Below are 454,324 nucleotides of genomic sequence, written 5' to 3'. Positions count from 1 at the left end.
CCGATCTCCGAGCGAAACGCCGTCCACAGCCCCGTGGAAGAAGTGGGCCAGCCTGCAGGGGCACCCTTCGAGATGTCTCCGGAGGAGTTCGAGGAAGCCGTGAGCGATGCGCTCCAGCTCATTCCGCCCAAAGCTGCCAGTGCCATGGACAACGTGGCGATCTTCATCGAAGACGACTACACCCCGCAACCGGGCGAGGACCCCGACACTGTCCTCCTGGGACTCTACGAAGGCGTGCCCTTGACCGAGCGGGACTCGTGGTGGGACGCAGGATCCCTGCCGGACCGCATCACCATTTTCCGCCAGCCGATCCTCGATATCTGCACGTCCCGGCAGGAAGTGATCGACGAAGTCGCGATCACCGTGGTCCATGAGATCGCCCACCACTTTGGAATCGACGACGACCGCCTGCACGAGCTGGGCTGGGGCTAGCCTTGTAGTCATGGGGCACGACCACAACCACTCGCACGGACTCACAGCTACCGGCAAGCACCGGAAGAGACTGGTGGCCGTCCTTGTCATCACCCTGGGCGTCGTGGGCATCCAGGTCGTGGGTGCTTTCCTTTCCGGTTCGCTCGCCCTGTTGGCCGATGCAGGCCATATGCTCTCGGACGCCGCCGGGGTCTTCATTGCGCTGATGGCAGCGTGGATCGCCACCCGGCCCGCCAGCGACCAGCGCACCTACGGCTACCAGAGGGCGGAAGTCCTGGCAGCGCTGGCCAACGCGTTGATCCTCATCGTCATCGCCGTGGTGATCATGATCGAAGCCATCCGCCGTTTTGGGCAGACGCCCGAAATCCACACGGACGTCATGCTGTGGGCAGCGATCGTGGGCGCCGCAGCCAACCTCATTTCGCTGCTCATCCTTCAGGGTGCGCAAAAGGAAAGCCTCAACGTCCGTGGTGCCTACCTGGAAGTCCTGGGCGACCTCCTCGGTTCGCTGGCCGTGATTGCGGCTGCGATCGTCATCATGACCACCGGATTCACGGCAGCGGACCCCATTGCATCGGTGGTGATAGCGCTGATGATCATTCCCCGGGCCTGGCACCTGCTCCGCGATGTGGTGGATGTTCTCCTCGAGGCGACCCCCAAGGGGATTGAAGTCACCATGATCCGGGAACACATCCTGGCCGTCGAGGGCGTGGTGGACGCGCACGACATCCATATCTGGACCATTACGTCCGGTGTTCCGGTCTTTTCAGCACACGTGGTGGTTGAAGACGAGGTGCTCAACGCGACGGGTGCCGACAGCATCCTGGACCAGTTGGGCTCATGCCTTGGCCGGCATTTCGACACCGACCACTGCACGTTCCAGCTGGAGCCCGTCAGCCACTCGGAGCACGAATCCCACCAGCACGCCTAGGCTTCAGCGGCTGGAACCACTGTCCCGGCGGCTCCGTCCACAGTAATGGCCTGGCCGGTTTCCAGGCGTAGCGTGGCATCAGGAACACCCACGACTGCGGGGATTCCGTACTCGCGGGCCACCACTGCCCCGTGCGAGTTGGGGCCACCCATTTCCATGACCAGCCCGCCCGCCGTGAGGAAGAGCGGCGTCCATCCGGGGTCTGTTGAGGGGGCCACCAGGATCTCGCCGGGCTCCAGGTGGGCTCCCACGGGATCCATGATGACCCTTGCCCGCGCCGTCACTACTCCCGCCGACGCCGGGCTTCCGGCAAGGGCACCAGGCGACAGGTCCTTGGCGGCCAAGTGGCCTGTTGCCTCGGGTTCGGTGCCGTCAGAGAGCAGGACCCGCGGAATATGCCGGCGGCGCAGCTCCTGCTGGTAGGCCTCGCGCCGCTGTACCACCGTGGACTGGAAACTCCTTCCGGACAACGCGAGATCGACGTCGTCAAAGTCAAGGAAGAAGATGTCCTCCGGCGCGTCAATCCGGCCGTCCCGCGCGAGGTCCTCACCAACCACGAGCAACTGCCTGCGTGCCGCCGCCAAGCCGAGAACCAGGTTGTACTTGGGCAACTCCCGCAGCCCGGCAAACCGGCGTGTTCGGTCCAGGGCTGTTTTGACGAGTGCCGCATGCACCGGGCTCTTGGTCCTGGCACGGGCCACGAGCCTTGTCACCTGTTTTTCGGCCTCCCGTGTGGCGTGCTCGAACTGCCGGTCGGGGTCCCCGGGCGTTGGGGCATCCTGGTGCGGGCTTCCCCGTTCCAAGCGTCCTTCCCGGCGTCCTGGAGATTCCAGCCTGAGGTAGTTGGCCACTACGCCCAGGATGTGGGTCGGGTCCTCGGACCAGCGCGGCATGCCGAGGTCGATCTCAGCCACTGCACGGTGTCCGTAGGCGGCGAGGAATTTTTCCACACCGGACTGGGCACGGGGAGGGAGGGTTCCAGCCACGCACGCCGCTCCCAGATCCCCTGCACTGTGTGTCCGGAAGTAATCGGCGGCTTCGGGGTCCTCCCGGATTTCCGCGGCCAAGCTCCAAAGCTCCAGGTCCATCTCCGTGGTGACATTGTTGGGTAGCCCCCGGATGACGGTTTGGAGCTCGTTGTAGGCCACGTCCGGCCCAAGCAACTTCCTGACCATCAGCAGCATGCCGAAGCCGAGGGCCGGCAGCGGAAGGATTTGTGGCACGGTGGCAAAAATCTGCCGGCCGAGGATCTGCTCCGCATGGCCCAGGCGCTCACGGCTCGTGGCAGCGCCGGAAAGTTCCAGTGAGTCCCTGAGGTGCCTGCTGAGCTTGCCCACGCGATCCATGGCGGCATCCGGACGGAAAAGGCCTCGAAGCGCGGTCTCCGGCACCCTGTACCTGCCAACCACCGGAGCCACATGCCGGAGGAGCTTCAGCGGGGTTTTGTTGGTTATGGAGAACCGTGGATCTTCCGTAAGCCCCCGGATCAGCGCCGCGGAGCGGGCCTCCATGATGTCGAACACACGCGGCACGATGGACCGGCCCACCCGGCTGCGCACAACGGACGTGAGATCGAAGAAGATCCGCTGCCCGGCCTCGTAGTACGGCGAAGGACCGGAACGCGGATGGGGAACGTCGAAACCGGCAGTCCGGGCAACGCAGGAAGCGATCAGCCGTATCCCGGCCAGTCCCATGGGTGTCAGGGGACGGGTCAGTCCCTGTGCGAGGCTGAAGTTCAGGAAAGCGTGCTCTCCAGGGGTGCCTGGCTTCCTGGTGAACAGTGGATACAGCGTGGTGATGGGCCTTGCCTGCGTCAGCCACAAGGTGCCGGTTTTGTCGATGGCCCATTCCGTGTCCTGCGGGGCAGAGTAGTGCTCCTCCACCCGTTGCCCCAGCAGCGCCAGCTCCTGGATCCGGGAGTCACTGAGGCACTGTTGGGGAGGGTTGTCCGGCAGGGTGGCCTCGATCCGTTCCGTGCCGCCGCCGGGTACCGATCGGATTTCCACCCGACGATCACCGAGGGTCCGTTTGAGGATGCTCCGGGTTTGGACATCGACGATGTACTGGTCCGGATTGACCGCTCCCGACACCACGGCCTCGCCGAGCCCGGGGCTTGCGTCGATGACTGCCTCCCGCCGGCGGCCTGTCACCGGGTTGGCAGTGAACATCACCCCGGCGGCCGCGGAGTCGATCATTTGCTGCACCACCACCGCGAGGGTCACCGTTGAGTGGCTGATTCCGTTGGTGGTCCTGTAGCTCACGGCCCGGTCGGTCCACAGCGAAGCCCAGCATCTGCTCACTGCATCAACGACGTTGTCCACCCCCACGACGTTCAGGAAGGTGTCCTGCTGGCCGGCGAAGCTCGCAAACGGCAAATCTTCCGCGGTGGCCGAGGAACGGACCGCGACAGGAGCGTCTCCGCCCAGGGCCAGATAGGAACTTCGCAGTTCGGCGACCACATCAGGAGGGATTCCCGCCTCCCGTATCAGCGATCGCGCGCGGGCCGCCAAGGAGTTCAGTTCGGCTGTGGCCCGCTGGCCGGACGTGTCCCGCTGGCCGGACATGGACTGCTGGCCGGACGTGGACTTAGCCGCAGCATCCAAGGCCTCAAGAACATCCTCCAGGCCGGTTGACGCGAGGGAATGCCTGTACGCGGCTGTCTTCAGGCAAAACCCTGAAGGCACGGGGAACCCGGCGGCAAGCAACTCCCCCAGGTTTGCCGCCTTGCCTCCGACTTCTGCGAGCATCCCAGCCCGGATCCGGTCCAGCGGCACAACGTACGTGCGTCCACCAGTTCCTGGTTGCCGGTTCCGTTCCTGGCTGCTCATGTGAAGGGCGGCGCTGCTTTAGGCTGTGCCAAGCATGGGACCGAACTTGGCGCGGTCGGCGAGCCTGGGATCTTCCCTATCCGGAACCACCAGCACGGGCCCCTTGGCATGGTGCAGGACGCCGTCCGAAGTGGAGCCCAGAAGCATGCCGGCAAATCCACCCCGTCCGCGGGTGCCCAGGACCACGAGCTCAACACTGCGGCTGGCCTCCACCAGGACGTCAACGGGTGCGCCGTCCCGGAGGTCCGTCTCCACGGTCAGCCGGGGGAAGTGGCTCCGCAGCCACGCTACCCCAGCGTCCAGTTGCACCTTGATGTCCGCGAAGAGGGCATCGCGATCAAGCGGCGCAGGCACCCAGGCCAGCGATCCGCTGTACTGCGGAACTGCGCAAATGACGCGGAGGCTGGCGCCCATCCGCTCCGCTTGTTCAGCGGCTTCCAAAACCGCGACCCGCGCCTGCTCCGAACCATCCACGCCCACGACGACCACATTCTCCACCGTCCGCGGACCGGCCTTGGCGTGTTCGGCCTTGATGTGTTTGTCCTCGGTGTTCTCGCCCAAGCGGTCCGCGCAGTAGAGCGGCACAGTAACGGTAGGGCATTTAGCATGGGCAGGCAGCGCGCTGCTCACGGAGCCCAGGAGGCGCCCGACGAACCCGCCACGCCCGCGGCTTCCGAAGACCAGCAGCTCCGCCTCCGCGGACAGGTCCAGCAGGACACCGGCCGCGTCTCCGTTCTCAACGGAAGCGTCGACATCGATGGAGTAGCCGGAAACCTTGTCCATGGCCTGTTTGACGATCGCCTCGGCACCCTCCCGGATCACGGAGTCGTCCACTGTGGCGTACCCGCCGTCCAAGCCCGAAGCAGCAAAGATCGGCACCGAGTAGGCGGTGACGATGTGGAGCGGGCGCTGCCGGCGTTCAGCTTCCCGGGCGGCCCAGACCAAGGCGCACTGACCGTGCTCCGAACCATCCACGCCGACGACGATTCCTCCTGGTGCTGCCACCGGGTCCTCACCGTCCCGGGTGTGGTCAACGTGTCTGCCGTGCTGGTCCATTGGGGGCCTGCCTCTCCACCTGCTGCTTGATGTTCCGGCCATTCTGCCAGAGGTTCCAGCTATCGATGGACCTCGTGACAGGCTTGCCTGCGGCCGGGGCCGGGGAAGCCCTTGGGATTCCCCTTCCAATCCCAACTATTCTCGGTTGGCATGGCCGAATCAAGGCGACGTTGGGCTATGTGCATAACGGTCCGGGCTCGGTTTCGGGGTCCAGCCAGTGCCCGCAGCCAGGCTCCTTGATGCGGCCAAAATGACTACAAAAAACACGCTGTGGCGGAGGCTATCCACGACACAAAAAGTTGGGTAATGTTCGAGTCACCGAATGGCCGGCAAGCGTGTTCCAGCACACATACCGGCCATTTACTTGCGACCGCTTGGGGACCCGGACGCAACCCATGCCATGCCCGCGGGCACACAGTCAAGGAGGAACCAAGCAGTGCACCTCACGCCTGATTCCGGCACGGAACGGACCACCACCGTGGTCATCGGCGCCGGGCTTTCCGGGTTGGCTGTGGCCAGCGAACTGAGCCGTCATGGCGTCGGCTCAATCGTGGTGGACAGTCTCATGGGAACACCTTCCCCGGCAACGGCGTCCCTTCATACCGGCATGCTGCCCCGCTGCGATGTTTCCGACCCCGCTGCCATGCAGGAACGCAACGAAATCCTCCGGCACTTGCGCAACTACGCAGCGAGCCATCACTTGGATGTCCGCAGCACTACCCGCGCCGTGCGCCTCGATTTCCTGGGCAGCGAGCCACAACCGGCCTATGGCCAAGTGGCGGACCTTGGCAGCACCCGCACCGGCCTATCCCCGGTCGAAACCCGGAAATGGGCGGTCCATACCCCGGACGGCATCCTTCTGGCCGACCACATCGTGGTCACGCGCTGTGCCCAGAGCCAGTTGCGCAGGATGCTCGCGGACCTTGGAATCAGCATCGGCCAGAACCTCGTGGCCGCCATGCGGGCGGTAGGCATGCACCTGGTGGGCGTGGGCGAACTCGTGACCCCCACCCCCAAGGAAGTACTTCGGCAGGCCAAAGCCGTGGGCCAGGCCATCTCGGCGAGGGTGGCCCTTCCGGCCTCACCGGGCGTTGCCCTCGCCTGAAACGCCTTCCAACCAGACAACAAAAGCCGGCACCCTCGGGACGTTGAGTCCCGGAGATGCCGGCTTTTGGGTGAAGCGTGAGGCTTAGGCGCCTGCGCGTACGTAGGTCAGGGGGCCCGTTGCGGTCAGCCAGCTGATGGGGTGGATGCCCGTCTGGTTGCCGTTGATGCCACCGCTGATGGCCTGGCCGTTGCCGATGTAGATGGCAACGTGGCCGGACTGGACGATCATGTCGCCCGGCTGCGGGTCGCTGACTACCTTGCCGTAGTTCAGGAACTGCATGGGAGCGAGATCGCCAACCCGGATACCTGCAGAGCCGAGGGCCTTTTCAACCATGGCGGTGCAGTCCTGGAAGATGCCGATCTGCGCGTAGGCCGAGGCAACCATGGCGGCGTTGACGCCACCGGCGGCCGGAGCTGCGGCAGCAGGAGCGGCAGGAGCCGGAGCGGTTGCAGTGGCGGTAGCCGTGGCCTTGGCCGGGGCGGCAGCGGTGGTGGCTGCAGCCTTCTTGGGTGCCGGCGCAGGAGCCGGTGCCGGCTTTTCGATGACCGGTGCTGCTACGGAAGCAACCGCCGGACGCTCGAAGTTGACGGTAGCCGTTGCAGCGGCGGTGACAACCTTGTTGGGAGCCTCGGAAACCGTCTGCGCCACCGTGGCGGGGCTGGAGTCGCGCTCCACCGGTGCCTGTGCCGGGGTTTCCGCGGCGTGGGCGGCGATGGAACCGGTCAGGACCAGGCCCGACGCGGCGGCGATAACAGCAGCCTGGCGGCCTGCGCCCGATGCGTTGCTGGCAACAGCCTTGGAGATTGAGATGAACGGATTGGGACGTACGCTGTCCGCCTTACGACGGCCGCGAAGAATGCGTGAAGACATGAAAAAGCCTCTCCCGATGCCTGCGAGGTTAGCTGTCGGATTCGGATGGGAGTCACCCGGCCACTGTCTCCCGCCATGCAGCGGAAGCTTCGTGACTTCACCCCAAGGTCAGCTTCAAAAGCTGACCAAAATGGGTTCCCCGTCTCTGCCGTAGGTATGTCTGCGAACGGATTCCAGCCTGCGGCAGAGCTAGGCAATCAGGCCGGAAGTGCCCCGTACATGGATCGGGCACAGGTACTACCGTACGCGATGATCACACCAAAGTCACATTTGAGTAACGAGAAGTTTGGTTTTGGCGTGTCGCAGTAACCGATCCGAGACCTTCGACGCTAGGTAGAAAACCCCGTTATTCTGCGGATTTTTCGGCATCGGCGCTGTCGGTGGGCGCCAACTTCCGACGCGCCGTAACGGCCAGGAAGATCACGAGGCCAACCGCAACAACAGCCAGCCCGACGATGCTCCAGGGAAACGGCTGGGACTCCGCGGGGGCAGCCTCGTTGCCGCTGGTACCAGGTGCTGACGTGCCTGCCGAAGGGACCGACGCTGCCGGTGCGGACGCCGACGGTGACGCCACCGCCGAGCCGCCTGCCGCCGTCGTACTTCCGCTGGCGGCCGTGAAGGAAAAGGTGCCCTCGATCGGGTGGGAGTCGGAGCTGACCACGCGCCACGTGACCGTGTATTGGCCAGCCGGCGCGCCGGGGCGAAGCTTCTGCACCGCTTGGTTGTCGATGATTTCGACGGCGCCATCCGCCCAGTTCTCGCCACCGGAAGTCACCGTTACGCCCGAGCCGATGGCCAGGGGGCGGTTGTTGAAGGTGATGGAGACCGACGCCGGGACCTCGGCAACGCTGGCACCGTTCGCCGGAGCGGTGGACTCGGCGACATCGTGCGCGGACGCCGGAGCAGCACCGAACAGCACTGCGGCGGTTAAGGCCACAGCAGCAACGACGGCGGCCAGAAGGGGGCGGATGGTACGCATGGGGCGGTTTCTCCTAGTGTTGGCTTCCTTACAGACTAGGCGAATCGTCCGGCCGGGCCGTATCCGCGGCATAGGATTTGAGAGCACACTCACCCAATCCCCGGAGACCTTCATGCTTAAACAAGGTTCTGCCATCGACCGTTACTTCAAGATCTCTGAACGAGGCTCCACGTACTCACGCGAGATCCGCGGCGGCTTTGCGACGTTCTTCGCCATGAGCTACATCGTTGTCCTGAACCCCCTGATCCTCTCCGGAGCGGACTCCAGCGGCGAATCACTCGGCTTTACTGCCGTGGCAGCTACCACCGCATTCGTCGCGGGCATCCTGACCATCCTCATGGGTGCGTGGGCAAAGCACCCGTTTGCCGTGGCAACCGGCCTTGGCGTCAACGCCTTCGTGGCCGTCACCGTGGCCTCGCACCCGGAACTGACCTGGCCGGACATGATGGGCCTGGTGGTGCTCTCCGGCGTGACCATGCTGATCCTGGTGCTCACCGGATTCCGCACCGCCGTGTTCAAGGCTGTCCCGGAGGCGCTGAAGACCGCGATCGTGGTGGGCATTGGCCTGTTCATTGCTTTGATCGGCCTGGTGAACGCCGGCTTCGTGCGCCGCATCCCGGACGCCGCCGGCACCACTGTGCCCCTTGGATTGGGTGTTGAAGGCAAGCTCATGGGCTGGCCCACCCTGGTGTTCGCCGTCGGGTTGCTGCTGACCATCGCCCTGGTAGTCCGCAAGGTCCGTGGCGCGATCCTCATCGGCATCGTCGCATCCACCGCACTGGCTGCCATCCTCGAGTTCACGCTCCACATCGGCCCCAGCGTGGACGGCGACACCGTGAACCCGCGCGGCTGGTCCCTGGTGGCCCCTACCCTGTCCGAATGGGGCGCACCCGATCTCTCACTGATCGGCAAAGCCAACCCGTTCGGTGCCTTTGAGCACCTGGGCTTCATCGCCGCGGCGCTGCTGGCGTTCGTGATCCTGCTGAGCATCTTCTTCGACGCCATGGGCACCATGGTGGGCCTGGCCAACGAGGCCGGGACCGTGGACGAAAAGGGCAACATCCCCAACGTCGACCGTGTGCTTCAGGTTGACGCCCTCGGCGCGATCGTGGGTGGCGGTTCGTCCGTGTCCTCCAACCAGATCTTCGTGGAGTCCGGCGCCGGCATCGGCGAAGGTGCACGCACCGGCCTCGCCTCGATCGTGACCGGCATCCTCTTCCTGGTGGCCATGTTCTTCACGCCGCTGATCAACCTGGTTCCGTTCGAAGCCGTCGCCCCTGCACTGGTGGTGGTGGGCTTCATGATGGTCTCCCAGGTGGGCAAGATCGACTGGCAGGACTGGGGCGTGGGCATCCCGGCCTTCCTGACCATCGCCCTCATGCCGTTCACGTACTCGATTGCCAACGGCCTGGGCGCCGGATTCATCTCCTACGTCCTGATCCGCACGTTCCAGGGCCGTGCCCGCGAAGTCCACCCGCTGATGTGGGCCGTGGCCGCCGCCTTCCTGTTGTTCTTTGGCATTGGCACCGTGGAGGAGCTGCTCGGGGTCAAATAGCTCCCCGCCGAGATGGCATTTGGTGACAATGTTGGGCTCCGGCATTGTCATCAAATGCCATGTCGCGGTGATGTCCGGGCCTGGATGTCCGGCATTTCAGACACTCCGGACCCGGAACTGCTGGCTTTGGCCGTCCGGGTCCGGTCTGCTTTAAGCATGGAAACAAGCGCCCTCACCGTAGACGTCACTCCCACCCCGTGGACCGGCCGTTTCGACGGCGACGGCGCCGAGCACCGCAGGTGGTGGCAGGCTGTGGCTCCCCACACCCCGGAAACGTCCGCAGGGGCCCTGCGTCCCGCCGTCGTGCTTGGTTTTTGCAGTGACGCCGGCGTCCGCCGCAACAAGGGCCGGGTAGGTGCCTCAGCGGCGCCGGCCGCGATCCGTTCGGCACTGGGTCCGCTGGCGTTCCATCTGGACCGCGACCTCTTCGACGCCGGCGACGTCGTGGTGGAAGGCGACGCCCTGGAGGCGGGCCAGGAGCGTGCCGGGCGCGCCATTTCGGCACTGCTCGACGGCGGAAACCTCACCGTGGTGCTGGGCGGCGGACACGAGACCGCGTTCGCCAGCTACCTGGGCGTTGCGGGATCTAACGCCGTGCGCAGTGGCAAGCGGCTGGGCGTGCTGAACCTCGATGCCCACTTCGACCTGCGGGATGAGCCCACTCCGAGTTCGGGTACGCCGTTCCTCCAGATGTCCCGGGAGGAAGCCGCCGCCGGGCGCGAACTGCAGTACGCCGTCGTCGGTATTTCGGAACCCAACAACACGCGGACGCTGTTCGACACCGCTGACCGGCTCGGCGTGAAATACCTGCTGGACGAGGACTGCTCCGCGGAACGGGTGGAGGTTTTTGTTGCGGATTTCCTTGCCGGCGTGGACGTACTTTATCTGACGATCGACCTCGACGTGCTGCCGGCCTCGGTAGCTCCCGGGGTGAGTGCGCCGGCGGCGTATGGCGTGCCATTGCCGGTGATCAACGCAGTATGCCGCCAGGTTGCTGCCAGTGGAAAGCTGCTGCACCTGGATGTGGCAGAACTGAACCCGGAGTTCGACATCGATTCCCGGACGGCCAAGGTTACAGCGAGGCTGGTGAACACGCTCCTCGCGTGAGCCCTGTTCATCGGCGTCTTTCTCCGCATAGCCTGTGTGGAGGAAAGGATGGCGATGCGCACTGCTCCTGTGCAGGACAAGTGGGCCTGGGCGGCTGGTGTGATCGCTGTTGCCCTGGGACTGGCAGCCCACGTGGCTGCCGGTGGCACTCCCCCGGCACTGCCCCTGTTGCTGGCCCTCCTTGCGCTCACCTGCCTCGCAGCGCAACTGGTTACCCGTTGGGTCCATGGCCCCCTGTTGCTGCTGCTGTTCTCCGGCGTGGCGCAGCAACTCCTGCACTTCGGGCTGGATGCCTTTGGCGGATACGTGCCCGGCGGCGGACTCTTCGGGCATCTGCACGGTGGCAATCAGCCCCTGGACGTTCCTGCGGATAGCAGCGCCGCGTCCGAAGGATCCGTGCACCTGATGCTCTACACGCACGTTGCCGCAGCCATCCTTACCCTGCTGCTGGCCTCCAGCGCGTGGAAGCTGGCCCGTCTGGCAGCCCGGAGCGGGACCGGGACCCGGTCGTCACAGGCCGCCACCCACGGAAACACCACGTAGCCCAACCGGGAAACACTCCGTAGCCCCGGGAAAGATTCCGTAGCCCCGGGACCACCGGGGAAAAGAACTTTGCCCGGCACTTGCCACCGCGCCTAGGGTCGTTGGCACGTGGTGTACCCAAGAGGCCAGGGAGCTGCCTGCAAAGCAGCGCACGCGGGTTCGAATCCCGTCACCACGTCTCTGGCCCCCGCGAGATGGCATTAGATCACAATGTTTGGCTCAAACATTGGTATTAAATGCCATCTCGCGGCGATGATAGAGGGAGGCGCAGGGACTCTCCAAGCCGCACCAGCACGGCCCCTCCCTGGACCGCCGGAGGCAGCGGAGGCGCAGTGGCATGTCACCAGGGATCGGGCCGGCCGATGATTTCCTGACCGACTACTACGAGCACGTATCCGATGACGACGTCCGCAACTACACGCCCGAAACCCTCCTGGAACGGGCACGCTACCACCGTTCGTTGGCAGAGCGGCGTGAGCCCGGCCAGTCCGTGGTGGGCATCCTCCACGAGACCAACGCCAGCGTGGTAGCCATTGTCACCGATGATCTCCCCTACCTCCTTCCGTCCGTCACCGCCGAAATCGCCCGTGATGCCTCCTCCATCCGGCTCCTCGTCCACCCCACCTTTACGGTCGGGCGCGACCCCGCCACCCACCGCCTTACCCACATCCACCGGGGACCGCACCGCACGGGGCTCCCAGCCGCCGTCGGGCCTTCCTCCTCCGCAACGCACGACGGCGGCCGCCTCACCGAGTCGTGGTTGGCGTTGGATATCCCGCGCCTGCCGGATGAGGCGAGCGCAGAACTGCTCATTGCCAGGGTGCAGGACGTGCTGGCGGATGTCCGGGCCGCCGCCGAGGATGCCCCCGCCATGCAGGCACGGCTTGACAGGGCTGTTGGCGGGCTCGAAGGCGAAACCAGGGCAGGAACGCTTGATGCCCAAGCGCTGCTGCGCTGGCTGGCCGAAGGGAACTTCGTGTTCCTTGGCTACCAAGGACCGGGAGAAGCCGGTCTGGGGATCCTGCGGGGCGAAGCCGCGATCGACAACCGCGGCGCAAGGGACCCGATCCTCACGCTCACCAAATCCACCCGGCGCTCCACCGTGCTGCGCCACGCGTACCTTGATGAACTGAGCCTGGGGACGGGCAACACCTTCGTTGGCCTGTTCACCCCGAGTTCCTCGGCGCACCCTGTCCTGCAGATCCCCGTCATCCGGGACACGGTCTCCGAGGTCCTGCGGTCCCTTGGGTATCCGCCGTCATCCCATCACGGCCAGGAACTCCTCGCGGTGATGGACGCCTACCCCCGGGACGAACTCTTCCATATCGATCCGGAGCAACTGGCACTGCATGCCCGCGAAATACTTCGCCTGCAGGAGAGGCACAGCACCCGGCTGTTCCTGCGGCCGGATTCGTACGGGCGTTTCATGACTGCGCTGGTCTTCCTGCCGCGCCACCGGTACAGCACCGCTGTGCGCCTGAACATCGAGCGCGAGCTGCGGGAAGCGTTCGGAACGGATGCGATCGAGTTCGAGCTCCGGCTGGGCGAATCCGCCATGGCACGGGTCTTCTTCCGCATCCTGCTGCCTGCCGCCACCGGAACCGGCCAGCAGGAGGCACGTACCGCCGTCGTTGATTCCGCAGTACTGGAGCAGCGCATCATTGCTGCCACGAGGTCGTGGGCGCAGGGACTGGAGGAGGCACTGCAGGCGGTGTATCCGCGCGGGGAAGCCAGACGCCTGTCTGCGCAGTGGGCTGCGGCGTTCCCGGCAGGCTACAAGGCAGAATACGAGGTCGAGAACGCCGTAGAGGACATCGGCCGGTTCGAAAGCTTCGGACCCAGCGGCACGGCCGGTGAACCCGGGCATGCTCCGGACCCTGTGCTGTCCGTCTACCAGCGCCCGGGCACGGCCGTCCTGACCGAGGACGCCCGCATCCGCGTGTACCTGACCCGGCCCCAGAGCCTCACCGAAATCCTGCCGTTCTTCCACAACCTCGGGTTGAAGGTCCTGGACCAGCGGCCGTTCGAGGTGCAGCGGGCCGATGGCCGGCAGTTTTTCCTGTACGACCTGGGGCTCAAGTATCCCCGCGGCGTGGATCCATTGCCGACAGCCGGGCTGCTGGCCGACTCGTTCATTGCGTCCATGCGGGGCGATGCGGAGTCGGACGCCTTCGACGCGCTGGTCATCAGGGAGGGGATCGGTTGGCGCCACGTTGCCGTCCTTCGCGCGTATGCCAAGTACCTGCGGCAGTTGGGCAGTACCAACTCGTATGGCTTCATTGCGGACACGCTTCGCGGCAACCCCGCCGCCACGCATGCCCTCCTTGACCTGTTCGAGGCCAAGTTCAATCCGGACTTGTTTGGCCCCGACCTGTTCGAGCCCGGCCTCGGGGCGCAGCCCGGCGGCGGGGCCCCGTCCGGTGGCGGGGGGCCGTCCGGCGGCGCCGGGCCGTCCGGCGGCGGTGACGTCTTCGAGGAAGGCACCAGCGAACTAAGCCACCGCACCCAGGCAGTCCACGCGGCCAGGACCACGCTGGCCAACGCCATCGACGCCGTGCCCGTGCTGGACGCCGACCGGCTTTTGCGGCAGCTGGCGAGCCTGGTGGAAGCGACGCTGCGCACCAACTTCTACCTCAACAAGCCGTACATCAGCGTCAAGCTCAACCCCTCCAACGTGCCGGCCGCCCCGGCCCCACGGCCGAAGCACGAGATCTGGGTCTACTCGCCACAAGTGGAGGGTGTGCACCTGCGTTTCGGACCGATCGCCCGAGGCGGCTTGCGCTGGTCGGACCGGCGCGAGGACTTCCGCACGGAGATCCTGGGGCTCGTCAAAGCCCAAACGGTCAAGAACGCAGTGATCGTGCCCACCGGAGCCAAGGGCGGATTCTTCCCCAAGCGGCTCCCGGACCCGGCGGAGGACCGCTCAGCCTGGCTCGCCGAAGGTCAGGAAAGCTACCGCACGTTCATCCGTGGCCTCCTGGATCTCACGGACAACCTGGTGTCGGATCCCGACGGCGGACCCAACGGGACCGTCGTCGCCCCGCCCCGCGTAGTACGCCACGACGGCGACGACTACTACCTTGTGGTAGCGGCCGACAAGGGGACGGCTGCGTTCTCCGACCTCGCCAACGCGGTGGCGGCCGAGTACGGGTTCTGGCTCGGTGATGCCTTCGCCTCCGGCGGCTCGGTGGGTTACGACCACAAGCAGATGGGCATCACGGCCCGCGGTGCCTGGGAATCCGTGCGCCACCACTTCAGCGAGCTCACCATCGACTCCCGCGCAGAGGACTTCACCGTGGTGGGCATCGGCGACATGAGCGGAGACGTTTTCGGCAACGGCATGCTGCTCTCCAACCACATCAAACTCGTGGCTGCGTTCGACCACCGGCACATCTTCCTGGATCCCACCCCGGACCCGCTTGCTTCCTACCAGGAACGCGAACGCCTCTTCGCGCTGCCCCGGTCTTCATGGGCCGACTACGATCCGGCGAAGCTCAGCCCCGGCGGTGGTGTGTACTCCCGCGCGGAGAAGTCGGTGCCCATCACCAAGGAGGTCCGGCTCGCCCTGGGCATGGAGGAAGGGCCGACGGCGGTCAGCCCACCCGAGCTGCTGCGCGCCATCCTGCGGGCCCCTGTGGACCTGCTGTATAACGGCGGCATCGGCACCTACATCAAAGCGGCGGCTGAAACCCACGAAGAGGTGGGCGACAAGTCCAACGACGCCATCAGGGTCAACGCCAGCCGGCTCCGCACGCACATCATCGCCGAGGGCGGCAACCTGGGCGTGACACAACGGGGCAGGGTTGAGGCAGCGCTGGCAGGAATCCTGGTTAATACGGACGCGATTGACAACTCGGCGGGGGTGGATTGTTCGGACCATGAGGTGAACATCAAGATCTTCCTGGACCGGATGATCTCGGCCGGGAGGATGCCCGCGGCTGAACGGACCGGCTTCCTGCAGTCCTTGCAGGGTGAGGTTGGACGGCTCGTGCTGAAGACCAATGCGGACCAAAACGTCCTGCTCCTCAATGACAAGCAACTGGCCCTGGAATGGAGCCCGAGCTTTGAACGGACCATGGACTGGCTGGAGTCAGCGATGGACCTGGACCGTAGCCTGGAGTTCCTCCCTTCCAACCAGGAACTCCAGGCACGGGTCCTCACGGGCAAGGGCCTGACCACTCCGGAACTGGCCGTCCTGGCAGCCTATGCCAAGATCGAGCTGGCACGGGAGCTCACGGAAGGCGGCCTTGCGGATGATCCATGGTTCGCCCAGACGCTTCATTCCTACTTTCCCCAGCAGGTCTCCCAGCGGTTTGGGGAACAGCTGGCCACGCATCCGCTGAGGCGCGAGATCGTGGCCACGGTGATCGCCAATGACATGATCAATATGGGCGGAATCTCGTTTGCTTTCAGGGCCATGGAGGAAACCACGGTTTCGGCCACGGCAGTCGCACGGGCCTTCGTGGTCATGCGGCAGATCTGGGACTTCGACTCGGTCATGGAAGCGATCGCGGCGCTTCCTGCAAGCACTCCGAGCGAGCACGGAGCCGCCGTTGCCCTTGATATGCGCCGCCTCCTGGACCGGTCCGTCCGCTGGTATGTCACCCACGATTTCAGAGACAAACCGGTGGCTGATGCCTTCGCCAGGCTGGAGCGGCCCATGGCGTTGATGCGGGCCAACTTCACGGGGTTCCTGCACGGCATCAACCTGGCCCACTCGCTGAAGCGACTGGCACACACCGATGCTGTGGGACTCCCGCACAGCCTGGGCGTCCGGGCGTCCGAACTCCTGGTGAGCTATGGCCTGCTGGACATCTCCGCCATCGCCGAAGAACTGCAGGAGCCGGTGGAGGCTGTGGCGGAAGTGTATTTTGCGGTGTTTGAACGGATCTCGGCCATCCCTTTGCTGGAGCACATCACCATGCTGTCGCGGGACACCCACTGGGAATCATTGGCCCGGGCCGCGTTGCGGGACGACATGTACCTGGTGCTGGCGGACATGACCAAGGCCGTCGTCAGGCACACGCCACGGTCGTCTGCTGCAGCCGGTGATCCCGTGGAACGGATCGTGGACTGGGAGCGGGGAAACATCGAACAATTGGCGCGCATCCAACAGACCATCAAGGAAGCCATCAAGCCGGGCCCCATGGATATTGCAGCCCTGTCCGTGGCGGTCAAACTGCTCAGGGCCATGGTTCGTAGGTGAGATCCAGATCACGGGGCTGCCAGTCATCTTACAAATTTTCGGGGCAAACGCTCTATAGTTGATGGGTCGCCTTCGCATAGCGGCACGTAGAGGAGGCCCCAACCATGACCCCTGCGATCACCGCAGAACGCGAAATCCGCTTGTCGTTCTCCAACGCAAGCGAGATCCACGACGGTCTTGACCGCGCCGTGGATGCCCTCATCGAAAGCGCAGGAGCAGATGCCAACTGCGGCATCCTGGTGACCAGGCATGAGCCCGGCACCTACACCGTGGCCCTGGACGAATCCGTTCCCTTCGGCCAGACCCACGAAGCTCTCGCCGCTTAGCAAGCAGAACCGGGGCCCGTCGCTTTCCGCCATTACTACCCGCGGAAAGGGACAGGCCCCGGTTTCTGTTTATGCCCCCCCAACCAGGTCGCATTTGTGCGCGTTTTGAGCAGTCTAAACGCGCACTACTGCGACTCAGTTGGGTACCTACGCGCGGCGGAGGGTCACGCCGTCGGACTTCATGAAAAGTTCCTTGCCTTCTTCGGTGACACCCGGGCCGGAGTGTTCAAGCCACACCACATTGCCGCTGCCGGAGACTTCCTCGATCAGTCCAGCCGCGATCACATGGGCGTACTTGACCACTTCCACCCTCTCGCCGACCTTGAGCTGCTTCCAGTCGGAAACCGTCGCAGAGTGTGCGTTTCTTCTGGAAAGGACTGCTCCCCGTGCCTTCATTGAACTTCTACCCCTTTGTGGATGTTCTCTGTTGATATTCACTTGACCGTCAAGCCCGGGACACCGTTGTCGCCGGACGTGACGTACACCATAAGTTCTACTACATTTGCCACGCCCCGGACGCTGCGTTGCGAACAAAGTCCGGGGCGTGGCTAAATTGCGCATCAAAGAAGCGCTTTATTCGGCGTCAGGCTAGAATCCCGACGGCGGATTCGGCGGCCGCGCGCACGGCACCGGAGCCGACAAGGCGGTCAGCCGCCTCCAGTTCGGGCGACAGGAACCGGTCGGTACCCGGTCCCTGAACCACTTCGCGAAGCACCTCAAGCACTGCCGTGCCGGCAGGACCGGGAGTCAGTTCGCCGTCGGACAGTTGCGTGCGCATATCGATCGCCCGGGCGCTGGTGACAAGCTCGACGGCGAGCACGCGCCGCAGGTTCTCCACGGCCTTGCGCAGCTTCCGGGCCGCGTGCCAGCCCATGGACACGTGGTCTTCCTGCATCGCGGAACTCGGGATGGAGTCCACGGATGCCGGAACGGCGAGGCGCTTGTTGTCCGAGACCAGGCCGGCCTGGGTGTACTGGGCGATCATGAGGCCCGAGTCCACGCCCGGGTCCGCAGCCAGGAAGGCCGGGAGACCGTGCGAGCGGGCCGGGTCCAGCATGCGGTCCGTGCGGCGCTCAGCGATGGAGCTGAGGTCCGCCACGGCGATCGCCAGGAAGTCCAGCACGTAGGCGACCGGAGCGCCGTGGAAGTTGCCGTTGGAGGTCACGCGGCCGTCCGGGAGGACTACCGGGTTGTCGATCGCAGCCGCGAGTTCGCGGGAAGCCACCAGTGCGGCGTGGTCGACCGTATCGCGGACGGCGCCGGCAACCTGGGGAGCGCAGCGCAGCGAGTAGGCGTCCTGGACCTTGGTGTCGTTGATCCGGTGGGAGGCAACGATCGGCGAGTTGGAGAGCACGCGCAGCATGTTGTCCGCGCTCGCTGCCTGGCCCGGGTGGGGACGCAGGGCAGCGTGGAGCTCAGGCAGGAACACCTGGTCCGTGCCGAGGAGGGCTTCGACACTGAGGGCCGCGGTGACATCGGCGGTCGCCAGCAGCATGCGCAGGTCCGCGATGGCCATCAGCAGCATGCCGAGCATGCCCTCGGTGCCGTTGACCAGCGCCAGGCCTTCCTTCTCAGCCAGGGTTACCGGCTCGATGCCGTGCTGCGCGAGCAGCTCAGCAACAGGTGCCTTGCCTGCGGCCCCGTACAGTTCGCCGTCGGGCCCTGTTGCTTCACCTTCACCCATGAGGACCAGCGCGCAGTGGGACAACGGTGCAAGGTCGCCGGAGCAGCCGAGCGAGCCGAACTCGCGGACCACCGGAGTGATCCCGGCGTTGAGGACATCCACCATGGTCTGCAGGACCACGGGACGGACACCCGTGCGGCCCGATGCCAGGGTCTTGGCGCGGAGGAACATGATGCCGCGGATGACTTCGCGTTCCACGGCCGGACCCATGCCGGCCGCGTGGCTGCGGATGAGCGACTTCTGCAGCTGGGTGCGGAGTTCGTTCGGGATATGGCGGTTGGCCAATGCACCGAAGCCCGTGGAAATGCCGTAGGCCGGGACGTCGCTGGTGGCCAGGCCGTCAATGTGGGCACGGACCTTGGCAACAGTGTCCAGGGCTTCCTGCGAGATGGTCACCTTGGCACCGTGGCGGGCGACGGCGACGACGTCTTCCGGGGTCACGCCGCTTGAGCCGAGGGTGACGGTGAGCTGTTCGTTGCTTGTAATGGTCATGTTCTTACTTCTCGTTCATGGGGATGCGGACGCCGCGTTCGTGGGCGACGTCGATGGCGCGTTCGTAGCCGGCGTCGGCGTGGCGGATGACGCCCATGCCGGGGTCGTTGGTCAGCAGCGCGGTCAGTTTCGCCGCGGCCAACTCGGTGCCGTCAGCGACGGAGACCTGGCCGGTGTGGATGGACCGGCCGATTCCCACGCCGCCGCCGTGGTGGATGGAAACCCAGGTGGCACCGGAGGAGGCGGCGGTGAGGGCGTTCAGCAGCGGCCAGTCAGCGATCGCGTCCGAGCCGTCCTTCATGGCCTCGGTCTCCCGGTACGGGGACGCCACGGACCCGGAGTCCAGGTGGTCACGGCCGATCACGATCGGCGCCTTGACCTTGCCCTCGGCCACAAGCTTGTTGAACAACAACCCGGCCTGGTGGCGTTCACCGTACCCGAGCCAGCAAATCCGCGCCGGAAGGCCTTCGAACTCGACCCGCTCGGCGGCGGCGTCGATCCACTTGTGCAGGTGCTTGTTCTCCGGGAACAGTTCCTTGATGGCCTCGTCGGTGACGCGGATGTCCTCCGGGTCCCCGGAGAGCGCGACCCAGCGGAACGGGCCCAGGCCCTCGCAGAACAGCGGACGGATATAGGCCGGGACGAACCCGGGGAACTCGAACGCCCGGGTGTAGCCTCCCTTGCGGGCCTCATCACGGATGGAGTTGCCGTAATCGAATACCTCAGCCCCGGCATCCTGGAACTCCATCATCGCCTGTACGTGCCTTGCCATGGAGGCCTGGGCCTTCTTGGTGAAGCCCTCCGGATCGGCGGCGGCCTCGGTGTGCCACTCTTCCACCGTGATGCCCTCCGGCAGGTAGGACAGCGGATCGTGGGCGGAGGTCTGGTCAGTGACGACGTCGATGGTCAGTTCACCGGCTTTGTGGCGGGCCAGCAGTTCCGGGAACACCTCGGCGGCGTTGCCCACATACCCTACGGACCAGCCGCGACGCTCAGCCTTGGCCTTGTTCACCTTCGCGATGGCCGTGTCCAGGTCCGTTTCGACCTCGTCCAGGTAACGCTTCCCGGCACGGCGGCGCAAACGGGTCTCGTCCACGTCCACGATCAGGCACGCGCCGTCGTTCAAGGTCACGGCGAGCGGCTGGGCGCCGCCCATGCCACCGCACCCACCGGTCAGGGTCAGGGTGCCGGCGAGCGGGCCCTCGGTGGAGCCCTCAGGCGCGGGCGCCGGGTGCCGGCCCTCCGCAGCGAGCTTGTTCCCGACGGCGGCGAAGGTTTCGTACGTGCCCTGCAGGATCCCCTGGGTGCCGATGTAAATCCACGATCCGGCGGTCATCTGCCCGTACATGGTGAGGCCCTCGGCCTCGAGGCGGCGGAACTCAGGCCACGTTGCCCAGTCTCCCACCAGGTTCGAGTTCGCCAACAACACCCGCGGCGCCCACTCGTTGGTGCGGAACACACCCACCGGCTTACCGGACTGGACCAGGAGGGTCTCGTCCTTTTCCATGGTTTCCAGGGTCCGGGTGATCGCATCAAACGCAGCCCACGAACGCACCGCCCGGCCCGTACCCCCGTAAACCACCAGGTCATCCGGACGCTCGGCAACCTCCGGATCGAGGTTGTTCATCAACATGCGCAGCGGCGCTTCGGTCTGCCAGGACTTGGCAGTGAGCTCCGTACCACGGGCAGCTTTGACCGGACGGGCTCCAGTAGTGAAATCGGCGGGTGCCATGATGGCTCCTTCATCTCTCGAAAAGTGTCTGGGTGAAAGATCTTCTGTATCCAGTAGAGCCTGTCCATCAACGTCGCGGAACGGCTTTCTGATGGGTGCTGTCCGGGATTACAGACGGATGCCGGGCCTCTCGCAATCGTCGTGGAAGAGGTGCATGCTGGTCCCATGGCAACCTTCCGAGTGTCTGCTTTCGTGGCGGCTCCCCCTGACCGCGTTTTCGCCACCTGGACAGATCAGGACCGGTTCAAGGAGTGGATCGGCGGCGTCACTCGAGTGACCGACCGTGAGGGTCCAGTGGACCAACCCGGCAGCCGTTACACCGTGTGGTTCGGACGGATGGCCAGCCCCACCGAGGTCCTTGCCGTCGAACGGCCCAACCACCTGCGCACCCGGTTCGGCAACGCAATCCTGAAAGGCGAGTCGGATGTGCGGTTCGTCCCGGAAGGCGGGGGAACCCGCATCAACCAGGAGTTCGTGACCCGTGGATTCATCTCCGGGATATCGGCACGGATCTTCGCTGCAGGCTCTTACCGGGGAAGCTTCAAAGGGGAGCTTGAGACCTTCCGGAGGCTCGTCGAGCGCGAGAACCCAGGGACCGGTGGAACCCGCTGATCTGCAGCCCACCTCACCCAACTGGGTCGCATTTGTGCGCGTTTTGACGGCTCAAAACGCGCACAAATGCGACCTAGTTGGGGCGGCGGCCGTGGATACGCGCGGACAGTTCGTCCGCCGCCTTGCGGATGCGTGCGGCAAGGACAGGCCATTGCTCTGCGGGCACTTTGTCCTCCAGGAACGTGACGGCGACTGCCGCCGTCGGCCATCCCACGTGATCCGTCACAGCGGCGGCGATCGACCCGAAGCCCGGGGTAATCTCGCCGTTTTCCGTGGCATAACCGCGCTGCCGCACCTGGTCCAGGTGCGACGACAGAGCCGAGTACTTCATGATGGGAAACTCAACTTCATGCCGGGACGTAAAGGCGGCAGCGTTCGGGTATAGGGCGCGGACCTGCGATTTCGGCAAGGCGGCGAGGATTGCACGGCCACTGGCCGTGAGGTGGCTTGGGAGGCGGACCCCGACGTCGGTCACCAGGCTTGGGCGATTCTTGGCCCGCTCTTCCACGATATAGAGGACGTCGCGTCCGTGCAGCACTGCCAGATGCGCACTCTCCCCGATGGCATCCACCAGCGAGGCCAGCATGGGCCGACCCAGCCGTGACAAGGGTTCCTGCCGCGAGTACGCCGAGCTGAGTTCAAACGCACTGATTCCCAAGCCGTAGCGCTGCTCCTCATGCAGGTGCAGCACAAAGCCGTTCGCCTCCATGACTCCCAGCAGGTGGTACACGCTGGACCGGGGCAACCCCAAAGCTGTGGCGATATTGGACGCCGCCATAGGGCCCCGGCGCGATGCCAGCAGTTTGAGGATCCGCAGCGTGTTTTCAGCTGCCGGAACTTTGGACGTGGCTTTGCCGGGTGCCAAGGACGTGGTGGTCATGGTTCCTCACTGCTCGTACGGGCGAGGACCGGACAGCGCCGGGCAGTCCGGTATCCCGTACTCAAGCGTGCACCTTTCTTCCGGCCCGCGCCAGTCGCTGCAGACCGATCCCTGTCCGGGATGCCAGACTGCCGCTCCGGAATAAAAGTCAGTCTGTGAAGCCTCACGGTTTGGCCGGGAAACTTAGGGAAGCCTAAACTAATGGGCGGCCCGTGGCCTCCGTTCCATCGCCTGCACCGTTCGCGGGCACCCCTTCACCCAGGTGGTTTTATGCGCATCTCCCTGCCTGCCTCCGTCTCTTTGGGACTGGCAGCCCTCCTTACCTTGACCGGCTGCGGCTTCACTGGTTCCAGCACCGGCTCCAGCCAGACCACCCAGGTTGCCGACAAGCAACAGCGGATCGTGGTGGATAACTTCAGGGCGCCCGTGGCCAACTGGGCGCTTGAGAGCGACGCAGCCTACATCCTGTCGCTCTCCGGCTGCCTCGAAACCCTGACGCGCTACGACGAAGCTGAAGGCAAGATCGTCCCGCTGCTCGCCACGGAGTGGAAGCAAACGTCACCGCTGGAGTGGGACTTCACCATCCGCGAAGGCGTCACGTTCCAGGACGGCACCCCGCTGACCGCGGAAGCCGTGGTCGGGTCCTTGCAGCGGGTCCTGAAAGCGGCAGTGCCTGCCAGGGCCTTCAACCCCAAGGTGGTCAGCGGTGTTGCTGCCCTCGACGAGCGCACGGTCCGCATCACCACACCCACCGAGAGCCCCCTGGTTCCGTACCGGCTGGCCAGTGTGAACACCGGCGTATTGTCGCCGGCCGCCTTCAAGGGCGCCAACGTTGACCCGTTCGGGCACTGCACTGGCCCGTTCAAACCCGTCTCCGAAAAAGCCAAGCAGTCCCTGACCCTGGACCGGAACGAGAACTACTGGGGCGGCGAAGTGCAGCTGGCCGGAGCAGAAGTCCGCTTTGTGACCGATGGCGCCACCCGCACCACCCAGGTCCAGACGGGCGAGGCGGACATCTCCATGTCCATACCGGTCTCAGGCCTTGCCACCTTGGAAGCCGACAGCAACGTCAAGGTCCTCAAAGCCGACTCCCCGCGCACGGCCACGCTATACATGAACAACGGCAAGGCGCCGTTCGACAAGGTGGAGTTCCGCCAGGCCGTCACCAAGGCGCTGGATCTTGAGGCCCTCGCCGCCAGTGTCTACGAAGGCGCCGCCATCCCGGCCAACGGCCCCTTCGCGCCGTCCGAACCGTGGGCCGGCGGGAACCCCGGCGCTCCGAAGAAGGACGTGGACGCCGCCAGGAAGCTCCTCTCCGAGGCCGGCTACACCTCGGACCGCCCGCTGGAGATCATCGCGATCGTCGAGCGTGCCGAGTTCGCCGACGTGGCAACGGTCATCCAGGACAACCTCAAGGCCGTGGGCGTGCCGGTGAGCATCGTGACCAAGGAATATGCCGCCGTCGAACCTGACCTCCTGTCCGGGAACTATGACATGGTGCTCAGCCAACGCAACCGGCTGATCGACATCGCCGATCCGATCGGGTTCCTGACCGCCGACTACACCTGCGACGGCACCTACAACCTCAGCCACTTCTGCAACGAGGAATACGACGCCATCATCGCCAGGGCTTCCAGGACCGCCGACGCCGAAGAGCGCTACGGCCTCTATGCCCAGGCCGGCAAGATCCTGAGGGACCAGGCCGTCAACGTGTGGCTGGTCAACGAACAGGCGATCGACGCTGTCCGCTCCAACGTCCTCGGCCACACCCAGGATCCGCTGGCGCGCTACGTGCTCCGGGCACAGTCGGCGAAACCCGCGTCCTGACCAAGATGTTTGACTTGAAGACCCCGGATCGGGCCCGGCAATGATCCGGTTCCTCGCTCGACGGACAGCGGCCCTGGTGGCCGCTGTCCTTCTTGCGTCTTTCGCAGTGTTCCTGATCCCGTACGTCACCCCCGGTGATCCCGTGCGCAAGATCATCCGTTCACGGGTTGCCGGGGACGTGATCGATGAGTCGGCCGTGCAGGCGCTGTCAGCCGAGTTGGGCCTGCACGATCCGCTGTGGACGCAGTACTTGCGCTGGCTGGGGCACCTCGCCAGTGGGGATATGGGTTTGTCCTACACCAGCCGCACTCCCGTGGTCGACCAGGTCCTGCCCGCACTCGGCATCACGCTCTCCATCGTCGTCCTGACCCTGCTGGTTGCCGCAGCGGTGTCGCTGCTGCTGGGAGTTACGGCCGCGCTCAACGAAGGCCGCTTGCTGGACCGGGGCATCAGCGCCGTAACCCAGGCATTCATTGCCATCCCCGAATACTGGCTGGCCCCGATGCTGGTCCTGGTCTTCTCGCTGCAGCTTGCGCTGCTCCCTTCCGCCGGCTGGAGCGGCCCATCTTCCGCCGTGCTTCCCGTGGCTGTCCTGGCACTCCGCCCCACCAGCTTCTTCACCTCAGCCGTGCGGGAAGGCGTCCTCCAGTCGTTGGCCTCCGACCACGTGGCAGCGGCCCGCAGCCGGGGAATGTCCCGCGCTGCCACTGTGGCACGGCACGTCATCCCCAACGGCCTCCTTCCACTCACCACCTCGGTAGCCATTTGGTTCGCCGGACTGCTGGGCGGCTCGGTGATTGTGGAGGTCATGTTCTCCATCCCGGGCATGGGCAGGTTGATGTTTGAGGGCGTGATCAACAGCGACATTCCCGTGGCGCAGGGTGCCGTGGTGGTTGTGGTGGCCTTCGCCGTGTTGCTCACCACCACCGCCGACCTGGTGCACACGTTCCTCAACCCGCGAATGAGGTCCACCGTTGCGTAGACTCCCCCTCCACCTGTGGGTGGCCTGTTCGGTTTTGGCCATCATCGTCGTCGGCGTCCTGCTGTCGCCCTGGCTGGCCCCGTACCCGCCGGCCGGTCAGGACCTCGCCAACAGGCTCGCCCCGCCCAGCCCTGCCCACCTTTTGGGCACCGACCACCTCGGGAGGGACACCCTCAGCAGATTGCTCGACGGCGGCCAGTTCTCCCTGACGCTGGCGGCACTGGCTACCGTGCTCACGGCACTCGTGGGCACGGCCATCGGTGTGCTGAGCGCGCGGCGTCGCGGCTGGCTGGACGAATTCCTGACCCGCACCAACGACGTCCTGCTCGCCATGCCGGAGATGGTGGTGGCCCTGTTCCTGGTGGCCGTCCTGGGAACCGGATACCACTCGTTGCTCCTGGCCCTGACCGTGACAGGGTGGACACCGTTCGCCAGGCTCGCCCGCTCACTGGCCTTGGACGTCTCGGCGCGCGGGTTTGTGGAAGCGGCGCACGTGCTGCGGTGTCCGCCCTCGTTCATCGTGATGAAGCACATCATCCCGCACTTGGCCGGGCCGCTCCTGGGCCAGGCAACCCTGCGTTTTGGCCATTTCCTCATCAGCGTTGGAGCCCTGTCCTACCTGGGCCTGGGCGTCCAGCCACCACAGTCGGATTGGGGTTCCATGCTGGCCGCTGCCCAGCCCTACGCAGCGCGGGCTCCGCTGACCATCCTGGCTCCCGGCCTGGTGATTTTCGCCGTCGCCCTGTCCGTAACGCTCCTGGGCCAGCACCTCTCGCGGACGTCCAGGCTGACCACAGCCCAGGTTCTTTCTCCGGAGGCGGTGCCCGCCAATGCATAGCGGATTGGTGATCGAGGGCTTGCATGCAGGGCTGCGGGATTCCTCCGGACCGCAGGGCATCCTCCACGACGTCACGTTGCACGTGGAACCAGGGGAATTCGTTGCGCTGGTGGGAGCCTCCGGCAGCGGCAAGACCATGACGTCCCTGTCCATCACCGGGTTGCTTCCCGGCAACGTGGCCATCCAGTCCGGGTCCATCCGGTTGGGCGGAACGGAACTGCGCGACCTCAGCGAAGGTGAGCTGAACCGGGTGCGCGGCGGACGGATCGGCATGCTCCACCAGCAGCCCAAGCGCATGTTCAACCCCCGGATGACCGTGGAACGCCACATCCGGGAACCGCTCAAGCTGCACCGCGGCCTCCGTGGACGCGAAGCCCGCACGGAGGTGCTCCGTCTCCTCGCGGATGCGGGCTTCGAGCAGCCCGGCAGCGTGGCCGCGTCCTATCCCCACCAGTTGTCCGGAGGCATGGCACAGCGTGCCATGATGGCTGTGGCCATGGCCGGGCAGCCCGAACTGCTCCTTGCCGACGAACCCACCTCGGCCCTGGACAAGGTGCTCGAACGCCAGATCCTGGAGCTGCTGGACCAGCAGCGCAGGAACCACGGACTCGGGGTTCTCTGCATCACCCATGACCTGGCTACGGTCTCTGCGTTTGCCGACCGCGTGATCCTCATGAAGGACGGCCGGATCCTGGAACAGGGAGTGACCCGAACCGTCCTCGCATCACCGCAGACCCATTGCAGCACGTGGGAACTCCTTCAGGCCTCGGCCCTGGATCCGCGCGAGGATGGCGACCACGGGCCAGCGGACGCGGAGAAGAACACCGGGACAATCCTGGATCTCAACGGCGTGACCAAGACCTTCCCGTCCGGCTTCCGTAAGAGCACAGCAGCACTAAAAAATGTCACGCTCTCGCTGAGGCACGGTGAAATCCTGGGCGTGCTGGGCCAGTCAGGTTCGGGCAAAAGCACGTTGGCGCGGCTCCTGGTGGGCCTGGGCACGCCGGATTCGGGAAAGATCACCACGGCTCCGGGTGCCGGCGTCCAATTGGTGTTCCAGGAACCCTACGACGTCTTCGATCCCCGCATGACGCTGCTCAAAAGCCTGGAAGCGCCCCTGCTTCGATCCTCGGGCACCGCTGACGACCGGATCGAACGCATCCACCAGGCTGTCAGGGAAGTAGAGCTCAACCCGGCGATCCTGGAACGCCGGCCAGGGCAGTGCTCCGGCGGTCAGTTGCAAAGGCTGACCATCGCCCGTGCGCTGTTGCTCGAACCCGCGGTCCTCATCTGCGACGAAGCAACGTCTGCGCTGGACGCCATCACGCAGCGCAAGATCCTTGACTTGTTGCTCAGGCTGCATCGAAGCCGTGGGGTGTCGCTGATCATGATCTCCCACGACATGAACGTGATCCGCTACATGAGCCACCGTGTAGCCGTCTTCTACCGCGGCGAAGTGGTGGAGCTTGCGTCGGTGGCGGATTTCTTTGCCGAGCCGCGGCACGAGCACAGCAAACAACTGGTGGCGGCAGTCCTTCCGCTGACCCGGGGAATTCCTGATGGCGCGCCCGCAAAGGCCTGAAACGTCCACGCTCCTGGGAGCCCAGCTCGTCTTCAATATCGGGTTTTACGCAGTTGTCCCCTTCCTGACCAGCGCATTGTCCGGGGAGTACGGAATGGGAGCGGCCGCCGTCGGGCTTGTCCTGGGCGCCCGCACCTTCAGCCAGCAGGGCATGTTCCTGGTGGGCGGGATGCTGGCGGACCACTGGGGCGCAAAGCGCTCCATCCTGTTGGGCTGCCTCGTACGGATCGCGGGATACGTCACGCTTGCGCTGGCCGCCGATTTCCCGGCGTTCCTCCTGGGTGCTGTGCTGACCGGGGCCGGGGGCGCCTTGTTTTCCCCTGCCCTGGAGTCGCAGCTGTCCAGGGCCGACGATCCCGGGCACCGGAACCCGGCAAAGCGCTCGGTTTTTGTATGGCTGGCGCTGACCGGGGAGTTCGGGGCGCTCGTGGGTCCGCTGCTCGGCGCTGCGCTCCTGGGCTGGGGATTCGACGCCGCCTTAGCCTTCGGGACCGGGATTTTCTGCATCGTGACCGCCCTGTTGTGGCTCAGGTTGCCTGCGACGCCGCGACAGCAATCCTCCAAAGCCGGCAAACGCGCCGGTTTTGCGGTTCCGGACGCCGCCAGGAACCGCCGGTTCCTCCTGTTCTGCATCCTCGTCAGCGTGAACATGGTGGCCTACAACCAGTTGTACTTCACCATCCCCCTGGAACTGGGCCGCCTGGGGCTTGGCGACGCCTGGCTCGCCGGGATGTTCCTGATGGCTTCCGTCCTGACGCTGCTGCTGCAGATTCCTGTGGCTACGGGAGTTCAGAGGCTGGGCGAAGCACGCGCGATGTCCGTGGGCTTCTCCCTTCTGGCACTGTCGTTCGTGCTCGCGGGCGGCGCTGGCGTGGTGTCCGGATCAGGCGGTAACGGTGCCGTGCCGGTACTGGCTGCCGCCGTTGCTTTGCTGATCCTGGGGCATATGAGCCTCACGCCCACCATCCTGGCCGTCATCCCCCGGTTCCTTCCGTCCGGCACTGCAGGCCGCGGCGCGTACTACGGACTGGCAGCCACGTGCGGAGGCATTGCCGTGCTGCTGGCCAACGCCGCCCTGGGACTGCTGCGGTCCTGGTCCGGGCAGGCTGGCTGGGAGCCGGGCGTTTCCTGGCTGCTGCTGGTGGTCCTCTCCGGTCTCTCAGCCGTGGCGCTTCCTTCCGTCCTCCCGCCCAGGCCCCGCCCAACAACCCGATTGTCTGCGATCGAAGACAGCAAACACCCGTGAGTCCCATCACAAAGGCCCGGAAAGTGATGTGCTGAATAGCGATCCCCTCCCAAAGACGAGAAGGTTTTACCATGCAACAAACCACGCTGGCCGCGAAGGATTCTGTCCTCCAGGCCGCCGGGACGGCACTCAGCCGGGGCCTCAACGTCCGCCACATCCGCTTCATGGCCCTTGGGTCCGCGATCGGTACGGGACTTTTCTACGGGTCCGCTTCCGCCATCCAAAAGGCCGGACCGGCCGTCCTGTTCGCCTACATCATTGGCGGTGCCGCCGTCTTCATGGTGATGCGGGCACTGGGCGAAATGGCCGTCCGCCATCCCGTCTCCGGTTCCTTCGGGCAATACGCCAGCCGGTACCTCGGCCCGTTTGCCGGCTTTGTGACCGGATGGACGTACGTGTTCGAAATGGCGATCGTGGCCATCGCCGACGTCACAGCCTTCAGTATCTACATGGGCTTCTGGTTCCCACAGGTAGACCGATGGATCTGGGTGCTGGCCATCATCCTCTTCCTTGGCGCCATGAACCTGCTCAGCGTGAAGGTCTTTGGGGAGCTTGAGTTCTGGTTCTCGCTCATCAAGGTGGTGGCGATCATCGCCATGATCGTCGGAGGCGCCGCGATCGTCGTGTTCGGCTTCCAGACGGGGAACGACGGCGGTGGCGTGGCACCGGGTCTGGGGAACCTCGTCAACCACGGCGGTTTGTTCCCGAACGGATTCGAAGGGCTCCTGGCCGCGTTCGCCGTCGTGATGTTTGCGTTCGGCGGGATTGAGACGATCGGCATCACGGCAGGCGAGGCCGCCAATCCGAAGAAGGTCATCCCGCAGGCCGTGAACACCGTTCCCGTGCGGGTCCTGCTGTTCTACGTCCTGACCCTCGGCGTGTTGATGAGCATCTTCCCGTGGAACGAAATCGGCAGCAATGGCAGCCCCTTCGTGCAGATCTTCGACGGCCTGGGCATCCCCGCAGCACCCCACATCCTCAATGCCGTGGTCATCACGGCGGCGCTGTCCGCCATCAACAGCGACATCTTCGGAGCCGGGCGCATCCTCTTTGGTCTCGCCCAGCAGGGGCACGCTCCCCGAAGCTTCAGCAGGATCTCCCGCCATGGCGTTCCATGGATGACCGTGGTGATGATGGGCTGCATCCTGCTGGTGGGCGTGGTGCTGAACGCCGTGATCCCGGAAGACGTCTTCGTGGTCATTGCTTCCATCGCCACGTTCGCCACTGTGTGGGTCTGGGTGATGATTCTCGCCTCGCATGTTGCCATGAAGCGCGAGATCAAGCGCCACGGGCTGCCCGCCTCGGAGTTCGGTTCGCCCCTGTGGCCCGTGGCGTCGATCCTGACCATCGCGTTCATGGCTATGGTCATCGTGATCCTTGGAGTCTTCGAAGACACCCGCGTGGCCCTGTATGTTGGCGCTACCTGGCTGGTGCTGCTGTTCGTGGCCTACAAACTGTGGGTCCGCGGTGGCGGTCTGCGCCGGGCCGAGTTGGTGGACGAGACGGCCTGATCCCCACGGCACCCCCGCCGAGATGGCACTTAATGACAATCCGAGCGCCCAACATTGTCATTTACTGCCATCTCGCGGGGGGTGCCGGGCGTGAAAGGGGGGCGGGCTACCTCGCCGACCACCCGCCGTCCATGGTGTAGCTCGCGCCGGTGACCATGCCGGCGTCGTCGGATGCCAGCCAGGCGGCCAACGACGCAACTTCGGATGGCTCCACCAGCCGCTTCACCGCTGACTCCGTGAGCATCACCTTGGCGAGGACTTCCACTTCCGGGATGCCATGGACGCGCGCTTGGTCGGCGATCTGGCGTTCCACCAACGGGGTCCGGACGTAGCCGGGGTTGATGCAGTTGGACGTCACCCCGCGCTCCCCGCCTTCCAGGGCAGTGACCTTACTGAGCCCTTCAAGCCCGTGCTTGGCGGACACATACGCACTCTTGTAAGCCGAGGCCCGCAGCCCGTGCACGGAGGAGATGTTGATGATCCGTCCGTAGCCGTTGGCGTACATGTGCGGGAGCGCGGCCCGGATCAGCAGGAACGGCGCCTCCAGCATGAGGGTCAGGATCCGCCGGAACTCCGCCGGTTCGAACTCCTCGATGGGCGCTACCTTCTGGATGCCGGCGTTGTTGACCAGGATGTCGCAGTCCAGGCTCAGCGCAGCAAGCGCTTCGGTGTCCAGGAGATCCACCGTCCACGCGGTGCCACCCAGCTCATCCGCCAGTGCCGCCGCTCCGGAAGCGTCGACGTCGGCCACCACAACCTTCGCGCCGCGGGCGGCCAGGGCTCGGGCACAGGCCGCCCCGATTCCACTCGCACCGCCGGTTACCAAGGCTTTGCACCCATTCAAGGAGTCGTCCATCAGATCAGCCCTTCGGGGTAGCGGTTGCCAGTCCGTGCCGTTCGGCGTCGGCCTCGTCGATGTCTTCCAAGGCGATGCTCTTGGTTTCGCGCAAGGACAGCACTGCCACGGCGGTCACGGCGCAGGCGACCACGAGGTAGATGGCCGTGGGCACCCAGGAGCCTGTGTCCTTGAGCCACTGCGTGGCCAGGAGCGGAGCCAGGGAGCCTGCGAAGATGGACGTCACCTGGGAGCCGAGGGAAACGCCCGAGTAGCGCATCCGGGTGGGGAAGAGTTCGGACATGATGGCCGGCTGGCCGGCGTACATGAACGCGTGCAGGCAAAGGCCGATGGTCACGGCGAGCACGATGATCACGGCGTTCTGCGTGTCAAACATGGGGAAGGCGAAGAACGGCCAGACCGCACCGCTGATGGCCCCCACCAGGTAGACCGGCTTGCGTCCCCAGGAATCCACCAGGCGGCCCACCTGCGGGATGACCACGAAGTGGATGGCGTGCGCGATCAGGAGGGCGAGCAGCAGCGACGACGTGTCGTACTTGTGCACGCTCTTGAGGTAGACAATCGCGAAGCTGACCACGAGGTAGTACATGATGTTCTCAGCGAACCGGAGGCCCATGGCCTGCAGGATGCCCTTGGGGTATTTGCGGATGACCTCACCCACGCCGTAGCTGATGGCCTTGGATTCCTCCACCTGCGCCTTGGCTTCCAGGAAGATGGGCGCCTCGGTGACGTGGGTGCGGATGTAGTAGCCCACGAACACGATCACGGCGGAGAGCCAGAATGCCACGCGCCAGCCCCAGCCGAGGAAGGCCTCGCTGCTGAGGACGCTGGACATGACGAACAGGACCAGCGTGGCCAGGAGGTTGCCGACCGGCACCGCGGCCTGCGGCCAGGAGGACCAGAATCCGCGGGACTTGTTGGGGCTGTGCTCTGCGACGAGGAGGACGGCGCCGCCCCATTCACCGCCGAGCGCGAAGCCCTGGATGAAGCGCAGGGCCACCAGCATGGCCGGAGCCCAGTATCCGATCTCGACGAAGCCGGGGAGGCAGCCCATGAGGAACGTGGAAACACCCACGATCACGATCGTCAGCTGCAGCGTGGGTTTCCGGCCGAGTTTGTCGCCAATCTGTCCGAAGACGATTCCACCCAGCGGCCGGGCCACGAAGCCCACGGCGTAGGTAATGAATGCCTGGATGATTCCGTCGAGCTCGTTGCCGGTGCTCGGGAAGAAGTATTTGCCGAAAACCAGTGTGGCGGCGGTGGCGTAGAGGAAGAACTCGTACCACTCCACTACGGTGCCCACCATGGAGGCGGCGACGATCTTCTTCAGGCCGGATCCCTTGCCGGTGTTCCCGGCGGCGGGTGTGGAGCGTTGCTCTACGCTCATGTCCATCTCCTCAGTGTCTTCTTTGACAGTGCCCTTTTGATGCGCGTTGTGATCCACAACACGAATTGCTTCACTGAGTATTGCTGCAGATTCTTCGCGCCTCAATGACCAAAGAGGCACCACGCATGTGCAGAATTGCAGATATGAATCCGAACCCGGACGACCTCCTCATCCTCCTCACCGTCTCACGGTCAGGTAAATTCACGACGGCGGCACAGGCCTTGGGCCTGAACCACACCACCGTTTCGCGCAGGATCGCGGCGCTGGAGAAGGCGCTGGGCGGCCGGGTCCTCGCGCGTGCAGCGGGCGGCTGGGAGGTGACGGACCTGGGCGCGGAAGCCGTGCTGGTCGCCGAACGGATTGAAGCTGCAGTGGGCACGCTGGGACAGAGCGACCGCGCACCCGACCCCATCACCGGCGTCGTACGCATGACCGCTACTGATGGTTTCAGCGCCTACATCGCGGCACCCGCAGCAGCCCGCCTGCGGAAGGAGCATCCCGGCCTCAGCCTGGAGATCGTGACGGTAACCCGCCGGGCCCTCCAGCAGCGCTCGGGGCTGGACATCGAAGTCGTGGTGGGCACACCGCAGGTCCACCGGGCCGAAGCGATCAAGCTGGGCGAGTACCGGCTGGGGATGTATGCATCAAAGCAGTACCTGAAGGACCACGGCACCCCTGCCAACGCGGCGGAGATGACCCGGCACCAGCTCGTGTATTTCGTCGACTCCATGCTTCAGGTGGATGACCTCGACGCCCCGCGCAGACTGGTCCCTACGATGCGCGACGGACTGACGTCAACCAACGTGTTCGTCCATGTGGAAGCCACCCGCGCCGGCGCCGGTGTGGGATTCCTGCCGTGCTTCATGGCGGACCGGCACCCGGACCTCGTCAGGCTCCTCCCCGGGGACTTTGCCGAACTCCTCCCTTACTGGCTGGTCCTCCGCCCCGACTCCATGCGCCGCCCCGCAGTGGCCGCCGTCGTGCAGGCATTGCGGGAGGAAACTGAGAACCGGCGCGGGGAACTGCTGGGAAGCGGTCAGCCCCGCAGCTTTTAACGTCTAAGTTAGGTCAGCCTTACTATGGGAAGCATGCCTCCCCGTACCGCTACGTCGCTCTGCCCTCCCGGGCAAGCCAAGCACAAGCCATGGAAGACATCCCGGCTCTTCCGGTACTCGCTGTTCGGGAACCGTCGATGGAAGTACGTCGTGGTGGGCTGCGCAGGCCTCGTGCTGCACCAGGTCAGCGAGGCCTTGGTGCCGGCCACGATCGGCGCCGCGGTGGACAAGGCGATTTCACCGCACGACGGCGGCGCCCTCCTTTGGTGGCTCGGGGCACTGGCCGTTGTCTTCATCGTGCTGGCTCTTTCCTGGCGGATCGGCACCCTCGCCACCATGCGCACCTACTCCTACGGCGCGCATGACCTCCGACAACTCGTGGTGGAACGCGTGCTCCATCCACGCGGCATGGCAGCCCGGCGCGCACCGGGAGAAATCGTGGCCATCGCATCCTCGGACACGGACCGTGTTGCGGGCCTGGCCTGGCTGGTGGGCAGCGGACTCGCGTCGGCCGCCGGCGTGGCGACCTCCGCCGTGACACTGCTCCTGGTGTCCGTGCCGCTGGGGTTGGCCGTGCTGCTGGCGACACCCGTGATGCTGCTGATCATGCACCGGCTGACCAAACCCCTGGAAGACCGCAGCGACGCGGAACAGTCCACCGCAGCCCGCGCAGGTGCCTTGGCAACCGACTTCATCACCGGGTCCCGGCCACTCAAAGGACTGGGGGCCGAGGACGCCGCCGTGGCACGCTACCGCACTGCCAGCCAGGGATCGCTGGTTTCGGCGTTGAAGGCCGTTCGCGCGAAGGCCGCCTTCACTGGGGCGAGCACTGCCATGTCCGCGGCTTTCCTGGCCGGAATCGCCTTCTTTGCGGCGTGGTTTGCCGTGCAGGGCCTCATTACCGTTGGCCAGCTGGTGACCGTGGTGGGAGTGGCACAGTTCGTCCAGGGGCCCATGGCATCGCTGGGTTTCCTGAGTGTGGAGCTCGCGCAGAAACGTGCCTCTGCGGCCCGGATCGCTGCCTTTCTTGGCGAGGCCGAAGCCGTCCCGGCCCGGTCCGGCACTACGGCCGCGCCTCCGGCCGGAGCTACGGCCGCGTCTCCGGCCGGAGCGCCTCCGGCCGGAGCGTCGCCGGCTGCGCCTGGCGGGGATGCCGATGCCGCGAAACCTGCCACGCCTGCTCCGCTGCTTGAGCTCTGCCCGCCACCTGGCGGGGATTTTCCGCCGTTTGCTGCTTCTCCAGGGGAGATCGTGGGCGTCGTCCTGCCTGACGGGACGCGTGCCCGGCAACTGGTGGACACCTTGGGCTTCCGGATACCCGCGGCTCCGGGCGTCGTGAAGATTGGCGGCCTCGATGCAGCACACCTGGATCCCTCGCACGCCCGGTCCACAGTGTTTGCCGACAGCCACGAGGGCGTGCTTTTCCGCGGCACCGTGCGGGAGAACGTGTCAGCAGCCGACGCCCAACTGGACGAGCGCGCGGCCTCGGCTGCCGCCGTCGTCGATTTTGTCGCGCAGTTCCCGGAAGGTACCGAAACGGTGCTGACCGGGCATGGGCAGAACCTCTCTGGCGGGCAGCGGCAGCGGCTTGTCCTGGGTCGCGCCCTCCACCAACCCCAACCGGTGCTGGTCCTCCACGACCCGACCACGGCGGTGGACACTGCCACCGAAGCCGTCATCGCGGAGGGGCTGGCAGGATTCCCGGACAAGGCGCTGGTGCTGGTCACCACGAGCCCCACGCTGCTGGCTGCCTGCCACCGGGTGGTGCTGGACACGGCAGGTGGTCCCCCCGAAACCGGGACCCACCGTGAACTGCTGGCGGCCTCGGCAACCTACCGTGAAGTGGTGCACTCATGAACCACGGAATCCTTCCCATCGCCACGCCACGGGAAACCCGGAGGGCCATGTGGCGGCTGCTGGCCGCAAAGCCCTGGCGCCTGGCCCTGACCGTCGTGACCTTGCTGGCGGCCTCGTGCTGCGGGCTGGCAGGACCGGCGATTCTGGGCATCATGGTCAACATCGCAGCCACCGGCGGCGAGGTTCCTGACTTGCTCTGGCTTGCCCTTGGGCTGCTGGCGGCGGGCGGAGCCGGCGCCCTGCTGGGTGTTGCGGGCCAGAACATGCTGGCCCGGATCTGCGAGGAAGCACTGGCGGACCTCCGCGAAGAAGTGTTCGCCGCGGCTGTCCGGAAGCCACTCGCGGAGCTGGAAAAAGCGGGCATCGGCGACGTCGTTGCGCGCGTGTCCGGGGACGTCGAGGCTGTCAGCGAGGCCATCTCCGGAGTCCTTCCCGCCTTCACGGGCGCGGCGTTCACCATAGCGGTGACCCTGCTGGGCCTCGGCGTGATCGACTGGCGTTTTGCCGTAGCCGTGCTGGTCGCAGCGCCCCTCCAGGTGTTCACCCTGCGCTGGTTCCTGAAGCGGACCGCACCCATTTACCGGACCGTCCGGATCACGGAAGCAGACCGGACCGAACAGATCATTGAGACTGTCCACGGCACGCCGTCAGTCCTGGCCCTGGGCCTGCAGGACCGGCATTCGGACCTGGTGGCGGCGGCTTCACGGGAGACGATCGGGCACTCCCTGCGGGGCGTCAACTACCTCACCCGCTCCTACAATCGGCTGAACCTGGCTGAGCTGATCGGCCTTTCGGCGGTGCTGGCCATGGGTTTCCTCCTGCACGCCGAGGGTGCGGTCACGATCGGTGCCGCCACGGCCGCGGCGCTCTACTTCTACCGGCTGTTCGATCCGATCGGGACGGTCCTGGGCCAGTTCGACGAGCTCCAGAAGGCCGCTGCCGGGCTGGGCCGCATGGTCGGGCTGACACAGGACAGGGCCGCGGAGCACGGTGCCGCGTTGGCGGGCCGGCCGCCGTCGGGACCTGCCGCCGGAATCGTCCTGGACAGCGTGACGTTCGCCTATCCCGGGCAGCGGCCGGCGCTGAAGTCAGTGTCCCTGCGGGTGGAACCCGGTGAGAGCGTGGCGATCGTGGGCACCTCCGGCGCGGGCAAGACCACGCTCGCCAAAGTCATCATGGGTTTGGAGAAGATCCAGGACGGGTGCGTGCTTGTGGGCGGCATTGACGCCACCACGGCACCGGCGCACGAGCTGCGGGGGCGCATCGCCATGGTCAGCCAGGAAGTCCATGTCTTCTCCGGAACCCTCGCCGAGGACCTGCGGCTCGCCAAACCGAACGCCACGGCAGGGGAACTGCTGCAAGCGCTTCGAGCCGTCGGCGCCGCTTGGGTTGAAGCGCTCGACGACGGACTGGAGACGTCCGTGGGTGCAGGCGGCCACCAGCCCACACCGGAACAGGCGCAGCAACTGGCCCTCGCCCGGCTCATGCTCAAGGATCCCCCCATCGCCGTGTTGGACGAGGCAACGGCAGAAGCGGGCACCGGCACAGCCACCATGCTTGACCGGGCGGCAGAGGCAGCCCTGGCCGGGAGGACATCGGTGGTCATAGCCCACCGGTTGTCGCAGGCCGCGTCCGCCGACACCGTGGTGGTCATGGACCAAGGACGGATTGTGGAGTCGGGCTCTCACGCCGAGCTGCTGGCCGGCGGGGGCAGATACGCCCGGCTGTGGGACGCCTGGAACAGCTCCCTCAGCCGCCCCTAGGCGACCGGCGGCCCTAAGCAGCCGGCGGCACGGGCGCCGGCGAAGGCGCGTCGTGCCGGACCGGCGTTCCGGCCGCAAAGGCGCGGACCTGCGCGTCGTTCCAGATGTGCGCCGGGACAGCCCCGCCCAGGAGCCGCCGGGCCAGCGTCGGGTCGTCGCCGAAGGGCACATGGCTTCCGGCCATGATCATGTTGCCGTAACGGCGTCCTTTGAGCATGGGTGGGTCCGCGATGATCATGGTGTGCTCGAACGTGTCCGCGATGGTGGCGGCGTCCGCCCTTGCATTCTTCAGGTCGGGAGCATCGCCTGAGTTCACAACATAAAGGCCGTCCGGAGCCAACACGGCGTCGGCATGGGCATTGAACTCGCGGGTGGTGAGGGCCCGTGGCGTGTACGCGCCGGCAAAGACGTCACGGATGATGAGGTCGCGGGTGTCCGGCGTCAGGGTTTCCGTCACCTCCCGGGCCTCGCCCACCCGGATCCGGAGCAGCGGCGCCTTGGGGAGGTCGAACCAGTTGCGGACATACCCGGCAAGCTTTCCATCCAGTTCCACCACCACTTGCCGCGCGTCGGGGTAGGCGGCGTGGAAATACCGCGCCATGGAGCACGCGCCGCCACCCAGGTGAAGCGCGCGCAGCTTTGGCTTGGCCTCCCTGGGCCAGCGGGACTCCACCAGGGCAGCGATCCACCGCATGTATTCGAAGTCCAGGAACAGTGGGTCGGCCAGGTCAATGTGCGAGCTCAGCACGCCGTTGATTTTCAGGAGCCACCCGTTGGTGTTGTCGGGATCGTGGAGGAGTTCGCAGTCTCCTGTGTCGATGTAGTAGATGCCCTCCACGGGACCGTCCGGACGGGTGCCGGCAGGCACCTCGATGACTCCCGCCGTCGACCTTTTACCCCTGGCAGACTTGGCTGCCTTACCGGATTTCGCCACTATGCCCATCCACCGTACGTCATGCCTCCACCCTAGTGCGCCCCCGAGGCCACTGTTACTAAGGATACTTACCATTAAGGGGTCCGGGGCCATACACTCTCATCATGGATGCTGCAGGAACGCTATGGATGGTGGTGTTGTCGGTCGCCGTCGCCTGGCTGACGGTCGTCGGCCTCATCCTGGCGCGGGTGCCAAAGCTGCCCAGTATCCTGGGCGACCCCGACGAGGCCGGCGACCCGTTCCAGGAACGTCCGGACAACGGATAGCGCGGCGGTAGCCCTGGCCCCGAAATCAACGCCCGACGGCGGCACGCACCATGCGGTGCTCCGGCAGTGAGTGCCACGAAGGATCGCACAGTTGGCGCTTCCCGTCCGGGACGAAACCGTTGCGGCGATAGAACGCCTGGGCCCGGGGGTTGTCGTCCAGGACCCAGAGGTAGGCCGGACCCGTGCCGATCAACGCATCCACCAGTGCCTGCCCAACGCCTTGCCCGTGGACCCGCTTCAGCGTATACAGCATGAACAGTTCCAGCCCGCACGGACTGTCTTCGTCCCTGCCCGGCCCGGCCGCCGCGATGCCCACCAATCCACCCTTCGGGTCGTGGGCAACCACGCGCTGGTGGCCGGCTGCGATGTACTCCCGGTACCGTTCGATCCTGGCGCCCAGGCCGGCTTCCTGCCGTACAAAGAACTCCTCCGGAAGAAGATGTCCGTAGCTCTCCCGCCACGACTGGAGGTGCATGAGCGCCATGTCCTCTGCGTCGTGGACCCGGGCCGGCCGGATGGTGAAATCCATCAGCGCACCCTTGCCAGCGCGAAGCCGTCCCAGCCCTTGCTGCCCACGGTCTGGATCGCGGTGGAATCGAGCCGGGGATCCTGGCCCAGCATGTCCAGGGCCCGGATGATGCCGGGGGCATTAACCTCGTCCCGTTCCGGCTCAAGGATCGCACCGTCCCAGATGACGTTGTCCATCACGATCACCGTCCCCGGGTGGCCCAGTCGGATGGCCCAGTCCAGGTAATTGGCATCGTTGTCCTTGTCCGCGTCGATGAAAACGAAGTCGAAGGATTCCTCCGCGGCCAGCGTCGGCAGGGTGTCCAAGGCCGCGCCCACCCTGATCTCCACCTTGTGGCCAACACCCGCCGCGTCCACGTTGGCCCGCGCCACGTCCGCGTGCTTCCGGAGGTATTCGCACGTGACGAGGCGGCCGTCGTCGGGAAGTCCCTGCGCCATCCAGATGCTGCTGAAACCGGCCAAGGTTCCGATTTCCAGGATTCGGCGGGCACCGCTCAGCTGCACTAACAGTTTGAGCAACTTCCCGGCGGTGGGAGCCACCTCAATGGGCGGCATTCCCGCTTGGACGGCAGATTCCAAGGCGCGCTGGTGCGCAGGATCCGGACCTACGACGACGTCAGTCAGGTATTGCTCCACCTCAACCCATGCGGGTTCGGCTGCGTGTTCAACCATGGGCCCCAGTCTGGCACCTGTGGCGCCTCCGGGGGAAGGAACTACTCCTGGTTGCCGAGGGCCCTCTCCAGCCGCTCGACCTTTCCGGTCAACTCGCCGGTGTAGCCGGGGCGGATGTCGGCCTTGATGACCAGGCTGACCCGGCTGCCGTACCGGCCCACCGCCTCGGTGGCGCGCTTGACGACGTCGAAAACCTCATCCCATTCACCCTCAATGGTGGTGAACATCGAATCGGTACTGTTCGGCAGGCCGGACTCACGGACAATCCTGACGGCGGCCGCTACGGCATCGTGGACCGATGCGTCCGCTGAGGGTCCGCCTTCGGAGGCGGAAGCAGGCTGGCCGGAAGGAGCAACTGAAAATGCAAGCAACATGAAAACCAGTGTTTCATGTACCGGTATGTCATATAACGGCCTACTCCCGCGTAACCACGGCGCCCACCCGCTCCGTTGCTAGTCTGGCAAGCATGGAACAGCCCTCCCAACGCAAGCCCCTCCGGGCGGACGCTGCACGCAATGTGGACAAGATCATCACCGCCGCCCGGCAGTGCTTCCGCGAACACGGCCCGGACGTTCCCTTGCAGACCATCGCCTCCACCGCAGGAGTGGGCCCCGCAACCTTGTTCCGCAACTTTGCCGACAAGGAGCAATTGGTTTTGGCGGCGTTGTCCCGCCAGCTCCGCCAGCACGTGGATCCCGTGGCCGAGGCGGCACTCGACGGTATGGACGCGGCGGAGGGCCTGATCAACGTGATCGACGCCGTGGTCCACGTGGCCAGCGAAGACGCCAACCTGCTCAACGCGGTGGCCGGGCGCCGCGGCCTGCTCATGGGCATCACCGGTGGACTTATCGGCTCCATGGCCACTTTGCTGGAGCGCGGACAGGGCCAGGGGTCCTTGCGCAAAGACATCACCATCGAGGACATGGTCCGCCTGCTGGCCATGCTCATCGGTGCCGTGGACACCATGGAACCCGGCTCACAGGCATGGAAGCGCCCGGTGGCGCTGATCGAAGATGCCATCCGCACCCAGCGGCCATCGCGGCCGCTGCCCGAACAGTCCGATATCCCCGGCGTCACCTTGTCCGACGTCGTCTAGGTTTCAGCCCCAGCCGAGCAGCCGCAACAGCGCCGCCGCGGCAGCACCGGATATAACCACCACCAGGAACGGCGCCCGCAACCACAGGGCCACCGCGGCCGCCGCCAGTGCGCCGATGCGGGCATCCAGCACCAGCCCCTGGCCCGAGGCCAAGGCATTGACTGCCGTCAGGGAGGCCAGGAGGCCGATGGTCATGGTCCCGGCGATGTGCATGATACGCGGGCTCTTCAGCAGCTTGGCCGGAACGAAGTACCCCACGAGCTTGGTGAGGTAGGCCAGGGCGCAGGCAATCAGGATCCAGAGCCACAGATTCACGAGGATCCCTCCCGCCCATGGCCGTGGCGTCCCGCGTAGGGGTCAATATCCGGTTCCAGTCCTTCGTCCATACGGGCGTGGCTGAACCAGCCGATGACGCCTGCGATCACCGCTGCCACCAGGATTGGCACGCCGGACGGTACGAACGGAACGGCCAGGATGGTCGCCAAGGCACAGGCAGCCGCAATGGCCCACGGTTCGCGGCCCTTGAGCCGCGGCCATAGCAGCGCCAGGAACGCAGCCACCGCAGCGCCGTCCAGTCCCCACTGCTTGGGATCCCCCATGGCATCGCCGGCCAGGGCACCCACAGCTGTGAAGATATTCCACAGAATGAATATGCCAATACCGGCCGTCCAGAATCCCCGGCGTTGCTCGCCCGCATCTGTTTGGCCCGACGCCGTTGCCGTGGATTCGTCGATGGTGATGTGCGCGGACACATACCGGCGCCATCCGCGGGGATGCAGCATGGCATTGATCTGCATACCGTAGATTCCGTTGCGCAGCCCCAGCAGTGCACTGGCCGTCATGGCTGCCACGCCGGAGCCGCCACCGGCAACAACCCCGATGAACGCGAACTGGGATCCTCCGCTGAACAGCAACAGGCTCAGCACCATGGTCTGCCAGACGTCGAATCCGGAAGCAACGGAGAGCGCCCCGAAGGAAACCCCGTACAAGCCAGTGGCGATACTCAGGGAAAGTGCGATCTTGAAAGCCGGCGAGTCCCGGAGCTTCATGGGACCCGCTTCCTGGGAGGGACCGCTCATTTCCGCAGGCTCCATGACCACAGGATCAAAGGGGCCTGGAGGGGCAATCGCAAGGTGTGGACCCTGCGTTCAGCCGGTGTCCCCTCCGGCCCGTATGCACGACGCAGAGCATCAATATGCCCGGCAAGGAATACTGTAAACATCGCAGTTGTCGCGTCCGCCGCGGCTTTGCGGGTAGCGGGAATCAAAAGGCCGACGCCGAGTGCCGCCTCGATCAGGCCGGAGGACGCCACCCATTCCTCACGGGACATCACGGCCAGGGCACCATTGGCCTTGCTGCCGGGCTCGTCCCGGCGGCAGAGATACTCCGGAACCACGGGGTAGTAGAACTGCGGAGTGCGGAAGTGCTTCATGCCGCTGGCCAGGAGGAGCGCGCTCATTCCTATTACTGAGACGGAATGTAAGAGGTGCGATGGTGTGGGCGAACGGCGTAGCGACATGAGACCACTCAATCACAACGGCCGGGAGACCCGCCAAAGTTTCCCCAACCAGGTCGCATTAGTGCGCGTTTTGAGCGCTCAAAACGCGCACAAGTGCTACTTAGTTGGGACGGCGAGCTGGGCCAGGACCTGGGCAGGCTTGTTGGTGGTGATCTCGTGGATGCCCAGCCCCTGGCACAGGGCTACATCCTTGTCTGAATCAACTGTCCAGACACGGAAAATACGGCCGGACTCAAGCCATCGCTGGACGTTCCTGGCATGCTCGCGCACATAATCGATTCCCGGCCCGGCGATCAGTACCTCGCCCGCGTCGAGGACCCGCTCGGCTTCCTGCTGCGTTGCCCTCATGACATTGGCCAGCGCGCCTGCCGTGATCGGGCCGAAGCCCAGGTCTTCCCGGATTTCCTGCGCGGTGAAGTTGTCCACCAACTGGCAGATGTGCTCACCGGGCACAGACGCCAGAAGATGCTGGATGGAATCCGTGTCGAAGCTCATGAACGTGATCCGGATATTGTCCAGCCGTGATTCCTCCGGGCTCCAGCCTTCGCTGCGCAACAGGTCCAGCACCCTGTCCTCCAGTTTGAGCCGGTAGGGGCTTGGATGCTTCAACTCGATGGCCAGCCCGATTTCCCGCCCGGCTCCGCGCAGGATGTCCAGCAGCTCCGGCAGCGTCAGGAACTGGTCGGCCGTCCCGCCGTAAGCGTCCGGGATGCGGGCGCCCTTCCAGGAGGAGAAGTCCAGGGCACGCAGTTCGTCCAGCGTCTTCTCCGCAACCGGCCCGGTCCCCGTTGACGTTCGGTCCAGGGTGGCATCGTGCAGGAGGACCACATGCTGGTCCCTGGTCAGGTGGACATCGCATTCAACACCGTCGGCACCATCGGCAATGGCCTTCAAGTAGGCAGCCCTGGTGTGCTCGGCGAAGGCAGCGCTGGCTCCCCGGTGCGCGTAGACCTTGGGCCGGGCGGGAACGAAGTCGTCACTTGTCATGCAGACACGGTAGCCCACGCTGTTGGACGCTCGGGGCTAGGCTGGATTAATGCAGGTGAACTCTGAACAAATCCCAGCCGAAGACGTCACCAACCATTCCCCAGCCACACCGGCGGCAGGCACCGCACGCACCCGCGGTGGGTCCGCCGTCGTCGGGCCTTCCTCCGGAGACGAGGAGAAGGCTGCGGCGCTGCGCCGTATGAAGCGGCTGGCACTGTCCCTGCTGATTGTCATGGCTGTGGTCTTCATGGTTGCCTTCGCATTCCAAAAGGAATACCCCTGGCTGGAATACGTGCGGGCCGCGGCCGAGGGCGGCATGGTGGGCGCGTTGGCGGACTGGTTCGCCGTCACGGCGCTGTTCAAGTACCCCATGGGCCTCAAGATCCCGCACACGGCCATCATCCCGCGCCGCAAGGACCAGATCGGCGAGTCATTGAGCAACTTCGTGGAGAGCAACTTCCTGTCCCAGGAAGTGGTGCAGGACAAGCTGGCCAGCATCGACATAGCCCGGAAGGCCGGCGCCTGGCTCTCCGGTCCCGGCGGTCCCGAGCGCGTAGCCAAGGAAGGCGGCGCACTGATCCGCGGTGCCTTCACCGTGCTTAATGACGACGACGTCCAGGCCGTGATCGAGGGGATGGTCCGAAAGCACCTGCTCACGCCTCCCTGGGGTCCGCCCGTGGGACGGATGGCGGAACGGATCTTCGCCGACGGCCACCACCACAAGCTTGTGGACCTGCTGGTGGACCGGGCAGCGGACTGGGTGGATGCCAACCACGCCACCGTCAACCGCCTGGTCTCGGACCGCTCGCCGGTGTGGGTGCCAACGTTCGTGGACGGGCTCGTGGGTGACAAGGTGTACGTGGAACTCTTGAAGTTCATCCGTGCCGTGCAGAACGACCAGAACCACCAGGTACGCCAGTCCATCGATGCCTACCTCACCGAACTCGCCCAGGACCTGCAGCACGACCCCGCCATGATCGAACGGGCCGAAGCCATCAAGGCACAGATCCTCGGTGACCCCGAGGTCCGCGAGCTGGCTTCCCGCACCTGGGGTACCGTCAAGAACGCGCTGCTCGCCGCCGTCGACGATCCCGACAGTGAACTGAGCCTGCGCTTCAAGGGCGCCGTCCGCGATTTCGGTACCCGGTTGGTCAACGACCACGAGCTCGCCGGGAAGGTGAACGCGTGGATCGGAGACGCCGCCGGCTATCTGGTGAACACGTACCGCTCAGACATCGCGGGTGTCATCTCCGATACTGTTGCGCGGTGGGACGCGGAGGAAACCTCCCAGAAGATCGAACTCCAGGTGGGCAAGGACCTGCAGTACATCCGCATCAACGGAACTGTGGTCGGAGCCCTGGCCGGGCTGGCCATCTTTTCGGTGGCTCACCTGCTGTTCGGGTGAGGCTCAGCGCAACAGATGCACCATCTGGCCGGGTCTTGCCTGGCCCAGCGCGTCCAGGTCTTCGTCGCGGACCACCGCAATCACGGGCGAGGAACCCGTAGCCGGGTGTCCGGCCAGCGCAATGATGGGAAGGCCCGACGGCGGGAGCAGGACCGAGCCTGTCACCAGCGGTCGGGCCTGGGGTGCTTCGCCCGCCTCGTGGAAGCCCTGGGCAGGTCCGTCGGCCGGGTGCAGGGAACGCCCCACCAGCCGCGCTCCGGCGCGGTCCGACTCAGGCGAGAGCGTCCAGGGTTCCGTGGTCAACCTCAGCCAGGTGGCGGCGTCGTATTTTTCAACGTCCGGGCCGGGCTCCACCCTGGCGACCACGGGTCGTTCACGATCCAGGGCACGGCGGGCGGTCCGGGTCACGGCCGGGAAGGTGTGCCCGTTGGGCGGCCCGAAGGTTAGCGTCCGCCCTGTGGTCAAGGCATCGGACTGCGGTTCCATGCCGCCTTGCACCGCGAGGTAGTAGCGGATGCCGAACAGGGCAGGGCCGAACTCGAGCATGGCACCGGGGGCCACCCGGACCGCCTTGTTCAGGGGCAGCTCTGAGCCGTTGAGCTTGACCATGCCCTCCGCGCCGGAGACAGCCACGGCGGAACCGGTGACAAACCGCAGGCGGAGGCCACCCACCAGGACCTCAAGCCCGGCAGCCTCACCGGCGTTTCCCAGCAGCGCATTCGCCAGGTTCAGGGACGCCCTGTCCAGGGCCTGTTCCGGCGCCACCACCACGGCGGAAGCACCGGGGTCCATCACTATCGCACTCATCAGGCCTCCTTTGGTCTGGCCAAGCCGTGCCTAGGCGAACGCTTCGATCTCCACACCGGCGCGTTCAAGTCCCTGCCGCACGGCCACAGCCATGTCCACAGCGCCCGGGGTGTCACCGTGGATGCACAGGGAATCGGCCCGGACGGACACCACGGAACCGTCAACGGCCACCACTTCGGCCCGCGTCGCCAGCCGTACTGCCTGGGCAACCACGGCCTCCGGGTCGTGCAGTACCGCGCCGTCCTGCGAGCGTGGAACCAGCGTGCCGTCCGGGAGGTAGGCCCGGTCAACGAACGCTTCCGCGAACACGGGGTGGCCGGACTCTTCGGCCAGCTTCAGCCATGTCGAACCCGGCAATCCGAGCACCGGCAGGCCGGGGTCGTAGGCGTGCACGGCGGCCACCACGGCTTCGGCCTGGTCCGGGTCATGGACAATCCTGTTATAGAGCGCGCCGTGCGGCTTGACGTAGTCCACGGAGGCTCCCACCGCGTGGGCTACCCCATCCAGGGCGCCCAGTTGGTAGAGGACATCCCCGAAAAGTTCATCGAAGCTCATATCCAGTGACCGCCGCCCGAACCCTGCGAGGTCGCGGTACCCCACATGGGCGCCCACCCGGACATCGAGGTCGAAGGCGGCACGGCAGCTGTCCAGCATGGTGAGGGGGTCGCCGGCATGGAAGCCACAGGCCACGTTGGCGCTGCTGACGATCCTGAACATGGAGGCGTCATCGCCCATGGTCCACGAGCCGAAGGACTCGCCCAGGTCAGCGTTCAGATCCACCGGTGCCCCCTTCCAAGGGAAGATCCTGCCTGGCTGCGCCGGGCTGGAGTTCACCGGGTACGGTGTCCGGCAGCGGCCCGAATGCTTCCTTGGCCGTGGCCACCACAGCCCTGCCCATCATGAGGTTGCCGGCGCCGCCAACCACCGCTCCCACCCCGAACGGCAGGGCCCTGCCCAGCAGTGCCGTTCCCTGCCGCTTCACCAGGCTCTTCAGGAAGGCCCTTTGGATGGCGTCGCGGATCACGCCGAACCCGCTGCCCGGTATCTTCTTGGTCAGGGTGCGGCCCCATTCGTTGGTGATGCCTTTCCCGCGGCCCAGCGACTGTCCGCTGAGTGCTCCCAGCAGGGATGTGCCTTCCTCGCCCAGCATGATGGCCATGACCATGGTCCTGGCCCTTTCGGGGTCGGTCAGCCGGATTCCATGCAGTTCGGCCAGCGACGACGCATACAGTGCCGTGGTCTCCAGGAAACCCACGGTGGCCAGCGCGGACAGTCCCAGCGAAGCTGCGGTTCCAATACCAGGTACGACGGCGGTAGCGCCTACCGCTGCTCCCCCGCCTGCCACGGCGGCCAGGTAGTCACGCTCGAGTTTGGCGGCCAGTTGCGCGGGAGTCGCGTGGGGGTGCCGCCGCTGCATCCTCCTGAGGTTCGCCAGGACCAGGGGCCTTTGCACGTCCACGGCCTTGAGCAGGGCGGTGTGCACGCCCGGCTTGGTGTTTCCCTGGGCGTCGAACACGGCGTTGTGTGCTGTCTTTTGGGCGATTTTCACAGCGGGGTTGGGTCGCTTGGGCATCTTCACCTCTCCATGGCAGCTGGCTCGTTTCCGAAGAACTACTGCGTTCAGCCTATGCCACGCCGGCTGCACACCGGGCGTAGACTAGGGTGCATTCACGGAAGCAGTCCCCTGGACAGGAGTATCCGTAATGAACCCAGCCGACAAGAACGAACACGTGATCAGGCACCACACAGATTCCCCGGCCGAGGGCGGGACCGAGGATTGGGTACCGGACGACATCGGCATCCATAGCCAGGATCCCGCAGAGGGACCGGACACGGACGACGACCAGTCGGCGCCGGGAGCTTCCTGACCCGCTCTCGCCTGTGGCCGCTGCCGGGTCTAGGCTGGTGGAATGGCCGCTCTGAGGGCGTTGCGCCCTTTTGCACACCGTGAATTCCGGGTGCTCATCGCCGCGCTTTCGGTCTCCATTTTCGGCTCGGGTATGTGGGCCGTGGCCATGGTGTACGAGGTCATCCACCTCGGCGGCGGTCCCTTGGAGTTGTCCTTTGTGGCAACCGCGGCCGGCGTGGGCCTGGTGGCGTTCGTCCTGATCGGCGGCATCGCAGCGGACCGCATGCGCCAGCGCCTCCTCATCATTGCGGTGGAGGGTGTCAACCTGGCAGTGATCGCCACGGTCTCCCTGCTGGCACTGCTCAACCTCCTGCAGTTGTGGCACCTGGCGGTCGGGGCCTTCGTGCTGGGAGTGGGACAGGCATTTTTCTTCCCCGCGTACTCCGCCATGCTCCCCCGCATCCTGCCGCCCGAGGACCTGCTGGCCGCCAACGGCATGGAGGGCACGGTCCGCCCCATCCTCCAACAGGCAGCAGGCCCGGCGCTTGCGGGCATTGTGGTGGCGTCCCTGTCCCCTGCGTTCGCGGTGACAGGAGTCGCCGTTTGCCACCTGGTGGCCTTCGGCATCCTGAATTTCCTGAGCCGGCAGGACCTGGACATCCGCGGGCCCACCGCAGACCTGGCCGGAGCGGAAGTCCCGGCCCGGACGTCCCTCTTTCACGACCTGCGCGAGGGATTCAGCTACACGATCCGCACTCCCTGGCTGTTGTGGACCCTGCTGTGGGCCTGCCTGTCGGTGCTGTTTCTTATCGGCCCCATCGAGGTCCTGCTGCCCTTTGTGGTTCGGGACCAACTGGGCGGTGACTCGCGGATGTTCGGCTTCCTGCTGGCGATCATGGGCGTGGGCAGCGCCGTGGCGTCCCTGGCTACGGCATCCTTCCGGCTGCCCCGACGCTACCTCACGGTGATGATCGTGACCTGGGGCGTGGGCAGCCTGCCGGTGGCGGCCATCGGGTTCATGGACAGCGTGTGGGTCCTCGCGGCTGCCATGGTGGTCTTCGGAGTCACCGAGGGCGTCGGTGTGGTCATTTGGGGAACGCTCCTGCAGCGGAGGGTGCCACCACATCTGCTGGGCCGGATCTCAAGCCTGGACTTCTTTGTGTCCCTGGCCCTGATGCCGGTGTCCATGGCCCTCGCGGGTCCGCTGGCCGAGGTGGTTCCCATCTGGCTGATCTTCTTCGTGGGCGGGCTGGTATGCCCCATCATGGCCTTCGTTGCCCTGTTCGCGGCACGGATGACGGTGGACGAGATCCAGCACCCGCTGTCCTCGGATTCGCCCGATCCGGCCGGCCGTCCTTCAACTGCAGGTCATTCACCGGCATAGGTTGTTACTGCGCGGGGGCAGGCCCCGTTGTCCGGCGGAGCACCACGTGGGGAGTCCGTACAGCGTGGGTGGGAGTCGCCGCGCCTTCCAGCCTGTCAATGGCCCTGTCCACCGCGGCCCTGGCAAGCAGTGGCGCGTCCTGGCTGACTGACGTGAGCTGCACATAGCTGAGGCGCGCGAACTGGCTGTCGTCGTAGCCCATCAGGGAAACGTCTTCCGGCACCCTTAGCCCTGCGGCGCGGAAGCTCTCCCGGATGCCCAAGGCGCAGCGGTCATTGAAGGCCAGGACCGCCGTGGGCAACTCGTCCAGCAGCGCCTGGCCTGCGCGCATGCCGTCCTCTTCCGTGGCCCCGCCCTGGACAACACGCGCCTCCAGGCCCCTGCTTTCCATCTCCTGGACGAAAGCCTCACGGCGCCTGGATCCGGACACGGCAGTTCCGCCGTGGACGTGCACAATCCTGCGGTGCCCTTGCGATACCAAGTGGTCCACTGCCAGCCGGATGCCTTGGAGGTCGTCGCTGCTGACTGAGTCCACGGTAGGGCCAACGTCGTCGCGCAACAGGCTCACCACCGGCAGCCGTGCGGAACAGCGTTCCAGTTCGTCCTGCCCCAGCGCCGGGGAAATCATGATCAGGGCTTCGCAGCCCAAATCCAACAGCGACTCCACGGCCTGCGACTCCGGGCGGTCCCCTGTGACTGCGCTGAGGGCGATGTCGTAACCACGGTGGGCGGCTCCGGCATACGCTGCCTCCACGATTTCGGCATGGAACGCTTGTGCCGTGGAGAAGGTGACGCCCAAGAGCCTGGTCCGTGAACTGCGGAGCAGCCGCGCCCTGCTGTCCGGGCGGTAGCCGAGGTTTCCGGCGGCCTCCAAAACCCTGGCCCGGGTGGCCTCGGACGCACCCGGGGCGTTGCGCATCACGATCGACACCAACGCCCGGGAAACTCCGGCTGCCTCTGCCACGTCCATTAACGTGGGGCGTTTTCCTGCCATGGCCCTCCTCCGACGGAGCAAGTCTATAGAACGATCCAGCAGATGACTGGCGCTCGGTTTGCCCGGCGGATGGCCGGACCATGGGGTGACAGGTACCAGACGTGCGGCCGGCCGCGACTCAGACGACCGACCGCACTAGCCCGGTTCCACAGCGACGGCGCCCCGGGTGGGCCCCAGAACCCACCACATCCATCGCTGCTCACTCAGCATTGCCCGTGGATTTGTACCGAAAAGGGCGACGGCACTGCACACCGGGCAACGACTTGGGCACTGGATATGTGCCACCTGACCAAAGATCGTGACGGAGGTTTTGAAAGAAGTTTTGCGTTCCGGGCCAGGTTCCTTTTGACACGTGAACTAGAACGATCTAGACACCACGTCCGGCACGTGCCACCATGGACTGACTAGAACGATCTAGACCAGGAGAACCAGGAGAACCAGGAGTCGACATGACATACCTCCAGCATTCCGCGCCCCAAAGCCGGCCGGTCCGGATTGCCCTGCTTGGCGCCGGCTGGATCGGCAAATTCCACGCCGGTTCCATCGCACGCCGGATTCCGGATGCCCGGCTGGAAGCCATCGCCGACCCCCTCCTTCCCGCCGTCCAGGATCTGGCCACCACGTTCGGGGTCACCAAGATCAGTACCGATGCCGCAGATGTCCTTGCCGATCCCGACGTGGACGCGGTCCTCATCGCCACTCCCCTGCGCTTCCACGCGGAACTGATCCAGGCCGCCGCGAAGGCCGGCAAGGACATCTTCTGCGAAAAGCCCGGCGGACGAACCATCGAGGAACTGGACGCGGCCATCGAGGCGGCGGCGAGTGCCGGCGTCGTCCTTCGCTTTGGTTTCAACCGCCGCTACTCCAGCGACTTCGCGGCCGCACGCAGGCTGATCGAGGACGGCGTTGTGGGCACGCCGCAACTTCTCCGCTCCCTCACCCGCGACCCAGGCACGGAAGCCGGCCTTGGCAATCCTGGACGCATCGCACCGGGCACCATCTTCCTGGAAACCCTGATCCACGACTTCGACACCCTCAACTGGCTCAACCCCGGCGCCGTCCCCGTCAAGGTCCACGCCGTTGCCGATGCCCTGGTGGCACCCGAGGCGAAGGCGGGCGGGTTGCTGGATACCGCCGTCGTGACCGTCACGTACAGTAACGGCGCCATCGCAGTAGCGGAAGCGAATTTCAACGCCCTCTACGGCTACGACGTCCGCGGCGAAGTCTTCGGATCCGCAGGCATGGTCACCGCAGGCACGCCCCAGGCCACCAACGCCACCAGTTACACCGCTGCCGGCATCGCCTCGGACACCACGCGCCTGAACATCCACCTGTTCCACGACGCCTACACCGATGAGCTGGCGCACTTTGCACACGACGTCGCGGCACGCCGCGGCTTTGAAAGCACGACGGCGGCCGCCTCGCCTACCGCCGCTCCCGGCGGGGTCGACGCCCGGAACGCCTTGGCCGTGGCGTTGGCTGCGTTCAAGTCCGCCGAAACCGGGCAGCCGGTAGACGTTTCGGAGATCGCTGAGCTCCGCCCGGCCGAAGATGCCGTGCAGTTGCAGGGAGCCGGAGCATGAGTTTCCGCTTGGCTGTCTGCGCCGAAATGGTCTACGGCGAACTGCCGCTGATCGACCGTGTGCGCAGGATCCACGATCAGGGTTTTGAGGTGGAACTCTGGGACACCCGTGGGCGGGACATCTCCGGGTTGGCGGCGACCGGCGCCTGTTTCTCCTCCATGAGCGGCTATTTTGGCGGCAGTGTCATCGACCCCGCCAACGCCCACGAGGTCCTGGCCTCGGCGGAGAAGCTCATTCCTACTGCCCTGGATTTGGGTGTGGAGCGGATGGTGGTGCACCCGGCCGAACTGGGCGAGGGCGGGCGTGCCGTGAGGCCAACGCACCGCTCCACGGGAGAAATGTGGCTGACCGGACTCCGCACGCTGGAGAAGCTCGGAGCTTTGGGCGCGAAGCACGGCATCACGTTCGCGCTCGAAAACCTGAACACCATCCTCGACCACCCGGGCATTCCACTCGCCCGGGCCAAGGACACGCTGGCACTGGTCCAGGCCGTGGATCATCCGAACGTCAAAATGATGCTGGACCTTTATCACGCTCAAATTGGCGAAGGGAACCTGATCGAACTGGTCCGGGCGGCACAGCCGTACACCGGCGAAATCCAGGTGGCCGACGTTCCCGGACGTTTCGAGCCCGGGACCGGGGAGATCAACTACCCGGCCATTGCCAAGGCACTCCGTAACGCCGGGTACACCGGAGTGATCGGGATGGAAGCCGGAGCCGCGGGTGGCCAGGGCATCGAGGCAGGCGACACCGCCCTCGCCGCCTTCCGCGCCGCCTTCACCTAACGCCCGCCCCTCCCAACTGGGTCGCATTTGTGCGCGTTTTGAGCGCTCAAAACGCGCACAAATGCGACCTACTTGGGTTAGTACTTGATGGGTTCCATGCGTCCGGAGCGCAGGGAGAGCACGGCGGCTTCGGCGATGGCTTGGGCTTTCAAACCGTCCTCCAGCGCGGGAATGGACGCCGGGCTGCCTTCCAGCGAGGACACGAATTCTGCCAGTGCCGCCGCGTACGTTGGCTGCACACGTTCGAACCATCCCGGGTGCAGCCCGTCCTCCACCACAGCACCACCCGAGTACCGGGATACGGCGCCGTTCCGGTGGCTTCGGGCTTCCACCATTCCCTCAGAGCCCATGATCTCGATCCGCTCGTCGTACCCGTAGCCGGTGCGGCGCACGGAATCGATCTGGACCAACGCCCCTCCGGGGAGCCGCAACGTGACCGCGGAAGTGTCGACGTCGTCGTACTGCGTGATGGCCGGTTCCGCCAAAGCCGAACCCGTGGCGAAAACCTCCACCGGATCCAGGCCGGACAACCAACGCGCGAGGTCGAAGAAGTGGACGGTCTGGTCGCGCAGCTGACCGCCGGAGGTGGCCACGTAGGACAACGGCTGCATGGACGGGCCACGCGAGGTGAGCTGGATAAGCTCAACGGTTCCGATCCCGCCGGAGTCCACCACGCGCTTGAGTTCGGCGTAGTCCCGGTCGAAGCGGCGGTTGAAGTCCACCATCACCGGGATGCCGCTCTCCTGCGCGAAAGCGGCGGTCTCGCGGGCCCGGTCCAGGTCCAGGTCAATGGGCTTCTCGCACAAAGCGGCAATTCCGACGGCGGCGGCGCGGCGCAGGTGTTCGGCGTGCGTATCGGTGGACGATGCGATGAAGACGGCGTCAATCGCCTCAGGGTCAAAGACCTCCTCGAGCGATGTGGCTGCCGAGGCGCCATGCGCGACGGCGAGCGACCCCGCGCGCTGCGGGTCGACGTCGTACACCAAACGGAAGTCAACGCCGGGGTGGGCGGCAAGGTTGGCGGCGTGGACGGAACCAATGAAGCCGGCTCCCACAAGGGCGAAACGTTGCATGTCAGGCTACTGCTTTCTTCAGGGCGGATTGCTCCGGGGCGGATTGCTTCAGGGCGGATTGCTCCGGGACGGATTTCTCCAGGGCGAATGCGGGGACTTTCCACGCGGAATCATCGTGGTGCGAGGCGGCGACGGCCTCGACGAACTGGACACCGATCAGGCCGTCGATCCCGGTGGGGAAGGAAAGCTCGCGCTCCGGGAGCGGCGTAGAGTCGCGGCGGGCACGCAGCACTTCGGCGAGGTCGGAGTAGAAATTCGCGAAGGCTTCAAGGAAGCCCTCCGGGTGGCCGAGGCCCACGCGGGTGAGCCGGGACGCGTCGTCGTGCAGTGTGCTGAGGCCGTGCGTGAGGATGGTGGCGGCGCCGGCGAGGTCCTGGACCTTGAGGTGGTGCGGATCCTCGTGCTGCCATTCGAGGCTGCCCTTCTCGCCGTAGACGCGAATGCGGAGGCCGTGGTTGTGCCCGGTCGCCGCCATGCTGGCCCAGACGCGGGCGGGGACGTTGCCGGTGAGTTCGAGTTCAACGGTGGCGTTGTCGAAGACGCGACGGTTGGGCACGAAGGTCTGCAGCCGGCCGGACAGGCGCTCGGCTTCGAGGCCCGTGATGTAGCGGAGCAGGTGGAAGGCATGGGTGCCAAGGTCCCCGACGACGCTCGGGAAACCGGCGACGTCCGGATCCGTGCGCCACTTGGCCTGCTTGTGGTCCAGCTCTTCGAGGGCTGTCGCCGCCCAGCCGGAGGCATGCTCGACGTCGACAAACCGGATCGAGCCCAGCTCACCGTTGCGGACCATGCGGGCAGCCTGGCGGACCATCGCGTAAGCCGAGTAGCAGTGCGGAACGGCCAGGATGGCGTTGTTTTCCCCGGCGATGCGCACGAGTTCGGCGGCGGTGGCGGAGTCCTGGGTGAGCGGCTTTTCGCACACCACGGAGATGCCCTTTTCCAGGAAAGTCCGGGCGATCGTGAAGTGGCTGTCATTGGGCGTGGCCACTACCACCAGGTCAAGGCCATCTTCACGGGCGGCCTCGGCGCGGGCCATGTCGCGGATGTCAGCGTAGTTCCGGTCTTCCGGAATGCCCAGCCCGGCGGCAATCTCCCGGGAGCTACCAGGGTCCCGGCCAAAAATACCGGCCCGGAGATCGTAGTGGCCGTCCAGGCGCATGGCGTAACGATGCGTCTTGCCGATGTCCGCGCCGGGCCCTCCTCCTACCATTCCGGCCACCAGCTGCCGTGTGTTCGGTGCACTCATGAGAGATCCTCTTTGACTCTTTGGAACTTACTTGGACCGGTCCATAATGGCTGTGACGGACCTCCAGCGTCAAGCCCCTAAGCTTGGTTGCGGAGCGCTGGACGAGAGGAGACACTGCATGCCGGCCGCGAAACCCACCATCCGCGATGTCGCGAGCGCCGCAGGCGTCTCCAAATCCCTGGTGTCCCTGGTCCTCCAGGGATCCGCCAACGTCAGCGAGGGCCGCCGTCGTGCTGTCCTGGAAGCCATGGACCAGCTCGGATACAGGCCGAACCGCCTGGCCCAGCGCCTCTCCGGACCGCGGAGCGGAACCATCGGCGTGATGCTCAACGACATCCGCAACCCCTGGTTTGTGGAACTCCTCGAGGGTCTCACCGCATCGCTGCACGCGGCCGGGATTTCGCCCGTCCTGGCCGACTCCTACACGGACAACCGGGTGGGCCGCAGCTCTGTGGAGACCCTCCTTGAACAACGGATCGATGGCCTGGTGGTGGTGGGAACCACCACGGAGTCGGCGGCCATCGAAAAGGCGGCGCAAAGCATCCCGGTGGTCCTGGCCGGGACGCGCGAACCGATGTTGGACGGCGTCGACATTGTGGTCAATGATGACGACGCCGGCGCGCGGCAAGCAACCGAACACCTCCTCGCGCTGGGGCACCGGCACATCGCGCACCTCCAAGGGCCGGGCGAAGTGGGCAGGCTGCGCCGGTTGTCCTTTGAGCGGACCATGGTGGGTGCCGGATGCAAGCCGGTGGTGCTGACCGGCGGAGTCACCGAGGAAAGTGCCTACGCCGCCGCAAGCCGCTTGCTGGCGGGAACGGAACGTCCCACCGCCATCTTCGCCTACAACGACATCGCCTGCATCGGCGCCCTCTCCGCCGCCGACGATCTTGGCCTCTCCGTTCCCGAAGACCTTTCGCTGGTGGGCTACGACAACACCTACCTGGCCAAGATCCGGCACCTCTCCCTGACCTCGGTGGACAACGGAAACCTCGCCGTGGGCGTCGAAGCAGGAAAGTTCATCCTGGAACGCCTCAGCACCCCGGACCTGCCCGCGCGACTGCACCAGGTTCCGTCGCAGTTGCAGGTGCGGGGCTCATCCGGCGATGCACCGGCCTAACGCGAGCGCCTGAGCAGCAACACCCCCGCGTTCGCAGCCACGATCAGCCCAATGCCCACCCACTGGACGGGCGCCAGCTCCTGGCGCAGCGCGAGCGCTCCGATGATTGCCGCGAACACGGGGTTGATGCTCATCAGGATGCCGAACAGGCTGGCGGGTACCCTGCGCAGCGCGACCAGGTCCGCCACGTACGGCAGCACGGAAGCCAGGATCCCGGCGGCCACCGCACACAGAACCGTAAATCCATCCACGGGCTGGCTCAGGAAAATCACGACGGCGACAGGCAGGAAGAGCGTCGCGGATACTCCCGTGGCGGCAGCTGTGCCTTGGATGCCTTGGGTTCTTTGGCCCACTACGCGGTTGAGGAGGATGTAGGCCGCCCAACTGCACGCAGCCACCAGTCCGAAGCCGATGCCCACGAAGTCCGTGGATGCTTCCGGATTGGTGATGGCCACGACACCCGCCGCAGCAGCCACCGCACAGAGGGCGCTGGTCTTCTGCCGCGAACTGGCCAATGCCACTGCGAGGGGCCCCAGGAATTCCAGCGTGACGGCCAGGCTTAGGCCGATCCGCTGGACTGACGCGTACAGCCCGAGGTTCATGGTGCCGAAGGAAACAGCCAGCAGGAGGACCGGCCACCACTGCCGCCAGGCCAGGTCCCGCAGGCGTGGCCGGACCAAGGGCAAGAGCACGGCCGCAGCCACGAGTTGGCGGACAGCCACCACCCCCACCGGCCCGATGACCGGAAACGCCAGCGAAGCCGTCGCGGCTCCGAGCTGGTTGGAGAGGGCACTGGCCACCAGCGTGGCTGCTCCGCCGGCCTTGCCCGCAGTTGCTGATGGAGTCGTTTCGGTCATGGGGAGAGTCTGCGCGCGGAAGGCCCATCCGCTAAATGCATAAGCCACCCTATTTATACGCTGCATGCATGAATAGGATGGGCCGCATGGATGTGGAACTGCGGCAACTGCGGTGCCTGCTGGCGGTGGTGGATGAAGGCACGTTCACCGACGCTGCGATTGAACTGAGGATGTCCCAGGCAGCAGTCTCCCGGAACATCGCAGCACTTGAGCTGGCTCTGGGGACACAGCTGGTGCGACGGACCACCAGGAGTGCGGGCCTCACGGCAGCCGGCGAGCGGGCGACAGCGACCGCGCGCCGGATCCTCGGCCTGTTGGCGGACCTTGAACGGGACGCCCGCGCCGGCACCGGGAAGATCCGGATCGGCTACGCCTGGTCGGCCCTGGGCGAGCACACCACGGAGTTCCAGAGACTGTGGAAGGGGCGCTTCCCGGACACCGAACTGCAGCTGGTCCGGTCCAACACACCCAGCGGCGGGCTGACCGACGGAACCACTGACATGGCGATCCTTCGGCGCCTGCCACCAGGCGCCGCCGTCGAGCATGTCCTGATAGGTGAGGAGAAGCGCTACTGCGCCATGTCGACTGACGATCCGCTTGCCTCCAAGCGGACAGTCACGTTGGCGCAGATCGCGACGCTGCCTGTGGCCATGGACCAACGCACCGGCAGCACCACACTCGAGTTATGGCCCCCGCAGGGTGGACCCCCCGAGGTGATCCCCATCAACGACACCGACGATTGGCTCACGGTGATCGGCAGCGGTGCGGCACGAGGCATCACCGCCGCCTCCACCGCGCATCAATATCGACGGCGGGGCGTCACCTACCGCCCTGTCCGCGACGCGCCGCCCGTTCCCGTGCATGCGGCCTGGACCGGACGAGACAAGCCCCGGGAGTTGGAGGCGATCATCGAACTGCTGAAGGGTTTGTACTCGCCAGCGGATAGATAAGCATGCTTACCATAGCCTCATGTCGCAGCGAACAGTTTCGGATCTCATGGTGGAACGCCTCACAGCGTGGGGTGTCAACAGGGTCTTCGGATACAGCGGAGACGGCATCAACGGGTTCATGGGGGCCTTGCGCCGTGCCGAGGGTGAAGTGGAGTTCGTCCAGGCCCGGCACGAGGAAGCCGCTGCCTTCATGGCCGTGGGACATGGCAAGTACACGGGCGGTGTGGGCGTCGTGACCTCAACGCAGGGTCCCGGCGCGGTCCACCTGCTCAACGGCCTCTATGACGCCAAAATGGACGGGGTGCCGGTGGTCGCCATCATCGGCCAGCAAAGCCGGACCGTACTGGGCTCTGCCTACATGCAGGAGATAGACCTCCTGACCCTTTTCAAGGACGTTGCCGCGCAGTTCGCCCAGCTGGCCAGCTCCCCCGAGCAAGTGCCCATGCTGATGGACCGGGCTTTCCGCACCGCCCTGGAAACCCGGACACCGTGCGTAGTGATTGTCCCGCACGACGTACAAACCGCCGGCGCACCCGGGCTCGAGCCGGAACACGGCATCGTGGTCACGGCCCCGGTCTGGCATCCGGCCCGCGTGATGCCCCGGGACCAGGAGCTCGACGCCGCAGCCGGGATCCTGTCCCACGGAGAGCGGATTGCCCTGCTGGTCGGCCAGGGCGCCCGCAACGCACGGAAGGAAGTGGTGGATCTTGCGGAGAAGCTCAATGCCGGCATCACCACCAGCCTCCTCGGCAAACCGTATGTGGATGAAACCCTTCCCTTCGCCGCCGGCACCATGGGCCACCTCGGCACCACCGCGAGCGCCTACCTGATGGAAAACTGCGACACCCTGCTGATCGTCGGCTCCAACGACCCCTGGACCGAGTTTTATCCCAAGCCCGGCCAGGCCAGGGCGGTGCAGATCGACATTGACGGCCGCAAGATCGCCAACCGGTACCCGGTGGAGACCGGCTTGGTGGGTGATGCCGCCGAGACGCTGCGGCAGTTGGCGGTCCGGCTCGAAGCCCTGCAACAGGACAAAGAGAGCCAACGCGCCCAGTGGCGTGCCGACGTCGGGCATCAGGTCCGCGCCTGGCGGACCCTGTCGGAAGAACGCGCCGGGATCGCCGCCAGCCCGGTCAACCCGGAACTGGTGGTGCGCGAACTTAACGGCCGGCTTCCGGACAACGCCCAGGTGGCGGTCGACGTCGGAAGTTGCGTTTACTGGTACGCGCGGCAGTTGACCCTCCCCGAGGGAGTTCCGGCGCACCTGAGCGGAACGCTCGCCAGCATGGGCTGCGCCGTCCCCTACGGACTGGCCGCCAAACTCGCCCACCCGGACCGGCCGCTGGTGGCTCTTGCCGGCGATGGCGGCATGCAGATGCTGGGCGTCGCCGAACTGATCACCGTCGCCCACCGCTGGCGCGAATGGGCCGATCCGCGGTTCGTGGTGTGCGTCTTCCACAACCGCGACCTCGCCGAAGTCTCGTGGGAACAGCGCGAAACCGAAGCCGAACCGCGCTTTCCTGCCAGCCAGGTAATCCCCGGCTTCGACTACGCCGGCTATGCGGAACTGCTGGGCCTGAAGGGCCTTCGCGTGGATGACCCAACGAAGCTCGGCGCGGCCTGGGAGGAGGCCCTTGCTGCCGACCGGCCCTCCGTACTGGAAGTACTGACCGACCCCAACGTTCCCCTCCTTCCGCCCTTCCCTGCAGGAGCGCAGAAGCTGGACGACATGCGTTCGGCGCTCGCGGAGGAAGGGGCGGACGGCACCCACGCCCGGAAGCTCCTGGATCTGTACGCGGAGGGCGAGGAACGGCTGCGGAGCCACAGCTGACCGAGGTTGACCGTGGCGGTCAGCCGCCCACGTGGTGCACGGTGAAGGCCGTGAGGAATCCGACGGCGGCTGTCAGGCCGGTGAGGTTGTGGTGCTCTTCAAAGGCCTCGGGAATCATGGTGTCGGCGAGCATCGCGAGGATCCCGCCGGCGGCAATCGCCGTGATGAACGCGATCAGGGCATCGGGAGCGCTTTCCAGGGCTGTGTAGCCAACCAGTGAGGCAAGCCCGCTGAACACCGCGATTCCGCCCCAGGTACCGAAGACGTAGGCAGGGCTTCGCCCCGCCTTCTTCATCCCTGCTGTACTGGACAGGCCTTCCGGGACGTTGGAGATGAAGACTGCGGCCAGCATGGCGGGACTGACCGTACCGGATGCCAGCAACCCGACACCCAGCACCACGGACTCCGGGACGCCGTCGATCAACGCTCCAACGGCGATCGCCGTGCCGCTGCCCGGCGAATCCTTTTCCGACGGCTGGCGACCGCCCGAACGCTTCCGGTGCCTGGCCCCCGCCTTGGCCAGCAGCACGTTGGAGCCTACGAAAATCAGGGCGCCCACCAGGAAACCGGCCACGGTGGGCACCAGCCCACCGCCTTCCACTGCCTCGTCCACCAGTTCAAAGGCGAGCGCAGAGATCAGCACCCCTGCGCCAAAGGCCATGATGGTGGAGACGACTTTGCCCGGCACTTTCCAGATCCAGGCAACCGCGGCACCCAGGACCAACGCCCCGCCTGCCACCGTTCCCCACATCAGCGCCTGCAGCCACATCGGCATGGTTTCCAGCCTCCCGTTTCAGATCAACCAGAGTATGGTAAGCACACTTACAACCACTGGGCCGCGGGAACCACCGTTATTGGGCCGGCTGAGCCTGCGCCTTGATGCTCCAGGCAGACCAATCCAGGGGGTGCACTGACGGCCGGCCCAGGAGGTAACCCTGCGCAGCCGTGATGTCCAAGGCTGTCACTTCGTCCAGTTCCTCCGGGGTTTCCACGCCCTCGGCCACCACGAAGGCCCCAAGTTCACGCGCAAGCTCCGCCACAGCGCGGGCACGGAGCTTCTGGCCGTCGCTGGACCCGATGCCTTCGATCAGATGGCGGTCCAGCTTGATGATGTCCGGGTTGAGCTCTTCAAGCCTGTCCATGGACACGTACCCGGCCCCGGAAGCGCTGACGGCGATCCGAAGACCCAGCCGCCGCAGGGGTCCCAGGCCGTCACTGGAATGGACTCCCGCTCCGGCCAGGCTGCCGTTCAATTCGATGATGATCCGTTCAGGTGCCAGTGGCGACGCTGCCAGCAGGTTGCGCACCCGGGGATCCCTGGAGGTTGCGGGGGTGAGGTTGAGCGCTACGGCAATGTCCTCGGGAACGTCCTTGGCGGCTGTCAGGGCACACAGCAGTGCGGCAATCTCGAGTTCCGTGCCGAGTCCCGCCTCCTCGGCCTCGCGGAACCAGACATCCGCTCCTGCACCATCCACACCCACGAACCTGGTCAGCGCTTCCACACCCACCACCTCGCCCCCGGGGAGGGCATGGACCGGCTGGAATGCCGTCAGGAGGAGCTTGTCCTTCAGGATGGCCTGGATGTCCTCACGAACAGCATGGCTCACGGGAACAGCCACGGTTTGGGCGTTGTCGGAGGACTCCAGGTGGAGGTTAGCGGACGCCTGTTCCACCGGCACCTCGCGCTCAGCCTCGGCTACCTCGCGCGTTTCGATCAGATGCTCCAGGAGGGCGGCCTCGGGATTGCCCGGATGGGCTTCCACGAGACGGCGGAGTTTGTTCCGCGACTCTTCGCCACGGGGTTCGGTGTCCGCAAGGATGGCACCAATAATTTCCACCACTTGCCCGCGCATGGTCAGTTCGTCAGAGCCCGCTTCTTGAGCCATTGATTATTCCTTTGTGTGTGTCCCCCGCTGGCAAGAGCCAGACCTGACCCGAGGCATGTGCGCCGGGTCACGAATCTCCTGTCCCGAATCTTACAGATGAATCGCCCCGGACCTGTATGGCCGGAAACACTGCACTACGGCGGCCCGCACTGACATGCTGGGAGGGTGACACCAACCGCAACGGGAACGCCGCGCACTGCACTGGGCTGGAAGCTGCTTCCGGCTTCCCTGCTGTCCCTGTCAGCGCCACCACTTTTCGCCTTCGGAAATGATGCCCTGGGCTACAGCCTGCTGGCCGCAAGCGTGGCAACGGCGGCCGTGGTGGACCGTACCCTCCTGCGTCATCTGGCGATCATTGCCGCCGGCCTGGTGATCATCAGCCTGGTGCCGTTGCACGCCGACTTGAGCATCAGCCACATGGCGCTCATGGGCACCGCCCTGACTTTGGCGGTACTGGTTCCGTGGGTCATATCGCGCTATGCCTACCGGGAGGACATCATCCGCTTCCCGGTCAATACCGGGCGCAAGTGGCCGCTGGCCGCCAAACTGTACCTGGTCGGAGTCATTGCGCTCGGATACTTCATCCTGCCCGCGTACCTGATCCGGACCGGCGTCTACCGGAACTGGCCCGACGCCTCGGACCCGGAGATCTTCTGGCGGCTGTTCCTTGGCGTGAATACCGTAGGCATCTGGGACGAGCTGTTCTTCATCTGCACCACGTTCACTCTGCTGCGCCGCCATTTTCCGGACTGGCTGGCCAACCTGCTCCAGGCCGTGGTCTTCTCGTCATTTCTGTGGGAGATCGGCTACCAGGCGTGGGGGCCGCTGTTGACCTTTCCCTTTGCGCTGCTGCAGGGCTACACCTTCAAGCTGACCAAGTCCTTCACGTATGTGGTGTCCGTCCACCTGTTGTTCGACTTCGTCCTGTTCCTGGCCCTCGTCCACGCCCACAACCGGGAGTGGCTGCCCATCTTCCTCTACTGATGCTCCCCTTGCGCCCAGGGGTCGTTTCCAACGCCGAGTTCGTCGGCCATGTCTTCCAGGAACCGGATTACCGTGGCGCGCTCGGATGGAGAGAGCCGGGCCGCCGCCAGGAAACGCCTGGCCTGCTTGAGGCCCACGGTCCGCATGGCGGCTTCATGAGTCTCGGGCGTGATGGAGATGGCAAGCGCACGCCGGTCGGAAGGATGCGCCTCGCGGACGATATGGCCTGCGCGTTCCAGGCGGTCCAGCAGCTTGGTGGTGGACGCTGTGGAAATGTGCAGGTGGGCGGCTATGGCGCCGGGAGTTGCGATGACTCCGCTGTTGGCACTGACGATCAGGTAATGAAGCGCCCGCATGTCCGACTGGTTGAGCTTCATGTACTTCATGGAGGCTTCCGAGAGCCGCTGCTCGGCGTCGCGAAGCCGTCCCAAGGCAGCAATCACCTGGTTGATCTGCTGGATGTCGGCGTCCGTAAGGCGGGCACGGTCCACCAGTTCACGGCCGGGGTCGTTGGCGTCCAAGTGATAGATCGCAGAAGAAACGGTGGCGTCAATTTCTTCCGGGTTGGACATGAAAGTATGTTACACCGAACTTCCTACATGGTAGTCTTCTTTCTAGCTTGTCTAGCAATATTGGTGTTGGAAGAAGGGCGCGGCAGGATGAATACAAAAGAAATGGTGGTTCTCCTCGATGACGCCGGGGCTCCGATCGGCCAAGCTCCCAAGGCGGGCGTCCACACGTACCAGACTCCCCTCCACCTCGCTTTTTCCTGCTACCTCTTCAACGGCGCCGGCGAGATCCTGCTGACCCGCCGCTCGCCGGAGAAGAAGACGTGGCCAGGTGTCTGGACCAACAGTTTCTGCGGCCACCCTGCTCCCGGGGAAGCTTTCGAAGACGCCATTCTTCGGCGGGCGCACTTCGAACTCGGTGTCGAAGCCAAGAAGGTGGAGGTGGCTCTGCCGGACTTCAGGTACCGGGCGGTCGACCCCTCCGGAATCGTTGAAAACGAGGTCTGCCCGGTGTACGTCGCGCGCATGAGCGGACCAGTCAACCCCAACCCGCTGGAAGTCGCAGACCACGTGTGGGTCAGCCCAAGCCTCCTGGCCGAGTCCCTCGAGCGGACCCCCTCCCTCTTCAGCCCGTGGATGGGCCTCCAGTACCCGCAATTGCTGGAGGTAAAGGAAATCAAGGAACTCCAGGGACTGTCGATTGGAGCCGGGGCATGACCGTCACCTCCAGCGCAGTCAGGGGCCGGACACGGCTGTGCGATGCGATCGAGCATGAACTCAACGGCATGATTTCCGCGCGGACCCGCGCCGCTGCGGACTATGGCACCGAATTCACCAGGCTCTGGACCCTGGCCGGCCGGAACGTCCTCGGCGGGAAATTCGTACGCCCGCTCCTGCTCATGGAGACCTACGATGCCTTGCAGCCAGCGGACCTGCACCCCGGCGGCAGGCGCCAAACCGCCATCAGTATCGCGGCCGCCGTCGAACTTCTCCACTACGCTTTCCTCCTCCATGACGACGTGATCGACGGCGACCTGGTCCGGCGCGGCAAGCCCAACCTCATCGGTTCGCTCCTGGCCGAGGTTGATCATCTGCCGGGTGCGGATCAACTCGCCGGCCCGGACCACCCTGGCAGTGCCCACCTCCCCGCCCGCTCCATCACCAAGCACGGCCATGCGGCCCTGCACTGGGCCCAGACCGGCGGGATCCTCATGGGGGATTTGCTCCTGGCGGGCACACACCAGGCGTTCGCCCGGGCGGACCTGCCGCACCCCGTCCGAGTGCGCCTCCTGGACCTGCTGGAACACACCATCCACGAAACAGTTGCCGGCGAGCAGTTGGACGTCGGGCTGGGCGACGGCGTGGTTTCCCCGGACCTGGAAACCATCCTGAGAATGTGCGGCTACAAAACCGCCACCTACACATTCGAACTCCCCCTGCGCGCCGCTGCCGCCCTGGCCGGGGCGGAGCAGCCGGTGGAAACTGCGCTGGCAACCGCGGGCCGGCATCTGGGACTGGCGTTCCAGCTCCAGGACGATCTCCTCTCCACCTTCGGGGATCCCAGCCGCCACGGGAAGGACCCCTTCTCCGACCTGCGCGAAGGCAAGCAGACCGCCATCATCGCCTACGCCAGGATGACCAGCGTCTGGGCGGGCATCGAGCCATGGTTCGGGCGGGCCGAGCTGGCCCTGGAGGACGGCGAGCATGTCCGCCGCCAGCTTTCGGACTGCGGCGCGGAAGCGTTCGTGCAGGGCCTCATTGACCAACAGATGCAGGCCTTCCACGACCTGCTGAACAGCGCAACCACCGTGATCCCGCAGAACGCACGCAACGTCCTGGCCGATTTGGCCGGCCACCTGGAAGGACGGCAGTCTTGAGCACCATGGTTGACACCTCGTTCTCCCATTTCACCCGCACGGCCGAACGTGCCGCCAACCAGGTCATCGCGGCCTACTCCACGTCATTCGGGCTGGCATGCCGGCTCCTGGGGCCCCGGCACCGCCAGCACGTCCGCAACATCTACGCCCTGGTCCGGGTGGCCGACGAACTGGTGGATGGTGTCACGGCAGAGGCCGGCCTGAGCCACGAGCAGCAGAGCGAAGCGCTGGACCATTTCATTGACGAAACCCACCGCGCCCTGGCCATCGGCTACAGCAGCGACCTCATCATCCACGCCTTCGCCCAGACAGCCCGGGCAGCCGGAATCGACCAGTCACTGACCACGCCGTTCTTCGACTCCATGCGTACGGACCTTGGCGGGCGGACCGCGTCCACCGGAGCGCCGCTCCGATTCGATGCCGCAGCCCACCAGGGCTACGTGTACGGCTCCGCGGAGGTCGTGGGGCTGATGTGCCTGCGGGTGTTCATCCGCGGGCACAACATCGACGACGGCGATGCCGCGGCCCTGCAGTACGGCGCCAGCCGGTTGGGGGCTGCTTTCCAGAACATCAACTTCCTCCGCGACCTCTCCGACGACACTGTCCGCCTGGGCCGCAACTACCTCGGCACCGCCGACCACCTTGAGGACGAGGACCGGATGGAGTGGGTCACAACCATCCGTTCCCAACTGGCCGATGCCAGGGCTGTCATCCCGCTCCTGCCCCACGACGCCCGGGCGGCCGTCCGCAGCGCCCTGGAACTGTTCGCGGCACTGACCCGGCGCATCGAGCACAGCAGCGTCGATGAGCTTTACCAGGCCCGCGTCCGCGTGCCGGACGTGTTCAAGGCCGGGCTCGCCGCCCGGGCCGTGGCTGCCACGTGGCTGGAGCCCCGGGGATGACCCGGGCAGCGCGGGCGACCCGGACAGTAGTGATCGGCGGTGGCATCGCTGGGCTTGCCACCGCCGCACTTCTTGCGCGCGAAGGCCATGAAGTCCAGCTCCTGGAACGCCTGGACCAGGTGGGCGGCCGGGCGGGCTCGCTGCACCGGCAGGGCTTCCGCTTCGACACGGGACCGTCCTGGTACCTGATGCCCAACGTCTTTGACCACTTCTTTCAACTGTTGGGCACCAGCGCTGAAGAGCAACTTGACCTACGGACCTTGAGCCCGGCCTACCGCGTCTTCAGCGAACCAGGGAACGACGGCGGCAGGAAGGAACCGCTGACCATCCCCTTGGGCACCGATCACGTCATGCGGATGTTCGAGCAGGTGGAGCCCGGGAGTTCCGGGCGCCTTGCCCACTACCTTGCCTCCGCCCGGAATACCTCGGACATGGCGGAACGGTTCTTCCTCTACAACCCCTTCACCCGGCTCCAGTCGCTGCTTCACCCCGAAATCCTTAGGGGACTCCCGGAGCTTGCCCGTCTGCTGGCCACTCCCCTGGAACGGTTCGTGGCCCAACGGTTCGAACATCCCGTGCTGCGCCAGGTCCTTGGCTACCCCGCAGTGTTCCTGGGCACCAATCCCGCCGATGCCCCGGCCATGTACCACTTAATGAGCGCCATGGACCTCGGCGACGGCGTGCAGTACCCCATGGGCGGGTTCCGGCACCTGGTGGAGCGGCTGGAAGCCCTGGCCCTCGACGCCGGCGTCCGTATACACACCCGGGCCGAGGCATTCCACATCGAAACCCGCGAAGTACCCCGGCCAGGCGGCAAGGGACATTTGGGCGGCCTGGGCCGCCGTCGTATTCTCCCCCGGCGGGACCGCGAGGTCACCGGCGTCAAATGGCGCGACGGGTACGGTGCAGAACACTTCAGTGTGGCTGACCTGGTGGTCTCCGGCGCCGACCTCCACCACACTGAAACCGCGCTCCTGGGCAAAACCGACCGCAGCTACCCGCAGCCCTGGTGGCAACGACGCACCAGCGGGCCCGGCGCCGTGCTGGTCATGCTGGGTGTGCGGGGAACGCTGCCGCAGCTGCCCCACCACTCGCTGTTTTTCACCAGCGACTGGGACGCCAACTTCGCCGCGATCTTCGGTGACCGGCCAGCCATCCCCGATCCCGCCTCGATCTACGTCTGCAAACCCAGCGCCACCGACCCGGGAGTCGCACCGCAGGACCACGAGAACCTCTTCGTCCTGGTACCCATCCCGGCCAACCCCGCCCTCGGTTCCGGAGGGCCGGAGGGCAGCGGCGACCCCCTGATCGAACAGGCCGCCGACGCCGCCATCGACCAGATAGCGGCGTGGGCGGACATCCCCGATCTCCGCGAACGCATCGTAGTACGGCACACCACAGGTCCCGGCGACTTCCTCCGCGACTACAATTCCTGGCGCGGCGGCATGCTGGGTCCGGCGCACACCCTGGGCCAAAGCGCGATGTTCCGGGCGCAGAATGCCTCCCGGAAAGTCCGGGGCCTCTACTACGCCGGGGCCACCACGGCACCGGGCGTGGGCGTACCCATGTGCCTCATCAGCGCCGAGCTGGTGTTGAAGAGGATCCGTGGGGACCACAGCGCCGGCCCCACCCAAGCCAGGCGGACTGTACCCTTGCCACGGAAAGTTGGCTGATGGGCTTCGTCTACCTCGCTTCCCTGCTGGCCGGAATCGGCTGCATGCTGCTGCTGGACCACCGTTTCAGGTTGTTCTTCTGGCGTGACGCGCGCGCGGCATCCATCGTGACCGCCGTGGGCGTCCTTTTCCTGCTGGCCTGGGACCTTGCCGGGATCGGGCTGGGCATCTTCCTCCGCGGTGAAGGGGCGATTGCCACCGGGGTGCTCCTGGCCCCGGAGCTTCCCCTGGAGGAGCCCGTCTTCCTCACCTTCCTGGTCCTGTGCACCATGATTCTTTATACCGGCGCCGCACGGCTCCTCGCGGCCAGGCAGGCCAGGCCGGCCAGGAGCCGTGAGCAGGAACGGGAGAACGCATGACGTACCTGTGGCTTGCGCTCGCCTTCATCGCCGCGGCAGCGACGGCGGGCGTACTGTTGACGCGCAACGCCACTGGTGGACGCCTTGCCACCGATGGACAGCGCGGCGGGCAGCATGCAGGGAACGCGGGAAGGCATTGGAAGGCGGCCGGTCTGGCCTTCGCTGCCCTGGTGGTCCTGACGGCGGTGTTCGACAGCATCATGATCGGGATGGAACTCTTCCACTACGACCCCGGCCACATCCTGGGGTTAAGGATCGGGCTGGCTCCGGTGGAGGATTTCGCCTATCCGTTGGCGGCGGCCCTGGCCCTCCCCGGGCTCTGGATCTGGCTGACCCGCAAACGCCAGGGAACGTCCACGGTTGAAGACGCTTCCGGCAGCCCGCGCAAAGGCCTCATTTCCCAGGCCTTCCTGGCCTCCCGTCCGGTCAGCTGGATCAACACGGCGTATCCCTTCGCGGCCGCCATGCTCCTGACCACCCGGGAGATTGACTGGGTGCTGGTAGCAGGAACCCTCTACTTCCTGGTTCCCTACAACCTGGCCATGTACGGGATCAACGACGTCTTCGATTACGCCTCCGACCTCAAGAACCCCCGCAAGGGCGGCATTGAGGGGGCGCTCCTTGAGCCCCGGCTGCACCGGCCCATGCTGTGGCTCGCCGCCGTGACCAACCTTCCGTTCCTTCTGGTGCTGGGATTCGCGGGCGGACCCGCAACCTGGCTGGCCCTGGCCGTCAGCGCCTTCGCGGTGGTGGCCTATTCTGCCGCCGGGCTGCGCTTCAAGGAACGTCCCGTGCTGGATTCCATGACTTCCAGCACCCACTTCGTCAGTCCCGCGGTGGTGGGCCTGACCTTGTCGGGAGCCACCATGACGCCGGGCCTGGTGGTCCTGCTGGCCGCATTCTTCATGTGGGGCATGGCAGCGCACGCCTTCGGTGCGGTCCAGGACATCGAACCCGACCGGCAGGCGGACATTGCCTCCATAGCAACAGTCTTCGGGGCCCGCCGCACGGTGCGGACCGCCGTCGTACTGTGGCTCCTTGCCGGACTGGCGATGCTGGCTACACCGTGGCCCGGGCCGCTGGCGGCCGTCATCGCCCTGCCGTACATCCTCAACTGTGCGCCGTGGTGGAACGTCACGGACTCGACGGCGGCACGCACCAATGTGGCGTGGCGCCGGTTTATCTGGCTCAATTACGGTTCAGGTTTCCTGGTCACGCTGATCCTCATCCTGCAATGGAATACGGTCCCGTGACCGGCGCGCCTAATGCCCGGGGTGCCCTTCGCCGGGTTCATCGACCGTGTCCAGGGCTTGGCTCATCCGTTGCAGGAAGTCCACCACAACCTTCGAGTCCTCCGGGGTCAACGAGCTTGCGACGTCCAGCATCCGGCGGTGCATGGCGCCAAGCGTATGGCGCACTTCTTCATCCGAGGCGGGTGTCGGCCGCACGATCAGGGCCCGCCGGTCGGTGGGATGCGGTTCCCTCCGAAGATGTCCGGACGCCACCAGCCGATCGATCAAGGTGGTCATGGAGGCCGAGGTTATGCCCAGCCGCTCGCCCAGGTCCTTGGGCTTCATCACCCGGCCATCGGCTTCGGCTTCAAAGAGGTACCGCAGGGCCAGCAGGTCCTTTTCTCCCATCAGCATGGAAGAGCGGGTGCGGCGGCGCATGGCCTGCTCTGAGGTCCGGTAGTCCCGGAGCGCATTCAGGACACCAACGGCAATCTCCTTTTGGCCCGGGTCCTTCCCGTACCAGTAGCCCTTCGCGTGCGCGTCCGCGTTCATGCATGATCCTTCAAAGAAGCTTAAAGCTCGTTTACCTAGCAATTGATAGTAAGTCACCAATCGTGGCAAACGCATAGACCGCAGGCAATCCCACCAGGAAAGAGGCTCGGCTCATGGCAATCACAAGGTCGGACACCGCCCGGCAGATCACGGTAACAGTGAGCCTGGCGGTGTGCATGGTGGGCTCCATGATCGGGGTCGGGGTGTTTGGCGGGACGCCCATAGCTCAAGCCGCAGGCGGTGCCCTGGCCGCGGATTCAACGCTCCTGGCCCCGGCCACGCCCGCATTCTCCATTTGGTCCGTGGTGTACACGGGCCTTGCCGCGTACACCGTGTGGCAGTGGCTTCCTTCGCAGCGGACCAACCCACGGCAGCGGGCACTTGGCTGGCTGGTGGCCTTGTCCATGATCCTCAACGCCGCCTGGATCCTCTCCGTCCAGGCGGGATGGCTGGCCGCCAGCGTGCTGGTGATCGTTGGATTGTTGGCAGTCTTGGCGGGGTGCTTCCTCCGCTACAGCCGGAGCCGCCCGTCGTCCCCGGCGGAAGCCGTGGTGGTGGATGGCACCCTGGGGCTCTACCTGGGCTGGACCAGCGTGGCCGTGTGCGCCAACATTGCCGCCGCCCTGAAGGCCGCGGGTTTCTCCGGTTTCGGGTGGCGGCCGGAAGTATGGTCCATTGCCGTGCTGGTGGTGGTCGCCGCCGTCGGGATTGCCTTGGCAGTCAAGGGCCAAGGGCGGCTGGCCCTGGCTGCAGCCATCGCGTGGGGCCTGCTCTGGATCACCGTGGGGCGCAGCGCAGACGCGCCTGAATCGTTCCCGACCGCGATAGCCTCGGCCGCAGCGGCCGCCGTGGTTCTCGGAGCCGCCATCCTGGTCCGTACCCGCGTGGCCCTGGCAACCGCCCCGGTCCGCAGCCGGAGGGCCTGACGTCCTAGGGTTTGGGTTCCTTCCGGTCCACGGGCCCGCTGACCACTACCTGGGCAGGGCTGTGCAGGAGGTATCCGTTGAGCCAGGAGAACAACGCCCTGACTTTCTGCTGGGTCCCGGAGAGAAGCGCCAGGTGCACCAGCAGCCACGACACAAAGGCGAACGGCCCCTGCAGCTGGATGCGCTGCCGACCGATTTCCGCCACGGCTGCACCGCGCCCCACCATGGCCATGTACCCCTTGTCCACGTAGTCAAAGGGCCTGCGGGTGCCTCCGGTGAGGTCGGCCAGGATGTTGCCGGCCGCCCATTTGCCGGCTTGCTGGGCCACTGACCCCAGCTGCGGCAATTTGGTTCCCTTGGAATCGGTAATGTTGGCGGCGTCGCCCAAGACGTAGACTCCGGAGGCGTTGGGGGCGGTCAGGTCGGGCAGCACGTCCACGCGGCCCCCGCGCCCCAGCGGCAGCCCGGAGTTGGCTACCACCGCGCCGGCCTTCAGCCCGCCTGCCCACACCACGATCTGTGCCGGGATGCGGCTGCCGTCGGCCAGCGTCACGCCGTCCGGACGGACATCGGTGACTCCTACGCCCATGTGGAGCTGCACCCCTACTTTCGTGAGGTGCGCGGTGGCGTATTTCTGCGACTTTTCAGAAAACGCGGCCAGGACGGTGGGAACCATGTCCACCAGGTGCACCCGGCACCGCGAAGCAAGGTCCTTGGAGAAGTACTTGCCCACCACGTACTTGACGTTTTCGGCCATCGCCCCTGCAGTTTCCACGCCAGTGGGGCCTCCGCCCACCACCACCACGTCAACGTCGGCCTCGGGATTCTTGTCCGCCTCATCAAGCAGCCGGGTCAGGCCCGTTCCAAGTTTGGTGGCATCAGTGACCGAGTACAGCGGATAGGCGTGTTCCTCCGCGCCGGGGGTGTTGAAGAAGTTGGGTACGGCGCCCAAGGCGAGGACCAGGCTCTCTCCCCGGAAAGTGTCGCCGTCGCTGGTCGTGACCGATTTCGCGGCGACGTCCACCGTTTCCACGTGCGCGGTGACCACCCTGACTGTCTTAAGGCGCCGAAAAACGGAGCGCAGTGGCCGGGCAATGGCGGACACGCCGATTTGGGACGTCGCCACCTGGTAGAGCAGGGGCTGGAACTGGTGGTAGTTGTTGGAGTCGATCAGCAGGACGCGCACGCCCTTGCGGCCCAGCTTCCTGGCCGCTGCAACGCCGGCGAACCCGGCCCCGGCAATGATGACCTGATAGGTGTCGTCCATGCGAGCAACTTACTGCACGAGGGCGCCGTGTAACAGGCCCCCCGGGTTTCCCGCCCACAGGAACCAACCGAACGCTGACTCCCACTTATTACGCTTTGAACTGGGAAAACGTTGGAGATACTCCCGGCGTAATGATTGACATGGCGTAACTCACATTCTGTAAGCTAATTTCAAAGTCACGCAGCCGGCTTCCTTCGCTCTACTTCCGGGGAGGTCCGAATGGCCCCCAATTCCCTCAAATCAACGTACTCCCACGCAGTGGCACCATTCGCTGCACCTGTTGCTCGACGGGGAGCAACCAGGCCGCACGATCTGCCCAACAAACCCGATGCCCTGCTCGGAGCAATGGCAGTCAGGCAACTCTTCCGGCGATGGCCGCTGGTTCCCACCCGGGAACTGGAACGGATCCGCCACGTCCTGGTCCATTGCGACCAACTTGGCTCGCCGGAAGCACATCATCTGTCCGAACCCGCCCAAGCCCTCCTGGACCTGATCACGGGCGAACTTGAGCGACGCCGGGAGGCCGCCAAGGCAGCCCACCCGGCGAGCGGACCAGCACGTAAACCGGCAAAGACGCCGGCAAACCCGGCGGCGCAACCCGCTGTCGGTGAAAGGAGCCACCCTCATGGCAGGCCACTTTGAACTCGTCGACGCCGCAGGCGGGGATTGCCGCGTACGCCTGGTAGACGCCGACGGCCAGGAGTTGGCGCTGTCCATGTGCTTCCAGGACAAGGCAGAGGCCGCCAAGGGCATCTTCTCGCTGCGGGAAATCGCAGCGAGCGGCCTTATCGAGGACCACACCTCACCGCACTAAGGAAGGTGTGGCCGGGTGCAACAGAGCCTGTTTCACCCGGCCATGGCCTTAGGCGGGCTTGCCAACGATCGGAAGTCCCGCCGTCGGGAAGGTACTGGGAAACACCGACGGCGGCGGGACCGGTACGGCGTCCAGCGGCACCGTCACGGTGTCCGTGCCGACCGTGACGCGCTCGCCGCGGACATCCACGGCCAGCGGCTCCAGGCTGTAGCCCCCCGCGGGTTCAAGCGCCAGTGCGATGGAACCCTGGGACAGCTCGACGGAGAGCAGCCTGCCCTGGACCTTGAGGCGGAACGACAACCCGTCCCATTCGGACGGCAGGCGGGGGTCGAAGCGGAGCACCTCGCCCTGGTCCCGCATGCCCGCGAAACCGCACACCAGGGAACTCCAGATGCCGCCGGTGGAGGCGATGTGCACGCCGTCGATCGTGTTGCCGTGGGAATTGTCCAGGTCGATGAACAGCGCCTCGGTGAAGTGCTTCAGCGCGACATCGCCATAACCGACTTCGGCGGCCATGATGCCCTGCACGCAGGCCGACAGCGTGGAGTCGCCGGTGGTGATGGGATCGTAGAAGTCGAACGCGCGCTGCTTTTCCTCCGCCGTAAAGTCCTGCCACTGCAGGAACATGGCCAGCACCGTGTCGGCCTGCTTCAACACCTGGTGCCGGTAGATGACCAGCGGGTGGAAGTTCAGCAGCAGCGGGTACTTTGAACGGGGCGTGTTCCAGTCCCACGGCTCCAGCGTCATGAAGTCGTTGTCCTGGCTGAAGACCTGCAGGTGCGGATCATAGGGCAGCGACATGCGCTCGGCAGCCTGCCGCCACACCATCCGTTCGGTTTCGGCGATGCCGTGGTGGTCGAGTTCCGCAGCGGCACGGAGGTTAAACCGTGCCATGACGTTGGTGTAAAGGTTGTCGTTGACCACGGCGGTGTATTCATCCGGTCCGGTGACACCGTGGATGTGGAACATGCCGTCCTTGCCGAAGAACCCCAGGGATGCCCACATCCGGGCCGTCTCGATCAGGAGCTCAGCCCCCACCTCCGCGGTGAACCCGGCGTCGCCGCTGGCCCACCGGTAGCGGTTGGCGGCAAAGGCGATGGCTGCGGCGATGTGGAACTGCGCCGTGCCTGCTGCGTAGTACGCACTGGCCTCCAGGCCGTTGATGGTCCGCCACGGGAACAGGGCGCCGTCAACGCTGAGCTCCTTGGCGCGCACCCTGGCATCGGGAAGCATCGCATGCCGGGACTCGAGGACTTTCCGGGCGCCCTCGGGGTTGGTGTACGTCAGGTAGGGCAGGAGGTAGACCTCCTGGTCCCAGAAGTAGTGGCCTTCGTAGCCCGAACCGCTCACGCCCTTGGCCGGGATCCCCGCAACTCCGGCACGGGCCGTTGCCTGCGCCAGCTGGAAGAGGCCCCACCGCACGGCCTGCTGGAGTTCGGGCTGCCCACCGATCGCCACGTCCGCGGTGGTCCAGTACTGGTTGTAGTGAGCTTGGCTCTGGGCGACGATCTCGCTCAACTGCACGAGCCGGGACTCGGCCTCCAGGGCCAGGCTTTCGCCGCGGTCATCGGCGTCGTCCGCACCGGCTACCACGTAACTTGCCGTCTTCTCCAAACGGAACGGCTCGGCGTCGCTGATGGCCAGGACGTACCGGACCGAGGACTCGTCCTCGGCAACCACCGTTTCGAACGGCTGGCCCTCCACGGAAATCCAGTGGTCCACGGCTACTGCAATCCGCTGGCGGGACTCGGCGGTTTCCCATGCCAGGCGCAGCGACCCGTCCGCGCCCTGCAGGTGCAAAGGCAGGAGCACACGGCCGGCGTGGCGGCCGGAGCGGCGCGGGTCATGGACCGAGTGGTCCTCCACCGGCTGGTCCTGGCGATTGACCACGGCCGAGGTGATGTCCGCAGAGACATCCCGGTCCGCGCTCACCGTCAGTTCCAGGCCAAGGCACCCGCGTGAATCGAACCCGACTGCCCGGCGCTCCACCGTGGTCACGGTGGCGCCGGAGCGGCAGGCCCACGTGGTGCTTTCCTCATAGACTCCCGTAGAAAAGTCCACGCTGCGGTAGTAGTCGAGCACCGTGGACTCGGCCAGGCTCAGGGCCTCGCCGTCGATCGACACGGTGAAGTTGTTGGCGTCCGGAACATACACGATCCGCTGGCCCGTCCTCGCAAAACCGTAGGCGTTCTCAGCGTGCTTGATATCCCAAATCTCGTGGAACCCGTTGATGAACGTCCCCGGAAGTCCGCCGTCGCCGCGGGTCGAATGTGCGCCGCGGATTCCCAGGTGGCCGTTGCCGAGGGTGAACAGCGTCTCCAGCGTCCCCTCGTCACCGGGGACGTGGATGTTCTCCACAAGCTTCCACGGTTCACACGGGAAGCGCAGCCGATCGGAGCTGATGAGTGCCATGGGCTCTTGGTGTCCTTCGAAAAAGTAGTGTCAGAGAAGGTCGCTGAGGTCGTCCACCACCAGCGTGGCTCCGGCATCGAGCAGGGCTTGGCGGCCCGCTCCCCGGTCCACGCCGATCACGGCCTGGAAGTTGCCTGCACTGCCGGCCTGGACACCGGACACGGCGTCCTCCACCACAATGCACTCCTCCGTGGGAACACCCAGCAGCGACGCGGCATACGTGAACGTTGCCGGGTCCGGCTTTCCGGGAAGCCCGACGGCGGCAGCCACCTGGCCATCCACCACCACCTCGAAGTGGTGGTCGAGTCCGGCGGCCTTCAGCACAGCGGGAGCGTTCCGGGATGACGACACGACCGCTACCTTCAGTCCCGCCTCCACCGCTGCATTGATGAACTTGACCGAGCCTGGGTACGGGTCCACGCCACGGGTGTCCACGATCGCATTGAAGATCGCATTCTTGCGGTTGCCGAGGCCCTGGACTGTTTGGCTGGTGGGGGCATCGTCCAGGGGACCTTCCGGCAGGGTGATGCCGCGGGAGGCCAGGAAGTCCCGGACCCCGTCAAAGCGCGGCTTGCCGTCGATGTGGTCGAAATAATCGCTTTCGCGGTAGCCCGCGGGGTGGCCGGCTTCGGCGAGGTAGCCGTCGAAAAGTTCCTGCCACGCCTGTTCATGCACCACGGCGGTGGGCGTCAGCACGCCGTCGAGGTCGAACAGGAGCGCAGCAGCGCCGGTCCAGGCAGTATGGAGGTCAGTCATATGCAAAAGTCCGTTTCAGCGCCGCAGGGCGCATCTTTTAATTCGGTGTTCGATGGGCTTTTAAGGGGCAGGTGTTGGGGTTCTGCTGCCGGGGGCCGTGCCACGCAGGTGGTGCGGTGGACTGGACGGCTCTGCGCCCGGGCCCCGGGGGCCCGTCATCGATGCCAACGACCATTGTCCCACGGAAGATTCCCCCGGGATACATCCGGGCACATGCAGCTAACGGTGTTCACTGCATGGAGTGCGGCCTCCAATCGCTGCCGTCGGTTCCTGTTGCCGGCTGTTGGGGAGCCGCAAGCCAAAAGTGTAAGCGCTTACAAATTCGTCATTCAACAGAGTATCCCCGGCCATCTGTATGTGACGGGAATCGCAAAAAAAAGATTGCTTCCGGCGGCGGTTTGCCGTCTAATCCGGAGCGTTCAGCACGTAGAAGCGCAGGAAGGCGCTCACGTCCACCAACTCCGGCGGTTCGATCCTGTGCCCCATGCCGGGATAGGTCCGTGCCGTCAGCGCCACGTTGGCGTTGAGCCACTCCTCCGTGTGGGCGATCGCGTCCTCGTTGATCACCGGATCAGCCTTGTCCCGGCCCCAAAAGAACGGCGGCGGCGTGTCAAAGGACTCGCTCAGGGCCAGGAGGTCGTTATCCAGCACAAACCCGGACAAGCCCACCGTGGCTTTGAAGGCATGGGGGCGGAGCCGCAGGAGCGTGCTGGCCATGGCCATGCCCTGTGAATAGCCGAGCAGGCTGACGCTGCTGTGGTTGCCCTTGACCGAGCCGATCCAGTCGAACACCCGGTTGGTCGACGTGATGACATCGGCGAAATCGTTGGTGAGGAAGTAGTCCAGCAGGAACCAGCCGTAGTGGTCCCCGATCACCATCGGCCCGCGCAGGGCGGCGCACGTGAACTCCTTGGGCAGGTGCGGAAAGAGTTCCACCATGCGCTCCTCACTGGTGCCGTAGCCGTGCATCATCACCAGCAACGGCGTGCCTGCGCGCTCGTTTTCAGGCTTCGACCAAACCACTGAATCCATGGACCCGAGCCTAGTAGACTGACCGCATGACACCGCAGGAACTGGCCAACCTGGCCCATCTGCGGCGTGCCCGGGACTTCATCGACCGCGAGTACGCACGGCCGCTGGACGTACCCACCATGGCCGCCGGCGCACTCATGTCGCCCGCCCACTTTTCCCGCCAGTTCAAAGCGGCGTATGGCGAATCCCCCTACAACTACCTCATGACCCGGCGGATCGAGCGCGCCATGGCCCTGCTCCGCGCCGGAGCCAGCGTCACCGATGCCTGCATGGAAGTAGGGTGTACCTCCCTGGGTTCCTTCAGCTCCCGCTTCAACGAAATCGTGGGAATGACGCCCAGCGAATACCGCTCCCGCGAGCACCAGGCCGTCAAGGCCATGCCCACCTGCATCGCCAAGCAGCACACCCGGCCGGAACGGAAGAAGGCCGAAACAGCCGCCACCAGTTGAGCAGGATCGGAGAAGCGCCGGCCAGGCCACTGCAATAGCGTGTGGGACATGAACATCTCACTGAAATACGCACACATCACCGTCAACGACATCGACGAGTCCCTGGCCTTCTACCGGGACGCACTCGGCCTTGATGTCAGGAACGACGTCGGCTCTGACGGGCAGCGTTGGGTGACCCTCGGCAGCGAGGCGCAGCCGGACCTTGAGCTGGTCCTGTCCCCGCCGCACGCCGGGCGATCCCAAGCAGACGGGGACGCCATCCAGGAACTCCTCACCAAGGGCGTCATGCCCATGCTCGTCTTCGCGACCGACGACCTCGACGGAACGTTCGAGAAACTCCGGGCGTCCGGCGCGGAAGTCCTCCAGGAGCCCATTGACCAGCCGTGGGGTCCCCGCGACTGTGCCTTCCGCGACCCGTCCGGAAACCTGATCCGCATCAACCAGGGCTGAAGCACGCCAAGCGGGAGGCGGCCGTGGCACCCGCGGCGGCCTCCCGCCGTCGTGCGCCCTTGGACGGCGGGGCAGTTACCGGCGTGCGAGCCCTACATCGGACCGCTGGCCGTCCTGATTGGTGGTGGCGATCGCGGCACTGACCACGTCCGCCAGCCGTAGGCGGCGAGCGTAGGCCTGGCGCTGCAAACGCTCACCCGTGCCGCGTTTGAGGATCCTGGCCAGGCCGGACCGTGCGGTTCCCAGGTCGCCCGTGCCGGTCAGCGCCTTCCGTACGTGCCGCAGCAGAGCCCCCACCACGTCGGCTGCGGGGTAGGGCACCTGCTCCAGCGGATGCAGCAGTTGGTCGCCCATGCCAAAGCGGCTGGCGCGCCAGTTGGACATGCGCAACACGCTGGTCAAAGCGTTCGACGGCGGCGCCCCCTGCCGCCATTCCCCCGCCGCGGTTTCCACCAGGGCCCGGGCGATGACGGCGATGGTCAGCGCATCCTCCGCGTACAGGCAGACGTCGGCAATACGCAGCTCCACGGTGGGTTGCCCGCGGGAAAGGCGCGCGTCGAAGTAGATCATGCCCTCATCCATGGGTACCCCGGTGGCCAGCAGCTCCGCGAGCACTGTCCGGTACCCCTCGGCCGAGCCGAACACGTCCATGGGGCCGGCGGTGGGCCACCTGTTCCAGATCTGCGTCCGATAGCTGGCAAAGGCTGTGTCCGCGCCCATCCAGAAGGGAGAATTCGCGCTCAGGGCCAGCAGGACAGGCAGCCAGTGGCGTATCCGGTCCAGGACGGCAACTCCTTCGTCCTGGGACTCGATGGACACATGCACGTGAAAGCCACACGTGAGCTGCTCACGGGAAATGAGGCCGAACTCCGCCCCCATGGCGGCGTAGCGGCGGTTGCCCAGGGTTGGTGTTGCATGGAAGACCGGTGGCGTGGCCAGGGCTGCCACCCTGGCACCCACTGCCCGCGCAGCCGAATCGGCCAAGGCCCGGCCCAGCACGATCTCCTCCCGAAGGTCGGATGCCTTGCTGCAGGGCCGCGAGTTCACTTCAATCTGTTCCTGCTTGAACTCGGATTTAAGTTTCGGGGACTCATCGGGCCCCTTGCCGGATCCTGCGGCGACATCCAGCATCCCGGTGGCAAGCGCCAGCGGGGTTCCGTCCACCGGATCGGCAATGAGCAACTCTTCTTCGACGCCGAACGTACGCATGGCCACCCTCCCCTGTGGATGTGGATCAAAGACGGCACTCAGCCGACGTGGCGCGGCACCTCCATCTGGAAGCCGCAACGGCAGTGCAGCACCTGTGTCTGGAGATAGACCTCCAACAAGCTCGGGCCATCCGGATCGCCAGTGGTCCGGGGAGCCTCAATCACGCGTTCGGCGGGGCGGCCCAGCGTCATGGGTTCACCGCAGTGCGTGCAGCTGAACCACAGTCCGGCCGCCGAGGTGGCGAGGAACTCCGCCTGAATGCTGGGGACGAGCTCTGCCAGGCGGACTGCGTGGGCGTAAAAAGTGTCACATTCACTGCAGGTGTAGCTGACTTCCACCAGCTCGGACTGGTTGGGGGCAGCTTCCACCACTGTTTCAACAAAAATATAGGAATCGGTTCCGCACACTGTGCACCACGGCCGGGTGTCACTGGGGGCCGGTTGTGCCCCGGGTCTGGTTGCGGGTTCCGGGGCGGGAATCGGGGATCCAAGCGTCATTGCCATTCTCCTTCAAGCACATTTCCACTGTGCAGTGGTTCCGACACATTCCCTTGCGGGGGCGCATTGAGAGCGTCGGGAAGAAGCAGATTGCTCCTGGTGAAAGCGGCGCGGAATGCACGCGGGTCGCCGGCCGAGGAAGGCCACAGCTGGGGCGTGCAGTTCAGGGACCATTTCCGGGATGGCTCCAGGTCGCGGGGCTTCAAGGGCTATCGGCTTAACCCACTAAGAATGTAGATCACCAGTGGCGGACCCCACAAGATGCAGGGTTGACGGGAAGCGCTCCCCAACGCTGCCTCAGGGCTCGAAATGGGAGACCGGCGCCTCGTTCGCCATCGCCCGGATCAGCTGCTCGGCCACGTCCCTCAGTTTTTGGTTACGGCCATTGGAGGCCTTGGTCAGGATCTGGAACGCTTCCTTCTGGCTGCACCGGTTCTGGCCCATGATGATGCCGCAGGCGAGGTCGATCACCGTGCGTGACTGCATGGCGTCACGGAGGTCGTCGGCATGCTGCTGCTTGGTGCCGATCCGCACTGCCAACCGCAGGGAACGTTCCGCCTGCCCGCCGTAAAGTTCGCATTCCCGGATGGTGGCAGGATCAAACACCCCGGCCTTGGGTGCGAAAAAGTTCAATGCAGCCGTTGCGCCCTCGTCCAGGGTGACCGGAACGCAAAGGACGGACAGGTGCCCGCGCTCAGCGATGACAGAGCAGTAATCGCTCCACCGCTGATCCACGGAAGTGTCCGGCACATGCACCGTGGCCCTGGATCTCATGGCCTCCAAACACGGTCCGTCTCCGTACGACTGCTGAACCTCGTCGATCAGGCGGGCTTCCTTGGTGCTTCCGGCCACGGTTGCTGAACGGCGGCGCCGGTTCAACGTGATGCCGCAGAGCACGTCCAAACCAACGGCGGCGGACACGGCGGCAGCCGAAAAGACGGCCAGATCCTCGAGGAATCCGTTGACGTCGTCGCTGTCGATGACCAGATCCTGCAGCTGCTCAGGGATCGAAATATCGTCCGGCACCACCGCGTCGTTACGGCCTGCGTATTCAACGTTCATTTCGTCCATGATTCAGATTATGTCGCCAACTGCGCCCCGCGTCATTCTTTGCGGATACTGGCAAAGAATCCTTGCATCCACGGTGCACCTATGTGCACAATCTAGCTACAGTCCGCCCCACGGACCCAGGCGTACGCTCATGCAGACGGGCACCCGCATTCACATGCAAAGGTGAATACCCATGCCGGCCCAGCCAGCGTCGAGAGTCCCGGACGAAGCCCACCAGCCGCCCGACGAACCTCTCTGGTGCCCGCAGTGCAATACAGACCAGCACCTGCTGGTGGGCACCATCCAGCAGCACTACCCGCCGGCCACCACCACGCTTGATGTGGATTATGACTGCGCCGCCTGCGGGAACTCCTATCTCCGGACCGCCACAGTGCAGCGTGTGGCCATGATCCTGAACCGGCCCGGCTCCTCCCACAGCGTCTTCCAGTTCGGCGGCCAATACCTCCACTGCGGCGCCCCCATGAAAACCAGGAGCTGCGAGCTTCGGCGGATCCAGGCCACGGCGGCAGTGCGTCCAGGCAGCAGCGCCCAGCTTTATGAAGTCCACATCAACACACGCGTCCTGGGATGCAGTTGCGGGTTCCGCATGGAATTTCCCGACTGATGGCCGGCGGAAACCTCCTGCGGCAGCATCCAAGGACCTACCGGAAGAAGACAGCATGAAGGCAGACAAGCGAAGGAAAGAGTCACTGGCGACCGGTTCCGATTCGAGGTCCGGCAAGCACAAGCTTCCGGACCCACCCGACCCGGACAACCTTCCCATCGACTACACCAACGGCTGGGACTCGAGCCGGTTCCCCACCAGCGCGCCCAGGAGCCTCCGGCCACAACACCTGGGGCACCGCAGGAACAACAAGCCGTGAGCGGCAACTCCCCGGGCGCTGGCGGCGCGGGAACCCCGGACCTGACGAGCGCAGACCCCGCCGTCGAGCCGGACCCTGCCATCCAGTCCCGCCAGCGGGAACCTGCTCCCACTCCGGAACCCGTTCCCCTGCCCGAGCCCGGGCCGCCGCCAGTACCCGAACCGGACCAGATACCGGAGGACGACCAACTTTAGAAGAAGGGCCTGGCTGCGGGAGCCGCCGGGCCAGTGGAACCGCAGGGGCGCCGGCTCCCGACAGTTCCACCGAATGACCGGGTCCTGCCAAATCCCCCAGTCAGGACCCGACGAGGGCACGTCGCGCTACAGGGAGCGCGACGTGCCTTTTCGTTTGCCCTGCACACGCCTGATCCTTCGCATCATCAATCTTTGTTTGTGTTGGTTTCTCTTGACTTACCCGCATAAACAAAGATAGAGTCAAGCAATTCCACATTGTTGTGACAGCAATCACTCACAGTGGATGCACGAAAACAGGCATTACCGCAATGGAGGGTAAGTGTTCGCCGAAGAGCGCCAACAACTGATCTCCGCACTCGTCGCAGAGCGCGGACGCGTGAGCGTTACCGAGCTCGCCGACCGGTTCAGCATCACCACCGAAACCATCCGCCGCGACCTCGCGGCCCTCGAGGTTTCCGGCAACCTGCGCCGTGTGCACGGCGGCGCAGTCCCCTCGGACCGGCTCAGCACCCGCGAAGAAAGCATCCTGGAGCGCGCCATTCAGCGCCAGGCCGAAAAACTCCGCATCGCAGCAGCCGCCCTTTCCATGATTCCCGGACCCACCACCGGCAGTGTCCTGCTCGATGCCGGTTCCACCACGGAAACCCTCGCCGACCTCCTGGCCCAACGCACGCCGGCCAATGGGTCAACGGACGACCTCGTGGTGATCACCCATGCCATTCCCATTGCCGGCAAGCTGTCTGCCACTCCCGGTGTTGCCCTCCAGATCCTCGGTGGCCGCGTCCGCGGGCTGACACAGGCGGCAGTGGGCCAGTCCACCGTGGAGGCCGCTTTCAAGCTCCGGCCGGACATCGCGTTCGTCGGTGCCAACGGCATCCACGCTACGTTCGGTCTCAGCACCCCCGATCCCGAGGAAGCCGCCGTCAAGGCAGCCTTCGTCAAGTCAGCCCGCCGCGTGGTGGCACTGGCCGACTCTTCCAAGCTGGACGCCGAAACCCTGGTCCAGTTCGCCACTTTGAAGGATGTGGATACCTTGATCACAGACAGGGAGCCCTCCGCGGAACTCGCGGCAGCCCTGGCCGACGCCGGTGTAGACGTGGTGGTCGCATGATCGTCACGCTGACCGCCAACCCCAGCCTTGACCGGACAGTTGAACTTCCCGGGCCGCTGGCCCGCGGAGAAGTGCAGCGCGCGGTGGCCGTCCATCAGGAATCGGGCGGAAAGGGCGTCAATGTGTCCCGGGCGCTCGTGGCCTCCGGCCTCGAAACGCTCGCGGTTCTTCCGGGCGACGACTCGGATCCGGTCCTTGCCGGACTGCACGACGGCGGTGTGCCCTTTGCCGCGCTCCCCATCGGTCAAGCGCTGCGCAGCAACGTCACGCTCACCGAACCGGACGGCGTCACCACCAAGATCAACGAGCCCGGCCCGGAACTGAGCGGGGAACAGCAGGAGGCCCTGATCGGGCTGCTGCTTGAACGCTCGCGTGGCGCCAGCTGGGTGGTCCTGGCCGGCTCGCTCCCACCAGGAGTGCCCGCCGACTTCTATGCCACCATCGCCCGCCGGCTGCGTTCCCGGGCCGATGGGATCGCCGCTCCAGGCATCGCCATCGACTCGTCCGGGGCTCCCCTCGCGGCAGCACTGGAAGGTGACGCCGCCGGAAAGCCGGATCTCCTGAAGCCCAACGCCGAAGAGCTCGCAGAACTCGCTGCGGCGGCAGGCTTCGCCACTGTCTCCACCGCTGACGAACTGGAAGCAGACCCGGCCAAAGCCGCCCAAGCTGCTGCCGCCGTCGTTCACAGCGGTGTGGGTGCCGTACTCGCAACGCTCGGATCCAAGGGCGCAGTGCTGGTGACGGCAGACGGAGCGTGGCTTGCCACGCATCCGCCGATACAAGCCGTCAGCACTGTAGGTGCCGGCGATTCGTCCCTGGCCGGCTACCTGCTGGCCGCAACCAAAGGTGGTTCCGCCCCGGACTGCCTCCGTCAAGCCGTGGCCCATGGTGCCGCCGCTGCTTCGCTGCCGGGCTCCACTGTCCCGGCAGTCCACCAGACAACCCCAGACGCCGTTACCATCACGGCCCTCCCGAAGGACTAACAGTGACCCAGCTGATCACACCCCAATTGGTCACCCTCGACCAGAACCTGGGCGATGCCCCCGCCGACGTCATCCGTGTCCTGGCCGGCAAGGTTGCCGCCGCTGGCCGTGCCTCCGAGGTTGAAGGGCTCTTCACCGACGCCTTTGCCCGCGAGCAGAAGACGGCCACCGGCGTTCCCGGCGGCATTGCCATCCCGCACTGCCGTTCCGCCGCCGTGACGGAACCCGCCCTGGCCATGGCGCGGCTCTCCCACAAGGTGGACTTCGGTGCAAAGGACGGCCCTGCGGACCTCATCTTCTTCATTGCAGCCCCCGACGGCGCTGACCAGGAACACCTGAAGCTGCTCTCCAAGCTGGCCCGATCACTCATCAAAAAGGACTTCACGGCTGCGCTGCGTGCGGCTTCCTCTCCACAAGAGATAGTCGAGCTGGTAGATGGCGCTTTGAGCGATAAGCCGAGTTCCGGCGGAGCCGGTGATGGGGGTCGCGGAGTGGTTGGGCATCGCGAAGCGGGCACGACCCCCATCACCGGTGAAGCGACCCCGGCCGGACCCAAGCGCCTCGTGGCCGTTACCGCTTGCCCAACCGGAATCGCGCACACTTACATGGCTGCCGACTCGTTGGTTGCCGCGGCCAAGGAAGCGGGTGTGGACCTGCAGGTGGAGACCCAGGGTTCCTCCGGCGCCAAGCCGCTGGACCCGGCGGTGATCGCCGCGGCAGATGCGGTGATCTTCGCCGTCGACGTCGACGTTCGCGGAAAGGAGCGCTTCGCCGGCAAGCCGGTCATCAACGCGCCCGTCAAGCGCGGCATTGATGAACCGGACAAGATGGTCCAGGAAGCCCTCGCCGCTGCCGATGACCCCCACGCACACCGGGTGGCCCATTTCGGTGCGGAGGAGCAGGCCGAGCGCGAGGCCGAGGAGAAGAGCGAGCACGTCGGCCAGAAGCTGAAGCGCGCACTCCTGACCGGCGTGTCGTACATGATTCCGTTCGTGGCCGGTGGCGGTTTGTTGATTGCGCTCGGCTTCCTCATGGGTGGCTACCTGATCACGGGCTTTGCCGACAAGATCGTTGTGGAGAACAGCATCTTCAACCTGCCCACCGAGTTCCCGGACAATGCCTGGGGTCCCTTGGGCGCCTACCTCGGTGCCGTCCTCTTCAAGATCGGCGCCCTGTCCCTCGGCTTCCTGGTCCCGGCACTGGCGGGCTACATCGCCTACGCGATCGCCGACCGTCCGGGTATTGCGCCGGGCTTCGTCGCCGGCGCAGTTTCCGGCTTCATGGGCGCGGGCTTCCTCGGCGGCATCGTCGGCGGTTTGCTGGCCGGCTACGTCGCCTACCAACTGGGCAAGCTTAACGTGGCCCGCTGGCTCCGTGGCCTGATGCCGGTGGTCATCATCCCGCTGATCGCGTCCCTGGTAGCGTCCGGGTTGATGTTCCTGATCCTCGGCGCCCCGATCGTCGCGCTGACCAACGCCCTCAACGCCGGGCTTTCCGGCCTGACCGGCGCGGGAGCCATCATCCTCGGCGTCATCCTTGGCCTCATGATGTGCTTCGACCTCGGCGGCCCGGTCAACAAGGTCGCCTACTCGTTCGCCGTTGCCGGCCTCGGCACCGCGTCCATCACCAACCAGGCTCCGTGGCAGATCATGGCCGCCGTCATGGCGGCAGGCATGGTTCCGCCGCTGGCCATGGCGCTGGCTACCGTGCTGGACAAGAAGCTGTTCTCGCTCGCCGAACGCGAAAACGGCAAGGCTGCCTGGCTTCTGGGAGCATCGTTCATTTCCGAAGGTGCCATCCCGTTCGCCGCCGCCGATCCGTTGCGCGTTATCCCGGCCAGCATGGTGGGTGGTGCCGTGACCGGTGCACTGTCCATGGCCTTCGCTGTCACGTCCAAGGCACCCCACGGCGGCCTGTTCGTTTTCTTCGCCATCGACAACTTCCTGTTCTTCTTCCTGTCCATCGCCGTGGGCGTGGCGATCACCGCACTGCTGGTCATAGCCCTCAAGCGCTGGGCCGTGAACAAGCCCGTCGAAGCGGAAGCGGTTCCTGCCACCGCAGGCGTCTGACCTTCCTGCACCACCGTCACCCTGGACTTCCCACACCCACATCCCTATCCAAGGAGCACCAATGACTGAACGTACCGCCACCATCGCCAGCCGCGTCGGCCTCCACGCCCGCCCGGCAGCCATCTTCGCCGAGGCTGCAGGGGAACTTGACCTCGACGTGACCATTGCCCGCCAGGGTGAACCCGCCGATGACGCCATGGACGCGGCCAGCATCCTGTCCTTGATGAGCCTGGGCGCCGAGCACGGCGATGTCGTGGTGCTGCGTGCTGAAGGCGCGGGTGCGGACGAAGCCCTGGACCGCCTGGTGCAGATCCTCGAAACGGACCACGACGCCTAGAAGCACCGGCTCCTAAAAGCCTGGCCGCTCCCGGAGGATGCGGCCAGGCTTTTTTCGTTTAACGCCTGCGTCCAGACTGGCCTTTGCGTCCAGCAGCCACTTGCGTCAGCCCTGCTTGGAGATCAGGAATTCCGCGATGGAGGGCTCCGTTGGCTTCACGTCGAGGAGTTCACCGGAAAGATACGCTTCCACGATCCGCGGGTCCACGTAGGAGGTGCGCGCCACCGTGGGCGTGTTGCCCAGCAACCCGGCCGCCTCTTTCATGGCTTTGACCAAGGCCTGGGGGCGGGTCATGGTGCCTTCAGTCTTCAGGAGGCACAGCGCTGCGGCGGCAGTGCCCTTCCACGTCCGGAAGTCCTTTGAACTGTAGGCTTCACCGGCAATGCTCCGGAGGTACTCATTAACCATGGACCCGTCCAAGGGAACCCACGAGCCGTTGGCCTTGTAGGCCAACAGCCGCTCCTTGCCCGGCCTGCGGGAAAGGGGTTCGAGGAAGGCAGCCAGCGCTGGGTCATTAATGGAGGTGTCCCACCATTGGCCGCTCTTGCCGGGAAACTTCAGGCCGACGGCGTTGTCCTTGATCCTCGCGTGGCGGCACCGGAGGGTCGTCAGTCCGTAGGACCCGTTCTGCTTCATATAGCTTTCGGAGCCGACCCGCAGTGCTCCCAGATCCATGAGGCGGACAGCGGCAGCCAGGGTTTGTTGCCTGGGGTCGGAGGTGTCCTTCAAGTGCAGCGTCACGGTGCGCCGGATCGATGGGAAGGCCGAGCCCAGTTCGGCGGCGCGCTGGAATTTCTCGGTGTCCTTACGTTCGCGCCACCGGGGATGGTAGAGGTACTGGCTGCGTCCCGCGGCATCCACGCCCGTGGCCTGGATGTGCGCATTCTCGTAGGGACTGATCCAGACCTCGGTCCACGCAGGCGGGATCGCCAGCGCATTGATGCGCTGGCGATCCTCTTTGTCCAGGAGTGTCCCGTCCGGATGGCGGTAGCTGAAACCCTTGCCCGAACGGCGCCGCACGATGCCGGGCTTGGAAAGGTCACTGCGCCGAAGCCTGGCCATGGGTGCTCCGCGTGTCCGGTGCCGGGCCGCCGGTCAGGCTTCGTCCGGGTCCGTTACTGCGGCGCCGGCACCCATGATTTCTGCATTGATCATCCAGACCAACTGCTCAAGGCGGGCGATGAACTCATGCAGGAGGTCCGCCGTCGTGGGGTCTTCCTCATCCACCTCGTCATGGACGTCGCGCATGGTCTGGACGGCTCGTTCCACGCGGTCTGTGACCAGTTTGACGGCGTTCTTGGTGGAGACAAGGCCGCCCGGGAACTCCTCCAGCCGAGTGCCCTTGGCGATCGTGGCGCTGCGGCCGTCGGGGAGGGCGTGCAGTGCCCGCATGCGCTCCGCGGTGTCATCGGCAAACTGCCGCGTGGCCACCACAAGTTCATCCAACTGGAGGTGGAGGTCACGGAAGTTGGGGCCAACGATGTTCCAGTGGGCCTGCTTGCCTTGGAGCTGTAGCTCGATGAGGTCCGTCAGGACGATTTGAAGGTTGTCTGCAAGCTGCTGTGACGCTTTCATGTTTTCCTCTCGTGGACGGTCGCTTGGGCGAAAAACCATGCCGGCAAATTTCTTCACCAACAGGTCAATCATCAGGTGACGACTGCAATTACTCTTTCATAAGGATGCTTAGTAGTACAATGGAGAGTGTCGCTGTTCACAACTGGCGAACCCGCTCACCCGCGGGCCGCTGGCGGTGATAACGGCCAAATGGCACCCGGCGGCAGCAATGCACCGGGAACCGCAACAAAGAAATGAAGTAAGCAGGAATGCATAGTCAGGAATCCAGGAAGATCCCCGGGATTCCAAGGAAAGGAATGTGCTGACCATGAATACGCTTCTGATAATCGCTGGTGTAGTGGCAATTGTTCTTCTTCTGGTGGGCGGCTTCTCGCAGGCCCTCAACTGGCTGCTGTGGGTAGGCGTGGTCCTTCTGGTCATTGCCGCCATTGGCTGGCTGCTCAGCTTCATGTCCGGACGCAGGGGCCACACGGTTTAGAGCGGCGCCGCCAGGATTGACTCCTCAGGCGCCCCAAGCGCCACACCCCGGATGATCGCGGAACGCGAGGGCTGTCCCCCTGCAGCAGGCTTGCGGCACGGGGCAGCCCTCACGCTGCTCAGGCGTTGTCGTCCGGCGAAGCGCCGGTCCCTTCTTCGTCCGTACTTTCCGGTTCCGGAGAGCTCCCGGGTGCGGGCCGTTCCGGGGTTTCGCGTCCGGAGCCACCACCGGGCAATTCCTGCTCCGGTGTAGGTGTTCCGTAGCCGCCGGGTGCATCTTCCGGGTCGACGCGGTGTGGGTCCTGGCTCATTTCTTCCTCCTGGTAATTCCTGTGAGGCCCCGATAAAACACGAGGAATGCTGACAGTTCGACCGTAGTCCGGCGTTCCGTTGGCGTCCACCACATACCCAGCTGGAGGTGCACGAATGGTTGAGCCCGATCAGGCTCCCAGGACCGGCAGGAATGAATCCACCGAAGAGCGGATGGACCGCAATTGGATGGAATTGATCCAGGAATTACGGGTCCTGCAAACAGGCGTGCAGATCCTGGGAGGTTTCCTGCTGACCCTGCCGTTCCAGGAAAGATTCGAGGACCTGGACGATTGGCAGCGCGGGCTTTACCTCTTTAACGTCATGGCCGCCGCCCTCACCACGTCATTGATTGTGCTGCCCGTCAGCGTCCACCGCCGGCTGTTCCGCCAAGGCCTCAAGTCGACCCTCGTCTCCAGTGCCAACATCATCACCAAGTTCGCACTGTTCGGCGTGGCCATCCTCATTGTGGGATCAGCATCGCTGGTCTTCGATGTGGTGGCCGGTAGGACCGCCGGGCTGGTCTCCGGGGGTGTCATCATCCTGGTCCTGCTTGTCCTTGTCCTCGGGACACCGATCTGGCTCCACCGGCGGGCCCTTCGAAACCATGACAACGGTGACAGCGCTGATGAGGCGACAAACGGTAGGGAACGCTGACCCGTGCTGCGGCCAACAGAGCATCAGGAAGCCTCAACGAAAGGAGGACCGATGCGCCAATGGATGAAAGACCACGGCTTGCTGCTGGCAAACGCCGGCCTGTTCGTCGCCTTCCTGGGCGGCATGGTGGTGTCCGGGGCAGCCAGCTACAGCGAGGAGCAGCAAAGCCACGGACAGCCGCCACTGGGCGTCCTGGAGTACGTCGGCACAGGCCACTTTGTGGAGGCCGTGTTCGAGAACTGGGAATCCGAGTTCCTGCAGATGGCCATGTACGTGGTCCTGACCATTTTCCTCTTCCAGAAGGGCTCCTCTGAATCCAAGCCCGTGGATAAACCGGCACCGCAGGATGAGGATCCCCGGGAGGCCAAGCACACTCCCAAGACCCCCTGGCCCGTGCGCCGTGGAGGATGGGTCCTGAAAGTGTACGAGCACTCCCTCGCCGGCCTGTTTGCCCTGCTCTTCCTGGCATCGATCACGCTGCACGCCTTCGGAGGAACGGCGGCGTACAACGAGGAACAGGTCAGCCATGGGCTCCCGGAAGTGGGCCTGTGGGAGTATGTTGGTTCCAGCCAATTCTGGTTTGAGTCATTCCAAAACTGGCAGAGCGAATTCCTGGCCGTCGCCGTCCTCGTCGGCGCCTCCGTTTACCTGCGCCAGCGGGGCTCTCCGGAATCCAAGCCAGTGGCTGAACCACACAAGGAAACCGGAGCCTGATCGACCAGAGAAAGGAAAGACATGCCAGCCAGGAAGAATCCCAGCCTGAAGGATCCGGAGCTCTACGAGGAACTCCGGGAAGACGGTGCTTCCAAGGAAAAAGCCGCGCGCATCTCCAATGCCGCCGCAAACCAAGGCCGGAAGGAAATAGGACGCAAGGGCGGTAAATCCGGCGATTACGACGACTGGACGGTGGACAAGCTGAAAGCCCGCGCCAAGGAGCTCGGCATCACCGGCTACTCAGGGAAGAAGAAGTCGGAGATCATCTCCATGCTGCGGAACCACTGACAACTAGTCCTGAAGCCGCGGCGCGGGCCTGAGCTTTTTCAGCCACTGTTCGGTCTGGGCAATATGCGCCGCCATGGAGGTTGCCGCGAGCGTGGGATTGCGCTGGGCAATCGCGTCAACGATCGCGCGGTGTCCGTCGGTGCTGCCCTCGCGCACGGCGGTGCCAATGTCGCCGTCGAAGATGTGGAAGTGGCCCCCGCGCGAACGGAAGATGCCCACCAGGCCGGCTAGCGTGGAGTTGCCACTGGCACGGCAGATTTCTTCATGGAACCGGGAATCGTACTCCGAATACTCGGAAGGGTTGTCCGTGCCCTCCATGCTTTCCAGCAGCTCCGTGAGGGCAGCGACAGCGGCCGGGGTTGCATTGGCTGCCGCAGCGGCCGCCGCGTGGGACTCCATCAGCCTGCGGATCTCGAACAGTTCCAGCAGCCCGTCCAGGGGCAGCAGGTCCACCAGCAGGGCGAAGTTCTGGAGAATGACGGTAGGCTCCAGCGACGAGATGTAGGTCCCGGACCCGTGGCGCGACTCCATGATCCCCAGCGCCGACATCGCCCGGACAGCTTCCCGCAGGGAACTCCTGGATACCCCCAACTGTGCACAGAGCTCAGCCTCGGGGGGACATTTTTGCCCGGGCCCCAGCTCCCCGGATGCGATCTTGTTCCGCAGGCCCTGCATGGCCGTTTCAACTGCACCCACTGAGCCGCTCCCTCCAGACGTGTTACACGCTACCCCACCCAGGCAAGCGTGCGCCGGATCGTCATAGTGTCGGACTTTTCTCCAAAGACATCTTATCTCTCCGTCATGTTTTGAACCGTAGAGCCACTTAAGCGCTTTATTTCGCCAAAGTCCTCTGACTTCCTTGCAAAGTTGTCTGTTGTCTTGGCTGCTCCTGTGATGTAACTTACAGACAGTCCCGCCTCTTCAACCAAGAAGGCTTCTGTGTACCCAGCCAGCAACCTCACGGCACCGCATCCGATGACGACTCCGGATGGCAACCCGTCCATCTCCGACTGGAGCCTGACCCCACACAAGACCCACCTGAACCACGGTTCATATGGCTCAGTCCCACGGGCTGCCCAGGAAGTGCAGCTCCAACTCAAGGCCCGCATGGACGCCAATCCGTGCACCTGGTTCATGGGGCAGTACAGCGCCGTGGCCAAAGCCCGGGCACAGGTTGCCGGCTTCCTGGGAGTTGACGCGGGCCATACAGCCCTCGTCCTCAACGCGAGTGCCGGCATCAGCGCTGTCTACAACTCCCTGGACTTCGAGCACGGCGCGGAGATCGTCACCACAAGCCATGCTTACGGGGCCGTGCTGCACGGGGCCCACCGCATCGCGCGCAAGCACGGCGGCAGGGTCCGGATCGCCGACGTTCCGTTGGATGCAGACGCGGAGACCGTCTGCGCCCTGGTTCTGGCCGAAGTCAGCAGCAGGACGGCCCTCATCGTCGTTGACCAGATCACATCGGCAACTGCACGCGCCTTCCCGGTCGAGGCCATCGCGCGGGCCGCGGCCCCGCTCGGCATCCCGGTGTTGGTGGATGGAGCACACGCGCCTGGCATCGTGGAGTCACCCGTGCCCGACTTTGAGGGTTTCTGGGTGGGGAACCTGCACAAGTTTGCCTGCGCCCCCAGGGGAACGGCGGCACTTGTGTGCAGCGGCGACCGTGCTGCGGGCCTGGTGCCGCTCATCGACTCATGGGGATTCCCTTACCGCTTCCCCGAAAACTTTGACCACGTGGGAACCCAGGACGTTACCTCGTGGATGGCTGCCCACGCCTCTTTCGACACCATCGAGGAACGATACGGCTGGGGGACGTTCCGCAGCTACGCCGGCGGGCTGTGCGACTACGGCGCGTCGATCATTGGAGATGCTTTCACCGCGCACACCGGCGAGGACCACTCCGTGGAGGTCGGCATGCCCGTAGGTCCCCTGCGACTCCTCCGGCTGCCGAAGGGCCTTGCCACCACCCATGAGGATTCGCATAGCGTCCGGGAGCTCATCTCCGAACGGTGGGACTTTGAAACTGCCGTGACCACCTTCGCGGGTGAGGGCTTCCTTCGCCTTTCCGCGCATCTCTACAACTCGCCAAGTGATTACGAGGCCTTCGCGGAGAAGGCCGTTCCCGGGCTCGTGGAGCTTGCCCGATCCACTTGAGGAAACCACGCTGCGCCGCCAACCGGTGCAGGACCATCCATCACAACCATTCAACGGAGGACCCACGTGAAATCCAGATTTATGGCCACTGCCGCAGCAGGCCTTGCGGCTGTTCTTGCACTTGCCGGATGCGGCGGCGGCCAAAATGCTGCCGATGGCAAGGTCACCCTGAAAATGGTGGAAAGCCTCACCAACCCCACCAGGACGGAGACCCTGAAGAAGCTGATCTCCGGGTTCGAACAGGAGAACCCGGACATCAAGGTGGAGCTGATTTCGCCGCCCACGGATCAAGCCGACCAGAAGATCCAGCAGATGCTGCAGTCCGGCAAGGGGATCGACGTCGTGGAAGCCCGCGATATCACGGTGGGGTCCTTCGGAGCCAACAATTGGCTGTACGACATGACCAAGGACCTGGACGGCTGGGATGGCTGGAATAACCTGACAGAGAACGCCGTCACCTACTCCAAGCAAAACGGCAAGACCTACTACATTCCCTATGGTTTCTACGGCCTCTCCCTGTTCTACCGGTCGGACCTGGTCAAGGACGCCGGCTTTGACGGCCCGCCCAGCAGCTGGCCGGAGATGGCGAAGCAGGCCGAGGCCCTGAACAAGCCGTCAGAGAACAAGTTCGGCTACGCGTTCCGGGGTGGTACCAACGCCAACTCCAACGCCGTCGCCATCATCGAGGCCTATGTGGCCGATGAGATCGACCGGGAGAACGCCTTCAAGCTGACCAGCGGCAAGACGATCTTCTCCTCCCCCAAGGCCCAGGAAGCCATGGACCTCTACATCGACCTCTTCAAGAAGGGATCGCCGCCGTCGTCCGTGGCCTGGGGCTACCCGGAGATGGTCCAGGGCTTCAGCAATGGCTCCACGGCCTTCCTGCTGCAGGACCCCGAGGTCATCGCCACCGTCAAGGAGTCACAGGCCATCAAGCAGGACCAGTGGAATGTTGCGCCGTTGCTCGTAGGACCGGGCGGCAAGGCGATACAGCCAGTGGCTTCGGCCGGCTGGGGCATCGCACAGTCCTCCAACGCCAAACCGGAGGCAGTCAAGCTCATCAAGTACCTCGCCCAAGGTGACGCCGCCACCACATTCAGCAAGGACAACAGCCTTGTCCCCACGCTGAAGTCCGCCGCGCAGGACCCCTTCTACAGCACCGGCCCCTGGGCTGCCTACGTGAAAATGACGGAGAACCCCGACACCTACATCTCGGCCATCCAGCCACGCAGTGTTTCCTGGTGGACCGAGTGGATCAAGAAGTCCGACGGCGAACTTCAGCGGGTGCTCACCGGCCAGATGAGCACCGCCGACCTGCTGTCCAGCTGGGACACCTACTGGACAGAAAAGATGAAGGGCTAGCCGTTCATGAGCCTCGACGTCAAGCGGTCCACGTCGCCTCCCTCGGGGCGCAGGGACGTGCAGCGGGACCAGGGCAGTGGCGGCTCCAAGAGGCGGTTCAGCGGCCGGACAGCGCTGACCCTGCTGGCCTTCCTGGCACCGGCCGCCATATTCGTGGGGATCTTCACCTACTACCCCATGCTCGCCGGCAGCCAGATGGCCTTCCGGAACTGGAACCTGAACGACCTGTCCGATACGTCATGGGTTGGTTTCGGGAACTTCCAAAGCCTGTTCGACGCACCCGAGTTCGGAACAATCGTCCGCAACACCGTGGTGTGGGTTGTCGGCTCCCTGGTTCCCCAAGTGGTCATCGGCTTTGCCGTCGCCCTGTACCTGAAGCGGAAGTTCAGGATGCGCGGCGCCTACCAAGCCATGATCTTCTTTCCCTGGGCAGTTTCCGGTTTCCTCATCGGGATGCTGTTCCGCTGGATGTTCAACGCGGAATTCGGGGTGGTCAACGACCTCTTGATGAAATCCGGACTCATCAGCTCGCCCATCCCGTGGCTATCCGATCCGGGCTTTGCCATGGCGGCGATCATCATAGCCAACATCTGGTACGGCGTGACGTTCTTCGCCATCATGATCCTCGCTGCCCTGCAGTCGGTGTCCGACGAGATGTATGAGGCCGCCGCACTGGACGGCGCCGGCAAAGTACGGACGTTCTTCAGCATCACGCTGTCCAGCATCTCCACGACCCTCGCGCTGACCATCCTGCTGCGGGTGATTTGGATCTTCAACTTCCCGGACATCATCTTCGCGATGACCGGCGGCGGACCTGCGGACCAAACCCACATCATCACCACCTACATGATCAAAATTACCCAGGAAGGCGACTACGGCAAGGCTTCCGCCCTGGGATTGATCGTGATGGTCACCCTCATGCTGTTTGCAGCGTTCTACCTCATGGCTGTCCGGTTTCGAAAGGGAGCCCCATGATCAACAGTCCAACGCTCATAGGCCGCGTCTCAAAAGTTGTCTTCCTGGGCTTATGCCTGATCGTCACTGTCTTCCCGCTGTACTGGATCGTGGTGACCTCCCTCAAGGAGCCGGGAGCAATCTATTCGCTGCCGCTGGACTACTGGCCGCGGCAGTTGTCACTGGACAACTACATCGGGCTTTTCACGAAGTCGGACTTCGGCCAGTACATGCTCAACAGCCTGGTGGTGGCCCTGGTGGCCGCCTCGGTGGCCACGCTTATCTCGCTGCTCTCCGCCTACGTTCTGGCGCGGTTCCAGTTTTCCGGGCGCGGTGCAGTGCTGGGTGCTTTCCTCATCACGCAGATGATCCCCGGCTTCATTGCCCTGGGCCCGCTTTACCTGATGATGACCGATTTCGGCCTGGTCGATTCCAAAACCGGGCTGATCCTGATCTACATCGCCATCTGCATCCCGTTCTGCACCATCATGCTGCGGGGCTTTTTCGAGAACGTCCCGGACGCCTTGGAAGAGGCGGCCATGATCGATGGCTGTTCCAGGATGGGGGCGCTCTTCAGGGTTATCGTCCCGGTCATGCTGCCCGGCATCGCAGCCAGCTTTGTCTTCAACTTCGTCAATTGCTGGAACGAACTGTTCCTCTCGGTGACCCTGATGAACAGCGACAGCAACAAGACAATTCCGACGGCGTTGGCCGGCTTTATCTCCAGCTTCAACATCGATTGGGGTTCCATGTCCGCCGCCGCGGTCCTGACTGTGGTTCCCACGCTGGTGATCTTCGCCTTCGCCAGCAAGTTCATCGTCCAAGGCCTGACCGCCGGATCCGTCAAAGGCTAATCCCCCCGATTCACCCAACCAGGTCGCAGTTAAGCGCGTTTAGAGCCGTCTAAACGCGCTTAACTGCGACCCAGTTGGGTTTACGACGGCGGGTCACGCCTTTTTCTTGGCCCGCGTCTTGGGTTTGGCCGCAGTTTTGGTGGCGGCAGCGTCGTCGTCGGCGGCTTTTTCCTTGCCGCGCTTCTTGTCGAGGCTGCGCTTGAGGGCCTCCATGAGGTCGATGACGTCCCCACCTTCCCCTTCGCCTTCCACCGCACCGAAGGTGGCCTCGGTGTCCAGGGCCTCGCCCTTCTCCAGCTTGGCTTCGATGAGTGTCTTCAACTGGACCTGGTAGTCATCGGTGTACTCATCGGGGTCGAAGTCGTGGGCCATGGACTCCACCAGGGCGGAGGACATCTCAAGCTCCTTGTCCGAGATCTTGATGTCCGTCTCAAGGGACGGAAACTTGGCCTCGCGGACTTCGTCGCCCCACAGCAAGGCCTGCAGGAGCAGCACGTCGCCGCGGACACGCAGCGCGCCGAGCCGTGTCTTCTGGCGCAGCGCATACTGGACGATTGCGATCCTGTCCGTGTCCTCCAGTGTTTGCCTCAACAGCATGTAGGCCTTGGGCGACTTGGAGTCCGGCTCCAGGAAGTAGCTGCGTTCGTACATGATGGGGTCAAGCTGCTCGGCGGGGATAAACTCCACCACCTCGATCTCACGGCTGTTTTCCTCGGGAAGGGACTTCAGTTCAGCCGCTGTGAGGACCACAGTGCGGCCTTCTTCCTCGTAGGCCTTGTCGATGTCCTCGTAGGCAACAACCTCGCCGCAAATTTCACATTTCCGCTGGTAACGGATGCGCCCGCCGTCCTTATTGTGGACTTGATGGAGGCTGATGTCGTGGTCCTCCGTGGCGCTGTAGAGCTTCACTGGTACGTTGACCAGACCGAACGCGATAGATCCCTTCCATATGGCCCTCATGCACCCAGTCAACAGCACAAGCCAGCAGAGGAGAAGAGGTGGCAGTCAAGCAGAAGGAGCGTGTCGTCGTCGAGGGCCATGAACTGACCCTGACGAACCTGGGCAAGATCATCTACCCGGAGACAGGCACCACCAAGGCTGAAGTCCTTGCCTACTACGCAGCGGTTGCCGCGTTTCTCATCCCGGCGGCAGCCAACCGGCCCGTGACGCGCAAGCGGTGGGTCAACGGGGTAGGCACTGCAGAGAACCCCGGGCAGGTCTTCTTCCAGAAGAACCTGGAGGACTCGGCGCCCAAGTGGATTCCGCGCGCCACCATCCACCATTCGGACCACACCAATGACTATCCGATGGTCAACAACCTCGCCACGCTCACCTGGATGGCCCAGATCGCGTCGTTGGAAATCCATGTGCCGCAGTGGCAGGTGGATCCGGCCGGCAATCCGCTGCGCCCGGACCGTTTTGTGCTGGACCTTGACCCCGGCCCCGGCGCAGGCCTGCCCGAATGCGTGGAAGTGGCCAAACTCGCCCGGTCCATCCTGCAGGACATGGGCATGGACCCCGTTCCAGTGACCAGCGGCAGCAAGGGTATCCATCTCTACACGGGGCTGGAAGGCACGCTGAAATCAGAGCAGGTGTCCGCGTTCGCCCATGAGCTCGCCCGCGCCCTTGAGTCCGATCATCCGGACCTGGTGGTCAGCGACATGAAGAAGTCCCTCCGCCACGGCAAGGTCCTGGTGGACTGGAGCCAGAACAGCGGCAACAAGACCACGATCGTGCCCTACTCGCTCCGCGGCAAGGCGCACCCCACGGTAGCTGCACCACGCACGTGGCGGGAACTGGCCTCCCCCACGCTGGACCACCTTGACTTCACCGAGGTCATGAAGCGCGTCAGCACGGGGAAGGACCACTTTGCGCCGATTTCCTCGCGTCATCTCCCGCCGCACGGGGAAGATGAGGACGACGGCGGCACCTCCACGGGCGGCAGCGGCGCCTCCCGGCGGGGTACTCCGGGCGGCCGCGAGCGGGTAGTGACCGTTGAGGACCGTCTTTCCAAATATGTGGGAATGCGCGACCCGGGGAAGACTCCTGAACCTTTTCCGGCGTCGTCCTCCAACCGCGATGGCGGGCAGGCACCTGCCGCACGTTCATCAGAGCAGCCGAAACCCGGCGACCCGCCGCCTCCCGGAGGCATCTTCGTCATCCAGGAACATCACGCCCGCCGCTACCACCTGGACCTGCGGCTGGAGCGCGACGGCGTCCTGGCCTCGTGGGCACTGCCGCGCGGCGTGCCGGAAACGCCGGACCGGAACAACCTGGCCGTCCATACCGAAGACCATCCCATGGAATACGCAAACTTCGCGGGCGTCATCCCCAAGGGCGAATATGGGGCCGGGACCATGACCATTTGGGACCGGGGCGAGTACACCTGCGAGAAATGGCGTGAGGGGAAGGAAGTGATCGCCACCCTTACGGGCCAGCCCGGTGGCGGTCTGCAGGGCACCAAGCGCCTGGCCCTCATCAATACCGGCGACCGCTGGCTCATCCACCTGATGAAGGAACAACCCGGCGGCCGGAAGAAGCCCGCCGCGAAGGTGGCTCCGGAAACGAAGCCGCCACCCGCCGTCGGGCCTGAACCCATGCCGGCCTACACCCCTATGCTGGCAACCTCCGGAACCGTGGGGGAACTCCGCGGCGGCGGCTGGCTGTATGAACTGAAGTGGGACGGGATCCGGGCGATCATCACGGGCACCGGGAGCAGCATCCGCCTGACGAGCCGCAACGGAAACGACCTCACCGCGACCTACCCGGAGCTCACGGACCGGAAATGCTGGCCGCCGGGCGACTTCGTGGCGGACGGGGAGATCGTGGCGCTCGGCAAGGGAGCCCGCCCGGACTTTGGCCGGCTGCAGTTGCGGATGAACCTGGTCAAGGCTGCGGACATTGAAAGGGTCCGCGGGTCAGTCCCGGTGAGCCTGATGTTGTTCGACCTGTTGTACGACGGCGGCACCGACCTCAGCCGCCTGCCGTTCCGCGAACGTCGGGACCATCTGGCGGGCTTCGCCGGGAAGCTGCCAGGTGGCTGCGCAATCCACCTCTCCGAGGTCCTGGACCATGACGTGGACGACCTCATGGCGAGCGCCGCCGAACTGGGCCTGGAAGGGGTGATGGCCAAGAAGGCGGACAGCCCGTACGTGGTCGGACGCCGGAGCCGGGCGTGGTTGAAGCTCAAGCTCGAACAGAGCCAGGAAGTGGTGGTTGGCGGCTGGCGTGTTGGTGCCGGCGCCCGCAGCGGCACGTTCGGTGCCTTGCTGCTGGGCGTGCCCGACGGCGACAAACTGCGCTACGTGGGCCGGGTAGGAACCGGGTTCAAGGACTGGCAGCTGCGGGACATCATGGACAAGCTCGAGCCGCGGGAGATCCCGGAATCACCGTTTGCGGACATCCCGCGGGAGGACTCGGCCAATGCCCGCTGGGTGAAGCCCGAGCTTGTGGCGGAAGTGGCTTTCGGCAACTGGACGGGTCCCGGCCGGCTTCGGCACCCCGTGTGGCGGGGTTGGCGCCCGGACAAGTCGCCTTCCGACGTCAGCCAGCCCAACTAAGTCGCATTTGTGCGCGTTTTGAGCCCTCAAAACGCGCACTGCTGCGACCCAGTTGGGCTGGCTTGGGTTGGTGGGTGTTCAGGAGGAGTGCGGCATCTGGGGCCGGCTGGTGCGGTGGACCGCTGTTACTGCGGCGCCCTGGCCCATGCGGCCATGCGCCTGTTCCCGGTCCTTCGGGTGGCGGCGCTTGCCGTTGCCATCGGGCCACTGGTTCCCCGGAGTGCCGCCCAGGGCGACAGCCAAAGTTGCCGGTTCCGGCATGGGAGCCATGTCCATGGACTCCACCAAATGGTTGGCAACCTCAGGATCGATGTTTTCGGCTTCATGCTTGGCAGCCATGGTTCTTCCTTTCCACGCTGAAAATGAAGGGACTTCAATATTAGGGTGGTGCCTCGTTGCTTGTCTGCAGGAATTTGCCCGACAGCTACCAACGCACCTTCTTGACCGTTTTCGCTTGCTTGCCGCTCGCTGACGTTGGCTTGTGGCCCTTGCCCGTGCTTTGCCAGCCGCCAGGCGCGCCACCACCGGACTTGCTGGCGAGCATTGCACGCTGGGCTTCGGTCAGTTTGGAGCGGATGCCTCCGCTGGCGGGGGCATCCTTGGGGCTTTTGCTTGCGGGTGTGGCAGTCATATGCGGACTCCTTAAAAATGGTGAGTCCTGGAGAGGCGGGGGAACCATGGCGTCACGAGCGCACGATCCTTAACGGAAAATCACGTGCGGGAAGGCGTCGACAACGGGAACGGCATGGAGGCATGGCCTCTACAGGCGTGGATTCTTGGTCGGATGTAAACGGGCGAAAAGGCCGGTCTACTCAAAAATCAGTGTTCCCATGCGTCATACCCTAACTACCCTCTGCGGTGTTTGTGAACCCCTCGGCTAGCATTCCAGCATGACCGGGTCCTCCGCTATCGTCGAAAGGCTGCGTACGGCAGGCTGCGTTTTTGCCGAAGATGAGGCGCGGCTGCTGCTGGAAGCTGCCAACGGACGGGACCACCTTGAGCATCTGGTTGAACAGCGGGGCCAAGGATTCCCCTTGGAACACATCCTGGGCTGGGTGGACTTTTGCGGCAGCAGGATGATCATCCGGCCAGGTGTTTTCGTTCCGCGCCGGCGCACTGAATACCTTGTCCGGAAGGCGGCGCACCTCGTTGCCGCGCTGGGCAAGCCCGAGGCCGTCGTCGTGGACTTGTGCTGTGGTTCCGGCGCCATCGGCGCAGCCGTCAGCGACCTGGTGGGCGGCTGCGAGCTGTATGCGGCCGACATCGATCCAAACGCCGTGGCCTGCGCACGGCTTAACGTCCAGCCGCGGAGCGGACACGTCTTTGAAGGCGACCTCTATGACGCTCTTCCGCCCCGTCTTCGGGGCCGCGTGGAAGTGCTGGTGGTGAACGCACCGTATGTTCCCACGGACATGATCGCGCTGATGCCACCGGAGGCGCGCCTGCATGAGTCAGCGGCAGCGCTCGACGGCGGCACTGACGGTTTGGAGGTCCAGCGGCGGGTCGCCGGGGAGGCGGCTGAGTGGTTGGCACCGGGTGGCGCGCTGGTTCTGGAAACGTCATCCAGGCAGGCCGCCGGGACAGCCCGCGTGATGGCCGCCGCAGGGCTCGCGGCTGAGGTCTTCGTCGAAGACGAGGACGGTGCCACGGTGGTGGTCGCCTCCATCCCCTGACCCTGGGGCGACCCGTCAGTTTTTGGCGCACTAAACGGCCGTTTCGGTGGGCTAAGCCAAACAATTTGGTAACAACGTGCTCCGGAGGGCAAAAACGGGCCAACATCCGCGTCTTTACAGGGCAAAACCGGGCAATGAGATGCAACACAACTGGGCAATTTGCGTCCAGAAACGGCCCAAAAATCGGATCTCAACTCGGGTTTTGGGCACAAACCCCGTAAAATTGAACACCTGCCCAGAGCGGGGCAGCAGAAGTCGCAAGCAAATGACCTCCCTAGGAGAAGCCCAAATGCCCATAGACCAAAGCAAGATCGTCTCTCCGGACGGCGCAAGGAACGCCGCCGGACCACAGGTAACGGCAGGCCATGCAACGGCCGCCACGCCTGCAGTCAAGAGCCCCAAGAAGGGCAAACTCCGCCCCAGGCGCCGGTTGAAGGAATCCGACGTCAATGTGGTGGACCAGCCGATGCTGAAGAAAGCCCTCGGCGGCACGATCGTCGGCAACACCATGGAATGGTATGACGTGGGTGTCTTCGGTTACCTCATCACCACCATGGGACCTGTCTTCCTTCCGGAAGCTGACAAGTCCGTCCAAACCCTCTTCCTCCTGGGTACGTTTGCTGCCACCTTCATCGCACGCCCTCTCGGCGGCGTAGTGTTCGGTTGGCTCGGCGACAAGATGGGCCGCCAGAAGGTGCTCGCAGCGACACTGATGCTGATGGCGGCAAGTACTTTCGCCGTCGGGCTCTTGCCTGGCTACGCGCAGATCGGCATCTGGGCCGCCGCGCTCCTGGTCATCCTCAAGCTCGTCCAGGGCTTTTCCACCGGTGGAGAGTACGCCGGTGCCACTACTTTCGTCAGCGAGTACGCTCCGGACAAGCGCCGAGGCTACTTTGCCAGCTTCCTCGACATGGGCAGCTACATCGGATTCGCCCTCGGCGCCGCCCTGGTTTCGGTCCTGCAGCTCACGCTCGGACAGGCCGCCATGGAGGAATGGGGCTGGAGGATTCCGTTCCTCATCGCAGGTCCGCTGGGCCTGATCGCCGTGTACTTCCGCAGCAAGATCGAGGAGTCACCCCAGTTCCAGGCCACCCTGGACGCCCAGGAGGCCTTCGCCAAGGACGCCGCATCAAAGGATGCGGACGCTGCCAAGGGTCCGGTGGGCATCATCAAGGCCTACTGGCGCCAGATCGTGCTGGCCATGATCCTCGCCGCGGCCGCCAACACGGTCGGTTACGCCCTGACCTCCTACATGCCCACTTACCTGACCGACTCCAAGGGCTACGATCCCGTTCACGGCACCCTGCTGACGATCCCAGTCCTGGTGGTCATGGCGATCTGCATCCCGCTGACGGGCAAGCTGTCAGACCGCATCGGCCGCCGCCCCGTGCTGTGGATCGGCGCAGGCAGCACCATCCTGTTCGCGGTTCCCGCGTTCCTGTTGATCGGCCTTGGCGAGATCTGGTCCACGCTGGCCGGCCTGGCCCTGGTTGCCTTCCCGGTGACGTTCTACGTGGCCAACCTTGCTTCGGCACTGCCGGCACTGTTCCCCACCTCCAGCCGCTACGGCGGAATGGGCATTGCCTACAACTTCTCCGTGGCGATCTTCGGCGGCACCACCCCGTTCATCGTGCAGGGCCTGATCGAGGGAACCGGCAGCGACATGATGCCGGCGTACTACCTGATGGCAACGTCCATTGTTGGTGCAATCGCGATCTACTTCCTGCGTGAATCCGCCCAGCGTCCCTTGCCCGGCTCCATGCCCAGCGTGGACACCCAGGCAGAAGCACGGGAACTGGTAGCCACGCAGGACACCAATCCCCTGATCAACCTGGATGAGATGCCGTTTGATGGCCAGCCCGTGGACAACGTGGCATTCGGCAACGACAAGAAGGATCTGGCTTCCGTCTAGGAGCCATCTGACTGCAACTTCTGCGCAGCGTTCAACACCCGCGGCAGGCAGCCGCCCACTGCAGCCACCGATCCCAAGGCGCTCTCCTTGGATTGGTGGCTGCGGGCGTTAAATGGCAGACGTGTTTCAGCATGGACTCTCCCCCTGAGTCGATCAATTCGTTTTATGAAACAGCTGTATCGTAGCGCAGATATCCCGCATGACAAGCCGCTTCGCTTGACTTGACTTACCGCAGAAAACCCGCAACGCTCGTTCACGGTTGTCCGGTTCGGGAAATTCTTCCCGCATTGGATAACCAGACTCATCACATTCATATCCCATGGGATAAATATTGAAAGGGCACTCTCATGTCAACTGCTGTTGATGGCGGTAAGCGCATTTTTGGTCGTACTCCGGCCCAGGTGGCGAAAATTGGAGGCGTCACCTTGGCCTTCTTCGCGACCCTGTCCGTGGCTTTCCAGGCTGTTGCAACGCTGGGCATTTCTTCCGGCCTGGCAACAAATCTCTACTTTGCCTTGAACGCCCTGTCATGGGCCGCTGCAGCTGCAGCAATCGTGGCATCGTTCGGCATTGGCACGGCGCTGGCCGGACTGATCTTCGGGCTGGCCAAGAAGTGGGCCCTGAAGCAGTTCGTCGCCTGGTAAACCGCTGATAGACGCCTGACCCAGAGAGGGCCACTTTGAATTCACCCATCGCCGCCCATCGGCATGACCGTGCCTTCAGTGTGGTCCTCTCCGGGTGCCGGGCAACCTTCACCAATGATTTCCGGCGGAGGTCCCACCGCTTCCAGGACGTCGCGGGAAGCCTCGGCTTTCGTGTTGGCGCCGGGACAGCCAACGGCTTCCTGCTGGCCGGGCAGTTCCTGACGCTGCTGCTGATTGTCGCCGGACTGGCATGGACTCCCCCGGAAACAGGCCTGGAACCACTGGGGATTCCTGTCACCACCCCGGAACTGGCGGGCGTCGCGGGAGTCCTGCTCGCGGTAGCACTGCTTCAAGCCCGGCGCCGTTACAGGCGGAGCCATCGCCACTGGAACACCGTGTCGCAGGCACTGGATACCGGCATGCGTGCAGGGGTGGTCCTGCTCGATGCGGGCCTCGCCCTGATGCTCATTGTCCAGAACCTGCGGTGGGCCGGGGCGGGCAACATCCTGGCGGCACTCAGCCTGCTGGCAGCCTTGGCTCTGGTCCTTTCCGCCGCGAAGCCCTGGTTGATACGGCCCCTCGCGATCGCGGCGGTTTCCGCAGGAGCCGGGAGCCTCGTGGCTGTTGCGGCGCAGGCGCCATGGCTCGCCGCAACAGCCGGCATCCTGGGTGGCGGCATAGCACCCACGGTGCTGTCGCTTTCCCTGGGGCTCGCCGTCACGGTCTTCGCCACACCCCTGCTGTACAAAGCGTCAGCCCATGTCCGCGCCCTGCAATCGAGGGGCCTGCTGATTGACCTCAGCGTGAAATCCGGAAGCCTGTTTATTTTTGCCGGCGCAGCACTGCCTCTTGCCGGGTCAACGCCGTGGCCATGGACTGCTCCCTTTATTTCACTAGCGGTATTCTTCCTGGGCCTCGTCCTTTTCCGTTCTTCATTTGCACGGATATCTTCTCCTGAAACAGCAGGATATTCGCTATTCCTTTATCGGCTGGCACCCCATCACATAAGACCACTTATTATCAGAAGCCTGCTGACCTATCTGCTGCTGGTATTACCGGCCAGTGTGGCACTGGCGATAACCCTGGTCGTCAGCGGCTACGCCCTTCAGGCCCTATTGCTGGCCGCACTTGTTATCCTTGAAACGAGCATTGACGCCTTGGTTATCCAACGGCGTACGGCCATATTGCCGGCCTCCCATATTTCGCAGTTGGCGCAGAAATCCAAGGCAGGCCTGGGGGCCGCCGTGTGCGCGGGCGTGGCAGTGGTCTTCTCCGGGATCCTCGGCGCGGTCAATCCGCAGGCCACGGAAAACCCTTGGCTGGCCATGGCTTCCGGAGCATTGGTCCTGGTAGCCGGGTTGCTGACCGGCGTGGTCCTGGCCGACGCCACATCCTGGCTGCGTGAACTCTCGGCAACAGAAACGGAAGATGCATGAAGTCCCTTGCCCGCGTTGACCATGCCTTTGGCGCCCATGTGATTTTTGATGCCACCGCGATCGAACTCCCGGAAACGGGCGTTGTAGCCCTGCGGGGCCCCAACGGTTCCGGCAAAACGACCCTGCTCAAGTTGTTGGGCGGCATTCTCGCCACCTCCTGCCAGGACATCAAAGCCTGGCGCAAGGAGTACTCGGCGGTCTATCTGGACACGGACTTCCTGACGCTCGACTACCTCCGTGCCGGCGAAGTCCTGGAAATGGTCAGGCCGCTCACCGGAGACATTCCCCGGGACGGGCTCCTGACCGAACAACTGCTGGCTGCCAAAGTGAGCGACCTCTCCCTGGGCCAGCGGCAGCGGCTGGTCCTGAGGATAGCCCTGTCCCTCAGGAACGTGGACGTGCTGCTGCTGGACGAGCCCCTGAACGGCTTGGACCGCGAGGCCTCCGCCACGGCACGGCAGGCGATCCGGGAGGCAGGCCGGAACCAGCTGGTCATCGTTGCCACCCACGAGGACGATCACTGGACCGACTACGACCTCAGTATCGGGCCCGGCCACGGAGTGGAGCTGGAAACCACAGGAGCACGCAAGTGACAGTCCTTCCCGACAGGAGCCGAGCCACCGGGTTCCGGGCTTTCACCACCGGAATCCGGAACAGGTTCCCCCACCTGGGCAAGGACCTTGCCAAAATCCTCGTGGCCGTCGCCTGCGGTGCAGGCTTTGCGTCACTGTTCACCTGGGACACCGGGACTGACGCGTCAGCCATCACGGCGCACGGCATTTTCCTGCACAACACCGCCCTTGCCGTGCTGGCACTCTTCCTGACGCACTACGGTGCCACGTTGATGATGGTCCTGAACGGATTCTGGCTGGGCATGGGGATGGTGGGCAGCATGGCAGCCGCCGGGGTGGAGAAGACCCTGGCGCTGACCGTCGTCCACGTGCCCTTGGAGGTCATTGCGTGGGCACTGACCATCCAAGGCGCCCGCGTCCTGTGGCCGGTTCTGCTGGGCGCGGCCCGTAAAGTCCACAGCTGGCGCCACGCCGGCGCCACGCTCCGCGGCGTCCTGGCCGCTCCGTTCATCTTCTACATCCTCGCGGCCCTTGCCGAGTGGGCCGAGCATGCTCTTCTGGAAAGGTAAGCAATGACCCCCCCGTATCCCGCAACCTCCAACCAGCCGGCGCCCGCGGCGGTGAAGAAGGTCAACCCGGCTTGGATTATAGCCCTCCTGCTGGCCTACACCGCAGCTGCCCAGGTGGCGGTGGGAACCGGCATCGACCGGCTGGTGGCCGAGAACGCCGAGTACAACCAGTTCTCCAGCCAGGAGGTGCTGGTCACCTTCCTCCGGGTCGGTGTCATTGTATGGAGCGCCCTGGCATCATTCCTCCAAGCGCTGGTCCTGCGGCTGATCTACAAAGGCATCGTCCGGGGGCAGGCTCCCACGCTGCGCAGCAGTTGGTTCTGGGTGCTTTTGGGGCAGATCCCCTTCATGCTGACAGTCCTCGGCCTGTTTCTTGCCGCGGACGCGTTTACTGCTCCGGACGCACTGGGCGTGCTGGGCCAGGCCTGGCTGAGGATCCTCTTCGGGGCTGTGGGTGCAGCGATCTACGTAGTTTTGGCCCGCAAAACCCTGGGGGCGCCTGTGGGCCGACTCGCCGTGCTGTTCGCGATCGTCACGATCGTCAACTCCGTGCTGCTGGTGGCCGGGGGGCCCGCCTAGGTCATTGACCTTAAGGCACGCGGCCCAACTGCGCGCGCACTGCCTCACCCACAATCCGAGCCCCTTCCGGAAAAGCTGCAGGGTTGGGGCCGGCATAGTTGAGGCGGATGCAAGGCCCTTCGGGTTCGGCCGGGAACCATTCCGTTCCCGCCGCGATCAGTACACCGGCGGCCTCGCAGTCCCTGGTGAGCTGTTCGGCGTCGAACCCGTCCGGCAGACGCAACCACAGGTTCAAGCCGCCCTTGGGCAGGTGGCTGAGATGCGCCTGAGGCACGTGGTCGCGGAGGCTGGTGGCCAGGAGGTCGCGCCGCGACTGCAGTTGGTGGCTCAGACCCCGCAGGTGGGCCTTCCACCCGGGCTGGGTGACGACGTCGAGGGCTGCCGCCTGCAGCAGTCCGCTGACGTACATCGACTCGGCCGCCTGCGCGCCCATGATCCTTTCCCGGGCGGGTCCGCGGGCGATCAGGGCCGCCACCCGGATGGCAGGCGAGACGCTCTTGGTCAGCGAACGGATGTAGACCACGTGGCCGGAGTCGTCCTTGGCAGCCACCGGCGCTGACGGTGCGGTGATGCCAAAGTCGTGTGCCCAGTCGTCCTCCACAAGGAAGGCGCCGTACCGCTGCACGATCTGCAGCACCTCCTCTGCCCGTTGGGCGGACCACTGTGCGCCAGTAGGGTTGGCAAAGTTCGGTTGGGCGTAGAACACCCGGGCACCGGACTCCTCGAACGCCCGCGCGAGTTCGTCGGGGTCCGGTCCCTCGGGACCGCTGGCCACCGGAATCACCCGGACACCGGCTTGCCCTGCGGCCAGCAGCGCACCCCAGTAGGTGGGCGACTCCACCAGCAGGGGTTGCCCGTGCCCCACCAGTCCGCGGAATATCGAGCTGAGTCCGCTCTGGCTTCCCGGAAGTACGACGACGTCGCCCGGCTGGGGCGGTGTTACTCCCGTTGGTGTTGAGGTACTGAGTTCCTGCGCGAACCACGATTGCAGTTCCGGGAGCCCCTGCGCCGGCGGACGCGACAGCGCAGCCTCGCTCCGGGCGACCCTGCCCAGCGCCGAACGGACCAGTCGCTCAGGGAGGAGCTCGCGGTCCGGGTAGCCGGAATGGAAGGCGATGACATCGTTGGATGTGCTGCGCATGGCGGCGGCGTTCAAGGGACGGGCGGCCTGGGCTGGCCGCAATGCCGCAGTCTGCCATCCGTAGTCGGCGGGGCGGGCCATCCGGTAGGCCCGGACGAAGGTCCCCACACCCGGCCGGCTCTCCACCAGGCCCTGTGCTGTCAAGGTTCGCAAGGCCTTTTGCACGGTGACCGGACTTGCCTGGTGTTCAGTCACCAACTGGCGGGTCGAAGGCAGTTTCGCACCCGGGGCGGCGGAAGCGATCCACGCCTTCAGTTCCGCAGCAATCCGTGAACTGCTATCGTTGTTCATGAGTCACAATAGTAGCGCTACTACCTTTTTGCGGCCACTGATACCGAGCCGGACATCCACCGGAATCCTGTGGGGCCTCCTGGGCGTCCTTGCCTTCTCCCTCACCGTTCCGCTGACCAGGGTGGCCGTGGAAGGGCTGGCCCCGCTCTTCATCGGCGCCGGCCGCGCAGTGGTGGCAGCATCCTTGGCCGCCGTTGCCTTGGCCGTGACGCGCCAACGCTTCCCCCGCGGGCTTCAGTGGTTCCGGCTTGCCGTGGTCGCCGCCGGCATTGTAGCCGGGTTCCCGCTGTTGACCACGTTCGCCCTCACCAGCACCTCCGCCAGCCATGGAGCCGTGGTGATCGCCCTGCTTCCGGCGGCCACGGCCACAGTAGCGGTCCTCCGCAGCCGGGAACGTCCCCGGGCCCTGTTCTGGGTCCTGACCGTTGTTGGTGTCCTGGCGGCCCTGGCTTTCGCGTTCATCCAGTCCGGCGGCCTTGGCTCACTTCACTGGGCGGACCTGCTGCTGCTGGGCGCCGTGGTGGCTGCTGCCGTCGGGTACGCGGAAGGCGGCCTCCTGGCACGGGAGCTGGGTGCCTGGCAGACCATCTCCTGGGCCCTGGTCGTAGCGTCACCCGTCATGATCGTGCTCACGCTGGTTTCGCTGGAATCCGGAATGCCCCAGGCCGCCCCTGGACAATGGTGGTCCTTCGCCTACCTCGGCGCAGTGAGCATGTTCCTCGGCTTCTTCGCCTGGTACCACGGCCTGGCCATCGGACCCATGGCGCAGGTCAGCCAGATCCAGTTGGTTCAGCCCGTCATGACCATTGCCTGGGCATGGTTGCTCCTGGGAGAGCCACTGACCTGGGCGACCGTGTTTGGCGGGCTCCTCGTCATTTTCTGCGCAGGTGCCGCCGTCCGCGTGAGGCTCGCGCCGCCGTCGGGCTCTTAGCTGCGCACCCAACTGAAAGGAAGAACCCATGTACACACCAGCCCACTTCGCTGCGTCGCCTGAAGCAGTCGATGCCTTGCTGCGCCAAACCGGCGCTGCCCACCTGGTGACTTCGTCATCCGACGGGCCGCTGGCCACACTCCTGCCCTTTGTCTACAACCCGGGCGTCGGGGAGCACGGAGCATTGCAGTCCCACATGGCCCGGAACAACAACCAGTGGTCGTCTCCTGCGATCGGGGAGGCCCTGATGATCGTCCAAGGCGCGGACGCCTACATTTCCCCGTCCTGGTACGCCTCCAAGGCCGAACACGGCAGGGTGGTTCCCACCTGGAACTACTCCACGGCCCACGTCTACGGGGAGCTTGTTGTCCATGACGACGTCGAATGGCTGGCCCGGCACGTCCGCCAATTGTCCGATCAGCACGAGTCCGCGATGCCGTGCCCGTGGTCGGTGGATGAAGCACCCGAGCGCTTCATCGCCGGACAGCTGAGGGCGATCGTCGGCATCGAACTGGTCATCCGGCGGGTGGAGGCGAAGACGAAACTAAGCCAGAACCGCACATCAGCGGACGTAGACGGAGTGATCGCCGGGCTCCGGTCGGCGGGGGACGCTGCAAGTGCCGCAGATGTGGAACGGGCGCGGACCTCGTAGACTCCCCCCATGGGCGAGGTTCAGGTGGGGTCCATCCACCACATCGAGATCTGGGTACCGCATCTTGAGCGTGCCAGGGAGGAATGGGGCTGGCTCCTGGCGGAACTCGGATACGAGCCGTTCCAGGAGTGGCCCACAGGCTGCAGTTGGCGGCTCGGCGGGATGTACGTGGTCGTGGAATCTTCCGACGCCATCACGGCAACGGCCCACAGGAGGACGGATCCGGGGCTCAACCATCTCGCGTTCCACGCAGGAACACCGGCCAACGTGGACCGGATCCGCGAACTTGGTGCAGACGCCGGATGGTATGAGATGTTCGAATCGAAGTACCCACACGCAGGTGGGCCCAGTCATTACGCCGCCTACTTGGTGAACACCGACAGTTACGAAGTGGAGCTTGTTGCAGACTAGTGGCCCGGGGGCGCGGTAGGCCGCCACATGGCCACGCGGGGCCAGCGGGTCAGGCCTAGCTCCGCCTCGTGTTCCATGAGGCGGGTTAGCTGCGGACCCCAGGTTCCGGCGTCGAGCTCCTCAAAACCCAGGCGGCGGTAATAGGGGGCGTTCCACGGAACGTCGCGAAAGGTGCTGAGGGTCTGGCGCTGCATGCCATGGCCCCGGCCCCAGATGCGGGCTGCATGCAGCAGCTCGCGGCCCAGTCCCTGGCGGGCCGAGTCAGGGTGGACGGTGACCTGCTCCACGTGGGCGTTGCCATCCACCACGTCCACCAGCACGTAAGCAACCGGGAAATCCAGGCCGTCGGCGTACACCCAGGCGCGTGACGCTGCTGCATACACCTGCAGTTCGTCCAAGGAAGCGGGGTCGTCATCCGCGACCGAATCCATGCCCAGCCCGCGGAATGCTTCCCCGGCCGCCCGCTCGATATCCTGCAACAGCGGAAGGTCTTCCACCCGCGCGAGCCGGATCATGGTTCGCCCTCCACGGCGGCTGGCTGGCCCACCAGGAACCGGTTGCGTTCCTTGATCAGGTTCTCCATGTACCTTGCCAGCACCAGCTTCTCCACCAGCCGTCCCAGGATGCCGAAGGGCGCAGCGAATTCCACGGTGTCCACCATGAGGGTTCCGCTCCGTTCCGGCCTGAACTCATGCGTATGCCTGAGGTACTTGAACGGTCCGCGCACCTGTTCGTCGGAGAACGACGCCGGCGCCTCCATCCGTACGATCCTGCTGGTCATGCGGAACCTGGCTCCGAGATGCCACGCCTGCCAGGTGACTTCCTCCCCCTCGGAGATGAGCCCGGAAGTGACGCCGGCGATGGCGCGTTCCCGGCTCCTTTTCATGGAGCCGACGTGGAAATCGATGTCGCGGGACAGGTCGAAGAGCTGTTCCGGGGCAAGGGCAGAACGGGTGCGGCAGACGAAAACTACGGGCATACCTTAATTTTTCCAGACCTTTTGTGATCGGAGGGCTCTTAATAGTGGTCGGTCAGGGAACGCCCTTACGCAGCGGTTATTTCCAGCCCTCGGGATCGGGAACACAGCGGCTGAAGCCATACACCGCGGTCCGCAGATCACCGGTAGACACTGCGATGGTTAAGCCGTCGGGTCCATGGGCGGTGGTCATGACGAGATTGTTCTCGGCAGTAGATTGGTCGAACACCTGGACGATGTAACCCCGGGACTCATAGAACGCCCGGACTTTCTGCCGCAGCACTTCCCTGTCGACCAGACTGAGAGGGGCCATGGCCCGGGTACCGGCAAATTTCCTGCCGTTTCCGGTTCCCTGAAAATTGCAGTACCCACCGGTCGAGACATCCTCGTTGACCCATGCACCGGGTGCCATGGCCTGGATCTCATCAAGCAGACCGAAGAACTCCTCACGGGCCTCATCCGGGGTCATGGTTGCTCCCTTTCCATCATTGGGCAGCCGCCCGGGGTTGGGTGGCATGCAGGGTTGAAGCCCCCGACAACCCCTCCCGGGGAGGAGGAGTCGATGCACAGCCAGCTAGCAGCAGACAGGCGGCCAAAAGAGCCACCGCCGGAAAAGTCAGTTTCAACAAAGGGTTTCGTTCTTTCGCAGCGGCCTGGAAACCCACATGCTTGGGGGTCATTTGTTGCTCTGTGGATCCGGAACGCAGCGGCTTTCTCCGGCGACCATGGTCCGGGTATCGGCTGTGTAGAGACCGATAGTCAGGCCGTCAGGACCGAACCCCGTAGTGATAAACAGACTGTTTGTGGTGGTTGATTGATCGAGGTTTTGCACGACGTACCCGCGCGACTTGTAAAGTTCCGTTACTTTTCGTCGCAGCTCCTCCCGTTCGGCGAGGCTAAGTGGGTCCATAGTCCGGGTACCGGCAAATCCTTTACCGTTCCCGGTTCCCTGGAAATTGCAGATCCCTCCGGCCGGGACATCCTCGTTGACCCATGCACCGGGTGCCATGGCCTGGATCTCATCAAGCAGACCGAAGAACTCCTCACGGGCCTCATCCGGGGTCATGGTTGCTCCCTTTCCATCATTGGGCAGCCGCCCGGGGTTGGGTGGCATGCAGGGTTGAAGCCCCCGACAACCCCTCCCGGGGAGGAGGAGTCGATGCACAGCCAGCTAGGAGCAGACAGGCGGCCAAAAGAGCCACCGCCGGAAACATCAGTTTCAACAAGGGGTTTTCGTCATTCGTGATGCACCACGGGCTTTCCGGAATTCGTCAGCTTGGCTGTGAGCCCAAGGGAGGCATAGGCCTGATTCACACTGGATTCGGTATTAAGCGAGGCGTAACCACGCTTCCCATCCGACTCAAGCCAACCGTGGTTCTCGGTCGGTAATCTTGCCATCTCGGTTTCCGTTGCTGCGGTCCCATCGGCGCCGAGCTGTGTCGCTCCAAAGCCTGGGACGGGGACCGTAAACGACGGACCTCCCAACGGGCTCTGGTTCGTCTGGACATGGGCAACCTGGATGTGGTGCCTGCCTAAGTTACCAAGCTCGGAAACCTGGTCCACTGTGAACTTGGTCTGATACACCTCGGCACCCGGGTTCAGGTGAAAGTCCTGCACGCCGCTGATGCCGGGAAGAACGCCGACATCGGCGTTTAGGTTGATACTGTCCACCGCCAAACCTTCCACGGCCGCTGCCTGGGCCGTCAAAGTACCGTAGGAAAGGGCTGAAACGTTGTTGCTCGCGGGGTTCCCGAGGCTGTCCTGCACAGCGGCTAGCGCCGTGATGTCCTTGCTCAGGACGTCCCCGCCTGTCCGGGCGTTGCCGTCGTCGTAGACTCCGGCGGCCGGAGGTGGCTCGAAAGCCACCCACGCCACCACAGCCAGCCGCGGTGGCGTGCCAGCTCTGGTTAAGTTCAGTAGCGCACCACCATTTTGCTCTCGATATTGGACATCAGCGGCGATCGTAAGATCGAACATGCTTTTCGACACCGTCGTATCGACCCCGGGGACCTGGTAGGTGGTGACCTTGGCTGCGTCTAGGTCACCCACGCTGATCGCGGCCCCTGGCTGGTCGAGGTTCAGGCTGATCAGCTGTTTCACGGCCCCGCTTGGGCCCGAAGTTAGTGCATTCCGGATGCTCTTGAGCCGCTCAAGGTGCCCCGGGCTCTTCAACCATGCCGGTGGAGCAGGCTGAGCTCCCATCGCTGACTGACGTACAAAAACATCAAACTCCTCCAGTTGCCGCGTCAACACCAGCCGGTTGGCCAAATCACGTGCTGTGTAAGCAACACCCTGCAAATTCCCGATGATCCCCGGGAAGGCTTCGATAAGGAGCCGCTGGGTCTCGCCCACGATGACTTTCCCGGTGCCGGGATCTACCGATTGACCCAGCCCCGACCACCACACAGCAGTCAACGCAGGATCGTATCCTTGCGCACGGAGGAGTCCGCCCAGTCTGTCTCTTTTGGCAGGAACTGCGAGCCAGGCTCTCAACTCTGCCGAGCTCAGGGTGGCGATATCACTTAAACGGATCTGGCCAGGCTCCGCGTAGTGCAGAAACAGCCCGTTAAGCGCTGTGTCGGCCAAGTAACCGCTCCCGGCTGCTTCGAAAGCGGCGGCTATCTTCTCCACCCAATCCGCATCACTGGCGTTTTCTGCTATCAGCCTCTCGAAACCGGACACCCCTGTGGCCTGGTCTATCGACACCCAGGAACACGAATCGATGAAGGCATTCCACGCAGCACGTACCTTGCCAAACTCTGCGTTAAGGATGTTGTTGGCGGCACGGGACTGGCCCGCAAAAGCACGCAGCCTTCCGGGCTCAGCAGAGGTAGTCCCTCCTCCTGAGCCTCCGGCAAACCGAGGCCGATCCCGAACAGAAAACGGGGCGGAAATCGTCGGCGCCGCGATGGCTATGTCCGAAGGTTTCACGTCAAACAGCAAGCCGTCGAACTCCAACAGGACACCGAAAGGGTCAGCGCGTCGCTGCTGTTCCCTGGCCTCCTCACGACGCTGCCACGCCGCGAGTTCTTCCTGCCGGTCCATCTCTTCCCGGGCCTTCAGCTTGGCACTCCGGACATCATCGGCGAGGGCCGCGAAGACGCCACCCAACCGGCCGCGGTCGTCCGACCTTGCTACGCACGCCGCAGCGAACAAGCGCGCGTAGCCGCCCGAGAAGTGTTCCATCGCCTGATCCAGGGCGCTGTCCAAAAACCCACGCTCTGAACGCAGAGAACGGTCCGCCGATTCGGCAGCATCGATCAAAGCGTCAGCAACGCCATCATCAAAAGCAATCCCCACGCCGTCCACTTCCGCCCAAATCCTGACGCTTGGGAGTGGTCCCGGACTTGGATTCATGACGGAACGGCAGCCGCGCCGCTCAGGGCCGGCCGTTACTACGGGGTGTGACCGGGCTTATGGCGGGGTCGCCAACGGCCCTGATAATTTCGACAGCAAACCCTTAGCGATTGGTGGTGTTCCCGTGCCCGCTTTCATGACGCTCGCCCGCGAACTCCACAGGATCGGGCCGGCGGACAACGACCGCCTGTCTGCCGTCCGTGTCGCGCTCAGCGTCGCTGTCCCGGCTGTGGTCCTCATCCTCATCGGCCGCCCCGACCTCATGATGTACGCGGTATTCGGGGCGTTGACCGGGATGTACGGGCGCAACGAAACCCACCAGCTCAGGCTCAAGCACCAGGCGCAGGCAGCACTCGTCCTGGTGGGCGGCCTTGCGGTCGGCACGTTCCTCTCCGTCAACCACATCCATTCCTGGTGGCTGGTCCTGGCGGCTACCCTTTTCGCCGGGGCAGGCTCGTTGTACGCCGATGCCGTGCGCCTCAAGCCCATCGGACCGTTCTTCGGGATTCTGGCACTGGGAGCCTGCGCGTCGGTCCCCACCAGTGTTCCGCTCACGACGGCGGTACTCATCGGTGCAGCGTCTGCCGCCTTCTCGATCCTGGTCGGTTTTGCCGGCTGGGTCCGGCACAGGACGTGGGCTGCCCGTGCCGCCCGCGACGTGCCGGTATTCCGCGGCCAATTGCGCCAGTCTGCCATGGTCCACGCAACCCGCTACGTGCTTGCCGTCAGCGCCGCCGGCACCGCAGGGGTTTTGAGCGGCAGCGGGCACCCGCATTGGGCCATGGCCGCAGGGGCCGTGCCCTTGGCAGGAGCGGACCTCCCAAGCCGCGTCAACCGGGGCATCCACAGGATCGTGGGGACGTTCCTCGGCTTGGTGGTGGTCGCCGTCGTCCTTTTCCCTGGACCGATGTCACCGCTGCAGTACTTTCCGGACCACCAGGCACTGGTACTGGCCGTGGTGGTGGTTCTGTGCCAGTTCCCCACCGAACTGTTCATGGCCCGGCACTACGGCTGGGCCATGGTGTTCTTCACTCCGGTGGTGCTTCTGATCGCCCAACTGGCGGCCCCAATGGACCCGGGGGTGCTGGTGTTGGAGCGTGCCGTTGAGACGTTCGTGGGGGCCGTGATCGGTATCGCCGTGGCGGTGGTGGTCCGGGCTCCCGGCAGACTGCCGGTGGCCTGAGCTTACTGCGAGCGGGTGTCGAACCCTGCTGCCGACTCACGCAGCAGCCGCGCCACGGTGTCCACGGGAGTACTGGTTGGCCTCCGCCGGTCGAAGCGCCGCAGCACGATCCGACGGGTGCCCAATCCAGGCACGTCCAGGACGTCCACTCCATCCTGCACAACACCGGTCAGGGCCAACGTTGGGATAATCGCGGCGCCCTCGCCGGCTGCCACCAACGCCAGGGCCGTCAACGTGTCCTGGTACTGGTGGACGATCTCTATTGGAGCGCCGGTCGAGTGGTGAAGCCTGCCAAGCACCGAGGCGTTGGCCGCCGAGGGCTGCACGCCCAGCCAGGGAAGCTGGAGCCGGCTGAGGTCGATATTGTCCGTGGACAGCACAGCGCCGGAGGGGACCACCAGTTTCCAAGGTTCATCCAGGAGCGGTTCCTCGATCATTCCGGCGCCGCGGGGCTGTTGCTCCACGGTGGTGGAGTCCAGTTCCACGACCACCGCATCCAGTTGCCGCTGGCGCAGCAGGCGCATGAGGGCCGGGAAGTCTTCCTCCACAATCCTGACCTGCAACTGGGGGTAATGGCTGCGCCATTCGGGCAGGCGCGGAATCACCACGGTGCGCATGAAACTCGTGAAGCCACCTACCCGCACAACGCCTGCAACCTTGGCGCCGCCCTCCATCCGGGAGCGTGCCATGTTGAGCGCCCGCTCGATCTCCTCCCCCGCTTCAGCCATCGCAAGGCCGGCAGGTGTGAGCACCGAGCCCTTGGGGGTCCTGAGAACAAGGTCATGGCCGGTCTCGTTCTCAAGTTTGCTGAGCTGCTGCGACACTGCGGAGGGCGTGATTCCCAGCTCATCAGCCGCCGCCAGGATGCCGCCTGTGCGGGCCACGGCAAGGAGAACTAGCAACCGCCGGGGGTCCATTTCCATGTTAAGCAACACTAAATGGCACCTTCAGGCGAATGCAATTGATCTAAAGCGAAAACGGCTCAATAATTTACTGAAAGCTCCGTTCTGGAGCCGGACAAAACCACACTTGCGCCTTACCCCTGCCTTGCCATGGGGAGCGCCGGACTTGTGAAAGGACACCCTGTGGAACTGCTGTGGGAAATCACCGGCTGGGCCGGCGCCGCTGCGATGCTTAGCGCCTACATGGCTGTGTCCATGGGGTGGTTGAAAGCCGGCAAGACCTTCCAGACGGTCAACCTTTTTGGCTCCTGCGCCTTCATCATCAACGGCACGCTGCATGGGGCCTGGCCTTCCGTGGCTACCAACGTGGCCTGGTTCGCCATCTCGGCCATTGCGCTCCTTAGGATGCGCGCTGGCCAGCAACCACCGGTAGTCACGGCTGAAACCGGTCCCATTCCCATCCTGACGGTCCCGGATGCAGGCGAGCCATCACTGGCATTGGACCACCACGGGCATATCGCAGCCCACGATCAGCTGGCATCCCCCAGGGGCCGCCGGGGCGGCCCGGCGCTGAGCTTTGCCGGCAGGATGCGCGCAAAGAAGCTGACCACCTTGTAGCGCCGGGTCGGGATGGACACTGCCTTGCCCTTGGCATTGTCTTCCAGTCCTTCCCGCACCACCCGCTCAGCGGTCAGCCACAGGAAGCGCGGCGCCACGGACTTGTCCATGCCCATGCGGTCGTGGAACTCAGTGTGCGTGAAGCCGGGGCACACGGCGGTGACCTGGACGCCGGACTTCCCGTAGACAGTGTTGGCCCACCTGCTGAACGTCACCTGCCAGGCTTTGGCCGCCGAGTACGTTCCGCGGTTGGCGAAGGCCGCAACGCTGGCGACGTTAATGATCCTTCCCTTGCCGCGGGCGAGCATGACCTCCAGCGCGGCATGACACAGTTCCATGGGGGTCTGGACGTGGAGCCTCAAGTGGCGGCGTTCCTCCTCCAGCTCGTTGTCCTCGAAGGACTTCAGGAGCCCGATTCCGGCATTGTTGACCAGCACGTCAACGGGACTCCCCGGGTCGCGGAGCCGGTCGGCCACTGCTGAAACCCCGACGTCGGTGGTCAGGTCCGCGGGCAGGACCTCCGCCGAGATACTAAAGTCGCGTTCTAATTCCCCGGCTTTGGCCTTGAGCCGCTCCTCATCGCGGGCCACCAGGACAAGGTGGTGTCCTGCTTCAGCGAGCTGGCGCGCGAATTCCGCACCGAGCCCGGCCGTGGCTCCGGTGACCAAGGCAGTGCGTTCGTTGGCTCGAGTGATCATGGGCCCAGACTAGCCTCCACGGCCGGCCCGCACCCCCTCTCCCCTCCCTTCCCGGCCGAGATGGCATTTGATGACAATGTCTGCGACCACGATTGTCATCAAATGCCATCTCGGCGGGGGTCCTAGGCGAACTTCGCCAACGGGTTGGCGAGCCGGCCAGCCATTTGCAGGCCTCCCGAGGGATCCGAGATGTCCAGCATCTGCTGGTTGTTCCGCAGTTGCAGCCTGTTAAGGCACGACAATTCGAAGTCCGGCGCGAAGAGGTCGTGCATGGCGAACTGGTCGGCAAGCTCCGGGTGGCGTTGCTGGTACTCCCGCAGCACGGCCGCCGCAGTTCCCCAGAATTCGTCCTCGCGGAGCGTTCCGTCCTCTGCCAGGATGGCCGCCAGGAAGCGGAAGATGCAGTCGAACACATCGGTAAAGATGGCCAGGACCATTTCCTCGGCGGGGATCTCCGCCTTGATGCGGGAGACCTCCTCCGGCAGTTCCAGCCTGTCCCCCATCACGACGATTTCCTCGGCAAGGTCCTTCATGATGGCCCGGACCGGCACGCCGTCGTCCAGGATCAGGATGACGTTTTCACCGTGGGGCATGAAAGCAAGTTCATACTTGTAAAGGCAGTGAACCAGCGGCACGAGGTAGGCCTCGAAGTACCGGCGGAGCCACTCGGTGGGCGCCAGGCCGGAACGCTTGATGAGCGCGGAAACCACGGATTTACCGGACTGGTCAACATGCAGCAGGGACGCCATGGTTGCCAACTGCTGGCCATCCCCGAGCAGGGGCAGCGGACTTTCCCTCCACAGGGCAGACAGCATTTTCCGGTAGGGGGAACCCTTGGCGGAAGCGGCCTCGTAGTAGTGGTTGTGGTAGCCGATCGCGGCGCTTTCCTTGATCATGGCCAGGCCCCGGTCCTGGAGCTCCTGGTCATTGTCGATCAGCTCCTGCAGCCAGTCGTTGATGGCCGGCGTAGCCTTCATGTATTGCGGCGAAAGCCCACGCATGAAGCCCATGTTGACCACCGACATCGCCGTCTTGACGTACGCCTTCTCCGGTGAGGTGGTGTTGAAGAACGTACGGATAGACTGCTGTGCCTGGTAGTCGTCCCCGCCCGTACCAAGGTGCACAATGTGCCGCTGGGCAATCTCCGCAGCGAAAGTCACGGTCAGCTTGTTGTCCCACTGCCACGGGTGGACCGGCATGAGGAGGTAGTCCTCGGGATCCAGCCCGGAAGCGGACAACTCCGCGTTGAACCACGCAAGAGTTGCCGGACCAAGTTCAGCTTCGAAGTGCGTCCGGTAGTCCAGGCCGGCACTGGAAGTGAACACGGCCTTGGAGCGGTGCACCGCGATCCACTGAAGCTTCACCGTTGCTCCGGTCTCCGGAGCAAACGCGTGATAGTCGGCAATCCCGAAGCCCAGGCGCCCGTTATTGGCCACGAAGCAGGGGTGGCCCTCCGTCATGCTGTGCTCGATCGCCTGGAAGTCCGCAGCCCGGTCAGCTCCGCCGGTGACCCCGGCGGCCAATTCGGCCGAACTGAAAGGCTTGCCCTGCTTGTAGGCGTGGCCCGCCAACGTGCTGCTGATTTCTTCCAGGTACACGGGAAGCATATCCATCCTGATGCCCAGGGCCTCGTGGAACTCGGCAATGAAGTCCAGTGCATCCAGCGGCAGCTCTCTACCGTCGCGGAACCGGGCAATGGACTCCAGAAGCACGGACCAGTGCTCAAGTTCCAGGACCTTGGCCCGGAAGCGGTACTCAACGGCGTCGTCGTCGCTCACCACCTTATAGAGGCCGACGCCCTCGCCCTCGTCGCGGATCAGGTCGGGAACCAGGATCCGCTCGTGCGAAAACTCTGCAATCGCCTTGCGGACCAGATGCCGGTTGGCTACGGCCCAGCGTTCCGGAGTCAGGTGGGAAACCGGGCCTGCTGCCTGCGGGGCAATGGCTTCAACAGTGCTGGTCATTGGTCTACTCCTCCGGTCGCCCCGGCAGGCGCGGCCAGGATAGGGGTCAGGGTCGCAAGGAAGTCCTCGCGGCTGCAGAAGCTCAGGAGGCCCTGCTTGTGGTCTTCGGAAGGGTCGACGGCGGGAAGGGTCACCACGCCGTGCGGGCGGAAGCCCACCTTTTCATTGAGTGCGTGGATCTTGTGGTTGCGGGCGTCAGGCTCGACGACGACCCGGCGGGTTGCGGGGTCAGCGAACAGTTCCGCCATCACGGCCCGCATCACGGCAGTGGTGTACCCGGGCTGCGGGTCGCCGTCCGGCGGGGACACGAGCAGGTGCATGCCGATATCCCCAGGCTGGACCTCGTAGACGTCCGCAAGGGGCGACGCTTCGGGAAGGTACCGCTCCATCAGAAAGGAGGGAACGCCGTCGTCGAGTCCCAGGAACGCCTGGTGGTGACCGGTGGCGGCAATCTTCTTGTACTCCTCCACAACATCCTGCTCGACACAGCCCACCATGCCCCAAAAACGTGCATACTCTTGGCTGACCCAGCTGTGGAGGACGCGTGCATCTTTCACAGGATCAACCGCGCGGAACGTGAAACTCATACTGCTGCCACCGCTTCTTCCGGAGCCTCCACAGCAACCGGCGCGGGGGCACCAAACTGCTGGAACGCGATGCTGCGTTCCACCGGGTAGACCTCGCGCCCCGTGATCTCACGCAGGATGACGGAGTTCCGGTAGGCAGCCATGCCCAGGTCCGGCGTGACGAATCCATGGGTGTGCAGCTCAGCGTTCTGTACGAAGATTTCGCCGGGTTCGACGCCGGTCCCATAGTTGCGCTCCACATCGAAGCGGCCCTTGTGGTCACGGCGGATGCGGTCCTTGATACCGGACAGGAAGGCCGGTTCCTTGTAGGAGTACCCGGTAGCCAGCATCACCGCTTCGGACTCCAGCGTGTAGTCGCGGCCGTGCTCCTCGTGCCGCAACTGCAAGGTATGCGTCCCGGTCGCAGGATTCCACGCAGCGGCGGTCAGGGACGAGTGCGTGTGCAGCTGGGTATCCACCATGCCGGAGAGGCTCTTGGTGTATAGAAGGTCGTAGATGTCGTCGATCAGGTCCGAGTTGATGCCCTTGTACAGGTTCTTCTGGTTCTTGATCAGCGAATCACGTTGGTCCGACGGCAGCGAGTGGAAGTAGTCCACATACTCTGGCGAGGTCATTTCCAAGGTGAGCTTGGTGTACTCGAGTGGGAAAAAACGGCCGGAGCGGGTCACCCAGTTGAGCTGGTAGCCATAGACGTCGATGTCCGAAAGGAGTTCGTAGTAGAGCTCGGCGGCACTCTGTCCGCTGCCCACGATCGTGATGCTGCGCTTGGACTGCAGCTCAGTCTTCCTCGACAGGTACTCGGCGTTGTGGAGGACCAGTCCCCCGCCGTCCACGATGCCTGCACAGGACACCGGAATGTACGGTGAAGTTCCCGTCCCCAGAACCAGCCGGCGGGCGCGAAGCACCTCAGCACCTTCAGGACCCTGCACCGCAAGCCGGTACACGCCGCCGTCGTAGCTCACATCCAGCACATCCGTGCTAAAACGAACCGACTCCAGCTGCCCGGCAACCCACTGGCAGTACTGGTTGTACTCGGCACGCAGCGGGTAGAAGTTCTCACGGATATAGAAGCGGTACAGCCGTCCTGTCTGCTTCAGGAAGTTCAGGAACGAGTACGGCGACGTCGGGTCGGCCAGGGTCACCAGGTCCGCCATGAACGGCACCTGCAGGTGGGCCGGTTCAAGCATCATGCCCGGGTGCCAGTCGAAGGACTCACGGCGTTCCAGGAACACGCAGTCCAGGTTCTCCACCGGCTCGCTCAGCGCGGCAAGGCCAAGGTTGAAAGGTCCGACGCCGATACCGGCGACGTCGTAGATCCTGCTGTTGTCCGGGGTGCTCACGCGGCGGCCTCCGTGGTGTTTGCGAGCAGGCTGGCGCCCGTGCGGCGAATGAGTTCGATGATTTCCTGAATGTCCCTCAGGGAGGCCTCGGCGTTGAGGAGGGTGAATTTGAGGTAATGGCGACCAGCCACCTTGGTACCGGCCACAACTGCTTCGCCGGAGGCAAAGACAGCCGCCCGGATGGCAGGGTTGAGGGAATCGGCGGCGTCCTCGTCAATGCGGACTCCGTTGATTTCCGGTCGATAGCGGAAGACGAGGGTGCTCAGTTGGGGAGCGGCAGCGAGTTCGAATTCGGCGTCGTCCGCCAACAGGGTCCCAACGCGGCCGGCAAGGTCGATCGCCTCGTCGAACAGCGCACCAATGGCGTCGGCGCCCATGATGCGCAGGGTGAGCCACAGCTTCAAGGCGTCAAAGCGGCGCGTGGTCTGGATGCTCTTGTCCACCTGATTGGGGATCTCGGCCTTGGCGGCGCTCTCCGGGTTGAGGTAATCGGCGTAGTAGGTGACGTGGCGCAGCATGGCACCGTTGCGGACCAGGACTGCACTGGAGCTGACGGGCTGGAAGAACGTCTTGTGGAAGTCGACCGTGACCGAGTCCGCCAGGTGAATACCGTCCAGGAGGTGGCGGTAGCGGCCGGAGACCAGCAGCCCTCCTCCATACGCAGCATCCACGTGCAGCCAGGAATCGTAGGCACGCACCAGGGCCGAGAGCTCGGCGAGCGGGTCCACCGACCCAAAGTCGGTGGTCCCGGCGGTGGCCACGACCGCCATAGGCACCAGCCCGGCGTCGTGCGCTTCCGCCAAAGCAGCCGCAAGGGCGGCGGGGTCCATGCGGTGGTCGTCAGCGGTGGGGACTGCGATCACAGCGTCGAAACCGAGACCCAGCATGGAGGCAGACTTCTGGATGCTGAAGTGGCTGTCCACTGAGGTGAAGATGCGGAGCCGATCCAGCAGGTGCGGGAGGCGGGCTTCGGGCTGGTCGGCGCGGAGCTTGGCAACGGCGTGGTTCCGGGCAATCAGCAGCGCCTGGAAGTTCGACTGGCTGCCGCCGGACGTGAAGACGCCGTCAGCCTCGGCGGAGAAGCCAATGCGTTCCGCGGTCCAATCGATAAGGCGGCGTTCGATCATGGTGGCACCTGCACTCTGGTCCCAGGTATCCATGGACGAGTTCACCGCTGACAGCACGGCCTCCCCCACCAGGGCGGGGATGACCACGGGGCAGTTCAGGTGGGCGGCGTAGCGGGAGTCGTGGAAGTAGATGGCGTCCTTGAGGTACAGCTCATCCAGTTCCTCCAGGGCAGCAGCCGTGTCCGGCAGCGGCCGGCCCAGGTCCACGGCACCCACTTTCGCCTTAAGTTCGGAATGCGCGACGCCGGTAAATGGCTGGGTGGTCCGCTGGACTTTGGTGGAGACGGCGTTGACTCCCTGAAGGACCTGCGCCACGTAGCTGGGCGAATTTCGCGCGTTGAAGAGCTGGTTGGTGGCAGCAAGTGCCAACTCCACTTTGGAGCCGAAGTCCTGCTCCTGGGCTATCTGCTCTTCGACACTGGGTGACGTCACGACAGCTTCCTTCCGTTGCGTTGGGGTCGCTAGTTAGCAAAGGCAAGCCTTACTTAGGTTTGCCTTTCCGTCAAACTTTCGTGACCTAATTCGCTCAGAAGGCGGTTTCTCGCTGTTCTACTTGCCGGTAGCGCGTCATTGACTTTCCAGGATCCGGTTTTAGGTGCAAAATATCCGCTCCCTTCGCAAGCCCGAACGCCGCCGTCGCTGCTGTTCCCACGGCAGGTCATGTGGGTTCCCGGAGGACCACTATCGGGGTAGGGTCAGTGCCACAGGCCATAACGGTGGGGGGAATCCATGACTGACCATACGCACGAGCGGCTCGGTTTCCGCGAAATCGATGACCAGGGCAAGGCGGTGCGTGCAGTGAGCCCCCATGCACCGGAGCCTCTCGATGCTCCGAAGAAGCGCTTGTCCGTGAACCCGTTCATCGTGGCGCTGTGGGCGCTCGATGGCGCGATGCTTTACTTCAGCGTCTGGGCCTTCACCGAGACCTTGCGCCCCATGGTTTCCGCTCCCTCTTCGGACGGAATGCCCATGAACTTCGTGGTCCTCTCGATGCTCCCCTACCTCGTGCCGGCGTCTCTGCTGATCACCGGCGCGTTGCTGTTCTGGCACGCGTTTCAGTGGCAACGTCGGCACGGCCCACAGGGCCAGTCAGGGAGTTGATGAATGCAGCAAAGTGGCCGGCCAGGGATGCCCTGGCCGGCCACTTTTCTGTGTGCCGCTTGCGCCCTGCCGCCCGGACCCCGCTGCTGGAGTCCCGACTTTCCGGCCGCCTACTGGAGCACAGCCGCTCCCAGCACACACTTGGCCTCGGTCCCCTTTTGGGGGACTTCGGCGGTGATGGCCCAATCAAGGGCTTTTCCTGCCTGCGGGTCTTTGAAAGTCTGCTCGCCGCGGGCCAGCACCGATGACGATTGGGGATCAACCCAGCTCACCGAGATCTTCACGGTTCCCTTGGTACCCTCAGGCGGGGTGACGGTACCCTTGGCGGCAACCTTTCCCGCAGCGGTATCACACGAGGTCATCTTGGTGGCCTCGATGATGCCGGTTCCAGGGTTGGCCGCTTTCGCCTCGCCCGTCGTGGCGGCCTGGGTGGTGGTGGACGAGGGCAATGAGCCCGCCCCGTTCCCTGAACAGCCCGCGAGGGCTGCTGCGGCAACCAGCACGCCGGCAACGCACGTGACTGACTTCTTCATGGGTTTACTACCTGACTCTTGGGTAACTGGGATGTGGAACGTGCGCGGCAACCGGCTCGGGGTCCGATTGCCGCGCACTTTGGCCCTACGCTTCAGAACGCTTGCGGCGTCCCATGAGCAGCAGGAACAGGCCCGCACCAACCACCAGGAGGGCAATCGGCAGCACGGTGAGGACAACTCCCGTGTTTGCCAAGGAGCCACCCGGCTGGCCCGGATCAACCGGCGGGAAGGTCACGACTGCGCTTGCAGGCGGCGTGGTGACCTGGGGTCCCGTCGGAGGTGTACCCGTCGCCGTCGCCTTGTTGGCGACCTTGCCGGCGTTGATGTCGGCCTGGGTGATGGCGTACGTTGCCGTGGCAGTCACCGACTGGCCCGGCAGCAACTCGCCGGGGGTACCCGGCCAGGTGTAATCCAGGGCAGACAGGCCGGGCATTTCATCCACGATGGCCACGTCAGTCAGCGTGACATTGCCCGTGTTCGTGGCCGTGAAGTTGTAGGTGACAATGTCGCCTACCTTCGCGGGATCACCAACGGCGGAGGCATCCGCAGTCTTGGAGAACTGCAGGGCTGCATCCGGCGACAGCGGGGTGTCCGTACCGGCAGGAGGCGGGGTGACCGCCGGGCCGCTGGGAGGAGTACCCGTAGTGGTCGCCAGGTTCTCCACGTGACCGGCGTCGAGGTCCGCCTGCGTGACGGCATACTCCGCCGTCGCCGTGACGGTCTGGCCCGGCAGCAACTCACCGGGGGTACCCGGCCAGGTGTAGACCAGGTCCGAGAGGCCAGCCATGGGGTCGTCGATGGACACCTTGGTCAGCTTCACGTTGCCGGTGTTTTTGGCCGTGAACCGGTACTCAATCTTGTCCCCCACCTTGGACGGTCCCGAGTTTGCCTGAACCACTGCCTGCTTGCTGAATTCCATCGCAGGAGTCGGGGTCAGCGGGGTGTCCGTGGTGCCCGGAGGAGGCGTTACAGCAGGACCAGTGGGCGGATTGCCCGTTGCCGTAGCCGAGTTGACCACGTGCCCGGCGTCGATATCAGCCTGCGTTACCGCATACTTTGCCGTAGCAGTTACGGTCTCCCCCGGCTGCAACTCGCCGGGCGTACCGGGCCAGCTGTAGTTGAGGGCGGACAGGCCTGCCAGGGGGTCGTTGATCGACACGTTGGTCAGCTTCACGTTGCCGGTGTTCTTCGCCGTGAAGGTGTAGGTGATGACATCACCAACCTTCGTGGGGTCCTGAAGAGCACTCGAGTCGGCCGACTTGGTGAACTCCATCGCCGGTGCCGGGGTCAACGGTGTGTCCGTGGTTCCCGGAGGAGGCGTCACCGGAGTGCCGGTGGGAGGAGTACCGGTGGACGTCGCCACGTTGGTGACATGGCCGGCGTCGATATCAGCCTGGGTGATCGCGTACGTTGCCGTAGCCGTCACGGACTCGCCCGGCAACAACTCGCCAGGGGTTCCCGGCCAGGTGTACGCGAGCTCCGACAACCCCGCGAGCGGATCGTTGATGCTGACACCGGTCAACTTCACATTGCCCGTGTTCTTTGCCGTCATCGTGTACGTGATCACGTCCCCCGCCGTGGCCGGGTCCTGCACGGCCGAAGCGTCCGCGGACTTGGTGAACTCCATGGCCGGTGCCGGGGTCAACGGGGTATCCGTGGTTCCCGGAGGCGGCGTCACAGCCGGACCCGACGGCGGAGTGCCCGTGGTCGTCGCCGCGTTGGCGACATGGCCGGCGTCGATATCAGCCTGGGTGATCGCGTACGTTGCCGTAGCGGTCACTGTCTGACCCGGCAGCAGTTCACCGGGCGTGCCCGGCCACGTGTAGTCCAGGGCGGACAGGCCCGCCAGCGGGTCCGTGATGGATACGTTGGTCAACTTCACGTTGCCGGTGTTCCTGGCAGTGAAGGTGTAGGTGATGACATCATCCACTTGCGCAGGGCTCTGCACAGCGGAGTCGTCTGCCGTCTTGGTGAACTGCATCGCCGGAGCCGGGGTCAGCGGGGTATCCGTGATTCCCGGAGGCGGCGTCACAGCAGGACCCGACGGCGGAGTGCCCGTCGTCGTGGCGGTATTCACCACGTGACCTGCATCGATATCCGCTTGGGTGATCGCATACGTTGCCGTAGCGGTCACGGTCTCACCCGGGAGCAGCTCACCCGGCGCACCCGGCCACGTGTACGTGAGCGCGGACAGACCGGCCAGCGGGTCCGTGATGGACACGTTGGTCAACTTCACGTTGCCGGTGTTCTTGGCGGTGAAGGTGTAGGTCAGCAGGTCGCCTATTACAGCAGGATCCTGGATAGCGGAAGCGTCCGAAGACTTGCTGAACTCCATGGCCGGTGCCGGGGTCAACGGGGTATCCGTGGTTCCCGGAGGCGGCGTCACAGCCGGACCCGACGGCGGCGTACCAGTGGTGGTCGCCGTGTTGGCGAAATGACCGGCGTCGATATCGGCCTGGGTGATCGCATACGTTGCCGAAGCGGTCACTGTCTGGCCCGGAAGAAGGATTCCTTCTACGCCGGGCCAGGAGTAGACCAGCGGCGACAGCCCCGCGAGCGGGTCATTGATGACCACATCCGTGAGCGTGACGTTGCCGGTGTTCTTGGCCGTGAAGGCGTAGTTGATGCGGTCGCCCACCACGCTCGGGTCCTGCACGCCGGAAGCGTCGGCCGACTTGGTGAACTCCATGGCCGGTGCCGGGGTCAACGGGGTATCCGTGGTTCCCGGAGGCGGCGTCACAGCCGGACCCGACGGCGGCGTACCAGTGGTGGTGGCCGTGTTGGCCACGTGACCGGCGTCGATATCGGCCTGGGTGATCGCATACGTTGCCGTAGCCGTCCCCGACTGGCCAGGCTCCAGCTCGCCGGGAGCACCCGGCCAGGTGTACGTGAGCGCCGACAGGCCCGCCAGCGGATCGTTGATCACAACGCCCGTCAACTTCACGTTGCCAGTGTTCCTGGCCTCGAACGAGTAGGTGATGATGTCCCCCACCCGGGCGGGGTCCTGAACAGCCGACGCATCAGCGGACTTGGTGAACTCCAACCCAGGGCCGGGAGTCAGCGGCGTATCCGTGCCGGCCGGAGGCGGCGTCACAGCAGGACTCGACGGCGGAGTGCCGGTCGTGGTTGCCGTGTTGACCACATGGCCCGCTTCGATATCCGCCTGGGTGATCGCATACGTTGCCGTAGCGGTCACCGTCTGGCCCGGCAGCAACTCGCCGGCAGTGCCCGGCCAGGTGTACGTGAGCGCAGACAGGCCCGCGAGCGGGTCATTGATGATCACACCGGTCAACTTCACGTTGCCCGTGTTCTTCGCGGTGAAGGTGTAAGTGATCTGGTCACCCACAACAGCAGGGTTCTGGATGGCGCTCTTGTCAGCTGACTTGCTGAACTCCATGGCCGGTGCCGGGGTCAACGGGGTATCCGTGGTTCCCGGAGGAGGCGTCACCGGAGTACCGGTGGGAGGAACACCCGTTGCGGTGGCGCTGTTGGCGACATGGCCGGCGTCGATATCCGCTTGGGTGACCGCGTACGTTGCCGTAGCGGTCACCGTCTGGCCCGGCAGCAACTCGCCGGCAGTGCCCGGCCAGCTGTACGTGAGCGCAGACAGGCCCGCGAGCGGATCGTTGATGCTCACACCGGTCAGCTTCACGTTGCCCGTGTTCTTCGCCGTGAAGGTGTAGGTGATCTGGTCACCGACCTGCGACGGGTCCTGGACAGCTGACGCGTCAGCGGACTTGGTGAACTCCAGGGCAGGGCCGGGAGTCAGCGGCGTATCCGTGCCGGCCGGAGGCGGCGTCACAGCAGGACCCGACGGCGGAGTGCCCGTGGTGGTCGCCGTGTTGGCCACGTGACCGGCGTCGAGGTCAGCCTGCGTGAGCGCATACGTTGCCGTAGCCGTCACCGACTGGCCCGGCAGCAGTTCGCCGGCAGCGCCCGGCCAGGTGTACGCCAGTGCCGACAGGCCAGGCAGCGGATCGTTGATCACAACGCCCGTCAGCTTAACGTTGCCCGTGTTCTTCGCCTCGAACGAGTAGGTGATGACATCCCCCACCTGTGCCGGGCTCTGAACGGCCGACGCGTCCGCTGTTTTGGTCAGCGAGAGATCCGCGCCGGGTGTCAACGGCGTGTCCGTGCTGGCCGGCGGAGGCGTCACGGCAGGACCCGTGGGCGGCGTGCCCGTGGTGGTCGCCGTGTTGGCCACATGACCGGCGTCGATGTCAGCCTGCGTGAGCGCGTACCTTGCCGTAGCCGTCACCGACTGGCCCGGCAGCAGTTCGCCGGGGGCACCAGGCCACGTGTACGTCAGGGCGGAAAGTCCGGCCAGCGGATCATTGATCACAACGCCCGTCAGCTTAACGTTGCCCGTGTTCTTTGCCTCGAACGTGTAGGTGATGATGTCCCCCACCTGCGACGGGTTCTGGATTGCCGAAGCATCCGCCGCCTTGGTCAGGGTGAGGGCAGGACCAGGAACCAACGGAGTGTCAGTGGTTCCGGGAGGAGGGGTAACCGGTGGGCCGGTGGGAGGATTACCCGAGACCGTTGCCGAGTTGGCAACGTGTCCGGCATCGATGTCAGCCTGGGTGATGGCATAGGTGGCCATCGCCGTCACTGTTTCACCCGGAAGCAGGGTTCCGGGCGTGTCCGGCCACGTGTAGCTCAGAGCGGACAGGCCGGCCAGGGGATCGTTGATGACGACGCCAGTGAGGACCGTATTGCCGGTGTTCTTTGCAGTGAACGTGTAGGTGATCACGTCACCTGCCTGCGACGGTGACTGAAGGTCCGAGGTATCAGCTGACTTGGTGAACTCCAGGGCAGGTGCAGGAACGGCAGTGTTGGTCAGGACACAGTTGATATCCGCGCCGGCCACCGGCACCAGGGCCAGGGAGCCTTCGAATGCAGCGCCGGACGGCAGCCCCTGCTGGAGACCGTTGGCATCAGTGCAAGTGATGGCTTGATCGTACCCGGAAACGTTGGAGCCGGACTCAGTCAGGTAATAGGTGCTGCCGGCGTCCGCAACGTAGGTGCCAGTGACACCCGTTCCGGCGGTGACAGCTGAGCCGGTTCCCGAGGTGGTGGAGTTGGCCGTGCTGTTGACCACTGCACCGGTCGCGGAACCCGAACGGATTTCCATGGTGAACTGGTCGCCATCGGTCAGGCGGGGAGCATCCAGTGCCTTGGAGAGGGCCAGGCGGGGAGCCTTGACCACCAGGGTGGCGTCAGCAGGCGGGTTCAGGTTGGTCTCGATGTTCGCAGGACCGTTGACGTAGGAACCCTCGGTGTCCGAGGTGACATCGACGGTAATGGTGCAGGACTCTTCGCCCCTGGCCAAGTCGCCGCCAGTCACGGAGATGACGTTGCCGCCGGCCACCGCGGTGGTGGCCAATGGGGCACCGGCGGACTGAACGCACGTGCCGCCGATATTCGGTGCTGCGGCAACCACCAGGCCGGCCGGAAGGGTGTCCGTGATGGACCAGTCGTTCTTGGCGTTGAGCTCGCTGGTGTTCGTGACGGTCAGCGTCAGCGTGGAAGCCTGGCCCGGACCGATCAACGTCGGAGAAAACGACTTGTCCAACTGCGGGGTGACGTCCACCAAACGCACATTGTCAAAGGCGCCGTCGTTGCCATTGGATCGGCCATTGTTGTTCCACATTTCAAGACCCAGCGATCCGCCCGTGGACTGGAAGGCTTCGTTGGTGAGCATCGAATTGATGTTCACGGTCTTGGTGATCGTGCCGAAGGAACCACCGACATCGCTGGTGACATTCTGCTGGTATGCCTGGACATTCGGATCGGACGACGCCTGGCAGCCGTTGAGCGGGTCACCTATGGGCGTGACCGTGCCGTCGGCGTCGATCCTGGCAAACTGGTAGGACGGATCAGACGTGCCGCCGAAGCAGTTCATGTACGCCGTGTCAACGCCGAAGGTGTAGTAGTGGCCGGCGGTGGTGGCCAGCGGGTTGGCCGTCTTGAACATCACGCCGTCCGTAGGACCGGCAGGAAGAGTGGCGCAGAAGCCCCCGGCCGTGTTGGTGGACAGGCATTCGGTGAAGGAGCTCGTCACATGGTTGGTGCTGGGCGAACCGGGCGTGAACTGCTGGCCCATGGCCTGCGCGAGCATCCGCAGGTGCTGGTAGCTGCGGCGGGTATCGACGTCGGCGCAGCGGTTCTCCGTACCCGATCCGGCTGCGCCGGACACTGCCCAGGGGGGTGTCTCGGAGTTGTCATAGCTGAGGATGACGCCGTTGCAGCGGATACCGTTGATCCAGCTGATCGAACCGGTGTAGGTCTGCCCGGTTGCACCCACGTAGGTGGTGGACCCGGGCGCGGAGTACGACTGCGCACCCAACGGGGTGTTGTCGGTACCGTTCTCGAAATCTTCGGTGAAGACAACGGTGCCGGGCTGGGTAACACCCGGCGTGCCCGGCACCGTGGCCAAGGCCGGCGGCGCCAAGGCGCCACCAGCCCCCAGGGACAGGATCGCTGCAGCGAGTACGCCCGCCAACAGCTTTCGTGGACGTGAATGTTTCATGGACTCTCTTGTTTTCTCTAGGTCACGCCGAAGCCAGGTCAGAGGTGACCGGCCCGACTCGGCTACTCGCCACTGACCCAGTAGGCGCAGCGGGGGTTTCGTGTCGTCGAAGCCCGGACAGACTTCAGCGGGCGCACCGACATAGGGCGGCCCAAAGCTGTAGTGCGGGCAACACGTGAAACGTGACGCTGGTAATGAGAGAAACTTTGAGAAAAGTTGTCCAGGCCCTAGTGGAAGGTGCTGGCGAATGTTTTGGTGACGATGTCCTGGCCGCTGAATCCATAGTCCAGGGTTTCCAGCTCCGACGTCGCAGGCATGGTGACCCCGAAAGCAAAGTTCAGCTGGGCGGGATCCATCGCACGGCTGGTGCACGTCACCTGACGGGCACCGGTGGCACTGCATTCCCACCCGGCGGGTGCGAGCGTCCTGCCGGAAATGAACGTGGCCTGATCCGGCAGGGTGAAGACGGCTTCACCGGCGGTGGGTGAACCGTCACCCACCAAGGAAAACTGCACCTCAAGGTTCCGCTCCACGGCGTTGGCCGCAGTGGTGGAAGCAAAGACAGCCTCGACCGTCTGGAGCGCGGACGTCGGCGAAGAAGGTTGCGGCACCGGAACCGAAGTGACCACGGCAGAGTCAACGACCGTCGCCTTCCGCTGCAGCGCAGGCTCCTGCGCAACCACGACGGCGGGTTGTTCCGGAGCCGCTGGAGGTGCCGGGACTGCCGGAACTTCCGCAGGAGGGGCAGAAGGAGATGGCTGCGGAACGGTAGGGACCGGGACCGGTGTGGCAACCGGCGTCGGGGTCTCAACGGCGGGCGCGGCGGGAGGCGGCTCCGCGACGACCGACTGGGAGGCAGGCTGCAGGATCCACCCCAGCGCTCCTGCCGCGACCACTGCGGCAAGCACGACGGCGGCGGCTGGCTTCCAGAGGTTGCCGGCACCTTTCGACCCGCCCGGTCCCGACAGGACAGGAACAGCCGTCGAGCCGGACAATGACCCAAGTGAACCCACGGCCCCCGCGCCGGCCCCCGATCCGGAGAGGACGGCCGCAGCGACGCCCGGCGTGAAGGTGATGCCCGCGAACAACGGGAACAGGATGGCCCGCATCCCACCCTGGACATCGTTGAGTTCGATCAGGAGCGCCGTGCATCGTGCACAGCCTTCCAGATGGGCATTGACCTTTTCCCGGGAGGTGCGCTTCAGGGCATTGCGGGCGTATTTGCCCATCTGGCCCGCAAACTCAGCGCACGCCTCATCAGCCACGGTAGTAATGTGATGCTGCAGGTAGGCCTGCCGGAGGCCTTCCCGGGCGCGGATCGCCAAGGATGACACCCCGTTGGGAGTGAGGCCGACCAAGGGAGCAACCGCAGCGGGTTTCAGTCCCTCGATGTCCATGTGCCACAGCACCGCCTGCCAGCGTTCGGGCAAGGACTTGAAGGCTTTGGCCATGATGGTGGACTCCAGGTCCTTCATGACCGTGTCGTCATCCAGCACCGCGGTGTCCAGCAGGGCGTCCTCGGTGGTCTGCGTACGGCGGGCTTTCCGGTTGCGGTCGTGGGCGGTCCGCCTGACCACCGTCAGCAGGTAGGGACGGAAGAACTCTTTGGGCCCTTTGCCGTCCTTGAGGGACTGGAAGACGGAGGCAAACGCCTCGGCCACAACGTCGTCGGCGTCGCTCTGGTTGTCGGTCTGCTGCCGGGCAACGTACAGGGCGATCTGCAGGTGGCGCTTGTAGAGGGTGTCGAAGGCATTGGCGTCGCCCTGGCGCACAAGGTCAAGCAGGCAGGGATCAGTGTCTGCGGGCCCCTTCAGGACGGAAGTTCCCTTGGCTCCGGCCGCTGTTCCATGATCCATAAGCAATAGTGTGACATCACATTGCAATCTGACTTGAATCTCAGGGTACTTACGACTATAAGGGGGCAATTTTTGTGGTCAAAGCCGCGACATGTTCCGGTAGTTGCTGCCACTACCCAAACATGAGGCTGCACAGCATTGAGTCCCCTTCCCCGAGAGAACAGGCAGACCGCCGTCCGCCGCTGGCCAAAATTGCGCGTTCGTGGCGGAAAAGCCGCTCCACGTGGCCTGATGCTGCTGTGAGACCCGGCCTGCAGGCTCCCCGTGGAGGACGTTTTGCGCGGGGAAAAACGGCGGCAACCATCAGCTTGGTCTACGGCTCCGACCGCTCCGTGGCCGTCCCGGGCGACACCGTCATCTTTACTGCCTGGATCACCAACGACTCCCGGAGCCACCTGCGTAACATTCGACTTATTCCGCGTTCATTCACCAACGAGGCCATGGAACCGTTGGCTTATTCCTCGGCGCCGGCACGGGAAGACCTCGCTATCCCATCCCTGGCGCCCGGCGAAGCTGTCATGCGGAGCTTCTCCTACCAGGTCACGGCAACGGACCACATCCACGGCGGCAGCCTGGTCAGTGCCATGCAGGTCAAGGCACTGTGCCTGGGCCGCCACGTTTCAGACGAGCACGACGCCATCGTGTCCCTGACGGGCGCACGGATGAGCTGGCCCTTCCGGTCCGCCAAACCCGGCCTTGGCTATTGGAACATCACCAGGATTGCGTCGGTGTCACCACGGCGACGGCCCCGCACACTGGTCAGCGCAGCTAACTGACGTCAGTCGTTGTTCGGATTTCCCACGGGCTTTTCCGCCGGCCAGTCCACATCCTGCTCATAGCCTTCGTGCTTCTGCAGGTATGCGGCGATGTACGGGCAATGCGGAATGATGCGCTTGCCTGATGCCACAACATCGTCCAGTGCGAAATGTGCCAGGACCTTGGCCAGGCCCTGACCCTTGAACTGGGGCTTGGTTTCGGTGTGCGTGAAGTCGATGTGACCGGGCCTGTTGATGAAGTGTGCGATGACCGCCAGTTCACCATCCACGTGGAGTTCGTAGCGGTGGAATTTATCGTTGCGGGCAGTCGTGACGCCTGCACGGAAAGAGTCGGCCAATGAATCAGTATGCTCGGTCATGCTTCGAGATTGGCACGTAAACCTGCCTCTGGCAATCCGGAGCCCATCGCGTTCTCCACCTTTCCCGACGGGTGCCGGGACGGCGGCGGTACCGGCGTCGGGACCCTGCCCAGCAGCAGGACGGCGAGCGCGAAGCAGGCCGCTCCGCCACCCAGCAGCGCCAGCGTCAGGCCGTTCAGTGCTGCATCCACCACCGGGACAAAAACCACGACGGCGGCAGTCACCACAGCGGCCCGGGATGGACCCCGCGCATGGCTGGCCGCCGTCGGACGGTCTTCCAGGCGCCCCAGGAACACGGCCACGGGAACGAGCAACGCAGCCACGGCGAGGAAAACGGGAATGCGGCCCCACCACCACTCGGCGGTTTCCGGGGAGGGCTTCGGGAAATCCGTCAGCAGCAGGATTGCCGACATGCCCACCAGCAACGGCAGGTGCCACAGGTAAACGGTCATGGAACGGCGGCCCGCTACGGCAATGCACGTGCGGACCCACGTGACTCCCCCAAGCCATGTGATGGCTCCGCGCAGAAGCTGGATCGTGGCTGTTTGCGATACGCCAAGGAGCAGCAAGCAGAGGTTGGGTGGGTTGATGTTGACCACCATGTTGCCCGGATAGATGCCAACGCCGGTCAAAAGGCCGAGCAGCAGGTTGCTGGAGATCATCACGCCCATCAACCAGGTCCGGGTGCGGTGCTGAAAGCCCCCGTCGGCGATGAAGAAACCCAGCTGCTGCACAGCGCACCAGACAAAGGCCAGGTTAAGGTAGGCGATCACCGGCAAAGCGCCGCGGAGCGAATCGACCGTGATAATCAGTGCCACCAGAGCTGTGAACGTCAAGCGCGGCGCTGCCCCATGGCACCGTGCCAGCAAGGGGATGCTCAACTGTGCTGTAAGGTACGCGGCGAGGAACCAGAGCGGCATGGCGGCGCCGGCAGTCATGAGCTGGATGACCTGCGGGTGGACCCCCAGGAGCAAGGCCGCCCAGAGGGCCGCCCACATGATGGCCAGCAGTGCCATGGCCGGGCGGACCAGCCGCAGCAACCGCAGTTGGGCGAATCCGTAAGCGGTCCCGCCCCGGGCCTGCAGGCGTCGCCACGATTGCAGCCCTGTCACCCCTCCCATGACGAAGAAGAGGGGAACGATCATCAACACCCACACCACGGGCGTAAACCAGTCTTGCTCCATCAGGGTGTTGTGGGTGGTGACTGTTCCATCCGGGTGGAGGACAGGGCTGACCATCATGCAGTGGGCGGCCACCACCAGGAACAGGCAGGCAAAGCGCACAAGGTCGATCGCCGGGTCCCGTCCGGGGGCTACCGCCTGCCCGACGGGAGTATCCACATGCCGTGGCCGCTCCATGGCTCCTCCCCGCCCGATGCTGCCTCTATTGTCCGCCGGGTTCGGGATCCGGGCCAGAGGACCGGGCTTGTCCACATAGAGCGGGGATACTCTGGACGGGGCCGCCAAACAACGGCAGGATCAGACCCATGACAACCTCTATTTTTGTGAATCTGCCTGTCCGCGACCTTGAGGCGTCCAAGTCGTTCTACACGGCGCTGGGCTACACGATCAACCCGAACTTCACGGATGACACGGCGGCCTGCGTCGTCTTCAGCGACACGATTTACACCATGCTGTTGACGCACGCCAAGTTCAGCGAGTTCACCAAGCAGCCGATCGCAGATACGCAGGCATCCACCGCTGCCATCCTTGCCCTGTCTGCGGACAGCCGGGAAGCCGTGGACGAGCTGGCCACCAAGGCGTTGGAAGCCGGCGGCTCGGAAACCTATGACGCGCAGGATCTTGGCTTCATGTACAGCCGGGCGTTCCGGGATCTGGACGGCCACCACTGGGAAGTCCTCTGGATGGACGAAACCGCCGCCCAGGACGGTCCGCCGGCTTCCTAGTACACGCGTGCTTTACGGACTGCCGTGGGCTACCCCAGCGTTATGGCCAGGATTCCCAGCACGACGGCTAGCAACGGCGTAGTTCCCTGCAGCACCGCTGCGCGGAGGTACTTCCGTCCGCTGGCCGCGAGAACCAGCGCAGCCAGCAGCATGGAGCCACAAGAACTGAAGACCAGCGTCCATCCCACCTGCGGTGAGCCGGCCCAGACGGCCACGATGCCTGCCAGCGCACCGATGGCCAGGAACAGGTTGTAGAAGCCCTGGTTGTAAGCCAGCGGTTTGGTGGTTTCGGCGTCTGCCTGGGACGTGAGGCTGAAGCGCTTCCACGTTGCCGGCTTGGTCCAGGTAATGGATTCCATGGTGAAGATGTACACATGCAGGAGGGCTGCCACCAGGGCAAAAATCAGGGAGGCCAGGATCATGTGTTGATCCTAGCCTCCCGTGATTTGGCGCTTCAGCGTCAGGCGCTCAGCATGTCCAGCGTGGAGCCCGCGAAGGCCGCTGCCGATGCGTTCCAGCGGCCCAGCAGGCCTTGGAGATTCTCCCCGTCGGCGCGGTGCGGAGCAGTTTCAGTCTCAAGCGTCTGCAGGATGCCCGTGCGGAGTTCGGTGTTGAAATTCACCTTGCCCACGTGCAGGGAAGGAGCCTTGGCAAGTTCGGCCGCGGGGATCCCGGAGGCCCCATGGAGCACCAGCGGCACGTCCGTGCGTGAGGCGACATCCTGCAGCACATCCCACCGGATGTTGGGTTCGCCCTTGTACTTTCCATGCACATTTCCCACGGCAACGGCGAGCAATTGCGCACCGGTGCGTTCCACGAAGTCGGCCACCTGGCCAGGGTCGGTGAGGCCCGCAACCGGAGTGCCGGCGTCGGGCGTTTCAGCACCGAAGGCCTTGTCCTCGTCACCGGCCAGGCCGCCGAGTTCGGCTTCGATCACGATGCCCGTGTGGCCGGCGCCGTCCAGGGCCGCGCGGACGCGACGAACCAGCGCGATGTTGTCCTCGTAGGCCAGGGACGAACCGTCCGCCAGCACCGCATCGGCGCCGGCTGCCACGGAGTCGAGGATCACCGGAAGGTCCGAAGCGTGGTCGAGTTGCACTGAAACCGGGACGGAGGCGCTGTCCGCCAGGCCTCGGAGAGCGGTAATGAGCCGCTGCCCGTTGGGGGTGGCTGCTGTCTTCGGTGCGACCAGCAGGATCACACCGAGGCGGGCCTCTTCCGCTGCGGACACCACGGCCAGTGCAGTGGTGAAGTCGTAGCAGGTGAAGGCGGGGACCGCTGAGCCGGAGGCAAGGGCGGACGAAACCAGCTGGTCGAGTGTGGTGCGCATCAGTGGGCCAGGCCTCCCACCAGGATCCAGGCCACGTAGGTCAGCACGAAGCCGGCCAGGCCAAGGATGGTGGTGAGGACGGTCCAGGTCTTGAGACCGTCGGACACGGTGAGGCCGTAGTAGCGGATGACGGTCCAGAAACCGGCGTCGGTCACGTGCGAAAGGCCCAGCGAACCGAAGCCGATGGCGATCACGATTACGGCGATCTGGGCGGGCGAGTAGCCGCCTTCCATGACGGCGGAGGTGAGCAGGCCCGTGGTCGTCACGATGGCGACGGTGGCGGAACCCTGGGCCGCACGGAGTGCCAAGGAGATGATGAAGCCGAGCACGATCACCGGAAGGCCCAGGCTGTCCAGCGTGTGGGACAACGCGGCGCCGATGCCGGAGGTGCGAAGGACTTCACCGAATACGCCACCGGCTGCAACCACCATGAGGATCGAGGCGATGGGAGGCAATGCCCCTTCGAAGATCTCGCCCGTTTCCTTGAGCGACCAGTGACGGCGCACTGCCAGCAGGAAGAAAGACAGGGCCACGGCCACCAGGAGGGCAAAGAACGGGTTGCCGATGAAGGCCGCAACGCCGTACCAGTAGTTGTCCTTGGGCAGGGTGAGCGTACCCACGGTGCCGAGGAGGATCTGCACGATCGGAGCGGCGATGAGGAACATGATGAGGCCTGGACGCGGCGGAGCGATGGCGCGGGCACCGGGGCCGTCGTGGCCAGCGTGGACCAGGGAATCGGAGCCGAACTCGTCCACCTGCTGCTTCACACCGGGAAGGAGCTCGTAGTCCTTGCGGTTCATGATGCTGGCAACCCAGTAGGACAGGAAACCCAGCGGCACACAGATAATCAGGGAGATCAGGGTGATGAGTCCGATGTCCGCACCAAAGACACCGGCGCCGGCAACAATACCGGGGTGCGGCGGGACGGCGACGTGGATGGACAGCATGATGCCGGCCATCGGGAGGCCGAACTTGATCGGGTGGACCTTGGCGATCTTGGCGAAGGCATAGACGATCGGCACGAGCACGATCACGCCGACCTCGAAGAAGACGGGGATGGCGACCAGGAAGCCCACCGCGGTCAATGCCACCGCGACCCGCTTGGCACCGAGTTTCTCCGTGAAGTGCGTCGCGAGCGACTGCACGCCGCCGGAAACTTCGATCATGCGGCCGAGGATCGCGCCTAGGGCGATCAACAGCGCCACCTTGCCCATGGTGCTGCCGACACCTGTGGTCACCACGGTAAAGATGTCCTTGAGCGGAATCTGCGCGGCAATACCCACCAGGATGCTGACGGCGAGCAGGGCCACGAAGGCCTGGATCTTGAAGCGGATGATCAGCACCAGCAGCAGTGCGATGCCCGCGGCGGCGATGGTCAGCAGCAGCGGAGTGCCCAGCTCCACGGCCGGCTTGATAGGCGGCGCATCGGCGGCGCGGACCATCAGCGAATTGATGAGGGGATTCATTTGGGGAGTGTCTCCTTTGACATACCAGTCTAGAAGACCGGCGAAAAGGGGCGACGACGGCGAAGGGGGGACCGCCGTCGTCGCGGGTTTTACAGGGGTGCTTAGGCGGTGCGCTTCTCGGGCGCGACAACCTTGATGACGGCGGAGTCGTCAGCAGCGGCGAGGCCTTGGGCCTGGCCGAGGAGGTAAAGCTGTTCGGCAGCGGCGGCGACGGGCGCAGCCAGACCGGCAGCACGGGTCGCCTTGCCCACGATGCCCATGTCCTTGACGAAGATGTCGAGGCGGCTGAGAACTTCTGCGCCTTCTTCGGTGTAGGCCTCCAGGATGCGGGGGCCGCGGTTGGAGAGCATGAACGAACCTGCCGCGCCGGCTTCGAGGGCGGCGAGGGTCTTCGCCTGGTCCAGGCCAAGGGCGTCCGCCAGGGCCATGGCCTCTGCTGCGGCGGCGATGTGCACACCGCAAAGCAACTGGTTGACGGTCTTGAGGGCCTGGCCGTCTCCGGGCTTGTCGCCCACGATGCTCAGGGTGGAGGCCAGCAGTTCGAGCGCCGGGCGGGCCTTTTCGAGGGCTTCAGGCTCGGCGCCGACGACAATCAGGAGGTCGCCTTCGCCGGCACGCTTCGGGCCACCGGACAGCGGAGCATCAACCAGGGCAACGCCGTACTCAGCCAACTTAGCGACCGTGGCCGGGATGGCTTCGGTGCCCACAGTGCTGCCGAGGATCACGACCGCGCCCGGCTTCAGGACGGATGCCACGCCGTTCTCTCCGAAGAGGACATCGTTGAGCTGTTCGCCGTTGCGGACGGCAAGGAGCAGTGCGTCGGCGTCCTGGGAGGCTTCGCGGGCGGAGGCGAACGTCTTGATGCCGGCTTCTGCTGCCAGTTCCAGGCGGGCTTGGGCGATGTCGAAGCCGTGGACGGTCAGCTGCGAGGCGAGGCGGGTCGCCATCGGCAGGCCCATGGCTCCGAGGCCGAGGACGGTAACGGTGTAGTTGCTGGTCATGGTGTTCTCCATTGAATTTCCTGGTGGGGACGTGCAGTTAGAAAGTGGCGCTGAGCTTGCGCGTGACCTGGGCGAGGGACTGGTCGTCGCCCACGTTGCCGGCGAAGACGATGTAGGGGATGCCCTTGGCCGGACCGTCCACCGGTTCCCAGAGCGAGACAATGCCCGGGAGCATGGGTCCGCGGACGATCGCATGCCGGATTTCCAGACCGTGCGCGGCGACGTCGGAGGAGGTGATGCCACCCTTGGCGATGACGAACCGCGGTGGGAACGTCTTCAGGGTCCGGTTCACCACGGATACGACGGCGGCGGAGACCTTGCGGGCGATCTCCAGGCTGGCCGCGGGGTCGTCGGTCTTGATGAGCAGGCGGCTGGTGTGCACGATCACGTCGCCTTCGCGGAGGGCAGCAACGACGTCGGACACGACGGTTCCGATGAAGGCATCGGCTGCCGCTTCGGTCCCGGCGGCGAGCAATTTCTCGACATCGATCTCGATGATTTTTGCCGAGCCGTGTTCCGCGGTGAGGACGTTGAGCTGGCGGGTGGTCAGGCCCACGTGGGAACCGACTACGATCAGGCCACCGGCGGTGGAGGGGCTGTTTCCGGCGTAGGCTTCCTCGCCGGTGAGGGCTTCACGGATGTCCTGGCCGATGCGGCCACGGACGAACGGCGGGCCCACGCGGTACAGGAGCTTCTTGCCACGTCGTTCGGCCTCCTCGAGGCCAAGGGCCAAGGCCCGGAAGTCGTTTTCGGTGACGATGTCAGCCACGATCGGGGTGGAGTCCGTGGCCGGTTCGATGGCGTCGGCAATGGCCTTCGCGGAGATTGCGGGGTCGTTGGCGGCTGCACCTGCGCGGATGATGTTCAGGTCCAGGACAATGACGTTCTCTGCGGCGAAGCGTCCCTTTGATTTCTCTTCCACGTACTTGGCCATCTCGGAGTTGGCGAACCCGAACGTAGCGTCCTTGGCGAATTCGGTCCCGGCCACCGGGGTGAGGGCGCCGGCATCTTCTCCGGAGGCGCGCATGTAGTGCACACCGCCGATGGTGACGCGGCCGGCGTCGGGAAATGCCGGGACGATGACGACGCCGTCGGTGGCTTCGCCGGTTTCGGCGGCGACGGTCGCCGCGATGACGTCCGGTTCCAGTGGGTAGTGGCCGCGGAGGGTGGAGTCGCTGCGGCTGACAAAACCGAGGCTCAGTCCGGCAGCAGCGGCTGCGGCGAGGGCGTTGCGGACGATCTCCTCGTTGCGGGCGGCGGCTTCGGCCGGGTCCAGGCTGCGCGTGTTGGTCAGGACGTAGACGGCGGGCTTGGTCTGGTTCCCGCTGATATGCGAGAACGCCCAGGAGAAGTCCTCCACGTCCCAGCGCGTCAGCACGGCAAGGTCCGCAACGGACTGGGTGCCCGTGGGGTCGTCATCCAGGACGACCAGGACGCGGGGGCTGCTTGCCGAAGACTCTGCAACGGCGTCGGCCACGAGCTGAGCGGGGATCTGGACTTCAGCCGGGAAGGCGGCCAGGACGTCGGCTTCTAGGATCACGGGACACTCCATCGTGGGAAATCTGTGGGGCAGTTTTGTGAATGTAAGATGTCAGACATCTAACATTTGAATGCCAGTGTGACATACGGCTCTTCCCGGCGCAAGATGGCCGTGCTCACTAGGCTGGGTCCATGGCTGACACCGGCGTGCCGCACTGCTTCGTTGACAAACGCGAGCCCTCAGGGGCTTCGGCCGTCCAGCCCCCGGCAGTGCTCATCCACGGCTGGGCTTCGGGCTCCACCTACTGGGAGCCACTGACTGCCTTCCTCCTCGCCGCCGGACAAACAGTGTGGATCCTGGACCTGCCCGGCTACCGCCGTGGCCAGGACCTTCCTGCCGGATTCGAATGGACCTTGGACTCGGCAGCAGCATCGGTTGCAGCGACCCTGGAATCCCTGGGAGCCGATGGGGTGCATCTGGTGGGCCACTCCATGGGCGGCAGCGTTGCATTGACCCTCGCTGCGGCGTGGCCGGAAAAAGTCGCCTCCATAGCTTTGGTGGGCATGGTTCCGGCACCCCCAAACGCTGGCTTCAGGAACCTGATCCGGCAGCAGGTGGAGCAGGGATATTTTGATGCCGCCACCATCCGGAAGTGCATGGAGGCCTGGTACGGGGAGCTCTCCGCGGAGGACAGCGAGCGGCTTGGCAGAGGGTTTGATGCGCCCTTCCCTGTTCTTGCCGCCAGCGCGAAGGCGGCCATGACCGGCGTCGAACCTACAGTACCCGGGCGCGTCCACGCGCCGCTGCTGGTGATCGCCGGAGCCGGGGACCGGGTGCGGCCGATCGAACAGATGGAGTCGTTCGTCGCGGCAGCCCCGGGGCGGCGTTTGCGCGCGATACCCAATGCCGGCCACAGCGTCCACTGGGAACAGCCCGGCGAATGCGCGGCGACATTGAACGAATTCTGGAGAACAAGCCTGCCATCGCCAGCGTAAGATGTCTGACATCCATCCCGCCCACGGGGAACCCTGGGGTGCGCGGCCTGAAGTACAGAAATGGGGACACATGGCACGCAAGTCGCTGGTCGGCGTCGTTGCTGATGAGCTGCTGGACAGGATCGTCGCGGGGGAATTTCCCCCGGGCACAGTGGTCCCCGGTGAGCTGGAGCTCAGCGCCCGGCACGAGGTAAGCCGCATGACCGTGCGCGAAGCCATGAAGACCCTTGAGGCCCAGCGGATCCTCAGTGTTGAGCGGGGCCGCGGGACATTCGTCAACCCCCTCAATCAGTGGGCGTCGCTGGAGGCTGTACTGCGGGCCGCCTCCGAAGGAACCAAGGACGCGGAAGCAGCCATCCAGCTGATTGAGCTGCGCCGGATGTTGGAAACCGGCGCCTGCGAACTTGCGGCTGAGCGAATCTCCGATGAGGACCTCGCGGTTCTCGCGGACCATGTGGAGAAGATGCAGGCGGCGCACGAGGTCAACGATCTTGCAGCTTTCGTAGAGGCCGATCTCGCCTTCCACGATGTCATCCTCCACGCCTCCGGCAACATCTTCGTGGCGGTCCTGTTTGAGCCGCTGCACCGAGTCCTGGAAGCCCGGCGGGCCCAGACATCGGCAGTGCCGGAGATCCAAGCGCATGCAATCGGACACCACCGGAAAATTGCGGCAGCCCTGTCATCCCGGAACCCCCACGACGCCCGGCTCGCCATGGACGCCCACATGCAGCAGACGCTGGACGACCTGAAGACGTACGTGCTGGAGGCCTAGCACCCAACTGGGTCGCATTTGTGCGCGTTTTGAGCGCTGAAAACGCGCACAAATGCGACCCAGTTGGGTCAGCGGCGGAGGCTCTCCGACGGCAGCTCACCGAAAGTCTGCAGATAGAGCGCCGAAAAGCGGCCCTGATGCGTGAAGCCGCACAACTCGGCAACAGCGGTGACGGACTGTTCGCGGGGGTTGGCGTCCAGGAGCATCTCGCGGGCGCGGTCAAGCCGGATTGAACGCAGCAACTCCGACGGCGTTGCACCCGTTTCGGCCCGGAGCGCGGTCTGCAGGGTCCGGACGGAAACACCCAGGCACTCGGCGATGTCCGGCACCGTCAATTCCTCGAAGGCGTGCCGTTCCAGCAACTCCCGGCACTGGCGGACAATCCGGCTTTCTGATTCACCAGCGCGCACCTCCGGCGCCGGTGGTTCCATCGCCATGAGCAGCCGGGACATCATGCTGTCCGCCAACAGCCCCTGCACGAAGACGGGCGCGGCAGCCGCCGGCCTGCTGATCAGGTCGTCGTGAAGTTCGACGACGGACCTCAGGAAAGCGCGGCCGCTTCCACTCGTGAGGTCCATGCCGTAGCCCAGCCCGCCGACTTCCCGGCCGTACAGTTCCAGCGCTACCCGCTCCAGCGCAGTACGGCGCACGTAGACGATGAGGTGCGGACTTCCACTGTCCCAGGACATCGAAAACGGCCTGTCGATCGGTGGCACCGTGGCCATGCGCGGCGTGGAGTCAACCGTCTGCGCCCCTACCTGCATCGACGCATGGCCCGCCAACGGGATCTGGACCAGATGGAAATCCTGCAGCCCCTCCGGATCAATGCGGACATCTGACCCATAATCCAGGAACTCGATGCCCACATCCCCACGGTGCATCGAGCGCAGCTTCATCTCCACGGCGGACGTCCTCGTCCGCGGTGCCAACTCATGGCTGCAGAACAGCGCGGCAATTCTGGCGTGAGCCTCGTCGACGTCGTTGGTAGCCGTCGTCGGCTGCCCGCGAAGTACGTCGCGGGGAAGCATCTTCACCATCCAACACCTGCCCTACGAGGTCATTTCACGGGATTTTCGCTTTTCGGATGATCTCCTCGCCCAGCGGATATCCCCGGCTGCAGCCGCTGCCTAGAGTCGCTTTCAGGACAAGTATGACCCAGCTCACAACACCATCACAACGTTGAAAGGAAGGTGGGAACAGTGAAGAACATTAAGCTCGTCCACGATCGCCGCGAAGAGTGGGACAGGAGCCACTTCGCCTTGTGGGCGGCTGAACTCCTGCGGAAGGACACCCCGCTTACTTCAGCGCCGTGGGAAGGGTGGCACCAGGAGGACGAGGACTCTGCGCAGATCGGATAGCCGCTGCGCCAAGTGGATATTCCGTGCATGGTCCGGCGCCTAGAGTCACTTTCAGAGTAAATATGACGCACGTCATATTTGCGTAACACGACCATCGACCAAGAAAGGCTTGCCATGCCGGAACTGAACGGCAGAACTGCGATTGTCACCGGAGGTGCCACCAAGGTAGGACAAGGGGTGGTCACCGCCCTGCGGGATGCCGGCGCAACAGTGGTGGTCGCCGATATAAACCCCGACGGCGGAACCCTCACCAAAGCCCTCGGAGAAGGAATTCACTACGCCCACACAGACATCACCGACGATGCCGCCCTGGGAGAACTCATCGAAGAAACCGTGGCACGGCACGGAAGCCTGGACATCCTCGTCAATCTGGCGTGCACCTACAAGGACGAAGGAGCCGCATCAGGCCGGGCGGACTGGCTGGAAGCCCTCAACGTCAACCTCATCAGCGCGGTGATGGCGGGTAACGCAGCCCGGCCACACCTGGCAAAGTCGGGACACGGCGTGATTATCAACTTCACCTCGATCTCCAGCTCCGTCGCCCAGACGGGCCGCTGGCTTTACCCCGCCAGCAAAGCCGCACTGGTCCAGGTCACCCGCAGCATGGCCGTGGACTTTGCCCCGGATGGCATCCGGGTCAACTCGGTCAGCCCCGGCTGGGTGTGGAGCAACATCATGGACACGCTCAGCAACGGGGACCTGGACAAAACGGACGCGGTAGCTGCACCTTTCCACGCACTCAAGCGGGTAGGCCGCCCGCACGAGGTGGGTGACGTCGTCGCCTTCCTCGCCGGCGACCAGGCAAGTTTCGTCACCGGCGCCGATTGGGCCGTCGACGGCGGCTACTCCGCCTTGGGTCCCGAGCGGGCCGAGGAAACCATCCCGCTCCTCGCCGCAGAATGAACCACTCAAACGAGAAGAAAGAGCCAACACCATGACGCAACGCCACATCACGATCGTCGGTGCAGGCCAGTCGGGCCTCCAACTGGGCATCGGCCTGTTGGATGCCGGCTTCCAGGTCACCACCATCTCCAACCGAACGCCGGAGGAGATCCGCAACGGCAAGGTCGCTTCCAGCCAATGCATCTTCCATGACGCCTTGGAACACGAGCGGGCCCTGGGGCTGGATTTCTGGCCCGACGCACCCACGGTGGACGGCATTTCCTTCACCATTCCCCACCCGGAATTGCCCGGCGAAAAGGCCATCAGCTGGGCCTCCAGGCTGGATAACCACGCCAAGTCCATCGACCAGCGAGTCAAGTTCCCACGGTTCATGGAGGAATTCACCCAGCGCGGCGGGGAGCTGGTGTTCGAGGACGCCGGCGTCGAGGACCTGGAACGGTACACGCAGAACTCGGATTTGGTGATCGTGGCAGCGGGCAAGGGCGAGATCGCCCAACTGTTCACCCGCGACGCCCAACGCAGCACCTATGACACCCCGCAGCGGGCCCTCGCGCTGACCTACGTCAAGGGCCTCACGCCCCGCGAGGACTACTCTGCGGTCTCCTTCAACCTCATCCCGGGCGTGGGCGAATACTTCGTCTTTCCGGCACTCACCACCACAGGGCCCTGCGAGATCATGGTGTTCGAAGGTGTTCCCGGCGGCCCCATGGATGTCTGGAAGGGCCTCACTCCCGAGGAGCATCTGGAAACGTCCAAGAACATCCTCAAGACCTTCCTTCCTTGGGAAGCCGAGCGGGCCAAGGACGTGGAACTGACCGACCCGAACGGCATCCTCCAAGGCCGCTTCGCCCCCACCGTCCGCCACCCGATCGCTACGCTGCCCAGCGGCCGGCAGGTACTGGGCCTGGCCGACGTCGTGGTGTTGAACGATCCCATCACCGGGCAGGGCTCCAACAACGCGAGCAAGTGCGCGGCGTCCTATCTGGACAGCATCGTCCGCCACAGCGGACCGTTCGACGCAGGTTTCATGCAGGCCACTTTCGAGCGCTACTGGGACTATGCACAGCATGTCGCCCAATGGACCAACGCGCTGCTGGCCCCTCCCCCGCCGCACGTCCTGGAACTCCTGGGCGCAGCCAACTCCGCCCCGGAGATCGCCCACCGCTTCGCCAACGGGTTCAACCACCCGCCGGAGTTCCAGGAATGGTTCATGTACCCGGACAGGGCTGCCGACTACCTGGCCAGCCTTGAGGCCGCCAAAGTTTGATAGCACACCCCTGCCACTAAGGATCCACCATGCGCAGCATTGCAATCATCGGAGCCGGCGAATCCGGCGCCCAATTGGCCCTGGGCCTCCAACGGGAGGGCTACGCCGTGACGCTGTTCTCCGACCGCTCCGCCGCCCAGATCCGCGCCGGAAAAGTCATGTCCAGCCAGTGCATGTTCTCCACGGCCCTCGACGCAGAGGCCCAAATGGGAACAACACCGCAGGTCACCGGAGCGGCCCCTCCCATCACGTCCATCCGGGTCCACGTGGCCCACGAAGGCGAGGCCATCGAATGGGAAGCTTCATTGGACGGCCCGGCCAGGTCGATCGACCAGCGCATCAAGAGCGCGCATTGGATCGATCGCTTCATCGCCGCGGGCGGGGACTTCCGGATCGAGAAAGTCACGCCCCGGATGCTCGAGGAACTGTCCCGCGGCTACGAACTCGTCATCGTCAGTACCGGCAAGGGTGAGATCGGCCAGGTCTTCCCCCGGGACAAGGCAAAGTCACCTTTCGACCGTCCCCAGCGGGTCCTGGCACTGAACTACGTGACACCCGGCGAAGAGGACGACGGCGGGGCTGCCGCCGCCGTCCGGATGTCGATGACACCCGGGGTGGGCGAGTTCTTTACCTTCCCGGGCCTCACAGTCTCCGGCCCCTGCCGCATGATGGTGTTCGAAGGCGTGGTGGGTGGCCCCCTGGACTGCTGGACCGGCGTCGTAAGTCCTGAAGCGCAACTGGCCAAGTCGCTCGAGGTTCTCCGGGAGCATTTCCCGCATGAGGCAGACGCGTTCCGGGACGCAAAGCTGACCGACGACGGTGCCACGCTCCTGGGCCGCATCACCCCCACGGTGCGTTCCGCCGTGGCTGAACTGGGGAACGGCAGGCTGGTCTTCGGGCTGGGCGATGCCGTGGTCCTCAACGATCCGCTGACGGGGCAAGGCTCCAACAATGCCACGTTGGCGGCAAAGTACTACCTCGACTCGATCGTCCGGCGCGGCCGGCAACCGTTCGACCGGGAATGGATGGAGCGGACTTTCGACGAGTTCTGGCGCGGCTGGGGTCAGTGGTCGGTCGCATGGACCAACGACATGCTCAAGCCTCGACGCGACCACCAGGTCACCTTGCTGAAGGAAGCCGCGGAGCACCCGGCCTTGGCGGCAAGCATCGTTGCCGGTTTCGACGACCCGCGGACGTCCTACCCCTGGTGGTTCGATCCGACGGCGGCCGCTGACTTCATGCAGGCACGGAAAGAAGAGGACTCCGCCGCTTTCGATGTCCGCGATTTCCGCAACGCACTGGGACAGTTTGCCACCGGCGTCACGGTGGTCACCACAGTCTCGCCGGATGGCCGCAAGGTCGGCATGACGGCGAACTCCTTCACCTCCGTCTCCATGGAACCGCCGTTGGTGCTGTGGTGCCCCAGCAAACGCGCTCCCAGCCTCGCTGACTTCGAAGAAGCCTCACACTTTGCCATCAACATCCTGGCCAGCGACCAGCACGTCCTGTCCAGGCAGTTCGCCACCCCGTCCCCGGACAAGTTCGACGGCGCGGAGACCACCGAGGGCATCGCCGGGGTGCCCTTGCTGGACGGCGCGGTTGCAACATTCCAGTGCCGCACGGTGTCGCGCCACGACGCGGGCGACCATGTGATCTACGTTGGCGAAGTGGAGGAATACACCAGCGACGGCGGTTCTCCCCTTGTCTTCCACAGCGGTAAGTACCACGCGACGGCCAGCCACCCGGACTTCTGAGAGGACCATCCATGAACGATGTTGCCGTCATAGGCTCCGGTATCAACTCGCTGGTGGCCGCCGCGGAACTGGCGATCGCCGGGCAGCAGGTTTGCCTGATAGAGCAATCGGACCGCCTGGGTGGCTTCATCCACTCCGGCGAAAGGACGCTGCCCGGGTTTATCCATGACTCGTTCTCTTCATGGCATCCGCTCTTCGTATCCGGCGGAGCTTATGCCGCTTTGGGGAGTGAACTGCACGCACGGGGTCTGGAGTACTGCAACGCCTCCACGGCGGTGACGGCCTCGGTTGCCGCCGATCCAACGGGCGGGCACCGGGTTGTGATCGCACACCGTGATCCGGCCGTGACTGCTGCGGCGTTCAAGGAGCCAGGGGACCAAAATGCCTACCTCGCGATGCTCGATGACCTTGGGCATCATTCCGGAACCGTGTTCGGGGCCTTCGGAGCGGAGTTGCGTTCCCTGAAGGACCTCGTGAAACTGGGATTCGGTGCCCTCCGCACAGGTGGTGTCAAGGCAAATGAGCTGTTCATCCGGGATGCCCTGATGAGCGGCCGCAACTACCTCCGCAGCCGCTTTGACGGCTGGGAAGCGGACCAGCTGTGGTCTCCTTGGCTCCTGCATGCCGGGCTTGGTCCGGACCAGGCAACGGGCGGGGTGATGTTGCCCGTCATGGCGATGACCATGCACGGCTTCGGCCTTCCCGTGGTGAAAGGCGGGGCCTCACGGTTCGTAGAAGCCTTTGAGTCGCTGCTGCGTGATCATGGCGTCCGGATCATGCTGGGTGCCGAGGCCCGGGAGATCCTTTCCGTTTCCGGCTCGGTGACCGGCGTGCGGACGTCCCAGGGGATTGTTCCGGCGGCTACTGTGCTGGCCAACGTGTCGCCGCAGGCCCTCTACACGCGGCTGCTGCCCGGCGCCCCGGCCGGGCTCGCCGCGGGTGCCCGCAGGTACCGGAACGGCCGTGGTGCCATGCAGATCCACCTTGCCTTGGATAAGCCGGTGGAGTGGCTCGACCCCCGGCTCAACACGGTCCCCCTGATCCATATCAGCAACGGAGCCGACAGCACGGGCGTCGCCTGCGCGCAAGCGGAGGCCGGGCTGTTGCCCGCCGAACCCACCATCGTGGTGGGCCAGCAGTACGTGCTCGACCCGTCCCGGGCTCCCGAGGGCAAGGCCACGCTTTGGCTGCAACTCCAGGAGGTACCGTTCTCGCCCGTAGGGGACGGGGCGGGCGGGCTCTCCGTGGCCGAAGGCTGGACTCCGGAGCTCAAGGAGGCGTACCTGGAACGCGTCCTTGACCGCTTGGAACAGTTCGCCCCCGGAACCCGGGCAAGCGTGCTCGCTTCGGACATCATCGCCCCCACGGACCTCGCGGCTGCCAATCCGAATGCAGTCCACGGCGATCCCTACGGCGGTTCTGCGGAGCTCTTCCAAAACCTTTTGTGGCGCCCGTTCCCGCAGGCCGCTGGGCATCAAACATATATCAAGGGTCTCTGGCACATCGGCGCGTCGACCCACCCGGGACCGGGCCTGTCGGGCGGGTCCGGCCACCTTGCGGCGCAGCGCCTTACAACCAAACGATCCAAGAACACCACGCGATAGGAGAACAAATGTCTGTTCTGGCCGGGCTCACAGCAGCCCTTTCGAATGGCTCGGTGGAGATTATCGACCTCACCACCCCGCTCAGCTCCGAAACACCCATCCTGAACCTTCCGCAGCCGTTCGCGAACACGGTTGGATTGTCCGTCTCACCGGTCAGCAATTTCGACGACGCCGGACCGGCCTGGGCGTGGAACGACGTCACCGTGGGTGAGCACGCAGGGACGCACCTGGACGCCCCGGTCCACTGGATCACCGGCAAGGACGGCAAGTCAGTGGACAAGATCGAACCCCATCGCCTGGTGGGACCGCTGGTGGTGATTGATAAGACAGCCGAGGCTGCTGCTGATCCGGACTTCCTCCTGGAACCCGAGCACTTTGAGCAGTGGCAGGCCGAGCATGGGCTCTTTCCGGAGAACTGCTGGGTCATCTTCCGCACGGGATGGGCGGCCCGTGGCGGGGACGCTGCAGCTTTCGTCAACGCGGACGACGCCGGTCCCCACACTCCCGGGGTCTCCGCGGCGGGTGCCAAGTGGCTTGCGGGCAACGCATCGATCAGCGGTTTTGGCGTGGAAACCGTGGGCATCGACGCCGGGCAGGCCGGCGCCTTGGATCCGATGTTCCCGGTCCACTCCTTCCTGCTGGGCGCGGACAAGTACGGTGTGACGTCGCTGCGGAACGTGGACCGGCTCCCCGTCACGGGCGCCACGTTGGTGGTTGCCCCGCTGCCCATCGTTGGTGGCACGGGAAGCCCCAGCCGCGTGTATGCGCTGGTAGAGCACGCATGAGCGCGGAACTGGAATCGGTCAGAGTTTCCACTCTGGTCGGACGAACGTTGGCCAAGCTCGGCGTCGGGCATGTCTTCGGGGTGGTGGGCAGCGGCAACTTCGATGTCACCGGCACGCTCATGGCCGAAGGTATCCCCTTTACGGCTGCACGGCACGAAGGTGGTGCCGCCACCATGGCCGACGCTTACGGGCGGATGTCCGGCAAGGTTGGCGTAGTCACCACCCACCAAGGCTGTGGACTCACCAACGCCATCACCGGCGTAGGAGAAGCCGCGAAAAGCCGCACCCCCATGATCGTCCTGACCGCAGACACCCAGGCAGCCGCCACCAGGTCCAATTTCAAGATCGACCAGGATGCCTTGGCCCGCAGTGTCGGGGCGGTGGCCGAAAGGATTCACTCGCCCGCCTCGGCCGTCGCGGATACGGTCCGGGCATTCCGCACGGCCGTCAACGAACGGCGCACCGTGGTCCTCAGCTTGCCGCTGGACATCCAAAGTGGAACCGCCGCAGACGAGGTGGGTGCCGCCGTCGTGCCTGTCCCTTTGAAGGTGCGGGCGGACGTTGCCGCGGTTCAGCAGCTGGTGGCGTTGATCGCCGGGGCTGACCGGCCGGTGTTCGTGGCCGGGCGTGGCGGACGGGGTGCCCGGGAGGAGATCCTGGTTCTGGCTCGGCATGCCGGTGCCTTGGTGGCTACTTCCGCGGTGGCGAGCGGCCTGTTTAACGGCGATCCGCACAACCTCGGAATTTCCGGGGGCTTCTCCTCGCCTGTGACCGCGGAGCTCATCAGTGGAGCCGACCTGATTGTTGGATGGGGCTGCACGCTGAATATGTGGACCATGCGGCACGGGCGGCTGATTTCGCCGGGCACCAAAGTGGTGCAGATCGACGTCGAGAATGCCTCGCTGGGTGCCAATCGTCCCATCTCGCTGGGCGTGCTGGGGGATGCCGCCCTGACCGCCACGGATGCTTTGGCGGCGCTGCGTTCCGTGCAGGCAGAACCGGTGGAAAAGTACCGCACGGAGGCCAATGCGACGGCCATCAAGGAGCGCTCGCGCTGGCGCGACGTCGCCATCCAGGATGTGTCGACCGAATCACGGATCGACCCACGCGTCCTGACCCGGGAACTGGATTCGATGCTGCCCATCGAGCGGATCGTGTCCGTGGATTCAGGCAACTTCATGGGCTATCCCAGCCAGTACCTCGCCGTCCCGGATGAGTTTGGGTTCTGCTTCACACAAGCATTCCAAGCGATCGGGTTGGGGCTGTACACGGCGATCGGGGCCGCCGTGGCGCAACCGGGCCGCTTGCCGGTGCTCGGTGCCGGCGACGGCGGTTTCCTCATGGGCATCAGCGAACTCGAAACCGCTGTCCGGATGAAGCTGCCGCTGGTCTGCATCGTGTACAACGACGCGGCGTACGGGGCAGAGGTACACCACTTCGTATCAGGTCATCCCGAGCAGGACCTGTCCAGCGTCGTGTTCCCGGACACGGACATCGCAGCAATCGCGCGGGGGTTCGGGGCGGAGGGTGTCACTGTAAGGACCGTGGGCGATCTGGCCGCAGCCCAGCCGTGGCTGGAGGCGTACGCTGCCGGAACGCAGGACAGGCCGTTGGTCATCGACGCCAAGATCGCCTCTGACGGCGGATCGTGGTGGCTGGCTGAGGCATTCCAGGGCCACTAAGCCCCGGGCTTCCCCAACTGGGTCGCAGTTAAGCGCGTTATGAGCCCTCAAAACGCGCTCAACTGCGACCTACTTGGGTGCTTAGGCGTCCACTTCCGTGTTCACGATGTACACATCGCACGGCGCCCCGTGGGCCACGCTGTTCGCGATGCTGCCCAGGACGCGGCCCAGGCCCTTCATCCGCTTGTTGCCCACCACGATCAAGGAGGCGTTGTGCGTCTCCGCGTAGTTGATGAGGGCGTTCGCCGGAGTGCCCCGGGCGGCGTAGTACTTAACGCTGTTGCCGGGGATGTCCAGGTCTTCGGAAACCTTACGCGCCACGTACTCTGCGGAGTCCGCCGAAGAAACCGTAATGCGGTCGCTGCCACTGCCGAATTCTTCGATGCGGTCATCGGAGAAACCGCTGATGACGTGCAACTCGGCGCCGAGCGCAGTAGCCAGCTTGGCTGCTGCCACGGCCGCACGCTTGGCTGTTTCACTGTTGTCAACGCCGACAACGATTACTTCTGGCATGAGTTCTCCTCATTGATGGATTCATGGGTGGTGCTCCACAGCAATTTACACGCCATCACGCCCGCCAGGGATCCCTCCCGTCAGTGTGTTTACGGTGCGCCGATACGGGTAAGGGTAAATCATCGAAAACGATCACTGACCGGAAGGCAAGATCATGAGCGACCCAGAGTTTTCACCGCAAACCGCCATTGTCACAGGATCGGATTCAGGCATCGGCCGGGCAACCGCCGTTGCCCTGGCCAAGGCAGGCCTGGACGTGGGCATCACCTGGCATTCGGACCAGCAGGGCGCCGAGGAAACCGCCGAAGAGGTCCGCAGCCTGGGGCGCAAGGCCGTTGTACAGCAACTCGACACCACCAAAGCGGCGGAGACTGCCGCCGCCGTGAACCAGCTGGCCGACCAACTGGGCGGCGTGGATGTGTTCGTCAACAACTCGGGCACAGGCGACGGCACCAAGTTCCTGGAACTGGACTACGCCACCTGGATGTCCACCCTGGACACCAATCTCAACGGGGCGTTCGTGGCGATGCAGGCCGCGGCCAAGCGCATGGTCCAGGCCGGCAGAGGTGGCCGGATCATCGCCGTCACGAGCGTGCACGAATTCCAGCCGCGCGTGGGGGCGTCGGCCTACGACGCCTCCAAGCATGGACTGGGCGGGCTGATCAAGACCATGGCCCTGGAACTTGCCGAGCACGGGATTACCGCCAACAACGTGGCCCCTGGCGAAATCGCAACGCCCATGACGGGCCAGGAAGATGAGGATCCGCGGCAGAAGGAACGCCCCGGCGTGCCCCTGGGACGCCCCGGTGATGCCCGCGAAATCGCCGCCGTCATCGCCTTCCTGGCATCCCCGCAGTCCAGCTACGTCACCGGCGCTTCCTGGCCCGTGGACGGCGGGATGCTCCAGATGGGGCCGCAGGCCGGCTCGCATATTACGGGCAATGACTGGCGGGAAAGCTAGGCCCCGCCAAGCTCTGGCCGCACGGTAATCCGTGGGCTAGTCTGCATGGACGACCTGCCTGGCGGGTCTGATTTACCTTTCCAAAGATTCCTAAGACGTTGATGAGGAGCACCATGGCTGGCCACACATATAGCGTTTCCGAAATTGTAGGAACTTCCACCGAGGGTGTGGATGACGCCATCAGGAATGGCATCGCGACCGCCTCGCAGACGCTGCGGCACCTGGACTGGTTTGAAGTCAAGGAAATCCGTGGCCACCTTGAGGACGGCGCGGTTGCCGACTGGCAGGTCACCATCAAGCTTGGCTTCAGACTGGAACGCTGAGCTACCCGCCCCGCCCTTCGCCGAATTGACAGTTGATGCCAATGTTTTCAGCAAACATTGGCATCAACTGTAATCTCGGCGGGCGGGCTCGGGGACCTCGGCCTGGGTGGCCACGCCGCCGAAGCTGCTGAGCAGCGTCAAAGCGTCCGACGACGGCGAGCCGGCCTTCGCGGAATACACCCTCAGCAGCTGGTCGGGATCGTCCGGGAGACCGAGCGTCTCGAAGTTCAGTTCCAGGTCCCCCACCACCGGGTGGTGCAGCCGGATGATACCGGCGGAGCGGGTGGCGACCCGGTGCCCGGCCCACCATTGGCGGAAATGCTCGCTGTGCACGGCAAGCTCGCCCACCAGCTGGTTGGTCCGGGGATCGTTGGGGTGCCGTCCGACATCCATGCGCAAGGACCCCACTGCCTCCGCGGCCACCGTTTTCCAGTCCCGGAAAAGGTCCCGCGCGGCGTCGTCGAGGATCGTCCAGCGGGTGAGGTTCCGTTCGGTTGCCGGCATGGAGGAGAAATCCGTCAGCAGCAGGCTGGCCATGCGGTTGGCGGCCAGGACGTCGGCCCGCCTTCCGAGCACCATGGCAGGTACATCCCCGACGGCGTCCAGCAACTGCCGCAGGGCAGGCCTCACTTTTTGCGCGGGGCCGGGGTTGGCGGCAGAACTTGCACAGTGCTCCAGGAGGTCCATCATGTGCGCGTGCTCACCGGTGTCCAGCCGCAGTGCACGCGAGACCGACTCAAGCACCGCTTTGGAAGGGTGGATGTTCCTGCCCTGCTCAAGGCGGGTGTAATAGTCCGTACTCACGCCGGACAGCCTGGCCACCTCTTCGCGGCGGAGCCCGGGTACGCGGCGGGAACCGCCGGACTCTGTCGCCCCGGCGTCCTCGGGAGAGAGCCTGGCCCGCATGGCTTTGAGGAACTTGCCGAACTCAGCGCTTTGACCCATCCGTCCATTTTGCCGCCCCTGGCCTGCCAAAACCACACCAGTGGGTAGGACTGGCAGACCTAGGAAAAACAGAATCAGGCAGAACTGCTGACTCCGTGCACAAAACTGAATAGGCTCATGAAAGAGCCGTCCGAAAACGCTTTCACACAGACCGCCCACCGGTTGCCCCGTGGATTCGGAAGGACCACACTTTCTACCTCTTAAGGAGACCCTCATGGCAGAGCTGACCTTGAACAACGGCGTCACCATTCCCCAGCTCGGATTCGGTGTCTTCCAAGTGCCTCCGGAAGAGACGCAAAAGGTGGTGGAAGACGCTCTCGAAGCCGGATACAGGCACATCGACACAGCTGCCGCCTACCGCAACGAAGCCGGCGTGGGGGCTGCCATTGCGGCTTCCGGCATCCCCCGCGGGGAGCTCTTCGTCACCACCAAGCTTCGTAACGGCGAGCAGGCCGAAGCTTACGACGCTTTCCAGCGCAGCCGTGACGCCCTGGGCCTGGACGTTGTTGACCTGTACCTGATCCACTGGCCGGTCCCATCGCAGGGCCTCTACACCCAGGCCTGGAAGGAAATGGAGAAGCTCTACCAGGACCAGCAGATCCGGGCGATCGGCATCTCCAACTTCCTGCCCGACCATGTGGACACTTTGCTCCGCGAGGCCGACGTTGTCCCGGCAGTGAACCAGATCGAGCTTCACCCCACCTTCCAGCAGGCTGAGCTTGCCAACAAGTGCCGCGACCTGACAATCGCCGTGGAGGCATACAGCCCCCTCGGACAGGGCAAGGACCTGAACGCGGAGGCCGTCGCCTTGGTCGCAGCAGCCCATGAAACCACCCCGGCGCAGGTGATCCTCGCCTGGCACCTCGCCCAGGGAACGATCGTGATTCCCAAGTCTGCAGACTCGGCACGCATGCGGGAGAACTTCGGCGCGGCGGACCTCACCCTCACGGAATCCGAGCTCGCCGCCATCACCGCCCTGGAGGCGGGAGCCCGCATTGGTTCCGATCCCGCCGTCGCGGCCTTTACCCAGCTCTGACCCTCAACGCGAAGGACCCACCACCATGCAGTACACGCACCTCGGCCGTTCCGGCCTCAAAGTCTCCCGCCTCTGCCTGGGCACCATGAACTTCGGCCCCAAGACCGAAGAAGAGGCCTCGCACTCGATCATGGACTCCGCCCTGGGTTCGGGCATCAACTTCTTTGACACCGCCAATGTTTACGGCGGCACCGAGCACCGCGGCTGGACCGAGGAGATCATCGGCCGCTGGTTCGCCAAGGGCGAGGGGCGGCGCGAACGGACCGTGATTGCCACCAAGCTCTACGGCACCATGACCGACCGCCCCAATGAATCCAAGTTGTCTGCACTGAACATCCGGCGAGCGCTGGATGCAAGCCTGAAGCGCCTGCAGACCGACTACATCGATATCTACCAGTTCCACCACATCGACCGCGATACTCCGTGGGACGAGATCTGGCAGGCGATAGAGGTCGCGGTCCAACAGGGCAAGATCCTGTATTCGGGCAGCAGCAACTTCGCCGGTTGGCACATTGCCCAGGCCCAGGAGGCTGCACGACGCCGCAACTACACCGGGCTGGTCAGCGAGCAGTCCATCTACAACCTCTTCCGCCGGGAGTTGGAGCTGGAGGTCATCCCCGCAGCCCAGGACTACGGTCTTGGACTGATTCCCTGGTCACCGCTGCAGGGCGGCCTGCTGGGTGGTGTCCTCAAGCAGGAGGAACAGGGCGTCCGCCGCACGGAAGGCCGGGCCCTGGAGACCCTGAAGAAGCACGAGGACCAGATCCGGCAGTACGAGGATTTTGCCGACGAACTGGGACACGCACCCGGCGATGTCGCACTGGCCTGGCTGCTCCACCAGCCGGCGGTGACGGCACCGATCGTCGGTCCCCGCACGCAGGAACAGCTGGACTCGGCCATCCGCGCCCTGGATGTCACGCTGAATGAAGATGCGCTCAAACGGCTGGATGACATTTTCCCGGGCCATCGCACCGCTCCGGAAGACTACGCCTGGTGAGCAACATCCTGTTCATCGGCGGGACGGGCGTCATCAGTGCGGCGGCGGCTGAACGCGCCGTCGCACTGGGCCACCGGCTGACCATCCTCAACCGAGGGCGGTCAACCGGGAGACCGGTTCCCGAAGGTGTAGAGATCCTGCACGCCGATATCCGCGACGCCGCGGCGGTACGTGGGGTACTTGGTGCACAGGAGTACGACGCCGTTGCGGACTTTATCTCCTACACTCCGGAGCAGGCTCGCACGGCCTTGGAGTTGTTCCGCGGGCGGACGGGGCAGTATGTCTTCATCAGTTCCGCTTCGGCGTACCAGAAACCGCCAACCACCCTGCCGATCCGGGAGTCCACGCCCCTCAAGAACCCGTTCTGGCAGTACTCCAGGGACAAGATCGCCTGTGAAGAGCTGTTCTATGAGGCGTACCGCGAGCAGGACTTTCCCGTGACCGTGGTCCGGCCATCCCATACCTATGACCGGACCAAGATCGCCATGCTGGGTGGCTGGACGGACATCCACCGGATGCGGGCCGGACTCCCTGTCCTTGTCCACGGCGATGGCACGTCGCTTTGGACATTGACCCACAGCCGTGACTTTGCCAAGGCCTTTGTCGGTTTGCTGGGTCGGCCACAGGCCATTGGCGAGAGTTACACCATTACTTCGGACGAATATTTGCCGTGGGACCAGGTGTTCCGCTTGTTTGCCCGCGCTGCTGGTGTTCCGGATCCCGAGCTCTTCCATGTTTCCTCGGAGACGATTGCGGCCCACGCCCCGGAGCTTGGGCCCAACCTGCTGGGTGACCGTTCCCATTCCGTGGTCTTTGACAACTCCAAGATCAAGGCTTTGGTACCGGATTACCGGGCCACGATCCCGTTTGCGGATGGCGCCCGGGAGATTGTGGAATGGCACGACCAGCACCCGGAACTTCAGGTGGTGAAGGATGACCACATGGAGCTGAGCGACCGCCTCTACCAGTGGTCGCAGCGTCAATTGTTGCCAAGTACCGCTTCACCAGCGTAGAAAAGCAAGGAACCTTTCTTTTTTCGCCACAGCTAATACGCACAGCCACTTCGCCCAGCTAGAAGGAGATCGCGCCCATGGCCCAAGCCCCGCTCGTGGAACTCAACGACGGCCACAAAATCCCGCAACTGGGCCTGGGCACCTGGCCCCTGGATGACGCAGAGGTTGCGCAGGCTGTAGCTGAAGCCGTCTCGCGCGGATACCGCCACATCGACACCGCTGTGAAGTACGGCAATGAGACCGGCGTGGGCAATGGAATCCGGAACAGCGGCGTGGACAGGGACGAACTGTTCATCACCACCAAACTCAACGGTGAGTTCCAAGGCTCCGGCAAAGCCGTCGCCGGCCTTGACGGCTCCCTGAAGCGCCTCGGCCTGGATTACGTGGACCTGTTGCTGATCCACTGGCCCCTGCCCCGCCGCGGCGAGTACATCTCAACATGGAAGACTTTTGAGGAACTGCAGGCCTCGGGGAAGGTCCGTTCAATCGGCGTCTCCAACTTCAAGCCCACCCATCTTGACCGACTGTTCCGCGAAACCGAGGTGGTGCCTGCGGTCAACCAGATCCAAGTGAGCCCGTCCATTCCCCGTCCGGCCGCCCGCGCCTTCAACGGCAACCACGGGATCGTCACCGAGTCCTACAGTCCCCTGGGCGCCAGGAGCGACCTCCTGAACGCCCCCGTCCTGGCGGGAATCGGCCACAAACATGGGAAGACGCCGGGCCAGGTGGTCCTGCGCTGGCACATCCAGCAGGGACTCGTGGCCATTCCCAAGACCTCCAATCCCCAGCGGATGGAAGAGAACCTGGACATCTTCGACTTCCAGCTGGACCAGGAGGATCTCACCGGACTGCAAACCCTCGACGCCGGGCCAGACGCCGGCGTGGACTCGGACGTACAGGGGCACTGATCATGAACACGCTTATCTGGACCGGCTCATACACTGCAGACCGCAACGCCAACGGCAAAGGGATCGGCGCAATCAGCGTGGACTCGGATGGAAAACTGACATCGCTGGGTCTCGCTGCAGCCGCCGATTCTCCGTCCTTCCTGGCCAAGCACCCCACCCTGCCGGTCATCTATGCGGTCGCCGAAGAGGGCCAGGTAGTCCAGGCCTACCGGCGGACGCGGACCGCTGAACTGGAACCCATGGGCAAGGCCTGGCACTCGGGCGAGGCCACGTGCCACGTCGCTGCCGATCCCCACGGGCGCTTCATCATTGCCACCTGCTGGGGTGATGGCCAGGTGGTCCTCTACGAACTTGACGACGACGGCGCCATCACCTCGCGCACGTGCGCGGAAGCCGCCGTCGACCCTCACCAGACCGGCCCCACCGATGACCCGCGCCCCAGCAGGGCGCATTCGAGCCACATGCTCCCGGATGGCCGGATACTCACCACGGACCTCGGCCACGATCTGGTGCGGGTGTGGCGCTACCAGAAGGGAACGGGTTTGGTGCCTGACCACCAGGTGGTGCTGCCCAAGGGCTCAGGCCCCCGGCATATGGTCCGGCATCCCAGCGGCACGGTGTTCATCGACACCGAGTACTCCGTTGAGGTAGCCGCAATCCGCGCCGAGCCGCAGGGGGTTTACGAACTCACCGCGATCGTCCCCGCCAGCGTGAACAAAGCGTTCGACGGCGACGCTGCGGCCGAGATTGCCCTCTCGCCTGACGGCCGGTTCGCTTATGTGGGCGTGCGGGGCTCCAACCGCATCTGCATCCTGAAAGTGATTGACGGCGGAACCGCGCTGGAACCGCTGGCGGACGTGCCCAGCGGCGGGGACTGGCCGCGCCACCATCTGGTCCACGGCGAGTGGCTCTTTGTAGCCCACGAGGGGTCCGATGACGTGGTCAGCTACAGGCTGGATCCGCAGACCGGCCTTCCGGACGGACCCGTCAGCAGGGTGGAAACCGGCTCACCGAGCTTCCTCATGACCGCCCATTAAACCCGCCGAGATGGCATTAAGTGCCAATGCTCCGCTCAAACATTGGCACCTAATGCCATCTCGGTGGTGTTTCAGGCGGCCCAGACCTCAACGTCGTCGGTGCCGCAGATGAGCTTGCGACCGGTGGGCTCGAGGATGACCCAGAGGAGTTCCTGGTGCTGGGAGACATCGTCCACCCGGCCGGTCCCGGCACCCCAGGCGACGTCGTAGATCCAGACGGGGTCGCCCGTTTTCAGGCTGGTCCATTCCGATGCCGGGACGTGCTGGTAGTCCTCGGGCCTGCCCAGGGTGGCCCGGGTCATGCCGTGACGTCGGCGGAGACCCGGCGGCGCCACACCGTCGGTACGCCATTGTGGGCCGGAAGGACGTGGCCTTCGGGGAACACCTGGACTGCGTCCGGTTCGGAGTCCGGGCTCCATACACCCGAAGCCGGGCAGTGGGAACCAGTGGGCATGACGCGGGTGGCTCGTTCGCGCAGGAGGGCGATGCTCTTCATCGTTGAAACTCGTCCTTGGTAGTTCTGGCTCTGCGGGTGTGAAGCAGATCTCCTCAACCCTATGAAACTCCCAAGACGTTTGTTATAGGCAAATGCACAAGGTTTCTGCACGGTGGTATGCAATTGACCAGCATGGTAAGGGCGGGTCCCGCAGCACAACGGAAAAGCGGCTGCGGGCCCGCTCGATCCGGCCTATTTGTAACTCAGGCTCATCAGCATCTCCTTGAGTTGCGCATACTGTTGGGTGCCCATCCAGGCCTTCGCTGCCGCGGGGGTGGCGAAGGTGGGTTGCTTCTCGTAGTCGAACAACACACGTGCAGTCATGAAAAGGCTTGGCGTCATGACCAGCGGTGGACCCGAGCCCATCTCACCGTCTTTGAACTCCCCTGCAATACGAACATCCATGAAATAGTAGGCGCTGCTCTCCGACCAGGACTCTGTAGGAGTCGGCAGGCCTTGGCTGGTGTGGGGCAGGATGATGTCCGAAGCGAATCCAAACTCCGTAGCCCGTCCCGAGCTGTCTGTAAGTCCAGGGACCACAGCCTTGTCCAGGACAGTCCTTCTGACCCACCCGCCCGTTCCTCCGCCGTAGGAGCCGCTGGCTACAAAGGCCACCTCCGCACCGGAACTGTCCATGATGGTCGCGTTCACGGCACCTGCCTTCGTTTCCTCCGTCAGGTAGGCCCCCTGCCCGGTCTTAACCGTCCAATCTGACGGGTACGTGAAGGACAAGTGGCCGTCCGGAAAGGTAAATGTCTTGAACGCTGGCGCCTGGACCGGGGGAACTACCGGAACTGTGGTGGCCACTGCCGGCACGGTGGGCGTCGGCACCTGGGTGGGCTCCGGCGTCGTGCTTGCCGAAGGCGTGGGGGTGGGTGCGGCAGTGACCGACACCGTGGGTGACGGCGTGCTGGTTTCCATAGTGACCGCCGGCGCAGGAGTGGAACTGACCTGGCCGAAGTTGGCAGCCACCAGCACGCCCGCCGTCACGGCCGCTGCCCCTAAGAGCAGGCCGCCCGCGATCCGGGCCTTCCGCCGCCGACGATCCTCCAGCGAGGGGACACCCCGCAGCGGTTTGGTGTCGCTGTACATCGTGGAGCCTGACAGCATCCGGTGCAGCGCTTCCTGCCCATCCGGCTCCGTTCCCGGTTTGAACGGGTCGATTGCGGCAATCTGGTTCTTGATCGGATCCATGTCAGACCCCCAACTTTTCTGTAGCGGATGCGGAACCTGCAGGCAGTTGTTTTTGGAAGGCTTTGCGGGCGCGGTGCAGGCGGACCTTGGCGGCCGACTCGCTGCACTGGAGGACCCCGGCTATTTCGGCAGGGCCCAGTCCGTCCCAGTAAGCCAGCTGAAGGATGTCGCGGTCCTGCCCACGCAGGCGGTCCATGGCGTCCTGGACCATCGCGTTGCCGGAGTCGGGACCAAAGCGTTGGACCGCCGTCGTCCGCAGTTTTTCCTGGAGTGCCGACTGACGCTCGCGGCTGCGGTAGGCGTTACCCACCAGGTTGCGGGCGATCCCGAGCAAGTAGCCGAGCTCGGGCCGGGTATTGTCCGACCACTTCTGCCAGACCACCCGGAATACATCGGCGGCAATTTCCTCCGCCACCTCCAACGACTCAACGCGTCGGCCAACAAACCTGAAGACGGCTGGGTAGCTGTCTTTGTGAATGGCGATAAACGCCAGTTCGCGCTCGGAAAGCACGATTCCCCCTGATAAATAGAGCCCGGAACTGCAGGATACCCATATAGTTTCCGGCCCCCCTTCCGCGGTTACACGCGCCCAGAAAATTCTGCGGAAGCGACCGTCTCCGACGTATAGTCAACAACCATGGTGACTATGGGACCGGCCGCTGACTGGGCACGCAGGCAAGTGGACACCGGACGCGTTCCGGTGGCTGTGCTGGGCGTCTCGTCGAGCCGCGGCATTGAGGACATCGTGGCGTTCGGCAGCGACGATGGCCGCCCGGCGTCCACGGAGGACCACTTTGCGTTGTTCTCCGTCACCAAGCCCATCACTGCGCTGACGGTAATGCGCAACGTAGAGCTTGGCCGGCTGGCGTTGGGGACGCCGCTGTCCGCCGCAGTGCAGGGTTTCGGCGCCAGCCGTACGGACACCGTCACGCTGGAGCACCTGCTGAGCCACCGGTCCGGTATCACCGACCCGAAGATCGACGACGTCACTCCCCTGCGTGATTCCCTCATGGCCGCAGGGCAAACCTTTTACGCGGGTTCGCTGGTGCAGTACTGCAACCTGGCGTTCGAAGGGGCTGCCGCCATGGCTGAGTGGGCCGCCGGGCGTCCGTTCGAAGCCCAGGTCCAGGCCTTGGCTGACGACACCGGCGCAGGCGGGCTTACCTTCGACTCCGATTGCAATCCGCACACTGTCCATGTGGACAGCGAGCCCAGCCTCAACGTTCACGCGATGTACAAGAACCGGCACCCCGGGGCGGGCCTGTTCGGAAGGGCAGCGGATCTCCTCAACCTGGGCACTGAACTGCTCCGTGACTCAGGCAAGGCCGTCCAGCCGGCTACGTTGGCGGCGATGCGTCGGCCGCGGACCACGGGCGTGCCGTTCATCAGCATCCTTGAGTCTCCCCGCCGCCACACAGGGCTGGGCTTCCAGATGCCCGCGTACGAATCGGAGCTCCTGGCCAACGGAATCTACGGCCACCCGGGGTGGGCGGGCACGGAGTGGTGGATGCTCCCGGAGCAGGACAGGTGCGTGGTGTTCCTGACCAACGTTCTGGACACTCCGGACCTTGGCGTGGACACCACGGAACTGTTCAACGCGGTAGCGGCCTCCTAGCCCCGGCTCACCCAACTGGGTCGCAGTTGTGCGCGTTTTGAGGGCTCTAAACGCGCTTAACTGCGACCTAGTTGGGCAGGGGACATAGGGCGGGACAAGGGTTACAGGGCGGGCAGGTCAGACGGCGGGCTTGGTCCGGCCGCGCCACGCCGAGACGGCCCACACGATCACGAACAACCCGACCAACACCAGGCCCGCGTCACCCAGATCCAGTGCGCCCAACCACGCGGTCACGGGATCGTCCAGGCCAAACGCTGCATTTGCCAAACCGCCCAGGGTGATCACCGAGATGAAGAGCGCCGAGACCGCGGAAATGCCCGTGATCACCGCGTTGAAGCCGAGCTTCCGCTGCGGATCCGCGATAGCCGAACGGTACATGCGCATCATCGCCACGCCGTTCACGGAATCACACAGCGTCATGGCAGCCGTGAAGGCCAGCGGCAACGCCATCAAGGCAAGCGGCGGGACTCCGGCGAGGGTCGCCGTCGTGGTGATCAGCAGCAGCCCGATGGTAGTGGCGGTGTCGAACCCCAGCCCGAAGAGGAAACCAATGACGTAGATGTTCCGCGGCCGCTCCACCCGCGCCAAAGGTTTGGCCAGGAGCCTGGCCACGAAACCCTTGGCCTCCAGGTCTTCTTCCCGGACTGCGGCACCTTCCTGCGCGCTTCGGTAAACCTTCAGGGCACGCAGGAACGCCGAACCGTTGAACAGTCCCATGGCCAGCAGGAACAGTCCCGAAACACCGCCGCCGATCATCCCCAGCACCATGTTCCCGGTTGTGCCATCCTCCATGAGCTGCCCGATCATCGATGCCCCGGCCACCACCAGCAGCCCGGCCAGAACCACCACGGAACTGTGACCCAGGCTGAACGCGAACCCGACGCTCACCGGGTCCTTCCGCTGTGCCACGAACTTCCGGGTGGAGTTGTCGATCGCTGCGATATGGTCCCAGTCGTAGCTGTGCTTGACGCCCGCCAGGTAGGCGGTGACCACAAGCCCCAACGCCAGCGGCTCCGCACCACCGGCGGAGCCCAGCAGCAGAAGTACGACGGCGGCACCGTGCAAAGCGGCCACCGCACCGAACGTGAACAACAGCCTCGTGCGGAAGGACAGGGCATCCCGTTCCCGGTACAGGGTGGTGAATCCGGTCAGAGCGCTCATCAGTGTTTCCTCAAGTTCAAGGGCGCCTGCCCATACCAGCGCTCGCGCAGCAGCCCGGTACAAGCACCCAGCAAGCGGTTCAGTTCCCCGGTGCTGTTGGACAACGACCTCAAGACGAGCCCCCGGGTCCCGGCAGTGCCCATGGTCAATGAAACACCGGAACAGGCATCAAAATCACGGGCCACCGAATGCAGTAGGTCAGCCAGCCCCTGGTTCACCCTCGGGTCGACCACCACCAGTGAACCCAGATGGCTGTATCCCTCCATGAACCCCAATCCTGTGACGTCCACCAGGGGCGGCCTGATAAGCACGTTGTCCAAAGCCAACAGCCTGCTGCCCTGTTGCGTTTCCACCCGGATTTCGTTGCGGAGCCGGATCTCTTCGAAGCCAAACGCGCCGCCGTCCGGCGACCACCCCGGCGTGATGACCTCCGCCATGACAAGGCTCGACGACGGGTGGACACTGATGTGCGAAACCTGCCTGTAGCTGGCCTCCCGGTAGGCGATCAACTGGTCCGGCACCAATTCCAACCGGGCCCCCTCCCCCAAACGGACGGTCATGCGCTGCTCAGCAAACGACCCCGGAGTCCTGTAAACCTTGGTGGCCGACTGCGTGGTCAGAAGCAACTCAGCCCCGTCCCCCACGTCCACCTCAACAAGGAACAAATCCGCGCCCAAATAAGCCCCGCCAGGATTGACCACGACATAACAAACCTGTCCACTATCGTCGAGGTAGTGCGGCCGCAACACGCGTAAAGCTCCCTCGTGGAACTGCCGCGAAGCAACGGACTTCCCACCCCGCTCGACGATCCCCAGCCTGAGTTCGCCCCTTGCGGCTGTCGCTACTGTGCTCACTGCGCCAAATCGAGCATCAGGACGTCCCGCTTGATCCAGCCAAGGACCTCCCCCAACCCCTCATCGGTCTTCAAATTCGTGAAGCAGAACGGCTTGTTGCCCCGGAATTCCTTGGAGTCGCGCTCCATGATGGACAGGTCCGCCCCCACGTGCGGCGCCAAGTCGGTCTTGTTGATGATGAACAGGTCGGACTTGATCATGCCTTGCCCGGCTTTCCGGGGGATTTTTTCGCCCTGGGCGACGTCGATGATGTAGATCGAGAAGTCCACGAGTTCCGGGCTGAAGGTGGCGGAAAGGTTGTCGCCGCCGGATTCGACGAAGATCACCTGCAGGTCGGGGTGGCGTTGCTTGAGTTCTTCGATGGCGGCGGTGTTCATGGAGGTGTCTTCGCGGATGGCGGTGTGGGGGCAGCCTCCGGTTTCGACGCCGATGATGCGGTCCTCGGGCAGGATGCCGTTGGCGGCCAGGATCTTGGCGTCTTCGATCGTGTAGATGTCGTTGGTGATGGCGGCCATGGAGGTGTCGCCGCTCATGTGGCGGGTGATCCGCTCCACGAGCTGGGTCTTGCCGGCTCCGACGGGCCCTCCGACGCCGATGATGATGGGTTCTGTCATGTGTCCTCCTGCGTTAGCTCATGAACATGCGGGCGCGTTGCCGTTCGTGCTGCATCTGTGAAATTTCGAGGCCGGGGATGACCGCGCCGAAGTCGTCCCAGCCCAAGTGGGGTACAGCGTCGACGGCGGCAGCAACGGCGTCGTGCGCGTGCCGAAGTACCCGCTGCCCGGCGTTCTGGCCGAGCGGGATGGCGCGGACGGCGTTCTGGGTCAGTGAGGTGGCGGTGGCGAAGAAGTAGGCGGCCAGCGCCTCGCGCAGGGGCACGCCGAGGGAGCGCGCGACGACGGCGAACGCCAGGGGCTGGTGGCCCGCCGCCCGATCCTCCCGGACCAGCGAGCGGTAGGCGTCGAGCTCCGGGGAGGGGAAGACCTCGGTCCCGATGTCGAGCAGCCGCCCACCCATCTTGATGGAGGCTTCCCGGCCCTCCTTCGCCAACAAGCAGCCGGTCAGCATCCCGTCCAGCACGCCGATGTCCCCGCCCTCATAGAGGAGGCGGACAGCCAGCCCGTCCGTGTAAACCAACTGATGCCTGACAAACACCGTCAACCAGGTCGAAAAGGTCAACTCATCCCGGACGACCCCTCGGTCGATGTAGGTCTCAAACCCCAGGGAATGGGCGAACGCCCCGGTGGGCAGCGCCGAATCAGTCAGCTGCTGGAGGGCCAATTGGTAGTCAGTGCGTGTGCCCTGCATGGCGGAATGGCACCGGCATCACCCGTTCCTGCCTCTGGTAGGGCACGCCGACGTGCTTCAAGTAGTCCTCCACGGTGTGGTCGTATTGGCAGACCATGACCTCTGCCGCGTACTCGGAGGACGCGTCGAAGAACTGCGCCTGCAGGTGCCGGTTGCCCAGCGAGTGTGCCACAACGCCCATCTCGTGGATGGTCCGGGGTGAGATGACCAGGACGTCGGTAGGCAGGACGGAAATGACAATGAGGTTCGTGTCCTCCATGGCGAGGATGTCGCCGTCGCGCAGGTCCCCCGAGCCGGCGCGAAGTCGGATGCCCAGTTCCTTGCCGTGGTCTGTGGTCACGCGCTGGATGCGCTTGACCAGCAGGCTGCTGGGCAGCACCACCTTCTCCTTATGGTGCCCTGCATAGGTTTCCGGCGGCAGTTCATGCAGGTTGCCCAGGATTTTTTCGATGATCACGGTAGCTCCTAGAACAAGAAGTAGCGTTGGGCCATGGGCAGTACATCGGATGGTTCGCACGTGACGTCCACGCCGTCCACCTTCACGCTGTAGGTTTCGGGGTCGACGGCGATGTCCGGGGTTTCGCCGTTGTGCTTCAGGTCAGCTTTGCGCAGCGTCCGGATACCGCGGACGGGCCTGACGATGCGCTCAAGGCCGAGCTGCGCGGGGACGCCGGCGTCGATGGCGGCCTGGGACAGGAACGTGATGGACGTTTCCTGCACGGCCTTGCCGTAAGTAGCGAACATGGGCCGCATGGTGCGGGGCTGCGGTGTGGGGATGGAGGCGTTCGAGTCGCCCATGAGGGCGTATGCGATCTGCCCACCTTTGATGACAAGTTCCGGCTTCACCCCGAAGAATGCAGGGTCCCACAGCACCAGGTCGGCGAACTTCCCCTCTTCGACGGAGCCGATGACCTCCGACATGCCCTGGGCAATGGCGGGGTTGATGGTGTACTTGGCCACGTAGCGCTTGAGCCGGAAGTTGTCGCTGTCCGGCGAACCGTGCACCGTGCCGGAGGGGTCGTGGAGCACCCCGCGCTGGCGCTTCATCGCGTCCGCCACCTGCCAGGTCCGGGTGACCACTTCACCCACGCGGCCCATGGCCTGGGAGTCGGACGAGGTGATCGCAAAGATGCCCAGATCGTGAAGAACGTCTTCGGCCGCGATGGTCTCTGCCCGGATCCGGGAATCAGCGAAGGCCACGTCTTCCGGAATGTCGGGGTTGAGGTGGTGGCACACCATGAGCATGTCCAGGTGCTCTTCGATGGTGTTCTTCGTGTACGGCAGGGTGGGGTTGGTGGAGGCCGGAAGGACATGCGGCAGGCCTGCGATCCTGATGATGTCCGGGGCGTGGCCTCCACCTGCGCCTTCGGTGTGGAAGGTGTGGATCACGCGTCCATCGATTGCGCGAATGGTGTCTTCGACGAATCCGCACTCGTTGAGCGTGTCCGTGTGAATGGCCACCTGCACGTCGTATTCGTCGGCAACCCGCAAGGACATGTCGATGGAGGACGTGGTGGACCCCCAGTCCTCGTGGACTTTAAGCCCCACGGCACCGGCGCGGATCTGCTCCGCCAGCGGTTCGACGGCGGATGCGTGCCCCTTCCCGAACAGGCCGATATTGACGGGCAGACCTTCAGCGGCCTGCAGCATCCGGGAGATGTGCCACGCACCCGGTGTGACGGTGGTGGCCTTGGTCCCTTCGGCGGGTCCGGTGCCGCCGCCCACCATGGTGGTGACTCCGCTGCACAGCGCCGCGGGTACCTGCTCCGGCGAGATGAAGTGGATGTGGGTGTCGATGCCACCGGCAGTGAGGATCCTGCGTTCACCGGCGATGATCTCCGTGCTCGATCCAATGATGATGTCCACGCCGTCGGTGATCTGCGGGTTGCCCGCTTTGCCGATTTTGAAGATGTGGCCGTCCTTGAGGGCAACGTCAGCCTTGTAGATCCCCGTGTAGTCCAGAACCACAACGTTGGTGATGACGGTATCCGGCACACCGTCGCCGGAACCGGAACCGTCGCGCGTCAGTTGGCCGTTCTGTCCCATCCCGTCGCGAATGACCTTGCCGCCTCCGAACACCACCTCTTCCCCGTGCACCGTGTAATCGTGCTCAATCTCGAGGAACAGTTCCGTGTCGGCGAGCCGGATGGCGTCACCTGTGGTGGGGCCGTACAGCTCAGCGTATTGCCGCCGTGGAAGCTGGAAGCTCACTGCGCGTCCCCCTTAAGGTGGGTGCCGCCGTCGAGCTTTCCGTTGACCGCATTGCTGAGGCCGTAGACCTCGCGGCTTCCGGCGATCGTGATCAGGTTGACGGTCCGGCGGTCGCCGGGTTCAAAACGGGCCGCGGTCCCGGCAGGGATGTCCAGGCGGCGGCCGTGCGCGGCGTGGCGGTCGAACTCAAGGGCACGGTTGGCCTCGGCAAAGTGGAAGTGGGAGCCCACCTGGACGGGGCGGTCGCCGCGGTTGACGACCTCGACGACGATCGCCTCACGTCCGCTGTTGCATTCGATGGATCCTGGGCCGAGCCGGTATTCACCGGGAATCATGGCTGCTCCTAACGGATGGGGTTGTGGACGGTGACGAGCTTGGTGCCATCCGGAAAGGTGGCCTCGATCTGGACGTCGTGGATCATTTCGGGAACCCCTTCCATGACCTCGTCGCGGGCGAGCACCGTGGTCCCGAAGCTCATGAGGTCAGCTACGGTCCGCCCGTCGCGGGCACCCTCGATCAGCTCGTAGCTGATGACGGCGACGGCTTCGGGGTAGTTGAGCTTGAGCCCGCGGGCCTGGCGGCGCCGGGCGAGGTCGGCGGCCACCACGATCATGAGTTTTTCCTGCTCACGCGGCAAAAGGTGCATGGTTCTCCTACAACATGGGGATCACCGGGGACGGTTGCTGCCAGCGTAGGGAGCGGACGTTTCGACGACGTTTCCAAACTGTCTCAGCCGCGGGTCAAAACTCTGTGCAACGGCGGCGAGGGGGTTGGGCAGGGGCCATTACAGGGCCGGCGCGGAGGCCGCGCGAAAGCGGCGCGGGGCAGCGACGCGGGGGCCGCGCGAAAAGTTATGGAAACCGTAGACAGCCTAATACATCACTAATATACTAGTTGCGTACTTCACGCTGCTGGCGTGATCAGCTCGACGAGGAGTTATACCGCATATGCAGAAACTCGCACACCGGCTCGAACGACTTGGCACTGAAACTGCTTTCAGCGTCGCGCAGGCCGCCGCTGCGTGGAAGGCGAAGGGCAACCTGGTCTACCCCTTCCACCTCGGTGACATCAACATTCCCACCGCACCGCACATCATCGAGGCCATGAACAAGGCGATCACCGATGGCTACACCGGGTACTGCCCCGGCCCGGGCATCCCGCAGCTGCGCGAAGCGCTGGCCGAGGACATCGGATCGCGCCGCGGAATCGAATTCACCCCGGAGAACGTGGTGGTCATGACCGGCGGCAAGCCCGTGATCACCAAGTTCCTGCAGGCGGTCATGAACCCGGGCGAGGAAGTGCTGTACCCGAACCCGGGCTTCCCGATCTACGAATCCCAGATCGAGTACCTTGGCGGCACGGCCGTGCCTTACCGCTACGTGCCCACAGACAAGGGCTTCGCGATCGACCTGGACCAGGTCCGGGCCTCGATCACGCCGAACACCACGGCGATCATCTACAACGACCTGCAGAACCCGATCTCGGCCGAGTCCACCGCCGCCGAGCGTGAGGCAATCGCCCGGATCGCGATCGAACACGATCTCTGGGTCCTCTCCGACGAGGCGTACTTCGAGACCCGCTACGAAGGTGTTTCCTCCTCCATCACCTCCATTCCGGGCATGGCCGAGCGCACCGTCATCCTGTACACGTTCTCCAAGAAGTTCGCCATGACCGGTTCCCGCCTGGGCTGCGCCGTCGCGCCCAAGGAGATCGCCCAGGTCCTGTCCACCCTGAACACCAATGACGAATCCTGCACCACCCACTATGTCCAGTGGGCCGGCATCGAAGCCCTCCGCGGCCCGCAGGAACCCGTCCAGGACATGCTTGACATCCTCAAGGGCCGCCGCGACGCCGCCTGCGACATCGTCAACTCCATCCCCGGCATGAGCGTCGCCGTTCCGCAGTCCACGTTTTACCTGTTCCCGGACGTCACTGAAGCCATGCAGAAACTCGGGTACACCGCTGTGGGCGACTTCGCCTCCGACGCCCTGTACAAGACCGGTGTGTCCTTCTGCACCCGCGAGCACTTCGGCCGCCGCCTGCCCGGCGAAGACCGCCAGTACATCCGGCTGGCCTACTCCGGCATCGAAACACCAGCCATCCAAGAGGGCCTGGGCCGCCTGCGTGAATGGATCGCAAACGCATGAGCCGCGTCGTCGTCACGGGGCGCATCCCCGAAGCCGCCCTCGAAAACCTCCGCGCCAACCACGACGTCCTCGCTTGGGAAGGCGAGGGGTCCATCAGCCGCGAAGAACTCCTCCGCCGCGTCGCCGGGGCTGACGCCATCGTCAGCCTCCTCACCGAACGCGTCGACGCCGAACTGCTCGACGCCGCCGGCCCGCAACTGAAAGTCGTCTCCAACGTCGCCGTCGGCTACGACAACATCGACGTCCCGGCCTGCACCGAACGCGGCATCACCGCCACCAACACCCCCGGAGTGCTCACCGAAGCCACCGCGGACATCGCGTTCGGGCTCATCCTCATGGCCACCCGCCGCCTCGGCGAAGGTGAACGGCTCATCCGCGCCGGCCAACCGTGGAAATGGGGAATGTTCTTCCTGCTCGGCTCCAGCCTGCAAGGCAAAACCCTCGGCATCGTGGGAATGGGCGGCATCGGTCAAGCCACCGCACGCCGCGCCAAAGCCTTCGGCATGGAAATCGTCTACCAGTCACGCAGCGAAATCGACCCCGCCATCGCCGCCGAACTCGGCGCCCGACGCGTGGAACTCGACGAACTGCTGGCCATCTCCGACGTCGTCTCCCTGCACTGCCCGTACGGACCGAACACCCACCACCTCATCGGACCCGAGCAACTCGCAGCCATGAAGGACACCGCGTACCTGGTCAACACCGCACGCGGACCCATCATCGACGAAGCAGCCCTCGCCACCGCACTGCGCGAAAACCAGATCGCCGGCGCAGGCCTGGACGTCTTCGAAAACGAACCCAAGGTCCACCCCTGGCTCCTCGAACTCGACAACGTCACCCTCGTCCCGCACCTCGGATCCGCCACGGTGGAAACCCGCACCGCCATGGCCGTCCTCGCAGCCACCAACACCCTCGCCGTGCTCGGCGGCGAACAACCACCAACACCCATCAACTGACAAACAACAAAGCGGCGGTCGGGGCACTCCCCGACCGCCGCTTTTCCTTGCTAGTTGTTCTTCCCCCGGGCTGCGACTTTCCAGGTGTCCACCACCGCACCATCCCGGACCGCCGTGACGTCGTCCACCAGGTTCATGGCCAAGCACACGTGGTTCGGGATGACCCTCAACCGTTCGCCCAGACGCGGCAGGCCGGCATCGTCAGGCCACACGATAGTGGCATGGTGCTCTGACAAGGCCGTGATCCGGGCGTCGCGGAACCCGGGAAGCCGCCCATATCCGGAAGCCCAGTCCGGCCTGTCGCTGCCCAGGACCTTGCTTCCGGCATCCACGACGATCCGGCGCACATTTCCGCCGCCCGCCTCGTGTCGGCTTACTACCGTGGCGGCCACCGTCAGTGCGATGTCGTCCCATGAGCAACGCTCAAGCTCAAGCTGCTGGGCATCCCCCAAAACGTAGACGCCCGGACGCAGCTCCGTGGCCGCAGTTTCATTCCCGATCAAGGCCGTGGGAGTTGACCCGCCGCTGATGGTCCGTACCGTGAAACCGGCACGGGTCAAAGCCGCGGCTGCTTCCCCCAGTGCATGGTTCTCGTTGTTGGCAGCGCCCGTGGGCATGCCCGGCTTGTAACTGTGGCCGGGGAACGTGAAAACGCCCGCAACATCAAGGCCTGCATCAGCTGCTGCCCGTGCCACCTCCACCGCTTCCTCCGGAAGGACGCCACTGCGATGGTGCCCGCTGTCAATCTCCACCAGCACCCCAACGGCACCAGCGCTTTCCCCGAGGCGGCGGCCCATCGCCGTCGCACCTTCCACCGAATCGACGCCCAGCGCCAGGGTGCAGGCCCCGGCCAACCGGCGCAGCCGTTCAGCGTGGTGTTCTTCCACCCACAACGGATAGGCAATGAAGATGTCTGTCGCACCGCCGTCGGCAAATACCTCAGCCTCGCCGATCGTGGCCACGGTAATGCCCACAGCCCCGGCCGCGAGCTGCCTGGCCGCGATTTCCAGCGTCTTGTGCGTCTTCACGTGCGGGCGGAGCCCGATGCCCCTGTCCTTCATCGCCGCGGCCATGCGATGGATATTCCGGTCCAGGACGTCGACGTCGATCATGACGGCGGGCGTGACAATATCTGCGGGAATTACCTGGGTCATCCTTCGACAGTAACGTCCCCCGGCGCCGACTGCCGCACCCGCAACGCGAACGCCGCCTCCGGCTGCTCCACGTCCACGGCGTTGCCCTTGCGCTCGATCCTCTTGATGAGGAGTTCGACGGCGCGCTCCGCAATTTCCGTACGGCCCGGCGCCACCGTGGTCAGGGAAGGAGAGGCGAAGCGGGCCTCATCGATGTCGTCGAAACCGGCCACGGCAATGTCTTCCGGAACCTTCCTGCCGCGCACCAAGAGTTCGTGCAGGGCACCGAGGGCCACTGCGTCATTCAAACCGAACACGGCATCGAACTCCGTCCCGCTCTCCAGCAACCGTCCAACGGCGTCCGCGCCGCCGTCACGCCGCCACCCACAAGGAATCACCAGCTCCGGGTCGTACTCGACACCCGCGGCAGCGAGCGCAGCCCGGTATCCCTGAAGGCGGAGGCCGCCACTGCCGCTCGTGTCGCCGTCGTTCGCGCCAAGGACGGCTATACGACGGCGGCCGCCCGCCAGCAGGTGCGTGGTCACCGCCGCGGCGGCCTCGTGGTTCTGGATGAGGACCATGTCCAGACGCGGATCCTGCACATACTCACCGAGGAGGACCAAGGGTTTCTGCCCTGCCGCCTGGATGATCTGGTCCGCATCAAGTCCCAAGGGAATGAACAGCAGCCCGTCCGTCAGGCTCCGGAACTGGCCCTGGAGCGCTGCCCGTTCATGGTCCGCCTGGTTGCCGGACTGCTCCACCAGCACCCGGTAGCCCTTGGCCCAGGCCGCCTTCATGATGTCCGACGCGAGCTCGGCGTAGTACGGGACGTTCAGGTCCGCGAGGACCAATCCGATCATGTTGGTCTTCCCCGAACGGAGGCTGCGGGCCGTCAGGTTGGTCTCATAACCGAGCTGGTCGATGGCATCAAGGACGCGCTGCTTGGTTTCCGGGCGGATGAACTCGTAATTGTTGATCACATTGGAGACCGTCTTGAGGGAAACGCCTGCAGCGCGCGCAACGTCGTTCATGGTGACGGCCATGCCTGTACTCCTTTGGATCGCCGGGCAGCCGGCTGGCGGGTGTCCCTTGCCGGAGGTCCTTTTTACTGGTGGTCCCGGCACGGGAGAAGCTACGATGGGAACTACACGGAAGTCTAGCGATCACACACGCACATCGGCCGCCCACGGCACCTATACCAAGCCGACCATCATGAGCTTCTATCCGAATGAACCTGAGCAAAGCAGAAGGCTCCAAGCAGTGCTGACAGCAGCGGATATCAGCAGCGATTCGCTCTGGCTTTACTACTTCAGTATCGGCGGGTCCATGGGCGAATGCGAGGTCGAAGCGTACGTCCAGGGCATGTTCTCCGTCCCCGAACTCGAACGCGACCTCCTGGCCATGGCAGCCAACGAGCTTACCGACGACGCAGCACCCCATGCACCGTACGCGGAAGAACTCCGCAAGGGCGACCCCACCTCCGGGCCGCAGAACATCTCCGCCCCATAGCCGGTCCCGGGCGCCGTCACACAGCGCTCATCATTCTGCAACGCCCCCGCAACATGAATGCGGAAAGCTGGATTCAACGGAGCAGCCCAGCTGAAGGGGACAGACATGAGCATCGCAAAAAGGGACCTATTCCTGGCCCTCAAGACACAGGCCAGCCTGGCCCAGGCGTTCGGCAGCCTGCCGGGAACCAGGGAAGACACGCACCCGCTGGCCGAGGGCCAGTTCATTGAAGCCTGGCACAACGGGCGCCTCTACCACCGGGGCACGGTGGTCAAAACCGTTGCTGGTACGGAACTCTTCTGGCTGCAGGATGAGACCGGCAACCGGCGTCTGCTGGACATGGAGTCACTGGAGATCGTCACGGCGGAGGGCGAAGCTCCGGCCCCCATCAAGGAGCCGGAGCCGGCAACGGTCACTCCGCTCTCGGTGTTTCCCGTCTTCCAGGACGGTTCCCAGGCAATTGCCTAGGCCAGCTGCAACCTGACCATGGTCCAGGACACCGCCGGAAGCCCGGCGGTGAGGCGGCCGCCGTCGAGCTTTACACTGACGTTCTCGGACGGCAGGACCGACGTCGAATCATCAGCAGTTGCCTGCCAGTACGGATCCTTGTTGGTGTAGGTCACCGCCTCAATGACCTTGGTTGCGCCCAGGCTTCCGACGGCGGCATCCAGGGTGAGTGCCTCGGTCGACGAACGGTTGACGGCGAAAACCACAGCTTCCTTGGCCCCGGCATCATAAGTGGCCACCGCGGAGAGCGCCGGGAAGCCGGACGTCTTGCCGCTATCCAGGGTTGGCGATTCCACCGCGAGATTCAGCACCGTTCCCGAGGCATGCCTGGACGTGAGCGCGAACGGGTGGAAGGTGGTTTGCTTCCACGAGCGGCCACCCGGCTCGGTCATGATGGGGGCGATCACGTTGACCAGCTGCGCCAGGCTCGCGGAGTGGACCCTGTCCGTGTTCCGCAGCAGGGTGATGAGGAGATCGCCCACCACCACGGCGTCAGCCACGGTGTAGCGGTCCTCCAACAGCACGGGTGCCACGGGCCAATCATCACCTGTGGGCGCCTTGGACTCGTCGCGGGACATGTGCCACACGTTCCACTCGTCAAAGGAGATGTTGACCTGCTTTTGGGACTTCAGGGCGGACTTCACGTGGTCGATGTGGGACACAAGATCCTTGATGAAGGCTTCCATCCGGTGCCCGGCGGACAGGTGCTCCTGCAGGTCACCGAAGTCCTCGAAGTACTGGTGGGCTGAAATCAGGTCAACAACGTCGTAGCTTTCCGTGAGCACCACCCGCTCCCATTCGCCGAAAGTGGGCATGGCAGGAGCCGAACTACCGCAGGCCACAAGCTCAAGGCCCGGGTCCACCATGCGCATGGCACGCGCAGTTTCTGCCGCCAGCCGGGCGTACTCAGACGCCTTCTTGTGCCCGATCTGCCACGACCCATCCATCTCGTTGCCCAGGCACCACATCCGGATGTTGTGCGGTTCCACCGTGCCGTTGGCCTTGCGCTGCTCAGACAGGGCCGTGCCGCCCTTGATGTTGCAGTACTCCAGGATGTCCAGGGCTTCCTGCGTTCCCCGCGTGCCGAGGTTCACGGCCATCATGGGTTCCACGCCGGCCTTCCTGGACCAGGCACCGAACTCGTCCACGCCCACCAGGTTGGGGTCCGTAGAGTGCCACGCGAGGTCCAGGCGTGCAGGGCGTTGTTCTTGGGGGCCAACGCCGTCCTCCCAGCGGTAGCCGGAGACAAAGTTGCCGCCCGGGTACCGGACCGTTGAGACGCCGAGTTCCTTGGTGAGTTCGAGGACGTCGGTTCGGAATCCGTCTTCGTCGGACTTGGGGTGGTCCGGTTCGAAGATGCCGGTGTAAACGCAACGGCCCAGGTGCTCGACGAAGGCTCCGAACGTCTTCCTCCGGACAGGGCCCACGGTAAACGCGGGGTCAATGGTGATTTTGGCTGTGGGGTGTTCTGGGGTTTCCAAACGGGGCGTCCTCTGCGTGGGCTGGGCTTTACTGGTTTACAACGTTGTAGAAACCATGCTGACGGGCCGGAGGGGTAGGAGTCAAGAGATTTCTTACTGCGCCACGGGTTCCTTGGGATGCTGCATGTGCCGAGGCGTTGGTCTGGCGTTGGTTTCAGCGGGCATGCCGTCTCACCCGGACGTCGCAGAGGAACTGGAACTGGAACGGAGGCCGAAGTTCCCGGGATACAGCTCCTTATAGATTGCCGTTTGGTCGCCGGCGACGCAGGCACTGTCCATCTCGAGGCTGGAGCCTTTGCTGGTGGCGGTGAAGGATATGAGGTGTCCGCCGTTCTCGTTGGCGTAGAGGCGGATGACTCCCGGCTCCCTGGGGTTGGTTTCAGTACGGGTGGCGAAGCCCTTGGACTCCCAGAACGATTTGACCACGTTGACCGAGGCTTCCAAGTCGAGGGTTTCCATTGTTTGGCTCATGACGCTGTAATTCACGCCTTCTTGCCCGTCTGGTGTGGTGCAGGCACTATTTCGGAGGTTCTTGTCCGCCCACTGCTGCGGTCCGATGGCTTTTTGCGTTTCGGTTTTGAAGGTGTGGAGGTCCGCGAGGACCTGCTTGAGTTCTTCGATCTGGGCCTTGACGGTTGCCGGGTCGCTGAGATTGTTCGAGCCTGTCATGGGTTTCTCCGTGGTGGTGGATGTGCAGGCGCTCAACGCAAAAACTGCGCAGAGCAGCACGGCAAGAAAACTGCGGGCCTTTGGACGGCCATTGAATTCAGCGGGCATGCGTTTCACTCTTTCCAAGACTGCTACTCGGCCCACACCGCAATGAGCGGGACGGCCACCCAGGAGGCCTCATGCTCAACCGATCTAAGTAGTGGCCGAAGCGGCACTGGAACTCGCGTCCTCCCTGTCCAGCTCCTTGTAGATCGCCGTTTGGTCGCCAGCGACTCAGGCACTGTCCATCTCGAGGCTGGAGCCTTTGCTGGTGGCGGTGAAGGATATGAGGTGTCCGCCGTTCTCGTCAGCGTAGAGACGGATGTTGCCCGGGTCCCGGGGGTTGGTTTCTACACGGGTGGTGAAGCCTTTGGACTCCCAGAACGTTTTGACGACGCTGACCGAGACTTCCAAGTCGAGGGTTTCAAGGGTCTGGCTCATGGCGCTGTAGTTCACGCCTTCTTGCCCGTCTGGTGTGGCGCAGGCACTATTTCGGAGGTTCTTGTCCGCCCACTGCTGAGGCCCGATGGCTTTTTGGGTTTCGGTTTTGAAGACGTGGAGGTCCGCGAGTGCCTGCTTAAGTTCTTCGACCTGGGCCTTGACGGTGGCAGGATCACTTGGATTACTTGAGCCGTTCATCGGATTCTCGATGGTGGTAGGTGTGCAGCCGCTCAATGCAATAGCCGCAAGGAAGAAGGCGGCAAGAATACAGTGGGCCTTTGGACGGGCATTGGTTCCAAGAGACATGCGGTTCACTCTTTCCAAGACTGCCACCCGGCCCACACCGCAATGAGCGGGACGGCCACCCAGGAGACATCATGCACAACCGATTCAAGTAGTGGCCGGAACGGGACTGGAACTCGCGTCCTGCCTGTCCAGCTCTTTGTAAATTGCGCTGAGGTCGCCGGCGACGCAGGCGGTATCCATTTCCAGCCCGGATCCTTTGACATTTGCGAAATAGGACAGGATGCGTTCGCCGCCCTTATGAGCGTAGAGACGGATGAGGCCCGGCTCCCCGGGGTTGGTTTCGGTACGGGTGGTGAAGCCCTTGGATTCCCATAACGTCCTGACGATCTCTGTTGACGATTCCAGGTCTACAGGATCAGCTGTTTGGCTCAAGATGATGTAGTTCACGCCATCCTGCCCCCCGAGCGTGGTGCAGCCACTGTTTCGGGCGCCCTTGTCTTTCCATGTCTGGGGTCCGATGGCCTTCTGGGTTTCGGTTTTAAAAGCGTGGAGGTCCTCGAGGGCCTGCTTGAGCTCTTCGACCTGGGCCATGACGGTTGCCGGGTCGCTCGGATTGTTCGAGCCGGTCATGGGTTTCTCCGTCGTGGTGGGTATGCAGGCGCTTAGCGCGAAAGCTGCGCATAACAGCACGGCAAGAAAACTGCGGGCCTTTGGAGGGCAATTGAATTCAGCGGGCATGCGTTTCACTCTTCCTGTGTTGATCATCGGCCAGCAAATCCTGCGGGAGGTGTCATGGGCCGCGCGCCTTGCAGGACACTGTCTCCGTGACCGGTCGATGTGAGGGCAGCTTGATGTAGGGCGGTGGTTCCTCGGTCCAGGTATCCGTAGCCGTCGCCGTCTTTTCTGTGGACCAGCGTGTTGTGTTCCGTGGTGCCTCGATAGCGAGTCCCATCAATGGTGGCCTCTTCCGAGGAGAACACTTTGGCGTCGAAAGACTCCAGACGCGGATCCTGGCGCAGGAAGCGGCCCATCTGAGCCAGACCATCACCTGCTGCGTGGCTGACGTACACCTCTCCAGCAGGCACATAAAGCGCTGCGGCGCTCCCGATCTCCTTTTCCATGCCGGCAGAGCCCAGCATGGTGAACGAGGCGACATTCAGTTCCCCGGTGGCAAGGGCATTGGACGTCACGGTTGTCCCGTAGGAGTGGCCCAGTACGTGCAGGGTCTCCGACGTTCCGTTTCCCAGGCCTTTCCTGACGGCGTTGAACCCCTGAAGGTCAGCCACGAAGCGGGTGGCACCGACCCGGGCGGCATCACCGCTGTTCACGGTGGCCGGGTTGGGCGGTTCGTAATTGATCCAAGCCACCACCGCGATGGATTCACCTTCGTCAAGCAAGAGTTGCTGCTCCGCAAGGTTCGCAGCATTCTCGGCCCAGTCGTTGAACCCGCTTTGGGGAGTGATGTTCATGCCGGACACAGCGTAGGTGACATTGTCAGCTGTGTCCGGATTACCCGCAGAGACCTGCGCCTTGGGTGAGCCGTGAGCGAGATCGAAACCAAGCATGACAGCGTTGATGCCTCCTGCGTTTCTCAGTGCTTCCGTGATCCCGTCAAGTGCCTGCTGCTGCGTCTGCAGGTTTGTCCAGTTCGGGTTGGGTATGGCCCGTCCGGTGGTGGTGAACAGGAATTCCGGCGTCCTGGCCAACTCCGAATTGATGCGTTCCTGCTCGGTGATGAGACGGTTCCGGTTGGCGAGATCCCGTGCTGTCGCGGTCACCCCGTTCAAGTTCCCGATAACCCCGGGGAGTGCTTCGATCAGCAGCCGCTGCCTTTCACCGACAATGACGGTCCCGGCGTCCACGGACTGGCCGAACCCGGCCCACCACTTGGCAATCACTACAGGGTCCAAGCCAGGTTGTCCGAGGAGCCCCTGAAGCCGGCTCTTGTTCGCAGGTACGGCGAGCCAGGCTTCCAGTTGCCCGGCGTTCAGCGCCCCGATGTCGTTCAGATTGACTTGCCATGGTGGCGCGAACAGTATGAGTGCACTGTTGAGCACCTTGTCAGTTATGGACCCGCTGCCGGCCGTTTCGAATGCCGTGGCGATCTGCTCAAGCCAGGTTGCGTCAGCGCCGTTCTCAGTCAGCAGTTGCTCGAAGCCCGACACGAGCGTGACAGTGCCCCAGTTCACCCATGAACACGAGGCGACGAATCCGCTCCATGCATTCCTGACCCGTCCAAGCTCCGCCTCCAGGAAATTCGTCGAGGCGCGGGATCGTGCCGCGCACTCGCGCAGCTTTCCGGCATCGGCCGAGCTGGTTCCACCTTCGGATCCACCGGCGAAACGCACCCGCTCCTGCGCGGAAAACACCGCTGAAATTGTCGGTGCGGCGATCGGAATTTCCTCTGGCTTCGGATCATGAGCCATGCTTAGCAGGGCCGCGGACTGCAGGGCCGGATCAAGGGACGCCAGCTCCTGCTCACGGGCAACCGCGCGGTGCCGCCAAGCAGCAACTTCCTTGAGCCGGTCCTTCTCCCGCTGGGCCAGCAGTTTCGCTTCCCGGACATCGTCAGCCAACGCCGCGAGAACAGCGGCAAGCCTGCCACGATCCTCGGCCCTCAAGGCACAGGCTTGGGTGAAAAAGCATGCATAGTCGCCCTTGAAGTCCTCCATTGCACATTCCATGGCGCCGGCCAGCGACCAGCCCTCGGAACGCAGCGCGTGGTCAGCGGAATCGGCAGCGCTGATCAGGGCGTCGGCAGCGCCGTCGTCGAAGGCAATCTGCACCGCTACATCAAAAACCGTCACAACCAATCCCCCAAATAGTTAATCCATCGAATAGCGTAACCGATGATCGAGCAAGGATCAGCCATGGCCAGGGAACGAAAAAAGACAGGCCGGAGACTCATGGTCTCCGGCCTGCCTTGAAGGGTGGGCCCTGTGGGGATCGAACCCACGACCCACGGATTAAAAGTCCGATGCTCTACCAACTGAGCTAAAGGCCCTCCAGCTGTAGAAACAGCCATGAATACTGTACCCCAATGCCGGAGCTGCTACAGAACCGTACCGCCACCACCCACTTTGAGCGGAGGACGACGACGGCGCGCAGCCACAGCGGCGTGTCGGCCCACCGGCGGCCGCAAAGTGGGTGGCAGCGGTACAGCCAAACGTCAGAACCAGCCCAAACAACCGTTACTCGACCCGGCCAGAGCACAGGAGTACGGTGAACTCATGAGCGAACAGTCAGGATCACGTGCGTACGGCGGAGCGAACAGGCACCACAAACCCAAGCCTTTTGCGCCCATCGATTTCGAACCGTTCGCCGGCGGAGCGGATCCTGCCCGGGTCTCTGAAGCAGCGCATCTGGCCGCCCAGGCATTGGTCAGGCGCGGCCGCGACAGTGACGATCCCAAGGTCACCCGGCGCCTGGTGAAGCTGGCCGACGAACAAGGCCTTGAGGCAATTGCAGAAATGTGGGCCGAAAGCCCCGCCCGATCCCTCCCGGGTGCCCTGTGGCGGCTCTACGCACTGCGGGCTGCCACCATCCAGAACCCCGAACGCATCTCCGTATACTTCAGGGCCGGACGCGACACAGCACAGGTATCCAATGTGGTTGCCGGCGCCGCCGAACCGCCCGGAGCCGAAGAGATGAAGACCATGGCGGACGCCATTTTGTCCGGAGCCTTCGATGGAGATTTCGACGTCGCCCTGGAACGTTCCGCTGCGTTCTGCCGGGTGGTGGCACTCGGCCAGGCGACCCTCGCCGACGGCGCAGAGCACAGCAACGAAGGCCACGCCAGCAAGCTCACGCGCAACTCCCACCAACTGGTGAAGACGGCCGAAGACCTCGAACACGCCGCCAACGCATGGCGCCTGGGAGAACTGGACTAGGCCGAAAACAAGGCCGGACCGTACCTACTGCTCGCCGCCGATGTCAATGTTGACTTAGGAGCGGCCCCGTAGAAAACTAAAACTGGTGCCGAACCGCGAAACCCCCGGGCTTCAACTTATAGCCGCTTCGAGCGGCCTACCGCCGAGAGGCGTATCCGGTTCGGCACCATTTTCATGCCCTACTTCAGGGTGACCGTGGTTTCAGCCTCTTCCTCTTTGTCGAAATCCAAATCGCCGGCAGCGTTCTCGGGGGTCATGGTCGCCTTAACGTCCGCTTCCTTGCCAGCGGTGTAGGCAATGGTCCTGGCGATGTTGAACGACTCGCCCGGCTTCAGGATGAACGGGGCCAGCTCCTCCTCTTTCACACCGGAATTGGTCAGCCCGTGCTCCTCGTATCCGGCGCTGTTGGAGTCGGACAGCATGCCAACCATGTACTTCCAGTCCTCATATTTGGCCCCGAGCGTGATCAACTCTTCGCCCAGCGGGATGTCAGCTGCCGAGGTATTGGTGACAACGTAGTTCAGGTACACGATCGGATCACCTTTCTTCAGGAGGCTCTCCTTGGTTTCCTTGTCCACCCACGAGCTGTCCTTGGACGCGACTCCCGTGGCCACCTGATAGATGTCCACGCTGAAGCTGTCGCCTTTTAGCGCACCCAATTTGTCACCGGCGCTCGAAATCGGCAGGGCCCAGGCAGCTGCCGTGTACGACCGCGCACCGGATCCATCAGCTGAAGCAGCCGACGCCGAGGACGACGACGGCGGCTGGGAACCTTCCGCCGTCGTGCTTGAACCGCCGCCGCAGGCGCTTAGGGCCACCATCACCGCCAGTGCCGGTCCGACGATCTTCACTACATTGTTGATTGGCATAATTCCCCCAATAAGTGGACTTACTTTGAAACGTTCCGAGTCTTCCACACGAAGCGGAAGATCTCCATGGGTAGAACTTCCCGCCGGTGCAGGGCCAGGTGCGCAGGGCGGCTGCAGTGCCGGTAAAGTTGGGGCTGAAACGGTCAGCGTCAAGTCAAGCTGCCCGCCCCACCCGACCGCCCCCGACCGGAAGCGTTATGAAGCTGCGCCTTTTCCCCCAGGAGCCCGCAGGACTTGCACTGCTCGCGCAGATGGCAGGCGTTATTGTGGCTGCGACCGGAACCCTGTCCGAGATTCTCGGCGCTCCCGCGAGCGAACACGATCGGCTCAGCGAAGAACTCCACGAACACGAATCCAAGTCGCTCGACCTGCATTTCGCGCTCCTAACCCATATGCGCACGAGCTTTGTGAACCCGCTCCCCCGCGAGGACATGTACACGCTCTCCCGGCACCTGAACGAGGCCATGGAGAAGCTGGACGCCGCCGGGGAACTCGTTGCCCTGTACAAGCTGGACCGCTTGCCCAAGCGCGCCGCTGACCAACTGGAAATCATCAGCCGCCAAGCGGAACTCACGGTCAACGCCATGCGGAAGCTGGAAGACCTCGATGAGCTGGAAGATTACTGGATCGAGGTGCTGCGGCTAGCCAAAAGGGCCGAACGGACGCATCGGATCTGGGTGGCGGAAATGCTGCGGGACATGAAGCCGACGCCCTACTCACGGCACCGGGACATTGCCAACCAGTTGGTGGAAGTCACCAAGGACATGCGCAAGATCGCCACCCAGGTAGGCAGCATCATCGTCAAGGAATCATGACGTGACCACTGCAATCCTGTTCCTGGTGGTGGGCTTGGCCGCAGGATTCGCGTTCCTCAATGGATTCCGCGACGTCTCCAATGCCGTGGCCCTGTCCACCAGGACCCGTGCGCTCACGCCGTCCATCGCGGTGTTGCTCGCCGTGATCTTCAACTTTGTGGGCGCCATGCTGAGCGGCGGCTTCGTGCTGGCGTTCACCCAGGCATGGATTTCCCTTCCCTCCGGGATCAGCGGGCTCACCATGCTGGCCTCGTCCTTGACGGCAGCCATCCTGTGGGGTGTTTATGCGTGGTGGCGGGGCATCCCCCTGTCCTCTACGAACTCGCTTATGGGTGGCTTGGTGGGTGCAGGCTTGGCGAGTATCTCGGTGGGCGGCAACTTCATTGACGGCGTGGACTCGGCACTGGTGGGGCAAGTGGTGCTGCCGCTGCTGGTCTCGCCCCTGGTGGCCTTCGTGGCTGCCTACCTGTTGGTGTGGCCCGTGACGTGGGCGGCCCGCTACGCCCAGCCCAGCGTGATCAACAGGCGCTTCCGCCGGGCGCAGGCAGTGTCTTCGGCGGCGGTGGCGTTCGGCCATGGACTGCAGGATGGCCAACGTACTACCGCCGTCCTGTTGCTGGCACTGGTGGCCGCGGGCCTCGATTCCGGGGACGACGTACCCTTCTGGATCCTGTTCCTGACGGCCATCATGCTCACGGCGGGAACCCTGTTTGGCGGGTGGAGGATTTCCCACACCCTGGGCCACAAGCTCATCCGCGTCGATCCCCAGAGGGGCTTCATCGCGCAGACGTTGACGTCCGTGATGCTCTTTGTCGGCGCGATCGGGCTGCACTTCCCGTTGTCCACCACCCACACCCTGACAGCGTCCGTGCTGGGCGCCGGAACCAACCAGCGCTTCCACGTCGTGAACCGCCGGGTGGTCCGCCGGATCCTGCTCTTCTGGCTCGTGACTCCCCTGGTCACGGCCGCCGTCGCGTTCATCCTGGAGCTCGCGTTCTCTCCCCTCGCAGACCTCCCCAACTAGGTCGCAGTTAAGCACGTTTAGCGGGCTCAAAACGCGCACAAATGCGACCCAGCGTGTGAGTGCCTTCGGCGCGCCGTGATCCGGGAAAGTATGCGGTTGGCTCGCCTGGGCTCTGGTGGGCTCTGCCCATACGGGTTGATCATGGGATTGTTCGTCTCGGTGAACGCTGGCCCAACTTGGTGCCTTGAGTCCGTGACCCAGCGTGGCGTGGAGGACTTCCACGGGAACCGTGGATTGTTGCTTTCAAGCACGGGTACTAGATTCCTGAATATTCTCCCTGTCCTCCCCGAGACGACGCCGGTAACTGGATGTATTGAAGGGAAGCTGGAATGGACATTGTTCATGAACGGGCCGCGGGAATGGATATTTCCAAACGCGACGCGAAGGTCTGCGTGCGGGTCCCCGGAGAACGGGCAGGGACCTACACCTCAAAGGTCACAACCTGGGGCGCGACCACGCACGCGATCCTGGAACTTCGGGAGTTCCTCGAACGCGAACACGTCACTGTTGTGGTGATGGAAGCGACCAGCGATTACTGGAAACCGTTCTTCTACCTGTTCGAAGAAACCCTGCCGGTGATGCTGGTCAACGCCAAAGCCGCCCGGAACATCCCGGGACGCAAAACCGATGTCTCCGACGCCGCGTGGCTGGCCCAACTGGCCGCGCACGGGCTGCTGCGGGCATCATTCGTGCCGCCCGAACCCATCCGCGAACTGCGGGACCTCACCCGGGCCCGCGCCATCGCCACCCGCGACCGGGCCCGGGAAATCCAAAGGCTGGAGAAGTTCCTGGAAAGCTCCGGGATCAAACTCTCTTCCGTGGTTTCAGACCTGACCGGGGTCTCTTCCCGGGACATGCTCGAAGCCCTCATCAACGGCGAACGGAACCCCGAGGTGCTGGCCGGGATGGCCCGTGGAATGCTGCGCTCGAAAATCCCGGCACTGGTCGACGCCCTCACCGGCAGGTTCAAACCCCACCACGCATTCATGGCACGACTGCACCTGGACCAGATCGACGCCCACACCCGCACCATCGATACCCTCACCGCACGCATTGAGGAGGCGATGGAACCCTTTCGTGAGGCCAGGGAAGCCCTGGCCACCATCCCCGGAGTATCCCAACGAGTCGCCGAAGTGATCATCGCCGAAACCGGAGCGGACATGAGCGTGTTCGAAACCCCGGGCCGGCTCGCGTCCTGGGCCGGGGTCTGCCCCAGCGCCAACGAATCCGCCGGCAGGATCAAATCCAGCCACATCATGCCCGGCAACAAATACCTCAAAGCAGCACTCGGCACCGCGGCCATGTCCGCGACCCGATCCAAAAACACCTACCTCGCCGCGAGATACCGCCGCATCACCGCCCGCTCCGGAACCAACAAAGCCCTCGTCGCCATCGAACACTCCATCCTCACAGCGGCCTGGCACATGCTCCGCAACGGCGAGTGCTACACCGACCCCGGCGCCGACCACTTCAACAGGATCAACCCAACCAGAGCCAAGAACAACGCCATCAAACAACTCAACAACCTCGGCTACAACGTCACCATCACCCCGGTCACCGCAGCCTAACCCACCACTACTTTCGTACTAGTTGGGTAAAAAGGTGGGTGGCGGGAGCGGGTATGACGGTATGACAAAACGACGGCGGCCGTACCCCCAAGGCGACGGCCGCCGTCGTTGTCACTGCCGGCTCCCCCCTGAAGCCGGAACCTGCAACCCTTATCCGAAGCGGCCGGAGACGTAGTCTTCCGTGGCCTTCTGGGAGGGGTTGTTGAAGATGGTGGTGGTGTCGGCGAACTCAATCAGTCGGCCGGGCTTGCCGGTGCCGGCGATGTTGAAGAACGCCGTCTTGTCCGACACACGCGCAGCCTGCTGCATGTTGTGCGTCACGATCACCACGGTGTACTGGTCCTTGAGCTCGTTGATGAGGTCCTCAACGGCCAAGGTGGAAATGGGGTCCAGGGCGGAGCACGGCTCGTCCATGAGGATCACCTGCGGCTCCACGGCAATGGCGCGGGCAATGCAGAGTCGCTGCTGCTGGCCACCGGAAAGACCCGAGCCGGGCTTGTCCAGGCGGTCCTTGACCTCGTTCCACAGGTTGGCCCCTACCAGGGACTTCTCAACGAGCGCGTCAGCAGCACCCTTGGAGATCCTCTTGTTGTTCAGCTTCACCCCGGCCAGCACGTTGTCGCGGATGGACATGGTGGGGAACGGGTTGGGGCGCTGGAACACCATGCCCACCTGGGTGCGGACGGTCACGGGGTCCACGCCGGGTCCGTACAGGTTGTCGCCGTCGAGCAGGACTTCACCCTCAACCCGGGCGCCGGGCAGGACTTCGTGCATGCGGTTCAGCGTGCGGAGGAAGGTGGATTTGCCACAACCGGACGGGCCGATGAAGGCGGTGACGGACTTGGCTTCGATGTTGATGTTCACGTCCTGTACGGCCAGGAAGTTGCCGTAGTAGACATTCAAGTCTTTGACGTCGATGCGCTTGGACATGGTGTTCCTTTTTTCCTTGGGGGGGTTTGGAAGTGTGTAGTGGGCAGCAATGCTGCCCGCCCGGTTACCGGCCCGTCTTGGGAGCGAAGATGCGGGCGATGAGGCGTGCTCCGAGATTCAGGAGCATCACCAGGATGATCAGCACCAAGGCGGCACCCCAGGCACGCTGGTCTGACGGACCAGGGTTGGACGGCGACGTCGGGTTGAGGATCTGGGTGTAAATGAACGTGGGCAGGGAGGCCATCCAGCCGCCGAACACGTTGTTGTTGATGGTGGTGGCGAAGCCTGCGGTGACGAGGATCGGGGCGGTTTCGCCGATAACCCGGGCAATGGCCAAGGTGACACCGGATGCGATGCCGGAGATCGCCGTCGGAATAACCACCTTGGTGATGGTGCGCCACTTGCGCACGCCGAGCGCGTACGACGCTTCGCGGAGTTCGTTCGGGACGATCTTGAGCATTTCCTCGCTGGAGCGGACCACCACCGGGATCATCAGCACTGAAAGCGCGACGGCGGCTACCGCACCGGTCTTGGTGCCGGGGCCTACGAGTGCGAAGAAGAAAGCCGCAGCGAAAAGGCCGGCCACGATGGACGGGATACCGGTCATGACGTCCACGAAGAACGTGATGGCCCGGGCCAACGGGCGGTCGTTGCCGTACTCCACCAGGTAGATCGCGGTGAGCAGGCCAACCGGCACGGAGATGACAGTGGCCAGCAGCGTGATCTGGATGGTGCCGAGCACGGCGTGGTAGATACCGCCCAGCACGGGAGCGCCCTCTTCGGCTGCCCGGTTGTCGTAGACGCCGGTGACACCGTTCATGGACGTGGAGAGGAAACCGGGCGTGACCAGGCCGGGGATGCCGTTGACCAGCACGGTCCAGATCACGGAGATCAGCGGAAGCAGGGCAATCAGGAAGGCGCCGACCACGAGGCAGGTGGCCAGCTTGTCCTTGGCCTTGCGGGCCCCTTCAACAGCGCCGCTCCAGGAAACCAGTCCGATGGTGAAGAGGATGGCCGAAACAATGCCCCAGCCGAAGGCATTGAAGCCGATGAGGGCAAGGATGGCCGCGCCGACGATCAGTGCAACGGCAAGGACGACATACGGTGCGAACCTGGGCAGCTGCCCCTTGGTGAGCGCCGAGCGCTTACGGACTACTGTGGCGGTCATTTAGTTGGCTCCCGAGAATTCTTTGTGCCGGGCAATGATCCAGCGGGCGATCATGTTGACGCCGAGCGTGATGACGAACAGCACCAGGCCCGCAGCGATCAACGTGTTGACCTTGAGTCCGCTGGCTTCGGGGAAGTTCAGGGCGATCTCGGCGGCGATGGTCTGGTTGCCGGACTGGATGAGGCTGGCGGTCAGGACACCGGAGGAGAGCACCAGGGCAACGGCCATGGTCTCACCGAGGGCACGACCCAGGCCGAGCATGACGGCGCTGATGATGCCGGGGCGGCCGAACGGCAGGACGGCCATCTTGATCATTTCCCAGCGGGTGGCTCCCAGGGCCAGCGCGGCTTCCTCGTGCAGCTTGGGGGTCTGCAGGAAGATTTCGCGGGACAGGGAGGTGATGATCGGAAGGACCATGACGGAGAGGACGATGCCGGCGGTGAGGATGGTCTTGCCGGTTGCGGAGGCCGGACCCTGGAAGATCGGCAGCCAGCCCATGTTGTTGGCCAGCCAGTCGTAGGCGGGCGAGATTTCCTTGGCCAGGAACGCAGCGCCCCAGGCGCCGTACACCACGGAAGGGATGGCGGCCAGGAGGTCCACCACGTAGCCGAGCCCGGATGCCAGGCGGCGGGGTGCGTAGTGGGAGATGAACAGGGCGACGCCGATGGCCACCGGCGTGGCAATGATGAGGGCGATCACGGCGGCGATCAGCGTGCCGACCACGATCGGGGCGATGTAGGCAAAGAAGCCGTTGCCGCCCTGGATGTCCGCCGCAGGGGCGGTCAGCGCGGGGATCGCCTGGACTACGAGGAACAACGCAACCCCGAAGAGGACCGCGAGGATAAGGCACCCTGCGGCCAGGGCGGCCCCGGAGAAAACCTTGTCCCCGGCGCGTCCGGCGCCTTGGGAGGTTGTCAGGGAGTTGGTGGTCACTTCACGATCCTTCAGGTTTCAGTGAACTGGTCATACATGGCTAGTTCCCCGGCCCGCGGAGCGGCTTCTTCAGCCACTCCGCGGGACAGGGAACTTCAGTGTTCAGCCGGGTTCAGGCGAACCTACCGGGGAACCCTCAGGCCTTGGCCTTGACGGTCTCGATGGCAGCCTTGGCCTTGTCCTGCAGCGCCTTGGACAGCGGTGCGGACTTGGCGGCGTCAGCAGCGGTCTTCTGGCCCTCGTCGGAGACAACGTAGGACTCGAAGGCCTTGACCAGGTCGGCAACTTCCTTGGTCTCGTACGTCGTGCAAACAACGTGGTAGGAGACGAGGACTACCGGGTAGGCACCGGCAGCGGTGGTCTTGCGGTCCAGCTTGATGGCTACGTCGTTGGCTGCGCGGCCTTCGACGGGAGCGCCGGCTTCGACAGCCTTGGCAGCAGCCTCTGCGGAGATCTTGACGAATTCCTCGCCGACCTTGATGGACGCGGTGCCCAGCTTGCCGGAGACAGCGGAGTCGTCAGCGTAGGTCACGGCACCGGGGGTGTCGGTAACGGTCTTGACGACGCCGGAGGTGCCCTTGGCGTTCTCGCCCTGGAGGCTGGCGGGCCACACGCCGGCAGCCTTGTCGGTCCAGACCTCGGGAGCAGCAGCTGCCAGGTAGTCGGTGAAGTTGGTGGTGGTGCCCGAGTCGTCGGAGCGGTTCACGGGGGTGACCTTGAGGTCAGGCAGGGTAACGCCTTCGTTGAGGGCGGCGATCGCGGGATCGTTCCAGTTGGTGATCTGGCCGCGGAAGATCTTGGCGACCGTTGCTGCGTCGAGCTTCAGGTCGGTGACGCCGGGGACGTTGAAGGCGACAGCGATCGGGGAGATGTACACCGGGATGTTGATGGCGCCGTCGGGGCCGCACTTGGCCTTGGAGCTCTCCAGTTCCTCGTCCTTCAGGTAGGCGTCGGAACCGGCGAACTGGGCGGAGCCGTCGATGATGGCCTTGCGGCCTGCGCCGGAGCCGTCCGGGGAGTACTGAACGGTGGCGCCCTGGTTCACGGCGGAGAAGCCGGCCTTCCAGGCGTCCATGGCTGCGCCGGTGGAGGAAGCGCCGATGCCGGTAAGGGTACCGGTGACGTTGGCGCCGGATGCAGCAGACTGGGTGCCGGCCGAGGTGCCGGTTGCGTTGTCTGAACCGCAGGCAGTGAGCGCCAGAGCGCCGGCTGCGATGACCGCGAGTGCCGCGTTGCGGCCGAAGTGAGTTGCCTTCACTTGGATGTGCCCCTTCCAGGGTTTCTTCGATGCGGGCCGAACGGAGATTTCGGCGTGCGCGAGCTAAGGACCTTTTCGTTCCTTTACTGAAGGTAAAGAGCGCAGGTAACGGGACCTGTTGTGGAAAGTGAACGGAAGGTGAACGACGGCGGACCATTGGGTTAAGTGGCGCGCGCCACCTTGAGTGGGGCGCCGCGTCCCGTTCGGGTGCGGGCTGCGGCAAATAGACTGGAAGGCATGGCCGCCGTGAAGGGACTTTCCGCAAGCAAGAGATTCGTGCGGGCACGGTTCCGCACCGGCCTGGTCCGCAGCCGCACGTCCCTGGTCCCCGCGATCCAGATGACCGTGTGCGCGGTAGGCGCCTATGCCTTTGCGGAGTACGTCCTGGGCCACCAGGGTCCCCTGTTCGCGGCCACCTCGTCTCTGATTGCCCTTGGATTCTCCCGCGACCCGCGCCTGCGGCGGGTCATCGAAGTCGGCCTTGGCTGCACGCTGGGGATCGTCGTTGGCGACCTGCTGCTCCACTGGCTGGGCGCCGGAATCTGGCAGGCCGCCGTCGTACTTCTTTTCTCCATCCTGCTGGCCAGGTTCCTGGACAGCGGCACCATCTTCACTACCCAGTTGGGACTTCAGTCGCTGCTGGTGGTGCTGCTGCCGGCACCGGCCGGCGGGCCGTTCACACGCAGCCTGGATGCCGTGATCGGGGGCGTGTTTGCGCTCCTGGTGACCATCCTGGTGCCCAAGGATCCACGCCGCGAGCCGCGCAAGGATGTCCAGAAGATCCTGCATGAACTCTCGGAAGTGCTGCGCGAGTGCGCCAAGGCGATGATCGAAAGCGACTCCACGGCCGCCTGGCATGCCCTGATCCGGGGCCGTAACTGCCAGCCGCTGGTGGACCGGATGCGGCAGACGCTGCGGGCGTCCGGTGAGGTGGCCACGCTGGCTCCTGCGCACCGACGGCACCGGGATGAGCTGGCCAGCCTTGAGCATTCGCTGGAGTACATCGACCTGGCGCTCCGGAACAGCCGGGTCTTCGCCAGGCGATTGACCAGTGCCATCAACCACGCAGCCCTGTCCGATGAGGCGATCGACAGCATCGCCGAGGTCCTCCAGGAAACGGCCGCCGCCGTGGACGAACTCAATATCGGCCTGTCCGAGCAGAGTGAAGGGGCGCGGCGGGTGCACCTGAGGCGTGCCCGGACCGATCTGTCCGTGATCGCGTCCCGGCTGCACCCCAAGATGCTGGATGTCCAAAGGCTCGAGGGCGAAACCGTGGTCATGCTGTTCCGCCCGCTCATGGTGGATCTTTTGGAGGCCAGTGGCGTGGAGCCGGACGAAGCCCGGGCGGTACTGCCGCCGCTCTAGCGCCCTGCGTTTAGGGATGCCCCGGCTTCATGGGGGAAAATGGGGCGATGATCCCCGCCGCCCCGACGCGTTTCCGCGCCGCACCCGCCCTCAGGCTGCGCCAGCAACCGCTGTTCCTGTGGGCAGGTGGTTTGCTGGTGGCAGGAGATGTGGTGTTCTGGCTGATGTTTGCCGCCGTCATGTCCGAGTCCGGCCTGGCCACTGCCGACGTTTCGGTGCACACCTTCGTGGTGGACTCGCGCACCGGTTGGGCCACGGCACTGTTCGCGTTGCTGTCCACCATCACCTCCCCGCCGTGGTTGTCCGTACTTACCGTTGCCGTGGCCGTCGGCTGGGCTCTGTGGAAGAAGGAAGTGTGGCGCCCGGCCATCCTGGCAGGTGCCATGGGGTTGTCCGTGGTGCTGACCACTCTCGTCAAGCACGAAGCGGGGCGCTCCCGCCCGCCGTCCTCGGACTTCCTGATGGGCCCGGACGACGCCCTGTCCTTCCCCTCCGGCCACGTCATGGGCGTCTGCATCTTCGCCCTGGTCCTCACCTACCTGCTGGTCTCGCGTTCGGGCACACGGACGACGGCGGTCCTTGCCTTCGCTGCGGCCGCTTTGTTGTCCCTGGTGGTCGCCTTCAGCCGGATGTATCTGGGCTACCACTGGCTCACCGACGTGGTGGCATCCTTGGGTGTGGCACTGGGCGTGACGGGCATTGCCATTTTTGTGGACGCTGCACGGCACGGCAGGGCCCTTGAAACTGCTTGACCAGGCCGTTATTCCGGCTGACTGACCAAGTAGCCGCCCCCGGCAACCTGAGTACAGGACGGGTGCCGGCGCCCCGGAATGCCTGAACTAATCGAGTACCAACTACTCGTGTACTGATTTTCGCCGGGCGGTTAACTGTTTCTTGGAAGAACGGTTAGCCCCAAGCATCGCCGGATTTCCACAGTCGCAACAACCGCATCGGTGGTCTCTTTGAGCCGATGCCCCGGCCGCCACCGCGCGGTCGGCCCTTGACGAAGCCGGCGGCGACAGAGTCTTCTGAGACCGAGACTCTCCCCCCAGCCGCCGCCGGCTTCAAGGCCACGTTGCCGCTTCCGATCCCCTGGCACCTATCCTGTCAGTCCCCGCGGCTAACCTTGGATCCATGGCTTCAAAGACCTCCCGTGCTTCCAAGACCCCTGCCTACAAATGCTCCGAATGCGGCTGGACCGCCATCAAGTGGGTGGGCCGGTGCGGTGAGTGCCAGGCGTGGGGAACCGTTGAAGAGTACGGCGCCACTGTTGCGCGTACGACGGCGGCCGCTTCAGTTCTGGAGCCTGCCCGCCGGATCGCGGAGGTAGACGGGACCACGGCAGCGTTCCTGCCCACGGGCGTTGATGAGCTTGACCGCGTTCTGGGAGGAGGGCTGGTTCCCGGTGCCGTGATCCTGCTTGCCGGGGAACCCGGCGTCGGGAAATCCACCCTGCTGCTGGACGTCGCCGCCAAGTTTGCCCGCACGGGGCAGGACGTCCTGTACATCACCGGTGAGGAATCAGCTGCCCAGGTCAAGCTCCGGGCGGAGCGGATCGATGCCGTAGCGCACACCCTCTACCTGTCCGCAGAGACGGACCTTGGGCAGGCCCTGGGCCAGGTGGAGAAGCTCGAACCCAAGCTGCTGATTGTTGATTCCGTGCAGACGCTGAGCAGCACGGAAGTGGAGGGCAGTGCCGGCGGCGTATCCCAGGTGCGCGAGGTTGCCGCTTCCATCATCGCCGCGGCCAAGCGCCGCAACATGACCACCCTGCTGGTAGGCCATGTCACCAAGGACGGCACCATTGCCGGCCCACGCCTGCTGGAGCACCTGGTGGATGTGGTGTGCCAGTTCGAGGGTGAACGCCATTCCCGGTTGAGGCTGCTCCGCGCCGTCAAGAACCGGTACGGAGCAACGGACGACGTCGGGTGTTTCGACCTGAACGAGGCCGGCATCGAAGGCCTGGCCGACCCCAGCGGGCTGTTCGTTTCCCGGACCCGGGAGCCGGTGTCCGGCACCTGCATCACTGTCACCATGGAGGGTCGCCGCCCCCTGCTGGCCGAGGTCCAGTCGCTCCTGGCGGAAAGCGCCAATGCCCAGCCACGGCGTGCCACCAGCGGACTGGAAAGCTCCCGGGTGGCCATGCTGCTGGCGGTCCTGCAGCAGCGGGCCGGGTGCATGCTTCATAAAGACGACTCCTATGTAGCCACCGTGGGAGGCGTCAAGCTCAGCGAACCTGCTACGGACCTCGCCGTGGCCCTGGCGGTCGCTTCGGCGAAGTCGCGGAAGGCACTCCCCCAGCGGCTCATTGCATTCGGCGAGGTGGGCCTGGCCGGAGAGGTACGGCCGGTGCCGGGGATCAACCAGCGCATCCAGGAGGCCCACCGGCTGGGCTTCACCCACGCGATTGTCCCAGCGAGTCCGGCCGGCGCAGGCGTCATTCCGGATGGTTTCTCTGTCAAGGAGGTCGGCCACCTGGCCGAGGCGCTGGAACTGCTGATCACTTAACCCTTTCGGGGTGTCGCAGGGCTGCCGCAAGGGCGTTCGGCAAGGATGGGACGCATGACCAAACGGACGGTGCTTATCGGGGGACGCTTTTTCTTTGGGATTCTGACGTTGGTGGCTGTGGCGACCCAACTGGTGGTCCACATCAGCCTGAACTACGACGTCGGCAACTTCTTCAGCTACTTCACCAATCTCTCCAACATCTTCGCGGCGGTTGTGCTGCTGGTCAGCGGATATCGGGTGCTGGTAGGAAAGCGACCCAGCGAGGCTGACGACGTCACCAGGGGAACGGCAACCATCGCCATGGCCGTGGTGGGCATTGTCTTCGGCGCGCTGCTGGCCGGGGAAGACCTCGGCTCCATGGTCCCGTGGGTCAACTTCGTGGTGCATTACCTGATTCCCGTAGTCATGGTGGTGGACTGGCTTTTCCAGTCGCCGCGGGCCAAACTCCTGCTCCGGCACATCTGGTACTGGTTGATCTACCCCGTCGCCTATCTGACCTACAGCCTGGTCCGCGGGTCGATCGTGAACTGGTACCCGTACTGGTTCATCAACCCGGACCGCGCCGGCGGGTGGGGTGGCGTGGTGTTCTACGCCATCGCGATCGCCATCGGTTTCCTGGTGGTCAGCCTTGCCATGCTCTGGCTTGGCAACAAAATGAAGCGCAACGTGGACTACTGACCCCTCAAATGGCTCTGCCGGGCGCCGGCCGAAACCCACTTTTGGGAGCGCCTCGCTGATAACAAAATGGTCCACTTTGGGGCTTGCTGGTGCGGTTAACGGTGCCGGGAAGCTCTATCATGGTGCTAGTCGCCTTTGGGGCATTTTTGCTGCGCCCCTGAACGCGAAGAACCAGCTTGTCTGTGAGCCGTGGCTTGCACCTTCGAAAGGGAAAGACCGTATGGCCCGGAGCCCGGAAGAAACGCTCAAAGCGACCCTGGCCAGGGTCGCCCCCGGAACTCCCCTCCGTGACGGCCTTGAACGCATTCTCCGCGGCCGCACCGGCGCCCTGATCGTCCTCGGATACGACCGCACCATCGATTCCATCTGTTCCGGCGGCTTCGATATCGGCATCGAGTTTTCCCCCACCCGGCTCCGGGAGCTGGCCAAGATGGACGGCGCCATCATCTGCGACAAGGACGCCAGCAACATTGTCAGGGCTGCAGTGCAACTGGTGCCGGACGCAAGTATCGAAACCCAGGAATCGGGCACCCGCCACCGCACGGCCGAACGCGTGGCCATCCAGACCGGCGTCCCGGTGATCTCCGTGAGCCAGTCCATGCAGATCATCGCGCTGTACGTCAACGGCCTGCGCCACGTCCTGGAAGGCTCCGAGAAAGTGCTGGCCCGCGCCAACCAGGCCCTGGCCACGCTGGAGCGTTACAGCGCCAGGCTTGACCAGGTCACCAGCTCCCTCTCGGCATTGGAGATCGAGGCGCTGGTCACGGTTCGCGACGTCGCCGTCACGCTGCAGCGCCAGGAAATGGTCCGCCGCATTTCAGAGGAAATCGCCCAGTACGTGTTGGAACTCGGCGAAGACGGCCGTTTGCTGTCCCTGCAGCTGGAAGAGCTCACCATGGGCCGGGGCCCCGGCAGCGACATCATCATCCGCGACTACGCCGACCCCAACGCCACCCCCGAGGACATTGAGGAGTCCGTCCAGGCGCTTCTCAACCTCGGCCCCACGGAACTGATCGACCTGAGCCGGATCGCCCACATCATCGGCTTCGCCGGCGGCGTGGAACAACTCGACGCCGTGGTCCAGCCCCAGGGCTACCGCCTGCTGTCCGGGTTGAAATCCGTGCCCAAGGCTGTCGCAGACCGTTTGGTGGAGTACTTCGGCGGGCTCCAGAACCTGATGGCCGCCACCATCGACGACCTCATGACCGTGGATGGAATCGGCGATCAGCGCGCCCGCACAGTCCGCGAAGGTTTGAGCCGCATGGCTGAGGCCAGCCTGTTGGACCGATTCCTTTAAGGCGGGATCCGCCGTCGTGCCTTAACGGAAGCGACCCGGCACGAGCCTAAGCGATCCGCGAGCCAAAGCGCCCCGGCGCGTGAACCTCAGTTGAGCTGGAAGACAGCCTTGGGGCTGGACTTGTTCCCGAGCCGCGCCTCGAACGTGTAGTAGGCGCCGCCCGCGCCGGGCTTGGCGTTGATCGCAGCGCAGCCTTCCAGGGTGCGGTTGCGCTGCCACGGGAAGTTGGCGGTTTCGCTCTTGCCGGGCTGGATGGTTTTGATGAGGTCCACGCCGCCGGTCTGGCAGTCCTTGGAGGAGAAGATCCGGTCCGCCCCGCTCATGACCAGGTACTCCATTTGGGAGGTGCCCACGTTGACTTCGCAGGGGGCCGAGCCGCCGTTGGTGATGGTCATGGTGAGCATGGGTTTCTCATCCGCGCCATAGGCAGCCTTATCGGTCTTGGCTGCGACGGTCATCAGGTTGAAGTCGCACACGGGGGTGGGCTTGGCCGACGGCGACGCTGAAGCGGCGGCCGTTGGCGCGGCGTCCTGGGTGGAGCCCTGGCTGGCTTCGGGCGTGCCCGTCGCCTGGGGTGCAGGGCTGCCGGCCAGCGCGGAACCAATGGCGACTACGCCGCCCACGAGGAGTGCGACCACCACCAGCAAGGCGCCGAACACCACGAGTCGTCGACGGCGGTACACGGCAGGGCTCGGACGTCGCCGGGCGCCGGGGCGGCTCTGTCCGCGGGCAGCGCCTTGCGCCGGCGCGGACTTGCGCACGGTGGACTGCTTACCCTGATTGGCCATGTTTCTAGGCTAGGCGCGCCGGGCTGGGCCAGCCCGGCCACCACGCCGCCGGGCGCCAAACCGGACGCATGTGACGTGTGCCATGCCGTATCCCGCGGGCACTGTCACGTGCCGCAGAAGGTCCTGTAGGGGCCGAAGTCGTCCGGAGCCGGCTCAGCGTAACGTTCCCGGCCGGGCCGTTCGTCGAAGGGGGCGGTCACGGCGGTGAGCAACTGCCGGGCAGGTTCCATGTCGCCAGTGGTGGCAGCCGCGAGCGCCTCTTCAACGAGGTGGTTGCGGGGGATGTAGAGGGGGTTGACCCTGTCCATGGCATCGGCGTCGGGCTGCAGGGCCTGCCACCGCGCCAACCATTCGTCGAACGCGGGCAGGTCCAGCACCATGCCCCGCGCCGGTCCGGCATCTCCGCGGGCTGCTTTGCCGAGATTCCGGAAGAAGGAGGTGTAATCCGCCGGTGCTTCCTGGACCAGTTTGAGCAGGTCATCCACAAGGGGGGAGGCCTGTTCGTCATCAAGGTCCGGCAATCCCATCTTGGCCTTCATGCCGGAGAACCACGCGGCGCTGTACTGCGTGCGGAACCCGTTGAGGGCCTGCACTGCCAGTTCCACGGCCTTGTCCTGGTCGTCGTGGATGAGGACTGCCAGCGATTCGGCGAACCGGGCCAGGTTCCACTCGGCCACCACCGGCTGGTTGCGGTAGGCGTATCGTCCGGATTCGTCGATTGAGCTGTAGACGGCGCCCGGATCAAAGCCTTCCATGAAGGCGCAGGGGCCGTAGTCGATGGTTTCACCGGAGATGGTCATGTTGTCCGTGTTCATGACACCGTGGACGAAGCCCACCAGCATCCACTGGGCCAGCAACCTGGCCTGGACGGCGATGACCCCTTCGAGCAGGGCCAGGTACGGATTCGGTTCCTCCGCCGCCGAAGGGTGGTGGCGGGCGATCGCGTGGTCGGCCAGGCGACGCAGCAGGTCCAGGTTGTTGGTGTTCCTGGCGTACTGGAAGCTGCCGACGCGCAGGTGGCTGCCGGCAACCCGGGCCAGGACGGCACCGGGCAGGAGCGACTCACGCTGCACCTGCCGTCCCGTGGCCACGACGGCCAGCGACCTGGTGGTGGGAATCCCCAGGGCATGCATCGATTCGCTGAGGAGGTACTCGCGGAGCATGGGTCCCACCACGGCCTGCCCATCACCATTGCGGGCAAAGGGAGTGCGGCCGGACCCCTTCAAGTGGAGGTCACGCAGGCCGCCGTCTGAGTCGACCTCGCCCAGCAGGAGGGCACGGCCGTCACCCAGCCGGGGCGAATACCAGCCGAACTGGTGCCCGGAGTAGGCCTGGGCTACCGGCGTGGCGCCTTCCGGGACATGGTTGCCGGTGAGGAACCGTACTCCTCCGGGGCTGCGGAGGTATTCCGGGTCAAGGCCGAGCTCAACGGCAAGGGCGTCGTTGAGGACCAGAAGCTGCGGTTCCGGGGCGTCCTCGGCCTGCCAGGGAATGGCCATCTCCTGGAGTTCGCGGGCAAACCGCCCCTGAAGCGTGATGGTTGAATGCGCAATGCCACTCATCGAACAAGTTTACCTTCTGCTCCCGCGGAACAACCGGCCGGCGGGGTGGCCGCACGGCCTGCCGGACCGCGACCTTCCACTACAGTTGATGTCAGCCAACACCGTTCCGCACCGGCGGACCACGCCATCCAGAACAGGGATTCCCAGCACGCATGACGCTTCCGGGCACCGCCGAACTCGCCGGCCTGCACCAGGCCCTGGACCACTGGTTCACGCAGGCAGCCAGGGATTTGCCATGGCGCGACCCGGACTGCAGCCCGTGGGGAATCCTGGTCAGTGAGGTCATGCTGCAGCAGACCCCGGTGGTCCGGGTGTTGCCCGTCTGGCGGGACTGGATGGACCGCTGGCCCTCCCCTGCCGACCTCGCCAACGAACCGTCGGGAGAAGCGGTGCGGCATTGGGGGCGGTTGGGGTATCCCCGCCGGGCTCTGCGCCTCCATGCCGCTGCCGTGGCCATCCGGGACATTCACGATGGCAAGGTACCCGATACCTACGCCGAACTCCTGGGCCTGCCCGGCGTCGGCAATTACACAGCTGCCGCCGTCGCCTCCTTTGCGTTCGGCCGCCGCGAGACCGTGGTGGACACCAACATCCGCCGCGTCCACGCCAGGCTTTTCATGGGCACAGCGCTGCCAACCCCTGCCCTGACGGCCGCCGAGATGAAGCTGGCCGTTGCTGCCCTTCCGGAGGACCGGCAGCTGTCCGTCCGATGGAACGCGTCCGTCATGGAGTTGGGCGCCACGGTGTGCACGGCACGCAGCCCCAAATGCGCCGACTGTCCTGTCCGCGCACGGTGCGCCTGGCTGGCGGCAGGCGAGCCTCCGCCGTCGTACACCCCCAAGGGTCAGGCCTGGCACGGCACCGACCGGCAGGTCCGCGGTGCCGTGATGGCCGTATTGCGCGAGGCCGCCGCGCCGGTTCCGCGTGAGTTGTTCGAGCGGGAGCCGGCGGACCTCGGTTTCGGACCGTCCGGCGTCGGGGTTCCCTTGGCGGCGCTACACCGGCTCGATACTGCTCCGGAGCAGCTCGAGCGCGCACTGGACGGCCTGCTCCAGGACGGTTTGGCTGAAATGCACGACGGCGGGCTGCGGCTTCCGGCCTGACCGGCCGGGTGTCGCTTTGGCCACAGAGCGGGACGACGGGTAACAATGCGGGCGCTGTTCCGCGGATACCGGGTCCCCCTCGCGGCGCCGGGCCTACCCTGAAGCATGGGGAAAACCGCACTGACGTTGACCTTGGCCGGAACAGCGGCGCTGTTGCCCGGCTGTCTGGAGGAACCCGTGGCGTGCCCCGCCATAGGGCAGGTTCCCGGGGTTTCGATCACGGTGGCTGCCAGCTACGCGCCCTCGGTGGATTCCTTGACCATGAAAGCCTGCCAGGACGGGACGTGCACACAGGAAGAGCTTGTCCTGCACCCCGGGGCCGTGGCCGTGGACCAGGGATGCACGCCGGAGGGTACGTGCTCGGCCACGACATCGCCCGACGGCACTTTGCAAGGGTCCCTCATGCTTCCTGTGCTCACGGAGTCACCGCTGGAGGCGACTGTTTCCGGAACGGCCCCGGACGGAGCGTCCCTCCCTGTCAGGAGCCTGACGTTCACGCCCAAGGGTGAATATCCCTTCGGTGAGCAGTGCGGGCGGTTTGTCACCGCGCATGTGCTGCTGGACGCCGCAGGCCTGAGGCAGGACTAACCAATTTTGTTGGGGGCTGCCGCATAACCGGGCCGGAAACGGGTACGCGTGCATTCATCACCATGTGGATCCACGCTGGAGGTCTCCCGTGCCTTTGTCCGAACATGAGCGACGGGTTCTGCAGAACGTCGAACGTGAACTTTTCATAGAGGACCCGGCCTTGGCCCGACGGCTCGAGTCGGGCCGGGCCGAAGACGGCCATGTCCCGCGGCGGACGTTGGGCCTGGTTGCCTTGGCGGCAGGTGTCCTGTTCTTCCTGCTGGGGCTGCTGGAGAACCTCGCGGCGGTGGGCTGGCTCGGATTCCTGGTGGCGGGGCTGGCGTTGGTCGACTTGTGGACGCACCGGAGAGAAGGGCGGGGAAGGAGGGGCAGATAGGCGATTCCCAAGGGGATGTATCGCGTTCAGACTTGCCCCGGAGGCAACTCCCTGCTCTGCCCCTCTTGTCAATCGACTACCCGCCGTCCCAGCCGGGAGTATACGTCCGGTCGCTTTGAGCGAAGGTACAGCGCGTAGACGATGCCGCCGATGAACAGAGCGAACGTGAATGACATAAAGATGACGGTCAGAACGGCCGATCCGCCAATCAACTCAGGGTAATTGGTGATGGCCAGCCACGTAATGGCACCGAGGAACAGCACACTGATCAAGGGGGCCACGATCGTCTTCCAGACAGACCCCGGAGTGGTACCGCGGCGGCGGGCAAAGTAGACCAGGACAGCCCCGCTGGTGATAAACATCAGGAGCAATACAGCAAAGGTGCCACTGCCGCTGGCAATCGGATAGAGGACCTCCGGAGCAACCCCCAGAACGGTGAAGAGCACCGTTGCCGCCGCCCAGACCAAACCAACAGCAAGCGCAGATACGTACGGAGACCTATGGCGCGGATGGACACGGCCCAGGATTGAGGGCAACGCATGGTCCTGCGCCAGCGAGAAACTGTACCGGGCCGAGATGTTCTGGATGGACAGCATGCAGGCCAGAACCGAGGTGATCAGCAGAACCATGGCAATATCGGCGAAGATCCTTCCCGCCAGGGCCGCCGCGGCATCATTGAAGAGATTGACGGTGTTCTCTTGGGCAGCGGTCTGGATATTGTCAGATCCAAGGAAGGCTATGTATGCCCATGCCGCCACCGCATAAAAGATTCCGATTCCCACCACGGCAATGTATGTTGCCCGGCCGATGGTCTTGTCGGGGTTCTTGACCTCATCGCGGTAGATGACCGTCGCTTCAAAACCAAAGAAATTGCCCACAGCAAACAGCAACGCCAAACCAAGCGAAGCATCCGTGACCGACGGCAGGGCGAAGCCGGCGGTTTGCACTGCCTCCAGGCCGCTGGCGGAGAACGACACCAGATCGAAGACCACGATGACGGCAACTTCGAGGAGCATCACGATCGTGAGGACCTTGGCGGAGAGGTCGATCCGGTGATAAGCCAGAATGGTCGTCACCGCAGTGATACCCAGCGCGTACCAGTACCAGGCAATCTCCGGACCACCCAGCGTGTTCACCACGAAGCCCTGGAGCGTGACGCCGAAGAACGACGGGGCGAAGAAGCCGATGAAGATGTAGCCGAAGAGTGCGAGCAGCGCGCCGCCAAGGCCCGCCGGTTTGCCGAGGCCCTCCGTCACGAATGAATAGAATCCTCCGGCGCCTTTGACGCTGCGGCTCATCTTCACAAAGCCAACGGAAAAGATCAGCAGCATCAACGTCACCAGCAGGTAGATCGCCGGGGCGGTCTTTCCGCTGAACATCAGCAACACCGGCAAGGTTCCGGCTACCGTTGCCAGCGGCGAGGAGAACGCAAGCACATTCATGACGAGCTCACCAACTCCCATGTTGCCACTGAGCTTGTTCGTCCGGACCTGGCGCGCCAACCCAGGTGTGTCTGTTGCGGTGTTGTTCATGTAATCCTCATCACTGGATATTGCGTGCGGGATCACACTATCCGGGCGGCAATTGGGGAACATGTGCCATGTTGGGACACCACCGCCCTGGAAGTCGATGCCGGCGGCAAAGGGCGGTTGACCTAAGTCGGGACTCCGGAGCCGATCTCGAGAATGGAACGTGAAAGCGCCACTGTGCGGTCCACTAGGACCTGCAACTCCGGCTCGCCGCCGTTCCAGGCCGCCCATCGTCCCGCACCGTCAAGGAGCGTAAGAATAACGTGGGCAGTCTGGCGGGAGAGCGGGTATCCCATGTCCTGCGCCGACGCGACAAACATGGCTTCGCGCAAGCGCAACCAGGCGGAAATTTCTTGCCGGACTTCCTCGCTGAAGAACCGGGACACCTTGTCCGTAGCGACCAGCAGATCCCCGAGATCGGCCTCAAGGCCCCTTAGGTGCTGGACCAGGTGAAAGCGGACCAAAGCTGCCCAGTACTCTTCCGGACCAGCAGTAGCCTGCACGGCCGCCAGGAGTCCGAGGGCAAACCTCCGCCTGAACCCCAGAAGGACCTCAGCCACGATTTCCTCACGTCCACCCGGAAAGCTTGAGTAGAGGCTTGGTGCTTTGAGGCCCAGTTCACGGCTCAAGGTGCGCATCGTCACGGATTCGAAACCATGCGCCCCGGCAAGTCGGAGGAAGGCTGTAACGATCCGCTGCTGGGAGGTCGTCAGTAGGGGCCTGCCGCGGTCGGAAAGAAATTCTGCCAGGGCCGCGGTGGCCTGATCACGCGACGAATAGTTCAATGCCATCCTCGGCCTGCTGGTGAAACCATCTCCCACTCTAGCGAACGATCGTTAGTAAGGTAAAGGACTGCCGCGCCGTAGCCACAAAGAATCTCCCATCCGGAGATCCGGCAGGGAAGTGAGTAATCCGGCGCCCACGCGTCCCACGACGAGTTCGTCCGAGTAGCTGCTGCGGCTGGTCAGCGTCACTCCAGGGCGGGACAGGGTGAGCGAGCCTTGGGGGACCAGTTTGGCGGGTCGGCTCCCTTGCGCGGATTGGTGCCAGTCCCCGGCCCAGGGTACTTCGAGCAACGCCGAGGCTCCTGGGGAGGCGAACGTCCTGACCTTGTGTTTTGTGCGGCACAATCGCCGGATCAAGCTACGTTCCGGCACGTTCAGGAGCAAGCAGGCCACTGCCAGATCCGGACCATCAAAAATGGCAGGCACACTGTGCGTCATGGCGGAAAAGTCACCGCGGGCATAGGAAACCTTGGAAAAAGCGGCCACCAGCACGGCGCTGAGCCCTTTCAGATCAACGGCTCCGGCAACGTAATCCACAATGACGCCGTCACGGAGGCCGCGGATGTCCGTGATGCCGTCGAAATCCAAGGACTTCACCGCTTCGATAAACGGAGCAATCCATGGCCCGCAGCCAGCAGGCTGTGGAAGTTCCACCAGGAGGGTGCCAGGCCTGCATGAAAGGATCGTGGGTGCATAACCAGCCATCTTCACCTCCACCAAGGGCTAAGGAAGCGGACCGCAACGCCTGGAACAGTGCCGGCTCCAAGCGCTGCGGCCCGCGGTCTTCAGGAGGGGTTACGCCCCCGGGTACGGCCAGGGCGTGGCGTCGCTGATGTCGCGCCCTTCGACCATGTCTTTAAGAAGCCGGTGAACGTTGCGGCCGGACCGCTTCATCTGGTGGTCGCTCCGCTCCCCAAGTTCAGTCTCGTTAATATGTGCTGAGGCCCGCAGCCATTCAACATGCCGTCCTTGGGCGAGCTTCCTGTTCATCATCGGAATCAACTCTCAAAAACTAGTGGTGCCTTTTGGTCTTTCCAGAATCCAACTTTTGAGGTGCCGCTGATCGTGTCAGTTTGGGACACGGTGATCAGAAGAGGTCCGGTTGTCACCGGGAGCGGGCAGGATTTCCTCCTACTCCGTCCCACCGGATGGACCGGGATCCAGGGCAATGGCCAAGTGCTTGCTGGAAAGCTCCGGGTCGATCTGCGAAACCTGCATGGCGCAGCTGAACCCGTCCGTGAGGACCAGGGCATCCGACGCGCCCGCGAGCGCCGGAACGATGGAGTGCCCGGCAACCTTCATGGACATGTCAAAGTGTTCGGCTTCAAAACCGAAGTTGCCTGCCACGCCGCAGCATGAGGAGGATTCCACGAGCTGCGGCACCCCCCAGGCTTCGAGGACGCGTTTCTGGGCGCCGGAACCGAATACGGCGTGCTCGTGGCAATGGGTTTGCAGCACTGCCGTGACGGGCGGTTGGGCAGTGGGTTTCCAGCCACGATTTATGGCCTCATCCACTGCGACAGAGAACGAGCGGACCCGGTCCGCAACCCTCGATGCCGCCGCACCACCCACCAACTTTGGTCCTTCGTCGCGAATGGTGGCGGCACAGCTGGGTTCCAGGACCACGATGTCGCGGTCTGTGCCGTCGTCGAGCTTTTCGATCAACTGGGCCAGCCGCCGGCGGGCACCATCACGCTGCCCGGTTGAGATCCAGGTCAGGCCACAGCAGGCATCCGGGGTACAGCCCACGGAACTGCCGGAGTCGCGGAGCACACGGGCGGCGGCGGGAACGACTTCGGGACGGAAAGCGCGGGTGAAGCTGTCGATGAACAGCAACGCATCGGCACCGTCCGTGAAGCCGGCCTCCTGTATGCGTTGCCGGATGCGGCCCCGCTGGGCGAAGTCCGGGAGCCGACGCCGGGCGCTGACACCCAACCATTCGCCCACCAGGCGGAACGGACGGAATCCGGACCCCAGGTTGGCGAGGGCCGCTATGCGGGTCAGCAACGGCAGCCAACGGGGCAGCCAGCCGATGGAGTAGTGCGTGAAGGGGCGGATCCTGCCTTTGTAGTGTTCGTCTACCAGCTGCGATTTGGCTTCGGCGATATCCACGCCGGTGGGACAGTCGGCGGAGCACGCTTTACAGGACAGGCAAAGGTCCAGGGCTTCCCGGACTTCCGGGCTGGACCAACCGTTGTGGCTGGTTCCCTTGCTCCGCGTCAGTTCCTGGAGGACGCGGGCACGGCCCCTCGTGGAATCCTTCTCGTCTTTGGTGGCGCGGTAGCTGGGGCACATGAACCCACCGGTCGTCGCCCGGCAGCGTCCCACGCCGATGCACGCGTGGGTATTTCCTACGAAGGGGCTCACCACCGGCAGCAGCTGCCGGCTTTCAGTGGAAGGCAGGACGGCGGCACCTGCCACTGCGTGCAACCCGCCGTGGTCGGGGCCCGGCAAGGGAACCCCTTCCAAGGCAAGCGAGGCAGCAAAGGGCTTCGGGTCCACGATGATGCCCGGATTGAGGATTCCCGCAGGATCCCACAGGTTTTTGAATGCCTTGAAGATGCCCACCATCGAGGAGGAATACATGACATCCAACAGCTCACTGCGCGCCCGTCCGTCGCCGTGTTCCCCGGATAGTGAACCTCCATGGGACACCACCAGCTTGGCCGCTTCGCGGGTGAAGTCGCTGAAGGTCGTCCGGCCTTCGTCACTGCGGAGATCGTAATCAAGGCGCATGTGCACGCAGCCTGCGCCGAAGTGTCCATACATGAAGGCTGTGTAACCGTATTTTTTCACCAGTGGCAGCAGCTCCGCGAGGTAGTCTGCCAAGCGCTCCGGGGCTACCGCTGAATCTTCCCAACCCGGCCACGTCTGGATCCCGTCGATTCGCCGGGATGAAAGCCCGGCTCCGTCCTCGCGGACCCTCCAGAGCTTGGCGCGTTCCGAGGGCTCCGTCACTATGGCGTGGTCGATAACACGGCCGTCGGCGGCGAGTTTCTCCAGCAGACGTTCGCAGTCTGACGCCGCTTGACCGATGCTGTCTGCGGAGAATTCGACCATCAGGAAGGCGTTGCCCTCGGGAAGGGAGTCGACGCTGGCGGAGCCGCGGCGGTGCCGCATGATGTCCACGATCGAAGCGTCCAGGCCTTCGATGGCACTCGGCTTCGCGGCGAGGATGGTCATCACGTCGCGGGCCGAGTCAATGGTGTTGGCGTAACCGAGGCAAAGCAGGGCGGTGGTGCGCGGCTTGGGGACCAATCCCACCCTGGCCCGCACCACTACGGCACAGGTTCCCTCGCTGCCGGCAAGGGCGGCCGCGACGTCAAAGCCGTGCTCAGGCAGGAGGTGTCCCACATGATATCCGGACACCTGGCGGGGAATGGACTGGAGTTCTACGCGTAGGGGCGCCAGGTTGGCCTGGGCGAGTTCCTTCAGCCCGTCCATGAGCTCACCGGCCCGGGTCACCGAGTGTTTGTCCGTGGCATCCACAGCCTGCAGGAAGTCCTTGCCGGCGCGCAGGTAGGCGCCGTCAGCTGTGACCAGTTCCAGTTCCTTGACGTGGTGCGTCATGCGTCCGTAAGCCACTGAATGATTGCCGCAGGCGTCGTTGCCAATGGAGCCGCCGATCGTGGCGCGTGTCAGTGATGACGGATCCGGGGCGAACGTCAGCCTGCCTTCGCTGGCCCTTTCAACGTAGGAACGCAATTCACCCAGCACCACTCCGGCGTCCACCCATACGGTGCCGTGATCGGCGTCGAGCGTTCCCACGGACGTCATTCGGCGCGAGAGATCGACGACGAGCCCCTCGCCTATCGCGTTGCCGGCCATTGATGTTCCGCCGCCGCGAGCGGTGGTGGGCACGCCGGAGGCGGAGCATGCGCGCATGACTGCACGGACCTCGTCCACATTCTGCGGGAAGGCGACAGCGGACGGACGCACGCGATAGTTCGATGCGTCATAGGAGTACTCGGAGAGCCTTCGCGGAGTCTCCTCCACCTCGATGCCCGCGTCCCGAAGTTCGTTCAAAAGGACTGCGACGTCGTTCTTGGGCATGCTTACGTTCTCCATTTCTGTGGTTCCACGGCAGTGTAGGCAGGCGGGGGTGGTGCCGCAGTGTGCCAAAACAGAACGGGCGCAGCGGATCTCTCCGCTGCGCCCTTGTCTGCTTGGGTTTTTACTTCAGGAACTCGGACAGGTTGTCCTTGGTGATCAACGTGAACGGCAGCGTGTACCGGTTCTCCGCTTTGCCGCCATTGAGGAAGTCTGTGACGACCTCGACCGCCTTGACGCCCTGACCGGCAGAATCCTGGCGAACAGTTGCCGACATGGTGCCAGCTTTGATGTTCTGCAGCGCAGGCTCGGTGCCGTCGACGCCCACCACTGCCTTGAACTCGGCAGTACGGCCCGCATCGGTGATTGCGGAGGCGGCGCCAATGGCCATCTCGTCGTTGTTGGCCACTACGGCGTCGATCTCACCCTTGCCAAAGCGCTGCAGGGTGTCTTCCATGTTGCGCTTGGCCTCGTCACGGCTGCCCTTCGCCTGGAATTCAGCGACAACCTTGAAGTTCTTGTTGATCTTGCTGTCGAAGCCCTTCTTGCGACGGTCGGTCCAGGACGCGCCATAAATGCCGGCTGCGAAGACGATGTCGCCGCCTTCAGGCATCGTTTTGTTCAGGTACTCTGCCTGCATTTCACCGGCCACAGTGTCGTCAACACCGATGTAGCTCTTGTAGGCCACGTCTGCACCTTCTGCGAATTCGGTGGAGAGGATGAACAACGGGATGTTGGCCTCAATGACGCGCTTGGCGGCGTTCTGGCTGCCTTCGCCGTCCAACGGTTGCAGGATGACGGCGTCAACCTGACGGGTGAGCAGGTCCTCCACCTGGTTGAGTTCGCTGCCAACGTCCTTCTTGGAGTCGGTGATGTTGAGCTTGACGCCCTTCTCGTCGGCAGCCTTCTTCATGGCGTCCGTCATGTGTGCCAGATCCGGGTCCTGCAGGTCAAGGACCACAACGCCGATGTTGTAGCTCTTGGCTGCCCCCTCGGAACTGCTGGCATTGGTGCTGCCTGCGCACCCGGTGAGTGTCAGGGCGCCGGCGGCCAACATGGCGGTGGCTGCGGCGAGCTTCTGTCGCATTCCCATGGTTGTTCCTTTCAGTGGTTCTTGATGCTGGGGAGATGTGTTGCTGGGTTGGTGGGGCCCAAGGGGTTGTGGGCCCCCGGACGCTGGTTCAGTCCGACTTCCAGCGGTTCAGGAGGACTGCAAGCACGAGGATTACGCCTTGCACACCTTGCTGGAAGTAAGAGGAGACGCCCATCAGGTTCATGCCGTTCATCACGACGCCCAGCAGGAGGACGCCGATGACGGTTCCGCGGATGGTGCCGACGCCGCCGAAGAGGCTCGTGCCGCCGATCACGACCGCTGCAATGACCTGGAGCTCGTAGCCGGTGCCGGCCACGGGGGCAGCGCCGTCGAGACGGGCAGTGAGGACCAAGCCTCCCAGGGCCGCGGTGACGCCACCGATCAGGTAGACGGTGAACAGCACCCTGCCTGTGGAGATACCGACCTTCTTGGCCGACTCCTCATTGCCGCCCACGGCGTAAACGTGGGAACCGAATTTGGTGCGGCTAAGGACAAACTCGCAGATGACGGCCGCGATCAGGAACACGATGACCGGGACCGGGATCGGTCCGACGAACCCGGACCCGAGCCACTCAGCGGGTCCGCTGAGTCCCGAGACGACCTGGCCATCCGTCACCACCAGTGCTGCGGTGCGGGCGATCGCCATGGTGGCCAACGTCGCCAGGAAGGGAAGGATGGCACCCCAAACCACCATCGCTGCGCTAAGGAATCCCACCAGGAGGCCCACTGCCAGGCCGGCTATCAGGGGTATCCAGAATGCCCCGCCGCTTGCTGGTGCCATAATGGCGAACACCATGCCGGCCAGGCCCACAATGGAGCCGACCGACAGATCAATGCCGGCGGTAATCATGACGAAAGTCATTCCAAGCGCGATCAGGCCAATGATGGAGGACTGCCGGACCACGTTGACCAGGTTGTTCACCGTCAGGAAGTTCGGGGCGGCAACCGCGAGGAAAATGATAATGAGTGCGAAGAAGATCAGGATGCCGTAATCGCCGACGAACCTCTTGACCTTGGTGGACAGGTCACCGTCTTTCAGATCAGCCGGACCCAACTTAGTCTTCAGGCTTTCCATGGTGAGGCTCATGAGTTGCTCCCGTTGATTGTTGTTCCGCGGGCAGCCATGGCGTCCACTACAGGCAGGGACGAGGTGCTGCCGATCTTCCGCCGCTCGTCAGGTATGCCGTCCCCGTTATCGATGTAGTCGTCCAGGGTCCCGTGGGAAATAAGGTGGGCTACCTGGGCTTCGGTGACGTCCCCAACGTGGAAGCGACCCACCACCTGTCCCTGCCGCATCACGGCGAACCTGTCAGCCACGGCAAACGCCTCGTCGAGGCGGTGCGTGATGATAATGACGGCAATGCCCAGGTCTTTGAGTCGCTGGGTGACTTCAATGAGCTTGTCCACCTTGGCCACGGACAGGTTTGCCGTGGGCTCATCCATGATGATCAAGCGTGCATCGAAGGCCAGGGCGCGTCCGATCGCGACGGCCTGCCTTTGGCCGCCGGAGAGCCGTTTGACCTTGAGCCGGGGGTTGATGGGGATGTCCAGGCGGTCCAGTACGCGCTTGGTTTCCGCTTCCATCTTCTTACGGTCGATGATCCGCACCAAGGGGCCAAGGAGGTTCTTCTGCGGTTCCCGTCCCAGGAATACATTGGTCCGGACATCGAGGTTGTCTGCCAGGGCGAAGTCCTGGTAGACCATCTCGACGCCTTGGTCGCGGGACGCTGACGGTGTGGGAAACTCCGTTTTCTTTCCGTCCAGCTCTATCGAGCCCCGGTCCGGCTGGTAGACACCGGTGAGGACTTTCATGAGCGTGGATTTGCCGGCAGCGTTATCGCCAAGGAGCGCAAAGGTCTCGCCTGGCATGACATCGATGCTGACGCCCCGCAAGGCGGACACCGCCCCGAATGTCTTGTGAATGTCTTTTAGTGCGACCAGCGGAGGGGTCGCAGGTGGTGCATCGGTCATCTCGTCCTCGTTTGATTGGGCCATGTAATGAACCGGTGAAACGCCTCCGGCGAGGATCAACCAAACAACGTTGTTTGATTCTGCAGATGATAGGAGCGGTTTTTAAAAAGCCCCGTCACTGCGTGACCTCCGCCACAATGTTTCACTTACTTGAACTTTGACGGACGCGATGATGGGGCATTTGTGCCAATTTGGAACACGGCTCTGAATCGATTCATTCCAGCAGGTCAATTCCTGGAGAATCGACCGGGCAACACCTGTTCCTTAAACGGCAAAACCCGGCCCCGGGCATGGACGGTTGCGAAAGCATCCATGCCCGGGCCGGGCATCAAGGGGTCCTAGGCGGACAGATCCACGGCGATCGCAACCCCGGTCCTGGCCGACCTCTCCGCGGCATCCGCAAGAATCAGGGCAGCCCGGCCGTCCTCGAAACCGGGATTCCGGTAAGGCAGGCCGCGGACGGCGCGAAGGAACTCAGCGACCTCGAGCCGGTACGCCTCCGCATAACGCTCCAGGAAGAAGTTTTGGTACGGTGCGATCCCCTCCACGGTTCTGGAACCCCAGTGCCGGACAAGGTTGTCATTCTTGTTTGATACGTGGAGCAGGCCGGTGGAGCCGAAGGCCTCTATGCGCTGGTCATAACCAAAGGCGGAATGCCGCGAGTTCAGGATGGTCACAAGTTCACCCGTGGATCCCCTGAGGGTAACCACGGTCGAGTCGAAATCATCAGCCTGTCGGATAGCGTCGCTGAACACATTGGCGCCCCGGGCCGATACCTCCACGATGTCCGGAATGAAATAGCGGGCCATATCCAGGTCATGGATGGTCATGTCCCGGAAGATCCCGCCGGATTGGGGCAAGTACGAAGCGGGTGGCTCACCCGGGTCACGGCTGGTGATGATCAGTTGTTCCAAGGTTCCGATCTCGTTGGCAGCCACGCGCCGTTTCAACTCCACGAAGTGTCTGTCGAAGCGCTTGTTGAAACCCAGGGCTATGGGAACGTCGGCGGCCGCCGCCTTTGCCCGGAGCGCGTCAACCCGAGAAATGTCCAGGTCGATGGGCTTTTCGCAGAGAACCGGGATGCCTGCATCGATGGATTTCTCCATCAGGTCCACGTGCGTGGCTGTTGGAGAAGCCACGATCACGGCGTCGACCTCCCCGGAGGCAAAGACTTCGGCCGGGTCATCGGTGACCCGGCCACCGAACTCGGCGGCCGTGCGCTTGGCCCCCTCAATAAAGGGGTCGCATACCCAGGTGAGGGTTGCTTCTTCCAAAGTTGCCAGGCTCATGGCGTGCACCTGACCGATCCTGCCGGTACCGAACAGGCCAACTCTGATCTGTTGCGTCATTGCAGATCTCCAAAGTATTCAAATGGAAAGGGATTTTTAGTCGATCTTTTGCCGACCCAAACGCGCATAAACGTCCGGCCGCTTTGAGCGCAGGAAGTATGCGTAGACAATTCCGCCGATGAACAGAGCGAAAGTGAAGGTCATGAAAATAGCTGTCATGATCGCCGAACCACCGATCAGCTCGGGGTAGTTTGCGATGGCCAGGTACGTAATCAGGCCAAGGAACACCACGCTGACGATCGGGGCCACGATGGTCTTCCACGCAGACTCAGGGGCGTAACCACGTCGGCGGACAAAGTAGACCAGCACGGCAAAGCTCGTGATGAACATCAGGAGCAATACAGAGAAGGTGCCACTGCCGCTTGCGATCGGGTACAACGCCTCAGGAGCCACCCCCAGCAGGGTGAAGACGACAGTGGCCACCGCCCACAGCAGCCCGACGGCCAGCGCTGATACATAGGGGGACTTGTGCCGGGGGTGCACACGGCCAAGTGCGGGGGGAAGGGCTCCATCGGCGGCCAGCGAGAAGCTGTACCGTGCGGCAATGTTCTGGATCGAGAGCATGGAAGCCAGGATCGAGGTGATGAGCAGAACCACTCCGATGTCAGCGAAAATCTTGCCCACCAAGGCAGTAGCCCCATCGTTGAAGAGGTTCACTGTGTTGGCTTTGGCAGCTTCCTGCACGTTGTCTGCGCCCAGGAATGCCGTGTAAGCCCAGGCTGCCACCGCGTAGAACAGGCCGATTCCAACCACGGCCAGGTAGGTAGCCCTGGGGATGGTGCGGTCGGGATTCTTCACCTCGTCGCGGTAGATGACCGTCGCTTCGAACCCGAAGAAGTTACCGACGGCGAACAGCAGCGCGAGGCCCAAACCGGCGTCGGTAATCCACGGCATGGAAAAGCCAACACCCTGGGAGGCGTCTCCTGCGGCAAACGCGGCAACGTCGAAAATGATGACAACGGCAGACTCAAGCAGCATCACCACCGTGAGGACCTTGGCGGAAAGGTCGATCCGGTTGTATGCCAGCACAGTGGTGATGGCTATGATGCCCAGCCCGTACCAGTACCAAGGGATGTCCGGTCCGTTAAGCGTGTTCACCACGAAACTCTGCAGGGTCAGGGCGAACAGGGAGGGGGCAAAGAATCCGATGAACACGTACCCGACAAGCGCCAGCAGCGCCCCGCCCAGGCCCGCCGGCTTGCCCAGCCCGGCCGTGACGAAGGAGTAGAAGCCACCGGGGGCCTCGACGCTCCGACTCATCTTGACGAATCCCACCGAGAAAATCAGGAGCATCAGGGTCACCAGGAGGTATATCCCTGGAGCCGTGTGGCCGCTGAAAAGGAGCATCACGGGCAAGGTGCCTGCGACGGTGGTCAGCGGGGAGGAAAACGCAAGCACGTTCATCACGAGCTCGCCCACCCCCATGTTGCCGCTGAGCTTGTTTTCCTGGGTTTGGGTGGGCGTTATCGGCTTCCCCTTTGTTGAGCTTGACATGTAATCCTCGTCACGAAAGTACTAGTGCTGAATCACACTATCGACGCGGATCGTGGCAGCACTGTACCAGCTTGGGACACGGTATTTGGAGCACTTCCGCCAAGCTTTTTGAGGTCCACAACGTCGTTGAGGGGCTGGCCTGCCTTCCACTGCTGAAGGTTCCGCGCAAAGCAGTCCACTACCCGCCCACGCCACCCGATCAGGTCGCCGGAGGCGTGCGGGGAAACCAGGATGTTGTTGCGGCTCCACAACGGATTTTCGGCCGCCAACGGTTCATTCTCAAAAACATCCAAGGCTGCTGCACCGAGGTGTCCGGCATCAATGGCATCGAGCAGATCCTGCTCCACCACCACGGCCCCACGGCCCACGTTGACCAGCCGGGCGCCCGGACGCATCTTGTCGAACCGGGCAGCGTTGAACAGGCCCCTTGTCTCCTCGGTCAGCGGAACCGTCAACACCACGTCCTGCACCTCACCGAGCACCACATCCAACTCATCGAAGGAGGCGATGGCCCCCAACTGTTCGTCCTCGCGGGCACTCCTGCCAACGACAGTCACATCCATGCCCGCCGCCCGCAACAGCAGCACAGTCTCGCGACCCACAGGGCCTGGACCGACCACCAGGACTTTGCGGCCCAGCAGCGGTTCAGTTTCGCGGTGCTGCCACGTCCTTGCCTGCTGCAGCTCTATGGTCCGGCGCAGGTCCTTGGTAAACATCAGAAGGACACCCAGGACCCATTCGGCGATCGGCCGCTCACAGACGCCGCGGGAGTTGCTGACGACGATGTCACTGTTGATGATCTCGTCCGTCATAAGGCTGTCGACGCCGATGCTGGACGTGTGGATCCACCGCAGCCCGCCCGGACCTACTTCTCGCAGAAGCTTGGTCCGGAAGTCGTTCAGGAACAGGATTTCCGTTCCGGGCAGCGCCGCCCTGAACTCCCCTGCCGTCCGAACCACCACCACATCGGCTTCGGCGTCTAAGCGTTCCACGGGAGGAACCGGGCGGCCCTCCTGGACTATGACAATCACTTTTGGTCGTGACACACGTGCTCCCTCCCGGGCCGCTCCCCCCAGGAGCGGCCCAATGTTTTGTAGTTTGTCGTTTGCGGCTGCTTACCAGCCGCCCTGCCAACCGCTCATGAGGCCGTACGGCAGCCGCTGCGGCTCTTCGTCCGGCAAGCCCTTGAGGAAATCGAAGTCGCAGCCTTCGTGTGCCTGGTTGACGTGGTCGATAAAGAGCCGGCCGTAACCACGCCGATACTTGGGCGCCGGGAGGTTGAGTTCGGCGAGTCGGGCCTTGATCTCCTCCTCCGGCAGGTCCAGGTCCAAGCGCTGGTTCTCGACGTCCAGGATGATCGGATCGCCGTCGCGAACGATCGCGAGCGGTCCGCCCACGGCGGCTTCGGGCGACACGTGTAGCACGGTTGTGCCAAATGCGGTGCCGCTCATGCGGGCGTCTGAGATGCGCACAATGTCACGAACACCTTTGCGCAGCAGCTTCTGCGGAATGGGCAGCATGCCCCACTCCGGCATGCCCGGAGCACCCACCGGACCACTGTTGCGGAGCACCAGGACGGAATCCTCCGTGATGTCCAGGTCCGGATCGTCAATCCTGCGGCCGAGGTCGTAGATGTCATCGAATACCACGGCCGAACCCTTGTGCTGCAGGAGTTCCTTCGAGGCAGCGCTCCGCTTGATCACGGCACCGTTGGGGGCCAGCGAGCCGCGGACGACGGCGATGCCGCCTGAGGCGTCGAAGGGCGTCTCGAGCTTGCTCACGACGACGCCGTCCGGCTCGGGTGCGTTGATGTAGCCCTTTTCGAGGGACTCGCCCGTGACGGTCAGGGCGTCCCGGTTCAGGAGCGGGTCCAGCGCCTTCAGCACGGTGGAGATGCCGCCCACCTGGAACAATTGCTGCACCAGGTACTCACCGGACGGGCGGACATTGACGATCCGGGGGGTCCGCTGGGAAATCTCGTGGAAGCGGTCCAACTGCAGTTCGTAGCCCACCCTGCGGGCCAGAGCCAAAAGATGAACCACTGCGTTGGTGGAGCCACCCACGGCCATGAGCAAGGTGATGGCGTTGTCGAACGCTTCCTTGGTCAGGATCTCGCTGGGCTTCGGTCCTGACAGCGCCATTTCCACTGCCCGGCGGCCTGTGGCTTCCGCCGCCTGCCCGCGGCGTGAATCGACGGCGGGAATGGACGCAGTGCCGGGAAGGCACATGCCCAGCGCTTCAACGAGCGACGTCATGGTGGAGGCCGTGCCCATTTCGCTGCAGTGGCCGGCGGAGGGCTTGGCAGAGGACTCAAGTTCATCGAAGTCCGCCTCGGTGATCTTGCCCGCGCGCAGTTCGTCCGCGTACTTCCACGTGTCCGTGCCAACGCCCAGCTGCTTGCCCCGGAAGTACGCCGGTTCCTGCGGGCCGCCCGTCAGCATGATGGTGGGAATGTCCGCGCTGGCCGCTCCCATGAGCTGTGCCGGAACCGTCTTGTCACAACCACCCAGCAGCACGATCGCATCCAGCGGGTACGCGCGGATGGATTCCTCAACGTCCATGGCCATCAGGTTGCGGAACTGCATGGCCGAGGGCTTCATCAGGCTTTCGCCCAAGGAGATGGTGGGGAACTCCAGCGGCAAACCGCCGGCCATCAGGACGCCGCGCTTCACGGCCTCGGCAAGGAGCTTGAAGTGGATGTTGCAGTTGACCAGCTCCGACCAGGAGTTTGCGATGCCAATGACCGGCCGGTCCTTGATGGCGAAGCGCGAGAAGCCTTCGGCCTGGATGGCAGTACGGTGCACGAATCCCGTGAGGTCGTGCGGCGCGAACCAGTGCGCACTGCGGAGATCGTTGTAGTTCGACTCAGGCATATCTCTCAAAGCTCCTTGGCTTGTTCGTCTCTTGTGAGGTCTTGGGCGGGCAATCAGGCAGCAGATGTGCCGCCGTCGAACGCCATGCTGGTGCCGGTGGCGAAGGTGCCGTCGACCGCCAGGAAGTAGATGGCGGCGGCCACTTCGCCGGGGTCCGCGAGCCGGCTCAGCGGAACCGCGCTTTCCTTCTGCCGCAAGGCCAGGGCGGGGTCCGGTTCGGCCTCAAGGCCGGTACGCAGCATGGGGGTGTCAATGGGTCCGGGGCAGACGGCATTGACGCGGACATCGGGGGCCAGTTCCAGCGCCAGCGCCCTGGTAAGACCCACCACACCGGCCTTGGCTGCACAGTAGTGGGCCAACCCTGCAACCCCCATGGCCGCCAGGTCAGAGGCGACGTTCACGATGGCCCCTCCCCCGGACCTGCGCATGTGCAGGCCGGTTTCCCTGGCGACGTAGAAGGTGCCGGAGAGATTGGTGCCTAACACCTCTGCCCAGCGGTGCTCGTCCAGGTCCTCCAGTGCGGCGTAGCCGGCAACCCCGGCCGCATTGACGGCTACATCCAGGCCACCCAGTGCATGGATTGCACTGCGGACACCGTTCCGCGCTGAACCGGGGTTGGAGACGTCGGCGACCACCTGGTGCGCACCGCCGTCGATTTCCTCCGCAACCCGCCGGAGTTCAGCAGGCCGCCGACCCAGCAGCGCGACCCGGGCTCCGCGACGGGCGAAAAGTTTGGCCGTTGCTTCACCGACACCCGATGTGGCTCCGGTGACGAGCACCCGCAGGGGTTTGGTTCGATCCATCATCGTCGACGGGCTCCTTTGTTGGCGTTGGCGGACTAGTACGTTCTACATAAACAGCACGCCACCCTCTCCGGATGTCTCAGATTGAGACACAGCACACACCGGCAGACTTCATAGGCTGATCGGCAGATGCCGCCATTTGCGTGGCACCGTTTCCCCGAACCCAGTTGCTAGACAAGAGGAGTCTCCTTTGGAAGACCAGAACCGCATTGGCGTAGGCCTTATCTCCGTTGGGTGGATGGGACGCCTGCATTCCCGCGCCTACCTCGCCACCAAGCAGTTCTTCCCTGAACTGCCGCGTCACCCTGAGCTTGTGATCGCCGCAGACCCCGACGACGCCGGCCGTCACCACGCGGAGGACGCGCTCGGTTACAAGGAAACGGCTACTGACTACCGGAAGGTGCTGGAGAACCCGGACGTCGATGTCGTCTCGATCTGTTCCCCCAACTTCCTGCACCACGAGATCGCGCTGGCCACCATCGAGGCGGGCAAGCATTTCTGGATCGAGAAGCCCATGGGCCGCAGTGCCCGGGAATCCCGGGAGATCGCCCAGGGCGCCGAAGCTGCCGGGCTGATCACCTCGGTGGGTTTCAACTACCGGCACACCCCGGCTATCGCTGAGGCACGACGGTTGATCCGTTCCGGGGCGCTGGGCAAGGTGACCAACGTGCAGATCCGCCTGCTGACCAGCTACGCCTCGGACCCGACGCAGGTGTTCACATGGCGCTACGAGCAAGCGCGCGCAGGTTCTGGCGTATTGGGCGACATCCTGAGCCACGGTTTCGACCTGGCCCAGTTCCTGATAGGCCGCATCACCTCGGTCAACGCGGTGACGGAAACGTTCATCAAGGAACGTCCGCTGCCAGCCGGAACGTCGTCGAATTCCTTCAACAAGGGTGAGGCCTCGGATGTGACCCGGGAGGTGGAGAACGAGGACTACACGGCCATGCTCGCCCGGTTCGAGGGCGGTGCAGTGGGCATGTTCGAGACAACCCGCGTCGCGATCGGCCCGCACGCCGAATACATCGTGGAGGTTTACGGCACCGAAGGATCCATCCGCTGGAACTTCGAGCGCATGAACCAGCTGGAAGTCGCAACGGACCGCAGTGGATACCGGACCATCATGACCCCGCCCTCCTTCGGCGAATTCGGGCGCTTCCAGCCCAACGCCGGGCCCGGCATCGGCTTCAACGACCTCAAGACCATCGAGGCCGCGCTGTTCCTGCGTTCGGTGGCCGAAGGCAAGCAGCTTGGACCTTCTGTGGCCGACGGTTGGTCGGCATCGGAACTGGTGGATGCCTCCCTGCGCAGCGCAGAGTCTTCCGCTTGGGTGGAGGTCCCGGAAGTCACAGGGAACACCACGTACGGGGCCTAGGCTCCTGCGACAAAGATGGAGGCCGGATCGCGTGATCCGGCCTCCTTTTGCTGCGCTGAAATTTAGTCGCTGAAACCTACTTCGCGAAGCGGAACAGCTTCTTGTTGGCGAACTCCAGCATGCCCACCTTGCCCAGTTCGCGGCCGTAGCCGGACTTCTTGACGCCGCCGAACGGCACGTCCGCACCGCTGAGGTCGTAGGCACCCACGAAGACCATGCCGACGTCGAGCTGGTTGCCGACGCGCTCGGCGCGCTCAACGTCGTCACAAATCACTACCGATCCCAGGCCGTACGGCGAGGAGTTGGCCAGCTTGATGGCTTCCTCGTCGCTGCTGACCTTGTATAGCTGCGCAACAGGGCCGAAGAGTTCCTCGCTGTAGACGTCCATGGCCGGCGTGATGTTCGTGATCACTGTCGGGGTGAACACGTTGCCCTGGGGCTCATTGTTGCCCACCAGGATCTCTGCGCCTTGGTCCAGGGCACCCTGCACCTGGGAAGCCAGGAACTTTGTGGCCGAATCGGAGGACATCGGTCCGAAATCGCCGTTCTCGTAGGACTGTCCGGCGATGGCTGCCTTGAACTTCTCGGAGAACTCGTCGAAGTACTTGTCCAGCACCACGATCCTCTTGGAACCGTTGCACGACTGCCCGGTGTTGCCCATGCGGCCCATGACGGCCTTCTTCACGGCAAGGTCCACGTTGTCCGTGTCCAGGACCAGGAACACATCGGCGCCGCCGAGCTCCAGCACGCACTTCTTCAGCGCACGTCCGGCCTGTTCAGCCACGATCGCTCCCACCTGCTCGGAGCCGGTGAGCGAGACACCCTGCACCCGGTCGTCCGCGATCATGGTGGAGATCTGCTGGTGGGTGGCGAACAGGTTGACGTAGGAACCCTCCGGGAAGCCGGCATCGCGGAAGAGTTCCTCCAATGCCAACGCCGACTCCGGACACTGGCTGGCGTGCCGGACAATGACGGTGTTGCCCAGGATGATGTTGGGAATCGCGAACCGTGCCACCTGGTAGTACGGGTAGTTCCATGGCATGATGCCCAGGATCACGCCGAGGCCCTGGTAGCGGAAGAAGCTCCGCAGCCCGTCGGCTACCTCCAGTTGCTCATCGGCGAGCCATTCTTCGGCATGCTCAGCAAAGGCAGCGGCAATGGAGCCGGAGAACTCGGCCTCGCCGGCGGCCTGCTGCAGCGGCTTGCCCATCTCGCGGTTGATGATAGCGGCCAGCTTGTCCTTCCGCTCAACAAACAGATCCGCGAGGCGTTTGGCCAGGGCAGCGCGCTCGGCGACTGTGGTGGTGCGGGACCACTCCTGGTAGGTCTGCTGGGCGGCGCTGAGCCCGGCTTCCACCTCTGCGTCAGTGGCGGCGGGGTACTCGGCGTGGATGGTTCCGGTAGCCGGATCAGTAACGGCAAATGTGCTCATAATGATTGCTCCTTGGTCAGTAAATCCCGTAAAAGAAACGGGCGGGACCGCTGGATGGAGCGGTCCCGCCCGGTGCGCCTAGCGTGCGTCAGGTGCGGTGGTGGCAGCGTAGAAGCGCTGGCGCTCACGGCCCTTGAGGTGCTTGGCAGCACCCTCCAGGGTGGCAGGCCGCTCCGAGGTCATCGGAGCTCCAACGTCCCAGAAGGCGCCGTTGCCGGAAAGGTAGCGCCACGGCTCCACCCGGGCGACGATCACTGCGGGACCCTCTGCCTCCTGCGCCTCGGTGAGGGCGGCGGAGAACTCCTCGACCGTCGTCGTCGACCATGCCGCACAGCCCATGCTGGCCGCGTTGGCGGCGATGTCGAACTCGAGTACTGCCCCGTCCAAGCGGCCGGACTCCTTGCTGCGTTCCCGGTACTGGGTGCCGAATTCGCGGCCCGGACCGCCCTTGGCAACCTGGAGCGGCCAGATGCACTGGTGGCCGCGGTTGTCGATCACGATCGTGATGATCTTCTTGCGTTCCTGGACGGCCGTGACCAGTTCCGTGGGCTGCATGAAGTAGGTGCCGTCACCGATTAGGACATACACCTCGCCCGGCGCGTCATCGCGGGCAATCCGGTAACCCAGGCCTGCGGGGATCTCGTGGCCCATGCAGGAGTTGGCGTACTCGAAGTGGATCTCGGTGCCGTTGGACGGGTCCCAGGCCTTGTGGATACCTTCGACCACGCCGCCGGAACCCAGGATCAGGGCATCCTGGCTGGTGGTGCGCTTGTTGAGCACGTCGATCACCTGGGCCTGGCTCATCAGTTCGCCCGGGAAGGCCTGGAGGTCGTGCTTGCGCACTTCCAGCGTGGCCTTGCGTGCGTCCGCGATGTCGCTGCGGAACTCGTCCGACGTCGAGTACCCGACGGCGGTGAGCCGCTCACGCAGGCCGGCCAGGTTGAGCCTGGCGTCGCCGATGACGGGGAACGAGCCCATCTTGTGGGCGTCGAACGAACCCACGTTGAGGTTCACGAACTTCACGTCCGGGTTCTGGAACAGCGAATGCGAGGCGGTGATGAAGTCCTGTAGGCGCGAGCCAACGGTAATGACGCAGTCCGCGCCGTCGGCGATCTCGTTGGCTCCCACCGTGCCGGTCACGCCCAGCGCACCGAGGTTGAGGTCGGTGATGGGTCCGCTTCCCTTGCCCGCGTAGGTCTCGGAGACCGGGATGCCGAACTCGGAGCTGAAGCGCGCCAGTTCTTCCTGCGCCTTGGAGTAGCGGACGCCGCCACCGGCGATCAGCAGCGGACGCTTGGCGTTGCGGATGATTTCCGCGGCGTCGCGAAGCTCGTCCTCAACAGCCGGACGACGGCGGATGTGCCAGACGCGCGGGGTGAAGAAGGACTCCGGGAAGTCGAACTCCGCGCCCTGGATGTCCTGCGGCAGGCAAACCACCACGGCACCGGTTTCCGCGGGATCGGTGAGGACGCGCATTGCCTCCGGGAGCGTGGACAGCAACTGGGCGGGGTGCGTGATGCGGTCGAAGTAGCGGCTGACAGGACGGAAGCAGTCGTTGGCGGACACGTCGCGTTCCACGGGGTGCTCGATCTGCTGCAGCACGGGATCGCCGAAGCGGTTGTTGATGATGTCCGCGGGGAAAAGCAGCACGGGCAGGCGGTTGGTGGTGGCTGTGGCGGCACCGGAAACCATGTTGGTGGATCCCGGACCTGCGGAAGCGGTGCAGGCCAGGGTGGCGGCACGGTTGGAGGCCTTGGCGAAGCCGATGGCCGCGTGGACCATCGACTGTTCGTTCTTGCCCTGGAAGTGCGGGAAGTCCACACCGTACTCGTCGATGCCTTGGGCCAGGCCCACGGAGTTGCCGTGCCCGAAGATGCCGTACATGCCGGCGATCAGGCGGCGTTGTTCGCCGTCGAGTTCGCTGTACTGGACCTGCAAATACTCGACGATCGCTTGTGCGACAGTGCGGCGGCGGACGGCCTTTTTATCGGCTGCGATATTGACCTCGGTGCCGATATCAGCAGCGGCTGTGCTAGTCATGCGTTCTCCTAAATTCGTAGGTGCGTCGGCATTTGCAAACCGATTCGCCCGAACATCAGGTTTTCACCGTGGGGAAGCAAAGTTGTGTCCCAGTTTGGGACGCGGGCCACCTGCCCGGACACGCAAGAACAGCAGCCGACGGCGGTACGCGCGTACCGCCGTCGGCTGCTGTTTGTTTTCGCTTGTCTTAGTCGAAGCGGTAAGGCTCCTGCGGTCCCACGGAGGGCAGCGGCCGGGGCCGCTCGCAGGTGCTTTCGATCGCGATGTGCTTGCCCTGCTCCGAAGATGCCTCGAAGGCGAGGAGGACTTCCAGCACGTGGTAGGCGAAGTCGCCGCCCGTGCGGGGTTCCACGCCGTTGCGGATGGCGTAGCCGAACTCGGCCAGGCCAATGCCGCGGTAGGCGTCGTCGCGGTGGGTGATGGGCGTTTCGCGCCAATCGCCGCCGCCGGGAGGCGTCATGTCCAGCGCGAGGTCACCAGGCTCACCGCGCCGCAGCACGGGAGCGCCAGAGAAGTGGTCTGGGTTCGGTGCTGCCAAGGAACCACCCGTGCCGTAGATCTCCAGGTGCGGCAGGTTGTGGTTCCAGATGTCCCAGCTGACGATCACGGTGGCAGAAGCGCCGGACTCGAAGTCGAGGGTGCCCGTGACGTGCGTGGGGGTCTGGATCTGGATGACTTCGCCGTCCTTGCCGGGGCGGGGACGGGTCTCGGACGAACGCGGCGTGGTTGCGGAGACGCGGGAAACGGGACCGAAGAAGTTCACCAGGTTGGTGATGAGGTAGGGTCCGATGTCCAGCATGGGGCCGGCTCCGGGGCTGTAGAAGGGGTCCACGTTCGGGTGCCAGTGCTCGTAGCCGCGGCACGCGAAGGAAGCGAATGCTGCAACGGGCTCACCGATCCAGCCGTCGTCGATGAGCTTGCGGCTGGTCTGCATGCCGGAACCCAGGAAGGTGGTGGGCGCGGAGCCAACCTTGACACCGGCTTCCCGTGCCGCGTCCAGGATCTGCTTCGCTTCCTCAAGGGACGTGGCGAAGGGCTTCTCTGAAAGGACGTGCTTGCCGGCCGCGATCGCCTGGAGCGTGACAGGCGCGTGGAGCTTGGGCGGTGTGAGGTTCAGGACCAGCTCCACGTCCTCGTCCGCCAGCAACTCGTCCGGGGTGAGTGCTTTGGGAACGTCATACTCGGCGGCGCGCTTCCGCACGGCCTCGGGGTTCACATCCGCGAGCGCCACGATGTCCACGTCAGGGTGGACGCCGATCTTGTCCAGGTATTGGTTGAGGACGTTTCCGACGCCGATAATGCCGACTCGAATGGGTTCCATGTGAATCTCCGTTTAATGATTGTTGGAACATCCCGGGGCGAGGACTATACCCCGCCCCGGGATGGGTTGCGATAGCTGCGGTTTAGCCGGCCAGGCGTTCCACGCGGGTCTTCGCCGTGGCTGCCTCGTCGATGGCACCGTCGGTGATGACCACGCCGTAGTGTGCGGCCGCGGCTTCGAGGGTCACGCGGGACTCGCGGTAGTCGTCGAGTACAGCCAGGACGTCGCGTTCCAGCGGGTCGCCGTAGCCGCCACCGCCGGGAGTGATGGAAACGACCTTCTCGCCCGACTGCAGGTCGTAGCGGCCCACTACGGGAATTTCGCGGCGTTCGCCGGTCTTGAGGTCTTCCACCCACGCAGACGGTTCGGCTCCGTCGTGGCCACCGCGGACACCCTTCGGCGGGTTGATCTTGCCTTCGATGCCATAGGTAAGGGTGACGCTCTCGCCGCGAGGCTCCATGGTGACGCGTGTGGCGAGTCCGCCGCGCTGGCGGCCGGCTCCGCCGGAGTCGGCAACCAAGGTGCGTTCGTGTACCAGGATCGGGTACCGCTGCTCGTCCACCTCCACGCTGTCGTGGTAGAGCAGGGCCCCGCAGACGGGACGTTGGTAGGTCGGCCAGCCGTCAACGTAAGGTGTGGCCGGCCCGCCGACGCCGCCTACCAGGATCTGGTTCACGTACGGGTTGCCGTTGCGTTCGTCCGTCCCGGAGATGACCGACTTGGCAGGTGCCTGGCCGGCTGCGCCCTCGGCGGTGCCGTAGCCGTCGTCGATCTGGGAGAAAGCGGCCTGGACGATGTTGACGACCCGGTCCGCCAGGTTGGTGGTGCCGGACGAGCAGGAGTACGGGTGCTTGGGAACACCGACGGCGCAGCCGTCCCGCAGCAGCACCTCGACACGGCGGAAGGTTCCCGCATTGCTCGGCAGGTTCTCCGGGATGCCGGAAAGGATGCCGGCCAGGGCGGCGCCGGTGGCAGTTGCCTTGGTGAGGTTCAGGCCGTTGGGCAGGTTGTCCGGGTTGTCGCGCAGGTCGATCACCACTTTGCCCTGCTTGGGCTTCACCTCGAGGGTTGCCTGCAGCTGCACTCCCTCCGGTCCGGTTCCGGGGAACGGATCGTGGGCGGAAGTGCCGTGTAGGACGTACTCGGGCAGCTTCTCGATCGCGCTGGCGGTCAGGCGCTCGGAGTAGTCGAACCAGGCGTCCACGAAGTCCACCAGGTCATCCACGCCGAACTTCTCGGCGAGTTCGTGGATGCGGCGCTCGGCGATGCGCGAGGCGCCGACGGAGGCCAGGTAGTCGCCGTACCACTGGTCCGGAACACGGATGCGGGACCGGCACATGCGGATGATGTCGTCGATGTCCGTGTAGTCGCGCTGGATCCGCACGCAGGGGAAGATCAACGCGCCTTCCTCGTACACGTCCCGCGCGGTGGCGAAGAACGTGGTGGGAAGCGAGTTGCCGCAGTCGGCTTGGTGGGCCTTGGTCACGGCGGTGAAGAGGTGGCGGCCCTGGATGAAGATGGGCACCAGGATCACGTGGTCTGCTGCGTGTGAGTTACCCATGTAGGGGTCGTTGTGCAGGAACGCGTCGCCTTCGCGGATGTCCTTGTGGAGTTCCACCATGTCCTCGCCCAGCGGGCCGGCACCGAAGACGTGCACGGGAACACCTTCAGCCGCGGCAAGCAACTGGTTGTCCGCTGTCAGCACGGCGCAGGAGAAGTCGCGGGCCGTGTTGATCACGGAAGAGCGGGCGGAGCGGAGCAGGCCGCTGGTCATCTCGCGGACAATGCCGTCGAATGCGTTGGCAAGGACCGAGAGCTTTACGGGATCGAATTCGCGGGTCACGGTTACGCCTCCTTACGGGTGAGGTAGATGTTGGATCGTTCATCGAGCGTCGCGTCCCATTCCGGCGGTACGACGATGGTCGTGGTGGGCTGGTCGATGACGGCCGGTCCCACGATCTTGTCGCGCGGAGCGAGCGTCACACCGCGGTAGCGCTGGGTGCTGAAGGGTTCGCCGCCAAAGACGATGCTGTCAGTGCGGTGGATTTCCGCGGTGCGGCTGAGTTCACTTTCGGACCTGGTGTGCTCCGGACGCGGGATTTCCACGCGGACACCCCAGGTGATGATCTCCACGCGGCTGTCCGGATCGTGGGTGCCGTTGCGGCGGTCGTGCTCTTCGTGGAAGGCCCGCTCGATGATGCCTGCCGCGTCACCGGAGGTGTCCGGGGCGGCGTCGAGGTAGACGCGGAGGTCCCAGGCCTGGCCGGGGTACCGAGCATCCACGAAGTAGGTGACCTTGGGCGCTTCGCCTACGCCGTCGAAGCGCTTCACGAAGAGCTCAGCCTTGGCTGTCAGATCCTCCACGGCGCGGGAGGCCGAACCGGCGTCGAAACTGCGGGTGTCGTTGTGCAGCGGGGAGAGGAACTCGGTGGCTATCGGGGCACGGTGGGCGCCGTACGCGGCCAGGACGCCGGCTGTCGCCGGGATCAGGACGGTGTCCGCTTCCAGGAGCCTGCCAATGATCGCTGCGACCATGGCGCCTGCGCCGCCGCCGGCAACAATAAGCGCACCCCGGGGGTCAACGCCCTGTTCCAGGGCAGACTGCCGGATGGCGGTAGCCATGTGGTTGGCGGAGACATCCAGAATGGCCTGGGCGGCCTGCAGGGTGTCCATCTTCAAAGGCCCGGCGATGCGGGTATCGATGGCCTTGACGGCGGCCTCGCGGTTCAAGGTAAACCCGCCTTCGAAGCCCTCCGTGTCGAGGTAGCCAAGCGCCACGCAGGCGTCGGTGACGGTCGGTTCTTCGCCGCCGCGGCCGTACGCTGCCGGACCGGGAGTGCTGCGCGCACTCTGCGGGCCCACGCGAAGGAGGCCACCGCCGTCGATCCAGGCGATGCTGCCGCCACCAGCGCCGATGCTGGAAACCGCAACGGAAGACAAGCCGGTGAGGTGACCGACGAACGGCTCCCCCAACCAAGCTTCGCGGGTGTGGCGGACCACGCCGTTCTCCACCAGCGACACATCGAAGGTGGTGCCGCCCATGTCGCAGACCACCACGGTGTCGTGGTCCGGGGCTGCCGCCGCACCCACCAGCGGTGCCATGGACGGGCCGGAGTTCAGCAGCAGGACGGGACGGTCAAGGACATCGGCGACGTCGAGCACGGCACCTTCGGAGGTCACTACCAGGAGGTCGCCGGCGAAGCCGTATTCCTGCAGGTCCGAGCGCAGCTTACCCAGGTGGTCGGCCATGAGCGGCTTCAGGGAAGCGTCGATCGAGGCTGCCGAGGAGCGTCGGTATTCGCGGATGGTGGGGTTGGCCGCGTTGGAGAGCGTGTACGGAACGCCGGGGAGGATTTCCTTGATCAGCTCGGCAACCCGCTTCTCGTGGGCGTCGTTGATGATGGACCACAGGAAGGACACCGCAACGGCTTCGATGCCCTGTTCCTTAAAGGAACCGAGGACTTCGCGGACCTGCTCTTCGTCCAGTTCCACCAGGATGTCGCCCTCGGCCGAGATGCGCTCGGTGATTTCAAAAGTCAGGTGACGGGGAATGTAAGGCGGCGGGTAGGCAGCCTTGGAATCGAAGGCATCGCGGCGGCCACCTTCGCGGAGCAGCAGGGTGTCGGCGAAACCGTCCGTGGTCAGCAGCGCTGTTTTGGCGACCTTGCCGGTGAGCACTGCGTTGGTGGCATGCGTGGTGCCGTAGACAATGACGTCAGCGTTGCGGAGAACGTCGTCGCCGCTCCAGCCAACGGACTCGGCCGCGCGGCGGACCGAGGCTTCGAAGCCGGTGAACACGCGGTCGTAGGTGGTCAGCGCCTTGCCGACCGCCATGTCACCGCTGTTGGAACCGACCACGACGTCGGTAAAGGTACCGCCGGTGTCGACGGCGATGCGGTACCGGGCCTCGCCTGGTTGTGTTTGTACATCACTCATGGTCTTCATTACTTTCGTAGAGCTTGCAGGGGGTTAGAGCTGGGGCTTGCCCACGGTGTTGCGGAGCAGACCTACCTTGTCGATTTCGATTTCCACGGTGTCTCCCGGTTCCAGCCAGACAGGCGGGTTCCGCTTGGCACCGATGCCCTGCGGGGTTCCTGTGGCAATGACGTCGCCGGGTTCCAGGGTGAGGAAGCTTGAGAGGTAGGAGACGATCCGCGCGATCGGGAAGATCTGGTAGCTCGTGTTGGAGCGCTGCACTTCAATGCCGTTCACGCGGGTTGCGAGGTCCAGGTTCTGGGGATCGCCCACTTCGTCCAGGGTGACCAGGGCAGGGCCCCACGGGGTTGACCCGTCCACGGCTTTGCCTGCCAACCACTGGGTGCCGCGGTACTGCAGGTCGCGGGCAGTGACATCGTTCAGCGGGGCAAGTGCGGCCACATAGTTCAGCGCCTCTTCTTCCGTGACTTCACTGGCCTTGCGCCCGATGACTACTGCCAGTTCGCCCTCGAAGTCGAGGTTTTCGCTGACCTTCGCACCGCCGATTTCGTCCTCGGGCCCAACCATGGTGGAGGCGAACTTGGCGAAGACGTCAGGGTATTCCGGGAACGCGCGGCCGGTCTCGGCAACATGGTCCTTGTAGTTCAGGCCAATGCAGAGCACCTTGGAGGGATTGGGCACCGGAGTGGTCAGGCGGACATCGGCCCGGGCACCAACGTGTGCTTCCGGATCCTGTCCGGCCAAGGCGGCTGTCTCCGCGGAAATGGCCTCCAGCCGGTCGCCGTAAAGTTCCAGGAATTCCCGCACGGACGTGGTGGCTCCGTACACTGCCTGGCTGGAACCCTGCAGCAGCAGTTCCAGGTCATAGACGGTGTCCTCGATCAGGACGCCGCCGCGGATACCGGATTCGTGTTCGTAGGAAACGATCTTCATGGTTACTTGGCACCTTCCATAGTGGGAGCCTCCGAGGCGACAGCCAGGACAGCGTCGGCCAGGCGGTCAGTGATGTCTTGGACCACCTTTTCGTCCATGGGCGTGGACAGCGACAGCAGGTTGGCTGGGGAACCAAGCAGTCCCCGTTCGTAGGAGGCCCACCACAATTGGTGCTGCGTGCGCTCGTCCACCTTCTCCGCACCCGCGGGAACCGCGCGGAGCAGGGAGCCGCTGCCGCGGATCTCCCAGCCGGCGCCGGAGACCCTGGCGTTGACCGTGTCGCGGGCCGTATCACCCAGGTGGTTCAGTCGCTTGACTTCCTCCTCGGTGTAGAGCCGTAGAGCAACGGCGCCGGCCGCCATGCTCACAGGGTTGCCGGAGAAAGTCCCGCCGTGCGGGAGGCTGCCCGGACGGGTGGGGTCGACTTCGGCCATGAGCTCGGCCTTGCCGCAGACTGCCCCTACCGGGAAGCCGCCACCAATGAGTTTGCCGGTGGTCAGCAGGTCGGGGGAAATTCCGTACTCGCCGCTGAACCCGTTGTAGCCCAGGCGGAGGCTGATGACCTCGTCAATGATCAGGACAATGCCGTACTGGGTGGCGAGTTCCCGGGCGGTACGGACGAATTCCTCGTTGATGGTGAGAAGGCCGGCCCGGTTGGGCAGCAGGTCCAGGATGATGGCGGCATACTGGTCCGGGGCGGCCTCAACGGCCTGCCGCAGGAAGTCGACATCGTTCAGCGGCACGGCCGTGACATCGTCGATCACGCCGCGGGTGACACCACGCTGGTAGGACGGTCCGCCGGGAACCAAGGCAACCTCAGACGTTCCGTGGTAGCCGCCCTTGGTGACGATGACACGTTCACGGCCGGTGCTGGCTCGGGCAATGCGGATCGCGGACATCACAGCCTCGGTGCCGGAATTAGCAAAACGCACCTGGTCAAGGTCGGGAAGACGGCCCAGCAGCAGTTCGGCGAGTTCCCACTCGTAAAGGTTGGGGATGCCCCAACTCGCGCCGCTGGTCAGGGCCGTAATGGCGGCCTCGGTGATTTCCGGGTGGGCGTTTCCGTGGATCAGGGAGGTGAAGTTGTTGTTCGCGTCGATCAGTTCACGGCCGCGGTCGTCCCACACGCGGTAGCCCTCACCCTTGATGGCGTAGGGGCTCGGAGCGCCGGTGTAGTACGTTGAGCGGCCGTAGCCGCCCGGCAGCAGCGGGAAACCACGCGGTCCACGGCGCAGGTGCGGATCTTCTACGGGGTTCTGCAAAGCAGCGAGGTCTTCAAGATGATTGGTGGTTGCCAAGTCGGGTTTCTCCAGTCTCTTCAGTTCACAGGTCGTTTCAGTTCACGAGGTCGATGAGTGGCTGGCCGGTCAGCGCGAGGCGGACCCGCTCCACAGCGCCGTCCTGCAGGGCGCCCGTCGACCGGTTGGAACGCCAGGCAATGTGCGGGGTGAGGATGGCGTTGGGTGCCGTGCGCAGGGGGTGGTCAGCGGCGAGCGGTTCCTGGGCGAAGGTGTCGATGCCGGCGCCTGCGATGTGACCCGAGGTCAGGGCCTCGGCGAGCGCGGCCTCATCGATAAGTCCGCCGCGGGACACGTTGACGATCACAGTGCCCTTGCGCATCTTTGCGAGGACTTCGGTGGAAATGAGGTTCGCCGTCTCGTCGTTCAGCGGCAGGTGGAGGGAAACGACGTCGGAATTCTCCAGGATGTCTTCCAGCCCAGCCATCTCCACGAAGCTGTCCGTCACGAAGGGATCGTAGGCGCGGACCCGGGCGCCGACGGCCGAGTACATGCGGGCTACGTGCTGGCCGATGCGTCCCATGCCCAGGACGCCTACCTCCAGCTCGGAGAGGACAGGGGTGTCGTAGCCGATGGTTCCGGCCCAGCTGAGGTTGTTGATCGCTGCGTTGCCGGCGGGCAGGCGGCGGGCCAGTGCCAGGCCCATCGCGAAGGCGTGGGAGGCAACTTCCTCCGACGCCGTGCCGGGAACGATCGAGACCGGGATGCCCGCCTCGGTGGCCGCGGCGACGTCGATGTTGTCGTAACCGATCCCGTACCGGATGACTGCACGGCACTTGGCCATGAGCGGGAAGTCCGCCGCAGTGAGCTTGGCGTAGGGAGTGATCATCACAATGTCGGCTTCGGCCAGCCCCTCGCGGAAGGCGTCAGTGTCCGCCGCGGGGTTGAGTGCGTAACCGAACTCCTCCGCGAGCGCGTGCTCACGGTCCAGGTCCGGGAAATGGTGAGGGGCCACAAGAATGGTTCCCTGGGCATCGCGGGTCATAGTCAGTCGTCCTGTTCGTGTTGGTACCCTCGGTCCTGCCGGACACTCCTTGGGACGGGTGCCGGTGTCGGGTGATTTCCAGTACAACGCGATTTCGGGGCGGCCATCCGTGCCAGATCGAGACACCGCCGTGGGACACTGTCCCAGCGCCTGGGTGTCTGGGCCCTGGACGCGCAAAGCGGCCACCCGCCGTCGGGCCTTTCGCCCCGGGCAGCGCCGAGCAGCCGGCCCCTGAGGAGGTCGGCTGCTGCTCCCTGCGTGAAATCAGAGGTCGAAGCCGCGGCTGCGGAAGTAGTCCATCCGGCGGTACAGGGTGGAACGCCCTATCTGCAGTGTTTCGGCCGCGAGGCTGCGGTTGCCCTTCGCTTCCTGCAGCGCCGTGCGCAGCTCGCTGAGTTCCGCATCTTCCAGACGGGAAAGCCGTCCCTTGGTCAGGACACGGTGGAAGCCCTGTGGCAGGTCGTCGGCCGTCACCTCGGCCCCTTCCGCCCGTTCCACGGCGTTGGAGACGACGGCCCGCAACTGATCGATGTTCCGCGGCCAGTCTGCGTGGGTGAGGGTGGTGAGAAGCCTGCGGGACAACCGCCGCTCCCCCAGTTCCTCCGCTATGGCATTGGCCAGTTGCGGGATGTCTTCACGCCTGTTGCGCAGGGGTGCCACCGATACTTCCAATACATCAAACGCCTCCGACAGGACCAGGGTGGCATCGGTGGGGCGGGTGACGGTAAAGATCAATTTGGTGGTGGAGTTGTTGCGGAGGCTGCTTGCGATCTCACCGGCCTCATTTTGCGAGAGCTCATCGGCGTGTTCAACGATCAGGGTGGCCGGCAGTTCGCTGGCCACCCGGTGCAGGACATCCCTGAAATGGGAGTTCCGAAGGTCACCACTGCGGGCATCGACCAGAATGTGGCCGCCTCGCAGGGACGCCATCGCAGTGGCCAAACGCAGTTTCCCGCTCCCCAGCTCACCGATGATCACCACGGACCTGTCCTGGTCCACGGCCTTCCGGGCCAAATTTAAAGTGCGTTTGAATTCCGTGCTCGTGCCGTCCACGTGCTTCATGAGTCTTTCGGCTGTTCCTTGGGCCGCTGATTCCAACGTCAGGGCAGCGCTTCCGGAAGCGACACCGCGCTCCCTTGCAGGTGAGTGCGGGCGGACCACAACAATGGCTCCCACATTCGCGGCCGATAGCGTCACGGGCGAAATCTCCAAGGTGGACAGCCCGGGCCCTTGAAGCATGACCTCGCAGTTCATGTCGCGACCGGAGGACATCACTGCGTTGGCGTAGCCGGAAACAATCGAGAAGTCACTGTCCACCAGTGTGGCCGTGGCCGAGGCGTTTTGCAGGGAGTTCTTTCCATCCACCGCGATCACGGCCCGGTTCCCCCGGCGGCGGGAGATCCGCAGGTACTCGCTTAGGAGGGCCCGCTCCCTGGAGGAGGTGCGCACCTCAATGTCCCGCTCAATCCGGGAAGCGACACCCTCCAGCATCAGCAACGTCGAGGACGGTTCCAGGGCTGTGACGCGGTTGGCTGGGAGCGTGAGACCAATGACGGCGCGCACGCGGTTATGGAAAGGATCGCGGATCAGGGAGGCAAAGCACCAGTTGCCGCGCATGTCCTCGCGGAAATGTTCTTCGGGGGCAAGCCAAACGCCACGGCCCTCCTCCAGGGCGAGCCCTTCACCGTTGCTGCCGCAGCTCTCCTCCAGCAGCGAATATCCGGCGGGGAAACCGTCGTCGCGGAGGAAGCTTGCTTTGACCAGGACTCCGTTCGGTGCGGTGATGCTGACGTAGCCACCCAAGTCCGCAGCTACTTCGTCCAATTTCTGCAGATGCGGGCCGGCAGCAGCAATGGTGTACTCGTCAACGCGGCCTTCATCGAAAATGCCGCGGTCAGCCACTGCATCCACGCCGGCAGCCCGGCTTCTGTACCAGGACCGCGCAACGATTGGGCGGATGCCGCTGAGATCAGCGTGGGGTTGCATCAGGAAGAGTTCGCGGAGACGGTCGGTTTCACGCAGCGGTTCGTAGGGCCACGGCGAGAGCACTTCTGCAGACATGGGGCAGGTTCTTTCTGGGTTCGCAGGGCTTCAGGCGGCCAAAGCCGGTCCGGTGCCGCCGGGACGGGCTTTTCTGCGCAGCCATCGGGGCAGGCGGGGGCGGAAGGCCTGTTCAGCACTCCATTCCTCAAGCAGCGAGGCGTTGTCCTCCTGTGCCCGGGCGTTGATGTACGCGGCGACCATGCCGGATAGGCCGCTGGCGAGAATGACGTTGTTGTTCCGAGAGGCTCCCAGGCTCGTGTTTTCGGTGACCATGTGTTCTGCTCTTCCCGTTCAAACCGCTTGAGAAGCTACGGACTCATTTGTGTTCCGCGCCACTCACCAGCTTACCTAACTAACAGACGTTAGGGAAGAAGATCCAGCCACCCTAACTAACGACTGTTAGGATGGCGGCTTATGAGCACCATGTCCTACAAAGCCGCCCGGAGTGCCTTCGAACTCCAGCTGAAGGAGTGGAACTGGAGCGGCCAGAAGGCTGCGCGCCAAAACATTCTGCGGGCCTTCCTCGAGCTCGCCATCACCAACGGAGTCAACTCCGTGTCCATGCGGACCATAGCCAATGCCGTCAACATCAAGGCACCCAGCCTGTACTCCCACTTTCCCAACGGCCGGGACGAGATTGTGGCCGAATCGCTCCGCTGGCACTTCCATCGCTTCGGTGTCGCCCTCCTCGAAGCCGTCGGCCCCGCCGGGAATGCAGATGAGTTTTGGGATGCCATGGTCAAGCTGCACTTCACCCGGCAAGTCCGGCTTCCTGAAAGCAATCTCTGGGACCTGCTGGTGGCGACGGACAGGATGGCCGGGATTTTACCGAAGGACCTTCGCGCGCAGGTGGACGCCTGGGTCACACTCCATGAGCAAATGTACGTCGCCGCCGCGGAAGACATGGGATGCGTCGAGGCCTCCGAGCACGTCAGGGTGGTCATGACGCTGCTTGAGGGCGCCACGCGCTGGGCACCCACGGATTGCACCGATGCCGAGCTTGCCAACCTTGCTGACCGCGCCGTCACCCTGTCGCGGGCCATCCTCTCCGTGGACTTCGCGGCATAACCTGCCCATTATGGAAGATGGTAAGTAGGCTGTCATTTATGACAACCGACACCCGCCCCCTCGCCATGGTCACCGGAGCTTCTTCCGGGATCGGCTATGAACTGGCCAAACAGTTCCTCGCCCATGGCTTCGACACCGTCATGGTGGCCGACGGGCAGGACATCCGGAGTGCCGCTGACAGCTTGGCGGGACTGGGCGGGTCAGCCATACCCCTGCAGATCGACCTTGCTGACCGGACCGGCCCGGGTACCCTCCAGTCCGCGGTCAACGCACTGGGCACACCCCTTGAAGCGGCAGCCATCAACGCGGGCATCGGCGTCGGAGGACCCTTCATCGAAACCGATCTCGCCCAGGAACTGAGGATCATCGACCTCAATGTTGCGTCCACCGTCAGCATCGCCAAATGGGTGGCCCGGGACATGACCGCGCGGAACAGCGGACGGATACTGTTCACGTCCTCGATCATCGCGCGCACCCCCGCGCCCTTCCAGGCGATCTACGGAGCGTCCAAGGCGTTCGTCCAGTCCTTTGGGCAGGCTTTGCGCAACGAACTCAAGGACACGGGCGTCAGCGTCACCACCCTGCTGCCCGGCCCTACGGAGACGCCGTTCTTCGAGAAGGCCGACCTCCTGGACACCAAGGTCGGAGCTGAGGAAAAGGACGATGCCGCCCAGGTGGCAGAACAGGGCTTCACGGCCTTGATGAAGGGCGAAGGCAACGTCCTGGGCGGCTCGTTGAAGTCCCGCACCATGGGGCTGGGATCGAACATCCTCCCGGACGCCTTGGGCGCGGCCTTCGGGAGGCGGCTCAGCGAACCCGGCTCCGCCGATCAGGATGAGTGAACACCAACTGCCCACAGTCCGGCGGTACGTAGCTGGTCACGCCATCAGGAAACGCACAAGCAGAACGGATGCCCCGCGGGGTCCAAAAAGACCCTGAACGTCTCACCCGGCTGGTGATCATGCTTGCTGGCGCCGATCGCCAGCACGGCCTCTTCGGCCTTGTCCAGGTCCTCGACAATCACGTCGAAGTGCATCTGCTGCGGGATGGTCTGGCCGGGCCACACAGGCGGCTGATAGACCTCCACCTGCTGGAACGAGATGCAGTTGCTGCCGTCGGCCGGGCGGATGTCCGCCCAGTCCTCGTCTTCCCGGGTGACCTCCCAGCCGAGCAATTCGGCGTAGAAGGCGGCCAAGGCGGACGCGTCGGGACAGTCGATCACAACGCTGGGGTGTTTGGCGATGGCCATCGACTAAACCTCGTCCGCTGTTTTCTTGAGCCGGGCCAAGGCACTCTTGGTGCCCCGCTGGGTGAGAACGTGCACCACGGCGCCGACGCCCGCGGATACCACCGCGAAGACCAGTACGCCCGGAAGTGAGTCATCCAGGTCCGTGCCGTCCTTGGGCGCGGGCTTGCCGGTCTTCTTCTCCCAGAGGCCCTCGAGGGTCTTGTTCGCCAGGGCACCTGCACCCAGGCTGACCACCAGTCCGAACAGTTTCACGAGCAAGTTCACGAAAAAATCCTCCATCCGATCGCGGGGCAGTTCCCCACAATGTACGCCCAACAGCATGGCGGGGCCGCTGCAACCCGCAGCGGCCCCGCCATCTTTGCTAATCCTTCTTGAAGGCGTCCTTGACCTTTTCGCCGGCATTCTTAAGGTCGGCCTTGGCCTGCTCGCCCCTGCCTTCGGCTTCAAGGCGTTCGTTGTCAGTCAGCTTTCCAGCTGCTTCCTTAGCCTTGCCCGCGATCTTCTCGCCTGTGTTCTGAGCTTTGTCGTCAGCACCCATGTTGCACCTCTTTCGTAGTGAACCTGTACCTCTACAACATCACTAATCAGGATACTTATCAACGTTTTGGGTGGATTCGGCGTGTATCAGGACTCACCGAAACCCTCTTCCACCAACCGCCCTACGTACTGCACCGCTTTCAACGCATCTTTCCCGTCCGCTTCCACGTGCAGGTTTGCGCCCTGGCCGGCGGCGAGGGTCATCAGCGCCATCACGGAGGTACCGTCGACGCCGTTGATGGTCACTTCCGCGTCCAGCGAGGAGAGTCCGCCGGCGATCTTCGCGGCAGGCCGGGCATGGATGCCCATGGGATTCACGAGCTCGAAATCGCCGGATGCTTCGGGTTCGCGAGGGGCAGGTTCCCCGGCCGGCTGGCCTTCCGCGCTACCGAACCTGACGCTCTCCGCAGCATTGCGGACATCCACGACGGCGGCACCACCTTGCGCTGCCACGGCAGCAGCCACCAGCCCTTCCACCAAGGGGGCATCGGCCAGCACCACGGCATCCGGATCGCTGCAGAACTCGATCGCCGACTCCGCCGTCATCACTGCCGAGCCGAGATCGGCGAGCACCACCACGCCATCACCTCCGGCGTCCACCAGGGATTGCTCGACGGCGGCAAGCACCTTCTCCAGGCTGGTGCCGATCCGGCCGTCGTCAGTTCCCCCGGCGGCGGCGAGGTCGACGTCGGGAGCCATTTGCGCGGCGAGTTCCACCGCACCGTCAGCAATTCTGCTGCTGTGCGATACCACCACAATGCCAACCGTCATGAAGGGTCGGCCCCAGAGGCTCCCGGCCCTGCGACTCCGCCCGCTGCCTCCGCGGCCGCCCGCAGGAGAAGCGCTGTGGAGGCGGCCCCGGGATCACGGTGTCCCGCACTGCGCTCCCCGAGATAGCTGGCGCGGCCCTTCCGGGCAACCAACGGGTCCGTCGCTGCGGCACCGGCTTCAGCTGCTTCGGCGGCCTTTTCCAGGACGGACACCACATCGCCGCCGTTTTCCACGGTGGTCGCGGCCGCTTCCACGGCAGGGGTCCAGGCATCCACCATCGTCTTGTCGCCCGGTTCGGCCTTTCCCCGCGCCACCACTCCATCGCGGGCCGCAGCCAGTGCGGCGGCCATGGCGGCAGCGTCGATGTCCGTAGCATCACCCAACGAGGTCGCCGCGCGCAGGTACGCGGTCCCGTAGAGCGGTCCGGCAGCGCCGCCCACCTTGGACATCAACGCCATGGCCGCTGCCTTCAACGCAGCGCCTGCCGTCTCCGGCGGAGTTTCCTCCAGCTTCTGCAGCACGGCCTGGAATCCGCGGTCCATGTTCTCACCATGGTCCGAATCGCCGATCGCCCGGTCCAATTCGATGAGTTCGGTGCGGTGTTCTGCCATCGCCTTGGCGGACAGCCGGATCCAATCCAGTGCCCAATCGACTCCGAGCCCCATGCTCACACTCCCCACCGTAAGGCTGCGGTGTGCACTGGAGCGTCCCACAGGGCGGTCAGCTCGTCATCCAGGCGAAGCACGGATACCGAGCAGCCCTGCATTTCAAGCGACGTGACGTAATTGCCCACCAGCGAGCGCGCCACCGTGGCACCACGTTCGGCCAACACCTGGGCGGCGCGGCGGTAGACGATGTAGAGCTCGCTTTGTGGAGTTCCGCCCATGCCGTTGACGAACAGCAGCACGTTGTCCCCCGAAGCAAGGGACAGGTCTTCCAGCACCGGTTCCAACAGGCGGTCCGTGATGGCGTCCGCACCTTCCATGGCGATCCGGTGCCGGCCAGGCTCGCCATGGATGCCGATTCCGATCTCGATTTCGTCATCGGCCAGTTCGAAGCTTGGCGTTCCTGCATGCGGAACGATGCATCCGGACAGGGCCACGCCCATGGTCCGCACGTTGGCCACCACCCGCTCTGCGATGGCTGTCACGGCGTCCAGGTCATCCCCGCGTTCCGCGGCGGCCCCTGCGATCTTCTCCACCAGCACAGTACCGCCCACGCCCCGGCGGCCCGCCGTGTACAGCGAGTCCTCCACCGCGACGTCGTCGTTGACCAGCACGGACCGGACGGCCACGCCTTCGGCCTGCGCCATCTCCGCGGCGGTTTCGAAGTTCAGGACGTCACCGGTGTAGTTCTTGACGATATGTACGACGCCGGCACCGGAGTCCACGGCGGTGGTCGCCGGAATGATCTGGTCGGGTGTGGGCGACGTGAAAACTGCCCCTGGCACAGCTGCGTCGAGCATGCCCAGGCCCACGAAGCCGGCGTGCAAAGGTTCGTGACCGCTGCCGCCACCGGAGACAAGGGCTACCTTGCCCTGGACCGGGGCACCTTTCCGGACGACATACTTGGGCTCGGGATGGACGTCCACCAAATCGGCATGCGCCATGCCGAACCCTTCGACGGACTCGTCCACCACGGCGCGAGGATCATTGATGAGCTTTTTCATGGGTTGCTCCTGGGCATGCAGTGGCTGGTGCTCTGACCCTACTACCGGCGGGCCGGACCGCGGTAGGGCTTCCCGCGCGGTCCGGCCCGGCCTCTTAGCCTCGGCCGTCGATCGGCGGTTCGGTGCCGACGTCGGTGGCCGCGGGAGTGCCAACATCGGTGGCCGCGGGAGTGCCGATGTCCGGCCAAAAGGCCGCATAGAGGTCGGGGTCGGGGTGGCCGCCACCGGGCCACAGGGTTTCGTGCGCGTCGGTGCTGTACGGGATGTCGATCTGGAAAGCCGAGAAATCCGGGAACACAGGCCTGTCCTGCATAGTGGGCTCCTGCACGGCGCGCCCCTAGTTGCCCAGGGCGGCGTCGGCGCCGGAGGTCACAACGTCTTCGAGCAGCACGGTCTGGTCGATCACCGGGAGCCCCACCACGTGCCCAAAGCTGAACATGTTCTGCGGATCCAGTTCAACCTTTGCCTTGCGGAGGCGTTCACGGATGGCCGGGCCCCAGGCACGCTCCCGGTCCTCGGCGTCCACGAAGTGCCCGTGGAGATTGACGAAAGTCCCGCTGTTGGAGGCATCGCGCAGGTCCTGGCGAACGGCGTCGTACACCTTGGGAAGCAGCTCCGCCAGAGGCGGGACAGCCATGCCCGCCATGAAGAAACTGAAAGCCGCGTCGCGGCCACCCACGGTGTCCTGGCCGTCGCCGGCGGCAAGGGCTCCGCCAAGCAGCCGGAGCTCGGCCATCAGTACGGGACTTTCGACGCCGGGACCGAAGTGCCGCAGGATGGCCTCCCGGGCCGGGCCGTCCAGGCGGTCCAGGAGGAAGCCGCATTCACGGGCCGGTACGGGCTGATCCGGGTCCATGTGGATGGTGTCGAACCGGGTGGAGTCCAGCGGACCGGTGCCGTCCATCATGAAAGGCGCACTCCGGCGCATGGGCTCCAGCAGCTGCGTGGCAGTGGCCGCGTCACCCTGGTAGGCGTACCGCAGATGCACCACGAATTTGCCGCGCAGCGGTTCGGGGATGATGTCCATGTCCGGCAACCGCAGGAAAGCCAACGACGCCGACGCCTCCGTTGGAAGCGTCCCTACCCATTCGCTGAACTGCTGGAGGACGGTGGCTGCGTGGTCGCCGTCGAAGTAGATGCCGCCGGCGAAGATGTCCTGGCTCGGAAAGAGATGGAATTCCATGGCAGTGACAATGCCCAGGTTGCCCTTGCCGCCGCGCAGGAGGAAGAAGAGCTCCGGATTCTCGTCTTGGGTGACCCGGTGCTGCGTTCCGTCGGCGGTGACGAGCTCGAAGGCGATCACATGGTCCGAGGCGAACCCGTATTTCCGGCCCATAATGGGCAGGCCGCCGCCGAGCGTGTAACCCACCACGCCCACGTCCGTTGTGGAACCGCAAAGGCCCATGAGTCCGAAAGCCGCAGCCTCGTCCACTACAGCCTTCCACCGGACGCCGGCTCCGACCCGGGCTGTCTTTTCAAGCGGGTCGATGCTGAGTTCCAGCATGCGGCGGGTGCTGATCAGCAAACCGCCCTCGATCGCATTGGTGGCGCCGTGGCCGGTGGACTGGACGGCCACGGGGATTCCCCGTTCCGCCGCCCACTTCACTGCGGCCGAGACGTCCTCTGCGTCGAGGGCGCCGAAGGCGAGGTGGGGCTGGTGCTGTGTTGAAAGGTTAAAGGCCGCTACCTCGGTTGCGAAGCCCGGGTCGGCCGGCGTGAACACGGGACCGCGCACGCTGAGTTGGAGTTCTGAAACGGCTGAAATGGACGCGTGGGACTGCATGATCTTCTCTCGATTGATGCATATTGGCGGAAGCTCCCCAGCAAGCCTCGACCAGTTTATCCATCAAGTTTAGATAAGAGAAGATGGTTTAAATCAGGCATTTTCCTTGTGTTTTGCCGCGCGTGTTACTGAAGGTGCTTGATCATACGGGTGTTACCCAAGGTATTGGGCTTAACCCGGGCGAGGTCGAGAAACTCAGCCACACCCTCATCATGCGAGCGCAGGAGCTCCGAGTAGACCTGCGGATCCACGGCAGACTGGTCCGCCATCACCTCGAAGCCGTGCCGCTTGAAGAAGTCCACTTCGAACGTGAGACAGAAGACCCTGCTGACGCCCAGGGCTTTGGCTTCCTTCAGCAGGTCCTCCACCAGGACATGGCCCACACCCTTGCCGCGCCATGAATCCGCCGCTGCCAGGGTGCGGATCTCCGCGAGGTCTTCCCACATAACGTGCAGTGCGCCGCAGCCAATGATCTCCCCATCCACGGATTCAGCGATCCGGAATTCCTGGAGGCTCTCGTAATAGGCCACGGTTTCCTTGGCCATGAGAATCCGCTGCTCAGCCAGCGGCGCCACCAACCTCTTGATCTGTGCCACGTCGCTGGTGCGGGCAGGGCGAAGGCTGAAGGCGGAATCCACTCCCCCATCCTAGCCAGCCGGGGCAGGGTCCTTGTTTCTGTTGCTGTTAGTGCCAAGGCAACCACGGTGATGAAGGCACAAGCAGCAAAGATCCCCTGTTGGCCGAGCCGCGCGGCCGAACCAAAGGCAATGAGGCCGCCGGATGCGATCGCGCCAACACGGCGGGTGAGGAACCTGGACAGGGCGCAAGCGTCGCACCATCAACTTCCGGCGCTCCAGCCGCCCGCAACAGGGATACATCCAGCCGCCAGTACAGTGACGCTCACCGCAAAGCAGTTTCGCCTACTGCTCCCCCAGTTTGACGAAACGTCCATTATCGGCATTCAAAGTACGGGAGCAGAAGTAGCTGCAAGAGCAGATTTCCCCGTCTCGGACCAGGCGGTCAAAGCGAAGTACATTGCGTCGGCGTATGGGCGGTTGCTTGCCCGGATTCCGAAGAATGTCGCATCGCCCATTCAGGACTTGTCAGGGCAACGGTCCCGGACTGTGCTACGGGGCGACCGTGGGGGACGCGGCCGGCTGCAGGATCGGGTTGGTGATGCTGACTCTAATAAGGCCGGGGCATCGAAGTTGACAAAACCGAGGTTCAGCAACTGGGGCAGTCTATAAGGCAGTGGGCGATCATTGCGATGCAGCCGCAGCGAGCAAGGTTACGGCCTCGACAATGTGTTTGCGTCGGGAATGGACACGGCTTGCCGAGGAATCTGGAATCAACGCTTCCAGCTGTGGTAGCGCTGTCGATGCGCTACAAAGTGTCATGAGAGTAAGTAGGAGCTCCCGTGCAGCATTCTCACTAAGCCCGGCTGTCTCTTGAAGAGATGCTAGTACGGCTTTTGTATTCTCTAGGCCTGTCAGTCGGGTCGCAGAACCCTTTTCGAGTGCCGCCCAGAACCAGAATCGTGCATTTCCAGGGTCTGCGGCATAAAAGTCAAAGACGCCCCCTGCCAGTTCTTCGACGGACAGGTGTCCGTCGGTACAGAGGCGGTAGAGCTCCTTATCAAGCTGCTCCTGTTTTGCGGCAAGCACCTTGTCAAACAGTGCTTCCTTATTTCCAAAGTATTGGTATATGCGTTCCTTGTTGACACTTGCAGTCGCAGCGATTCTGTCCATGCGTGCACCTGCCAGGCCGTACTCCGTAAATTCAGCTACTGCAGCTGTGAACAGCAGGGATTTCGTTAGCTCTGTGTTCCAAGCCAAGCTTTGTTGCTCCGTTCCAACCGTGGTCATGGGCTAATTCGCAACGTTGAAAGACCGGGCGGGCTCGACGGGGGGCGGGCCAGCGGGTCGGCCAGGGGAATTCTTAGGTCAAAGAGCGCGTCTGGCCACGGGTCTAAACCCGTGGCCAGACACGCGGACAATTAGTTGATGTCTTCGAAGCTCAACTCGCGTTTACCTTGGGAGGCCCTCACGACCAGGCCGATGATGGCGGCAATCGGAACAAGAACCCAAAGCCATTCTGCGAGTCCTTCACCGCCAGCGAGGAAGGAGAAGTTCAGGACTGTCAGGATGATCGCCACTGCAAAGGCGGTGAACGCAATGGCCGGCGCCACCAACGCAGTCCAGACATTCTCACGTTCGTCTGTCTTTCTGAAATATGTCACAACAGAGAGGGAGCTGGCGCACATCAGCAGCAGCACGCCCAAGGTTCCGACCGCAATGAGCCACGCATACAGCTGGTGGAAGGGGTCCGCGCCCGCCAGGATGAAAGCTCCGATGACGACGAGGACTGTGATGGCTGTGACAATGCTGCCGATGTGAGGGGACTGGTGCTTCTTATGGCTGCGGCCAAAAGCGGCAGGCAAGATGCCGGCGCGTCCCAGAGCGAAAACATAACGGCTCATGACATTTGCGAAGCCAAGGAGGATCGCGAAAAAGCTGGTCACGACCAGGATGTTCAGAATTTTCACCCAAACGGGCCCGACATATGCCCCTGCGACATCGAGAATGAAGCCCGTGGGATTTTCAGTAGCTACGGTCAGGATCTTGTCCCCACCGACGGCGTTGCTCACCATGAATGTACTGAAGACATAAAAGATACCCAGTGCCGCGATGGTGATGTAGGTTGCGCGCGGGATGGTCTTTTGTGGTGTGCGGACCTCTTCGCTGAATACGGGAGTGGACTCGACTCCCACGAACGAACCGAGCGCGAACAGGGCCGCGAGGCCTATGCCTGGACCGAAGACCAGCTGGGGTGAGAAGCCCTCGAAGGAGAAGCTTCCGCCTGCACCGCCCTGAAACAGAATGGAGACGTCCAGGACGAGGATTGCTGCGACCGCGAGGACCAAGAGAACACCCATGATGCGAGCACTGAACTCAACCCGGTTGTACGACAACGGAGTGAGGATAGCCAGAGTCACAACCGCCCAAAAGCCCCAAGGAAGGTCGAGGCCGAAAAGCTCAATGGCGGCTTGCTGAAGAAAGACGGCGTGAATACCGTACAAACTGCTTAGGACAGCTACGTAAGTCAGCAAGGTTACATACGACGCTGCTACTCCGGCTCTGATTCCTAGGCCTTTGACTATGAAGGCGATGAGGCCACTGGCAGTTTTCGAGCGCCGACTCATAGCCATGTACCCCACGGCGAATATGAGGAAGAGTGCGGTGGCCAGAAGGTAAACTCCCGCTGTTCCAGCGCCGCTGAGCATGAAAACCAAAGGGGTCGCACCTAAGAAGGCTGCCATTGGGCCGATCATGGCTACGACCGTAAATACCAGTCCCCCTGTGCCCATGGCATTCGTTCGAAGCTTGGATTGATCAACGTTTTGGACTGCATTGTCCGGAATTACGTTTGACATTATTTCTCCTGGGGAGATGAAAGAAATTAATATGAGGTTGCGTGTCCCATGTGAGAGACGTGCGGGGAGGTGGCGTGTGGACGCATGTTGGGCTGTCGCACGGTATATCGGCTCGGAGAGCTTGCTCTCCTCTTCCGTTGTTCTTTTAGGCTGGCGGCCGGGTTGTTGTCTTCAATTCCGGCATTGTCAGGGCCTCGTTCGTGCCCTTATCCAGTCTTCGAAGAAGGTGATGGCGTTTTCGCTTTCGGGTAGCAGCCGGCCGTGAGGGATGGCGCCGGACGTAAAGCCAGCCTGCTGCCGTTCGACCGCCTCGACGTCTTCTTGGATGGTTTGGGCGTAGTAGGTTGTCACCCACTCCTCCAGTGCCGCGGCCGGCACGGCTTCGTCGACGTACATGTCTGAGACCACCTCGCACGTGACCGGGCTGGTGGGTACGACCCTGAGGGCGTACATGGCGAAGTCGTCTATGCCGATTAGTGTAGATGGCGGCAGGAAAAGGAAGTGGAAACCATTTGCGGAGCGCCCCTGCGGCAACTCCTTGGGCGTGACCCTGGAATCGCCGTGCTGGGTGACGACATGGGAGTGAACCAGGCTCTCGTATTCACCGTTGCCCACATTGAATGCCTTGGCGAACGTCTCCGAATGAATCAACGGGCAGTGGTAGCACTCGATAGCGTTCTCGACAAAGAGTTTCCAGTTGCCAGCTATTTGGGAGGTTGTCTGGCCCCGGTAGGAGAAACGCTTGGAGTTCTCGATCATCGCATTGACAAAGCCCTGGCAGTCCCGGAGCAGATCAGGCATCGAGGTAGCCCCGCTATCCAGATTCGCGAATACCCACGGTCCCAATGTCGCTACTCCGACGGGCGCTAGTCCATGTTGGTCTTTGTCCAGTTGTAGTTCGTCGCGGCAGCGAGGCGCGCTAAGAAGGGAGCCATCAAGCCTGTAGCTCCAGCCATGGTATCTGCACTGCAGCACCTTCGAAGACCCGTCTTCGAGAGCCACAGGGTGGAGCCTGTGGCGGCAGATATTGACCATGCCTTTCAACGTTCCGTCCCCGTCTCGGGTAACCACCACGGAGGTCCGGCCAAGTGTGGCAACGATATGGTCGCCAGTATGTTGAAGTTTCTCCAAGGGACCGACGTATTGCCAGGTATCTGTAAAGGCACCCCGTAATTCAGCTTCTAGTGACGCGGCGGATACGTAGGAGCTGCTATGTAGGGTGTAGCCGAAGGGTGCGCTGTCAGAGGTCGCTTCGATTTGGATTTCGTTCGCGGTCGTCATACTCGCTCTCCTAGTGTGGGACGGCAGTTTTGAAGAGGGGGCCCAGATCACTTGCGGAGGCCGATCCTGAGTACTGTTTCCCCGGGTGGCCGAGCCTGACCCCAGGACAGGCCACCCGGCGGAAACGTAGTGCAGCGTAGAGAAGATGGCGTGGTTCTACTCTGCGCTAGCTAACTGCTGCGGCGTCTCGACCGGCGCGGATACCGGTTGCAATCGCACCATCGATAAGGGCATATGACCCGCTGGCGATGTCAGCTCCTGCCAGGAGCACTCGCCCGTCCCGGGCTTCGACGGCGTCTAGCTGTTCTCGAAGTTGACCAGGACCTGGAACAGCCCAGGTACCGCGGTACAGTTCGTCGGCCTTCCAGTTGTGCGTGGCAACCTCAAGAACCTCAATGTCGGGAAGCCAGGTTCGCAGTACACGCTCGACTTCGGCCGGGGATGAACCGTCGACAGCCGTGGCATCGGAACCGAACGCGACTGCAATGTGGTCTCCGTCTATGGGCCGGTCGTACTGAACGAGCACAAACGGGTGACCTTCAGGTGCGAAAGCCATGTAGGGGGTCCGGTTTCCCTTGATCCGGCAAACGACTTTTTGACCGCCGGATATCTGACCGGACGCTGCAAGCTTCTCCGCGTGCGGGTGCCTCGGCTCGAAGGCAATACGCGACAGCACGTTGACCGGTACCGCGCACACGACAGCTGTCGCCGAAATCGTCGACTCGTCCGACAAAGTCAAGGTTACCTGTGATGCGTCCTCGGAAACCCGGGTAACGGCGGTTCCCATAATGAACTCTGCCTTGGTGTCAGCGAGGATTCCGTCGGAGAGCAGACTCATGCCGCCAACGATCTTGTATCGCGAGATCACATCCAGCATGACATGCCAGTCCCATCCGGACAGCGCCAGCCATCGCAACGGCAAAGTGATACCGGCTTTGTGCAAAGGGGCCTGGCAAGCTGCAGCCCAGAAAGAGGACGTCACGTCCCGCTCCAGTTTGGACATTGGCACATCGTCGAGGAACTCGCCCAACGTGAGCTTGTCGTAATCAAGGGCGGCGCTCGAAAAACGGGGTTCGTGGGGACGCTGATACAAGGTGCGTGAAAGTTCCGCCAAGGCGGTCATGCCCTTTTCCATCAAACCGAAGACGGTATCCTCGGACCCTTCGTGCACCTGACCGTCGTCCAGGTACAAAAGCTGCTCCGGCGGGGCAAATTCTTCGAGATCCAGCCCGTAGCGTTTGATCTCGGACCACACATTGGGCTGGAGCCAATGGACGTCTGTTCCGCCCAGTTCGATGCGTGTACCGAGACGGTTCTCCGTCCAGGTTCGTCCACCAAGACGGTCCGAAGCTTCGATCAGGACCACGGATTTGCCCAGGCTGCTGGCTTCACGCGCAGCTGACAGACCCGCGAAACCGCCTCCGATGACGGCTACATCGTATGTTCGACTCATGCCCCGGCCCCCTGAATCTCAACCGAGAACTTACGGAAGGGGGCATGGAACGTCCACGTTGACTCGCTGCCCTGGGGGAAGAACGCGGCGTCGCCGGCGCGCAGAACCACCTCGTCACCATCTGCGGATGAAACGTGAACCTCACCTTCAATGACCCAGATGTACTCATCTGTCTCAAAGAAGTAGGGAACGGGGATCCGGTCCGGGTATTCCCCCTCAAGTACGCGAAAGACACCCGTCCGGACGTCCTCGCGGCCTGGAACCTCGGAGAGTTCACCGGTAACTTCACCTTCCACAATGAAGGGTTTGTATCCTGCAGAAAGTTGTTCGGCGTTGATCAGATGGCTTTGGGTTGTCATGGTGTTTCTTTCGTAAGGCTGTCTGACTTCGTTGTGTTCCACGGTTACTCTTGTCCGGGCATTCACTGGTACGGGTAGTTCCGCCGGCCATGATTGACCGATATCCACTTCAGGGTGGTCAATTCATCGATGCTCGAGTGGCCGTTGAGGCGGCCAACTCCCGATTGCTTCTCCCCCCCAAAGGGAACGATCGGCTCATCGGCGATGGTGGCATCATTGACGTGGATCATGCCGCTGTGGATTTCTTTGGCGATTCGAACACCGCGGGCAATGTCGCGTGTATGGACAGCTCCGCTAAGGCCGAAGTCTGTGTCGTTGGCGATGTCAATCGCTTCCTGATCGTTGTCGAACTCGAGCACGATGATGACCGGGCCGAACAACTCGTCATGCGCAACCGAGGAATTACGGTCGACATTCTCAAGAACCACAGGCGGGAAGACGTTGCCTTCGGGTTGCCCACGCAGTATGGCCTTGGCTCCTGCTGCGACGGCGGCGCTGACCTTGTCATCCAGTGCTGCCACCTGCCGTGCGTTGATCAACGGTCCGATGATGGTCTCCGGGGAAGCCGGATCGCCCATGCGCAGGGCCGAAACCTTCTCGATGAATCGACTCTTGAACTCTGCGGCAATGCTGGAGTGCACGAGAAGGCGGTTGGCGGACATGCAGATCTGTCCTTGGTGTGTAAAGCGGCTGAAGACAGCGGCGTCAACAGCGTATTCAAGGTCGGCATCCTCACACACAATGAAGGCGCTGTTTCCTCCAAGTTCAAGGATCGACTTCTTGAAATGGCGGGCGGCGACCTCCCCAACGTGTCGGCCAACACCGGTGGATCCGGTGAAGGCGATGACCCGGGGAACAGGGTGCTCCAGGAAGTAGTCGCCAATGACTGGAATCTCTGTCACGGTCACATTCAGCAGACCAGCAGGCAGGCCAGCTTCTTCGAAAATGGAAGCGAGCAGTGTGCCGCCAGTAATCGGTGTTTCCTCGTGGGGTTTGATGACCACACCGTTACCTGTTGCCAAGGCTGGAGCTACTGACTTCATGGAGAGGAAGAACGGGAAGTTGAAAGGACTGATGACGCCTACCACGCCGACTGGGATGCGGTAAACGAAGTTCTCCGTGTCTTCGACCGGTGACGGGTAGATGCGGCCCTCAATGCGCAAGGGCAGCGTGGCGGCTTCCTTCAGAGCATCAATCACAAGCCCGATTTCGAAGGCAGCCTTGAGGGCGGTACCGCCCACTTCAGCTGTAATGAGCTTACTGATCTCTTCGCGACGCTCTTCGACGATCCTGGCCGCAGCCTCGAAGACGCTCCTCTTGCCGTATGCGTTGACCTTGTTCCAAGCTGTCTGTGCTACAGCCGAAGCAGCGTATGCTTCGTCGATATCGTCGGTGGTTGCGACGGGGAACTCGCCCAAGGTCTTGCCGTCGAACGGGTTCCGGTCGACAAGAACCTTCTCTCCCGAACCGGGCCGCCAAATGCCCCCAATGTACTGCTGTGCCAGCTGCGCAGTGTCCATGTTTCTCTACCTTTCGGGCTCACTTCGAAGCCATACCGAATTTGTCTGCCAACAATGACATGCGTCACACAGGGTGCGCGTCCGTAGTAATACGGAGGTGCTTACGGAACTTTTGGTGAACAGTCCTCGTCAGGTCGCGTGGATCGAGATTCTTCTGCCAAAATCACCGTAGGATATGGCCACTCTCAGAGGTTCCCGCACGTGGAAGCAGCCTTCCGGCGGATTGCCGGCTCCCTGCGTTTCCGATGCTTATATCCAGCATCGGAAGCATTCGCTATGTCGTTGCGCAATGCTTCGAGTAGGCGTTGTGCCGGACTTTGTGGGGCGATTCCTTTCCAATTCGGCAGAGAGCAGACCCAGCGGGATCTGTGACGCTACAGTTTCCTCAAGGCTTCCTGCGTGGAAAGCGATCGGAAGGTTTGGATCCGTTTTAATTCGCCGGTTGCCCGCCTCTTGTCTCCGATGATGCGCCGGGTCTGTGCGGGTGTTTCATCCACGCGGCCTTTTAAGGTGCGGAGCCACTGCTGCAGGTCATTTTCGCTGCTCGGCCCGATCTGCATCGTTTCCACGAGTTCCTTTCCCGACAGTGGAGCGTAGCGGGCGAAGGTTTCCTCTGGGGCTAGTGCCCATGTGGACATTCGCTCCAGTTCTTCCGCTGACGACTCAATCTTCAGGTCATGCGAATCCACGGTCCCGCTGCTGCTGTAGGCCCAGGCGCTGGCGAGGTTCTCGAGAATTACAGACTCGTCGGTCCAGCCGTTCAGGGCGGTCCGTAGGAAGTCGGTGCCGTGGGATGGAACATCGGGCAGCACAAGACGGGTTATGGCGCGATCGTTAATGGCAGCCAGGAGGGCAGCAGGATCGTCTTCAACCAAAATCTCATGCCTGGGGGGCCACACGTCGAAACTGCTGTGGTCCCCATGCATGCGGCCGACGTGGAAGACGTAGATCTGGGGGTACTGCGCTGCTCGGGTCCTTCTTTCTGGTCGGGCCTCATAATGCAAAAGTGCTGCTAGTTGCATCAGCAGGCTGGCGCCGAGGGTTTCCCAGGCCTCACGGGTGACGATGCCAAGCCGGTCGCGTGCTGTCCAATCCGGGAGAACCTCATCTGTAGAGACGGGTTTGCCACGAACCGAGATAGTAAACATGTCCTTGCGGATATCGGTTGCCACATGCATTTCACCCAACTCCAATCATCTGGGAAAGCCCCCTGCGGCCGGTCCGCAGTGTGCAGGTGAGGTAAACAGTGGCACAAGACGGCAAAGGGGCGCGTCCGTATTTACACGGATCTAAACCCCGGGGACTCCAATTCAGCCGTAGGTGAGGAACACCCCTGTGCTCCGCGCACCTGGTGGTCCGGGTGTGTCATGACGTCGACGGGTCCGGATGCAAGCGCGCCCATACGGCCGCCATTTGGGCTCGGTTTTCAAGGCCAAACTTCGCCAGGATGTTCTCCACGTGAGTTTCTGCTGTTCGTGGTGAGATGGTTAGCTCCACGCCTATCTCGCGGTTGCTGAACCCTCGGCCCAGCAAGGCTGCGACTTCTTTCTCGCGGCGGGTGAGGCGGATTGAGGACTGGGTTTCCAGGCCAGGGACTTCATCCTGACCGGCCGCTTCGAGCAGAAGAAGGTCACTGGTGTCTGTCTGGAAACCTTCTGCGTAGGCGGAGTCGAAGGCTTGGTGCCCCACGGCGGCTCGGCATCGTTCAAGCGATTCCTGGCGTTGGGCGCCGATGTTGTAGAAGCCTGAAAAGTAGCTCCCCATGAACTTCCACAGACGATCGGCGCCACCAAACAGGAACGCCGCTCGGGTATTCCGCCCATTCTGTTGGGCACACCAAGCCAGAAGCTCGATGCAGTGGGCTAACAGCAGTTGGTCATAAACGTATCCGGCCACCTTCAGGGCCTGCTCACGGGCGCGGAGAGGTTCTTGTTGAATCCAGGCGTGGACCGCGAGGGAATATTCGATATACCCGCGCCACATGAAGTCATCGAAGTCCTCGCAGAGATTTAAACCGATCTTGCTCAGAGCTGCTACCTGTTCATCGTCACGGTCGAAAGCTGCCAGGAGCACAGCGACGCCGATCGCATCCATTGTGAAAATCTCCGCAGACGGTCCGGGGACCTGTTTGTAGGCATGAATGGCTTTGTCGAGGAGCTCACGGGCCGTGGCAAGCCTGCCGTATCCTGCCTCTATTACTCCGGAGACCTGATAAGATAGGCCGCGGTTCAATGGGTCCTGCGTCGGCGGCTGGCTGCTGGCTGCCAGTTCAAGGAGTTTCTCAGCCGACCGCAATTTGCTTTGCAGTGCGCATAGATAGGCATGCATGCAGAGCGCATGCTCTCGTTCGCGGGTGTGAAAACCAGTGTTATTCGAGGCCAGAACGCTGCTTAGAGTGGAACGTCCTTCAGAGAGCTGGCCTACAGCAAACCAAAAGTACCAAAGTCCCGATGCCATGCGCAGGCTGCTGGCACTGGTTGCTGGGTCGAGCAAGCCAAAGTTGATTGCCGAGAGGATGTTGGGGTACTCGAGACGCAAACGCTCCAAACGTTTCTGCTCACTAGTTTCAGGACCATGGGCGCTGAGGCGATTGAACGAGGATTCATAGTGGGCAAGATGTCGGATCCGCAGCTGCTGGCTCTCACCAAAATCCTCGGACTTCAACTCGCCATAATCTCGGATGAGGCGCAGCAGACGGTACCTCGCTTCATCCCCGACGTTATCGACAACAACCACTGACTGGTCCACCAATGAAGCCAACTGGTCCAAGAGTCTTGTCGGCGCCAATGGTGGCTGCCCGCAGACGGCCTCGACAGCCTGCAGATCAAACGTATTCTCAAAGACAGTCAGACGCGACCAAAGCAACTTCTCGTCGTCGCTGCACAGCTCGTAGCTTCCAGCTGTCAGGGTCCGAAGCGTTCTGTGTCGGGGATCAGTAGTTCCGGTCCCTGCCTGGGGGAAATCCGGGTGGCCTTCCATCCGCTGCATAATCTGCTCTATAGACAGCGCCCTGGTCCACGCCGCCGCTAGTTCTATGGCCAACGGCAGCCCGTCAAGCCTGTTGCATAGTTGGGCAAGCGAGGAAGCCTGTCCTTCAGTCACCGTGAAGTCAGGCCGGACGAGTCGGGCACGGGCAAGAAAGAGCTTGCCCGATTCAGAGCCCAGAACATCGGAGAGTCGAACGTTCGGTGTGCTGGTATCGGGTAAGGAGAGCGGAGTGAGGCTCACCAGCTGGCCCCCTGCTACGTGCAGGGCCCGCCGGCTGGTTGCCAGAATCCTGCTTGGAGTAGCCGAGGCGACTAGGTCTTGAAGGAACAGCAGGCACCCAGAGTCCAGAGCGTCGCAGCTATCCAAGACGATCAGAGCTTCGATCTCTTGTAAATAGTCACGTAGCAGGTCCGGCGAAACCTGTCCGCTGTCACGCATTCCGAGCGCACCGGCGATGCGGGCACAAAGCTCTCCGGAGCCGGTGACTCGAGCAAGGTCTGCGAAGAAGAAGCCATCCGGAAAAGCGTCCGCCACCTTGGCCGCAACGCTTGAAACAAGACGCGTTTTTCCTACTCCACCTGGCCCGACCAAGATAACAAAGCGACTGAGTTCAATTGCCGTTTTGAGCGTCGATTGCTCCACTTCTCGGCCTACGAAGGTCGTCACATACTTTGGTAGTTGTGCCATCAGGGGCTGAGTAGTCATTGGCAATCCCTTCTCATAACACCGTCTGCACCGCGAGTGCCCCCGATTTGAAGAGGCACCGCTTGAGGGCCGCCCGGATGTAGCCGGCTCAGTGCAGCCTCTCCTTGCCCTATTTAAGAGACCCGCGTGGGTCACGTCATAAAATGCTCATCCGGTTGTCGCGATGGAGGAATTTTCTGCACAGTTCAGGCTGGTGAAGAGTATTTGCCCACGACCCTGAACTGCTTGCAGTTCTAGTCCCGCAACACGACGGAACACTCTCATCTCCGTCTGCCGCTACACGATCACGGGCCCAGCTCCTGGGCGGCCAGTACCGGTAGTGTTGCCGCGGCGGAAGCCCGGACGTGTTCAATACACGCCAGTCGAGCTTGGCTTGGGTCCCCGGCAAGAACGGCATCCACGATTCGTTGGAGGGCCTCGATCGTGGGCTTGGCTCGATCCCTCATGGATAGGGAGACCCGGCGAATCTGGTGGATGCGCACATGCAGACGATTAACTGCATCGTGCAGTTCTGTATTTGCGGCACCCGCCAACAAGTACTCGTAAAAGGCATCGCTTGAAATCAGGGCTGCCGATATGTCGGCCTCTTCAATGGCTCTTCGAACGGGCTCCAAGGACTCTGCAAACAACTTCTTCGCTGATGATGATCCGCGGACCGCGAAAAGCTCGCCTGCCAAGCCCTCAAGCACGGCGCGAACCTCGTAGATATCTGCAGCGCCTGCGTAATCCAGTTCCCGCACCCGGGCTCCCCTGTTTTCAGTGAGAACAACAATTCGTTCCGCGGCAAGATGCCGAAGCGCATCACGGACGGCGGTGCGCCCCACCCCGTACTTTGCGGCCAGTTCCCGTTCGACGAGTTTGGTGCCAGGAACGAGCTCGCCGTCGGCTATGGCCCGCCTCAACACCTCTGGGAGATCCCGGAGGTCCTCCATGGCCTTACTCATCTGTACAAGCGACATTTCGATGCACTCCTGGCTCCTGACCTGTTCTTCTGCTCCGAGCATTGCAGATCTCGGGAGAACTTGGTAGGGGTAGGCCATCTTTTTGTCGACAAAAAGAAACAATATCTGTCCGTCCTCGTTGGCTGGAGAAGCCCCTTCGCAAGCGAAACGGACAGTGTTGATGGGCCTGATTTCCGGGGGGAATACCATCAAGCCCACGCTCCCCATGTGAGGTCACAGTAAGGAATCCGGAAAAATACGTGGAATTACGGAGTTTTTTTGTCGACATTTCATCCTAAGCTGGCTCCACTGCTCGACGAGGTGCAGACCTGGCCCAGATCCCTGCACTCTTCGGATTGCACTGAGCGTCTCTCGACCGATCGGGAGCATCACCAGCGCAGCAGAGAGCACCAAACGAGGAATGGAGGACCCCCGGTTGTACAACTTGCACAAGTTGCTATGGGACATCCGCAGAGATCCCACGCTCGCAGAGAAGTTCCGCAACGATCCACAACCAATTCTCGACGAGTACGGGGTTGAAGGCGAGGCCCGGACGGCAATGTTGGAGCTTGATTTCAGGAAGCTCCACAAGATCGGAGCGAACCCCTATCTGATCTACTTCTGCGCCATCCAACTGGCTGTTGACCGTGCCGCCTATTACGCACAGATCCGTGAGGAGGAGAACTGATGGGCAAGATCGTAGGAGCATTCGCAGCATCACACTCCCCTGGAGTGACCGGCTGGCCGGAACGGGCCGAGCCGCACAAAAGGGAAGCAATTGAAGGGGCCTTCGCTGAGGCCCGCCGACGGATCGAAGCCTTGGAACCTGACGCAATTATCGCCATTTCCGTGGAGCACTTCACCAACTTCAATTTCGGCAACCTGCCGGCGTTCGCCATAGCCACGGCGGACTCCTATCTGGGGCCAGTAACCGAGGAAATGAGCAAATTTCTTCAGGTTGAACAGCACCAGTATCCCGGAAACGGAAAACTCGGCCGCCACATCTACGAGTTCGCGATTTCAAGCGAGTTTGATCCGTCCCTTGTCGAGGGTGGTCTGGATTTCGATGAGAACTTCTGTGTTCCGTTCAAGCACCTCGACCCCGATTCGAAGTACCCGCTCGTTCCCATCATCGTCAACGGTGTAAACCCGCCCTGGCCCACCGCGAAGCGCAGCTACGAGTTTGGCGAGATGCTGCGTCGGGCCGTCGAAGCTCAGGACGCAGTCGAACGCGTCGTGGTCGTCGGCACCGGTGGCCTCTCCCACTGGGTGGGGTTGCCCGAAGCGGGACAGGTAAACGAGGAGTTCGATCGCGACTTCATTACCCGCATCGAGAGCGGCGATCCAGAACAGCTTAAAAGCTATTCGCCGAAGGAAATCGACGCAGCTGGCAATGGGGCCCATGAAGTCCGTACATGGATTGCGGCCGCTGGCGCCATCGGGGCGCCCTTCGAGGTACTCGCTTACGAGCCCGTTCCTGAGTGGCTGACAGGAACCGCTGTTGCCGCAGCAACACCGGGCTTGAAGCTCTAGATCCCACCCCTAAACAGGCTCTGCACCCTGCGGAAGCCAAGCATTATCAAGGAGAAAACAACAACATGAGCAAACTTCCCAAAGTCACCGGTCGCGATATGCGTGGCGTCATGTCCTACCCGCCCACGCCTGCTCTGCCCGGCGCGGACCAGGTGGAGGCACAGAACACCGTGGATCTGGCCGAGACCGAGCGCATGATCCGCCAGCTCATCACCGATGGCGTAGACGCTATCGCGTTGAACGGCACCCTCGGTGAAATGGCCACGCTGACTCTTGACGAATGGAAGGCTTACGCTGAATGCGCAGTTCAGACGGCGCACTCAGTCAATCCTGACTTCCCGATTTTCGTTGGCTCCACCACCTTGAGCACCCGCGAAACGATCTCACGCATGCGGTTCCTTTCGGACCTGGGCGCAACCGGCACACTCCTGGGCCGCCCGATGTGGGGCGAGATGGTTGCCCCTGTGATGGAGAAGTTCTACCGCGATGTTGCAGAAGCCGTCCCTGACCAGGCGATCGTGGTCTATGACAACACAGCTGCATTCGGTGGCATCATCCCCCGTTCGGTGTACCGCACTCTCGTGGAGCTTCCCCAGGTAGTGGCCGTCAAGTATGCCGGCGGCGCCTCAGTCGGCTTCCGGTACCACAACGACATGGCCCACACTGGCGACAAGTTCCCGCTGATGCCGATCGAAACGGATTGGTTCCCGGCATGGGAGATGTACGGCGAAGAACTGGTTGGCATGGCATGGTCCTCCACCACAGCTATGGGACCGGACCCGGTCCTTCACCTGCGCGACGCGCTCCAGCAAGGCCGGACAGAAGACGCCCGCTGGCTCACCGAGCGGCTGCGCTGGGCCCACGAGCCCTTCATTGTCGGACAGGACTTCTTCGAATTCGCCAAGTACAACATCCCGCTGGAAAAGATCCGCGTCAACAAGGCCGGTTACATCAACGTAGGCCAGAGCCGCGTGCCTTACACCGAGGACCTCGTACCCCAGAAGCACTGGGACACAACCGCAGAGCACGTCGAGCGCTACAAGAAGATCAGCGCAGAAATCGACGCGCGACTCGGATCCCGCCAGAAGTAGAAGTCACGGAATAGACAGAGGAATCAGCGAGGTCATCAACATGACAACGGAGTCGGTAAACCCAGACACGGATGCCCATCTGCGCCAGATCCGGGAAGGGATCAAGCAGGGGCGCTTTCCGGCCCATGTCTTCAACGATCAGCAGATTTTCGACCTGGAGCAGGAACGGCTGTTCGGACAGGCATGGACCTTCCTGGCCCATGAATCGGAAATCCCGAAACCGGGTGACTATGTCACCCGCTACATCGGGAACAACAATCTGATCGTTGCCCGCGACGAGCACGGAGAGATCCACGCCAATCTCAATATGTGCCGTCACCGGGGCAACATGATGTGCAAGTCGGAGATGGGCAATGCCTCCCACTTCCGTTGCTCATACCACGGCTGGGTGTACAAGAACTCCGGTGAGCTTATCGGAGTTCCGTACATGGCCGAGGGTTATGAAGGCCGGCTGAAGAGGAAGGACTGGAGCCTGGTGGGGGCCCGTGTGGACAGTTACGCGGGTCTGGTGTTCGGAACGTTCAATCAGGACGCCCCAACACTGGAAGAGTACCTTGGCGGGTTCCAGTTCTACCTCGACCTCTATCTCAAGCAAGGTTTGGCCGGCAGTGAAGTGCACGGCCCACCGGATCACTGGATCACCGAAACCGACTGGAAAATTGCGGCGGAGAACTTCGCAGGGGACGGATACCACACCCCCGTCGCTCACCAGTTCGGCTTCAACCTGGGCTATTTCCCCTCATCCGGGGCTACACACAGCCAAGGATGGGCCGCCAGCATCCCCGGCAAGGGACACGGAATCGGGCTCGGACACACACCTGGACTTACCCCCTTCGCAGGCTTCCCGGATGACCTGACTGAAGAGATGCGGCGCAGCCTATCTCCTGAGCAGGTGGAAGTGTTCAGCAACACCCGCACAGCGGTTGGCACAGTGTTTCCGAACCTGTCCTTCCTTATGCAGCCCTTCAGCCTGACACCCGGTGAAACTGGTGTGCGGTTCGTGACCATGCGGTTGTACCATCCCATCGGCCCGGGAAAGACCGAAATGTACTCCTGGTGCCTGGTCCCCAAGGACGCCTCCGATGAGTACAAGGAAGCTGCCTACCAGGCATATACGCTCGCGTTCGCGCAGGCAGGGACCTTCGAACAGGACGACCTCGAGAACTGGGCACGCGTGACCCGCATGGCCAAGTCGTCGGCCGTGCGCGGCATCGAATTCCCCTACATGATGGGCATCGAGAGCACACAGGATCCGGAATTCCCCGGCCCTGGCCACGTCGTCAAGCCATACGTCAACGATTCCAACTTCCGGAACCTATGGACCCGGTGGGCAGATTACCTGCTGGGAGAGGCCTGATCATGACCATTCTCAGCACCGTTGATCGGGCCGTTCAAGAAGACATCCGGGAATTCATGTCCCGGGAGGCGCTGGCCCTAGACGAACGCCGATTCCGCGACTGGCTCGAATTCCTAGCCGAAGACATCACCTATGACGTACCTCTGCGTGTTGTTCGCGAAGGACTGGCCGAATGGGAGCTCTCTCCCAACGGCCGGATTTTTCAAGACAACAAGCAAACCCTCGAAGTTCGGGTGCGTCGACTCGAAACCGACTTTGCCTGGGCAGAACAGCCACCGTCGCGTACTCGTCACTTCGTGACAAACGTGCTCGTGGACGCCGGCGAGCGGGACGACGAATACGAAGTCAGTTCCTACTGCCTCATATACCGCAGCCGCGGCGACAGTATCGAACCGAACCTCGTATCGGTGTTCCGAAAGGATCTTGTCCGCAAAACTGCACACGGATTCGAGATCGCCCGACGCTGGGCAGCCATTGACCAAGCAGTCATCAACGCCCACAACCTGTCCATCTTCATCTAAAAGGAATCAATCATGTCCGAATCGACAGCAAGCCCACAGGCGGAAAACCCGGACACCGGCGAAGTTCTTGAAGTCCCGAAGGATGGAGGCAACAGCGGTCCCATCGTCATTGCCAACGAATTCGCTGATGTCGTTGTCCGCAAAGTCGATACGCGCAACGGCGTCCGGCTTGAAATATGGTCCCCCCGGCGTGGCACCTGCGTGCGCTATGACGCCGTAGCCCTTGATGTCCTGAGCTACCAGGAACCAGAGTTCATCACCAAACTGCTGAGCAGGACTCCCGGAGCATGAGCGGGACACTCTCCGGACAGCACATCCTGGTCACCGGCGGAGGGTCCGGAATCGCCCGGGCCGCCGCCGAACGCTATCACCGCGAGGGCGCCAAGGTCACCGTGCTTAACCGCTCCGCAGCGGGCGCCGAAGCGGTCGCCGAAGCCTCCGGCGGGGCCATTCAGGCCCTAGTTGGAGACGCGACCGATCCCGAAGTCCTTCAGGGTGCCATCACTGCGGCAGCCGACGCAGAGGGACGACTACACAACATCACATGCGGCGTCGGAGTATTCGACAACTACGCAAAAGTCAACAAGCTATCCCCAGAGGAGCTAATCACCGCTGCCGACGAGATCTGGCGGGTCAACGTGCGATCCACATTGCTCGCAGTTAACCTCGCGGTCCCCGCGCTACGGGCCGCGGGCGGATCAGTCACCCTCACACTCTCCGAATCCGCGTTCAACGCCATCGGAGGGGGCGTGCTCTACGGCAGCTCCAAGTGGGCACTGCGCGGAATAGTTGATCACCTGGCCGCCGAGCTGGCCCCCGACATCCGAGTCAACGGCGTCGCCCCGGGAGGCACCGGAGGCACCCGCTTCGGCGGACTGACTTCGCTCGACCAAACCATGACAGCTGATCGCGTGGAAGGTCGCGACGAGAGGATCGCCGCGTCCACCCTGCTCGGGTTTACCGCCACTCCTGAAGACCACAGCGGCGCCTACCGCTTCCTGGCCGACCCCGTCGATGCCCGCGTGGTTACCGGCGTGGTGATCCGAACAGACGGCGGACGACGCCTCTAAAGCCCCCAAATACACAAACCCGGAACTGGTACGCCGCTGTACCGAAACCAGAATGAGGAACACAAATGGTTGAGAAGCCCATCGAAATCCGCAAGACCTTCGCCCAGGTCGAAGAAATCCGTACCTCCGCCGGAAAAAGCGACAACGCCGGCCCGCTACGTAAAGTCGCCGTCTGCGCCGTGATCACCAACCCCTACGCCGGAAAAGGCTTCGTCGAGGACCTCTCAGCCCTGGTCGAAGCATCCCAGGAGATCGGCACTTTGCTGGGCAAAGAAGCGGTCGGGCTTCTCGGTGCCCCCGTTGAAAGCTACGGCAAAGCAGGCCTCGTAGGAAGCGCAGGGGAACAAGAACACATCAACGCCGCACTCACTTCCGTTTTCGGAGATGCCTTCCGTGAGGCCATCGGCGGTGGTGCAGCCTGGATCACATCAGTGACCAAACCCGCCGCCGCAGGTACCGTCATCGACGTGCCAACGGCTTTCAAGGACGAAGTCTGGGTCCGGTCGCACTACGACGCCATGGAAGTACGGGTGCCGGATGCTCCCCACCCCGACGAACTGGTCGTCATCGCTGCCGTGACAAACCGAGGACGGCTGAACGCACGCGTTGGCGGCATGTCCATCGCAGAGGCGAAGGAGAAGGGGCTGTGACAGGATCGATCGCTGTCGTCGGAGCAGGCACTATCCTCTCCGGAGACTGGCAGTCACCCATCATTAAGGACGCCGATACCGTCATCACCAGGGACGGGATCATCACCGCTGTTGGCCGAAAGCAGGATCTGCTGGCCGAAATTGACGCCTCGTCCCATGTCATAGACGCCCAGGGCACCACACTAGCTCCCGGGCTCATCGACTCTCATTGCCACGTCGTGCTCGGGGACTACACACCCCGACAGAAAACCGTGGACTTCCTCGCAAGCTACGTCCACGGCGGGATCACCAGCGTGGTGTCCCCGGGCGAAATCCACGCACCCGGCAGGCCCCACACCGCCTCTGGAGTCAAAGCTCTCGCTATTGCCGCAAAAGAGTGCTTCGACAACTTCCACCCCAATGGAATGACCGTCCACGCCGGCGCCGTTGTCCTCGAACCGACCTTGCAGGAAAAGGACTTCGCCGACCTGCAGGAGGCCGGGGTTCACTTGGCAAAATTCGGTTTCGGGCGCTACATGGATCCTGCCGATGGCGTGGACCAGGTCCGATGGGCCAAAGAACACGGGATCACCGTGATGTGCCACTCCGGAGGCGCGAGCATCCCGGGCAGTAAGCCGATCACCCCAAAGCATCTCCTCCTTTTGGCCCCGCACGTCTGTGGCCATGTCAACGGTGGGCCAACCTCACTAGATGAGGCCGGCGTGGACCTCATCATGGACGAGACGGACATGGCTTTGCAGCTCGTGCAGGCTGGTAACCTGCGCTCTGCAGTGCGGATTATTAACCGTGCTGCTGACAGGGGCATGTTCGAGCGGGTGGTCATAGGCTCGGACACCCCCACCGGTACCGGCGTCATGCCCCTCGGTGTAATGAAGACCGTAGCCGAGCTGTCATCGCTCTCCGACGTTGACCCGGCCCTCGTATGGGCGGCTGCCACGGGCAACAACGCCCGCGTATGGGATCTGCCGGCAGGTTTCATCGCCCCCGGTCGTGCCGCCGACCTCGTGGTACTCGACGCTCCTTGGGGATCAACCCGCGACGATGCCCTCGGCGCGCTGTCCGTAGGAGACATCCCAGGCATTTCAGCAGTCATCACCGGTGGAGTTGTCCGTACTCTCCGCAGCCGGAACACACCACAAGCCGCACGCGCGGCCGAGGTCACACCACGCATCGAGCACCTCGAAGCCTCAGGCCACTGAGAAATCGAGCATCAAAGGAGACAAGACATGGCATTCAAGATCACGGTGGATCTTCCGGCTTGCCAGGGTTACGCCAACTGCCTCATTGAAGGTCCCGCACTTTTCGACATCGATGATGACACCAACAAAGCGGTAGTGATCGGCTCTGACGAACACGACGAAGCTTTGCGGACCCAAGCAGAAGCCGCCAAGCGCGGGTGCCCGGCACACGCTATCTTCATCGAGGACATCTGATGCAGCGAATCGTCGTGGTCGGAGGCTCCCTCGCCGGGGTGCACGCAGCCGAGGCGCTCCGCGAGCATGGGTTTGACGGGGAACTGACCCTCGTCTCGGCCGAATCTGGACTTCCCTATGACCGCCCACCCCTCTCCAAGGAACTCCTGCTTGACGGCATGACTCCCGAGCAGCTCCTGCTGCGCCCCGCCCCCTGGTACGAAGCACAAGGCATCAAACTTCGGCTCAACACAGCTGCCCGCGGCATAGATGCCGACAAAGGACTGCTCGCCCTCACTGACGGGTCAGACCTTGCCTACGACGGCTTGGTCATCGCCACAGGCTCCGCCGCCCGCCGCTTCCCCTCTGTCGCCGCCCAGGCCCGCGTGCACGTACTGCGGACCCTCGACGATGCCCTCGAACTCCGTCCCGAACTCATACCCGGCAGACACCTCGTTATGATCGGTGGCGGGTTCGTTGGCCTCGAAGTCGCCGCCGTGGCCCGAGGGCTCGGACTGGACGTCACCTTGATCGAAGGATCCCCGCTGCCCTTGGCACGGGCCTTCGGCGACGAGATCGGCTCATGGTACCGGGAACTTCACGAAGGCAACGGTGTCCGCCTGATCTGCGGGTCGTCCGTGCAAAGCCTGCAGGACTCCCCCGGCGGCGTAACGGTCACCCTCAACAACGGTGAACGACTCAGCGCTGATGTCGTAGCAGCAGGCATTGGTGCCACACCCGCTGTTGAGTGGCTCGCCGGAAGCGGCGTCGAGGTTGCCAACGGTGTCACCTGCACACCGGAATTGCTGACTTCGGTTCCAAACATCGTCGCCGCCGGAGACGTCGCCAACTGGCGCAATCCGGTCTTTGACGAGGAAATGCGGATAGAACACTGGTCGAACGCAGTGGACCAGGGCCGGCATGCAGCAGCAACGCTGCTTGGTGAGAGGGACCCGTTTGCGTCAGTGCCGTACTTCTGGACAGATCAGCATGACAAAAAGATGCGCTTTGTGGGCCGCACCGCCGGTGCCACCGACATCCGAATCGAAGAAATGTCGGACGACAAACTGGTGGCCACGCTCGGCCGCGACGGGCTACTGATCGGCGCACTCACCGTCTGCGCTCCTCGGCAACTCGCCAAATACAAGATCGCGATCCAAAACCGCACCCCTTGGGAAGCCACCGACGCAACCCGGCTGGCCCCGGCCAACTAAATCTTCCTTCCCACCCGAATCCAACAAGGAGACACACATGAACACCGTCAAAACGAGCGACGCACTGTCACTCATCGAACTTTTCCCCCAGGACGAAGACTGGTCCCTGCAGACCATGAGACTGCTTTCCCAGGTCGCAGTCGGCGGTTCTGACCTGTTTGAATGCGCACGCACTGCAGCCCGCATCGGCCGGGAAACCACCGACGGCGAAACCTGGCACCGCGAGTGGAGCCAAACAGCAAAAGACATCGCAGCAACCGGCTACGAAGCCCTCGAACGCGGCGACATCACCACCGCCCGGCGCGCCCTGTTCCGCTCCATGAGCTACTGGCGCCACTCCGAATTCTTCCTCGACTCCTTCGACGAGCGACGCACCGAAGCCTACATCGAGGGCACCAAAAACTTCCAGAAGGCTGCGGAGCTGTCCGACGGGCTGATCGAGCGGATCTCCGTACCGTTCGAGGGCAAGGAAATGGAGGGCTACATCGTCCGGCCCGACAACTCCGGCCAGGCCCGCCCCACGGTCCTCTTCCTTGGTGGCGCCGACTCCTGGGCCGAAGAACTCTACTTCCTGGGCGGAACCGAATTCCCGGCCCGCGGCATGAATGTCGTCATGGTCGACACCCCCGGACGCGGCAGCTCACTGCGCTTCAAGGAAATGTACAGCAGGCCCGACTATGAAGTACCCGTCGCCGCCATCTTCGACTTCCTTGAAAAGAGAAGCGACGTCGACGCCGACCGGTTCGGTCTCGCCGGCGTGAGCTTCGGTGGCTACTACGCCCCGCGTGCTGCTGCTTTCGAACCCCGCGTGAAAGCAGTAGCCGCCTGGTGCGGAACGTGGAGTATCCTCACGGACTTCTACGAGTTCTACCCGCCCCTGCAGAAGCAGCTCCAGTGGCTCAGCGGCTCAAAGGACGATGCAGAAGCCCGCGAGAAGCTGGCCAAATTCACCCTGGACGGCGTCGCAGACAAACTGAAGATCCCCGTCTACGTTATGCACGGCACCGCCGACATCATCATGGACATCAAGGGCGCCGACCGCTTCGTTGAGGCACTTACCTCCGACGACGTCACGGTGGACATCTACGACGGTGCCGGATCGCTGCACTGCAGCTACGACTACATGTCGGTAGCGGGTGCACGACTGAGCGACTGGTTCCTCCACCGCATCTAACAGCATCCAGGCTGGCTTTCAGCATTCATTTACGAGGATGCACTCGCCTCCCCTGCCATCCCGATGAATCCTCGGGGTGGCAGGGGAAACCACTAACTGCAACTGCGTACGCGATGAGGAACGGTGCACTACTCGCCCGGGCCGGAGCGCCGAGAATCAATGACAGATTTCAAGAAAGAAGGACCTTTACGTGGAAGCTCTCTTGGTCCAGGGCGAAATCGCCGAGATATTGCCCACCCTCACCAAATACCCGCCGTTGAAAACCAAAGACTGGGCTGGTCTTAGTCCTGGGGACCGGCTCTACGTCCGGAGGGAAGGCCAGGTGCCCATACGCGGCACTGTAGATGACTTGGTTCCGGATGGATCGATTTTCTGGATCTGGATTGACGGCGGAGGTGGTCGTATCGCTGTCCACAAGGATGATGACCTCCAAGTGTGGCTGGTCGAAGAGCCTGCCGGGTCACGCATCAAAAGACGTTTCAATGGGGCCGCCGCGACAAACTAGCAGAAGTTCGACAACACCCGGGGCCCGCCGCTGTGCCCAGTACGGAAGTCGAAATGAACACCGAACCCGTAGTTCTCTTCCTGATGCGTCCGCTCACTCAGCCCGAAGGAGCCTGGGGTTTTATCTTCAACGAAGATCCTGATCCCACTACCGGCGTCATCTGGCCGCCGTCACGGAAGCGCCAGAACGGTCCAGTCAGGGCCGATTTTTAGAACGGCTCGCCGAGGAAATAGACCAAGAGGACTCTGAGGCAGACGTGAAGGTTTACCTCCACGGCGGCGACCACCTTTTCCACAAACGATCGACTCCGAGGATGACCCTGGGCAGGCCGGGACCGATCAGAATTCACCATCAGAACCACCGCCTCCAGCGGATGCGCACAAACATAACTTTTGGGTATGGGAGCCAATGATGCCGATACAAACTTCGATCACCGTCGTTGCCCGGGACCGCGTCTCACGGGACCAGCAACTCGATGAGGCTACTCGCCTGCTCCGTAAGAACCAGCCTCGTTGCGGCATCCTGGTAACACGGCACACCTTTACAACCTTCACCGTTGCTTTGCACCCGGAAATCGGGCACGGAATGATCCAGGAGAAGGATTTAGTGATGTTGTGAGCGGTCTGCGTTCGCGCCCATCCGATGCCCCCAACGCCTACTTCTGCCCCGAAAGACCTCCTGCCCCAAAACGCCCACGGCGTTGGTAGCCCCTTTTGTCGACACCTACGCCAGATCGCCTCGCCCCCCAACGAGCTGTGACCGCAACATCATCCTCGCGGCGCCGAAGTATAAGACCGAGCACCGCACACTTATTGAGGAGACATCCCACATGATCACTTCAACCGTAATCTCCCCTGCCACAAGATCCGAACGCGAACAGAAGCTCCTTGCTTCCGTGCCAACCGGCCTGTTGATTGGTGGGGAGTGGCGGGACGCGTTCGACGGCGGAACGTTTGACGTGCACGATCCCGCCACCGGGGAGGTTCTTGCCACCCTTGCCTCAGCCACAAGTGAGGATGCCATTGCTGCGCTGGACGCCGCAGACGCGGCCCAGACTTTCTGGGCGCAGACCGCACCACGGGTGCGGGCCGAGATTCTCCGCCGCGCGTTCGACCTCGTCACCGAACGAGCCGAAGATTTCGCGCTGCTAATGACCCTGGAAATGGGCAAACCCCTGGCCGAAGCCCGTGGTGAAGTAACCTACGGCGCCGAGTTCCTGCGCTGGTTCTCCGAAGAAACCGTCCGCGACTACGGCCGCTATCTCACCACACCTGAGGGCAAGAACAAGATTCTCGTCCAGCACAAACCCGTTGGCCCCTGTCTTCTCATCACCCCCTGGAACTTCCCCCTCGCGATGGCCACCCGCAAAGTAGCACCTGCTGTCGCCGCCGGCTGCACCATGGTCCTCAAACCCGCCAAGCTCACACCCCTCACCGCACAGCTTTTCGCCCAGACAATGAGGGAAGCCGGCCTGCCAGCAGGTGTCCTGAACGTTGTCCCGTCCTCCTCCGCGTCAGGGATCTCGAGGCCGCTTCTGAATGACTCCCGACTCCGGAAAGTCTCTTTTACCGGCTCCACCCCGGTGGGCAAGCGACTGATGGCAGACGCTGCGCAGAACGTCCTCCGCACCTCGATGGAGCTCGGCGGGAACGCCCCGTTCATCGTGTTCGAGGATGCCGACATCGACAAGGCGGTCGAAGGGGCAATGGCGGCGAAGATGAGGAACATGGGCGAAGCCTGCACCGCCGCCAACCGGTTCCTCGTCCACGTCTCCGTTGCGCAGGAATTCACCCGGAAGTTCGCCGCCGCGATGGGCGCCCTCACTACTGGGCGCGGTACAGACCCCGGTTCGCAGGTCGGCCCACTGATCGATGCCAGTGCCCGCGCCGATGTCCACAATCTCGTCAGCGCTGCTGTCGACGCCGGAGCAATAGCCGTTACCGGTGGCGCGCCCGTGGACGGGCCAGGTTACTTCTACCAGCCGACCGTCCTTGCCGACGTGCCCAATAATGCGGTGATCCTGAGCCAGGAAATCTTTGGCCCCGTCGCGCCCGTCACCACCTTCACCACTGAGCAGGAAGCCATCAAACTGGCCAACGCCTCCGAGTACGGACTCGCCTCTTACCTCTACAGCAGAGATTTCAACAAGCTCCTCAGGGTCGCGGAACAGATCGAATTCGGCATGGTCGGGTTCAACGCCGGCGTCATCTCCAACGCCGCAGCACCTTTTGGTGGCGTCAAGCAATCCGGTCTCGGCCGTGAAGGTGGATCGGAAGGGATCGCCGAATACACCACCACCCAGTACATCGGCATCAGCGACCCTTACGCCCGCTAACAATTACTTCTAAGCCGCCCTCGGGCAGCCCTGCACCGTTACAGAAAGGCCTGGCCATGGCACAAACCACGACTGGACAAGAAGATCCCAGATCCCTGGCTTATGCGCTCCGGAATGGAAAAATGAACCGGAGGGCGTGGACTATCACCGGGATGCTGGTAGTCCTCCAAATCATTGCTTTTGCCGACAGGGCGGTACTTGGACTCGTAGCGCCCTCAGCCATCGCCGAACTTGGGATGACAACTACCCAGTTTGGGTTCGTCGGTAGCTCCTTTTACTTCCTTTACGCGGTCATAGCCGTTGTAACCGGTGTTCTAGCCAGCAAGTTCTCCGTTAAGTGGATCCTGTTTGTGCTTGGACTGACCTGGGCGCTAATGCAGTTTCCATTGCTGTTTGGCGGTGGCGCTGCAGCGCTACTTGTCACCCGCATCGTCTTGGGAGGTGCTGAAGGTCCTGCGACTCCGACGTCGCTGGCGGCAGTTCACTCTTGGTTTCCCGCATCGCGTCGCGCCCTTCCGTCAAACCTTGTTGCAATCGGCTCAACTCTCGGTCCGGTAATTGCCGCCCCGATGCTGGGTTTCGTTATCGCTGCCTGGGGATGGCGCTGGGCTTTTGGTGTTTTGGGGATTTTTGGCCTGCTGTGGCTGGTTGCTTGGCTCGTCCTTGGCAAGGATGGACCGTACGCCCCTAATGCCGGAACCGCATCCCCAGCCGAAAATGACAGCACAAAAAGCCCTGATGCATCCGAAAGCAGCGCATACTCCTGGTTCGACAAGCAAAAGCACGTTCCGATATTCAAGGCGCTTCTTAGCGGAACCTTTCTCATCACGGCTTTCGGAGTGTTCACCAACTTCTGGACCATGGGTTTCTTAACTACATGGCTGCCTCAGTACCTGAAAGTGTCCGCAAGCCTCACCATCGAGCAGGTCGGCATCGTCACGGTTTTCCCCTGGCTTTTTGGTGCCGCAGTCCTGCTGGTTTTGGGAATCATCAGCCGCCAGCTCATGAAGAAGGAAAAAACCGTGCGTCAGGCGATGGGCGCACCCTACAGCCTGACACTCGTTACCGGGGGTCTAGGTTTCGTATTTGCGACCCAAACTTCGGGAGCGCTGGCAATCGTGCTCCTTACGATTGCGGCCGGGTGCAGCATCATTTATCCAATGGGCGCAGCCATGGTCGCCTACATTGTCGGCATGAAACAACGGCCCATCGTCATGAGCGTCCTGGGTGCTACAGGATCCATTGGTGCCATTGTTTCCCCCGTCTTGGTCGGTTGGCTCATGGAAAACGCCGGATACCGGGCAGCCCCCGCAGGAACGGTGCAGACCGCGGAAATGGTCGGCCGCATGGTCACGGGAGTGAACCAATCCTTCCTGATTGCCGGACTACTTCTTCTGGTTTCCGGTCTGCTCGGGCTGGCATTCATCCGTCCTGACCGGACTGCCAAGAAGCTGCAAGGGACCGTCACCCTTTAACGTGCAACCCTGCTGCGCCAAGCACACAACGCAATGGCGCACCCCATACTTCGCGGGCACTACGAACTCGCGAAAAGAAAGGCGCGTCCACACACGATCGCGGCAGAACGGGAACGCTGACCAACGCTTCACAGTAGCCAGTCCGGTTATCAGAGCATGTATGAAGGCGCGCTGGGAACCCCGGCGCGCCTTTCCCACCAATCGAAGAGTTCATGCCCGTAAGGAAGATGGAACAGTGAAGTTCGGAAAACAGCCCGCCCCCGTGACGGACATCAACGAGGACAATCTCGAAGTCCACAAACCCAAGACCGAGGCCGCCGGCGTTAAGGCCGTGATGGTCGCGCTGGAGCGCGCCGTTGCCCAGGCGGGTGTGACCCGTACTGCCCAGTCGCTTCTGCGGCTGAACCAGCGGGGTGGGTTCGACTGCCCGGGCTGTGCGTGGCCCGAGTCGGACAAGAAGCGCAAGGCAGCCGAGTTCTGCGAAAACGGCGCCAAGGCCGTGGCTGAGGAGAACACGCTGCGGACCGTGGGGGCGGACTTCTGGGCCAAGCACTCCATTGCCGAACTAGCCACCAAGACGGAGTACTGGCTGGGGAACCAAGGCCGGCTTTCCGAGCCGGTGGTCATCCGGGATGGCGAGACGCACTACTCGCCGATCTCCTGGAATGACGCGTTTGACCTGATCGGCGATCGCATCCGGGCGAGCACCCCGGACCGGTGCGTGTTCTACACCTCCGGACGCACGGCCAACGAGACCGCATTCCTGTACCAGCTGTTCGCCCGCTCCATCGGAACGAACAACCTGCCGGACTGCTCCAACATGTGCCACGAGTCCTCCGGCTCGGCACTGAACCCCACCATCGGCATCGGTAAGGGCACTGTGTCCCTGGACGATATACATGACGCCGCACTCATCTTTGTGGTGGGGCAGAACCCTGGCACCAACCATCCACGCATGCTCTCCGCACTGAAAGAATGCAAAGACAAGGGCGGCAAAGTGGTGGCCGTCAACCCGCTGCCTGAAGCCGGCCTGTTTAACTTCCGCGACCCGCAGACACTCTCCGGGGTCGTCGGAGGCGGCACCCCGCTCGCCGACGAGTACCTGCAGATCAAGGTCGGCGGCGATCTGGCCCTGTTCCAGGCCCTCGGCCACCTGCTCCTGGAGGCCGAGGAGAAGAACCCGGGCACCGTCCTCGACCATGACTTCATCGCCGCCCAGACGGACGGGTTCGACTCCTACAAGGAGGCCCGCCGCGCCGTCAACTGGGACGAGACCGAGAAGGCCACCGGCCTGACCAGGGAACAGATCGAAAAGGTCGCTTCAATGCTGGTGGCCTCCAAGGCCTCCATCTTCTGCTGGGCCTTGGGCGTGACGCAGCAGCCTCACTCGGTGGACACCATCAAGGAAATGGTCAAAGTTCTGCTGCTACAAGGCAACTTCGGCAAGCCCGGCGCCGGCGCCTGCCCCGTCCGCGGGCACTCCAACGTTCAGGGCGACCGGACCATGGGCATCTGGGAAAAACCCAAAGAATGGCTTCTCACCTCCCTGGACACCGAGTTCGGCATCACCTCGCCACGGCACCATGGCTACGACGCCGTCGAAGCCATGGAAGCGTTTGAACGCGACGAAGTGGACGTGTTCGTCTCCATGGGCGGCAACTTCTCCCTGGCATGCTCGGACACCGAGACCCTGGAATCCGGAATGCAGCGGATCGGCCTCACCGTGCACATTTCTACCAAGCCCAACCGCTCCCACATAGTCCACGGCCGCACCTCGCTGATCCTGCCCACCCTCGGCCGGACGGACAAGGACGACAAGCACCCCAAGGGGGCCCAGTTCCTGTCCGTGGAGGACTCCATGTCCGTGGTCCACTCCACGCAGGGCCGCCTGGCCCCGGTCTCCGAGCACCTGCTCGCCGAGCCCGTGATCGTGGCCCGGATGGCCGAGGCCACCTTCGGACCGGACCACTCTGTGGACTGGCGGGGCATGGCCGAGGATTACGACGTCATCCGGGACCACATCGAACGCGTGCTGCCCGGCTTCGAGGACTTCAACGCCCGCGTCCGGACGAAAAACGGGTTCGTGCTGCCCAACCCGCCCCGGGACACCCGCTCCTTCGCCACAGACATCGGCCGTGGCCGGTTCACCGTCAGCCCGCTGGAGTACCTTACCCCGCCCGACGGGCATCTGGTCCTCCAGACCATCCGCAGCCACGACCAGTACAACACAACCTACTACGGCCTCGACGACCGCTATCGCGGCATCTCCGGCGGCCGCCGCGTTATCCTCATCCACCCTGGAGACCTCGCCGAGTCCGGTTTCCAGGACCGCGAGCTGGTGGACGTCATCAGCACGTTCCAGGGCGTGGACCGCCGCGCGGACAAGTTCCGACTGGTGGCCTACCCGACGGCGAAGGGCTGCGCAGCTGCTTACTTCCCCGAGGCCAACGCCTTGGTCCACAAAGAAAACGTTGCCCGCGAATCCAACACCCCCGGCTTCAAGGCCATGTTCGTCCGCTTCGAACCCCACAAGGGCGAGGCAGTGACGGCAGCAGAGTCGGCTGGTGAACTGGAATCGGCCACAGCGGGCTAACCATCGACGCAGCAGCAGTTACCGACAGATGATCTCTTTTCGTAAAGAGAAGCCTGACTCTTGCCGATGTCGAGATATTTGCTCCTCAAAGAGTCTAAAACTACCGGGCCGGAGTGCATTCAAGCATGCGGAGGTTATTCAGGTTGGGGTCGGCAGAACTTTACAATCTCTTGCGTGGCGCCCCTGGCGCAGAACTTGATGACGGGCAGGCATATGCGGTGATGCAATATGAGCGGAGGCGATGAACGGAGTCCACATGGTGTTTGACTTATTGGAACGGCAGATTGTTGCTGCACTCCGGCTGGATCCGCGGTGCCCCTGGCGGAAGATGGCAGCGGTGCTGGGAGAAGCGGAGCACACCGTGGCACGGCGAGGATCAGCCTGGGTTGGAGAGGAAGTCTTCAAACGAGTTCAGGCTTTCCCCCGGCGCAGCACAGGGAGGCCGGAAGCCTCCCTACTCGAACTTGCTGGTCGCTTTTATACACCTGCGCTCACAGGCGATCCACCGGCCCTTCATATCGTCTTCTTTCCCGCGTTGGGAGTGGGGGCCAGAGGATCCTGGCTAGCAGCGTGTGTATGTCTGGAGGGCGGCAGCGCGTAATCCAGCACCCATATTGCTTGGTGTCCCATCCACACCCGGTATCAGGTGGCCCTGCTGGATGTAGCCAAACGGTCACGGAACGTCGATTGCTAGCCACCAACCACCTAGTGGAGCGTGGGCGCACGTACAGCCAAGGACACCGGCTTCTGGATCCACCGGCCAATACCTGCATCATCTGAAGTTGCCTTTTCAGCCTTGCTTCTAGGCCACGTCGCTAGTGTTCAAACCAGTTGACTGCCCTGCGGCCGTCAGCTTTCGATGCCGCTGACTATCTCTTTGGTGGTTTCAACAAAGGCCGTGATGTCGTCGTCGTTCATTGGCAGCGACAACGAGAAGTCACCACGGGCGACCGGGAAGAAGCCTCGATTAGCAAGTTCCAGCGAGCAAATTTGTGTCCCAGTACCGTCGAAGTTCCGCCAGTAGTCGCGATGTGTCCGAATACTCAATCCAGGTTTACGCATGAATCCATAAGCGAGGTGGGAGATTCCCCTGCCGTATACGGCGAAGCTGCTACCCCGCTGGTTGCTCCATTCGTTGAGTTCCTCCATCACGCGCGTGGCCATTCCATTGAGCCGGTCAAATGCCCCTTGGGTAAGCTCCCTCATCGTGGAAATTCCGGCGGCCAAGGCGATCTTATGGCCGTGGTGAGTGCCGGAGATGGAAACGAGACCTGACTCCAAGACGCCCATGATCTCGGCAGAACCACCTACTGCACCGAGCGGGAAGCCTCCACCGATGATTTTGCCCATTACCGTGAGGTCAGGTGACACCCCGTAGTCACCCTGCATCCCCTGATAGCCGGCACGAAGGGTTACGGTCTCATCGAAGATCAGGACGATTCCCAGCTCCGAGGTCAGTTCACGAAGGCTCTCGACATAGTCCTGCTCAAGGGTAACAACCCCGCCGGAAGCACTTTCGAGCTCGAGGATGACGCAGGCGAGCTCGCTTGCGTGAGCCCGCAGGATTTGCTCCGTGCCCTCACGATCGTTCTGGGTTAACACGACCACGTTGGCAACGTCCTCCGCAGGTATGCCTGCGCTGTCGGGGATGGCTTTCGGGGCTTCATCGGGACCGCAGTCTCCATCGTGGTCGGGGTGCCAGGAGACCTGAAGCGGGTCCGTGAAGCCGTGGTATCCGCCTTCGAACTTCGCTATCTTTGTCCGGCCTGTGTATGCCCGTGCCACCCGGACGGCAGACATGCAGGATTCAGATGCTGAGCACGAGAATTGGACACGATCAATGGATGGGATCCGATCAACAAGCAACTGGGCAAGTTCCGTCTCCAAGGCCACAGGGTTACCAAAGGAAACCCCTGTTTCGATGGATTCGCGCAAGACTCTCTGCACCGACGGATGATTGTGGCCCAGTACGTTCACCGTGAAGTTGTTGTTCAGATCAAGAAGTCGGTGGCCCTCGACTGTCGAGATGTATGCGCCGTCTCCGCTCTCGACATAAATGGCGTGCGGACCAAAATTGAATGAGTTGCGGCTGTAACCGCCAGGGATGACTTCTCGTCCCCGCTGTGCCAGCTTTGCTGACACCTCAAACCGGCGCGAGAATGTCGCCAGTGAAGAGTCAAGTGTAACGGCGCTCATGTCTGTTCTCCTTGGTTCGTTACGGGGCAGCCTGGATGTCGAGGCGGCCTGGCCGGTTGCGGCAGCACGTGGCTATGCCTTGCCGACAAAAATAGAATTGACCTTGTCAAGGAGCTCGTGCAGGCAGGCAGGTCCCGCTTCGCTTGCTCGTGCCGTCTGCTTGACTCGGCCGAAGCAACCCACGTCACGCTCGCTACCGGAGGCCTGGCCCGCAGGCTAAACCGCAGCACCTGGATGCAGAATTCCTCGATTCGAGACTAAATCAGCATTGAAGCGCCGGCAGCCCTCCATACGGCTGGAATGCCGGACCCCCTCGTTCGAGGGATCTACTTCTGGTGCTCGGTAACCGCTAAACGCGCCAACTCGACTCGAGAACGGGTGCCGGTTTTCTTAAAAATCTGGCGAAGATACCCCTTTACGGTGTGCACGCTCAGGTGGAGGTTCTGGGCGATCTCGGCATCACGTAGGCCCTTGCTCACCAACATAACCACCTCACTCTCGCGGGCGGTAAGGCTCTGCCGAAGCCATTCAGGAATACCATCTTCCTGCCCGGAGCTGCGCAGGACTGCCATGAGCCCATCTCCACCTGGCAGTGAGACAACACGCTTCACAAATCCGTGGATCGAGTCCGGTGCCGGGCGGCTGTTCTGCAACACTAAAAGCGCTTCGTCAAGCAGCGGGGCGTCACTGGGCTGTCGTTCCAACGTCTTCTTCGCGGCCGGATTCATGTAGCGCGCGGCTCTCCCCGCATCACTGATGACAATTGGCTCATCACTCATGTCGAGTGCGTCACGGAACATCTTTACTTCATGTTCAAGGAGCTCACGGAGACAAATCGACCCAATGAGCGAACTGAGGAGACCTCCGACCTCCTCTACATCATGCAGCTCCCTTGCTGTAAACCGAGGCTTCCCTTCGACCCTTCCAATGTTCAGGGTTCCTAGCACCTCGTCGGAGACTATGATCGGAACGTAGACAAGGGTCGTCAGCCGATGCAGGGAGAACGCCTCCCGATAAACCTCCAGCTGCTGCCACTCCTTTTCGGACATCATCTCAAGGTTGTACGCAAAGCCGCGACGGACGATGGCCTGTTTCAGTACCGGGTCCACGTTCCGGGCCACGCTGTCATATCGAGCAAGGAAAAATTCGCTCACACCCTGAGCCGAGGTAGACAGCAAGCGATGGGAACCCGGGTCAAGCAGATCGAAGCCCACGGCAGCCGAGTCGAAGACACTTCCAATGCCTGCATATAGCTCTTTGATGAGATCGTCGATTGAACGAGCCCGGGAAAGTGCGGCCGCAAACTGCAGTTTGCTCTGTTTGCGGGGTTGCATCTCATGTTTATAGGGGAGGCTGGTGGTCCAGTCAAGCAGCGGCCTTCTCGCTCACTCTCCGCAGGCACGTTCTCGACCTTGGATTGAAGAACAGTCAACATGAGGAGATGCGGGGAACGATTGGTCTCGCCTGATGAATCACCGAAGAGGGTCGGTTTATCCTCGAAAGACAATATTTCCTATAACCACCCGGCGCAATGGGGCTGGGCGCGAAGTTACGTGGAAATACGGAGGCCCTTTGTCGAGATCGGGCCTACTCTGAACAGCATGGGTTCGTCAGCGGAGAAAGACGGGCGTCATCGAGTTTCGGAGACAAGGCAAGGAACGGTCCTTTGACAGAGGTAATTACCCATCACTTCAAAGCAGCTTCTTGGCCCTCACTCATGGATCATCTGGCACTGCAACCCAAGGACTGGGTGGGCCTGAGCTCTGGTGACAAAGTCTTTCTTCGCAGGACGGATCAAATCCTGGTCAGGGGAACCGTGGAAGACATAGCCTCTGATGGCTCTATTTTTTGGGTATGGATCGATGGCGGTCGCGGGAGGATCGCTCTCCATAGAGATGACGAAGTCAGCCTTTGGTTGGCGGAAGAACCCAAGAGCATCCGGTCATGCCCCAGCTGTACCCCTCCCTCGCCTTGGGGTGTCAGTTGTCATCCCTAGGTCCGTGCATCCAAACGCTGGCGAGCCACGGTGGAGGGAGTTGAGGTGCCTTATCTGAATGTCAGCACCGCTTCCCTTGCTGTACTTCATTCCGAAATTTCCGCTTGGGTAGGACAGCAGGATGAATGGGATTGGGCAGATGTCTTTGGAAGAGAATTTAATCCCCTCTTTGACATCAGTCTTATATTGTTGACGCTAGGGGCGCTAACATTCCAGATTCTTCTCGTAATTCGAACCGCCCGCCGAGGTGGTTTGACTCTAGAAGACTCCGAGTCAGCAGTGAGAATCTATCTCGCCGCCGACCTTCATAACGATCCATATGTTCACATAATGGAATCTTCCAATCCCGAAATCAGGAAGGGTGGATCTCACCCTCGGGAATAAAGCAGATCATCAAGTATCTTCTACATGGATTTGTTCACAGGGGTTAGCATGGTTGATAAAGTGACTGACACAAGCACGGAAGCGCAAAACTACATTGATGATATGGCCCGTGCTAGGGGATACGTTCTCGACTATCACAAAGTCATGGCAAAGCAGGACTTCCCTGTCCTGAAAGCTGCCAACCATCTTGTTTCCGCAGCATATCTCGATCAACGAGCTCTGGATCGGAAGACCAAGGAGCTCCTGTTCATCGTCAGTCTTACTGTCATGCGGGCCGCCAAGGGGCACATTCAAAGCCACATCCGAGTGGCCTTGGACCTTGGGGTTACGCCTACTGAAATTTTGGAAGCGATCGAAATTTCCCTCCCCGAAGCGGGTGTCGTTGCCTTCCAATCCGGATTCGAGGCATGGTGCGAAGTGGTCCAAGCCGAAGGGCTTGAACCCACTGTCCCAGCTCACGAAGGTGGAAGCGGAACCAGCTGACACTCGAGGTTTCTAAAGTTGCCCAACGTCAAACGGGCCGCATAGACGCTTCTTTCCTTGTGCCCCCCAAAGCCAAAACGCTATAAACGTTTGCCTTTCCTCGAACACGGAGGATCTGAACCTCCTCATTCTCCCAGCCAAGTTTGTGCTGCATTCGTGAGTTTGTGGCCGCACCGCTTCCTTGCAGGTTGCCGAGTGAGGGTTTGAACGTGGTCGTAAACTCACAATCGATGTTGCTGCTGGTCAACAAGTAGTGCCCCCACGGTTTGGTGGAGGCACTACTCATGCAAGGGTCGCGAGGTAGGACAGACAACAGGCGCGTCAGCCGCCGGCAGCGAAGTTGACGATCAGCCGTATGGACAGCATGAATACCGCCAGGAGTCCTAAAACGCCGAAGAGGTTTTGCCACCATTTATTGCGCAGCGAACCCATCAACTTGCGGCGATTGGCCATGACCACGATCAGTGTTGCCAGCAGCGGCGCAACCAGGATCGTCAGTGCCTGAGCTACAACAATCACCTGAACAGGTGAGGTTTGGAAGATGACGGTGATGGTGAGGCCGAACGCAAGGATGATCGCACTGATGAACTTCTGCGTTCCGGATGTGATGCCGTTGGCGCCGCGTCGGTTGAGTGCATCGGAAAGCATCGTTCCGCCGGCCGTGCAGTTTGCGGTCATTGCCGAGAAGGCAGCGCCAGTGAACCCGATCGCGAAGATTGCACTGCCGACCGGCCCGGCGAGGGGTTCGAAGATGCTTCCGAGCTTGGCCATAGTTGCAGCGACCTGGCCAGTAGCGCCGAGGACGGAAGCCGCGACGACGATGACGAGCGACGTCATGATGCCCGGAGCAACAATGCCAGGGATCGTATCGACCATAGTGATGTCGCGGTAGTCTTCCTCACCGCGTGCCCGCTCTTTCGTGCCGTAAGAGGTGTAGAAGGCGGCGTTCACCGAGAAGTTGGTGCCGACCAGAGCGATGACCAGCAACCAAGCATCGCTGGGAATGCTGGGGATCAGCCCAGATGCGGCCGCAGCCCAGTCGGGGTTCGCGATGAACGCGGACGTAACGAATGCAACCGCCATCACCCCGACCATCACGACAAGCACCTTTTCGATAACCCGGTAGACATTGCGGAACAGCAGAATCGTGGCAACCAATGCGGTGCCGACGATCGTCCACATGACAGGCGATCCGCCGAACAGCATGGAGGCGCCGAGGCCGACGCCGACAGCGTTACCGACGGAGAAGCACAAGGTGACCAAGAATACGCCGATGCCGGCGACCACGCCGACTGTTTTGCCCAGGTGGTCCTTGATTGATTGGATAAGCGAAACTGGGGATTTGATGCCTAAACGAACGCTCATGTCCGTAAGGAAGATCATCAGGATGGTGGAGACGATAATCACCCAGATCAGGGTGTATTGGTAGCCGCTGCCAGCCTGGACGGCTGTGGCGAGGTTGCCGGGCCCAAACTGCCAGGCGCCGGCGACGAAGGCCGGACCAATCAGGGCAAGTTGCTGCCAGAACGATCGACGGGTTTTCCGGGCTTTGACCATGTTCTGAACGTCGTCGGCCGCCGGGCGTCGCAGACCGGTGACCGGCTTATGTGAGGTGCTAGGCGTCTTCGTGTACTCACTCACGGCGCGCCCTCCTTCCACGGGACTATTCTCCCGCTCAGTCTTCTTTGACTTTACTTATTCCGACCCCAATGTCGGGTGGGCGGCCTACCGCGAGGCCGATCGCTTGCGTTCAAGCGAATAGTGCCGGCTCAGGGTGCGTGCGTTGAAAGGTCTCCGCACGCACCCTGCTCTCGATCAGGCCGGGACAGTGACCTTGCCGATGTTTGCTTCGGCGAAAGCATCTGCGATCTCGCCCTCGGCGCCGTCAGGCAGCGGCAGGAGCGGGGTGCGCACGGTGGCGTGGTCCAGGATGCCGCGGTTCACCAGGCCCCATTTCAGGGCGACTGTGCCCTCCATGTGGGAGCCTCGGTGGTAGACGTTCTTGGTTACCGGCAGTAGCCGCTCATGAATGGCGTGGGCGCGCCTGTAGTCCTGTGCCTTGCCGGCCTCGATCAGTTCAACGAGCAGTTCGGGGGCGATGTTGCCGTAGCCAACGAGCAACCCGTCGACGTCGAACATCGTCGGCAGGAGGTACTCGTCGTGGCAGGACAGGATCTGCAGTTCGGGGTATGCGGCACGCAGCGCCGGGATCTCGGTGTACCACCGGCGCATGTTGCGGACACCGTTCTTCGTGGCAAAGACGCCTTCCTGGCCCGCGATCTCCAGCTGAGTGTCGAGGTCGTAGGTTGCCTTCGTGTTGTCCGGGTACTGGAAAAGAATCAGCGGCAGACCGGATTCTTCATAGATCTCCCTGTACCGCGACTGCGGGGCGCCCTTCTGGTAGCCGAACCGCAGCCACCCGTGCGAGGGGTATACGAGCCCAGCTGAAGCGCCGGCTTCGACTGCCTTCTTGGCCTCGAGGGCAGCAGTCTTGTTGCCTTCCTTCGTGATGCCGGCCACGACCGGGACGCGGCCTTCGGTCGAGGCGACGAAGGCACGGATTACGTCCAGCTGCTCCTCTTCAGTGAGGAACGTGCCTTCGCCGGCGTGTCCCAAGACGACCAGGCTCTTCACGCCTTCAATCGATCCAAGCCACGAACCCAGACGCTGGATTGCAGCAAAGTCGACAGCGCCATCTTCAGTGAACGGGGTGACGGGTGCGGGGCTGAGTCCGCGGAGATCGAGTGTCATTACAGCTACCTTTTCTCTTCATTGATGTCGGTAATCCCGCTAGGATGAAAACGTTTGCGGGAACGTTTTCAAGTTTGCACGTGTCGCAGCTCACTGTCAAGAGAACGTTTGCATGAAGGAGGAATAGAGTGTCTGTTACACCCTTGGTAAAGAGGAGAACCGCGATGGAGCAGGCCTTACCCGCAGCGATCGTTACCCTGAAGGACGTCGCAGCGGCCAGTGGCGTGAGCATCTCTACGGCCAGTCGAGCTTTGGACGAACGCACGCCCTCACGGTCGGCTGCAGCGGCACACGTGCGGAAGGTAGCCGAAGAGCTTGGCTACCGCAGGAATTCCTTTGCTTCCAGTCTTCGCCGGGGAGAAACCAGGACCCTCGGAGTGCTGGTACCCCGCCTAAGCGATACGGTCATGGCGTTGATGTTCGAAGCGGTTGAACGTGCCGCAGCGGCGCGCGGCTACTTCGCCATGGTGGCCAGCAGCGGTGACGACCCCGAAGATGAACGCCGTGCAGCGGAGACACTGTTGGACCGGAACGTCGACGGGCTGATCCTTGCTACAGCCCGGCTCGGCGATGAGTTGCCGAAACTCCTGCGTCAGCGCGCGGTGACGCATGCGCTTGTCCTTCGCACGGACGGCGAAAGCCCGTCCGCCGTCGGTGATGATGAGGTTGGCGGCTACCTCGCCGTCCGACACCTGGTTGACCTTGGACATCGGGATATTGCCGTGATCACTGGTCCGGTCTTCACTTCTACCGGAACGGCACGTCTGGCAGGGGCCCGCAGGGCGTTGGAGGAAGCGCGAGTCTCAGCCCGGGAGGAATGGATGGTCGCTGCCGGTTACGGAATCGAAAACGGCTACACCGCAGGACAAACCCTCTTCGCCGCAGGACCCGAAAACCGGCCCACGGCTATTTTCGCCGCGAACGACAACATCGCGATGGGTGTCATAGCAGCCGCCCAGCACGCTGGCATCACAATCCCCAATAGCCTCGCCCTGGTTGGCTACAACGACACACCACTGTCGGCGCGCTTGCCCACGCCACTCAGTTCGGTCCGCGTCCCGCTAGATCAAATCGCTGCGACGGCCATAGATCTGATCGTCAACCCCGGCACCGAACCGCGTATCCGGAAGGCGACGCCAAGTCTGATGCCACGTCAATCCAGCGGAGCACCTCTGCTACATACCCGAGCCGTCAAACCCTGACTTGTAGGACACTGTGCGCATCGGCCGATTCTCCGCCGGTGATGAAACCTTATTTGGTGTCACACGGGCCAGCCCAACCACGAGGAAGTCACCGTCATCAGCGGCGACCCATTCATCGACGGCATCAACCTCACCCACAAGACTTACCGTCTAGATGATGTTCGGCTGCTCGCGCCGATCACAGCCCGCAGCGGATTTTCGAATCAGCGCAGAGGATAACACGACATATGGGTGCTTATCGGCGTTCGCTCTCAAATTCGTATGGGTGGCGCGCCAGTCGCTGAGCAACGGCGTCACCCAAAATCTCCGAGGTTAATGAGTTTGGCTCGGGTGCTGAGTTCCTGCGACCTGCCGACTGAAGGAATGGGCCCACAAGGCTCACAAGGACGCTCGGGATCCGCTGCGCTGAACCCCCACCCGGCCTGCAGTTTGGCTCTACTCCCCCCCGAGTCGATTGGTGGCGCAGGGGGCTTGACTAGCGCTCAGAGCCAGGTGTGCCGCTGCCAGCGTCGGCGTTACTGCTTCCCGTGCGCGGCCCGGCCTCGCGGGGCGTTGGTCGCGCTGCGGAAGCCTTCAGCCGCTGCCGCGACCGGCAACGACTCAGGAATACTCAGGAGTCAGCAGCCAGGTGATGGCTTCATCGTGGGAGGCGAAGAACCGGGTGGGAACCGGCAGCGTGCGCCGTGACATGGCGAAGTTGGCGATGACCCGGTTGACCGGGTTTGAACCCACCAATGCGATCCGCGAAGCAGCGCATTTTGTACTGAAAGCCGATTTGGCCTCCCGGGTGACCGACTGGGTGTGGGTGATGTCGATCAGCATCGGATACTCGGCGTCACCGGCGAGTTTGTTGATCTTGTCCATTGCCGCGCGCACGTCCTCCGCCGTCAGGACGGTGCCCTGTCCCCAGATCAGCTGCAGGATTCCTTGCCCGTCGAGCCCGATGGTTCCCTTGCCGCCGTCCACGGTCTCCTGCTCCATTTGGCACTCCCCCCATTGCGTCCTGTGACGCTAAGACTAACCCGCAGCACCCGGCCCGTCCGGGAGGCGCCATATTGCGAGGTCAAAATACCCGCACCTACAATGCTGGATGTGGAAACTGAGGAGCAGAATGAGGACTTCCAGCGACTGCACCAACTCATCGCTGGTTCCGACGATGTTAAGTCCTTTTTGGACCGCATGACCGGCTACGCCGCGGCCACTCTGAGCCGGGCTACCGGCACCCGCATCGAATGCGCCGTGACCCTTTGGCGCCGCAAGCGGGCCGTGACCTTGGCTGGCAGCAGCGATAACGCCATCCTCTGGGACGGCATCGAACAGGCCCTGGGTGACGGTCCTGTCCTGGAAGCCCTGCAAACCCGGTCACCGGTGGTTCTGGCCGACACCAGCACAGCTTCCCCGTGGCCTGCATACGCAGCGACCCTGGATTCCGCCGGGGCACGCAGCGTCCTCGCGGCGCCGCTGGAGCTGGGCAAAGACGCCTCCGCAGCACTGAACTTCTTCGCCCCCAACACCCACGCGTTCACCGACGACGCAGTGAGTGAAGCGAAGATATTCGCGGACATGGCCGGGCAGGCACTGCGACTTGCGCTGCGGATCGCGGCAGCGGACCTGCTCGCCGAGGACCTCAAAGCCGCCATGAAACGCCGCACCGTCATCGACCTCTCAACCGGAATCATCATGGCCGAAAACAACTGCACCCAGGAACAAGCCTTCGCTTTCCTGAACCAGGCCTCGCAGAACCGCAACCAGAAACTGCACGACGTAGCCGCTGGCATCATGTCCGAACGCAATGGCACAACCCCTGCCCCCTCAACGCACTTCGAAGACTAGCGCCTGCCGGTCAGCCTCCGATTTTGACCACGGAAACCTCGACGGCGGCAGCCGGCTCATGCAGGTGGCTTCGGATCGCTTGGGCTACTCTTCGCGCCACCGCTGGTGCGGAATGGGCAGCCTCGACCCCGATCCTCACCTTGACGGACACTCCGCCGGGGCTTTCCGTCAGCGCAACCAGGGGCAGCGCTTCACCCGTTATGGCTTGCAGGGCCACTCCCGCCACGGACTGCCACAATGGCCGGGCGGGGAACAGCGCACTGACCCCATCAACGGCCTGGGCTATCCGCATCAGTTGGTCGGCGAGCGCACCGGTTGCCGGTTCCGTCATGGTTGCTCCTCCCGGTTGTTCTCTGGACTGGCAGCGGGTTCGAGCACGTCGGTGATGGTCACGTCGATCCCGGTGACGTTCAACTCCGTATGCGTCCCCAGTGCCTCTGCCAGACGGGCGCGGACTTCACTGGCCCGTTCTTCAAGGTGCCGGCCATACATCACGGCCACGTCCACGTGGACGCTGATTCCAGCGCCTGGCTCCGTGACGTCCCCCAGCAGGCTGCACCTCCCCGCGGCGGTTCCGGGAATCTCATCCACGAGGGACCGGATGAGCGCAGTAATGGCTCCTTCTGTTTCCGAAAGCACATCGGCCGGGTTGTCCGAACGCAGCGGGATTGTCCGCCCGGGCCGAAGCTCCAAGCGCAAGTTGGACAGGATCGATTGCATCCATTCATCGGTGCCCGAGCCTGCCTCGGCCGTATCTGCGTGCACAAGGTCGCCCGCGAAGCGGGAGAGGCGGCGGAGGCTTGCCAGTCCTGCTTGGCATTCGGGGCACGATTCCAGATGTGCCGGATCACTGAATTCGCCGGTATCAAGGTAGTCGCTCAACTCCGCAAGGGAATGTCCGCATTCCATGGTGTCATGCGAAGCGTTCATCGCCATTCCTCCATTCTGCGTGCGAGGGTGATGCGGGCCCGGGCCAGTCGGCCGCGGACGCTGTCAGGGCTGATCTTCAACGTCTCGGCGATCTCCTCATAGCTTTGGTCATTGAATTCCCTGAGAACCCAACATCGCCTTTGTTCTTCCGGTAACTCGGCGAGGGCAGCCTTGAGGGCTTCCACCCCGGATCCGTTGAGGGCGGCCGGTTCCGGATCCTGGGCCCTGGGCTGCGGCGCCGGCACTTGCGCAGATTCGAGTTCCGCATGGTTCCGGCGCTTCCGCAGGTGGTCGATGCTCCGGCTGCCAACAATCCGCAACAGCCAGCTTCGGACCGCCGCAGGGTCCCGCAGGCTCTCGAGTTGCCTCCATGCCTGGACCAGCGACTCCTGGACAACGTCGTCGGCGTCGGCCCAGGATCCGGTGAGGCGGCGGGCGCTGGCCCGCATCACAGGTCCATGCCGCCGGGCCAAAGCCTCGAAGGCTGCGGTGTCACCGTCGCCCGCCCTTCCGGCAAGAATGGCGTCCGGAACATGATCCAACGGATTCCGGGCCCGTTGTGCGTTTGTCACGCGACTCCTTCCTTCGCTGCTTTGCGCGATGCCCGGGGAGGCACTGCGCAAACTCGGAAACGTCCGTTTGCCCGCCTTGTTCAAGCCGATTCAGGCATCGATGGTGATTCGGATCAGGTCCGGCACCGGATGGCTCAACCTTGACTTTGGTGCCCGGCTTCCAGCGAGGGGATCCCGGAGGGCGGGCTGCCGCGTCCGTTCTTCGCCACAGTCCGCCCTCACAGGTTCAGTGGCTATTTCCTGGAGAAGCCTTCCTTGATCTTGTGGGCAGCGTCCTTGAGGTTTTCGGCGATGTCGGCTGCTGCGTCCTTGACCTTCTCGCCGGCCTGCTGAACCTTGGCCTCTGCCTGGTCTTGCTGGCCTTCACGTTCCAGGGATTCGTTCCCGGTCAATTTGCCGGCATTTTCCTTGGCTGCGCCGAGGTGCTCAGTGGCCGCGTTGTTGATTTTGTCGTTGATTCCCATGATGGTTTTCCTTTCCTGTTGTGTTGTTGATGGTTCCTAGCGGGCCCGGCCGGTGCCGGCCAACCGGCTTCGGGTGCCGGCGGTGATGCGCACCAGCACGGGTGTCTGGCCCCCCAGCCACGTGTCGATCGGCTGGACCAGCAGTTCGGCTGTCTCCACCAGCTCACGCGGCGAAGCTCCCTTGCGTGCCTCTATCCGGAGTTTGATCGCCGTCCCTTTGCGCAACTCCCATGCCGAAACGGAACTGGCGAGGATTTCGCGGTTGCCTTTGACTGCTTCCTGCACGGCCGAGTTGATGAGTCCGGTGTCCACCACGGTGCGTCCGCGGTCGCCGTCGTGCACTTCCGCCAAGCGGGCCGTGCGACCGCCGCCCTGCGAGACCAACCAGCCCACACTGAGTGCCGCCGCAACCAGCAGCGCAGCTACGGCCACCACTGCCCACCAGCTTCGTGGCGGATCTGCCAACGGGGCGGATGTGAGCAGTTCCCGCGACTGGTCGCGGAGCCGGTTTCCGGTGGAGGTCCACGTCTGCGCGAATCCGGGAACGACGACGGCCGCGATCAGTGCGGCGCCTGCACCCGCCAGGACTACGCCCAGAAGGGCAAGCAGTGTCCGGTTCAAAGCCCTGTTGGTCTTCCTCATTGCCCCACCGCTCCTTGGCTGGCCACCTTCACTGACGATGTGAACGGGCCAGCCATTCCGTAGGCGGCCAGTTCGTCGTCCACCGCTTTGCGGATGGCGTCCGGGTCCAGCGCAATGCCCGACGTCGGACGCACCCGGACGCGTACGGACCGTCCACCGACGGTGGTGGTCACTTGGCCGGGCGCGAGGCCCGCGACCTGGCGGGTCTTGCCGGAGACCGCCGCTGCAATGACCTCGTCGTCAACGACGACCGCACTGCGGTCACTGCTGAGGGCTCGCCGTGCCTTGCGACCACGCCCGAAGGCAAGGCCCAGGAGAAGCATCCCCAGTAACCCAAGTCCCGCTCCTGCGGCGGCCAGACCCGCCGGGATGGTCCTCACCGGCAGGTCTGTCAGCCACTGAAGCAGCTGCGCCGGCCCTGCGATCACGGCTGGCCCGCGCACCAGCCACAGCACGATTTCCGCTGCCAGCCACAGGAAGACGCCAGCCACCAGTACTGCGCAGATGGATGAGGCCAGCGCCCGCGAGGAGTGGGTCTCCCTGCGGATCATGCGCCTGCTGATGCTGTCCGCACTCACCGCACCCTCCTTTCCTGGTTGTGTGGCGGTTTGCCTGCTGTGAGCCTGATGTCTACCCGGCCAAAGGTCATTCCCGTCAGTTGCAGCCCGCGGGCCACGATCCTGGAGCGTGCGCTTTGGGCCTGTTCGAAGACGTTTCCCCCGTGGCGGGGATCGGACTGCGGGGAGGGCAACTGGGGAAGGGCCAGCTGTACGGCTACCCTCACACCCAGCTTGCCGCCGTCGTCGTCGAGTTCCGCGGTGACGTTCCTGCCACTCACCCGGAAAGCTTCTGCTGTGACGGCCTCCACGGTCTTTCGCAGCGCCGTGCGGGCAATCCGGGTGTGCCCGGCCCGCGTCATGAGGACGAGCGCTTGCCGCGCAGGGCGTCCAACACCCCGCCGAGGTCAAGCTTGCCTTCTGCCGATCTGCCCAACACTGCTCCGATCCCCATGAACAGCGCCGTCAGCAGCAGCCCCCAGAATCCGAACCACAAGCCGGCAATCGCCAGGACGGCTCCTATGGCGATGCCGGTGACCGTGGGACTCATGCCACCCTCGGTTCCCGATCGTCGTCGTCGGATTCATCGGAGGGGACGTGGATGTCGGTGATGGTGATGTTGACTTCGGTGACTTCCATGCCAACGAGGTCTTCGATGGCGGTGTAGACAGCGTTGCGGGCGTTGTCGGCAACTTCCTGAAGGGGGTACGGGTATTCGACGACGAGGGTGACGTCAACAGCAACCTGGGTTTGGCCGACTTCCACGCTGACGCCCTGGGTCAGGTCCTTCTGGCCCACCTTTTCGCGCAAGGTGCCGATGGCGCGTGCAGCGCCGCCACCCAGTGCGTGAACGCCGGGGATTTCCTGGATGGCGATCCCGGCGATCTTGGCCACCACACCGTCAGCGACGTTCGTTGCTCCGCGGCCGTCCTTGCCCTTGTACTCCACGGCTTCCTTAAGGGAAGGAGCGGACGTTGCTCCGGTCTTTGCCACAGCAGATGAGGTGTTCCTTGCTGCAACCTCTGCGGGGGTATGCGTCTGGTTTGTCATAGCACTCGCTCCTGTCGGTGAGATGGTCGCGTTTTGCGCCTTCATAAGGAGGACGGGATGAGGCATCGAAAGCTCACGGAACTTTATGTGTGATATGGCTCACACATGGAACACGGTGACGTAAACAGCGGCATCAAGGCCCAGGGCTAAACTCCCAGCTCCTCCGGCAGCTCCACGTCCTCCCCGAGCACCTGCTTGGCCAGGAAGTGCTCCACCACTCCGTACCAGATCCTGGCGTGCTGCGGCTGGAGTACCCAGTGGTTCTCGTCCGGGAAGTACAGGAACCGGTGCGGACTCTGCCCATCCTCACCCGCAGGCAGCCCGGACGACGAAAGCAGCTCATACCAAAGCCTCAGGCCTTCGCCGATCGGCACGCGGTAGTCCTTATCCCCGTGGATCACCAGCATGGGTGTCGTGATGTTGCCGACGTTCAGGTGCGGTGAGTTCTCCATGGCCATCTCCACGGTCATTTCCTTCAGCCAGTACTGCGCAGCATCAGTCGTGGGTCCGAACTGGTCCAGCGCCCACAGACTAGCGTGGGTCACGATCGCCTTGAACCGGTCCGTCTGTCCGGCAACCCAGTTGGCCATGTAGCCGCCGAACGAACCACCCATGGCCGCGGTCCGGGACTCGTCGATATCCGGGCGCGCAACCACTGCGTCCGTCATGGCCATCAGGTCGGAGTACGGCTTCTTTCCCCACTCACCCCAGCCACGCTGAATGAACTCCTGCCCGTACCCCGTGGACAGCGCCGGATCCGGAAGCAGCACGGCATAGCCCTTGGCCACCAGGAGCCACGGGTTCCAGCGCCAGGTCCACGCGTTCCAGGAACCAAGCGGTCCACCGTGGATCCACAGCAACAGCGGGGCAGGCGCGGTCTCCGACGCCCCCGAAGGCAGAGCCAGGTACGCAGGCACCCGCGTACCGTCAGCCGCCGTCGTCTCCACCCGTTCCAGCCGTCCGTCAAAAACGGGCCGCTCCGCTGGAGCCGGAAGCCGGACAACGTCACCGGAGGCAAGGTCGATCCGCACAGCTTCCGACGGGAATTCGTACGAACTCCGCAGCGCATACGCTGTGCTGCCGTCACGGGAAACCACGACGTCGGTATACGCCGCCGCGTCATTCGTCACCCGGGTGACCCCACCGTCGGCGACGTCCACCCGGAAAACCGGCGACGCGCCGTCGTCGTCCGCCGTGACAAGGACGGCACGGCCGTCCGGAAGCCAGGCAACCGGGGTGGCCCAGCGGTCCCAGTTGTGCGCAAGCGGCACCAGGTCAGTAGTTTCACCGCCTGAGACATCGAGCAGATGCAGCTTGACCTGCGGGGCCTGGGTTGGGGTGGTGTCGCTTTCGCTTTGCACCACCAGCGTGCGGTTGTCCGGGCTGACCGGGCCGGGGAAGTAGCTCATGCCGTCGTGGTCCAGCAGCACCTTGACGGTGCCGGTGGCGACGTCGACGGCGGCAAGCACCTCGCGGCTGTCAGCCTTCGCAAGCGCTTTGGTGAGGCTCGTGTAGATGGTCTTGCCATCGGGACTCACCACGGTCTTCGCTTCCCGCAGCGAACCTCCGACGGCGGGAGTCAGGTTCCGGAGCTTGACCGGCGGCCCGGCGTCAATGGTCGCGGGCTTCCCTGGCTCACCGACCTCGCCTGCCTCCACCGCGAAAATCCTCGGCTGCGAAGGACCGAGGTCGGCATCCCAATAGCGCACCGGATAGCCGCTGTGCAGGATGGCCGAGACCTTGTTGTCCTTGCGGGCCTTGCGGCGCTCTTCATCGTTTTCCTCGTCCGTGGAGCCGGCCAGGACGTCCGCGACAACAAAGGCGGCATCCGCGTCTGCCGCGGCGAGGACGGAACTGACGCCTCCGGCGCGGGAATGCGCCACCCGGGCCTCTCCCCCAGCCGCGGGCAGCAGCCAGAGTGCGTTCACAGGATCCTCGTCCGGGCTCTCCGGGTCCGGCCGGGCCGAGGTGAAGTAGAGGTCGCCGTTGGCCGCGAACGCAGCGCCGGCCTCGCCCTTGGCACTGCGGGTGATCCGGCGCGCCTGCTTGTCCCCCGCGGGGTCGAGCTCCCACAGGGCCGTCACGAACTCGGTGCCCTTGCCGTTGAGTGTCGTGACCGTGGTGACCAGCCGCGTGCCGTCCGGGCTGAGGGTGAGGCCACTGACCCGGGGAATGGCCAGGTAGTGGTCCAGATCGTGGAAAGGAGTCTTTGGTTGCGGGGTGTGGGAGTCAGTCGAAGGCATGATCCGATTCAACACTTAATGTGCCCTCAATCACAGAGTGGTTCACTAAGAGTGAAACACTGCTTTCACATCCACCCCCCTCACCCAACTGGGTCGCATTTGTGCGCGTTTTCAGCCCTGTAAACGCGCTCTGCTGCTACTTAGTTGGGTGAGGGCTTGGAGGACCGGGCCGGTTCCGTCCTCAACCGCGATACGTCCGGCGAGCAGCCTAGCCCGGGAAGCGTACGACGGCGACCTGGCCGCCTTGGCGATGGCGTCGCCAAGGCGCTCCGCCGTGAGCTCACGGAACGGGACAGGCCTCGGCCCGGCGCCCAGCGCAGCAATGCGGGAGGCCCACAGCGGCTGATCCGTGAAGACCGGGACGCAAACTGTTGGTACCCCCGCGCGGAGACCGGCCGCCGTCGTACCTGAACCTGCGTGGTGCACAACAGCCGCCATCCTGGGGAAGAGCCACTCGTGGGGGACGTCGCCGACGCCCAGGGCGTCATCTTCCCTCACGCTCCCCCCTTGCATCACCACACGGACACCGGCCCGCCGGGCAGCCTGCAGGACGAGCTCCACGTCCAGGGCGGCGCCGCTGCCGAAGCCAACGAACACCGGCGCGGGACCTGCGGCAAGGAAGTCCACCAACTCCGCATCCGGACGCCACTCCGGCCGGGATGGTGGCCACCAGTACCCGGCCATGACCAAACCGGGGTGCCAGTCGGCCGGCCGCGGAAGGACCGTGGGACTGATGCCATGGAGGACGGTTGCGTTCCGGCGCCTTCGACGGCGGTCCGCGGCTCGGCGGGACAGCTTGGGCAACCCGAGTTCCCGCCGAAGCCGGGCGCCCGGCGCATCATAGGGAGCAGGTCCGGCCAGGGCACGCTCCCCGACGATCCTGTTGCCCAACTTTCCCAGGTCCCGGGCGGACCCCATCAGCACGGGCGGGTAGTCGGCGCTGGGTTCCACCGGTTGCAGGTGCGCGCCAATGGCGGGGATGCCCAGCGCCTCCGCGACGTCGTACGCGTAGGGAGCCACCGAATTGGCGAGAATGACATCGGCCCCCGCTTCCGCCGCCGCCAGCGTTCCTGTGGCGGCGCGGTCCATGTACTCCCCCAGCGCCCGCCATGTGGTGGCCAGGTCCCCCATGGCCGGTTTGGTGCCAGGGGCCGTCCGCGTGATGATGCGCGTCAGGTCCCCGGGCAATGGGCTGTACCCGCAACCCGACGACACCACCAGCTGTGCATAGGCTGGGTTGGCAGCAACCGTGACCTCAAACCCGTGCTCCTGCAATCGGCGACCGAGGCCCGCCATGGGAGCAACGTCCCCACGGGTCCCCGGCGCCACCATCAAAACCCGCATCAAGAAACCCACTTCCTGGAAACACGAATGCCCCGCACACTCCCAGGAGAATGTGCGGGGCACTCTGCTTGTGTAGCTTCTGCCTTACGCGGTAGGAGCGATCTCCGGGATCCGCGGCTTGGCGTTGCCTTCGAACGTGAACTTGGCGTCGTCGCCTTCGCCTTCCACATCCACCACAACGATGTCACCGGTGTGGAGATCGCCGAACAGGATCTTCTCGGACAACTGGTCCTCGATCTCGCGCTGGATGGTGCGGCGCAGCGGCCGGGCACCCATTGCGGGGTCGTAACCACGGGTGGCGAGCAGGACCTTGGCGGCCTTGGTGAGCTCGATGCCCATGTCCTTGTCCTTGAGGCGACGCTCCAGGCGGGTCACGAACAGGTCCACGATCTCGATGATCTCGTCCTGCGTCAGCTGCGGGAACACCACGACGTCGTCAACACGGTTGAGGAACTCGGGGCGGAAGTGCTGCTTGAGCTCCTCCGTGACCCGGGCACGCATGCGGTTGTAGCCGGTCTGGGTGTCGGTTCCGGACTGGAAGCCGGTAGCGACGCTCTTGGAGATGTCGCGGGTACCCAGGTTGGTGGTCATGATGATCACGGTGTTCTTGAAGTCCACCACGCGGCCCTGGGAGTCGGTCAGGCGGCCGTCTTCCAGGATCTGCAGCAAGGAGTTGAAGAGATCGGCGTGAGCCTTCTCAACTTCGTCGAACAGGACCACGGAGAACGGACGGCGACGGACCTTCTCGGTCAGCTGGCCGCCTTCTTCGTAGCCGACGTAGCCCGGAGGAGCACCGAAGAGACGCGAAACCGTGTGCTTCTCGGAGTACTCGGACATGTCCAGCGTGATGAGGGCGTCCTCTTCACCGAACAGGAACTCGGCAAGTGCCTTGGCGAGCTCGGTCTTTCCGACGCCGGTGGGGCCGGCGAAGATGAACGAGCCACCCGGACGCTTGGGGTCCTTCAGGCCGGCACGCGTGCGGCGGATGGCCTGCGACAGGGCCTTGATGGCCTCGTCCTGGCCAACAACGCGCTTGTGCAGTTCCTCTTCCATCTTGAGCAGGCGCGAGGATTCTTCCTCGGTGAGCTTGAAGACCGGAATGCCCGTGGAGTTCGCGAGGACTTCTGCGATCAGGTCCTCGTCAACCTCGGAGATGTCGTCCATGCCGCCGGACTTCCAGTTGCGCTCCTTCTCTGCGCGCTCGGCAATGAGCTTCTGCTCCTTGTCGCGCAGCGAAGCGGCACCCTCGAAGTCCTGGGCATCAATCGCCGATTCCTTCTCCAGCTTCACGTCAGCAATACGCTCGTCCATGGCCTTGAGCTCCGGCGGAGCGGTCATGCGGCGGATGCGCAGGCGGGCGCCGGCTTCATCGATCAGGTCGATCGCCTTGTCCGGCAGGAAGCGGTCCGAAATGTAGCGTTCGGCCAGCTGCGCAGCGGAGGCAAGGGCGCCATCGGTGATCGTCACGCGGTGGTGTGCCTCGTAGCGGTCACGCAGGCCCTTGAGGATCTCGATCGCGTGGGCGACGGAAGGCTCCTTGACCTGGATCGGCTGGAAGCGGCGCTCCAGGGCGGCGTCCTTCTCGATGTGCTTGCGGTACTCGTCCAGCGTGGTGGCACCAATGGTCTGGAGTTCGCCACGGGCCAGCATCGGCTTCAGGATCGACGCGGCGTCGATGGCGCCTTCAGCCGCACCTGCACCGACGAGGGTGTGGATCTCGTCGATGAACAGGATGATGTCGCCGCGGGTGCGGATTTCCTTGAGGACCTTCTTCAGGCGCTCTTCGAAGTCACCACGGTAGCGGGAGCCTGCCACCAGCGAACCGAGGTCAAGCGTGTACAGCTGCTTGTCCTTGATGGTCTCCGGGACGTCGCCGCGCACGATCGCCTGGGCGAGGCCCTCGACGACGGCCGTCTTGCCGACGCCGGGCTCACCAATAAGCACGGGGTTGTTCTTGGTGCGGCGGGAGAGGACCTGCATGACGCGTTCCATCTCCTGCTCGCGGCCGATCACGGGATCAAGCTTGTTCTCGCGGGCAGCCTGGGTCAGGTTGCGGCCGAACTGGTCAAGCACCACGGAACCTGCCGGAGTGCCTTCCTGCTGGCCCTGGCCGCTGCCCGCGCCGGCAGTTTCCTTGCCCTGGTAGCCGGACAGCAGCTGGATGACCTGCTGCCGGACGCGGTTGAGGTCCGCTCCGAGCTTGACCAGCACCTGGGCAGCAACGCCCTCGCCCTCGCGGATGAGGCCGAGCAGGATGTGCTCGGTGCCGATGTAGTTGTGGCCGAGCTGAAGTGCCTCGCGGAGGGAAAGCTCCAGCACCTTCTTGGCGCGCGGCGTGAACGGGATGTGCCCGGACGGAGCCTGCTGGCCCTGGCCGATGATCTCCTGCACCTGCTCGCGGACGCCATCGAGCGAAATGCTCAAAGACTCAAGCGCCTTTGCGGCAACACCTTCACCCTCGTGGATCAGACCCAAGAGGATGTGTTCGGTACCGATGTAGTTGTGATTCAGCATCCGTGCCTCTTCTTGGGCAAGGACTACCACGCGACGGGCACGGTCTGTAAATCTCTCAAACATTTCGCCACACTCCTAGCTACGACGTACTTTGATGCTACGTGGCGAAGCCGGAGATTTGGAGCGTGTTCGCCACAGGGGAAACATGACGCCTTGCGGAATAAATTTCCCCCACTTCTCCCGCAGCCGCACATGCCGCCAGGGCCGGTGCCGGGGAGCACGGCGCTCGGGACCCGCAGGACTTTTCCTGCCGGTCCGCGCCCGAAAACCCTGCCGGTCCCGGCACCTTGGACCAAACAGCAATAGCCGGGCGAGGCCCCGAATTACCAAACCGGCATTGCGCGGCGTCGTCTTTGCCGGACCACGGCGCGGATATTGACCGCCGCATCGCCTGTCGTGATTCCCGCATATTCCAGGCAGGAAGGAAGCAGAACCCAACAAAGGGCGCCCGTTAAACGCCAATGCCCCGGCACGCAGCCGGGGCATTGAGGCAGGTGAATCAGGAATTGGCCTTCTGGTACGCTTCCTGAATTTCGGCCTGAATACGGCCGCGGCTGTTTACCGTGTAACCGTTGTCGCGGGCCCACTGGCGGATCTGCGCGGAATCCTGGTTACGGGCAGTGGTGGAACGGCCCTTGGTGGCACGGCCACCTGATGTCTTCCGTGCTTTGGCCACATACGGCTCAAGAGCCTGGCGCAGGGAAGAGGCGTTAGCGGTGGACAGGTCCATCTCGTAGCTGACACCGTCCAGGCCAAAGCGGACAGTTTCATCGGCTGCCCCCTCATCCAGGTCATCGACGAGGATGATTTTTACTTTTTGTGCCATGAGTAGCCTCTCTTTTGGAGGGTTGGATATTCAGAAATCCCCATAGTGCTATTCCTGATTATCGTTCACGGCAAGCACACTCGTCAAAGGCATATGTGGATTACCGCTTACACCCCGCCAATTTACGGGCTATTTAGCGGCCGGGCCCTCGGTGTCAGGCGTCGAATTGCGCATATCGGCCTCGGCCTGGGCGCGGGCTTCGGCCTGGCGCTCGGATTTGTCCGCATTAAAGATCGACTTCATGGCGAACCAGAAGATCAATCCAACAACGATGGACGGCGCCAGGACTGCGATGTATTCCATGGTCAGTGGCCTTCAGGCTTCAGCAAGGGGAACAGGATGGTTTCACGGATGCCTGCACCCGTGAAGAGCATGACCAGGCGGTCAATACCCAGGCCGATACCGCCCATGGGCGGTGCACCGTATTCCAGGGCACGGAGGAAGTCCTCGTCCAGCTGCATGGCTTCGACGTCGCCCGCGGCCGAGCGCCGTGACTGCTCCGTCAGCCGTTCACGCTGGATGACCGGGTCAATGAGCTCGGAGAACGCCGTGCCCCGCTCCATGCCGCCAATGATCAGGTCCCAGGCCTCGATCAGGCGGCCGTCCTCGCGGTGCGGACGCGCCAGGGGCTGGGCCGACGGCGGGTAGTCGTACACGAAAGTGGGGTTCAGCAACGTGGGTTCCACGATTTCGCCGAACAGTTCAACCACCAGCTTCTCGGCGTCCCACTGGGGATCGACCTTGACCTCATGCTTGGCGGCGATGGCCTGCAGCTCCGCCACCGTGGTGTCCGGGGTGATCTCTACCCCCACGGCCTCGGAAAGACCCGGGTATACCGGAAGCCAGGCCCATTCGCCGTCGAGGTTGATCTCGCCGGCCTCCGTCTGGATGGTGCGGGTACCTACGACGTCGGCCACATTCAGGATGATTTCCTTCATCCGCTCGGCCATGACGAACTGGTCAGCCCACGCCTCGTAGCACTCCAGGGTGGTGAATTCCGGACTGTGGGTTGAGTCCACGCCCTCGTTGCGGAACACGCGGCCCATGTCGTACACGCGGTCGATACCGCCAACAACTGCACGCTTGAGGAACAGCTCTGTTGCGATGCGAAGGGTCATCTTCTGGTCGAACGCATTCATGTGCGTCTCGAACGGACGGGCAGTAGCACCACCGTGGACCAGCTGCAGGATGGGGGTCTCCACCTCGACATAGCCATGGCGGTCCAGGGTGTCGCGGACAGAGCGGGTGATGGCGGCACGCTTGTAGACCATCTCGCGGGCTTCGTCGCGGACCATGAGGTCCACGTACCGCTGGCGCACACGGGTTTCCTCGTTGAGTTCAGCGTGCAGCACCGGAAGCGGCCGCAGGGCCTTCGAGGCCATGGACCAGGAATCGGCCATGACGGAGAGCTCACCGCGGCGGGAGGAGATGACTTCTCCCTTGATGAACACGTGGTCGCCAAGGTCCACCAGGGCCTTCCACTCGGCCAGCGCCTCTTCCCCGACGTTCGCAAGGCTGAGCATGGCCTGCAGGCGGACCGCCTTGCCGTCCACGCCGCCTTCCTGCAGCGTCGCAAAGCACAGCTTGCCGGTGTTGCGGACAAACACCACGCGACCGGTGATGCCCACGGTGTCGCCGGTCGTGTCATCGGCTTCCAGGTGGGCGTACTTCTCCCGGATTTCGGCCAGTGAGTGGGTCCGCTCGACACCCACGGGGTAGGCCTCCGAGCCACCCTCGATCAGCTTGGCGCGCTTCTCCATGCGGATGCGCATCTGCTCGCTGGCGTCGGCTGGTTCTGCGGTGGCATTCGGGGCGGGGGTGTTTGCGGAAGTCACAGTCCTTAAGTTTACCGTTGATTACGGGCCGCCACTTCCGGACATAGACTCGGGCTGTGGAGACATGGACGGTTGAAACGGACGACGGCGGCGGGCAGCTTGAGGTGCACACCTTCCGCCCGGCGTCGGGAGCCTCCCTTCCCGGATCTTCGGCACCTGCGGAACCACCCGGCGTCGTGGTTGTCCACGGCACCTTGGTGACGGATTCCCTGTACTGGCCGTTCGCCCGGACCCTGGGCGCCATGCTTGGCCGGCCGGTGCATTGCTACAACAGGCGCGGGCGCGGCAGATCGGCACCCCAGCCGGCGGGGTACTCGGCAGAGACGGAGGTTGCGGACCTGCAGGCAGTGATGGCCAAGAGCGGTTCGTCGGACGTGGTGGCGCACAGCTACGGCGGCTTCATCGCCCTCCAGGCTGCGCGCTCGGCCGCGATCAACCGGCTGGTCACCTACGATGCCGCAGTGTCGCTGTCCGGCAACCTCTCCAGCCGTTGGCGCCCCGAGCTGGAGCTGGCCGTGACGGCGGGGCAACTCGACCACGCGTGGGCGCATCTTGTCCAAGGGCTGGGTACAGCCGGGCCAATTTCCTACCTGCCCATGGGCGCGCTCCGCATGCTCAGCATCATGTCCGCCCGTACCCGGCTGGGATTCGAGATGCGCTCCCTGCTGCCCACCGCCGTCGTCGAAATGCGCGCCGTCCTCGACGCCGACGCTCACCTCAGCGACTTCGTGAAGCTCGCCACCCCCACGCTGATGCTCAGTGGCGGATGGAGCCCGTCCTACTTCGCTGAAACGGGCCGCGTCCTCGCGGGGGCTGTGCCGGCCATCGACTTTGCGATCGTGCCGCTGCAGTTCCACGAGGGGCCGCTCCGGCCGGGACGGCGCCTGGCCGCCCGGATTGCACGTTTCCTGTCGGCGGAACCGGCCGCCACTGTTCCGGCCACCTAGGATGATCCGGTGAGGGAACGCGACATCAAAACGCACGACGGCGGCAAACTCGCCTTATACACTTACGGCACGGAAGACGCGCCCGGGGAACATCGTGTAGTCCTGGTGGGCGGAGCGTTCCTGACGGCCCTGATCTACCGGCCCTTCTCGATCGCCCTCGCCAAGGGGCTGGGCGAGGGCTGGGCCGTGGACGTGTACGACCGCCGCGGCCGCGGGAAGTCGACGGCACAACCCCACAACTACTCCATGGCCACGGAAATTGCCGATGTCCGCACCATCATGGACGCAACCGGTGCCAGGAACATCCTGGGCCACAGCCTCGGCGGCTCGGTGGCATTGAACGCCGCACAGGCGTTCGCCGGCACGTGGCACGAGCCGGGAAAGCTGGCCGTGTACGACGCCGCCGTGAACATCGACGGAAGCATGGACACCAACTGGCTGGACGCGTTTGCGAGTTCCGTGGACCAGGGCAACATCAATCTGGCCCTTGCCCGGCTGAAGCGGGGAATGCATCCCGGAACGGCTCTCGCGCGTGTGCCGGAACCGGTCCTTGCCGGGCTGATGGCCGTGGTATCCCGTACCAAGATCAACAGGTTGTTCCGCGAACTCCTCCCCTCGGGCGTGGGCGAACTCAAGGCAGCCTTTGAGGCCAGCGGAAAAGCCAGCGACTTTTTAGTCCTGCCCGCGAACACGCATTTCATGGTCGGGAAGAAGAGCCCCCAGTACTACAAGGTGACAGCCACACGACTGCACGCCGCTGTTCCGGGAAGCACGTTGGAAGTCTCCCCCAAAGGCTTCCATGGCTCGGTGCCGGCGGCCGTGAAGGAACTGGTCACGGACATCTCCGACTACTTCATGCGGCCGCACGGATAGGACACCTTCCACACGGCAAGGGCATGCTGCCGGCATTCAGGTGGCTCGGTTAGGCTCGGAACATGACTCGCGAGATCATCACCACAGCGGACGGCGGACACCTCGAAGTTCTCACCACGGGTGGTGACCTGACAGGGGCAGGTTCCGGCGTCGTGGTGGTCCCCGCCTCCATGGTGACCGCCGCCGATTACACGCGTTTTGCGCAGAAGCTGAGCGAAGCCCTGGGCCGGCCGGTTCACACGTTCAACCGTCGCGGGCGGGGCAACTCTTCACCACAGGCAGAGGACTACACCCTGGAAGCCGACATCCGGGACCTCTCGGCGGTCATGAAGCACACCGTCAGCACCGACGTCTTCGGCCACAGCTTTGGCGGGGCAGTGGCGCTCCATGCCGCACGAACGTTGCCCGTGGAGCGGCTCGCAGTGTACGACCCCGCAGTTTCGGTCAACCACAGCGTCAAAGCCGACTGGACGCCGGAATATGAACGCGCGACGGCGGCGGGAGACTACGACCGTGGCCTCGCCGTCCTGATCAAGGGCGTTGAAACCGGCGGCGCCTTTTCGCGGATGCCGCTGTCCATGCTGACACTCGCCACCAAACTCACCTCGGGAACGCCCATGGGGAAGCAGATGCGTGAGCTCATGACCTGTGGAGTGCGGGAAATCAAGGCCGTGATCGCCGCTGACATGCCCGCTGAACCGTTCCTTGAACTGCCCCTGGAAACACTGATCGTTGTGGGTGAAAAGAGCCCGGCCTACTTCGGTGTGGCCTGCGGGCAGATCCACGATGTCCTGTCCGGTTCCAGTTACACCATCCTGCCGGGGTTCGGGCACGATGGGCCCAACAAGGCGCCGGACAAGTTGATCTCTGAGTTGTCGGTGTTCTTCTCGGGGTAGCGGCTACCCGAGTTCTTCTCGGGGTAGCGGCTACCCGATCAGGTCGCGTTTGTGCGCGTTCCGGGCGCTGGGAACGGCCTGGTTTGCGATCTGGTTTGGGGGTTAAGTGGCTCTTCACGGTAGATGGTGAATCGGGTCTCGTGTCTTGAGAGCTGAAGGGCTCGTAGCCCTGCTGTGATGGATGTTCTCTACGCATTCATCAAGTCAGGAGCTACGAGCCTTGATCGAGCCTACTTCCCCGCACCCTGATGCTGCCACCGCCATCATCAACCTGCCCGACTACCGCGTCACCGGCACCGAGATCCTGGGCTTCGGGCAGCGGCGGGTCAGTGTCGAAGCCACCGCAGAGGCCGGCTGCCCGTCCTGCGGCGTGATCAGCGCCCGGGTTCATTCCCGCCGGCCACAACGGCTGCGTGACATCCCCATCGCCGGGCCAGTCGAAGTGGTCTGGGCCAAGCGGAGGTTCTTCTGCGATGAGTACTTGTGCCCTCAGCAGACGTTCACCGAGGAAACAAGCCAGGTTCCCCGCCGGGCACGGTCCACCCGCCGCCTTCGCGACGCGCTCGTAGCTGCCGTGATCGGGTCCGGACGGGCAGCAATGGAAGCAGCCTCATCCTTCGGGGTGTCGTGGTGGCTGGTCCAGCGGGCCCTGGACTCGGCGGCCGCGCTGACGCTGCCCGACGTTGATGCAATGGCACCGCGGATGCTTGGGATTGATGAACACCGCTACCGGTCGGTCCGGTTCTTCCGCGATCCCGCCACCAAAGCCTGGAAACGCTACGAACCATGGATGACCACAATCGTCGATCTGGACACCGGTCAAGTTCTAGGCATCGTGGACGGCCGCGACAGTGATGGCGTCGGCGACTGGCTCTTCGCCCGCCCGCTTGAATGGCGGTTGGGCGTGCAGGTCGTCGCGATCGACCCCTCTGCAGCGTTCCGCAAGGCCCTGCGGATGTGGCTGCCACGCACCGCCGTGTCAGTTGATGCGTTTCACCTGGTCAAGCTCGGCAACGACATGCTCACCGAAGTCCGGCAACGCCTCACCCAGCAAGTCCACGGCCGCAGAGGACGCTCCATCGACCCGGTCTGGGCCAACCGGCGTCTGCTGCTGCGAGCCGGCGACACACTCTCGGACCGGGCACGAGACAGGCTCAGCACCGTTTTCGCGACCGACGACGCCACCGGGAAACTGCAGGCCGCATGGTTGGTCAAAGAACAGCTCCGAACCCTCCTCGCGACCGGGTCCCTCGCCGACGCTGCTGCCGCGAAAGACCGTTTGCAATCCCTGGTCGAGAAGGCCACACAACCGGAAACGAACCGGCTCTGGCGCACGGTCTGCCGCTGGTGGAAAGAGATTGAAGTCCTCATTGTCACCGGCGCGACAACAGCGAAAGTCGAAGCCAACAACACCGCCATAAAACACATCAAAAGGACAGGTCGGGGATTCACCAACGCACGGAACTACAAAACGCGTATCCTGTTGCGCAGTGCCGTTAGAACAGCGGCATGAACATCCGCCACGGCAGAACATTCACCACGAACCGTGAAGAGCCGGTTAAGTGGGTTTAGCCCCGGTTGTTGTGGTCGGGGTTTTTGTGTGGGTGGTTAATGTGGGAGACCCCCCAACGTGGTTGGGGGGTCTCGACCTGAATGGTTGTCCGGCGGTGTCCTACTCTCCCACACCCTCCCGGGTGCAGTACCATCGGCGCTGTGGGTCTTAGCTTCCGGGTTCGGAATGGGACCGGGCGTTTCCCCCACGCTATGACCGCCGTAACCTTGTTACCCGTCCCCCGTGTTGGTGGGGGTGGGAAGTTTTTGGTTACAACTGTGGTGTTGTTATTTGGTTGTGGTTGGTTTTCCTGAACGGTTGTTGTTCGGGAACCACATAGTGGACGCGTGCATGCAAGTGTGTGTGGTGTTAGTTGTTGGCCTATTAGTACCGGTCAGCTTCACGAGTCTTTGGTCCTCGCTTCCACGTCCGGCCTATCAACCCAGTGGTCTGGCTGGGGGCCTCTCACACGCTAGGTGTGTGGAAATCTCATCTTGAAGCGAGCTTCCCGCTTAGATGCTTTCAGCGGTTATCCCATCCGAACGTAGCTAATCAGCGGTGCACTTGGCAGTACAACTGACACACCAGAGGTTCGTCCGTCCCGGTCCTCTCGTACTAAGGACAGCCCTTCTCAAATTTCCTGCGCGCGCAGCGGATAGGGACCGAACTGTCTCACGACGTTCTAAACCCAGCTCGCGTACCGCTTTAATGGGCGAACAGCCCAACCCTTGGGACCTACTCCAGCCCCAGGATGCGACGAGCCGACATCGAGGTGCCAAACCATGCCGTCGATATGGACTCTTGGGCAAGATCAGCCTGTTATCCCCGAGGTACCTTTTATCCGTTGAGCGACGGCCATTCCACAATGTACCGCCGGATCACTAGTCCCGACTTTCGTCCCTGCTTGAGATGTCTCTCTCACAGTCAAGCTCCCTTGTGCACTTACACTCGACACCTGATTGCCAACCAGGCTGAGGGAACCTTTGGGCGCCTCCGTTACTCTTTAGGAGGCAACCGCCCCAGTTAAACTACCCATCAGGCACTGTCCCTGACCCGGATCACGGGCCGAAGTTAGATGTCCAAAGTGACCAGAGTGGTATTTCAACGATGACTCCACCCGAACTGGCGTCCGGGCTTCAACGTCTCCCACCTATCCTACACAAGCCACTCCGAACACCAATACCAAACTATAGTAAAGGTCTCGGGGTCTTTCCGTCCTGCTGCGCGTAACGAGCATCTTTACTCGTACTGCAATTTCGCCGAGTTTATGGTTGAGACAGCGGGGAAGTCGTTACTCCATTCGTGCAGGTCGGAACTTACCCGACAAGGAATTTCGCTACCTTAGGATGGTTATAGTTACCACCGCCGTTTACTGGGGCTTAAATTCTCAGCTTCGCCACGCGAGGTGGCTAACCGGTCCTCTTAACCTTCCAGCACCGGGCAGGAGTCAGTCCGTATACATCGTCTTGCGACTTCGCACGGACCTGTGTTTTTAGTAAACAGTCGCTTCCCCCTGGTCTCTGCGGCCCACACCCGCTCCACAACGCAAGGTCGTTTCACGGGGCAGGCCCCCCTTCTCCCGAAGTTACGGGGGCATTTTGCCGAGTTCCTTAACCATAATTCTCTCGATCGCCTTGGTATTCTCTACCTGATCACCTGTGTCGGTTTGGGGTACGGGCAGCTAAAACCTCGCGTCGATGCTTTTCTAGGCAGCATAGGATCACCGGATCCCCCCGAACGGGGGTCCCATCAGATCTCAGGAGCGTGCTCGAAGCACACAGGAACGGATTTGCCTATCCCTGACCCTACATCCTTGGACCGGGGCTACCATCGCCCGGCCCGGCTACCTTCCTGCGTCACACCTGTTAATACGCTTACCTCCCGGGATCAGGTCCCAGCCACCACCACAACCATCACACCACAAGTGGTGATCCGGGCAGGGTGGGGGGTGGTTAGTATCCCCCGCTCAGTATTGGCGGTTTTTCGCCGGTACGGGAATATCAACCCGTTGTCCATCGACTACGCCTGTCGGCCTCGCCTTAGGTCCCGACTTACCCAGGGCAGATTAGCTTGACCCTGGAACCCTTGATCATTCGGCGGACGGGTTTCCCACCCGTCTTTCGCTACTCATGCCTGCATTCTCACTCGTGTAGGCTCCACCGCTGGTTTCCACCGCGACTTCACCGCCCACACGACGCTCCCCTACCCATCCACACCCCTGAACCACAAAGGGCTGAGGTATATGTGTGAATGCCACAACTTCGGCGGTGTACTTGAGCCCCGCTACATTGTCGGCGCGGAATCACTTGACCAGTGAGCTATTACGCACTCTTTCAAGGATGGCTGCTTCTAAGCCAACCTCCTGGTTGTCTAAGCAACTCCACATCCTTTCCCACTTAGCACACGCTTAGGGGCCTTAGTTGGTGGTCTGGGCTGTTTCCCTCTCGACTATGAAGCTTATCCCCCACAGTCTCACTGCTGCGCTCTGACTTACCGGCATTCGGAGTTTGGCTGACGTCAGTAACCTTGTAGGGCCCATCGGCCATCCAGTAGCTCTACCTCCGGCAAGAAACACGCAACGCTGCACCTAAATGCATTTCGGGGAGAACCAGCTATCACGGAGTTTGATTGGCCTTTCACCCCTACCCACAGCTCATCCCCTCCATTTTCAACTGAAGTGGGTTCGGTCCTCCACGACGTCTTACCGTCGCTTCAACCTGGCCATGGGTAGATCACTCCGCTTCGGGTCTAGATCACGCCACTCAAACGCCCTGTTCAGACTCGCTTTCGCTACGGCTGCCCCACACGGGTTAACCTCGCGACGTAACACTAACTCGCAGGCTCATTCTTCAAAAGGCACGCCATCACAACAACAAGGCTGCTCTGACGGATTGTAAGCACACGGTTTCAGGTACTGTTTCACTCCCCTCCCGGGGTACTTTTCACCTTTCCCTCACGGTACTGGTCCGCTATCGGTCATCAGGAAGTATTTAGGCTTATCAGGTGGTCCTGACAGATTCACACGGGATTTCTCGGGCCCCGTGCTACTTGGGATCCTCACCAAAGGCGGTGCACAACATTACGGTTACGGGACTCACACCCTCTCTGGCCGGCCTTTCAAGACCGTTCACCTATACCTGCACTCTCACCCCACCGGTCCGGCAGAACCAGTACAGCAAGTCCCACAACCCCGCCCACGCAACGCCCGCCGGCTATCACACATGGGTCGGTTTAGCCTCATCCGCGTTCGCTCGCCACTACTAACGGAATCACTCTTGTTTTCTCTTCCTACGGGTACTGAGATGTTTCACTTCCCCGCGTTCCCCCCACGCACCCTATGAGTTCAGGTACGGGTCACACAATCACCTCACAGCGTTGTGCGGGGTTTCCCCATTCGGACATCCTGGGATCACCGCTCGGTTATCAACTCCCCCAGGCTTATCGCAGATTCCTACGTCCTTCTTCGGCTCCTGATGCCAAGGCATCCACCGTGCGCCCTTAAAAACTAGACCACACACACCAAACCCCCTCAAGGGGCCTGGCTGATGCTTGAATCCATTCGAGAGAACCACAGGAAAACCACCACCCACCCAACAGGCAGGCAGCAGTCCCAGGTTCTAAATCAAAGAAATTGCTACGAACACACACACCCAACAGGTGCATGCGTCCAGATGCTCGCGTCCACTATGTAGTTCTCAAACAACAACCCCAACAACCACCCCCACCACACAACCCCCACAAACAAAACAGGGGTACCCGTGTGACAAGGAAACGGCCGCAGGAAAACAAAGAAACACCAGAAACGTGTCTCCCCGCAAAAAGCTGCGTGAAGGTCCTGTTGCCTCAGGACCCAACAGTGCGCCAAACACAACCCCCACCACCAACACCCCGGCACCTTCCAAACAACCCCACCACAAAAGGACAGGACCGCCGTACTAACACCAGAACACCAGCAGCAAAAACCATGCCACCACAAAAAATGATTCGTTGATATTCCACCCATGAGCACCCACCGCAGAACATCCGCCTGCGCAATGGGCAACACTGACAACCACCAACACCCCCTACAGGGGCACCGACAGCTGTTAGCAGCTCCTTAGAAAGGAGGTGATCCAGCCGCACCTTCCGGTACGGCTACCTTGTTACGACTTAGTCCCAATCGCCGGTCCCACCTTCGACGGCTCCCCCCACAAGGGTTAGGCCACCGGCTTCGGGTGTTACCAACTTTCGTGACTTGACGGGCGGTGTGTACAAGGCCCGGGAACGTATTCACCGCAGCGTTGCTGATCTGCGATTACTAGCGACTCCGACTTCATGGGGTCGAGTTGCAGACCCCAATCCGAACTGAGACCGGCTTTTTGGGATTAGCTCCACCTCACAGTATCGCAACCCTTTGTACCGGCCATTGTAGCATGCGTGAAGCCCAAGACATAAGGGGCATGATGATTTGACGTCGTCCCCACCTTCCTCCGAGTTGACCCCGGCAGTCTCCTATGAGTCCCCGGCCGAACCGCTGGCAACATAGAACGAGGGTTGCGCTCGTTGCGGGACTTAACCCAACATCTCACGACACGAGCTGACGACAACCATGCACCACCTGTAAACCGGCCGCAAGCGGGGCACCTGTCTCCAGGTCTTTCCGGTCCATGTCAAGCCTTGGTAAGGTTCTTCGCGTTGCATCGAATTAATCCGCATGCTCCGCCGCTTGTGCGGGCCCCCGTCAATTCCTTTGAGTTTTAGCCTTGCGGCCGTACTCCCCAGGCGGGGCACTTAATGCGTTAGCTACGGCGCGGAAAACGTGGAATGTCCCCCACACCTAGTGCCCAACGTTTACGGCATGGACTACCAGGGTATCTAATCCTGTTCGCTCCCCATGCTTTCGCTCCTCAGCGTCAGTTACAGCCCAGAGACCTGCCTTCGCCATCGGTGTTCCTCCTGATATCTGCGCATTTCACCGCTACACCAGGAATTCCAGTCTCCCCTACTGCACTCTAGTCTGCCCGTACCCACTGCAGAACCGGAGTTGAGCCCCGGTCTTTCACAGCAGACGCGACAAACCGCCTACGAGCTCTTTACGCCCAATAATTCCGGATAACGCTTGCGCCCTACGTATTACCGCGGCTGCTGGCACGTAGTTAGCCGGCGCTTCTTCTGCAAGTACCGTCACCCCGAAAGGCTTCTTCCCTACTGAAAGAGGTTTACAACCCGAAGGCCGTCATCCCTCACGCGGCGTCGCTGCATCAGGCTTGCGCCCATTGTGCAATATTCCCCACTGCTGCCTCCCGTAGGAGTCTGGGCCGTGTCTCAGTCCCAGTGTGGCCGGTCACCCTCTCAGGCCGGCTACCCGTCGTCGCCTTGGTAGGCCATTACCCCACCAACAAGCTGATAGGCCGCGAGTCCATCCAAAACCACAAAAGCTTTCCACCACCATGACATGCGCCAGATGGTCATATCCGGTATTAGACCCAGTTTCCCAGGCTTATCCCAGAGTCAAGGGCAGGTTACTCACGTGTTACTCACCCGTTCGCCACTAATCCCCCCAGCAAGCTGGAGATCATCGTTCGACTTGCATGTGTTAAGCACGCCGCCAGCGTTCATCCTGAGCCAGGATCAAACTCTCCGTCAAAGTAAAACAAAAACGAAAACACAACAACCCCCACCGGAAAAAGACAGGAGAAGCCATGCAAAAATCTGAAACCAGCTGAAAACCAAACCACCACACACGGGGGTGCACGGCGGCCCGGCAAAATCCAACCAATCAAAAAACAATCGGTATCAACAAACTTGGCACACTATTGAGTTCTCAAACAACAGACCCTCCAAAACATAACCCCGAAGCGCACCACACAAAGCAGCACACCCACCAAGGGCCATTGGAAAAGAAGAGTTATTTATCCGCCGCCTCCCGGCCCGTACACACCTTCCGGCTTTCCGTTCCGCTCCCGGCGACTCAGAAAACAATACACGCCCCCAACCCCCAACGCAAATCAACCCACTGCAGGGCCTCTCGAAGGCAACCGGACACACCGTTGTCCCATATGAAGCGCTCATGAATCTCCCGTGAAGAAGCCACGATCCACGGGCTATCCGCCCCCGCTCCACCGCCCGGTCCAGGCCGCCGGCCCCCGGCGCTTGCGACGAACCGCCTCATCCAGGGGCCACCCTCCGCTGACGTTTCTGGCTGGACGTTGTGCCGTGGTGGGAGGATTGGCACATGGAACTGCACATCACAGGAGATCCCACAGCCGACCGACTGCTCAGTGACGACGCTTTCGCGCTGCTGACGGGAATGCTGCTTGACCAACAGGTCACTATGGAGTCCGCCTTTGCGGGGCCCGAGAAGATCCGCACCCGCATTGGCTCCCTCGAGCCTGGAGCCATCGCCGGCTACGATCCGGCAGGCTTCGTAGAGGTCTTCAAGGAAACACCTGCCGTCCACCGCTTCCCTGGCTCCATGGCAGGACGCGTCCAGGCCCTGGCCGAAACGGTCCACAACGACTGGGGCGGCGACGCCACCGCGATCTGGACCCGCGGCAACCCGGATGGACCTGAAGTTCTCCGCCGGTTGAAAGCACTGCCCGGTTTCGGGGACCAGAAAGCGAAGATCTTCCTGGCCCTCCTCGGGAAGCAATGCGGCCTCCAGGCTGAAGGCTGGCGCGAGGCCGCGGGCCACTACGGCAACGAAGGCTCATACCTCTCAGTGGCGGACATTGTGAGTCCGGAATCTCTGGCCAAGGTCCGTGCGAGCAAGCAGGCTGCCAAGGCTGCTGCCAAAGCCGCGAAGGCCTGAGGTTCCCTGCCGCAATCAGCGAAAGCGCCGACCGTCCAGGCGATTTCCAGGGGTCGTTGCAACACCTGTTGGTTAGGTGGTTAGTAGTAAATCACGTAAACGCTCGGCTGGAGTTTTCCAGCCGAGCGTTTTGCGTGGGCGGCCGTTGAGTTCCTGGGCTACGTGCTCGAGGTCTTCGGGTCCGTAAACGGACAAGTCGGTGCCTTTGGGGAAGTACTGTCGCAGCAACCCGTTGGTGTTCTCGTTGGATCCGCGTTGCCAGGGGCTAGCCGGGTCGCAGAAGTAGACCTGCATGTCGGTGGCGAGGGTGAAGGAATTGTGGCCTGCCATTTCAGCGCCTTGGTCCCAGGTAAGGGAGCCTCGCAGGTGCGCCGGCAGGGTGGCCATGGACTTGATGAGGCCGTCGCGGACTGTTTCGGCGGTGTGGTCGTCCATCCGGGGATTGGAATTGCGGGCAAGTTCCCGGCTGACTGTTGAAGCCGGTCGTGCCAGGGTGCGGGCGATCGCCCTGATGGAGGACCCTGCTGCTTGCAGGTCCCGGATCATCTCCCGTTCCTGGACGTTGAGGTATCGCGGGTCGATGGGCCTCTCCAGGGCCGATACCGGGACCGGCATGGGTCCGGCCGCACTGCCGGGAGGAATCATGGTGATCACACCACGTTTGTAATCGATGACGCGGCCGTCGGGGTAAATGCGTCTCCCACCAGTCTTCCGGATTCCTTGATCCCACTCTTCGGCGGTTCGCAGATGTATCCCGATCGCCGTGGCAGCTTTGCGCCGACTTACGCCGGTCTTGCGCAGCCGGAAGTACTCATCCCGCCCCGGGTGAGGGCCCGCGCCCGGTTTCCCATGGCTTTTCAGCCCGGCTTTACGAACCCAATCCGGCGCATGTATCAGGGTTCAGTGCGAGTTCCCTTGCAGCTTTCCTCGTGCTCTTGATCCGGTCGAACACTTTGAAGAACTCCGCCTTCTGGGCCGGGGTGTATTTCCGCTGCCCAGCCTTGCGATCCCGGGGGGCCCGTTGAGGGAGTCGTGATTTATGCACCCACTGATAGCACGTCATCTGATTGAAGCCGAGCTCCGCAGCGGCCGCGCTCACGCTCCCACAACGATCCAACACAAGGAAGAAATCGGCCTTCTGCTCGGGCGTGTACTTCCTCCGCCCGGCAGTTTTCCCCGTTAAAGACGACACGGTCGTTGCAACTCCCAAAAATTCTGGGTGTTGCAACGACCGTTAGAACCCGCCCCGTGGTCGGGGTTTTTGTGTGGGTGGTTAATGTGGGAGACCCCCCAACGTGGTTGGGGGGTCTCGACCTGTGAATGGTTGTCCGGCGGTGTCCTACTCTCCCACACCCTCCCGGGTGCAGTACCATCGGCGCTGTGGGTCTTAGCTTCCGGGTTCGGAATGGGACCGGGCGTTTCCCCCACGCTATGACCGCCGTAACCTTGTTACCCGTCCCCCCGTGTTGGTGGGGGTGGGAAGTTTTTGGTTACAACTGTGGTGTTGTTATTTGGTTGTGGTTGGTTTTCCTGAACGGGTTGTTGTTCGGGAACCACATAGTGGACGCGTGCATGCAAGTGTGTGTGGTGTTAGTTGTTGGCCTATTAGTACCGGTCAGCTTCACGAGTCTTTGGTCCTCGCTTCCACGTCCGGCCTATCAACCCAGTGGTCTGGCTGGGGGCCTCTCACACGCTAGGTGTGTGGAAATCTCATCTTGAAGCGAGCTTCCCGCTTAGATGCTTTCAGCGGTTATCCCATCCGAACGTAGCTAATCAGCGGTGCACTTGGCAGTACAACTGACACACCAGAGGTTCGTCCGTCCCGGTCCTCTCGTACTAAGGACAGCCCTTCTCAAATTTCCTGCGCGCGCAGCGGATAGGGACCGAACTGTCTCACGACGTTCTAAACCCAGCTCGCGTACCGCTTTAATGGGCGAACAGCCCAACCCTTGGGACCTACTCCAGCCCCAGGATGCGACGAGCCGACATCGAGGTGCCAAACCATGCCGTCGATATGGACTCTTGGGCAAGATCAGCCTGTTATCCCCGAGGTACCTTTTATCCGTTGAGCGACGGCCATTCCACAATGTACCGCCGGATCACTAGTCCCGACTTTCGTCCCTGCTTGAGATGTCTCTCTCACAGTCAAGCTCCCTTGTGCACTTACACTCGACACCTGATTGCCAACCAGGCTGAGGGAACCTTTGGGCGCCTCCGTTACTCTTTAGGAGGCAACCGCCCCAGTTAAACTACCCATCAGGCACTGTCCCTGACCCGGATCACGGGCCGAAGTTAGATGTCCAAAGTGACCAGAGTGGTATTTCAACGATGACTCCACCCGAACTGGCGTCCGGGCTTCAACGTCTCCCACCTATCCTACACAAGCCACTCCGAACACCAATACCAAACTATAGTAAAGGTCTCGGGGTCTTTCCGTCCTGCTGCGCGTAACGAGCATCTTTACTCGTACTGCAATTTCGCCGAGTTTATGGTTGAGACAGCGGGGAAGTCGTTACTCCATTCGTGCAGGTCGGAACTTACCCGACAAGGAATTTCGCTACCTTAGGATGGTTATAGTTACCACCGCCGTTTACTGGGGCTTAAATTCTCAGCTTCGCCACGCGAGGTGGCTAACCGGTCCTCTTAACCTTCCAGCACCGGGCAGGAGTCAGTCCGTATACATCGTCTTGCGACTTCGCACGGACCTGTGTTTTTAGTAAACAGTCGCTTCCCCCTGGTCTCTGCGGCCCACACCCGCTCCACAACGCAAGGTCGTTTCACGGGGCAGGCCCCCCTTCTCCCGAAGTTACGGGGGCATTTTGCCGAGTTCCTTAACCATAATTCTCTCGATCGCCTTGGTATTCTCTACCTGATCACCTGTGTCGGTTTGGGGTACGGGCAGCTAAAACCTCGCGTCGATGCTTTTCTAGGCAGCATAGGATCACCGGATCCCCCCGAACGGGGGTCCCATCAGATCTCAGGAGCGTGCTCGAAGCACACAGGAACGGATTTGCCTATCCCTGACCCTACATCCTTGGACCGGGGCTACCATCGCCCGGCCCGGCTACCTTCCTGCGTCACACCTGTTAATACGCTTACCTCCCGGGATCAGGTCCCAGCCACCACCACAACCATCACACCACAAGTGGTGATCCGGGCAGGGTGGGGGGTGGTTAGTATCCCCCGCTCAGTATTGGCGGTTTTTCGCCGGTACGGGAATATCAACCCGTTGTCCATCGACTACGCCTGTCGGCCTCGCCTTAGGTCCCGACTTACCCAGGGCAGATTAGCTTGACCCTGGAACCCTTGATCATTCGGCGGACGGGTTTCCCACCCGTCTTTCGCTACTCATGCCTGCATTCTCACTCGTGTAGGCTCCACCGCTGGTTTCCACCGCGACTTCACCGCCCACACGACGCTCCCCTACCCATCCACACCCCTGAACCACAAAGGGCTGAGGTATATGTGTGAATGCCACAACTTCGGCGGTGTACTTGAGCCCCGCTACATTGTCGGCGCGGAATCACTTGACCAGTGAGCTATTACGCACTCTTTCAAGGATGGCTGCTTCTAAGCCAACCTCCTGGTTGTCTAAGCAACTCCACATCCTTTCCCACTTAGCACACGCTTAGGGGCCTTAGTTGGTGGTCTGGGCTGTTTCCCTCTCGACTATGAAGCTTATCCCCCACAGTCTCACTGCTGCGCTCTGACTTACCGGCATTCGGAGTTTGGCTGACGTCAGTAACCTTGTAGGGCCCATCGGCCATCCAGTAGCTCTACCTCCGGCAAGAAACACGCAACGCTGCACCTAAATGCATTTCGGGGAGAACCAGCTATCACGGAGTTTGATTGGCCTTTCACCCCTACCCACAGCTCATCCCCTCCATTTTCAACTGAAGTGGGTTCGGTCCTCCACGACGTCTTACCGTCGCTTCAACCTGGCCATGGGTAGATCACTCCGCTTCGGGTCTAGATCACGCCACTCAAACGCCCTGTTCAGACTCGCTTTCGCTACGGCTGCCCCACACGGGTTAACCTCGCGACGTAACACTAACTCGCAGGCTCATTCTTCAAAAGGCACGCCATCACAACAACAAGGCTGCTCTGACGGATTGTAAGCACACGGTTTCAGGTACTGTTTCACTCCCCTCCCGGGGTACTTTTCACCTTTCCCTCACGGTACTGGTCCGCTATCGGTCATCAGGAAGTATTTAGGCTTATCAGGTGGTCCTGACAGATTCACACGGGATTTCTCGGGCCCCGTGCTACTTGGGATCCTCACCAAAGGCGGTGCACAACATTACGGTTACGGGACTCACACCCTCTCTGGCCGGCCTTTCAAGACCGTTCACCTATACCTGCACTCTCACCCCACCGGTCCGGCAGAACCAGTACAGCAAGTCCCACAACCCCGCCCACGCAACGCCCGCCGGCTATCACACATGGGTCGGTTTAGCCTCATCCGCGTTCGCTCGCCACTACTAACGGAATCACTCTTGTTTTCTCTTCCTACGGGTACTGAGATGTTTCACTTCCCCGCGTTCCCCCCACGCACCCTATGAGTTCAGGTACGGGTCACACAATCACCTCACAGCGTTGTGCGGGGTTTCCCCATTCGGACATCCTGGGATCACCGCTCGGTTATCAACTCCCCCAGGCTTATCGCAGATTCCTACGTCCTTCTTCGGCTCCTGATGCCAAGGCATCCACCGTGCGCCCTTAAAAACTAGACCACACACACCAAACCCCCTCAAGGGGCCTGGCTGATGCTTGAATCCATTCGAGAGAACCACAGGAAAACCACCACCCACCCAACAGGCAGGCAGCAGTCCCAGGTTCTAAATCAAAGAAATTGCTACGAACACACACACCCAACAGGTGCATGCGTCCAGATGCTCGCGTCCACTATGTAGTTCTCAAACAACAACCCCAACAACCACCCCCACCACACAACCCCCACAAACAAAACAGGGGTACCCGTGTGACAAGGAAACGGCCGCAGGAAAACAAAGAAACACCAGAAACGTGTCTCCCCGCAAAAAGCTGCGTGAAGGTCCTGTTGCCTCAGGACCCAACAGTGCGCCAAACACAACCCCCACCACCAACACCCCGGCACCTTCCAAACAACCCCACCACAAAAGGACAGGACCGCCGTACTAACACCAGAACACCAGCAGCAAAAACCATGCCACCACAAAAAATGATTCGTTGATATTCCACCCATGAGCACCCACCGCAGAACATCCGCCTGCGCAATGGGCAACACTGACAACCACCAACACCCCCTACAGGGGCACCGACAGCTGTTAGCAGCTCCTTAGAAAGGAGGTGATCCAGCCGCACCTTCCGGTACGGCTACCTTGTTACGACTTAGTCCCAATCGCCGGTCCCACCTTCGACGGCTCCCCCCACAAGGGTTAGGCCACCGGCTTCGGGTGTTACCAACTTTCGTGACTTGACGGGCGGTGTGTACAAGGCCCGGGAACGTATTCACCGCAGCGTTGCTGATCTGCGATTACTAGCGACTCCGACTTCATGGGGTCGAGTTGCAGACCCCAATCCGAACTGAGACCGGCTTTTTGGGATTAGCTCCACCTCACAGTATCGCAACCCTTTGTACCGGCCATTGTAGCATGCGTGAAGCCCAAGACATAAGGGGCATGATGATTTGACGTCGTCCCCACCTTCCTCCGAGTTGACCCCGGCAGTCTCCTATGAGTCCCCGGCCGAACCGCTGGCAACATAGAACGAGGGTTGCGCTCGTTGCGGGACTTAACCCAACATCTCACGACACGAGCTGACGACAACCATGCACCACCTGTAAACCGGCCGCAAGCGGGGCACCTGTCTCCAGGTCTTTCCGGTCCATGTCAAGCCTTGGTAAGGTTCTTCGCGTTGCATCGAATTAATCCGCATGCTCCGCCGCTTGTGCGGGCCCCCGTCAATTCCTTTGAGTTTTAGCCTTGCGGCCGTACTCCCCAGGCGGGGCACTTAATGCGTTAGCTACGGCGCGGAAAACGTGGAATGTCCCCCACACCTAGTGCCCAACGTTTACGGCATGGACTACCAGGGTATCTAATCCTGTTCGCTCCCCATGCTTTCGCTCCTCAGCGTCAGTTACAGCCCAGAGACCTGCCTTCGCCATCGGTGTTCCTCCTGATATCTGCGCATTTCACCGCTACACCAGGAATTCCAGTCTCCCCTACTGCACTCTAGTCTGCCCGTACCCACTGCAGAACCGGAGTTGAGCCCCGGTCTTTCACAGCAGACGCGACAAACCGCCTACGAGCTCTTTACGCCCAATAATTCCGGATAACGCTTGCGCCCTACGTATTACCGCGGCTGCTGGCACGTAGTTAGCCGGCGCTTCTTCTGCAAGTACCGTCACCCCGAAAGGCTTCTTCCCTACTGAAAGAGGTTTACAACCCGAAGGCCGTCATCCCTCACGCGGCGTCGCTGCATCAGGCTTGCGCCCATTGTGCAATATTCCCCACTGCTGCCTCCCGTAGGAGTCTGGGCCGTGTCTCAGTCCCAGTGTGGCCGGTCACCCTCTCAGGCCGGCTACCCGTCGTCGCCTTGGTAGGCCATTACCCCACCAACAAGCTGATAGGCCGCGAGTCCATCCAAAACCACAAAAGCTTTCCACCACCATGACATGCGCCAGATGGTCATATCCGGTATTAGACCCAGTTTCCCAGGCTTATCCCAGAGTCAAGGGCAGGTTACTCACGTGTTACTCACCCGTTCGCCACTAATCCCCCCAGCAAGCTGGAGATCATCGTTCGACTTGCATGTGTTAAGCACGCCGCCAGCGTTCATCCTGAGCCAGGATCAAACTCTCCGTCAAAGTAAAACAAAAACGAAAACACAACAACCCCCACCGGAAAAAGACAGGAGAAGCCATGCAAAAATCTGAAACCAGCTGAAAACCAAACCACCACACACGGGGGTGCACGGCGGCCCGGCAAAATCCAACCAATCAAAAAACAATCGGTATCAACAAACTTGGCACACTATTGAGTTCTCAAACAACAGGTCACAAACCAGCACCACCACCAACCACACAGGCCAGCAGATCGCTCCGGAGCAACTTTTCAAACTTACCCGAACCAGCCTCACAAAGCAAACCAGCCCAAGCCCCCACCAACCCCGACAGCACACCAAAGCACCACCGGAAACCGGCCATTCAAAAGGGAGATTGTCGCCTTCAAACCCGCATCAGCGGCGGCAACTCGAATAACTTTACACACCCCCAACACCACAAACAAATCCACAACCCGTGAACCCCATCACACCCCACAACCACGCGCCGGGAAGTGAGAGAGCGTCGGCCCGAAAGCCAACACAGGTGAGAGAGCATCGGCCCAAAACGGGCGATAGATGAGAGAGGGACGGCTCAAAAGCCAACATAGGTGAGAGAGGGACGGCTCAAAAGCCAATATAGATGAGAGAGCGTCGACCCAAAACGAGCGATAGGTGAGAGAGCGTCGACCCAAAACGAGCGATAGGTGAGAGAGCGTCGACCCAAAACGAGCGATAGGTGAGAGAGCGTCGACCCAACACGGGCACCCGGAACTACCCAGGACCAGCGTCCTAGTGGCCGCCGTGGCCTCCTGCGCCCTCGGTCCTGCGCATCATCGAGCCCAGAACTACGGCGGCGACGGCAATGATGGTGGCCGCAAAGAAGGCGGCCTGCATGCCGGCTACCTGCCCGGATTGCGCTGACACTACGGCAAAGATCGACACGAGCAGCGCGGTTCCTGCGGCGCCGGAGACCTGCTGCGCCGTACTGATGATGGCCGAGCCATGGGAGTACAGGTTGGGCGGCAACGGGTTCAGGCCGGTGGTGAAGGCCGGGGTGAAGAGGAGGGCCAGGCCAAGGCTGAGGACAACATGCAGGGTGATGACCCACCAGAGGGCGCTGGATTCATCAAGTCGGGAGAAGGCCCACAGTGTAGCCACCATGAGGACTGATCCCGTAACCGTCAACGGCAGCGGCCCCACTTTGTCGAAGATGCGGCCGATCACCGGGCCCAGCAAGCCCATGGCGAGGCCACCCGGGAGCAGCGCCAGACCGGTTTCCATCGGGGCCAGGTGGAGGGTGTTCTGCAGGTAGAGCGGCAGCAGGATGACGCCGCCAAACAACGCCATCATGGCGACGACCATAAGCAGCGTGGACACCGTGAACATCCGGTAGTTGAAGGCTCGAAGGTCCAGCAGCGGGGCGTCGGATTTCTGCAGCCTGAGCTGACGGACCACGAAAAGCGCCAGGCAGGCCACACCCACAACGAGCGCGATGACGGGGACAATGCCGGCTTCGGCGCCGCCGATCTGGCTCAGCCCGTACACCAGCCCACCAAAGGCAGGAACGGTGAGGATGACTGAAGCAAGGTCCAGCGTCGTTTTTCCACGCTCACCCACATTGGTGAGGTACTTGGCGCCGATCGCGAATGCTGCCAGCGCAACGGGAAGGACGAACACGAACATGAAGCGCCAGGAGAAGTGGTCCAGGATGATGCCGGAAACGGTGGGACCCATGGCCGGCGCCACGGAGATGGCGATGCTGACGTTGCCCATGACGGCGCCACGCCTGGCCATCGGCACCAAGGTGAGGATGGTGGTCATCAGCAGCGGCAGCATGATGGCGGTACCACCGGCCTGCACGATCCGGGCCACCAGCAGCACCAGGAAGCCGGGCGCCAGGGCAGCCAGCAGCGTCCCGCCGCTGAAGAGGCCCATGGCCAGCATGAAGGCACCCCGGGTACTCATCCGTTGCAGGATGAAGCCCGTAGTGGGAATGACCACGGCCATGGTCAGCATGAACCCGGTGGCCAGCCACTGCACGGTGGACGCGTTGACCTGGAGGTCGGTCATGAGCCGCTGCAGGGCAACGTTCATGATGGTTTCGTTGAGGATCACCACGAAGGTGGCAACCAGCAGCGTGACAATGACCGTGACGGATTCGCGGGACATCTTCCCGGAAACGGGTGGCTGCGGGCCCGTCACCTCCGCTGGGGTGGCCTGCGCGGTCGCGGCAGAAACAGGCCCGTCGGACGTGACGTCGGAAGACATGGAAATTCCCTCTGCTTGAGATGTGGTTTCCGGCGATCCATGCCGGTAAAGACAGGAACAGTCTAGACGCCCGCTCCATTCCCGTCAGCAGAAAATCCAAACGTTAGGAATTCAGTGGCACATTGTCAATCAAGCGAACGGGCCCTACTTTCGCGGCAATGATCGCCAGTCCCTCCCCGCGGAACGGCGTCTCCTTGCAGTTCTCGGCGAGGGGTTCCAGGGTGGTGGGGCTGACGACGTCGAAATAGTCCAGTTCCACCCGTGGCTGGGACTTGACGAGCGCGACGGCGGAGTCCAGGTCCAGCGGTTCGTGCGCCTTGGCGCGGGACTCAAGCAGGCGCAATGCCCGCGAGAGCACCAGTGCCGCCTCGCGCTCTTCGTCGGAGAGGAACCGGTTGCGGCTGGAGAGGGCGAGCCCGTCAGCACTCCGGACGGTCGGCACGGGGACGATCTCTACCGGGAAGTTCAGGTCGGCGACCATGCGCTTGACCAGGGCCAGCTGCTGCGCGTCCTTTTGGCCGAAGTAGGCGCGGTAGGCCGCCGTCGTGCCGTCCGAAGCCGCACCGCCGGGAAGTCCATAGTGCAGCAACTTGGCGACCACGGTGAGTGCTCCGTCGAAGTGGCCCGGCCGTGAAGCGCCTTCCCATTTTTCGCCCAGCGGGCCGGAAGTGATCCGGACAAGCGGTTGTCCGCCGGGGTACACCTCGTCCACGGACGGCGCAAAGACCAGGTCCACGCCCTCGGCGTCCAGGAGTTCCATGTCGGCCTCCAAGGTCCGGGGGTAGCGGTCGAGGTCCTGGGCGTCGCCGAACTGAAGGGGATTGACGAAGATGGTGGCAACAACGACGTCGTTTGCCGCTACGGCTGCCCGCGCCAGCGCAGCGTGTCCGGAATGCAGCGCGCCCATGGTGGGCACCAGGCCTTGGGACGAGCCGTTCTTCCCGGCCAGGAGGCGCGCACTTTCCGTGCGGAGCGCGGCCGCTGTAGTGACGAGTTTGATGGCCATGCTGTTCAGTGTCCTTCCGGTTCCGCGGGGCCATCCCGCAGCACCTCGATGATGTCGGTGACTTGCTCGGCCCGCAGCAGCCCGCGGTTGGCTGCCCTTCTCGCGGTTGCCTGGGCCATGGCCTGGTAGGCCGCGAGGACGTCGCCCCCGGCACCGCCGTCGTACTCTTTCAGGGCCTGGGCGTGGGCAGAGACTGTCCCCACGTCGCCCCGGGCCACCGGCCCGGTCAACGCAGTTTCCCCCGACGCCAGGGCGTTTTCCAGCGTGGCGCGCAGCAGCGGCCCGAGCATGGCTTCAGGCGATTCGACGCCGATCTCCCGGAGCAGCTGCGAGGCCTGCGCCACCAGAGTGACCATGTGGTTGGAACTGTGGGCCAGCGAGGCATGGTAAAGGGTGCGGTCACCTTCGGCGATGGCCACCGGTTCCGCACCCATCTCCACCACCAGGGCCTGCGCAATCGGCAGCATGGCAGCGTCAGCCGTTACCCCGAAGGTGCAGTCCATCAAGCGGTTCAGGTCAAGGCTCAGCCCCGTGAAAGTCATGGCCGGGTGCAGGGCGAGCGGAATGGCACCGGCCGCGCGGACGGGTTGCAGGATGCCCACCCCGAACCGGCCCGAGGTGTGCGCTACCAACTGGCCGCTTTGCCACGCACCCAGCTTGGCCAGGCCGGACACCAGCTCTCCCAGGGAGTCATCCGGAACCGCGATCAGCACCAGTTCGGAACGCTCCACGATGTCCTGGATCTCCAGGATCGGGACACCGGGGAGCAGGGTCTCTGCCCGCTCCCGGCTTGCCTCGGAGACGGCGGAAACCCCGACGACGGCGTGCTCGGCCCCGCGCAAAGCGGCACCAAGGACGGCACCCACCTTGCCGGCCCCGATGATGCCTACTCCGAGTCGTCCTGGCCTAGCCATTGTGGGGTTCCTCCTTGGTTGGTGGGGTGTCAGCGGGCATGACCTGGGCGAGCCACTGCTCGCTGGTTTGCCGCTTGCGGGCTTCGCGCGCCCTGGCCGCCTGCTGGTCGAACAGCGCCACCGCTTCCTCCACCCCTGCCTGGTAGAGCCGCGGCATCACTGGTCCGGTCGTGGTGTGCAGGACCAGGTCGGCAACCCTGAAACGCCGCGCCAGCGGCCCTTGCTGGAGGGCCATCGACTGGGTGCGCTGATGCGGGACCAGCACCAAGGTACGCCACCACCGGCCGGACCGCAGCAACAGCGCGGTCCCCGTAGCCAGGAAGCCGTTCCTTCTCCATCCCAGCGGGGCAAGCAGGCGCGCGCGGCGGGGAGTGGTGACGAATCCGTCGGGACCGGCGGCGGCTATGGTTGCGGCTTCGGGCACCCTCGCGGCGGAAGCGCCAGACGTCCTGGCCGATCCGGCCGCAGGTGCCAGGCCTTCCAGTCCCGCCGTGAAGACCCCCACGGGATCGGCGATGCCCGGATCGGGCAGCACGAGCGAGAGCATCATCATGACGTGCTCCTTGCGGCCAACCGGAAGCAGGGTGGTCCGCGCCGCAGACTCATTCCCTGCGGAAAGGCCATAACCGGCAACATTGACGTGCATCCGGTACCAGCCGAAGATCCTCCACAACGGCGGCTGCGTTACCTTCACCGCCTGGATGCGCCCCGGCGGAAGCGTCTGTGCCTGGGTATCCAGAAGCCCATACCGCAGCCGGATACCGTCCGGCGAGATGGCGGCCGTGAAGTTGTACCCCTTGTTGAAAGAGCTCCAATACGCGGCTCCGATGCCCAGGATGGCGGGTATCAGTGCAAAAAAGATGGCGCTGTTGTCCGTCAGCACGGAAACGGCTACGGAGACGGCCGCGCCCAGGACCACAAAGACAGTCTGCTCGCTCAGTAGCAGGGAACCCACCAGTCGCGACGGCGGGACGGACAGGACCACCTGCTCCGGAGCCTCGGGGTACTCCTCGAAGGCAGACGATTCAGCCGCGGGGCCTGGTCCTCCCGGCGCATGGTCCGCTGGTATAGCGCCGTCCGCCGCTACAGCGCCGTTTACCGGTACAGCGCCTTCTGCCGGTACTGCACCGCCTGTCTGCCGGGGCGGGTACCCCGACCCGGGTAAGGGCTCCTGCCCGGGCACCGACCCCTGCAGGACTCCTGTTGCCGGGGACCCTCCGCGGGGAGCAGTTGCGACGCCGGCGGCCCTGGCCAGGATGGTGGCCCGGAGCTGCTTGGCCTGGGCGAGCGGCAGGTAGGCCAAACGCACGGCCGATTCACCGGCGTCGGCCACTTCGAACTTCAGCTCGGCGAGCCCGAAGATCCTGGCCAGCAGCGGCTGAACGATATCGATGGCCTGGACCCGGTCCAACCGTGCCTGGCGCTGTTGCTTGAACAGGAAGCCGGTGTTGACCCTGACGTACCCCTCGGCCACCTGGTAGCGCGTAAAGTACCAGCTCAGGATGAACCCGCCCACGGTCAGCAGCATCACCACGGCCCCGCCGGCCAGCAGCCACGGGACCCGGCCGCTGAGGTTGGGGTCCAGGAAATCACGGCCCTGCAGTATCCGTTCGAAGGCGTCACGGCCGAAGAAATACACGACGGCGGCAAGCGCCACCCAGCCCCGCACGAAAGGTGAGGCAGGGTGTACCCGCCGCCAGTCGCCGTCGACGGCTTTACCGGGAAGGACAGCCTCCGGGCTCACAGCCCGGCCAGCCTGGCTTCTCCACGGGCGGAAAGCTGCTCACGCAACCGTGCGCCTTCCGCAGCCGGAAGGCCGGGAAGCTGCGCGTTGGTACCCACCGACGCCGTGTGGAGTTTCAGGGTGCACAGCCCCAGGCTGCGTTCCACAGGGCCCACCGCAACGTCCACGTACTGCATGCGGCCATAAGGCACAACCATGGTCCGCTGGAAGAAGATGCCACGCCGGATGAGAAGGTCGTCGTCGCGCTCCGCGTACCCAATGGCCCGCACCTGGCGCGGAATCAGCACCAGCCGCCACAGCGCCAGGACCAACATCACCGCGGGAACGGCAACCGCAAGCCACAGCGGCGGCCACCGCCACCACCCCAGCTGCACAAAGATCAAAGGAAGGCTCACGATCAGCAGCATCACCGCGTTGCCAATCGCCCACTCAACCAATCGCACCGTGACGTACTTGGGCGAAACCCGCTGCCACTGGATGCCGGGAGGGTCAATCGCCTCGGTATGCATACTCGCCTTCGCCTTTGGACTCACCGCGACGGGTTTCCGGCCCCGTCGTGCCGCCGCCTTCGAAATCTTCCGGGGGGATGCGGCAGAACCGCTCCACGACCAAGCCCACCACCAGCATCACCACGCCGCCGCCGCCCATGACCAGGGTGTTCCACAGAATGCCCTCGCCGCTGCGAAGCGTTCCGATGCGGAGCAGGTCAAGGGCAATCCCGGCGTGCCAACCCAGCAACAAGGTGCCCGCATAGGCACAGGCCTGGGCAAGAATCAGCGTTCGGGCCGCCATGATCGGGTTGAGCAACGTCTTCTTCTTGCCGTTCCGCCAGCGCAGGACCCGGATCCCCATGACGAGCGTGAGGACGGCAATGACGCCCATGGTCACCAGGGCGGACACCGGCAGGACCGGGGTGGCCATGCTGTAACGGTTGGTGGCGGCGGTAGCCAGCAAGGCCAGGCCGGCAGCCAGGACGGCGATAATCACCAGGGTCAGCGGTCGCATGGCTTTCATGGCTACTCCAGGGCTCCTGTCGCCGGGACGCCGGCCACATCACCGTACCCGTCGAAACGCCGGATGTCCGGCATGTCGCTGGCACGTGCCGCGAGTTCCGCTACGCTCCGGCCGTCCAGTTGCGCATTCGGTTCCAGCAGCGACCACGGGTAGAGGACGAAGGCGCGTTCGGCCGCGCGCGGGTGCGGCAGCGTCAGGACGGGGTCGTCGCTGTGCAGGTCGCCGAAGACAATGATGTCCACGTCCAGGGTCCGCGGACCCCACCGCACTTCCCGGGTCCGGTGGTGCTTCTGTTCCACGGCGTGGCAGTGCTGCAGCAGTTCCAACGGGTCAAGAGTGGTTTCCACGGCCATGACCATGTTCAGGAAATCGGGCTGCCCCTCCGGGCCACCCACCGCCTTGGTCTGCACCACGGGAGAGACGCCAAGGAGCCGGACTTCCGGCGGGTCGACAAGGTCGGCGACGGCGGTCGTCAGGGTGTCGTTGCGCTCCCCCAGGTTACTGCCCAGCGCCAGGATCGCCTTGGTATAGGAGCCGGTCATGTGCGCTCCCGGTGAACGCTGACCGTGACATCGCCGAACGGCACCTCGATGGGGGCCTTCGGTTTGTGGACAGTGACGTCGACGGCGGACAGGCTTCTGTAGTTGGCCAGGATCCCCTCGGCGATCCTGACGGACAGCGCCTCGATCAGGTTCAAGGGCTCCCCCTCAATGTACGAGGTGATGAGCTCGGCTACCTCGCCGTAGTGCGCTGTGTACTGGAGGTCGTCCGTTTCCGCTGCCTTGGTGAAGTCCGTGTGCAGCACGGCATCCACCACGAACGGCTGGCCATCACGGCGCTCAAAATCGAACACACCGTGGTAACCGACGGCAGTGACGCCGGTCAGCGTAATCCTGTCCACAGCGACCTCCAGTCAGCGTGCGATTCGAGCGGCGACCTTGACGGCGTCAAGGCTTGGACCGACGTCGTGCACCCGGACAGCCCAAACGCCCTGCGCGGCACTCAGGGTGGTGATCGCGGCAGTGGCGGCGTCACGTTCCTGCGGGGCCGCCGACTTCCCGGCAACCGTCAGCAGCGAGCCCAGGAAGCGTTTGCGGGACGCGGCGACCATGACCTTGTGACCGAGGCCGAACAGCTGGTCCAGGTTCTTGAGGATCTCCCAGTTCTGGTCCTCATTCTTGGAGAATCCAATGCCCGGATCAACAATGATCTGCTCCGGGCTGACGCCCGCTGCGTAGAGTTTGTCGCGTACGCCCTGGAGCTCGGAGACGACGTCTTCGGTGACGTTGTCGTAGTCCGTGAGGCTGTCCATGGTCCGGGCATCGCCACGGCGGTGCGTGAGGATATACGGCACCTTGGTGCGGGCCACCAGCTCCGGCATGCCGGGCTCGATGGTCAGGCCGGAAACATCATTGATGATCGCAGCCCCGGCTTCCACGGCGGCGGCCGCAGTGGACGTGTGCATGGTGTCGATGCTGACCAGCGCCCCGGCCTTGACCAGTGCTTCCACAACGGGCAGCACACGGCGCTGCTCCTCTTCCGGCGACACGGGCTCGGCCCCCGAACGCGTGGATTCGCCGCCGACATCGATGATGTCTGCGCCGGCATAGAACATCCGCAGGCCCAGGGCGATCGCGGAGTCGGGGGTGCGATGGGCTCCGCCGTCGCTGAAGGAATCCGGGGTGACATTCAGGATTCCCATGACGAGGGTCCGGTCCGTCGGCAGGTCCTCGAACCTGGCCGTGGGTCGCGGCTTACGGAGAATCGGCAGCGGGCTTGTGGCCGGGCCGGTTCCGGGTGCTGCGGCGAGGGAATCCATATATTGCTTACCTTCCGAGTATGAGGCTCATGGCTTCGGCGCGGGTGGCCGGGTCATGGAGTTGACCGCGCACCGCACTGGTGACGGTCTTGGCGCCCGGCTTGCGGATGCCGCGCATGGACATGCACATGTGTTCGCACTCGACGACCACGATCGCCCCGCGCGGGTTGAGATGCTTCACGAGGGCCTCGACGATCTCCGTGGTCAGCCGCTCCTGCACCTGCGGCCGGCGGGCATAGATGTCCACCAGGCGCGCCAGCTTGCTCAGGCCCGTCACCTTGCCGTCATGTGACGGGATGTAGCCAACGTGGGCCACTCCATGGAACGGAACCAGGTGGTGTTCGCACGTTGAGTAGAAGGGAATGTCCTTCACCAGGACAAGCTCTTCATGGTCAAGGTCGAACGTGGTGGAAAGGACCTCGGCAGGGTTCTGGTGCAGCCCTGCGAAGACTTCCGCGTAGGCCTTGGCCACCCGCTTGGGAGTGTCCTGGAGGCCGCCACGGTCAGGGTTTTCACCGATGGCCAGGAGGATTTCACGGACAGCTGCTTCGATGCGCGGGCGGTCCACTTTGCTGCCCCGGTGGGCGTCCACGGCAGAACCGGGAACGGCGGCGAGGTCGTCGTCGTCGAAATGAGTCACAGCAGAAAGCTTAGCCGTGAAGCGGGGAGTCGTTGCCGCCGTCGGGTCCCGGCGCCTGGAAGTTGTCCTGGCTGCTGACGCCCTGCGCGTGCGGGGCAACGGTGTCCAGCGGCTCGTCCAGGCGCGCCTTCTTGGCTTCCTCCTGGGCTTCGCGTTCGGCACGTTCCGCGCGGCTTTCCACCGGCGGGATGGTCTGCACGGGACGCGATTCCTTGGACAGCCAGATCTCGCGGAAGTCGCGCTTGCGGACATCGCGGAAGATATCGGCGATCTCGGCCTGGTTCAGGGTTTCACGCTCGAGCAATTCCAGCGCCAGGCGGTCCAGGATGTCGCGGTTTTCGGTGAGGATCGCGTAGGCCTCGTCGTGCGCCTGGTCGATGAGCCGGCGTACTTCCTCGTCCACCACGTAGGCGATCTGGTCGGAGAAGTTGCGCTCCTGCGCTGCGTCGCGGCCCAGGAACGGCTCGCCGCCACCCTGGCCCAGCTTCACGGCGCCCACGCGTTCGCTCATGCCGTACTGGGTGACCATCTTGCGGGCGGTGCCGGTGGCCTTCTCGATATCGTTGGAGGCGCCGGTGGACGGATCATGGAACACGATCTCCTCCGCCACGCGGCCACCCATGGCGTAGGCCATCTGGTCCAGCAGTTCGTTGCGGGTCACCGAGTATTTGTCGTCCTCCGGAACCACCATGGTGTAGCCCAGGGCGCGGCCACGGGGCAGGATGGTGATCTTGGTGACCGGGGCAGAGTTGCGCAGGGCTGCTGCAACCAGGGCGTGGCCGCCCTCGTGGTACGCGGTGATCTTGCGCTCGAGTTCCTTCATGACCCGGCTGCGCTTCTGCGGGCCGGCCATGACGCGGTCGATTGCCTCGTCCAAAGCGCGGTCGTCAATCAGGTTGGCGTTGGAACGGGCCGTCAGCAGGGCGGCCTCGTTCAGGACGTTGGCGAGGTCGGCACCCGTGTAGCCCGGGGTCTTCTTGGCCACGGCCTTGAGGTCGATTCCCTGGGCCATCGGCTTGCCCTTGGCATGGACGTTCAGGATTTGCTCGCGGCCCTGCAGGTCCGGCGCTTCCACGGTGACCTGGCGGTCGAAACGGCCGGGACGGAGCAATGCCGGGTCCAGGACATCCGGGCGGTTGGTGGCTGCGATGAGGATGACGTTGGTCTTGACGTCGAAGCCGTCCATCTCCACCAGGAGTTGGTTCAAGGTCTGTTCGCGCTCGTCATTGCCGCCGCCGATCCCGGCACCACGGTGACGGCCAACGGCGTCGATCTCGTCCACGAAGATGATGGCCGGGGAACTGGCCTTTGCCTGCTCAAACAGGTCGCGGACACGGGAAGCACCCACGCCGACAAACATTTCCACGAAGTCCGAACCGGAGATGGAGAAGAAGGGAACGCCGGCCTCGCCCGCGACAGCGCGAGCCAGCAGGGTCTTACCGGTGCCCGGAGGGCCGTACAGCAGCACACCCTTGGGAATCTTGGCACCCACGGCCTGGAACTTGGCCGGCTCCTGGAGGAATTCCTTGATCTCCTGCAGTTCCTCCACGGCCTCGTCAGCACCTGCGACGTCGGCAAAGGTCACCTGCGGCATGTCCTTGTTGACCAGCTTGGCCTTGGACTTGCCGAACTGCATCACCTTTGAACCGCCACCCTGCATGCGGGACAGCAGGAACCAGAAAAGCACACCCAGCAGCAGCACCGGAATCAGCAGCGAGAACAAGCCGGAGAACCAGTTGTTCTCGATGGGCTGGTCAGTGAAGCCCTTCTCCGGATTCGCATTGGTGACAGCCTTGACGACATCCGGACCACGGTCCGTGACGTAGAAGAACTGGACGTTCTTGCCCTTGTCCTGGCCATCGATGTTCAGGTTGTCCTTGAGGACCAGGTCAACGCGGTTCTCGGCGTCGAAAATCTTTGCCTGCTCCACCTTGCCGCTCTGGGCGAGGAGCTCGAGGCCGTCCTTGGTATCGATGCGTGCAGACCCGCCGGGGGCCAGGGTTGCGAATGCCACCAGGAGCAAGCCGACAACGACAACAATCCAGATGCCCGGGCCCTTGAAGAAACTCTTAGCTTTCATCTGATCGGGGTTGCGCCCCGTCCCTCCTGGTAGTGCTGCAAGGCGCAACTTCTGCGCGCAAGTGGTGCTGCTTCAGTTTCTAGCTATACACCCGTTCCCAGTAATTCACGCACTGGAATGCTCAAAAGTTCCCTCTGGGCGTACACAGGATACCCGCCTCCGACGGGCTGTAACAGGGGTTCCGGCTTGGCGCTCCCCCTTATCACCCGCACCCGCACCCCTTCCCGCCCAATGCACCCCGTCCCCCTCCTGACACCCCACCCGCACCCCTTCCCGCCCAATGCACCCCGTATTACGGGTGCGCCTGGCGGAACCGGGAGCGGAGACCACACCAGAGGGGTGCGCTGGGTGTGAACGGGTGCGGCCCTGGCTGACCAGACCCGTTCTCTTTTTCCACATACGGCTGGGCAGGCCTGCCTATCCGTGACGGGCAGCGGGCATCGTTGCTGTCATGCCTTCCTCCACTCTGATCTTGAGTTCCGACGCCACGCGGATCGGGCAGGACCCGCGCCTGCTTGCCAAGCGAGCGCGGCGGGGAGAGCTGATCCGTGTGCGCCGGGGAGCCTATGTCTCTGCCCGGGACTGGTCTTCCCTCAACGATCGGCAACGGCACGGTCTCCTTGCTGCTGCACTGGCAAGGACCTGCCTGAAAACACCCGTCTTCACCTTGAAAACAGCGGGTTTGCTGTGGGGCTTGGGGGTGGTCGGGGTTCCACAGCAGCTCCAGACCGCTACCGATGATCCCCGCGGCGGGCGATCCAAGAACGGAGTCCTCCGCACTTTGGGGTCTCTCGACCACGGTGTCTGCGAACTCGGAGGATTTCGGGTTACCGACAAGGCACGGACAACGATCGAATTGGCAAGCAGACTGAACTTTGCCGAAGCCCTGGCGGTGGTTGACTCCAGCCGCCGCGAACCATCCAAACCTTCCATGGACACAGCCGCAGATTGGGACAAGGAGGCTCCGTGGGGCACGGCACTCAAGGAGAAGACCCTGGAGGACGCGGTCAGCACCCTTCCGGCATCATCCCGGCAACAGCGTGCCGCCAAAATCATCGAGTTCTCTACATCCGGGTCGGAATCTGTTGGCGAATCCATGAGCCGTGCAAGCATGATCCTCCACAGGATCCCACTGCCTCGGCTTCAGGCCGTCTTCCAGCTAAGGAATGGAAAGACAGCAAGGACCGATTTTTGGTGGCCGGAGTTGGACTTGGTCGGAGAATTTGATGGCCAGGGAAAGTACCTGCGGAACCAACTCCGGGGCGGAAAGACCATTCAGCAGGTAGTCATGGAGGAAAAGGCACGGGAGAACGCCTTGCGTGCGCTTGGGCTAACCGTCATTCGGTGGGATTGGGCCGAGATGATGAATCCGCGTACGTTCATCAGGATCCTGACAGACGGCGGCCTCGAACCCGTTCGCACTGGGCGGTGACGATGCCAGGGAGGAACCTCGGGGCCTTGCAACTGTGCACCCCTTAAGCGCGTGCGCCGCACTCCCTCGCGCCAGATGCACCCGGTGTTACGGGGGCGCCGGGCGGAAACGGGTGCGGCGGTATGCGCGAGCTGCCGGGCCCACGCAAACCCCACGTACGGGGGCGCCGGGCGGAAACGGATGCGGCTGAAGGAAAGGCTTACTCGTAGACGTGCGGGGCCAGGGTGCCTACGAAGTCCAGGTTGCGGTACTTCTCCGCGTAGTCCAGGCCGTAGCCCACCACGAACTCGTTGGGGATGTCGTACCCGACGTACTTGACGTCGATCTCCACCTTGGCGGCCGTGGGCTTGCGGAAGGCGGTGCAGATTTCGACGCTGGCCGTGCCGCGGGATTCAAGGTTGGACTTGAGCCAGGACAGGGTGAGGCCGGAATCGATGATGTCCTCGACGATCAGCACGTCCTTGCCCATGAGGTCGGTGTCAAGGTCCTTGAGGATCCGGACCACGCCCGATGACTGGGTACCCGAGCCGTACGACGACACAGCCATCCAGTCCATGCTGACGTGGCTGTGCAGTGCACGCGCCAGGTCCGCCATGACCATGACGGCCCCCTTCAGAACACCCACGATCAGGATGTCGCGGCCCTCATAGTCCTTGTCGATCTGCGCCGCCAGTTCAGCGATACGGGCTTGGATCTGCTCTTTGGTGTAGAGAACGTGCTTGAGGTCTGCCTGGACGTCGTTTGAATCCACCAATGGCTCCTGTTTGATGCTCGGGGTGCGGCTACTGTTGGGCCGTTTTTTGATGCTGGAATACTAGCTTCCCACAGGGTGCGGCTTCCCGGGGAACGGGGGTAGCCTGGCCGGCTTCCACTGCCCTGCGTTCCCGCTCCAAATCACTGAGCGACAGTCGGTAGACGCTCACGTGGCCGGGCAACTCAACGGGACCTGCGGAACCCTGCCGCCTGAGCAGCGCTTCGGCTGCTTGGAGCCGCCCGTACCCGGGCTGTTGACCCCCGACGTCGGCAGCTGCCTTGGCGATGACACGGAACCTGAGCGCCGGGGCCAGATCCCGGACGGCGTCCTCGGGCAGCTGCACGCCGCCGTCCCGCCGTTCCACCAGGGACAGGTAGGTCTGTCCGGCGAGGTCGTCCAGGAAGTCGGCGTCCTGCTGCAGGATCGCGGCGGTGCGTGCCAGGGATTCAGCGACTCCCGGGCCGAGCTTTTCTTCCAGCACCGGCATCACTTCACCACGGGTCCGGGACCTCGCGAAAGAGGGGTTGGTATTGCTGGGATCATGCCAGGGATCGAGTTCCTCGACTTCACAAATTTCCAGTGTTTCAGTTCGCCGCAGCCCGAGGAAGGGCCGGAGCAGGCGGCCACGGGCCGGCCGCATCCCTGCCAGCGAACGCGTTCCGGAGCCACGGGCCAGGCCCAGGAGAACTTGCTCGGCCTGGTCGTCCAAGGTGTGGCCGAGCAGGATCGCATCACAGCCAAGGGCATCGGCCGCGGCATTGAGCGCGGCATGGCGGGCGTCCCTCGCTGCAGCCTCAGGACCGAAGCCCGTGGACTCGACATCCACTGTCAACACTTCGACAGGCGACAGGCCCAGGTCACGCAGGACCGTGGCCGTCCGGGATGCGACGTCGGCTGAGCCGGGCTGCAATTGATGGTCAACCACGGCTGCCCCCACGGACACGGGATGCCCATCCACATGGCCGCGCCGGGCAAAGTATGCAGCAACCGCAGCCAGAGCAAGGGAATCCGGACCACCGCTGCAGGCCACCAGGACGCGCGCGGGGTAGCCGGCGTCGGCCAAGGCGTTCTGCACCTGCTTGCGCGCCTTGCCGATGACAGGCGCAAGGCGACCGGGCCGCCGTCGACCCTTAAGGGGCGGGGCGTCGCCGGAGGTGGGGGAAGGACTCAAAGTCCCATCCGTTCAAGCCACTGCCGGGAGTTGTGGATTTCGTCCTCCGTGGGGAGGTTCTCCGCCGCATCCCACACCCTGTTGAAGCCGTCCATGCCTGCCACGGCCACGACCTCGCGCACGAACTTGGCGCCATCGGTGTACTGCCGCATCTTGGCATCGAGGCCCAGGATGTTCCGGATGAACTTCTCCACGATGCCGCGGTCCTTCCCGCGATCGTTGAAGCGCTGGCGGATGGTTTTGACGGACGGCACGATGCTCGAGTCCACGGCATCCATCACCACGTTGGCATGCCCCTCCAGGAGGCTCATGACGGCGGTGATGTGCGAAATGGAGGCCTTTTCCTCCGGATCCTGCAGGAGGTCAAGGATGGCACCGCGGCCGGGTACGTTTCCCGTGGCGGAGCGGTCGCGCAACGACTTGGCCACGGCGCTGGCCCGCTCGACCAAGGTGTCCATGTTGCCCAGGAGGTGTCCGCTCAGCTTTTCGATCTCCTCCAGCATGTGGTGGCGGAGCCATGGAGCGGCGGCAAACTGCACGCGGTGGGTTTGCTCGTGGAGGCACACCCACAGCCGGAAGTCGTCCGGATGCACGTTGAGCTCGCGCTCCACGGAGATGATGTTGGGTGCGACCAGGAGCAACCTGCCCGCCGGTGGAACGTTGGCTGCCGGCGATAGCGCTGCGAAGGGGTCGTATTGGCCCAAAACCTTGCTGGACAGGAAAGCCAGGACGGCGCCCAGCTGGCTGCCGGTAATGGCTCCGCCTGCAGCGGCGGCGGCCGGGGTCATGGAGAGGCCGCTGCGGCTCTCCAGCATCTTCTTCAGCGCAGGTTGCAGCATCACGGCGAAGCTTTGGCTGTTGGCCTTGGACCAGGAAGCCCTGTCCACCACCAGCACATGGGAGTCGCGCAGGTCCTTGGCCGCATCCAGTCCGGTGATGTCATGGACGTGGGGCACGGAAATATCAGCATTGAAGCGGAGGTTCTCCACCGCCTTGCCGATCTCCCCGGCGCTCAAGGCAGGGCCGGGAGGGGCCAGCCGCGCAGCCGTGGACGCGGCCAGGTCCCAGTTGATCAGGGACTGGGCCCCCGCTGACGAATCTTGGGCAGATGACACCATAAGGTCCATCACACCACACGGCACAGACAGAGTGCGCTTAAGTTCGCTCCACGCGGAGCCTCGGTGGCACGCGAAGCCTCGCCCGGCACGGCTGGGCCTCGGCGGCACGCGAAGCCTCGCCCGGCACGGCTGGGCCTCGGCGGCGCGGCGGAGCCCCAGCGGCACAGCCAAGCCTCGCCGACGCACCTCAGCCCCGGCACCCGCAGGCGGCCAGGACGGACGCGGACCTGTCCATGGCCACCTTGTTTCCTCCGGCACCCGGTTCAAGGCCATTGCCGATGAAGGAAAAAACCAACAACCTGCCGTCGGCGTCCACAACGTATCCGCTCAATGCGATCACTGTATTAAGGGTGCCGGTCTTGGCCCGGACCAGGCCCGCGCCGCCTGCGGTACCGGCCTCGACGTACCTGTCGTCAAGGGTTCCGGTCAGTCCGGCGATCGGAAAACCGTCCAAAGCGGTGCGCAGCGCGGGATCGGGGCCGCTGGTGATGGCGCGGACAACCTCGGCGAACTGCCGGGCGCTGACCTGGTTGCCCAGGGCAAGACCGGAAACGTCTGCCAACTCCATCGCGTCCGTGGCGAGGCCCAACTCCCCAAGCCTTTGCCGCACGGCCGCTGTGGCGCCGTCGTACGTTGCTTCCTTGCCCGACGCCTTGGCGGTCATCCGCCCCAAAGCCTCCGCCAGGAAGTTGTCCGAGGATTCCAGCATGAGGTCCACTTGGTCGCTGACGGTGGCTGACTCGGCGGCGGCCAACACGTTGGCGGGGATGCCCTTGCCGCGCTCGACGCCGGGACGCACCTCAATCCCGGCCGCCGCCAACTGCCGGGCGAAGGCCTCCGCGGCGGTGGCGGCCGCATCCTGGGGCCTGGGCCCCGTGGTGACGCCGGGTGCATAGCGGCCCGAGTTCAAGGCCAGCGGGAACAGCGGTGCGGTTTCACCGGCGGCGACGTCGTCCAGGCTCCATGCCGGGTTTAAGGGCGGGCCGGAAAAGAGCGAATCGTCCACTGTGACCGTGACCGGCCCCTTCACGCCCGCAGCGGTCAGTTTCGCCGCGGTCTCCTTTGCCAACGACGCAAGACCTGCATGACCCATGACAGCTGCCGGGTCCGAGTCCCCCGCTCCGAGCAGCACGTCCCCTCCGCCGGTGAGGACCACCGTGGAGGGATCGTCCGTGGCCAGGACGCGGGTAGTGAACCGGGCCTCCGGGCCCATCGCTTTCAGGACGGCGACGGCGGTGAGCAGCTTCATGTTCGACGCCGGGATGCGGGCGGCGCCGGCCGCGCGGTCGAAGAGGACGTCGCCGCTGGAGGCATCCATGACCACCGCGCTGATGTCGCCGGGGCCGTCAGGCCGAAGGGTTTGGTTCAGCAGCCGGGCAACCTCCCCGGGCACCGGCACGGGAGCTTCACCGTCAAGGGGAAGTACTGCCTTGGTATCCGAAAGGCGGTCAGGCAGTTGCTGCCATGCCGGCACCGCAGGCGCTGCTTTGGGTGCGCTGAACAGGTGGGGAGCCATCCCGGCAACCACCGTGGCGCCCAGGAGCAGGAGGACCAGCAGCAACAGCAACGGCCATCTGGAGCGGGCCCACAACGCCGAAAACCGCGAGCGGGCAGATCCGTCTTTAACGCCCATCATGGAAGTTGCTTGGTCCTGTCAGTCCTGAAATGTCCCCGCCGGTTCAAGAAACCCGGGCCTCTCGCTATATCCTCAATAGTAGTCGGCGGCGTCGGCTTACTTTTGCCTGCCGCCAGCCCCGGGCTGAGCAGCCTGCCCAGGCACCGTCACCCGTGGCGGCCACCGCTTCGGCGGAGCAACGCCCCACCCACACCCGTCAAGGAGCATTCCATGAAGCACGACGTGACCATCGAGATCCCCAAGGGATCACGCGTCAAGTACGAAGTCGACCACGAGACCGGCCGCGTCCGCCTGGACCGCGTCCTCTTCACCTCCATGCAGTACCCCACGCACTACGGCTTCTTCGAGAACACCCTGGGCGAAGACGGCGACCCGTTGGATGCACTGGTGCTCCTTCAGGACTTCGACCTTCACCCCGGCGTGATCGTTGAGTCCCGCCCGATCGGTGTCTTCAACATGACCGACGACGGCGGCGGAGACGCCAAAGTCCTCTGCGTTCCTGCCGACGCCCGCTTTGACCACATCCAGGAAGTCAGCGACGTCAGCGAATTCCTCATCAAGGAAATTGAGCACTTCTTCACCCGTTACAAGGACCTTGAGCCCGGCAAGTGGGTCAAGGCCGAGGGCTGGGGCGACCGCGCTGCTGCCGAAGCCGAGCTGGAAGCTTCCATCAAGCGCTTCTCCGCCGAAGGCCACTAGCCTCTCTCCCCAACTGGGTCGCAGCTGAGCACGTTTTGGACGTTCAAAACGCGCACAAATGCGACCCAGTTGGGTGACGACGGCGGGTGGTGCGGTTCCGTACGGGACGGCACCACCCGCCGTCGTGCTTTAAGCAGCGTTGGCGCACATGGGCATGTCTCCCCATCGCGGCTCCTTGCAGCTCCGCCTAGGCTGGTACGAGACTTTTCGATGCTTACAGGGGGTTCCATATGGCTGGGTTCTACGGCGCGGACATCGCGCAGCTCCGCAGTCTTGCAGGGGTCATGGGCAAGGCTGCCGATGCCATCAACCTGCAGAGCACGCAGCTGTCCAACGCCATCAACTCCACCACCGCGTGGCAGGGCCGCGATGCCACCGTCTTCAAGAGCGACTGGAACAGCCAGCACCGGCAAAGCCTGGTCAAGGCTGCCAACATGCTGCGGGAGAACGCCAGCCAGCTGAAGAAACACGCCAACCAGCAGGAGTTCGCCAGCCACAACGACGGCTCGGGCACTTCCGTGGGCGTGCTCAAGGACGTCTACGACACCGGCCTGGGCGTCAAGGACCTCGCCGCCCAGCTGTGGACGGCGTACAAGTACGGCAAGCTTGGCCACGCCGAATGGGTCAAGACGCGCGAAGTCCTGACCAACTGGCGGGCCGGCGGCACAGTGATCCGGGACGCGCTGACCGCACTGCGGAACGGTGAGAAGGTCACCGACGTCCTCACGGACCTCAAGGCCAACATTCCCTACAGCCAGGCCTTCCAGGATGCGAGCAAGTTCTCCAAGGGCCTGCGCATCGCCGGCGCACTGGCGGCTCCGCTGAACATCGTGGGCGGCATCAGCGACATGATCAACCCCGAACACGACGGCTGGCGCGGTACGGGCGACCGGATCGCCGGCGGACTTTCCGTGGTGGGCGGTGTGGGCAGCATCATGCTGATGACCGCAGGCGGCGCAGCCCTGCTCGGTCCCATCGGCGCCCCGATCGTGATCGGCGCGGGAATCGTTGCTGGCGCCTGGGCCTTGGGCAACCTGGTAGCGGACAACTGGGATTCCATCACCAACTTTGCGCGCAACCCCGGCAGCTACATTGCCGACGGCGCCCGGGAGGTGGCCGACTTTACCAAGGACGTAGGCAGTAAGGTGGCAGACGGGGTCAGTGACGCCGCCAAGTCAGTCGGAAACTTTGTCGGAGGGATATTCGGATGACCACCAGCACCATGAAATGGACTGCGCGGGACATTGAGGCTGCCGCGAAAGTGCTTGCCTCTGCCAGCGCCACCGGAGCCGCACTGCCAACCCTGACGGACGAGGAAGTCGTGGCGCTGGACGGCGTGCAGCATGAACAGATCGTCGCACTCCCCTGGCTTTCCACGCAGGATGCCAGCAAGGAACTCATGTGCGCCGTGGCCCTCCGCGGCCTGCTGGCCAAGGAACTGGTCTACCCCGTGATCTTCGAGGGCGAAACGGAGCCCAGCAGGCTTCATGCGACCGAGGAAATCACCGGCGCCCTGACGCTCCGCCGCAGTGGCAGCAGCGTGGTGTCCGTGGAGCGGACGGTCTCAACAGGCAAGCGGTGGCTTTACGGCTACCTCCACGACGACGGCGTGCTGCTGGAAGAAGTGGACGAGGGCGGCCTGCACGGCTTCACCGTCGTCACCCGGGACCAACTGGTGCCGCGCCTGGCCGAATTCGTTGATCCCAACCAGGCTGCATCCCGCGACTCGGACCCCGTGGAATATACGGAGTCGGAATTCGAACAACACGCCGCAACCGCCTTGGCCGACACCCAGGCGGCCAGCAACGTGGTGGCCTTCAACGCCGACACCAACGACTTCCCGACCCTCACCGTGTACACCGGCCCGTCCGGCGTCCACGTCCTCACGCCCCTCGTCCAAGGTTCGCCGGAAGGCCAGGGTTCGCCGGAACAGGGCGGTTCTGTCAGGCTTGAAGTAAAGGAAACGTCCGCGTCCGGCCTCGCCGCAGTCCTGGGTGGACTCGCGGGCCTGTCCTGACGCCGCCCTCCCAGCCGTCCAACCGCCGTCGAGCTGAAAGCCACGCATGAGCAACCCGAAGTCAGAATCCGCCACCGGCCTGGTTGACGCCGTCAACGGACGGAAAGTCCGCCGCCACACCCAAACCGGCGCCTACTACGTGAAGGCGTCCGGTGCGGCCCACTTCTGGGGGCGCGTGTTGGATGCCGTGGTGTTCCTCGCGGCGTATTCGGTGCTCGCCGTGGTGCTGGCCGTTGTTCGGAACTCGATGATGAACAACGGCTCTGCGGCCGCTTACAACGACGGCCTGTGGCTCGCCCTCTACGTGATCCTCTGGTTTGTGGCGCTCCTGGCCTACGGCATGGTGTGGGGCACCGTGGGCAGCGTTGGGGACGCAGCTGCTGGAATGCGCTCCGTCAGGATCAAGGACGGCACGACGGCGGGCGCCTGGCTCGGCGGTTGGCGGGCCATCTGCTGGTCCTTCTTCCCGTTCTTCGTGGTCATGGTGATCGCCTCCGCGCTGACCGGCGGCTCGGGCGACACCTGGGACCCCAAGTTCGCCGCAATGGACCGCCGTTCCGGAACGGCGCAGGGCGTGCAGCCGGTACCGGATCCCAAGGCCGTGGCAGCCCAACAGGCTGCCGACGCCGAACGCGGGAACCTCCCGCATCTCTACAACCAGCACCCGGATGCGCGGCCGTAACTGGCTCGTCAGGGGTGCGGAACAGCGGCTCGGTCCGGAACTGGGTGAGCTGCGGTTCATTGCGTCTTCCCGGCATATCTACTGGAAGGCGCTCCTTCCATGCCTGGCGGTCGGCTTTGTTTTCGGAGTGATCGGTGAATTCATCACCCCGATCCGCTCGACCCGCAATCCCGCCCATTTTTCCGACCCCGTGCTGTTCGTAGTGGCGAGCATTCTCACCGGGCTGCTGCTGTGGAGCATGACCCTGCTGGGGAGCTTCCGAAAGCTGCTGGTGTTCCAGGGTGGCCTGGTGGCCCGCTACGCCCAGCCACGCACCACCATTGTGATCCCTTGGAAAGACATCGCGCCGGAGTCCATCAAGGCTGTGACCACTCCGGACGGCACGGACCCCGAACGGCGGCTCGTGGCAAGCAGGAAAGTGTCCTTGGGGGCCGCGGGACGCCAGGCGCTGGTCTTCAAAGCCCTCGGAAGTTATTGGATCTTCTCTACCGACGACGAACCGGCCGGACTGCTGTCGGCGGTCCAACAGAGCATGGTGGACGCAGGCGTACCCGGGGCCGGCCAGGTCATGGCAGGTGCGCTGCCCGCCGTCGCCGTAGGCACCCGTACTGCACTGGATTGAACCGTGCGGAACGCAAAGTAATACGGAAAAGAAGCCCTTGCAGAGCAGCTACCAGCCGGTAGCATGTGATCCACTATGTTCACGCTGACGATCAACCAACGCGACAGCCGCCGCGACGGCGACCTCGTGCCCCAGCTCCTGAAGGACCTGCGGCATATTCCCGCACGGCTGGACTTTGACCGCTCAGTGGAAGACGAAGTCCAAGGCATCGTTGACGATGGCCACCAGGCTGTTGAAACCGCCTTGATCGCGCTGCGGACCGGCCAGTGGTATGTGGGGATCGGCGTTGGTCCCGTCAACGAACCGCTGCCCAACCTGGTCCGCGACGCGTCGGGCCATGGCTTGGTGTATGCGCGGAGGGCCGTGGACCGGCTCCGGAACGGCAAGGACCGCATCCCGGTGGCTGTGGACGGCCCCTTTGCCGCGCTGGCTGCCGAAGCCGAGGCTGTCCTGCGGCTGCTTGGCCACATCGTCCAGCACCGCAGCGCGGCCGAGTGGCGGGTCCTGGACCTGTTGACCCCGGGAGTGCGGGGCCAACAGCGGGCCGTGGCCCAGGAGCTGGGCATCACGACCCAGGCTGTGAGCAAGGCCGTGGCCCGGGCCCAGTGGGTTGAGGAACACGCGGCACGCCCGGCAGCGGCACGCTTGCTGCACATGATCCTCGAGGTCCGCTAGGAACCCAAGCGGAGGAACACCCTGGCCGGCGACCCGGGACCTCCGGAACCCCGGGTGGCCGCCGTGCGGCGCCCCAAATAGCCGCCGCAAAGCCGCAGCGTGGCGGCGTCGCGCTCATCACGACGCCGCGTTGCTGCGGCCCGGCGGGGTGCCCGGTGGGGTTACTGGTTGCCCAGGTTGTCCTTGGCCGTGGAGGCACGATCCTGGACGTCCGCTGCGGCGTGCTGGCCTTCGTCCTTGACGTTGGCTGCCGCTTCGGTAGCGGTTTCCTTGACGCTCTGGACAGCTTCCTGTGCAGGTTCCTTGAGGTGGTCGGCCACTTCCTTGGCGGCGTGGCTCAGTTCCTCGGTGAGTGGCTGTGCCGCTTCCTTGACTGCCTGGGCGGCCTCGCGTTCCTTCTCCGACGGCGGGATCAGCGCCGAGACCAGCAGACCTGCGCCGAAGGCGATCAAGCCGGCGGCGATGGGACTGCCCTGGGCCTTGCGCGTGATTGCCTGCGGAGCGTCGCCGATGTCGGAGACGACGCCGGCCACGGCATCCTGGGCGTTGTGGGCGGCGTCGCTGGCCCGGTCGTGGACATGGCTTGCCCGGTCGTGGACGTCATCGCGTGCACCGAAGACGGCCGTCTTAATACGGTCAACCCTCCGGTGGACAATGTGCGAGGGAGTGACCTTGTCCGCCACTGCATCAACGTTGGTACTGAGCCGCCGGCGCGTTTCTTCGATATCGGCGCGCAGGGCATCGGGGTTCTGCGTCATCGTGTCTCCTCAGTATTCGGTTTGAAGGTTGGAGGTATTTCCTTGACTGTCTCAGCGGTGCGCGGCAGTCCTTTGATGTTGTTCAGTTCCTTGCGGCCCATGCTGGCCAGGACTGCGGCAATGATTCCCCAGATGACCGCCACGATCACGGCGGACCATCCCAGGCCGACGAGCTGGCCCAGCGCCCACCACAGGGCGATAGACAGGAACAGGACGGTGATGTGTCCGGCCCAGGCGGCACCGGCCAGCATGCCGGCGCCTTTTCCTGCCTTGGTGGCACTGTCCTTCAACTCGACCTTCGCCAGTTCCACTTCCTGGCGCATCAGCGTTGAGACGTCGCGGGTCAGGTCGCTGAGCAACTCGCCCAACGGAACGGATTCAGCTTTCGCGTGGGCCTCCGTAGGAGGAAGGTCGGCGGGACTGCTCATCGGGAACCTCCATACTGGGGGTCATCGGGATCGAGCGGTCCAGCCAGCGGATCGCCCTGTGCCTTGACCCCGCCGGCGTCCGTCTCCGGGTAGGGAGCGGTGGACCCGTCCAGTCCGCCCGTGGCGCCCGCACCGTAGCCGGTGGTGGTTGCTGCGCCGTAGCCGGCGTTGGTTCCGTAGCCCGAGGTGGTGGCCTCCGGGCCGGGGAGATCAACCGGCGGCGGTGTCACAGCCGAACGCGAGGTGGGGTAGTACTCGGCACGGGGCGTGGTGGGGGCAGTACCGGTCGATGCGTCTTCGGAGGCGGCACCGGCCATTCCGCGGCCGAGCCTTCCGGCGAGGACACCCGCACCTGCTGCGATCAGGAGAAAGGCACCCGGCTTGCGGCGGGCGAAGCTCTTGACCTCATCCAGGAGCGAACCCGGATCACGGTTTTCCAGCCACTGGGCTACCGAGGAGGAACGCTGTGCTGCCTGCTGCACAAGGTCGGAGGCAACCCCGCCCTGCGTGGAAGCGTTGGCCATGGTGGACAGCTCGTCGGAGATGGACCGGAGTCCCTCGGCGACCCGCTGCTGCTGCGTTGCGGCCTGGTCGGTCAGCTCACCCTTGGTTTGGTGGAGCAGTTGCCGTGCATTCAGCTTGACCTCCTGGGCCACATGCGAGGCCTCGGTCTTTGCCGTATCCACGACACCGCCGGCAGCATCTTTTGCTGCACCGGCTACACCAGCGGCTTCCTGCTTGGCGGTCTCGACCTTGCCCGATGATTCGGTGCCGCCGGTGGTACCCGTGGTTCCGGTGTACGTGGTTTCGGTGTCGACCGGCGCGTCGAGGTAGCTTCCGGAGTATGGCTCGGTCCCTGCAGGGACTCCAGTTCGTGGCGCCGCGAAGCTTCCGTCCTGCGGCGATTGGCTCTCAGTCATTGTCGCTCTCTTTCCACAGTTGGCAGGCTGCGGACAGCAGCCGGGATAGTAAGTATCGTTACTATCAAATGGGTGTGTACCCCCTTGTCCCGGCTTCAATCACACATATTTTCAAAAGTTCCCGGGCCCGACCGGGGGTTCGACAGGTCGGAGGCAACGTGCCTACGTTGGAACAATGAGGCATAAGCCCATCAGTGGGCGGCTGATCCCCGCTCTGCAAAAAACCGTGACCCGCCAGCGGCTGCTTTTCGCCGCCAAAACAGCGATCGCCGCCGGCCTGGCCTGGTACCTGGCCCCCTTCATGCCGGGCCCCGCGGCGGCCTACCCGTACTATGCCCCGCTGGGCGCCCTGGTGAGCATGCACCCCACCGTGGCCGACTCCGCCAAGCGCGGGCTGCAGAGCCTGTTGGGCCTGGCGCTGGGGATTGCCATGGCCTTTGCCGTGACGACGGTAGCCAGTCCTACGTCGTGGGCCGTGGCCCTGGTGGTGGGCCTGGGCGTCATCATCGGTGGCCTGCCCCGCCTGGGTTCGGCCTCGGAGTGGGTCCCCATGGCCGCCTTGTTCGTGCTGGTCCTCGGTGATTCCAATGCCCAGGGCTTCTCCTTCGCCTATGTGCTCCAAATGGGCATGGGAGTCGCCGTGGGATTCGCCGTCAACTGGCTGGTGTTCCCACCGCTCCACCTGGACGACATCGATCCGGCACTGGCCGGACACCAACGGGCCCTCTCCCGGCAGCTCAGCGACATGGCGCGCGCCATGCAGGAGTCCTGGCCACCCGACCATGAGGCCTGGGCAAGCCGCAGCGGCGAACTGGACGCAACCGCGGCAAACGTGCGGACCGCCGTCCACCAAGCGGAAGTGAGCGCAAAAGCGAATCCCAGGTCCCGGCGTCGTCCGGGCCGTATCCCTGGCGCGCTGGCCGGAATGCGGACGGTGGAGCGCCTGACGTTCCACGTGCAGGACATTACGGACGTCCTCCAAAGCGTGATCTGGGAAGAGGACGCCGGGACCGTGATTCCGGACAGCGTCCTGGCCAATCTGTCCGAGGCCTTGGAAGCTGCGTCGGGGATGATCGATGAGTGGCGGACAGGTGATGCGGAGAAACGGAACGCCCGCTTGGATGAGGCCAGGGATAGGGTGGCGGCCCTCGGCGAGGCGATCAACGAAGCCGCAGCGGGACAGGCCTCAGTGAATGCGGCAGCTTCCGTGGCCATGAGTATCCGGCGGATGATTACCGCGGTGGCCACAGCCGGTTGAGTGGCCACCTGGGTGCGGACCCATCAGCGTGGCGTCAGCGGCGGCGAAGCCTTCCGCCCCTTCCCCGCACCCAGGCCGTCCAGGATTTCGGTCAATGCCTCCAGCGAGGACTTGTGCGGCATCCAACCCAGCAACCCGTGCGCCCTGCCGGTGTCCATCACCGGCGCGCCCGCCGCCATGTCCACCCACCCCGGGTCCGTCACCTGCAGGCGCAGCCGCCAGGAAAGATCGACGACGGCGCGAAGCACCGGAAGCGGCAACGGCAGCAGCCGCCGGGCTTTGAAGATCCACGCCAGCGCATTCGGATCCAGTACAGGTTCCGCGGCGATATTGAACGCTCCCTCGGCGCGCTGGTCGAGGACGCGCCAGTAGGCATCGGCGACGTCGTCCGAGTGGACTGCCTGGAACACAAGCTCCTTTGGAACAGGTAGTACGGGCAGCCAGGGTTTGCGGGGAATGAGCCGCGGAAGGAGCCGCCCCAGGAAGTACCGGCCTACCTCGCTGCCGGCCTCGGAACTGAAGATCAGCGCAGGGCGGAGCCGGGCCACCACAATGTCCGGATTCTCCTTGACGAAGCTGTCCAGGAGCCGTTCCTGGGCGGCCTTGTCCACGCTGTAGTGTGAGCCTTTCACCCCGCCGGCCGGCCAGCCTTCCTTGGTCCGCTGGTCCTTGGGTGCCGGAGAGTAGGCGCCCACTGACGAGGCGCACACGACATGCCTGACCCCCGCGTGGCGCGCCGCCCCCAGGACATGGGCCGTGCCCGCCACGTTGGTGCGGCGAAGGAGCTCGCGGTTGTGGTTTGGCTGGATCTGCCAGGCAAGGTGCACCACGGCATCTGCTCCTGCCATGGCCTGTTCCAGTGCCCCACGGTCCTGGTAGTGGCCAACGTCCAGCGTGTGCCACTCCACACCCTTGTAGGGGGCGGCATTCCGGTCAGGTTCACGACGGGCAATGCCCACGAGTTCAAGGTCCGCGCCTTCCTCCGTCCGCGCCTTCTGGAGCCGTTTGAGCAGTGCAGTGCCGGCGTTGCCGGTGGCACCGGTAATGACGATCCGCATCTGGTTCCCCTTGAGGTTGGGACTTAGTCGGTGGGAGTGTCGCCCGTGGAGCGGATGCGTTCCAGGACGGCGGTGGTGGAGTGTTCGGGCACGTAGTCCAGGATGGTCACGGTGCCGCCGTATCGTTCCACGGCTTCCGTCTCCGCCAGCATTTCCGGCGTGTAGTCGCCGCCCTTGGCGTAGACGTCCGGCTCCAGCAGCTCAATCAGCGGGATCGGCGTCGGAGTGTCAAAGACGGTCACGTGGTCAACGCAGCTCAGCGCCGCGATTACTGCGGCACGGTCTGCCTCGTGGTTGACGGGCCGGTCGGGGCCCTTGAGCTTGCGGACGGAGGAGTCACTGTTGAGCGCCACCACCAGCACGTCGCCCAGTTGCTTGGCCTGGTTGAGGTACCGGGTGTGCCCGCGGTGCAGGACATCGAAACATCCATTGGTAAGGACGATTCTTTGGCCCTCCCGGCGGTGCGCCTCGATCTGCCGTGCAAGTTCATCTGCCGACAGGGCGGTATCCGCGAATCCGCCCAGGTGCCGGGCGAGTTCCTCCGTGCTGCACACGGAGGTGCCGGGCCGGTGGACCACTACGTCCGCGGCGGCCTGCGCGAGATCCACGCTGGTGGTCAGGGGCAGTCCCGCTGCCCGGGCCAGCGTCAGCGCCGCCACGAACGTATCGCCGGCACCGGATGCCTGCTTTTCGGCCTCGGGCCTGGCCCAGGTCCGGTGATGCGGGGGCAGGTTGCCGCTTTCGCCGGAGCGCAGGGTCAACGTGCCCTCCCTGTCCAGGGTAACGACGACGGCGGCGGCACCGGAGGCGCGAAGGAGCTGTTCCGCGTGGGCTTCCACAAAGGGGCACCGAGCGGCACCGCCGGGAAATTCCGCACCCAGGAGGGTGGCAGCTTCCATGGCATTGGGGGTGGCCAGGTCCGGGCGCAGTTCGGCCCAGCGGGCGGGATGGTGCGCATCCACCACCAGCAGGTTCCGCTGCTGCTCGGGACCAAGCGCGGCGAGCAACGCGGACCGGACCGGCCCGTCCAGGGTTCCGGCCTCGTAATCGCACAGGACCACGGCCTCCGCACCGGCCACTGCTGCGGGGATGGCACCAGCCAGCTTCCGCAGTCCGGCATCCGGCACCTCGGCCGCGGCGTCGTCCAGGCGCAGCATCACCTGCCCTCCACTGCTGACGCGGAACTTGGTGGTGGTGGTCATGTCAGGATGCGACACCACGCCGGACACGTCCACTCCTGCATCCGCCATCCGGTCCCTGAGCCGCTGGCCCGCCTCGTCCTCCCCCACCAAAGAAACGAACCTGACCCGGGCGCCCAGCGCGGCAAGGTTCATGGCGGTATTGGCAGCCCCGCCAGGTGCGTACTCGCGGCGCTGCACCTGAACCACCGGCGCAGGAGCCTCGCGGCAAAAACGCTCGATCAGCCCCTCCCACCAGCCGTCCAGGATGGCATCGCCAATGACCGTGATGACGGGGCGTTCCTCGGCCAGGCGGCGGGGCAGCCACTCAGCCAAACCTTCTTGATTGGATAGGCGAACCATGGGGTACCTTCCGGTAGAGGCGGCATGTTCCTGTTCCCCTCAGGTACCCCGCGGTCCGGGCTTCACACGCCGCGCCGGAAGTTTTCCAGCACCCCCCACGAAGGGAAATACTCATGGTCGTTCCCCCGCCTGCAGGCACCAACAACGGGATGCAAGCAGCCCGCCCGGCCGGATCCGCCCGCCGCGTGGGCCAGGGTGTTGGGCCGGTGCTGGAAAAGTTCACGGGAGTCGAACGGATCGCTGTTTTGCGGGGCGGCGGACTGGGCGACCTGATCTACACCTACCCGGCGTTGTATGCCCTCAAGGCGGCCTACCCCACCGCTACCATCACACTCCTGGGCACACCGATCCACGCCGCCCTGGCGGCCGCCACGGATGGTCCCATAGATGCTGTGGAACTGCTCCCGTTCGCGGAGGGCGTGCGTGACGGTGGATCCGGAAATACCGACGAGGACGAGCAGGCCGTGGAGGATTTCTTCGCTTCCATGCGCGCCAGGAAGTTCGACCTTGCACTGCAGATGCACGGCGGCGGCAGGTACTCCAACCCCTTCCTCCTCAGGCTCGGCGCCCGGCATACCGCAGGCACCCGCACCAAGGACGCCCGGTTCCTCGAGCGGAACCTGGACTACGTCTACTACCAGAACGAACCCGACCGTTGGCTGGAGACAGCGGGCCTGGCCGGGGCGCCCACCATCATCCCGCCGTTGCTGCGGGCCCGGGACGAGCACCGCCGGAACACCGCAACCCTACGGAACCCGGACCGGGCCTCCCTCGTGGTGGTCCACCCGGGTGCCACCGATCCCAGAAGGCGATGGCCGGCGTCGTACTTCACCGAGGCCGTAGTGGGAATAGCGCTGGAAGGAGCACAGGTCCTGGTGGTCGGCGACCGCTCGGAGAAGGCCCTGGCCCAGGAAGTGGCGGAATGCGCCGCGGCCAAACTGCCGGCCGAACACCGTGACGCCGTCCGGTCCGTGGCCGGTGAGCTGGAGATCGGGGAGCTTGCAGCGCTCCTGGAATCGGCCACGGTGATGCTGGCCAGCGACAGCGGCCCCCGCCACCTGGCCCAGGCCCTCGGCACGCCCACGGTGGGGATTTTCTGGGTCGGCAATGTCTTCAATGCAGGCGCCCGGGGTCGCAGCCAGCACCGCATCCACATGTCCTGGGTGACGGAGTGCCCCGTCTGCGGTGCTGACGTCACCCAGGTCGGCTGGACCGCACCGCACTGCGGCCACGACGACACCCTCATCAGGGGCATCGCCGTGGCCGCCGTTGTTCAGGATGTGCTGGACCTTACGGCCACGAGCCTTCTTCTGCAGGAGTGATCAGAAGTTCGCGGACCTCGCTGCCGAAAGGCTGCGACAGCGCGAACACCACTGCCTGGGCCACATTTGCCGGATCGTTGAGCTTGGAGTCGTCCTGCGGCTTGTACTGTTCGTCACGGTCGTCGAAGAAGTGGGTCTTCATGCCGCCCGGGATGATGGTGGTCACGCCGATGACCCCGCCGGTTTCCGCGGCGAGCGCCCGGCTGAAGCCGATCACGCCGAATTTGGAGGCACAGTAGGCCGTGGCATCCGGCAGGGCCCTGAGGCCCAGGGTGGAGGCGATGGTGATGGCCCGGCCACGGGATTCCTTCAGGTACGGCAACGCGGCGCGGATGGTGGAAACGGTGCCCAGGAGGTTCACACCGATGACTTTCTCCCATTCTTCCGCCGGGACGTCGCCCAGCTTGCCGCACCTGTCGATGCCCGCTGCCGTCACCACGCCGTCCAGGCCGCCCAGGCTTTCTGCGGCTTCCTTGACGGCGGCTTCCACGGATTCGCGGTTGGCCACATCCACCTCGAACGCCTTTGCGCCGGAGACGTTGCTGATGTTCCGGTCGAAGACCACCGGGGTGCCGCCGGCATTGCTGATGGCCCCCACGATTGCTGCGCCAAGGCCGGAGCCGCCTCCAGTAACGATGACGCGGCCAGGGGTTTGCGTGTTCATGCGGTTCCTTTCGTTGGTCGGTTCTCTGCAGGAGCAGGTTCTGTTCAGCCCACTTTGGCCAGGGCTGCCGCCAGGCCGCTGGTGGAGCGCGCCGGGTGGAAGGGCACTGTGACGCAACGCCCTCCCCAGCCCGCCACCAGGCGGGCTTCCGGCAAATCTTCGGGTTCGTAGTCGCCGCCCTTGACCCAGATGTGGGGCCGCAGGAGGTCGAGGCAGGCTTCCGGGGTGTCCTCGCCGAAGATCACCACGGCATCCACGCAGGACAATGCGAGCAGCAGTTCCGCCCGGTCTTCCTGGCTGACGATCGGCCGGTGCAGGCCCTTCAGCCGCCGGACGGACTCGTCCGAGTTCAGGCACACCACCAGGCAGTCCCCCATGCTGCGCGCCGCAGCCAGCGTGCGGGCATGCCCGGCATGCAGCAGGTCGAAGCATCCTCCGGTGGCTACCACCGTGCCGCCACTCCTGCGGACCGACGCAGCCAGTTGGATACCGTCAGGCTCCAGCCCCATCGCATGGCCGCTGGGCAGGCCGAGGCCTTTGAGCTCGACGACGGCACGCTCCCCATCGCCGGAGGGCCTCTTGCGCACTGCGGCAGGTGCGTCACCCACCGCGGCTACCAGGGCAGCTGCCCCGCCGGCTCCCAGGAATGCCGAGGCGTCCTCCACGGCGCGGGCGGCGGCCACGGGCAGTGCCAGACCGCGGCCGAGGTGCACGGCCAGGCTTCCGGCCAGCCGGTCCCCGGCGCCGCAGGGATCCGTGACCGAAGTTTTCGGCGCGGGTATCTCCACCGCATCGGCCGCAGCCCGGAGGAGCACGGCGCCTTCCTCGCCTCTGGTCACCAGTACTGCCTCGCTCCGCCAGTGCTCCTGCAGGTGCCGCCCGGCCTCCATGGGACCGGCACCGGACGCGTCCAGTCCTGCCGCTTTGGCCACGGCCATTGCCTCGGAAAGGTTGGGAGTCACGACGGCGACACCGGGCACGGGCGAGGAACCGGACGGGTGGGGGTCCCACACCACCGGGACACGTCGCGCTGCTTCCGACAGTGCGGCGCGGATGTCCGGATTGGCGGTGATGCCCCGGCCGTAATCGGCCACTACGATCGCGCCGGCAGATGCTATGGCAGCCACCATCTCCGGCGTACAGGCGGGGGTGGGGGCCGGCGCGCAGCCTTCATCGAAGCGCACCATCGGGTGTGATCCGATCCGCACCCGCGTCTTGGTGGGCGTCGGGGCAAGCGGCTCTCCGGCGAGCACGGTGATACCGGACAGGGCGCGCCTGAGGTGGCTTGCGCCGTCGTCGTCCGCTACCGCGGTGACCAGCGTGACATGGTTGCCGTCCTGCGAAAGGAGGGTAGCTACCAGGCCCGCTCCGCCTGCACGACGCCGGACGTCACCGACGTCCACCACCGGCACCGGCGCGTCGGGGCTGAGGCGGGAGGCGGTTCCGTTGATGTCCACGTCCAGGAGGACATCGCCCACGACTGTCACTTTCATGACGATGCTCCGACGCTTGGTGAAGGCCCGCTGCCCGTGCGGCGGGCGACCTCGGCATCGAAGGCACGGCATACAGCGTGGACGGCGATGAGGTGGCCTTCCTGCGCGTTCGCGGCAATCGCGTCGACCATGATGGCTTCGTCGCAGGCTTCCGAGAGGGGGTTCGGTCCGGTGCCGGTGAGCGCCCACGTGGTGATGCCGCGTTCCTTGGCGGCACGTACTGCGTTCAGGAGATTGGGGCTGCGCCCACTGGTGGAGAGCAGGATAAGGACATCGCTGGCCCGGCCATGCGCGCGGACCTGCCTGGCGAAGACTTCGTCGTATCCGTAGTCGTTGGACAATGCGGTGACAGCCGACGACTCGGCGTGGAGCGAAATCGCGGAGAAGGGTGCGCGTTCTCCGTCGAAACGGCCCACGAGTTCGGCGGTGAGGTGCTGCGCTTCGGCGGCGGATCCGCCGTTTCCCGCTGCCAGCAGGCGCTGCCCGGCAAGGAGCCGATGGGCGAGCTCCGTCCCCCAGGCGGAGAGCCTGCCCGCCTGCGAGCGCAACGACTCGATCGCCGGGAGGACGTTGTCCAGATGCGTGGTGACTTCTTCGGTGCTGCCGGGGCCGCGAGGGTCCGGGGAACCTCCCCACCCGGCCGGTACGGTGTCCGGGATGGGCCTGCGGGCAGGCATGGGCTTGGCGGGTACGGGCTTGGCGGGTACGGGTTTGGCGGTCAGGGGCTTGATGGTCACGGGTTTGATAGTCACAGTGCCGTTCCTTCCAGTGGTTCCAGGCCCTCACCGGCCTGCCGGGACAGACCGGCAGCCAGGACGGATCGGTATGCTTTTTCGGTGTCAGCGGCAATGCGGTCCCAGGAGTAGCGGGAGCGGGCGCGGCGCATGCCGGCCTTGCCCATGTCGGCCCGGGACGCGGGGTCGGCCAGGAGCTTGGCCAGGGCGTCGGCAATCGCTTCGGGGTTCCGTGGAGGGACATGCAGGCCGGTCTTCTGGTCCACCACTGTTTCACGGAGGCCGCCCACTGCCGCTGCGACCACGGGAACACCGCAGGCCATGGCTTCCAGCGGCACGATGCCAAAGGGTTCGTACCACGGTGCGCACACCACGGCATCGGCGCTGCGGAAGATGCCGGGCATCGCGTCGCGGGGAACCTGGCCGCGCATGGTGACTTTGTCCTCGACGCCGAGTTCCTTGGTGAGTGCGCGCAGGCGCTGGGCCTCGGGATCTTCTTCCAGGGTGAGCGCATCCCCGGAACCGCCGACGATCAGGAGTTCCACGTCGTCGAAGCCGGCTTCGGCCAGGAGGGGAAGCGCCTGAATAATTAGGTCCACGCCTTTGCGCGGCACCAACCGTCCAACACTGAGGATGCGGTGGGCCCTGGGTTTGGCCTCCGCCTGCTCCGTCCCTGGGAACAGGGTAAGGTCCACGCCGCAGGGTGCAATGGAGATCTTCGACCTGCTGATGCCCAGGGCCTTGAGTTCGAAAACCTCGTCCGGGCACGTGGCAATGACCCAGTCGGCGGTTCGGCCGACCCAGGGTTCGAGCCAGTCGCGTGCCGGCGGGCTGGTGTCTGCTGCTCCCTGATGCCGCTTCTTGACGGCGCCCAGGGCATGGAAGGTCTGCACGACGGGGATTGCTGTGGCCGCGCCGGAGCGTCGGGCAGCCTGGATGGCGGCCAGCCCTGACATCCAGAAGTGTGCGTGGACGACGTCAGGTGTCTGGTTGCCCCAGTGGGCGCAGATGCCGTCGGCCAACTCCCCCATGAAGGGCAGGAGCTCGTCCTTGGGTATCCGGGCGGCCGGACCGGCGTCCACGTGGACCACGCTGAGTCCCGGGGCTACCTGCACCGTTGCAGGCAAGGAGGGATCGTCGCGCCGGGTATAGACGGTGACCTGGTGGCCGCGTCGGGCCAAACTGGAAGAGAGTGCCGCGACGTGGACGTTCTGCCCGCCGGCATCCACTCCTCCCAGCGCGGCCAGGGGGCTGGCGTGTTCGGAAACCATGGAGATCTTCATGGGTACGTCCTCTCTTTCTCATGGCTGACGGGCACCGTCCCGGGTTGCGGCCGGTGGTCCGTTCCGTGGTGCGGGTGGCCGGATTCCTGTGCCCGGCCGCCCCTTGGCTCCATGCCGGAATCGGCCACGAGATCGGCCAGGAGCCCGTCCCAGGCCTCCAGGAATTTGCCAAGCCCGTAGCGTTCCAAGGCGGCTTCACGTGCCATGAGGCCAACTGCGTGGGCCTCCTCCGGATCATCCAGGAGCCTGCGTGCGAAGGCGTGGAGCTCCTCCGGATTGTTGGAAACCATGCCGGCTCCCGGCGGTATGGCACGGGCGGCCTCCGTGGTGTCCAGGGCCAGGACGGGCATGCCCAGATGCATGGCTTCCAGCAAGGCAAGCCCCAAAGACGTCCAGCGGAGAGGATGCAGATAGACCCTGCAGCGTGCCAGTTCCTGGTGCATCCCGGCTGGCGGGACGTCCCCGGCAATCCTGAGCCGTTCTTCGCTGAGGCCATGGTTCTTCAGGTTCAAGGCCTGGGGCAGGGCCTCGGTTCCCATGCCGAAAACCCGCAACGGTCCAATGCCTGCAAACCCGGGAAGGAGGTCCGTCCCGGTCACCCGGCCCCGGCGGACGGGCTCGTTGACCACCACGCCCATTTCTGCACGTTCGCCGGTGTAGAGGTGGCCCGGGTCAGGGATGCCGTGCTCGATCACCACGGTAGGCGCAGATCCCGTGTCCCAGAACAACCGGTTGAAGTGGGTGACATGCACTACGGGAATGGAGTGCTGGTCGGCCATCGGATGCAGCGTAAAGGGAACATCGCCCTTGGGGGTGTTGTGTTCCAAATACACAGCCGGCAGGTCTGCGCCCGGTTTGCGCCCGAGGGTCCGCGCGACGGCGGCGATCTCCTCGGGCCGCTGCAGGACCACGGCGTCCACGCTGTCGGGGTCGATCGTGGCCAGGTCTATCTCCTTGGCGGCGGCCGGCCACTCACGGCCACCGCGCCCCAGGCCCCAAGGGCCGCCGTCGGGCTCAACCGGCAGAAGGTACTCGTGTCTGCCCCTGACAAATGCCTCCATCCATCCACCGTGGACATGCCACACCAGGATCCTCATGGTTTCCAGACCTTTCTTCGCGTGGCCAGTGACGACACTCCACCCAGGAGCCGCTCGACTGCTTCCAGCACTTGTTCGGGGGTTACGGAACTCAGGCAGGGGTGCCCTGGAACGGGGCAATGGCGTGCGCGCGTGTTCCGGCACGGGGCTTCCTGGTCGCCGAGCAGTTCCATCGGGACCCCGTACGGCGCCCACCTGATGGCCGGGACCACGGGAGAGAAGAGGCACACCACCGGAGTTCCCACCGCTGCAGCCAAGTGGGCGGGTCCGGTATTGCCGGTGACCACGACGGCGGCTCCCTCAAGGACCGCTGCAAGGGTGCGCAGGTTGGTCCTGCCACCCAGGTTCTGCGCCGAAGGCCCGGCCACGGTGGCCGTCAGCGACGTTTCGCCAGGTCCGCCCGTGACCACCACCCGGTGCCCATAGGCTTCCAGCAGTTCCACCGTGGCAGCGTGGTGCAGGGCCGGCCAGGCCCTCGCCGGGGCCGCGGCACCCGGGTGCACCACGATGTAAGGGCCTTCGTCGGCGAGTTGGTCCACCAGTTCGTCATCGTCAGGGGGCGGCTGGATGTGCAGTTTCCCGTCGTCGCCCTGCGGCAGTTCATAGCCGGCGGCACTGGCGATCCCGAGGGCCCGCACTACCTCCGGCTGGTCCTCGGGGAAGTCTTCTCCCGGCTTCAGCCGGACGTCCAGCAACGAACCGGCGTAATCGGTGGACGCGCCGGTGATCTTCCCTACTCCCGCCAGACGCAGCAGGAGTGCCAAGGGCAGGGGGGACTGGTGGAAGGAGGTGAGGATCACGGCCTCCTCGATCCGTGAGCTGCGGACGAACTCAACCAGGCCCTGCGTCAGCTCTTCAGTGGCCGGCGGGGCGGGGTTCACGATCCACGGACACGGCCACGTGTGCACCTGGGTGACTCCGGGCAGCATCTCGGCCGCACCGGTTCCTTCAGGCCCGCACAGGAGGACAACCTCGTTGGGCGCGCTGCCATCCGGCCGCTTCCCGTTGGCTACCGCACGCACTGCCGGGCCGGAAAGGAGGACGTCGCCCATGCTGTCCAGCCGGGCCACCAGGACGCGGCTCATGCAGGCACATCCTCGACGGCGGCCCGTCCGGGTTCCGCGGCCCGCCCGGGTTCCGCGGCCAGCCCCGGTTCCGCGGCCAGCAGCGGCGGGGCTTCCTCCACCGGGGCCAGCAACAATTCGATGGCGTGCCACAGGTCCTGTGCCACCAGGGGCGCCGCATCGATCTCTTCTTCGCGGGTCACGTCCGTGGGGACCAGGACAGCACGTGCGCCGGCAGCGGTGGCGGCCTGCATGTCGGCACCGATGTCCCCAACATATGCGGCCTCCGAAGGCCGGATGCCCAAGGCGCGGCACGCACTGAGGATCATTCCCGGCGCCGGTTTGCGGCATCCACAGCCGTCCCCCGGTCCGTGCGGGCACACTTCCCATACATCGAATGGCCCCAACAGCTGGTCCACCCGCTGGTTTACGGCTTCTACCTGCCCGATCGTCAACAGGCCACGAGCGACGCCCGACTGGTTGCTCACTACCCCTGTCGCCAGGCCTGCCCTGCGGACTTTTTCCAAGGCCGGGCGGGCACTGTCCATGGGCCGCACCAGTTGCGGGTCGCCGTTGTATGGCACATCAACGACGAGCGTTCCATCGCGGTCAAACAGGACCGCTTTCAACGTTCCGGTTCCTCCCATACCCGCAACGTTCCCCAGTTCTCCAAGCGCTAAACAGCGGCGGGATGATAAGTTTCCTGCCGATAGACTCCTGGCGGGAGGACTCAGTGAACACCATCGAAAACAACAAACAGCCGGTACTGCTCGCCCTGCGCGCGCTGAAACTAGGGGACCTGCTGGTTGCGGTTCCGGCCCTGCGCGGACTTCGCAAGGCCTACCCGGACCACCGGATCCTGTACGCGGCACCGGCTTGGATCGCCGAAGCCCTGGAGTTGGTGGGTGGCATCGACCACCTGCCCACGCCGGGGCTGGACGACCCCTTGACCATGGCCCCGGGCACCGTTGACGTTGCGGTGAACCTGCATGGAAACGGCCCCGAAAGCCGCCGTCGGATTCACGAACTCCAGGCCCGGCGCGTGATCGCGCACCAGTCGCCGGCCTTGGACGGGCTGCCTGCACTGGAGGGGCCGGAATGGGTTACGGGCCGTCACGAACGCGAGCGCTGGACCCGGCTCCTGGCCTGGCACGGCATAGACGCGGACCCCCTCGACTTCCGGCTCAACAAACCCAGCGTCCCCTCGCCCCGCCCGGGCGCCACCGTCATCCACGTGGGCGCCGCCTACGGAAGCAGGCTCTGGCCGATCGAGCGGTTCGCGGACGTGGCCGTGGAGCTTGCGGCCGCCGGACACAACGTGGTGCTCACAGGCGGGACATCGGAACGGGACCGCGCGGAAGCCACCGCCGCTCTGGCCAAGCTCAAGGGAGTAAACCTCGACGGCGGCGTGCTGGCCGGGCAGCAGGGGCTCGCCGCCTTTGCGGCCACCATCGCGGAGGCGCGGCTGGTGGTCTCAGCCGATACCGGAGCGGCGCACCTCGCGTCGGCCTACGGACGCCCGTCGGTCGTGCTGTTTGGGCCCGCTCCTGCCGAGGAATGGGGCCCGCCGCCCGGGCCGCACAAGGTGCTTACCGCCGTCGGGCTCCGACGCGGTGACGTTTTTGCTCCGGATCCTGACCCCGCGCTCCTTGCCGTGGGTGTCCGCGACGTACTGGAGGCCGTGGACTCGCTGGAGCCCTGAGCAGCCGCAGCGGCGCGGCCCTCCGGGTGCCCTTAGGGAGCCGTCCCTGTCTGGCTGTGTACTTCCTCGTCCAGGAGCTGGGTCTGGAGTGCCACCAGGATCTTGGACAGCTTGCGGGAAACCTGCATCTGCGACATCCCCAGGGCGTCGGCGATGGTGGACTGGGTTTCCTCGCGGTAGTACCGCCGGTAGAGCAAGTGACGGTCTTCGGCGCTGAGGCTGCGGATGGCGTTCCGCAACGCCAGCACATCCTCCAGCCGCTCGGTCGGGCAGCCCTGCGCTGACAGGGAGCCCTGAAGTCCGTCGCGTCCCTCGCCCGCGGGAGCGTCCAGCGAATCGGGGCGTTTGCTGGTACCTGCCATCAGGGCTTCGCGCACCTGGCATGGTTCCAGCTTCAGGTCCTCGGCCACTTCCTCGGGCGAGGGTGTCCGCTGCAGCGCCTGGGTCATTTCCTCGGTGCGGGCCAATACCTGCCGGCGCACGTCCTGGATGGGGCGGGGCGGACGGACCACCCAGCAGTGGTCGCGAAGGTACCTTTTGACCTCGCCGGCAATCGTCGGGGCGGCATAGGCGGGGAAGCTCACCCCTTTGGCTTCGTCGTAGCCGCGCGCCGCCTTGATGAGGCCCATATACGCAACCTGCCGGACGTCGTCGAGATCGTGGGTATGCGCGGAATAGCGCGCGGCGATGGACTTGGCCAGGTTCAGGTGGTCCAGGACGAGGCCGTCCTGGAAGCTCTGTCTAATGGTGCTTTCCGGGGCGTTGGCCCGGTTTGTGTACTGCAAGGGTCGGGCTTGTCGCATGTGGCTTCAATCCTTTGACCTGTTGGTAAGGGTGAGCCCACGGCAAGACTCCCTAAAAAGAGAAGCACACTTACTATTAGCTTTCAACGGGTGTACAGGACTAGTCTCGAAGAGTAGCCTCGTCCAGGGATCGGAGATCCAGATGGAAGACCCACAACTGACCCAAGAGTCCCCGCCGGTGGCCACGGACGTGCAGGACCTGCTCCTGGACAACCCCGAGGTCGGGGCGTTCCTCACCGAGCTTGCACGCCATTCGTCGGCAATGTTCAGCTCGCCTGCCGGTGAAGTTTTTTGCGGCCTGACCCTGCTGCGGCACCGCGAAGCCGCCACCGCCGCAAGCAGCGGTGAACGCGCGCTGCAACTCGACGAGCTTCAGTACCAGTTCGACGACGGTCCTTGCCTCACTGCCGCACGCGAAGGGACGCTGGTCCACATCACGGACCTGGAAAACGACGCCACCTGGCCCGAGTACAGCGAAGTAGCGATCCGGCAAGGGATACGTTCCGTCCTCGCCGTACCGTTTCCCTTGCCGGAAGACGGCGCCAAGGCAGGACTTAACCTCTACTCCGAACGACCGCACGCCTTCGACCAGACCGCCGTCCAACGTGCCACGGACTATGTCCAACAGGCATCCAAGGGACTCAGGCTGGCCATCATGATCGCCCAGCACAGCCAAACCGCCAGCAACCTGAAGGCGGCAATGGCGTCACGGACGGTCATTGACGTGGCCACCGGCATCATCATCGCGCAGAACCATTGCACCCAGGCAGAGGCCGTAGAGCTCATCAAGCGCGCCTCCAGCAACAGGAACATCAAGCTCCGCGAAGTCGCGCAGGCCATCGTCAACTCGGCCGGTGGCGGGCCCGTGGAAACGCACTTCAGCTAGGCACTACCAAGGCGAGGTACACACGCCATGCAAACGATTACCAAGGCCGTGGAACTCGAGGTTCCCGTTACGGTCGCCTATAACCAGTGGACCCAGTTCGAGACCTTTCCGCAGTTCATGACGGGGGTCGAGAGTGTCCGCCAAATCGATGACACTACCCTGCACTTCGCCACCAAGGTGGGCGGCGTAAAACGTGAATACGACGCCCGCATCACCCAGCAGGTACCTGACCAGGTGATCAGCTGGGAAAGCCTCGACGAGCCCCGCAATGCAGGGACCGTCCGATTCGATAATCTCGGCCCGGAACACTGCGGCGTCAGCGTCACCCTGGAATGGGAGCCCGAAGGATTCCTCGAGAAAGCCGGCGCCGCGCTTTCGGCGGATGAAATGCAGGTGGCCGCGGACCTGGAAAAGTTCAAGGACTTCATCGAGGACCGGGGCCGCGAAACCGGGGCGTGGCGCGGACGGGTGGGCTGACTTCCCCTACGCCTGCAGGGCACCGATGATGGCGCCCATGGCCGTGAAAGTAACCACGTTGTAGCTGCCGTTGATGGCGAACAGCACAGGGCTGCGCCGTTCAAACAGGTAATTGACGCCAAGGGCAGCAGCCACCCAGCCGATACCTGCAGCGAGGCCCGCGAACGTTCCGAATGCTGCCCCTCCCCGGCCGATGAAGGCCGCCAGGAAAACGGCCATGACCACCGCCAGGATGAACGACCCCGCGAACACCCGCACCGTTCCGGACCTCAGCTGCTCGTCGGTGACACCGGCGGCCCTCTGCCAGGGCTTGGCGAAAAGCACGGAATACCACAGTCCGCCCACCACAAAGGTCGCCAACGCTGCCAGCACCACCGCCAGCCAGTTGATGTAGACGTCCACGCCTGCCCCTTTCACCTGCTGTCCTGTACTTGGGTGGACAGTACGGCGCACCGGCATGCTGCGTCTTGTAAAAAATCCCCATGCCCCGTTCAGACGGCCGGAACGCTCTCCATCGGTACGAACGTGGCGTATTCGGGACCATATCCCTGCACCACACGCAGGTACTCGGTGGGGGTGAAGCCGCTGAACCGCCGGAAGGTGCGAATCAGATGTGGCTGGTCATAGTAATCGGCCAACTGGAGGAGTTCACTGCCCAGTGCGGCGCCTTTGGGCAGGGCGGCAGCCTGGTTCACAAACCTGTAGAAACGGCAGACGTCGGAGTACGCCTTCGCGGTCACCCCACAGTCCCGCGCCATGATGCGTTCCAGCGTCGACCAGCTGATGCCCGCATCCCGGGCAAGCGCAGCAATCTCCATGTCACGCCCGGCCAGGGTTTCCGTGACCCGCACCGTCCTTGCATCGGCCCGGTACCCCCGCCTCAGCCTGCTCCGAAGGAAATCAGCGAGCGCTGAAAATGCCTGGTCCGGGGAGGCTTCCTCCAGCCGGGTTTGAAGCTGCGTGAACCCTGGAAAGAGGTCTTCCGCATCCACCACGCGGCCTTGGACCTCCGACGGCGGAAGCCCGGTAAAGGCAGGCAGGCCGAAAGGGGCCAGGCGTACGCCGACGTTGAACAACCGGTCCGGGTTCTCACTGATCAGGTAACTGCGCTGGAGCCCGGCATAGAATCCGGCTGCTACAGCCGTGGACGTGGCAGGTCCAGCGTCCACCGCAGGGGTAATCAGGCGGTACGGAGCGGACAAATTGAGGATCAGGTGCGCGGAAGGGCCCGGAAGGATCTTTTCGTACCGCGCCTGGGGCTGGGCCCGGATGAACCAAAAATGCGTGGCGAACGGCTGCAGATCCTCTGGTGCCGCGGCCTCCTGATACAGCACGGCGGACGTGAGTGGCTCTTACAGCAGGCCGCGCAGCACCAGGGCTGCGCCGTCGTCGAACACTGACGCGGTGACTTCATCCGCCACGGCGAGCACTTCCTCCGGCGCCTGTCCCATGGCCACACCGCGGCCGGCCCACGTAAGCATCTCGATGTCATTGCGGCCGTCGCCGATCGCCACGGTGTTGTCCGGGTCCGTGCCCAACTGAAGGCGCAGGGCCTCCAGTGCGCTTGCCTTGGTGACCCCCTCCGCGGCGATGTCCAGCCAGGCCGTCCAACCCACCGAATACGTGACACCGGACAGGCCGATGTGGTGGATGGCTGCGTTGAACTCCTCGGAGGTGTTCTCGCTGCTGAAAACCACCACGCGCACCGCAACGGAATCCAGCATGGTCTGGAAGTCCACGCCGATGGATTCAACGCCGAAGCTGGCGTCCTGGAAGCGTTCGGTGGACAGGAAGTTGCCCTCTTCATCTTCCAGCGCGTACTTGGCATTGGGCAGCCGTTCGCGGAGCGCCTTCAACGCAGGAGCGGGATCGAACGTGGCCTTGTGGATGATCTCGTAGCCGGTGTCCAACGCGGGGTCCAGGCGGAGCGTCACCCCGCCGTTGCAGCACACGGCGTACCCGCGGTCCAGGCCGATCTGTTCGATGATCGGGAGGGTCGCGTTGAGGGAACGTCCCGTGGCGATCATGACGTCGTGGCCACTGGCGACCACAGCCTGGGCAGCTTCCCGGACTGCCGGCGACATGTGGCCGTCGTGGTCCACCAGTGTGCCGTCAACGTCCAGGGCGATCATGAGCTTTTGGTTGGTATTTGGCTGGTCATCGATGCCAGCAACTGTATTCTCAGTCAAAATAGTCATGGTTCAAGTAGAGCAGACACCCCGGACACGGCACTAGGACCGGGACCACAGCAGCGGCTGAACGGTGGGTGAACACTCCCCCCAACTGACTGGCAGCAGTGGTTGTTCTGAGAGCTCAGAACAACCACTACTGCCAGCTACTTGGACAGGACGGGAAGGACTTCCAGACCGCCAAGGTACTTCTGCAGCGCCTTCGGGACATTCACGGAACCGTCCGGGTTCTGGTGGTGCTCCAGGAGGGCAACGATCCAGCGGGTGGTGGCAAGCGTGCCGTTCAGGGTGGCCACGGCGCGGGTTCCCTTGGCAACGCCTTCCTCGTTCACCACGCGTTCGCGGATGTTGAGGCGGCGGGCCTGGAACGTGGTGCAGTTGGACGTTGAGGTCAGCTCGCGGTACGCATTCTGCGTGGGAACCCAAGCTTCACAGTCGAACTTGCGGGCCGCGGACATGCCCAGGTCACCGGCCGCGGTGTCGATCACGCGGTACGGAAGCTCGCACTTGGCCAGCATTTCCTCTTCCCACGCCAGCAGGCGCTCGTGCTCGGCGGCGGCTTCCTCAACGGTGGTGTAGATGAACATCTCCACCTTGTTGAACTGGTGCACGCGGATGATGCCGCGGGTGTCCTTGCCGTGCGAACCGGCCTCGCGGCGGTAGCAGGAGCTCTGGCCGGCGTAGCGGATGGGGCCCGCAGAGAGGTCCAGGATCTCGTCCGCGTGGTAGCCGGCGAGGGCCACCTCCGAGGTTCCCACAAGGTAAAGGTCGTCTTCAGCAAGACGGTAGATCTCGGCGTCGTGCTTTACATCAAAGCCGGTGCCCTGCATGGTTTCCGGACGCACCAAAGTGGGCGTGATCATGGGGATGAAACCCGCCTCGATGGCCTGGTCCATGGCCATCTGCAGGAGCGCCATCTCCAAGCGCGCGCCAACCCCGCGCAGGAAGTAGAAGCGTGCGCCGGAAACCTTGGCGCCGCGCTCCATGTCAATCGCGCCAATCAGTTCGCCGATCTCCAGGTGGTCCTTCGGCTCAAAGTCTGTAAACTCACGCGGCGAGCCCACGGTCTTGACCACCACGTAGTCGTCCTCGCCGCCCTCGGGCACGCCGTCCACCACCAGGTTGGGGATGATGCGGAGCAGTTCCTCCTGCTTGGCCTGCGCCGCGTCCGCCTCAGCCGAGGCAGCCTTCACCGAGTTGGCCAGTTCCTTGACCTCGGCCAGCAGGGCCTGCTTCTCCTCGCCCTTGGCCTGGGCAACCTTCTTGCCGAAGGCGTTCTGCTCCGCCCGCAGGGTCTCGTAGCGGATCAGGGCCGCACGGCGGTCGGAGTCAGCGGAGATGATCGCGTCCACAACGGACTCGTCGGCGCCACGGGCGCGCTGGCTGGCACGGAACTTGTCCGGGTTTTCGCTGAGGTCTTTTACGTCGATCACCACACAAGAGTATCGAATCGGACGTGCCCTCCCAGGACGATAGTGTTGGATCACCATGAGCGACTGGATCCTGTACGTGATTCTCGCTGGGGGCGTGGTCTTTGCCGTCTCCAGTTGGTGGGGTGTGCGCCGGTTGAGGGCCCGGCACATCAGGAGCGCGGTGCGGGAGGACACCCACAAACCGGATCCCGGCTACCAGAAGGTCGCCGTGATCCTCAATCCCATCAAGAACAACGCCGAAGAAGCCCGGCAAGGCATTATCGACGCCTGCGAGCTCGCCGGCTGGGACCCGCCCAGGTTCTTCGAAACCACGGTCGACGACCCCGGCTACGGTCAGTCACGGGAGGCCATGGAGTACGGGGCCGACGTCGTTCTTGCGTGCGGTGGCGACGGCACAGTACGCGTGGTGGCTGAGTCGCTGGCGAATACGGGAGTCGCGATGGGCCTGGTGCCGCTGGGCACCGGCAACCTGCTGGCCCGGAATGTCGAGCTGGACGTCAACGATGTCGCCGACTGTATCCAGATCGCCTTGTTCGGGCATCAACGGTACATCGACACCGCCACCATGGCCTTGGACAACAGCATCACGGGCGAATCCTCCGAGCACACCTTCCTGGTGATCGCCGGCATGGGCCTGGACGCGGAAGTTGTGGGCGACACCAAGGAAGACCTGAAGAAAACCGTGGGATGGCTCGCCTATACCGAGGCAGGCGTCCGCCACCTGCCGGGCCGCCGCAAGCGGGTGACCATCACCATGGACGACGAACCCGAACAGACCCGGAAGATCCGCAGCGTCCTGTTCGCCAACTGCGGCCTGATCCCGGGCGGCATCGACTTCATTCCGGAAGCGATGCTGGACGACGGCATGCTGGATATCGTGGTCATGAGTCCACGCAGCGCGTTGGGCTGGCTTGCCATGTACGCCAAGGTCCTGTTCAAGCACAATGTGAACCTGCCGGTCATGAACTTCTACCGTTCCGGGAAGGTCACCATCCGCAGCCAGGAACCCATGGCCACACAGCTCGACGGCGATCCCTCGGGTGAGGCGACCAAGGTCACCGTCCAGGTGCGGCCGGGTTCATTGTTGGTTCGCGTCCCCAAGGCCGAAACCGCCTAGACGGCGCCCTTGTCCGGCTGCGCTGCGGTCTCTTCGGCAGCTTCGGTTGCTGCTTTCGCGGCGGCGCGGGCCTCTGCCTGTTCGCGGATCATGGCTTGTTCTTCTTCAAAACGGAGCCGATCCGCGCGGTCGGCTTCGTCACCGTCCCAGTCGTCCTTGTTGTCACCGGAGGGCTTGGGATTCACAATCATGCCCTGGCCGTCTTGGTCATCGCGATGTGCTGTCATGACCGCTCCCTTCGTTTGGGCATTCATCCATCGTTTGTGGATCAAGCAAGCATACGCACACTTGGAGGCTCGCGAAAGGGGTTGAAGCGTCAAGGAAATACGGCAGTTTCAGCCCTTGAGAATCGACTCCACCCAGGCATGCGCGGCAGCAAACGAGGCATCGGACGTGTGCGGCGCCACGACCGCCGCCTGCTGGTCAGCCCGGGCGTAAGAGCCCAGGAAACGCGTGCCCGGGCTGATTCTGTGGAGGCCCGCCAGCGCGTCCGCGACGCGGGAATCCGCGGCATGCCCGTCCGCGTCGATGCTGAAGAAGTAGTGCCCCAGGTACTGGCCGGTGGGGCGGGATTCGATCCGGCTCAGGTTGACTCCGCGAGAGGCGAACTGGTCCAGGATCTCCATGAGGGCACCCGGGTGGTCTTCGGGCAGGGGTACCACCACGGTGGTTTTGTCGGCACCGGTTCGCTCGGGCAACGTGCCGGGTTTGCTGACCAGGATGAACCGCGTGACCGCATCCGGGTTGTCGCCGATGTTTTCTGCCAGCACCCTCAGCCCCGGCTGCGATGCTGCCACCAGGGGGGCGCAGATTGCGGCGTCGTAAGGGGCTCCGTCCTCCAACAGGCCCATGGCTGCAGCCGCGGTCGAGGATCCGGGGACGTAGTCGGCTTGCGGAAGATGCCCGTCGACCCACAAGCGGCATTGCGCCCAGGCGTGGCCGTGCGTGGAGATCCGCTTGATGTGGGAAATTTCGACGTCGGGCCTCGCCACGAGGACGAACGTGATGGGTACCAGCGCCTCCCGGATGATCCGGAGCTCCGGGCCTGAAGCAATGGCGTCCAGCGTTGCGGTGACACCGCCTTCGACGGAATTTTCGATGGGCACCATCGCCGCGTCGGCCTCGCCGGACCGCACCTTGTCCAGGGCGGTGTTCACGTTGGTGCAGGGCACGCGCAAAGCCTCGGCTGCTCCGGGCACCTGCATAAGGGCAGCCTCGGTGAACGTCCCTTCCGGGCCCAGGAATGTATAGGTATGGGGCAACGGCATGAATATTCCTTGCTGGTTATAAACGCCTAAAGGACGACCGGTTTGAGCCCGTTGTCCGAGACCATGGGACGCCCGGACTCTAGCCACATGTCCATGCCCCCGGCCACGTTGACGGCGGAGTATCCCTGTCCCACGAGCCACTGCACCACGCGGAAGGAGCGTCCCCCGGTGCGGCAGATGACGAACAGGTCGTCGTCCGGATCCAGTTCTTCCAAGCGCGCGGGAAGCTGGTCCATGGGAATGTGCACGGCGCCTTCGGCATGCCCGGCAACCCATTCGTAGTCTTCGCGCACGTCCAGGATGCTGGCGTTGTCCGGGATGTCTCCCACCGGCACTGTTTCGAAGTCGCTCATGGTGTCCTTCCTTCGATTTAAGTCACCATCAAGCCTAGTCCCCCGGACATGCGGCGGCAGCGTCGCTTGCGTGGCGCCGTCGTGGCACTAAGACTGGGACGCGTAGCTCTTCCCCAAACCGGCACTTGAGGAGTAGGACCATGGCGGCTGGACAGCCCACCATTCTGGCAACATCGGGCGGGTACAAGCAGGGAAACCGCACCAGGGTCGAGTTCAACCACCTCATGCATTACGCCGTGGAACTCTCCGGTGTGACAGGGCGGTCACCGCGGGTGACCCACTTGGGCACCGCGTCAGGGGATCAACGCTGGTGGGCCGCGGAAATGGACCAGGCCGCCCGGATTGCAGGCTTCGATTTCAGCCACCTGAACCTCTTCACCATGCCCAACGTGGAGGACCCCGAGGCCCACCTCATGGAGCAGGACGTGGTGTGGGTCAATGGCGGATCGGTGGTGAACCTTTTGGCGGTGTGGCGCGCCCACGGACTGGATGCGATCCTCAAGCGTGTCTGGGAAAGCGGGGTGGTGCTGGCCGGCGTCTCGGCGGGCTCCATCTGCTGGTTCCAGGGTGGGGTCACGGATTCGTTCGGTCCTGACCTCAAGCCCGTCACGAATGCGCTGGGCTTCCTGCCTTACGCCAACGGCGTCCACTACGACTCGGAACTCCGCCGCCGGCCCACCGTCCACAAACTGGTGGCCAACGGAACGCTGGGCGAGGCCCACTGCACGGACGACGGCGTGGGCCTGGTTTACCGGGGCACCGACCTCGCGGAGGTGGTGTCCGAGGCGAAGGACAAGGCCGCGTACCGCGTCACGGCAGGAGCAGGCGAGAGCGTGGATGCAATCGCCGTGGAGGAACGGCTGGAGCCCCGCTTCCTTGGCTGATACGTCCGGAATCGCCGGGCTCAGCGCGGTTCGCCTCCGGGATGCCCTGGCCAAGGGCGAGCTGTCGGCGCGGGAGACCACTGAACACTTCCTCTCGGTAATTGAGCAGCGGAACAGGCACCTGGGTGCCTTCATCACGGTGACAGCGGAGCAGGCGCTGACGGACGCAACTGCAGCGGACCAACTCCACGCAGGCGGCGGACCACTCCCCCTGCTTCACGCCATGCCAGTGGCCTTCAAGGACCTTACGGACGTGGCGGGCGTGCCCACGACCCACGGCAGCGCCGCCCTGGAGCACAAGCCTGCGCCGGAAGATGGTGCCTTGGCCGCCACGTTGAAGGGGCAGGGCACCATCCCGCTGGGCAAGACCCAGGTGCCGGAGTTCGGGCTCACCGCGTACAGCGAAAACCGCATCGCACCGCCGTCGCGCAATCCGTATTCCCCGGGCCGAAGCTCCGGCGGCTCATCCGGCGGGAGTGCTGCCGCGGTGGCCGCGGGGATGGTCCCGTTCGCGCCGGGGACGGACGGTGGCGGCTCCATCCGCATCCCGGCCGGGGCCTGCGGACTGGTGGGGCTGAAGCCCGGTCGGGGCGTGGTCCCGTCCGGAGCCGGCGCGGGAGATGCTGCACGGCTGGTGGTCGCCGGACCGCTGGCAAAGACCGCAGCGGATGCCGCGCTGCTGATGGATGCGCTGGTCCCGCCGCAGGACAAGCCCGACGGCGGCTACCTCGCCAACGTCGGCCGCACGCCCTCGGGCCTGCGCGTGGGCGTGAGCCTGGACAGCCCGTGGGCAGGCGTGTATCCGTTCAGGATCGGGCAGGAAGCCCACGACGCCCTGGCCGTCGGCATCAAGCTTTTGGAAGGCGCCGGCCATAGTGTGTCCGAGGCGGAGATCCGCTACGACAACCGCTATCCCCAGGCGTTCACTGCGGCGTGGACTGCCGGCGTCGGGGGTGCCCGGATAGCACCCCAGCGGGAAGCGCTGCTGACCCCGCTCACCCGGACGTTCCGGCGTCGTGCACAACAGCGCAGTGCCGCCAAGGTCAACGAGGCCCTGAAGTTCCTGCGGCAATTCGAGCATGACACCGTGGCTCAATACGCCCGCTGGGACATGATCCTGATGCCGTCCCTGGCGCAGACGCCGCGGCCCATCGGCTGGTTCACCGGCGGCGGGCACAGCACGGAGCAGTGGCCGGGCGAGTGGGCCGGAGACGCGGATGAGGACTACAAGCGGCAGTGCGAGTACGCACCGTGGAGCTCCATGGTGAACGTGTGCGGACTGCCAGCCATCAGCATCCCGGTGCACACCACGGAGACCGGACTGCCCATGGGCATCCAGCTGATCGGGCGAACGGGATCTGAACTGCAGCTTCTCCAGGTCGCTGCCTCACTTGAAGCCCTCTGAAGTACGCGTCTAGCATATGGAAGCTGGTTGCCACGGGCATTCATCGATGTGACAATGCCCGCAGTCAGTGCCAGCATTGAGGAAATGAGCACACCTCAAACCACGGCTACGCCCGCCAAAACCCCGGGCGATACGTCATTCTTCGGCCACCCAAAGATGTTGGCCAGCCTCTTCTCCGTGGAAATGTGGGAGCGATTCTCCTTCTACGGCATGCAGGGAATCCTGCTGTACTACATGTACTTCACGGCCGACCAGGGCGGCCTTTCCATCGACAAAGGCCTCGCCGCAGGCCTGGTGGGCGCCTACGGTGGCGGTGTCTACCTGTCCACGATCCTTGGTGCCTGGCTTGCCGACCGGGTCTTCGGTTCCGAGAAGGTCCTCTTTGGCTCGGCCATCATGATCATGGCCGGCCACATCGCGCTGGCCCTCCTGCCCGGGATTCCCGGCCTGATCGCCGGCCTGGTGTTGGTGGGGATCGGCTCCGGCGGGCTTAAGGCGAACGCTACGGCACTGGTGGGAACCCTTTACGGGGAGAAGGACGAACGCCGGGACGCCGGGTTCTCCATCTTCTACATGGGCATCAACATCGGTGGCCTGATCGGCCCGCTGGTCACCGGCTGGCTGCAGGAAAGCCGCGGTTTCCACTGGGGCTTCGGAGCCGCAGCCGTGGGTATGGCGATCGGCCTGGCCATCTACGCATTCGGGCGCAAGAAGCTCCCGGAAGAAGCACACCGCGTCCCCAACCCGCTTCCGGCTGCAGAACGGACCAGGTACGGGCTGATTTTCCTGGGCATCCTCGCGGTGATCGGCGTGCTGCTCGGGACGGGCATCGTCAACGCGGACAACCTCGCCCGCAGCATGGCCTACGCCGCGATCGGCGCCTCGGTGATCTACCTTTTCCTGATCTTCCGGAGCCCGCTGGTCTCCGCCCTGGAACGCAAGCGCGTGGTCGCCTTCATTCCGCTGTACGTGGCTTCGGCTGCATTCTGGGCGCTGTTCCAGCAGCAGTTCACATTCATCGCCGTGTACTCGGAGGAGAAGCTGGACCGCAACCTCTTCGGCTGGGAGATGCCGGCTGCCTGGGTGCAGTCCATCAACCCGGTGTTCATCATCATCTTTGCCGGCGTCATGGCTGCGCTGTGGACCAAGCTGGGATCCCGGCAGCCCAGCTCGCCGTTCAAGTTCTCCATGGGCCTGTTCATCATGGGCCTGGCCTTCCTTGCCTTCATTCCGCTGGCCGGCGACGGCAAGACCCCGTTGTTGGCGCTGGTGGGCATCCTGTTGCTCTTCACCTTGGCGGAACTGTGTCTCTCCCCCATCGGCCTGTCCGTGAGCACCAAGCTTGCACCCAAGGCCTTCCATACGCAGATGGTGGCGTTGTTTTTCCTGTCGGTTTCGCTGGGCACCACCCTGGCGGGCATCCTCGCCGGACTCTACAACCCTGACGACGAGTTGCCGTACTTCCTGGGCATCGGTGGTGTGGCGGTCGTCCTGGCCATTGCCCTGGCCGTCGCGTCGCCCGCCATTAAGAAGCTGATGGCAGGCGTGCGGTAAGGCAGCCCCACGCCGGTCGGCCATCGAAATCCAAACAACTACGCTTCCCCTATACTCTTAGGCATGCCGCCCTGGTGACGGCATGAACATTCCCCAGGGATCCGCAGGGGCACTTTTCTTGGCCCCCGCCGATCGATTGAGATTCCTGGCGCCACAGCCTTGCCCCGGCTGTGATCGTCGACGAAACAGGACCCTTCCGGGTGCACTCGGAAGGGTCCTGTTTGACCGAGTGGATGTTTAACAGTTTGGGGGGCTTTGTGAACTTCGATGGGGACGTTTCCGACCGTCTTATCGGTGCTTGTCGTGATGCGGTGTGGGTGTTGTCGGAGCAACGCAGTAGCCGGGATACGGCCTCGAACGGTGCCCTCGGGGAGTTCCGGGGCGTGTTCGCCGACTGCTTCCAGGACAACATGGCTGCTGAACGGGCGGCCCGGTTGGAACTGATTCATATGCTGGAGGACGTTGCCCGTCAGGTTCAGGGAGCAAAGAGCGCTGCCGAGTCTGAGCAGCGTCGCCTTGATGAGGTGACTGCGTGGGCTCTAGCCTCCGGTTGGGCCGGCGCCGGCAGCGGCATTGCCGTTGACGTGGGGCTCCGCCCGTCCGTGGAGGAGACTGACCGTCCTGTGGTGAGCGTCGAAACTGCACGTCAGGGTTTGCGTGCCTGGGTGAGCGGAAGCACTGCCGGGGCGAGTTCAGCTGAGCCGGATGCCTTGGACTTCGCAGTATCCATCTTCAAAACCCAGGACGACACTGCCCGCTGTGCCGCCGACCAGGTCAGTGCGGCCGTGTGGGAGTTCGAGTTGGAGTGTTCCTGGGCGCACACGGACCTGAACGCTGTAGTCAGCGGGCTGCGGCGGTTCCTGGAAGACAATCGGCAGGACGCAGACCGGCTCTCCGCCATCGCTTCGACATTCCGGGCAGCGGGTGGGAGTGGGCACGTGGGGCAGCTGGCGGTCTCGAACGGAGCCCTTGTACTTGCCACGGTGCCGGCCTCGTTATCGGGTGCGGCGCTGCTGAACTACCTGTCCACGGGGACCCTACAAGTGCAGAAATGTATCTCATCAGAGAGGCTGAATCGGGTGTTATTCGTATCGCATCAGGATCTGCTTGTTTTGCATTACCCGAGGGAACTTACCCGGGAGGGGATTTCTAATCCTCATGGATGACGACAAGCCCTCCAGCAGTGACGGCAACGAGCAAGCCCTCCAGGACATGCCTGGGATCGTGGCTCGTTGAGGGCTCGGAGCAGTGCATTGGCGTTGGTGCTGGTCGCTTCGACCGGCCTTGCCGGTTGCGCCGGGACACCCACCGCGAGTCCAACAGAGTCGAGTGTCCCCACTGCGGCCAAAACATTGGCGGAACCGGTGGAAGCCAAACTCACGTGGCAGGAAGCCAAAGTTCAAGCCCAAGCAACGGAACTGGAGATCGCAGCACTGATCCCCAAAGACCTGGTTGTCTCGATCGATCAGAAGACGAAGGGCGTGCTGCTGTCCTGCAACAAGACCCAGCACAATTGGCATGGCTTCACGACCATCACGATTAGCGAGGGCACCCCTGCCGAGCCGATCGTGAAAAACATCGAGGCCCACTACCGTGCGAATGGACTCAAGGTGTCCATCGATAAGGATGTTGACGAGAAGTATCTTGTCCAAATCGATTCACCCCCGCCCGGTGAGAATTACCTGGTTGGTGAAGGCATCAAGGCCAATGAGATTTGGATTGATTCCGGTTCGCCATGTTTCACGTTGCCGGAAGGTGTGTACCCCGGAGGGAATTTCTAATCTTCATGAACACCCACAACCCCTCCAGCACCGACGGCAACGAGCAAGCCCTCAGGACTTACCTGGATCTGAGGCGCGATAAGGGCGAAAGGGCCGGAATGGTTCGCCGCCAGGCACGACTGCGGCCGCGGCTCCGGTGAGGTTCCCACCTGAGGCCGCGGCCGCCGTCGTACGTTGTTGATCAGTAGTTGTAGCTGCTGGAGGCGCCGATCGCGGCGACCATGACGGCGATGAACACCACCGTGAGCGCCACGCCGATGTAACCCATCACCAAACCCGCGATCGCCATGCCCTTGCCAGCGGGTTCGCGCTTCAGGGCGAGGTGGCCGAGGATCACGGCGGCGATCTGCGGGAGGATGAAGAACCCGAAGCCCACGAAGATCGCAATACCGCAGCACATGCTGGCAATGCTCAGGCCCTTGGGTTGGTTGGGCATGGCATAGTAGGCGGGCTGGCCGTACGGGTTCGACTGGCCGTAGGGGCTTGACTGCCCGAAGGCCTGCTGCTGGTACGGGCTGGGCGGCTGGCCGTAGGGGTTCGGCTGGCTGGGCTGGCTGTAGTCGCCCGGCGTGTAGGAACTGGAAGCAGACGACGACGTCGACGGCGAATAGAAATCGTCCTGGCCCTGGGCGTTCTGGGTGTACGCGCCTTGGTCGTACGGCGGCAGTGGCTGGGTGGCTCCGGCGCCCTGGTCGGACTGCTGCGAAGAACCGTACGACGGCGGTGGCGGTACAGCGCCGCTCTGGCCGGGCGCACTGAATTCTGCCGGCGGGACGTATTGCGGCGGCTCGTAGCCCGCGGGCTTGTCCTCGTTGCCCTTGGATGGCTGGTCTGACATGAGATATCCCCCTGGAATCGGTCTTTGATTCCCACCCTACAACTGCGGGGTGCGCCGCATAAGACATGGCGCCTTGTGGTGTCCGCCTACCTTAAGGGCGGATGAACTTTGCACGGCCAGGAACCCGATTCGGGCCTGCGACGGGCGCCATTCAGCGTCACAGGTGTCTTATCCGGGTCATTTCCTGTCAGCGGGCGTGACGGTCTGGCATGCTGGACGACATGGCTAGCCGAGCGGGCACAGTTGCCCTTCCCCAGGACCTTGTTGACATCACAGCCCTGCTGGACGCGTATTTCGACGTAGCTCCGGACTTGGGTGATCCCGCACAGCGTGTGGCGTTTGGAACGTCCGGACACCGCGGATCGAGCTTGAAAGCGTCCTTCAACGAGGCGCACATTCTTGCCATCACCCAGGCGATCGTCGAATACCGCGGACGGCAGGGCATCACCGGGCCGTTGTTCATCGGCCGTGACACCCACGCCCTGAGCGAGCCGGCGCAGAACTCCGCCCTGGAGGTTCTGGCCGCCAACGGCGTCACCGTCCTGGTGGACGCCCGCCACGGCTACACCCCCACGCCCGCCCTGAGCCACGCGATCCTTAAATACAACCGGGAAGCCGCACCGGGTTCTCCCCAGGCCGATGGAATCGTGGTCACCCCCAGCCACAATCCGCCCGCGGACGGCGGTTTCAAGTACAACCCTCCGCACGGCGGCCCTGCCGACACCGATGCCACCGGGTGGATTGCCAACCGTGCCAACCAACTCCTTGAGAACGACCTCCGCGGCGTGAAGCGCATCCCGTTGAATGATGCCCTCAACGCTGACACCACCGGAAAGTTCGACTTCCTCAGCAGCTACGTCGATGACCTCCCCTCCGTCCTGGACCTCGACGCCATCCGCAACGCTGGTGTGCGGATCGGCGCCGATCCCATGGGCGGTGCCTCCGTGGACTATTGGGGCGAGATCGGCGAGCGCCACCAACTCAACCTCACCGTGGTGAATCCCACGGTGGACCCGCAGTGGGCGTTCATGACCCTCGACTGGGATGAGAAGATCCGCATGGACTGCTCCTCGCCGTCGGCCATGGCTTCCCTGATCCAACGGATGTCCGTCGGCGCGGACGGCAGGGCTGCCTACGATGTCGCTACCGGAAATGACGCCGACGCTGACCGCCACGGCATCGTAACCCCCGATGGTGGGCTGATGAACCCCAACCATTACCTCGCCGTGGCCATCGACTACCTGTACCGCAACCGCAGCGGCTGGAACCCGGAGTCCGTGGTGGGCAAGACCCTGGTTTCCTCCTCGATCATCGACCGGGTTGCCGGTGGACTGGGCCGCAAGCTGGTTGAGGTTCCCGTGGGCTTCAAATGGTTCGTTCCCGGCCTGCTGTCCGGCGAAGGTGCGTTCGGCGGCGAGGAATCGGCCGGTGCTTCCTTCAACAAGCGCGACGGCAGCGTGTGGACCACGGACAAGGATGGCATCCTGCTGGCTCTACTGGCCTCGGAAATCACCGCCGTCACAGGGTCTTCGCCCTCCCAGCTCTACAAGGGACTCACCGACCAGTTCGGCGCCCCCGTGTACGCCCGCATCGACGCCGCCGCCTCGCGTGAGCAGAAGGCAAAGCTGGGCAAGCTCTCCGCTTCCGACGTCACCGCCACCACCCTGGCCGGCGAGGAGATCACCGCCAAGCTCACCGAAGCTCCCGGCAACGGTGCGTCCATCGGCGGCCTGAAGGTGGTTACCGAGAACGCCTGGTTCGCTGCACGGCCTTCCGGTACCGAGGACGTCTACAAGATTTACGCCGAGTCCTTCAAGGGCGCCGACCACCTCAAGCAGGTCCAGGAAGAGGCCAAGGCCCTGGTGGACGGCGTCATCGCCTAGCCTCCGGGGTCATCTTCTCCGGGTCATCACCGTCCGTCGCGTCCTGGCTCCACAGCTTAAGGATGCGGCGGATGGTGTGGTTTCCTTCGGGGGCCATGTCCACCAGCGCTATCTGGTCAAGCACGACGACGTCTCCGGACTTGGGGCGCTTGCCGTTGTGGTGCGAGATGTGCGGCCGATAACGGTCCAGGATGTATTTGGGAGTGGCGATGCGCCCTCCCACGCTGTCGACACCTTCCACGATCTCCTCGTGGAGCCCCTGCAGCAGTGGATTGTGTTTGATCAGGCTTACCGGGATCGACCCCATGTGCCCGAACCCAGCGTCCCCGCCTACCTGCAGCCGGGTTCCCAGCGCACCTTTGACGGGCGCTTCTGCCAGGTCCACGAGGACGTCGACGACGTCGGCACTTCCGTCAGTGCCGACGTCGAACCTTAATAGGGTGATGTGGAGCGGCCAGTCGCTGCGCGGAAAAACCAGCCCTTCTGTCACCGGCTCCGTAAACGCCACCCAGATGAGGTTCCGCATAGGGACAGTCTCCCACCGTCACCCAAAGGTGAGAGAGCGTTCCCCCAAAAGGGCGTTTCCCTAATAGAGGATCCAACGCTCTTGCACCTAAACCCCCAAAATCCCCAACGCTCTCTCACCTAAGCGCCCTTAAACACCAACGCTCTTGCACCTAAGGGCAAGAGCGTTGGCGGTTGGAAGCGTGGATCAGACGGTGCGGACAACGTCCTCGTAAGCGAACTTCGGCTTGGCTTCGCCCCAGGCGTCCGGGCCGGGCTGGCCGATGTTGACGATCAGGAAGCTCTTCTGGTCGCCGTTCGGGAAGAACTCGGCGTCGATGGCTGCGAAGTCGGCGCCGGTCATCGGGCCTGCAGCGAAACCAAGGGAGCGGACGGCGAGGATGAAGTAGCCGGCCTGCAGGTGGGCGTTGTTGTTGCCCGTAGCGGCGGTGAGTTCGGCGTTGTCGTCGTACATGGCCTTGGGGGCGCCGTAGGCCGGGAGGAACTTGTCCCACTGCTCGTGCCAGTCGGTGTCGTAGGACAGGATGGCCACCAGCGGAGCCGAGGCGGTCTTGGCCTGGTTGCCACGGGACAGGTGGTCTACCAGCTTGGCGCGGGCCTCGTCGGAGCGGACGTACGTCACGCGGAGGGGCTGCGAGTTGAAAGCAGTGGGGCCGAACTTGGTGAGCTCGTAGATCGCACGGGCCTGCTCGTCGGTGACCTCACCGGAGAAGCTGTTGGCGGTACGGGCTTCGGCAAAAATGGCGTCGACTGCTGCGGCGTCAATGACTGCTTCTTCATGGGCAATCGTCATGGATAAACCTTTCGCTGTGCCCTCGCCTCAGGGGAATGGCCGGGCTCTTTTGCTTTCCATGGTTGCAACTTCAACTTCGCCTGTCGTCTTCCCGTGACGGCGCGTGACGTTGGGCACACGGGACCTGTGGAGCTGGCGGTGTGAGGCCCGGCTTGCGTGTCAATCCAACGCGAGGCGCGTAGAGCAGGCCCCACAACGGCGGTAATGTTGCACCGAACCCCAACTTTTCTTCTGAGGAAGGCCCGCCATGAGCATGCTCGGCATCAAATGGAAGCTCCACGGCAACGGCAAGACCATCCGCCCCGGCCACGTGGTTGCCCCCGACGAGCGTCTCGCGTGGCCGCTCACCATCGGCGTGGGCATGCAGCACGTCGTGGCCATGTTCGGCGCCACCTTCCTCGTCCCGATCATCACGGGCATGCCCCCGGCCACCACGCTGTTCTTCTCCGGTATCGGCACGTTGCTGTTCCTGGTGATCACCAAGGGCCGCGTGCCCAGCTACCTCGGTTCGAGCTTCGCGTTCATCGCCCCGATCATGGCGTCCCAAGAGCAGCACGGCGTTGCCGGCGCCCTGGGCGGCGTGGTGCTTGCCGGCGTCGTACTGGCGCTCATTGGCGCGGTCGTGCAGAAGTTCGGCGCCGAATGGATCAACCGGCTCATGCCTCCGATCGTCACCGGCGCGATTGTCGCGCTGATCGGACTTAACCTCGCACCTGCGGCCAAGAATAATTTCGACGCCGCTCCCGTCACCGCACTCGTAACGCTGGTAACGATCATCCTGGTTTCCGTCTTGTTCCGCGGAATCCTGGGGCGCCTAAGCATCCTGGTGGGCGTAGTGGTGGGTTACCTCGTTGCCATGATGCGCGGCGAGGTCTCCTACGAGAAGATGGACGCCGCAGCCTGGGTTGGCCTGCCCACCTTCCAGACGCCCGAGTTCCACATCGGCGTGGTCGGCCTGTTTGTTCCCGTGGTGCTGGTGCTCGTCGCTGAAAACGTGGGGCATGTGAAGTCGGTGGCCGCAATGACCGGTCAAAACCTCGACGGCGTCTCCGGACGCGCGCTGATGGCCGACGGTGCCGCGACGGTACTTGCCGGGTTTGGTGGCGGTTCCGGGACGACAACCTACGCGGAAAATATCGGCGTCATGGCCGCCACCAAGGTCTACTCGACGGCGGCCTACTGGGTGGCGGGTGTCTTCGCCATCCTGTTGAGCTTCTCGCCCAAGTTCGGCGAACTGATCGCGACCGTCCCGGCCGGCGTCCTTGGCGGTGCCGCGACGATGCTTTACGGCATGATCGGCGTCCTCGGTGTAAAGATCTGGGTGCAGAACAAGGTCAACTTCTCCAACCCGATCAACCTGACCACGGCTGCGGTGGCTTTGATCATTGGCATCGCGGACTACACCTGGACCATCGGCGACCTGAAGTTCACAGGCATCGCACTTGGGTCCGCAGCTGCACTGGTGATCTACCACGGCATGAAGGGCCTGGCCCGCTGGCGCGGCACGGTCGCTGAGCCTGAGACCGAGACGGCGGGACTGCCGCCTGCCGTGAAGTCGGCGATGAACGCTGCGGCGAAGCGGAGCGGGAAGAAGAAGTAGGCCTACGCCTTCTTCGCGTCCGCAGCCGCGAGGCCCGCCCGGATCTTCTCTTGGTCCACCGGATCCCACGGGCCCGAGCTTGCCAGGGGTATCTCCGTGATGAAGCGCCGTTCTTCCGGCGGAATCCGCGCCGCCACGATCTCCGGGCTGACCGCCGCTGTCGCGTAGAGATTGGGACCGTCGGCGTAGAACGGGTCCGTTAGAACCAAATTGCCCGACGCGGCGCGCATGATGTTGCTCGGGTTGTCGTCCAAAGGCCCGCACCACGGCAGCTCCTTCTGCGCCCGTTCGTGGACGTCGTGCAGGATACGGCTCAGATCCGCCAAGTCGTTACTGCCAGAACGAAGTTGCTGCCAGAATCCAGCCGCTTCCTCATAGGTCACTGGGTTGAGCCATTCCATCAGCTGAAGGTCGCCGCCGCCGTCCAGGCGGTGATGGGCCAGCAGCTCAGGGACGCGCCCAGTGGCCGTTGCCTCGCGGTAGAACGCAACCGTAAACGGTCCCACAGGATCGAACGGACTGATCCGCGCCGCAAGTTTGCCGTCGGGAGAACGAAGCGCAATCGCCCAATCACCGGCGCCGCAGGAAACCCAACCCAGTCCACGTAGGTACAGCTCTGCGTCCGCGTGAGTCGCTCGACTACCGAGCGGGTTCAACACTGAATCCAAAACATCTTCCGAGGCCATGCTCAAGACTAAGTGCCCGACGGCGACGGGTCACCACAGCGCCGCGGCGCCGGTGGCGGGGGACCGCCGTCGAGCAAGCTTGCTGGCAGTCCGCACTCCGCGCCACCCAAGACCTCACACAAAGAAATAGTCAGCTTGCTTACTAACTCCATTTTCCCTAGGCTGGATCAGGTCAAAGAAACAACTCTCGCAGCAGCGGAATACGCCCACAGGCCAACGCCGCACCACGGAGGAGGAACAATGTCAGAACACAGCATTACAGGTAAGAAGGTCGCCTTCCTGCTGACGGACGGCGTGGAGCAGGTGGAGTTGACCAGCCCATGGCAGGCCGTCAAGGATGCGGGCGGCGAACCCACCCTCATCGCTCCCGAAAAAGGCAAGCTCCAGGGCTTCAACGGCGTGGACAAGGGTGACACCTTCGACGTCGACCTCGCAGTAGCCGACGCGAACGCCTCGGACTTCGACGCACTGGTACTCCCGGGCGGTGTGGTGAACGCAGACCACCTCCGCGTCGACAAGGACGCCCAGGACTTCACCCGCGCTTTCTTCGAGCAGCACAAGCCCGTAGCCTCAATTTGCCACGGACCATGGATCCTGATCGAGGCCGGCGTCATCAAGGGCCGCAACGTCACTTCCTACCACACCCTCCAAACGGACCTCCGGAACGCCGGAGCCAACTGGAGCGACCAGGAAGTCGTTGTTGACCAGGGTCTGGTCACCAGCCGCAACCCGGACGACCTCCCGGCCTTCAACAGCAAGGTCGTCGAGGAAATCGCCGAAGGGCAGCACGCAGGCCAGACCGCCTAGCGGCCGCCGCGAGCCAGCACTAAAAGGCGGGTGCCGCCGTCGTACTTTCACAAGAAGTACGACGGCGGCACTCGCCTCCCTCACGCACCGAACCACCCGCACCCACAGCAAAAGACAACACCAGCACCTCGTCGTAATGTTGCGCAGATCACATTCGATGCTTACGCTGGGGAGGCTGCAGCGTGGCAGCACACCGATGAAAGGCAACAAATTGACCAGCGACAAGCTCTCCGTAGTGGTTCGCGTCGACGTTGACGGCGAACAGATCCAGATTGCAGCAACCGGTCGTGTCACAACCTCGAGCCTTCAGGGGCTCTACCCCGTAGTCCAGCGCACCAAAAGCCTCGGCAGCGGACTCGACGTGGAGATGGACCTTTCAGAGGCCACAGTGGACGCCGACGCCATGGACGAGCTGCAGATTTACTCGGAGCTTTACGAAGTGCCCGTCCGCCTTGCGGCTGAGGCCGCCAATGTCACTGCATTGCCGACGCGGGCAGCGCGCCTGGCGACGGCAGCCGCCTAGGGCCTGGTCGGCTCCAGCACAGGCCCTGCGAGCAACCCGCCACGACCGGCTCGTTACGCGATACCGAGGAAGACCAGCAGCGCCTCCCGCCCTGAACCAGGACGGGAGGCGCTGTTCTGCTGCTAGTGGCTGCCGGTAATGTCCTGCCACGGGAGTTTGTGCGCATTGCACAGGAGCTTCGGGGATTCGCCCATGGCAGCAAGTTCATCCTTGAACCCCTGCTTGACCGCCTGTCCATACGATTGCACGCGTCCACCCTCGGGGTACGCAGCGTCAGGATCGTCGTTCAGGCCAGAGTAGGAACAGATGGAGTTCGAGTTTTCCGGACCACGTTCCGACTGCCCGGCGGCGAAGGCCGGTGTGGCCGAGAACGCCGTCAACGCACCAACACAGAGTGCAGCGGAGAGAATTTTGATTCGCATTGCTTTACCTCGCTTCGTTAGACATGGCGCGCGCTCCCCAGCCGGCCCGACGCAGGTTGGACCAAGATAACGCAACTTGCGGTTGAATATAAGACCCCTCACCAAGCCTGCACTGCCGTCCAAAAATGCCGTCGACAGCAGCCCTCACAATCAGCAGACCTTGCCCCGAAATACTAAGCATGCTTATGGTAAGTGGACCGGCAGTCACCCAACGGAAGTACCCCAGGGGGCACCCATGACCATGACCCAAGTCGCCGACGGTGTGCATCGATTCTCGGATGCCTACGTCAACTTCTATTTGGTGGAAGGCCGCGAAGGACTGACCCTGGTGGACTCCGGCCTGCCGGCGATGTGGACTCCGCTGGAGCGCGCACTCCAAGGGGAGGGATTTGAACTCGGGGACATCAGGGCGCTCGTGCTGACCCACGCGCACTTCGACCATCTGGGCCTGGCCCACCGCCTCCACCAGGAACTGAGAATTCCGGTGTGGGTCCACAGGGAAGACTCGTACATCGCCAGGCATCCCTACCGGTACCGGCACGAAAGGTCCCGTCTCGTTTTCGCCCTGACCCACCCCAAGGGCCTTCCGGTGTTGACCAGCATGGCAAAAGCAGGTGCCTTCAAGGTCCAGGGCCTGGAGGACGTCAGGCATTTTCCCGGCACCGGCGCACTCCCGGTTCCGGGCAGCCCGGAGATCGTGTTCTCACCCGGGCATACCAGCGGCCACTGCGCCCTGTTCCTCCGCGAACGCGGCATCCTGTTCAGTGGGGACGCCCTGGTCACCCTGGATCCCTACACGCAGCGGAAAGGCCCGCGGATCGTGGCCGGGGCGGCCACAGCGGACAGCGTCTTGAACCTCGCCTCGCTGAAGCAGCTCGCCGCTACCAAGGCACAGCTTGTCCTGCCCGGACACGGCGAACCTTGGGAGGCCGGCATCGAATCCGCGGTTTCCATCGCCCGCGCAAACGGTCCGGCCTAGGCCCAGCAGGTGCTACTTCTTCCCCGCCTTCAGGTCCGACACGACCTTGGCGATCCGCCGGGCCCGCGTCTCCTCCGACTTGGCATCGCCAATCGGCTCGACATAGCGCCGCTGCGCGCTGTAGTTGAGGGTTGCATAGAACGCCTTCGCGTCCGGTTCGGCGTCGAGGGCTGCGGCAAGGTCGCCGGGAACCTCGACGACGCGTGGCCGGGTATCGACTTCGAGGTCAACTTCCAGTGTGTCCCCGGCAGAAACGCCGGTCAGTTCCCGGTTGGCCGCACTGACTCCCACCATGTACTTGCCGCCCATGACAGCGATACTGCTGCGATAACTCTTGCCGTTCATGGTCACCACCACCGGGGGCCGCTTGCCCGCACCCAGCCCAGTGACCACATCTTCGGGAACCTCAATGCCGGCCTTGTTGCCCTCGCCCTGAATTGTGGTGGTGAATTTCATGAGCCAAGTATGCAGGGCGGACCGGCACCAGCGGCACCATGGACGCACCCGTGACGCAGGACTACGGTCAGTATCAACGCCCACAACCCAAGGAGAAGGCCATGGACAACCAGGACATCCTCGAACGCATCCAGTCGCTTGTCGAGGAGGAGCACCGGCTCCGTGACGCCGACACCAGCACTGAGGCCGGCGACGACAACACGGCACGGCTCGCCCAACTGGAGGCCCAGCTGGACCAGTGCTGGGACCTGCTGCGCCAGCGCCGCGCCAAGAGGGACGCCGGCGCCAATCCCGACGAGGCCGAAGCCCGCCCCGTCAGCGAAGTGGAGGGCTACCGCCAGTAAAGGCTACGCCCCTTCAAGCACCTGGCTGGTGGCCCAGGCAACATACTTTCCGGCGTTGGCCACGGCGTCGGCCACATCAGGGACGCCGTCCTTGCGCTGGGCAACGTCCAGCAACTGGGCTGCGGCCACGATGCCGTGCTTGGCCAAATCCTCCGGGGTGACCGTGATGCGGCCGGCGACAGCCACCACGGGAATGCCGTGAACGCTGGCGGCATCGGCGAGCGCGATGGGCGCCTTGCCGGTGAGCGACTGCTCATCCATGGAGCCCTCGCCCGTGATCACGAGATCGGCCTCACCCAGGTGCCTGGCCAGTCCGGTCAGCCCTGCCACCAAGGCAAAGCCGCCTTCCAGTGCCGAATCCGTGTAAGCAAGGAACGACGCCGGGAACCCGCCTGCCGCTCCGGCTCCCGGGACGTTGACGTCACGGCCCGTGGCTTCCCGAAGGAGCGAGGCCCAGTTGCGGAGACCGGCGTCGAGCTTCTCAACCGCGTCACCATCTGCCCCCTTCTGGGGACCGAAGACATGCGCCGCGCCTTCCGGCCCGTACAGCGGGTTTTGGACATCGACGGCGATCCGGAACTTCACGCTGGACAGTCGCGGATCCAGCCCTGAGGCATCCACGGAAACGACGTCGGCCAGGGCACCTCCGCCGAGGGGAACCACATTCCCGGCAGCATCCAGGGGCCTGAGCCCCAGTGCACGCAAGGCACCGCTGCCGCCGTCGGTCATCGCCGAACCGCCCAGCCCGAGCACGATCTCGGTGGCGCCGGCGTCCAGAGCGGCGGCAATCAGCTGCCCGCAGCCGTAGCTGTGTGCCCGGAGGCTGTTCTCCGGCGTCGGCTCCATGAAGGCGAGGCCGGATGCCTGGGCTGTCTCAATGACGGCAGTTCCTCCACCAAACGCGTCCTTGCGGATGGCCCATGAGGCACCGACGGGCTTGACGATCGGACCCACAACGGCGTTGTTGTGTTCCTCGTAGCCCGCGGCGATCGCCGCATCGAGGGTTCCTTCGCCGCCGTCGGCGACGGGAAACTGGGTGGTCACGGCGTCCGGATAAACACGGAGGGCGCCCTCGGCCATGGCTGACGCGGCTTCGGCGGCGGTCAGTGATCCCTTGAACTTGTCAGGGGCAATGAGAATACGCATGGTCTACATCTTGCCAGCAATTCTCTGGAAAGCGCTTGCCGCCTGCGTAATGTCCGCGTTGTGGGATGTCGTGGGCGACCCGCCAGGGAGGTGCTCAGCCGTTCAAGACCCGGACCGGAGCACCGGACAACCAGGCCTTCACGTCCTCGAACGCTCCGCCATAGAACTGCCGGTAACTTTCGTGGGTTACATAGCCCACGTGCGGCGACAGCACGGTCCGTGGCGCGTGCACCAGGGCGTGACCGGACGGGAGCGGCTCCTCATCGAAAACGTCCAGGGCCGCTCCGCGGATCCATCCCTCTTCCAACGCCCGGATCAATGCCGCCTCGTCCACCAGGGGGCCGCGCGCCGTGTTAACCAGCAAGCCCTCCGGCCCCAGCAGCTGCAGTTCCGCGGCACCAACGATCCCTTCCGTCCGCTCAGACAAGCGCAGATGCAGGGTGACAATGTCCGACTCTCTGAACAGCTCCTCCTTGCTGACCTTCCGGGCACCCGAAGCAGCAGCAGCTTCCTCCGTCAGGTTCTGGCTCCACGCCAGGACGTCCATCCCGAAAGCCCTGGCGTACCCGGCAATACGCTTGCCGATCTTGCCGAGGCCCACCACCCCGAGCGTCTTGCCCGCCAGTTCAAATCCGACGCCGGTCTGCCACCCGCCTGCCCGCAGCGAGTTCTCTTCCACCGTCAGGTTCCTCGCGAACGCCAGCAGGAGCGCCCAGGTCAGCTCGGGGGCCGCAGCAGGGGAACCCGCAGTTCCGGCCACCACGATGCCGCGCTCGGTGGCGGCCGCAAGGTCAATCGAGGCGTTCGCCATTCCGGTGGTGACCAGGAGCTGCAGGTTGGGCAATGCTTCCAGGACGTGGCGGGGAAAGCGCGTACGTTCACGCATGGCGACGACGATATCGAACGGCTCCAGCGCTGCCACCGCCTGCTCTTCGGAGACAAAAGGCGCGCTGAAGACCGTGACCTTCACGCCGTCGTCGAGCAGTTCCTCCCACGGCGCGTAATCGCCGGAGACCTGCTGGTAATCATCAAGGATGGCCAAACGGTACTGGGTCATGGACGCTCTCCTCGCGGCGACGATTGGTACACACACCATCTCACGGCAGCAAACCCTCGCGTCATCAACGGAAAGATTCTAACGTTGTAAAGATGAACCAATCCCGTTCCGAAGGAGTTATCTTGACCGAGCCCAAGACGAACCAGTCCCTTCCCAAGCCCGAACATCCGCGGCCGCAACTTTTCCGGGAGAACTGGCTCAACCTCAACGGCACCTGGGGTTTTGAGATCGACGCCGGGGACTCCGGCTTGGAACGGGGACTCCGGACGCGTGGGCTCACAGGAGAAATCCTTGTTCCCTTCGCCCCCGAATCCGTGCTGTCAGGCGTGGAGCACGTCGACTTCATGGAAGCAGTCTGGTACCGGCGGACAGTCACTGTTCCCCAGGAGTGGTCGGGACTGAAACCACTCCTGCATTTCGGCGCGGTGGACCACGACGCCACAGTCTGGGTCAACGGTGTTGAGGTTGCCCGGCACCGCGGCGGCTTCACGCCGTTCACCGCCGACCTCAGCGATGCCGTGGAGCCCGGCGCCGAAGCCGTCATCGTGGTGCGTGCCCGCGACTCCCGGCACGAAATGCAGGCGCGCGGCAAGCAAGCCACCTGGTACAACAACACGCACTGCCAGTACACCCGCACCACAGGAATCTGGCAGACGGTCTGGCTCGAGGCAGTGCCGGAGGTCCACATCAAGCGACTTCGGATGACGCCCAACCTGGCAGATTCCAGCCTGACCATCGAGATTCCGCTGTCGCAGAACCGCGCTGGTTACACAGTGACCGCCACCCTCAGCAGCAACGGCACAGAGGTGGCAGTGGCCCAGGCGCGGGCAGACCTTGACCTTTCCCCTTCCCTGCGGCTCGGCATCCCTGGGGATTCCCTGCGTCCCTGGTCACCCGAGGATCCGTTCCTTTACGACCTCGAGCTCCGCATCAGCGACCCGGACGGCCGTGTGGTGGACCAGGTCAGCAGCTACGCCGCTGTCCGCTCCGTAGCCTTGGATGGCAAGGTGGTGCGCATTAATGGGAAGGCGGTCTTCCAGCGGCTGGTCCTGGACCAGGGGTACTGGCCGGAGTCGCTGATGACCTCCCCGGACGACGCCGCCCTGGTCAAGGACATCGAGTTGTCCATGCAGGCCGGCTTCAACGGTGCCCGGCTGCACCAGAAGGTCTTCGAAGAGCGCTTCCTCTACCATGCAGACCGTCTCGGCTACCTCGTGTGGGGTGAGTTCGGGGACTGGGGTGTCTCCGGCGGCGGCACTGTCGGCCACAACCAGAAGCCCACCGCCAGCTTCGTGGCGCAATGGCTGGAGGTCCTCCAGCGCGACTACAACCACCCCAGCATCATCGGCTGGTGCCCGCTCAACGAGACCCACCAGCACCTCCACGATCGGATCACCGTCCTGGACGATGTCACCCAGGCCATGTTCCTGGCCACCAAGCTCGCCGACCCCACGCGTCCCGTGATCGACGCTTCCGGCTACTCGCACAGGGTCCGGGAAACCGACATCTACGACTCCCACTCCTACGAGCAGGACCCGGTCAAGTTCAAGCTGCAGCAGGAAGGCCTCGCCGAAGGCAAACCCTTCCTCAACCGCGGACACGACGCCGTGGACTACTCCGTCCCCTACAACGGCCAGCCCTTCTTCGTCTCGGAGTTCGGCGGGATCTGGTGGAACGAGGCGGAAGCAAGGCAGGCCGCGGAAGCCGCGGGCACCGACGTCGAGAGCTCTTGGGGATACGGCCAGCGGGTGGCCAGCGAGGAAGAGTTCTACGAGCGGTTCGAAGGCCTCTGCAACGTTCTGCTGGATAACCCGGACATGTTTGGCTACTGCTACACGCAGCTGACGGACGTCTTCCAGGAGAAGAACGGCATCTACAACTTCGACCGGACCTCCAAGCTGGACCTTGCCAGGATCAGGGCTATCCAGGAGCGCCAGGCTGCGATCGAACGCGGCTAAGCTGCCAGCCGCTTACGCGCAGATGCCCGACGGCGGTACGCACCGCCGTCGGGCATTATGCCTTAGCGCACGCTAAGTTCCCGCAGGTACTTCCGGTCCTGTTGGCCAGCGCAGCAAGGCTGCCACGTTGACGCCATCAGGAAGCGCGCCTGAGGGAACCAGCTGAACCCGGGCATCGGTCAGCACGTCGGCGTTCTCGAGACCATCCACCGTGCCAGTGCTCGCGTCGACGTAGGCAACGCACCACGGTCCGGGCTCCCGATAGAGGCCGGAGTACTTGGATAAGTTGTCAGTCATCCAGCCCACCCCCGGCTTCGCCCTTGCCGGCTCCAGGGTTCAGCGCGTTCTGGACTTCCTGGGGGTCTGTCTCGTCCGGGAAGGGTTCGGTCTCACGGCCTTCCTCGACGTGGGCGGGCTTGGTTCCCCGCACGATTCCCTCCGCCTCATGCTTCATCTGGTCGTCCAGTTCCGAGCCGTGCTTGGTGTTTCCTCGTTCAGCCACGACGCTCCTCCTTTTCACTTAGATGTTCCTCATATCGATTCGCGATCAGCGATTGACGAGCTTGAAGAAGGTGCTGTCCTCGCCGCTCGCCTTCTTTGCCTGGTAGAGGAAGGCGAGTTTGCTCTCATCGAACTTCTCGAACCATTCGTCCCAGCTGATGTGCTCCAGGCTGTCTTCACCCGCACCGCCGGGGAAGTCGATGCGCAGGATGCCTGGATCATTTTTGTCGCCGGTTTTCTTGACGCTTGCCGGCTTGCCGTCGTTGCTTTCAACCCACTTGCGGATCTCGTCGTGGTCCGTGGTGGTGTGTGATTCCGAAGCCAAGGCGTGTTCCTTCCCTTCCCGATCGCCGGACACAGGTGCGGACACTGCTGCCGGCGAAGAATTATCCGGACACTTTCGACCCTAGCCCGGATCGGGTGGAAATAGAAAGGGTACTGACTATTTAAGCTCCGCCGAGTTGGCATTTAATGACAATGTTTGAGGCTGGGATGTTATGTCTCGACACATCGGTGACAGTTCTGCATCAGAACATCGGTGACACAACACGGGGTCTTGGTGGTGACACTTCGCTCTGATTACCCGGGTCTATGGGTTGAACTAGGCTGATGTGAAACCTAATGATCCCGTTGATGCGCGGCTTCGCTTGGAAATCGCTCAGTGGCCTGACGACGCCCCGCGTGGGGCCGTGACCACGTTCTGCGAAGCCCATGACATCAGCCGCAAGACGTTCTATAAGATCCTCGCTATCGCCCGCGAGGAAGGGCAAGCGGCAGCCTTGGAGCCCCGCTCGCGCCGACCGAAAACCTCTCCCACCCGGCTGGAGGAGACCGTTAAGGACCAAGCAGTCAAGGTTCGCGCGGCGCTGGAGTCCTCAGGCTTGGACCACGGCCCGATCAGCGTTCACGACAAGATGAAGGCCCTTGGAATGGCTGCTCCGTCCACGGCAGCGTTAGCCCGAATTTTCCGTGAGAGGAACGTGGCCCGTAACGAGCCGAAGAAGAAGCCCCGCGCCGCGTGGCGACGCTTTGTCTATCCGACCGAACGCGTGCTGGCAATTGGACGCCACCGAGTACGTGCTCTCCGGCGGACGTCAGTGCGTGATTTTCCAGCTCCAAGATGACCATTCCCGGCTGGCCATCGCCTCGCACGTGGCCCCGGGAGAGACCAGCGAAGCAGCCCTGACGGTGGTTAAGAAGGGCATGGCCACCCACGGTGTCCCTCAACGGTTGCTCACGGACAACGGGACCGCGCTGAATCCCACCCGTCTGGGCGTGCAAGGCCAGCTGGTGACGTTCATGAGCTCTCTGGGTGTTTCGATGATCACCGGCAAACCCTACAAACCCACGACGCAAGGCAAGAACGAAAGATTCCATCGAACCTTGTTCAGGTACCTGGACAAACAGCCCATCGCCGCGTCGTTGAACGAGCTGCAGGACCATGTTGACCGATTCGATGTCATCTATAACACCCAGCGGCCTCACCAGGGCCTGCCCGGCAGGATCACCCCGCAGCAGGCGTGGGAGGCGACCAGTGTCGCCGAACCACCACGTCCACCCGCCCTGGAGTTGGCTGCGCCCCACGTACCTGTATTTCGAACGCCTGAACCGCTGCTTGCCGCAGAGCAGGTGGAGTACCAGGCGATCGCGCCGGAGCGAACGATGCTCGGCAGCCTCATAACCACCGACCCGACCGGACAACACACCCTGAAGGTCTATTCCAACGGGACCGTCAGCTTCAATAGGGTGATCTACTACCTGACCACACGCATGGCCTACCGCCCAGTTCTCATTGATTGGAACAGCGAAGCAATCACGTTCATCAGCCCCGAAGGGGAAATCATCGCGGAATTCGATTGGCCTCCTGCCGGAACCAAACACGTGGGAATGAAATCAGCCCGGTACGCATTCCAGCAGGCTCCATAACCGGGCTCTGCACCGGTGACCGCCGGGAACTGTCACCGATGTCTTGACACACGGACTGTCACCGATGTCCTGATGCAGAACTGTCACCGATGTCCCGAGACATCACATGTTTGAGGCTGGGACTGTCATTAAATGCCCTCTCGCGGGGGATCAGACCCACTCGCCTCGACGAACCAGCACTTCCTTGAGCAGATCCAGCCGGTCGGAGACAAGGCCGTCCACGCCCAGGTCCAGAAGCCGTTCCATCTCCGCGGGCTCGTTGATGGTCCACACGTGCACCTGGAGGCCCGCCTTGTGGGCGCGGCGGACAAACCCGGAGGTCACCACGGGGAACCTGCCGTACCGGGCAGGCACTTGGAAAACGTCGACGCCGGCAAGCAGCTTCCGGGCCAGCGCTGCGGGAAGGACCGGGCCAAGGAAAACAAACACGGCGGTCAGCGTGCTTCCGGCGGACGTGGCAACGCGCCGGCCGAGCCGCCGCAGCACAGCCCGGCGCCTGCGGTCCGAGAAGCTCGTGACCAGCACCCTGTCATGGATACCGTGCTTCCCGATGGCCTCGGCCACGGGCCCCACCGAGTTCCAGTCCTTCACGTCCAGGTTCAAGCGCCCTTGCGGAAATGCAGCCACCAGCTCATCGAAGGTCGGCACGGGTTCCAGCCCCTTGATCCTGGCCTTGGCAACGTCCTCGGCCGTCAGCTCCGAGATCCGCCCGGCAGAATCGGTGACCCGGTCCAAGGATTCATCATGGAAAACGAGCAACACCCCATCAGCGGTGGTGTGGACGTCAGTTTCAAGGTGCACCGTCCCCAGCTCAACGGCAGCCCGAAACGCAGCCATCGAATTCTCCAGGCCATGCAGCGAGAATCCGCGGTGGGCGAAGGCCAGCGGGCCAACTGTGCCGTCTTTGCGGAGGAAGTATGGGAGCACCACACCGGTAGCGTATCGGAGCCGCACTCCCGGAGGGCCGCTCAGGAATCCTGCGGCACGATCGCCACGCCATCGCTGACGTGCACCAGCGTCCGGCCGCGACCGCCGTCGAGCTCCACCCAAACGGCAGTGGCATCACCGGTGACGTCGTCCACAACACCATGCGCAGCGAAACCCGGCGTCAGCGCGACGCTGACCCGGTCCCCCCGCCGGAGGGATCGCCAATGGTGGTCCGGCTCGATGCGCCGCAGCGGCGCGTTGGTGAAGTCGTTGATCCGACGCTTTGCCATGGTTCCTCCTGCTGATCGAATGAGTCACAGAACACGATGCGAACGGGTCCGTGGCTGGAAGCCTACGTTTGCCAGTTGAACGCCGGTTGTATGGAAGCCGGGAGCCAGGTGACAGTTGCGGGACTGGCAAACTAAGGACATGACTGTGTTGATTGCCGGCTGCGGCGACCTTGGAACCGAAGCCGGCCTGCGTTTTGCGGCGGCCGGTCATGACGTGATCGGGCTGCGGCGCTCTCCTGGCAAGCTCCCTGCCGGCATCCTCGGGATTGCAGCGGACCTGTCGAAGGGGGTTCCGGAGCTGCCTGGCGCCGTGGACACCGTGGTGGTCTCGCTTGCCGCGGATGCGTCGACGGAGGAGGCGTACCGCGCAGCGTACGTGGACGGCCTGCAGAACGTGCTGGACGCCGTGGCGCGGCAGGACAACAGACCCCGGCGGATTATTTTTGTCTCCTCCACCGCCGTGTATGCGGACGCGGGCGGTGCCGTGGTGAACGAATCAACGCCCACCGAGCCCACGCGGTTCAGCGGAAAGATCCTGCTCGAAGCGGAGGACCTGTTGTTCGCGCGGGCACGTGAGGCCGGCTTCACCGCCGTGACCCTGCGGTTGGGCGGCATTTACGGCCCGGGGCGGACCAGGCTGATTGACCAGGTCCGTTCGGGCAAGGCCGTCATCCCCGACCAGCCCAAGCACACCAACCGCATCCATCGGGACGACGCAGCCGCCGCGATCGTCCATCTGGCCACCATGGCCCAGGACCCCGAACCCGTATATGTTGGCGTGGATGACGAATCGGCTGAGTTGGGCGATGTCCTGAGGTTCCTCGCCGGGGAGCTGCGGCTTCCGGAACCGCAGGTGGGGCGGACGTCCGACGGCGGTGCAGGCGACAAGCGCTGTTCCAACCGGCGGCTCCGGTCCACCGGCTTCACCTTCACCTACCCCAGCTACAAGGAGGGCTACCGGGCCATCCTTGCCGGGGTAGGCGCGCGGCATCCGTGATGGCGGGTCCGCGCTTGCGGACCTGGCTTAGACCTTCTGTTCCGTCAGCTTCGCTTCAAGAATCTGAGCCACGCCGTCGTCGTCGAAATGCGGCGCCTGCCGGCCCGCGGCAAGAATCGCTTCCGGGTGGCCGCTGGCCATCGCGTAGCCGTGGCCGGCCCAGCGCAGCATCTCAATGTCATTGGGCATGTCGCCGAAAGCCACCACGTCCGCGGCGCTGATGCCCAGCGATTCGGCGTAGGTGGCCAAGGTAACGGCTTTGTTGATCCCCGGCACGGACATCTCCAGCATGGCGGTCCGCGGCGCTGAGTGCGTGGTGGCCACCAAATGGGCCACGGCAGGTTGGACCTCAGCGAGGAACTCGTCCGGGGTGCCTTTTCGCGTAATGGCCAGGAACTTCACGACGGCGTCTTCCGCAGTCAACGTCCGGTCCAGCGGTGCGGGGGTGAACTCTGCGAGGAGCTCGCTGGTTTCGTTTTCGATGAAGCCGGGCTCGAGGTGGAATCCGGTCAGCGTTTCGGCCGCAAAGAGGGCGTCTGGACGGATCTTCTTGATGATGCGGCGCGCCTCGAACAGCGAGTCCAGGTCCAGCTCGGTAGACGACAGCGGCTTCTCCGTGGCCAGGTCCCACACCACGGCACCGTTTGAACAGATGACGATCCCGCTGTGACCCAGCTGCTCCTGCAACGGGTACAACCAGCGGGGCGGGCGGCCGGTGACGAACACAAGCTCCACTCCGGCGTCGCGGCAGTCCTGGAACGCCTTGATGGTCCTGGCGCTGATTTTTCCGTCATGGCCAAGGATGGTGCCGTCAATGTCACTTGCTACGAGCCGCATCATGTCAGTTTACGTGGGCGTTGGGCGGGCAAGGCCTCTGCAAGTGATAGCAGGTTCCGGGAAACACCACATAGTGTGGGTTCATGAGTGAGAAGACCAGGGAAGAGCACAGCACAAGGGGCGCATACGTAACCGGCGGCGAGTTCAACCGCGACACCAACTACATCGAAGACCGCATCACCCGCTCCGGACAGCCCGGACCGAACGGCGAACCGGGATGGCCCGTGGAACCCGGGCGTTACAGGCTTATCGCCGCCCGGGCCTGCCCGTGGGCCAACCGCACCGTGATCGTCCGCAGGCTGTTGGGCCTTGAGGACGTCATCAGCCTCGGCCAGCCCGGACCCACCCACGACGCACGCTCCTGGACTTTCGACCTCGACCCGGACGGCAGGGATCCGGTCCTGGGCATCGAACGGTTGCAGGAAGCCTTCTTCAAGCGCTTCCCTGACTACCCGCGCGGCATCACGGTTCCGGCAATCGTGGATGTTCCCAGCGGGGCCGTGGTCACCAACAACTTCCCGCAGATCACGCTGGACTTCTCCACGGAGTGGACCGAATTCCACAGGCCCGGGGCGCCGGACCTGTATCCGGAACACCTGCGCCAGGAAATCGATGAGGTGAACAAGCGCGTCTTCACGGAGGTCAACAACGGGGTGTACCGCTGTGGTTTTGCCGGCTCCCAGGAGGCCTACGACGCCGCGTACCACCGGCTGTGGACCGCCATGGATTGGCTGGAAGAGCGCCTGTCCAACCAGCGCTACCTGGTGGGTGACACCATCACAGAGGCCGACGTGCGGCTCTTCACCACGCTTGCCCGCTTCGACGCGGTCTATCACGGGCATTTCAAGTGCAATCGCAACAAGCTTGCGGAGATGCCCGCCCTGTGGGCCTATGCCCGGGACTTGTTCCAGACCCCCGGTTTCGGCGACACGATCGACTTCGTGCAGATCAAGCAGCACTACTACATCGTGCATGAGGACATCAATCCCACCCGGATCGTCCCGGCCGGCCCGGACCTCTCAGGCTGGCTGACCCCGCACGGACGGGAATCCCTGGGCGGAAGGCCGTTCGGCGAGGGCACTCCGCCGGGTCCGGTGAAAGCAGGCGAGGAAGTCGCGGCCGGCCACGGAGCCGGGTAGCCCTCTAGGACGGACCGTGGTTAAGTTCCGCGCGGGTGGGCGGGTTTGCCCCGGCGCGGGACACGGTGACCGCGGCTGCCTTTGCGGCGTGTTCCATGATCGCGGCCAGGGTCTCGGCCGGCATGGCGCGCAGTTCTTCACGGTTTTGCGCGCCCACCAGGCCCCGGTCCACCAGGGCGGACAGTAGTCCTGCCATGAACGAATCCCCGGCACCCACGGTATCCACCACGTCCACCGACGGCGCAGGGACGTGCGTCTCCCCCGCCGCTGTGATGCCCCACGGCCCCCATGCACCCCGCGTCACCACCACCAGCGCAGGGCCTTCCGTCCCGCCCAGCGACAGCCACCGCCGGGCCGACTCCAGGGGATCAACGTCCGGATACAGGAACGCCAGGTCCTCGTCCGAGGCCTTGACGATGTCCGCCAGCGCAACGAACCTTTCGGCCTGCGTCCGCGCATGGTCGCGGTCCGCGATGAGGCTGGGGCGGCAATTGGGATCGAAGCTGATGGTGCTGTTCGGATGGGCCTGCTCGACGGCGGCCAGCACCGCTGCGGCGCCCGGCTCCAAGGCCGTGGCAACCGACCCTGTGTGCAGCAGGGTGCCTCCCTGCAGCATGAGGGGCAACCGTTGGCCCAGGTCAGGCAGCTCCCAGGTGAGGTCGAACGTGTAGGTGGCGGCGCCGTCGTCGTCAATCAACGCAGTGGCCACGCTGGTTGGCTTGCTGTCCGGCGGAAGCGGAACCATGACCGAGCTGGAACGCAGGTGCGCCGCCACCGAATCTCCGTAGGCGTCCTGTCCGTAGCGGCCGATGAACTGCACCGGGTGGTCCAGCCGCGCCAAACCGACCGCAACGTTCAGCGGACTGCCGCCGACATGTGCCTCGATACCGCTGGGGCGTTGAACGACATCGACAAGGGCTTCACCAATCACAGTCAGCATGGGTCAACTCTGCCAGAGGCGTCCTGACTGGACCAGCGGTCAGGACAGCAACCGCTGCACCAGTTCCCGGCACTTCTTATAGGCCACGGCCTTGGGATCGATCAGGTCGAAGTGGTCACCGGGAACGCGAAGCAGCTGGGCAGCGCCGCCGGATGCGTTGCTCGCAGCGACATAGGCCTCCGACTGGCTGGCCGGAACGTCCTCGTCTTCGGTGGCGTGCACGGCGAAAACGGGAATTTCCAAGGGCAACGACGTCATGGGGTCGGCGTACTTGTGGCGCTTGGGATAGCGGCCCGAATCGCCACCCATCAGGTTGCAGACCGCGCCGTTGCTGAGGTTGAGGCGCTCTGCCGCGGCGAGGTTCAGCAGCCCGGACTGGCTGACCACGCCGGTGAGCCGCACGGCCTTTTCTTCCGGTCCCCGCACCAGCTGCCTGTCGGCGTCGGGCGTTCCAAGGGACGAGAGGCGGTGCCGTCCGGCCGCCCACACGGCCAGGTGGCCGCCGGCGGAGTGGCCCAGGGCCACCACCTTGCCCAGCTGGAGGTCATGGTTGCCGGCGATCTCGGACAGATGGTCGATGCCGGCCAGGATGTCCTCGAAAGTATGGGGCCAGCCGCCGCCGTTTCCGGCCCTGCGGTATTCGAGGTTCCAGGCGGTGATGCCGTGCGCTGCGAGGTCCCGGGCAAGGGGCTCACCCAGCTCTGCGCCGTACTGCGAGCGCCAATAGCCGCCATGGATCACCACGGCCACGCCGCCTGCGATCGTCGACGGACCGCGATGGTTTCCGTTGCTTGGTTCAGGTATGAAGAGTTCGCCCCACTGACTGGGGTGTTCGCCGTAGCTGTACTTGTGCCGCAACATTGCGCCCTCCTTTGTACCGAGCCTATCGCGAGGATTCGGAACTTTGGGTAGATACACCCCGACGGCGGGTGGCCGGGCCCAGTGTCGGGGCTGCGCCGTAAGCTGGGGGCATGGCAAGCAATTGGGACAGGCTGGACCCTGAACAGCGGGAGGCCGTACAGGCAAACGTGGAGCTTTACGAGCGCGTGCGCCCCTCGTTGAAGCGGATTACACGCGATGTCCTGCTGACCCTTCGCGGCATCCTGAAGGAAGCCGAGGTCACGCCGTTGTTCGTCACGGGGCGGACCAAAACGGTGGAATCGTTCCGCGAGAAGATCTCCCGGACGGATGACCCGCTGGAGCCCGGGGGCCCGCGGGTCCTGAAGTTCCCGGACCCGTTCCGGACCCTGAACGACATGGTGGGCATCCGTGTCATCACCAAGTTGCCGGCGGACAATGCGGCAGTAGCCAACATCATCAAGCGCCAGCGGCACCTCTTTGATTGCCGCGGGGACCGTGAGAAGGACATTGGCTCCATTGAATCCGGGACGTACGGATACTCGAGCCGGCACCTGATCCTGCGGACCCTCCAGAACGAGACCGTCAAGGAGTACCAGCAGGTCTTCAACCCGGACCTTCCGGCCAACGGCAGCTACTTTTTCGAATGCCAGATCCGTACGGTCTTCGCCCACGCCTGGAGCGAGATCGAGCACGATATCCGTTTCAAGGCTGACGATCCCCGCGCGTGGACTCCACAGTTCGACAGGCAGTTCACGGCCACGGCGGCCATGCTTGAAACGGTGGAGAGTGCCTTCGCCGATCTTCACGAGCGGTATGAGGAAGTCCGCGGGTTCTGGGACCTGGAGGGCGAGGGCGCTTCGCCCCTGACCCCCAACCGTGTGCGCGACGTCTGGCGTACGCTCCTGCCCCACGTTGACCGTAAAGTGGATGACGACTGGGGATGGGCGGCCGAACTCCTGGCAGCCCACGGACTGACCAAGACCGTGGAACTTGCCGGACTGCTCAGCGCCAACCGGATCACCGAGGTCCGCAAGGCACTGGACCACCGCTACTCCCCCGGCCCGGACCGCCTCCTGGACGACCTCCTGCTGTGGCAGTACGGAACCGAACACATCGATCTCACCGCTGAGGCGCCCGACATCGTTCCGCACCCGCGGCGCGACAGTCTCCTGCGGCGCCTGAAGCAGATTGAGCGTTACCGCCAGACTGCACTTTAAGGACCCATGACCCCCGAGCAACTCATGTCACTGCGGGCGACCTTCCGCTCGCCCCGCCGCCTTCTGACGGAATCCCTCGCAGGACTCGTGGTGGCCCTGGCGCTCATCCCCGAGGCCATCGCGTTCTCGGTGATCGCCGGAGTGGATCCGCGGATCGGGTTGTTCGCTTCCTTCACCATGGGAGTGGTCACGGCCCTGGTGGGTGGGCGTCCCGCCATGATTTCCGCGGCCACAGGTGCCGTGGCCCTGGTGATCGCACCGGTCATGAAAGAGCACGGCCTCGACTACCTGATCGCCACCATCATCCTCGCCGGCGTTTTCCAGATCATTCTCGCGGTCCTCGGGGTCACCAGGCTCATGAGGTTCATTCCCCGTTCGGTCATGATCGGATTCGTCAATGCGCTGGCCATCCTGGTGTTCATGTCCCAGATGCCGGAGCTCTTCAACGTGCCCTGGATGGTCTATCCCCTCGTTGCCGTGGGCTTGGCCATGGTGTTCCTCCTGCCGCGCTTGACCAAGGCCGTTCCGGCTCCGTTGGTGGCAATTGTGCTCATCACGCTGGTGACGGCGCTGGGCGGCATTGATGTTCCCACCGTGAGCGACAAGGGCGAGCTGCCGGACAGCCTGCCCGGGTTCTTCCTGCCCAACGTGCCGCTGAACCTGGAGACGTTCCGGATCATCGCACCCTTCGCCTTGTCCATGGCCCTCGTGGGGCTGTTGGAGTCCCTCATGACTGCCAAGCTGGTGGATGACATCACGGACACGCGTTCCAACAAGACCCGGGTCTCCTGGGGTCAGGGTGCGGCGAACATCATCACGGGGTTCCTGGGTGGCCTGGGCGGTTGCGCAGTAATCGGCCAGACCATGATCAACGTCAAGGGCTCGGGTGCGCGGAGCCGCCTCTCCACGTTCCTGGCGGGTGTCTTCCTGCTGATCCTCGTGGTGGCCCTCGGCGACATCGTGGGCATGATTCCCATGGCAGCCCTGGTGGCCGTGATGATCTTCGTTTCGCTCATCACCTTCGACTGGCACTCCATCCGCCCCTCCACGCTTCGGCGGTTGCCAAAGTCCGAGACCGCCGTCATGCTCCTGACTGTTGCCGCTGTGGTGGCGACGCACAATCTGGCGGTGGGTGTCGGCGTCGGGGTTTTGGCCGCAATGGTGCTGTTCGCCCGCCGGGTAGCCCACTTCGCCACCGTGGAGCGCACTGAACTGAAGCTCAATGGGGAGACGGTAGCTACCTACGTTGTGGATGGAGAGCTTTTCTTCGCCTCCTCCAACGATCTTTACACCCAGTTCGATTACGCAAAGGATTCCTCAGAAGGCATAGATCGTGTGGTGATCGACCTCCATGCCTCGCATCTGTGGGACGCGTCAACTATCGCGGTCTTGGACTCCGTGACGGAGAAGTACCGGAACCACGGGCGAGAGGTTGAGCTCATCGGGCTGAACGAGGCGAGCATCAGGATGCGCGAGCGCCTGGCCGGCAAACTCAACCCCTGACCCCAACCCCACCCCCAACCCAACCCCCACCCAAACCAACCCCCACCCAACCCCCACCCAACCCAACCCCACCCAACCCAACCCCCACCCAACCCCCACCCAACTAGGTCGCATTTGTGCGCGTTTTGAGCGTTCTAAACGCGCACAAATGCGACCCAGTTGGGTGCTGGGGATGACGGACGTCTGACATATACCGCCGGACGGATGTAACGAAAGTAGTTCCGTTTGAGGCCCGGGTGTCAGCATGGATAAATGCTTGAGGCAACAAAATCCACCACGTCAATCCCTGAAAACCCTGCGCTTGCGGCCGAGGCGCGGATTGCGCGCATCGCCGTCACCGCTTTCCCGATTTTGGTGGTCATCGCCGGCGTCCTCGGATTCCTCCTGCCGGATCTGTTCAAACCCCTTGGCGTCAGCGTGCCGTACCTGCTGGGAGTCATCATGTTCTGCATGGGCCTCACGCTGACCCCGCCGGACTTTGCCTCGGTGGCCCGCCGCCCCTGGGCCGTGGCCCTGGGCATCGTGGCGCACTACGTGATCATGCCCGGCGCGGGCTGGCTGATCGCCGTCCTTCTGCAACTGCCGCCTGAGCTCGCCGTCGGCTTGATCCTGGTGGGCTGCGCTCCGTCCGGCACTGCCTCGAACGTGATGGCATTCCTGGCCAAGGGCGACGTGGCGCTGTCCGTGGCCGTGGCTTCGGTTTCCACGCTGATCGCACCGCTCGTCACTCCCGCACTGACGTTGCTCCTGGCCGGTTCCTTCCTCCACATCGACGCCGGGGCCATGGTGCTGGACATCGTGAAGACCGTCCTGCTCCCGGTCATCGCAGGCCTTCTTGCCCGGTTGTTCCTCTCCAAACTGGTGGCAAAGGTGCTTCCCGCGCTTCCGTGGGCGTCCGCCGTCGTGATTTCATTGATTGTGGCGATCGTGGTGGCCGGCAGTGCCGGCAAGATCGTTGCCGCGGGCGGAATCGTGTTCCTGGCAGTTGTCCTGCACAACGGCTTCGGCCTGGGTCTCGGTTACCTCGCGGGCAAGCTCGGCCGCCTGGATGACAAGGCCCGCCGAGCCCTGGCATTCGAGGTTGGCATGCAGAACTCCGGCCTCGCCGCGACCCTTGCCACAGCGCACTTCAGCCCCCTCGCGGCCCTGCCTTCCGCGGTCTTCTCACTCTGGCACAACATTTCCGGCGCCATCGTGGCCGCTTGGTTGGCCCGCCGTCCGCTGAAAGGCTAGCCCAGCGTGGTTCCCCGGCGGTGCAGCTTCCATGCCGCCGGAACGCGGATCCCCTCCACCGGTGTGGCACCTGAAAGCCGGTCCAGCAACATCCCTACCACGCGGTCAAAGATGGGCTCCGGCCCCACTGTTGTCAGGGCGGGATCGTATTGCTGCCCCTCGGTGGAATTCCCGACGCCAACAATCTGGATGTCCTCAGGAACCCGAAGGCCCAGGCGGAATGCCGCGCGGACAGCCTGCAAAGCCTCCATGTCGTCTGTGGCAAAAATGGCAGTGGGCCGGTCCGGAAGCTGCAGCAGCTCCAAGGCCGACTGGTAGGCAAGATCCGGGCGGTGCTGTGAGGTACGGACCAAGGATTCATCCAGACCGATGCCTACCGCCTCCAAGCCGGCAGCGTACGCCGCAAACCGGCTCTTCCGCCTGCCGGACGGCTCCGCCCTGCGGATGCAGGCAATCCTGCGGTGGGAGGCCGTGAGGAACTCCATGCACTCCTTGAGGCCGGCGTCCTGCTCCGGGGCCAGCACATCGAACCCCGCCGGCTCCATGGTGCCCGAGATGACCACTTGCGCCACCCCGCGGCGGGCCAACTCCGTCACGGTCGCATCCTCGGCGGTGGCTTCCGGGAAGTAGCCGATGATCACGCCATCGGCTCCTCCGGACATCATGAACTTCCGCCAGTCGTCCCCCAGCAGGATCACGGGCTGGTACCCGTGGGTCGGCAGGATCCGTGCCGCGGCCGTCGCGAGTGCGCGGTCCCAGGGCCACTCCAGGTTGCCGATCGCAACAGCCACCACATCCGTCTTCCCGCGGCGCATACCCCGGGCTGCCTGGTTCGGGACGTAGCCCAGTTCCTTCACGGCAGCCAGCACCCGGTCCTGCGTCGGTTGGCTGATCCGGGTAGTCCCTCCATGCCGGCCGGACAACACGTAGGACACTGTGGTCAGGGAGACGTTCGCAGCGGTCGCAACGTCCCGGATGGTGGGCTTGGATCCCTTGCTCACATGGTGCTCCTGCTGGTCGGCGGCTTTCCTGCACTCTATCGCCACCACGTGGGCACCCCTTGACGGCTCGTTTTGTGAACGCTCACACTGTTGGGACGCCTCGAAGACCATAGGGAAAGATCACGTCATGAAGAACTGGGCAGGAAACCTCGAGTACTCGTCTGCCGAAGTGCGCCGGCCACGCTCTGTGGCCGAACTACAGGAACTGGTGGCCACGGCCGCCAAAGTCAAAGCCATCGGCAGCCGCCACTCCTTCAACACCGTCGCGGATACGGACGGCACGCATATCCTGCTTGATGCCCTGCCACAGGACATCACCGTAAATCCGGACAAGGAAACGGTCCGGGTCAGCGGCGGAATCAGTTACGGCGCCTTGTGCCGGGCGGTCGAGGAACAAGGCTACGCGATCCACAACCTCGCCTCCCTCCCCCACATCTCCGTCGCCGGGGCCATCCAGACCGGCACGCACGGCAGTGGAGTGGACAACCCCTCGCTGGCAGCCGCCGTCGTCAGTATCGACCTGGTGCGGGCCTCCGGCGAACTTGTCACCATCACCCGTGGCGACCGCGACTTCCCGGCCAGCGTGGTGGGGATCGGCTCGCTGGGTATTGTGACAGCCCTGGAACTTGAGGTGCGCCCGAGCTTCCAGATGCGTCAGCGCGTATTGACCGGCCTGCCCTGGGAGCGGGCGCTGGCTTCCTTCCGGGAGATTGCATCGAGCGCGTACAGCGTCAGCTTCTTTACCGACTACACCGGTGACACCATCCCGCAGGTATGGCTGAAGGCACTGGACACGGAAGCCGCGCTGCCTGACCTGTTCGGCTCCACCGCTGCCAGCGTCGCCATGCACCCGCTGCCTGGAATGTCCGCGGAGAACTGCACTGGCCAGTTGGACGAGCCCGGCAAGTGGCTGGACAGACTGCCCCATTTCCGCCACGAGTTCACCCCCAGCAACGGTGAGGAACTCCAGAGCGAATTCCTCCTCCCCCTGGACGATGCTCCTGCCGCCCTGGAGGCTGTCCGCGGTTTGGCGGACCGGATCGCCCCGTTGCTGTTCGTCTCGGAGATCCGCACCGTGGCGGCAGACGACTTCTGGCTCAGCCCGTTCTACCAGCAACAGAGCGTGGCCCTGCACTTCACGTGGAAACCCCTCCAGGCCGACGTGGAGAACGTGCTCCCCGAACTGGAGGCCGCCCTGGCACCCTTCGGAGCCCGCCCACACTGGGGCAAGCTCTTCACCCCGGGGCTGTACGACTTCGCGTCACTGTACCCGCGGTTCGAAGATTTCCGCGCCCTGGTCCAGGCCAATGATCCCAGTGGCAAGTTCCGCAACGCCCTTCTGGACACGGTGCTGGGCGTCGCGGTTCCGGCGGACAGCTAACGGACGTTAATGCCCGACGGCGGACCTGTCACCTGCCGGGGCGGCGCGGTGTTTGGGTGCCGGCCCGCTTACTCGATGTGGGCCAGCACAGCACCCGCAGTGACCACGCCACCGGCCTGCGACAGCACCTCGGTGAGGGTTCCGCCGCGGTGGGCCGGCACTTGAGTCTCCATCTTCATGGCTTCGAGGACCACCAAAGGGTCTCCCTCTGCGACGTCGGCACCTGGTTCAACCAGCCACTTCACCACCGTGCCGGACATGCTCGAGACCAAAGCGGACTCGGCGGGTGAATGATCGGAGTGCGGCGCATCGGCTTGGGCAGAAACTGCGGGCAGCCCCTGTCCTGATCGGGCCCAGCCGTCCAGGAGGTCAGCCGGGAGTCCCAGGGCCAGACGCTTGCCGTCGACATCCACGGTGATGGTGCGGCGGGAACCGCTGGGAGCAACCGGGTTGTAGGCGGGATCGGCTGGGATCCGGTCTGCGAAGTCCGTTTCGATCCACCGGGTATGCACCGCGAGGCCTTCCGGGGAAGTGAAGTCGCGGGCTTCCAGGACAGCCTGGTGGAAGGGAAGCACGGTGGCCACGCCCTGGATCCTGAAGTCGGCCAAGGCGCGGCGTGCCCTGCGGATGGCCTGCTGGCGATCAGCCCCGGTGACGATCAGCTTGGCCAGCAGGGAATCGAACTGCGGAGCAACCGTCGAGCCGGCACGAACCCCGGTGTCCACGCGGATGCCCGGGCCGGAGGGGATGTCGAAAGCTGCAACGGTTCCGGGCGACGGCAGGAACCCCCGGCCAACGTCCTCGGCGTTGATCCGGAACTCAAAGGAGTGGCCCTTCGCTTCCGGGTCCTCGGTGATGCTCAACGGCAAGCCGGCGGCGATGCGGAACTGCTCCTGCACCAGGTCCACCCCGGAGGTTTCTTCCGTGATGGGGTGCTCAACCTGGAGCCGCGTGTTGACCTCCAGGAATGCCACAGCGCCCGTGGCGGACACCAGGAACTCAACCGTTCCGGCTCCGTTGTAGCCGGCCTCACGGACGATTGCCTTGGCGGCGTCATGGATGCTGGTCCGCTGCTGCCCAGTGAGGAACGGTGCCGGTGCTTCTTCCACCAGCTTCTGATGACGGCGCTGCAACGAGCAATCCCGCGTGCCCACCACCACAACGTTGCCGTGCTTGTCGGCAATGATCTGGGCTTCCACGTGCCGGGGCCGGTCAAGATACTGCTCCACGAAGCATTCGCCACGTCCGAAAGCCACCACGGCTTCCCGCACAGCGGAGTCGAAAGCCTCCTCAACCTCGGCGAGCTCCCGCACCACTTTGAGCCCGCGTCCGCCACCGCCGAAAGCGGCTTTGATGGCCACAGGAAGACCATGCTGCTCGGCAAATACCCGGGCTTCGGCAGCAGAAGAAACCGGGCCGTCGCTGCCCGACACCAGTGGCGCACCGGCCCGGACGGCGATCTCCCTGGCCGTGATCTTGTTCCCCAGCTGGCGGATGGACTCCGGTGACGGGCCGATCCACTCCAGTCCGGCGTCGAGGACCGCTTGGGCGAAGTCCGCATTTTCAGACAGGAAACCATAGCCAGGGTGCACGGCATCAGCGCCGGAGCGCGCGGCAACTTCCAGGAGTTTGCCGACGTTCAGGTAGGTTTCGGCGGGGCTGTTGCCGCCAAGGCTGTAGGCCTCGTCGGACGCGCCCACATGCATGGCATCGGCGTCGATATCCGCATACACAGCAACGGAGGCGATACCGGCATCATTGCAGGCTCGTGCTACCCGGACGGCGATTTCGCCGCGGTTGGCAATCAGGACCTTGCGCATCAAAAACTCACTTCTTCGAGGAAATCGTGGGGGCAGGAGAGGCTTCCGGTACGGGACGGAACCGGATGCGGCCTCCGATGGGTACTTGTGCGGCACGGTCCAGATGCCCGTCGACCACCACGCCGATCACGGGATATCCACCGGTGATGGGATGGTCGGCCAGGAAGAGGACAGGCAAGCCCGCGGGCGGCATCTGAACCGCTCCGGCCATGGTCCCTTCACTGGGAAGTTCACCCTGCCGTGCCCGTTGCAGGGGTGTCCCGTCCAGGCGCATGCCCACCCGGTTGGATTGCGGCGTCACCAGCCATTCCTGGCTGTAGAGCGAATCGATCGCTGCTTGGTCGAACCAATCGGCCCGGGGACCAGGAACTACATCCAGGACGGTGACGTCCGTGCCTGGGAAATCCGGCTGCAACTCCGGGCTGCCCACCACAGTCGAGGCCGTGAGGCCGCCCGCTGGTACCTGGCTTCCGATGCGCAGGGGCGCCGGGCCGATCCCGGACATCGTGTCCGACGAACGGCTCCCCAAAACCTCAGGAACGTCCACCCCGCCCCGGATGGCCACGTAATTCCGGAAGCCGGAGTCGGGGGCGCCCAAGGACAGGACTTCCCCGTCGAGCAGCGCGAAAGGCGTGGCCATGGCAACGGTGCGGCCGGCACCTTGCCGGGCTCCGCCGTCGTGATCAACCCACGACGGCGGCTGGATGGTGAGCGTCGTCGGGGCACCGGTCACGGCAATCACCTGATCACCCACGGCCTCCACCACCAACCCGCCGTTGACGGTCTCGATGGCTGCCGCAGATGAAGGGTTTCCCACGAGCCGGTTGCCGCGGCGCAGGGAAGCCCTGTCCAGCGCACCGGCCGCTGACACACCCAGCGGACCGAAGCCCTTCCTTCCCAGGTCCTGGATAAGGCTCTGGGCTCCCGGGTTCAGGACGCGGAGGCCGGGGCCGTCGGACTCGCCGGCTTCGGGGGTCTTCGCCGCAGAGGGAGCAGTCACGACTTCGCGGACTGCACGGTACTGGACCCTGTCGCCCGGCCGGACCAGAGCAGGTTGTGGCCGGTCCAGGTCCCACATCCGGGCTCCGGTACGGCCGATCAACTGCCAGCCGCCGGGAGACTTCCGCGGGTACACGGCCGAGTACTGGCCTCCCAACGCCACCGAGCCTGCCGGAACCGCAGTGCGCGGGGAGGACCTGCGCGGGACGTCCAGGGCCTGGTTTTCGCCGACCATGTAGCCAAAGCCAGGAGCGAAGCCCGCGAAGGCCACAGTCCAGACCTGCCCGGTGTGGACGGCCACCACGCCGTCCACACTGAGGCCGGTGAGTTCCGCGACATCGGCGAGGTCCTCGCCGTCGTACACGGTCTCAATAACAACCAGGCTGGAATCGGCGGCTTCGGGTGGCGTGAGTTCCACGTCCTGGAGCCGGGCACCGATGGCACGGGTGGCCGAGGCCGACTCGCCCACCACCATGACGGTCTCCGCTGCCGCCAGGACATCCACTTGTCCGGGCAGCGGCGACCGGTTCAGGAGATCCTGCAGGGCAAGGACTTCCTGGAGGTCGTCGAGTTCAACCAGCACCGCCCGGGTGCCCACAGGGCGAACGGAGCGGAGCTTCCTGGGTGCGGCGGTTTGCGTCACGGTGTCCATCATTGCCGAAACCGCCGCCTAGGCGCGCTGCTCCTGCAGGAGCAAAGCTTCCTCTTCGGGCTTGGGGTCACGGCCCATGAGCATGCCCACGATCGTGACGATGGCCGTGGCGAGGAGGTAAAGGGCAATGAGGTACCAGCCGCCGGAGGCCGCACCGTAAAGGGCAGTGAAGATGATCGGTGCCACGGCTCCGCCAATGACACCGGCCAACGTGTAGGCCAGGGAGCTGCCGGCGTACCGGAGGCGTGCAGGGAACTGTTCGGTGATGAATGCTGCCTGCGGACCGTACATGAAGGCGTGCAGGGCCAGGCCGATCACCACGCCGATGGTCAGCATGGCCACGGACTTCCCTTGGATCATGAGGAAGAACAGCGGAATGTAGGCAGCCGTGGCGGCAGCGGTGACGCCGTAGACGAGTCGGCGGTTGAAGCGGTCGGTCAGGGCACCGGCGGCCGGGATGAGGAACAGCTGGAACGCGGAACCGATGAGGATGGCCGCCAGGACGTTGCCTGTTGTCATGCCCAGTTCCTTGGTGGCGTACACCGCGACGAAGACGGTGAAAAGTGCGTACAGGACATCAGGGCAAACGCGGGACAGGGCGGCGGAGACCAGCGCCTTGGGCTGGGTGGTGAAGACTTCCTTGATGGGTGCCTTGGGACGTTCACCGTGAGCCTGGATGGCCTTGAACACGGGCGTTTCCTCCAGCTTGAGCCGGATCAGCAGGCCGAACACCACCAGGAGGGCCGAGGCCAGGAAGGCCACACGCCAGCCCCAGGACAGGAAGGCATCGGTGGGGAGCGAGGCCGCGAGGATCGCGAGTACGCCGTTGGCCATCAGGTTGCCGGCGGGCGGGCCGATCTGGGCTGCGGAAGACCAGAATCCACGCTTGTTGGGATCGCCGAATTCGCTGGACAGCAGGACCGCGCCGCCCCATTCGCCACCAACACCGATGCCCTGCGCCAGGCGTAGCAGCACCAGGATGGTGGGTGCGGCAACGCCAATGACCGAGTAGTCGGGAAGCGCGCCGATGAGGACTGTTGCCACGCCGATCAGCACCAGCGTGAAGACCAGCACGAACTTGCGCCCGATCTTGTCGCCCAGCCGTCCGAAGACGACGCCACCGATGGGACGGGCCAGGTAGCCCACGGCGAAGGCTGAGAAGGACAGGAGGAGGCCAACGAATTCGTCGCCCGCCGGGAAGAAGATCTTGGGGAAGACCAGGGCGGAGGCCACGGAATAGATGGCGAAGTCGTAGTACTCCAGCGACGTGCCGGTGAGGCTGGCGATGTATGCCTTGAGGGCGCCGGCCGGTGGCTTCCTTGTCACGGCCTTGGCTGCCTTGTTGGTGCTGGTCATGGTTTTCCTCCGGGGATGAGGGATTCTGTTGGGGTTTGGACGAACGGGGAGATGCTGACACCGGCATCATCCAGGGCGGACTTCACGGCGCCCGCCATGGCCACGGCACCGGGTGAGTCACCGTGCAGGCAGATGCTGTCCGGCTGGACGCTGAGGATGGAGCCATCGATTGCCTGGATGCTGTTTTCAGTAGCCATGCGGAGAACGTGGCGGGCGACTTCCTCCGGATCGTGGAGGACTGCACCGGGCCGGGAACGGGAGACCAGGGTGCCGTCGGGGTTGTAGGAACGGTCCGCGAAAGCTTCGGAGACACTCCGCAGACCTGCCTCGTCAGCCAGCCGCAGCACTTCCGATCCGGGAAGGCCAAGGATTGGCAGTGTGGGATCCACCGATTTCACGGCATCCACCACGGCGCGGGCCTGGGCAGTGTGGCTGACGATCGCGTTGTAGAGGCCACCGTGCGGCTTGACGTACTGGACTGTGCCGCCTGCGGTTGCAGCCAGCGCCTGCAGTGCTCCGATCTGGTAAACGACGTCATCGGCGAGTTCCCTGGGATCGATGTCCAGGAACCGGCGGCCAAAGCCCGCCAGGTCGCGGTATCCCACGTGGGCACCAATAACGACGCCGGCCTGGACCGCCTTGTGGCAGGTGCTGCGGATGACGCTGGGGTCACCGGCGTGGAATCCGCACGCAACGTTGGCGCTCGAGACTGACTGGAACATGGCTGAGTCATCGCCCAGCGTCCACCGGCCGAATGATTCGCCGACGTCGCTGTTCAGGTCAATGCTGGGCATGGTGTGATCCCTGTCTCGTGAGGTGCGTTACATCAAGAATGCACCAAATCGCCGGATTGTTCAACAATCCAGCGATTCCCCTTTTTGGCAATCGTGTAAATTTTGATGCATGGCCAGCGCAGACGGGATCGTTAACAGCACGTCGGACGCCTCGGGCTCCAAAGCCCGCATGCGCGTCCGCGTCCCGTCGGTGGCCGAACGGGTGGCAGAGGAAATCCGGTACCAACTGGCAGAGGGATTCCTGGTACCGGGTGCCAAGCTGACCGAAGCCACCATCGCCGAAGACCTTGGCGTCTCCCGCAATACCGTCCGGGAGGCCTTTGCGGAACTGGCCAGTGAACGCCTGCTGGTCAGGCTTCCCAACAGGGGCGTGTTCGTGGCCACCCTGGAGGCCGGGGACATCCACGACGTCTACACCGTGCGCCGCGCCATCGAGGTCAGCTCCATCCGGGCGGGGGGTTCCCCGGACCGCATCGCCGCCGTAAGGGCCGCCGTCGAGGAGGGCAAGCGCGCCTCAGCCGAAGGTGACAACGACGGCCTGGGCAGTGCGAACCAGCATTTTCACGGGGCGATCGTGGCCCTGGCGGAAAGCAGCAGGCTTAACACAATCATGGCCCAGGTACTGGCCGAGATGCGGCTCTACTTCCACAAAGCCACCGTTGACGCGCACTTTTATGCCGACTGGCTGGCCGAGAACGACCAGATCTGCGCGGCGCTGGAAAGCGGCGAACTTGAGAAAGCCGGCGATCTCCTCCTGGCCTATCTCAACCGTTCAGAGGCACAGCAGGCCGCAATCCACGGCGAGTAGGCCACGGCGAGTAGACCTTGGCGGGGCGGAAACGTCAGCGCTTGCCCTTCTTCCGCGAACCGCGGCCGCGGCCTTTATCCGGGTTGGGCGCATACCGCTGGGCGACGGCCGGCTTCTTCGCGCCGGAAGACCCTCGGCGATCAGGCTTGGGCGCCCTCTTCGGCTTCTCCGCCTGCGCCGACGGTTGCCGCGAGCTCTGGGCAGTACGACCCCTGACGATTCCAATGAATTCCTGAATCAGCGGGCTGTCCTTGTCAGCGAGCCACGCAACACCGATTTGTGTCCCCGGTACGCCTGACAGACGCCGGCTCACGGTCTGCTTGTTGTTCAGGTGCCTGGCCACGGGCATCGGCAGGATCACCAGGCCGGCCCCCGAGGCCACTACCTGCAACGCCATGTCCGGGCCGCCCATGTCCGCGACGTCCAGGAAGTTCTCCTCGGCGAGGTCCTCCACTGCCACGTCCTCGAAGACGGAGATCTCGTGTCCCTTGGGAGCCACCACCGCAGGCTGCTCCTCATAAAGGGGAATGAGGTTCAGGCCTTCCCGGTCCACCGGCAACCGCACAAAGCTGACGTCAGCGGAACCGTCACGCAGTACCGACAGTTGAGTGCCGTCGTCGGACATGAACGCATGCAGCGGGACGTCCGGCATCCGTTCCTCCCACCGGCGGATCCACTTGCCGGGCGTTACACCGGCCACATAGGCGAAGCGGAGCTCAGGAGTTTCGGGGGTTTCTTCGGGGGCTGGCACACACTCACAGTACCGGGCCGGATACCCTTGAAGCATGACTCCCAAGAACTCCCAGACCATGAAGCCGGCAACAGCTGCCAAGAAACTCGGCATCTACCTGCCCGCCGCACCGCAGGAGTTCCAGGACTCGCCCGTCACCCGCGACGAATACGCCGAGCTCCAGGCCAACCCGCCGGAGTGGCTCGCCGAACTGCGCCGCAACGGTCCGCACCCGCGTCCGGTAGTGGCACAGAAACTGAACATCTCCATTAGCGGCCTCACCCGCGGCGGCGTGACGGAACCACTCACGACGGCGGAAATCGCCGAGCTGCTGCAGGCTCCCCCACAGTGGCTGGTGGTTGAGCGCGCCACCCATGCCGCCGTCCGCGCCGACGCCTTGCGCGTCAAGGAAGAGCAGCGGAAAAAGGCAGCCACCAAGGAGGCCAAGGAGAACGCGGCCGCCAAGCGCGCAGCTCCCAAGGGAACCAAGCGCAACTCATGATCCATCAAAGCCGGTGGCCGGGACAGCAATGTCCCGGCCACCGGCTTTTAACTAGTCCTGGTGCAGTTGGACGAAGTTGCCGCAACCGTCGTCGAAGACCGCGCTGATGCCGGAGGGATCCTCTGCCGGCTCCCCCTTGAACAAGACTCCGGCGGCGAGCAGGCGCTCATACTCTGCCCGTACGTCCGGAACGCCAAGCACCACAGCCGGCATCCCGGCGTCGTACACGGCGTTCATGTAGTTGGCGCCGATGGGGTTGTCGCTGGGTTCAAGCAGCAGACCTGTTGCGTTGTCATCGGCGCCGGGATTCTTGATGATGAACAGGTTGTACTCCGGCATGGCCATCAGCGTGTCGAAACCGAGCGTACCCGTGTAGAACGCGTGGGCTGCTGCGGGGTCCTTGACGTGGATGCTGCACATTTTCAGTCTCATGGGCTTAGGCTACGCTCCGGCCCCGACAGTGTCCCGCGGGCAGAATCACCTTCAACCGGACAAGACACCGGCGCACGCCGTGGTGAATTGTCCGGTGGGAGGTGTCGCGCAGCCAGCCGCTGCCGCATACTGAAACCACAGCCTTTGCGTCCGGGAGGTGCTCCGATGCTCTTGTGGGGATTGGCCCTGGTCCTCGCCACCGCGGCCACGACGTTTCTCCTGCACCGCAAGCTCACCCACGGCAGAGGCCCGGAACCGGACACCATTTTCTGGGATGTGTTCGCAGGGCTCACCGTCATTGCGCCAGCCATCCTGGTTCCCTCGGTGCAGTGGCCACCGGCGGGACTGGTGATGGTCGCGCTGGCAGGAACGACGGCGGCCGGAACCCTGGCTGCCATCCGGAAAGTCGAGCGCGTGCAGGCTGCAGACCCGTGGCGGCGGGCAGGTTTTGCTGTCGACTCCGCCCGGCATACCGAGATCCTCACCCAATGGCGGCGCTACGAGTTGGACCCTGCACGGACCATTGACTACCCGGGCATGTCCGACGTCCGGATCACGGAAACCGCAGCCCTCGCCAAGGCCATGCGGGAGGCCGAGCGCTGCAAGGTGACTGCGGGCACCGACTACAGGGCCGCCGTCGAGCACCTTGCAGAGGCCCTGCGTGAAGCCGAACGGGCCGCGGGCGTCCCCACCATCCTCCCCTCGCCGAGATGACACTTAATGACAATCCTGGGCCGCAACATTGTCATCAATTGCCACCTCGGCGGGAGAAGTTCCTGAAGAACTCCGGGCGCACCCGATACATCACCAGCATGATCACGACGCCCAACAGGATCACTCCCATGCCCAGAATGAACACCAAACCCACGCCACCGACCGACGAACCCGAACCATACTCCGGGTCCATGGAGTCGATCGCGGTCTTCACGAACATGACCAGCAGGATCACGCCACCCAGCAGGGGTGACAGGAACTTGAAGAAGAACGAACGGACACCGGCAAAGGCCGCAGCCCTGAAGTACCAGACGCAGGCCAGTGCCGTGATGCCGTAGTAGAAACAGATCATCATGCCCAGGGCCGTGATGGTGTCCCAGAGCGCATTCTCGGAAACGGTACGGGTGACCACGTAGAAGCCCGCCGCAGCAATGGCTGCGGCGATGGTGGCTGTGCTCGGAGACTTGAAGGTGGGGCTGATGCGGCCGAACCTGGGGGAAATGGCGCGGTAGTGACCCATCGCCAACAGCGTCCGGGCGGGTGAGACGAACGTCGACTGCAGGGAGGCCGCGGAACTGCTCAGGATGGCCAGGGACATGAGAATCGCGAAAGGACCCATCACCGGACCGGCCAGTACGGCGAAAATGCTCGACTGGTTCTCCGGGTTGCCCGCCCCCAGGCCCGTGTCCCCAACGCCCGCAAAGGACAACGTCGCCAAGGCCACGGTCATGTAGATGACCACAATCACCAACACGGTCACGGTTGCGGCTCGGCCGGGTGTCTTTTCAGGGTTCTTCGTTTCCTCGTTCATGGTCAACGTGACGTCCCAGCCCCAGTAAATGAAGATCGAGAGGGACACACCCGCGGTGAACGTCGTGAAGGAGTCAACCGCAAACGGGTTGAACCAGTCGGGCGAAATGGCCGTGGCGTCGAAGGCCGTGCCATTGGCAACATGCGCGAACGCCGAAACGGCGAACCAGCCAAGGACCAGTAACTGGAAGGCCACCAGCACGTATTGCACGCCCTTGGTTGTTTCCATGCCCCGATAGGAAATCCAGCAAGCCGCGGCGATGAACACCAGCGTTGTGGCGATGTTCAGGGGGAGGATCTTGCTTAGCTCGGCAAGGGACGGATCGCTGAAGACCTGCCCGAGCATCAGATAGAAGAAGTCCACGGCAACCGCGGCGAGGTTGGACAGCACGATGATCGTCGCCGCGATGAGCCCCCACCCGCCCATCCAGCCAATCCACGGACCAAAGGCGCGCGTTGCCCACGTAAAGGAGGTTCCGGCGTCGGGCATGGCGTTATTGAGTTCGCGGTAGCCGAGCGCCACCAGCAGCATCGGGATGAAGCCCACCAGGAAGATCGCGGGAAGGTGGACACCCACCTCGGAAACGGTGGGGCCAAGCGCGGCGGTCAGCGTGTACGCCGGCGCGATGCAGGAAACCCCGATCACGACGGCGCCGATGAGGCCCACCGATCCGGCTTTCAGGCCCTTCTCACTCAGGGCCGAATCTTTCGACTGGACCGTCTTTGGTGCAGTTGACATGGGTATTGCCTCTCGGGCGACGGCTAGGAGCGCTGTCGCGTGTAGTCGCGGGGAACCACGATCATGGGAACTGGCAGGGCACGCAGGATCCGGTTCGCGGTGGTGCCAAGGAAGGTGGCGCGGTGCTGCGCCAGGCGGCTGGAGCCGATAAGCAGGATTTCGCCGTCTTCCCACTCGAGCCGGTCCACGGCCTCCTCGATCGTGCGGCCTTGCGCGACGACGATTTCGGGTTCAGCGCCTGCGTCACCGGGGGCGGAGCCGGAGTCGGAACCCCCGACGGCGGCAAGACGGTCGGCGGCATGCACCCAGGCGGCGTCGGCGAGCCCGGGCGAGTTACCGCCGTCGAGCGCCAACAGGGAGACTAGCCGCAGCGGAAGATGGCGGTCACGCGCGGACTCCACGGCGACGTCGAGCAGTTCATCCGCACCTGGCCGCGTGCCGAAACCGCAGCTGAGTCGGGTGATGCCCGCTGTCCGATCAAACCCGTGGGGCGCCAAAGCGACCGGGACCGGCGATGAGTGCAGCAGGGAACTGGCCACTGAACCGATGGTGAACCGCTTGAACAGGCCGTTGTTGGTGGCACCGATGACCAGCGCGGCCGCATCGAAGTTCACGGCGGCATCGATGAGTGCCTGAGCTTCCGAGTCTCCACGGCGGATGTGGGCGCGGGCAGTGACGTCGTCGGGAACCAGGGCCAGGCCGTCGTCGAGCCACTGCCGGGCTTGCTCGTTGAGGATCGAGTCGTAGCCGGGCTCGGGCGGGTACACGGCGTTGTACGGGGAGTCCTCGGGGACCACCAGGACCAGGTCCAGGCTGGCGTCCTGGCCGCGGGCCAGCGCGATGGCGAGGTGCACGGCGTCGCGGCCCCTCGCGTTGGCGGTGTAGCCGACCACGTAGCGCATGATTCTCCTTAAACAGTGCTGCCGGCAGCCCGGGGACGGCACTTCCCCCGGACTGCCGGTTGCTTGATTCTGCGGCTAGACCGCGACCGAAGCCAGCTTGTTGGCTTCGACGATCCGAGCGGCGGTCGCCTGGCCCATGCGGACCGCGCCATCCACGTGCTGGTAGCCTTCGGCGGCGAGGTCGGACGAGGACCAGTAGATCGGGCCGACGTTCGCGTGCTGGTCCTTGCCGTAGCGGTGCAGGCCGCCAAGGTCATAACTGGACGCGTATGCGCCGCGGGTCCATTCCTCCGAGCCCCAGTCGGACTCGTAGTAGACCTCGGGGGTCAGGGCCTTGTCCCCAAGGAAGCCGGCGATGGATTCCAGGATGGCCTGCTTGCGGTCCTCGGCGCTGAGCTCGAAGACGGCGTCGGCCTTTTCGTCGGAGACGAAGCCCACCAGGGTTCCGCGGGTGTCGCCATGGTTGGTGTTGTCGTAGACCTCCTGGACCAGCGCACCGGCGCTGAATCCCGTGCCGGACAGTCCCTCTTCGCGCCAGAAGGGCGTCTCGTAGACGGCGTGCACCTTGATGACCAGGCCCAGGGACTGGTGCTGGTGCATCTGGTGCTGTCGCCGCGGCAGCGGCGGATTGAAGGAGACCCGGGAGTAGAGGTTCGGCGGAACGGCCATGATCACGTAGCGGGCGTTGACCGTCGCGCCGTCGGAGACGACCGTGACGTTGTTGTCTTCCCAGTTGATGCTTCGCACCGGGCTGTTAAGGACGACGTCGGAACCCAGCTCCGCTGCCTGCAGCAGCGAAACCTGCTGCATGCCGCCGATCACGCGCTTGTCCAGGATGAAGTCCTCATCCGTCAGGTGCGTGAAGGAACCGGCCGAGGCAGCCATGAGGATCGCCTGCAGGGCAGAGAAGGCATGGGCGGGTTTGGTGAGCATGCCGCCTGCGATGAAGAGGCCGATGTTGTTGCAGGCTTCCTCGTCGTTGGAGTTCTGGCGGAGCCAGTGGTGGAAGGAGATGGTGTCCAGCTCCCTGGCCTTGGGGTGTGCCCAGGGTTCGGTGGGGCCGATCTCCGCGGCGAGCTCATCCAGGATGGCAACGAGCTTGTCCATTTCGGCCTTGGTGGTCTCGTTGACCGGGAAAGTGTCCCCGGTGTACTGGACGCGCTTGCCGTCTGCGCCAATATAGACGGATTCGCCATCGCGGTAGCGGGAGTACATTTTCAGGCCGAGTTCGTCCAGCAGCTCCATAAGGGCCGTCTGGTCAGGGGAAACCCACTGGCCGCCGATCTCTAGCATGGCGCCGTCGATGGTGTCGGTCCAGGTGCGGCCGCCCACGCGGTCGCGCGCTTCGAGCACTGCGACGCTGAGTCCGGCCTTCTTCAATTCGCGTGCCGCCGTCAGCCCTGACGGTCCGGCACCGACGATCACAACGTCGCGATCAAGATTCTGCATGATGTCCTCTCCGTGGCCGTCCGTTGGTGACTGACCAATAAATGAATGTCATTCATTTATCTCCATGGTAGCCCGGGAATCGGCACCTGTGAAGCCCCGATGGAATAATGCAGGGGATACTGGCAGCAGAAAGGCTCCCGATGCCCGCACCCACACCCGAGGCCGCACCCGCGGCTGTTGGCTCAGCCCCCGCCGCCGGCAAGTCCCGCCGTCGTGCCGGTCGCCCGGTTGCGCGGATCCTGGACCAGCACGGAATTACGACGGCGGCACTCGAGTTGATCAGCAGCAAGGGTTACGACGGACTCACCATGGCGGCACTGGCCCGCTCACTGGGCGTTGCACCGTCTGCGCTGTATAACCACGTCTCCTCCAAGGACGACGTGCTGGTGCTGCTCGAGGATCACCTCGCGGCCATGGTGGATGTGTCCGCCTTCGGCAAGGAGCCGTGGGAAGCTGCCGTGCGTCGTTGGGCCTGGTCCTACCGCGACGTCTTCTCCGAGCACACTCCCCTGATTCCGATCATCGCCGTGCTCCCCGTTGCCAACGCCCCCAAAACCCTGGCGATGTACGAGGCCGTAACAGCCGGGTTCCGGGATGCCGGATTCCCCGAAGAACGCATCATCTCCGCGATCGTTGCGTTGGAGGCCTTCGTGTTCGGCGCCGCTTACGACGTCACCGCACCGGAGGACATCTTCGACGCCGGCAACCTCGCCGAAGACGTCCCCAACTTCACCTCCGCCGTGGACCGCTTGTCCCTGGCAGGCCACGAGCGCCCCACGGATGCGGCGTTCAGCCTGGGGCTGGAAGCGCTCATCGCGGGATTCGGGGCGATGCGGGCCTGATTTGCCTAGGCTAGGTCCATGACTGAACCGCTGGATGAAGGTCCCTTCTATCACGGTACGAAAGCTGAAGTTCAGGTGGGTGACATCCTCTCGCCGGGCTATCGCTCCAACTACCGGCCCGACGTCGTTATGAACCACATCTACTTCACAGCGTTGCGCGACGGTGCAGGACTGGCGGCGGAGCTCGCCGTCGAGCTTGCCTCCGGCAACGGGACGCCGCACGTCTACCTCGTTGAGCCGACCGGGCCGTTCGAGAACGATCCGAACGTTACGGACAAGAAGTTTCCCGGGAACCCCACGCGCTCGTACCGCAGCACTTCTCCGCTCAGGGTGGTTGAGGAGGTCAACGACTGGGCACGGCTGACACCCGAAGCGCTGGATATGTGGCGGGAGCGCCTGAATGCGCTCCTCGCAGATGACCGCGGGGAGATTATCAACTAGCAGGTGCTTGGATTCATAATGCCAAGTTAGTGCAGTATGCTGCACTCTATGGATCGAAGTGCGGAATCGCTGTCACGTGCCATCGGCATGCGGGTGAACCAGGAACGCAAGGGCCGCGGCTGGACACTCGACCAGCTGGCTGAACTGGCAGGCGTCAGCCGCCGGATGCTGGTAAATGTCGAGCAGGGCGGCGTGAATCCAAGCATCGGAACACTGCTGCGCCTCAGCGATGCGCTGGGGGTGGGATTGCCGGCCTTGGTCGAACCTCCGGCATTACGGGCGGTGAAGGTGGTCCGCGCAGGCGAGGGTGCCGTGCTGTGGACCGGGCCCTCGGGAGGCCGCGGCATCCTGGTCGCGGGCACTGAGTCTCCCGACGTCGTCGAGCTTTGGGACTGGACGCTTGCCCCCGGCGAGCGGCATGAAAGTGAGGCGCACTCTGACGGCACCCGCGAGCTGCTGCAGGTACTGGAGGGCTCCCTCACGGTGCTGATCGAATCAGAGGGCCACGAGCTCAACACCGGCGATGCGTTGACGTTCCGAAGCGATGTTCCCCACTCCTATGTGAATCCCTTTGCGTTGCCCACCCGCTTTACGTTGGCAGTCTTTGAACCGGGCGTTGGAGCCGGACATCGCGCGGAGAACACCAATGCGTAGCGCCCTGACCAGTACTCTCACGGCAGCTCCGCCCTGGTCGATGGCCGTCGCAGCAATGCTGACCATTCAGCTGGCCAACGCCCTGTCGGTATCAGTCATCGGCCAGGTGGGACCTGCGGGTACCGCTTGGGTCCGCATGTGCTTCGGCGTTGTGTTCCTGTGGATGATCAGCCGGCCGGCCATTCGTTCCATACGCCGACGCGATCTTCCGGCGCTGACAGCCCTTGGAGTGGTCACGGGTTTCATGACCGCTTTCTTCCTTGCCGCCGTCGAGCGCATCCCGCTGGGCACCGCCGTCGCCATTGAATTCCTCGGACCCCTCACGGTAGCCGGCATCATGAGTCATCGCCGGAAGGCGCTGGTGTGGCCATTGCTCGCACTGATCGGAGTGGTTCTGCTGACGGAGCCGTGGCACGGCACCATCGACCTGGTTGGTGTGGGCTTCGCCCTGGCCGCAGGCGCGTGCTGGGGTTTGTATAACGTGCTCACCCAGCATGTGGGCGACCGCTTCTCGGGGATCAGCGGGCTGTCGCTCACCATCCCCGTTGCCGCCTTGGCCACCCTGCCCGTTGGCTTGCCGCAGGTATTGGGTGGGTCGCTTGAATGGTGGGTGCTGCCGGTTGCCGCGGGAATCGCGCTGATTACCCCCGTGATCGCGTTTGGCCTGGAGATGCTTGCCTTGAGACGCATGACCCATACGGCCTTTGGCACTCTGCTGTCGATTGAACCTGCCTTCGGTGTGCTGATCGGGTTGCTGGTGCTCGCGCAGGCGCCGACGCTGATGCAGGTTCTCGGGATCGCCCTGGTTGTAGTGGCGGGGACGGCGGCGCAGCAGGGTGGCAGGCGGTCTGCCAAGCCGGTGGTGACGACGGACGTGCCGGCGACGCCGGGCGGCGTGGCGACGCCGGGCGGCGTGGCGACGCCGGGCGGCGTGGCGACGCCGGGCGGCGTGGCGACGCCGGGCGTCGTGAGGACGCCGGGCGGCGTGAGGAACGAAGACGGACGCGTTGAAAGCTAGTTGAGGCGTTCGAACACCATCGTCGCTTGAATCCGGTCGCCTCCACCAATCATCCCTTTGCTGCCGCTGCTCGCGGTGGTGATGGTGTGCAGGCGATAGCCTTTGGCAGCTTGGTCGTTGATGGCTTTCTCGAGGGACGGCAAATTGCCCGATCCGGCTCCCATCAGCTTTTCTTTCAGGATCACCTGGAGAACGACATACTGCTGCATGAGTGAAATCCCTTCGGTTGGTGATCAATTGAACGCAATGCTAATGGATCCGTGGGGTGCGGCACGCGTTGTCGGATTCTACCGGCGGTGGCGATGGGTGAGGAACGTGACAGTGAGACCGTCTCAATGCGGTGAGCGGAAAAGCGGTAGCGAGAAGGCCAGCGCAAGACAGGCCTATCCGTTCAGTCCTTTACGCTGAGCTCACCTATCAGGGCTACAGGGGTGTTTAGTACGGGGCAGGCCCAAAAACCTTGATCATCGATCAGTTGGGCGGCCAAAGGGTGATTGTTGGGATGCCAAGGGCAACAAGGCCAATTACTGTTAGTGGGGCTGTTCTCTTCGATAACCCATTCTTGGACCTGGTCCGCCACTGATACAAGCTGCTCGGCCTGTGGTAGGTCCTCTTTGACCGACACACCCTGACCTGTGGAATCTCGCGTACTGTAAATCATCGCCGAGAGCATCCGCGGGTCGTCGTCCCAGTCGCTCTCTTCGATGCGTGGTTCTTCAAGCCCGGCGGAACTCACATCCCGCAACACCTGACGGATGATCTCTACGATCTCTACTCTCATGAAGGCCTCTCTCACTACCGCTATGTGCCCGCCTCCGCTGCTCGAGCCTCTTCATCTGCTACGTTACCCCTGACCGCGGCCGCTAGTTCGACGTGACAGAACACCGGGATCAATGTTCAATCTATGGGGGAGATATGCGCCATCCTGGCATCAAATTCAGGCAAGCAATCATAGGCATTTTTACAGCGCTTGGCTTGTCGCTTCTAGGAGTTACTCCCGTCGCCCAAGCCGACACCACGCAAGACTCCCAAGTATTCGTCATAAATGACCCCACTCCAGCTGCCGATTCAACACTATAGATTGTGTTCGATATACCCTTATCCAAGGAATCCGCCCGCGATGTAAAGACCTCACTGGGCGACAAGCCTTTGATACAGCCCATGAGCTACGTTGCACCTCCGCTGGTACACGGTCCAGCGGTCAATCAGAATATCAGCTGCAAAATTGGGAACTACCGTTTCTCGGATACTAACGGCGCTTTCCAGATCCGGAATAATTGCCCCTACAATAATGCTAACTGGAGTTACCAGATCTCCTCCTTACTTCGGGTAAAATAACAAGCAATGTCAGTGAATCAGGCCTTGTTTGGTACAAAGCGGGGGTTCGTCAAGGGAAGAATGCACCCCACACAGTTCCTGCGAACTATTATTTCCACGGCACTATGAGCAATGTAAGAAACTATGAAACGGTTACCTATGGCGATCAGCTCTCATTCCGAGTCCTCATCGCCGGACGAGCTGGTTCGGCAGTGCTCACCATTGGAGGCACGGTGAAGATGGTCCCTTAGATGAGGGAATCCGTCTCAAGGTGACGAGCCATCGGCTAGCCCGGCGCACTCCATTGCCGTCCACATGGCCTATATTCCAGCGCGTGCATGTGGCCCGACACTTACCGCTTCGCGTGCGCGCCGTCCGGGTGGCAATGGTGCCGCCAGAAGTGTGCCATTTACCTCCCAGCGTCAACGCACAAATGCAAAAGCGCCCCGGGAGGTGCGCCCTGGTGTGCTCTGCAGGATGGGCGACGATCGAATCGGACCGCAATAGTAGGGTTCGGGGTGAACCGGACGAGCAGGCTTGTAGTCGAAGGGAGAACCGTGATCTCAGCGCTAAACCAACTCGTCGACTTTATCGATGGCCACCTCACTGAGGAGATCAATGTTGATGACTTGGCGATCAGTCTCGGCATGACGGAGTACCACCTCCGTCGGATGTTCTCATCGCTGGCCGGCATGCCGCTTTCCGAGTACGTCCGCAGGCGCCGAATGACGGTGGCTGCAACGGACGTTCTCGGAACGGGTGACCTGCTGGCTATTGCGGTGCGGTATGGCTACGGCTCCACCGAGGCTTTCAGCCGGGCATTCCGGTCAGTGCACGGCGTCGGTCCGAGCGACGTGCGCCGAAACGGCGGACCCCTTCGCACACAACCGCAGCTCAGGTTCCGCCTGACCGTAGAAGGGAACACCACAATGGACACTCGCATCGCAGACCGGCCGGCATTCAAACTCATCGGTCATTCGGCACGTGTCCCACTGATACACAGCGGCCCAAACCCGCACATCCAGGCACACATCGCCTCACTCCCGGTATCAGAGCACGCACGGCTCAAGGAATTGAGCAACACCAACCCCGCTGGCCTGCTCCAGGTGAGTGCCGACGTCGACCCTGACTATACGGAGGGCAGCGAGCTGACCTACCTTCATGGCGTCGCGGTCACCGAAACAACACCGGTGCCCGAAGGGCTCGACACGGTTGAGGTCCCCGCCGGCACGTGGGCGGTGTTCCACGCCGAAGGGGCCTACCCGGAGGTTCTTCAGTCCACGTGGGCCTCCACTGCCACCGATTGGTTCCCCTCCAACCCGTGGCGGCTCCGCCCGGGCCCAGCGATTGTGGCAGTTCTCGATCGCGCGGCCGACTTCCGGACAGCGAGCTGTGAACTCTGGCTACCGGTGGAACGCGGCTGACGGATCAGCCCGCCGCCAGGTCAGTGGCCATCCGGCGGGCTCCTCCGAAAAGTTATCTCTTGTAGCATAAGTACCAAACTTGTATCCTAAGTATCACACCCACTTAGGAGACCCAGTGAGCCCCGTAGATCTCATCCGGCACGTCAAACTGTCCACCGCCCGGCTACCCCTCAGCGTGCCCATCAGCGACGCCAAAGTCTTCACGGGCCGTCAGAAGCCCATGACCGAGGTCGTGTTCCTGTTCGCGGAGATCACCACTGAACAGGGTCACAGCGGCGTTGGCTTCAGCTATTCCAAGCGGGCCGGAGGCCCCGCCCAGTACGCCCACGCCAAGGAAGTCGCGGAGGGCATCATCGGCGAGGACCCCAACGACATCGGCAGGATCTATACCAAGCTCCTCTGGGCCGGCGCGTCAGTCGGAAGGTCAGGGGTGGCAACACAGGCGCTGGCAGCGATCGACATCGCGCTCTACGACCTCAAGGCCAAGCGTGCCGGTCTTCCCCTGGCCAAGCTCCTTGGCTCGTACCGCGACTCGGTCCAGACGTACAACACCTCCGGCGGCTTCCTCAACGCCACCTTGGACGAAGTCAAGGCAAGGGCTACGCAATCCATTGAAGATGGCATCGGCGGCATCAAGATCAAAGTTGGACTGCCCGATTCCAAGGAAGACCTCCGCCGCGTTGCCGGAATCCGGGAGCACATCGGATGGGACGTCCCGCTCATGGTGGATGCCAACCAACAGTGGGACCGCGCCACCGCCCTGCGGATGGGCCGCCAGTTCGAGGAGTTCAATCTCATCTGGATCGAAGAACCCCTGGACGCTTACGATTTCGAGGGCCACGCGCACCTCGCACAGGTCCTGGACACCCCCATCGCCACGGGTGAGATGCTGGCTTCGGTCGCGGAGCACAAGGGCCTCATCAGCGCGCATGGCTGCGACATCATCCAGCCGGACGCCCCACGGGTCGGCGGCATCACCCAGTTCCTGCGGCTCGCCGCGTTGGCGGATGAAAGAGGCCTTGGCCTGGCCCCGCATTTCGCCATGGAAATCCACCTCCACCTCGCCGCCGCCTACCCCACTGAACCCTGGGTGGAGCACTTCGACTGGCTGGACCCGCTCTTCGAGGAACGGCTGGAAACCAAGAACGGCCGCATGATCGTTCCGGACCGCCCCGGTTTGGGCGTCACCTTGTCCGAACAGGCCCGCGCCTGGACCACCGAGTCCGTGGAGTTCGGCGCGTAACCTTGAACGCATGAGCCGAAACCTGACCGCGGACCTCGCCGCCGACCTTCGCAACCGGATCGTCGACGGCGTCATCCAGCCAGGTGAGAAGCTCCCCAGCGAAAACACCCTCATCAGCGAGTTTGGCGTGAGCCGGACCGTTGTCCGCTCCGCACTCACCCGCCTGCAGGCCGAGGGACTGGTGGAAACCGAACGCGGGCGGGGCAGCTTCGCGCTGACCCCGCCCGCCGACGGCCCCACCCAGGCGCCCGGCACCCGGCAGGTCTCCACCGCTGAAGACCGCCTGAACATGCTGGACTTCCGCATCGGTGTCGAAGCGGAAGCGGCAGCCCTGGCGGCGCAGCACCACTCGGACCGCCAGTTGAAGGCTGTCCACGGTGCCCTGGAACTATTCACCGCCAGCTCCGGCCACCCTGCGCACGCCATGAAGGCCGACTACGAGTTCCACCGCGCAATAGCCGCAGCCTCGGGCAACCCCTTTTACACGGATTGCATCACGGCTTTGGGACAAACGATGATCACCATGCCGCGACCCCGACTGCTCTCCAGCGAAGAACCGGACTCCCCCGACCGTTTCGCCCAAGTGGTCCATGAGCACGCCTCCATCTACGCAGCCATCGCCGAGCGCGACCCAGCCGCTGCCGCTGCCGCCATGCGCCTTCACCTGGCCAACTCAAGACGCCGGTTCAAGGCTTCCGCACGCAGCTAACCTCTAACCCCTCACCTACCCAACTAGGTCGCAGTTAAGCACGTTTTGAGCGCTGAAAACGCGCACAAATGCGACCCAGTTGGGTAGGGGCGGCGGGAGGGCGTCACATGACGAATTACTCCGCCCCCCGCCGACATATTTCGTCGTGCAATGACGCCATTTAACGAAATGGGAATCACCGCGTCGCTCCGTTGAGAACTATTGATCGACATTTCCTTTAAGTGGCGCCCGGATTCCGAGGACCGATAATTTTTTATGACTGACTCCCAGTCATTTCGCGGCCGGGATATCCATCAAAAAGAATCCGGGCTGCACGCTGCGCCATTCCGTCATGTGTGCGCCCCAGGAGGAGAGATCCCGGCATGACAACCCAGCAGATCACGGAAGCACCGGCCATACAGGCATACCTCCGGAAGCTCACTGAGCTGTCCCCGGAAATAGCTGTCCTCGAACCGGGCGCTGAAACTACCCGGTACAGCCACGACGCAGCCACCGCCAAGGCTGCCACTGCAGCGCAAACGCAAGGTCCCGCCGTCGTGCTTCCAGCATCGGCGACCGAAGTCCGGCAAGCCGTGAAGCTTGCCGGGGACCTCGGTGTCACCGTGGTTCCGCGGGGTGCCGGCACAGGCCTTTCGGGCGGTGCTGCGGCTACCGGGAACCAGGTGGTTATTTCCACGGAAAAACTCAGCCGCATCATCGAAGTTTCTCCCTTGGACGAAGTGGCAGTCGTAGAGCCCGGCGTCATCAATGCTGATCTGAACAAACACCTCGAGCCCTTCGGCCTTTTCTATGCCCCGGATCCCGCGAGTTTCGACATTTCCTCCATCGGCGGCAATATCGCCACCAACGCAGGCGGGCTGCGCTGCGCCAAGTACGGGGTGACGCGCGAATCGATCCTGTCCCTCGACGTCGTACTCGCCGACGGCAGCCTCATCACGGTCGGCCACCGCTCCATCAAGGGCGTCACCGGTCTTGATCTGACGTCGTTGTTTGTCGGTTCCGAAGGCATCCTGGGTATCGTCACCCAAGCCACGGTGCGCCTCCGTCCCATCCCGGTAGCCCGCAAGACCGTCAGCGCCTTCTTCGACAGCACCGCTGAAGGCACCGGCGGCCTGGCAGCCATCACCCGCTCGCCCGTGCGCCCTGCGGCCATTGAATTCTTTGACACGCCCAGCCTGGCAAACATCGACGCCCACTCCGGCACAGCCCTCCGCAGCCGGGGCGCCGCCTTGATCCTGATCGAGCTCGACGGCTATGGCATCGGCGACCAGGCCGCGGACCTCGCCACCGCCCTCAGTGCGGTGGGTGGCCGGGTCACCGTGGAAGCGGACGACGACGGCGTGCGGCTTTGGGAGCTGCGCCGCAGCGGCCGTGGACTCCCGCAGGACAAGTGGTACATCGGTGAGGACATCGCGGTACCCAAGTCGCGCCTGGCCGAGGTTTACGCTGCATTCCCAGCCTTGGAAGCCCGGTTTGGCGTCACCATCTCGGCCGTCTCACACGCCGGCGACGGCAACCTCCACCCCCTGATCACCCTGGACAAAATGCCCGACGACGGTCCCACCCCGCCTGCCCCGTTGCAGGAAGCTGCCACTGAACTGGTGAAGGTTGCCCTGTCCCTGGGCGGCACCGTCACCGGTGAGCACGGCGTGGGAACCATCAAGAAGGAATGGGCTGCCTTGGAACTCTCCGAGCGCAGCCGTGCATTGCAGCACGCCATCAAAGCAGCCGTGGACCCCGCCCACCTGCTTAACCCCGGCAAAGCCATCTAGGCCCGGCCGCGCAATCCCAACAGCATCAAGGAGACCCCTCATGAACATCATTGGCACCCCCGAATTCCGCAGGCGCGCGTTCCTCGCAGGCCTCGGCGCCCTGTCCACCTCCGCACTGGTCACCGCTTGCGGCGGACCTACCGCCAGCACCGGCCCTACCGGAGGAAGCCCGGTAGAGGGCGGAAACATCACCTTCCTGATCCAGGGCTACGACACCGGCTGGGTTCCCAGCAAGACCGCGATCTCAAGCTACGAGGGCAACCTTTGGGGCCAAATCACCGACAAGCTGGTGTACGTCAACGAGAAGGGCGAGCTCAGCCCGTGGGTTGCCGAGAAGTGGGAAGAGCTCAACGGTGCCAAGGACTTCGTCCTGCACTTGAAGGAGGGCGTGACCTTCTCCGACGGAAGCCCGCTGGACGCGGCCGCCGTGGTGGCCAACCTCAATGCCTGGGCCAAGGGCGATGCAGAGCGCGGTATCAGCAAGGTTGGACTGTTCCCCTCCACCAACTTCCTCTCTGCGGAGGCCGTGGATCCCAGGACGGTCAAGGTTGCTTTCTCCTCGCCGGCCCTGGGCTTCATCGCCACCCTGGCGTACCACGGCTGCATCCTGCTTTCCCCGAAGACCTTGGCATTGCCGGTTGAAGCGCAAGCAGACCTCAGCCAGGAAATTGGCAGCGGTCCCTTTGTGGTCAAGTCCTGGAAGCAGGGCGACAGCTACGTCCTGGAGAAGCGGAAGGACTACAACTGGGGCCCGGCGGCACTCGGACACACGGGTCCGGCCCGCTTGGACACCATTACGTACAAGGTCATCAAGGACACCTCGGTCCGTACATCCACCGTGGTGTCCGGCCAGGCGGACGTGGCCTTCAACGTGGAACCCCAGGAAATCGAGTCCCTGAAGGCCCAGGGTTTTACCGTTGGCACGCCGCGCTACCTTGGCTTCGTCGACGGCTTCCAAGTCAACACCACGGCATTCCCCACCAACGAGCTCGCCGTCCGCCAAGCCATCCAGCACGGCATCGACCGTGAAGAAATCCGCAAGACCGTCTACACCGACGACTGGAACGCTGCCACCACCTTCATCCAGGGCAACGTCCCCGAAGCGGGCGAGTTCAGCGACTCCTTCGCGTTCGATCCCGGGAAGGCCAACAAGGTGCTGGACGACGCCGGCTGGGTCAAGGGCTCCGATGGCTACCGCACCAAGGACGGCAAGACCCTCGAGTTCACCCTGACACCGAACCCCTACGTCCCCTCCACCAAGGCCGAGGACGAGCTCATCGCCCAACAGCTGAAGAACGTCGGCATCAAGGTCAACCTCAAGGTGGTCGATGTTGCGGGCTACGCAGCTGTCCAGGCCAGCAAGCCGCCGCTGTTCCAGACCTCCCGCAGCTTCGTCGACGTCGGAACGGTCGCCGGTGTCCTGACCAGCCAGAACAAGGGCGAGGACTGGTTCAGCGTCGGAACCAGCGACCAAAAGCTGAACGACCTCTCGACGGCGATCGCCACTGCCTCGGACCGCGCTTCCCGTGAAAAGGTTGCCGACGAACTGCAGAAGTACGTGCTGGAGCAGGGCTATTTCGTTCCCCTTAACCAGCTGGTCCAGCGCCTCTACCTCATCAGCCCCAAGGTCCAGGACGTCCACTACAACGGCCTTGCCTACGCCAACTTCTACACCGCCTGGATAGCAAAGTGACCTCCGGGTACAAGCGTTTCGCTGTGGTCAGGGCGGGACAGGCGGCCATCGTCATCCTGCTCGCTTACGGAGTGACGTTCCTGGTGATCAGCGTGCTCCCGGGCGACGCCATCACCAACACGCTGCGTGACCCGCAGCGCGGCCTCAGTGAAGAAGACATCCAAAGGATTGTGTCGTACTACGGCCTGGACGAACCTGTGATCGTCCAGCTGTTGCTCTCCCTTGGCCGCTTCCTCACCGGTGAGCTGGGCTTCTCCCTGCAGTCCAACCTGCCCGTGGCTCAGCTGGTGGGTGACGCGCTGCCGTCAACGCTGACGCTGGCTTCCACGGCACTCGTCATCGCCGTTGTCTTCGCGGTGGGGATCGCCTACGGTGCGCAGTACCTCCCAAGCCGGGCAGCCGCCGTCGTGCGTTCCATCCCATCGCTGTTCCTGTCGGTGCCCAACTTCGTGATCGGCCTGGTGCTGATCGAGCTGTTCGCGTTCCGGCTGCATACCTTCACTACTACCGACCCCAACAGCGCCGTGGCGACGTTGTTCGCTGCCATCACATTGGCTATTCCGGTGTCGGCACCCTTGGCCGAAGTGCTGATCGCCAGCCTGGATCATGAATCCCGGCAGGAATACGCGCTGGTGGCACGGTCACGGGGGCTGACCGAGGCGAGGCTGTTCGCGAAGCACCTGGTGAAGCCTTCAGCCCTGCCGTCGGTGGCCATGATCGCCCTCATCGTTGGCGAGCTGCTGGGTGGGTCGGTCATCACCGAGACCATCTTCGGACGCGACGGAATCGGCACGGTCGTCCAGAGCGCCGTGACGGGTGAGGACCAGCCCGTCCTGCAGGCCGTGGTCTCCCTCTCCGCAGTGGTGTTCGTCGGCGTGAACCTCCTGGCCGACCTCGCCTCGCCGCTGCTCGACCCCCGCGTCAAACTCCAGGAAAAGGTGGGCGCATGACTGCCATCCTCAGCAACCCCGAACTCGCCGGACCGGTGGCTCCACCCAAGCGGCTCTTCGCGGGCCTGCCGCCCGTCACAGTGCTCCTGTCTTTCACCGTGGTGCTCATCGTGATCCTCTGGTCGCTCGCTCCCGGGCTTTTCACGCACTACAGCCCGGTTACCGGCGATACCGCCAGCAAACTGGCCGCGCCCAGCGCCGCACACTGGTTCGGAACCGACTACCTCGGCCGCGACCAATACGCCCGGGTGGTCTACGGAACGGCATCCTCGGTCACAAGCGCCCTGGTGGCCGTACTCATCGGCCTGGTGGTAGGCAGCATCATCGGCCTTGCCAGCGGGTTCCGCGGCGGCTGGCTGGATGCTGTGCTGGGCCGGTTCGTCGATGTCCTGCTGGCCATCCCGGGATTCCTCCTGGCCGTGGTGATCGTCAGCTCCCTGGGTTTCCAGACCATCAACGCTGCCATCGCTACCGGAGTGTCCGCCGTCGCCGTCTTCGCCCGGCTGATGCGCGCGGAAGTGATCCGCGTCCGCAGCGCCAGCTATGTGGAAGCGTCCTACCTGGAAGGCGGCAACCGCCGCCACGCCCTGCTTGGACACATCCTGCCCAACGCCTACCGCTCGGTGCTGGTGCTGGCGGTGCTCCAGTTCGGCACGTCCATCCTCGTCATCGCCTCGCTGGCGTTCCTCGGCTACGGCGACCCGCCACCGTCCTCCGATTGGGGACTGCTGGTGGCCTCCGGCAAGACCTACGTCACGGGTCCATGGCTCGTGTACGCGCCGGCGCTGGTCATCGTTATCACCGTGTTGTCCGTGAACCCCATCAGCCGCTGGCTGCGAAAGGCGAAGTGACATGAGCTCCCTTTTAACAGTGCAAGGTTTGTCGATCGCGTACGGCCGTACCGCCGTCGTTCATGACGTGTCGTTCTCCCTCGCCAAGGGTGAGAGCCTCGCGCTCATCGGTGAGTCGGGTTCCGGCAAGTCGACCATCGCCAAGGCCGTCCTCCGGCTGCTTCCGCACGACTCAACCGCCACAGGTGCAGTGGAGCTGAACGGCAGGGACGTCCTGGCCCTCCCGGAGAGGCAGTTCCGCCCGCTCCGGGGAAGGGAGCTTGGGTTTATCCCGCAGGATCCCGCCTCCGCCTTGAATCCCGTGCGGACCATCGGCGCGCAGGCTCACGAGGCCGCCGCGCTGCTGGGCGAAACCGATCCGCAAAAGCGGCGGCGGAAAATCCTGGACGTCCTGGAGCAGGTGGGGCTCCCGGATCCTGCCCGGGTTTACGACTCTTATCCGCATCAGCTCTCGGGCGGAATGCTGCAGCGCGTACTGATTGCACTGACGGTGCTGCCACGTCCATCCCTGATCGTCGCCGACGAGCCCACCTCCGCGTTGGACGTGACGGTGCAGAAGCTGATCCTGGACATGCTGACCGAGCTTCGCAGCGAGTTGGACATCAGTCTGCTCCTCATCACCCACGACCTCGCCATCGCGGCCGAGCGCACCGACTCCCTGGTGGTGCTGAAGGACGGTTCGGTCCAGGAAAGCGGGGCGTCCCGGGACATCTTTGCGTGGCCAAGGACCGAGTACGCCCGGAACCTCCAGGCCGACGTTCCCGCGCTGCACCCGGACAGGTACCGGAACCAGCGCTCCACCCGTGAAGGAACGTACGACGGCGGCTTCCGGACTGCGGCGGACAGCACGCCGTCGGCGGGCGAACGGCAGATTGATGTCCGGGCCGTGACCAAGCGCTTCACTGCGGGCGGCAAGGAAGTGGTGGCCCTTGATGGTGTTTCCTTCTCCGTGGAACGGGGACGCACGCACGCGCTGGTGGGCGAATCGGGTTCCGGAAAGACCACCGCTGTCCGGCTGCTGTTGGGGCTGGAACAACCGGATGGCGGAGATATCACGGTAGCCGGCCAGTCGACATCGGGCAGGTCGCGGTCGGAAGTCCGCGGGATCCGGCGCCATCTCCAGCTCGTCTACCAGAACCCGTTCACGTCCCTGGACCCCAGCTGGCGGGTGGGCCGGATCATCCGGGAGCCCCTGGACCAATTCGGCGTCGGCACCAAAGCCGAACGGGCACAGCGTGTCCGGGAAGCATTGGACGCAGTAGGCCTGCCGGAGTCCGTCGCATCCCGCACGCCCGCACACCTGTCGGGTGGCCAGCGGCAGCGCGTGGCCATTGCCCGCGCGCTCGTGGTGCGTCCCGACGTCGTGGTCTTGGACGAACCGACGTCCGCCCTCGACGTGAGCGTCCAAGCCGGAATCCTGGAACTGCTCTCCAAACTGCAACGGGAACTGGGCCTGACGTACCTGTTCGTCTCCCACGACCTCGCACTGGTGCGCCAGGTGGCAGACACCGTCTCCGTGCTGCGCCGTGGCCATGTTGTGGAGGACGGCCCTGTGGAGGACATCTTCCTGCGGCCGCAACATCCCTACACCCAGGCGCTCTTGGACGCCATTCCCTTGGCAACGCCTGTATCCGAAACCAAACAACCAGCGAAGGCAACCGCATGACCGTGAACCTGACAAGCACCCGCCGGCCTGCACTGATCGAGGCCTTCACCGCACCGAAGGGATTCGGTGACGCCACCCTGCGTGACAAGCGGGCTGACGCGATTGAACTCCTCGGCGGCATACCGGACCCCGGCGTCCTGCCGACCCAGGAACTCGCCCAAGCCACGGCCCGGGTTTTGGCCAGGCCGGGCGTACCCGCGCTCCAGTATTCGCGCACTGAAGGCATCTCTCCGCTGCGCGAGTGGATCGCCGAACGCGAGGGAGTCTCCGTTGACCGGATCCTGATCACCAACGGCGGCTTCCATGGACTGTCGCTGGCCATTCAGGCTGTAGTTGAGCGCGGCGACCTGGTGGCCGTGGACAACCCGATCTTCCCGTTGTTCCTCCGCGGCCTGCAGCTCTCCGATGCCCAGACACTGCCCGTGTTCGTTGGCCCGCGTGGCCTGGACGTTGACCATCTCAGCGACCTGTTGCGTTCGGGAGCCCGTCCGTCCGCGCTCTATACAGTGCCGGACTTCCACAACCCCTCGCAGGGCACGCTTCCGGGCGAGGCGCGTGCGGAGCTGGTGCGGCTGGCGGAGCACTACGGATTCGTCATCCTGGCGGACAACCCCTACCGTGAACTGCGTTTTTCCGGCGAACAGGAAAGTGTGGAGGAGTTCAACACCTCGGGCCACGTGCTGCACATTAATACGTTCACCAAAACACTGGGGCCGGGCCTGCGGCTTGGCTGGACTGTAGCACCGGAGCACCTGGCCCGTGATCTGGTGGCGCTCCGCAGCCGTCAGGACTCGCACAGTTCCACGTTGGTGCAGGCGATCATCGGCGAACTGGTCACGTCCGATCCCGGAATCTTCGATAGGACGCTGGAGAGTGCACGCGCGCTGTACCGCAGCCGTGCGGAGACTCTGGTAGAAGCGCTGCACAGGGAAGCCCCGGGAGCTTTCGAGACTGTCCTTCCGGAGGGTGGCCTGTTCCTGTGGCCGCGGCTGGCCGATGACTCTGTGGACGCGGATCAGTTGGCCGCCGATGCCAGTGCCGAAGGCGTGGAGTACCAGCGCGGCTCGTTCTTCCCCTCGGGACCAGGAACAGACGCCGACCGCCACCTCCGCCTTGCCTATGGAGATGTATCCGGGGACAAGCTGGAAGAGGCCGCTGCCCGCCTGGGACGGGCCCTGAAGCGCCAATCCCTCTAACCCCTCACCCAACTGGGTCGCATTTGTGCGCGTTTTGGGCCCTCTAAACGCGCACAAATGCGACCTAGTTGGGGGCGAGGGGAAACAAAAGAGCCCCGATCCGTAGATCGGGGCTCTTTTCATTGCGTGCGCGAGGGGGGATTTGAACCCCCACACCCTTTCGGATACTGGCACCTGAAGCCAGCGCGTCTGCCGTTCCGCCACTCGCGCGCAACTTCTTTTTCAGGCGATCCACCGGAAACCGGCTTCGCTTCCTTCAAAAGCAGCGAGATCAAGCATAACGGACACCCCGGGCAAAACACCAATCGAGCAAAACAGGGCATCATGGCAAGGTCTTTGAAGGAAGCTTCACAGACGAAACTTCGCCTGAACAGCGCGGAAATTTCACCCCGCAGGAAGGCCGTATGGACGGGGCGCGAGCGAACTTTTCCGGGTCGCAAGGCGTTGTGGATTAAGGCCATTCCCAGTCACGCCCAGTAGTATCGGGAAGTGGAAGGGCCGTTCGGCGCTCATTTCGCTGTGTGCGCAGAAGGGTGAACGGACGGACTATCGGACAGGCACTGACCGTGCCGCGGCAAGGAAAGGAGAAGGACCATGGGTTTGCTGGATAAAGTCGAGCGCGGCATCGAAAAAGCTGTCCGCAACGTCTTCTCCACAGGGTCGCGGGCACGGGTCGAGCCGGTGGAGATCGCGAGCAACCTGCGCCGGGAACTGGACAACAAGTCCATCACCATCGCGGCCGGGCGTACCTTGGCTCCCAATGTCTTCGACGTCCTGCTCAGTGACGAAGACTTTGCCCGGGCCCAGGAATGGGGAACCCCGCTGGCCGAGGAACTGTGCGACGTCGTGATCCAGCACGTCCGCAGCCAGGGCTACACCCTCCAGGGGCCGGTCCGGATCTCCTTCCGCCGCAACGAAGAAGAGCGCGCCGGGCATTTCGAGATCACCTCGCGGACGGAGAAAACCTCCGACGGCGGCGCTCCCGCCCCCCAGGCGCCGCGGCCGAACGTTCCGGCAGCCCCCTCCAGGCAGCCCACCCGCCTCCAGCCCGTGCTGGACATCGGCGGACAGCGATACTCGCTCAATGCCCAGTCGATCGTGCTGGGCCGCTCTTCAGAAGCCGACATCCTGGTCGATGACACCGGAGTGTCCCGCAAGCACCTTGAAGTCCGCACCCAGAACGGCACCACCTGGGCTGTGGACCTGGGTTCCACCAACGGCAGCTATGTCAACGGGCATAAAGTCGACGGCAGCGTGGAACTCACTGACGGCTCAACCATCACGATGGGACGTACCAAGATCATTTTCCGCCTCCTCCCCCAGAACCCGGGTGGCCACGCGTGAACGACATCAGCGAACTGACCATTACCGCTCTTCGCTTTGGCTTCCTCCTCCTGCTGTGGATCCTCATTTTCAGCATCGTTTCCACCATGCGGCGCGACTTCCAGATCGGCCGCAAGGCTGCCACGGGTGCGCCCACGGCGCGTGAAGTGCGCAAGCACCCGGAACTCGCTGCATCGCCGCCGCCTGCCATCCAGCATGCCCGCAACCTGGTGGTGACCGAAGGGCCGCTCAAGGGCACCACGGTACCGCTGGCTGCGAGCCCGATCCTGCTCGGCCGGGCCCAGGAGGCCACCCTGGTCCTCGAGGATGATTACGCTTCCGGACGCCACGCCCGGCTGTTCCCGCAGGGCAGCCGCTGGTTCATTGAGGACCTCGGCTCCACCAACGGCACCTACCTCGCCGATCAGCAGCTCACGCGGGCGCTTCCGGTCGAGCTTGGCGTCCCCGTGAGGATCGGCAAGACGGTCATCGAATTGAGGCCGTAGTCCATGGCTGCACCCCAGACCACCGAAGGCAAGGAGAAGCCGGCGGAGCGCCCCCTCATCATGCGCTACGCCGCGCGTTCCGACGTCGGCAGGATCCGCTCCAAGAATGACGACTCCGCATACGTGGGCCGTCACCTTGCCGTGGTTGCCGATGGCATGGGCGGTCACGCAGGCGGCGATGTCGCCTCCGCTTCCACGGTGCTGGACATGATCCATCTGGATCACGACGACTATCCGGACGGAGCTGACACCGTCCTGGCGGACGAGATCCAGACCGCCAATTCGCTGCTTTCCGAGCTGGTGCACCAGAATCCCAAGCTGTCGGGCATGGGAACCACAGTCACTGCCCTGCTCCTTGAGGGCCGCAAGCTCCATTTCGCCCACATCGGCGATTCCCGCGCCTACCGACTGCGGAACAAGACGTTTGAGCAGGTCAGCATCGACCACACGTTCGTCCAACGCCTGATTGACGAGGGCCGGCTGCGTCCGGAGGAAGCCGAGACACACCCCCACAAGAATGTGCTGATGCGCGTTCTGGGTGACGTGGACGCCAGCCCGGAGCTGGACCTGGACATCCTGGATGTCGAACCCGGCGAACGTTGGCTCCTGTGCTCGGATGGACTGAACTACGTGGCCGGCCATGTGGTGGAGCGTACGGTCCGTGAAACCAAGGACCTGCGTGAATGCGTCGAGACCCTGGTGGACCTCACGCTGGAGGCCGGCGCGCCGGACAACGTCACCGTGGTCATGCTGGAAATCGCCGAGGAAACCGACGACGACGTCACTACCGCCGCCGTCGACGTCGTACCGCCCGCAGCGCTTGCCGCGGTGGACGGACCTGCGGCCTCCAAGGATGCGGCCAAGGGCAAAAAGGTAACGGAAGGCCCCTCCGCCACCAAGTCCGCGGAGGAAACCCCCGCTGCATCCACTGCTGCTTCCCGGGAAAAGTCCGGCGAAGAAACCCCTGAAGACGCCAAGCCCAAAGACGCCACCGAGGACAAGGACGCCGCAGAGGAAGCAGAGCCCCCTGCTACCACTGACCCCAACCTCGGCGAACACCTTTCCGCGGAGGTTCTCCGCGAAGAACTCGCCAGCAGGCCGCACGAACTCGTCGGCGCCGCTGCAACTGCTGCCGAGACGGGCTCCATCCCCACCGTGGCCGGGCGAACAGTGGCCCGCCGCGCGGCGACCGTCCTGACGCACAAAGCCGAACAGGACAGGCTAGACCTCGAAGAGCCACCGCGCCGCCGCGTGCGCTGGCTTATGCCCGCCGTCGCAGCCTTTGTGGTCCTTGGAGTGGTGGTCGGGTTGTGGCTCGGCTACGCCTGGACACAAACCCGCTATTACGTGGGCGAGTTCGACCAGCGGGTAGCCATCTTCAACGGCATCTCGCAGCGGCTGGGTCCCATCCAGCTGTCGCGCCTGGAATCGGTGACCGAACTGCGTGTCGACTCCCTTCCGGAGTACGGCCAGCAAAGCGTCCGGCAGACGGTCCCGGCAGGAGACCTGGACGACGCCCAAAGGATCGTGGAGAACCTCAAGAACTTCGGCAGCACGTCCGGCGCCTGCCCCACGACGAGCGGCACCCCCACGGCACCGGCTGCATCACCCGGCGCGGGAAGCCCCGCAACCGCGGGAGCCAGCCCAAGCCCGGGAGCACCGGCTACGGGCACCCCCACGCCGAGCCCGGCACCTGCCACCAGCGTGGCAGTTCCCAGTACTGCTGCGATCGCCAGTTCACCTGGAGAGCCAACGCCCTCCCCCGTCCCGACTCCCTGTGAGGTGGCACCGTGATTCAAACAGATACCGCCACCAAGCCACGCCGCAATGTAGAGCTCGTCCTGATCGTGCTCGCTTTGGCCGTGGGAATCGGCGCGAGCGCCCTGGTGAGCATCAACTCGGACAGCGGCCTGGACCGGGACTTCTGGTTCCAGTCGAGCCTGCTTGCCGTGGCCGCGTTCGCCTTCCACGTCGTACTCCGGCTCCGCGCCAAGTATGCCGATCCGGTAATTCTTCCCATTGTGGTGGCGCTCAACGGACTCGGTCTTGCTCTTATCCACCGCATGGATGGGCCGGCGGACGATACGGGCAACAACCAGCTGCGGTGGACCCTCATCGCCATGGCTGTGTCCATCGCAGTCATCTGGTTCCTCAAGGACCACCGGATCCTGCGCCGTTTCACCTACATTTCGCTTGCAGCCAGCGCCTTCCTGCTGATCCTTCCCTTGGTGCCCGGCATATCCGCCGGTGAAATCCTGGGTGCCCGGGTGTGGATCAGGGTGGGCCCCATGACGTTCCAACCCGGTGAAATCGCCAAGATCACCCTCGCCATATTCTTCGCCGGGTATCTTTCGTCCAACAGGGACCTGATCCTCCTTGCCGGCCGGAAGATCGGGCCCATGCAGTTCCCGCGGTTCAAGGACCTTGGCCCCATGATCACGGCCTGGCTGGTCAGCATCGGCGTCCTGGTGTTCCAGCGCGACCTCGGTTCGTCCATCCTGTTCTTCGGCCTCTTCATCGTGATGATCTATGTGGCCACGAGCCGTATCTCCTGGGTGGTCATCGGCCTGACCCTGATCCTGGGCGGTGGATTCATTGCCTCGCGGATCTTCTCGCATGTGGCCTTCCGCATCGACAGCTGGATCAATGCCTTCACCCCGGAGGTCTTCGGCAGGTCTCCCGGCGGCAGTGGCCAGATCGTGCAGGGCCTGTTCGGCATGGCCGACGGCGGCCTGGTGGGTACCGGCCTTGGCCAGGGCCGGCCGGATCTGGTTCCCTTTGCCAACAGCGACATGATCGTTGCGCTCATCGGCGAAGAGTTGGGCCTTATCGGGCTTTTCGCCGTCGTGATGCTCTACCTGCTGCTCTTCACCCGCGGTTTCCGTGCCGCGCTGGGTACGCGGGATGCTTTCGGCAAGCTGCTGGCGTGTGGCCTGTCCTTCGCGATCGCCCTGCAGTGCTTCGTGGTCATCGGTGGCGTAACGCGCCTCATTCCGCTGACCGGCCTCACCACGCCGTTCCTTGCCGCCGGAGGGTCCTCCCTGCTGGCCAACTGGATCATTGTCGGATTGCTCCTGATGATTTCCAACACGGCCCGGGGTCCTGTGGACACTACACCCATGGTGAACAAACCCCCGGCCACCAGCAGCAACCCGGCTGCCCGCAAGCCGGCCAATCCCCCCACATCAGGCGCACCTACCGAGGCGGTGAAGCAACAATGAACCAGGCCATCAGAAGTTCGTGGATGGCAGCCGTGGCCATGTTTGCTTTGATCTTCGGCGCCATCAGCTACGTCCAGGTCATTGGCGCGGACGACCTCAACGCCAATCCGTGGAACCAGCGCGCCATCCTGGCATCGTTCTGCAACGACCGTGGATCCATCATTGTCGGGGGCAAGCCGGTCGCGGAGTCCGTGACCGGCACCGAATCCTGCGCGTTCCAGCGCAAGTACACGCAGCCGGAGCTGTACGCAGGCGTCACCGGGTACTTCTCCCGTGGCTTCGGATCCACAGGCCTTGAGCAATCCATGAGCGATACTCTGGCGGGAAATTCCGACCAGTTGTTCCTGGACCGTGTGAGCCAGATGTTCCTGGGCAACGAGCCCAAGGGCGCATCGGTGGAGCTGACGTTGGACCCCGAGGTCCAAAAGCTTGCCTTTGACCTCATTCCGGACGGCCAGCGCGGCTCCATCGTGGTCACCAACCCCAAGACCGGCGCCATCCTGGCCATGGTCTCCAAGCCTTCCTATGATCCCAACCTGATCGCAACGCACGACACCGCCGCGGCAGAGGCCAATTACGCCGAGCTCAACCAGGTGCCGGGCATCAACCTGAACCAGAACGTCAGCGGCCCCACGGGCAACCTGCTGTCCCCGGGCTCGGTCTTCAAGCTGATCGACACCGCCGCGGCATTGAACTCCGGCAAGTACAACAAGGACAGCGAGCTTCCCAACCCCAGCAGCCTGCCCTTGCCCGGCTCGAGCGCAAGCCTGCCCAACTATGCGGGCGGCAACTGCAACGTGCGGGAGACGGCGTCGTTCTCCTTCGCGCTGGAGCAGTCCTGCAATACGCCCTTTGCCAGCATCGCCCTGGACCTCGGACAGGATGCGATCCGCGAGCAGGCCGAGAAGTTCGGTTTCGGCCAGAACTTCGGCGACCAGCTGAAACTGCAGATGGCCCCCAGCATCTTCCCGACCGACCTGGACCAGGCCCAGCTCGCCCAGTCCTCCGTGGGCCAGCGCGACGTCAAGGCGACGCCGCTGCAGATCAACATGATGACTGCCGCGATCGCCAACAACGGCGTCCAGATGAAGCCGTACCTGGTCAAGACCGTACGGGCTCCCGATCTGCGCGTCATCACCGAGACCAGGTCCGAACGGCTCCGCACCAGCACCACCGAGCCGATCGCCAACCAGATCACCGAGTGGATGACCAGCGCTGTAGACAACGGCATCGCCAATGGAGCTTCCGTTTCCGGGGTCAAGGTGGCCGGCAAGACCGGTACCGCTGAACTGGGCGATTCAGGTTTGAACAACTCATGGTTCACCGGGTTTGCCCCGGCGAACGATCCGCAAGTGGCCGTCACCATCGTCATGGAGGGTGTGGATGTGGTCACCGGTTCCAAGCTAACCAGTCCGAACGCAAAGAAGATTTTTGAGGCGGTGTTGAATAAGTGAGGCCTACTTCGGGAATCACACTCGGCGGCAGGTTCCAGTTGACCAGTCGCATTGCGATTGGCGGCATGGGTGAAGTCTGGAAGGCCAAGGACCAGATCCTGGGCCGGATTGTTGCCATCAAGGTGCTCAAGGAGGAATACACCGGTGACCCGGGCTTCCTGCAGCGGTTCCGCGCCGAGGCCCGCCACACCGCCCTGCTCAACCACGTGGGCATTGCCAACGTCTTCGATTACGGCGAGGAAGCCGGTTCCGCATACCTGGTGATGGAGCTCGTTCCGGGACACCCGCTGAGCGCCATCCTTGAAAAGGAACAGGTGCTGTCCCCGGACATGACCCTGTCCATCATTTCCCAGACGGCACGGGCTTTGGCCGTGGCCCACGCGCAGGGGCTGGTTCACCGCGACATCAAGCCGGGCAACCTGCTGATCACGCCGGACAACCGCGTCAAGGTCACCGACTTCGGCATCGCCCGCCTTGCCGACCAGGTGCCGCTGACCCAGACCGGCCAGGTCATGGGCACTGCGCAGTACCTTGCCCCTGAGCAGGCGACAGGCCAAACAGCTACGGGCTCTTCGGACATCTACTCCCTGGGCGTCATTGGCTACGAGTGCCTCACCGGGCACCGACCGTTCTCGGGTGAGTCACAGATCGCCATCGCCTTGGCACAGGTCAACGATGCTCCGCCGCCGCTTCCGGAGACGCTGCCTACGCCCGTGCGCGCTCTGTTGATGTCCATGCTGGCCAAGGATCCCAAGAACCGCCCGGCCAACGCCATCAAGCTGGCCGAGGCCGCCGAGGCCATCCGCAACGGTGACATCGCCACGGCACACGCGGCCGTTCCCGGCATGCTCCTGTTCGAAGGCGCCACAGGACCCATCACGGCCCCCACCGGCGTAGTCACGTCGCCCATCGCCAAAGAGCAGACCACGACGGCGACCTCCGCACTTCCGGTGGTTGGTGCCGGTGCGGCAGGGGCTGCTGTTGGGGCCGCCGCTGCAGCTTCGGCGGACAACCCCCTGGCGCGTGCGAATGCGCTGGAGGCTGAGCGCCAGCTGAATGATGACGCCACCATCTACGAGGAAACCACCTACGACGACCCCGAGCCCGAGCGCAAGAAGCGCAGCCCGTGGACGTGGCCGCTGGTGGCCCTCATTCTCCTGGTCCTGTTTGCCTTGGTCGGCTTCCTGATTTCACAGTCAGGTTTCTTCTCACCAAGCCCTGGTCCAAGCGAAACAACGTCGTCCAGCCCCAGCCGGACGTCGAGCCCCGCGTCGTCGTCGGCCGCACCCACGCCTACGCAGACCTCGCAGGCGCCCTCACCATCGCCAACGCAGAGTACTCCCCAGAAGATCAACGTCATTCCGGAGCAGTACCTGGGACAGCCCTTCGAGACCGTCAGTGCCGAACTCCGGGGCCTCGGTTTCGGTGTAGATGGCCGGGAAGAGTTCAGTGACACGGCTGCTGTTGGCCTGGTGACCGGCCTGAACCCCACCGGTCCGCTCGATCCGGGCACCACCATCACGGTCACGTACTCCAAGGGCCCGGAGAAACCGGCTACAGTCACCGTTCCGACGATCGGCGTCGGGGCCACGGAAGACCAGGTCCGGGCGGCGATCGAAGGTGCCGGCCTGAAATGGATTCCGGGTGATCCCGTCAATGGTGCAGTCGGCCAGCAGCCGGGCACGTTCGTCCGCTCTTCGCCGGCCGCCGGGACCGAGGTTCCTGAGGGCTCCAACGTCACCTACTACCTCTCCAGGTCAGTAGTGCCCACCAGCCCGTCTACGTCCAGCGGCAGCCCCACCAGCCGTCCGGGCAACTAAGCAGCCCGCCATGTCAACACCCAGGCCTGGTTCCCCACATCGTGAGGGGCCCGCACACCGCGAAGGTCCCGCGCACAGGGAGGAGAACCCTTCTGTGTCTTCACAGCGCATCCTCAATGGCCGCTACGAACTCGGCGACCTGATCGGTCGTGGCGGAATGGCCGATGTCTACCGCGGCACGGACACGCTGCTGGGCCGGACCATCGCGGTCAAGGTCCTGCGTGCAGACCTCGCCCGCGACCCCCAGTTCCAGGCGCGCTTCAAACGCGAGGCCCAGGCTGTTGCTGCCCTGAACCATGCCTCCATCGTGGCTATTTTCGATACCGGCGAGTTCTCCGTGGACGGCGGCCCCGCCGAGGATGTGCGCGTTCCGTACATCGTGATGGAGTTCGTGGCAGGCCGGACGCTGCGGGACATGATCAAGGCCAAGGAACTGGGCGTGGAGGATTCCATCCGCTACACGCTGGGTGTCCTCTCCGCGCTGGAATACAGCCATCGGGCCGGCATCGTCCACCGCGACATCAAGCCGGCCAACGTCATGGTGTGCGAGGACAGCGGTGACGTCAAAGTCATGGACTTCGGCATTGCCCGTGCCATGGCCGACTCCGCAGCTACCATGACCCAGACCCAGGCCGTGGTGGGCACGGCCCAGTATCTTTCACCGGAGCAGGCCCGCGGTGAGACCGTGGATAACCGCAGCGACCTCTACTCGGCGGGCTGCCTGCTCTACGAACTCCTGACCAGCCGTCCGCCGTTTGTTGGGGACAGCCCGGTGTCCGTGGCGTACCAGCATGTCCGCGAGATGCCGGAACCCGCCAGCACGCACAACCCGGATGTTACCGAAGCCCTGGATTCCGTCCTGGCCAAGGCCCTCCAGAAGAACCGTGAGGACCGTTTCCAGGACGCAGCTGCTTTCCGCCGCGCCCTCCGGGCGGCAAGCAATGGAATTGCCGTACCCGTCGTACCGTCGGGGGAGGCAGCCACGGATCCTCAGGACCACGTAGCTGCGGAGGATCCGCCGACCCAGCTGCTCAGCGCCACTGCCGTGGGTTTCCTCGACGTTGACCCCGTGGACGACGACAAAACCACTGATGTGTACAACGATGCCCAGTACGCGGCCGGACGCTTCAACCCGCCTGCTGACGAGGCCCTTCCGCTGGGCCTCCCACCGGAACGCGAGAGGACCGCACGGCAGAAGTCCCGCCGTCGTGCCTGGACTGCCACCCTGGTGATTTTCACTGTCCTGGTGTTGGCAGGCGCTGGTTTCTGGATCTACAACGTGGTGAACACGCAGCCACCCGCCCCCGCCAAGGTTGCCGTTCCCACGGTCGCCAACATGACCGAATCCGAAGCCCTCCAGGAGCTGTACTCGGCCAAGCTGGTCCCGAAAACCTCACGGGTTTCCAGTGAATCGGTCGCCAAGGACATGGCCATAGGCACGTCCCCGACCGCTGGCGCCATGCTGGAGGAGAATTCGGAGATCATCCTCAACATCTCCAGCGGACCGACCTCCCTCACCATTCCCGCAGACATCGTGGGCCGGACCGAGCCCGATGCCAGGGACTACCTGAAGAGGCTCGGCTTCACCGGTGTCATGGAAACCGTGCGTACCCACAGCCCCACCGTGCTGATGGGCCAGATCGTCGGGACGTCCCCGGCTCCCGGCGGAGCGATTGCGCCGGATGCCAAGATCCTGCTGCAACTTTCGTCGGGCAAGGTCCTGATGCCGCAGTTGATCGGTATGACCCAGCAGGAGGCCGAGGCGCGCCTGAAGGAAAACGGCCTGGTCATGAACGTCGTGGAGCAGGAAAACTCGCAGGTGGCCGCCGGAAAGGTAACCGCCCAAAGCGATCCTGCGGACACGGAAGTCGATCAGGGCAAGACCATCACGGTTACTGTCGCCAAGGCCCCTGCCCCGGACCCCACGCCGACGCCGAAGCCAACGGAGACGTCGAGCTCCAAGCCCACGCCCACCAAGAAGGACTGAACCGGCCCCCTGAACGCTAGTGCTGGATCAGAGGGCTGAGCTTCGCGGCACGCTCTGCGGCGCCGTGCATCCCGAGCGACTCGAGCCAGTTGCCCAGCATCTGGTAGCCGCCTTCGGTCAGCACGGATTCAGGGTGGAACTGCACTCCGCAGAGCGGTGCGGTCTTGTGCTGCAAGCCCATGACCACACCATTGGTGGTTTCGGCGGTGATTTCCAGGACGTCCGGGATGGAGTCGCGCACGGCGGCCAGTGAGTGGTAGCGCGTAGCTGTCACCGGGGAAGGCAGTCCGTAGAAAACGCTCTTGCCTTCGTGGCTGACCGGAGAAGTCTTGCCGTGCATCAGCTCCGGCGCGTGGGTCACCACGCCACCGTAAGCCTCGGCGAGGGCCTGATGGCCCAGGCAGACCCCGAACATGGGCTTGCTGGCTTCACCACACCATTTGATGAGGTCGATGCACACGCCGGCTTCAGCGGGCGTTCCGGGGCCGGGGGAGACCAGGACGCCGTCGCGGGCGGCTGCGAGTTCCTTGGCTTCGGCCAGGGTAACGTCGTCGTTGCGGACCACGGTTGTTTCGGCGCCCAGCTCCTGGAGGTAGCCCACCAGGGTGTAGACGAAGCTGTCGTAGTTATCCACGACCAGGATTTTTGTAGTGCTCATGGCTGCTGTACTGCACCAATCGTTGAGTCGGTCAAGGTGGTGAACTGGGAGAACCAGGGGAAGAGGAACTGAACCATCAGGACCAGGGCCACGGCCACCAGCACCACTGATGTCAGTATCCGCACCCACAAGGGGCCGGGCAAATTGCGAAAGATCCAGGCGTACATCCGTTACCCCTTTCCTTGGGCTTGGGCTACTTGGGCGGCTATTTCCGACGGCGGTCCCGCTGAGGAAGGTTGCCAGCTGTCCAACACGGAGTAGGCGATGATTCTTTCCTGCGCGCCAAAGCGGGGATTGCAACTGGTCATGGTCAGGATGCTCTCCTCGGGCGCGGCCCCTGGCTGCGTGGGGACGGGCAGGAGAACATCAGCACGGTTGGGCAGCACGATCTGGTTGTTCCGGAAAACGTAGGTGTAATAGCCGTCGGGTGTCTGGACGTAGATCCTGTCGCCCGGGACCAGGGTGTGGATGCTGTCCAGGACTGCACCGTGGGTCTGGCGGTGTCCTGCTACCGCGAAGTTGCCTTTGGCCCCTGGCATGGAGGTGCCTGCGTAGTGGCCGATTCCCAGGGTGTCCAGGACATCTGCTCCGGTTCCCTCAATGATGGGCCGGGTGTACGTGGCGCCGAAGCGCGGGATGTACATGATGCCGATCGTTTGTCCGTTGGAGGGAGCGGTGCCCACTACGGGTGGTCCGTAGTCCGTGCCCGGGACAGCCGGTTCAACCGGGCCTGTCAGCTCCTGGGCGAAGCTCTTGATCGCCTCTGACTGCTTGGCATCGGCTTCCACATTGGTCCACCACAATTCCCAGCCCACAAACAGCAGCAGGACGATCCCCCCGGTAATCAGGAGCTCGCCGAATATCTGGCTGATTTTGCGGAGGACATCGGAGACACGGAGGCGCGTGGTCGGCTGCCGGCGCCTCTGCCCGGGGGCAGGCGGACGGCTGGCATCGGCCGTCGTCTGCTGGTGCGCCACGGGGTCTCCTTGATCGGTGCGGGCGGCACAGGATGACCCCGAGTTGCGGCTAGACTTGACAGCTAGTAACAACCCGGAACGCCGCGTGGCCGTTGACCGCTGGAATTTTCCTTCCTGCAGGATACCAAGGCCGGCGCATCGGGGGTCCACACCGCCAGCCAAGGAGGCTCCGTGCCCGAGTCCAAGCCCCGCAAGCGGCCTGCCCGTCAGGCCGAGCAGACTTCCGCAGCGCAGCAGTACAAGCCGAACCCCGTGTGGTACAAGGCCGTCATGTTCGGACTGATGATCCTGGGGCTGCTGTGGATCATCACGTTCTACATCACCGAGGGCCGCTTTCCCGTCCAGGACTGGGGTTCCTGGAACATCGTGGCCGGCTTCGGCATCGCGATCGTCGGGTTCCTCATGACCACGCGCTGGCGCTCCTAGGAACCGCACCTCACATTAAGGTGCCCGTGAGCGTCTACAGGGTATGACCACCAGGCACACCACCATGGATTCCCCGTTGGGGCAGTTGACGCTGACTGCCCGCGGGGACTTCCTCACGGGCATCTTCTACGAAGGCCACTGGCACCTGCCCCCACCGGACTACTTTGGTGCTGCAGCACCCGCCGATGACCCCGTTTTCGCGCAAACTGCGGCAGAGCTCAATGAGTATCTTGAAGGCCGCCGCACCGCGTTCGACATTGGATTCAAGACAGCGGGCAATGCCTTCCAGCAAAGGGTGTGGGAGCGGCTCCACCTCATCCCGTTCGGCGAAACCATTACCTATGGGGAACTTGCCGCGGAGTTGGGCGACCCCCACCTGGCCCAGGCAGTGGGTTCAGCAGTGGGCCGCAATCCGGTCAGCATCATCGTTCCATGCCACCGCGTGGTGGGCAGAAACGGGCAGCTGACCGGTTACGCCGGGGGCCTGCGGAACAAGCGTTTCCTCCTGGACCTCGAAGAACCGTCTGCGGCCAAAGAGGGCAAACTCTTCTGATGGCACGCGCGCCGGGGCACCGCAAGCTGCCGTTTGAAGTGATCGTCCAGGAATACGGGGCGTCCGTACTCAGGGTTTGCCGCGCCGTGGTGGGTGCCCAGGAGGCCGACGACGCCTGGTCGGACACTTTCCTCTCTGCCCTGCAGGCGTATGCCAAGCTCCCCCCGGACGCCAACATCGAGGCGTGGCTCGTCACCATCGCGCACCGCAAGTGCGTGGACATCCTCCGGGCCCGTTCCAGGCGGGCTGCGCCCGTCGACCAGCCGCCGGAGCGGCCTTCCGTGCTGGGCATCCCGGGCGGGGGCTACGCGGAACTGCTCGACGCCGTGGGGCAGCTGCCGCCCAAGCAGCGGCAGGCGATTGCCTACCACTTCCTGGCCGGAGTTCCCTACAAGGACATTGCGCTGCTGCTGGGCGGAACACCGGAAGCAGCAAGACGTGCAGCGTCCGACGGCATCAAAGCCCTCCGTGGAACCGTGCAGCGTCCCTTATACACACCGCATGAGCCTGCACCCCCCACCTCCCTCACCGCGAAAGGAGCGCCACGATGACCTTGCCATCATCTTCTCCGGAGTCCCTCCACCAGGACCGAACAGCCGTGGAACACACAGACAGCGCCGGGGTGGCCATGCTGCTCGAACCACTGGACCATCGACTGGAGCCGGCACTTGCCGGGCTTCATGAGCGGCTTGCCCAGGCAGCGCTTGAGACCGGCGACCTAAAGATCGCCTATACCGTGGTCACCTCCCCGGTGGGCAACCTGTTGGTGGCGGCAACGCAACAGGGAATAGTCCGCGTAGCCTTCGAAAACGAAGATCACCAGGCGGTGCTGGAGAAATTGGCCGCAACAGTCAGCCCCAACATCCTTCACGTACCGTCGCAGCTTGCGGAACCTGCCCGGCAATTGACCGAGTACTTCCGCGGGACACGCAGGACCTTTAATCTTCCGCTGGACTTCCGGTTGTCGCGGGGCTTCCGTTTGAACGTCCTTCACCACCTTCCGGAGATTGCCTATGGCCGGACCGAGAGCTACGCGGAAGTGGCTCGTGCAGCAGGGAGCCCGAATGCCGTCCGCGCGGTGGGGACAGCCTGTGCCACCAACCCGATCCCCGTCATCGTCCCGTGCCACAGGGTGGTCAGGACGGACGGCAGCTACGGTGGCTACCTCGGGGGAACCGAGGCCAAACGGACCCTCCTCGCGTTGGAGGCGGCCGCATGAGTGAAGACGCGTTGTTCCCACGGGAGCTGGTGGCACCTGCCGATGACTCACCCTCCGGACCCCGGGAGATAGCTCCCGGGGCAGTCCATGTGCCTGGGTGGCTGACCTTGGAACAGCAACAGTGGATTGTGGCCCGCTTCGAAGAGTGGAGCCAGGGACCAGTACCTTTGCGTGCCGCAACCCTGCCAGGAGGCCGCCGGATGTCCGTGCGGACAGTGTGCCTGGGCTGGCATTGGCAACCGTACCGCTACACGCGGGAAGCAACCGACGTCAATGGCCTGCCCGTCCTGGACTTCCCGGACTGGATGGTGCGGCTGGGAAGGAAGGCGCTGGAGGCCGCGTCTTCCGGGGCAGACCCCTCCCTGTCAGGACTGTCAGCAAAATACACGCCTGATGCCGCGCTGGTGAACTTCTACTCCGACGGCGCAGCCATGGGCATGCACCAGGACAAGGACGAACTGTCTGATGCCCCCGTAGTGTCCTTGAGCATCGGAGACGAGTGTGTTTTCCGCTTTGGGAATACGCTGACCCGGACCAAGCCTTACACCGACGTGCACCTTCGCTCCGGTGATCTTTTCGTCTTCGGTGGACCGTCCCGGTTCGCCTACCACGGGATTCCCAAGGTCCTTCCCGGAACAGCACCGGACGGATGCGGTCTTTCCGGGGGACGGATCAACATCACCATGAGGGTGACCGGCCTGTCCTGAAAGCGTCATCAGAAAATGTCAGGGCCGCGGTGCACAATATCCGCAGGAGCAATGGAGGAGAACTGCGTGACCCCTGGAGAAAACGGCATCATCGTCGGTCCTGACGGCCTGGCGCGTCCACTGTGGGCAGCCGCTGACCCCTTGATGCAGTCGTACTACGACCACGAGTGGGGCATGCCGGTCCGGGACGAGCAGGGGATGTACGAGCGCATCAGTTTGGAGGCATTCCAGGCTGGACTGTCCTGGGCCACCATCCTCCGCAAACGCGATGCTTTCAGGAAAGCTTTCCTGGACTTCCACCCTGAGAGTGTGGCCGCCTTCAACCAGGCCGACGTTGAACGCCTCATGCTGGACGCCGGGATCGTCCGCAACCGCTTGAAGATCAACGCTGCCATCACCAATGCCAAAGCCACCATTGCCCTGCGCGAAGAGGGCGGCCTGGTGGATTTCGTGTGGTCCTTCCAGCCCGCTTCAACTCCCGCCCCCCGGACCGTGGCTGACATACCCACCACGTCACCGGAATCCATTGCCTTGTCCAAGGCGCTGCGCAAGAAGGGGTTTGCTTTCGTGGGACCCACCACCATGTTTGCCCTCATGGAGGCAGTGGGGATCGTGGATACCCACTTGCTGGACAGCCACAGGCGCGGTTCATCCGGAGTGTGGGCCTGAAGCCCTCGGCAGCACAACGCCGCGTGCATGGAGGCCCGGCCCTGTCCACAAAAGTGCGTAACTTTATCCACAGGTGGGGATAAAGTTTGTGGACATCCACGCATCTCAGCACATCTCCCGCGTCCTGACGGTGTCCAGCCACCAAAAGTACCCTGCTGAGAGTTTTACCCAGTGTGCACATCGCTGTGGATAGTGGCCGTGACTTCACGGAAAGTTCACGGTCACAGCATTGCCGGCGTCACCCACTCTGGTTCCTCCCCGCAGAGGATGATCCGCCGCTCCACCCGGAGCGCCAAAGCGTCTCCATGAGACTTACCCACTTAACAACATGCCAGTACCCACAAGTTATCCACAGGTGGGGAAAACCTGTGGCACTTCACTTGAGAGGGCCCGCGGTTGCTGGGATCCGGGGCCCTCGTCACGCCTGAATTACAGTCCTGTAAGTTATTAACAGTGTTGATAAGCCTGTTGAAACCCGGGCTAAGCGTGCGGAATTAACAGTGTTTTCCACAGATGGTGGTCCTGGACCTCACTTGTCCACATTTCCAGCCCCGTAGGGGACAAAGTTATCCACAGATGTGGACTAATTCATGCCTTTGAGGGGATATCTGTCCCCACAGGCCACCTCTGACACCGGGGTCACCTTTAACTACACCTATGTAAGTTACTCACAGTGTGGAAAACTCCTGTGGATAAACGCTAAAGAGACGAAGGGCGGCAGGGACAGTGACAGCCGCCGAAAGAAGGAGTGGAGTGGGCATGGAGAAGGCAGAACTGAAAAAGTCCATTCCCTCCTACACTGCGCCCCGCGGAAAGTTCTCACTCGTCACAGGTGCCGCGGCTGCAGTACCTGATGATTGACGGGCACGGTGATCCCAACAGCTCACAGGGGTATCAGGATGCCCTCAAGACGATCTACCCCGTGGCGTACGCACTCAAGTTCTTCAGCAAGAAGGAACTGGACAGGGATTACGGTGTGATGCCGCTGGAGGGACTCTGGTGGGCGGACTATATGGAGAGTTTCACCAGCGCACGTGACAAATCTCTATGGTCATGGACAGCCATGAACCTGGTCCCGGACTGGATCGGCCAAGACCATCTGGAACGGATCCTTGAGGTGGTTGCGGCCAAAGGGGAAGCGCCATCCTTGGATGCGTTACGACTGGAGCCCTTGGAGGAGGGGCTCTGCGTCCAGACCTTGCACATTGGCCCTTACGATGCCGAGGGGCCGGTGCTGGAGAGTATGCACAACGGGTTCATCCCGGAAAACTCACTCACGATGACCGGCAAACACCATGAGATCTACTTGAGCGACGCCCGCCGCACGGCGCCGGAGAAGCTCAAAACGATCCTCCGCCAGCCCGTGATACCAGCAGCGGGCCAACTGCCCCGGAACCCCGTCGTCCCTGGGGAATAGGCGCTACGCAGCCAGCCTGAATCCGGCAACTACGGCCAGTAGCCCGGCGACCAGGACCAGCCCGCCCGCTTGCAGGAGCGCTTGGTTCTTGCCGCGCGGCGCGTACGCGATGGCGGCAGCAGCAAGGCCACCGGTGATGAGCCCACCCAGGTGTGCCTGCCAGGCGATGCTGGGGACAAAGAAGCCGATCGCACCGTTGATCGCGATCAGGACCCACAGCTGCTTGGTTTCTCCGCCGCGGTGCCTCTGCACCACCAACATGGCGCCGAACAGGCCGAAGATGGCGCCGGAGGCCCCCACGACTCCCACGATCGGACGGTCGGGTGTCAGGAGCAGGAAACCTATGGAACCGCCGATCGCGGACATCAGGTACACAGCGAGGAAGCGGATCCTCCCGAGCAACGGCTCAAGGGCTTGGCCGAAGATCCACAGGGTGTACATGTTCAGGACGATATGGAGCAGGAAGCCCTGCGAATGCAGGAATGCCGCGGTGAGCATGCGCCAGGGCTGGCTCTCCGCGAAGATGTTGGCGAACGCGAAGTTCTGGAAGATGACGTCTCCCGGCAGCACCCACTGGAGGATGAAGACCAGCAGGCACAACCCGATGATCGTGTACGTCACCAAAGGACGCCCCATGGCCAAGGCGCCGCCGTATGCGGACTTGTAGGCCGGCGTCGTACGTTTTTGCTCGTTGACGCAGTCAACGCATTGGAACCCGACGGCGGCCGCCCGCTGGCATTCGGGGCACGCGGGGCGCCCGCAGCGTTGGCACCTCACATAGGAGGGCCGGTCCGGGTGCCTCGGGCACACCGGGATATCAGCGGACGGCTCTGCCGACGGGATTCCGTAGCTCATGGATGCAGGTTAGAGCTGTTCGATGTCGATGCTGTTGATGACGACGTCCTCAACAGGGCGGTCGCCCATACCGGTGCGGACGGCCTCGATCGCGTCCACAACCTTGCGGGATTCCTCGTCCGTGACTTCACCGAAGATGCTGTGCTTGCCGAACAGCCAGTCGGTGTTGACAGTGGTGATGAAGAACTGTGAACCGTTGGTTCCCTTGCCCATCTGGATGCCCGCGTTGGCCATGGCCAGCTTGTAAGGGGCATTGAAGGTCAGCTCGGGGTGGATTTCGTCGTCGAACTTGTAGCCCGGTCCGCCAACACCACGGCCCAGGGGATCGCCGCCCTGGATCATGAAGTCCTTGATGATCCGGTGGAAGATGGTGCCGTTGTACAGCGGCGTACCGGTCTTGTCTTCACCGGTTTCCGGGTGCGTCCAGGACTTTTCACCGGTGGCGAGGCCGACGAAGTTGGCCACGGTCTTGGGGGCGTGGTTACCGAAGAGGTCAACCTTGATGTCGCCCAGGCTCGTGTGGATTGTTGCTTTTGCGGTTGCAATGGTCATGGGGACATTCTTTCATGCAGGGTCAACGCCGGTGGGGCCCGCAAGCCGGTTCCGCGCTGGGTGAAATCCGGGAAGAATCGCGCAGATGAATAGCCGGTGTTCCCCAAGCCACGTAGGCTAGCAACAAACGAGCATGTGTATCGGGAGGTAGTTGTGAAGAAATCAGACCGTATTGCCCGCGACATTGAACACTCCGTGGTGGTTGGTGTGGATAACGCCCGCGACTGGGCGGCGCCCCGCGTTGAAGCTGCCGTCAACTGGGCTGTTCCCCGCATCCAGCACGGCATTGACACCGCTTCCCCCAAGATCCAGGAGGGCCTGAAGAGCGCAGCCCACAACCTGGCGGACGGCGTTGCGACCGTAACCCCGCGGATCCAGGATGGGTTGGCCCACCTCGCGCCGAAGATCCATGACGCTGTGGAGGATGCGACTCCCAGGATCCAGGAAGCACTGAACAAGGCCACCCCGGCCATCGGCCTCGCGCGGGACAAAGTTGTGGTGGAGTACCTGCCCAAGCTGTCCGAACAGCTCGGCCAGGCCTCGGTGGCAGTCCATCACGTCCTGGAGAACGCTCCGGCGCAGGTGGACGCCGTTGCCCAGAAGCTTGCGGACTCGGGTGTTGTCCACAGTGTGCAGGAACAGGCCCAGGCAACTGGCAAGCACATCAAGGTCGTTGCGGACGAGGCCGGCAAGGCTGTCTCCGCGCAGCTCGGCAAGCAGCAGAAGCCCCGGAAGCGTGGCCTGCTGATCGTCACCGTCATCGCTGCTGCCGTGGCCGCCGGGGTCGCAGCCTGGAAGGCTGCCAAGCCGGTTGAAGATCCATGGAAGACACCGTCGCCCGTGACCCCCACACCGTCAACCACTCCCGTGGCATCGGACACGGCTGCGTCGGATGCCACGGCATCGGCAACCGCCGCCACCGCGGCAGCATCCACTGGTCCGGAGAAGCACGCTGCTGACCTGACGCCGGAGGAAGCTGCAGCCGAGGCCGAGCAGGCCACCAAGGACGCCTTCGCCAACGTGGAGGGCACCGTCGCCACCGACGCCAAGACGGCTGTCAAGAACATCGCCGCAAGCCTGGACAAGGACAAGGGCGCCGAATCCAAGGACTCCGGTCTCTAGGAACGCGCGGCAATCACTGCCGGACAAAACACTGAAGGGATCCCGGAAGGGGTCCCTTCAGTGTTTGCCGGGGCGTCATCCGGCGCTCAGCCTGACGCGGTGTGGCTGGTGTTAGATTTGAAGTGATGTCTGCCGATAGACCCCTCGCGGGTGCCCTCAAGGATGCTCCGGAACCGCCCGGCGTATCAATCGTCATCCCGGCGTATAACGAGGAAAGCGTGATCCGCCAGTGCCTCATCGCGGCCATCTACCAGTCTGTTCCGGCCAATGAGATCATCGTGGTGGATAACCTGTCCACGGACCGGACGGCGCGGATCGTGCGCCAGATGCAGCAGGAGTACCCGGAAAGCCCCATCATCCTGCTGAAGCAGGACACGGTGCAGGGCCTCATTCCTACCCGCAACTTCGGACTGAACAGCGCCACCTCGGACATCGTGGGCCGCATTGATGCCGACTCGGTGCTGGAGCCCGACTGGGTGGAGCAGGTGCAGAAAGCCTTCATGGACCGTCATGTGCAGGCTGCCACCGGCCCGGTGGTCTATTACGACATGCCCATGCGCCGCTTCGGGCTTAAGGCGGACGATAAAATGCGGCAGCTCATGCTGCGCCTGGCCAAGCACCAGTACCACTTCCTGTTCGGCTCCAACATGGCCCTCCGGCGCACCGCCTGGGAAACCATCCGGGACGAAGCCTGCCTGGATGAGAAGGATGAGATGCATGAAGACATCGACCTCTCACTGCACCTGGCTGAACACGACCTCCACATCCAGTACTGTCCGCAGATGGTCTCCGGCATGTCAGCGCGCCGCCTCGAAGATTCGCCGCGGGATTACCGCTACTACGTGACGCGGTTCGACCGCACCTACAAGGCACACAACGTCAAGAAGATGGCCCTGAAGGCACCCATGGTGGTGTTCTTCTCCGTGTACTTCCCGGCCAAGCTGTTGCGCGCAATCCACACGGCCAACGCCGCCCAGGGCGCCAGACGCGTCGGGCTGTAATTACGGACAGCCCGACGGCGGCACGTCAGTCTGTGCCAAGTTCCGCCTCGCGCCGGTGTGCTTCCGCCCGGTCCCGGCGTTGGCCGGCCACCACCACCGTTAGTCCTGCGAGGATCAGCCCCAGGCCCGCGTAAATCCCGGCGGGCAGGGCCTCGGCCAGGAAAACCGCCGCAAGGACGGCAGCGCCGGGGATCTCCAGCAGGATGATCATGGAGACGACCAGCGGGCTCATGGTTGCCAGCAGATGGTTGAACGCCGTATGTCCCACCAGTTGCGCGCAGACGGTGATGGCAAGGATCCCAAGCCAGCCTCCGGCGTCGAACCCTGTCAGTTGCTGGCCGCCCACCAACGCCATGACCGCCACCAAGGCCGCGCACATTCCGTAGCACAGGGCGGTGTACGTCCCGATACCCATGCTCTGCCGCGCCTTTCCGCCGGCCAGCGTGTACAGGCCCGCCAAAGCTCCGCCGGCCAAGGCCAGGATGTCGCCCAGCAGCGCTTCCGGGGACGAGCCCATGTCGAATCCCGTAATGGCCACGACACCGGCGAAGGCGATGCCGAGGCCCGCCAGCACAGGCCAGCGGTGACGGGTGCCGCGGAACAGTTGGAAGACGGCAATCCATGCCGACTGCAGACAGACAAGTGCCGTGGCGGCCGCGACCGACGTCAGCTGGAGCGCCGTGATGAAGCAGGCAAAGTGGAATGCCAGTGCCACGGCCGCAACAACGGACCAGCCCAGCTCGCGGCGCGTGATCTGCGCAAACTGCCTTGGCTCCTTGATGGCCACCGGCGCCGCCATGATGACGGCCGCAAGAGCGTTCCGCCAGAACGCGATGGCCAGTGCCGTCACGGAGGTAGCGCCGAGGGTACCTGCGATCAGGGGCCCGGACGACGCAACGCCCAGCACACCCAGCGCGGCAATGAGGAGGTTCACGCAACAACTCTAGTTTGGCGCGACGCTCGTCCCGCCCCTATCCAGCACCATCGGGGTGTGATTGTCTTGACACATCGTTCCAGTGAGCCGGAGACGGCATACCCAAGGGGATACCCGATTTGAACGCAGCACCTGCCGGCGCTGGCACCAGGCGGAGGCGATCCCTGCTGATCGTTGCCGCGGCTTTCGCGATGGCATTGGTGGTTGTGGTGGCGTGGATCACAGTTGCCCGTGATGGCGGGGATCCCCGGGGGGAGGACCGGAAAGGCATACCGGCCGTCCATCCGATGCCCCAGGATGTCAGGTCCGGAAACGGCACTGTTCCCTTGAACGGGCGGGTCTACATTGTGGCCGCGCCGGGAACGGACCCGGCGTCAATCAGCGTCATCCAGGACCTTGTGGCAGATGCCGGGGGTATGTCCGAACCCGGGGCCGCCACCGGGAGTCCGGAGGAGGGTTCCTCGGAAGTCCACCTCGGGACTGATGAGGCTGCGGGCACGCTGCTGAAGGACGTGGCGGGAGGGAACCCCGAAACCGTGCAGGACGCCCTGGAGCGCCCGGAAGGTTACGCGATCGCCACCGGAGAGCGGGAGGGGATCCCGACGGCGGTACTCGCCGCGAGCGACGGTGACGGGCTGTTCCATGCCGTGCAGACCCTCCGCCAGCTCGTGAAAGACGGTGCGGTGGCCAGCGTACGGATCAGCGACTGGCCGCTGATGGAAACCCGCGGCGTGATCGAGGGGTTCTACGGCACTCCCTGGTCGCACCAGGCGCGCCTTGATGTCATAGCGTTCGCGGGCCGCCAAAAGATGAACACTTACATCTATTCACCCAAGGACGATCCCTTGCTGCGGGACAAATGGCGGGAGTTGTACACGGACGAGGAGCTGGCGGAGCTGCAGGAGCTCATCGCCACGGCCACCGCCAACCATGTCGGCTTCAGCTACGCCCTGTCGCCCGGAATCGACATTTGCTATTCGCGTCCCTCCGATCTTGAGGACGCGCTGGCAAAACTTGAGTCCTTGTATTCGCTGGGGGTCAGGTCCTTTGTCATTCCGCTGGATGACATTGCCACCCGCGTGCAGTGTGCGGGGGACCTGGAGGAATTCGGCGCGGGACAGGCCAACCTGGCCAGGGCCCAGGCCCGGTTCCTTAACCGGGTGAATGAACAATTCAGTGCGGCCAAGGAGGGCCTCCAGCCATTGGAAACGGTCCCCACTTTCTATAACGGCTCGGCAAGCAATGCCTACAAGGAAGTGCTGGGCGAATCGCTTGATCCCTCGATCGTGGTGCAGTGGACCGGCGAGGACGTCGTCTCCCACCGCATCACCGCACAGTCCGCACGGGACGCCAGCCGCACCTACGGGACTGCCGGCACACCCCGTGCCCTGGTGGTCTGGGACAACTACCCGGTCAACGACTTTTCCCAGGACCACCTCTTCATGGCTCCCGTCGTTGGCCGTGATGCCACATTGCACCAAACCGTCCGCGGGATGGTCACCAACCCCATGATCCAGCCGTATCTGTCCCTCCCGGCAGTCTTCACGTACGCGGACTTCACCTGGAACGGACCGGCCTACGATCCCAAGGATTCCATGGACGCTGCCTTGGACCTCCTGGCCGGGCCGGACCCTGAGGTGCGCTCGGCAGTCCGCGCCTTCGCTGACCTGAACCAGGAGTGGCAGGATGATCCGCTGACACCGTCAGCTCCACAGCTGCGGGCCGATATTGAGCGGTTTTGGTCGGATTACGACGCCGGCAGGTCACCTTCAGGGGATCTCCTCGCCAGGGCGCGGCTACTGCAGCGGCTGCCCGAGCTGCTGCAACGGATGGCGGTCCCCGGGTTCGCATCCGATGCCTCGCACTGGAGTACCGCGGCCGCTGAGTATGGCCGCGGTGTGGAAGACGCCCTCGAGATGCTGGAGGCCTCCGCACGGAACGATTCAGCAGGAGTGGCTGAGGGCCGGCGGAACGTAGAGCGGGCACTGACGGCTGCCGGCGCAAGAACCCAGCCCACCCTGGAACTGGGCGTGGTCACCCCGATCCTGGGAGACAGCGAACTGAAGACTTTCCTCGAACGGGCACTCGAAACCCTCCCACCCAACTAGGTCGCAGCTGTGCGCGTTTTGAGCCCCCAAAACGCGCACAACTGCGACTTAGTTGGGTGCCGGGGGGACATCGGGGAATGGGTTAAACGAAAAAGTCCCGGCCATTCCTGGCCGGGACTTTCCTTATGGTGGAGGCAAGGGGACTCGAACCCCTAACCCCCTGCTTGCAAAGCAGGTGCGCTACCAATTGCGCCATGCCCCCATAAGAAGCAACCCGTCCATCATACCCCATGCCCGAGCTGGTCAAGACCAGTTGGTGCCGGGATCCATTGCTAGTCAACCTTGTCGGTGGACTTGCTCCAGACTTCTTTCCGGGCTTCGGATTCCTGGGCCTTTTTGTAGACCAGGACACCTGCGATTGCCGCTGCTACTGCTACCAGCAACTTCTTCACAAGTACCTCATTCCGTTCAGTTTCCTGAACCTGTTAGGTTCCGTGGGCGTACCAGGACTTGAACCTGGGACCTCTTCGTTATCAGCGAAGCGCTCTAACCGCCTGAGCTATACGCCCCGATGCCTCATCGGGCCGAGATATGACTGTACAGCACATCCCGGCCCGATCTCAAATCGAGGCTTTCGTCCCGCTGCTTTCCGCCGTTTTTCGGCGGATTTTCGCGGTTTTTTGCTAGTCGTCGGTCAGCGTCACGCCGATGCCGCCCACCAACGTTGCCGAAATGTTATAGAGCACTGCGGAGAGCATGGAGAGGGCGGTCAGCAGGACCACGTTTACCACGGCGATGATCGTCGCAAAGGATGCCACCTGGCCCAGGGATGCGATCTTCTTCAGCTCGAAACCGCTGCCTTCGGAGCCCGCCAAGGTGCCCAGCAGGCTGTCCACCTGGTTGAAGATGCCTGTGAGATCCAACACGGTCCAGAGAACGATGGCTGCCACCACGGTCACGATCCCGAGTGCCACGGACAGCAGGAACGCCATCTTCAGCACGGACCATGGGTCAACCTTGCTCACCAGCAGGCGTGCGCGGCGGACTTTGGCCTTCGGCGCTGGCTTCACGAGCCCGGGGTTGCCCTGGGCCGGCCTTTGGGCGCCGGCACTGGCCGGACGTTGACCCGGCTGGGTCGGACGCTGGCCGGGTGTGCCTGACGGCCGCTGGCCTGCCGATGCGGGGCGTTGGCCCGGCGCGTTCGCCGGCCGTTGTCCGCTCTCCTGGCCTGCGGTTGGCCGCTGCTGCGGCCGGGCCGGCGTTCCGGTCTGTGCGGTGCCCGAGGGCTGCCGGACCCCGCCGGATACACCCGTGCTCGGCTTGGGATATGAGTCCGAATTGCTCACTCGTTACCTCCGGTGTTGTCTTCGTTCAGCTCCGCGCCCGCATCGGTATCCGGGTCTGCGTCGTCTTCCGTTACTGCCGTCGCGACGCCCTCTGAGGCATCGTTGTCTGCAGCCAACGTTACGTCATCGTCCAGTGCGTCCTCGGATTCTTCGCCTTCCAAGCCGCGTTCGCTGTTGCGGGCAACCTCGATGATGCGGTCGTTCTTGTCGGGCTTGGCGAAGATCACGCCCATGGTGTCACGGCCCTTGGCGGGCACGCCACTGACCGCCGAACGGACCACCTTGCCGCCTTCCATGACCACCAGGACTTCGTCTTCTTCCTGCACGATCAGGGCCCCCACGAGGTCACCCCGGTCTTCGGCAAGCTTGGCCACCTTGATGCCCAGGCCGCCACGGCCCTGCAAGCGGTACTCGTCAACAGCTGTTCGTTTGGCATAGCCACCTTCGGTGACCACAAAGACGAACGAGCCGTCCTGGACGACGTCCGCAGCCAGCAATTCGTCGTCTTCACGGAACTTCATACCGGTCACGCCTGAGGTAGCGCGGCCCATGGGACGCAGAGCGTCATCGGTGGCAGTGAAGCGGATGGACTGGCCCTTCCGGGACACCAGCAGGAGGTCGTCGGTTTCGCTGACCAACTGCGCGGATACGAGCTCGTCTTCATCGCGCAGGTTGATGGCGATAACGCCCGCGGAGCGGTTGGTGTCGTAATCTTCCAGACGCGTCTTTTTGACCAGTCCGTTCTTGGTGGCCAGCACCAGGTAAGGTGCCTGCTGGTAATCACGGAGATCCAGTACCTGGGCAATGTGCTCGTCCGGCTGGAAAGCCAGGAGGTTGGCAACGTGCTGGCCCTTTGCGTCGCGGCCACCTTCGGCGAGCTCGTAGGCCTTGGCACGGTAGACCCGGCCCAGGTTGGTGAAGAACAGCAGCCAGTGGTGGGTGGTGGTGACGAAGAAGTGCTCCACAACATCGTCGCCGCGCAGCTGGGCACCCTTGATGCCCTTCCCGCCGCGTTGCTGGGACCGGTAGTTGTCACTGCGCGTGCGCTTGACGTAGCCCCCGCGCGTAATGGTGACCACCATTTCCTCTTCGGGAATGAGGTCTTCCATGGACATGTCGCCGTCAAAGCCCATGAGGATCTGAGTACGGCGGTCGTCGCCATGCTTGGCAACGATCTCGGCAAGTTCCTCGCTGATGATGCCACGCTGGCGTTCCTCGGAAGCGAGGATCGCGTTGTATTCCTCGATCATGGCTTCGAGCTCCGCATGGCGGTCCTGGATCTTCTGGCGTTCCAGGGCCGCAAGGCGACGCAGCTGCATGTCCAGGATGGCACGCGCCTGGAGTTCATCGATGTCCAGGAGTTCCATCAGGCCTTCGCGTGCGGCGTCCGTGGTGTTGGAAGCGCGGATGAGGGCGATGACCTCGTCCAGCATGTCCAGCGCCTTCAGGAGGGCCCGCAGGATGTGGGCTTCTTCTTCGGCCTTGCGCAGGCGGTACCTGGTGCGGCGCGCAATGACGTCCATCTGGTGCGCCACCCAGTGCCGGATAAACGCATCCAGGCTCAGGGTCCGCGGCACGCCGTCCACAATGGCCAGCATGTTGGCAGAGAAGTTGTCCTGCAGCTGCGTGTGCTTGTACAGGTTGTTGAGGACCACCTTGGCCACGGCATCCCGCTTCAGGACGATCACGAGCCGCTGGCCTGTGCGGCCCGAGGTCTCGTCGCGGAGGTCGGCGATGCCCTGGATCTTGCCGTCCTTGACGAGTTCGGCGATCTTGATGGCCAGGTTGTCCGGGTTGGCCTGGTAGGGAAGCTCCGTAACCACCAGGCAGGTGCGGCCCTGGAGTTCCTCGACGTTGACTACGGCCCGCATGGTGATGGATCCGCGACCGGTCCTGTATGCGTCTTCGATCCCCTTGTGGCCCAGGATGGTGGCACCCGTCGGGAAGTCGGGCCCCTTGATCCGCACCAGGAGTGCTTCAAGGAGTTCCTCGCGGGTGGCGCCGGGATTCTCCAATGCCCACTGCACGCCGTCGGCGACTTCCCGGAGGTTGTGCGGCGGGATATTGGTGGCCATTCCCACGGCAATGCCGGAGGATCCGTTGACCAGCAGGTTGGGGAACCGCGACGGCAGGATGGTGGGTTCCTGGTTCTTGCCGTCGTAGTTGTCCTGGAAGTCGACGGTTTCCTCGTCGATGTCACGGACCATTTCCATGGCCAGCTGGGCCATCTTCGTTTCGGTGTATCGGGGCGCAGCAGCGCCGTCGTTGCCCGGTGATCCAAAGTTTCCCTGGCCCAGGGCAAGCGGGTACCGCATGGTCCAGTCCTGGATGAGACGGACCAGGGCATCGTAGATGGCCATGTCACCGTGGGGGTGGTAGGTGCCCATGACGTCGCCTACCACGCGGGCGCACTTGTTGAAGGCACGGTCCGGGCGGTAGCCGCCGTCGAACATCGCATACAGCACGCGCCGGTGGACCGGCTTCAGGCCATCGCGGACGTCCGGAAGGGCGCGGCCAACAATGACGGCCATGGCGTAGTCAAGGTAGGACCGCTGCATTTCGGTCTGCAGGTCCACCTGTTCGACGCGGTCGGTCAGCAAATCGCCTTCCAAAACCGCATCCGGGACGTCGGTGTTTTCCGCCGGGACTTCGGGAGTTTCGTCACTCATAATGTCATGTTCCGTTTCAGGTATATGTCAGTTCTGGAATATCTCTTGAGCGATGGAGGCCCTAGATATCAAGGAACCTGACGTCCTTGGCGTTCTGCTGGATGAAGTTTCTGCGGGATTCGACGTCTTCGCCCATGAGCACGGAGAAGGTTTGGTCGGCTGCAAGGGCGTCATCCATGGTGACCTGCAGGAGCGTCCTGCGATCCGGGTCCATGGTGGTGTCCCAGAGTTCCGTGTAGTCCATTTCGCCCAAGCCCTTGTAGCGCTGGATGCCGTTGTCCTTGGGCAGGCGCTTGTTCATGGCGGCACCCTTGCGGATGGTCTCGTCACGCTCTCTGTCACTGAAGACGTAGTCGTGCGCGGCGTTCGACCACTTGATCCTGTACAGCGGCGGCTGGGCCAGGTACACATACCCGTTCTCGATCAAGGGCCGCATGTAGCGGAACAGCAACGTCATCAGCAGCGTGGTGATGTGCTGGCCGTCGACATCGGCATCTGCCATGAGGACGATCTTGTGGTACCGCAGCTTGGAGATGTCGAAGTCCTCCCCAATGCCCGTACCGAACGCGGTGATCATCGACTGGACTTCGGCGTTGCCGAGCGCCTTGTCCAGCCGGGCGCGTTCCACGTTCAGGATCTTTCCCCGGAGTGGCAGGATGGCCTGGGTCTCAGGGTTGCGTCCACGCTTGGCGGAACCACCTGCGGAGTCACCCTCCACCAGGTAAACCTCGCACCGCGAAGGATCCTTGGAGGAGCAATCGGACAGCTTCCCTGGCATGCCAAAGGATTCCAGCGGGCTCTTGCGGCGTGCATTGTCACGGGCCTTGCGCGCAGCCATGCGTGCCTGCGCAGCCTGGATGGCCTTGCGGATGACGTCGCGGGCTGGGCCGGGATTGCGTTCCAGCCAGTCACCCAGCTGGTCGGTGACAACGCGCTGCACGAACCCCTTGACTTCGGAGTTGCCCAGCTTGGTCTTGGTCTGGCCCTCGAACTGCGGTTCGGAGAGCTTCACCGAGATCACGGCGGTGAGCCCTTCACGGATGTCATCGCCGGTGAGGTTGTCTTCCTTCTCCTTGATGATGCTCTTCTCGCGCGCGTAGCGGTTGATGAGCGAGGTCATCGCGGCCCGGAACCCCTCTTCGTGGGTACCGCCCTCATGGGTGTTGATGGTGTTCGCGTAGGTGTGGACGCTCTCCGAGTAGGCGGTGGTCCACTGCATGGCGACCTCGACGGCGATGTGCCGCTCAGTGTCTTCGGTTTCGAAGGCGATGACGTCCTCGTGGACGATTTCCACCTTCTTGCTGGAGTTCAGGTGCTTGACGTAATCCAGGAGGCCGTCCGGGTATTCGTACACCACGGTGCGGTGCTCGGCAGCCACTTCGCCCTCGGTGGCAACGGCATCGAGGTCCAGGTCATCATCGCCTTCACCGGCAACGGGACGCTCGTCCGTCAGGGTAATCTTCAGGCCCTTGTTCAGGAACGCCATCTGCTGGAACCGGGCACGGAGAGTCTCGAAGTCGAACTCGGTGGTTTCAAAGATCGAGCCGTCAGGGTAGAACGTCTGGGACGTCCCGGTTTCCCCGGTGGCTTCTCCCTTGACGAGTTCGCCCTGGGGCTTGCCGCCGTCGGCGAATGACATGCGCCAGACATGGCCTTGGCGGCGCACCTCCGTGTTGACCCGGCGGGACAGGGCGTTGACAACGGAGATGCCCACGCCGTGAAGACCGCCGGATACGGCGTACCCGCCGCCGCCGAACTTGCCGCCGGCGTGCAGGATGGTCATGACCACCTCGACCGTGGGCTTGCCTTCGGTGGGGTGGATGTCCACGGGGATACCGCGGCCGTCGTCCACGACCTTGACTCCGCCGTCGGCCTGGAGGGTCACCTCGATGTGGCTGCAGAAGCCGGCCAGGGCCTCGTCGACTGAGTTGTCCACGACTTCATACACCAGGTGGTGGAGGCCGCGGGGCCCGGTGGAACCGATGTACATGCCGGGACGCTTGCGGACGGCCTCGAGGCCTTCCAGCACGGTGATGTCGCTGGCGCCATACTCCCTTGGGGTTTCCGCAGGGGCGTCGGGGCTGGTAACAGTCTCCTCCGCGGGCTCTACTGCCAAGGTCTCTGCATTGTCGTTAGCCACAGGCGCTTTCGACTCCTCTGTACTCGATGACGGTCGTCCCCGGATCAGGCAGCGGCGAACCGCAGCCGTCAAAGGGCACGTGACTGATTGCGCCGTTTACTGCGACAGAGGGGGTCCCGGATGGCACGGAACTGCATACAGGACCCCAACGGACGTTTCACCGGCGCTCAGTGATCTAGGGCAATTCTATCGTGGAAACCGCCGGATCCCTGCAAATATGGAGGCAGCCGAGAGCTGAATATGCCCGTGGGAGGCCACTGGCCCTATCTGAAACGGCCCTGCGTGGGTGCCGATGGGGGCCTATACGGTCCGGGGGCCTTGAATCGCCCTGCACGCCGTTCAGCCGTACGTGTCCCTGGGTCCACGACCATTGACGCTGCGGCCACCCTTGCGCCAGTTCGGTGCCGAGGGTCCCAGCACCTGAATGCTGGTGACCACACCCTCACCGAGCTCATTCCGGAACTTCCCGAGGAGGCTGGAACTGAGCAACCTCAACTGCGTGGCCCAGGCTGTCGAGTCGCACCGGACATGCAACGTGGTATCCGTAAAGCTCTCAGGCGTACAGTGGGCGGAAATTTCCGGTCCAACCAAGGCGTCCCACTCCGCCATGACCGAGCCCACCGCAACGGGCGAGGTCCAGCCGCGTTCGGCGACCAGCCTGCCCACCACCTTCCCGAGGCCCAAAGGATCCCGTCCAGTGCCATGGAACTGGCTGAAACCACGGGTGTCGCGTACTCCCTTGCGGTTGGCTGCCTGGCCCGGCCTCGGCGCACGCTGGCGCACTTCGCCCCGCGCGGCCGCAGCTTCCCGCACGCGGTTCAGCGCAGCCTGCGCGGCATCGATCTCATCCGGTTCACGGCCGGGTTGGAGTCCGTCGGGACTACCCTTCGCCATCGATGCCTCCCGGAACAACGGTTACGCGCCGTCCGGCCAGCTCCTCGGGGATATCGGCGTCGACGGCGGCTGTCACCAGTACCTGTTCGGCACCGGCCACTATTGCAGCCAGTTTACGACGGCGTTGGACATCGAGTTCAGCGAAAACATCGTCCAGGATCAGGATTGGTGCCGTGCCGCCGGTGCGGGCGTCATCAAGCATGACGTAGTACGACGCCAGACGCAGCGACAGACACATTGACCACGTTTCGCCGTGTGAGGCGTACCCCTTGGCAGGTGCTTGTCCGAGGACCAGTTCAAGTTCGTCCCGGTGTGGGCCCACCAACGAAATTCCGCGTTCCAGTTCCTTCTTGCGGGACGCTGCAAAGGCTTGGATGTAACGCTCGGTGAGCTGTTCGACGGACAGCACCCGGAGGTCCTCGTACGACGCCGGAGGTTCCGTCGCGCGGTCGGCCGGACCGCCGTCGTCGTCAAGGACGCCCTGGATGGTTGAGCGGTAGACCGCGCCGGCCTCTTTGGACCCGTCCGTCAGTTGGGCGTAGGCGCTGTTGAGGTGCGGACGAAGCCGCTCCACGAGCTCCAGCCGGGCATGAAGAAGTTCCGCTCCGGCCCGCGCCATATGTTGGTCCCACACATCCAGGGTGGCTTCATGCCCTGCTGTGAACTTGCCCGTGCGGGCGGATTTCAACAAGGCATTTCGCTGCTTGAGGACCCTGTCGTAGTCACTTCGGGTGGCGGCGTGGCGCGGAACGAGGCTGACCAGGAGCTCATCGAGGAAACGTCGCCGATTGGAAGGATCGCCCTTTACCAGTGCCAGGTCTTCCGGCGCGAAGAGTACGGTCTGGCATATGCCCAGGATGTCCCGGGCCCGCACCGGGTTCCCCCGGTTGATCCGGCCCCGGTTGGCCCGGCCTGCGTTGATTTCGAGCTCGATGATGGTTGATTGTTCGCCCCGGACCAAGCGGGCACGGATCAGGGCCCGTTCGGTGCCGAAGCGAAGCAGTGGCGCGTCCGTGCTGACCCTGTGGGAACTCAGCGTCGCCAGGTAGCCGATGGCTTCCATGAGGTTGGTCTTGCCGATCCCGTTGGACCCCACCAGGACCGTCACCCCGGGGCCAAGCTTCAGATCAACCTGGGCATAACTGCGGAAGTCCGTCAGTGAAAGATGTTCTAGGTACACGCCGTCAGCAGGGCTCCTGCAGCCTAGTTGGCTGGACGGGTGGCGTGTCCGCCGAACTGGTGGCGCAGGGCGGAAACCATCTTCATGGCCGGTGAAACGTCTTCACGGGAAGCAAAGCGCGCAAAGAGGGCAGCCGTGATGGCCGGAGCCGGGACCGCGTTGGCGATCGCTTCTTCCACAGTCCAGCGGCCTTCCCCGGAATCTTCCACGTAGTCGTCGATCGAGGCCAGGCCGGGGTCTTCGTCCAGTGCCTTGACCATCAGGTCCAGCAGCCAGGAACGGACAACCGTGCCTTTTTGCCATGCACGGAACGTGCCGGGAAGATCCTTGACGATGTCCTTGGCCGCAAGGAGCTCGTAACCCTCGGCGTAGGCCTGCATCAGACCGTACTCGATACCGTTGTGGACCATCTTGGCGTAATGGCCGGCGCCGACTCCACCGACATGGACGAAGCTGTCGGCCCGTTCACCTTCGGGCCGCAGCGCATCGAAGACAGGCATGGCGAATTCAATGTCTTCTTCGGCGCCGCCGGCCATGAGGCCGTAACCGTTCTGCAGGCCCCAGACACCACCGGAGACGCCGCAATCGACGAACCGGATGCCCTTTCCGGCGAGGACGGCGCCATGCTTTTGGTCCTCAGTGAACCGGGAGTTGCCGCCGTCGATCACCAGATCGCCTTCGGCGAGTTTTTCGCCGAGTTCGGTGACCACGGCATCGGTGACGGCTCCGGCGGGAACCATGACCCAGACCAAGCGAGGGGTGGGAAGGGCAGCGATGAGTTCGTCCACCGAGGCGACGTCGGTGACGTCCGGGTTCCGGTCATAGCCGGTGACTTCGATGCCGCCGTTCCGCATGCGTTCACGCATGTTGAAGCCCATCTTGCCAAGGCCGATCAGTCCGATGTGCACAGTGTGAACTCTTTTCTGCGAAGGGTGCCGGGCTAGTTGGGAAGTCGGACGGGCATCACCAGGTAGCGGTAATCGTCCTGGTCTTCGCCGTCTGCCTCCGCCTGCGCGGTGATCATGGCGGGCTTGGGAGCTGTGGTGAACGAAAAGCGGACGAACTTGGTCTCGATGACGCTGAGGCCTTCGACCAGGTAGTGGGGGTTGAAGGCCACTGTGATGTCATCACCGGAAAGCTGGGCTTCCAGTTCTTCCGAAGCCTGGGCGTCCTCGCCGGTTCCGGCGTCGAGGTTCAGGAGCCCCTGGGTGAAGGCAAGCCGCACCGGGGTGTTGCGTTCGGCAACAAGCGACACACGGCGAACAGCCTCCACGAGTTCCTGCGTCTGCACCGTGGCATGGATGGGCGTGGATTCGGGGAACAGGGAGCGGATCTTGGGGTAGTCGCCATCCACCAGGAGCGACGTGGTGGTGCGTCCGCCGCTCTCGAACCCAATGAGCCTGCTGTCGTCGTCAGCAAGGGCCAGGTTGATGTCACCACTGCCGCCCAGGGTCTTGGCGACCTCGTTCAGGGTCTTGGATTTCACCAGTGCGCTGGTGGAAATACCCGGGGTGACAGGCTTCCAGGGCACTTCACGCATGGCCAAGCGGTACCGGTCGGTGGCGAGCAACGTGATGAGGTCGTCTTCGATCTCCATGCGAACACCGGTAAGGATCGGCAGGGTGTCATCCTTGCTTGCGGCGATGATGACCTGGGAAACAGCCTGGGCGAAGGCATCACCGGGCAACGTTCCGCTGATCGCAGGCAATGCAGGAAGGGCGGGGTACTCGGACTCCGGCATGGTGGCCAAGTGGAAGCTGCTTCGGCGGCAGGTCAAGGTGACTTTGCTGCCGTCGGTCTCTACCTCGACCGGCGCGGAGGGCAGGCTGCGGCAGATGTCGGCCAGAAGGCGCCCGGACACCAGGATGGTGCCTTCAGTGGCGATGTCTGCAGGAATTTCGAGCCTGGCAGAAGTCTCGTAGTCGAAGCTTGAAAGGCTGACTGTTCCGGCTTCCGCCTTGAGGAGGAGGCCCGAGAGTACGGGCACTGGCGGCCGCGGAGACAACGACCGCGCGGTCCATGTAACGGCTTCTGCCAGGACGTCGCGGTCGACTCTGAACTTCACGGAAGGGTGCCGCCTTTCATTGCTGCTGCCATGTAGTGCTGCGGACTTCCTGGTGGGCGCCCGCCAATTCTTCGCGATCCAACCCGGAAACCTGCATGGTCCGCACGCAACGAATGACACAACAGACCCGGGGATGGGAACGCTGCTGACAGCTTAGCCGGAAGATCCGCGATTAACCCATCCCCCACGGGCGCCGCCCCTCATAGGTGGACAGCCGCAGGCTGTCCTTCAGCCTGGCCTTGGGGCCGGCGGGTGTGCGGGAGAACGAGGTTGTTATTTGAGGGATTTCAATTTTTTGGGATTCGTAGTGTTAATAACTGCTGTGGAAACTGTGGATAAGTGGCTCCTGCCGCGCGGTTCCGCGGTTAAGCCCTGTTCACGGCTTGTGCGTTAACTGGGTTTTAAACAGGGTGTGGATGGGGACAACCGGAAGGGGCATTTTTAACGATCCACAGACGGCTTAAGGGTTTTAAGCCCATTAAGCGCGCTTGTCCCCTTAAGAATCCACAGGGTTATCCACATGCGCCTGTTAATAAGGTATGGAGTGCGCGGCGTGATGTGGATTCAGGAGTCCCGTTGCTGCTGCTTGATCCGGTTGGTGAGCTCGGTGACCTGGTTGTAGATCACACGCCGCTCGGCCATGAGTTCGCGGATCTTGCGGTCTGCGTGGATGACGGTGGTGTGGTCCCGGCCGCCGAGCTCCTGTCCGATCTTGGGCAGGGACATGTCCGTGAGTTCGCGGCACAAGTACATGGCGATCTGGCGGGCCGTCACCAAGGTGCGTGTGCGTGACTTGCTGCACAGCTCTTCCATGCTGAGCTTGAAGTAGTCCGCGGTCTGGTCGAGGATCTGCTTGGCCGTGATCTCCTGCGCGCCGTCGTCGGTGATGAGGTCCTTGAGGACCATCTCGGCCAGGGCCACGTCCACGGGCTGCCGGTTCAGGCTGGCGAACGCCGTGACCCTGATGAGGGCGCCTTCGAGTTCACGGATGTTGCTGGAGATCTTTGACGCGATGTACTCCAGGGCGTCGTCCGGCGCGGAAAGTCCTTCGCTCAGGCCCTTTTTGCGGAGAATGGCGATACGGGTTTCAAGTTCCGGCGGCTGGATGTCCGTCAGCAGGCCCCACTCGAAGCGCGAGGTCATGCGGTCCTCAAAGCCGGCAAGCATCTTGGGCGGCTGGTCCGAGGTGATCACAACCTGCTTGTTCGCGTTATGCAGGGCGTTGAACGTGTGGAAGAACTCTTCCTGGGTCCGGTCCTTGCCGGCAAGGAACTGGATGTCGTCGATCAGCAGCACATCCACGTTGCGGTACGTGGTCTTGAAGCTGGTGCCTTCGTCGTCGCGGATGGAGTTGATGAAGTCGTTGGTGAACTCTTCAGAGTTGACATACCGGACGCGGATGCCGCTGTAGAGCCTGCGGGCGTAATGTCCGATCGCGTGGAGCAGGTGGGTCTTGCCCAGTCCGGAGTCACCGTAGATGAACAGCGGGTTGTAGGCCTTGGCCGGTGCCTCCGCCACGGCTACGGCCGCCGCGTGGGCGAAACGGTTCGAGGAACCGATCACGAATGTGTCGAAGATGTATTTCGGGTTGAGCCGGCCGAACTCGTGCGACGTGCTGGGAGGGGTGGGCTGGGGCTTGGGCTCTACCGCCAGGTCCGGTGTGGCGGCAAGTTCGACGGCGGGTTCCGGCTCAGCGTGGACAGGCACCAAATCGGTATCTACGTCGATCGCGCACCGGATGTCGTCAGAGAACACGCTGCGCAGGGCGTCATCCAGCGCGTCCTTGACCTGGGTCTGGAGTACTTCCCGGGTCAGCTCGTTGGGAACGGCCACCAGGAGCGTGGAACCAATAAGGCCCTGTGCCTGGGCCAGGATGACGAAACCGCGCTGACGGGGTGTGACCCGGTCGTCCTGCTCCAGCAGGCTCAGTACCCGACGCCAGGAACTTCCGACAGTATTGGCGTGGTTGGCTTCGTCTACTGTCAT

The 454,324-nt window shown here is 63.8% G+C and carries 430 protein-coding genes, 5 tRNA genes, 6 rRNA genes, 4 pseudogenes and 1 riboswitch (1 of these 446 cut by a window edge); of the genes and pseudogenes, 200 read left to right on the top strand and 245 right to left on the bottom strand.

Going from position 1 to position 454,324, the window contains the following annotated elements; all coding sequences use genetic code 11:
• Positions 1-432 carry the 3' portion of a metallopeptidase family protein gene (locus ACPFL9_RS02225; RefSeq protein ID WP_426005573.1) on the top strand. Its footprint begins 72 nt before the window's first position, so the window shows 432 of its 504 coding nt (coding positions 73-504); its start codon lies beyond the left edge, outside the window; it ends in the stop codon at positions 430-432.
• A gap of 10 nt (positions 433-442) precedes the next feature.
• Positions 443-1,363 (top strand): cation diffusion facilitator family transporter, encoded by a 921-nt coding sequence (locus tag ACPFL9_RS02220; RefSeq protein WP_426005572.1) that lies wholly within the window; start codon positions 443-445, stop codon positions 1,361-1,363.
• Here ACPFL9_RS02220 and ACPFL9_RS02215 read toward each other — a convergent pair.
• Both ACPFL9_RS02215 and ACPFL9_RS02210 read right to left on the bottom strand, forming a co-directional pair.
• Positions 1,360-4,191, bottom strand: coding sequence for a PEP/pyruvate-binding domain-containing protein (locus ACPFL9_RS02215; protein ID WP_426005570.1), 2,832 nt, complete (start codon positions 4,189-4,191; stop codon positions 1,360-1,362). The genes ACPFL9_RS02220 and ACPFL9_RS02215 overlap by 4 nt on opposite strands.
• 18 nt (positions 4,192-4,209) lie before the next feature.
• Positions 4,210-5,247 carry a universal stress protein gene (locus ACPFL9_RS02210; protein WP_426005569.1) on the bottom strand — a complete coding sequence of 346 codons (1,038 nt, stop codon included), beginning with the start codon at positions 5,245-5,247 and terminating at the stop codon, positions 4,210-4,212.
• A gap of 436 nt (positions 5,248-5,683) precedes the next feature.
• On the opposite strand from ACPFL9_RS02210, the gene ACPFL9_RS02205 reads away from it, so the two are divergent.
• The gene (locus tag ACPFL9_RS02205; RefSeq protein WP_426005568.1) at positions 5,684-6,352 is read left to right on the top strand and encodes an FAD-dependent monooxygenase; all 669 of its coding nucleotides are present in this window, start codon (positions 5,684-5,686) and stop codon (positions 6,350-6,352) included.
• 84 nt (positions 6,353-6,436) lie between these two features.
• On the opposite strand, the gene ACPFL9_RS02200 is transcribed toward ACPFL9_RS02205, so the two are convergent.
• Positions 6,437-7,225, bottom strand: a complete 789-nt coding sequence (locus ACPFL9_RS02200) for an NlpC/P60 family protein (protein WP_426005566.1) — start codon at positions 7,223-7,225, stop codon at positions 6,437-6,439.
• 3 nt (positions 7,226-7,228) lie between these two features.
• Positions 7,229-7,392, bottom strand: a riboswitch (cyclic di-AMP (ydaO/yuaA leader).
• A 179-nt stretch (positions 7,393-7,571) separates the two neighbouring features.
• Positions 7,572-8,204 carry a copper resistance CopC family protein gene (locus ACPFL9_RS02195; RefSeq protein ID WP_426005565.1) on the bottom strand — a complete coding sequence of 211 codons (633 nt, stop codon included), beginning with the start codon at positions 8,202-8,204 and terminating at the stop codon, positions 7,572-7,574.
• A gap of 112 nt (positions 8,205-8,316) precedes the next feature.
• On the opposite strand from ACPFL9_RS02195, the gene ACPFL9_RS02190 reads away from it, so the two are divergent.
• The 6 genes from ACPFL9_RS02190 to ACPFL9_RS02165 all read left to right on the top strand — a co-directional run bounded on the left by ACPFL9_RS02190 (position 8,317) and on the right by ACPFL9_RS02165 (position 16,941).
• On the top strand, positions 8,317-9,759 hold the full coding sequence (locus tag ACPFL9_RS02190; RefSeq protein WP_426005563.1) for an NCS2 family permease: 1,443 nt from the start codon (positions 8,317-8,319) through the stop codon (positions 9,757-9,759).
• Between the two features lie 156 nt (positions 9,760-9,915).
• Positions 9,916-10,866 (top strand): formimidoylglutamase, encoded by a 951-nt coding sequence (gene hutG / locus ACPFL9_RS02185; RefSeq protein ID WP_426005561.1) that lies wholly within the window; start codon positions 9,916-9,918, stop codon positions 10,864-10,866.
• A 54-nt stretch (positions 10,867-10,920) separates the two neighbouring features.
• Complete coding sequence (locus ACPFL9_RS02180) at positions 10,921-11,409, top strand: hypothetical protein (protein WP_426005560.1); 489 nt, start codon at positions 10,921-10,923, stop codon at positions 11,407-11,409.
• Between the two features lie 107 nt (positions 11,410-11,516).
• Positions 11,517-11,587 (top strand) — tRNA-Cys (locus tag ACPFL9_RS02175).
• A 159-nt stretch (positions 11,588-11,746) separates the two neighbouring features.
• Complete coding sequence (locus tag ACPFL9_RS02170) at positions 11,747-16,615, top strand: NAD-glutamate dehydrogenase (RefSeq protein ID WP_426005559.1); 4,869 nt, start codon at positions 11,747-11,749, stop codon at positions 16,613-16,615.
• Positions 16,616-16,719: 104 nt separating this feature from the next.
• Positions 16,720-16,941: a hypothetical protein gene (locus ACPFL9_RS02165; RefSeq protein WP_426005558.1), complete on the top strand. Its 222-nt coding sequence runs from the start codon at positions 16,720-16,722 to the stop codon at positions 16,939-16,941.
• A gap of 147 nt (positions 16,942-17,088) precedes the next feature.
• Here ACPFL9_RS02165 and ACPFL9_RS02160 read toward each other — a convergent pair whose 3' ends face one another.
• The 3 genes from ACPFL9_RS02160 to ACPFL9_RS02150 all read right to left on the bottom strand — a co-directional run bounded on the left by ACPFL9_RS02160 (position 17,089) and on the right by ACPFL9_RS02150 (position 20,849).
• The gene (locus tag ACPFL9_RS02160) at positions 17,089-17,337 is read right to left on the bottom strand and encodes a hypothetical protein (protein WP_426005556.1); all 249 of its coding nucleotides are present in this window, start codon (positions 17,335-17,337) and stop codon (positions 17,089-17,091) included.
• 187 nt (positions 17,338-17,524) lie between these two features.
• The gene (gene hutH / locus ACPFL9_RS02155; protein WP_426005555.1) at positions 17,525-19,117 is read right to left on the bottom strand and encodes a histidine ammonia-lyase; all 1,593 of its coding nucleotides are present in this window, start codon (positions 19,115-19,117) and stop codon (positions 17,525-17,527) included.
• A gap of 4 nt (positions 19,118-19,121) precedes the next feature.
• Positions 19,122-20,849 (bottom strand): urocanate hydratase, encoded by a 1,728-nt coding sequence (locus tag ACPFL9_RS02150; protein ID WP_426005554.1) that lies wholly within the window; start codon positions 20,847-20,849, stop codon positions 19,122-19,124.
• Positions 20,850-21,014: 165 nt separating this feature from the next.
• Here ACPFL9_RS02150 and ACPFL9_RS02145 point away from each other — a divergent pair, with 165 nt between their 5' ends.
• Positions 21,015-21,461 carry an SRPBCC family protein gene (locus ACPFL9_RS02145; RefSeq protein WP_426005552.1) on the top strand — a complete coding sequence of 149 codons (447 nt, stop codon included), beginning with the start codon at positions 21,015-21,017 and terminating at the stop codon, positions 21,459-21,461.
• Positions 21,462-21,534: 73 nt separating this feature from the next.
• Here the strand turns inward: ACPFL9_RS02145 and ACPFL9_RS02140 are convergent, their stop codons facing one another.
• Entirely contained in the window at positions 21,535-22,341 is an 807-nt protein-coding gene (locus ACPFL9_RS02140; protein WP_426005551.1) for an IclR family transcriptional regulator, read from the bottom strand.
• Between the two features lie 270 nt (positions 22,342-22,611).
• Between ACPFL9_RS02140 and ACPFL9_RS02135 the strand changes: the two genes are divergently transcribed.
• The 6 genes from ACPFL9_RS02135 (at position 22,612) to ACPFL9_RS02110 (ending at position 30,327) form a co-directional block, all read left to right on the top strand.
• Positions 22,612-24,168, top strand: coding sequence for an ABC transporter substrate-binding protein (locus tag ACPFL9_RS02135; RefSeq protein ID WP_426005550.1), 1,557 nt, complete (start codon positions 22,612-22,614; stop codon positions 24,166-24,168).
• A 40-nt stretch (positions 24,169-24,208) separates the two neighbouring features.
• Entirely contained in the window at positions 24,209-25,150 is a 942-nt protein-coding gene (locus ACPFL9_RS02130; protein WP_426005548.1) for an ABC transporter permease, read from the top strand.
• Positions 25,143-25,988 carry an ABC transporter permease gene (locus ACPFL9_RS02125; protein ID WP_426005547.1) on the top strand — a complete coding sequence of 282 codons (846 nt, stop codon included), beginning with the start codon at positions 25,143-25,145 and terminating at the stop codon, positions 25,986-25,988. The genes ACPFL9_RS02130 and ACPFL9_RS02125 overlap by 8 nt, the downstream gene beginning before the upstream one ends.
• On the top strand, positions 25,981-27,570 hold the full coding sequence (locus ACPFL9_RS02120) for an ATP-binding cassette domain-containing protein (RefSeq protein ID WP_426005546.1): 1,590 nt from the start codon (positions 25,981-25,983) through the stop codon (positions 27,568-27,570). The genes ACPFL9_RS02125 and ACPFL9_RS02120 overlap by 8 nt, the downstream gene beginning before the upstream one ends.
• Entirely contained in the window at positions 27,548-28,816 is a 1,269-nt protein-coding gene (locus tag ACPFL9_RS02115) for an MFS transporter (RefSeq protein WP_426005545.1), read from the top strand. The genes ACPFL9_RS02120 and ACPFL9_RS02115 overlap by 23 nt, the downstream gene beginning before the upstream one ends.
• Positions 28,817-28,887: 71 nt before the next feature.
• Positions 28,888-30,327 (top strand): amino acid permease, encoded by a 1,440-nt coding sequence (locus ACPFL9_RS02110; protein WP_426005543.1) that lies wholly within the window; start codon positions 28,888-28,890, stop codon positions 30,325-30,327.
• 106 nt (positions 30,328-30,433) lie between these two features.
• Here ACPFL9_RS02110 and ACPFL9_RS02105 read toward each other — a convergent pair whose 3' ends face one another.
• Positions 30,434-31,183: a 3-hydroxybutyrate dehydrogenase gene (locus tag ACPFL9_RS02105; RefSeq protein WP_426005541.1), complete on the bottom strand. Its 750-nt coding sequence runs from the start codon at positions 31,181-31,183 to the stop codon at positions 30,434-30,436.
• A gap of 4 nt (positions 31,184-31,187) precedes the next feature.
• On the bottom strand, positions 31,188-32,570 hold the full coding sequence (locus tag ACPFL9_RS02100) for an MFS transporter (protein WP_426005540.1): 1,383 nt from the start codon (positions 32,568-32,570) through the stop codon (positions 31,188-31,190).
• 143 nt (positions 32,571-32,713) lie between these two features.
• Here ACPFL9_RS02100 and ACPFL9_RS02095 point away from each other — a divergent pair, with 143 nt between their 5' ends.
• Genes ACPFL9_RS02095 through ACPFL9_RS02085 form a run of 3 tightly spaced genes read left to right on the top strand, consistent with a single transcriptional unit; the run spans position 32,714 to position 37,245 of the window.
• A complete protein-coding gene (locus ACPFL9_RS02095; protein ID WP_426005539.1) occupies positions 32,714-33,625 on the top strand; it encodes a LysR family transcriptional regulator in 912 nt (303 codons plus the stop codon).
• Positions 33,626-33,658: 33 nt separating this feature from the next.
• Positions 33,659-35,482, top strand: coding sequence for an ABC transporter transmembrane domain-containing protein (locus ACPFL9_RS02090; RefSeq protein WP_426005538.1), 1,824 nt, complete (start codon positions 33,659-33,661; stop codon positions 35,480-35,482).
• On the top strand, positions 35,479-37,245 hold the full coding sequence (locus ACPFL9_RS02085; protein WP_426005537.1) for an ABC transporter ATP-binding protein: 1,767 nt from the start codon (positions 35,479-35,481) through the stop codon (positions 37,243-37,245). Before ACPFL9_RS02090 ends, ACPFL9_RS02085 begins: the two co-directional genes overlap by 4 nt.
• A 13-nt stretch (positions 37,246-37,258) precedes the next feature.
• Here ACPFL9_RS02085 and ACPFL9_RS02080 read toward each other — a convergent pair whose 3' ends face one another.
• Positions 37,259-38,188, bottom strand: a complete 930-nt coding sequence (locus ACPFL9_RS02080; protein ID WP_426005536.1) for a spermidine synthase — start codon at positions 38,186-38,188, stop codon at positions 37,259-37,261.
• Between the two features lie 95 nt (positions 38,189-38,283).
• Between ACPFL9_RS02080 and ACPFL9_RS02075 the strand changes: the two genes are divergently transcribed.
• Positions 38,284-38,445: a hypothetical protein gene (locus tag ACPFL9_RS02075; protein WP_426005535.1), complete on the top strand. Its 162-nt coding sequence runs from the start codon at positions 38,284-38,286 to the stop codon at positions 38,443-38,445.
• A 25-nt stretch (positions 38,446-38,470) separates the two neighbouring features.
• Here ACPFL9_RS02075 and ACPFL9_RS02070 read toward each other — a convergent pair whose 3' ends face one another.
• From ACPFL9_RS02070 to ACPFL9_RS02060, 3 genes are read right to left on the bottom strand one after another with little or no spacing between them, the layout of a single operon-like run.
• A complete protein-coding gene (locus ACPFL9_RS02070) occupies positions 38,471-38,974 on the bottom strand; it encodes a GNAT family N-acetyltransferase (protein ID WP_426005534.1) in 504 nt (167 codons plus the stop codon).
• Positions 38,974-39,645 (bottom strand): O-methyltransferase, encoded by a 672-nt coding sequence (locus ACPFL9_RS02065; protein WP_426005533.1) that lies wholly within the window; start codon positions 39,643-39,645, stop codon positions 38,974-38,976. Before ACPFL9_RS02065 ends, ACPFL9_RS02070 begins: the two co-directional genes overlap by 1 nt.
• Before the next feature lie 41 nt (positions 39,646-39,686).
• Complete coding sequence (locus tag ACPFL9_RS02060) at positions 39,687-40,019, bottom strand: thiamine-binding protein (protein WP_426005531.1); 333 nt, start codon at positions 40,017-40,019, stop codon at positions 39,687-39,689.
• Positions 40,020-40,111: 92 nt separating this feature from the next.
• Between ACPFL9_RS02060 and ACPFL9_RS02055 the strand changes: the two genes are divergently transcribed.
• A complete protein-coding gene (locus ACPFL9_RS02055) occupies positions 40,112-40,741 on the top strand; it encodes a TetR/AcrR family transcriptional regulator (protein ID WP_426005530.1) in 630 nt (209 codons plus the stop codon).
• A 3-nt stretch (positions 40,742-40,744) separates the two neighbouring features.
• Here ACPFL9_RS02055 and ACPFL9_RS02050 read toward each other — a convergent pair whose 3' ends face one another.
• The 4 genes from ACPFL9_RS02050 to ACPFL9_RS02035 all read right to left on the bottom strand — a co-directional run bounded on the left by ACPFL9_RS02050 (position 40,745) and on the right by ACPFL9_RS02035 (position 43,247).
• Positions 40,745-41,056, bottom strand: coding sequence for an AzlD domain-containing protein (locus ACPFL9_RS02050; RefSeq protein ID WP_426005529.1), 312 nt, complete (start codon positions 41,054-41,056; stop codon positions 40,745-40,747).
• A complete protein-coding gene (locus ACPFL9_RS02045; RefSeq protein ID WP_426007469.1) occupies positions 41,053-41,790 on the bottom strand; it encodes an AzlC family ABC transporter permease in 738 nt (245 codons plus the stop codon). Before ACPFL9_RS02045 ends, ACPFL9_RS02050 begins: the two co-directional genes overlap by 4 nt.
• Positions 41,791-41,816: 26 nt before the next feature.
• Positions 41,817-42,200, bottom strand: coding sequence for a DoxX family protein (locus ACPFL9_RS02040; protein ID WP_426005528.1), 384 nt, complete (start codon positions 42,198-42,200; stop codon positions 41,817-41,819).
• Positions 42,201-42,356: 156 nt separating this feature from the next.
• The gene (locus tag ACPFL9_RS02035) at positions 42,357-43,247 is read right to left on the bottom strand and encodes a glycerophosphodiester phosphodiesterase family protein (RefSeq protein ID WP_426005526.1); all 891 of its coding nucleotides are present in this window, start codon (positions 43,245-43,247) and stop codon (positions 42,357-42,359) included.
• Positions 43,248-43,296: 49 nt separating this feature from the next.
• Here ACPFL9_RS02035 and ACPFL9_RS02030 point away from each other — a divergent pair, with 49 nt between their 5' ends.
• Positions 43,297-44,652, top strand: a complete 1,356-nt coding sequence (locus ACPFL9_RS02030) for a DUF445 domain-containing protein (RefSeq protein WP_426005524.1) — start codon at positions 43,297-43,299, stop codon at positions 44,650-44,652.
• 3 nt (positions 44,653-44,655) lie between these two features.
• Here ACPFL9_RS02030 and ACPFL9_RS02025 read toward each other — a convergent pair whose 3' ends face one another.
• Genes ACPFL9_RS02025 through ACPFL9_RS02015 form a run of 3 tightly spaced genes read right to left on the bottom strand, consistent with a single transcriptional unit; the run spans position 44,656 to position 47,032 of the window.
• Positions 44,656-45,459, bottom strand: coding sequence for a biotin-dependent carboxyltransferase family protein (locus ACPFL9_RS02025; RefSeq protein ID WP_426005523.1), 804 nt, complete (start codon positions 45,457-45,459; stop codon positions 44,656-44,658).
• A 30-nt stretch (positions 45,460-45,489) separates the two neighbouring features.
• A complete protein-coding gene (locus tag ACPFL9_RS02020; RefSeq protein WP_426005521.1) occupies positions 45,490-46,239 on the bottom strand; it encodes a LamB/YcsF family protein in 750 nt (249 codons plus the stop codon).
• Complete coding sequence (locus ACPFL9_RS02015; protein ID WP_426005520.1) at positions 46,223-47,032, bottom strand: hypothetical protein; 810 nt, start codon at positions 47,030-47,032, stop codon at positions 46,223-46,225. The genes ACPFL9_RS02020 and ACPFL9_RS02015 overlap by 17 nt, the downstream gene beginning before the upstream one ends.
• Before the next feature lie 130 nt (positions 47,033-47,162).
• Between ACPFL9_RS02015 and ACPFL9_RS02010 the strand changes: the two genes are divergently transcribed.
• On the top strand, positions 47,163-47,327 hold the full coding sequence (locus ACPFL9_RS02010; protein WP_426005518.1) for a hypothetical protein: 165 nt from the start codon (positions 47,163-47,165) through the stop codon (positions 47,325-47,327).
• A 42-nt stretch (positions 47,328-47,369) separates the two neighbouring features.
• The gene (locus ACPFL9_RS02005) at positions 47,370-48,692 is read left to right on the top strand and encodes an MFS transporter (protein ID WP_426005517.1); all 1,323 of its coding nucleotides are present in this window, start codon (positions 47,370-47,372) and stop codon (positions 48,690-48,692) included.
• 4 nt (positions 48,693-48,696) lie between these two features.
• Here ACPFL9_RS02005 and ACPFL9_RS02000 read toward each other — a convergent pair whose 3' ends face one another.
• Entirely contained in the window at positions 48,697-49,686 is a 990-nt protein-coding gene (locus ACPFL9_RS02000) for a LacI family DNA-binding transcriptional regulator (RefSeq protein ID WP_426005516.1), read from the bottom strand.
• Positions 49,687-50,135: 449 nt separating this feature from the next.
• On the opposite strand from ACPFL9_RS02000, the gene ACPFL9_RS01995 reads away from it, so the two are divergent.
• Positions 50,136-51,269, top strand: a complete 1,134-nt coding sequence (locus tag ACPFL9_RS01995) for a Gfo/Idh/MocA family oxidoreductase (RefSeq protein ID WP_426005515.1) — start codon at positions 50,136-50,138, stop codon at positions 51,267-51,269.
• Positions 51,266-52,054, top strand: coding sequence for a TIM barrel protein (locus ACPFL9_RS01990; protein ID WP_426005513.1), 789 nt, complete (start codon positions 51,266-51,268; stop codon positions 52,052-52,054). The genes ACPFL9_RS01995 and ACPFL9_RS01990 overlap by 4 nt, the downstream gene beginning before the upstream one ends.
• A gap of 77 nt (positions 52,055-52,131) precedes the next feature.
• Here the strand turns inward: ACPFL9_RS01990 and ACPFL9_RS01985 are convergent, their stop codons facing one another.
• Together ACPFL9_RS01985 and ACPFL9_RS01980 are read right to left on the bottom strand one after the other, a co-directional pair.
• Positions 52,132-53,127: a Gfo/Idh/MocA family protein gene (locus tag ACPFL9_RS01985; protein WP_426005512.1), complete on the bottom strand. Its 996-nt coding sequence runs from the start codon at positions 53,125-53,127 to the stop codon at positions 52,132-52,134.
• A 1-nt stretch (position 53,128) separates the two neighbouring features.
• Entirely contained in the window at positions 53,129-54,373 is a 1,245-nt protein-coding gene (locus ACPFL9_RS01980) for a Gfo/Idh/MocA family protein (protein ID WP_426005511.1), read from the bottom strand.
• 118 nt (positions 54,374-54,491) lie between these two features.
• On the opposite strand from ACPFL9_RS01980, the gene ACPFL9_RS01975 reads away from it, so the two are divergent.
• On the top strand, positions 54,492-55,493 hold the full coding sequence (locus ACPFL9_RS01975; protein ID WP_426005510.1) for a LacI family DNA-binding transcriptional regulator: 1,002 nt from the start codon (positions 54,492-54,494) through the stop codon (positions 55,491-55,493).
• On the opposite strand, the gene ACPFL9_RS01970 is transcribed toward ACPFL9_RS01975, so the two are convergent.
• Entirely contained in the window at positions 55,490-56,350 is an 861-nt protein-coding gene (locus ACPFL9_RS01970) for an EamA family transporter (protein ID WP_426005509.1), read from the bottom strand. The genes ACPFL9_RS01975 and ACPFL9_RS01970 overlap by 4 nt on opposite strands.
• A gap of 68 nt (positions 56,351-56,418) precedes the next feature.
• Between ACPFL9_RS01970 and ACPFL9_RS01965 the strand changes: the two genes are divergently transcribed.
• Together ACPFL9_RS01965 and ACPFL9_RS01960 are read left to right on the top strand one after the other, a co-directional pair.
• Entirely contained in the window at positions 56,419-57,300 is an 882-nt protein-coding gene (locus ACPFL9_RS01965; protein WP_426005508.1) for a LysR family transcriptional regulator, read from the top strand.
• Between the two features lie 19 nt (positions 57,301-57,319).
• The gene (locus ACPFL9_RS01960) at positions 57,320-59,134 is read left to right on the top strand and encodes a thiamine pyrophosphate-requiring protein (protein ID WP_426005507.1); all 1,815 of its coding nucleotides are present in this window, start codon (positions 57,320-57,322) and stop codon (positions 59,132-59,134) included.
• 19 nt (positions 59,135-59,153) lie between these two features.
• Here the strand turns inward: ACPFL9_RS01960 and ACPFL9_RS01955 are convergent, their stop codons facing one another.
• Positions 59,154-59,909 carry a ZIP family metal transporter gene (locus ACPFL9_RS01955; protein ID WP_426005506.1) on the bottom strand — a complete coding sequence of 252 codons (756 nt, stop codon included), beginning with the start codon at positions 59,907-59,909 and terminating at the stop codon, positions 59,154-59,156.
• Positions 59,910-59,985: 76 nt separating this feature from the next.
• Positions 59,986-61,020 (bottom strand): EAL domain-containing protein, encoded by a 1,035-nt coding sequence (locus ACPFL9_RS01950; RefSeq protein WP_426005505.1) that lies wholly within the window; start codon positions 61,018-61,020, stop codon positions 59,986-59,988.
• A gap of 165 nt (positions 61,021-61,185) precedes the next feature.
• Between ACPFL9_RS01950 and ACPFL9_RS01945 the strand changes: the two genes are divergently transcribed.
• Positions 61,186-62,004: a CPBP family intramembrane glutamic endopeptidase gene (locus tag ACPFL9_RS01945; RefSeq protein WP_426005504.1), complete on the top strand. Its 819-nt coding sequence runs from the start codon at positions 61,186-61,188 to the stop codon at positions 62,002-62,004.
• On the opposite strand, the gene ACPFL9_RS01940 is transcribed toward ACPFL9_RS01945, so the two are convergent.
• Entirely contained in the window at positions 61,998-62,576 is a 579-nt protein-coding gene (locus ACPFL9_RS01940; RefSeq protein WP_426005503.1) for a MarR family winged helix-turn-helix transcriptional regulator, read from the bottom strand. The genes ACPFL9_RS01945 and ACPFL9_RS01940 overlap by 7 nt on opposite strands.
• An 87-nt stretch (positions 62,577-62,663) precedes the next feature.
• On the opposite strand from ACPFL9_RS01940, the gene idi reads away from it, so the two are divergent.
• From idi to ACPFL9_RS01910, 6 genes are read left to right on the top strand one after another with little or no spacing between them, the layout of a single operon-like run.
• On the top strand, positions 62,664-63,230 hold the full coding sequence (gene idi, locus ACPFL9_RS01935; RefSeq protein WP_426005502.1) for an isopentenyl-diphosphate Delta-isomerase: 567 nt from the start codon (positions 62,664-62,666) through the stop codon (positions 63,228-63,230).
• Entirely contained in the window at positions 63,227-64,390 is a 1,164-nt protein-coding gene (locus tag ACPFL9_RS01930; protein ID WP_426005501.1) for a polyprenyl synthetase family protein, read from the top strand. Before idi ends, ACPFL9_RS01930 begins: the two co-directional genes overlap by 4 nt.
• A complete protein-coding gene (locus tag ACPFL9_RS01925; protein WP_426005500.1) occupies positions 64,387-65,292 on the top strand; it encodes a phytoene/squalene synthase family protein in 906 nt (301 codons plus the stop codon). Before ACPFL9_RS01930 ends, ACPFL9_RS01925 begins: the two co-directional genes overlap by 4 nt.
• On the top strand, positions 65,289-66,965 hold the full coding sequence (gene crtI / locus ACPFL9_RS01920; RefSeq protein WP_426005499.1) for a phytoene desaturase family protein: 1,677 nt from the start codon (positions 65,289-65,291) through the stop codon (positions 66,963-66,965). Before ACPFL9_RS01925 ends, crtI begins: the two co-directional genes overlap by 4 nt.
• Positions 66,965-67,324 (top strand): lycopene cyclase domain-containing protein, encoded by a 360-nt coding sequence (locus ACPFL9_RS01915; protein ID WP_426005498.1) that lies wholly within the window; start codon positions 66,965-66,967, stop codon positions 67,322-67,324. Before crtI ends, ACPFL9_RS01915 begins: the two co-directional genes overlap by 1 nt.
• On the top strand, positions 67,321-68,577 hold the full coding sequence (locus ACPFL9_RS01910; protein ID WP_426005497.1) for a prenyltransferase: 1,257 nt from the start codon (positions 67,321-67,323) through the stop codon (positions 68,575-68,577). The genes ACPFL9_RS01915 and ACPFL9_RS01910 overlap by 4 nt, the downstream gene beginning before the upstream one ends.
• Before the next feature lie 9 nt (positions 68,578-68,586).
• On the opposite strand, the gene ACPFL9_RS01905 is transcribed toward ACPFL9_RS01910, so the two are convergent.
• Entirely contained in the window at positions 68,587-69,108 is a 522-nt protein-coding gene (locus tag ACPFL9_RS01905; RefSeq protein WP_426005496.1) for a MarR family winged helix-turn-helix transcriptional regulator, read from the bottom strand.
• 113 nt (positions 69,109-69,221) lie between these two features.
• Between ACPFL9_RS01905 and ACPFL9_RS01900 the strand changes: the two genes are divergently transcribed.
• Positions 69,222-70,034, top strand: a complete 813-nt coding sequence (locus ACPFL9_RS01900) for a TspO/MBR family protein (RefSeq protein ID WP_426005495.1) — start codon at positions 69,222-69,224, stop codon at positions 70,032-70,034.
• Between the two features lie 4 nt (positions 70,035-70,038).
• Here ACPFL9_RS01900 and ACPFL9_RS01895 read toward each other — a convergent pair whose 3' ends face one another.
• Entirely contained in the window at positions 70,039-71,301 is a 1,263-nt protein-coding gene (locus ACPFL9_RS01895; protein WP_426005493.1) for an NAD(P)/FAD-dependent oxidoreductase, read from the bottom strand.
• A gap of 219 nt (positions 71,302-71,520) precedes the next feature.
• Between ACPFL9_RS01895 and ACPFL9_RS01890 the strand changes: the two genes are divergently transcribed.
• Positions 71,521-71,943 carry a hypothetical protein gene (locus ACPFL9_RS01890; protein WP_426005492.1) on the top strand — a complete coding sequence of 141 codons (423 nt, stop codon included), beginning with the start codon at positions 71,521-71,523 and terminating at the stop codon, positions 71,941-71,943.
• Positions 71,927-72,115: a YegP family protein gene (locus ACPFL9_RS01885; RefSeq protein WP_426005491.1), complete on the top strand. Its 189-nt coding sequence runs from the start codon at positions 71,927-71,929 to the stop codon at positions 72,113-72,115. The genes ACPFL9_RS01890 and ACPFL9_RS01885 overlap by 17 nt, the downstream gene beginning before the upstream one ends.
• 48 nt (positions 72,116-72,163) lie before the next feature.
• On the opposite strand, the gene ACPFL9_RS01880 is transcribed toward ACPFL9_RS01885, so the two are convergent.
• The 3 genes from ACPFL9_RS01880 to ACPFL9_RS01870 all read right to left on the bottom strand — a co-directional run bounded on the left by ACPFL9_RS01880 (position 72,164) and on the right by ACPFL9_RS01870 (position 76,315).
• The gene (locus ACPFL9_RS01880) at positions 72,164-74,527 is read right to left on the bottom strand and encodes a glycoside hydrolase family 65 protein (RefSeq protein WP_426005490.1); all 2,364 of its coding nucleotides are present in this window, start codon (positions 74,525-74,527) and stop codon (positions 72,164-72,166) included.
• Positions 74,528-74,557: 30 nt separating this feature from the next.
• Positions 74,558-75,283, bottom strand: coding sequence for an HAD family hydrolase (locus ACPFL9_RS01875; protein WP_426005489.1), 726 nt, complete (start codon positions 75,281-75,283; stop codon positions 74,558-74,560).
• A 405-nt stretch (positions 75,284-75,688) separates the two neighbouring features.
• On the bottom strand, positions 75,689-76,315 hold the full coding sequence (locus ACPFL9_RS01870) for an alpha/beta hydrolase (RefSeq protein WP_426005488.1): 627 nt from the start codon (positions 76,313-76,315) through the stop codon (positions 75,689-75,691).
• Positions 76,316-76,341: 26 nt separating this feature from the next.
• Between ACPFL9_RS01870 and ACPFL9_RS01865 the strand changes: the two genes are divergently transcribed.
• Together ACPFL9_RS01865 and ACPFL9_RS01860 are read left to right on the top strand one after the other, a co-directional pair.
• Positions 76,342-76,764: a helix-turn-helix transcriptional regulator gene (locus ACPFL9_RS01865; protein ID WP_426005487.1), complete on the top strand. Its 423-nt coding sequence runs from the start codon at positions 76,342-76,344 to the stop codon at positions 76,762-76,764.
• A 48-nt stretch (positions 76,765-76,812) separates the two neighbouring features.
• Complete coding sequence (locus tag ACPFL9_RS01860; RefSeq protein ID WP_426005486.1) at positions 76,813-77,214, top strand: VOC family protein; 402 nt, start codon at positions 76,813-76,815, stop codon at positions 77,212-77,214.
• A 75-nt stretch (positions 77,215-77,289) separates the two neighbouring features.
• Here ACPFL9_RS01860 and ACPFL9_RS01855 read toward each other — a convergent pair whose 3' ends face one another.
• The 3 genes from ACPFL9_RS01855 to ACPFL9_RS01845 all read right to left on the bottom strand — a co-directional run bounded on the left by ACPFL9_RS01855 (position 77,290) and on the right by ACPFL9_RS01845 (position 79,991).
• Complete coding sequence (locus ACPFL9_RS01855) at positions 77,290-78,423, bottom strand: glutamate--cysteine ligase (protein ID WP_426005484.1); 1,134 nt, start codon at positions 78,421-78,423, stop codon at positions 77,290-77,292.
• A gap of 38 nt (positions 78,424-78,461) precedes the next feature.
• Positions 78,462-78,920, bottom strand: a complete 459-nt coding sequence (locus tag ACPFL9_RS01850; protein ID WP_426005483.1) for a hypothetical protein — start codon at positions 78,918-78,920, stop codon at positions 78,462-78,464.
• Between the two features lie 297 nt (positions 78,921-79,217).
• A complete protein-coding gene (locus tag ACPFL9_RS01845; RefSeq protein WP_426005481.1) occupies positions 79,218-79,991 on the bottom strand; it encodes a GAF and ANTAR domain-containing protein in 774 nt (257 codons plus the stop codon).
• 172 nt (positions 79,992-80,163) lie between these two features.
• Here ACPFL9_RS01845 and ACPFL9_RS01840 point away from each other — a divergent pair, with 172 nt between their 5' ends.
• The 7 genes from ACPFL9_RS01840 to ACPFL9_RS01810 all read left to right on the top strand — a co-directional run bounded on the left by ACPFL9_RS01840 (position 80,164) and on the right by ACPFL9_RS01810 (position 85,548).
• Positions 80,164-80,595, top strand: coding sequence for a hypothetical protein (locus ACPFL9_RS01840; protein WP_426005480.1), 432 nt, complete (start codon positions 80,164-80,166; stop codon positions 80,593-80,595).
• 55 nt (positions 80,596-80,650) lie between these two features.
• Entirely contained in the window at positions 80,651-80,854 is a 204-nt protein-coding gene (locus ACPFL9_RS01835) for a hypothetical protein (protein WP_426005479.1), read from the top strand.
• Complete coding sequence (locus ACPFL9_RS01830; RefSeq protein WP_426005477.1) at positions 80,851-81,048, top strand: hypothetical protein; 198 nt, start codon at positions 80,851-80,853, stop codon at positions 81,046-81,048. The genes ACPFL9_RS01835 and ACPFL9_RS01830 overlap by 4 nt, the downstream gene beginning before the upstream one ends.
• A 319-nt stretch (positions 81,049-81,367) precedes the next feature.
• Positions 81,368-82,159 (top strand): DeoR/GlpR family DNA-binding transcription regulator, encoded by a 792-nt coding sequence (locus ACPFL9_RS01825; protein ID WP_426005475.1) that lies wholly within the window; start codon positions 81,368-81,370, stop codon positions 82,157-82,159.
• Positions 82,156-83,142 (top strand): 1-phosphofructokinase family hexose kinase, encoded by a 987-nt coding sequence (locus ACPFL9_RS01820; protein WP_426005474.1) that lies wholly within the window; start codon positions 82,156-82,158, stop codon positions 83,140-83,142. Before ACPFL9_RS01825 ends, ACPFL9_RS01820 begins: the two co-directional genes overlap by 4 nt.
• 2 nt (positions 83,143-83,144) lie before the next feature.
• Complete coding sequence (locus tag ACPFL9_RS01815) at positions 83,145-85,211, top strand: PTS fructose transporter subunit IIABC (protein ID WP_426005473.1); 2,067 nt, start codon at positions 83,145-83,147, stop codon at positions 85,209-85,211.
• 61 nt (positions 85,212-85,272) lie between these two features.
• Positions 85,273-85,548, top strand: coding sequence for an HPr family phosphocarrier protein (locus ACPFL9_RS01810; RefSeq protein WP_426005472.1), 276 nt, complete (start codon positions 85,273-85,275; stop codon positions 85,546-85,548).
• A gap of 105 nt (positions 85,549-85,653) precedes the next feature.
• Here the strand turns inward: ACPFL9_RS01810 and ACPFL9_RS01805 are convergent, their stop codons facing one another.
• Together ACPFL9_RS01805 and ACPFL9_RS01800 are read right to left on the bottom strand one after the other, a co-directional pair.
• Positions 85,654-86,610: a DNA topoisomerase IB gene (locus ACPFL9_RS01805; protein WP_426005471.1), complete on the bottom strand. Its 957-nt coding sequence runs from the start codon at positions 86,608-86,610 to the stop codon at positions 85,654-85,656.
• 33 nt (positions 86,611-86,643) lie between these two features.
• Positions 86,644-87,123, bottom strand: a complete 480-nt coding sequence (locus ACPFL9_RS01800) for a Dps family protein (protein ID WP_426005470.1) — start codon at positions 87,121-87,123, stop codon at positions 86,644-86,646.
• A 307-nt stretch (positions 87,124-87,430) separates the two neighbouring features.
• Between ACPFL9_RS01800 and ACPFL9_RS01795 the strand changes: the two genes are divergently transcribed.
• Positions 87,431-87,601 (top strand): hypothetical protein, encoded by a 171-nt coding sequence (locus ACPFL9_RS01795; RefSeq protein WP_018778938.1) that lies wholly within the window; start codon positions 87,431-87,433, stop codon positions 87,599-87,601.
• 118 nt (positions 87,602-87,719) lie between these two features.
• Here the strand turns inward: ACPFL9_RS01795 and ACPFL9_RS01790 are convergent, their stop codons facing one another.
• Positions 87,720-87,911 (bottom strand): hypothetical protein, encoded by a 192-nt coding sequence (locus tag ACPFL9_RS01790; RefSeq protein WP_426005469.1) that lies wholly within the window; start codon positions 87,909-87,911, stop codon positions 87,720-87,722.
• Between the two features lie 115 nt (positions 87,912-88,026).
• Between ACPFL9_RS01790 and ACPFL9_RS01785 the strand changes: the two genes are divergently transcribed.
• From ACPFL9_RS01785 to ACPFL9_RS01775, 3 genes are read left to right on the top strand one after another with little or no spacing between them, the layout of a single operon-like run.
• Positions 88,027-88,566: a DUF6328 family protein gene (locus tag ACPFL9_RS01785; protein WP_426005468.1), complete on the top strand. Its 540-nt coding sequence runs from the start codon at positions 88,027-88,029 to the stop codon at positions 88,564-88,566.
• A 51-nt stretch (positions 88,567-88,617) separates the two neighbouring features.
• The gene (locus ACPFL9_RS01780; protein ID WP_426005467.1) at positions 88,618-89,280 is read left to right on the top strand and encodes a DUF6766 family protein; all 663 of its coding nucleotides are present in this window, start codon (positions 88,618-88,620) and stop codon (positions 89,278-89,280) included.
• A 21-nt stretch (positions 89,281-89,301) separates the two neighbouring features.
• The gene (locus ACPFL9_RS01775; protein WP_426005466.1) at positions 89,302-89,568 is read left to right on the top strand and encodes a DUF7218 family protein; all 267 of its coding nucleotides are present in this window, start codon (positions 89,302-89,304) and stop codon (positions 89,566-89,568) included.
• 3 nt (positions 89,569-89,571) lie between these two features.
• Here ACPFL9_RS01775 and ACPFL9_RS01770 read toward each other — a convergent pair whose 3' ends face one another.
• Positions 89,572-90,264, bottom strand: a complete 693-nt coding sequence (locus ACPFL9_RS01770; RefSeq protein WP_426005465.1) for a FadR/GntR family transcriptional regulator — start codon at positions 90,262-90,264, stop codon at positions 89,572-89,574.
• Positions 90,265-90,507: 243 nt separating this feature from the next.
• On the opposite strand from ACPFL9_RS01770, the gene ACPFL9_RS01765 reads away from it, so the two are divergent.
• From ACPFL9_RS01765 to ACPFL9_RS01750, 4 genes are all read left to right on the top strand, one after another.
• Entirely contained in the window at positions 90,508-91,725 is a 1,218-nt protein-coding gene (locus ACPFL9_RS01765; protein ID WP_426005464.1) for an aminotransferase class V-fold PLP-dependent enzyme, read from the top strand.
• Positions 91,726-91,791: 66 nt separating this feature from the next.
• On the top strand, positions 91,792-93,087 hold the full coding sequence (locus ACPFL9_RS01760) for an ABC transporter substrate-binding protein (protein ID WP_426005463.1): 1,296 nt from the start codon (positions 91,792-91,794) through the stop codon (positions 93,085-93,087).
• Between the two features lie 6 nt (positions 93,088-93,093).
• Positions 93,094-94,062, top strand: coding sequence for a carbohydrate ABC transporter permease (locus ACPFL9_RS01755; protein WP_426005462.1), 969 nt, complete (start codon positions 93,094-93,096; stop codon positions 94,060-94,062).
• Positions 94,059-94,895: a carbohydrate ABC transporter permease gene (locus ACPFL9_RS01750; protein ID WP_426005461.1), complete on the top strand. Its 837-nt coding sequence runs from the start codon at positions 94,059-94,061 to the stop codon at positions 94,893-94,895. Before ACPFL9_RS01755 ends, ACPFL9_RS01750 begins: the two co-directional genes overlap by 4 nt.
• A 93-nt stretch (positions 94,896-94,988) precedes the next feature.
• On the opposite strand, the gene ACPFL9_RS01745 is transcribed toward ACPFL9_RS01750, so the two are convergent.
• Positions 94,989-95,855 (bottom strand): Ku protein, encoded by an 867-nt coding sequence (locus ACPFL9_RS01745; RefSeq protein WP_426005460.1) that lies wholly within the window; start codon positions 95,853-95,855, stop codon positions 94,989-94,991.
• A 38-nt stretch (positions 95,856-95,893) separates the two neighbouring features.
• Between ACPFL9_RS01745 and ACPFL9_RS01740 the strand changes: the two genes are divergently transcribed.
• On the top strand, positions 95,894-98,455 hold the full coding sequence (locus ACPFL9_RS01740; RefSeq protein WP_426005459.1) for an ATP-dependent DNA ligase: 2,562 nt from the start codon (positions 95,894-95,896) through the stop codon (positions 98,453-98,455).
• 78 nt (positions 98,456-98,533) lie between these two features.
• Here the strand turns inward: ACPFL9_RS01740 and ACPFL9_RS01735 are convergent, their stop codons facing one another.
• Positions 98,534-98,794: a hypothetical protein gene (locus ACPFL9_RS01735; RefSeq protein ID WP_426005458.1), complete on the bottom strand. Its 261-nt coding sequence runs from the start codon at positions 98,792-98,794 to the stop codon at positions 98,534-98,536.
• Between the two features lie 85 nt (positions 98,795-98,879).
• Positions 98,880-99,086, bottom strand: coding sequence for a hypothetical protein (locus ACPFL9_RS01730; RefSeq protein WP_426005457.1), 207 nt, complete (start codon positions 99,084-99,086; stop codon positions 98,880-98,882).
• 259 nt (positions 99,087-99,345) lie between these two features.
• On the opposite strand from ACPFL9_RS01730, the gene ACPFL9_RS01725 reads away from it, so the two are divergent.
• The 7 genes from ACPFL9_RS01725 to ACPFL9_RS01695 all read left to right on the top strand — a co-directional run bounded on the left by ACPFL9_RS01725 (position 99,346) and on the right by ACPFL9_RS01695 (position 105,840).
• Positions 99,346-100,128, top strand: coding sequence for a putative protein N(5)-glutamine methyltransferase (locus tag ACPFL9_RS01725; protein ID WP_426005456.1), 783 nt, complete (start codon positions 99,346-99,348; stop codon positions 100,126-100,128).
• 289 nt (positions 100,129-100,417) lie between these two features.
• Positions 100,418-102,040: an MFS transporter gene (locus ACPFL9_RS01720; protein WP_426005454.1), complete on the top strand. Its 1,623-nt coding sequence runs from the start codon at positions 100,418-100,420 to the stop codon at positions 102,038-102,040.
• Between the two features lie 347 nt (positions 102,041-102,387).
• Positions 102,388-102,684 carry a hypothetical protein gene (locus ACPFL9_RS01715; protein ID WP_426005452.1) on the top strand — a complete coding sequence of 99 codons (297 nt, stop codon included), beginning with the start codon at positions 102,388-102,390 and terminating at the stop codon, positions 102,682-102,684.
• Positions 102,685-102,719: 35 nt separating this feature from the next.
• Positions 102,720-104,120 (top strand): hypothetical protein, encoded by a 1,401-nt coding sequence (locus ACPFL9_RS01710; protein ID WP_426005450.1) that lies wholly within the window; start codon positions 102,720-102,722, stop codon positions 104,118-104,120.
• Positions 104,117-104,713, top strand: a complete 597-nt coding sequence (locus ACPFL9_RS01705; RefSeq protein WP_426005449.1) for an ABC transporter ATP-binding protein — start codon at positions 104,117-104,119, stop codon at positions 104,711-104,713. Before ACPFL9_RS01710 ends, ACPFL9_RS01705 begins: the two co-directional genes overlap by 4 nt.
• Positions 104,710-105,261: a hypothetical protein gene (locus tag ACPFL9_RS01700; RefSeq protein ID WP_426005447.1), complete on the top strand. Its 552-nt coding sequence runs from the start codon at positions 104,710-104,712 to the stop codon at positions 105,259-105,261. The genes ACPFL9_RS01705 and ACPFL9_RS01700 overlap by 4 nt, the downstream gene beginning before the upstream one ends.
• 3 nt (positions 105,262-105,264) lie before the next feature.
• The gene (locus ACPFL9_RS01695) at positions 105,265-105,840 is read left to right on the top strand and encodes a hypothetical protein (protein ID WP_426005446.1); all 576 of its coding nucleotides are present in this window, start codon (positions 105,265-105,267) and stop codon (positions 105,838-105,840) included.
• A 10-nt stretch (positions 105,841-105,850) separates the two neighbouring features.
• Here the strand turns inward: ACPFL9_RS01695 and ACPFL9_RS01690 are convergent, their stop codons facing one another.
• Positions 105,851-107,272 (bottom strand): PLP-dependent aminotransferase family protein, encoded by a 1,422-nt coding sequence (locus ACPFL9_RS01690; RefSeq protein ID WP_426005444.1) that lies wholly within the window; start codon positions 107,270-107,272, stop codon positions 105,851-105,853.
• On the opposite strand from ACPFL9_RS01690, the gene ACPFL9_RS01685 reads away from it, so the two are divergent.
• Genes ACPFL9_RS01685 through ACPFL9_RS01675 form a run of 3 tightly spaced genes read left to right on the top strand, consistent with a single transcriptional unit; the run spans position 107,271 to position 109,266 of the window.
• Positions 107,271-108,203 (top strand): DMT family transporter, encoded by a 933-nt coding sequence (locus ACPFL9_RS01685; RefSeq protein WP_426005442.1) that lies wholly within the window; start codon positions 107,271-107,273, stop codon positions 108,201-108,203. The genes ACPFL9_RS01690 and ACPFL9_RS01685 overlap by 2 nt on opposite strands.
• 28 nt (positions 108,204-108,231) lie before the next feature.
• Complete coding sequence (locus ACPFL9_RS01680) at positions 108,232-108,855, top strand: FMN-binding negative transcriptional regulator (RefSeq protein ID WP_426005441.1); 624 nt, start codon at positions 108,232-108,234, stop codon at positions 108,853-108,855.
• Positions 108,856-108,864: 9 nt separating this feature from the next.
• Positions 108,865-109,266, top strand: a complete 402-nt coding sequence (locus tag ACPFL9_RS01675; RefSeq protein WP_426005440.1) for a VOC family protein — start codon at positions 108,865-108,867, stop codon at positions 109,264-109,266.
• On the opposite strand, the gene ACPFL9_RS01670 is transcribed toward ACPFL9_RS01675, so the two are convergent.
• From ACPFL9_RS01670 to ACPFL9_RS01650, 5 genes are all read right to left on the bottom strand, one after another.
• Entirely contained in the window at positions 109,263-109,781 is a 519-nt protein-coding gene (locus ACPFL9_RS01670) for a GNAT family N-acetyltransferase (protein WP_426005438.1), read from the bottom strand. The genes ACPFL9_RS01675 and ACPFL9_RS01670 overlap by 4 nt on opposite strands.
• Positions 109,778-110,245 (bottom strand): SRPBCC family protein, encoded by a 468-nt coding sequence (locus ACPFL9_RS01665; RefSeq protein WP_426005436.1) that lies wholly within the window; start codon positions 110,243-110,245, stop codon positions 109,778-109,780. Before ACPFL9_RS01665 ends, ACPFL9_RS01670 begins: the two co-directional genes overlap by 4 nt.
• A 76-nt stretch (positions 110,246-110,321) precedes the next feature.
• On the bottom strand, positions 110,322-110,711 hold the full coding sequence (locus ACPFL9_RS01660; protein ID WP_426005435.1) for a hypothetical protein: 390 nt from the start codon (positions 110,709-110,711) through the stop codon (positions 110,322-110,324).
• Between the two features lie 207 nt (positions 110,712-110,918).
• The gene (locus tag ACPFL9_RS01655) at positions 110,919-111,308 is read right to left on the bottom strand and encodes a hypothetical protein (protein WP_426005434.1); all 390 of its coding nucleotides are present in this window, start codon (positions 111,306-111,308) and stop codon (positions 110,919-110,921) included.
• Between the two features lie 170 nt (positions 111,309-111,478).
• Complete coding sequence (locus ACPFL9_RS01650) at positions 111,479-113,287, bottom strand: alpha/beta hydrolase (protein WP_426005433.1); 1,809 nt, start codon at positions 113,285-113,287, stop codon at positions 111,479-111,481.
• A gap of 448 nt (positions 113,288-113,735) precedes the next feature.
• On the opposite strand from ACPFL9_RS01650, the gene ACPFL9_RS01645 reads away from it, so the two are divergent.
• Positions 113,736-114,782, top strand: a complete 1,047-nt coding sequence (locus ACPFL9_RS01645; RefSeq protein WP_426007468.1) for an FUSC family protein — start codon at positions 113,736-113,738, stop codon at positions 114,780-114,782.
• Between the two features lie 2 nt (positions 114,783-114,784).
• Here ACPFL9_RS01645 and ACPFL9_RS01640 read toward each other — a convergent pair whose 3' ends face one another.
• Positions 114,785-115,705 carry a LysR family transcriptional regulator gene (locus tag ACPFL9_RS01640; RefSeq protein WP_426005432.1) on the bottom strand — a complete coding sequence of 307 codons (921 nt, stop codon included), beginning with the start codon at positions 115,703-115,705 and terminating at the stop codon, positions 114,785-114,787.
• 162 nt (positions 115,706-115,867) lie between these two features.
• Here ACPFL9_RS01640 and ACPFL9_RS01635 point away from each other — a divergent pair, with 162 nt between their 5' ends.
• The gene (locus ACPFL9_RS01635; protein WP_426007467.1) at positions 115,868-116,302 is read left to right on the top strand and encodes a CBU_0592 family membrane protein; all 435 of its coding nucleotides are present in this window, start codon (positions 115,868-115,870) and stop codon (positions 116,300-116,302) included.
• Here ACPFL9_RS01635 and ACPFL9_RS01630 read toward each other — a convergent pair.
• The 5 genes from ACPFL9_RS01630 to ACPFL9_RS01610 form a co-directional block, all read right to left on the bottom strand.
• On the bottom strand, positions 116,215-117,000 hold the full coding sequence (locus ACPFL9_RS01630) for an SDR family NAD(P)-dependent oxidoreductase (RefSeq protein ID WP_426005431.1): 786 nt from the start codon (positions 116,998-117,000) through the stop codon (positions 116,215-116,217). The two genes, ACPFL9_RS01635 and ACPFL9_RS01630, sit on opposite strands and share 88 nt — an antisense overlap.
• 122 nt (positions 117,001-117,122) lie before the next feature.
• The gene (locus ACPFL9_RS01625) at positions 117,123-118,964 is read right to left on the bottom strand and encodes an IucA/IucC family protein (protein ID WP_426005430.1); all 1,842 of its coding nucleotides are present in this window, start codon (positions 118,962-118,964) and stop codon (positions 117,123-117,125) included.
• Entirely contained in the window at positions 118,961-119,551 is a 591-nt protein-coding gene (locus ACPFL9_RS01620; protein WP_426005428.1) for a GNAT family N-acetyltransferase, read from the bottom strand. The genes ACPFL9_RS01625 and ACPFL9_RS01620 overlap by 4 nt, the downstream gene beginning before the upstream one ends.
• Positions 119,548-120,891, bottom strand: coding sequence for a lysine N(6)-hydroxylase/L-ornithine N(5)-oxygenase family protein (locus ACPFL9_RS01615; protein WP_426005427.1), 1,344 nt, complete (start codon positions 120,889-120,891; stop codon positions 119,548-119,550). Before ACPFL9_RS01615 ends, ACPFL9_RS01620 begins: the two co-directional genes overlap by 4 nt.
• The gene (locus ACPFL9_RS01610; RefSeq protein ID WP_426005425.1) at positions 120,888-122,450 is read right to left on the bottom strand and encodes a pyridoxal phosphate-dependent decarboxylase family protein; all 1,563 of its coding nucleotides are present in this window, start codon (positions 122,448-122,450) and stop codon (positions 120,888-120,890) included. Before ACPFL9_RS01610 ends, ACPFL9_RS01615 begins: the two co-directional genes overlap by 4 nt.
• Before the next feature lie 297 nt (positions 122,451-122,747).
• Between ACPFL9_RS01610 and ACPFL9_RS01605 the strand changes: the two genes are divergently transcribed.
• Complete coding sequence (locus ACPFL9_RS01605) at positions 122,748-123,119, top strand: hypothetical protein (protein WP_426005424.1); 372 nt, start codon at positions 122,748-122,750, stop codon at positions 123,117-123,119.
• A gap of 110 nt (positions 123,120-123,229) precedes the next feature.
• Here the strand turns inward: ACPFL9_RS01605 and ACPFL9_RS01600 are convergent, their stop codons facing one another.
• The 3 genes from ACPFL9_RS01600 to ACPFL9_RS01590 all read right to left on the bottom strand — a co-directional run bounded on the left by ACPFL9_RS01600 (position 123,230) and on the right by ACPFL9_RS01590 (position 132,040).
• Positions 123,230-123,652, bottom strand: a complete 423-nt coding sequence (locus tag ACPFL9_RS01600; protein WP_426005423.1) for a hypothetical protein — start codon at positions 123,650-123,652, stop codon at positions 123,230-123,232.
• 85 nt (positions 123,653-123,737) lie between these two features.
• Entirely contained in the window at positions 123,738-130,184 is a 6,447-nt protein-coding gene (locus tag ACPFL9_RS01595; protein WP_426005422.1) for a DUF7507 domain-containing protein, read from the bottom strand.
• A gap of 227 nt (positions 130,185-130,411) precedes the next feature.
• Positions 130,412-132,040, bottom strand: coding sequence for a sigma-70 family RNA polymerase sigma factor (locus tag ACPFL9_RS01590; protein WP_426005421.1), 1,629 nt, complete (start codon positions 132,038-132,040; stop codon positions 130,412-130,414).
• A 239-nt stretch (positions 132,041-132,279) separates the two neighbouring features.
• Here ACPFL9_RS01590 and ACPFL9_RS01585 point away from each other — a divergent pair, with 239 nt between their 5' ends.
• Positions 132,280-132,816 (top strand): hypothetical protein, encoded by a 537-nt coding sequence (locus ACPFL9_RS01585; RefSeq protein ID WP_426005420.1) that lies wholly within the window; start codon positions 132,280-132,282, stop codon positions 132,814-132,816.
• A 2-nt stretch (positions 132,817-132,818) separates the two neighbouring features.
• Here ACPFL9_RS01585 and ACPFL9_RS01580 read toward each other — a convergent pair whose 3' ends face one another.
• Both ACPFL9_RS01580 and ACPFL9_RS01575 read right to left on the bottom strand, forming a co-directional pair.
• On the bottom strand, positions 132,819-133,175 hold the full coding sequence (locus ACPFL9_RS01580) for a GNAT family N-acetyltransferase (protein WP_426005419.1): 357 nt from the start codon (positions 133,173-133,175) through the stop codon (positions 132,819-132,821).
• Complete coding sequence (locus tag ACPFL9_RS01575) at positions 133,172-134,533, bottom strand: acyltransferase family protein (protein ID WP_426005417.1); 1,362 nt, start codon at positions 134,531-134,533, stop codon at positions 133,172-133,174. The genes ACPFL9_RS01580 and ACPFL9_RS01575 overlap by 4 nt, the downstream gene beginning before the upstream one ends.
• Before the next feature lie 128 nt (positions 134,534-134,661).
• Between ACPFL9_RS01575 and ACPFL9_RS01570 the strand changes: the two genes are divergently transcribed.
• Complete coding sequence (locus ACPFL9_RS01570; RefSeq protein WP_426005416.1) at positions 134,662-135,081, top strand: VOC family protein; 420 nt, start codon at positions 134,662-134,664, stop codon at positions 135,079-135,081.
• Between the two features lie 29 nt (positions 135,082-135,110).
• Here ACPFL9_RS01570 and ACPFL9_RS01565 read toward each other — a convergent pair whose 3' ends face one another.
• The 5 genes from ACPFL9_RS01565 to ACPFL9_RS01545 all read right to left on the bottom strand — a co-directional run bounded on the left by ACPFL9_RS01565 (position 135,111) and on the right by ACPFL9_RS01545 (position 140,418).
• A complete protein-coding gene (locus ACPFL9_RS01565; RefSeq protein WP_426005415.1) occupies positions 135,111-135,503 on the bottom strand; it encodes a DUF1304 domain-containing protein in 393 nt (130 codons plus the stop codon).
• A gap of 38 nt (positions 135,504-135,541) precedes the next feature.
• Positions 135,542-136,411, bottom strand: coding sequence for a class II fructose-bisphosphate aldolase (locus tag ACPFL9_RS01560; protein WP_426005413.1), 870 nt, complete (start codon positions 136,409-136,411; stop codon positions 135,542-135,544).
• A complete protein-coding gene (locus ACPFL9_RS01555) occupies positions 136,411-137,877 on the bottom strand; it encodes a GntP family transporter (RefSeq protein WP_426005412.1) in 1,467 nt (488 codons plus the stop codon). The genes ACPFL9_RS01560 and ACPFL9_RS01555 overlap by 1 nt, the downstream gene beginning before the upstream one ends.
• Positions 137,878-137,978: 101 nt before the next feature.
• The gene (locus ACPFL9_RS01550) at positions 137,979-138,878 is read right to left on the bottom strand and encodes an NAD(P)-dependent oxidoreductase (protein ID WP_426005411.1); all 900 of its coding nucleotides are present in this window, start codon (positions 138,876-138,878) and stop codon (positions 137,979-137,981) included.
• A 37-nt stretch (positions 138,879-138,915) separates the two neighbouring features.
• Positions 138,916-140,418 (bottom strand): four-carbon acid sugar kinase family protein, encoded by a 1,503-nt coding sequence (locus tag ACPFL9_RS01545; protein WP_426005410.1) that lies wholly within the window; start codon positions 140,416-140,418, stop codon positions 138,916-138,918.
• Positions 140,419-140,549: 131 nt separating this feature from the next.
• Between ACPFL9_RS01545 and ACPFL9_RS01540 the strand changes: the two genes are divergently transcribed.
• Both ACPFL9_RS01540 and ACPFL9_RS01535 read left to right on the top strand, forming a co-directional pair.
• Entirely contained in the window at positions 140,550-141,353 is an 804-nt protein-coding gene (locus ACPFL9_RS01540) for an alpha/beta fold hydrolase (RefSeq protein ID WP_426005409.1), read from the top strand.
• 70 nt (positions 141,354-141,423) lie between these two features.
• Positions 141,424-142,125, top strand: a complete 702-nt coding sequence (locus tag ACPFL9_RS01535) for a FadR/GntR family transcriptional regulator (protein WP_426005408.1) — start codon at positions 141,424-141,426, stop codon at positions 142,123-142,125.
• Between the two features lie 68 nt (positions 142,126-142,193).
• On the opposite strand, the gene ACPFL9_RS01530 is transcribed toward ACPFL9_RS01535, so the two are convergent.
• On the bottom strand, positions 142,194-143,162 hold the full coding sequence (locus ACPFL9_RS01530; RefSeq protein ID WP_426005406.1) for an AraC family transcriptional regulator: 969 nt from the start codon (positions 143,160-143,162) through the stop codon (positions 142,194-142,196).
• A gap of 162 nt (positions 143,163-143,324) precedes the next feature.
• Between ACPFL9_RS01530 and ACPFL9_RS01525 the strand changes: the two genes are divergently transcribed.
• The 7 genes from ACPFL9_RS01525 (at position 143,325) to ACPFL9_RS01495 (ending at position 151,478) form a co-directional block, all read left to right on the top strand.
• The gene (locus ACPFL9_RS01525) at positions 143,325-143,483 is read left to right on the top strand and encodes a hypothetical protein (protein WP_426005405.1); all 159 of its coding nucleotides are present in this window, start codon (positions 143,325-143,327) and stop codon (positions 143,481-143,483) included.
• A 114-nt stretch (positions 143,484-143,597) separates the two neighbouring features.
• Positions 143,598-144,386: an SDR family oxidoreductase gene (locus tag ACPFL9_RS01520; RefSeq protein WP_426005403.1), complete on the top strand. Its 789-nt coding sequence runs from the start codon at positions 143,598-143,600 to the stop codon at positions 144,384-144,386.
• Between the two features lie 31 nt (positions 144,387-144,417).
• Entirely contained in the window at positions 144,418-145,653 is a 1,236-nt protein-coding gene (locus ACPFL9_RS01515) for a styrene monooxygenase/indole monooxygenase family protein (RefSeq protein WP_426005402.1), read from the top strand.
• A gap of 29 nt (positions 145,654-145,682) precedes the next feature.
• Positions 145,683-147,407 (top strand): flavin reductase, encoded by a 1,725-nt coding sequence (locus tag ACPFL9_RS01510; RefSeq protein WP_426005400.1) that lies wholly within the window; start codon positions 145,683-145,685, stop codon positions 147,405-147,407.
• Positions 147,408-147,418: 11 nt separating this feature from the next.
• Positions 147,419-149,011 carry a phytoene desaturase family protein gene (locus ACPFL9_RS01505; protein ID WP_426005399.1) on the top strand — a complete coding sequence of 531 codons (1,593 nt, stop codon included), beginning with the start codon at positions 147,419-147,421 and terminating at the stop codon, positions 149,009-149,011.
• 8 nt (positions 149,012-149,019) lie between these two features.
• Complete coding sequence (locus ACPFL9_RS01500; protein WP_426005398.1) at positions 149,020-149,796, top strand: cyclase family protein; 777 nt, start codon at positions 149,020-149,022, stop codon at positions 149,794-149,796.
• Positions 149,793-151,478: a thiamine pyrophosphate-binding protein gene (locus ACPFL9_RS01495; RefSeq protein WP_426005397.1), complete on the top strand. Its 1,686-nt coding sequence runs from the start codon at positions 149,793-149,795 to the stop codon at positions 151,476-151,478. The genes ACPFL9_RS01500 and ACPFL9_RS01495 overlap by 4 nt, the downstream gene beginning before the upstream one ends.
• 81 nt (positions 151,479-151,559) lie before the next feature.
• Here ACPFL9_RS01495 and ACPFL9_RS01490 read toward each other — a convergent pair whose 3' ends face one another.
• Positions 151,560-151,991, bottom strand: coding sequence for a universal stress protein (locus ACPFL9_RS01490; protein ID WP_426005395.1), 432 nt, complete (start codon positions 151,989-151,991; stop codon positions 151,560-151,562).
• A 154-nt stretch (positions 151,992-152,145) separates the two neighbouring features.
• Between ACPFL9_RS01490 and ACPFL9_RS01485 the strand changes: the two genes are divergently transcribed.
• Both ACPFL9_RS01485 and ACPFL9_RS01480 read left to right on the top strand, forming a co-directional pair.
• Positions 152,146-152,952 carry an SDR family oxidoreductase gene (locus tag ACPFL9_RS01485; RefSeq protein ID WP_426005393.1) on the top strand — a complete coding sequence of 269 codons (807 nt, stop codon included), beginning with the start codon at positions 152,146-152,148 and terminating at the stop codon, positions 152,950-152,952.
• Between the two features lie 113 nt (positions 152,953-153,065).
• Entirely contained in the window at positions 153,066-153,275 is a 210-nt protein-coding gene (locus tag ACPFL9_RS01480) for a dodecin (protein ID WP_426005392.1), read from the top strand.
• A gap of 63 nt (positions 153,276-153,338) precedes the next feature.
• Here ACPFL9_RS01480 and ACPFL9_RS01475 read toward each other — a convergent pair whose 3' ends face one another.
• Positions 153,339-154,220, bottom strand: a complete 882-nt coding sequence (locus ACPFL9_RS01475; RefSeq protein ID WP_426005391.1) for a helix-turn-helix transcriptional regulator — start codon at positions 154,218-154,220, stop codon at positions 153,339-153,341.
• A 214-nt stretch (positions 154,221-154,434) separates the two neighbouring features.
• On the opposite strand from ACPFL9_RS01475, the gene ACPFL9_RS01470 reads away from it, so the two are divergent.
• The 5 genes from ACPFL9_RS01470 to ACPFL9_RS01450 all read left to right on the top strand — a co-directional run bounded on the left by ACPFL9_RS01470 (position 154,435) and on the right by ACPFL9_RS01450 (position 159,211).
• A complete protein-coding gene (locus ACPFL9_RS01470) occupies positions 154,435-155,256 on the top strand; it encodes an aldo/keto reductase (protein ID WP_426005390.1) in 822 nt (273 codons plus the stop codon).
• Between the two features lie 25 nt (positions 155,257-155,281).
• Positions 155,282-156,253 carry an aldo/keto reductase gene (locus ACPFL9_RS01465; RefSeq protein ID WP_426005388.1) on the top strand — a complete coding sequence of 324 codons (972 nt, stop codon included), beginning with the start codon at positions 155,282-155,284 and terminating at the stop codon, positions 156,251-156,253.
• A complete protein-coding gene (locus ACPFL9_RS01460; protein WP_426005386.1) occupies positions 156,250-157,266 on the top strand; it encodes an NAD-dependent epimerase/dehydratase family protein in 1,017 nt (338 codons plus the stop codon). The genes ACPFL9_RS01465 and ACPFL9_RS01460 overlap by 4 nt, the downstream gene beginning before the upstream one ends.
• A 77-nt stretch (positions 157,267-157,343) precedes the next feature.
• Positions 157,344-158,174, top strand: a complete 831-nt coding sequence (locus tag ACPFL9_RS01455) for an aldo/keto reductase (RefSeq protein ID WP_426005384.1) — start codon at positions 157,344-157,346, stop codon at positions 158,172-158,174.
• Positions 158,175-158,176: 2 nt separating this feature from the next.
• Entirely contained in the window at positions 158,177-159,211 is a 1,035-nt protein-coding gene (locus tag ACPFL9_RS01450) for a lactonase family protein (RefSeq protein WP_426005382.1), read from the top strand.
• A gap of 71 nt (positions 159,212-159,282) precedes the next feature.
• Here the strand turns inward: ACPFL9_RS01450 and ACPFL9_RS01445 are convergent, their stop codons facing one another.
• The 4 genes from ACPFL9_RS01445 to ACPFL9_RS01430 form a co-directional block, all read right to left on the bottom strand.
• Positions 159,283-159,513: a hypothetical protein gene (locus tag ACPFL9_RS01445; protein ID WP_426005380.1), complete on the bottom strand. Its 231-nt coding sequence runs from the start codon at positions 159,511-159,513 to the stop codon at positions 159,283-159,285.
• Positions 159,510-159,707 carry a hypothetical protein gene (locus ACPFL9_RS01440; protein WP_347109223.1) on the bottom strand — a complete coding sequence of 66 codons (198 nt, stop codon included), beginning with the start codon at positions 159,705-159,707 and terminating at the stop codon, positions 159,510-159,512. The genes ACPFL9_RS01445 and ACPFL9_RS01440 overlap by 4 nt, the downstream gene beginning before the upstream one ends.
• A 192-nt stretch (positions 159,708-159,899) precedes the next feature.
• Entirely contained in the window at positions 159,900-160,901 is a 1,002-nt protein-coding gene (locus ACPFL9_RS01435) for a hypothetical protein (RefSeq protein ID WP_426005378.1), read from the bottom strand.
• Position 160,902: 1 nt separating this feature from the next.
• Positions 160,903-161,412: an RNA polymerase sigma factor gene (locus ACPFL9_RS01430; RefSeq protein WP_426005376.1), complete on the bottom strand. Its 510-nt coding sequence runs from the start codon at positions 161,410-161,412 to the stop codon at positions 160,903-160,905.
• Positions 161,413-161,538: 126 nt separating this feature from the next.
• On the opposite strand from ACPFL9_RS01430, the gene ACPFL9_RS01425 reads away from it, so the two are divergent.
• The gene (locus ACPFL9_RS01425; RefSeq protein WP_426005374.1) at positions 161,539-162,516 is read left to right on the top strand and encodes a serine hydrolase domain-containing protein; all 978 of its coding nucleotides are present in this window, start codon (positions 161,539-161,541) and stop codon (positions 162,514-162,516) included.
• 117 nt (positions 162,517-162,633) lie between these two features.
• Here ACPFL9_RS01425 and ACPFL9_RS01420 read toward each other — a convergent pair whose 3' ends face one another.
• From ACPFL9_RS01420 to ACPFL9_RS01385, 8 genes are read right to left on the bottom strand one after another with little or no spacing between them, the layout of a single operon-like run.
• On the bottom strand, positions 162,634-163,677 hold the full coding sequence (locus ACPFL9_RS01420; RefSeq protein WP_426005372.1) for a HoxN/HupN/NixA family nickel/cobalt transporter: 1,044 nt from the start codon (positions 163,675-163,677) through the stop codon (positions 162,634-162,636).
• Entirely contained in the window at positions 163,677-164,531 is an 855-nt protein-coding gene (locus tag ACPFL9_RS01415) for an urease accessory protein UreD (RefSeq protein WP_426005370.1), read from the bottom strand. Before ACPFL9_RS01415 ends, ACPFL9_RS01420 begins: the two co-directional genes overlap by 1 nt.
• Complete coding sequence (gene ureG, locus ACPFL9_RS01410) at positions 164,528-165,145, bottom strand: urease accessory protein UreG (RefSeq protein WP_426005368.1); 618 nt, start codon at positions 165,143-165,145, stop codon at positions 164,528-164,530. The genes ACPFL9_RS01415 and ureG overlap by 4 nt, the downstream gene beginning before the upstream one ends.
• A 13-nt stretch (positions 165,146-165,158) precedes the next feature.
• Complete coding sequence (locus tag ACPFL9_RS01405; RefSeq protein ID WP_426005366.1) at positions 165,159-165,839, bottom strand: urease accessory protein UreF; 681 nt, start codon at positions 165,837-165,839, stop codon at positions 165,159-165,161.
• Positions 165,820-166,296: an urease accessory protein UreE gene (gene ureE, locus ACPFL9_RS01400; RefSeq protein ID WP_426005364.1), complete on the bottom strand. Its 477-nt coding sequence runs from the start codon at positions 166,294-166,296 to the stop codon at positions 165,820-165,822. The genes ACPFL9_RS01405 and ureE overlap by 20 nt, the downstream gene beginning before the upstream one ends.
• An 8-nt stretch (positions 166,297-166,304) precedes the next feature.
• Positions 166,305-168,050: an urease subunit alpha gene (gene ureC / locus ACPFL9_RS01395; protein WP_426005362.1), complete on the bottom strand. Its 1,746-nt coding sequence runs from the start codon at positions 168,048-168,050 to the stop codon at positions 166,305-166,307.
• Positions 168,047-168,385: an urease subunit beta gene (locus ACPFL9_RS01390; protein WP_426005360.1), complete on the bottom strand. Its 339-nt coding sequence runs from the start codon at positions 168,383-168,385 to the stop codon at positions 168,047-168,049. The genes ureC and ACPFL9_RS01390 overlap by 4 nt, the downstream gene beginning before the upstream one ends.
• Before the next feature lie 8 nt (positions 168,386-168,393).
• Positions 168,394-168,696 (bottom strand): urease subunit gamma, encoded by a 303-nt coding sequence (locus ACPFL9_RS01385; protein WP_426005358.1) that lies wholly within the window; start codon positions 168,694-168,696, stop codon positions 168,394-168,396.
• A gap of 301 nt (positions 168,697-168,997) precedes the next feature.
• Between ACPFL9_RS01385 and ACPFL9_RS01380 the strand changes: the two genes are divergently transcribed.
• Together ACPFL9_RS01380 and ACPFL9_RS01375 are read left to right on the top strand one after the other, a co-directional pair.
• Positions 168,998-170,197 (top strand): pyridoxal phosphate-dependent aminotransferase, encoded by a 1,200-nt coding sequence (locus tag ACPFL9_RS01380; protein WP_426005357.1) that lies wholly within the window; start codon positions 168,998-169,000, stop codon positions 170,195-170,197.
• On the top strand, positions 170,194-171,153 hold the full coding sequence (locus tag ACPFL9_RS01375) for a 2-hydroxyacid dehydrogenase (protein ID WP_426005356.1): 960 nt from the start codon (positions 170,194-170,196) through the stop codon (positions 171,151-171,153). Before ACPFL9_RS01380 ends, ACPFL9_RS01375 begins: the two co-directional genes overlap by 4 nt.
• 50 nt (positions 171,154-171,203) lie before the next feature.
• Here the strand turns inward: ACPFL9_RS01375 and ACPFL9_RS01370 are convergent, their stop codons facing one another.
• Both ACPFL9_RS01370 and ACPFL9_RS01365 read right to left on the bottom strand, forming a co-directional pair.
• Positions 171,204-172,307 (bottom strand): D-TA family PLP-dependent enzyme, encoded by a 1,104-nt coding sequence (locus ACPFL9_RS01370; protein WP_426005354.1) that lies wholly within the window; start codon positions 172,305-172,307, stop codon positions 171,204-171,206.
• Positions 172,304-173,329: a LacI family DNA-binding transcriptional regulator gene (locus tag ACPFL9_RS01365; protein ID WP_426005352.1), complete on the bottom strand. Its 1,026-nt coding sequence runs from the start codon at positions 173,327-173,329 to the stop codon at positions 172,304-172,306. Before ACPFL9_RS01365 ends, ACPFL9_RS01370 begins: the two co-directional genes overlap by 4 nt.
• 217 nt (positions 173,330-173,546) lie before the next feature.
• On the opposite strand from ACPFL9_RS01365, the gene ACPFL9_RS01360 reads away from it, so the two are divergent.
• Positions 173,547-173,795, top strand: a complete 249-nt coding sequence (locus tag ACPFL9_RS01360; protein WP_426005350.1) for a hypothetical protein — start codon at positions 173,547-173,549, stop codon at positions 173,793-173,795.
• Positions 173,796-173,900: 105 nt separating this feature from the next.
• Positions 173,901-174,263, top strand: a complete 363-nt coding sequence (locus ACPFL9_RS01355) for a hypothetical protein (protein ID WP_426005348.1) — start codon at positions 173,901-173,903, stop codon at positions 174,261-174,263.
• Here the strand turns inward: ACPFL9_RS01355 and ACPFL9_RS01350 are convergent.
• From ACPFL9_RS01350 to ACPFL9_RS01325, 6 genes are all read right to left on the bottom strand, one after another.
• Positions 174,260-175,783, bottom strand: coding sequence for an alpha-N-arabinofuranosidase (locus ACPFL9_RS01350; protein WP_426005346.1), 1,524 nt, complete (start codon positions 175,781-175,783; stop codon positions 174,260-174,262). The two genes, ACPFL9_RS01355 and ACPFL9_RS01350, sit on opposite strands and share 4 nt — an antisense overlap.
• Positions 175,784-175,954: 171 nt before the next feature.
• Positions 175,955-176,560, bottom strand: coding sequence for a hypothetical protein (locus ACPFL9_RS01345; RefSeq protein WP_426005344.1), 606 nt, complete (start codon positions 176,558-176,560; stop codon positions 175,955-175,957).
• 165 nt (positions 176,561-176,725) lie between these two features.
• Entirely contained in the window at positions 176,726-177,238 is a 513-nt protein-coding gene (locus ACPFL9_RS01340) for a hypothetical protein (RefSeq protein ID WP_426005342.1), read from the bottom strand.
• A gap of 84 nt (positions 177,239-177,322) precedes the next feature.
• Positions 177,323-177,916, bottom strand: a complete 594-nt coding sequence (locus ACPFL9_RS01335) for a hypothetical protein (protein WP_426005340.1) — start codon at positions 177,914-177,916, stop codon at positions 177,323-177,325.
• Between the two features lie 23 nt (positions 177,917-177,939).
• On the bottom strand, positions 177,940-179,985 hold the full coding sequence (locus ACPFL9_RS01330) for an alpha/beta hydrolase (RefSeq protein WP_426005338.1): 2,046 nt from the start codon (positions 179,983-179,985) through the stop codon (positions 177,940-177,942).
• Positions 179,986-180,109: 124 nt separating this feature from the next.
• Positions 180,110-180,182 (bottom strand) — tRNA-Lys (locus ACPFL9_RS01325).
• A gap of 226 nt (positions 180,183-180,408) precedes the next feature.
• Here ACPFL9_RS01325 and ACPFL9_RS01320 point away from each other — a divergent pair.
• Positions 180,409-181,068 (top strand): hypothetical protein, encoded by a 660-nt coding sequence (locus ACPFL9_RS01320; protein ID WP_426005336.1) that lies wholly within the window; start codon positions 180,409-180,411, stop codon positions 181,066-181,068.
• 179 nt (positions 181,069-181,247) lie between these two features.
• Here ACPFL9_RS01320 and ACPFL9_RS01315 read toward each other — a convergent pair whose 3' ends face one another.
• Positions 181,248-181,937 (bottom strand): hypothetical protein, encoded by a 690-nt coding sequence (locus ACPFL9_RS01315; protein ID WP_426005335.1) that lies wholly within the window; start codon positions 181,935-181,937, stop codon positions 181,248-181,250.
• A gap of 197 nt (positions 181,938-182,134) precedes the next feature.
• On the opposite strand from ACPFL9_RS01315, the gene ACPFL9_RS01310 reads away from it, so the two are divergent.
• The 3 genes from ACPFL9_RS01310 (at position 182,135) to ACPFL9_RS01300 (ending at position 185,344) form a co-directional block, all read left to right on the top strand.
• Positions 182,135-182,752 carry a DUF47 domain-containing protein gene (locus ACPFL9_RS01310; protein ID WP_426005333.1) on the top strand — a complete coding sequence of 206 codons (618 nt, stop codon included), beginning with the start codon at positions 182,135-182,137 and terminating at the stop codon, positions 182,750-182,752.
• 1 nt (position 182,753) lies between these two features.
• Positions 182,754-183,776, top strand: coding sequence for an anion permease (locus ACPFL9_RS01305; protein WP_426005331.1), 1,023 nt, complete (start codon positions 182,754-182,756; stop codon positions 183,774-183,776).
• A 329-nt stretch (positions 183,777-184,105) separates the two neighbouring features.
• On the top strand, positions 184,106-185,344 hold the full coding sequence (locus tag ACPFL9_RS01300; RefSeq protein ID WP_426004607.1) for an IS110 family transposase: 1,239 nt from the start codon (positions 184,106-184,108) through the stop codon (positions 185,342-185,344).
• A gap of 150 nt (positions 185,345-185,494) precedes the next feature.
• Here ACPFL9_RS01300 and pstB read toward each other — a convergent pair whose 3' ends face one another.
• The 4 genes from pstB to pstS all read right to left on the bottom strand — a co-directional run bounded on the left by pstB (position 185,495) and on the right by pstS (position 189,633).
• Positions 185,495-186,274: a phosphate ABC transporter ATP-binding protein PstB gene (pstB, locus tag ACPFL9_RS01295; protein WP_426005329.1), complete on the bottom strand. Its 780-nt coding sequence runs from the start codon at positions 186,272-186,274 to the stop codon at positions 185,495-185,497.
• A 64-nt stretch (positions 186,275-186,338) separates the two neighbouring features.
• A complete protein-coding gene (pstA, locus tag ACPFL9_RS01290) occupies positions 186,339-187,442 on the bottom strand; it encodes a phosphate ABC transporter permease PstA (protein WP_426005327.1) in 1,104 nt (367 codons plus the stop codon).
• On the bottom strand, positions 187,443-188,375 hold the full coding sequence (gene pstC, locus ACPFL9_RS01285) for a phosphate ABC transporter permease subunit PstC (RefSeq protein ID WP_426005325.1): 933 nt from the start codon (positions 188,373-188,375) through the stop codon (positions 187,443-187,445).
• A 136-nt stretch (positions 188,376-188,511) separates the two neighbouring features.
• Entirely contained in the window at positions 188,512-189,633 is a 1,122-nt protein-coding gene (pstS, locus tag ACPFL9_RS01280; protein ID WP_426005323.1) for a phosphate ABC transporter substrate-binding protein PstS, read from the bottom strand.
• A gap of 237 nt (positions 189,634-189,870) precedes the next feature.
• Here pstS and ACPFL9_RS01275 point away from each other — a divergent pair, with 237 nt between their 5' ends.
• The 5 genes from ACPFL9_RS01275 (at position 189,871) to disA (ending at position 195,481) form a co-directional block, all read left to right on the top strand.
• A complete protein-coding gene (locus ACPFL9_RS01275) occupies positions 189,871-190,998 on the top strand; it encodes an FUSC family protein (protein WP_426005321.1) in 1,128 nt (375 codons plus the stop codon).
• 47 nt (positions 190,999-191,045) lie between these two features.
• Positions 191,046-191,750, top strand: a complete 705-nt coding sequence (locus tag ACPFL9_RS01270; RefSeq protein ID WP_426005319.1) for a phosphatase PAP2 family protein — start codon at positions 191,046-191,048, stop codon at positions 191,748-191,750.
• Between the two features lie 382 nt (positions 191,751-192,132).
• A complete protein-coding gene (gene radA / locus ACPFL9_RS01265; RefSeq protein WP_426005317.1) occupies positions 192,133-193,506 on the top strand; it encodes a DNA repair protein RadA in 1,374 nt (457 codons plus the stop codon).
• 54 nt (positions 193,507-193,560) lie between these two features.
• On the top strand, positions 193,561-194,184 hold the full coding sequence (locus tag ACPFL9_RS01260; RefSeq protein ID WP_426005315.1) for a Pr6Pr family membrane protein: 624 nt from the start codon (positions 193,561-193,563) through the stop codon (positions 194,182-194,184).
• A gap of 220 nt (positions 194,185-194,404) precedes the next feature.
• Entirely contained in the window at positions 194,405-195,481 is a 1,077-nt protein-coding gene (gene disA, locus ACPFL9_RS01255) for a DNA integrity scanning diadenylate cyclase DisA (protein WP_426005313.1), read from the top strand.
• Positions 195,482-195,567: 86 nt separating this feature from the next.
• Here the strand turns inward: disA and ACPFL9_RS01250 are convergent, their stop codons facing one another.
• Both ACPFL9_RS01250 and ACPFL9_RS01245 read right to left on the bottom strand, forming a co-directional pair.
• On the bottom strand, positions 195,568-196,269 hold the full coding sequence (locus ACPFL9_RS01250; protein WP_426005311.1) for a hypothetical protein: 702 nt from the start codon (positions 196,267-196,269) through the stop codon (positions 195,568-195,570).
• Between the two features lie 104 nt (positions 196,270-196,373).
• On the bottom strand, positions 196,374-197,831 hold the full coding sequence (locus tag ACPFL9_RS01245; protein ID WP_426005309.1) for a protein adenylyltransferase SelO: 1,458 nt from the start codon (positions 197,829-197,831) through the stop codon (positions 196,374-196,376).
• Positions 197,832-197,983: 152 nt separating this feature from the next.
• Here ACPFL9_RS01245 and ACPFL9_RS01240 point away from each other — a divergent pair, with 152 nt between their 5' ends.
• From ACPFL9_RS01240 to ACPFL9_RS01230, 3 genes are all read left to right on the top strand, one after another.
• Complete coding sequence (locus ACPFL9_RS01240) at positions 197,984-198,934, top strand: A/G-specific adenine glycosylase (protein ID WP_426005307.1); 951 nt, start codon at positions 197,984-197,986, stop codon at positions 198,932-198,934.
• Between the two features lie 105 nt (positions 198,935-199,039).
• Positions 199,040-199,522, top strand: coding sequence for a hypothetical protein (locus ACPFL9_RS01235; RefSeq protein ID WP_426005305.1), 483 nt, complete (start codon positions 199,040-199,042; stop codon positions 199,520-199,522).
• A gap of 88 nt (positions 199,523-199,610) precedes the next feature.
• Positions 199,611-199,898 carry a DUF3040 domain-containing protein gene (locus ACPFL9_RS01230; RefSeq protein WP_426005304.1) on the top strand — a complete coding sequence of 96 codons (288 nt, stop codon included), beginning with the start codon at positions 199,611-199,613 and terminating at the stop codon, positions 199,896-199,898.
• A gap of 68 nt (positions 199,899-199,966) precedes the next feature.
• Here the strand turns inward: ACPFL9_RS01230 and ACPFL9_RS01225 are convergent, their stop codons facing one another.
• From ACPFL9_RS01225 to ACPFL9_RS01165, 13 genes are all read right to left on the bottom strand, one after another.
• Positions 199,967-201,430: an APC family permease gene (locus ACPFL9_RS01225; protein ID WP_426005302.1), complete on the bottom strand. Its 1,464-nt coding sequence runs from the start codon at positions 201,428-201,430 to the stop codon at positions 199,967-199,969.
• Between the two features lie 122 nt (positions 201,431-201,552).
• Complete coding sequence (locus ACPFL9_RS01220) at positions 201,553-202,218, bottom strand: TetR/AcrR family transcriptional regulator (protein WP_426005300.1); 666 nt, start codon at positions 202,216-202,218, stop codon at positions 201,553-201,555.
• Between the two features lie 45 nt (positions 202,219-202,263).
• Entirely contained in the window at positions 202,264-202,917 is a 654-nt protein-coding gene (locus ACPFL9_RS01215) for a carboxyltransferase domain-containing protein (protein ID WP_426005298.1), read from the bottom strand.
• A 90-nt stretch (positions 202,918-203,007) separates the two neighbouring features.
• Complete coding sequence (locus tag ACPFL9_RS01210; RefSeq protein ID WP_426005296.1) at positions 203,008-203,205, bottom strand: hypothetical protein; 198 nt, start codon at positions 203,203-203,205, stop codon at positions 203,008-203,010.
• A gap of 138 nt (positions 203,206-203,343) precedes the next feature.
• Positions 203,344-206,265, bottom strand: coding sequence for an FAD-binding and (Fe-S)-binding domain-containing protein (locus ACPFL9_RS01205; protein WP_426005294.1), 2,922 nt, complete (start codon positions 206,263-206,265; stop codon positions 203,344-203,346).
• Positions 206,266-206,386: 121 nt separating this feature from the next.
• Complete coding sequence (locus tag ACPFL9_RS01200) at positions 206,387-207,355, bottom strand: sugar ABC transporter substrate-binding protein (protein ID WP_426005292.1); 969 nt, start codon at positions 207,353-207,355, stop codon at positions 206,387-206,389.
• 88 nt (positions 207,356-207,443) lie between these two features.
• A complete protein-coding gene (locus ACPFL9_RS01195) occupies positions 207,444-208,442 on the bottom strand; it encodes an ABC transporter permease (protein ID WP_426005291.1) in 999 nt (332 codons plus the stop codon).
• Positions 208,439-209,350 carry an ATP-binding cassette domain-containing protein gene (locus ACPFL9_RS01190; protein WP_426005289.1) on the bottom strand — a complete coding sequence of 304 codons (912 nt, stop codon included), beginning with the start codon at positions 209,348-209,350 and terminating at the stop codon, positions 208,439-208,441. Before ACPFL9_RS01190 ends, ACPFL9_RS01195 begins: the two co-directional genes overlap by 4 nt.
• Positions 209,351-209,664: 314 nt before the next feature.
• A complete protein-coding gene (gene iolG / locus ACPFL9_RS01185) occupies positions 209,665-210,675 on the bottom strand; it encodes an inositol 2-dehydrogenase (protein ID WP_426005288.1) in 1,011 nt (336 codons plus the stop codon).
• Positions 210,676-210,711: 36 nt separating this feature from the next.
• Positions 210,712-212,169 carry an APC family permease gene (locus tag ACPFL9_RS01180; protein WP_426005287.1) on the bottom strand — a complete coding sequence of 486 codons (1,458 nt, stop codon included), beginning with the start codon at positions 212,167-212,169 and terminating at the stop codon, positions 210,712-210,714.
• A 32-nt stretch (positions 212,170-212,201) separates the two neighbouring features.
• A complete protein-coding gene (locus tag ACPFL9_RS01175) occupies positions 212,202-213,215 on the bottom strand; it encodes a D-2-hydroxyacid dehydrogenase (protein ID WP_426005285.1) in 1,014 nt (337 codons plus the stop codon).
• Between the two features lie 69 nt (positions 213,216-213,284).
• Positions 213,285-215,042 (bottom strand): IlvD/Edd family dehydratase, encoded by a 1,758-nt coding sequence (locus ACPFL9_RS01170; RefSeq protein ID WP_426005284.1) that lies wholly within the window; start codon positions 215,040-215,042, stop codon positions 213,285-213,287.
• A gap of 53 nt (positions 215,043-215,095) precedes the next feature.
• Positions 215,096-215,848: an SDR family NAD(P)-dependent oxidoreductase gene (locus ACPFL9_RS01165; RefSeq protein ID WP_426005282.1), complete on the bottom strand. Its 753-nt coding sequence runs from the start codon at positions 215,846-215,848 to the stop codon at positions 215,096-215,098.
• Positions 215,849-216,035: 187 nt separating this feature from the next.
• Between ACPFL9_RS01165 and ACPFL9_RS01160 the strand changes: the two genes are divergently transcribed.
• Positions 216,036-217,220, top strand: coding sequence for a Gfo/Idh/MocA family protein (locus ACPFL9_RS01160; protein WP_426005280.1), 1,185 nt, complete (start codon positions 216,036-216,038; stop codon positions 217,218-217,220).
• A gap of 76 nt (positions 217,221-217,296) precedes the next feature.
• On the opposite strand, the gene ACPFL9_RS01155 is transcribed toward ACPFL9_RS01160, so the two are convergent.
• The 10 genes from ACPFL9_RS01155 to ACPFL9_RS01110 all read right to left on the bottom strand — a co-directional run bounded on the left by ACPFL9_RS01155 (position 217,297) and on the right by ACPFL9_RS01110 (position 231,481).
• Positions 217,297-218,652, bottom strand: a complete 1,356-nt coding sequence (locus tag ACPFL9_RS01155; RefSeq protein WP_426005279.1) for an aldehyde dehydrogenase family protein — start codon at positions 218,650-218,652, stop codon at positions 217,297-217,299.
• 78 nt (positions 218,653-218,730) lie between these two features.
• On the bottom strand, positions 218,731-220,692 hold the full coding sequence (gene iolD, locus ACPFL9_RS01150) for a 3D-(3,5/4)-trihydroxycyclohexane-1,2-dione acylhydrolase (decyclizing) (RefSeq protein ID WP_306845569.1): 1,962 nt from the start codon (positions 220,690-220,692) through the stop codon (positions 218,731-218,733).
• Between the two features lie 187 nt (positions 220,693-220,879).
• The gene (locus tag ACPFL9_RS01145; RefSeq protein ID WP_262276846.1) at positions 220,880-222,013 is read right to left on the bottom strand and encodes a Gfo/Idh/MocA family protein; all 1,134 of its coding nucleotides are present in this window, start codon (positions 222,011-222,013) and stop codon (positions 220,880-220,882) included.
• A gap of 82 nt (positions 222,014-222,095) precedes the next feature.
• Positions 222,096-223,856 carry a hydantoinase B/oxoprolinase family protein gene (locus ACPFL9_RS01140; protein WP_426005277.1) on the bottom strand — a complete coding sequence of 587 codons (1,761 nt, stop codon included), beginning with the start codon at positions 223,854-223,856 and terminating at the stop codon, positions 222,096-222,098.
• A gap of 2 nt (positions 223,857-223,858) precedes the next feature.
• A complete protein-coding gene (locus ACPFL9_RS01135; protein WP_426005276.1) occupies positions 223,859-225,949 on the bottom strand; it encodes a hydantoinase/oxoprolinase family protein in 2,091 nt (696 codons plus the stop codon).
• Positions 225,950-225,982: 33 nt separating this feature from the next.
• Positions 225,983-226,882, bottom strand: coding sequence for a fumarylacetoacetate hydrolase family protein (locus ACPFL9_RS01130; protein ID WP_426005274.1), 900 nt, complete (start codon positions 226,880-226,882; stop codon positions 225,983-225,985).
• 2 nt (positions 226,883-226,884) lie between these two features.
• Complete coding sequence (locus ACPFL9_RS01125; protein WP_426005272.1) at positions 226,885-228,180, bottom strand: aspartate aminotransferase family protein; 1,296 nt, start codon at positions 228,178-228,180, stop codon at positions 226,885-226,887.
• Between the two features lie 37 nt (positions 228,181-228,217).
• The gene (locus ACPFL9_RS01120; protein ID WP_426005270.1) at positions 228,218-229,165 is read right to left on the bottom strand and encodes a C-terminal binding protein; all 948 of its coding nucleotides are present in this window, start codon (positions 229,163-229,165) and stop codon (positions 228,218-228,220) included.
• 264 nt (positions 229,166-229,429) lie between these two features.
• Positions 229,430-231,226 carry a sigma-54-dependent Fis family transcriptional regulator gene (locus ACPFL9_RS01115; protein WP_426005269.1) on the bottom strand — a complete coding sequence of 599 codons (1,797 nt, stop codon included), beginning with the start codon at positions 231,224-231,226 and terminating at the stop codon, positions 229,430-229,432.
• Positions 231,227-231,256: 30 nt separating this feature from the next.
• Positions 231,257-231,481: a hypothetical protein gene (locus tag ACPFL9_RS01110; RefSeq protein WP_426005267.1), complete on the bottom strand. Its 225-nt coding sequence runs from the start codon at positions 231,479-231,481 to the stop codon at positions 231,257-231,259.
• Between the two features lie 141 nt (positions 231,482-231,622).
• On the opposite strand from ACPFL9_RS01110, the gene ACPFL9_RS01105 reads away from it, so the two are divergent.
• Together ACPFL9_RS01105 and ACPFL9_RS01100 are read left to right on the top strand one after the other, a co-directional pair.
• Positions 231,623-232,276, top strand: coding sequence for a TetR/AcrR family transcriptional regulator (locus ACPFL9_RS01105; protein ID WP_426005266.1), 654 nt, complete (start codon positions 231,623-231,625; stop codon positions 232,274-232,276).
• Between the two features lie 38 nt (positions 232,277-232,314).
• Complete coding sequence (locus tag ACPFL9_RS01100; protein ID WP_426005265.1) at positions 232,315-233,118, top strand: SDR family NAD(P)-dependent oxidoreductase; 804 nt, start codon at positions 232,315-232,317, stop codon at positions 233,116-233,118.
• Positions 233,119-233,162: 44 nt separating this feature from the next.
• Here the strand turns inward: ACPFL9_RS01100 and ACPFL9_RS01095 are convergent, their stop codons facing one another.
• From ACPFL9_RS01095 to ACPFL9_RS01005, 19 genes and pseudogenes are all read right to left on the bottom strand, one after another.
• On the bottom strand, positions 233,163-233,525 hold the full coding sequence (locus tag ACPFL9_RS01095) for a VOC family protein (protein WP_426005263.1): 363 nt from the start codon (positions 233,523-233,525) through the stop codon (positions 233,163-233,165).
• A gap of 3 nt (positions 233,526-233,528) precedes the next feature.
• The gene (locus ACPFL9_RS01090; RefSeq protein ID WP_426005262.1) at positions 233,529-233,789 is read right to left on the bottom strand and encodes a DUF4235 domain-containing protein; all 261 of its coding nucleotides are present in this window, start codon (positions 233,787-233,789) and stop codon (positions 233,529-233,531) included.
• Positions 233,790-233,886: 97 nt separating this feature from the next.
• Positions 233,887-234,063, bottom strand: a complete 177-nt coding sequence (locus ACPFL9_RS01085; protein WP_426005261.1) for a CsbD family protein — start codon at positions 234,061-234,063, stop codon at positions 233,887-233,889.
• A gap of 86 nt (positions 234,064-234,149) precedes the next feature.
• Positions 234,150-234,833: a dihydroxyacetone kinase phosphoryl donor subunit DhaM gene (gene dhaM, locus ACPFL9_RS01080; RefSeq protein WP_426005260.1), complete on the bottom strand. Its 684-nt coding sequence runs from the start codon at positions 234,831-234,833 to the stop codon at positions 234,150-234,152.
• Complete coding sequence (gene dhaL, locus ACPFL9_RS01075; RefSeq protein ID WP_426005259.1) at positions 234,830-235,498, bottom strand: dihydroxyacetone kinase subunit DhaL; 669 nt, start codon at positions 235,496-235,498, stop codon at positions 234,830-234,832. Before dhaL ends, dhaM begins: the two co-directional genes overlap by 4 nt.
• A 2-nt stretch (positions 235,499-235,500) precedes the next feature.
• A complete protein-coding gene (gene dhaK, locus ACPFL9_RS01070; RefSeq protein WP_426005258.1) occupies positions 235,501-236,502 on the bottom strand; it encodes a dihydroxyacetone kinase subunit DhaK in 1,002 nt (333 codons plus the stop codon).
• A 94-nt stretch (positions 236,503-236,596) separates the two neighbouring features.
• The gene (locus ACPFL9_RS01065; protein ID WP_426005257.1) at positions 236,597-236,830 is read right to left on the bottom strand and encodes a hypothetical protein; all 234 of its coding nucleotides are present in this window, start codon (positions 236,828-236,830) and stop codon (positions 236,597-236,599) included.
• Positions 236,831-236,839: 9 nt separating this feature from the next.
• Complete coding sequence (locus ACPFL9_RS01060) at positions 236,840-238,285, bottom strand: FAD-binding oxidoreductase (RefSeq protein ID WP_426005256.1); 1,446 nt, start codon at positions 238,283-238,285, stop codon at positions 236,840-236,842.
• 125 nt (positions 238,286-238,410) lie between these two features.
• Entirely contained in the window at positions 238,411-238,923 is a 513-nt protein-coding gene (locus ACPFL9_RS01055) for an amino-acid N-acetyltransferase (protein ID WP_426005255.1), read from the bottom strand.
• Positions 238,924-239,544: 621 nt separating this feature from the next.
• On the bottom strand, positions 239,545-240,150 hold the full coding sequence (locus ACPFL9_RS01050; protein ID WP_426005254.1) for a TetR family transcriptional regulator: 606 nt from the start codon (positions 240,148-240,150) through the stop codon (positions 239,545-239,547).
• A 131-nt stretch (positions 240,151-240,281) separates the two neighbouring features.
• Positions 240,282-241,568, bottom strand: coding sequence for an APC family permease (locus tag ACPFL9_RS01045; RefSeq protein WP_426007466.1), 1,287 nt, complete (start codon positions 241,566-241,568; stop codon positions 240,282-240,284).
• Between the two features lie 336 nt (positions 241,569-241,904).
• Entirely contained in the window at positions 241,905-242,519 is a 615-nt protein-coding gene (locus tag ACPFL9_RS01040) for an RHO alpha subunit C-terminal catalytic domain-containing protein (RefSeq protein ID WP_426007465.1), read from the bottom strand.
• A gap of 162 nt (positions 242,520-242,681) precedes the next feature.
• Positions 242,682-242,999 (bottom strand): annotated as a pseudogene (locus ACPFL9_RS01035) (Rieske 2Fe-2S domain-containing protein); the annotation flags it as partial.
• A 166-nt stretch (positions 243,000-243,165) separates the two neighbouring features.
• The gene (locus tag ACPFL9_RS01030) at positions 243,166-244,452 is read right to left on the bottom strand and encodes a flavin monoamine oxidase family protein (RefSeq protein ID WP_426005253.1); all 1,287 of its coding nucleotides are present in this window, start codon (positions 244,450-244,452) and stop codon (positions 243,166-243,168) included.
• A complete protein-coding gene (locus ACPFL9_RS01025; protein ID WP_426005252.1) occupies positions 244,449-244,811 on the bottom strand; it encodes a cupin domain-containing protein in 363 nt (120 codons plus the stop codon). The genes ACPFL9_RS01030 and ACPFL9_RS01025 overlap by 4 nt, the downstream gene beginning before the upstream one ends.
• A 62-nt stretch (positions 244,812-244,873) precedes the next feature.
• The gene (locus tag ACPFL9_RS01020; protein ID WP_426005250.1) at positions 244,874-246,331 is read right to left on the bottom strand and encodes an aldehyde dehydrogenase family protein; all 1,458 of its coding nucleotides are present in this window, start codon (positions 246,329-246,331) and stop codon (positions 244,874-244,876) included.
• 374 nt (positions 246,332-246,705) lie between these two features.
• Positions 246,706-247,503, bottom strand: a complete 798-nt coding sequence (locus ACPFL9_RS01015; RefSeq protein ID WP_426005249.1) for a hypothetical protein — start codon at positions 247,501-247,503, stop codon at positions 246,706-246,708.
• A gap of 193 nt (positions 247,504-247,696) precedes the next feature.
• On the bottom strand, positions 247,697-250,024 hold the full coding sequence (locus ACPFL9_RS01010) for an ATP-binding protein (RefSeq protein WP_426005247.1): 2,328 nt from the start codon (positions 250,022-250,024) through the stop codon (positions 247,697-247,699).
• Positions 250,025-250,308: 284 nt separating this feature from the next.
• On the bottom strand, positions 250,309-251,175 hold the full coding sequence (locus tag ACPFL9_RS01005; RefSeq protein WP_426007464.1) for a GntR family transcriptional regulator: 867 nt from the start codon (positions 251,173-251,175) through the stop codon (positions 250,309-250,311).
• Positions 251,176-251,401: 226 nt separating this feature from the next.
• On the opposite strand from ACPFL9_RS01005, the gene ACPFL9_RS01000 reads away from it, so the two are divergent.
• The 18 genes from ACPFL9_RS01000 (at position 251,402) to ACPFL9_RS00915 (ending at position 268,496) form a co-directional block, all read left to right on the top strand.
• Positions 251,402-251,653 (top strand): hypothetical protein, encoded by a 252-nt coding sequence (locus ACPFL9_RS01000; protein ID WP_426005246.1) that lies wholly within the window; start codon positions 251,402-251,404, stop codon positions 251,651-251,653.
• Positions 251,653-252,498 carry a hypothetical protein gene (locus ACPFL9_RS00995; protein WP_426005245.1) on the top strand — a complete coding sequence of 282 codons (846 nt, stop codon included), beginning with the start codon at positions 251,653-251,655 and terminating at the stop codon, positions 252,496-252,498. Before ACPFL9_RS01000 ends, ACPFL9_RS00995 begins: the two co-directional genes overlap by 1 nt.
• 65 nt (positions 252,499-252,563) lie before the next feature.
• Positions 252,564-253,589 carry a dihydrodipicolinate synthase family protein gene (locus ACPFL9_RS00990; RefSeq protein ID WP_426005244.1) on the top strand — a complete coding sequence of 342 codons (1,026 nt, stop codon included), beginning with the start codon at positions 252,564-252,566 and terminating at the stop codon, positions 253,587-253,589.
• Positions 253,590-253,629: 40 nt separating this feature from the next.
• Positions 253,630-254,946 (top strand): aromatic ring-hydroxylating oxygenase subunit alpha, encoded by a 1,317-nt coding sequence (locus ACPFL9_RS00985; RefSeq protein ID WP_426005242.1) that lies wholly within the window; start codon positions 253,630-253,632, stop codon positions 254,944-254,946.
• A gap of 2 nt (positions 254,947-254,948) precedes the next feature.
• Positions 254,949-255,467, top strand: coding sequence for an aromatic-ring-hydroxylating dioxygenase subunit beta (locus tag ACPFL9_RS00980; protein ID WP_426005241.1), 519 nt, complete (start codon positions 254,949-254,951; stop codon positions 255,465-255,467).
• Positions 255,468-255,479: 12 nt separating this feature from the next.
• Complete coding sequence (locus ACPFL9_RS00975) at positions 255,480-255,758, top strand: hypothetical protein (protein ID WP_426005240.1); 279 nt, start codon at positions 255,480-255,482, stop codon at positions 255,756-255,758.
• Positions 255,755-256,537, top strand: a complete 783-nt coding sequence (locus tag ACPFL9_RS00970) for an SDR family NAD(P)-dependent oxidoreductase (protein WP_426005238.1) — start codon at positions 255,755-255,757, stop codon at positions 256,535-256,537. Before ACPFL9_RS00975 ends, ACPFL9_RS00970 begins: the two co-directional genes overlap by 4 nt.
• Before the next feature lie 65 nt (positions 256,538-256,602).
• The gene (locus tag ACPFL9_RS00965; protein WP_426005237.1) at positions 256,603-257,187 is read left to right on the top strand and encodes an amino acid synthesis family protein; all 585 of its coding nucleotides are present in this window, start codon (positions 256,603-256,605) and stop codon (positions 257,185-257,187) included.
• On the top strand, positions 257,184-258,386 hold the full coding sequence (locus ACPFL9_RS00960) for an amidohydrolase family protein (protein ID WP_426005235.1): 1,203 nt from the start codon (positions 257,184-257,186) through the stop codon (positions 258,384-258,386). Before ACPFL9_RS00965 ends, ACPFL9_RS00960 begins: the two co-directional genes overlap by 4 nt.
• Positions 258,387-258,413: 27 nt before the next feature.
• A complete protein-coding gene (locus tag ACPFL9_RS00955; RefSeq protein WP_426005234.1) occupies positions 258,414-258,620 on the top strand; it encodes a ferredoxin in 207 nt (68 codons plus the stop codon).
• Positions 258,620-259,813, top strand: coding sequence for an NAD(P)/FAD-dependent oxidoreductase (locus ACPFL9_RS00950; protein ID WP_426005232.1), 1,194 nt, complete (start codon positions 258,620-258,622; stop codon positions 259,811-259,813). Before ACPFL9_RS00955 ends, ACPFL9_RS00950 begins: the two co-directional genes overlap by 1 nt.
• A 37-nt stretch (positions 259,814-259,850) precedes the next feature.
• Positions 259,851-260,987: an alpha/beta hydrolase family protein gene (locus ACPFL9_RS00945; protein ID WP_426005231.1), complete on the top strand. Its 1,137-nt coding sequence runs from the start codon at positions 259,851-259,853 to the stop codon at positions 260,985-260,987.
• Positions 260,988-261,177: 190 nt separating this feature from the next.
• Positions 261,178-261,492 (top strand): hypothetical protein, encoded by a 315-nt coding sequence (locus ACPFL9_RS00940; protein WP_426005230.1) that lies wholly within the window; start codon positions 261,178-261,180, stop codon positions 261,490-261,492.
• Between the two features lie 53 nt (positions 261,493-261,545).
• A complete protein-coding gene (locus ACPFL9_RS00935; RefSeq protein ID WP_426005229.1) occupies positions 261,546-261,704 on the top strand; it encodes a hypothetical protein in 159 nt (52 codons plus the stop codon).
• A gap of 617 nt (positions 261,705-262,321) precedes the next feature.
• A complete protein-coding gene (locus ACPFL9_RS00930; RefSeq protein ID WP_426005227.1) occupies positions 262,322-263,827 on the top strand; it encodes an NAD-dependent succinate-semialdehyde dehydrogenase in 1,506 nt (501 codons plus the stop codon).
• A 56-nt stretch (positions 263,828-263,883) separates the two neighbouring features.
• Positions 263,884-265,302: an MFS transporter gene (locus ACPFL9_RS00925; protein ID WP_426005226.1), complete on the top strand. Its 1,419-nt coding sequence runs from the start codon at positions 263,884-263,886 to the stop codon at positions 265,300-265,302.
• A gap of 235 nt (positions 265,303-265,537) precedes the next feature.
• Positions 265,538-267,895 carry an FdhF/YdeP family oxidoreductase gene (locus tag ACPFL9_RS00920; RefSeq protein WP_426005225.1) on the top strand — a complete coding sequence of 786 codons (2,358 nt, stop codon included), beginning with the start codon at positions 265,538-265,540 and terminating at the stop codon, positions 267,893-267,895.
• A gap of 241 nt (positions 267,896-268,136) precedes the next feature.
• Positions 268,137-268,496, top strand: coding sequence for an AsnC family protein (locus ACPFL9_RS00915; protein ID WP_426005224.1), 360 nt, complete (start codon positions 268,137-268,139; stop codon positions 268,494-268,496).
• A gap of 248 nt (positions 268,497-268,744) precedes the next feature.
• Here the strand turns inward: ACPFL9_RS00915 and ACPFL9_RS00910 are convergent, their stop codons facing one another.
• Positions 268,745-270,091: an aspartate aminotransferase family protein gene (locus ACPFL9_RS00910; RefSeq protein WP_426005223.1), complete on the bottom strand. Its 1,347-nt coding sequence runs from the start codon at positions 270,089-270,091 to the stop codon at positions 268,745-268,747.
• A gap of 326 nt (positions 270,092-270,417) precedes the next feature.
• The gene (locus ACPFL9_RS00905) at positions 270,418-271,425 is read right to left on the bottom strand and encodes a response regulator transcription factor (RefSeq protein WP_426005221.1); all 1,008 of its coding nucleotides are present in this window, start codon (positions 271,423-271,425) and stop codon (positions 270,418-270,420) included.
• A 1,070-nt stretch (positions 271,426-272,495) separates the two neighbouring features.
• On the opposite strand from ACPFL9_RS00905, the gene ACPFL9_RS00900 reads away from it, so the two are divergent.
• On the top strand, positions 272,496-272,954 hold the full coding sequence (locus ACPFL9_RS00900) for a carboxymuconolactone decarboxylase family protein (protein WP_426005220.1): 459 nt from the start codon (positions 272,496-272,498) through the stop codon (positions 272,952-272,954).
• A 321-nt stretch (positions 272,955-273,275) separates the two neighbouring features.
• On the opposite strand, the gene ACPFL9_RS00895 is transcribed toward ACPFL9_RS00900, so the two are convergent.
• Together ACPFL9_RS00895 and ACPFL9_RS00890 are read right to left on the bottom strand one after the other, a co-directional pair.
• Entirely contained in the window at positions 273,276-274,595 is a 1,320-nt protein-coding gene (locus ACPFL9_RS00895) for an Nramp family divalent metal transporter (RefSeq protein WP_426005219.1), read from the bottom strand.
• 174 nt (positions 274,596-274,769) lie between these two features.
• Positions 274,770-275,705, bottom strand: a complete 936-nt coding sequence (locus tag ACPFL9_RS00890) for a dihydrodipicolinate synthase family protein (RefSeq protein ID WP_426005218.1) — start codon at positions 275,703-275,705, stop codon at positions 274,770-274,772.
• A gap of 164 nt (positions 275,706-275,869) precedes the next feature.
• Here ACPFL9_RS00890 and ACPFL9_RS00885 point away from each other — a divergent pair, with 164 nt between their 5' ends.
• A complete protein-coding gene (locus ACPFL9_RS00885; RefSeq protein WP_426005217.1) occupies positions 275,870-276,907 on the top strand; it encodes a LacI family DNA-binding transcriptional regulator in 1,038 nt (345 codons plus the stop codon).
• 51 nt (positions 276,908-276,958) lie between these two features.
• The gene (locus ACPFL9_RS00880) at positions 276,959-277,126 is read left to right on the top strand and encodes a DUF2437 domain-containing protein (RefSeq protein ID WP_426007463.1); all 168 of its coding nucleotides are present in this window, start codon (positions 276,959-276,961) and stop codon (positions 277,124-277,126) included.
• 381 nt (positions 277,127-277,507) lie between these two features.
• On the opposite strand, the gene ACPFL9_RS00875 is transcribed toward ACPFL9_RS00880, so the two are convergent.
• On the bottom strand, positions 277,508-277,888 hold the full coding sequence (locus ACPFL9_RS00875) for an STAS/SEC14 domain-containing protein (RefSeq protein ID WP_426005215.1): 381 nt from the start codon (positions 277,886-277,888) through the stop codon (positions 277,508-277,510).
• 111 nt (positions 277,889-277,999) lie between these two features.
• Between ACPFL9_RS00875 and ACPFL9_RS00870 the strand changes: the two genes are divergently transcribed.
• Positions 278,000-278,740, top strand: coding sequence for an ANTAR domain-containing protein (locus ACPFL9_RS00870; RefSeq protein ID WP_426005213.1), 741 nt, complete (start codon positions 278,000-278,002; stop codon positions 278,738-278,740).
• Positions 278,741-278,750: 10 nt separating this feature from the next.
• On the opposite strand, the gene ACPFL9_RS00865 is transcribed toward ACPFL9_RS00870, so the two are convergent.
• The 15 genes from ACPFL9_RS00865 to lysS form a co-directional block, all read right to left on the bottom strand.
• Positions 278,751-279,071, bottom strand: a complete 321-nt coding sequence (locus ACPFL9_RS00865; protein ID WP_426005211.1) for a hypothetical protein — start codon at positions 279,069-279,071, stop codon at positions 278,751-278,753.
• Positions 279,068-279,670: an Asp23/Gls24 family envelope stress response protein gene (locus ACPFL9_RS00860; RefSeq protein ID WP_426005210.1), complete on the bottom strand. Its 603-nt coding sequence runs from the start codon at positions 279,668-279,670 to the stop codon at positions 279,068-279,070. The genes ACPFL9_RS00865 and ACPFL9_RS00860 overlap by 4 nt, the downstream gene beginning before the upstream one ends.
• Complete coding sequence (locus ACPFL9_RS00855) at positions 279,667-280,242, bottom strand: RNA polymerase sigma factor (RefSeq protein WP_426005208.1); 576 nt, start codon at positions 280,240-280,242, stop codon at positions 279,667-279,669. Before ACPFL9_RS00855 ends, ACPFL9_RS00860 begins: the two co-directional genes overlap by 4 nt.
• Positions 280,243-280,475: 233 nt before the next feature.
• Positions 280,476-280,706 (bottom strand): CsbD family protein, encoded by a 231-nt coding sequence (locus ACPFL9_RS00850; RefSeq protein ID WP_426005207.1) that lies wholly within the window; start codon positions 280,704-280,706, stop codon positions 280,476-280,478.
• Positions 280,707-280,742: 36 nt separating this feature from the next.
• The gene (locus tag ACPFL9_RS00845; RefSeq protein ID WP_426005206.1) at positions 280,743-281,348 is read right to left on the bottom strand and encodes a hypothetical protein; all 606 of its coding nucleotides are present in this window, start codon (positions 281,346-281,348) and stop codon (positions 280,743-280,745) included.
• Positions 281,345-281,926 (bottom strand): hypothetical protein, encoded by a 582-nt coding sequence (locus tag ACPFL9_RS00840; RefSeq protein WP_426005205.1) that lies wholly within the window; start codon positions 281,924-281,926, stop codon positions 281,345-281,347. The genes ACPFL9_RS00845 and ACPFL9_RS00840 overlap by 4 nt, the downstream gene beginning before the upstream one ends.
• The gene (locus ACPFL9_RS00835) at positions 281,923-282,267 is read right to left on the bottom strand and encodes a hypothetical protein (RefSeq protein ID WP_426005204.1); all 345 of its coding nucleotides are present in this window, start codon (positions 282,265-282,267) and stop codon (positions 281,923-281,925) included. Before ACPFL9_RS00835 ends, ACPFL9_RS00840 begins: the two co-directional genes overlap by 4 nt.
• On the bottom strand, positions 282,264-282,455 hold the full coding sequence (locus ACPFL9_RS00830) for a DUF2273 domain-containing protein (RefSeq protein WP_426005203.1): 192 nt from the start codon (positions 282,453-282,455) through the stop codon (positions 282,264-282,266). Before ACPFL9_RS00830 ends, ACPFL9_RS00835 begins: the two co-directional genes overlap by 4 nt.
• Positions 282,452-282,955 (bottom strand): Asp23/Gls24 family envelope stress response protein, encoded by a 504-nt coding sequence (locus tag ACPFL9_RS00825; RefSeq protein ID WP_426005201.1) that lies wholly within the window; start codon positions 282,953-282,955, stop codon positions 282,452-282,454. The genes ACPFL9_RS00830 and ACPFL9_RS00825 overlap by 4 nt, the downstream gene beginning before the upstream one ends.
• Before the next feature lie 146 nt (positions 282,956-283,101).
• Positions 283,102-285,198: a S9 family peptidase gene (locus ACPFL9_RS00820; RefSeq protein WP_426005199.1), complete on the bottom strand. Its 2,097-nt coding sequence runs from the start codon at positions 285,196-285,198 to the stop codon at positions 283,102-283,104.
• Positions 285,199-285,309: 111 nt separating this feature from the next.
• Positions 285,310-286,494, bottom strand: coding sequence for a glycosyltransferase (locus ACPFL9_RS00815; protein ID WP_426005198.1), 1,185 nt, complete (start codon positions 286,492-286,494; stop codon positions 285,310-285,312).
• Positions 286,495-286,626: 132 nt separating this feature from the next.
• Positions 286,627-289,119 carry an ATP-dependent Clp protease ATP-binding subunit gene (locus ACPFL9_RS00810; RefSeq protein ID WP_426005196.1) on the bottom strand — a complete coding sequence of 831 codons (2,493 nt, stop codon included), beginning with the start codon at positions 289,117-289,119 and terminating at the stop codon, positions 286,627-286,629.
• A 436-nt stretch (positions 289,120-289,555) separates the two neighbouring features.
• Entirely contained in the window at positions 289,556-289,882 is a 327-nt protein-coding gene (locus ACPFL9_RS00805; protein ID WP_426005194.1) for a histone-like nucleoid-structuring protein Lsr2, read from the bottom strand.
• Positions 289,883-290,011: 129 nt separating this feature from the next.
• The gene (locus ACPFL9_RS00800; protein WP_426005193.1) at positions 290,012-290,185 is read right to left on the bottom strand and encodes a hypothetical protein; all 174 of its coding nucleotides are present in this window, start codon (positions 290,183-290,185) and stop codon (positions 290,012-290,014) included.
• Between the two features lie 2 nt (positions 290,186-290,187).
• Positions 290,188-291,717: a lysine--tRNA ligase gene (gene lysS, locus ACPFL9_RS00795; protein ID WP_426005192.1), complete on the bottom strand. Its 1,530-nt coding sequence runs from the start codon at positions 291,715-291,717 to the stop codon at positions 290,188-290,190.
• Positions 291,718-291,773: 56 nt separating this feature from the next.
• Here lysS and ACPFL9_RS00790 point away from each other — a divergent pair, with 56 nt between their 5' ends.
• From ACPFL9_RS00790 to ACPFL9_RS00775, 4 genes are all read left to right on the top strand, one after another.
• On the top strand, positions 291,774-292,664 hold the full coding sequence (locus ACPFL9_RS00790; RefSeq protein WP_426005191.1) for an alpha/beta fold hydrolase: 891 nt from the start codon (positions 291,774-291,776) through the stop codon (positions 292,662-292,664).
• 9 nt (positions 292,665-292,673) lie between these two features.
• A complete protein-coding gene (locus ACPFL9_RS00785; RefSeq protein WP_426005189.1) occupies positions 292,674-293,537 on the top strand; it encodes an alpha/beta fold hydrolase in 864 nt (287 codons plus the stop codon).
• Between the two features lie 62 nt (positions 293,538-293,599).
• Positions 293,600-294,433 carry an alpha/beta fold hydrolase gene (locus ACPFL9_RS00780; RefSeq protein ID WP_426005188.1) on the top strand — a complete coding sequence of 278 codons (834 nt, stop codon included), beginning with the start codon at positions 293,600-293,602 and terminating at the stop codon, positions 294,431-294,433.
• Between the two features lie 220 nt (positions 294,434-294,653).
• Positions 294,654-295,946, top strand: coding sequence for an ISL3 family transposase (locus ACPFL9_RS00775; protein ID WP_426005187.1), 1,293 nt, complete (start codon positions 294,654-294,656; stop codon positions 295,944-295,946).
• Positions 295,947-296,092: 146 nt separating this feature from the next.
• Here ACPFL9_RS00775 and rrf (ACPFL9_RS00770) read toward each other — a convergent pair.
• From rrf (ACPFL9_RS00770) to ACPFL9_RS00760, 3 genes are all read right to left on the bottom strand, one after another.
• Positions 296,093-296,209: ribosomal RNA gene (gene rrf / locus ACPFL9_RS00770) — 5S ribosomal RNA — on the bottom strand.
• Between the two features lie 139 nt (positions 296,210-296,348).
• A 23S ribosomal RNA gene (locus ACPFL9_RS00765) occupies positions 296,349-299,497 on the bottom strand.
• Between the two features lie 588 nt (positions 299,498-300,085).
• A 16S ribosomal RNA gene (locus tag ACPFL9_RS00760) occupies positions 300,086-301,611 on the bottom strand.
• Together the 16S, 23S and 5S rRNA genes form the textbook arrangement of a ribosomal RNA operon.
• Positions 301,612-302,199: 588 nt before the next feature.
• Between ACPFL9_RS00760 and ACPFL9_RS00755 the strand changes: the two genes are divergently transcribed.
• Complete coding sequence (locus tag ACPFL9_RS00755) at positions 302,200-302,775, top strand: HhH-GPD-type base excision DNA repair protein (RefSeq protein WP_426005186.1); 576 nt, start codon at positions 302,200-302,202, stop codon at positions 302,773-302,775.
• Positions 302,776-302,847: 72 nt separating this feature from the next.
• On the opposite strand, the pseudogene ACPFL9_RS00750 reads toward ACPFL9_RS00755, so the two are convergent.
• From ACPFL9_RS00750 to ftsH, 16 genes and pseudogenes are all read right to left on the bottom strand, one after another.
• Positions 302,848-303,204: pseudogene (locus ACPFL9_RS00750) on the bottom strand (IS30 family transposase); the annotation flags it as partial.
• 439 nt (positions 303,205-303,643) lie between these two features.
• A complete protein-coding gene (locus tag ACPFL9_RS00745; protein WP_426007462.1) occupies positions 303,644-303,895 on the bottom strand; it encodes a hypothetical protein in 252 nt (83 codons plus the stop codon).
• Positions 303,896-304,101: 206 nt separating this feature from the next.
• A 5S ribosomal RNA gene (gene rrf / locus ACPFL9_RS00740) occupies positions 304,102-304,218 on the bottom strand.
• A gap of 141 nt (positions 304,219-304,359) precedes the next feature.
• Positions 304,360-307,508: ribosomal RNA gene (locus tag ACPFL9_RS00735) — 23S ribosomal RNA — on the bottom strand.
• A gap of 588 nt (positions 307,509-308,096) precedes the next feature.
• Positions 308,097-309,622: ribosomal RNA gene (locus ACPFL9_RS00730) — 16S ribosomal RNA — on the bottom strand.
• 746 nt (positions 309,623-310,368) lie between these two features.
• Positions 310,369-311,847, bottom strand: a complete 1,479-nt coding sequence (locus tag ACPFL9_RS00725) for a DHA2 family efflux MFS transporter permease subunit (protein ID WP_426005185.1) — start codon at positions 311,845-311,847, stop codon at positions 310,369-310,371.
• A gap of 103 nt (positions 311,848-311,950) precedes the next feature.
• Positions 311,951-312,853, bottom strand: a complete 903-nt coding sequence (panC, locus tag ACPFL9_RS00720) for a pantoate--beta-alanine ligase (protein ID WP_426005184.1) — start codon at positions 312,851-312,853, stop codon at positions 311,951-311,953.
• A gap of 5 nt (positions 312,854-312,858) precedes the next feature.
• On the bottom strand, positions 312,859-313,767 hold the full coding sequence (locus tag ACPFL9_RS00715) for a Rossmann-like and DUF2520 domain-containing protein (protein WP_426005183.1): 909 nt from the start codon (positions 313,765-313,767) through the stop codon (positions 312,859-312,861).
• Positions 313,760-315,511 carry a PH domain-containing protein gene (locus ACPFL9_RS00710; RefSeq protein WP_426005181.1) on the bottom strand — a complete coding sequence of 584 codons (1,752 nt, stop codon included), beginning with the start codon at positions 315,509-315,511 and terminating at the stop codon, positions 313,760-313,762. Before ACPFL9_RS00710 ends, ACPFL9_RS00715 begins: the two co-directional genes overlap by 8 nt.
• The gene (locus ACPFL9_RS00705; RefSeq protein WP_426005180.1) at positions 315,508-316,020 is read right to left on the bottom strand and encodes a PH domain-containing protein; all 513 of its coding nucleotides are present in this window, start codon (positions 316,018-316,020) and stop codon (positions 315,508-315,510) included. The genes ACPFL9_RS00710 and ACPFL9_RS00705 overlap by 4 nt, the downstream gene beginning before the upstream one ends.
• Complete coding sequence (locus ACPFL9_RS00700; protein ID WP_426005179.1) at positions 316,001-316,525, bottom strand: DUF3180 domain-containing protein; 525 nt, start codon at positions 316,523-316,525, stop codon at positions 316,001-316,003. The genes ACPFL9_RS00705 and ACPFL9_RS00700 overlap by 20 nt, the downstream gene beginning before the upstream one ends.
• A gap of 2 nt (positions 316,526-316,527) precedes the next feature.
• A complete protein-coding gene (folK, locus tag ACPFL9_RS00695; RefSeq protein ID WP_426005178.1) occupies positions 316,528-317,067 on the bottom strand; it encodes a 2-amino-4-hydroxy-6-hydroxymethyldihydropteridine diphosphokinase in 540 nt (179 codons plus the stop codon).
• Positions 317,064-317,426 (bottom strand): dihydroneopterin aldolase, encoded by a 363-nt coding sequence (gene folB / locus ACPFL9_RS00690; protein ID WP_426005177.1) that lies wholly within the window; start codon positions 317,424-317,426, stop codon positions 317,064-317,066. Before folB ends, folK begins: the two co-directional genes overlap by 4 nt.
• A gap of 12 nt (positions 317,427-317,438) precedes the next feature.
• Complete coding sequence (folP, locus tag ACPFL9_RS00685) at positions 317,439-318,344, bottom strand: dihydropteroate synthase (RefSeq protein WP_426005176.1); 906 nt, start codon at positions 318,342-318,344, stop codon at positions 317,439-317,441.
• Positions 318,345-318,351: 7 nt separating this feature from the next.
• Positions 318,352-318,984, bottom strand: a complete 633-nt coding sequence (gene folE / locus ACPFL9_RS00680; RefSeq protein ID WP_426005175.1) for a GTP cyclohydrolase I FolE — start codon at positions 318,982-318,984, stop codon at positions 318,352-318,354.
• Between the two features lie 10 nt (positions 318,985-318,994).
• Positions 318,995-321,064: an ATP-dependent zinc metalloprotease FtsH gene (gene ftsH, locus ACPFL9_RS00675; protein ID WP_426005174.1), complete on the bottom strand. Its 2,070-nt coding sequence runs from the start codon at positions 321,062-321,064 to the stop codon at positions 318,995-318,997.
• A 451-nt stretch (positions 321,065-321,515) separates the two neighbouring features.
• On the opposite strand from ftsH, the gene ACPFL9_RS00670 reads away from it, so the two are divergent.
• Complete coding sequence (locus ACPFL9_RS00670) at positions 321,516-322,496, top strand: hypothetical protein (protein ID WP_426005172.1); 981 nt, start codon at positions 321,516-321,518, stop codon at positions 322,494-322,496.
• Between the two features lie 199 nt (positions 322,497-322,695).
• Here the strand turns inward: ACPFL9_RS00670 and hpt are convergent, their stop codons facing one another.
• From hpt to dacB, 4 genes are all read right to left on the bottom strand, one after another.
• On the bottom strand, positions 322,696-323,247 hold the full coding sequence (gene hpt, locus ACPFL9_RS00665) for a hypoxanthine phosphoribosyltransferase (protein WP_426005171.1): 552 nt from the start codon (positions 323,245-323,247) through the stop codon (positions 322,696-322,698).
• A gap of 31 nt (positions 323,248-323,278) precedes the next feature.
• Positions 323,279-324,325 carry a tRNA lysidine(34) synthetase TilS gene (gene tilS, locus ACPFL9_RS00660; RefSeq protein ID WP_426007638.1) on the bottom strand — a complete coding sequence of 349 codons (1,047 nt, stop codon included), beginning with the start codon at positions 324,323-324,325 and terminating at the stop codon, positions 323,279-323,281.
• A 92-nt stretch (positions 324,326-324,417) separates the two neighbouring features.
• Positions 324,418-325,539, bottom strand: coding sequence for a zinc-dependent metalloprotease (locus tag ACPFL9_RS00655; RefSeq protein WP_426005170.1), 1,122 nt, complete (start codon positions 325,537-325,539; stop codon positions 324,418-324,420).
• Between the two features lie 187 nt (positions 325,540-325,726).
• The gene (gene dacB, locus ACPFL9_RS00650; RefSeq protein WP_426007637.1) at positions 325,727-327,172 is read right to left on the bottom strand and encodes a D-alanyl-D-alanine carboxypeptidase/D-alanyl-D-alanine endopeptidase; all 1,446 of its coding nucleotides are present in this window, start codon (positions 327,170-327,172) and stop codon (positions 325,727-325,729) included.
• A 213-nt stretch (positions 327,173-327,385) separates the two neighbouring features.
• On the opposite strand from dacB, the gene ACPFL9_RS00645 reads away from it, so the two are divergent.
• The 6 genes from ACPFL9_RS00645 to ACPFL9_RS00620 all read left to right on the top strand — a co-directional run bounded on the left by ACPFL9_RS00645 (position 327,386) and on the right by ACPFL9_RS00620 (position 331,870).
• Positions 327,386-327,874 (top strand): inorganic diphosphatase, encoded by a 489-nt coding sequence (locus tag ACPFL9_RS00645; RefSeq protein WP_426005168.1) that lies wholly within the window; start codon positions 327,386-327,388, stop codon positions 327,872-327,874.
• A 230-nt stretch (positions 327,875-328,104) separates the two neighbouring features.
• Positions 328,105-329,085 carry a hypothetical protein gene (locus tag ACPFL9_RS00640; protein ID WP_426005167.1) on the top strand — a complete coding sequence of 327 codons (981 nt, stop codon included), beginning with the start codon at positions 328,105-328,107 and terminating at the stop codon, positions 329,083-329,085.
• Complete coding sequence (locus ACPFL9_RS00635) at positions 329,082-329,891, top strand: hypothetical protein (RefSeq protein WP_426005165.1); 810 nt, start codon at positions 329,082-329,084, stop codon at positions 329,889-329,891. Before ACPFL9_RS00640 ends, ACPFL9_RS00635 begins: the two co-directional genes overlap by 4 nt.
• A 46-nt stretch (positions 329,892-329,937) precedes the next feature.
• Positions 329,938-330,573 (top strand): hypothetical protein, encoded by a 636-nt coding sequence (locus tag ACPFL9_RS00630; protein WP_426005164.1) that lies wholly within the window; start codon positions 329,938-329,940, stop codon positions 330,571-330,573.
• Positions 330,560-331,195, top strand: coding sequence for a hypothetical protein (locus ACPFL9_RS00625; RefSeq protein ID WP_426005162.1), 636 nt, complete (start codon positions 330,560-330,562; stop codon positions 331,193-331,195). The genes ACPFL9_RS00630 and ACPFL9_RS00625 overlap by 14 nt, the downstream gene beginning before the upstream one ends.
• Before the next feature lie 75 nt (positions 331,196-331,270).
• Positions 331,271-331,870: a hypothetical protein gene (locus tag ACPFL9_RS00620; protein ID WP_426005161.1), complete on the top strand. Its 600-nt coding sequence runs from the start codon at positions 331,271-331,273 to the stop codon at positions 331,868-331,870.
• 161 nt (positions 331,871-332,031) lie between these two features.
• On the opposite strand, the gene ACPFL9_RS00615 is transcribed toward ACPFL9_RS00620, so the two are convergent.
• Genes ACPFL9_RS00615 through ACPFL9_RS00605 form a run of 3 tightly spaced genes read right to left on the bottom strand, consistent with a single transcriptional unit; the run spans position 332,032 to position 333,976 of the window.
• Positions 332,032-332,628 carry a DUF3618 domain-containing protein gene (locus ACPFL9_RS00615; RefSeq protein ID WP_426005159.1) on the bottom strand — a complete coding sequence of 199 codons (597 nt, stop codon included), beginning with the start codon at positions 332,626-332,628 and terminating at the stop codon, positions 332,032-332,034.
• Positions 332,625-333,056 carry a phage holin family protein gene (locus tag ACPFL9_RS00610; RefSeq protein ID WP_426005157.1) on the bottom strand — a complete coding sequence of 144 codons (432 nt, stop codon included), beginning with the start codon at positions 333,054-333,056 and terminating at the stop codon, positions 332,625-332,627. Before ACPFL9_RS00610 ends, ACPFL9_RS00615 begins: the two co-directional genes overlap by 4 nt.
• Positions 333,053-333,976, bottom strand: coding sequence for a hypothetical protein (locus ACPFL9_RS00605; RefSeq protein WP_426005155.1), 924 nt, complete (start codon positions 333,974-333,976; stop codon positions 333,053-333,055). The genes ACPFL9_RS00610 and ACPFL9_RS00605 overlap by 4 nt, the downstream gene beginning before the upstream one ends.
• A gap of 175 nt (positions 333,977-334,151) precedes the next feature.
• Between ACPFL9_RS00605 and ACPFL9_RS00600 the strand changes: the two genes are divergently transcribed.
• Complete coding sequence (locus ACPFL9_RS00600) at positions 334,152-335,234, top strand: FUSC family protein (RefSeq protein ID WP_426005154.1); 1,083 nt, start codon at positions 334,152-334,154, stop codon at positions 335,232-335,234.
• A 23-nt stretch (positions 335,235-335,257) separates the two neighbouring features.
• Here ACPFL9_RS00600 and ACPFL9_RS00595 read toward each other — a convergent pair whose 3' ends face one another.
• Positions 335,258-336,292: an NAD-dependent epimerase/dehydratase family protein gene (locus tag ACPFL9_RS00595; protein WP_426005152.1), complete on the bottom strand. Its 1,035-nt coding sequence runs from the start codon at positions 336,290-336,292 to the stop codon at positions 335,258-335,260.
• Positions 336,293-336,315: 23 nt separating this feature from the next.
• A complete protein-coding gene (gene rfaE2, locus ACPFL9_RS00590; protein ID WP_426005151.1) occupies positions 336,316-337,833 on the bottom strand; it encodes a D-glycero-beta-D-manno-heptose 1-phosphate adenylyltransferase in 1,518 nt (505 codons plus the stop codon).
• 113 nt (positions 337,834-337,946) lie between these two features.
• Here rfaE2 and ACPFL9_RS00585 point away from each other — a divergent pair, with 113 nt between their 5' ends.
• The gene (locus ACPFL9_RS00585) at positions 337,947-339,155 is read left to right on the top strand and encodes a glycosyltransferase family 9 protein (protein WP_426005150.1); all 1,209 of its coding nucleotides are present in this window, start codon (positions 337,947-337,949) and stop codon (positions 339,153-339,155) included.
• Here ACPFL9_RS00585 and ACPFL9_RS00580 read toward each other — a convergent pair.
• The 7 genes from ACPFL9_RS00580 to ACPFL9_RS00550 all read right to left on the bottom strand — a co-directional run bounded on the left by ACPFL9_RS00580 (position 339,124) and on the right by ACPFL9_RS00550 (position 346,137).
• A complete protein-coding gene (locus ACPFL9_RS00580) occupies positions 339,124-339,819 on the bottom strand; it encodes an SDR family oxidoreductase (RefSeq protein ID WP_426005148.1) in 696 nt (231 codons plus the stop codon). The genes ACPFL9_RS00585 and ACPFL9_RS00580 overlap by 32 nt on opposite strands.
• A gap of 44 nt (positions 339,820-339,863) precedes the next feature.
• On the bottom strand, positions 339,864-341,312 hold the full coding sequence (locus ACPFL9_RS00575) for a PfkB family carbohydrate kinase (RefSeq protein ID WP_426005146.1): 1,449 nt from the start codon (positions 341,310-341,312) through the stop codon (positions 339,864-339,866).
• Positions 341,309-341,989 carry a D-sedoheptulose-7-phosphate isomerase gene (locus ACPFL9_RS00570; RefSeq protein WP_426007636.1) on the bottom strand — a complete coding sequence of 227 codons (681 nt, stop codon included), beginning with the start codon at positions 341,987-341,989 and terminating at the stop codon, positions 341,309-341,311. The genes ACPFL9_RS00575 and ACPFL9_RS00570 overlap by 4 nt, the downstream gene beginning before the upstream one ends.
• Before the next feature lie 71 nt (positions 341,990-342,060).
• Positions 342,061-343,329 (bottom strand): glycosyltransferase, encoded by a 1,269-nt coding sequence (locus ACPFL9_RS00565; protein WP_426005145.1) that lies wholly within the window; start codon positions 343,327-343,329, stop codon positions 342,061-342,063.
• Complete coding sequence (locus ACPFL9_RS00560) at positions 343,326-344,426, bottom strand: glycosyltransferase (protein ID WP_426005143.1); 1,101 nt, start codon at positions 344,424-344,426, stop codon at positions 343,326-343,328. The genes ACPFL9_RS00565 and ACPFL9_RS00560 overlap by 4 nt, the downstream gene beginning before the upstream one ends.
• Positions 344,423-345,511: a glycosyltransferase family 9 protein gene (locus tag ACPFL9_RS00555; protein ID WP_426005142.1), complete on the bottom strand. Its 1,089-nt coding sequence runs from the start codon at positions 345,509-345,511 to the stop codon at positions 344,423-344,425. The genes ACPFL9_RS00560 and ACPFL9_RS00555 overlap by 4 nt, the downstream gene beginning before the upstream one ends.
• Entirely contained in the window at positions 345,508-346,137 is a 630-nt protein-coding gene (locus ACPFL9_RS00550) for a D-glycero-alpha-D-manno-heptose-1,7-bisphosphate 7-phosphatase (protein WP_426005141.1), read from the bottom strand. Before ACPFL9_RS00550 ends, ACPFL9_RS00555 begins: the two co-directional genes overlap by 4 nt.
• A gap of 86 nt (positions 346,138-346,223) precedes the next feature.
• Between ACPFL9_RS00550 and ACPFL9_RS00545 the strand changes: the two genes are divergently transcribed.
• Complete coding sequence (locus tag ACPFL9_RS00545) at positions 346,224-347,192, top strand: glycosyltransferase family 9 protein (RefSeq protein ID WP_426005139.1); 969 nt, start codon at positions 346,224-346,226, stop codon at positions 347,190-347,192.
• Between the two features lie 32 nt (positions 347,193-347,224).
• Here the strand turns inward: ACPFL9_RS00545 and ACPFL9_RS00540 are convergent, their stop codons facing one another.
• A complete protein-coding gene (locus tag ACPFL9_RS00540) occupies positions 347,225-347,995 on the bottom strand; it encodes a sigma-70 family RNA polymerase sigma factor (RefSeq protein ID WP_426005137.1) in 771 nt (256 codons plus the stop codon).
• A 142-nt stretch (positions 347,996-348,137) separates the two neighbouring features.
• Between ACPFL9_RS00540 and ACPFL9_RS00535 the strand changes: the two genes are divergently transcribed.
• Both ACPFL9_RS00535 and ACPFL9_RS00530 read left to right on the top strand, forming a co-directional pair.
• On the top strand, positions 348,138-348,881 hold the full coding sequence (locus ACPFL9_RS00535) for an ANTAR domain-containing protein (protein ID WP_426005136.1): 744 nt from the start codon (positions 348,138-348,140) through the stop codon (positions 348,879-348,881).
• A gap of 27 nt (positions 348,882-348,908) precedes the next feature.
• Positions 348,909-349,358: an SRPBCC family protein gene (locus tag ACPFL9_RS00530; RefSeq protein ID WP_426005134.1), complete on the top strand. Its 450-nt coding sequence runs from the start codon at positions 348,909-348,911 to the stop codon at positions 349,356-349,358.
• 6 nt (positions 349,359-349,364) lie between these two features.
• Here ACPFL9_RS00530 and ACPFL9_RS00525 read toward each other — a convergent pair whose 3' ends face one another.
• The 4 genes from ACPFL9_RS00525 to serS all read right to left on the bottom strand — a co-directional run bounded on the left by ACPFL9_RS00525 (position 349,365) and on the right by serS (position 352,980).
• Positions 349,365-349,760, bottom strand: a complete 396-nt coding sequence (locus tag ACPFL9_RS00525) for a DUF1761 domain-containing protein (RefSeq protein ID WP_426005133.1) — start codon at positions 349,758-349,760, stop codon at positions 349,365-349,367.
• 89 nt (positions 349,761-349,849) lie between these two features.
• Positions 349,850-350,692: a DUF6597 domain-containing transcriptional factor gene (locus ACPFL9_RS00520; RefSeq protein WP_426005132.1), complete on the bottom strand. Its 843-nt coding sequence runs from the start codon at positions 350,690-350,692 to the stop codon at positions 349,850-349,852.
• 18 nt (positions 350,693-350,710) lie between these two features.
• Positions 350,711-351,556 carry an HAD family hydrolase gene (locus ACPFL9_RS00515; RefSeq protein ID WP_426005130.1) on the bottom strand — a complete coding sequence of 282 codons (846 nt, stop codon included), beginning with the start codon at positions 351,554-351,556 and terminating at the stop codon, positions 350,711-350,713.
• Positions 351,557-351,693: 137 nt separating this feature from the next.
• Positions 351,694-352,980, bottom strand: a complete 1,287-nt coding sequence (gene serS / locus ACPFL9_RS00510) for a serine--tRNA ligase (protein WP_426005129.1) — start codon at positions 352,978-352,980, stop codon at positions 351,694-351,696.
• Positions 352,981-353,035: 55 nt separating this feature from the next.
• Here serS and ACPFL9_RS00505 point away from each other — a divergent pair, with 55 nt between their 5' ends.
• Positions 353,036-354,097 (top strand): diacylglycerol kinase family protein, encoded by a 1,062-nt coding sequence (locus ACPFL9_RS00505; protein ID WP_426005127.1) that lies wholly within the window; start codon positions 353,036-353,038, stop codon positions 354,095-354,097.
• On the opposite strand, the gene ACPFL9_RS00500 is transcribed toward ACPFL9_RS00505, so the two are convergent.
• The 3 genes from ACPFL9_RS00500 to ACPFL9_RS00490 form a co-directional block, all read right to left on the bottom strand.
• Positions 354,094-354,324 (bottom strand): hypothetical protein, encoded by a 231-nt coding sequence (locus tag ACPFL9_RS00500; RefSeq protein ID WP_426005125.1) that lies wholly within the window; start codon positions 354,322-354,324, stop codon positions 354,094-354,096. The two genes, ACPFL9_RS00505 and ACPFL9_RS00500, sit on opposite strands and share 4 nt — an antisense overlap.
• A gap of 108 nt (positions 354,325-354,432) precedes the next feature.
• Positions 354,433-355,365 (bottom strand): prephenate dehydratase, encoded by a 933-nt coding sequence (gene pheA / locus ACPFL9_RS00495; protein ID WP_426005124.1) that lies wholly within the window; start codon positions 355,363-355,365, stop codon positions 354,433-354,435.
• Between the two features lie 26 nt (positions 355,366-355,391).
• Positions 355,392-355,718 (bottom strand): rhodanese-like domain-containing protein, encoded by a 327-nt coding sequence (locus ACPFL9_RS00490; protein WP_426005123.1) that lies wholly within the window; start codon positions 355,716-355,718, stop codon positions 355,392-355,394.
• Between the two features lie 140 nt (positions 355,719-355,858).
• Here ACPFL9_RS00490 and ACPFL9_RS00485 point away from each other — a divergent pair, with 140 nt between their 5' ends.
• The 5 genes from ACPFL9_RS00485 to ACPFL9_RS00465 all read left to right on the top strand — a co-directional run bounded on the left by ACPFL9_RS00485 (position 355,859) and on the right by ACPFL9_RS00465 (position 361,342).
• Positions 355,859-356,602 carry a Type 1 glutamine amidotransferase-like domain-containing protein gene (locus ACPFL9_RS00485; protein ID WP_426005122.1) on the top strand — a complete coding sequence of 248 codons (744 nt, stop codon included), beginning with the start codon at positions 355,859-355,861 and terminating at the stop codon, positions 356,600-356,602.
• Positions 356,595-358,007, top strand: coding sequence for an amidase (locus ACPFL9_RS00480; RefSeq protein ID WP_426005121.1), 1,413 nt, complete (start codon positions 356,595-356,597; stop codon positions 358,005-358,007). The genes ACPFL9_RS00485 and ACPFL9_RS00480 overlap by 8 nt, the downstream gene beginning before the upstream one ends.
• A 54-nt stretch (positions 358,008-358,061) precedes the next feature.
• A complete protein-coding gene (locus tag ACPFL9_RS00475; RefSeq protein WP_426005120.1) occupies positions 358,062-359,561 on the top strand; it encodes a peptide MFS transporter in 1,500 nt (499 codons plus the stop codon).
• Positions 359,562-359,818: 257 nt separating this feature from the next.
• On the top strand, positions 359,819-360,727 hold the full coding sequence (locus ACPFL9_RS00470) for a hypothetical protein (RefSeq protein ID WP_426005119.1): 909 nt from the start codon (positions 359,819-359,821) through the stop codon (positions 360,725-360,727).
• An 87-nt stretch (positions 360,728-360,814) separates the two neighbouring features.
• Positions 360,815-361,342, top strand: coding sequence for a hypothetical protein (locus ACPFL9_RS00465; RefSeq protein ID WP_426005117.1), 528 nt, complete (start codon positions 360,815-360,817; stop codon positions 361,340-361,342).
• Between the two features lie 181 nt (positions 361,343-361,523).
• On the opposite strand, the gene ACPFL9_RS00460 is transcribed toward ACPFL9_RS00465, so the two are convergent.
• Positions 361,524-362,180 (bottom strand): DUF4190 domain-containing protein, encoded by a 657-nt coding sequence (locus tag ACPFL9_RS00460; RefSeq protein WP_426005116.1) that lies wholly within the window; start codon positions 362,178-362,180, stop codon positions 361,524-361,526.
• A gap of 221 nt (positions 362,181-362,401) precedes the next feature.
• Between ACPFL9_RS00460 and pgm the strand changes: the two genes are divergently transcribed.
• Positions 362,402-364,063: a phosphoglucomutase (alpha-D-glucose-1,6-bisphosphate-dependent) gene (gene pgm / locus ACPFL9_RS00455; protein ID WP_426005114.1), complete on the top strand. Its 1,662-nt coding sequence runs from the start codon at positions 362,402-362,404 to the stop codon at positions 364,061-364,063.
• Here the strand turns inward: pgm and ACPFL9_RS00450 are convergent.
• A complete protein-coding gene (locus tag ACPFL9_RS00450; RefSeq protein WP_426005112.1) occupies positions 364,053-364,589 on the bottom strand; it encodes a 2'-5' RNA ligase family protein in 537 nt (178 codons plus the stop codon). The genes pgm and ACPFL9_RS00450 overlap by 11 nt on opposite strands.
• A 186-nt stretch (positions 364,590-364,775) precedes the next feature.
• Positions 364,776-365,381 (bottom strand): malonic semialdehyde reductase, encoded by a 606-nt coding sequence (locus ACPFL9_RS00445; RefSeq protein WP_426005110.1) that lies wholly within the window; start codon positions 365,379-365,381, stop codon positions 364,776-364,778.
• Positions 365,382-365,628: 247 nt separating this feature from the next.
• Between ACPFL9_RS00445 and ACPFL9_RS00440 the strand changes: the two genes are divergently transcribed.
• Complete coding sequence (locus tag ACPFL9_RS00440; protein WP_426005108.1) at positions 365,629-366,981, top strand: uracil-xanthine permease family protein; 1,353 nt, start codon at positions 365,629-365,631, stop codon at positions 366,979-366,981.
• Between the two features lie 2 nt (positions 366,982-366,983).
• Here ACPFL9_RS00440 and ACPFL9_RS00435 read toward each other — a convergent pair whose 3' ends face one another.
• The gene (locus ACPFL9_RS00435; protein ID WP_426005106.1) at positions 366,984-367,667 is read right to left on the bottom strand and encodes a hypothetical protein; all 684 of its coding nucleotides are present in this window, start codon (positions 367,665-367,667) and stop codon (positions 366,984-366,986) included.
• Positions 367,668-367,907: 240 nt separating this feature from the next.
• Here ACPFL9_RS00435 and ACPFL9_RS00430 point away from each other — a divergent pair, with 240 nt between their 5' ends.
• Positions 367,908-368,474: a type 1 glutamine amidotransferase domain-containing protein gene (locus tag ACPFL9_RS00430; protein ID WP_426005105.1), complete on the top strand. Its 567-nt coding sequence runs from the start codon at positions 367,908-367,910 to the stop codon at positions 368,472-368,474.
• Positions 368,475-368,685: 211 nt separating this feature from the next.
• A complete protein-coding gene (locus ACPFL9_RS00425) occupies positions 368,686-368,997 on the top strand; it encodes a hypothetical protein (protein ID WP_426005104.1) in 312 nt (103 codons plus the stop codon).
• A gap of 122 nt (positions 368,998-369,119) precedes the next feature.
• On the opposite strand, the gene ACPFL9_RS00420 is transcribed toward ACPFL9_RS00425, so the two are convergent.
• Entirely contained in the window at positions 369,120-369,419 is a 300-nt protein-coding gene (locus ACPFL9_RS00420) for a hypothetical protein (RefSeq protein ID WP_426005103.1), read from the bottom strand.
• A 235-nt stretch (positions 369,420-369,654) separates the two neighbouring features.
• Between ACPFL9_RS00420 and ACPFL9_RS00415 the strand changes: the two genes are divergently transcribed.
• Entirely contained in the window at positions 369,655-370,398 is a 744-nt protein-coding gene (locus ACPFL9_RS00415; protein ID WP_426005102.1) for an MBL fold metallo-hydrolase, read from the top strand.
• A 12-nt stretch (positions 370,399-370,410) separates the two neighbouring features.
• On the opposite strand, the gene ACPFL9_RS00410 is transcribed toward ACPFL9_RS00415, so the two are convergent.
• Positions 370,411-370,854, bottom strand: a complete 444-nt coding sequence (locus tag ACPFL9_RS00410) for a YdeI/OmpD-associated family protein (protein WP_426005100.1) — start codon at positions 370,852-370,854, stop codon at positions 370,411-370,413.
• A 101-nt stretch (positions 370,855-370,955) separates the two neighbouring features.
• On the opposite strand from ACPFL9_RS00410, the gene ACPFL9_RS00405 reads away from it, so the two are divergent.
• Positions 370,956-371,198, top strand: a complete 243-nt coding sequence (locus tag ACPFL9_RS00405; RefSeq protein WP_426005099.1) for a DUF2630 family protein — start codon at positions 370,956-370,958, stop codon at positions 371,196-371,198.
• Between the two features lie 3 nt (positions 371,199-371,201).
• Here ACPFL9_RS00405 and ACPFL9_RS00400 read toward each other — a convergent pair whose 3' ends face one another.
• Complete coding sequence (locus ACPFL9_RS00400) at positions 371,202-372,344, bottom strand: glycerate kinase (RefSeq protein WP_426005098.1); 1,143 nt, start codon at positions 372,342-372,344, stop codon at positions 371,202-371,204.
• 94 nt (positions 372,345-372,438) lie between these two features.
• Complete coding sequence (locus ACPFL9_RS00395) at positions 372,439-373,401, bottom strand: D-2-hydroxyacid dehydrogenase family protein (RefSeq protein ID WP_426005097.1); 963 nt, start codon at positions 373,399-373,401, stop codon at positions 372,439-372,441.
• A 92-nt stretch (positions 373,402-373,493) separates the two neighbouring features.
• Here ACPFL9_RS00395 and ACPFL9_RS00390 point away from each other — a divergent pair, with 92 nt between their 5' ends.
• Entirely contained in the window at positions 373,494-375,359 is a 1,866-nt protein-coding gene (locus tag ACPFL9_RS00390) for a glycoside hydrolase family 2 protein (RefSeq protein WP_426005096.1), read from the top strand.
• A gap of 72 nt (positions 375,360-375,431) precedes the next feature.
• On the opposite strand, the gene ACPFL9_RS00385 is transcribed toward ACPFL9_RS00390, so the two are convergent.
• From ACPFL9_RS00385 to ACPFL9_RS00375, 3 genes are read right to left on the bottom strand one after another with little or no spacing between them, the layout of a single operon-like run.
• Complete coding sequence (locus ACPFL9_RS00385; RefSeq protein ID WP_426005095.1) at positions 375,432-375,656, bottom strand: hypothetical protein; 225 nt, start codon at positions 375,654-375,656, stop codon at positions 375,432-375,434.
• Entirely contained in the window at positions 375,649-375,861 is a 213-nt protein-coding gene (locus ACPFL9_RS00380; RefSeq protein WP_426005093.1) for a hypothetical protein, read from the bottom strand. Before ACPFL9_RS00380 ends, ACPFL9_RS00385 begins: the two co-directional genes overlap by 8 nt.
• Before the next feature lie 45 nt (positions 375,862-375,906).
• Positions 375,907-376,185 carry a hypothetical protein gene (locus tag ACPFL9_RS00375; RefSeq protein WP_426005092.1) on the bottom strand — a complete coding sequence of 93 codons (279 nt, stop codon included), beginning with the start codon at positions 376,183-376,185 and terminating at the stop codon, positions 375,907-375,909.
• Positions 376,186-376,471: 286 nt separating this feature from the next.
• Here ACPFL9_RS00375 and ACPFL9_RS00370 point away from each other — a divergent pair.
• Positions 376,472-377,786, top strand: a pseudogene (locus ACPFL9_RS00370) (integrase core domain-containing protein).
• Positions 377,787-377,936: 150 nt separating this feature from the next.
• Here ACPFL9_RS00370 and ACPFL9_RS00365 read toward each other — a convergent pair.
• Together ACPFL9_RS00365 and ACPFL9_RS00360 are read right to left on the bottom strand one after the other, a co-directional pair.
• Complete coding sequence (locus ACPFL9_RS00365; RefSeq protein WP_426005091.1) at positions 377,937-378,716, bottom strand: glycerophosphodiester phosphodiesterase; 780 nt, start codon at positions 378,714-378,716, stop codon at positions 377,937-377,939.
• Between the two features lie 38 nt (positions 378,717-378,754).
• On the bottom strand, positions 378,755-379,003 hold the full coding sequence (locus ACPFL9_RS00360) for a hypothetical protein (RefSeq protein ID WP_426005090.1): 249 nt from the start codon (positions 379,001-379,003) through the stop codon (positions 378,755-378,757).
• 139 nt (positions 379,004-379,142) lie between these two features.
• Between ACPFL9_RS00360 and ACPFL9_RS00355 the strand changes: the two genes are divergently transcribed.
• Positions 379,143-380,000, top strand: coding sequence for an SDR family oxidoreductase (locus ACPFL9_RS00355; RefSeq protein ID WP_426005089.1), 858 nt, complete (start codon positions 379,143-379,145; stop codon positions 379,998-380,000).
• A gap of 27 nt (positions 380,001-380,027) precedes the next feature.
• Here the strand turns inward: ACPFL9_RS00355 and ACPFL9_RS00350 are convergent, their stop codons facing one another.
• Positions 380,028-380,837, bottom strand: coding sequence for an HAD family hydrolase (locus tag ACPFL9_RS00350; protein ID WP_426007635.1), 810 nt, complete (start codon positions 380,835-380,837; stop codon positions 380,028-380,030).
• Between the two features lie 83 nt (positions 380,838-380,920).
• Here ACPFL9_RS00350 and ACPFL9_RS00345 point away from each other — a divergent pair, with 83 nt between their 5' ends.
• Positions 380,921-381,976, top strand: coding sequence for a glutathione S-transferase family protein (locus ACPFL9_RS00345; protein ID WP_426005088.1), 1,056 nt, complete (start codon positions 380,921-380,923; stop codon positions 381,974-381,976).
• A 4-nt stretch (positions 381,977-381,980) separates the two neighbouring features.
• On the opposite strand, the gene ACPFL9_RS00340 is transcribed toward ACPFL9_RS00345, so the two are convergent.
• Together ACPFL9_RS00340 and ACPFL9_RS00335 are read right to left on the bottom strand one after the other, a co-directional pair.
• The gene (locus ACPFL9_RS00340) at positions 381,981-382,916 is read right to left on the bottom strand and encodes a carbohydrate kinase family protein (RefSeq protein WP_426005087.1); all 936 of its coding nucleotides are present in this window, start codon (positions 382,914-382,916) and stop codon (positions 381,981-381,983) included.
• A gap of 39 nt (positions 382,917-382,955) precedes the next feature.
• Positions 382,956-383,777, bottom strand: a complete 822-nt coding sequence (locus ACPFL9_RS00335) for an alpha/beta hydrolase (RefSeq protein WP_426005086.1) — start codon at positions 383,775-383,777, stop codon at positions 382,956-382,958.
• Between the two features lie 110 nt (positions 383,778-383,887).
• Here ACPFL9_RS00335 and ACPFL9_RS00330 point away from each other — a divergent pair, with 110 nt between their 5' ends.
• The 3 genes from ACPFL9_RS00330 to ACPFL9_RS00320 all read left to right on the top strand — a co-directional run bounded on the left by ACPFL9_RS00330 (position 383,888) and on the right by ACPFL9_RS00320 (position 387,730).
• Positions 383,888-384,994, top strand: a complete 1,107-nt coding sequence (locus ACPFL9_RS00330; protein WP_426005085.1) for a GTP pyrophosphokinase — start codon at positions 383,888-383,890, stop codon at positions 384,992-384,994.
• A 6-nt stretch (positions 384,995-385,000) separates the two neighbouring features.
• On the top strand, positions 385,001-386,497 hold the full coding sequence (locus ACPFL9_RS00325) for a SulP family inorganic anion transporter (RefSeq protein WP_426005083.1): 1,497 nt from the start codon (positions 385,001-385,003) through the stop codon (positions 386,495-386,497).
• 252 nt (positions 386,498-386,749) lie between these two features.
• Entirely contained in the window at positions 386,750-387,730 is a 981-nt protein-coding gene (locus tag ACPFL9_RS00320) for a bile acid:sodium symporter family protein (RefSeq protein WP_426005081.1), read from the top strand.
• Here ACPFL9_RS00320 and ACPFL9_RS00315 read toward each other — a convergent pair.
• On the bottom strand, positions 387,727-388,731 hold the full coding sequence (locus tag ACPFL9_RS00315; RefSeq protein WP_426005080.1) for a LacI family DNA-binding transcriptional regulator: 1,005 nt from the start codon (positions 388,729-388,731) through the stop codon (positions 387,727-387,729). The two genes, ACPFL9_RS00320 and ACPFL9_RS00315, sit on opposite strands and share 4 nt — an antisense overlap.
• A 127-nt stretch (positions 388,732-388,858) precedes the next feature.
• Here ACPFL9_RS00315 and ACPFL9_RS00310 point away from each other — a divergent pair, with 127 nt between their 5' ends.
• Positions 388,859-390,112 (top strand): D-arabinono-1,4-lactone oxidase, encoded by a 1,254-nt coding sequence (locus ACPFL9_RS00310; protein ID WP_426005078.1) that lies wholly within the window; start codon positions 388,859-388,861, stop codon positions 390,110-390,112.
• Positions 390,113-390,180: 68 nt separating this feature from the next.
• On the opposite strand, the gene ACPFL9_RS00305 is transcribed toward ACPFL9_RS00310, so the two are convergent.
• The 4 genes from ACPFL9_RS00305 to ACPFL9_RS00290 are packed head-to-tail and all read right to left on the bottom strand — an operon-like array spanning position 390,181 to position 395,733.
• Positions 390,181-391,932 (bottom strand): acetyl/propionyl/methylcrotonyl-CoA carboxylase subunit alpha, encoded by a 1,752-nt coding sequence (locus tag ACPFL9_RS00305; protein ID WP_426005077.1) that lies wholly within the window; start codon positions 391,930-391,932, stop codon positions 390,181-390,183.
• Between the two features lie 7 nt (positions 391,933-391,939).
• The gene (locus ACPFL9_RS00300; RefSeq protein ID WP_426007633.1) at positions 391,940-393,583 is read right to left on the bottom strand and encodes a 5-oxoprolinase/urea amidolyase family protein; all 1,644 of its coding nucleotides are present in this window, start codon (positions 393,581-393,583) and stop codon (positions 391,940-391,942) included.
• Positions 393,584-393,601: 18 nt separating this feature from the next.
• Positions 393,602-394,939 carry an MFS transporter gene (locus ACPFL9_RS00295; protein WP_426005075.1) on the bottom strand — a complete coding sequence of 446 codons (1,338 nt, stop codon included), beginning with the start codon at positions 394,937-394,939 and terminating at the stop codon, positions 393,602-393,604.
• Positions 394,936-395,733, bottom strand: coding sequence for a LamB/YcsF family protein (locus ACPFL9_RS00290; protein WP_426005073.1), 798 nt, complete (start codon positions 395,731-395,733; stop codon positions 394,936-394,938). Before ACPFL9_RS00290 ends, ACPFL9_RS00295 begins: the two co-directional genes overlap by 4 nt.
• 109 nt (positions 395,734-395,842) lie before the next feature.
• On the opposite strand from ACPFL9_RS00290, the gene ACPFL9_RS00285 reads away from it, so the two are divergent.
• Positions 395,843-396,541 (top strand): GntR family transcriptional regulator, encoded by a 699-nt coding sequence (locus ACPFL9_RS00285; protein WP_426005071.1) that lies wholly within the window; start codon positions 395,843-395,845, stop codon positions 396,539-396,541.
• Positions 396,542-396,575: 34 nt separating this feature from the next.
• Here the strand turns inward: ACPFL9_RS00285 and ACPFL9_RS00280 are convergent, their stop codons facing one another.
• Positions 396,576-397,328 (bottom strand): LysR family transcriptional regulator substrate-binding protein, encoded by a 753-nt coding sequence (locus ACPFL9_RS00280; RefSeq protein ID WP_426005069.1) that lies wholly within the window; start codon positions 397,326-397,328, stop codon positions 396,576-396,578.
• Here ACPFL9_RS00280 and ACPFL9_RS00275 point away from each other — a divergent pair.
• Complete coding sequence (locus ACPFL9_RS00275; RefSeq protein ID WP_426005068.1) at positions 397,327-397,773, top strand: DUF5997 family protein; 447 nt, start codon at positions 397,327-397,329, stop codon at positions 397,771-397,773. The genes ACPFL9_RS00280 and ACPFL9_RS00275 overlap by 2 nt on opposite strands.
• A gap of 51 nt (positions 397,774-397,824) precedes the next feature.
• Here the strand turns inward: ACPFL9_RS00275 and ACPFL9_RS00270 are convergent, their stop codons facing one another.
• Positions 397,825-398,205: a VOC family protein gene (locus ACPFL9_RS00270; protein WP_426005067.1), complete on the bottom strand. Its 381-nt coding sequence runs from the start codon at positions 398,203-398,205 to the stop codon at positions 397,825-397,827.
• A 165-nt stretch (positions 398,206-398,370) separates the two neighbouring features.
• On the opposite strand from ACPFL9_RS00270, the gene ACPFL9_RS00265 reads away from it, so the two are divergent.
• The gene (locus ACPFL9_RS00265; RefSeq protein WP_426005065.1) at positions 398,371-398,919 is read left to right on the top strand and encodes a hypothetical protein; all 549 of its coding nucleotides are present in this window, start codon (positions 398,371-398,373) and stop codon (positions 398,917-398,919) included.
• A gap of 34 nt (positions 398,920-398,953) precedes the next feature.
• Here the strand turns inward: ACPFL9_RS00265 and ACPFL9_RS00260 are convergent, their stop codons facing one another.
• From ACPFL9_RS00260 to ACPFL9_RS00250, 3 genes are all read right to left on the bottom strand, one after another.
• Positions 398,954-400,468 (bottom strand): APC family permease, encoded by a 1,515-nt coding sequence (locus ACPFL9_RS00260; RefSeq protein WP_426005064.1) that lies wholly within the window; start codon positions 400,466-400,468, stop codon positions 398,954-398,956.
• A gap of 23 nt (positions 400,469-400,491) precedes the next feature.
• Positions 400,492-401,370 (bottom strand): universal stress protein, encoded by an 879-nt coding sequence (locus ACPFL9_RS00255; protein WP_426005063.1) that lies wholly within the window; start codon positions 401,368-401,370, stop codon positions 400,492-400,494.
• A 75-nt stretch (positions 401,371-401,445) separates the two neighbouring features.
• Positions 401,446-402,819 (bottom strand): flavin monoamine oxidase family protein, encoded by a 1,374-nt coding sequence (locus ACPFL9_RS00250; protein WP_426005062.1) that lies wholly within the window; start codon positions 402,817-402,819, stop codon positions 401,446-401,448.
• A 107-nt stretch (positions 402,820-402,926) separates the two neighbouring features.
• Here ACPFL9_RS00250 and ACPFL9_RS00245 point away from each other — a divergent pair, with 107 nt between their 5' ends.
• Genes ACPFL9_RS00245 through ACPFL9_RS00230 form a run of 4 tightly spaced genes read left to right on the top strand, consistent with a single transcriptional unit; the run spans position 402,927 to position 405,774 of the window.
• The gene (locus tag ACPFL9_RS00245) at positions 402,927-403,661 is read left to right on the top strand and encodes a TetR/AcrR family transcriptional regulator (protein WP_426005061.1); all 735 of its coding nucleotides are present in this window, start codon (positions 402,927-402,929) and stop codon (positions 403,659-403,661) included.
• A gap of 18 nt (positions 403,662-403,679) precedes the next feature.
• Entirely contained in the window at positions 403,680-404,102 is a 423-nt protein-coding gene (gene arr, locus ACPFL9_RS00240) for an NAD(+)--rifampin ADP-ribosyltransferase (RefSeq protein WP_426005060.1), read from the top strand.
• 48 nt (positions 404,103-404,150) lie between these two features.
• A complete protein-coding gene (locus tag ACPFL9_RS00235) occupies positions 404,151-404,756 on the top strand; it encodes a helix-turn-helix domain-containing protein (RefSeq protein ID WP_426005059.1) in 606 nt (201 codons plus the stop codon).
• A complete protein-coding gene (locus tag ACPFL9_RS00230) occupies positions 404,749-405,774 on the top strand; it encodes an EamA family transporter (RefSeq protein WP_426005058.1) in 1,026 nt (341 codons plus the stop codon). The genes ACPFL9_RS00235 and ACPFL9_RS00230 overlap by 8 nt, the downstream gene beginning before the upstream one ends.
• Here the strand turns inward: ACPFL9_RS00230 and ACPFL9_RS00225 are convergent.
• Positions 405,771-405,983, bottom strand: coding sequence for a DUF4177 domain-containing protein (locus ACPFL9_RS00225; RefSeq protein WP_426005057.1), 213 nt, complete (start codon positions 405,981-405,983; stop codon positions 405,771-405,773). The genes ACPFL9_RS00230 and ACPFL9_RS00225 overlap by 4 nt on opposite strands.
• A gap of 182 nt (positions 405,984-406,165) precedes the next feature.
• Positions 406,166-406,555, bottom strand: coding sequence for a hypothetical protein (locus ACPFL9_RS00220; RefSeq protein ID WP_426005055.1), 390 nt, complete (start codon positions 406,553-406,555; stop codon positions 406,166-406,168).
• Between the two features lie 1,093 nt (positions 406,556-407,648).
• Here ACPFL9_RS00220 and ACPFL9_RS00215 point away from each other — a divergent pair.
• From ACPFL9_RS00215 to ACPFL9_RS00175, 9 genes are all read left to right on the top strand, one after another.
• Positions 407,649-408,515 (top strand): AraC family transcriptional regulator, encoded by an 867-nt coding sequence (locus ACPFL9_RS00215; RefSeq protein WP_426005054.1) that lies wholly within the window; start codon positions 407,649-407,651, stop codon positions 408,513-408,515.
• A gap of 115 nt (positions 408,516-408,630) precedes the next feature.
• Positions 408,631-409,758, top strand: a complete 1,128-nt coding sequence (locus tag ACPFL9_RS00210; RefSeq protein ID WP_426005053.1) for an L-talarate/galactarate dehydratase — start codon at positions 408,631-408,633, stop codon at positions 409,756-409,758.
• Positions 409,759-409,768: 10 nt separating this feature from the next.
• Positions 409,769-410,467, top strand: coding sequence for a FadR/GntR family transcriptional regulator (locus ACPFL9_RS00205; RefSeq protein ID WP_426005051.1), 699 nt, complete (start codon positions 409,769-409,771; stop codon positions 410,465-410,467).
• A 362-nt stretch (positions 410,468-410,829) separates the two neighbouring features.
• Positions 410,830-412,239 (top strand): FAD-binding oxidoreductase, encoded by a 1,410-nt coding sequence (locus ACPFL9_RS00200; RefSeq protein ID WP_426005049.1) that lies wholly within the window; start codon positions 410,830-410,832, stop codon positions 412,237-412,239.
• 40 nt (positions 412,240-412,279) lie between these two features.
• Entirely contained in the window at positions 412,280-413,932 is a 1,653-nt protein-coding gene (locus tag ACPFL9_RS00195; protein ID WP_426005047.1) for an ABC transporter substrate-binding protein, read from the top strand.
• Positions 413,929-414,882 (top strand): ABC transporter permease, encoded by a 954-nt coding sequence (locus ACPFL9_RS00190; protein ID WP_426005045.1) that lies wholly within the window; start codon positions 413,929-413,931, stop codon positions 414,880-414,882. The genes ACPFL9_RS00195 and ACPFL9_RS00190 overlap by 4 nt, the downstream gene beginning before the upstream one ends.
• Positions 414,879-415,733: an ABC transporter permease gene (locus tag ACPFL9_RS00185; RefSeq protein ID WP_426005044.1), complete on the top strand. Its 855-nt coding sequence runs from the start codon at positions 414,879-414,881 to the stop codon at positions 415,731-415,733. Before ACPFL9_RS00190 ends, ACPFL9_RS00185 begins: the two co-directional genes overlap by 4 nt.
• A 1-nt stretch (position 415,734) precedes the next feature.
• On the top strand, positions 415,735-417,399 hold the full coding sequence (locus ACPFL9_RS00180; protein ID WP_426005042.1) for an ABC transporter ATP-binding protein: 1,665 nt from the start codon (positions 415,735-415,737) through the stop codon (positions 417,397-417,399).
• Complete coding sequence (locus ACPFL9_RS00175) at positions 417,396-418,595, top strand: PLP-dependent aminotransferase family protein (protein ID WP_426005041.1); 1,200 nt, start codon at positions 417,396-417,398, stop codon at positions 418,593-418,595. Before ACPFL9_RS00180 ends, ACPFL9_RS00175 begins: the two co-directional genes overlap by 4 nt.
• A 127-nt stretch (positions 418,596-418,722) precedes the next feature.
• Here the strand turns inward: ACPFL9_RS00175 and ACPFL9_RS00170 are convergent.
• Positions 418,723-418,805 (bottom strand) — tRNA-Leu (locus tag ACPFL9_RS00170).
• Positions 418,806-419,189: 384 nt separating this feature from the next.
• On the opposite strand from ACPFL9_RS00170, the gene ACPFL9_RS00165 reads away from it, so the two are divergent.
• Genes ACPFL9_RS00165 through pknB form a run of 7 tightly spaced genes read left to right on the top strand, consistent with a single transcriptional unit; the run spans position 419,190 to position 428,906 of the window.
• A complete protein-coding gene (locus ACPFL9_RS00165) occupies positions 419,190-419,939 on the top strand; it encodes an FhaA domain-containing protein (protein ID WP_426005040.1) in 750 nt (249 codons plus the stop codon).
• A 5-nt stretch (positions 419,940-419,944) separates the two neighbouring features.
• Entirely contained in the window at positions 419,945-420,424 is a 480-nt protein-coding gene (locus ACPFL9_RS00160) for an FHA domain-containing protein FhaB/FipA (RefSeq protein WP_426007632.1), read from the top strand.
• Positions 420,425-420,427: 3 nt separating this feature from the next.
• Positions 420,428-422,218, top strand: coding sequence for a protein phosphatase 2C domain-containing protein (locus tag ACPFL9_RS00155; protein ID WP_426005039.1), 1,791 nt, complete (start codon positions 420,428-420,430; stop codon positions 422,216-422,218).
• A complete protein-coding gene (locus tag ACPFL9_RS00150; RefSeq protein ID WP_426005038.1) occupies positions 422,215-423,645 on the top strand; it encodes an FtsW/RodA/SpoVE family cell cycle protein in 1,431 nt (476 codons plus the stop codon). The genes ACPFL9_RS00155 and ACPFL9_RS00150 overlap by 4 nt, the downstream gene beginning before the upstream one ends.
• Positions 423,642-425,099: a penicillin-binding transpeptidase domain-containing protein gene (locus ACPFL9_RS00145; protein WP_426005037.1), complete on the top strand. Its 1,458-nt coding sequence runs from the start codon at positions 423,642-423,644 to the stop codon at positions 425,097-425,099. The genes ACPFL9_RS00150 and ACPFL9_RS00145 overlap by 4 nt, the downstream gene beginning before the upstream one ends.
• Positions 425,096-426,919: a protein kinase domain-containing protein gene (locus ACPFL9_RS00140; protein WP_426005035.1), complete on the top strand. Its 1,824-nt coding sequence runs from the start codon at positions 425,096-425,098 to the stop codon at positions 426,917-426,919. Before ACPFL9_RS00145 ends, ACPFL9_RS00140 begins: the two co-directional genes overlap by 4 nt.
• Before the next feature lie 10 nt (positions 426,920-426,929).
• Complete coding sequence (pknB, locus tag ACPFL9_RS00135) at positions 426,930-428,906, top strand: Stk1 family PASTA domain-containing Ser/Thr kinase (protein ID WP_426005033.1); 1,977 nt, start codon at positions 426,930-426,932, stop codon at positions 428,904-428,906.
• A gap of 16 nt (positions 428,907-428,922) precedes the next feature.
• Here the strand turns inward: pknB and ACPFL9_RS00130 are convergent, their stop codons facing one another.
• A complete protein-coding gene (locus ACPFL9_RS00130) occupies positions 428,923-429,564 on the bottom strand; it encodes an aminodeoxychorismate/anthranilate synthase component II (protein ID WP_426005031.1) in 642 nt (213 codons plus the stop codon).
• 170 nt (positions 429,565-429,734) lie between these two features.
• Positions 429,735-430,541 carry a class E sortase gene (locus ACPFL9_RS00125; protein WP_426005029.1) on the bottom strand — a complete coding sequence of 269 codons (807 nt, stop codon included), beginning with the start codon at positions 430,539-430,541 and terminating at the stop codon, positions 429,735-429,737.
• Positions 430,542-430,712: 171 nt separating this feature from the next.
• Between ACPFL9_RS00125 and ACPFL9_RS00120 the strand changes: the two genes are divergently transcribed.
• The 7 genes and pseudogenes from ACPFL9_RS00120 (at position 430,713) to ACPFL9_RS00090 (ending at position 435,532) form a co-directional block, all read left to right on the top strand.
• A complete protein-coding gene (locus tag ACPFL9_RS00120; RefSeq protein WP_426005028.1) occupies positions 430,713-430,967 on the top strand; it encodes a cell division protein CrgA in 255 nt (84 codons plus the stop codon).
• 43 nt (positions 430,968-431,010) lie between these two features.
• Positions 431,011-431,520, top strand: coding sequence for a methylated-DNA--[protein]-cysteine S-methyltransferase (locus ACPFL9_RS00115; RefSeq protein WP_426005027.1), 510 nt, complete (start codon positions 431,011-431,013; stop codon positions 431,518-431,520).
• Positions 431,520-432,071: an RNA polymerase sigma factor gene (locus ACPFL9_RS00110; protein WP_426005025.1), complete on the top strand. Its 552-nt coding sequence runs from the start codon at positions 431,520-431,522 to the stop codon at positions 432,069-432,071. The genes ACPFL9_RS00115 and ACPFL9_RS00110 overlap by 1 nt, the downstream gene beginning before the upstream one ends.
• Positions 432,072-432,148: 77 nt before the next feature.
• Complete coding sequence (locus tag ACPFL9_RS00105; protein ID WP_426007631.1) at positions 432,149-432,739, top strand: methylated-DNA--[protein]-cysteine S-methyltransferase; 591 nt, start codon at positions 432,149-432,151, stop codon at positions 432,737-432,739.
• On the top strand, positions 432,736-433,446 hold the full coding sequence (locus ACPFL9_RS00100) for an alpha-ketoglutarate-dependent dioxygenase AlkB family protein (RefSeq protein ID WP_426005024.1): 711 nt from the start codon (positions 432,736-432,738) through the stop codon (positions 433,444-433,446). Before ACPFL9_RS00105 ends, ACPFL9_RS00100 begins: the two co-directional genes overlap by 4 nt.
• Positions 433,447-433,497: 51 nt before the next feature.
• Complete coding sequence (locus tag ACPFL9_RS00095; protein WP_426005023.1) at positions 433,498-434,115, top strand: DNA-3-methyladenine glycosylase I; 618 nt, start codon at positions 433,498-433,500, stop codon at positions 434,113-434,115.
• A 759-nt stretch (positions 434,116-434,874) separates the two neighbouring features.
• A pseudogene (locus ACPFL9_RS00090) lies at positions 434,875-435,532 on the top strand (GyrI-like domain-containing protein).
• Between the two features lie 3 nt (positions 435,533-435,535).
• Here ACPFL9_RS00090 and ACPFL9_RS00085 read toward each other — a convergent pair.
• Together ACPFL9_RS00085 and ACPFL9_RS00080 are read right to left on the bottom strand one after the other, a co-directional pair.
• Positions 435,536-436,387, bottom strand: coding sequence for a rhomboid family intramembrane serine protease (locus ACPFL9_RS00085; protein ID WP_426005022.1), 852 nt, complete (start codon positions 436,385-436,387; stop codon positions 435,536-435,538).
• Positions 436,388-436,396: 9 nt separating this feature from the next.
• On the bottom strand, positions 436,397-436,939 hold the full coding sequence (locus tag ACPFL9_RS00080) for a peptidylprolyl isomerase (protein ID WP_426005021.1): 543 nt from the start codon (positions 436,937-436,939) through the stop codon (positions 436,397-436,399).
• A 153-nt stretch (positions 436,940-437,092) separates the two neighbouring features.
• Between ACPFL9_RS00080 and ACPFL9_RS00075 the strand changes: the two genes are divergently transcribed.
• Complete coding sequence (locus tag ACPFL9_RS00075) at positions 437,093-438,061, top strand: hypothetical protein (RefSeq protein ID WP_426005020.1); 969 nt, start codon at positions 437,093-437,095, stop codon at positions 438,059-438,061.
• 125 nt (positions 438,062-438,186) lie between these two features.
• Positions 438,187-439,062, top strand: a complete 876-nt coding sequence (locus ACPFL9_RS00070) for a glycosyltransferase (RefSeq protein ID WP_426005018.1) — start codon at positions 438,187-438,189, stop codon at positions 439,060-439,062.
• A gap of 25 nt (positions 439,063-439,087) precedes the next feature.
• On the opposite strand, the gene ACPFL9_RS00065 is transcribed toward ACPFL9_RS00070, so the two are convergent.
• Complete coding sequence (locus tag ACPFL9_RS00065; protein WP_426005016.1) at positions 439,088-439,996, bottom strand: DMT family transporter; 909 nt, start codon at positions 439,994-439,996, stop codon at positions 439,088-439,090.
• Between the two features lie 119 nt (positions 439,997-440,115).
• On the opposite strand from ACPFL9_RS00065, the gene ACPFL9_RS00060 reads away from it, so the two are divergent.
• A complete protein-coding gene (locus tag ACPFL9_RS00060) occupies positions 440,116-442,104 on the top strand; it encodes a beta-N-acetylhexosaminidase family protein (RefSeq protein WP_426005014.1) in 1,989 nt (662 codons plus the stop codon).
• 126 nt (positions 442,105-442,230) lie between these two features.
• Here ACPFL9_RS00060 and ACPFL9_RS00055 read toward each other — a convergent pair.
• The 11 genes from ACPFL9_RS00055 to dnaA form a co-directional block, all read right to left on the bottom strand.
• Positions 442,231-442,306, bottom strand: a tRNA-Ala gene (locus ACPFL9_RS00055).
• Between the two features lie 70 nt (positions 442,307-442,376).
• Complete coding sequence (locus ACPFL9_RS00050; protein ID WP_426005012.1) at positions 442,377-442,496, bottom strand: DLW-39 family protein; 120 nt, start codon at positions 442,494-442,496, stop codon at positions 442,377-442,379.
• Positions 442,497-442,539: 43 nt separating this feature from the next.
• Positions 442,540-442,613 (bottom strand) — tRNA-Ile (locus ACPFL9_RS00045).
• 114 nt (positions 442,614-442,727) lie between these two features.
• Complete coding sequence (locus tag ACPFL9_RS00040; RefSeq protein ID WP_426005010.1) at positions 442,728-443,390, bottom strand: DUF3566 domain-containing protein; 663 nt, start codon at positions 443,388-443,390, stop codon at positions 442,728-442,730.
• Positions 443,387-446,059: a DNA gyrase subunit A gene (gyrA, locus tag ACPFL9_RS00035; RefSeq protein WP_426005008.1), complete on the bottom strand. Its 2,673-nt coding sequence runs from the start codon at positions 446,057-446,059 to the stop codon at positions 443,387-443,389. Before gyrA ends, ACPFL9_RS00040 begins: the two co-directional genes overlap by 4 nt.
• 61 nt (positions 446,060-446,120) lie before the next feature.
• Entirely contained in the window at positions 446,121-448,199 is a 2,079-nt protein-coding gene (gene gyrB, locus ACPFL9_RS00030; RefSeq protein WP_426005007.1) for a DNA topoisomerase (ATP-hydrolyzing) subunit B, read from the bottom strand.
• Between the two features lie 339 nt (positions 448,200-448,538).
• Complete coding sequence (locus ACPFL9_RS00025; protein ID WP_426005005.1) at positions 448,539-449,093, bottom strand: DUF721 domain-containing protein; 555 nt, start codon at positions 449,091-449,093, stop codon at positions 448,539-448,541.
• The gene (gene recF / locus ACPFL9_RS00020; protein WP_426005004.1) at positions 449,080-450,273 is read right to left on the bottom strand and encodes a DNA replication/repair protein RecF; all 1,194 of its coding nucleotides are present in this window, start codon (positions 450,271-450,273) and stop codon (positions 449,080-449,082) included. The genes ACPFL9_RS00025 and recF overlap by 14 nt, the downstream gene beginning before the upstream one ends.
• 23 nt (positions 450,274-450,296) lie before the next feature.
• Positions 450,297-451,181: a phosphogluconate dehydrogenase (NAD(+)-dependent, decarboxylating) gene (gene gnd, locus ACPFL9_RS00015; RefSeq protein WP_426005002.1), complete on the bottom strand. Its 885-nt coding sequence runs from the start codon at positions 451,179-451,181 to the stop codon at positions 450,297-450,299.
• 32 nt (positions 451,182-451,213) lie between these two features.
• On the bottom strand, positions 451,214-452,338 hold the full coding sequence (gene dnaN / locus ACPFL9_RS00010) for a DNA polymerase III subunit beta (protein WP_426005000.1): 1,125 nt from the start codon (positions 452,336-452,338) through the stop codon (positions 451,214-451,216).
• Between the two features lie 564 nt (positions 452,339-452,902).
• Positions 452,903-454,324 carry a chromosomal replication initiator protein DnaA gene (dnaA, locus tag ACPFL9_RS00005; protein ID WP_426004998.1) on the bottom strand — a complete coding sequence of 474 codons (1,422 nt, stop codon included), beginning with the start codon at positions 454,322-454,324 and terminating at the stop codon, positions 452,903-452,905.

It is taken from the genome of Paenarthrobacter sp. NyZ202 (assembly GCF_049860755.1).
Lineage (GTDB): Bacteria > Actinomycetota > Actinomycetes > Actinomycetales > Micrococcaceae > Arthrobacter.
This window is presented reverse-complemented; position numbering and strand designations above follow the sequence as displayed.

Bases quoted from the DNA above. Each gene is read 5' to 3' on its own strand.
- ACPFL9_RS02220 (WP_426005572.1), top strand. From the start codon at position 443: ATGGGGCACGACCACAACCACTCGCACGGACTCACAGCTACCGGCAAG.
- ACPFL9_RS02215 (WP_426005570.1), bottom strand. From the start codon at position 4,191: ATGAGCAGCCAGGAACGGAACCGGCAACCAGGAACTGGTGGACGCACG.
- ACPFL9_RS02210 (WP_426005569.1), bottom strand. From the start codon at position 5,247: ATGGACCAGCACGGCAGACACGTTGACCACACCCGGGACGGTGAGGAC.
- ACPFL9_RS02200 (WP_426005566.1), bottom strand. From the start codon at position 7,225: ATGTCTTCACGCATTCTTCGCGGCCGTCGTAAGGCGGACAGCGTACGT.
- ACPFL9_RS02195 (WP_426005565.1), bottom strand. From the start codon at position 8,204: ATGCGTACCATCCGCCCCCTTCTGGCCGCCGTCGTTGCTGCTGTGGCC.
- ACPFL9_RS02190 (WP_426005563.1), top strand. From the start codon at position 8,317: ATGCTTAAACAAGGTTCTGCCATCGACCGTTACTTCAAGATCTCTGAA.
- hutG (WP_426005561.1), top strand. From the start codon at position 9,916: ATGGAAACAAGCGCCCTCACCGTAGACGTCACTCCCACCCCGTGGACC.
- ACPFL9_RS02180 (WP_426005560.1), top strand. From the start codon at position 10,921: ATGCGCACTGCTCCTGTGCAGGACAAGTGGGCCTGGGCGGCTGGTGTG.
- ACPFL9_RS02170 (WP_426005559.1), top strand. From the start codon at position 11,747: ATGTCACCAGGGATCGGGCCGGCCGATGATTTCCTGACCGACTACTAC.
- ACPFL9_RS02165 (WP_426005558.1), top strand. From the start codon at position 16,720: ATGACCCCTGCGATCACCGCAGAACGCGAAATCCGCTTGTCGTTCTCC.
- ACPFL9_RS02160 (WP_426005556.1), bottom strand. From the start codon at position 17,337: ATGAAGGCACGGGGAGCAGTCCTTTCCAGAAGAAACGCACACTCTGCG.
- hutH (WP_426005555.1), bottom strand. From the start codon at position 19,117: ATGACCATTACAAGCAACGAACAGCTCACCGTCACCCTCGGCTCAAGC.
- ACPFL9_RS02150 (WP_426005554.1), bottom strand. From the start codon at position 20,849: ATGGCACCCGCCGATTTCACTACTGGAGCCCGTCCGGTCAAAGCTGCC.
- ACPFL9_RS02145 (WP_426005552.1), top strand. From the start codon at position 21,015: ATGGCAACCTTCCGAGTGTCTGCTTTCGTGGCGGCTCCCCCTGACCGC.
- ACPFL9_RS02140 (WP_426005551.1), bottom strand. From the start codon at position 22,341: ATGACCACCACGTCCTTGGCACCCGGCAAAGCCACGTCCAAAGTTCCG.
- ACPFL9_RS02135 (WP_426005550.1), top strand. From the start codon at position 22,612: ATGCGCATCTCCCTGCCTGCCTCCGTCTCTTTGGGACTGGCAGCCCTC.
- ACPFL9_RS02130 (WP_426005548.1), top strand. From the start codon at position 24,209: ATGATCCGGTTCCTCGCTCGACGGACAGCGGCCCTGGTGGCCGCTGTC.
- ACPFL9_RS02120 (WP_426005546.1), top strand. From the start codon at position 25,981: ATGCATAGCGGATTGGTGATCGAGGGCTTGCATGCAGGGCTGCGGGAT.
- ACPFL9_RS02115 (WP_426005545.1), top strand. From the start codon at position 27,548: ATGGCGCGCCCGCAAAGGCCTGAAACGTCCACGCTCCTGGGAGCCCAG.
- ACPFL9_RS02110 (WP_426005543.1), top strand. From the start codon at position 28,888: ATGCAACAAACCACGCTGGCCGCGAAGGATTCTGTCCTCCAGGCCGCC.
- ACPFL9_RS02105 (WP_426005541.1), bottom strand. From the start codon at position 31,183: ATGGACGACTCCTTGAATGGGTGCAAAGCCTTGGTAACCGGCGGTGCG.
- ACPFL9_RS02100 (WP_426005540.1), bottom strand. From the start codon at position 32,570: ATGAGCGTAGAGCAACGCTCCACACCCGCCGCCGGGAACACCGGCAAG.
- ACPFL9_RS02095 (WP_426005539.1), top strand. From the start codon at position 32,714: ATGAATCCGAACCCGGACGACCTCCTCATCCTCCTCACCGTCTCACGG.
- ACPFL9_RS02090 (WP_426005538.1), top strand. From the start codon at position 33,659: ATGCCTCCCCGTACCGCTACGTCGCTCTGCCCTCCCGGGCAAGCCAAG.
- ACPFL9_RS02085 (WP_426005537.1), top strand. From the start codon at position 35,479: ATGAACCACGGAATCCTTCCCATCGCCACGCCACGGGAAACCCGGAGG.
- ACPFL9_RS02080 (WP_426005536.1), bottom strand. From the start codon at position 38,188: ATGGGCATAGTGGCGAAATCCGGTAAGGCAGCCAAGTCTGCCAGGGGT.
- ACPFL9_RS02075 (WP_426005535.1), top strand. From the start codon at position 38,284: ATGGATGCTGCAGGAACGCTATGGATGGTGGTGTTGTCGGTCGCCGTC.
- ACPFL9_RS02070 (WP_426005534.1), bottom strand. From the start codon at position 38,974: ATGGATTTCACCATCCGGCCGGCCCGGGTCCACGACGCAGAGGACATG.
- ACPFL9_RS02065 (WP_426005533.1), bottom strand. From the start codon at position 39,645: ATGGTTGAACACGCAGCCGAACCCGCATGGGTTGAGGTGGAGCAATAC.
- ACPFL9_RS02060 (WP_426005531.1), bottom strand. From the start codon at position 40,019: ATGTTGCTTGCATTTTCAGTTGCTCCTTCCGGCCAGCCTGCTTCCGCC.
- ACPFL9_RS02055 (WP_426005530.1), top strand. From the start codon at position 40,112: ATGGAACAGCCCTCCCAACGCAAGCCCCTCCGGGCGGACGCTGCACGC.
- ACPFL9_RS02045 (WP_426007469.1), bottom strand. From the start codon at position 41,790: ATGAAGCTCCGGGACTCGCCGGCTTTCAAGATCGCACTTTCCCTGAGT.
- ACPFL9_RS02040 (WP_426005528.1), bottom strand. From the start codon at position 42,200: ATGAGCGCGCTCCTCCTGGCCAGCGGCATGAAGCACTTCCGCACTCCG.
- ACPFL9_RS02035 (WP_426005526.1), bottom strand. From the start codon at position 43,247: ATGACAAGTGACGACTTCGTTCCCGCCCGGCCCAAGGTCTACGCGCAC.
- ACPFL9_RS02030 (WP_426005524.1), top strand. From the start codon at position 43,297: ATGCAGGTGAACTCTGAACAAATCCCAGCCGAAGACGTCACCAACCAT.
- ACPFL9_RS02025 (WP_426005523.1), bottom strand. From the start codon at position 45,459: ATGAGTGCGATAGTGATGGACCCCGGTGCTTCCGCCGTGGTGGTGGCG.
- ACPFL9_RS02015 (WP_426005520.1), bottom strand. From the start codon at position 47,032: ATGCCCAAGCGACCCAACCCCGCTGTGAAAATCGCCCAAAAGACAGCA.
- ACPFL9_RS02010 (WP_426005518.1), top strand. From the start codon at position 47,163: ATGAACCCAGCCGACAAGAACGAACACGTGATCAGGCACCACACAGAT.
- ACPFL9_RS02005 (WP_426005517.1), top strand. From the start codon at position 47,370: ATGGCCGCTCTGAGGGCGTTGCGCCCTTTTGCACACCGTGAATTCCGG.
- ACPFL9_RS02000 (WP_426005516.1), bottom strand. From the start codon at position 49,686: ATGGCAGGAAAACGCCCCACGTTAATGGACGTGGCAGAGGCAGCCGGA.
- ACPFL9_RS01995 (WP_426005515.1), top strand. From the start codon at position 50,136: ATGACATACCTCCAGCATTCCGCGCCCCAAAGCCGGCCGGTCCGGATT.
- ACPFL9_RS01990 (WP_426005513.1), top strand. From the start codon at position 51,266: ATGAGTTTCCGCTTGGCTGTCTGCGCCGAAATGGTCTACGGCGAACTG.
- ACPFL9_RS01985 (WP_426005512.1), bottom strand. From the start codon at position 53,127: ATGCAACGTTTCGCCCTTGTGGGAGCCGGCTTCATTGGTTCCGTCCAC.
- ACPFL9_RS01980 (WP_426005511.1), bottom strand. From the start codon at position 54,373: ATGAGTGCACCGAACACACGGCAGCTGGTGGCCGGAATGGTAGGAGGA.
- ACPFL9_RS01975 (WP_426005510.1), top strand. From the start codon at position 54,492: ATGCCGGCCGCGAAACCCACCATCCGCGATGTCGCGAGCGCCGCAGGC.
- ACPFL9_RS01970 (WP_426005509.1), bottom strand. From the start codon at position 56,350: ATGACCGAAACGACTCCATCAGCAACTGCGGGCAAGGCCGGCGGAGCA.
- ACPFL9_RS01965 (WP_426005508.1), top strand. From the start codon at position 56,419: ATGAATAGGATGGGCCGCATGGATGTGGAACTGCGGCAACTGCGGTGC.
- ACPFL9_RS01960 (WP_426005507.1), top strand. From the start codon at position 57,320: ATGTCGCAGCGAACAGTTTCGGATCTCATGGTGGAACGCCTCACAGCG.
- ACPFL9_RS01955 (WP_426005506.1), bottom strand. From the start codon at position 59,909: ATGCCGATGTGGCTGCAGGCGCTGATGTGGGGAACGGTGGCAGGCGGG.
- ACPFL9_RS01950 (WP_426005505.1), bottom strand. From the start codon at position 61,020: ATGGCTCAAGAAGCGGGCTCTGACGAACTGACCATGCGCGGGCAAGTG.
- ACPFL9_RS01940 (WP_426005503.1), bottom strand. From the start codon at position 62,576: ATGTCCAACCCGGAAGAAATTGACGCCACCGTTTCTTCTGCGATCTAT.
- idi (WP_426005502.1), top strand. From the start codon at position 62,664: ATGAATACAAAAGAAATGGTGGTTCTCCTCGATGACGCCGGGGCTCCG.
- ACPFL9_RS01930 (WP_426005501.1), top strand. From the start codon at position 63,227: ATGACCGTCACCTCCAGCGCAGTCAGGGGCCGGACACGGCTGTGCGAT.
- crtI (WP_426005499.1), top strand. From the start codon at position 65,289: ATGACCCGGGCAGCGCGGGCGACCCGGACAGTAGTGATCGGCGGTGGC.
- ACPFL9_RS01915 (WP_426005498.1), top strand. From the start codon at position 66,965: ATGGGCTTCGTCTACCTCGCTTCCCTGCTGGCCGGAATCGGCTGCATG.
- ACPFL9_RS01910 (WP_426005497.1), top strand. From the start codon at position 67,321: ATGACGTACCTGTGGCTTGCGCTCGCCTTCATCGCCGCGGCAGCGACG.
- ACPFL9_RS01905 (WP_426005496.1), bottom strand. From the start codon at position 69,108: ATGAACGCGGACGCGCACGCGAAGGGCTACTGGTACGGGAAGGACCCG.
- ACPFL9_RS01900 (WP_426005495.1), top strand. From the start codon at position 69,222: ATGGCAATCACAAGGTCGGACACCGCCCGGCAGATCACGGTAACAGTG.
- ACPFL9_RS01895 (WP_426005493.1), bottom strand. From the start codon at position 71,301: ATGGACGACACCTATCAGGTCATCATTGCCGGGGCCGGGTTCGCCGGC.
- ACPFL9_RS01890 (WP_426005492.1), top strand. From the start codon at position 71,521: ATGGCCCCCAATTCCCTCAAATCAACGTACTCCCACGCAGTGGCACCA.
- ACPFL9_RS01885 (WP_426005491.1), top strand. From the start codon at position 71,927: ATGGCAGGCCACTTTGAACTCGTCGACGCCGCAGGCGGGGATTGCCGC.
- ACPFL9_RS01880 (WP_426005490.1), bottom strand. From the start codon at position 74,527: ATGGCACTCATCAGCTCCGATCGGCTGCGCTTCCCGTGTGAACCGTGG.
- ACPFL9_RS01875 (WP_426005489.1), bottom strand. From the start codon at position 75,283: ATGACTGACCTCCATACTGCCTGGACCGGCGCTGCTGCGCTCCTGTTC.
- ACPFL9_RS01870 (WP_426005488.1), bottom strand. From the start codon at position 76,315: ATGGATTCAGTGGTTTGGTCGAAGCCTGAAAACGAGCGCGCAGGCACG.
- ACPFL9_RS01865 (WP_426005487.1), top strand. From the start codon at position 76,342: ATGACACCGCAGGAACTGGCCAACCTGGCCCATCTGCGGCGTGCCCGG.
- ACPFL9_RS01860 (WP_426005486.1), top strand. From the start codon at position 76,813: ATGAACATCTCACTGAAATACGCACACATCACCGTCAACGACATCGAC.
- ACPFL9_RS01855 (WP_426005484.1), bottom strand. From the start codon at position 78,423: ATGCGTACGTTCGGCGTCGAAGAAGAGTTGCTCATTGCCGATCCGGTG.
- ACPFL9_RS01850 (WP_426005483.1), bottom strand. From the start codon at position 78,920: ATGACGCTTGGATCCCCGATTCCCGCCCCGGAACCCGCAACCAGACCC.
- ACPFL9_RS01845 (WP_426005481.1), bottom strand. From the start codon at position 79,991: ATGGACGAAATGAACGTTGAATACGCAGGCCGTAACGACGCGGTGGTG.
- ACPFL9_RS01840 (WP_426005480.1), top strand. From the start codon at position 80,164: ATGCCGGCCCAGCCAGCGTCGAGAGTCCCGGACGAAGCCCACCAGCCG.
- ACPFL9_RS01835 (WP_426005479.1), top strand. From the start codon at position 80,651: ATGAAGGCAGACAAGCGAAGGAAAGAGTCACTGGCGACCGGTTCCGAT.
- ACPFL9_RS01820 (WP_426005474.1), top strand. From the start codon at position 82,156: ATGATCGTCACGCTGACCGCCAACCCCAGCCTTGACCGGACAGTTGAA.
- ACPFL9_RS01810 (WP_426005472.1), top strand. From the start codon at position 85,273: ATGACTGAACGTACCGCCACCATCGCCAGCCGCGTCGGCCTCCACGCC.
- ACPFL9_RS01805 (WP_426005471.1), bottom strand. From the start codon at position 86,610: ATGGCCAGGCTTCGGCGCAGTGACCTTTCCAAGCCCGGCATCGTGCGG.
- ACPFL9_RS01800 (WP_426005470.1), bottom strand. From the start codon at position 87,123: ATGAAAGCGTCACAGCAGCTTGCAGACAACCTTCAAATCGTCCTGACG.
- ACPFL9_RS01795 (WP_018778938.1), top strand. From the start codon at position 87,431: ATGAATACGCTTCTGATAATCGCTGGTGTAGTGGCAATTGTTCTTCTT.
- ACPFL9_RS01790 (WP_426005469.1), bottom strand. From the start codon at position 87,911: ATGAGCCAGGACCCACACCGCGTCGACCCGGAAGATGCACCCGGCGGC.
- ACPFL9_RS01785 (WP_426005468.1), top strand. From the start codon at position 88,027: ATGGTTGAGCCCGATCAGGCTCCCAGGACCGGCAGGAATGAATCCACC.
- ACPFL9_RS01780 (WP_426005467.1), top strand. From the start codon at position 88,618: ATGCGCCAATGGATGAAAGACCACGGCTTGCTGCTGGCAAACGCCGGC.
- ACPFL9_RS01775 (WP_426005466.1), top strand. From the start codon at position 89,302: ATGCCAGCCAGGAAGAATCCCAGCCTGAAGGATCCGGAGCTCTACGAG.
- ACPFL9_RS01755 (WP_426005462.1), top strand. From the start codon at position 93,094: ATGAGCCTCGACGTCAAGCGGTCCACGTCGCCTCCCTCGGGGCGCAGG.
- ACPFL9_RS01750 (WP_426005461.1), top strand. From the start codon at position 94,059: ATGATCAACAGTCCAACGCTCATAGGCCGCGTCTCAAAAGTTGTCTTC.
- ACPFL9_RS01745 (WP_426005460.1), bottom strand. From the start codon at position 95,855: ATGAGGGCCATATGGAAGGGATCTATCGCGTTCGGTCTGGTCAACGTA.
- ACPFL9_RS01735 (WP_426005458.1), bottom strand. From the start codon at position 98,794: ATGGCTGCCAAGCATGAAGCCGAAAACATCGATCCTGAGGTTGCCAAC.
- ACPFL9_RS01730 (WP_426005457.1), bottom strand. From the start codon at position 99,086: ATGACTGCCACACCCGCAAGCAAAAGCCCCAAGGATGCCCCCGCCAGC.
- ACPFL9_RS01725 (WP_426005456.1), top strand. From the start codon at position 99,346: ATGACCGGGTCCTCCGCTATCGTCGAAAGGCTGCGTACGGCAGGCTGC.
- ACPFL9_RS01720 (WP_426005454.1), top strand. From the start codon at position 100,418: ATGCCCATAGACCAAAGCAAGATCGTCTCTCCGGACGGCGCAAGGAAC.
- ACPFL9_RS01715 (WP_426005452.1), top strand. From the start codon at position 102,388: ATGTCAACTGCTGTTGATGGCGGTAAGCGCATTTTTGGTCGTACTCCG.
- ACPFL9_RS01705 (WP_426005449.1), top strand. From the start codon at position 104,117: ATGAAGTCCCTTGCCCGCGTTGACCATGCCTTTGGCGCCCATGTGATT.
- ACPFL9_RS01695 (WP_426005446.1), top strand. From the start codon at position 105,265: ATGACCCCCCCGTATCCCGCAACCTCCAACCAGCCGGCGCCCGCGGCG.
- ACPFL9_RS01685 (WP_426005442.1), top strand. From the start codon at position 107,271: ATGAGTCACAATAGTAGCGCTACTACCTTTTTGCGGCCACTGATACCG.
- ACPFL9_RS01690 (WP_426005444.1), bottom strand. From the start codon at position 107,272: ATGAACAACGATAGCAGTTCACGGATTGCTGCGGAACTGAAGGCGTGG.
- ACPFL9_RS01680 (WP_426005441.1), top strand. From the start codon at position 108,232: ATGTACACACCAGCCCACTTCGCTGCGTCGCCTGAAGCAGTCGATGCC.
- ACPFL9_RS01675 (WP_426005440.1), top strand. From the start codon at position 108,865: ATGGGCGAGGTTCAGGTGGGGTCCATCCACCACATCGAGATCTGGGTA.
- ACPFL9_RS01670 (WP_426005438.1), bottom strand. From the start codon at position 109,781: ATGATCCGGCTCGCGCGGGTGGAAGACCTTCCGCTGTTGCAGGATATC.
- ACPFL9_RS01665 (WP_426005436.1), bottom strand. From the start codon at position 110,245: ATGCCCGTAGTTTTCGTCTGCCGCACCCGTTCTGCCCTTGCCCCGGAA.
- ACPFL9_RS01660 (WP_426005435.1), bottom strand. From the start codon at position 110,711: ATGACCCCGGATGAGGCCCGTGAGGAGTTCTTCGGTCTGCTTGATGAG.
- ACPFL9_RS01655 (WP_426005434.1), bottom strand. From the start codon at position 111,308: ATGACCCCGGATGAGGCCCGTGAGGAGTTCTTCGGTCTGCTTGATGAG.
- ACPFL9_RS01650 (WP_426005433.1), bottom strand. From the start codon at position 113,287: ATGGACCGGCAGGAAGAACTCGCGGCGTGGCAGCGTCGTGAGGAGGCC.
- ACPFL9_RS01645 (WP_426007468.1), top strand. From the start codon at position 113,736: ATGACGCTCGCCCGCGAACTCCACAGGATCGGGCCGGCGGACAACGAC.
- ACPFL9_RS01640 (WP_426005432.1), bottom strand. From the start codon at position 115,705: ATGGAAATGGACCCCCGGCGGTTGCTAGTTCTCCTTGCCGTGGCCCGC.
- ACPFL9_RS01630 (WP_426005431.1), bottom strand. From the start codon at position 117,000: ATGATCACTCGAGCCAACGAACGCACTGCCTTGGTCACCGGAGCCACG.
- ACPFL9_RS01625 (WP_426005430.1), bottom strand. From the start codon at position 118,964: ATGACCAGCACTGTTGAAGCCATTGCCCCGCAGGCAGCAGGCCCGGTT.
- ACPFL9_RS01620 (WP_426005428.1), bottom strand. From the start codon at position 119,551: ATGAGTTTCACGTTCCGCGCGGTTGATCCTGTGAAAGATGCACGCGTC.
- ACPFL9_RS01605 (WP_426005424.1), top strand. From the start codon at position 122,748: ATGACTGACCATACGCACGAGCGGCTCGGTTTCCGCGAAATCGATGAC.
- ACPFL9_RS01600 (WP_426005423.1), bottom strand. From the start codon at position 123,652: ATGAAGAAGTCAGTCACGTGCGTTGCCGGCGTGCTGGTTGCCGCAGCA.
- ACPFL9_RS01595 (WP_426005422.1), bottom strand. From the start codon at position 130,184: ATGAAACATTCACGTCCACGAAAGCTGTTGGCGGGCGTACTCGCTGCA.
- ACPFL9_RS01590 (WP_426005421.1), bottom strand. From the start codon at position 132,040: ATGGATCATGGAACAGCGGCCGGAGCCAAGGGAACTTCCGTCCTGAAG.
- ACPFL9_RS01580 (WP_426005419.1), bottom strand. From the start codon at position 133,175: ATGACCGAGCATACTGATTCATTGGCCGACTCTTTCCGTGCAGGCGTC.
- ACPFL9_RS01575 (WP_426005417.1), bottom strand. From the start codon at position 134,533: ATGGAGCGGCCACGGCATGTGGATACTCCCGTCGGGCAGGCGGTAGCC.
- ACPFL9_RS01570 (WP_426005416.1), top strand. From the start codon at position 134,662: ATGACAACCTCTATTTTTGTGAATCTGCCTGTCCGCGACCTTGAGGCG.
- ACPFL9_RS01565 (WP_426005415.1), bottom strand. From the start codon at position 135,503: ATGATCCTGGCCTCCCTGATTTTTGCCCTGGTGGCAGCCCTCCTGCAT.
- ACPFL9_RS01560 (WP_426005413.1), bottom strand. From the start codon at position 136,411: ATGCGCACCACACTCGACCAGCTGGTTTCGTCCGCCCTTGCCTCCGGC.
- ACPFL9_RS01555 (WP_426005412.1), bottom strand. From the start codon at position 137,877: ATGAATCCCCTCATCAATTCGCTGATGGTCCGCGCCGCCGATGCGCCG.
- ACPFL9_RS01550 (WP_426005411.1), bottom strand. From the start codon at position 138,878: ATGACCAGCAACTACACCGTTACCGTCCTCGGCCTCGGAGCCATGGGC.
- ACPFL9_RS01540 (WP_426005409.1), top strand. From the start codon at position 140,550: ATGGCTGACACCGGCGTGCCGCACTGCTTCGTTGACAAACGCGAGCCC.
- ACPFL9_RS01535 (WP_426005408.1), top strand. From the start codon at position 141,424: ATGGCACGCAAGTCGCTGGTCGGCGTCGTTGCTGATGAGCTGCTGGAC.
- ACPFL9_RS01530 (WP_426005406.1), bottom strand. From the start codon at position 143,162: ATGGTGAAGATGCTTCCCCGCGACGTACTTCGCGGGCAGCCGACGACG.
- ACPFL9_RS01520 (WP_426005403.1), top strand. From the start codon at position 143,598: ATGCCGGAACTGAACGGCAGAACTGCGATTGTCACCGGAGGTGCCACC.
- ACPFL9_RS01515 (WP_426005402.1), top strand. From the start codon at position 144,418: ATGACGCAACGCCACATCACGATCGTCGGTGCAGGCCAGTCGGGCCTC.
- ACPFL9_RS01510 (WP_426005400.1), top strand. From the start codon at position 145,683: ATGCGCAGCATTGCAATCATCGGAGCCGGCGAATCCGGCGCCCAATTG.
- ACPFL9_RS01505 (WP_426005399.1), top strand. From the start codon at position 147,419: ATGAACGATGTTGCCGTCATAGGCTCCGGTATCAACTCGCTGGTGGCC.
- ACPFL9_RS01500 (WP_426005398.1), top strand. From the start codon at position 149,020: ATGTCTGTTCTGGCCGGGCTCACAGCAGCCCTTTCGAATGGCTCGGTG.
- ACPFL9_RS01495 (WP_426005397.1), top strand. From the start codon at position 149,793: ATGAGCGCGGAACTGGAATCGGTCAGAGTTTCCACTCTGGTCGGACGA.
- ACPFL9_RS01490 (WP_426005395.1), bottom strand. From the start codon at position 151,991: ATGCCAGAAGTAATCGTTGTCGGCGTTGACAACAGTGAAACAGCCAAG.
- ACPFL9_RS01485 (WP_426005393.1), top strand. From the start codon at position 152,146: ATGAGCGACCCAGAGTTTTCACCGCAAACCGCCATTGTCACAGGATCG.
- ACPFL9_RS01480 (WP_426005392.1), top strand. From the start codon at position 153,066: ATGGCTGGCCACACATATAGCGTTTCCGAAATTGTAGGAACTTCCACC.
- ACPFL9_RS01475 (WP_426005391.1), bottom strand. From the start codon at position 154,220: ATGGGTCAAAGCGCTGAGTTCGGCAAGTTCCTCAAAGCCATGCGGGCC.
- ACPFL9_RS01470 (WP_426005390.1), top strand. From the start codon at position 154,435: ATGGCAGAGCTGACCTTGAACAACGGCGTCACCATTCCCCAGCTCGGA.
- ACPFL9_RS01465 (WP_426005388.1), top strand. From the start codon at position 155,282: ATGCAGTACACGCACCTCGGCCGTTCCGGCCTCAAAGTCTCCCGCCTC.
- ACPFL9_RS01455 (WP_426005384.1), top strand. From the start codon at position 157,344: ATGGCCCAAGCCCCGCTCGTGGAACTCAACGACGGCCACAAAATCCCG.
- ACPFL9_RS01450 (WP_426005382.1), top strand. From the start codon at position 158,177: ATGAACACGCTTATCTGGACCGGCTCATACACTGCAGACCGCAACGCC.
- ACPFL9_RS01445 (WP_426005380.1), bottom strand. From the start codon at position 159,513: ATGACCCGGGCCACCCTGGGCAGGCCCGAGGACTACCAGCACGTCCCG.
- ACPFL9_RS01440 (WP_347109223.1), bottom strand. From the start codon at position 159,707: ATGAAGAGCATCGCCCTCCTGCGCGAACGAGCCACCCGCGTCATGCCC.
- ACPFL9_RS01435 (WP_426005378.1), bottom strand. From the start codon at position 160,901: ATGGATCCGATCAAGAACCAGATTGCCGCAATCGACCCGTTCAAACCG.
- ACPFL9_RS01425 (WP_426005374.1), top strand. From the start codon at position 161,539: ATGGTGACTATGGGACCGGCCGCTGACTGGGCACGCAGGCAAGTGGAC.
- ACPFL9_RS01420 (WP_426005372.1), bottom strand. From the start codon at position 163,677: ATGAGCGCTCTGACCGGATTCACCACCCTGTACCGGGAACGGGATGCC.
- ureG (WP_426005368.1), bottom strand. From the start codon at position 165,145: ATGACAGAACCCATCATCATCGGCGTCGGAGGGCCCGTCGGAGCCGGC.
- ACPFL9_RS01405 (WP_426005366.1), bottom strand. From the start codon at position 165,839: ATGCAGGGCACACGCACTGACTACCAATTGGCCCTCCAGCAGCTGACT.
- ACPFL9_RS01390 (WP_426005360.1), bottom strand. From the start codon at position 168,385: ATGATTCCCGGTGAATACCGGCTCGGCCCAGGATCCATCGAATGCAAC.
- ACPFL9_RS01385 (WP_426005358.1), bottom strand. From the start codon at position 168,696: ATGCACCTTTTGCCGCGTGAGCAGGAAAAACTCATGATCGTGGTGGCC.
- ACPFL9_RS01380 (WP_426005357.1), top strand. From the start codon at position 168,998: ATGCAGAAACTCGCACACCGGCTCGAACGACTTGGCACTGAAACTGCT.
- ACPFL9_RS01375 (WP_426005356.1), top strand. From the start codon at position 170,194: ATGAGCCGCGTCGTCGTCACGGGGCGCATCCCCGAAGCCGCCCTCGAA.
- ACPFL9_RS01370 (WP_426005354.1), bottom strand. From the start codon at position 172,307: ATGACCCAGGTAATTCCCGCAGATATTGTCACGCCCGCCGTCATGATC.
- ACPFL9_RS01365 (WP_426005352.1), bottom strand. From the start codon at position 173,329: ATGGCCGTCACCATGAACGACGTTGCGCGCGCTGCAGGCGTTTCCCTC.
- ACPFL9_RS01355 (WP_426005348.1), top strand. From the start codon at position 173,901: ATGAGCATCGCAAAAAGGGACCTATTCCTGGCCCTCAAGACACAGGCC.
- ACPFL9_RS01345 (WP_426005344.1), bottom strand. From the start codon at position 176,560: ATGCCCGCTGAATTCAATGGCCGTCCAAAGGCCCGCAGTTTTCTTGCC.
- ACPFL9_RS01340 (WP_426005342.1), bottom strand. From the start codon at position 177,238: ATGTCTCTTGGAACCAATGCCCGTCCAAAGGCCCACTGTATTCTTGCC.
- ACPFL9_RS01335 (WP_426005340.1), bottom strand. From the start codon at position 177,916: ATGCCCGCTGAATTCAATTGCCCTCCAAAGGCCCGCAGTTTTCTTGCC.
- ACPFL9_RS01320 (WP_426005336.1), top strand. From the start codon at position 180,409: ATGAGCGAACAGTCAGGATCACGTGCGTACGGCGGAGCGAACAGGCAC.
- ACPFL9_RS01315 (WP_426005335.1), bottom strand. From the start codon at position 181,937: ATGCCAATCAACAATGTAGTGAAGATCGTCGGACCGGCACTGGCGGTG.
- ACPFL9_RS01310 (WP_426005333.1), top strand. From the start codon at position 182,135: ATGAAGCTGCGCCTTTTCCCCCAGGAGCCCGCAGGACTTGCACTGCTC.
- ACPFL9_RS01300 (WP_426004607.1), top strand. From the start codon at position 184,106: ATGGACATTGTTCATGAACGGGCCGCGGGAATGGATATTTCCAAACGC.
- pstB (WP_426005329.1), bottom strand. From the start codon at position 186,274: ATGTCCAAGCGCATCGACGTCAAAGACTTGAATGTCTACTACGGCAAC.
- pstA (WP_426005327.1), bottom strand. From the start codon at position 187,442: ATGACCGCCACAGTAGTCCGTAAGCGCTCGGCGCTCACCAAGGGGCAG.
- ACPFL9_RS01275 (WP_426005321.1), top strand. From the start codon at position 189,871: ATGGCCGCCGTGAAGGGACTTTCCGCAAGCAAGAGATTCGTGCGGGCA.
- ACPFL9_RS01270 (WP_426005319.1), top strand. From the start codon at position 191,046: ATGATCCCCGCCGCCCCGACGCGTTTCCGCGCCGCACCCGCCCTCAGG.
- radA (WP_426005317.1), top strand. From the start codon at position 192,133: ATGGCTTCAAAGACCTCCCGTGCTTCCAAGACCCCTGCCTACAAATGC.
- ACPFL9_RS01260 (WP_426005315.1), top strand. From the start codon at position 193,561: ATGACCAAACGGACGGTGCTTATCGGGGGACGCTTTTTCTTTGGGATT.
- disA (WP_426005313.1), top strand. From the start codon at position 194,405: ATGGCCCGGAGCCCGGAAGAAACGCTCAAAGCGACCCTGGCCAGGGTC.
- ACPFL9_RS01250 (WP_426005311.1), bottom strand. From the start codon at position 196,269: ATGGCCAATCAGGGTAAGCAGTCCACCGTGCGCAAGTCCGCGCCGGCG.
- ACPFL9_RS01245 (WP_426005309.1), bottom strand. From the start codon at position 197,831: ATGAGTGGCATTGCGCATTCAACCATCACGCTTCAGGGGCGGTTTGCC.
- ACPFL9_RS01240 (WP_426005307.1), top strand. From the start codon at position 197,984: ATGACGCTTCCGGGCACCGCCGAACTCGCCGGCCTGCACCAGGCCCTG.
- ACPFL9_RS01235 (WP_426005305.1), top strand. From the start codon at position 199,040: ATGGGGAAAACCGCACTGACGTTGACCTTGGCCGGAACAGCGGCGCTG.
- ACPFL9_RS01225 (WP_426005302.1), bottom strand. From the start codon at position 201,430: ATGAACAACACCGCAACAGACACACCTGGGTTGGCGCGCCAGGTCCGG.
- ACPFL9_RS01220 (WP_426005300.1), bottom strand. From the start codon at position 202,218: ATGGCATTGAACTATTCGTCGCGTGATCAGGCCACCGCGGCCCTGGCA.
- ACPFL9_RS01215 (WP_426005298.1), bottom strand. From the start codon at position 202,917: ATGGCTGGTTATGCACCCACGATCCTTTCATGCAGGCCTGGCACCCTC.
- ACPFL9_RS01210 (WP_426005296.1), bottom strand. From the start codon at position 203,205: ATGATGAACAGGAAGCTCGCCCAAGGACGGCATGTTGAATGGCTGCGG.
- ACPFL9_RS01205 (WP_426005294.1), bottom strand. From the start codon at position 206,265: ATGCCCAAGAACGACGTCGCAGTCCTTTTGAACGAACTTCGGGACGCG.
- ACPFL9_RS01200 (WP_426005292.1), bottom strand. From the start codon at position 207,355: ATGGGAATGCGACAGAAGCTCGCCGCAGCCACCGCCATGTTGGCCGCC.
- ACPFL9_RS01195 (WP_426005291.1), bottom strand. From the start codon at position 208,442: ATGAGCCTCACCATGGAAAGCCTGAAGACTAAGTTGGGTCCGGCTGAT.
- ACPFL9_RS01190 (WP_426005289.1), bottom strand. From the start codon at position 209,350: ATGGCCCAATCAAACGAGGACGAGATGACCGATGCACCACCTGCGACC.
- iolG (WP_426005288.1), bottom strand. From the start codon at position 210,675: ATGACGCAACAGATCAGAGTTGGCCTGTTCGGTACCGGCAGGATCGGT.
- ACPFL9_RS01180 (WP_426005287.1), bottom strand. From the start codon at position 212,169: ATGTCAAGCTCAACAAAGGGGAAGCCGATAACGCCCACCCAAACCCAG.
- ACPFL9_RS01170 (WP_426005284.1), bottom strand. From the start codon at position 215,042: ATGCCTGAGTCGAACTACAACGATCTCCGCAGTGCGCACTGGTTCGCG.
- ACPFL9_RS01165 (WP_426005282.1), bottom strand. From the start codon at position 215,848: ATGATGGATCGAACCAAACCCCTGCGGGTGCTCGTCACCGGAGCCACA.
- ACPFL9_RS01155 (WP_426005279.1), bottom strand. From the start codon at position 218,652: ATGAGCACATTTGCCGTTACTGATCCGGCTACCGGAACCATCCACGCC.
- iolD (WP_306845569.1), bottom strand. From the start codon at position 220,692: ATGACTAGCACAGCCGCTGCTGATATCGGCACCGAGGTCAATATCGCA.
- ACPFL9_RS01145 (WP_262276846.1), bottom strand. From the start codon at position 222,013: ATGGAACCCATTCGAGTCGGCATTATCGGCGTCGGAAACGTCCTCAAC.
- ACPFL9_RS01135 (WP_426005276.1), bottom strand. From the start codon at position 225,949: ATGAGTGATGTACAAACACAACCAGGCGAGGCCCGGTACCGCATCGCC.
- ACPFL9_RS01130 (WP_426005274.1), bottom strand. From the start codon at position 226,882: ATGAAGATCGTTTCCTACGAACACGAATCCGGTATCCGCGGCGGCGTC.
- ACPFL9_RS01120 (WP_426005270.1), bottom strand. From the start codon at position 229,165: ATGACCCGCGATGCCCAGGGAACCATTCTTGTGGCCCCTCACCATTTC.
- ACPFL9_RS01115 (WP_426005269.1), bottom strand. From the start codon at position 231,226: ATGTCTGCAGAAGTGCTCTCGCCGTGGCCCTACGAACCGCTGCGTGAA.
- ACPFL9_RS01110 (WP_426005267.1), bottom strand. From the start codon at position 231,481: ATGGTCACCGAAAACACGAGCCTGGGAGCCTCTCGGAACAACAACGTC.
- ACPFL9_RS01105 (WP_426005266.1), top strand. From the start codon at position 231,623: ATGAGCACCATGTCCTACAAAGCCGCCCGGAGTGCCTTCGAACTCCAG.
- ACPFL9_RS01100 (WP_426005265.1), top strand. From the start codon at position 232,315: ATGACAACCGACACCCGCCCCCTCGCCATGGTCACCGGAGCTTCTTCC.
- ACPFL9_RS01095 (WP_426005263.1), bottom strand. From the start codon at position 233,525: ATGGCCATCGCCAAACACCCCAGCGTTGTGATCGACTGTCCCGACGCG.
- ACPFL9_RS01085 (WP_426005261.1), bottom strand. From the start codon at position 234,063: ATGGGTGCTGACGACAAAGCTCAGAACACAGGCGAGAAGATCGCGGGC.
- dhaM (WP_426005260.1), bottom strand. From the start codon at position 234,833: ATGACGGTTGGCATTGTGGTGGTATCGCACAGCAGCAGAATTGCTGAC.
- dhaL (WP_426005259.1), bottom strand. From the start codon at position 235,498: ATGGGGCTCGGAGTCGATTGGGCACTGGATTGGATCCGGCTGTCCGCC.
- dhaK (WP_426005258.1), bottom strand. From the start codon at position 236,502: ATGAAAAAGCTCATCAATGATCCTCGCGCCGTGGTGGACGAGTCCGTC.
- ACPFL9_RS01060 (WP_426005256.1), bottom strand. From the start codon at position 238,285: ATGCAGTCCCACGCGTCCATTTCAGCCGTTTCAGAACTCCAACTCAGC.
- ACPFL9_RS01050 (WP_426005254.1), bottom strand. From the start codon at position 240,150: ATGACCACGGTTGGAACGGAGCAACAAAGCTTGGCTTGGAACACAGAG.
- ACPFL9_RS01045 (WP_426007466.1), bottom strand. From the start codon at position 241,568: ATGCTCAGCGGCGCTGGAACAGCGGGAGTTTACCTTCTGGCCACCGCA.
- ACPFL9_RS01040 (WP_426007465.1), bottom strand. From the start codon at position 242,519: ATGCCTGATCTGCTCCGGGACTGCCAGGGCTTTGTCAATGCGATGATC.
- ACPFL9_RS01030 (WP_426005253.1), bottom strand. From the start codon at position 244,452: ATGAGTCGAACATACGATGTAGCCGTCATCGGAGGCGGTTTCGCGGGT.
- ACPFL9_RS01025 (WP_426005252.1), bottom strand. From the start codon at position 244,811: ATGACAACCCAAAGCCATCTGATCAACGCCGAACAACTTTCTGCAGGA.
- ACPFL9_RS01020 (WP_426005250.1), bottom strand. From the start codon at position 246,331: ATGGACACTGCGCAGCTGGCACAGCAGTACATTGGGGGCATTTGGCGG.
- ACPFL9_RS01010 (WP_426005247.1), bottom strand. From the start codon at position 250,024: ATGACTACTCAGCCCCTGATGGCACAACTACCAAAGTATGTGACGACC.
- ACPFL9_RS01005 (WP_426007464.1), bottom strand. From the start codon at position 251,175: ATGGTATTCCCCCCGGAAATCAGGCCCATCAACACTGTCCGTTTCGCT.
- ACPFL9_RS00995 (WP_426005245.1), top strand. From the start codon at position 251,653: ATGGGCAAGATCGTAGGAGCATTCGCAGCATCACACTCCCCTGGAGTG.
- ACPFL9_RS00990 (WP_426005244.1), top strand. From the start codon at position 252,564: ATGAGCAAACTTCCCAAAGTCACCGGTCGCGATATGCGTGGCGTCATG.
- ACPFL9_RS00985 (WP_426005242.1), top strand. From the start codon at position 253,630: ATGACAACGGAGTCGGTAAACCCAGACACGGATGCCCATCTGCGCCAG.
- ACPFL9_RS00980 (WP_426005241.1), top strand. From the start codon at position 254,949: ATGACCATTCTCAGCACCGTTGATCGGGCCGTTCAAGAAGACATCCGG.
- ACPFL9_RS00975 (WP_426005240.1), top strand. From the start codon at position 255,480: ATGTCCGAATCGACAGCAAGCCCACAGGCGGAAAACCCGGACACCGGC.
- ACPFL9_RS00970 (WP_426005238.1), top strand. From the start codon at position 255,755: ATGAGCGGGACACTCTCCGGACAGCACATCCTGGTCACCGGCGGAGGG.
- ACPFL9_RS00965 (WP_426005237.1), top strand. From the start codon at position 256,603: ATGGTTGAGAAGCCCATCGAAATCCGCAAGACCTTCGCCCAGGTCGAA.
- ACPFL9_RS00955 (WP_426005234.1), top strand. From the start codon at position 258,414: ATGGCATTCAAGATCACGGTGGATCTTCCGGCTTGCCAGGGTTACGCC.
- ACPFL9_RS00950 (WP_426005232.1), top strand. From the start codon at position 258,620: ATGCAGCGAATCGTCGTGGTCGGAGGCTCCCTCGCCGGGGTGCACGCA.
- ACPFL9_RS00945 (WP_426005231.1), top strand. From the start codon at position 259,851: ATGAACACCGTCAAAACGAGCGACGCACTGTCACTCATCGAACTTTTC.
- ACPFL9_RS00935 (WP_426005229.1), top strand. From the start codon at position 261,546: ATGAACACCGAACCCGTAGTTCTCTTCCTGATGCGTCCGCTCACTCAG.
- ACPFL9_RS00930 (WP_426005227.1), top strand. From the start codon at position 262,322: ATGATCACTTCAACCGTAATCTCCCCTGCCACAAGATCCGAACGCGAA.
- ACPFL9_RS00925 (WP_426005226.1), top strand. From the start codon at position 263,884: ATGGCACAAACCACGACTGGACAAGAAGATCCCAGATCCCTGGCTTAT.
- ACPFL9_RS00915 (WP_426005224.1), top strand. From the start codon at position 268,137: ATGAACGGAGTCCACATGGTGTTTGACTTATTGGAACGGCAGATTGTT.
- ACPFL9_RS00910 (WP_426005223.1), bottom strand. From the start codon at position 270,091: ATGAGCGCCGTTACACTTGACTCTTCACTGGCGACATTCTCGCGCCGG.
- ACPFL9_RS00905 (WP_426005221.1), bottom strand. From the start codon at position 271,425: ATGCAACCCCGCAAACAGAGCAAACTGCAGTTTGCGGCCGCACTTTCC.
- ACPFL9_RS00900 (WP_426005220.1), top strand. From the start codon at position 272,496: ATGGATTTGTTCACAGGGGTTAGCATGGTTGATAAAGTGACTGACACA.
- ACPFL9_RS00890 (WP_426005218.1), bottom strand. From the start codon at position 275,705: ATGACACTCGATCTCCGCGGACTCAGCCCCGCACCCGTCACCCCGTTC.
- ACPFL9_RS00885 (WP_426005217.1), top strand. From the start codon at position 275,870: ATGGAGCAGGCCTTACCCGCAGCGATCGTTACCCTGAAGGACGTCGCA.
- ACPFL9_RS00875 (WP_426005215.1), bottom strand. From the start codon at position 277,888: ATGGAGCAGGAGACCGTGGACGGCGGCAAGGGAACCATCGGGCTCGAC.
- ACPFL9_RS00865 (WP_426005211.1), bottom strand. From the start codon at position 279,071: ATGACGGAACCGGCAACCGGTGCGCTCGCCGACCAACTGATGCGGATA.
- ACPFL9_RS00860 (WP_426005210.1), bottom strand. From the start codon at position 279,670: ATGAACGCTTCGCATGACACCATGGAATGCGGACATTCCCTTGCGGAG.
- ACPFL9_RS00850 (WP_426005207.1), bottom strand. From the start codon at position 280,706: ATGGGAATCAACGACAAAATCAACAACGCGGCCACTGAGCACCTCGGC.
- ACPFL9_RS00845 (WP_426005206.1), bottom strand. From the start codon at position 281,348: ATGAGGAAGACCAACAGGGCTTTGAACCGGACACTGCTTGCCCTTCTG.
- ACPFL9_RS00835 (WP_426005204.1), bottom strand. From the start codon at position 282,267: ATGACGCGGGCCGGGCACACCCGGATTGCCCGCACGGCGCTGCGAAAG.
- ACPFL9_RS00830 (WP_426005203.1), bottom strand. From the start codon at position 282,455: ATGAGTCCCACGGTCACCGGCATCGCCATAGGAGCCGTCCTGGCGATT.
- ACPFL9_RS00825 (WP_426005201.1), bottom strand. From the start codon at position 282,955: ATGACAAACCAGACGCATACCCCCGCAGAGGTTGCAGCAAGGAACACC.
- ACPFL9_RS00820 (WP_426005199.1), bottom strand. From the start codon at position 285,198: ATGCCTTCGACTGACTCCCACACCCCGCAACCAAAGACTCCTTTCCAC.
- ACPFL9_RS00815 (WP_426005198.1), bottom strand. From the start codon at position 286,494: ATGGCGGGCCTCGGTCGCCGATTGCAGGAGCACGGGTTTGAGGTCACG.
- ACPFL9_RS00810 (WP_426005196.1), bottom strand. From the start codon at position 289,119: ATGTTTGAGAGATTTACAGACCGTGCCCGTCGCGTGGTAGTCCTTGCC.
- ACPFL9_RS00805 (WP_426005194.1), bottom strand. From the start codon at position 289,882: ATGGCACAAAAAGTAAAAATCATCCTCGTCGATGACCTGGATGAGGGG.
- ACPFL9_RS00800 (WP_426005193.1), bottom strand. From the start codon at position 290,185: ATGGAATACATCGCAGTCCTGGCGCCGTCCATCGTTGTTGGATTGATC.
- ACPFL9_RS00780 (WP_426005188.1), top strand. From the start codon at position 293,600: ATGACTCGCGAGATCATCACCACAGCGGACGGCGGACACCTCGAAGTT.
- ACPFL9_RS00755 (WP_426005186.1), top strand. From the start codon at position 302,200: ATGGAACTGCACATCACAGGAGATCCCACAGCCGACCGACTGCTCAGT.
- ACPFL9_RS00725 (WP_426005185.1), bottom strand. From the start codon at position 311,847: ATGTCTTCCGACGTCACGTCCGACGGGCCTGTTTCTGCCGCGACCGCG.
- panC (WP_426005184.1), bottom strand. From the start codon at position 312,853: ATGGCCATCAAACTCGTCACTACAGCGGCCGCGCTCCGCACGGAAAGT.
- ACPFL9_RS00715 (WP_426005183.1), bottom strand. From the start codon at position 313,767: ATGGCTAGGCCAGGACGACTCGGAGTAGGCATCATCGGGGCCGGCAAG.
- ACPFL9_RS00705 (WP_426005180.1), bottom strand. From the start codon at position 316,020: ATGCATACCGAGGCGATTGACCCTCCCGGCATCCAGTGGCAGCGGGTT.
- ACPFL9_RS00700 (WP_426005179.1), bottom strand. From the start codon at position 316,525: ATGAAAGCCATGCGACCGCTGACCCTGGTGATTATCGCCGTCCTGGCT.
- folK (WP_426005178.1), bottom strand. From the start codon at position 317,067: ATGACCGGCTCCTATACCAAGGCGATCCTGGCGCTGGGCAGTAACCTG.
- folP (WP_426005176.1), bottom strand. From the start codon at position 318,344: ATGGATTCCCTCGCCGCAGCACCCGGAACCGGCCCGGCCACAAGCCCG.
- ftsH (WP_426005174.1), bottom strand. From the start codon at position 321,064: ATGAAAGCTAAGAGTTTCTTCAAGGGCCCGGGCATCTGGATTGTTGTC.
- ACPFL9_RS00670 (WP_426005172.1), top strand. From the start codon at position 321,516: ATGCCTTCCTCCACTCTGATCTTGAGTTCCGACGCCACGCGGATCGGG.
- ACPFL9_RS00655 (WP_426005170.1), bottom strand. From the start codon at position 325,539: ATGGTGTCATCTGCCCAAGATTCGTCAGCGGGGGCCCAGTCCCTGATC.
- dacB (WP_426007637.1), bottom strand. From the start codon at position 327,172: ATGGGCGTTAAAGACGGATCTGCCCGCTCGCGGTTTTCGGCGTTGTGG.
- ACPFL9_RS00645 (WP_426005168.1), top strand. From the start codon at position 327,386: ATGAAGCACGACGTGACCATCGAGATCCCCAAGGGATCACGCGTCAAG.
- ACPFL9_RS00640 (WP_426005167.1), top strand. From the start codon at position 328,105: ATGGCTGGGTTCTACGGCGCGGACATCGCGCAGCTCCGCAGTCTTGCA.
- ACPFL9_RS00635 (WP_426005165.1), top strand. From the start codon at position 329,082: ATGACCACCAGCACCATGAAATGGACTGCGCGGGACATTGAGGCTGCC.
- ACPFL9_RS00630 (WP_426005164.1), top strand. From the start codon at position 329,938: ATGAGCAACCCGAAGTCAGAATCCGCCACCGGCCTGGTTGACGCCGTC.
- ACPFL9_RS00625 (WP_426005162.1), top strand. From the start codon at position 330,560: ATGCGCGGCCGTAACTGGCTCGTCAGGGGTGCGGAACAGCGGCTCGGT.
- ACPFL9_RS00620 (WP_426005161.1), top strand. From the start codon at position 331,271: ATGTTCACGCTGACGATCAACCAACGCGACAGCCGCCGCGACGGCGAC.
- ACPFL9_RS00615 (WP_426005159.1), bottom strand. From the start codon at position 332,628: ATGACGCAGAACCCCGATGCCCTGCGCGCCGATATCGAAGAAACGCGC.
- ACPFL9_RS00610 (WP_426005157.1), bottom strand. From the start codon at position 333,056: ATGAGCAGTCCCGCCGACCTTCCTCCTACGGAGGCCCACGCGAAAGCT.
- ACPFL9_RS00605 (WP_426005155.1), bottom strand. From the start codon at position 333,976: ATGACTGAGAGCCAATCGCCGCAGGACGGAAGCTTCGCGGCGCCACGA.
- ACPFL9_RS00600 (WP_426005154.1), top strand. From the start codon at position 334,152: ATGAGGCATAAGCCCATCAGTGGGCGGCTGATCCCCGCTCTGCAAAAA.
- ACPFL9_RS00595 (WP_426005152.1), bottom strand. From the start codon at position 336,292: ATGCGGATCGTCATTACCGGTGCCACCGGCAACGCCGGCACTGCACTG.
- rfaE2 (WP_426005151.1), bottom strand. From the start codon at position 337,833: ATGGTTCGCCTATCCAATCAAGAAGGTTTGGCTGAGTGGCTGCCCCGC.
- ACPFL9_RS00585 (WP_426005150.1), top strand. From the start codon at position 337,947: ATGGTCGTTCCCCCGCCTGCAGGCACCAACAACGGGATGCAAGCAGCC.
- ACPFL9_RS00580 (WP_426005148.1), bottom strand. From the start codon at position 339,819: ATGAACACGCAAACCCCTGGCCGCGTCATCGTTACTGGAGGCGGCTCC.
- ACPFL9_RS00575 (WP_426005146.1), bottom strand. From the start codon at position 341,312: ATGAAAGTGACAGTCGTGGGCGATGTCCTCCTGGACGTGGACATCAAC.
- ACPFL9_RS00570 (WP_426007636.1), bottom strand. From the start codon at position 341,989: ATGCCTGCCCGCAGGCCCATCCCGGACACCGTACCGGCCGGGTGGGGA.
- ACPFL9_RS00565 (WP_426005145.1), bottom strand. From the start codon at position 343,329: ATGAAGATCTCCATGGTTTCCGAACACGCCAGCCCCCTGGCCGCGCTG.
- ACPFL9_RS00560 (WP_426005143.1), bottom strand. From the start codon at position 344,426: ATGAGGATCCTGGTGTGGCATGTCCACGGTGGATGGATGGAGGCATTT.
- ACPFL9_RS00555 (WP_426005142.1), bottom strand. From the start codon at position 345,511: ATGAGCCGCGTCCTGGTGGCCCGGCTGGACAGCATGGGCGACGTCCTC.
- ACPFL9_RS00550 (WP_426005141.1), bottom strand. From the start codon at position 346,137: ATGGGAGGAACCGGAACGTTGAAAGCGGTCCTGTTTGACCGCGATGGA.
- ACPFL9_RS00540 (WP_426005137.1), bottom strand. From the start codon at position 347,995: ATGCGACAAGCCCGACCCTTGCAGTACACAAACCGGGCCAACGCCCCG.
- ACPFL9_RS00535 (WP_426005136.1), top strand. From the start codon at position 348,138: ATGGAAGACCCACAACTGACCCAAGAGTCCCCGCCGGTGGCCACGGAC.
- ACPFL9_RS00530 (WP_426005134.1), top strand. From the start codon at position 348,909: ATGCAAACGATTACCAAGGCCGTGGAACTCGAGGTTCCCGTTACGGTC.
- ACPFL9_RS00515 (WP_426005130.1), bottom strand. From the start codon at position 351,556: ATGACTATTTTGACTGAGAATACAGTTGCTGGCATCGATGACCAGCCA.
- ACPFL9_RS00505 (WP_426005127.1), top strand. From the start codon at position 353,036: ATGAGCGACTGGATCCTGTACGTGATTCTCGCTGGGGGCGTGGTCTTT.
- ACPFL9_RS00500 (WP_426005125.1), bottom strand. From the start codon at position 354,324: ATGACAGCACATCGCGATGACCAAGACGGCCAGGGCATGATTGTGAAT.
- pheA (WP_426005124.1), bottom strand. From the start codon at position 355,365: ATGCCGTTGCCCCATACCTATACATTCCTGGGCCCGGAAGGGACGTTC.
- ACPFL9_RS00490 (WP_426005123.1), bottom strand. From the start codon at position 355,718: ATGAGCGACTTCGAAACAGTGCCGGTGGGAGACATCCCGGACAACGCC.
- ACPFL9_RS00485 (WP_426005122.1), top strand. From the start codon at position 355,859: ATGGCGGCTGGACAGCCCACCATTCTGGCAACATCGGGCGGGTACAAG.
- ACPFL9_RS00475 (WP_426005120.1), top strand. From the start codon at position 358,062: ATGCCCGCAGTCAGTGCCAGCATTGAGGAAATGAGCACACCTCAAACC.
- ACPFL9_RS00460 (WP_426005116.1), bottom strand. From the start codon at position 362,180: ATGTCAGACCAGCCATCCAAGGGCAACGAGGACAAGCCCGCGGGCTAC.
- pgm (WP_426005114.1), top strand. From the start codon at position 362,402: ATGGCTAGCCGAGCGGGCACAGTTGCCCTTCCCCAGGACCTTGTTGAC.
- ACPFL9_RS00450 (WP_426005112.1), bottom strand. From the start codon at position 364,589: ATGCGGAACCTCATCTGGGTGGCGTTTACGGAGCCGGTGACAGAAGGG.
- ACPFL9_RS00445 (WP_426005110.1), bottom strand. From the start codon at position 365,381: ATGACGATTGCCCATGAAGAAGCAGTCATTGACGCCGCAGCAGTCGAC.
- ACPFL9_RS00440 (WP_426005108.1), top strand. From the start codon at position 365,629: ATGAGCATGCTCGGCATCAAATGGAAGCTCCACGGCAACGGCAAGACC.
- ACPFL9_RS00435 (WP_426005106.1), bottom strand. From the start codon at position 367,667: ATGGCCTCGGAAGATGTTTTGGATTCAGTGTTGAACCCGCTCGGTAGT.
- ACPFL9_RS00430 (WP_426005105.1), top strand. From the start codon at position 367,908: ATGTCAGAACACAGCATTACAGGTAAGAAGGTCGCCTTCCTGCTGACG.
- ACPFL9_RS00420 (WP_426005103.1), bottom strand. From the start codon at position 369,419: ATGCGAATCAAAATTCTCTCCGCTGCACTCTGTGTTGGTGCGTTGACG.
- ACPFL9_RS00415 (WP_426005102.1), top strand. From the start codon at position 369,655: ATGACCATGACCCAAGTCGCCGACGGTGTGCATCGATTCTCGGATGCC.
- ACPFL9_RS00410 (WP_426005100.1), bottom strand. From the start codon at position 370,854: ATGAAATTCACCACCACAATTCAGGGCGAGGGCAACAAGGCCGGCATT.
- ACPFL9_RS00405 (WP_426005099.1), top strand. From the start codon at position 370,956: ATGGACAACCAGGACATCCTCGAACGCATCCAGTCGCTTGTCGAGGAG.
- ACPFL9_RS00400 (WP_426005098.1), bottom strand. From the start codon at position 372,344: ATGCGTATTCTCATTGCCCCTGACAAGTTCAAGGGATCACTGACCGCC.
- ACPFL9_RS00395 (WP_426005097.1), bottom strand. From the start codon at position 373,401: ATGACCCAGTACCGTTTGGCCATCCTTGATGATTACCAGCAGGTCTCC.
- ACPFL9_RS00390 (WP_426005096.1), top strand. From the start codon at position 373,494: ATGAACCAATCCCGTTCCGAAGGAGTTATCTTGACCGAGCCCAAGACG.
- ACPFL9_RS00385 (WP_426005095.1), bottom strand. From the start codon at position 375,656: ATGACTGACAACTTATCCAAGTACTCCGGCCTCTATCGGGAGCCCGGA.
- ACPFL9_RS00360 (WP_426005090.1), bottom strand. From the start codon at position 379,003: ATGGCAAAGCGTCGGATCAACGACTTCACCAACGCGCCGCTGCGGCGC.
- ACPFL9_RS00355 (WP_426005089.1), top strand. From the start codon at position 379,143: ATGACTGTGTTGATTGCCGGCTGCGGCGACCTTGGAACCGAAGCCGGC.
- ACPFL9_RS00350 (WP_426007635.1), bottom strand. From the start codon at position 380,837: ATGCGGCTCGTAGCAAGTGACATTGACGGCACCATCCTTGGCCATGAC.
- ACPFL9_RS00345 (WP_426005088.1), top strand. From the start codon at position 380,921: ATGAGTGAGAAGACCAGGGAAGAGCACAGCACAAGGGGCGCATACGTA.
- ACPFL9_RS00340 (WP_426005087.1), bottom strand. From the start codon at position 382,916: ATGCTGACTGTGATTGGTGAAGCCCTTGTCGATGTCGTTCAACGCCCC.
- ACPFL9_RS00335 (WP_426005086.1), bottom strand. From the start codon at position 383,777: ATGTTGCGGCACAAGTACAGCTACGGCGAACACCCCAGTCAGTGGGGC.
- ACPFL9_RS00330 (WP_426005085.1), top strand. From the start codon at position 383,888: ATGGCAAGCAATTGGGACAGGCTGGACCCTGAACAGCGGGAGGCCGTA.
- ACPFL9_RS00325 (WP_426005083.1), top strand. From the start codon at position 385,001: ATGACCCCCGAGCAACTCATGTCACTGCGGGCGACCTTCCGCTCGCCC.
- ACPFL9_RS00320 (WP_426005081.1), top strand. From the start codon at position 386,750: ATGCTTGAGGCAACAAAATCCACCACGTCAATCCCTGAAAACCCTGCG.
- ACPFL9_RS00310 (WP_426005078.1), top strand. From the start codon at position 388,859: ATGAAGAACTGGGCAGGAAACCTCGAGTACTCGTCTGCCGAAGTGCGC.
- ACPFL9_RS00305 (WP_426005077.1), bottom strand. From the start codon at position 391,932: ATGCGCAAGGTCCTGATTGCCAACCGCGGCGAAATCGCCGTCCGGGTA.
- ACPFL9_RS00300 (WP_426007633.1), bottom strand. From the start codon at position 393,583: ATGGACACCGTGACGCAAACCGCCGCACCCAGGAAGCTCCGCTCCGTT.
- ACPFL9_RS00295 (WP_426005075.1), bottom strand. From the start codon at position 394,939: ATGACCAGCACCAACAAGGCAGCCAAGGCCGTGACAAGGAAGCCACCG.
- ACPFL9_RS00290 (WP_426005073.1), bottom strand. From the start codon at position 395,733: ATGCCCAGCATTGACCTGAACAGCGACGTCGGCGAATCATTCGGCCGG.
- ACPFL9_RS00285 (WP_426005071.1), top strand. From the start codon at position 395,843: ATGGCCAGCGCAGACGGGATCGTTAACAGCACGTCGGACGCCTCGGGC.
- ACPFL9_RS00275 (WP_426005068.1), top strand. From the start codon at position 397,327: ATGACTCCCAAGAACTCCCAGACCATGAAGCCGGCAACAGCTGCCAAG.
- ACPFL9_RS00280 (WP_426005069.1), bottom strand. From the start codon at position 397,328: ATGCTTCAAGGGTATCCGGCCCGGTACTGTGAGTGTGTGCCAGCCCCC.
- ACPFL9_RS00270 (WP_426005067.1), bottom strand. From the start codon at position 398,205: ATGAGACTGAAAATGTGCAGCATCCACGTCAAGGACCCCGCAGCAGCC.
- ACPFL9_RS00265 (WP_426005065.1), top strand. From the start codon at position 398,371: ATGCTCTTGTGGGGATTGGCCCTGGTCCTCGCCACCGCGGCCACGACG.
- ACPFL9_RS00260 (WP_426005064.1), bottom strand. From the start codon at position 400,468: ATGTCAACTGCACCAAAGACGGTCCAGTCGAAAGATTCGGCCCTGAGT.
- ACPFL9_RS00255 (WP_426005063.1), bottom strand. From the start codon at position 401,370: ATGCGCTACGTGGTCGGCTACACCGCCAACGCGAGGGGCCGCGACGCC.
- ACPFL9_RS00250 (WP_426005062.1), bottom strand. From the start codon at position 402,819: ATGCAGAATCTTGATCGCGACGTTGTGATCGTCGGTGCCGGACCGTCA.
- ACPFL9_RS00245 (WP_426005061.1), top strand. From the start codon at position 402,927: ATGCAGGGGATACTGGCAGCAGAAAGGCTCCCGATGCCCGCACCCACA.
- arr (WP_426005060.1), top strand. From the start codon at position 403,680: ATGACTGAACCGCTGGATGAAGGTCCCTTCTATCACGGTACGAAAGCT.
- ACPFL9_RS00235 (WP_426005059.1), top strand. From the start codon at position 404,151: ATGGATCGAAGTGCGGAATCGCTGTCACGTGCCATCGGCATGCGGGTG.
- ACPFL9_RS00230 (WP_426005058.1), top strand. From the start codon at position 404,749: ATGCGTAGCGCCCTGACCAGTACTCTCACGGCAGCTCCGCCCTGGTCG.
- ACPFL9_RS00225 (WP_426005057.1), bottom strand. From the start codon at position 405,983: ATGCAGCAGTATGTCGTTCTCCAGGTGATCCTGAAAGAAAAGCTGATG.
- ACPFL9_RS00220 (WP_426005055.1), bottom strand. From the start codon at position 406,555: ATGAGAGTAGAGATCGTAGAGATCATCCGTCAGGTGTTGCGGGATGTG.
- ACPFL9_RS00205 (WP_426005051.1), top strand. From the start codon at position 409,769: ATGAGCCGAAACCTGACCGCGGACCTCGCCGCCGACCTTCGCAACCGG.
- ACPFL9_RS00200 (WP_426005049.1), top strand. From the start codon at position 410,830: ATGACAACCCAGCAGATCACGGAAGCACCGGCCATACAGGCATACCTC.
- ACPFL9_RS00195 (WP_426005047.1), top strand. From the start codon at position 412,280: ATGAACATCATTGGCACCCCCGAATTCCGCAGGCGCGCGTTCCTCGCA.
- ACPFL9_RS00185 (WP_426005044.1), top strand. From the start codon at position 414,879: ATGACTGCCATCCTCAGCAACCCCGAACTCGCCGGACCGGTGGCTCCA.
- ACPFL9_RS00180 (WP_426005042.1), top strand. From the start codon at position 415,735: ATGAGCTCCCTTTTAACAGTGCAAGGTTTGTCGATCGCGTACGGCCGT.
- ACPFL9_RS00175 (WP_426005041.1), top strand. From the start codon at position 417,396: ATGACCGTGAACCTGACAAGCACCCGCCGGCCTGCACTGATCGAGGCC.
- ACPFL9_RS00165 (WP_426005040.1), top strand. From the start codon at position 419,190: ATGGGTTTGCTGGATAAAGTCGAGCGCGGCATCGAAAAAGCTGTCCGC.
- ACPFL9_RS00155 (WP_426005039.1), top strand. From the start codon at position 420,428: ATGGCTGCACCCCAGACCACCGAAGGCAAGGAGAAGCCGGCGGAGCGC.
- ACPFL9_RS00145 (WP_426005037.1), top strand. From the start codon at position 423,642: ATGAACCAGGCCATCAGAAGTTCGTGGATGGCAGCCGTGGCCATGTTT.
- pknB (WP_426005033.1), top strand. From the start codon at position 426,930: ATGTCAACACCCAGGCCTGGTTCCCCACATCGTGAGGGGCCCGCACAC.
- ACPFL9_RS00130 (WP_426005031.1), bottom strand. From the start codon at position 429,564: ATGAGCACTACAAAAATCCTGGTCGTGGATAACTACGACAGCTTCGTC.
- ACPFL9_RS00115 (WP_426005027.1), top strand. From the start codon at position 431,011: ATGACCACCAGGCACACCACCATGGATTCCCCGTTGGGGCAGTTGACG.
- ACPFL9_RS00110 (WP_426005025.1), top strand. From the start codon at position 431,520: ATGGCACGCGCGCCGGGGCACCGCAAGCTGCCGTTTGAAGTGATCGTC.
- ACPFL9_RS00105 (WP_426007631.1), top strand. From the start codon at position 432,149: ATGCTGCTCGAACCACTGGACCATCGACTGGAGCCGGCACTTGCCGGG.
- ACPFL9_RS00100 (WP_426005024.1), top strand. From the start codon at position 432,736: ATGAGTGAAGACGCGTTGTTCCCACGGGAGCTGGTGGCACCTGCCGAT.
- ACPFL9_RS00095 (WP_426005023.1), top strand. From the start codon at position 433,498: ATGGAGGAGAACTGCGTGACCCCTGGAGAAAACGGCATCATCGTCGGT.
- ACPFL9_RS00085 (WP_426005022.1), bottom strand. From the start codon at position 436,387: ATGAGCTACGGAATCCCGTCGGCAGAGCCGTCCGCTGATATCCCGGTG.
- ACPFL9_RS00080 (WP_426005021.1), bottom strand. From the start codon at position 436,939: ATGACCATTGCAACCGCAAAAGCAACAATCCACACGAGCCTGGGCGAC.
- ACPFL9_RS00070 (WP_426005018.1), top strand. From the start codon at position 438,187: ATGTCTGCCGATAGACCCCTCGCGGGTGCCCTCAAGGATGCTCCGGAA.
- gyrA (WP_426005008.1), bottom strand. From the start codon at position 446,059: ATGAGTGACGAAACTCCCGAAGTCCCGGCGGAAAACACCGACGTCCCG.
- ACPFL9_RS00025 (WP_426005005.1), bottom strand. From the start codon at position 449,093: ATGGCGAAGGGTAGTCCCGACGGACTCCAACCCGGCCGTGAACCGGAT.
- dnaA (WP_426004998.1), bottom strand. From the start codon at position 454,324: ATGACAGTAGACGAAGCCAACCACGCCAATACTGTCGGAAGTTCCTGG.